A 461,373-nucleotide genomic window follows, 5' to 3' on the forward strand; every position below is an offset into this window, starting at 1 on the left:
TCCGTATCATGTATGCCGAAGAGATATTCGAAATCAATTGAATGAAACGACAGAGTGGTAAATGACAGCTCCTGCCAGCATGGTTATAAACACCGTCCGCAGATGAAATTTTCCTTGCATCGGCATCGGCGATATGCTATACTTATGAGGTTACGGGCGTTCCTCTGAATGATGCATCCTGCAGGATGCGTAGAGTAACTCGAGGGCATTTAAGAACGTCTATGAGGGAAGGAGGATATCATCATTATGAATGCAATAGATGCTGTGACTCAGGATTACCTGAAGAAGGACATTCCGGAATTTGTGTCGGCGATACCGTTCGCGTACACATCAAGATTAAAGAAGGAAACAGAGAGAGAATTCAGGTCTTTGAGGGTTTCGTGCTGAAGCGTCAGAACGGCGGAAATCGGAGAGAGCTTCACCGTCAGAAGAATCGCATCAGGCGTCGGCGTTGAAAAGACATTCCGCTTCATTCACCATGGGTTGAGAAGATCGAGGTCGTTCGCAAGGGCGATGTCAGAAGAGCAAGGCTCCACTACATGCGTGGCAGAACAGGAAAGTCCGCGAAGATCAAATCAAAGGAAAGCAGATAATGGGGGAACCGCAAGGTTCCCTTTTCTGTACTGAAGTAATGACGCAATAATCAGATATAAACTGCCGGTCGACAGGTTCCGGGCCGGCTTAACGGATATTGACATTAATGAGGACCGATGTCCTTTGAACAGCAGGAGTATCGCAATGAACAGTATCAACTGGTACCCCGGTCATATGAAAAAGACCCGGGAACTGATCCGTGATAATCTGAAAATGGTGGATCTGGTCATCGAGGTCATCGACGCCAGGATTCGGTTTCCAGCAGGAACCCCATCATCGATGAACTGGTGGGGAGAAGCCCGGGTGATTATTCTGAACAAAAAAGATCTGGCGGATCCTGAAGAGAACCGGAACTGGACTGCCTTCTTCCGCCGCCGGCGGCATTCGGGCGCTGGAGATGAACTGTGTCAGCGGCGAAGGGGTCAAAACTCTGTACGGGGCTTTGTCCGCAAGGCAGGAAGAAATCGGGTCCGCCCGTTACAAGCGGCCGATGCGTATGAATGATCGTGGGCGTACCCAACTGCGGCAAATCCTCGCTGATTAACCGTCTGACCGGAAAGAAGAGCGCGCGGACCGGCGACCGGCCGGGAGTGACGAAGGGAAAGCAGTGGCTGACCCTGTCCAACGGAATGCAGCTGCTGGACACGCCCGGGATTTTGTGGCCGAAGTTTGAGGATCCCCGCGTGGGGGCTGAATCTCGCATACTGCGGGAGCATCCGGGACGAGATTCTGGATACGGCGGATCTGGCGCTGTCTTTTCTGGAGGATATGCAGAACCGTTATCCGGAGATGCTTCGGGAACGCTACCGACTGGAGGAACTGGGAGAGACGCCGCTGGAGACCATGGAGCGCATAGCGGAGAAACGGGGATTCATTCTGCCGGGCAGGAGAATCGACTATGAGCGGTGCGCCCGGACTGTTCTGGATGAATTTCGCAGCGGCAGAATCGGAAGGATCACACTGGAGACCGCACCGGGAAACATCACACCGGAGGGCGCACTATGAAAAAAGAAGAACGGGAGCAGCGCATGCGGCAGCGGCTCCGGGAAATGAGGCTTCCGGAAGAGGCCTTGTGGGAACAGGGGATCCGGTATATCGGCGGTATCGACGAGGTAGGCCGGGTCCGCTGGCGGGGCCTGTCGTTGCGGCCTGTGTCGTGCTCCCGCAGGATTTCGACCTTCTGGGGGTGGATGATTCCAAGAAACTGTCGGAGAAGAGACGGGAGCACCTGTACAGTCGGATCCTGGAACGGGCGGTCGCCTGGGGGATAGGGCGCCGGGGGCCGGAGGTCATCGATGAGATTAATATTCTGGAGGCCACAAAGCTTGCCATGCTGGATGCGGCGGCTGCCGCAGACGAGATGCTCCGGGAGAAAGACGGGAGCACCATGGAGCACGTGCTGATCGACGCACTGAGGCTGGAGGCTCTGGATAAGCCGCAGACTTCCATCATCAGAGGAGACAGCAGCAGCGTATCCATCGCGGCAGCGTCCATCGTTGCCAAGGTGACACGGGATCGACGGATGATCAAGTATGCGGAGGAGTATCCCGGATACGGCTTCGAGAGAAATAAAGGCTACGGTACAAAGGCGCACTACGAGGGAATCCGGGAGCACGGAGTGACCCCGATTCATCGGCGCAATTTTTTAAAAAATACCGGTTATTGACCGGGAAGGAGAAAAACATGGAAATCAAAACCGATATCGAAATCGCACAGGCAGTGGAAAAAGAACCGATTCTGAACATCGCGAGGGACGCGGGCATTGATGAAAAGTACGTGGAGCTGTACGGAAACTATAAGGCGAAGATCGATTACAGCATCCTGGAAGAAAAAAAGAATGAGCCGGACGGTAAACTGATCCTGGTGACGGCGATTTCTCCGACTCCGGCGGGTGAGGGAAAGACCACCACATCAGCGGGACTTGCAGACGCTTTTCACAGACTGGACAAAAAGGTGATGCTGGCGCTGAGGGAGCCTTCTCTGGGCCCCGTGTTCGGCATCAAAGGCGGAGCGGCGGGCGGAGGCTACGCCCAGGTGGTTCCGATGGAGGACATCAATCTGCACTTTACCGGAGATATGCACGCCATCGGCGCCGCGAACAATCTGATCGCCGCCATGCTGGACAACCATATTCAGCAGGGAAATGCGCTGAACATTGATCCAGAAGAATCACATGGAAACGCGCTGTGGATATGAATGACCGGCAGCTCCGACATATTCTGGACGGAATGGGCGGAAAGGCCAGCGGAGTTCCGAGGGAAGACGGATTTGAGATTACAGTGGCCAGCGAGGTCATGGCGATTCTTTGTCTCTCCCACGATATAGAAGATCTGAAGGATAAGCTTTCCAGAATTATTCTGGGGTATACATACGACGGAGCGCCGGTTACCGTGGCGGATATCAAGGCACAGGGAGCGGCGGCAGCACTGCTGAAGGACGCGCTGAAACCGAATCTGGTGCAGACTCTGGAGCATACGCCTGCATTTGTACACGGCGGACCATTCGCAAACATCGCTCATGGCTGCAATTCGCTGATGGCGACGAAGATGGCGCTCAAACTGGCAGACTATGTCGTTACGGAGGCGGGCTTCGCTGCGGATCTCGGTGCGGAGAAGTTCGTTGACATCAAATGCCGCAAGGGCGGTCTGAGGCCGGACGCCTGCGTTCTGGTCGCGACAGTACGGGCGCTGAAGTATCATGGCGGCGTGCCTAAGAAGGATCTTAATGAAGAAAATCTGGAGGCGCTGGAGGCAGGGCTGCCTAATCTTCTGCAGCATCTTGAGAATATCCGGGAAGTCTACGGCATTCCGGCGGTTGTGGCGCTGAATGAGTTCCCTACGGATACACAGGCGGAGGTTCACCTCGTTGAGGAGAAATGCCGTGAGCTGGGCGTCAACGTGGTTCTCAGCCAGGTATGGGCAAAGGGCGGCGAAGGCGGCGTCGACCTGGCGAAGGAGGTCATCCGTCTTATTGAGGAGGAAGAAAATCATTTCAGCTTTACATATCCTCTGGAGCTGACCATCCGGGAAAAGATTGAAACCATCGCAAAACGCGTATACCATGCAGACGGCGTGATTTACGAAAAGAAGGCGGCGCAGTCCATCGATCAGTTGGAAAAACTGGGTTACGGCGGCCTTCCGATCTGCGTGGCGAAAACCCAGTTCAGCTTCTCGGATGACCCGTCCCTGCTGGGTGCGCCAGAGGGCTTCCATATCACGGTGACAGAGGCGAAAGCGGATGCGGGAGCAGGATTCATCGTGGTGAAGACCGGAAATATCATGACGATGCCGGGGCTGCCCAGGGTACCCGCGGCGGAGAAAATCGATGTGGATAACTCCGGAAGGATTACCGGGCTGTTTTAACCCGCGTTGCAGGGATCGGGCACACATCAGACAGATTTACAGCAGAAGGGAAGAATCAGATAATAATGATCACAGACAGCAGTTGCAGAGAATTTGTGGAAATACTCTCCAGTAAGGAGCCGGTACCGGGAGGCGGGAGCGCATCGGCGCTTCTGGGCGCGATCGGGACGGCTCTGGGGAACATGGTCGGTCACCTGACCGTCGGCAAGAAAAAATACGCGGCGGTAGAGGACGAAATGCACGACATGATGGATCGCTGCGAGAAGATTCAGCATGATATGTTGAACCTGGTGGAACGGGATGCGGAGGCCTTCGCACCTCTGGCAAAGGCTTACGGAATGCCGCGGGATACGGAGGAGCAGAAACGGGAAAAGGAGCGGGTCATGGCCATCGTGCTTCAGGATGCGTGCGCGGCGCCTCTTGAGATCATGCGGAAATGCTGCGAGGCTATTGACATGTGCGAGGAATTTGCTAACAAAGGAAGCCGGCTCGCAATCAGCGACGCCGGCGTGGGCGTTGTGTTCTGTAAGGCGGCTCTGCAGGGGGCTTCTCTGAATGTGTTCATCAATACAAAAGCGATGAAGGATCGGGAGAGCGCTGAGAGGATTAATGACGAGGCGGACAGCATGCTGTTCGAGTATACGGTAAAGGCCGATACGGTGTACGCCCAGGTGCAGGCGAGTCTGCGGGGCTGGGACGACTGAGCCTGCGAAGAGCCTGATCAGTCACTGAGCATCATTTCCAGAGAATCATCCTGAAAGAAGGTATTGGCGTTGTAGAGGAACAGTATTTCATCCACTTTGTAGGCATTAATGAGGTCACCGATATCCTCGAAGAAATAGCGGGGATCCACGACGATGATTCTCCGGTAGTTCCGGGACAGAAACGGGATAAAGCTGTTGGCGTAGCTGTCTTTGATCAGCAGCAGGGTGCGATCCTCTGTCCCCGGCGTCTGAATCGTGTACATCGGATGATTGCTTCCGCCGAATACGGTATAGGCATCCTTCTTCTTCAGATTGTCAAGCTGATAGAAGTGGGTTGTCTTTTTCTTTGTGTCGGCGTAGTAGATCACGGAATTGCGGTAATTCTGACGGCTGTCGGGGAGATAGATTTTTATCGCGTCGTCCCGTCCGTTGACGAATCCGCTCTTGGAGCAGAGCGTTCCCCTGAAGTCGTTTTTGACGGCGTAGCCGTCGTAGGCGGTCTTTGTATCAAGCTTTATTTTCTTCGCGGCGGTCCGGTACGCGAGATACGCTCCGTCGCTGGTCCAGTGGTGGTCGGTCCGGTAATAGAGCTGCGTATCCTCCTTCGCCTTGCGGAATGCGTCCCGAACGTCAATCGTCGTGTAGCCGAAGCTGCGCAGATCAGACAGAAACGAGTCCATATAGCTGTTCTGGTCGGCCATCCGCACGGTGGCCGGAAGCTTGTCGGAAAGAATGTTCGCGGCGTTCGGCGCCAGCAGGAAATACATTTTCACATCGCTGTACTGACGGCTGAACTGGCGCAGGGCGTTTTTTGTATAGACAAAGTGCTTGTTCGGCGTGCTGATCTCCTCCATGAGGTAATGATCCCTGCAGCGATATACTCCGTTGGCCTCCAGCTTTCCCTCTGTAACGTCCGCGGCGGATTTAATCCGGATGAAGGTGTTCCGGAACAGGAACTGGTCGTTCACATAGTTTTCCAGCTTTGTTTCATAGCGCCCTTCCATGTATTTTGAGATCGAAAATGACGGCAGCGCCTGAAGAACCCGGTTCTCCACAGCGGAAAAGGTTTTGTCCGGCAGAATGAGATTCAGCAGGAACACCGCCGCCAGACAGACGATGAACAGAAGACCGGTTATTCTGGTGTAGGAACTGTTTCGCATAGTGACCGCCTCCCGGGTCTTTTAAAATCTGAAGTACAAAAACGGATTATATGAACTGTAAACCAGGTACGCCACGGACAGAATGAAAACCGCGAAAATGCAGATCACCGCCGGAACGCGCCGCTCCTCCGCGAAGCGCCGGAAACGCTCCATGGGGCGAGGGCCTGAAAGCACGCAGGAAAGAATCAGGAGGATCAGATTCGTGCGCAGCAGATACAGCGTTTTCACATTGGCGAGGGCGAACCGGCCGACGCCGAACATGACGCCCAGATAATGGATCGCCGCGGACAGATCGCTGCTGAAGAAGAAGACCCATCCGATCAGAACCACCAGCATGGCGTACAGATGCTGAGCCCACGCCGGGCTTTGTTTCAGAGCGCTTCCGAAGACATACTTCTCCAGGATCAGCACGACTCCGTAATATAACCCCCAGAATACAAAATTCCAGCTGGCGCCGTGCCACAGCCCGGTCAGGGACCAGACAATCAGCAGATTCAGGATATGGCGGGGAACCGTAACCCGGTTGCCGCCCAGCGGAATGTAGAGGTAGTCCCGGAACCATCCGGACAGAGACATATGCCATCTGCGCCAGAATTCCGTGACGCTCCTGCTGATATAGGGATAGTTGAAATTCTCCAGAAACTCAAAGCCGAACATACGGCCCAGACCGATGGCCATGTCAGAATATCCGCTGAAGTCAAAGTAGATCTGCAGCGTATAGGCCAGCGCGCCGATCCAGAAGGAGAGGACCGAGGCCTGGCTGTCCGGCAGGTTCAGGACCAGCTGGTGCAGCGCGCCCAGGTTGTTGGCCAGGAGCACCTTCTTTCCGAGACCGAGCATGAAGCGCGTCGCGCCCTGGCCGAATTTCTCCGGATTCGTTTCACGGTATGACAGCTGACTCTCAATGTCGATGTACTTCACGATGGGACCGGCGATCAGCTGCGGGAACAGCGCCAGGTACAGAGCGAAGTTCAGAAAGCTGCTCTGGGGCTTCACTTTGTCCCGGTACACATCGATGATGTAGGACAGCGCCTGGAAGGTGTAAAATGAAATACCGATAGGCAGGGACAGCGCGGTATAGGAAATATGGGAATGGAAGATTCCGTTCACGGTGTCCATCAGGAAGCCGAAGTATTTGAAGAAACACAGGATGAAGAGGTTCATCACAAGCGCGAACAGAAAGTCCCGCTTCCCGGAGCCGCCCTTTCGCCTGTCCTGCGCGATCAGATGCGCCATGAAATAATTGAAAAAGGCGCTGTAAATCATCAGGAACACATAGACCGGCTCTCCCCAGCTGTAAAAGACGAGACTGAAAAGCAGCAGAACGATGTTCCGGGCGAACAGATATTTTTTCGGCACGAGGAAATACACGGCCAGAAGGATCGGCAGGAAGCAGAAGATGAATACGATACTGCTAAAGAGCATGACGGAACACCTCCTCATACCGGTCAGGATTTTTGTCCACGCAATAGAAAATATAGTTTCCGCGTTTGTATATGATGGCGTTTTTCAGCATGGCGACCTGAGACGGCCCGTAGCCTTCAAAGGTCCTTGTCTGATCTGCGACGCGCCTGTCGATGGCGTCCTCCACCGCGGTCAGGTCGTCTCGCCGGTAAACGCGGACAACCAGAACCTCCTGCACCCCGAGAGCCTCCCTGCTCTTGTAATAGATGTAGGAATCGTAGTCAGAGTAATCCAGTCCCATGAACTGCATCAGCTGACGGTTGCTGCATTTCTGCATGGAGGAGAGGCCGGTTCCCTTCCGCAGAGCGGATTCGACGGAGTCCATAGGCACGTCCGGAGCGCTGGAACGGTGGTAGACCGCCGCCAGAAAAAGAATCAGCACCACAGAAAGGACGATCTTGGTGACATCGCTTGCGTTCAGGCGGCGGAGCCGTTCTCCGATATTCTTTTGAAATCCGGTCATTCTGTTCATTACAGCCCCGCTTTCAGGATCATGTTGTTCAGCCACATGACATAATAACCCGAACTCACATGGATTCCGTCAGAGCCATAGAATTTCGGATTTTCTTCCAGAATATAGTTGTTGTCGATATAGGTGAGATTCATCTTCCGGCACATTTTGCGCAGAGCGGAGTTGAATTTCCGGTAATTTCTCAGAGATTTGTTCTTCTTCCGGGCCGCCGCGGACGGAGTGGAGATGCTGTTGATCATCAGCTTCGTGGAGGGCGACGTTTTATGGAATTCCTTCAGCAGCGTTTCGTAGCGGGCTACAAAGTTTTCTGCGTTGCCCCGGTAGTTTCCCATATCGTTCATGCCGAAGGTGAAAAAGGCGATTTTCGGATAAGTTTTCGCCGCGGACCGGAACTGTGCGTCGCCGTGCATGACGGAACCGCCCACCTTGTAGAATACCTGAGAGTCACTGAGGAAGCCGTAGGTGGTCAGCCCCTCCGTGATGGAGTCGCCGATCACCGCGCAGCCGTCAAAGATCTGGCGGTATTTAGCCTTGGACAGACCGTTTTCCTTTCCGGAGCGTGTGACCGTCACAGGAGCGGTGCTGGAGCCCTCTGCCTCCAGCTTTTTCTCCACAGCGGAAACGCTGGAGAAATCGTAGGAGGAAATGAGCTTCAGATTCTCCTTCACCGTTGAATTCCGAACGTCGGCTTTCAGATTGAAATGAACCAGATTGAAAACGAAAAGAATCAGAAGAATGAACAGGAGCATTCTTCTGATCTGTCTGGCGTTGATTTGTATTTTTATATCGGGTTTCACGCTTTTCCGCATCATTCTTTCGGGTTCCTTCAAACTCAGATATTGGCGGCGATAAGGTCGCCGCACTGCGTCGTGGTCACGGCCTCCGGTGCGCCGCCGCAGAGATCCGCGGTGCGGTATCCGTCGGACAGGAACCGGTTCACGGCGTCCTCGATGGATTTCGCCTCTTCTCCCAGGCCGAAGGTGTAGCGGAGCATCATCGCACCGGAGAGGATCGTGGCGATGGGGTTGGCCTGCCCTGTGCCGGCGATGTCCGGAGCGGAGCCGTGAACGGGCTCGTACATTCCGAAGTTCCCGTCCGCAAGGCTCGCGGAGGGGAGCATGCCGATGGAGCCGGTAATCTGGCTGGCCTCATCGGAAAGGATATCGCCGAACATATTGCTGGTCACAATCACGTCGAACTGGCGCGGGTTGCGGACCAGCTGCATGGCAGCGTTGTCCACATACAGATTGTCCAGTTCCACCCCGGGATAGTCTTCAGCAACTTCAGCCACGACTCTGCGCCACAGCCGGGAGCTCTCCAGGACGTTGGATTTGTCCACGGAGGTGACCTTTCTGCTGCGTTTCATGGCCATATCGAAGGCGACTTTCGCGATGCGGCGGACCTCTCCCTTCGCATACTGCTCCACATCATAGGCGGCCGGGCCCATATCGCCGCCGTCCTTATGTCCTTTTTCACCGAAATAGATGCCGCCGGTCAGTTCGCGTACGACGACGATGTCCAGCCCGCCGCTGATGATTTCCGGTTTCAGCGGAGAGGCGTCCGCCAGCTGATCGAAAACCATGGCGGGACGGAGATTGGCAAACAGCCCGAGTTCCTTGCGCAGCCCCAGAAGCGCTCTCTCCGGCCGCTGATCGCCGGGTACGTTGTCCCATTTGGGTCCGCCGACAGCGCCCAGCAGTACCGCATCGCTTGATTTCGCGATCCGGACTGTCTCTGCGGGGAGGCATTCCCCGACTGCGTCGATAGCCGCGCCGCCTGCCGGAACATCGGTAAAGTGAAAGCTGTGTCCGAATTTCTGTCCGACCTTTTCCAGTACCTTGATGGTTTCCGCCACCACTTCGGGGCCGATTCCGTCACCTCTGACCACCGCGATATTATAGTTCATTCTGCGTTTTCCTCCGTTCTGTTTCTGATGCTGTTCATCAGGCCGCCCGCCCGGATGATGTTCTGAATGAATGCGGGGAAGGGCAGCGCCTGGTATGTCTCGTTCTTTGTGATATTGGTAATGACGCCGGTATCGAAATCCACGGAGACCTCATCTCCCGCCCGGATTTTTTCGCTTGCCTCCGGACATTCCAGAATCGGAAGGCCGATATTGATGGCGTTGCGGTAGAAGATGCGGGCGAAGGTAGAGGCGATGACGCAGCTGATGCCGCTTGCCTTGATGGCGATGGGGGCGTGCTCCCGGGAGGAGCCGCAACCGAAGTTCTCGCCGGCCACCATGATGTCGCCGGCGTGTACTTTGTGCACAAAATCCCGGTCGATGTCTTCCATGCAGTGGCTCGCCAGTTCCTTGTCGTTCTGCGTGTTCAGGTAGCGGGCGGGGATGATCACGTCGGTATCGACGTTATCTCCGTACCGATGAACGAATCCTTTGGCTTCCATTTCTATCTGCTCCTTTCCGGTCCGCTGATTTTTCCTGCGACAGCGGACGCTGCGGCAACGGCCGGGCTGGCGAGGTAAACCTCGGAGGTGGTGTCTCCCATGCGGCCGACAAAGTTACGGTTGGTCGTCGCGACGCATCGTTCGCCGGCAGCCAGAATCCCCATGTGACCGCCCAGGCATGGTCCGCAGGTCGGCGTTGAGACGATGCAGCCCGCGTCAAGGAAAATGTCGATATATCCGGCGCGGATGCTGTCCTTATAGACCTGCTGGGTAGCCGGGATGATGATGGCCCGGACGCCCTTCGCCACATGCTTCCCTTTCAGAATTTCAGCGGCCGCCTTCATGTCCGACAGCCTCCCGTTGGTGCAGGAGCCGATGACGACCTGATCGATGGGGATGTCTCCGACTTCATCGATGGTACGGGTGTTCTCCGGCAGGTGGGGGAAGGAGACGGTGGGACGGATCTGAGACAGGTCGATTTCAAAGCTCTGCTCGTATTCCGCATCAGCGTCGGCTTCATATACGGTGTAGGGACGGCTGACCCGACCCTTCATATATTCCTTTGTAATGTCGTCCACCGGGAAGATGCCGTTTTTTCCGCCGGCCTCGATGGCCATGTTGCAGATGCACAGGCGGTCCTCCATAGAGAGGGAGGCGACTCCCGGACCGGTGAATTCCATAGATTTATACAGGGCGCCGTCTACGCCGATCAGTCCGATGATGTGCAGGATGACGTCCTTGCCGCTGACATATTCGGAGAGGCGGCCGGTCAGGTTGAACCGGATCGCCGGCGGAACCTTGAACCAGGCTTCGCCGGTGGCCATGCCCGCCGCCAGATCGGTGGAGCCCACGCCTGTGGAGAACGCGCCCAGAGCGCCGTAGGTGCAGGTGTGGGAGTCTGCGCCGATGATGGCTTCTCCCGCGCAGACCAGTCCCTTCTCCGGGAGAAGGGCGTGCTCGATTCCCATCTCGCCTACGTCATAGAAATTCTCCAGGTCGAAGCGTCTGGCGAAGGTCCTGCATTTTTTACACTGCTCCGCGCTCTTGATGTCTTTGTTCGGGGTGAAGTGGTCCATGACGAGAGAAACTCTGCTCCTGTCGAAGACGCTGTCAAACCCTGCCTTATCGAACTCATTGATGGATACCGGACCGGTGATGTCGTTTGCCAGCACCATGTCCAGCCGGGCGTTGATCAGCTGTCCCGCCGCCACATGATCCAGTCCCGCGTGAGCGGCGAGGATCTTCTGTGTCATTGTCATTCCCATATTGAGTGATTCCTTTCTTCGTACTCGTATGTGCTCCGCGCGGGCCTTCGGAAACGGCCGCGTGCCGGAACATACAATTATTATTATATAATATTCCGTGCTATTTGACCATATGTTCTTTCTTATTCATGCGGTTCAGGGCGCTGACCAGCGCGTTGACCGCGGCCAGCGTGATGTCATACTGTGTTCCTACGCCCCAGTATTCGTGACCGTCTTTGTCTGCAATGCAGATGTAAGCGGCGGCCTTGGAGCTGGAGTCGGTGCTGATGGCGTGCTCCGTATAGGTGATGAACCGGTAGTCGAAGTTGTACGGCGTCTTCTTCAGACCGTTGGCGACGGCGTCCAGACGACCGTTTCCTTCCGCATCGATGTTATAGACTTCACCGTCGATGACCACCCGCATCCGGACTGCGACGGTGTTTTCCCCCTCTTCCTTTGTGGAGGAGAAATAGCTGAAGGTGGCGTCGGTGATGTCCAGGGGCGAGAAGAAGTTGACGTATTCCCGGGAGAAGATGTCGAAGATCTCGTCTGAGGACAGCTCCTCGTGTGTATGGTCGGAAATTCCCTTCATCATATATCCGACCTCGGCGCGCATCGCCTTGGGGATATCGAAGCCGTGGTCACGGTTGATGATGTAGGCGACGCCGCCCTTGCCGGACTGGCTGTTGATGCGGATAACGTCGCCGTCATACTGGCGCCCCACATCGTGGGGATCAATGGGCAGGTAGGGAACCGTCCAGCGGCTCGGGTCGGTTTCCGCTCTCCATTTCATACCCTTGGCGATCGCATCCTGGTGAGAGCCGGAGAAGGCTGCGAACACCAGGGAGCCGCAGTAGGGCCGGCGGGGATCGACCGTCATATCCGTGAATTTCTCGAACATCTCCACCGCTCTCGGCATATCGGAGAAATCCAGCCCGGGATCTACGCCGTGGGTGAACATGTTCATGGCCAGCGTGACGATGTCCACGTTTCCGGTGCGTTCTCCGTTGCCGAACAGGGTGCCTTCAATGCGGTCGCCGCCTGCGAGCAGCCCCAGCTCTGCGTCCGCCACGCCGGTTCCCCGGTCGTTGTGGGGATGCAGGGACAGAACCACACTGTCACGGCTGTGCAGATTTTTGCTCATGTATTCCACCTGGTTGGCGAACACATGGGGCATGGACATTTCCACGGTCGCCGGCAGGTTAATGATGACCTTATGCTCAGGCGTCGGCTTCCATATATCGATGACGGCGTTGCAGATCTCCAGAGCGAATTCCGGTTCTGTACCTGTGAAGCTCTCGGGGGAGTATTCAAATTCAAAATCGGTGTCCGTGTATCTGGCGGCGATCTCGTTCATCAGCTCCGCGCCGTCGGTGGCGATTTTTATGATTTCTTCCTTATCCTTGCGGAATACCTGCTGCCTCTGGGCAAAGGAGGTGGAGTTGTAGAGATGAACCACGGCGTGCTTCGCTCCGATCAGAGATTCAAAGGTCTTTTCGATAATATGGCGCCGTGACTGCGTCAGTACCTGTACGGTCACGTCGTCCGGAATCATATCCTGCTCGATCAGCGTCCGCAGAAATTCAAATTCCGTATCCGACGCTGCGGGGAAACCCACCTCGATTTCCTTGAACCCTATTTCGCAGAGATAGGTGAAGAATTCCAGCTTCTGCTCCAGGTTCATCGGAACGATCAGAGCCTGGTTGCCGTCGCGGAGATCCACGCTGCACCATCTGGGAGCCTTCTCGATGTGATCCTTCTTCACCCAGTCGTAGTCATTGACCGGCGGGGCGAAATAACCGATTCTGTACTTGTCGTAGTTTTTCATTTCAAAATCCTCCTGAATACGAATAATCGCCTCTTTGCGATTATCCATCTGATCTAACCGTAAAGAGACGAAAACGTTCATTATAATAAAGTTTCCGCGGTACCACTCTTTTTGACTGCTGCGTCCATCAACGCACAGCCCGCTCGTCTGGCATGCTCGGGGGTGAGACGCCGGCGTGTTTCTGCAGCATTTCACCGTACTGCTGCTCTCTGTGAGAAACCTGGAACCGGTTTATTCCCGTCTTGGCAAAACTTGTTTACATTTGGTTGTAACAATAATATAATGTATACCAAACTGTTTGTCAACAGCGAATCGGTAAAAATTGTGTATGAAATTAGAAAATGAAATATTTTTTTGTGTTTGGTTACAAAAAGTGGTTGACATTTGTTAGCGATGCTCTATAATAGAGTTGCGCCTCAAGGAAAGGCGGAATTTAAGGAATAATCAGGAGAGGTAGTATGAAACTGACAGGGGCACAGATCGTAGCGGAGGTACTGCTGGATCACGGGGTCGATACCGTTTTCGGATACCCGGGAGGAGCGGCTCTGAATATCTACGATGAACTGTATAAATACAGCGACCGCATCAGACACGTGATGACTGCGCACGAGCAGGGCGCTTCCCACGCGGCGGACGGGTATGCCAGAGCGACGGGCAGAACGGGCGTGGTTTTCTCCACCAGCGGTCCCGGCGCGACGAATCTGGTGACCGGCATCGCCACTGCGTACATGGACAGCATTCCGATGGTGGCGATCACATCGAACGTGGACAACAGTCTGATCGGCCGCGACGCTTTTCAGGAGATTTATATCGCGGGAATCACCATTCCGATTACGAAGATGAATTATTTCGTGAACGACGTGGATGATCTGGAGATGACTCTCCGCAACGCGTTCCGTATCGCGAACAGCGGAAGAAAAGGGCCGGTGCTGGTAGACATCACCAAGGATGTGACGGCTGCAAAAACGGAGTTTACCAATAAGCCGCCGCTGCCTCTGGATCCGAAGCCCTCTCCTACAAAGGAAGAACTGGCGGAGGCGGTCCGGCTGATTAACAACGCAGAGAAGCCGGTAGCGTACATCGGGGGAGGCTGTATTTCCTCCAACGCCTGTGAGGCGGTGAATGAGCTGATTTCCAGAGCGGACATTCCCGCGGTGCATACGCTGATGGCGTCCGGAATCGTCAGCTACGACAACGAACTCAATCTGGGCCTTGTGGGAATGCACGGCACGGTAGCCGCGAACCGGGCCATTGATCAGGCCGATCTGATTATCGCGCTCGGCGCGCGGTTCAGCGACCGGGTGGCTCTGAACACTAAGAAATGGGGAAGAAGAGCGCGGATTCTGCAGATTGATATCGACGCCAGCGAAATTAACAAAAATGTTCATATTGATAAGTGCTGTGTCGGCGATGTGAAGGAGGTCCTCGAACGGATGCTGGAATATGTGGACAGGGCGCAGCATTACGAATGGCATGAGCGTGTCTGCGGATGGCGGACCAAGGAGCGTGTCAGGAGAACGCTGAATCACGGGATGGATCCGAAGGAGATTCTGGAGACCATCAGCACCATGTGTGACGACGACACCATTTATGTGACTGATGTCGGTCAGCATCAGATGTGGGCGGCGCAGTATCTGAAGTTCCGCAAACCGAAAAAGTTCCTGACCAGCGGGGGTCTGGGAACGATGGGCTTCGGCTACGGCGCGGCGATCGGCGCGCAGATGGGACAGCCGGACTGCCGGGTGGTGCACATCACCGGCGACGGTTCGTTCCACATGAACATGAACGAGGCCTGCACGGCGGTCAGCGAGAATCTGCCTGTGATCACGGTAATCTTCAACAACAGCGTGCTGGGCATGGTTTACCAGTGGCAGACGATTTTCTACGGCGGACGTTACTCCAGTACGGTGCCGCACCGAAAGACGGATTACGTCAAGGTGGCGGAGGGCTTCGGCGCTCACGGCTATCGGGCAGAGAACATCGAACAGCTGAAGGCGGCCATGGCGGATGCGATGAAGCAGGACGGACCATCCTGGATCGAGTGTGTGATCGAGCCGGAGGAACGGGTGCTTCCCATGATTCCGGGCGGCAAGACTGTGGAAGATATCATCGTGGAATAGGAGGACGCGGAGATGGCAAAGGAAATGAAAAAGAAAATCGTCAGCGTTCTCGTGGATAATCTGCCGAATGTCATGACGAGAGTCGCCAGCGTTCTGGGAAGACGCGGCTTTAATATCGATACGATTACGGTATCCTCCACGGGGAATCCGGACATCACGCGGATTACCATGGTGTTCAACGTGGAAGAGGAGGTCGCAGATCAGATTGTCGCGCAGATTGCCAAGATGGAAGTGGTGAAGTCGGTGTCTGTGCTGAACCGGGAGAAAACCCTGTACCGCGAGCTCCTTCTGGTCAAGGTGAACGCGATGCCGGATCAGCGGGATTCGATTAAGAATATCGTCGAGGTTTACCGCGGCAGCATCATCAATCTGACCACCACATCGCTGGTTATCGAGGTCACGGGGTCGCCGGAAAAACTGGACGGCTTCATGGATCTGATGGACGAGTTCGATGTCGTGGACTTCTGCAGAAGCGGCGTGACCGCCGTGGAGCGGAATCTGCAGACCGACCACGGTCTGGAATAGGCGGAGCCGCCGGATTACAATTTGTATAAAAAATATATCTTAATATATAACAAAAGGAGACAGAAAAATGATAACGAAGTATTATGACGCAGATTGCAACTTTAGTGTTTTAGAAGGAAAGACCATTGCGATCATCGGATTCGGAAGCCAGGGTCACGCCCACGCGATGAATCTGACCGAGAGCGGAGCAAAGGTTGTCGTCGGCCTGAGACCGGGCTCCAAGCATGAGAAAAAGGCGAAGGATTTCGGACTGGAGGTCATGGACATCGAGGATGCGGCGGAGGCCGGAGACATCGTCATGATTCTGACGCCGGACGAGATGCAGGCGGACATCTACGCAGAGAAAATCGCGCCGCATATGCACGCCGGAAACGCGCTGGCGTTCGCACATGGCTTCAATATTCATTTCCAGCAGATCGTTCCTCCCGCAGATGTGGACGTTATCATGATTGCGCCGAAGGGCCCCGGACACATTGTAAGAGAGCAGTATACGCAGGGTTCCGGCGTTCCGTCCCTGATTGCGGTTTATCAGGACGCTTCCGGCAAGGCGAAGGATATCGCACTGGCGTACGCTTCCGGAATCGGTGCGGGCAGATCCGGAATCATTGAGACGACATTCAGAGAAGAGACGGAAACCGACCTGTTCGGTGAGCAGGCAGTCCTCTGCGGCGGCGTCTGCGAGCTGATGAAGGCCGGCTGGGAGACACTGGTCGAGGCCGGATATGCTCCGGAAATGGCGTATTTCGAGTGCATCCACGAGATGAAGATGATCATCGACCTGATCTATGCGAAGGGCTTCGACATGATGAGATACTCCATCTCCAACACCGCGGAATACGGCGATTACATCACCGGACCGAAGATCATCACGAAGGAGTCCAGAGAAGGCATGAAGCAGGTGCTGTCTGATATTCAGGACGGAACCTTCGCTTCCAACTTCATCAAGGAATTCAAGGCCGGCGGCAAGGCGAACTTCCTGGCAATGAGAAAGATCCAGGCTGAGCATCCGGTCAACGAGGTCGGCAGAGACCTGCGCTCCATGATGAGCTGGCTGCAGTAGCGGAGAGCGCCGCGGCGTCGTGCCGCCGTGCGGACCGCGGCCTGCAAGGGGCAGCGGCAATGCGGGCGGCAGTGAAAGCAGTAAAGCAGTATAGAAAACAGAAATGAGAAACTGAGAGGTTATATTATGACTAGAAGAAGTGATAATGTAACCAAAGGCGTAGAAAGGGCTCCCATGCGAAGCCTTTTTTACGCTATGGGTTACACAAAGGAAGAGCTGGAGAGACCGCTGATCGGTGTCGTCTCGGCTCACAGTGAAATTGTTCCGGGGCATATGCACCTGGACAAAATAACAGAGGCTGTGAAGGCCGGCGTGCGCATGGCCGGCGGCACGCCCATCATGGTTCCGGCAATCGGAGTCTGTGACGGGATTGCTATGGGCCATGTGGGAATGAAGTATTCCCTGGCAAGCCGTGAACTTATCGCAGATAGTGTCGAAACGATGGCGAACGCCCATCAGTTCGACGGGCTGGTGCTGGTGCCCAATTGTGACAAAATCGTTCCGGGAATGGTCATGGGGGCCGTCCGGATCGACATCCCCGCTGTCGTCTGTTCAGGCGGTCCGATGATGAGCGGCCTGGTAGGCGGCGTGGAAACTTCGTTATCTAAAATGTTTGAAGCAGTTGGAGCACGCAAGGCCGGCATCATTGACGATGCAGGACTGACCGAGTTCGAGCAGAATGTCTGCCCGGGCTGCGGGTCCTGCAGCGGCATGTACACCGCAAACAGCATGAACTGTCTCTGCGAGGCGGTCGGGCTGGCGCTTCCGGGGAACGGAACGATTCCCGCGGTGCACAGCGGACGTATCATGCTGGCGAAGCATGCCGGCATGGCGATTATGAATCTGGTGGAGAAGAATATTACTGCCCGCCAGATCGTCAACGAGAAATCTCTGAGGAACGCTCTCGCCTGCGACATGGCTCTGGGCTGTTCCAGCAATACGGTTCTCCACCTGCTGGCGATCGCCAATGAGGCGGGAGTCGAGCTCAGCATGGAGGTTTTCAATGAGATGAGCGGAAAGGTGCCGAATCTCTGCCATCTGGCGCCGGCAGGCCCGACGCATATGCATGATCTGAATCAGGCGGGGGGCGTGCAGGCGGTACTCGCAGAGCTGAACAAGAAGAACCTGATTGAAACGGATCTCCTTACGGCAAACGGTCATACCGTGGCAGAGAATATCAGGAACGCCTGTATCAGGACAGACGCGATTCGGCCGATTGACAACCCCTATTCGGAAACCGGCGGTATCGCAGTGATGTGGGGAAATATCGCTCAGGAGGGCAGCGTCGTCAAGAGAAGCGCCGTCGCTCCGGAAATGCTGGTGCATGAGGGTCCTGCGCGAGTCTACGACTGTGAGGAGGATGCGATTAAGGACATCTACGAAGGAAAGATCGTGGACGGCGATGTGGTCGTCATCCGCTACGAGGGACCGAAGGGCGGCCCGGGTATGCGGGAAATGCTGAATCCCACCAGCGCGCTTGCCGGTATGAAGCTGGACAAGACGGTGGCGCTGATCACGGATGGGCGCTTCAGCGGAGCGAGCCGCGGAGCTTCTATCGGACATGTCTGCCCGGAGGCGGCAGCCGGCGGAAACATCGGTCTGCTCCGGGAAGGCGACATCATTGAGATCGACATTCCCAACGGAAAGCTGAACGCCCGCGTCAGCGACGAGGAATTCGCCGCCCGCAGAGCGGAGTATACGCCGCGGGAGCCGAATATCCGGCACGGATGGCTCTATCGCTATTCCAGGATGGTTGGACCGAGCTGCAAGGGCGCGGTGATGATGGAGGACTAAATCGTGAAAAGGGCATTTGTCAACGGAAAAATCTTCACCTCGGATGCTTCGAGGCCGGAGGCCCTGTACGCAGAGGCGCTTCTCTGTGACGGAGGAAAGGTTTTGTTCGCGGGAGCGGAAAAGGATCTCCCCGCCGGGGAATATCCCCGGATCGACCTGGGCGGCCGGACCGTGATTCCGGGATTTGTGGACGCGCATATGCATCCGGTCATGCTGGCGGATTTCAGCAGGCAGATCGCCTGCCTTCCGCCGAAAGTCAATTCCATTCAGGAGCTGATTCAGGAAATCGCCCGGGTACGGTCGGAGAAGTCAGAGGGAGACTGGATCAAGGGCTGGGGATACGATGAGGGCAAATTTGCAGAGCATCGTTCGCCCAACCGTTACGATCTGGATAAGGGGTCGCCGGATCTTCCGGTGTTCCTGACCCGCAGCTGCGAGCATATCCGCTGTGTGAACAGCAGAGCGCTCGAACTCGCGGGAATCACCCGTGACACGCCTGACCCGCAGAGCGGAGAAATCGAACGGGACGAACACGGCGAACCCACCGGCGTGCTGAAGGAAAACGCCCGGGACCTGGTGCTTCCGTTCATGCCGCCGGAGACAAAGGAAAGTACGGTGGCGTCGCTGATCGATCTGGGAAATCTCCTGACCTCTCAGGGAATCGTCGCCGTCACGGACATGGGAAATCTCCACGAGGGCGGTAATTACGAATTCTACGAGGAGGCAGTGAAGCGGGGGTTCCGTCAGAGAGTCGCACTCTATTATATGTGGGACTATTTTATGGACGATCCTTCGTTCGACATTACGCCGGAGCTGATGGACCGGAACCGGCAGATCCGTATCGCCGGTCTGAAATTAATCGGTGACGGGAGCATCAGCGGAAAGACCGCATGGCTTTCGGAGCCTTACCTGGGAACGGAGGAATGCGGCTTCCCGGTCTATTCGGACGATAGCATGGAACGGGCGCTGGACTTCTGTAAAAGGACGGGCTGTCAGCTTTCTGTCCACGCCATGGGCGGCCGGGCCATCGACCGGGTGATCGACAGGGTCTACCCGGAGAAGGACTGGACTGACGGAAAGGCGCCCTGCCTGAGGGTGGAGCATCTGACTGAGCCGTCGGACAGGGCTGTCGCCAGGGCTGCGGAGCGCGGCTTCGGCTTTGCCAGTCAGCCCATCTTCGAGCACTGTGAAATCGAGACCTATAAGAACAATATGGATCCGGAGAGGCTCAGACACATCTATCCGCATCGGACGATGCTGGACCGCGGCGTGAAGCTCTGTCTGTCCACGGACGCGCCCGCAACATCGTGGGCCGTGCCGTCTGACCCGTTTTCCAATCTGAAGTCGGCGGTGACGCGTTACGCCTGCGACGGGACGGATATCGGCCAGGATGAGCGGCTCGACATTGAAACTGCGATGATCCTGTACACAAAGGAATCAGCGGAGGTTTCCGGCTTCGCCGGTCTGGGCATGCTGAAGCCCGGATATGCGGCGGATTTCGCGGTGCTGTCGGACGATCTGTTTACCGTGGATCCGATGAAAATCGATGAGGTCTGCGTGGAAGAGACCTATATCGGCGGGGAGCGGATTTACTGCAGGAAAGACCTCTGCAGCGGTAATCAGTGCAGGTAACGGAATGAACTCCTCAGGTCCCGGAGTCGGGGCCTGAGGAGTATTTCTGCTTTCGGGGCGAGGCCGGAGAGCGGGTGAAGAACGGCCGGAGAGCGAATGAAGAACGGCCGGGGAACGGATGGCCGGCGTCGCAGAGTACTGCCTTACGGGCAGGCTTGTGGGAGAATTATGAACAGAGAAAAGATCTTGAAAACAATATCGGTTGCGTTATTTGTGTCGATGTCGGCGCTGATCCGCTTCAATTTTATTACGGAGGGTTTCATCGTCGCGATGTCGGTGCTGATTATGGGCATCTTCATTTATTGCTATGAGGATCTGTCTCCGATGTATATCGCGGCGCTGTCCGGAATTTTTTCGCCGATGTTCCGTCTGATTCTGACATATGTCCAGGACGGGAGACTGCAGTACACGCTGGAAACGGTGCTGCCGGACATGGGTTTTTTTTTCACCTACGGAATTCTGTACACGCTGATTTACCGCTTCCTGATTGACGGCCCCAAGACGCTGCGGAACTTTACCTTTGTCATTCCGTTCTGTGACTTTTTCGGCAATGTGGGAGAGATGACGATACGGAGTATCCTGGCGGGGCATTCTTTGTTCACGGTGGAAATTCTGACTTATCTGGGAATCATCGCCCTCGTGCGTACCGCGCTGGTGTTGGTGGTGCTGGTGGCGATCGAGTCCTACTCAAGCTTTCTGGTGCGGCGGGAACACGACGAGGTGTACAAACGGCTGCTGACTCAGGCTTCGGTTGTGGACAGTGAGATGCGCCTGATGGAAAAAAACGAATCTGATGTGGAAGAAGTTATGAAAAAGGCGTATAATCTCTATAAGGAAGCCGGAGCGGATCCGGAGGTCCCTCATCGCTTCACGACTCAGATTCTGGAAATCGCCAAGAATACGCATGAGGTCAAGGCGGATTATCAGAACGTGATTTCTGTTCTTCAGGAGGATTATCTGGATAAGATTGGAAATCAGTCGATGCTGATGAGCGAAATCTGCAAGCTGGAGAAGGCTAATGTCATGAATTTGATCCGGCGGAGAGGATACCGTGCGTCCGTCACGGTCCGCGGCCAGGTGGATTTCAAGGTGCACGACAGCTTCAAGATGATGTCGGTCGTCCGGAATCTGCTGACTAACTCTGCGGAGGCTATCGGGACCGAACAGGGCCGAATCATGCTTACTCTGAGCGCCGAGGTCCGCGAGATTCATGATGTCCGCGGGGAAGCCAGAGCGCTGTATTATCGCATCACGGTTTACGACAACGGTCCCGGCATCGAGAAGGAGGACCTTGACACGATTTTTTTGGACGGGTATTCTACAAAATTCAACAGGGATACGGGGTATATCCAGCGGGGGCTTGGACTGAATGTGGTCCGGGATTATGTGGAAAACGTATTTCATGGAACAATCGCCGTGGACAGCAGGCCGGGAAAGTTCACTGAATTTACGCTGCTGATTCCGGCGAAGCAGATGGAAGAGGACTCGCAATGAAGTATTACATAGTGGATGATAATATCGCGACGGTCAAATCGCTTGCAAACACCATACGGAGCCGTGAGATCGGCGAGGTGTGCGGATATTCGACGGATCCGGAGGCTGCGATGGAGGAGATTCTCGAGGAGAGACCGGATATCGTGCTTGTGGATCTGCTGATGAGCGAGATGGACGGGATTTCTCTGGTGGAGCGGCTGCGGAAGAGCGGAAGCGGCTCTGCCTTTGTTATGCTCTCCAAGGTCACGGACAAAGAGATGATCGGCAACGCCTATAAGGCGGGCGTGGAGTTCTTCATCCACAAGCCGGTCAATATTACCGAGGTGGAAAAGGTCCTCGGCAATGTTGCGGAGAAAATTAAAATGAGGAGAATCATGGAGGATCTCCGCGAGCTTTTCGGTGAGGGCGGGAACAAAAAGGAGCCCGCTGAGGATACGCTCCCGGAGGAGTCTCCGGTGAACGAGGAGCTTCAGAGTCTGGACATGATCTTCAATATGCTCGGAATGCTGGGCGAGAAGGGAACCCGGGAGATCCGGGACGTCTACGTCTGTATGAGGGACTGCGGCTGCGGCTACGACAAAGTAATTCTGAGCCGGGTGGCGGAGGAACGGGGCGATTCGGTAAAAAACCTGGAACAGCGCATCCGCCGCGCCATGAAAAAGGGTCTGACGAATGTGGCCAGCGCGGCGCTTGCTGATTATGAAAGCGAGGTCTTCCAGATATACGGAAATTACGTTTTTGATTTCAAGTCGGTACGGGACGAGATGGATTTCCTGGAGGGAAAAAGCAAAAGCGGCGGCAGGGTCAGTATTTCCCATTTCATGGAGGGGCTGATTCTCTACGGAAACTCCATCCGGTGACGCCGCGAACAAGTCGTGTGCAATACTCTGGAGAGCCCGGCGCCGATTTGCGAACGCATCGTGTGCAGTACTCCGGAGAGCCCGGCGACAGGTCCGCGAACGCGTGAGGAACTGTGAAGGCACGAAAAAAACGTATTTTTCCCCGCGATGTGAGTTTTTTTGAGTTTTAATGAATTGTTTGAATAAAATAGAAGTGAATCAGAGAGCATATGATGACGCCTGATTCCGCATTAGCGGTGAAAGATAAAACAAATCCTTCAAAAGAAGAGCGCTGTACGGAAATGAGTTCGTGAGAACGCCTTCCGGCCGGCGCTCTTTGCATGCGCGGGATGTCCTGCCATGACTCCGGCTCCGCTGCGCCCGCCGGTCGCCAGGCCAATATCTTCCGGTAAAAAAAGAAACACGCCGCAGCGTGTGTGATTTTCTCTACCGCCAATTGTCTGATGAGGAAGGTAGTTTGTATAATCAATCAAATCAACTATTCAGGAGTATCTAAATGTGCCGGCATATTGCCGAAAGTACCTCATCAGAACAACTGCGCATAGAACGACTTATTATGGCATTTTCGTGTCGTTTTATCATTAAGGAAGCAAATACTTCCGATGATAACAGTCTATGGTGCACTTGCCGCGGCTCCGGCGCGTCGGATGAACGGCCGGAGACCACAGGCAACTGCATGAAGTTTTTGAAGGCTGGCACCCGGGGGCGCCAGTATACTTCGAAAAACGGAGAGGGCTGTTAAATTTTTTAATCGCTTCCGATTAACTATCAATATAGTACAGCATATGTTGTAACTTGTCAACAACTATAAAATAAATTTTTGTTAAATATAAACAAATGAATTTGGGTAAAATCGGAATAATTGAGGAGGAAATCCAATAAGGGAACTGCCGGAACGCGGATCATTGCGGAAAGACGATTACGGAGACTACGGGGAAACGGGGATTATGGAAAGGTGAGATATTTCTGTAAACAATTGCTTTTTTTTCAAATCGTTGTATAATTAATGCGTACCGTTCCGTGTCGTTTTCGCAGGGCGCGGCAAGGTTCCGGGAATCCCGGGAGAACTGAGGGACCCGGGAGAACTGAGAGAGCCGGGAGAGCCGGGAGACGTGAGACCCTGAAAACGCCGGGGAGCTGTGAGAATTGTGAGAGTTTTGAGGAGGTATGAAGATGAGTCCGTTTGTATTGCAGATGATTCCGGTTTATATCATGTTCGTGATTTTTGTCGTCGTTGTCATCGTGGTAATCAGGTACTTCATAAGAAGGAGCAGGGACCGAAGGCAGGGCCGGGAGAGCAGGAAAAATAATTTTGATTTGTAGTCTGCCCGCACTCTGCGGCGTGCATGAAAAATTTTCTGTACAGCGTGGCGGGTTCCGGGCAGGCGGGCAGCAGTCCCTCCGGAAAGCCTTTGCAGAAAAAGAAAGATTTGTAGGTTTTGTAGGTTAATTAATGCGTGCTCAGCTATCGAATATGCTTGAAATATCAATAATACAAAGAGCATATTCGGTAGCCTGCCGCAAGGTTTTCAAGCGTTTCATCCGAAAACCTTGCGGCAGTGGGATTCGGAAACGGCCGAATCCCTGAGCACAAGCATCAATTAGTGTCTGCCGGCGCACCCTTCCATTGGATGGTGCGCCGCGGCGCTGCTGACAAACTGCCGTCAGCGCCCGTTAAGTCCGACGGGGACTTAATGAGCAGACACTAATTATTAACCCACAAAACCTGTTTTTCTTTCGGCAGAACAAAAAGAGATCCGGGAGAGACATGGGAAGAGGCGCGAGTTCCCTCGAGTGCGGAGTGAGCTTCCCTCGAGTGCAGGGAGAACTCCCTCGAGTGTGGAGTGGGCTCTCCCGAGTGCGGATCGCTCCGCATCGCACCACGCAGCACCACGCAGCACCACGCAGCACCATGCGGCCCGCCGCTGCGGATCGTATTTTGTTCTTGCATCCGCAACAGATTATGGTAAAATAATAAAAGCAATTTTATAGAGACGGAGAAGAAGAGGAGTACGCGGAAGAGCGCTCTACAGAGAGTCGGATCCACAGGCTGAGAGGTCCGGGAGAAGGCGTTCGCGGAAGGTTGCTTTGGAGTCTCAGCAGCGATAATGAAGGGTCAGGCTTGCGCAGGCGGCCTGGAACAAAGGTGGTACCGCGGAGTTATTTCGTCCTTTGCATCGGAGTGCAAGGGATTTTCATTTTTTGCAGGAGGAGAGACCGCAGCCGGAAAAGAGGCAGCTGCGAGGGCACTGCGAAGGTCGTTACAGAGGCAGCCGCGAGGGCAGTCGCGAAGGTTGCCGACGTCACAAGGGAAGTTACAGAAGACATTACAAAAGAAAGGAAGTTAGGAGCTATATGGAAAAAAATCTGGCAAAGACTTATGATCCAAAGGATTTTGAGGACCGCATCTATAAAATGTGGGAGGAGAACGGTTCTTTCCGGGCGGAGGTGGATCCGGACCGGAAGCCGTTTACGATTGTCATGCCGCCCCCGAACATTACGGGGCAGCTGCACATGGGGCATGCTCTGGACCAGACCCTGCAGGACGTGCTGATTCGCTGGAAGAGGATGCAGGGCTACAGTGCGCTCTGGCTTCCGGGATCCGATCACGCCAGCATCGCGACGGAGGTGAAGGTCGTCAACAAAATCCGTGAAGAAGAAGGTCTGGAAAAGGAGGATCTGGGCCGCGAGGAATTCCTGCGCAGAGCCTGGGCCTGGAAAGAGGAGTACGGCGGACGGATCACCCGTCAGTGCCGGAAGCTCGGAGATTCCTGCGACTGGAGCAGAGAGCGCTTTACGATGGATGAGGGCTGCAGCAAAGCTGTCCGGACGTTCTTTGTCAGATTATACAAAAAAGGACTGATATACAGAGGAAACCGGCTGATCAACTGGTGCCCCAGCTGCGGAACATCGCTGTCGGACGCGGAGGTGGAGCACGAGGACAAAAACGGGCTCTACTGGTATTTCCGCTATCCGGCGGCAGAGAAGGGCGGCAGAGATATGGTTGTTGCCACATCCCGGCCGGAAACCATGTTCGGAGACGTGGCGATCGCGGTGAGCCCGGAGGATGAACGCTACGCCGACATGATCGGACAGAAGGTGATTCTGCCTCTGGTGGGAAGGGAAATTCCCATTATCGCGGACCCGTATCCCGACCCGGAGAAGGGTACCGGCGCCGTAAAAATCACGCCGGCGCACGACCCCAACGACTTTGAGGTGGGACAGCGGCACGATCTGGAGATTATCTCCTGCATTAACCCGGATGCAACGATGAATGAAAACGCCGGAAAATATGCGGGAATGGATCGCTACGAGTGCCGGAAACAGTGGGTCGCCGATCTGGAGGAAGCCGGATATCTGGTGAAGACCGACAACATGGTGATTCCGGTAGGCGAATGCTACCGCTGCCATACAGTCATCGAGCCGATGCTGTCGGATCAGTGGTTTGTGAAAATGGAGGAGCTGGCGAAGCCGGCTATCGAGGCGGCGGAATCCGGGAAACTTAAGCATGTGCCGGAGCGGTTCCAGAAAACCTATCTGAGATGGCTCCGGGAGATCCGGGACTGGTGCATCTCCCGTCAGCTCTGGTGGGGACATCGGATTCCCGCCTGGTACTGCGATGACTGCGGCGAGATCATCGTCAGCGAGACGGATCCCGATGTATGTCCAAAATGCGGAGGCCGTCACCTGCGGCAGGACGAGGACGTGCTGGACACCTGGTTCTCCTCGGCGCTGTGGCCGTTTTCGACACTGGGGTGGCCGGAGAAGACGCCGGAGCTCGACTACTTCTACCCGACCAACGTGCTGGTCACCGGCTACGACATCATCTTCTTCTGGATTGTCCGTATGGTTTTCTCCGGCTGCGAGGCCATGGGAGAACCGCCTTTTGAATACGTGTACGTCCACGGACTGGTCCGGGACGCGCAGGGACGGAAGATGAGCAAATCCCTGGGCAACGGCATCGATCCGCTGGAGGAAATTGACAAATACGGAGCGGACGCGCTGCGCTTCATGCTGATTACCGGAATTACGCCGGGCAACGATATGCGTTATCAGGACGAGCGCATCATCGCCGCGAGAAATTTTGCGAATAAGCTGTGGAACGCGGCCCGCTTCCTGATCATGAATATTCAGGATGAGGACGGTGAAATGCTGCCCATGGCGAAATGCTGCAGCGAGTGCTGCGGAATGGCCTGCGCCGATACCGACAACTTCTCCTGCATTGCACTTCGCGATGAGGACAAATGGATGATCAGCCGGATCAACGACGCGGTCCGCTATGTGACCGACACGATGGAGAAATTCGACCTGGCTCTGGCGGGCCAGAGGGTCTACGACCTGATATGGAACGAGTATTGCGACTGGTATATCGAGATAATCAAAAAGCGCTTCTGGAGTGATGACGAGGAGGACAAGAAGACGGCCCGCTTCGTCGCGATCTACGCCATGAAGAATATGCTGAAGCTGCTGCATCCCTTCATGCCCTTCATCACCGAGGAAATCTGGAGCTACCTGCCGCACTCGGAGGAGGAGAGCCGGGGAGGAAACGGTTATTTAATCAGTGCGGCGTGGCCGACCGCCGGCGAGGGAAAACACTTTGCCGCAGAGGAGGCGATTCTGAATACGGCGATGGAGGCGATTACTGCCATCCGGAACATCCGGGGCGAGGCCGGGGCGCCGCCGTCGCGGAAGCTGACTGCCGTTATCGTTGCGCAGGGAGAGGATCTCAGCCGCATCCGCGAGGGTGAACGCTATATCCGGGAACTGGCGAACCTCACTGAGATTGCCTTTGCGGAAACAAAGGACGGCGTGCCTGAGGACGCCATGTCTGCCGTGATTGCCGGCGCACAGATTTTCATCCCGCTGGAAGAACTGGTGGATCTCGATGCAGAGCTTGAACGGCTGACAAAGGAAAAACAGCGGCTGACAAAAGAAGTCGAGCGGGCGGAGAAGAAGCTGTCCAATCCCGGCTTTGTCGCGAAGGCCCCGGAGAAGGTGGTCGAAGAGGAAAAGACCAAGAAGGCGCGTTACGAGGAAATGCTGGAGAAGGTGAGCCAGCAGCTGGCGAACGTAGAGAAGAAGGCGGGGAAATGAAGGCAGTAGATCGGATTCATGAATACCTGCGTTTCGGCATGGTCCTGGGGCTGGAGCGGATGAATGCGCTGATGGCGAAGCTGGGCGACCCTCAGAAGGAGCTGGAGGTCATCCATGTGGCAGGAACCAACGGAAAAGGCTCAGTCTGTCGCTATGTCTATGAGGTTCTGCGGGCCGCCGGCTACCATACGGGGCTCTACACATCGCCGTATCTGGAAGTGTTTAACGAGCGCATCGAAGCGGACGGGGAATATATTTCCGACGAGGAGCTGGAAGATGCTGCGGACAGAGTAATCGCCGCGGCGGACGAAATGGTTGCAGAGGGAATGGAATCCCCGACGGAATTTGAGATTGTGACCGCTGTCGCCTTTGTGTTCTTCCGGGAAAAGGGCTGCGATTTCGTGGTTCTGGAGGTGGGACTCGGCGGCAGAGGCGATTCCACCAATATCATCGAAAAGCCTTTGTGCTCGATAATTACATCGATTTCTCTGGATCATACTGACAGGCTGGGAGAAACGATTCCGGAGATCGCCGCGGAGAAGGCGGGGATCATCAAACGGGGCTGCCCGGTCATCGTCGGCGCTGAGGATCCGGACGCGAAGGCTGTGTTCCGCAAACGGGCCAATGAACTGGACGCGCCGCTGTTCGATGCGGCGCGGGTGCCGGTAAAAGTCGTAAGGGAGACGCTGGAGGGCTGCTCCTTCAACGCGGAAATCCTGGACCGGGAATACCGGGGAGTTGAGATCCGCATGCCGGGAGAGCATCAGATCCGGAACGCGGTCTGCGCGCTCTTCGCCGTCACATTGCTGGCAGAGCAGGGCGTTCTGCCGGAGTTGACGATGCGGGAAATCAAAGAGGGCATGAAGAGGGCCCGCCAGATCGGGCGGTTCGAGGTTCTGAGCCGGTCGCCCTATGTGATTCTGGACGGCGCCCACAACCCCGCCGGTGCGGCGGCGCTGAAGAAAACGGTGCTCACGCATTTCCGGGGAAAGCGGATCCTGATGGTGACGGGGATTCTGGCCGACAAGGCGGTGGATGATGTTCTGAGCGAGTTCCGGGAAATTACTGATCAGTTTATCGCCACGGAGCCGCCGAATCCCAGAAAGCTTGATGCGGAGAAACTGGCAGAGAAGCTCCGGAGGCTCGGCGCCGCCTGTGAGACGGCGGCAGAGCCGGAGGAGGCCGTCCGGCTGGCGATGTCCGGGAAGGACGGCCGGGACCTGATTCTGTTCACCGGTTCACTGTATCTGATCGGCGCCCTGCGGGGAGATGTGATCCGGCTGCTCCGGGAAGATCAGGAGTGAGTTATGGAAAATCTGGAGAACAGAAATATCAGCTATGATAAGCTGCTGCAGACGATTCTCGATATCGGAGAGGAAATGGTGGTGGCAGGCGCGGAGGTAAGCCGGGTGGAGGAGAGCATCCAGCGGATGTGCCGCGCCTACGGATGCGACCGCATCAATGTGTTCATCATCGTTTCCAACCTGCAGGTGACGGTGGAGGCGCCGGACGGGCAGATTCTGACGCATATCCGCTGTATTGAACGGAATGACGTCAATTTCGACCGGCTGGATTATCTGAACGACCTCTCCCGCTATATCTGCGTCGTGAAGCCGGATGTGGACCACATGAAAAAGAAGCTGGACGAGGTGATGAACCGGAAGGAGCAGCCCGGGTGGCTGGGACTCTTCGGGTGCATCTGCGCCGCATCGGGCTTTACGGTCTTTTTCGGCGGGAGCGCCAAGGACGGCGTCGCGGCGGTGGGAATGGCCGTCGTCATCGTTCTGATCACCCGGTTTCTGACGCCGCGGGAGAACAACCAGATTGTCTTTAACTTCATCACATCGTTTCTGGCGGGCATCGCGGCGGTTCTGATGGTTCACGCGGGCGTGGGAACGAGCGCGGACAAAATCATGATGGGCGGTATCATGCTGCTGATTCCCGGCATCGCCATGACCAACGCGATACGGGACATGCTGATCGGCGACATCGCCTCCGGCATGCTCCGGCTGACCAACGCACTGATTGTCGCGGCGGCCATCGCCTGCGGATTCGCGATGGCGATCGTCCTTACGGGAGGTGTTCTTCACATATGAACAGCACGAATGAACTGATTCAGATCGGCGCTGCCTTCATCGGCTCCATCGGGTTCGCCGTCATGCTGAAGATCCGCGGAAAGCAGATCCTCTATGCGGGCATAGGCGGCCTTCTGACCTGGTGCGTCTTTCTCGCCGCCTATGACGCTCTCGATACATACTTCTGGTCCAATTTCATCGCATCTATCTTTGTCGCTCTCTACGCCGAGGTCATGGCCAGAGTGAACAAAGCTCCCGCCACGATATTCCTGACAGCCGCCGCGGTTCCCCTGATTCCGGGCCGCAACCTGTACAACATGATGTACGGAATTGTCCGTCAGCACTATCATATGGCACAGACCAACGGAGTCACCGCCCTCGTGGTGGCTCTGGCCATCGGACTGGGCTTTGTTGTGGTCGCCGTGCTGATGAAATATGTTTACAGGCTCAGCTGCTTTGCGCGGAAGCGGTCCTGAACGGAGCGCGGCTGCGGTATACGGCCGTGATTTCGCGGCGGTATCGCCATAATATCCGCCGCATGCGGTCATAAAAACTTGTCAGTCGGCCGGCCGTTTGATATAATAAAACATAAGTTTTTATTGCAGATTCTGGTCTTCAGGTATTTGCCTGTCTATGGAGAAGAGGAGTAGCAAATGTTTAACAGAGACGGAAAAGACGATAACAATTACAATGTCGAAAACTATGAATTTATTAAGAAGTACTCGCCGACGGTGGGATCCCTCATCGAGAAGGAGTACAACAGGCAGAAGAACAATATCGAGCTGATCGCTTCCGAGAACTATTGCTCGGAGGCAGTGCTGGCGGCCTGCGGGAGCTGTCTCTCCTGGAAGTACGCGGAAGGATACCCTTACGTGAGAACCTCCGGGAACAAAGGCAGATACTACGGCGGAACAGAGTTCGTGGATGAGCTGGAGGAATACTGCTGCAACAAATGGAGAGAGGTGTTCCATACGGATTATCACGTGAACGTGCAGCCGCATTCCGGCTCCCAGGCGAACTTCGCGGGATACAAGGCGCTGATCAGCCCGGGAGACACGATCTTGTCCCTGAGCCTCGACAACGGCGGACATCTGACCCATGGTTCCTCCGTGAACTTCAGCGGCAAGCTGTACAACGTGATTTTCTATGATGTGGACGACAAAGGCTACATCGACATGGAGGACGTGCGGAAGAAGGCGCTGGAGTACAAGCCGCAGCTGATTATGACCGGTGCCAGCGCATATTCCAGAATCATCGACTTCAAGGCTTTTGCGGACATCGCGAAGGAGGTCGGATGCTACTTCATGGTAGACATGGCTCACATCGCAGGTCTGGTTGCGGCCGGAGAACATCTGTCGCCGTTCGGCTACGCGGACATCGTCACCACCACCACGCATAAGACGCTGCGCGGTCCCAGAGGCGGTCTGGTGTTCGGAAAGCCGGAATTCGCGAAGAAGATCGACAGCGCTGTATTCCCCTATGCGCAGGGAGGCCCGCTGGAGCATATTATTGCCGGAAAAGCGGTCTGCGCGGAGGAAGCCCTGAAACCGGAGTTTAAGGAGTACGCTCATCAGGTCGTGCTGAACTGCGCGGCTCTGTGCGACGAGTTCATCAAGCTGGGTTATAAAGTCGTGACCGGAGGAACAGACAATCACGTGTTCCTGCTGGATCTGTCGGAGTTCCCGTTCAGCGGCCGGGATCTGCAGGAGAGATGCGACGAGAACGGAATTACGCTGAACAAGAATGCGATTCCGAACGATCAGCGCAGCCCGATGCAGACAAGCGGCGTCCGGATCGGAACCGCTCCGATGACCACCAGAGGATATAAAGAAGACGATTTCCGCGAGGTTGCCAGAAGAATCGATAAGATCGTGAAGGAACTGGCGAAGGAGAAGGAAGCGGAAGCGAAATAGGATAATTCATGAAATGATGACGGCTGCGTCACCGGTGTGGCGCGGCCGTTCTGTAAAGGATCAGGCATGAGGATTTTGTTAGATGGAATGGGAGGAGATCACGCGCCGGAATGCGTGGTGGAAGGTGCCATCGCCGCAGCGGGGCAGATCTCCGATGAAATTGTGCTGATCGGGCAGGAGGAACTGCTCCGTCAGCTTCTGAACAGATACGGCTATCGGGGAGACCGGATCCGCATCGTTCACGCGGGTGACACGATTTCCAATGATGAGTCTCCTGTCAGGGCTGTGCGCCGCAAGAAGGATTCTTCCATTGTCATCGGAATGTCGATGGTCCGGGACGGTGAAGGCGACGTGTTCATCTCGGCCGGGAGCACAGGAGCACTGCTGGCCGGAGGGCTTTTTATTCTCGGCAGAGTGGACGGCATCGACCGCCCGGCGCTCGCAACGGTATATCCGGTCATCGGTCATGAGCCGTCGCTTCTGGTGGATACCGGGGCGAATGCGGAGTGCAAGCCGAAAAACCTTCTGGATTTCGGCATCATGGGAAGCATTTACATGGACAAGGTTCTGGGGCGGGAGAACCCCACCGTCGGTCTGGTCAATAACGGCTCGGAGGCCCACAAAGGAACGGCGCTCACGAAGGCCGCCTATGAGCTTCTGGACCGGAGCAGCCTGAATTTCATCGGCAATATCGAAGCAAGAGATCTGCAGGATGCGGTCTGCGATGTGATCGTCACAGATGGTTTCACCGGAAATGTCATCATCAAGCTTACGGAGGGCATGGGGCTGATGGTTCTGAGGGAACTGAAGTCCAGGTTTATGACCAGCACCCGTTCCAAGATGGGAGCGCTGCTGCTCAGCGATCAGCTGCGGGCGATTAAGTCGGAGTTTGATTATGCCGAGTACGGAGGCGCGCCGATTCTGGGAGTGAAGGGCGCGCTGCTGAAAATGCACGGTTCGTCGGACGCCCGGGCGGTGGAACAGACGATTCTGAAGGCTGTTCCGTATGTGAATGAAAACGTTGTCGAAACTATCGGGAGTGCGATGGCGGAAATTGTTGCGAAGGAAGGCGAGAACGCAGAGAATCATGAATAACACAGAATTTGAACGGAAAATTCAATATGAGTTTCGTGACAAAGGGCTTTTAAACAAAGCCCTTACTCATAGCTCATACTGCCGTGAGGAGGGTCTGGATCCGACTGAGAGTAATGAACGCCTGGAGTTTCTGGGCGACGCGTACCTCGACGCGATTGCAGGCACAGAGCTGTACCGGCGGATGAAGAATGTGGGAGAGGGAAGACTGACCCGGACGAGGGCGGCTGTGGTGTGTGAACATTCCCTGGCAAAGGTAGGAGGACGGATCGGGATCGGCGCGTATTTCAATATGGGAAACGGCGAGGATCACTGCGGCGGAAGGCACCGCGAATCGATCGTGGCGGACGGAGTGGAAGCGGTGATCGGCGCGATTTTCCTGGACGGAGGATACGACGCCGCATCTGACTTTGTTCTCAGAGAATTCTCAGACATCATCGAGGACGCCATGAAGGGCAGACTGTTTACTGATTTCAAGACGCAGGTGCAGGAAATTCTGCAAAAGGACGGCACGGCTCCGGACATCTGTTATGTTCTGGATCGTGAAGAGGGGCCGGATCACGACAAAACCTTTTATGTGCATCTGACGTGTGACGGAAGAACCCTCGGCTCCGGATCGGGCAAAAGCAAGAAGGAAGCGGAACAGAACGCGGCAAGAGCCACGTTGAACGGAGGATTGATTTAATGTATTTTAAGAGACTGGAGATGCATGGCTTCAAGTCCTTCGCCGAGCCGGTGGTAATCGATTTTCACGAGGGAATCACCTGCATTGTGGGGCCCAACGGAAGCGGCAAGAGCAATATCAGCGACGCAATCCGCTGGGCGCTGGGCGAACAGAGCCCGAAGGCCCTGCGGGGCGGCAAGATGCAGGAGGTCATTTTTAACGGGACGGAGAGCCGCAAGCCCCGGGGAATGGCGGAAGTGACGCTGGTGATAGATAACAGCACAGGTCTTCTCGATATTGAATATAAGGAAGTCGCGATCACCAGAAGGATGTATCGCAGCGGCGAAAGCGAATACCTGATCAACAACAACCCGTGCAGGCTGAAGGATATCCGGGAACTCATCATGGATACCGGGATAGGCGTGGACGGCTATTCGATTATCGGTCAGGGAAAGATCTCCGACATTGTCAGCAATAAGCCGGAGAGCCGCCGGGAAATCTTTGAGGAAGCGGCGGGGATCGTGGCGTATAAGACCAGAAAGCAGGAGGCGGTTCGCAAGCTGGACGGCACCCGGAGCAATCTGGAGCGGATCGACGATATCGTCGGGGAAATCGAAGGACGAATCGGCGGTCTGAAGGAGGACAGCGAAAAGGCGAAGCGCTATCTGGAACTTAAGGAACGGTACCAGGATCTGGAGATTAACATCACGCTTCGGAATATAGAAAACGCGGAGGCCCGCAGCGGGCAGTACAGGCAGGAAATTCAGGAGCTGGAGGAGCAGCTCCGCAGCGCCGGGGAGAAAAAGCGCGGCAGTGACCGGGAGTCTCAGGAGCTGCAGAAACGCAGCGCAGCGCTGGATACGGTTTCCGAACAGAACCACGAAAAAATGGTCCGGACCATCGAGGAAATCAACAGCATCACCGGGGAAAGCAAGCTGAACCGGGAGAAACTGGCCAACCTTGCCAGGGAGGAGGACCGGCTGGACGGTGAAATCGACGACCTGACGGTCCGCATCGATCGGCTGGGCCAGGAGGCGGAGGAACTGAAGTCCCGGAAAAAGGAGATCGAGGACGCCCGCGGACAGGCGGAAAAACGTCTGGAGGAGAAGGTTCTGCTGTATAATTCCATCACCTCCGAGACAAGCCGGTTCACGGAAATCATCGACGACAGCAATGAAAAGATTATCTCGCTGAACGGCGAGGCCGCCTCCAAGCGCAGCGAGGCGAAGAGCTATGAAAGCTATAAGGGCACGCTGGAAGCCAGAGCGCGGCAGATCGCGGACGAGAACCAGAAGCTGGAGGAAGAGACTGCAGAGGATCGGAAAATGCTGGAGCAGGCGCGTGAGGGCCTGAGCCGGGCAGAAGAGCGGAAGCAGGAGCTTGCTGCGGAAAACAGCGAGAAGATCCTCCGCCGCCGGAAACTGGAAGAGAAGGAGCGGAGTCTGCGCGGCACAGCAGAGGAGCTGCGGATCCGGAATAACCGGGAGGAGGCCCGTCTTCGCACCATCGAGGAAATGGAACAGAACTACGAGGGCTATAACACGGCCGTGAAATATATCATGCGCTGCGGAATCCGGGGAATTGAGGGCGTGGTCGGCGAAATGATGGAGGTTCCCCGCGGGTACGAAACCGCCATTGAGACCGCGCTGGGGGCGGCGATGCAGAATATCATCGTAGCCGATGATGACAGCGCCCGCAAAGCGATCACCGCGCTGAAGGTGAACCGGTCTGGTCGGCTGACGTTCCTTCCGGTGGGCTCCATCCGCGGGAGGCGAGTCCGGCCGGATGCGCATATCAGCGGGCAGAAGGGCTATCGCGGGATGGGCGTGGATCTCATCGAATTCGATGATCGGTATCAGCAGATTTTTGAGTATCTGCTGGGACGTGTCGCGGTGGTGGAGGATCTCAACGCGGCGATCGCCATGTCCAGGGGAAGCCGGCAGGGGATCCGCTTCGTCACGCTGGACGGGGAGATCATCAATGCCAGCGGCGCGATTACCGGTGGAAAATACAAAAATCAGTCCGCTAATCTCCTGGAAAGAAAGAATGAGATTGAGCGGCTGAAACAGAATATAACGCATCACACCGACGCACTGGAGGAAAAAGTCCAGGAGCTTCAGCAGACTCTGGACGAGCTTGAAGAGCTTAAGCAGGGCGCGGCGGACGCGGAACAGGAAATGCGGGAACTGGAGCTTCAGATCGCCACCTCCGGAGAGAAAATCGCCGGCGGAGAAAATCAGCTTTCCGACGCCCGGGAGCGTATGGAAAAGAACAGCGCGGAGCTTCTTCAGATCCGGAAGGAGCTTGCGGATATGGACGAGCTGATCTCCAGAATGATGACGGAGAGCCAGGCCGCAGAGTCTGAAATCGAGAAAATCGGCAAGAGGGTGGAGGACCTCACAGCAGAGCATCAGGCGCGCCGCGGCGAGGTCGCAGACGCCAACGACGCCATTACGCAGGCGAGAATAGACGTCCGTACATGGGAAGAAAAAGCGTCCAACAACGCCGGAATGCTGGAACGGATCGGCGGAGATCTGACCGCACTGCGGAAACAGTCGAAGGAAAAAGAGCAGCAGCTGATCGCCCTGCGGCAGGAACGCGGGGAACTGACGGCAGGCTACCGGGGAAGCGATACCCAGGTGCTGCGTCTGGAAAAGGAACGGAAGGAACTGGAGGAGAACGGAGCCGCCATCAGCCGGGAGAAAGCGCAGATCGCGCAGCGGCTGCAGCTTGTAACAGAAGAGCTGACCGGCGCGGAGGAAACCATCAATTCTGTCCGGGATCAGAAATATCAGATGGAGATCCGTCAGGCCAGAAATGAAACGCAGCTGGACAACATGAAGGATAAGCTCTGGGAGGAATTCGAGATTTCCTACGCCCAGGCAAAGGAGCTTCGGAAGGAGGATTTCGCGATGACCGCATCGGTCAGAGAGAGCCGGGAGCTTCGGAAGGAACTGAAGGAAATCGGCGATGTCAATGTCGGTGCGATTGCCGAATATGAACAGGTGAGTCAGCGATATTCCTTCCTGACGGAGCAGCGGAGCGATGTAGTCACCGCGCTGAAGGAGCTGGAGTCGATTATCGACGATCTGGACCGGACGATCACGAAGACCTTTAAAGATAACTTTGATAAAGTGGAAATTAATTTCGAGGAGGTTTTCCGGGAACTGTTCGGCGGCGGTCACGCGGAGCTGCGGATGGAAAACGAGAACGACCCGCTGGAGTCCGGCATCGACATCGTCGCACAGCCTCCGGGGAAGAGGCTGCAGAACATCAACCTGATGTCCGGCGGCGAAAAGACCATGACCGCGATCGCGCTGATGTTCGCGGTTCTGAAGACCAAGCCGACGCCTTTCTGTATCCTGGACGAGGTGGAGGCGGCTCTGGATGACGAGAACATCGACAAGTTCTCCGGATATCTGAAGAACTTCACCCAGACACAGTTCGCACTGATCACGCATCAGAAGGCGACGATGGAGCACGCGGATGTGCTGTACGGAATCACGATGCCGGAGAGAGGCGTGTCCAGACTGCTCAGTCTCAGAATGGGGGATTACGATCCGGAGGATTACGTAAGCTGAAACCCGCCGGGCCGCGTCCGCCCGCCCGGCTCGCGCATGACGTTCAGGGCGGCTCTTGCGGCCTGCCTGCCGCGGTTCCGCCCCCGCCGGGCCGGATCCGTCAGGACGGGAACAAGCATAGGAGAAATTATGTCAGAGATTACAACAAAGAAAAAAGGATTTTTCGGACGGATGGCAGAGCGCATCAATGACGCTCTGTTTATGCATCAGGAAATCAACGAGGAGATGATGGACGAGATTGAAGAAATTCTCATCACCTCCGACATCGGAATGGAGACCACCATGAATATCATGGAGGAACTCCGGGAATATATCAAGGTCAACATGATCACTCTGCCAAAGAATGTGAAAAAGGCCATTGTGGAGATTATCATCCGTCTGATCGACAAAGGAGAACGGAACAGGCTGTCGGATAAGACACCTCTTGTCATCCTGATGATCGGGATCAACGGAGGCGGAAAGACGACGACCATCGCAAAGCTGGGAAACCGGCTGAAGAAAGAAGGAAAGACAGTAATGTTCGCGGCCGCCGACACGTTTCGGGCCGCGGCCTCCGGGCAGCTGAAGATATGGGGAGACCGGATCGGAGTCAACACTGTCATGCACCAGGAGGGAGCCGATCCCAGTGCAGTTCTGTTCGACGCGATTCAGTCCGCGAAGGCCCGGAACATCGACGTGCTGATCTGTGACACGGCGGGTCGTCTGCAGACGAAGAAGAACCTGATGGACGAGCTCGCCAAGATGAACCGTGTCATTGACCGGGAATATCCGGAGGCGGCACGGGAGACCCTGCTGGTTCTGGACGCGACGAACGGCAAAAACGCGGTTTCGCAGGCGGAGCAGTTTAACGAGGCCGCCGAGCTGTCCGGCGTAATTATCACCAAGCTGGACGGAACCGCGAAGGGAGGCATCGCCATCACCATCGCGGATGAGTTCGATCTGCCCATCAAGTTCATCGGAACCGGAGAGGGCGTCGAGGATCTGGAGGAATTTAACGCGGCGGAATTCGCTGCAGAAGTCACGGGAGGAATTGCGGATGAGTAAACCGATTGTGGCGGTGGTCGGACGCCCGAATGTGGGAAAATCGACATTTTTTAACAGTATCGTGGGGAGAAGAATCTCTATCGTTGAGGATACTCCCGGCGTGACCAGGGATCGCATCTACGCAGAGGCGGAGTGGAACGGGATTCACTTCGGCATGATCGACACAGGAGGCATTGAGCCTGCCAGTAAGGAAGTCATTCCCGCGCAGATGAGAGAACAGGCGCAGATCGCCATGGATATGGCAGATGTCATTATTTTCATGGTGGACGGAAAGGAAGGCATGACCGCGGCGGATGAGGAGGTCGCCGCAATGCTGCGGCGCACCGGAAAGAAAGTGATTCTGCTGGTCAATAAGGTGGACAACCCGTTGAATCCGCCGGATTCCCTCTATGATTTCTATTCGCTGGGGATCGGAGAGCCGATTCCGGTCTCCTCTGCCAACAAGCTGAATTTCGGCGATGTTCTGGACCAGGTGTGCGCCAGTTTCCCGGAAGGAGCAGGAGCAGAGGAGGACGACCGGATACGTCTGGCGATTATCGGCAAGCCCAATGTGGGAAAGTCCTCGCTGATCAACACCCTGATTCAGGAGAACAGGGTAATCGTTTCCGATATCGCAGGGACGACCAGAGATTCCATCGACACGCCGTTCCGGTGGCAGGGGAAGGAATACGTCCTGATCGATACCGCCGGAATCCGGCGACAGAGCAGGATAAATGAAGATATTGAAAAATACAGCGTCATCCGCGCCGTAGCGGCCATCGAACGATCCGACGTCTGCATTCTGATGATCGATGCGGCGGAGGGCCTGACCGAACAGGACAAAAAAATCTGCGGAATGGCGCACGAGGCCGGCAAGGGAATCGTGATCGTCGTGAACAAATGGGATCTCGTCGAGAAGGAAACCAATACCATGCGGGACTTCCGCAGGGAAATCCGGTCCGACATGCAGTTCGCGTCCTATGCGCCGATTCTGTTTATATCCGTAAAGGATCACATCCGGCTGAATGAGGTGATGCAGACTGCGGACCGGGTTGCAGAGATACGCGCCGTGCGCGTGCCGACAGGCCAGCTGAACAGTCTGATGACAGATGCCATGATGATGAAGCAGCCGCCGTCGGATAAGGGAAGACGTCTGAAGATCTACTATGCAGCGCAGGTGGGCGTGAAACCGCCTCTGTTTTCCTTCCAGGTGAACAAAAGGCAGCTCATGCATTTTTCATACGCCAGGTATCTGGAGAACAGGATCCGGGAGACGTTTGGATTTGAAGGTACGTCGATTAAGTTCGTATACCGGGAGAAAAGGGAAAAGGATCAGTAAAAGCTATGGCAGATTACAGATTTGTTCTGGCGGTGACGATCGCGTATTTCCTCGGAAATATTTCGCCGTCCACCATTCAGGCCAGAATGCGGGGAATCGATATTAAAAAGGAGGGAAGCGGCAACGCCGGCACGACCAACACACTGCGTGTGCTGGGCGCGCGGGCCGCGCTGATCACTCTGGTGGTGGACATCGGAAAGGGCGTAGTGGCGGTTGCGCTGGGATACTGGATCGCGACGCCGGCCGCGGCGATGTGGTGCGCGCTGGCGGCGTTCCTCGGACACGTGTTCCCGGTCCTCCTGAAATTCAAGGGAGGCAAGGGCGTAGCGGTGGCCTTCGGCGTGCTGCTCGGGCTGAACTGGAAGCTGGCTCTCGCAGAGCTGGGCATCGTGCTTCTGGCCGTGATCCTCACACGGAGAGTTTCCTTCGGCTCAATCTTCGCGGCAGTGGCGTTTCCGTTTCTGTGCTGGTACATGGAACCGGATTTCATCTATATAGGTTGCGTAATGGCCGCTCTGGTGCTGATTATGCATCGGAGCAACATCATTCGCCTGATTCACGGCGAAGAGGATAAAGTTAATATCAGCTGGTTCAAAAAGAAAGGTGGAGAGGAATGAAGAATATCGCAGTCATCGGAGCAGGAAGCTGGGGGACCGCCCTCGCGCTGACGCTGAGCAATAAAGGACATCAGGTGAAAATCTGTGACGTCGACCGGGAGCATATCAGGGAGATGAGGGAACACCGGGAGAATGTGAAATACCTTCCGGGAATTCCGTTCAACGACAACCTCGCGGTAGTCGGCAGTACAGAGGAGGCCATGGAGGGAGCAGATATTGTTTTGTTCTCTGCACCCGCTCAGCACTTCCGCGACGCCTTTGAGCATGCGGTTCCGCTGATTGAAGATTCCATGGTGGTGGTCAACGTGGCCAAGGGAATCGAGCAGGGGACGCTGATGCGCATGTCGGAAATCGCAACGCTGCTGAAACCGGATGTGAAATATGTGGCGCTGTCCGGTCCGTCTCACGCCGAGGAGGTCGGACGGTTCATGCCGACGACGGTGGCGGTGGCGTCAAAGGATATGAAGCTGGCGGAATACATTCAGGATGAATTCATGACTGACCGCTTCCGTGTCTACACCAACAGCGACGTCTGCGGCGTGGAGCTGGGCGGAGCTCTGAAGAACATCATCGCGCTGGGCGCCGGAATCTCCGACGGCATCGGCTTCGGAGACAACGCCAAGGCGGCGCTGATGACCAGAGGAATCACGGAAATGAAGCGTCTGGGAGTCAGTCTGGGTGCGGATCCGGAAACCTTTGCGGGGCTGACCGGCGTCGGCGACCTGATTGTGACCTGCACCAGCATGCATTCCAGAAACCGCCGCTGCGGAATAATGATCGGCGAGGGAGTCAGACCCAGTGAGGCGACAAAGAAGGTCGGAATGGTTGTGGAAGGCATGTTTACGACCGTTGCGGCGTATGAGCTGGCGAAACGGGTCGGCGTGGAGATGCCGATTACGGAGTGTATCTACGAATGCATCAACGAGAGAATCGACGCCAGAGAGGCTGTCGAAATCCTGATGGGCAGAGATAAGAAAAACGAGATGCATATATAAGGGAGAATATGGAGAAGACATTTCACATAACGACATTCGGATGTCAGATGAACGAGCATGACTCGGAAATTCTGGCGGGCCTGCTGGACGAGATGGGGTACAGAGCGGTTCCGGACAGGGAAGAGGCGCAGGTGGTGATTCTGAACACCTGCAGCGTGCGGGAGAATGCGGACAAACGCTTTTTCGGCACGCTGGGGCAGCTGAAGCGCAGGAAAACGGCTGACCCTGACTTTGTAGTATGCGTCTGCGGCTGCATGATGCAGCAGCAGCACATTATCGATACGCTGAAGACAAAATATCCGTGGGTGGATCTGGTCTTCGGCACGCATAATATCCACCGCTTCCCCGCTCTGCTGGAGAACGTTATCCGGCAGAAGGACCGTGAGATTGAAATCTGGCAGGACGGCGGAGAAATTGTGGAGGGTATGCCCGCCCGCAGGCTCCACCGCTGCAAGGCTCTGGTCAACATCATGTACGGCTGCAACAATTTCTGTACCTACTGCATCGTTCCCTATACGAGAGGCCGGGAGCGGAGCCGGCGCCCGGAGGATATCGTGAAGGAAATCCGGGAGCTGACGGCAGACGGCGTGCGGGAAGTGATGCTGCTTGGACAGAATGTGAACAGCTACAGGGGAGAACCAGAGGACGGCGGCGTCTGCAGCTTTGCGGATCTGATTCTGCGTATCGCGGAAATCGACGGACTGGAGAGGATACGGTTCATGACGTCTCATCCCAAGGATCTGTCTGATGAGCTGATCCGGGTGTTCGCCGATTGCGACAAGCTTTGTAAGAACATCCATCTTCCGGTGCAGTCGGGCAGCAGCGAGATCATGAAGCGCATGAACCGCCATTACGACCGGGAGCAGTATCTGGAAATTATACGGAAGCTGAGGGAAGCCGTTCCGGAGATTACAATTTCAACGGATATCATCGTCGGGTTCCCGGGAGAAACAGAAGAGCAGTTTGAGGAGACTCTGAGTCTGGTGGAGGAGGTCCGCTATGACTCCGCGTTCACCTTTCTGTATTCTCCCCGTGTCGGGACGCCGGCGGCGGAGCTTCCGGAGCAGATTCCGGAGGAGGTCAAGCACCGGAGGTTCAACCGGCTGGTGGAGCTTGTGGACTCTATAAGCGCGGAAAAGAACAGCGCGTATAAAGGCAGGGTGGAGCGCGTTCTCGCGGAGGGAACGAGCAAGCGGAACCCCGGCGCGCTGTCCGGACGGACGGACGGCTTCAAGCTGGTGAATTTCAAGGGAGAGAACGATCTGATCGGCCAATTCGTGGATGTGGAAATTACGGAGGGGAAAACCTTTAGTCTCGAAGGGAGGATTGTTCAATGAGATTTTATATTGCACTGTGGTTCGCCAAGATTGTAAACGGACTGATCAATCTGATCGATAAATCAAGGGGCTCCAATTTCGCGGGGGAGCACGCGATGAAAATTGATCCGCAGATGGTGGCCCACTTTAAGGGAATCGATCCGGACCGCGTTCTGTTCATCACGGGAACCAACGGAAAGTCCACGACGAACAACCTGGTGAACCATATTTTCCGGGAGAACGGGAAAAAGGTGGTCTCCAATCTGGAGGGCGCGAACCTCATCTACGGCGTGTGCACCGCGCTGATTAAGGCCAGCAGCCTGACGGGGAGGGTAAAGGCGGACTACTTCATCTTTGAGACGGATGAGAGGTTCGTTCCGGTGATCCGCCGGCAGCTTCCTGCGGCTAATCTCCTGATTACCAACCTGCAGAAGGATCAGGTGCAGCGCAACGGCGATCCGGATTTCATTTACCGTAAGCTGAAGGAGGCGGTGAAGGGGCAGAATCTGCGGATTTTCCTGAACAACGAGGAGCCGCGGGCCCGTGCCTTCGATGAAGACGCCCGGGAGGCGGTCAGTTTCGGCGTGGCGAGACACAGCGAGGCGTTCCGGAAGAGCGGGAGCTATGTGACCATGGCGTGTCCCAGATGTCGTCACAAAATCGTGTTCGACTATTATAACACGGACGGCATCGGAGCGTTCCATTGCAGTAACTGCGGTCATCACAGCCTCGCGCAGGCGGATTATACCGTGGAGGACGTGGATTTCGAGAACCGCAGTTTCCGGGAGGCGGGCGAAGACTTCACAATGCCCTACGACACGCCCTATATGCTGTATAATTACAGCGCGGCGGTGGCGGTGGCGAAGGAGTTCGGAGAAATCGGGCCGGCAGAGGCGGCGAAGGCCTTCGCCGGTTTCAGGAACGTGGGCGGACGCTTCGAGATCATGCACTACAAAGGAAAGACCATTAAATACATGCGTATCAAGCAGGAGAATCCGGAGACTCTGCAGACCTCCATCAATGTCATGGCGGCGGATCCGAACCGCAAGATGGTGGCGCTGGGGCTCTGTCCCCTCGTGGATATGATTCCCCACTACGCGGTCACCTTCTACGCTTATGACTGTGATTTCAGCAAGCTGGTGAAGAGCGACGTGGAGAAGTATTTCTGCTTCTCCAATCCGGTCTGCTATGATACGGCGAACCGCTTTATCTATGAAGGCGTGGACCCTGCGAAAATCACCATCGAGGATTCTGAGGACGTTGAGGTGATCTTCCGTGAAATCGAAGAGGCAGAGACGGATAATATCTATTTGATTACATGGCTTCATACCTATGAGCATATGGAGAAGTTCCTGAAGAAGGAGGGTGCCGTATATGAGTAATTTCAAAATCGCGTGGCTGTTCCCGGATACGCTGTTTCTTCACGGAGAACGGGGGAACCTGCTGGCGCTGGCGAGGTTCGCACAGCTGGCCGGATTTGAGCCGGAGATTCAGAAGGTGGATTTCACTTCTGCGACCTTCGCTCCGGAGGAGTATGACATTATCTTTTGTGCTCCGGGAGAGATCTCATCCTTCCCCGCGGTCCGGGACTGGCTGCTGCCATACAAGGCGCAGCTGAGGGAATACGTCGACGGAGGACGGCCCATGCTGGTCACCGGCACGTCGGTAGGTCTGTTCGGGAAGCAGATTCTGCGCAGTGACGGCAGCGAGGCTGAGGGACTTGGAATCATCTTCACACAGTTTTCAGAAAACAAAGCTGTCTACGGTGATGACATTTGGTTTGAATGCGAGTATAATAACGAAAAGATGGAGATTATCGGCAACCAGATCCAGATGGGAGACCTTAATATCGTCTCGGAAAAGCCCTTCGGGCATCTGCGGTACGGATACGGAAATACCGGAAAGGACCGGAATGAGGGCGTGCTCCGGGGGAACTCCATCTTTACGAACACACTGGGACCGATGCTGGTCTGCAACCCGTGGCTCACGGAGGAAATCATCCGTGTGGCGGCGGCAGCGAGGGATATTACCGTCGGGGACTTCGGCTATGAGCCGACGCTGGAGCGCAGGTCCTTTGCGACAAAGCAGAAATTTATTGAAACAAAGGAAACCGGTTTGACGAATTGCGGCAGATAAGGGTTTTTATGACAGTAGGAGGTAATGAAATGGCGTTCCTGGACACATTGAGAGATGCGGCGCAGCAGATGGGCGACAGAGCGAGCGACGCGCTGGAGACATCGAAGCTGAAGGGCAAGATTAATAGTGAGAAGAAGGAGATCAACATCGAGATGCAGAAGATCGGCAAGATTTTCTTTGACAAAATCAAGTCGGGAGAAATCGAGAGCGATGAGGATCTGAAGAACATTATCGAGAAAATCGACGCTCATAACCAGACGATCGACGAGCTGAAGGAGTCGCTGGCCGCGCTGACCAGCGAGGACTGAGCCACGGAACCGGCGAATGCCGGGCCGTGAAACCGGCGAATGCCGAGCCGTGAAACCGGCGAATGCCGAGCCGTGAAACCGGCGAATGCCGAGCCGCGGACTGCGGACATGAGCCGCCGCCGGAGGCTGACTCAATATGATACTGATACAGAGGAGAGAAGTCTGTCATGACGGCAGACTTCTTTTATCGAAAGGGAGATTTATTTGAACAGAAGAGATATGATGCCGCTGTTTATCGTTATTGCGGCGATGATCGTGCTGAATATCCTGAATGGAGATTTCAGCGATTTCGGTTCCTGGGTATACCGTCAGCTGCTGATGCTGCCGGGAATCGTGATCGGGCTGACGGTCCACGAGTTCGCTCACGGACTCGTGTCGGACCGCTGCGGCGATCCCACGCCGAGAGCGCAGGGCAGGCTGACGCTGAATCCCGCGGCCCACATCGACCTGATCGGATTTCTGTGCCTGTTCTTCGCCGGCTTCGGCTGGGGCCAGCCTGTGCAGATCGATCCGCGTTATTATAAGCATAAGAGGCTGGACGAGTTTCTTGTTTCCATCGCGGGAGTAACAATGAATTTCATTGTCGCCGTTGCACTGGCCTTTGTTCTGCACCTTATCATGCATTCCGGCAGCGCGTTTTTCTCTACAGCCACCGGGGATGTGATTCTGAATATGGTGCAGTATGGAATTTTCATCAATCTGGTACTGATGATTTTCAACCTGATTCCGGTGCCGCCGCTGGACGGCTGGGGAATCCTGACGCAGATCTTCGATCTGGAGAAATACAGGTGGTACCCCATCGTCTATCAGAACGGATTCTACATCCTGCTGGCGCTGATACTGTTTAATGTCACCAGTCTGATTCTGGATCCGGCAATCAACGGAATCTGGTCGTGGATGCTGAATACGATCGTAATATAGTGTCTGCTCATTAAGCCCCGTCAGGCTTAATGGGCGCTGACAGCAGTCTTTCAGCAGCGCCGCGGCGCACAATCCGATGGAAAGGTGCGCCGGATACGAAAAAATTATTAGCACTCTATCAAAAAGAGTGCTAATTTTATCTTTACTTTTTGAAAAACAGGGTATAGAATAAACATCAGAGATTAATACAGCCAGTCATGAGGGGGTGAATTTACCAATGAACATTGAAAGATATACACAGAATGCGCAGAACGCGGTTGTGGAATGCCAGAATATCGGCGTTTCGGAGGGTCATCAGGTCCTGGACGGGGAGCATCTGCACCTTGCCCTGCTGATGCAGAAGGAAGGGCTGATACCCAAGCTTGTGAAGTATATGGGCGCGGATCCCACGGCGATGATCGCCGATCTGGAGGCAGAGATGGAGAAGATCCCGAAGGTTTCCGGGAACGCGGACAACGTTTATGCGTCCAGACGGCTGAACAAGCTGTTTATCGATGCAGAGAAGCTGGCAGATCAGATGAAGGATGAATATGTCAGTGTGGAGCATCTCTATCTTGCGCTGCTTGCCGAGAAGGGAACGCCGTCGGCGCGTCTGTTCAGCAAGTATTCGATTACAAAGGAGAAGTTCCTGGATGCTTTGTCAAAGGTGAGAGGAAATCAGCGGGTCACCAGCCAGAATCCGGAGGAGAATTATGAGGCTCTGGAGAAATACGGCCGCGATCTGGTGGAAATGGCCCGGCAGGGCAAGCTGGATCCGGTAATCGGCAGGGATGCGGAGATCCGCCACACCATTCAGATCCTTTCCCGCCGTACAAAGAATAATCCGGTGCTCATCGGCGAGCCAGGCGTCGGCAAGACCGCCGTTGTCGAGGGACTTGCCCAGAGAATTCTGAAGGGCGATGTTCCGGAAGGACTGAAGGATAAAACTATTTTTGCGCTGGATATGGGCGCGCTGATTGCGGGCGCCAAATTCCGGGGCGAGTTTGAGGAACGGCTGAAGGCCGTGCTGAATGAGGTGGAGAAGTCGGAAGGGCGGATTCTTCTGTTCATCGACGAGATCCATAATATCGTCGGAGCCGGACGGACGGAGGGCTCCATGGACGCAGGCAACCTGCTTAAGCCGAAACTGGCAAGAGGAGAGCTGCACTGTATCGGCGCGACTACGCTGGACGAATATCGCAAATACATCGAAAAGGATGCGGCGCTGGAGCGCCGGTTCCAGAAGGTGCTAGTGGATCAGCCGAGCGTAGAGGATACGATTTCCATTCTGCGTGGACTGAAGGAACGGTTTGAAATCCATCACGGAGTCCGTATTACGGATAATGCGCTGATTGCCTGCGCCAGACTGTCGGACAGGTATATTACCGACCGGTTCCTGCCGGACAAAGCCATTGACCTGATGGACGAGGCGGCGGCGCGGATCCGTACTGAAATCGACAGCATGCCGGCAGAGCTGGACGAGATCAGCCGCAAGATTATGCAGCTGGAGATTGAACGGCAGGCGCTGAGCAAGGAGGACGACAAGGCTTCCAGGGCAAGGCTTGCCGCGCTGGAGAAGGAGCTTGCGCAGCTGAACGATGAAAACTCTGCGATGCGGGCACAGTGGGAAGGCGAGAAGAAAGCTATTTCCGCTGTGAAGGAAACCAAGAAGGAGATTGAAAACGTCCGTCAGCAGATGGAAGAGGCGGAACGGAATTACGATCTGGAGCGGCTGGCGAAGCTGAAGTACGGAGATCTTCCCGCACTGGAGAAGAAGCTCGAGGCGGAGAAGGCCAAGTCCGACGCGGCGGAGGAAAACCGCCTGCTGAAGGAGGAGGTCGGCGAAGAAGAAATCGCAGAGGTGGTTTCGTCCTGGACCGGTATTCCGGTTGCGAAGCTGGTGGAGACTGAGCGGGACAAGCTGCTGCGTCTGCCTGAGATTCTGCACAAAAGAGTCGTGGGCCAGGATGAGGGTGTTCAGTCTGTGGCGGAGGCCATCCTGCGCGCCAGAGCAGGGCTGAAGAATGAAAACCGGCCTATTGGTTCCTTTATTTTCCTGGGGCCCACCGGCGTAGGCAAGACCGAGCTGGCGAAATCACTGTCGGAGGCTCTGTTCGACAGCGAAAAGAATCTGATTCGTATCGATATGTCCGAATACATGGAGAAGCACTCCGTTTCCAGACTGGTGGGAGCGCCTCCGGGATATGTTGGATACGATGAGGGCGGGCAGCTGACGGAGGCGGTCCGCAGGAGACCGTACAGCGTTATTCTGTTCGATGAGATTGAAAAGGCTCATCCGGATGTTTTCAACATTCTGCTGCAGCTTCTGGACGACGGCCGTCTGACGGACAATCAGGGACGCACGGTGGATTTCAAGAATACGATTATCATTATGACGTCCAACATCGGGAGCGCAGAGCTGATCGACAATATTTCCCAGGACGGGCGCATAGATCCCGCGGTCAGAGACCGGGTGGAGGGAGAACTGAAAAACTACTTCCGTCCTGAGTTCCTGAACCGGATTGACGATATCATCGTGTTCAGCCCGCTGACAGAGGAGCAGATCGTGAAGATTATCGAGCTGTCCATGAAGTCGCTGGAAAGCCGCCTGGCGGAGAGGGATATCACCCTGACGCTGACGGACGCCGCGAAGCGCAGAATTGCGGACGAGGCCTACGAGCCCGCCTATGGTGCGAGACCGGTCAAGAGATATCTGCAGAAGCATATCGAGACGCAGCTTGCGGAAATGATTATTCGCGGGGACGTCTACGACGGAACCGGCGTCACAGTGGATGCGGACGAGAACGGACTCACATTCCATACGAAGCAGGAAGCTTAACTGAATACGTACAGAACAAAAAGACCGCGCCTGCCGCGTGCTCCGGACAGCAGTTTTGAAGCTGCAGAATTGACGGAGCACCGCGGCGGCGCGGTTTTGAAGTTGCAGAATTGGCGAAGTGCCGCGGCGGCGCGGTTTGTTTTGTCGTAAAATGCCGGATGGGATAGGCCGGCCGAAAGGGAGGGCCTATTTGAATTTCCTTTTGGCGGAGTTTTCCATGTGCCGCTTCATCGCCGCCGCGCCGGCCTCGGGATCACCGTCTCCGAAGGCGTCGTAGATGTCGCGGTGCTCCGCGAGCACATCCCGGAGGTAATTGGGAGCATAATAGTTGGACGGATTGCAGTGGCGGAGGTACAGCTGGTACGCCGACAGCTGCTGGAGCATCATACGGTTGTGAGTGGCGTGATAGATGATCTGATGAAATGCGATGTTGATGTTCAGCATTTTCGGGATGTCGTTTTTCATCGTGTAGAATTCCATGAACGCAAAGGTTTCGTCCAGCTCGGACATTTCCGTTTCTGTTATCCGCTCGATTGCCCAGCGGACCGCGGTGACTTCTCCCTGAGAGCGGAGCACGTAGATATCGTGGATATCCTGTTCCGTCAGAGCTTTTACAAAGGCGCCCCGGTTGGGGATGGTCATAATCAGGCCGTCCGCCTCCAGCTGCCTCAGAGCTTCCCGAACCGGCGTGCGGCTGACGCCGTACTGATTGCAGATTTTGATCTCTGTAAGCTTTTCACCGTCCTCCAGCTTGCCGGTCAGAATATCCTCCTGAAGCTTGGAAAAAAGATTGCTGGATAACGGCAGGTTATTATTTTGTTCATCCTCCAGATATTGAATGATTGACATGTGTCACTCCTCGGTAATTCGTAAATTGCATCTGCTCATCAGGTTTCCGCCGGAAAGTTCCTGTCGATAAGTTTCTGTCGATAAGTTTCTGTCGATAAGTTTCCTCCGGAAAGTCTCCGCCAAACCTGACGGACGCTGACGGTGCTTCCGTCCTTGAATATTATACGGGAATCACAGGGCCCGGTCAAGGAGGCTGCTGCACATGAGGGGCTCCCGACTGCGCGCTGCACATGACGGTCTCCCGACTGCCGCGCCCGGGGGGTCTTCCGACAATGTTTTTGAAAATCGTCGGCATAATAGGTTTTGCAGGTTAATTATTAACCCACAAAACCTACAAACTCGTCGCATCACAAAAAGGGTTCCGGGAAAGGGACGAAGACTCCCACCCGGCATACCGGAATTGTCAATACCGCGTCTCACGCTATTCCTGCAACCGAATGTTCTCCCGAATCGACCGCTTATCGAAAAAGAGTGGCGTGCTGCCCTTTATTTGACTATACTGTACACACAGACATGATTTTATCACAAATATATTGCAGAGGATATGCTGCAGCAGGGGGTGATATATTGCGAATCGAAATACAGGTCGATCCGAACTGCAAGGAGCCGAAGCTTTTGATACTGACGAATCAGGTGACGAATGAAATCAGGGAACTGGTCCGGCGTCTGTCCGTCGATGTTCCGCAGATACTCATCGGTTTTGACCTGAGCTTTACAGGTACAATCGGTGTCCGGATGTCTGATGGCACGACCAGCTATGCATCCAGAAGATATGTGTCAAAAATCAAACAGCGGTTAGAAATGTGAGGTATATTCAAATGAAGAGAAAAGCTTTTATTCGAGGAATGCTGGGCATTCCGAAAGGTATTGCTATCTGTTTTTTTTCTGGCCATCGTTAATTCTCTTATTGTCGGAGACGGCAGATTCTACGCCTGTACTCCCGCGTTTGCCGATACAGTGGGAAGCGAAATCACGGCAGTAATTTTACAGACTCTGCTGTCCGGTCTGGTGGGAATTGTCTTCGGAGCCTCATCTGTGATTTGGGACATAGAGGACTGGAGCATCGCAAAACAAAGTGGATTTTTCTTTGCAATAGCAGCCGCTGCGCTTATGCCGGCAGGTTACGCTCTGAACTGGATGGATCGCAGCGCGAGAGGCATTTTCGGTTTCTTCCTGATATTCGCTGCAGTATTTGTGATAATCTGGTTCACTATGTACCTTGCCTGGAGACACAAAATCCGAAAACTGAACCGGGATGTTGAGCAGAAAAACAGAGTGCGGCTTATGTTTGCGGACATATAAAGATGCAGAGGATACGGGGGCAGGCTTTTGCATTCGGTTGAAGGAATAATGTGAGGCTCGGTATCGACAATTCCGGTATGCCGGGTGGGAGTCTCTGCCCCTTTCCCGGAACCCTTTTTGTGATGCGACGAGTTTGTAGGTTTTGTGGGTTAATAATTAACCTACAAAACCTATTTTGCCGGCGATTTTCAAAAACAATGTCGGAAGACCCCTGAGTGCTGCACCGTGAGCTCCCCCCTCGAGTGCAGCTCCCGCCGGGCGGGGTTCCTTGCGTTTTTGTGCATCCGGTAATATAATAGGGGGCATGGATAAGAAAAGAGTAACAAAGATTCTGGATCTGCTTGAGGCAGAATATCCGGATGCCGGGTGTGCGCTGCATCATCAGAACCCTTTTGAACTTCTGGTGGCGACGGTGCTTTCCGCACAGACTACGGATAAGAGTGTAAATCAGGTCACGCCTGAGCTGTTTCAGGCATATCCCGACGCCCGGGCGCTGGCTGAGGCGGAGCCCGGAGAAGTAGAGCAGTATATCCGTCGTATCGGGATGTATAAAACCAAGTCGAAAAACATCGTTGCTTTGGCGCGAAAGCTCTGCGATGAGTACAGCGGCCGGGTTCCCAATGATTACGATGCGCTGGTGTCGCTTCCCGGCGTGGGCCGTAAGACTGCCAATGTGGTGCAGTCAGTCGCTTTTGGGGTACAAAGGATTGCGGTGGACACGCATGTGTTCCGTGTCAGCAACCGTATCGGTCTGGTTTGCGAAAAAAATGTGCTGGACACAGAAAAGGCACTGATGAGGACCATCCCGGAAAACCGGTGGACGGACACTCACCACTGCCTGATTTTTCATGGAAGAAATTGCTGCACTGCCAGAAAACCGCATTGTGAGGAATGCTGTATTGCGGCGCTCTGCGAGCAGAACCTGTAAACCGCCACGCACTAAAGTGCTGCGGTTCTGGCATGGGCGCTACATCGCCTCTGTCTTCGCCTTCGGCTCGCCAGTCGGCGTGTTAGCGGCCGCCGCCGTAAACCGCCACGCACTAAAGTGCTGCGATTCTGGCATGGGCGCTACATCGCCTCTGTCTTCGCCTTCGGCTCGCCAGTCGGCGTGTTAGCGGCCGCCGCCGTAAACCGCCACGCACTAAAGTGCTGCGATTCTGGCATGGGCGCTACATCGCCTCTGTCTTCGCCTTCGGCTCGCCAGTCGGCGTGTTAGCGGCCGCCGCCGTAAACCGCCACGCACTAAAGTGCTGCGATTCTGGCATGGGCGCTACATCGCCTCTGTCTTCGCCTTCGGCTCGCCAGTCGGCGTGTTAGCGGCCGCCGCCGTAAACCGCCACGCACTAAAGTGCTGCGGTTCTGACATGGGACCTGCATCAGCTCTGCGGCGCTTTGGCTTGCAGTCGCTGTGCCAGGTCTCCAGCGTTAGCGGCCGCCGCCGTAAACCGCCACGCACTAAAGTGCTGCGGTTCTGGCATGGGAGCTACATCGCCTCTGTCTTCGCCTTCGGCTCGCCAGTCGGCGTGTTAGCGGCCGCAGCAATTTTTGTATTTTTTGCCGCTGCCGCAGGGGCAGGGGTCGTTTCTGCCGGGCTTTTTCGGGGCGTGGTAGATTTTGGATTTTTTGTATTCCTTTGAAATCCTTTTGCGTGTGTCTTCATCGAGGACGCCTGACCAGGCCTCCAGGGAGTAGAGATGAGGCGCGTCGGCCTGCCACATATTATAATACAGCTTTTCAAAATCGACGTCCAGGTCGATGGCGGAGTCCTCGGTCATGGACTCGATATCGAGACTGTCGCCGTTCTTCAGGCTGTTTTCTATGCCGTCCAGGAATCCTTCAAAGATGACCGGACGAACCTCGAATTTTTCGGACAGCTCGCCCAGGGCTCCGGTCAGATGCTCGTCATGGTGCTCCAGAATACGAGAGTAGATTTTCATTTCAGCCTTGCAGTACTCATCCCAGAACGCCTCAAAGGTGTCGTCTGTCTGGTTTTCCAGCAGGGTTTTCCAGTCAGTGTATAAACTCATTTTAATGCCTCCGTTCTCATGATGGAAATAATGTCGCCGACGATGGCGCTTCCGGTGGGCAGCGCTCCGGCGCCCTTACCGTAGAACATGACCTCGTCCACAGCGTTTCCGGTGATATAGATGGCGTTGAACTCGTTATTAACGCCGGCCAGAGGATGATCCAGAGGGATCTCCATAGGACGGATCTCGAAGCTGAGACCGCCGTCGTTGGCTACCGCTGCCTTTGCAATGAGCTTGATTTTGCAGCCCCTCTCGCGGGCGGCCGCGATATCGTCCATCGTGACGCCGGTAATTCCCACGGTCGGGATATCCTGCGGCGGTACATACCGGTCGAAGGCCAGCGCCATCAGAATCGACAGCTTGTTGGCGACATCGATTCCCTCCACGTCCGCAGTGGGGTCGGCCTCCGCGAAGCCCTTCGCCTGTGCGTCCTTCAGCACATCATCATAAGAGAGACCTTCGTCGCCCATCTTGGTGAGAATATAATTGGTCGTTCCGTTCAGAATTCCCATGACCTCCGTAAATACATTGCCCGCCAGAGCCTCTGTAATCGCGGTCAGAGCAGGAATTCCGCCGCCGACACAGGCCTCGATGCGGATCTGCACGCCGCTGTCCTCAGCGGCTTTTTTCAGCTTGCCGTAGTTCGCGGCGACAGCCGCTTTATTCGGCGTTACAACATTTTTCCCGTTTTCCAGCGCCTTCAGCATCCAGGAACTGGACGGCTCGATTCCGCCGAGTGATTCCACAACGATGTCGATATCGTCTGCGGACAGAATATCATCCACATTCTGCGTCACGACGGAAGGATCCACACCGTGCGCTTCGACTGCTTTCTGATTGATCTCCAGGATCCGGGTCACCTCGTAGTCAACGCCGGTCCGCCTGCATATGACGTCCCTGTTGTCTCTCAGGATGTCGTAGGTCCCGCCGCCGACCGTCCCCAGTCCGAGAATTCCGATGTTGATTTTTTTCATAATTCCTCCTAAAACGTAGCTTTCCGGTTCATTATATAACAAATATAAAATTTTGTCTTTATCTTTTGTCAAAAAACAAGTATGATGATATCGGTCGGATCTCTTCAGAGGATCAGGAAGGGAAACCCGGCCGGAGCATCGGAAAACACAGGAGGGAGAAATACGCCATGGCATTGCATATCGTTTTCGTAGAGCCGGAGATTCCGCCGAATACGGGCAATATCGCGCGGACCTGCGCGGCGACGGATTCTGTGCTGCATCTGGTGGAGCCGCTGGGCTTCCGCATCGATGACAGGGCTGTGCGCAGGGCGGGATTGGATTACTGGCCGTACGTGAAGCTGCGGGTGCATCCGGATCTCAAAAGCTTCATGGAGGAGTACAGAGAGAACAGGATGTTTTTCGCGACAACAAAGGGCGGTTCCCTCTATACCGAGGTCGCGTACCGCGACGGGGATATGCTTTTGTTCGGCAGGGAAACCCGGGGGCTTCCGCGGGAGCTGCTGGAGTCTCACAGAGAACAGACCGTACGGATTCCCATGAGCGAAAATACCCGTCTGCGATCGCTGAATCTGGCGAATTCCGCCAACATAATTTTGTTCGAAGCGCTGCGTCAGTTAGGCTTTCCGGGGTTGAAATAGCGCCCCGGTATGGTATAATATTTGCATAAAGAAAGATAACGAAATCAGGCAGAGGAAACAATGAAGCTTGGATATGAATTGACAATAGAACAGAAACAGCAGCTGTCGATGACGCCGGAGCTGATTCAGGCAATCAAGATCCTGCAGCTCAGCAATATGGATCTGTTTGACTATGTTCAGAATGAGCTTCTGGAAAACCCGATTCTGGAAGAGGCCCATCACGACGGAGACGACGGGCAGTCGCCGGTGGAAATCGATATCCGCGACCGGATCGCAGAGGATGACTACGACGACGGAAACGACCGGCAGTGGGAAAATCATTCGGATCGGGAGGAGTACACATTTGAGCAGTTCACGTCGGCGGAACAGACCCTGCAGGACTTTCTGACAGAGCAGCTGAACTTCAGCAGACTGATCGGGCGGGACCGGCAGATCTGCAGTTTTATCATTGAAGGAATCGACGAGAACGGCTATCTGACGCTCTCCATGGAGGAAATCACGACGATGATGGACACCGATGAGGAGACGGTCGAGCGGATTCTGGGCTATGTGCATCAGATGGAGCCCACAGGGGTCGGCGCCAGGAGCCTGGCGGAGTGCCTGGAGATTCAGCTGGCGTCCCGGGGAGAACTGACGGACGAGCTGGAATACATCATCGAGAATATGCTGAACGACGTTGCGGACAACCGGCTTTCCAAGATCGCCAGGGCAGTGGGAATCCGGTGCGAGGAGGTGCAGCAGGCAGTGGATCTGATCCGGAGCCTGGAGCCCAAGCCGGGACGGCAGTTCGCCAACAGCGGGGAATCCACCCGTTATGTGATTCCGGACATCATTGTGGAGAAAATCGACGGAGAGTATGTGGTTTCCAGCAATGACTCCAGCATCCCCCGGCTGATGGTAAGCTCCTACTACAAAAAACTGTCCGGCGCTGCGAAGCAGGACGCGGATCTGAACAATTACCTGACCAGCCGCTTCAATTCAGCCATGTGGCTGATCCGAAGCATCGAGCAGAGAAAACAGACCATCATGAATGTGGCGGCGGCGATCGTCCACTATCAGGAGGACTTTTTCGAGAAGGGCGAAAAGTTTATCCGGACGCTGACGCTGAAGCAGATCGCGGAGGAGCTGGGCGTCCATGAATCGACGGTCAGCCGGGCGATAAACGGAAAATATATGCAGAGCCCCAGAGGGGTGTATGAACTGAAATACTTCTTCTCCAGCGGCGTGCCGGTGGCGGGCGGAGCAGGCGGACTGTCGTCCAACAGCGTGAAGTCCATCATCCGCGAGATCGTTGACGGCGAGGATCCGAAGAAGCCGTACAGCGACCAGGACATGGTGGCGCTGCTGAAGGAAAAGGGAATCGAGATTTCCCGACGGACCGTGGCGAAATACCGCGAGGGAATGGGAATCCTGTCCTCCTCCAAGCGGAGAAGATACTGAAATTAACACTGCTTTCAATATCGCAAGGATATTTAAAGAATACGAATCAACAAATACTTTATGTGCCGAAAGGAGAAAGAGAGATGGCAGCAAAGGTAGGAATCAGCGGATTTGGAAGAATTGCGAGAGTCGTGATCAGGGCTGCGCAGGATATGCCGGAAATCGACATTTGCGGAATTAACGTGAGAAATGCGAATATCGAATATATGGTATATATGCTCAAGTATGACAGCGTCTTCGGACGGTTCCCCGGCAAGCTCGAGCAATACGATGAAGGGATCATCATCGATGGCAAGAAGATCCCCGTGTACAGCGAGTCGGAGGCGAAGAACATTCCGTGGGACCGCTGCGGAGCGGAGTACATTGTGGAGGCGACGGGCGCTTACAACACCACAGAGAAGGCGCAGGATCACATCGATTCCGGTGCGAAGAAGGTTATCATTACCGCGCCCGCGAAGGACAAGACCACGCCGACTTTTGTCTATCGCGTCAACAGCGACCAGTACACAAGCGACATGAACGTGGTCTCCAACGCGTCCTGCACGACTAACTGTCTGGCGCCTCTGTGCAAGGTCGTGAACGACGAGTTCGGCATCGACCAGGGACTGATGTCCACTATCCACGCGGCGACAGCCAAGCAGAAGGTCGTAGACGCCCGTTCCCTGAAGGACTGGAGAACCGGACGTTCTGTGTTCGGGAACGTGATCCCGACCACGACGGGAGCCGCCAAGGCGGTCGGACTGGTGATTCCGGAGCTGGCGGGAAGAATGACGGGAATCGCTTACCGCGTTCCCACGAATGACGTTTCAGTCATCGACCTGAACATCGTACTGAAGAAATCGGCGTCCTATGAGGACATCTGCCGGGCGGTCAAGAAGGCCTCCGAGACCACACTGGCCGGAGTCATCGAATACGTGGATGACGAGGTTGTTTCCGGCGATTTTGTCGGCGACCCCTGCACGTCGATCTTCGACGCCAGAGAGGGAATCGAGCTGAACGACAAATTCTTCAAGCTGATCGCGTACTACGACAACGAGTACGGCTATTCCTGCAAAACGCTGGAGCTGATAAAGCATATGTATTCGGTTGACCAGTCAGCGAAAAACTAAAGGAGAAGAAAAAGGAGTACGGCTATGAAAAAGACAATACGGGATATCGACGTAAAAGGAAAAAAGGTTATTGCACGCTGTGATTTCAATGTGCCGATGCAGGAGGGCAGAATTACCGACGATACGAGAATACGGGCGGCGCTGCCCACCATCGAGTATCTCCTAGAGCACGATGCTGCCCTGATACTGATGTCCCACATGGGACGGCCGAAGGGAGAGCCGAAGATGGAATTCACCCTTGCGCCGGTCGCGGAGAGATTGTCTGAGTATCTGAAAAAAGAAGTGAAATTCAAATCTTCACCGACCGTCGTCGACGATGAAGTGAAAAAGATGGCAGCGGAGCTGAAGCCCGGAGAAGTAATGCTCCTGGAAAATGTCCGGTTCCGTAAAGAGGAGACGGAGAACGATCCCGGATTCGCGAAGGAGCTGGCATCCCTGGCGGAGCTCTTTGTGCAGGAAGCCTTCGGCACGGCCCACAGAGCGCATGCGTCAACCGCGGGAATCGCAGATTACCTGCCGGCAGTTTCCGGATTCCTGATTGAAAAGGAAGTGAAGTTCCTGGGAAGCGCGGTAGAGGACCCGAAGAGACCCTTTGTGGCCATCATGGGAGGCGCCAAGGTCGGCGACAAAATCCCGGTCATCCGGAACCTGATCAGCCGGGTGGACACTTTAATCATCGGCGGCGGAATGGCGTACACCTTTTACAAGGCGATGGGGCTGGAAATCGGAACCTCCATTCTGGATGCTGACAATGTAGGGCTTGCCGGTGAGCTGATGAAGCAGGCGGAAGAGGCCGGCGTGAAAATGCTCCTGCCGGTGGACGTGGTCTGCGCCGCGGCGTTCGAGAACGACGCGGAAACCGTTACGGTGGATCGCGACAAAATGCCGGCGGATATGATGGGCATGGATATCGGGCCGAAATCGGCGGAGCTTTTCGCGGAGGAGATCGGCAAGGCAGCGACGGTCGTCTGGAACGGACCGATGGGCGTTTTCGAGATGCCGAATTTCGCGGAGGGAACAAAGAAGGTCGCGGAGGCGCTGGCAGCCAGCGACGCGATTACCGTCATCGGCGGAGGCGATTCTGCTGCGGCTGTCGAGCAGTTCGGCCTGGCGGACAAGATGACACATATCTCCACGGGCGGAGGCGCTTCGCTGGAGTTCCTCGAGGGAAAAACACTACCGGGAATTGCTGTGATTCAGGACAAATAATCTGACTGCATTGCTGAGACGCCGGCGCCGCATACGCGGTGCCGGCTGTCTTCCGTATGCAGGACGGACATAATTAATGCGTGCTCAGCTGCCGGATATGCCTGAAATACCGATGCTGGTGAGCGTATTGGGCAGCCTGCCGATAAACTGACGTCAGCGCCCGCTAAGTCCGGCGGAAACTTTCCGACGGGGACTTAACAGGCAGACACTAATTATCATCAAATGGAGGTAATCAATTATGGCTATGAGAATTCCGTTCATCGCGGGAAACTGGAAGATGTTTAAAACAAAGAAAGAAGCGAAGGAATTCGCGGAAGAATTCAGGACGCTTTATAAGGATACCGACGTGAGAACCGCGATCTGTGCTCCGTTTACCCAACTGGACACGCTGAAGGAGGCTTTTGCCGGTACGAATATCGGAGTCGGCGCGCAGAACGTCCACTTTGAGGATGAAGGGGCGTTCACCGGGGAAATCTCCCTTCCGATGCTGAAGGAGATCGGCGTCGATTACTGCGTAATCGGTCATTCGGAAAGAAGACAGTACTTCAACGAAACGGATGAGACGGTCAACCTGAAACTGAAAAAGCTGCTGAATGAGAGTGACATCGTTCCTATCCTTTGTGTCGGCGAAAATCTCGAGCAGAGAGAGGCCGGCAGAGAAAAGGAAATCGTGGAGGGACAGATCCGGGCGGATCTCGCCGGTATCGCTGCGGATAAGGTCGCATCCATGGTCATCGCGTATGAACCGATCTGGGCGATCGGAACCGGAAAGACCGCGACGCCGGAGCAGGCGGGAGAGATGTGCGCGGTGATCCGCGGCGTCATCGAGGAACTGTACGACGAGGATACCTGCGACCGGGTCATCATTCAGTACGGAGGAAGTGTCAAGCCGGAGAACGCGACGGAAATCATGAACATGGACGAGATCGACGGAGCTCTCGTGGGAGGCGCCAGCCTGATTCCTCAGAAGTTTATGGATATCATCAATTTCTGAGGCCTTTCAGGCAGTCTCTTTTTAGACAATCCGTGTGATTTGCCTAATTTAGCCACAATTTAGCTGATGAAAGTCTTGATTTTTCCGGTCTGCTATGATATTGTTTAATAGTTAAATCAGACCAGGAGGGAAATTAGAATATGTACATTGCTATGATGGTCGTTCTTGCGATCGTAAGTGTGATCCTGATTCTGAGCGTATTGCTTCAGGAGGGGAACAGTGACGGGCTGTCCGGTTCTATTGCGGGCGGCGCGGAGCAGCTTTTCGGCAAGAAGAGAGGCCGCGGATATCAGGGAATTCTGAACAAGATTACCATCGTGATGTCCGTCGTGTTCATCGTACTTTCGCTGGCGCTTGTGACGCTTGGAAAATAGAGTACGTAGAACATGGAAGAATGTGTTTAAATTTTTATTTTATATTTCTGCGTGTTAAGAGGTACTGCTGAGTACCTCTTAATGTGCGTAAAAATGGGAGGTATTATATGTTGAAGTTTGTTGCTCCTATTTGCGCTGTGATCGCACTGGTGACGGCTTTCGGGCTGGCGTCGTGGATCAGAAAGTGCGGAGATGGAAACGACAGGATGAAGGAGATTTCGGGCTTCATCCGCGAGGGTGCGTTTGCGTTCCTGAAGAGAGAGTACAAATTCATGGCGGTTGTCATCGTTGTTCTCTGTGTTCTTCTGAGTCTGTTCATCAGCCCGACGACCGGTATCCTGTACCTGATCGGCGCGCTGCTGTCCGTACTCGCGGGATTCTTCGGAATGAATGTTGCGACATTGGGGAATGTCAGGACTGCCGCAGCGGCGGAGGAGTCCGGCATCGCAAAGGCTCTGAAGATCGCGTTCCGTTCCGGATCCGTCATGGGTCTGTGTGTTGCGGGACTGGGACTTCTTGGTCTGTCCGTAGTGTTCTGCGTACTGAATCTTACCACTGTCGTGGAGTGTATCACAGGGTTCGGATTCGGAGCTTCTTCCATGGCGCTGTTTGGAAGAGTCGGCGGCGGTATCTACACTAAGGCCGCAGACGTCGGCGCTGACCTGGTAGGAAAGGTCGAGGCCGGAATTCCGGAGGACGATCCGAGAAATCCGGCGGTTATCGCGGATAACGTAGGCGATAACGTAGGCGATGTCGCCGGAATGGGTTCTGACCTGTTTGAGTCCTATGTAGGATCCATTATTTCCGCTATCACTCTGGCTGCAGTCGCGGTTTCCGAGGCAGAAGTGAGCGGCGCGTTTGACGAGAGAACGGCGGCCATCTTCCCGCTGATTCTTTCTGCGATCGGACTGATCGCATCTGTTGTCGCGATCCTTTGTGTAAGAGGAAGCGAGAACTCAAGCCCTGCCAGATCGCTGAACATGGCGACCTATATCAGTGCCGTGATTGTAATCGTCGCGTCTCTGATTCTGAGCAAGCAGATGCTTGGCGGATATAACTATGCATTCGCAATCATCGCCGGACTTATCGTCGGCGTCTTAATTGGAAAGATTACCGAAATCTATACTTCAGCCGATTATCGGCATGTCAAGAAGATTGCGGAGCAGTCCCAGACCGGGTCAGCTACCACGATTATCAGCGGACTGGGCGTCGGAATGCTGTCCACGCTCTGGCCGATTATCTGCATCGCAGTGGGAATTTATATCGCATACAGTTTTGCCGGCGTTTACGGAATCGCACTTTCCGCAGTCGGAATGCTGTCCATTACAGGAATTACTGTAGCGGTAGACGCATACGGTCCTGTTTCTGATAACGCCGGCGGAATTGCGGAGATGTCTGAACTGCCGGAGAGAGTCAGAAACATTACAGACAAGCTGGATTCCGTCGGAAACACCACGGCGGCGATCGGAAAAGGATTCGCGATCTGCTCTGCGGCGCTTACCGCGCTGGCGCTGTTCGTCTCCTTCGCGTCTGTCGCACAGCTTAAGGCAATCGATCTTCTGCACCCGATTGTCATCATTGGACTGTTCATCGGCGCTATGCTGCCGTTCATCTTCTCCGCGATGACGATGAATTCGGTAGGAAGAGCGGCGAATCAGATGATCGAGGAGGTCAGAAGGCAGTTCCACGAGGACGAGGGAATCATGGCCGGCACGTCCAAGCCGGACTACAAAAAATGTGTTGATATTTCCACGACAGCCGCGCTGAAGGAAATGATCGTTCCGGGTCTGATGGCGATTGTCGCTCCGATCCTGGTCGGTTTCGTTCTGGGCGCAGACGCTCTGGGCGGAATGCTGGCCGGAGCACTGGCCGCCGGCGTACTGCTGGCCATTATGATGGCGAACGCAGGCGGTGCGTGGGACAACGCCAAGAAGTATGTCGAGGAAGGAAATTACGGAGGCAAGGGATCTGATACTCACAAGGCAGCCGTTGTCGGCGATACTGTCGGAGATCCGTTCAAGGACACTTCCGGTCCGTCCATCAACATTCTGATCAAGCTGATGACCATCGTCTCGCTTGTATTCGCTCCGCTGTTCGGAAACGGACTTCTGGGCTGACAGACAGAACTATTGAAATCAAAAGGCTGCAACGTTTTCTGTTGCAGTCTTTTTCACAGAAGGGAAGAAAATGGGGAAAAAAGAAAAGGACATCAAGACGAACGCGGTACGCATGGTGGAAGCACACGGGATTCCGTATGAGCTTCGGACCTATGACGGTTCTCACGGCTTTGTTGACGGCGTAACCGCAGCGAGAGAAACCGGAATTGAGGAGGAGCGCTGCTTCAAGACGCTTGTCCTTGTGGGACACAGCAGACAGCATTACGTCTGTGTGATTCCGGTGGCGCGGGAGCTGGACCTGAAAAAGGCGGCCCGCCATTTCGGAGAGAAGAACATGGAGATGATCCATGCGAAGGACATCACGAAAATCACCGGATATATCAAAGGCGGGTGTTCTCCGGTGGGAATGAAGAAGCTTTTTCCCACCGCGATTGACGCGACGGCGGAGGCGTTCTCTGAGATCGGCGTCAGTGGAGGGAAAATCGGTCTGCAGATGGAGCTTCCGCCCCGTGAGCTTGCGGCGCTTGTTAACGCGGCGTTTGCGGATCTTACAAAGGAAGAGAGACCGGAGGCGGTTCGATGAACGACACCGTAAGAAAATTCGGCGGCAAGATGACGGAGCTTGTCCGGTCGGAGCATCCGGTGGCAGCGCGTAAGACGCTTGCTCTCGTGTTCCGCGCCTATGGCGACGCGGTGCGATTTTCCTCCGGCGGTGAGCTGCTTCCCGCTCGCAGATACGTGATGGGATTCTGTAACAAAAAAATGGCCGCATCGATCGCCCGCCCCGAAAGAGCGGCGGTTGTCAGCCTCTTTACGCCCTGTGAAATCTTTGAAGCTCTGGGGATTCCGGTGATGGTGCCGGAAGGACTGAGCTGCTATATGACGGCTTCCGGGTGCGACAGAGTCTTTCTGGAGAAGGCTGAGGAATGCGGCGTGCCGGAAACTCTTTGTTCCTACCACAAAATGCTCATCGGCATGGCGGAAACCGGGGTGCTGCCGAAGCCCCGGATGATCGTGAACACCACTATGGTCTGCGACGCCAACCAGCTGTCTTTCCGGTATCTGGCGGAGTATTTCGATGTGCCGCATCTGGTGCTGGATGTTCCGGACGCCTGCAGCGCCGGGAACATCCGTTATCTCAGCGATCAGCTCCGTAGCATGAAGGATTTTGTGGAAAAACACAGCGGAAGGGCTCTGGATGAAGGGAAATTCCGCAGAACCATGCTCCGCGCCTCGGAAACGCTGGAAAACTACCGCCGCTGCCTTTCGCTGAAATCGGTGCGGTATGAATCCATCCGAATGACGTATCACATGATGGACGCGCTCGCGCTGCATCCCTTTCTGGGCACGGAGGAAGGCCTTAAATATACGGAAATGCTGAAGAAGCAGCTGGCCCGTCTGCCGCTGCTGCAGCCCGGTGAGAAACGGCGTTCGCGGATCCTGTGGGTGCATATGATGCCCTACTGGCAGGATTCCATCAGCGATATGTTCCGATATCATGCGGATGCAGAGGTGGTCTGCTGTGATGTGACCTTTGATAATTATTCGGTTCTGGATCCGGAGCAGCCGTATGAATCGCTGGCGCGGCAGATGCTGCAGAATTCCCTGAACGGGCCGTCGGAGAGACGGATCCGCAGGGTGCTGAAGCTGGCGCAGAAGATGGAAATCGACGGAATCGTCTATTTCTGCCACTGGGGCTGCAAGCAGACGCTGGGGGCTTCGGCAATGGCGAAGGAGGCGTTTGAGCGGGCGGGATTCCCTACGCTGGTGCTGGACGGGGACGGATGCGATACGAGAAATGTGCAGGACGGCCAGATGATGACGCGCATGGGAGCCTTCCTGGAACAGTTGGAGGCTTTGCGATGATTGGATTTACATGTAAATACGCACCTGTCGAGCTGCTGGCCGGTTTTGGAGCGGAAACCGGGCTGCTGAATCTGGAGGCGGAGAATTTTGATTATGCGCAGAATCTGACTCATATGAATATGTGCAGTCATATCAAGGCACTGCTGGAAGAGGTTCATCGCGAGGGCATCCGGGAGCTGCTGCTGGTGGACTGCTGCGACAGTATGCGCCGGGCGGCCGATATCCTGAAGGAAAGGCTGGATTTCTGCTTTCTGCTTGACCTGCCCCATAACGACGACGCCTGCGCCAGACGGCACCTCTCGGAGGAACTGATGCGCCTTGCGCGGGAGTATCAGGCGTACAGCGGAAAAGCCTTTGATTTCGAACGGTTTCGCGAGTCTTTTACAGGGGCGGACAGAGACGTCAGCGGGGATTTCATCGCGGTCATGGGAGCGCGGATGGGTGCCCGGCAGTTCGAGAATCTTTCAAAGTCAGTTCCCATGCGTCTGGAGGACTTTACCTGCAACAGCAACCGCTCCATGAGTCCGCCGCCCGCCGCGCCGGCCGATACAACGACCGGCGAAGAATCCGCGGCGGTCCCGGTCATGAATATGGAGTCACTGATGGAGTGGTATGCAGGAGAACTCCTTGCGCAGATTCCCTGTATGCGGATGGCAGATATAAAACGACGCAGAGAAATCACGGAATCACCAAATCTGAGAGGTATCATATATCATACAGTCAAGTTTTGCGATTATTACGGATTCGAATATGAAATGATCCGACGCAATGTTTCTGTACCCGTTATTAAAATCGAAACGGACTTCACCATGCAGTCTCTGGGACAGCTGTCCACGCGAATCGGCGGTTTTCTGGAAAGCATGGGGATTGGAAAGGAGGCTATCGTGACAGGAGAAGGCAGATATTACGCGGGCATCGATTCCGGTTCCACTACCACAAATGTGGCAGTACTGGATCGGCAGGGAGAACTCGTGGATTATGCGATTGTCCGCACCGGCGCCAAAGCGCAGCGGGGTGCGCAGAAGGCCCTCGACGCCCTTCAGATTCCGGCGGAAGAGATTGCTGTCATCGTAGCTACCGGATATGGCCGCCAGAATATTGACTTCGCAGACGCCTGCATCACAGAGATTACCTGCCACGCAAAGGGCGCCCGGCACCTGGATCCGGGAATCCGTACCATTATCGATATCGGAGGGCAGGACAGCAAGGTCATTCTTCTGGATGACGGCGGAAATGTGGCGAATTTCGCGATGAACGACAAATGTGCGGCGGGAACCGGCCGCTTTCTGGAAAATATGGCAAAGGTTCTGGAAACCGACCTGGACGGAATGAGCCGGGCGGGGCTCAGCTGGGAGGAAGATCTGACGATTTCCAGTATGTGTACGGTTTTCGCCGAGTCGGAGGTCGTATCGCTTATTGCGGACAACAAAGCCGTTTCTGACATTGTTCACGGTCTGAACAAATCGGTGGCGGCCAAGACCATGAATCTTGTGAATCGCGTGAAGGGCCGGGGTCGGTATATGATGACCGGCGGCGGCGCCAGAAACCGCGGCGTGGTCGGCTGCCTCGAGGCGATTCTGGGAGAAAAAATCTCCGTTCCGGAAATTCCGGATCTGTGCGGTGCGATCGGCGCCGCGCTGTTCGCGCTGGAGGCCGCAGAGCAGAAAGGGGGAGACTTATGACAGTTTTATTCGGATATCTGGCTGCCCTGGTGGCCATCGGTGCGCTTGTCCTGTTCAAGGGGCGGGACCTGTTCCGCCCGGCGATTTCCATTGTGGCGTTTGTTATTGTGTTCAGCGCTTATACCGGATATGCGGGGACGGATTCTCAAAATCTGATTATCGGTGCGCTGGCCGGTCTGGTCGCCGCACTGCTGTCCGGCTTCGTCCTGATGCTGGGCGTCTTTGTCAGCGGAATGATTGCAGGTCTCGGAGCCGCCTCACAGCTGATCCGCTGGCTTCCGGCAGATATTGCGGAGCATCGGATTCTTGTAACTGCCGTAATCGCCGTAATCGTGGGAATTCTGGCCGTGAAATGCCTGGATCCGCTGGTCACGGTTTCTACTGCGGCCATCGGAGCGGTTCTGGTGGGACTTCCCTGCACATACATGGTGATGAATCTTACCTCTCTGACAAAGAATATTTCGACGGAGCCCTTCGACACGATGCGCAATCTGAATCAGGCCATGTTCGGCGACTTTATGACACAGCAGACCATGATCATCACAGCAGTGACCGGCATTCTGTTCATCATCGGCATGGTGGTACAGTTTCGGACCAATGATTCCGTCCGCAGATGAGGCGGAGGTTTGAGTGATGATTGCCGCCTGATGACGAGTATCGGACTGCCGGCCGCCGGCGAGGATTGGGCCGACGCCAGACGTGTGCATTACGTTTCGGCCGGCCGCCGGCCGGCGCGAGACTTGCGAATTGCGGTATTATTGTGGTACTATGGTACTGTACGAAAATCTCTCAGGGGGAAAGACAAAATGAAACTGGTTTTTTATACGCTGGCGGTTTCCATGGCTCCTGTAGTGGAGCTGAGAGGCGCGATACCTATGGCCGTTGCCGCCGGCATGGACATCTGGAAAGCGTATATTATCGCGGTACTCGGAAATATGATTCCGGTACCGTTCATCATCATATTTATTCGCAGTATTTTTAAGTGGATGAGAACAAAAAGCCCCCGACTGAACCGACTGGTGAGCCGGATGGAAGCTAAGGCTGATTCCAAGGCAGCCACTGTTCAGAAATATGAAAAACTGGGATTATTTATTCTGGTTGCAATTCCGCTGCCGGGAACCGGCGCATGGACCGGCGCTCTGGTCGCGGCCATGATGGATATGCGGTTACGGGCCGCGGTTCCGATGATTCTTTTAGGCGTTATGGCTGCCGGCATCATTGTCTCAATGATCGTTCTGGGTGTCGTAAGTATCTGAGGCAGCCCCCCAGGAACAACTCCGCCGGTGACCGCGTCGCAGGAGCGGGAACGGACGCAGGCAATTTGTGTAAAAAAAGAGGGCTGGCCAGTGGCGATTTATGTTGTAAATCGCCCGGATGGGACAGCCCGTTTCAGATCTCTGTTATATTTCTCTGTTATATTAATAATTCTGGTGCATCAGGCCGGCGGCGTTGTCAGCCGTTTGTCTGATGATGGGCAGGAGAAACTAACGTTTTTTCCACTCGGGAGCGCGTTTCTCCAGGAATGCGGCCATGCCTTCCTTCTGGTCTTCGGAGCCGAAGCAGACGGTGGTGGCTTCTACTTCCAGCTGGCTGGCGGATTTCAGATCCATATCGAAGCCGTTGTTGATGGCGATTTTCGCCTGGGCGACTGCAATCGGAGCTTTGGAGGCGATGGTGTTCGCCAGCTTTTCTGCAGTTTCCATCAGCGCATCCGGTTCGACGACTTTTTCGACAAGACCGATACGGAAGGCTTCTTCCGCGTTAATCATTTCAGCGGAATAAATCAGATACTTGGCCATGCCTTTGCCGACCAGTCTGGACAGTCTCTGGGTTCCGCAGAAGCCAGGAATGATTCCGAGACCGACCTCCGGCTGACCGAATTTTGCTTTGGAGGAAGCGATTCTGATATCACACGCCATAGCCAGCTCGCATCCGCCGCCGAGAGCGAATCCGTTGACTGCCGCGATAAACGGCTTGGGCATCTGGTCGATGGTGTTCATGACCTTGTGTCCGGCCTGCATCATGGCTCTTCCTTCAACGGCGTTCAGTTTGCTCATCTGCGCGATGTCAGCGCCGGCAACAAAGGCTTTGCCCTCGCCGGTGACAATCACGGCTTTCACAGCATCGTCGGCTTCGATTTCCTTCAGCGCATCCGCCAGTTCTGCAAGAACATCGGTATTCAGTGCGTTCAGCGCTTTCGGACGATTGATGGTCAGATAACCCAGGTTTCCTTTGACTTCATATTTAATGTTTTCGTACATGGTTAAGACTCCCTTTCCTGTATAGAAGTTTATCGACTCTGTTAATAATATATCATTTCACAGGCGCTTTTTCAAGAGGGGCGCCACGGAAACCGGCAAGGTTATAAGGTGAGCTGTGAGGTGTTCGGTACAAACCGGCGCGGGCTCAGCGGAAACGGGTCCGGAGAGGCGCCGGTGAAATCGTGCCGGGTTTCGGCGTATCGTCTGAGAATATCAGCAGCAGCCGGCCTGCGGAAAAGAGGAGCGATGCGGCGGAGGCGGTGATTTCATTGCTGACGCCCAGTGAGGTGTCGTCTCGGAGGGTATACTTTGTGAGAGGATATTTCACACCCCGGAGAGTGAGATCTTCCACAGAGCCGCCGTAGGCGATAAGCCCCATGTACCGGTATTTGTTCCGCGGAATATCATAACGTCCCGGCTCCAGCATGGAAACGCGGTTGTATCCGTCAACAAAGGCAAGTTCGTGCAGCTTGCCGCAGTATTTGGCTAAAAGTCCGATATTCCCCATAGTGTGGTCGAAGCGGCCGCCGAGTCCTCCGAGAATAATGATGTTCTCGCCGCCTTCCGATACGGCAAGATCCAGTGCGGCTTCACTGTCGGTCATATCCTTTTCCATGGGAAGGCGGATTACCTCACGATTTTCCGGCAACTGTCCGGAATCGTAGTCTCCAATAAGCAGATCGGGGGTCAGTCCCAGAATTCCGGCAATTTCCAGACCGCCGTCCGCGCAGATAACGCAGTCGTACTGACTCTGGCATATATCAATGTAATTCAGGCCCTCAACATGGGCAGTGACAATCAGAAAATTTTTCATTGCGGGCTCCTTCACCTATGATTCTACAATATGTCAGAGCCTGTGTCCAATATCGTTTTCCGACTAAAATCGACTTTCTGCGACTTCTTACGACTTTTTACGGAATTATTACGGAATAGTGCGGTGCTCATTGAACAAATAATAACAATTTCTCTGTCCACTTTTCTTTTCATGAGAAATGCTGAACAAAATGTATAAAAATAAATTGGTCGAATCTAAAAAAACGGTTCACATCAGGCGGTTTTTCGTATATAATGGCAATAGTATTTGAAATGGGGGTACAGGAATGAATTATTACATTATCAATGAGCCCTGCGGCGCCATTCGGGCGAACGCGAGGCAGCTTATGAACAACAACTGGATTCAGGTTGTCCTGGGGGTGGCGCTGTATTATGTGCTACTGGCCATGGTACCGGAATTCTTTCAGAATTGTGTTTCCTTCGGAGCAATTACACAGTGGAACGGATATCTGCAGCAGAACCAGACGGTTTCGGTAATCGCGGCGTTCTATCAGATGTTCTTCTCCGGCGTGTTCGTCGCAGGACTTTGCTCCTTCCTTTTGTATTTTGTAAGACTCAGGGATATCAATCCGGGATACATTTTCAATGGATTTGAATACTATCTGAAAACATTTCTTCTGATGATTGTTATGTGCGTCTTCATCGTTTTATGGTCGCTTCTGCTGATTGTCCCCGGAATAATCGCAGCGTTCCGATACAGCCAGTGCTTCTATGTTCTGGCAGATGATCCGAAAAAGGGCATTATGCAGTGCATTAATGAGAGCAAGCAGATGATGACGGGGAACAAAATGAAGCTTTTCCTGCTGGATCTGTCATTCATTGGATGGCTTCTGCTGTCTGCGATTCCCATGGCAGTTCTGATGGGGATCTTCCAGCCGGATGATAATACGATATCGTATTTTGTGATCATGTTTGTCGGCATGATTCCGGTATACTTCCCGATTGCTTATATGCAGACGGCGGATACGATTTTCTATGAAATGCTGACCGGCCATATGAGAGCGGCGGATACAACATCGCACAGGCCGTTTAATGAGGCTGATTACTACTGGAATAATGGTGGAGGAAACGGACCGTCCGGAAACGGAGATAACGGATATCGGCAGGCAGCGGGGACGCCGCAGCAGTCGCAGGGAGTGCCGCAGCAGCCGCAGGGAGTGCCGCAGCAGCCGCAGGGAGTGCCGCAGCAACCGCAAGGAGTGCCGCAGCAGCCGCAGGAAGTGCCGCAGCAGCCGCAGGGAGTGCCGCAGCAGTCGCAGGGGACACCATCAATGCGGCCGCTGGAACAGGATTCGTGGGGAACGTCGGCGGCACAGTCAGCGCCGACGGAACAGCCGACAGCAGCGCCGGCGGAACAGCCCGCACCGACAGAGCAGCCGACAGCAGCGCCGGCGGAACAGCCCGCACCGACAGAGCAGCCGACAGCAGCACCGACGGAACAGCCTGCGCCGACAGAACAGCCGACAAAAACTGAATAGATGACAACAGCGCACGGCGCTGACCGTTGAAAAATTGAATGCTAAAATCCGCAGCCGGAAACTGCGGATTTTTTTGACACGGTGTTAATACCGGGATGAGTAGAGCGCAAGCAGATAGTACAGTGGAATGTTTTCGGGCGGCATGTGTGAGGCGAATGCGCGAAAAAACGGCGGAATCTCTGATTTCAGGAAACCGCCGTTTTAAAATGCATGCAATTCGTTTTTTGATTTTCCGGGCAGGCGCACCGTTCGCCGGCTCGTTTCATAGGTTCGAACTGCGCCGGGGGTGCATGCAGTCGTTCGCCGGCTCGCATTATGTGCCCGTTTCCGAGCCTCTCGCGGGAGTTTCTACTTCAGGATTCTGGAGCGCACTGCGCCGGCAATCGCGGGAACCTCTGTGATGTCGTCTCTGGTGGAGATCAGGGCGTAGCCGTAGTCGCCGCGAACGCCTCCTGCAGCGCCGCTGACGGCAACGCCGAGTCCGTTAATCGCCGCATCCACGGGATTTTCGACACCCTTGGTCAGCAGAGCGATTCTGGTTTCACCTTCGGTCTTCGGCAGTCTGACTGCAGGGAAGTTCACCGAATTGGTGATATTTCCGTTTTCAATGTAGTCCATGATTTCCGTTACCGCGATGGTCGCGCAGTTGTCTTCGGCTTCTGCCGTGGAAGCGCCCAGGTGAGGCAGCAGGACGACGCCTTCTTTTCCGACCAGCCCGTCGGTTCCGAAATCCGTCAGGTACTCTTTCAGCTTTCCGCCTTCCAGTGCGGCCAGCATATCGGCTTCGTTAATCAGCTTGTCTCTGGAGAAATTCAGAAGAACGGCTCCGTCCTTCATCTGACTGAATACGTCTGCGTTGAACATTCCGTTGGTCGCCGGAGACGCGGGAACGTGGATCGTCACATAGTCGCACTTCGGCAGCATTTCCGCAGGGTCGTCCACAACATCGACGCAGCTGCAGAGCGCGTGGGCGGATTTTGTACTGAAGAACGGATCGTAGCCGACAACCTTCATCCCCAGATCCGCGGCGCTGTTCGCCACCATCACGCCGATAGCGCCCAGACCGTAGACGCCCAGCGTCTTTCCTTTAATTTCAGTACCGGCGAACTGCTTCTTGCCCTTTTCCACGGCCTTGCTGACGTCGGTGGTCAGGGTTGCGGCCCATGACAGAGCGGCGGGGATATTTCTGGCGGACAAAAGAAGCGCGGCCAGCACAAGCTCTTTTACAGCATTCGCGTTAGCGCCCGGGGTGTTGAAGACGACGATGCCCTGATCGGCGCATTTATCCAGTGGAATATTGTTCACGCCGGCGCCGGCTCTCGCAATGGTAAGGAGATCCTTGCCGAACTCCATCTCGTGCATATCCTGGCTTCTGACAAGGATTCCGTTTGCCGCAGCGGTATCGTCGATGACTGCATAAGCATCGGACAGATGCGCAAGACCCACCGGAGAGATCTTGTTCAAAGTTGCGATATTGTACATTTTGCATACCTCCATAGACTCTTTTGTTGCAGTTATTAATACAAAATTATATCATTTATATCCCGATGTTTCAAGATTCTGAACGACATTCCGGATCATCGGAAACCGAATGGCTGCTCTGCGAAAAAACCATAGCAGATACCATGCAAGTATACAGCCGGAAATCTTTACTTTCCGGAAACCGGGTGCTATAATAAATCCAAAGAATCGTTATTTTTCAGATAATCTTACAGTATGGGGGATAAGTCAAATGAGCAAATATGAGAGAGTATATAACTTTTCCGCCGGACCTTCAATGCTTCCGCTGGAGGTGCTGGAAAACGTTCAGAAGGATCTTCTGAATTACAAGGGAACCGGAGAATCCGTCATGGAGATGAGCCATCGGTCCGCCGAGTTCAAGGCGATTATTGAAGACGCCGAGGCGGATCTGCGGAAGCTGATGAACATTCCGGACAACTACAAAGTCCTGTTCCTGCAGGGCGGCGGCACACTGCAGTTCTCCATGATTCCGATCAACCTGCTGAGAAACTCCAAAAAGGCGGATTACATCGTAACCGGACAGTGGGCGAAGAAGGCGTACAAGGAAGCCTGCAAATTCGGAGACATCAAATGCGTAGCCAGCTCCGAGGAGGACACCTACAGCTACATCCCGGAGGTCAGCAGAGAGGACTTCAGGGCGGACGCGGACTATGTGTACATCTGCTATAACAATACGATTTACGGCTCCAAATTCCCGTACATTCCGGATACCGGAGATATTCCGCTGGTTGCGGACATGTCCTCCTGCATCCTCAGTGAGGAAGTGGATGTCAGCAGATTCGGCGTGATCTGGGCAGGTGCGCAGAAGAACGTCGCTCCGGCGGGCGTGACCATCGTCATCATCCGGGACGACCTGATCGGGTTCGCACCGGAGGATACGCCGGTTTACCTGGATTACAAAACACACGCCGAGAAGGATTCCATGTACAACACTCCGCCGTGCTGGTCCATCTATGTGGCGGGCGAAGTGTTCAAGTATCTGCTGGAGAACGGCGGCGTACCCGCAATGCACGAGAAGGACGTCAGAAAAGCAGAGAAGCTCTATGCGGCTATCGACGCCAGCCCGATTTTCAGGGGAACCGTCAGAGAGAAGGATCGCTCCCTGATGAACGTTACCTTTGTTACCGGCGACAAAGACATGGATGCGGAGTTCATCGCGATGGCGAAGGAAAACGGTCTGATCAACCTGAAGGGACACCGTACGGTTGGCGGACTGCGCGCCAGCATCTACAACGCGATGCCTGAGGAAGGCGTGGACGCGCTGATTGCTCTGATGAAGAAATTCGAGGAATCGAAGAAATAAGAGTCGTCTGCGGCAAACCAGATTAATTCTGACAGAAAACGCTTCCGGAAGAACCGGGAGCGTTTTTTCGCCGTTCTGTCGGTTGCTATTTCAGCGGCGGTATTGTAAAATAGGGAAAAATAAGCTTTTGTTCAATATGATACCAAAAAGGAGAGATGAGGCAGTGAATCAATACACCAGCCGGAGCGGCAGGATCGGAAGAATTTGTCTGGTTGTCATAATCGCGGCAGCGCTGCTTTTGTCCGCGGCGGATCCCTCTGCGGCAAAAACAGAAAAAGTGGAAAAGCCGACGGTTTACGCCGGCGGTGCGGTGGTATACTGTGAGAATACAGGAGAGACGATCTTCTCACAGAACGCGAAGCGGCAGTACGATCCCTACAGCATCACCAAGCTGATGACGGCGCTGCTGGCCGTGCAGCATCTGCCGCTGGACAAGACCGTGACGGTCTCGGAAAAAGCGGCGGCTCAGGGTGAGTCCACCATGGATCTGGTGAAGGGCGAGAAGGTCACGGTGGAACAGCTTTTGTACGGCGCGCTGCTGCTTTCCGGAAACGATGCGGCCTACGCTCTGGGGGAAGCTGTTTCAGGGAATATGACGGATTTCGTCAAGCTGATGAACAAGACCGCCCGGAATATCGGCTGCAAGAGCACGCATTTCGAGAACGCCACAGGTATCCAGTCGGCGGGGCATTACACGACGGCGGCGGATTTCACGCAGATTACGAGGGTGGCGCTGTCCAACTCCACGATCCGCAAGGTGGCGGGAACCAGGGTCTACAGGATGGACGCGACGAACAAAAGCAAGGCGCGTACCATGAAGACTCACGTTCCGCTGGTGAACACGGAGAATTCCGGCGTTTACGCGGGAAAGACCGGGCTGTGGCAGACCGATGACTGCACCCTTGCGGTGGGGTATGAGAAAAACGGGCTGCAGCTGTTTATCGTGCTGCTGAAGGATACAGAGGCTGAACGCACCAATGACCTGAAAAAGCTGATTCAGTATGCGGAAGCTTCTGTTCAGGGGATTCAGGTGGTGAAGGCCGGGAAGGAAACCGGCAAGGTCAGGATCCGGCACGGTGCGGTCACCCGCCTGCAGACTTATACCGCCGAGCGGGGATACGCCTATCTGCCGAAGGAGGGCTCCGAATCGCTGATCAGCACGAAGACGGTGATGAAGAGTAATGTCCAGGCTCCGGTAAAGGCGGGACAGGTCGTCGGGTATTATAATATCTACGTCGGGGACGATGTGGTAAACAAGGTTCCACTGGTGGTGCGGGAGTCGGTGAAGGAGGGATGGTTCCCGTCTTACATCGGAATTTCCAACAGAGCCAGCATGATTATCGGAGCGGTTCTGCTGGGGATAATCGCGTTCCTGATCTGGGCGGCGTGCATGCGCGCCAGGGCCAGACGCCGCCGGAGAGAGCTGCACCGGCGCAGGGTCATGAGAATGGCGGAAGAGGAGCTGAGGAGAGAACAGGAAAGGAACCGAAGAGACTGGAATATATAAAGAGACTGGAATACACAAATGTTTGACATCAGGGAAAATCTGAAAAAACTCCCGGACACACCGGGAGTTTATATGCACAAGGACAGACTGGGCCAGGTGATTTACGTCGGAAAGGCGGTTTCGCTGCGCAGCAGGGTGCGTCAGTATTTCCAGAAATCCTATCAGAGCACCAGCCCCAAGGTCCGGGCGCTGGCGGCGAACATCGCGGAGTTCGAGTATATTACCTGCTCCAGCGAGATGGAAGCGCTGATTCTGGAATGCAACCTGATCAAGAAGTACATGCCTAAATACAATGTGCTTTTGCGGGACGACAAAACCTATCCGTACATCATGGTTACCACAGGCGAGACTTATCCCCGCGTGGTGAAGACCAGGCGCATACGCAAGGACGGCAACCGTTATTTCGGACCATACAGCGATGCGGGCGCGGTGAATGAGATCGTGGATCTGTTCAATTCCACCTATGCGCTGAAACGGTGCCCGGCGCAGAAATTTCCGAAGAGCCACAGACCGTGTCTGAACTACTTCATCGGTCAGTGTCAGGGGATGTGCTGCCCGAAGGACCACGAGGTGAACCGGGAAGAGTACATGAAGAACATCGATGAGATCATGCAGTTCCTGTCAGGGAAGGACAAACCGCTGCTCCGGAGACTGACGGACAGAATGCAGGCCGCCTCGGAAACCATGAACTATGAGGAGGCGGCCCGATGGAGGGACGCCATCCGCGCGGTGAAGGCTTTGTCAGAGACGCAACGGGTGACGATGATTACCGATAAGGACATGGATGTTGTTCTGGCGGTCAAGGATGAGGAACGGTCTTTTGTTGTGCTGTTTCCGGTGCGGGACGGAAAGCTCAGCGGCCGGGAGACCTTCCAGATTCAGACGGATGCGGAGGACACGCGCCGGGACATGGTGGCGGAGTTCATCAAGCAGTATTACAGCCAGTGGGCGGTGGTTCCGCCGGAAATTCTGATCGAGGAAGAGCTGCCGGAGCACGCGCTTCTGGAGGAATTCCTGAGCAGAGAAGGGCGGCGGGTGCACCTCACGGTCCCCAGGCGGGGAGACAAGCGGGCGCTGCTGAATCTGACCCGCAGGGACGTCGCGGAGATGACCAAGACGCTGGCGGTCCGTGCGGAAACAAAGAGAGAACGGCAGGACGCGGTACGGCTGGAGATGGATGCGGTTCTGGAGGCGGCGGGGAATCCGCGGCAGAACAGAGATGAGCCGGTCCGGGTGGAATCCTATGATATCTCCAACACCAACGGAGTCGACAGTGTCGGCGCGATGGTGGTTTTCAGCGGAATAGATAAAATACGGAGGGATTACCGGCGCTTCAAGGTCCGGACTGTAGAAGGACCGGATGACTACGGCAGTCTGCAGGAAATTTTGTACAGGAGATACAAAAGAGCGGTGGACGGGGATCCCGGTTTCATCCGTCTTCCGGATATCATCATGATGGACGGCGGGCTGGGACAGGTTCACGCCGCTCAGACGGTTCTGAACGCCATGAAGCTGAATATTCCGGTAGTGGGGATGGCCAAGGATGACCATCACCGGACGAGGGCGCTGGTGTTCGGAAACGGAGACGAAATGGATCTGCGGCAGCATCCGGTGCTGTTCCGGTACGCCGGAACAGTTCAGGAGGAAGTGCACCGGTTTGCCATCGACTATCACCATCAGCTGCATGGGAAAAACTCCATGCACTCGGCGCTGGATGACATTCCCGGAGTGGGTCCGAAACGGCGTAATGAACTTCTGTACCACTTCAAAACCATCGACGCGATCCGCGGCGCGACGGAGGAGGAACTGAGCAGGGTCCCTTCAGTCACAGAGCAGGTGGCCAGAAACATCTATGAATATTTTCACTGAATTCTTGCGTCTGCCGCCGTAAGATGTTATAGTTAAAAAGTATTCATTTACTTAAACTTTGGAGGACAATGATATGGCTGAAAATAAAAAGAATAATACGCAGGCGCCGGAAGAGGAAGAGATGGAGGTCATCACTCTGGAATTTGACGACGGTGAGAAGGCGGACTGCGAGATCATGGGAATCTTCGACTACAACGGTAAGGATTACGTGGCGCTGATTCCGGACGACGGAACGGACGACGTATGGATTTACGGGTATGAGGAGGATGAGGAAGGCGCGTTCGAGCTCATCGATATCACCGATGACAAACTGTTCGAAGCGGTTGCCCGGGAATTCGAATCCATTATGGAGGATCCGGAGGAAAACGAGGAATAGAACGAGATTCGATGTACAGAATGCACCCGCGATATGCAGGTGCATTCTGTTGCGTTGGAGAGTCCGGCGCATGACTGTCATTTCCGTTTGCGGAATACCCGTTTCAGAAACAGCCAGGAAAAATATGTACAGAGGACGAGGCCACAGAATACATAGGAATCGTGGTGGCCTCTAAAAAGCAGGCTCAGAAGCGCAAGATCAAAGACGACGAAACTGATCCCGAACCAGAATTCTTTTTTGTAAAACATAGAAAACTCCTTTAAATAATTTCAACTCAAGTATATCACAGATTGGAGCGATAGAAAATGGAAAATTATGATATCGTCATCGTCGGCGCAGGCGCCAGTGGCGTATTTATGGCTTATGAACTGACGAAGCTTGATAATAATGCCCGGGTTCTGATGCTGGACCGCGGAGCACCGCTGGAGAAGCGAATCTGCCCGGTTAAGCTGGGAAAAACAAAGGTCTGCGTCAAATGTGATCCCTGCCACATCATGAACGGTTACGGCGGCGCCGGAACGCTGTCCGACGGGAAGTACAATCTGACGACGCAGTTCGGGGGAGAACTGCACCAGTACATCGGCGTGGAGAAGGCGATGGAGCTGATGGAGTATGTGGATGAAGTGCTCTGCTCCATGGGCGGCGAGGACGCCCGGCTGTATTCCACCGCGAGTACGGATCTGAAAACGGAGTGTCTCAAATATGACCTGCATCTGCTGGAGGCCCGTGTGCGCCACCTGGGAACGGATCGCAATGTCCGCATACTGGGGAAAATTTACGATTATATCCGGGATCGTGTCGATATGAAATTCTACACTGTAGTGGATTCCATCGACCGGAACGGAGACGGGAGCTTTGTGGTGACCACGTCGGACGGAGATCAGTTCCGGGCAGAGGACGTGGTGCTGGCGACCGGGCGCAGCGGTTCCGCCTGGATGGAGAGGATCTGTGACCGTTTTCAGGTTCCCCAGAAGAAGAACCGTGTCGATATCGGCGTTCGCGTGGAGCTGCCCGCAGAGATATTCCGCCACATTACCGATGAAGTGTATGAGAGTAAAATCGTTTATCAGACGGAAAAATACAACGATCTGGTGAGAACCTTCTGCATGAATCCATACGGCGAGGTCGTTTCGGAGAACACCAACGGAATTGTCACGGTGAACGGGCACAGCTATGCAGATCCGTCGCTGCTCTCTGAGAACACCAACTTCGCGCTGCTGGTTTCAAATAAATTCACCGAGCCGTTCCGCGACAGCAACGAATACGGTCAGGCGATCGCCAGCCTCTCCAATATGCTGGGAGGAGGCGTTCTGATGCAGCGCTTCGGCGATCTGGTGAAGGGAAGGCGGAGCAGCGAGCGGCGTATGGAGAAATGCTTCACCCGGCCGACTCTCGCCGCAACGCCGGGAGATCTGAGTCTGGTGATGCCCAAGCGCCAGATGGATGATATCATTGAAATGATTTACGCGCTGGACAAAATCGCACCGGGCACGGCCAATGAGGATACGCTCCTGTACGGAATAGAGGTCAAGTTCTACAATTCCAGAGTGGAGGTGGACGACCGTCTGATGACGAAGATTCCGAATCTCTATGCGCTGGGCGACGGCTCCGGCGTCACTCATTCACTGTCCCAGGCGTCGGCCTCCGGCGTTTACGTTGCCAGACTGCTGGCAGAAAAATATTCGCGGTCGTAACGGATCCATGCTCCGGCTCCGGCACGAAGCGCGGCAGGATCATCGGCTTTCGCGCATGCTGAACCGGTTCCGTCCCGCTCTGCGCGGAGCGCGGAGAGACCGGTCTGCCGCGCGGAGCTGATCTGCGCGCCGCGCCGGATTTTGTGAAGGAAGGGGGACGCATGCATATACCTTCGCTGGTCACGGACCTGGCGATGATGCTCATCGTGGCAGGCATCGTCAGCATCATTTTCCGGAAACTGAATCTGCCCGTTATCCTGGGCTACATCCTGGCAGGCTTCATTACAAGCCCGTATTTTCCCATGTTTTTCAGCGTGGAGGATAAGCAGACCATCAACGCTCTCAGCGAGCTGGGCGTAATCATCATCCTGTTCCATATCGGACTTGAATTCGATTTTCACAAGCTGCTGAGCGTCGGGAGCACCGCGATCGTCACCGCGATTGTCAAGATGTCCGGAGTGCTTGCGGTGGGGTACTGCTTCGGAACGATGATCGGGCTGTCGCGGATGAACAGCGTCTTTCTGGGAGCAATGCTTTCCATCAGCTCTACGGTGGTGATCCGGAAGGCCTTCGATGAACTGGGCGTCGCCGGCGAAAAATACACGTCTCTCGTAATGGGCACGCTGATCATGGAGGATCTGTTCGGGGTATTCATCATGGTGATTCTGTCCTCCCTCGCGGTGGGGCAGAATACCGGCGGGACGGAGCTGATGATCCATCTGGGACTGATGGGCTGCTATCTGGTGGTCTGGCTGCTGCTGGGGATTTTCCTGCTGCCGACGTTCCTGAATAAGATTATGGCGTTGATGAACCGGGAGATGCTGGTGGTGCTGTCTCTGGGGATCTGTTTCTGTATGGCGCTGATCGCCAGGAGCCTCGGATTCTCTGTGGAGCTGGGTGCGTTTCTGGCGGGGTCGCTGTTTGCGGGAACAAAGCACGCTGAAGAGGTGGAGGAATCCACCTCTGCGATAAAGGACATGTTCTCCGTCATCTTCTTCCTTTCTGTTGGAATGCTGGTGGACCCGTCTGTAATCGCTGAACAGTGGACCTCGATTCTGCCGATCGCGATAATTGCAGTTCTGGCCAAGCTGGTCTTCGCGACGCTGGGCATGGTTTTGTCCGGGCAGAGCCTCGGAACGGCGATCCGCAGCGGATTCAGCCTGGCGCCCATCGGCGAGTTCTCCTATATCATCGCATCTCTGGGAATTTCTCTGGGGGTGATGGACAGCTATCTGTATCCGGTGATTGTGGCGGCTTCGGTGCTGACGACGCTGATCACTCCGGTGCTGATCCGGAATTCCGGAAGGTTTACCGGATTTCTGCGGGGGCATCTGCCGGAAAAGGTGCTGGACAAGATGACACAATATTCCTCCAGCGAGCAGGATAAAGAGGAGAAAATTCCGGACTGGGGCGTGTGGCTTCGTCAGTATTTTCAGAGTCTGCTGCTGTACGGGACGATTATGCTGGTTGCGGCCATCGCCGGCGTTCATCTGGCTGCACCCGCATTGGAGCATCTGACAAACGGCGTCTGGGCCGGCGTGATTTCCTGCGGTGGCATCTACGTGGTCATCGCGCTGTTCCTGCGTCCGATGCTGAAGTTTCACGACAAAGTATTCACCCGCCTGTGGCTCGACAGTAAAGCCAACCGGCCGCCTATGGTGCTTCTGATCTGTATCAAGGTGATCCTCATCGCCGTCATTGTGTTCTATCCGATTCATCAGATGTTCGGCGCGCACCGGTCTATTCTGTTCATCGCGGTTCTTGCGGCGATACTCGTTCTGAGCAAAACAGACTTCATCACCACCTCTTATCTGGAGATGGAGACCCGGTTCCTGCGGAATCTGAATGAAAAAACCATTCACCGCCTTCAGCAGGAAAACGGACAGCAGGAATGGCTGAATGAGGATATTAATATCTTTTCATATTTTGTTCCGGAGGATGCGCCATATATCGGAAAACGGCTGAGTGAGCTGGAGTGGGGCAGACGTTACGACGTGCTGGTTGTAAAGATCCGCAGAGGAGAAAGGTCGATCCTGCTTCCGCAGGGCAGTGTGCCGGTGCAGGCGGGGGATAAGCTGTACGTTGTAGGCAATCTCGCCGCTGTCTGCAACCTGCACAAAGCGCTGGACATCGATCCTCCCAGGAGGATCCGCACGCTCAGGGCCTTCATGGAGACCGATTATCCTGACACGGAGAACGCGCTGGCTTGCCTGGCCATTCAGGTTACCGGATGCGAGCCGTACTGCGGCCAGTCGATTATGAATACGCAGATTCTGAACAAGGGGCACTGTATGATTCTGGGTATTCAGAAGAACGGCTATCCGGTGGTCATGCCGGATCCTCATCTGACGATCCGGAAGGACGATGTGATCTGGGTCATGGGCTCCAACAACAACGTGGGCCGCCTGGCCGCTTTCAGCGTCTGCCCGCTTTAAAGACTGCGTCGTCTCTCTTTTGTACAAAGAAAACCCCCGCGCGGGAGCCTTCCTTACGGAAGACGTCCCGATGCGGGGGATGATTTTCTGTTCGCCGGCCGGAAAACGGAGACGGCGTTTATTTCTCCTCGTAATCGTTGGTGAGATGGAAACGGTCCAGAATGTACAGCAGCAGTCCCATGGCCATGCCCACGACGGTAGCCAGACACATTCCGGTAAGCTTGACGGATCCGATCTGGATGTATGCGCCGGAAAGTCCGGTGATAAAGATGACCGAGGTAAGGGCAAGGTTGCGGGGACGCGCGTAGTCGATTTTTTCATCCACCATGAGCCGGATGCCGGAGGCCGCGATCATGCCGTAGAGCAGGAAGCTTACGCCGCCCATGACCGGCGCGGGGATGGTCTGAATCAGACCGGACGCCTTGCCGATGAAGGCCAGGCAGATGGAGAACACTGCCGCGCCTCCGATGACCCAGACGCTGTAAACCTTTGTAATCGCCATGACGCCGATGTTCTCACCGTAGGTGGTGGTCGGAACGGAGCCGCAGAGACCGGACAGCGTCGTGGAGATTCCGTCTGAAAGCAGAGTGCTGTGGAGACCGGGGTCCTCCAGCAGATTTCTGCCGACGATTTCAGAGGTTACGACCTGATGACCGATGTGTTCGGAAATCACCACGAGGGATGCGGGAATGATGATCAGAATCGCCTGCAGGCTGAATTTGGGGTACAGGAAATTCGGGAGGGCGAGCCAGGAGGCCCGGGTGACGTTGGAGAAGTCCACGATGCCCACCGCGAGAGCCAGACAGTAACCGACGATGATGGAGATCAGGATGGCGATGGCCGCCGCGAATCCGCGGAACAGAACCTGTCCGAAGACAGCCATCGCAAGAGTCACCAGGAAGACGGCGGCGAACTTCGGGTCAATGCTGAAATCACTGGCGCCGTCCGGGGCAACGATTCCGCCGTTCTGGGCAGCATTCTTCGCCAGCTCCAGACCGATCAGCGCCACAACCGGACCCATGGCGGCGGGGGGAAGGACGATGTCGATCCAGCGGATGCCGACGAATTTGATGATAATCGCGACGGCGATGAAAATCAGTCCGGTTATAACAAACCCGCCCAGGGCATATTGGTATCCAAGCTGAGGATTGTTAATGACCAGCAGAGCGGGAGAGATAAAGGCGAAACTGGAGCCGAGGTATGCGGGAGACTTCCCCTTTGTGACAAAAATAAAGATAAGTGTGCCAACGCCGTTCATCAGCAATGCGATGGCAGGACTTATCCCGAGTAAGTATGGTACCAGCACGGACGCGCTGAACATGGCGAAGGTGTGCTGGATGCTGAGAGGAATGCCCCGCTTCAGAGGGACCCTTTCCTCCACCTGTATAATTTTGGAATCGTTCATAAATCCTCCGTTCTTTAATAGATTCTCACAGTATTTTTACACTCGAAGATATTATACTCACTGTGCCGCTGTTCTGCAACGGTTATTTCACGGGATCGTCCGGAAATCGCAGACTTTTTTTCATGCCGCAGTATCCGGCGACGGAGTTGGGAAAAACGCAGCGGGCGTTTTCTATCTGAGCCTCCGGGTCTGTCAGAGATGGACTGTAATGAGTGAGCCAGAGTTCTCCGGCTCCGCAGGACGCGGCCAGCGCGGCGGCTTCGGGAAAGGTCATATGTCCCCACTCTTTCGCCTTGTCAAGCTTGGCGTTGTCGGGATAGATCCCCTCCAGCACCATGAGATCGGCGCTGCGGCCATAGTCGCGGATGGACTCCGTCGGGCGCGTGTCGGTTGCATAGACAACCCGGATCCCGCGGCGGGGCGGACCCATGACCATGTCCGGCGTGATGATCCGCTGACCGATTTCAATCGACGAACCGTTCTGGAGATGAGACCATACCTTCACCGGGAGTTTCAGCTCGCGGGCCTTCTGCGGGTCAAAGCGGCCGCTGCGCCCGACGTAAAGAGAGTAGCCGAGGCAGGGAATCCGGTGCTTTACCGGAAAGGGGGTGATCCGCATCGGTCCGGCGCTGAGGAACTGCTCTGTCTCACCGCTGATCTCGCTGAGCATGACGTCGAAGGAGAGCTCTGGCGCGACCACCATCAGACCCTGGAGTATCTGGTACAGTCCCGCCGGGCCGCAGATGGTCAGGGGTTCCGTCCGCTCGCAATTGTTCATGGACAGCAGCAGTCCCGGAAGTCCGGCAACGTGGTCGGCGTGTACGTGGGTGATGCAGATGAGATCGATAGGCTTCAGATTGCACCCGGCCTCTGCAAGCGCAATCTGCGTGCCTTCTCCGCAGTCGATCAGAACAGAATGACCCTCTGATCTGGCGTATAAACATGTGAGCCACCGGCCGGGAAGCGGTTTCATGCCTCCGGTGCCGGCCAGACATATATCCAGCATTGGAAAACCTCCAGTCAATCGGCAGTGCGGTGAACAGACAACCGGCGCATTGCAGCCTTTTGCAGACCGCGATTCTGCGAAAAATCCTTTGTCGGTGCCGGGGATGCCTTAATAATCATACACTGATTATAGCACAAAAAAATTAAAAAAGGGCTTTAGGTTTACAATAATCTGTGATAAAATGGTTACAAAATCATATGCGATTGAAGCACTTTGGCTGAACGAAATGGGAAAAACAACAGGGGATAATTAAAGGAGTTTTACCAAATGAAAAAAAGAAGTGTAGTGTCGATCGTTTTATTTTTGTGTCTGGGAATGTTTTTTGTACTCCCGGAGACAGCGTCTGCCGCGACGAAGAATCTCGAAATGAGTCAGATCTCTGTCACCGCGGCAACAACGACTTCTGTGAGCCTGTCCTGGAAGAAGGTCAACGGAGCCTACGGATACTATATTTACCGCGCCTCCTCCAAAAACGGCACATATCAGAAGGTCGCCGGTCTGAAGAAGGGAAAGATTGTCAAATATACGGATACGGGACTGTCACCGTCCAAAACCTATTACTATAAAGCGAGGGTGAGATATTCAAAGAAATATTGTAAACCTGTGAAGGCTGCGACGAAGTCGGTATCATTTTCAGATGCGAAGCCGGCGGTAACCGTGGCGGTTTATAAGTCGGGAAGCAGAGTGAAATGGAAGGCGGTGAGCGGCGCCACGAGCTACCGCGTTTACCGCGCGACCTCATCAGGAGGAAGCTATTCCAGGATCGGTACAACGAGCAGCTCCAAGCTGTATTACACCGATTACAGCGGCACCTCCGGAAAAACCTACTATTATAAAGTCAGAGCGGCGAAGTGGAAGAGCGGGAAATACACCTATTCCCGATATTGCTCCGCGGTGAAATTCAGAACAGTTTCACGGGTGTTTGTCGCCTGCGGACACGGAACCGATATTTTAGGCGCCTGGGACAGCGGCTGCACATACAAAAGCATGTCGGAAGCGGGTCTGATGCTGCCCATCACCAAATCAATGGTTAAATATCTGCGGGCGTCGGGAGTGTATGTATACACAGATGCGGACGCGAACAACAATAAGAACATGCTGGCCTGCGTCAAATGGGCGAACAAGAAACGGATCAGTGCCTATATGAGCATTCACTGTGACTGGCGTTACGCGCCGACGGGAACTCTGCCCCTGTATAAGAGCAGCGCGGACAAAAAACTCGCGCAGGCGCTGAACAAGGGCGTCCGTTCCAATGTCAGCATTGCGACCCGCGGTCTGAGTTATCGCTGGGATCTTTACGAGCTGAGCGCGCCGAAGGCTCCGGCAGCCTGCATCTTTGAGACAGGGAGCATCAGTAAGGATTATAAGAAATTCAAGAAGCACGACGCCTACGGAAAGGGTCTGGCGAAGGGCATGTGCTCCTATCTGGGCGTGAAGTTCGCCGATTAGGAGCTGCGGCCCGCAGACGAAATCCGCCGATTCGCAGATTTGTGTTGACTAATCCGGAAAAAGTATTATATTATTAATAAAACAAAACAAGCGGGAAGGTCCATTTCGGACCTTTCTTTCTTTAAGAGACACAGTTAGTTATATCTAACTGTGCGTTTGGAAAGGAGAAGAGATATGAGCGTATTGGAAAAAATCGCATGGGGAGCGGGCGGACTGCTTCTGGGAACTGCCGGGAAGGCGATCCTGACCAGCCGGGATGCGAAGAAGGTTTACACACACTGCACGGCTGCGGTGCTCCGCGGAAGAGACTGCATTATGGAAACCGGAGACGCGATCCGGGAGAACTGCGGTGACATTTACGCCGATGCCGAGGATATCAATCATGTCCGCTATGCCGATGCGGAGAAGAAAAAGGTACAGGAGGCTGAGGCGATTCTGGCCGCATATAAAGAGAAGGAAGCGGAAGCATAATGCAGTATCTGATACTTCACGAATCGAGACAGCGGATGCGTCTGCGCGTTCCGCGTCTGAACCTGACCCTCAGGGAGGCGGATGTTCTGGAGGCTTATCTGAACAGCCTGAGCTTCGTGAAGAATGCCTGTGTCCATGAGCGCACGGGCGACGCGATTGTGTTCCTTGTGAACAAAGACGCAGGTCGGCCGGCGCTGCTGAAAGCGCTGGACAGATTTTCCTTTGTTGACGAGAGCATCGCGGCCCTCGCTCCGGAGCATTCTGTCCGGGCGATGAACCGCAGATATCAGGAGAAGATGACAGCGCTGATTCTGGGGAGGGCGTTCCGGAGTCTGTTCTTTCCGAAGTCTCTGCAGATCGCGTGGACGGTTGGGAAGAGCTTCCGCTTTCTCGCTATGGGCCTGAAATCCCTGCTGCGGGGGAGGCTGGAGGTCTCGGTGCTGGACGCCGCGGCGATTGCGGCTTCCATGCTCCGGGGAGACTTCTCCACAGCGTCCTCTGTGATGTTTCTGCTGCAGACCGGAGACCTTCTGGAGGACTGGACTCACAGAAAATCTGTGAACGATCTTGCCGGCGCCATGTCTCTGAAGGTTGACCGTGTATGGAAACGGACAGACGAAGGAGACGTACTGACCGATGTGTCGGTAATCCGGCCCGGTGACAGAATCGTCGTCCGGACGTCAAACGTGATTCCGCTGGACGGAAAGGTTGTGGAGGGGGAAGCCTCTGTCAACCAGGCGTCCATGACGGGTGAATCGGTTCCCGTGATCCGCAGACCCGGCGGCTATGTCTACGCCGGCACCATAGTGGAGGAGGGCGGCTGTGTCATCGAAGTCACCAGAGCGACGGGCAGCGGACGATATGACCAGATTGTCAGGATGATTGAAGAGTCCGAGAAGCTGAAGTCCGGCACTGAGGAGAGGGCGTTCCATCTGGCGGACCGTCTGGTGCCGTATTCCCTCGGCGGCGCGGCGCTGACCTGGCTCCTGACGAGAAACATCGACAAAGCGGTTTCCTTCCTGATGGTGGATTTCTCCTGCGCACTGAAATTGTCTATGCCGCTTTCTGTCCTTTCGGCGATCCGGGAGGCAGGGGAGCATGATATCTCCGTAAAGGGCGGAAAATTCCTGGAGGCTGTGGCGGAGGCGGAGACGATCGTCTTCGACAAAACCGGAACGCTGACGCACGCGACTCCTTCCGTTGTCGATGTCGTGACCTTTGACGGCACGGATGCGACGGAGGATCTGCGGATCGCGGCCTGTCTGGAGGAGCATTATCCTCATTCGATTGCCAATGCCATCGTCAGCTGCGCCGGAGAAAGGGGAATCCGTCACGACGAGATGCACTCGAAGGTAGAGTATGTAGTGGCGCACGGGATTTCCAGCAGGCTGGAGGGCCGTGAAAAAGCGGTCATCGGCAGCTATCATTTTGTTTTTGAAGATGAGAGCTGCGTGATTCCGGAAAACGAAAAGGAGAAATTCCGCCGCCTTCCCACAGAGTATTCGCATCTGTTCCTGGCCATCGACGGATGTCTGAAGGCCGCGATATGTATCTTTGACCCCCTGCGCGGGGAAGCGGCAGAGGTGGTGGATGCGCTTCACAAGCTCGGACTGAACAAAGTCTGTATGATGACCGGCGACAATGAGCATACGGCATCCGCAATCGCGAGAAAGCTGAATCTGGATGAATATTATGCGGAGGTGCTGCCGCGGGACAAGGCAGAATTCATCCAGAGGGAGCATGAAAAAGGACGAAGGGTCATCATGACCGGAGACGGCGTCAACGACACGCCGGCGCTTTCAGAAGCGGACGCGGGAATCGCGGTCAGCGACGGGGCGGCTATCGCAAGGGAAATTGCAGATATAACAATTTCCTCCGACAGCCTGCGGCAGCTTGTGATCCTGCGGAAAATCAGCTGGGCTCTGATGAAACGCATCAATGACAACTACCGGTTCATCATCGGATTCAACGCGAGCCTGATCGCATTCGGCGTGCTGGGAATATTGCCTCCGGCGACCTCCGCGCTGCTGCACAACGGCTCAACCCTCGTGACCGGAATCCGGAGCATGAGCAATTTGCTGAAGGAGGATGAAGATGAAAAAGCATAAATTTTTCGCGATAGCCACGATTATCTGCTTTTCTCTGACCGTTCTTACGGGATACAGGAAACAGTAGTCCGCCGTCTCATGCGACAAAACATATTGCAGAAAACGCATGAACAAAGCACATAGCAAACGAGGCTGCCCGGAGGGCAGCCTCGTCATCATGTCTGAGGAGTCATTTATTATGAGTTGATGTATGTCTGAGTAAGCTGATAAGAGAAATATGAGTCATTTCTTTTCAGCGAATGCTGCAGCATCGCTTTTATCTGTTCGCGTGGTTTCAGTCCTGAAACAGTGCCGTGGAGAGATATCTGTCTCCGGTGTCCGGCAGCAGCACGACGATATTCTTGCCCTTCGCTTCAGGGCGCTTTGCGATTTCAACGCCTGCCCATACTGCCGCGCCGGAGGAAATGCCGACCAGAACGCCTTCGTTTCTGCCTATCAGTTTGCCGGCTTCAAACGCATCGTCGTTCTCGACGGTGATAATCTCGTCATAGACGCCGGTATCCAGTACGTCGGGAACAAAGCCCGCGCCGATGCCCTGAATCTTGTGGCTTCCGGCTTTACCTTCCGACAGTACAGGGGAGGAAGCGGGTTCGACCGCGACGATTTTCACGTCCGGGTTCTTCTCCTTCAGATATTTTCCGACGCCGGTGAGTGTTCCGCCGGTACCTACGCCTGCGACAAAGTAATCGACTTTTCCGTCGGTATCTCCGTAGATCTCGGGACCTGTGGTTTCATAGTGCGCTTTCGGGTTCGCCGGATTGACGAACTGTCCGGGAATGAAGCTGTCGGGCGTTTCCGCGGCCAGCTCATCGGCCTTGGCGATTGCACCCTTCATTCCTTTCGCTCCCTCTGTGAGCACCAGCTCGGCACCGTATGCCTTCATGAGCTGACGCCTTTCGATGGACATGGTCTCCGGCATAACGATGATGATGCGATAGCCTCTTGCCGCGGCGACAGACGCGAGTCCGATTCCGGTGTTTCCGGATGTCGGCTCGATGATTACGCTGCCCGGCTTCAGTTTCCCGGAGGCCTCTGCGTCATCAATCATCGCTTTTGCGATACGGTCCTTGACGGAACCGGCCGGATTGAAGTATTCCAGCTTCGCCAGAAGTCTGGCATCCAGTTTCAGTTCCTTTTCAGTGTTTGTAAGCTCAAGAAGCGGTGTTTTTCCGATCAGCTGATCGGCGGATGTGTAAATATTTGCCATTGTTTTCTCCTTTGTATTATCTGCAGTATATGCCTATGTGTAAAATGTTCTGTTTCGATGCGGCGTGTCCGCCGCATCCGGTCATCTGCCTGCAAAGGCAGGAAGGATTCAGTTCCATTCAGTTAAACGCTGCGACATCGGAAATACGCTTCCATGTTGCGGAACGGCATTTGATTCATTTTTATTACCCACCTTTCCGATATGTTATTGTGATTATACTCTGCGTATATTGCTTTGTCAACAGGAAAATGAAAAAAAAGAGATATTTTTTGAGGTCTCTGAAGGTCGGGTAAAGACCGCGGTTTCGAAATAAAATCAGCTCCGTCAATTCCCGGCCGAGGTTGACAGCCCGGCGCAGGCAAGGGTATAATTTATGGCATGTTCGACAGAGACGGCCGCATATTCCGCGGCGTGTCTTCCGGACCGGAATATTACGAGCAGGAGTGGAGTATGGTATGAAAGCATTGATCGCGATGAGCGGCGGAGTGGATTCCAGTGTCGCCGCCTGGCTGATGAAAAACAAAGGATATGAATGCATTGGCGCTACGATGCGCCTTTTTGATAACGAAGAGGCGGGGATTTCCTGTGATCGGACCTGCTGTTCGCTGGACGACGCCGAGGACGCCCGTTATGTCTGTAATAATGTAGGAATTCGTCATTATGTGTTTAACTTCCGCGCAGATTTCCGAAAACAGGTCATCGACCGGTTCATTCACTGTTATGAAGAGGGCGGGACGCCCAATCCGTGTATCGACTGCAATCGCTTTCTGAAATTCGACCGGCTGTATGAACGGGCGAAGCTCCTGGACTGTGACGTGATCGTGACGGGGCATTACGCACAGATTGAGCGGCGGGGCTCTCGCTGGATTCTGAAAAAGGCCGCGGATGAAAGCAAGGATCAGAGTTATGTTTTGTACACCATGACGCAGGAGCAGCTTGCTCATACGCAGTTTCCGCTGGGCGGGCTTCATAAGACGCAGACCCGTGAAATCGCGGAGAGACAGGGCTTCATCAACGCGAAGAAGCATGACAGTCAGGATATATGTTTTGTTCCGGACGGCGACTACAGCGCGGCGATCCGGCGCTTTACGGGGAAGGAGTATCCTCCCGGAGATTTTGTGGATGCACAGGGAAATGTTCTGGGCAGGCACAAAGGAATCATCAGTTATACCATCGGCCAGAGAAAGGGACTGGGGCTGGCTCTGCCGGCGCCGATGTATGTGCTGGAGAAGAACGTGAGAGAAAACAAAGTGATTCTCGGGAAAAACGAAGATCTGTTCCGGCGGGAGCTGGAGGCGGAGGACTTCAACTGGATCGCGTATGAAGAGCCGCCGGCGGAGCTTCATGTAAAAGCGCGGATCCGATATAATCAGAAGGAACAGCCGGCAGTCGTGACGCCGGCGGGAAGGACCCGGATTCATCTCGTGTTTGACGAGCCGCAGCGGGCGATTACTCCCGGACAGGCGGTGGTGCTCTATGACGGCGACGTGGTTGTCGGCGGCGGAACCATAATCTAGGAGGTGGTTTCTGTGGACGGACCGAAGAATGCGGAGCCGGGGAAACGGATATGCGCAGGACTGCTGGCTCATGTGGACACCGGCAAGACTACCCTGTCGGAGGCGCTTCTTTACATGGCGGGGGAGCTCCGGCAGCCGGGAAGAGTGGATCACGGGGATTCCTTTCTGGACAGTGAACCGCTGGAGCGAAGCAGAGGGATTACGATTTTTTCCAAGCAGGCGCGGCTTTCCCGGAACGGGACGGACATCACGTTGCTGGACACGCCGGGTCATGTGGATTTCGCGGCGGAAACGGAGCGGGCTCTGTCTGCAATGGACTGCGGGATTCTGGTGATAAGCGCCAATGAGGGAGTGCAGCCGCACACCGAGACGCTGTGGAAGCTGCTGCGGAGATATAGGATCCCGGTATTTATCTTTGTGAACAAAATGGATCTCGCAATACACCCGAAAGAGGAGATCCTCGGGGAACTGCGGACCCGGCTGGGCGGCGGCTGCGTGGACTTTCAGATGCAGAGCCGGGAGGCGCTGGAGGATGCGCTGACACTGAACAGCGAAGCGCTGACAGAAGAGATGCTCACCGAGGGGACGCTGTCGGATGAAGCGGTTGCGTCGGCTGTTTCCGGAAGAGAGATTTATCCCTGCTATTTCGGTTCAGCCTTGAAATGCGAGGGGATCGATGCGCTGCTGGACGGTCTGGTCAGATTCGCCCCGGCGCGCCCTGCGGGAAAAAAGTTCGGCGCGAGGGTCTTCAAGGTCGCCAGAGACGAAAACGGAGAGCGGGTTACCTTTGTGCGGATCACAGGCGGACGGCTGGCGGTCAGGGACACGGTGGACGGCGGAAAAATCCATCAGATCCGGCTTTATTCCGGCATGAAATACAGGACGGTGGAGCAGGCGGAGGCAGGGATGATCTGCGGACTGACCGGCCTGACCCGGACGAAAGCGGGCATGGGCCTGGGCGCGGAGGAGGACGCCGCAGAGGAAATTCTGGAGCCGTTTCTGTTCTGTCATGTGAGGTTCCCGGACGGCGTTGACGCGCACCGCGGACTGCAGGATTTCCGGCAGCTTGCGGAGGAGGACCCGAAGCTGGACGTCAGCTGGGACGAGGCTGCGGGAGCGGTTGCGATACGGATGATGGGGCAGGTGCAGCTGGAGGTTCTGACGTATCTTGCGGAGGAACGGTTCGGCTACCGTGTCGAGTTCGACTCCGGGAAAATCGTCTATAAGGAAACCATGACGCCGGAGGCGGAGACGGTGGAGGGAGTCGGACATTTTGAACCCCTGCACCATTACGCGGAAGTTCATCTGCTGCTGGAGCCCGGAGAGCGGGGGAGCGGCATGACGTTCCTCACGGACTGTCCGGAGGACGAGCTGGATCGGAACTGGCAGCGGCTGATTCTGACTCATCTGAGGGAGCGTCAGCATCGCGGGGTCCTGATCGGCGCGCCTGTGACGGATCTGAAGATTACCCTTGCGGCAGGAAAGAGTCACCGGAAGCACACCGAGGGCGGAGATTTTCGGGAGGCTACATACCGGGCGGTACGTCAGGGTCTGATGCAGGCGGACTGCTGTCTGCTGGAACCCTGGTTTGAGTACAGGCTGGAGGTTCCCGCGGAAAATACAGGGAGAGCCATGGCGGATGTGAAGAGGATGCACGGAAGCTTTCAGGAGCCGGAGCGCGCCGGGGAAATGACGGTGCTCCGGGGGAAGGCGCCCGTCTCTGAAATGAAGGAATATTCCCGGGAGCTTCAGGGGTACACCGGAGGCAGAGGACGGCTGAACTGTGTTTTGTCCGGGTACGAGCGCTGTCATAATGAAAGAGAAGTCATCGAAGCCGCGGAGTACTGTCCGGAGCGCGATGTGGAAAATACAGCGGATTCCGTGTTCTGCCTCCATGGAGGCAGCGAAATCGTGAACTGGAAGGACGCGCCGGCGCATATGCACCTTCCGCCTGTTCTGGAACAGAGAGCGGCAGGACAGGGTGCGCAGGGTACGGAGGCGGAGCAGCTGAGGGCCATGGCGCGGGAGTACAGCCGGAGGGCGGCTGATGACCGGGAGCTGATGGCGATTTTTGAACGGACATACGGTCCGGTGAAACAGAATCCCCTGACCGCGCCGGGAGCGGCCCGCCGGAAAAGACCGGAGCGGACCGGGTTTGAACCGGTGCAGAAAGAGGTAAGAAAAGTAAAGGCGTCCCGGCCGAGAAGCCGGTTCGTCCTGGTGGACGGTTACAATCTGATTCACGCCTGGCCGGAGCTCGCGGAGCTGGCGAAGACAGATTTCGGCGGGGCGCGCGACCGCCTGATCGAGATTCTCTGCAATTATCAGGGCTTCACGCAGGCGCAGGTGATCGTGGTCTTCGACGCCTACCGGGTCAGGGGAGGAACCGGCTCCCGGGAACGGGTGCGGAACATCGACGTGATATATACAAAGGAAGCGGAAACCGCGGACATGTACATCGAGAGGGTGACGCACGAAATTGCAAAGGAAAACGACGTGCGGGTCGTCACTTCGGACGGCCTGGAGCAGATGATCATATTGGGACATGGCGCGACACGGGTCTCATCGAGGGAGTTTGTTGAGGAAATCAGGCTCATCGATCAGGCGATCCGGGAGGTCATGAACACTGTTAACTGAGAGACTGGAGGATGAAAATGCAAAAGGACAATTCATGGGAGCTGTATTCAGACGCACAGATTGAAGAGTGCGATCGCTTCTGCGAGGGCTATATGGACTTTCTGAGCCGCTGCAAGACGGAGCGGGAATGCGTCAGGCGGATTGAGAAGGATCTTGAAGAGGCGGGCTACCATCCGATGGACGAGCTGATCCGCCGCGGTGAAAAACTGAAGGCCGGAGACAAAGTCTACCGCATCAATATGAATAAAGCGGTGGTGATGTTTCATATCGGGAAGGAGCCTGTCGAAGAAGGAATGAACATTCTTGGCGCACATATCGATTCCCCGAGGATGGACGTCAAGCAGAATCCTTTATATGAGGACGGCGGTTTCGCGTATCTTGACACGCATTATTACGGAGGAATCAAGAAATATCAGTGGGTGGCGCTTCCGCTGGCACTTCACGGAATCGTGGTCCGCAGGGACGGCAGCGCCGTTGAAATCGCGGTGGGAGAGAAGGACAGCGACCCGGTGTTCTTTGTTTCTGATCTGCTTGTTCATCTGGCGCAGGAACAGATGGAGAAAAAGGCGACGAAGGTGATTGAGGGCGAGGCTCTGGACATCATCGTGGGGAACCGCCCTCTGAAGCTGGAGGAGAAAAAAGACGACGAGGACAGTAAGAAGAGGAAGAAGGATCCGGTCAGGCAGGGGATCCTGAAGATTCTGAAGGATGAGTACCGCATCGACGAGGAGGATTTTGTCTCCGCAGAGCTGGAGGTTGTTCCGGCTGGAAGGGCGCGGGAAGCCGGCCTGGACCGCAGCATGATCCTTTCCTATGGACAGGATGACCGGGTCTGTGCCTACACCTCCTATCAGGCGATGCTGCGGGTTCCGGAGGTGACGCGCACAGCCTGCTGCATCCTCGTGGACAAAGAAGAAATCGGCAGTGTCGGCGCCACCGGCATGCAGTCGAAGTTCTTTGAGAACACTGTGGCAGAGCTGCTTGAACTTCTGGGCGGCTACAGTGAACTGACGCTGAAGAGATGCCTGGCGGCCAGCACCATGCTGTCCTCCGACGTCAGCAGCGCCTTCGATCCGACCTACGCCTCCAGCTTTGATAAGAAGAATGTGGCGTATCTGGGCGGCGGCATGGTGTTCAACAAGTTCACCGGCGCCCGCGGGAAGTCGGGCTCCAACGACGCGAATGCGGAGTACATCGCGCATCTGAGAGATATCTTCTACCGGGAGAAGGTGAATTTCCAGACGGCGGAGCTCGGCCGCGTGGATCTGGGCGGAGGAGGAACCATCGCGTATATTCTGGCGCTGTACGGAATGAATGTCATCGACAGCGGCGTCGCGGTGCTGAATATGCACGCGCCCTGGGAAGCGACCAGCAAGGCGGATGTATACGAAACTCTGCGCGGATACATGGCCTTCCTCAGGAACGCGAAACGGGTGCAGGGGTGACGGACGATGATTCAGGATATCGCGCCGCTGGCGTTTCACAATCAGTACCGGAAAAGGCTTCCGGGACCTAACGACCGGGTTCTGATCTATCAGGGAGAAAGTGTGGCGGTGTTCCGCGGCGGGAACGGGGAGCTGAGGCTTCCCTCCCGCGGAGATCTGGGGAACGCGGCAGATGAGGATTTCCGCTATCTGTTTGACATCAGCGGAATCGGATATTTTCTGTATCTGGAGAAGATGCCCCGGGCGTATCGGAATTCTGTGGAAAGTGTCAGAAAGCTCCGGCAGGAGAAGAACAAGGACATCTGCTATGCTGTCGCTACGGGCTTTCAGCTGTACGTATGGTATCGGGACAACCGCTACTGCGGGCGATGCGGAAAAAGGACGGAGCATTCTCCCGACATACGGATGCTGAAATGTCCACACTGCGGAAATGAGATCTATCCCAAGATTGCGCCGGCAGTCATCGTGGGCGTCCGGGACGGAAACCGTCTTCTGCTGACCCGATACGCTGGAAGGGCCTACAAAAGATACGCCCTCGTGGCCGGGTTCAACGAAATCGGAGAGACTCCGGAGGAGACCGTGCAGCGGGAGGTCATGGAAGAGGTCGGCCTGAAGGTCCGGAACATCCGTTATTACAAAAGTCAGCCCTGGGGTGTGGACAGTGATCTGCTCCTGGGATATTTCTGCGACCTGGACGGGAGCGACCAGATCCGTCTGGATCATGATGAGCTGGAGACCGGAGAATGGTTTGAACGCGAAGACATTCCGGTGGAAGACGACGGAATCAGTCTGACCCGCGCGATGATACAGGCCTTCAAGGAGGGAGAAACAGAATGAAGTACGATGTGATTATTATAGGAGCGGGAACCGCCGGAATGACGGCGGCCGTCTATGTGCAGCGGGCCGGAAGGCAGGCGCTGGTTCTGGAGGGAAAAGGCTACGGCGGTCAGATCACTAACGCCGGAGAGGTGGAAAACTACCCCGGAATTCCGCGGATCAGCGGAATGGACTTCGGAAAATCGCTGTATGATCAGATGACGGCGATGGGAGCGGAGCTCCGCGTCGAGCGTGTGACCTCTGTTACAAAGACAGGGTCGGGCTTTTCTGTGACTACCGGTGCGGGGAAATATGAGGCTCCGGCTGTGATTCTTGCGACCGGGGCGAAGAACCGGACACTGGGAATCGACGGAGAGACGAAGCTGACCGGATCGGGCGTTTCCTACTGTGCTACCTGCGACGGGAATTTCTTCCGTGGAAGAGATGTGGCGGTTGTCGGCGGCGGCAATACGGCGCTGGACGATGCAGAAATTCTGTCCGGCATCGCCCGCAGGGTTTATCTGGTGCACCGCCGGGATTCCTTCCGAGGCGCGGCTGCGACGGTGCAGCGCCTTGCGGCACACGAAAATGTGGAGTTTGTTCTGGAGAGCGTGCCGGTGTCTGTAAACGGCGGATTCGCGGTGGAGAGCCTGACCGTAAAGAATGTGAGAACCGGAGAAGAACGCGGCCTGGAGGTTTCCGGCGTGTTTGTCGCCATTGGACAGGAGCCGGACAATCAGGCGTTTTCCAATGTGGCAGAGCTGGATCGCGCCGGATATATCGTCGCGGGTGAGGACTGTCTGACGCGGACGGCGGGGCTGTTTGCCGCCGGAGACTGCAGAACCAAGAGCCTCCGCCAGCTGACAACGGCGGCTGCCGACGGCTCTGTAGCGGGCGTGGCGGCGGTGGCCTATCTGAACGCGCTGTAGCTTTTGGTAACTTTCCGATGCTTTTTGCAGTTAAGCTGTGAATTTTTGTACTGAATATGATATAATGACTTTACCGATTATCATTTTTCATATCGCCGGAATTCCGGTGACAGAGAGAACCGGAGGAAGGGTACATGGAACCGAAATACAAGAGGGTGCTGCTGAAAATCAGCGGAGAGGCGCTGGCCGGAGAGACGAGGACCGGCATCAACGAGGATATGACCAACAAGGTGGCCCGGGAGATCAAACAGCTGATCGATCTGGGCGTAGAGGTGGCCATCGTTGTCGGCGGAGGAAATTTCTGGCGGGGTCGCAGCAGTAAGGATATGAACCGGGAAACAGCGGATTATATCGGAATGCTGGCGACGGTGATGAACTCCCTGGCGCTGCAGGATGCTCTTCTGGCGCAGAACGTGCCGGCGAGAGTGCAGACCTCCATCGAGATGCGCAAGATCGCGGAACCGTATATCTGGCGCAGAGCGCTGAAGGAGCTGGGAAGAGGCGAGGTCGTGATCTTCGGAGGAGGAATCGGAGAATCTCATTTCTCCACGGATACCGCAGCGGCGCTGCGTGCTGTGAACATCGGCGCGGACATGATTCTTCTGGCGAAGAACATCGACGCGGTATATTCGGACGATCCGAAGACGAACCCTGATGCGGTGAAGTATACGGAGCTTACCATGAAGGAGGTCATCGACAGGGATCTGAAGGTCATGGATCTGACGGCGGCTACGATTTGTATGGAAAATAATATGAGGATACAGGTTTTCGGCCTTGCGGAGGAAAACAGTATGGTTCGCGCAGTATGCGGCGAGAATATAGGCACTTTGATCAAATAGAGTTGGAGGTACGACAATGAGTCATTCACGGAAGAATATGGGCGAGAGAATTGAGAAAACCAAGTCCGTTCTGAAGGAGGAGCTGAACACGGTCCGGGCGGGCAGAGCCAATCCCGCGCTGCTGGACAAGGTAATGGTGGAATATTACGGAACGCCGACGCCGCTGAGAAATCTCAGCAATATTTCAGTTCCCGAACCGCGGATCCTGATGATCACCCCCTTCGATCCCAAGTCTCTGGGTGATGTGGAAAGAGCGATTAATGCGGCGAATATCGGCATCACGCCGAACAACGACGGAAAGAACATCCGTCTGGAGGTTCCGCAGCTGACAGAAGAGAGAAGAAAGGAACTGACCAAGACCACCCGCAAGATGGGAGAGGACGCCAAGGTTGCCATCCGCAACCTGAGAAGAGAGGCCAACGATGCGCTCAAGAAGCAGCAGAAGGCCGGCGAAATCACCGAGGACGACCTGAAAGAGGAGCTGGACGCGATTCAGAAGCAGATCGATCAGGCGGTCAGCGATATCGACGAGATGGTCACGGCCAAAGATCGGGAGATCCTCGAGGTTTAAGTAACAGAAAACTGGTCCGGTGTGGCTGCGGTTGCAGCCACATTGGTTTTATGTTGGAGGCGCCGTCCCGCGGCGGTGCTTTGCGGATATTGGAGAATAATGCTGGATTTAGACAGAATGCCGGCCCACGTCGCAGTCATCATGGATGGCAACGGCAGATGGGCGAAAAAAAATAATGTGAGCAGGCTGAGCGGGCACAACGCCGGTATGAACGCCATGAAGGAGATCGTGCGCCGGGCTTCGGATCTGGGAATCCGTTACCTGACTGTTTACGCCTTTTCCACGGAAAACTGGAAACGGTCAGAGGAGGAGGTCTCTGGAATATTCAAACTGCTGGTGAAGTTTGTTCGACTGGATCTTGCGGAACTGGATGAAAAAAACGTCAGGGTCAGAGCTCTGGGGGATTACAGCGTGATTCCCGCGGCGGCGAAAAAAAGCCTGGAGAACACGCTGGAAACCACAAAGGACAATACGGGAATGCAGTTCAATATCGCGCTGAACTACGGCAGCCGGAGCGAGATCACCAGGGCGGTGAACAACATCGTGCGGGATGTGCGGGAAGGTCGGATTCAGGGCGAGGTTACAGAGGAAATGATCAGCCGACGTCTGTATACCGGAGAGGAATGCGGAAATGTTCCGGATCCGGATCTGATCATCCGCACCAGCGGAGAGGAGCGGCTGTCCAACTTCCTTTTGTGGCAGAGCGCCTACAGCGAGTTCATCTTCACGGACACGCTGTGGCCGGATTTCACGCCGGAGGAGTTTGAAACGCTGATTGAACGGTACCAGAGCCGTGACAGAAGATTTGGAGGACGAAAATAATATGAAGACGAGAATCATATCCGGATTTTGTATGGTCCCGCTGGTGATCCTGGTGTATCTGGGGAGTTACTGGCTGGCCGCGCTGTGCATCTTTATCGGTTTTGTCGGCGTGAGGGAGTTTTACAACGGATTTCGGAATATGGACATCCATCCGTCCATGCCTATCGCCGGCGTTGCGCTGTTCGCTCTGTATCTGATTAACGGACTATGGCCGGGGCAGCCGGTGCTGATTATGGGATGGCTGGCCGCGGTGATCATGGCGGGCTCTCTGTACATGTTCAATGTAGAGAAGAGGACGCCGACGGACGCGATGGCAACGATTATAGGAATTATCTATATCGAATTCTTCTCTTATCATTTTGTTCTGATCGATCAGAGCGGCCCTTATCAGGTCATGGTATGGCTCTGTCTGCTCTGCGCCTTCGGTTCTGACATCTTCGCATATTTTACAGGCGTGTTCCTGGGAAAACACAAGATGACGCCGCATTTGAGTCCAAAAAAAACCTGGGAGGGCGCGGTCGGCGGAGTCCTTGGAAGCGTCCTGGTCTGCGGACTGTTCGGATATTTCCTGTGCCCGGAGTATCTGATTCACTGCCTGATTATCGGCCTTGCGGGCTCGCCGGTTTCCATGTGCGGAGATCTGACGGCCTCTGCGTATAAGAGAAAGATGGGCATTAAAGACTACGGAAAACTGATTCCGGGACATGGCGGCATCATGGACCGGTTTGACAGCGTCTTCTTTACGGCGCCATTCGTATATTACTATATTGCCATTGTAATGGTTCATTTTCAGCTGGGATAAGATGAAACAGGAGTGAGCGATGAAAAAGGTAACGATCCTGGGCAGCACCGGCTCCATCGGAACACAGGCGCTGTCGGTGATAGATGATAACCCCGGCCTCTTTCAGATCGAGGCGCTGACCTGCGGGCGCAACACAGAACTGTTCCGCCGGCAGATTGAACGGTACAAACCGAGGCTTGCCTGCTGTGAACGCCGGGAAGACGCGGCAGAGCTCGCCTGGGAATTTCCGGGAGTTTCCTTTGTTTCCGGAGCAGAGGGGCTGGAGGAGGCCGCGGTGTCAGACTGCGATATTCTGCTGAACGCTCTGATGGGGATGCGGGGCTTGGTCCCCACTTATCGGGCCATTATTGCGGGGCATGATATTGCGCTGGCGAACAAAGAAACGCTGGTGGCCGGCGGAGCCGTCATTATGAACGCCGTGGAGGAAAACGGCGTGGCGATGCTTCCGGTGGACAGCGAGCACAGTGCGATTTTCCAGTGCCTCGAGGGAAACCGGGACAAGAAGATCCGCAGGATCCTGCTGACGGCTTCCGGCGGACCTTTCCGGGACTGGCCCGCGGAGAAGCTGGCGGATGTGACGCCGGAGATGGCGCTGCAGCATCCGAACTGGAGCATGGGGCGGAAGATTACCATCGATTCTGCGACTATGATGAACAAAGGCCTGGAAATGATTGAAGCCATGTGGCTGTTCGGCGTGGGAACCGATGATATTCAGGTGCTGATTCATCCGCAGAGCGTGGTGCATTCCGGTGTCGAATTCGCAGACCGCTCTGTCCTGACGCAGATGGGCGTTCCGGATATGAAGATCCCTATCAGCGTGGCGCTGGGATATCCGGATCGTCTGGAAACAAAAGGAGAAGCTCTGGATTTCTTCGGCGCGGCTTCGGAGCTGACCTTCCGGCGGCCGAATCCCCGTGTGTTCCGCTGTCTCGATCTGGCGGTCCGCGCCGCGCGGGCCGGCGGCAGCTGTCCGGTGGTGCTGAACGCCGCCAACGAGGTTCTGGTTCAGGCGTTTCTGGATCGGAGGATCAGATTTACCGATATCGCCGACGGTATCGAACGGATGCTTGACCGGCATGAACGGGTTGAGGAGCCTGAGCTGGAGGAGATTCTGGAAATCGACGGGGAAACGAGAAGAGAAACAGAGAGTAGCATATGCTGACGATTATACTGGCAATTGTTTTATTTGTGCTTTTAATATTCCCGCATGAGCTGGGGCATTTTGTCGCGGCGAAGGCGGTGGGCGTCCGCGTCAACGAGTTCGCCTTCGGCATGGGACCTGCTTTGTACAAAAAACAGGGCAGGGAAACGCTGTATTCCATACGGGCGTTTCCTGTCGGCGGCTATTGTGCGATGGAGGGGGAGAATGAGGAGTCCGATGCGGAGGACGCATTTGTCAACAAACCCGCATGGGCCAGAATTACCGTGCTCGTGGCGGGCTCGGCGATGAATGTGCTGATCGCGATTCTGGTTCTGTCCATCATGTTCGGCGTCATCGGTGCGGCGACGACAACTGTTGACCGGGTGCAGAAGGGAATGCCGGCGGCAGAGGCCGGTCTCGCCCGGGGAGACAGAATCGTTTCTGTAGACGGCAGGGAGATCCGGAAGTGGAGTGAGCTTTCCGCAGCGCTGTCGGGGAGTGATGATACGCGCAGGATCACTGTGACGCGGAACGGAGCGGAGAAGACGCTCTCTGTCACGCCTGTGAAACAGGACAGCCGGTATGTGATCGGGATTACGCCGACCGTGACGCACAATCCGCTGATCGCTGTCCGGAACGGAATCACGGGATCCTGGTCAATGACCCGCAGTCTGTTCGGCGCACTGAAGCAGCTGGCGACCGGTCATGTGAAGGCGGACGATCTTTCCGGTCCGGTCGGGATGGTTTCGCTGGTTCACCAGACGGAAAAGGCCGGTCTGATTAATTTCTTCTATCTGGTCGCGCTGATCAGTCTGAATCTGGCGATTTTCAACATGCTCCCGTTTCCCGCGCTGGACGGGGGACGGATCCTGTTCGTGATTATCCGGCTCTTTACCGGAAAGGCGATTACGGATCGGCAGGAGGCGGCGGTTCACGGCGCCGGGATGACGCTCCTTCTGCTGCTGATGATTTTTGTTACATGGAATGATATTGAGAGGCTTCTGACATGAGTAAGCAGGTAATGGTGCGGGATGTCGCGGTGGGCGGCGGCGCGCCGGTTTCAATACAGTCGATGACGAACGCGAATTCCCGGGATGAAAAGGGAATCTGCGAGCAGGTGGCCCGCCTGACGGATGCGGGATGTGACATCATACGCATCGCCGTGCCGGATCAGGAGGCAGCGGAGGTTTTTGCGCGGGTCCGCCGGAAAACCGATAAACCGCTGGTGGCGGATATTCACTTCGATTACCGTCTGGCTATCGCGGCAATCCGGGCCGGGGCGGACAAGATTCGCATCAACCCGGGGAACATCGGAGACGATGACAGAGTGCGGGCGGTGGTGAAAGCGGCAAAATCAGCCGGAATTCCGATCCGTGTCGGCGTCAATTCCGGATCCCTGGAGAAGGATATCGTAGAGAAAAACGGCGGCGTGACGGCGGAGGGACTTGCGGAAAGCGCTCTGCGGAACGTGAAACGGCTGGAGGACATGGATTTCGGAGATATCGTCATCTCCATGAAGTCCTCAGACGTCCGGATGAATTACGAAGCCCACAGAATTGCTGCCGCGAAGACGGAGCATCCTTTCCATATCGGAATCACGGAGGCGGGAACGGTTCGCCGCGGAAAGATTAAATCCGCGGCCGGAATCGGCGGTCTGCTTCTGGCGGGAATCGGAGACACGGTTCGCGTGTCGCTGACCGCAGATCCTGTGGAGGAGGTTGTGTTCGCCAGAGAACTTCTGGAATCTCTGGGTATCCGGGAAAGCCGGTATGACCTGGTGTCCTGCCCGACCTGCGGGCGTACCGGAATTGACTTGGAAAGCCTTGCGGAGGAGGTGGATCGCAGGCTTTCGGCAATGGACAATCTTCCGCCCGGTCTGAAGGTTGCGGTTATGGGCTGTGCGGTGAACGGTCCCGGAGAAGCGGCAGAGGCTGATTTCGGCTGCTGCGGCGGCAGCGGAAAGGGGCTGATTATCGCAAAGGGAAAGGTGATCGCCACCGTCGCGGAGAATGAGCTGGCAGAGGAGCTGATCCGTGTGATCAGAGAAAACGGAGGGGTATGAACAGTTTATTTGAAAACAATATTAACTGGGAGCGGTTCTCCGGTACAGACCGGGAGCAGATCCGGTGCGAGATCGAGGACGCTTTCGTCCATGGCGAGGACTATGGATTGAACGTGAGAATCGGTCTTAATTTTGTTATGTCCGCAGAGGAGCAGAAAAAGGTGAAGGATCTGCTGGCGATGGCGGTGCCGGACGCGCTTTCGGTGAACGTATATTATGACTATGACTGGGAAAATCTGGCGACGGACCGGACGACCGCACTTCGGGATTTAATTCCGATTCTGATCGAACGGTGCGATTCCTCGATGACGAACGCAGTGAGAGCGGACAGCATCGAAATCGGGGAGGACTGCATCCGCATCGGCGCTCTGGGGCGGATCGCGACGAATCACCTGAACAGCTGCGCGGCGAAAGAAATCGAGGGTGAAGTGCGACGCGCGATGAACCGGCAGTACCGTGTTTTGTTCTATAATGATGAGGAAAGCTACGACGAGGCGGAGAAAGCGCTGGAGCAGCACGCCAGGAGAGAGATGGAGGAGCATGCGGCGAGGTCGGAGAAGACTGCGAAGGCGGTGAAATCCGCACCCGCACCGAGAGCCTTTACGCCGGGAAAGAAAACCGACCGGCGCAGGGGAGGACGCATGATTCTGACGGAAAATCTGGGCGGGACTCTGACTCCCCTTAGAGAGCTTCAGGCCGATACCGGCAGGGTAACAGTGGCCGGCACGATTTTCCATGTGGATACGAGGCCGGTCCGCAACGATAAATCGCTGGTCATGCTTCTGATCACAGACAAGGAATTCTCCGCCAAGCTGAAATTTTTCATTAAAAACGAAGAATGGGAGGAGCTCGGCAAAAAACTGAAGGCGGGGACTTACATCACAGCGGCCGGGGAAACGGAGTGGAACCGGTGGGATCACAGTCTGGACGTGATGGTGCGGGCGATTGAGATCGGGGAGGCTCCGCGCAGGCAGGACAATTACCCCGGCAAGAAGAGGGTTGAGCTTCACGCGCATACCAAGATGAGCGATATGGACGGTCTCAATGATGTGGATAAGCTGGTGAAAACAGCGGCGGACTGGGGACAGCCTGCGGTGGCGATCACTGATCACGGCGTGGTGCAGGGATATCCCGATGCGCTGAAGGCGGCAAACCAGTGTACGGAAAACGGCAGCCCGATCCGGGTCATCTTCGGCATGGAGGGATATGTTTTCGAGGACAAAGGCCGAGTCGACGAGGACGGAAACATCGACTACAAAGGAACCAGACAGGATCCTGTCCGCACTAGCCATATCATTCTGCTGGTGAAGACGCAGGCCGGAATGAAAAACATGTACAAGCTGGTCTCCACTTCTCATATCAATTATTTCTATCGCCGGCCGAGACTTCCCAGATCCGTGATCCGGAAGTACCGGGAGGGAATTATTCTCGGCTCGGCCTGCGAGGCGGGGGAGGTCTACAGAGCGGTTCGGGAGGGACTTCCGGAGGCGGAACTGGAGGAAATCGCGTCCTTCTACGATTACCTGGAGATTCAGCCGCTGATTAATGACAAGTTCATGATTTCCGACGATCGCTATCCGCAGGTCAGCGACTGGGAGGATCTGAGAAACATCAACCGCAGGATTGTCGCGCTGGGGGAGAAGCTGGGAAAGCCTGTAGTGGCGACGACGGACGCTCACTATGATGAACCGGAATCGGCGATTTACCGGAACATCATCATGAAGGGCAAGGGATTCAAGGACGCGGAAAACGGCGAGGGGCTGTATCTGCGGACGACAGAGGAGATGCTGGAGGAATTCTCCTATCTCGGCGAGGAGAAGGCCTATGAGGTTGTAGTGGAGAACAGCAACCGCATCGCGGAGATGATCGACGGCGATATCCTTCCGGTGCCGAAGGAAAAATGTCCGCCGAAAATCGAAGGAGCGGAGGAAACGCTCCGGACAACGTGTATGAGCCGCGCCCATGAAATCTACGGGGATCCGCTGCCCGATCCGATTCAGGAGAGACTGGACACGGAGCTGAACGCGATTATCAAAAACGGATATGCGGTAATGTATGTGTCGGCGCAGATGCTGGTAAAGAAATCTCTGGAGGACGGCTATCTGGTGGGCTCCCGGGGATCGGTCGGATCCTCTCTGGCGGCTACTATGGCGGGCATCACGGAGGTCAATCCGCTGAACCCCCATTATATCTGTCCGGAATGCAAGCATCTGGAGTGGGGAGATATGGATCTCTACGACTGCGGAATAGACATGCCGGAGAAAAACTGTCCGGAATGCGGCACGGTTATGCGCAGGGACGGCTTCACCATCCCGTTCGCCACATTCCTGGGATTCAAGGGAGACAAGGAACCGGATATCGACCTTAATTTTGCGAGTGAGTATCAGCCCAGGGCGCATCGATACGTCGGAGAAATCTTCGGAGAGAAGAATGTGTTCAAGGCCGGCACCGTCGGCACTATCGCGGAGAAGACGGCAAAGGGCTTTGTCCGCAAATTCGCGGAGGAGACGAACCGGGAGATCAGCGAGGTGGAAATCGACCGCCTCGCCGCCGGCTGCGAGGGGGTCAAGCGGACGACCGGACAGCATCCGGGAGGAATCGTCATCGTGCCGGATGATCGGGAAATCTATGAGTTCTGTCCGGTCCAGCGTCCGGCAAATGACTCAAAGTCGGATATCACGACGACCCACTTCGACTATCACAAAATCGATCAGAATCTGCTGAAGCTGGACATCCTGGGGCATAATATCCCGTCTATGATCCGTCAGCTTCAGGATATGACCGGTGTCGACCCTCTGAGCGTCGATCTGTCGGACCGGAAGGTTCTGACTCTGTTCAACGGTACAGAGGCGCTGGACATTAAGGATCCGGATTACCGCTTCACCCACGGGAGCTATGCGATTCCGGAGTTCGGGACGTCCTTTGTCCGCCAGATGCTGGATGACGCCAAGCCGGACAAGTTCGCGGATCTTGTGCGGATTTCGGGATTTTCCCACGGTACCGATGTCTGGCTGAACAACGCGCAGGACTACATCCGTCAGGGCGTGGCCACCATGCGCGAGGTGATCTCGACCCGTGACGACATCATGAACTATCTGATTCTGAAGGGAATCGAGAATGAAACCTCGTTTAAAATCATGGAGGACGTACGGAAGAACCGGCCGCTGAAACCGGAGCAGCTGAAGATCATGAAGGAGCACGGCGTTCCGGACTGGTACATCGATTCCTGTATCAAGATTCAGTACATGTTCCCCCGGGCGCATGCGGTGGCGTATGTGATGATGTCCTTCCGTATGGCGTGGTATAAGGTGTATTATCCGCCGGAATTCTACGCCACGGTGTTTTCCAGTGATGTCACAAATTTTAATGCGGATGTGATTCTGCGGGGAAAACAGGCGGTGCTGGACCGCATGGATGAAATCGATAAAATGGGAAATAACGCGTCGGCCAAGGAAAAGGATGAGAAGCTGGTGCTGGAGATCGCCTATGAAATGTACGCCCGTGGCTACAAATTCCGGAACGCGCGTCTGGGCGCATCCAGAGCGCTGAAATTCTGGGTGGAGGACGGCGAGGTGCTTCTGCCCTACGCGGCCTTCAGCGGAGTGGGCGAGACAGCTGCCCGATCGCTGGCAGACGCTTATGAGGAAAAACCCTTCGACACGATTGAAGAGGCCATGAACCGGGCGAGGATCTCCAGAGCGGTCATGGATGTGCTGAAGGAGCACGGCGTGTTCGGGGATCTGCCGGAAACTGATCAGCTCAGCTGGGCTCTGTAGGCCTGCAGGACTGAAACGCTTTTATGCTTTTGTCTCCAAATAAACCGACTCGATTTTCTTTACAGATGAGCTGAACGCACTTTAATTTGTCATAATGTGTTCAAACGAATAAACACATGGAATGAAAGGATGATAAACCGATATGGAAATTCTGGAGATTATGAGGCAGAGGCACAGTGTCAGACAGTATACGGACAGAGCGATTCCGGACGATGTCCGGGAGCAGCTGGCCGAAGAAGTCGAGAAGCTCAATCAGGAGAGCGGACTGCATATGCAGATCTTCTTCGATGAGCCGGAATGCTTCAGCTCGGCGATGGCACATTACGGCAAATTCACGGGCGTCAGAAATTATCTGGCGATCGTCGGAAAAAAAGCGGCGGATCTGGAAGAGAGAGCGGGATACTACGGCGAGAGGATTGTTCTTCTCGCACAAAGTCTGGGCCTGAACAGCTGCTGGGTCGGCCTGACGCACGGAAAAAGCCGCGCTGTCATCGGCAAAGGGGAAAAGCAGGTGATTCTCATTTCTCTCGGCTATGGTGAGACTCAGGGCGTTTCCAGGAAAACAAAGGAGATGCGTCAGCTCTGTTCTGTCACAGGCGACATGCCCGACTGGTTCAGGACGGGAATGGAGGCCGCAATGCTGTCCCCGACAGCCGTCAACCAGCAGAAATTCCTGATCTGCTGGGACGGCAGCGCACTTACAGCGAAGGTAAACGGCAGAAGATTTTTCACAAAAACCGATCTGGGAATTGTGAAATGTGATTTTGAGCTTGCAAGCGGTCACAGGTTCAGCGATTATCTGAGCCGCTGTATACGCTGACAGGGCGCGCGCGGTATATCTGTCACTGCGGCGCCGCAAAATCAGTTATTTTCAGTATTTTCATTGACATGGACCGGGATTTGTGATAAAGTAAATGTGCTGGAATTTTATACTGGCAGGCAGCAAGAGTGGGCGAAACCCACTCTTTCAATTTTGTTAGAGGGAGTATCAATGGCAAAGGAATCGATGAAGGAGCTCGTCGGCCGGCTGACGGCAGACTTTCTGGCTGATCAGGGCCTGGAGCTGTATAATGTTGAATTTCGCAGGGAGGGTCACGACTGGTACCTGCGGGTCTATATCGATAAACTGCAGGAAGAGCAGGACGGGACGGACGTATATGTGAGTACAGACGACTGCGAGAAGGTCAGCCGTTACCTGTCCGACCGGCTGGATGAGGAAGATCCCATTCAGCAGAATTATATTCTTGAAGTCAGTTCCCCGGGAATGGACCGGCAGCTCTTCGAGGAGAAGGATTATGAACGCTTTACGGGACGGATCGTCGATGTGAAGCTGTACAGGAATTTTGAAGGAAGCAAAGAGTTTCAGGGCGTTCTGCTCGGCCTGAAGGACGGATGCGTTGTGATTCAGCCCGAAGACGGCGCAGAACTGTCGTTTCCGCTGGAGCAGGTGGCAAAGACCAGCCTTGCCGTGATCTTTTGAAATATTAATTGGAGGTAACCATAGATGAACAGAGAATTTATCGAGGCCATGGAGCAGCTCGAGAAGGAAAAACACATTTCCAAGGACGTCCTGCTGGAAACCATTGAGTCGGCGCTGGTCTCCGCATACAAAAAAAATTACGGAACGGCGCAGAACGTCCGTGTGGTCATTGATCCGGACGACGGTGAAATCGCGGTGCTGATGCGGAAGGATATCGTGGCGGAAGAGGATATCGAGGACGATATGATTCAGATGTCTCTCGAAGAGGCGCATGAAATCGACCCCCGCTATGAAATCGGCGACGCGATCGAGTTTGCCGTGACGCCCAGAGATTTCGGCCGTATCGCCGCACAGACCGCCAAGCAGGTGGTGGTTCAGAGAATCCGCGAGGCGGAACGCGGCATGGTGTATGACGATTTCATCACTCGTCAGGGAGAAATCGTCACGGGAACCGTTCAGAGAAAGAGCGGCGAGACCATGTTTATCAATATCGGACGCGCGGAGGGGATTCTGTCCGCGAACGAACAGGTTCCGGGAGAGCATTTCAAGGTACACCAGCGCCTGAAGGTCTACATCATGGATGTCAAGAAGACCACCAAGGGTCCGCAGGTATTCCTGTCCAGGTCGCATCCGGGGCTGGTGAAAATGCTGTTTGAGCTGGAGGTTCCGGAGATTCAGGACGGTACAGTGGAAATCAGAGGAATTGCCAGGGAGGCCGGATCACGGACCAAGATGGCGGTTTACTCGGAGGACGAGAACGTCGATCCGGTAGGCGCCTGCGTCGGAACCCGGGGCAGCCGTGTGCAGTCCGTTGTGGACGAACTGAACGGTGAGAAGATCGACATCATTTTCTGGAGTGATTCCCCGGAGGAACTGATCGCCAACGTGCTGAGCCCGGCCACTGTGGAAGAGGTGATCATCGAGGATGAGGAAGAGAAGACGGCAACCGCGATCGTTCCCGATTATCAGCTCTCTCTGGCTATCGGCAAGCAGGGGCAGAACGTGCGTCTTGCGGCGAAGGTCAGCGGATGGAAAATCGATATCATGAGCCACACGCAGTATGAGGAGGCTCTAGAGGCTGCGGAGGCTGAATACGAGGAAGAGCCGGCGGACGCCGAGTACGACGAGGAGCTTCCGCAGGAGGAAGCGGTTGAGTCCGAGTACGATGAAGAGCTTCCGCAGGAGGAACCGGCTGAGATTCTGGAAGACGAAGAACCGGAAGAATTTGACGAGGAGCCTGAGGATATCGACGGACCGGCAGAGGAAGAAGCTGCAGATACCGCAGAACCGGAGGAACCTGGAGATGCCGAAGACGCAGAGGCCGTAGAAGAGCCTGACGAAGAGGTGGGTGAAACGGTTGAGCAGAAAGAAGAGTAGCGACAGGAACAGAGTGCCCATGCGCCGATGTATCGGGTGCATGGAATCAAAGCCGAAGCAGGACCTGATCCGCATCGCTTTTTACGAAGGGGAGCTGAGCGTAGACCCGGGAGGAAAGGCGAAGGGCCGGGGGGTATATCTTTGTCGCAGCAGAGAATGCGCCGCCCTGGCGAAAAAGAAAAACGCGCTGCAGAGAAATTTCAAACAGAATTTCTCCGGCGAAACCATAGAACGGATTTTCGAGGAGCTGCTGAATGCTGAACAATAAACTGTCCGGTTATCTGGGGTTTGCCACAAAGGCAGGCAGGCTGCAGACCGGATATAACACATGTCTGTCGCTGATTGAAAAGAGACGAGTCAGATTATTGATTGTTGCGGAAGATTCATCGATGAACACCGTGAAAAAGATGTCTCAGAAATGCAGGACGAATGGAACAGACGTAAGAATTTTCGGTACAAAGAAAGAATTATCAGGGATCACGGGCAGAGGCGAAAGCAGTGTGTTCGCCATTACAGACAGCAATTTCGCCGGCGTGATCCGACAGGAGATTGACCGCATACAATCAGAAAGAGAGGTGTTCTAATGACGAAAAAGGTATTTGAACTTGCCAGAGAGATGGGTGTCTCGAGCAAGGACCTTATCGGAAAGGCGGAGAGCCTCGGCATCGACGTGAAAAACCACATGAGTGCATTGTCGGATGCCGATATAGATAAGATAAAGAGCGGGGCCGGGAAGCCTGCCGCAAAGAGCACATCCGGCGGACGCAAGGTGCCGGTGGGACGCCCGATCGTGGACGAGGAGTTTCTGGCGAACAAAAAGAAACCCCCCGTCGGGAAGCCGCTGGTCAACGAGGAAATGCTGGCCAGAAGGGAAAAGGCCAAGGCAGAGGGTAAGACGGATACAGCTCCGGTGAAGCCGGCTGCGAAGGAGCCTTCTGCGGAGAAGCATTCCGCGGATACAAAGGAAACTCCCTCGATGAAGAAAGCTCCGGAAAAAGAACCGGAAAAGAAATCCGTGAAGAAGCCGGAGCAGGAGAAGCAGGCAGCTGCCGCAAAGAATCCGGCAGAGAAGCCTGCGACCGCAAAGCCTGCCGCAGAAAAGCGGGCACCGGCAAAGAAGGAAGCCGATAAGCCCGCACAGGAGAAGAAGGCGGCGGAACAGCCGGAAGGCAAGGACGCAAAAGGAACAAAAGAAACAAAGGTGCCCGCGGAGACAAAGGAAGTAAAGAAGGAGCATGTCGTCAAGACCGTGGAGTCAGAGCGTGCGAGCATGCCGCATATCAAAATCATCTCCAGGGCGAAGGATCAGAAGAAGGCCGAGGCCGCGAAGAAATCCGCCGACGGACGCAAGAGCGACGACGGACGCAGATCCTCCGACCGCAGCGGCCGGCGAACCGGAAATGACAGAAAGAACGACCGCCGGACGAAAAAGAACGGCGGCGACGAGCGCGGAAACCGCCGGAGAAGCGGCGCGGAAGGCGGCGAAAACCGCGACTCCCGCGGAGGAAACCGCCCGCAGCGCAATAGCGGCGGCGGGAACCGTTCGGCCGCACCGGCGGCCGGGACCGGCGACAGCAGGAGCGGAAAAGGCCGTCGCGACGACCGCCGCAGCCATGTACGCCGTGACGATCGCAACAAATTCTCCAAGTTCGAGAAGAAATCTCTGGAGAAGAAGGAAAGAAAGAAATACACCAAGCCGAAACAGGAAGCGGTCGAGGAGGTCATTGAAGAGACGCTGCCGGAGGGCACTATCCGTGTGAACGTGCCGATCACAGTAGCCGGATTCTGCGAGCAGGCAGAGGTTTCAACCTCCAGAGTGATCATGACGCTGATGAAGCTGGGCATTATGGCGAACATCAACCAGAATATCGATGAAGATACTCTGATGGTGCTGGCAGACGATCTGGGAATCAGCGTCGTCGTCGGACAGGTCGAAGAAGAGGAAAAAGAAGAAGGCATTGAAGACTTCAAGGACAGAGAGAAGGATCTGAAGCCGCGGCCGCCGATTATTACGGTAATGGGACATGTAGACCATGGAAAGACTTCTCTGCTGGACGCAATCCGGAAGACGAACGTCACCTCCACCGAATCCGGCGGAATCACGCAGGCGATCGGTGCTTCCGAGGTCAGCATCAACGGGCAGAAGATCGTGTTCCTCGATACTCCGGGACACGAGGCGTTTACCGCCATGCGTGCGAGAGGCGCCCATGTGACGGATATCGCAGTGCTGGTTGTCGCGGCGGATGACAGCGTCAAGCCGCAGACGATTGAATCTATCAGCCATGCGAAGGCGGCGGGCGTTCCGATTATCGTCGCGATCAACAAAATGGACAAGCCCGGAGCCAATCCGGATCTTGTCAAGAAGGACCTGGCCGACCACGGAGTCCTGGTTGAAGACTGGGGCGGCGATGTGATCAGCGTTCCGGTATCGGCCAAGACCGGAGAGGGCATCACGAACCTTCTGGAGATGATTCTGCTGCAGGCGGAGGTTCTGGAACTGAAAGCGAACCCGAACCGTCTGGCGATGGGATCGGTTATCGAAGCGCGGCTTGACAGATCCAAAGGCCCGGTCGCATCTCTGCTGGTTCTGAACGGAACACTTCAGGCGGGTCAGAGCATCGTTGCCGGAACCTGCTCCGGAAGGATCAGACTTATGGTGAATGACAAAGGAGAGGCCATTAAAAAGGCAGGCCCGGCCACTGCGGTGGAAATTCTGGGTCTGACTGATGTGCCGCAGGCCGGAGACGAATTTAATGCGGTTCGTGACGACAAGGTGGCGCGAGAGATCGCTGCCCGCCGCCAGGAAAAACTGCGTGAGGAGGTTCTGGCAAAGAATTCCTCGATGACGCTGGACAAGCTGTTCAGTCAGATTCAGGAGGGGGATGTCAAGGAACTGAACCTGATCATCAAGGGAGATGTCCAGGGCTCTGTGGGAGCGCTGAACTCTTCACTGGAAAAGCTGAACAACGAAAATGTCAAGGTGAATGTGGTACATTCCGGCGTCGGTACGGTATCCGAATCCGATATCATGCTGGCGGAGACCTCTGGTGCGGTCATCATCGGATTCAACGTACGGCCGAGTACGGCGGTGACCACGATGGCAGACCAGAAGGGCGTGGAGATCCGTCTCTACCGCGTCATCTACGATGTGATCAACGACGTAGAGGCCGCGATGAAGGGCATGCTGGATCCGGAATACCGGGAAGAGGTTCTGGGCAAGGCCGAGATCCGGGATACGTTCAAGGTACCCGGAGTGGGCGTTGTGGCCGGCGCTTATATCACAGAGGGCAAGGTCGTCCGGAACGAGGATATCCGGCTGGTGCGTGACGGTATCGTTATTCACGAGGGAAGGATTTCCTCCCTGAAAAGATTCAAGGACGACGCGAGGGAAGTTGCTCAGGGCTATGAATGCGGAATCGGTATCGAGGACTATAACGACGTGAAGATCGGCGACGTCATCGAATGCTTCACGATGGTGGAAATCGAACGATAATAACGATAATGATAGACGGTGATAATTATGGGAAAAGGTTACAGACAGGGACGGATCGGTGAGGAAATACGGAAGATCATCAGCCGGATGCTGCTCCGGGAGCTGAAGGACCCGAGACTGTCGGGCATGATCAGCATTACCGGCGTGGATGTGACCCGGGATAACAGCTATGCCACGTGCTACGTGACGATTCTGGACACCTCCGGAGATGAGGAAAAAGAACACGAGCGGCAGGCACAGGCGATTGAAGGTCTGGAAAGCGCCAGGGGGCTGATCCGCCGGGAAATCGGAAAGGAAATCAAGCTGCGCCATGTGCCTGAACTGATTTTCAAAATAGACCGGTCCATGGAGTACGGACGGCACATAGACGAAGTAATCCGGAAACTGGAGCATAATGATGAATAACGACAGTCTGAAGACAATCAGCGGGGTTCTGTCCGGCGCGGAGCGGATTCTTCTGTTTCCCCACATTAATATGGACGGGGACGCACTGGGATCCGCCGCGGCGCTGTGCCATGTGCTGCGGCGCATGGGCAGGGAAGCCTTTGTGCTCCTGGAGGACAAAATCCCGGACAATCTCGCGTTTCTCGACCGCGGATACTGCACCTTCGATGCTGACCGGATCGGGGAACCGGATCTGTGCGTCTGCGTGGACTGCGGTGATGCCGGACGGTTTCCGAAACGCAGAGAGGCGTTTATGCGGGGAAAGACGACGATGTGCATCGATCATCACGCCACCTCCGATCCCTTCTGCCGGTACAACCTCATCGACCCGGGAGCATGCGCCACCGGAGAACTGATCTACAAAGTAATCTGCGCGATGGGGCAGGAAATCGACAGAGAAACGGGCGAAGCCCTGTTTGCGGCCATCACCACGGATTCCGGAAATTTCCAGTATTCCAATACGACAAAGGAAACCCATGAGATTGTGGCTTCTCTGTACGACTCCGGACTGGACGCCAACGGAGTCAGCGTGAAAATTTATGAGACGGTGAGACTGGAGAAACTGAAAATCCGGGCCCGCGTGCTGGAGAATATCACGCTGTACGGCGGCGGCCGTCTCTGCATAGGCTTTGTTACACAGGAAATGCTGAAAGAAACCGGCGCACTGATGGAGGAAACAGAAGGAGTCGTCGCGGAGCTGCGGTCTATTGACGGCGTACAGATCGCGGTATTCATCAAGGAAGAGGAAGAGCGTCTCTGCAAGGTCAGTCTCCGGGCAAAGAGCGTCGGGGACGTGGCGGAGATCACGGCGGCATTTGACGGCGGAGGACACAAAAAGGCGGCCGGATGCACGCTGCACTGCACTCTGCGGGAGGCAGAGGAGAAGATGCGCGCGGCGGCTCTGGAGAATCTTGAACGATATGACAAATGACGGAATTATTATAATCAATAAGCAGCAGAACATGACTTCTCACGATGTGGTCGCGCAGGTCCGCCGGATTTTCGGGATTCGCAGAACCGGCCATACGGGCACGCTGGATCCCATGGCGACAGGGGTTCTGCCTGTGTGCGTGGGACGGGCGACCCGCATTATGGAATACCTGGATCTGGATTTGAAAGAGTACCGCTGCAGCATGAAGCTGGGCCGCAGAATGGATACCCAGGACGTCTGGGGGCAGGAAACGGCGCGGGTTCCTCCGGAGAGAGTGAATCTGATTCGCCGGGAAGACGTGGAGGAGGCGTTCGCAGTTTTTCACGGCGTGATTTCCCAGACGCCTCCGATGTATTCCGCGGTACGTGTGAACGGAAAAAAACTGTATGAGTACGCTCGTGCCGGAGAAACGGCAGAAGTAAAAGCGAGGAAAATTTATATCGACCGTCTTACAATTGAGGCGATGGATCTGGGTCGCGGATACGAGAGTACCGTGACTTTTTCTGTGAGATGTTCTAAAGGAACATACATCCGTGCCATCTGTGAGGAGGCGGGAGAACGTCTGGGTGTTTACGGAGCTATGTCGGCGCTGACGCGGGAGGCTTCCGGGATCTTCAGAATTGAAGACGCGGTGGAACTGACGGAGCTTGCGGCGATGGACAAAGAACATCGGGAGCGGCTTCTGATGAATATTCCTGATCCTCTGGTTCATTTCGGCGAACTGGAGGTACGGGAATACGACGCGAAGCGCCTCCTCAACGGGCTTCCGGTATGGACCGGTCACTGCACATTCAGACGCGAGCCGGAATACCGGGATAAGGACTTTCCACTGCCGATACGCCCGGAATTCCGAAGGGCCTACAAGGCGTTCGGACCGGTGGAGGGAAAGATGACTTTCCTGGGCGTGGTATTTGCGGATGAAGCTTATGAGAACGTAAAGGCGGACAAGATTTTTTATACGAGAGGTTGACTGATTTGATTATTTTTGAAGAGCTTGATGAAATCAGAGATATGGAGCCGACGGCAGTCGCGCTGGGAAATTTTGACGGCGTGCATCTGGGACACCAGAAGCTGATCAGCAGGGCGGTGGAATGTGCGGAGCAGCGGGGACTGAAATCTGCGGTGTTCACTTTTTCCAATCATCCCAGGGATCTGCTGCCCAAGGCGAAGAAAGTAAAGTCTATTTTATACAAAAACGAAAAAGCGGAGATCATCGAATCGCTGGGGGTGGACTATCTGATTAATGTCCCGTTCACCAGAGAGATTATGAATATGGATCCGGTGAGCTTTATTGAAGAGATTCTGCTGAACAGGTTTCATATGAAGGCGGCGTTCTGCGGTTTCAACTACCGGTTCGGCAAGGAGGCGGCGGGCAATCCGGGAGTTCTGGAAAACATCGGAATTGACCGCGGCTTCACGGTCTACGAGATGCCGGCCTACAGGATTAAGGGAAACGTGGTGAGCAGCTCGCTGATCCGGACGATGATCGCTTCAGGTCAGGTGGAACGCTGCAAAACCTACATGGGCAGAAATTATGAAATCGGAGGCGAGGTCGTCGTGGGAAACCGGCTCGGACGCAAGCTTGGATTTCCGACGTCGAATCTCGTCATCGATCCCGATATGGTCACGCCTCCCAACGGCGTTTATGTGACTTACTGCGATTACAACGGGGTTCGCTATCCCAGTGTGACGAATGTGGGAAACAAACCGACCATCGGACGGTACGGGAAAAATGTGGAGACGCATATCTTCGATTTTGACCGCGAGCTGTACGGAAAAAAGATTATTGTGGAGTTTCTGAAGAAAACCCGGGACGAGGTACGGTTCGACGATGTAAAGGAGCTTTCCGAGCAGATTGTCCGCGACTGCAGGGAAGCGAAGGAATATCACGAGATGCTTGCGGAGCAGGAACGGCAGGAGCAGGAATTTTCCGCGGCGGCGCGGGAAGAGAAAGCGACGCCGGACGATGATGAGAACCGGGAGGACAGGTGATGAAGGAACTTTTGATGGGAAATGAGGCCGTGGCTCTGGGAGCGCTGGCGGCAGGCGTTCAGGTGGTCTGCGGCTACCCGGGCACGCCCTCGACCGAGGCGCTGGAAACCGTTGCGAAGAGGAACCCGGGCGGCGTCTATGTGGAGTGGTCGGTAAATGAGAAGGCGGCCGCGGAGGTCGCAGCGGGTGCGTCCTGCAGCGGAGCACGGTCGATGGTCACCATGAAGCAGATGGGGCTCAATGTGGCGGCGGATCCGGTCATGTGTGTCAACTATCTGGGGGTTCGCGGAGGAATGGTCATCTATGTGGCGGACGATCCCGGACCGATTTCCTCGCAGACAGAGCAGGACACCCGGAGCTTCGGCCGGTTTGCCCATATTCCGGTGCTGGACTGCGGTTCTCCGGAGCAGGCGTTCCGCCTGACGCAGGATGCCTTTGTTCTCTCAGAGGAAAAGGGCTGCCCCGTGATCCTGCGGAGCACCACCCGCGTCTGTCATTCCTGTGCGGCCATCGACGTTCCTGAGATTCATGCTCCCGGGGGAGCATCCGGCTTCGAGAAGGATCCGCGATGGGTCATCTTCCCGCGGCTTTCCTATGAGAACAAAAAGAAACTGATTGCCCGGGAGAAGCTGCTTGAGGAGGAGTTTTCAGGGTATCGGGAAAACCGCATCAGCGGCTCCGGTCCCATCGGTATCGCCTGCGGCGGAATCAGCGGCGCCTATGTGAGAGATGCGATTGCGGGAATCGAGGGATATGAGGAGAAATTCACTCTTCTGGAAATCGCTTCACCGTATCCGTTTCCCCGGGGACTTGCGGAAAAATTTCTGGATGCGACGGAGCAGACCATCGTGTTCGAGGAACTGGATCCGTATATTGAAGATGCACTGACGGAGCTGTGCGGAAGAGAGCAGCGGATAGGGAAGGTTCTGGGAAAACGGACAGGCGCTGTCCCCGTGGCGGGAGAACTGTCCGCCCTTACGGTTCAGCAGTGCCTGGAGAGGGCCTTCAGGATTCCGGGAGCACTGAAGCCGGGAGAATTTCCGGATGCGCCGGAGATGCCGGTGCGCCCGCCGGTGCTCTGCGCGGGATGTCCTCATCGGGGAGCGTTTTATGCGGTGAAACGTGCGACGGCAGGGAGAAAATCGGTATACTGCGGCGACATCGGCTGCTATACTCTGGGGAACGCGGCCCCTCTGGACATGGTGGATACCTGTTTGTGCATGGGAGCTGGAATCACCATGGCGCAGGGAATCCGGCACGTGGATCCGGATACGCTGTGCTTTGCCTTTGTCGGAGACTCCACATTCTTCGCCAGCGGAATCACAGGCGTGGTCAACGCAGTGTATAACCGGGCGGATATGATTCTCGCTGTGCTGGACAATTCCACTACGGCGATGACCGGCCATCAGCCCCACCCCGGAATCGGGCTTACGATGATGGGAACCCGGAGCCGCCCCGTGGATATTGAGCAGGTGCTCCGGGGCGTCGGCGTGACCAGTGTGCGGACGGTGGATCCGCTGGATCTGAAGTCTTCTGAGGAGGCGGTCCGGGCGGCTGCGGAGGAGGAAGGCGTGCGCGCCATTATTTTCCGATCGCCCTGTATCGCTGTCACAAAGCCGAAGGGGTGCATGGAGGTCCGGGAGAAGGACTGCGTCGGATGCAGAACCTGCATCGACGAGATCGGCTGTCCGGCGGTCCTCATGAAGAACGGAACTGCCTTCATCGACGGCAGCCTGTGTACGGGATGCGGCCTGTGCGCGCAGCTCTGTCCGGCAGACTGCATTACAATGGAGGTGAGCGAATCATGAAGAATTGTCTTTTGTGCGGCGTCGGCGGACAGGGAACGGTGCTCGCTTCCCGGATCATCGCGGCGGCGGCCATGGCGAAGGGGCTGGACGCCAGAACGGCGGAAACCATCGGCATGGCGCAGAGAGGCGGCAGCGTGGTCAGCCATGTGCGTATCGGAGAAGTACCGGGAGAAAAGGTCACCGGACCGCTGGTTCCGGAGGGGAGTGCAGATGTGCTCATCGGATTTGAACCCGGGGAGGCGGCGCGGAATCTCAGGTACCTCCGGTCGGACGGAGTGGTGATCGTCTGCGAACAGGAGGTACGGCCCGTTACAGCGTCTCTGGGACAGAGCGGATACCGGGGTGAGGATGCTGTGGCATATCTGAAACAAAAAGCGGCGCGGTGCTTTGTCATCGATGTGGAACGAATCTGCGGGGAGTGCGGCTCTCCCAGGGTGACCAATGTGGCTCTCGTGGGCGCGATGGCCGGAACCGGCGCGATGTCGCTGACAGTTCCGGATGTGGAAAAGGCGCTGGAAACCCGACTCAGACCGTCGCTGCTGGAGATGAACAGAAAGGCTCTCAGAATGGGAGCAGAAGGAATGAATCAGCTATGAAAATGAAACAGGAAGCGCTGGAACAGATCCGGGCGCAGATGAAGAGAATGAAGGAAGCGAAGGGCTTCTACGCGAAAAAGCTGGAAGGCATCGAGCCGGAGGATATCCGGAGTCAGGAGGATTTTGAGAAGCTGCCTTTTTCCGAAAAGGCAGATCTGAGGGACGCTTATCCGCTGGGACTTTCTGTGGTTCCGGAGGAAAAGATTGTCCGGATCCATTCCTCCAGCGGCACCACCGGAACGCCGGTCATCATTCCTTACACGCAGAAGGATGTGGAGGACTGGGCGGAGCTGTTCCGCCGCTGTTATGAGATCGCGGGGATTACGAATAAAGACCGCATCCATATCACGCCGGGCTATGGTCTGTGGACGGCCGGCATCGGATTCCAGCTGGGAGCGGAACGTCTGGGAGCCATGGCGGTCCCCATGGGGCCGGGCAATACGCCGAAGCAGATCCGGTTTATGGAGGATCTCCATACGACAGTGCTTTGTGCCACCTCATCCTATGCGCTGCTTCTCGCCGAGGAAATTGAGAAGAGGGGCGTCAGAGACCGCCTCAGTCTGCGGAAGGGCGTCATCGGTTCAGAGCGCTGGGGCTCCAAGATGAGGGAGCGCATCGCTCATGAACTGGGAGTGGAACTCTATGATATCTACGGACTGACTGAGGTTTACGGACCGGGAATCGCGATCAACTGCGAATATAATACCGGCATGCATTACTTCGACGATTTCTTCTATTTTGAGATTATCGATCCGAAAACCGGAAAGAATCTGCCTGACGGTGAGCTGGGCGAGCTGGTCATCACGACTCTGCAGAAGGAGGGTGCTCCGCTGATCCGTTACCGCACTCACGACCTGACACGCATCATTCCGAACGACGTTCCCTGCCCCTGCGGACGGACGCTGCCCCGCATAGATGTGATTCTGGGACGGACGGACGACATGGTCAAGGTGCACGGCGTCAATATGTTCCCGGGACAGATCGAGGACGCGCTGAAGGAGGTTCAGGGCGCCAGCAGTGAATATCAGGTGTTCATCGATCACGAAAACGGGAGAGACAAGATCACTCTGTTCGTGGAAACCGGGCTGGAAAAGGACGGTTACAAGGAACTGGAGACGCAGATCAAGGCGACCGTCAAATCCCGTATCGGCGTGGCGGTCATTCCGAAGGCGGTGGAGATCGGCGACCTGCCCAGGAGCGAGAAGAAGACGACGAGAGTCTTCGATTACCGGTATTAGGGCGCGGGCGGCGAAACCGCGCCCCGCACCGTGAAAAGTTCTTGCAATAGGGTGGCGCCTATGGTAAAATACATTGGCAGAAATACTACCTTCAGCTTGGTTACTCGCTGACTCCGGCGGTGACTCAGTGAAGGCGTATGACATCAGAAAGGAGATAGAAACATGATTACAAAGGAAAAGAAGCAGGCGATTATTCAGGAATATGCAACCGGGGACAATGATACGGGCTCTCCCGAGGTTCAGGTCGCTATTCTGACAGCCAGAATCAACGAGCTGAACGAGCATCTGAAGGAGCACAAGCACGACCATCATTCCAGAAGAGGTCTTCTGAAAATGGTAGGTAAGAGAAGAAACCTTCTGAACTACCTGAAGGAAGCGGATATCGAAAGATACAGAAGCCTGATCACTCGTTTAGGATTGAGAAAGTAGTACTGGAAAAATTTAGGCGGGGTAACTACCCCGCCGATTTTTGTAGATATGACAGAAAACGAGCAATAAACAGGAAGGAGTTGTTTATTCGAAATGGCAAGATTTACAGATTACAGAACATTTAAAATGGCGATCGGCGGGAGGCTTCTTCAGCTGGAGATCGGCAAGGTGTGCGAGCAGGCGAACGGACAGGTTATGGTGAGGTACGGAGAGTCCGTCGTCAACGTTACAGTATGCGCCTCCAAGGAGCCGAGAGAGGGAGCGGATTTTTTCCCGCTGACCTGTGATTATGAGGAGAGAATGTACGCCGCGGGCAAGATCCCGGGCGGATTTATCCGCAGAGAGGGCAGACCCAGCGAGAAGGCGATCCTCAGCTGCCGTCTGATGGACAGACCGCTGAGACCGCTGTTCCCCAAGGGCTTCTATAACGATGTCAGCGTGGTGGCAACAGTCATGTCCGTGGATCCGGACTGTGAGACGGACGTCATGGCGATGATCGGTTCATCGGTTGCGCTGGCGATTTCCGATATTCCGTGGGACGGACCGACCGGTTCCGTTCGCGTGGGACGGGTGGACGGAGAATTCGTCATCAACCCGACGCTGGAGCAGAGAGAGGTCAGCGATATCAATCTGACGGTTGCCGGAACCGGCGAGGCCATCATGATGGTAGAGGCCGGCGCAGAGGAAGTGCCGGAGAGCGTTATGCTGGACGCTATCTTCTACGCTCATGAGGAGATTAAAAAGCTGGTCGCCTTCATCGACGAGGTGGTGGCAGAGGTCGGAAAGCCGAAAATGGACATCAACCTCATCACTCCGCCGGAAGAGCTGGAGAATGCAGTCAGAGCCTTCGCCACGGACAGAATGAATACCGCGCTGCATACTCCCGACAAGCTGGAACGGCTGGACAATATGGACGCCGTCGAGGTGGAGACACAGGAGCATTTCGCGGAGGAATTCCCGGAAGGCGAAAAAGACATCGCGAGTATTTTGTTCCAGATCACAAAGGAATGTATGCGCGCTATGGTTCTGGACGAGGGCGTGCGTGTGGATAACAGAAAACTGGACGAGATCCGTCCGGTCTGGTGCGAGACCGGAATGCTGCCGAGAGTACACGGCACAGGACTGTTCAAGAGAGGGCAGACCCAGGCTTTGTCCGCGTGTACACTGGCGCCTCTTTCCGAGGTGCAGCGCATCGACGGACTGACAGAGCAGACGGAAAAACGCTACATTCACCACTATAATTTCCCCGGCTATTCCACGGGAGAGCCGAAGCCGCCCCGCAGCCCGGGACGCCGTGAGATCGGGCACGGAGCCCTGGCGGAGAGAGCGCTGCTGCCGGTGCTTCCGGACAAAGAAGAATTCCCTTACGCGATACGCGTGGTTTCGGATATTCTGTCTTCGAACGGCTCCACGTCGATGGCCTCCACATGCGGCTCCTGTCTGGCGCTGATGGACGCCGGCGTCCCCATCCGCAGACCGGTTGCAGGCATCGCCATGGGACTGATTGAGCGCGTGGAAGAGGACGGAACCAGCAAGATGGCAATCCTCAGCGACATTCAGGGAATGGAAGACTTCATGGGCGACATGGACTTCAAGGTAACAGGAACGGAAGTGGGCGTCACTGCCATGCAGATGGACATCAAGGTTCACGGACTGTCCAGAGAAATCATGGAGCAGGCGCTGAGACAGGCCCGCGAAGGCAGAATGCACATCATGGAAATCATGAAGGAGGAAATCGCGGAGCCGAGACCGGAGCTGTCCAAGTATGCGCCGCGCTGCATCTCCATGACCATCGATCCGGATAAGATCCGCATCGTCATCGGACCGGGAGGAAAGACCATCAACAAAATCGTGGACGAATGCAATGTCAAGATCGACATTGACGAAGACGATCTGGGACTGGTCACCATCTATTCCGAGAACATGGAAGGCGCGGAAGAGGCCCGCAGACGCATCGAGCTCCTGACCAAGGATGTTGAGGTCGGTGAGGTCTACGAGGGCACTGTCATGCGCATCATGAACTTCGGCGCGTTCATCGAGGTTCTGCCCGGCAAGGAGGGTCTGCTCCACATCTCCAAGATGGCGAAGGGCCGTGTCGAGAGAGTGGAAGATGTGATGAACATCGGCGACAAAGTCATGGTCAAGGTTTACGAGATCGACAAGCAGAACCGGATCAATCTGGTTCGTGCGGACCTGGACAAATAAATTTCAGACAAAAAAAGGGGCTGCCGCACCGGCTGAACCGCGTCAGAGTGATATGCTCTGACCGGGGGGGTGCGCAGCTCCTTTCTGTTTGCTGTTATGCTCCGGATTCCGCCGATTATGCTCCGGATTCCGCCGATTATGCTCCGGATTCCGCCGATTATGCTCCGGATTCCGCCGATTATGCTCCGGATTCCGCCGTCTGCTCTGCGGCAATCTGTCTGCGGGAAATCCGGCGGCAGAGGTATACGAAGGGCGTGTCCGCAAGACTGGTGACGATGAAGATCACGTAGGAGGAAATCATGATTGAAACCAGTGTCCCCGCAGGATAGGTGCCCGCAAACGCGAAGAACGGATAGAGTACGGTGTTCAGCAGCTGGGAGACCAGCGTGGAACCGTTGTTCCGCAGCCAGAGGAAACGGTCCCTGTCGTGGAATTTCCTCTCGGTGAAGCCCCACCATTTGTGATAAAGCCATACGTCAAAGAACTGGACGATGACATATACGGCGAGGGAGGCGGCCATAAGTCTCGGCGTATGCGAAAAGACGGTTCTGACGGCAGGCATCGCGAAGTCGCCGGAGGAGGGGGTGTACAGGAGCCAGGAGGAGGAGATGACCACAAAGCACAGGGAGGTGGCTATTCCGATGCGGACGGCACGCTTGGAGTCCTCCTTTCCGTATATCTCGCTGACGATGTCGGTGACCAGGAAGGTGGAGGCGAAGAGGATATTACCCAGCGTCATTTCCATTCCGAAGGCGCGCACCAGAATCAGCACCTCGATATTCGCCGCGATGGTGGCCAGCGCGATCCACATATACAGGCCGTGCTCTCCCAGAAGCCGGTAGCAGACCACGACGGCGCTGTACTCGACGAGAAGCGTAAGAATCAGAATCAGTTCATTTGTAAGCATTGCATTCTCCTTTTTCTGAGCAGAAAAAACCGGCGTCTGGGAACCAGAAAAACGCCGGGCATATCATACTCGTTAAGTCCGTAGTTTTGTTTATAGACAGGATGGTTCCGAACTGTCTTATGCGATTGCAGAACCTAATATACCATATCTGTGCGAGTTTGTCACGGAACCTGCGCGAATTTGTCACGAGAAATTGTCGGACGGCAGGGAGCTTGGAGCGGCGGTATATGGCGGGAAATCGCCGGACGGTGGAATTTGTGCTGTTGAACGGTGGAAAAATCGTGTATAATGGCAGTATCACGCTGCGGAGTGTCTCCGGCTCAAACCCGGCCGGAGGGAAGCCACGGCGCTTCGGCTCACGGAGCCTCCGCGGCAGAAAAGGGGAGAAATTTATCGATGACGATTATTTTGTTTGCAGCGCTTTTTCCGCCGGTTTTTCTGATGGTCCGGATATACCGGATGGACAAGATCGAAAGAGAGCCGGGAGGACTGATTCTGAAGCTGTTCCTGTTTGGCGCTGTCGCCGCCATAGCGGCGGGCGTGCTCGAGAGCATCTTCGAGGGCGTGCTCCAGGCTGTATTTTACAAAAATTCGCTGGCCTACCGGCTGGCGCTGTATTTTCTCGTGGTGGGCTGGACCGAGGAGGGAGTCAAGCATTTCGCTCTGAAACGGGGCAGCTGGAACCATCCGGCCTTTGACTACCGGTTCGATGCGGTGGTGTATTCTGTGGCGGCGGCTCTGGGCTTTGCGGCGTTTGAGAATGTGGGCTACGTGTTCGCATACGGACTGAACGTGGCGCTGGGACGGGCGCTCACGGCGATTCCCGGACACTGTATTTTCGGCATTTTCATGGGGTATTATTACGGAACGGCAAAGCATTTCGCCGTCCGCGGAGAACCGGTCCGGGCGCAGCTTTATCAGCGAATAAGCATCCTTATGCCGGTGCTGATGCACGGGTTTTATGACTTCTGCGCCACCTCCGGGAACGGAGCAGCCAGCGGCGTGTTTCTGCTCTACGTTATCCTGCTGGACATCGTGGCCTTTACCCGGATTCACCGGTATGAAAAGGAGGATCGCAGGATAGAGGCGTAGGCCGGAGTGCGTGCCGGCGACGCCGGGCGCTGCGGATTATAATTTGTGATAAAAAACCATTAACAAAAGAAGTTTTTTGTGGTATAACATAAAAGGAAACATTTGAAAGGAGAGAAACAATGGCTAAAAATATTGACTGGTCGAATCTCGGCTTTGAATATACACCGGCCGACTACCGTTATGTCGCAACCTGTAAGGATGGAAAGTGGGACGAGGGCGGACTGTCCGAGGACCCGAATTTCATGATCAATGAGTGTGCGGGAGTGCTTCAGTACGCGCAGGCGTGTTTCGAGGGTCTCAAGGCGTACAGGACGGAGGACGGCAGAATCGTGACGTTCCGTCCGGATCTGAACGCGAAGAGAATGTCGGATTCTGCGGCGAGACTGGAAATTCCGCCTGTGCCGGAGGAGCTGTTTATGAAGGCTCTGGACGCTCTGGTAAACGCGAACAAGGATCTGGTTCCGCCCTACGGAAGCGGTGCGACTCTCTATGTCCGCCCGTATGTGTACGGCAGCAGTCCGGTTATCGGCGTGGCTCCGGCGGAGGAGTATACCTTCCGCATGATCTGTATGCCGGTGGGTCCCTATTTCAAAGGCGGGGCGAAGCCGGTGGTCGTGAAGATCTCCGATTATGACCGGGCGGCCCCCCACGGAACCGGCGGCATCAAGGCGGCTCTGAACTACGCCATGTCCCTGTACGCGGGCATGAAGGCTCATGAGGAGGGCTTCGCGGAGAACATTTATCTGGATCCCGCCACGAGGACCAAGATCGAGGAGGCCGGCGGCATGAACGTGATTTTTGTGACAAAGGACGGCTCGCTGGTTGTGCCGAAATCCCCGTCGATTCTGCCTTCCATCACCCGCCGCAGTCTGGTTGTGGTCGCAAGGGACATCCTGGGAATGAAGGTGGACGAGAGAGAAGTCACGCTGGCTGAGGTTCCGGAATTCGCGGAGTGCGGACTGGTCGGAACGGCGGCTGTCATCTGCCCGGTGGGCAAAATCAGCGATCACGGCAGAGAGATCGCGTTCCCGAGCGGAATGGAAACAATGGGACCGGTTCTCTCGAAGCTGTATGATACCCTGACCGGTATTCAGATGGGAAGACTCGAAGCTCCGGAGGGGTGGATTCACGAAATCAAATGAGATTAAATAAGGATACGGAAACAGATGCGGAATTTGAATGAATATCTTGACAGCACACTTCTCCGGCCGGACGCGACGGCGGCGCAGATCGCCGCACTGTGTCACGAGGCGATGGAGTACGAGTTCAGGGCGGTCTGCATTCCGCCCTGCTATGTAAGCCTTGCGAGGGATATCCTGCGGGGAAGCAGCGTGAAGATCGCCACTGTCGTCGGTTTTCCCCTGGGAAACTCTGCGACAGCAGTGAAGGCATATGAAACGGAGCGGGCTGTCGGGGACGGTGCGGACGAAATCGATATGGTCATGAACATCAGCTATTTCAAATCGGGCCGGCATATCGACGCCAGGGACGACATTCGTGCGGTGGTTTCCGCCGCTGCGAAGGGCGGAGCTGTCGTAAAGGTGATTATCGAGACCTGCCTGCTGGATGAAGATGAGATCCGCGATGCCTGCAGACTTGTGATGGAAACGGGAGCGGCCTTTGTGAAGACGTCTACCGGATTCAGCACGGGAGGCGCTGCGGCAGAGGATGTCCGTGTCATGAAGGAAACGGTCGGCGACCGACTGAAAATCAAGGCGGCCGGCGGCATTCGGGATCTGGCAGCGGCCGGAGAGCTTATCGGTGCGGGCGCGGACCGTCTGGGCTGCAGCGCGGCTGCCGATGTCATGGAGGAATGGAAGGAATCCTGAACCGGAGCCGTGAGCATGGAGTGAAGCAGAACTTCAGACCCGTCGGGGTTTCGCAGGACAGAGATGTCCTGTGGAAGCCGGGCGGGTTATTTTTGCGTGCTGTTCTGTTCGCCGGAAAGAATCTCCGTCAGGGCGCGGATGATGTACCGGTTTTCCTCCTCAGTACGCACTGCGATACGGTAGAAATATTCGCCGCGTTCCGGGCAGTCCTCAAGCCCGCGGTAATTGGAACAGTTGCGGATCAGCACAGAATGCTCCAGCAGAGGCTCGTCCAGGGGCTCGCCGCTGCGGAAGAAAATGTAGTTCGCCTGGGAATCGTAGGTTCTGAAGCCCAGTCCCAGAAGAGCGGAGATAAGCTTTTCCCGTTCCAGAGCGACGCGAACCCGGGTCTGATCCTCCAGATCAGTAAGGGACAGGGCGGCGATTCCCGCCTTTGCCGCCGGCGTGGAAACCGGCCAGGTCTGCATGCATCCGTTCACTGCCGCGGCGTCCTCTGCACTGCCGCACAGGCAGAAGCCCAGCCGTAATCCGGCCATAGCGAAGAGCTTGGTAAACGATTTCAGTATAATCACATTGGGCAAGGCTTCAATCCGGGGAAGCACCGTGTAGTTTTCCTCGCCCAGCACAAAGTCCATGAAGCATTCGTCAATCAGCATGCGCGCGCCGCTGCAGTGGCAGGCGTAGATTATGGAGGTGATTTTCTTCTGTTCGACCGGAATCCCGGTGGGGTTGTTGGGCGAACATAGGATTACCATATCGTAGCCGCCGGTTTCAATCTGTCCGACGATGCCGTCGTCGAGATGAAAACCGTTTTCTTCCTTCAGAAACCAGTAGTCAATCTGACATTCCGCCAGCTTCAGCGCCTCCTCATATTCGGTGAAGATAGGAACAACGAGCAGCGCCTTTTTCGGACGAAAGGCCAGGACGATACGATAGATCAGATCGTCACCGCCGTTTCCGCAGCAGATATGCTTCGTGCTGACGCCGGTCCTCCTGCAGATGGCCTCCTTCAGCTCTCTCATATCCGGATCCGGATAACATTCATATTCGTCGATTCCGTCCAGAACCGCCTGTTTCACTTCCGGCGGCATTCCGAGAGGATTCAGATTCGCGGAAAAATCCAGAACCCTGCCGTCATATTTATATACATTGCCGCCATGCTTTTCGATTTTCAAATCAGTTCACCTCTTCTCTCCATTCCGGAAACAGCTATTCGGAATCTCAGTTGCAGCTGCCGGCGTATATTCAGTCGGATTATGCGCCGCGACGCTGCGGATTCACTGCTTCCGGCGCTCGTCAAGTCCGACGGGGACTCAATGAGCAGACACTAAATTATACACCGCGGAGCGGGGTTCGCGCAACTGTCGGATGAGAACAAGTATCCGGCCAGAAGAAACCGGGTGCAGGCACAATTGACAGACCGCGCCGCGTACCATATAATAAACAGAGATACCGGCGGCGGAATCAGGTGCGAATCCTGAACAGTCCTGCTGCCGTGAGGATCGAGTCTGATGCATGGGGGAAAGCCCGGTCACTGGAGCGCAAGGCTCCGGGAAGGCGCATGGAGACGCCGGAGATCCGAGTCGGAAAACAATGGCGCCGGTATTGAACCAGAAAATCACAGGCGATGAATTTCAGGTTGATACTGCTCGGACACGGGACATTCAACTCCTTCATTTGCCTGGAAGGAGTTTTTTTGATGCAGGAAGAATACGATGTAGTGCACGGGAAAAAGCTTCGTCGCGGATACACGACGGGAAGCACGGCTGCTGCTGCGGCGGCTGCCGCGGTGGAAATGCTTTTGTCGGGGCAGGCGGTCCTCCACGCCGGAATCCGCCTCCCCGGCGGAGAGCGGGCGGTTTTCGACATCGAGAACATCGAGATCACGGAGGACCGGGTTTTGTGTTCGGTTACAAAAGACGGCGGGGACGATCCGGACGCGACCACGGGGCTTGCGATTTATGCGGAGGCGTCTTGGCGGAGGTCGCCCGGGGAACAAAGGATTATGCTGGAGGCCGGCGAGGGCGTCGGGCGGGTCACGAAGCAGGGGCTCGCATGTGCTGTGGGGGAACCGGCCATCAATCCCGTACCCCGGAAAATGATCCTGGAGAATGTGGGACGGATTCTGGACCGCAGCAGGTGTGAGGCTCCGGTGCTTATCCGGATTTCCGTTCCCGGAGGACAGGAGGTGGCGAAGAAAACCTTCAATCCCCGGCTGGGAATCCTGGGCGGCATTTCAATTCTCGGAACCACGGGAATCGTGGAGCCCATGAGCGAGAAGGCGCTGATCGGTTCGATTCATGTGGAGATCGACCGCTGCGCTGCGGAGGATCCGGAACGGCTCCTGATTGCTCCGGGAAATTACGGAAGGACATTCTGCCGGGAGACGCTGGGGCTGGACATCGGTCGTTCGGCGCAGATCTCCAATTATGTGGGAGAATCGCTGGACTATATACGGTACAAAGGCTTTTCGGAGGCGCTTCTGGTGGGACACGCCGGGAAGCTGGTGAAAATCGCGGCCGGCGTGATGAACACTCATTCCTCTGTCGCGGACTGCAGGATGGAGGTTATCGCGGCGCACGCCGCGGCGCTGGGAGCATCGTCCCGCACGGTCGGGGAACTTCTGGAATGCGTGACGACGGAGGAAGCCTTCCGTATAATCCGGGAGGAGGAATATTATGAGGCGCTGAAACGCCGGATCCTTGACAGAATGCTGCATCACCTGAGAGCCCGTCTGCGGGAGGAGGTCCGCATTGAGGCGGTCATGTTCACGTCTATTGGCGGTGAGGTGATAAAAAGCGGCGGTGCGGACCGGCTGATACGGGAGATCCGGCAGCAGCAGGGCGCTTCGGCGTGATAATCGAGACACAATTAGAGAGCGGGAGGAGAATGTATGGTTTATTTTATCGGAGCAGGACCGGGCGCGGAGGACCTCATTACAGTCCGGGGCGCAAGGCTTCTTGAAGAGGCGGACGTCATCATTTACGCCGGGTCGCTGGTCAATCCGGCGCTGCTGAAGAGGGCGAAGCCGGAATGTGAAATTTACGACAGCGCCGGCATGACGCTGGAGCAGGTTATTGCGGTGATGGACAGCGGCAGAGACCGCTGCGTGGTGCGTCTTCATACGGGGGATCCCTGTATCTACGGCGCGATACGGGAGCAGATGGACCGTCTGGAGGAGCTTGGAATCGAGTACAGCTATGTGCCGGGAGTCAGTTCCTTCATCGGAGCGGCGTCTGCGCTGAATGCGGAATATACTCTGCCGGATGTGAGCCAGACGGTGATTCTGACCAGAATGGCGGGCCGGACGCCGGTTCCGGAGAAGGAGGAGATATCCTCCCTGGCGCGGCACGGGGCAACCATGGTGGTCTTCCTGACCTCAACGATGCTGGAGGAACTTTCCCGCAGGCTTATCGAGGGCGGCTATGCGCCGGATTCTCCTGCGGCTATTGTATACAAGGCGACCTGGCCGGATCAGAAGGTGATTCGTACGACCGTGGAGAATATTCCCCGCGCGGCAGAGGAGAACGGAATTCACAAGATGGCTCTGATTCTGGTGGGAGGCTTCCTGGGCGATCGGTACGAGCGCTCCAGATTATATGATCCGGGCTTCAGTCACCAGTTCCGGGAGGCGGAGAAATGATTGGAATCCTGGCCTTTACGGATACCGGAAGGGCACTGGCCGCGAAGGTTGAGGCGGCGCTGACTGCCGGATCTTCTGCTGAGCCGGTCGACTTCTTCCGTGGAGACAGAGGGACAGCAAGGGAGTTCGTCGAGGAGCATTTTCGTGAATACGACCGTTTCCTCTTCATCGGTGCGGCGGGGATCTGTGTGCGCCTCATCGCGCCCTGTATACAGAAAAAGGACAGGGATCCTGCGGTTGTCGTGATGGATGAGCTAGGGCAGTTTGTGATTCCGATACTTTCCGGGCATATCGGAGGAGGAAACCGGTTCGCAAGGGAGCTGGCGGCGCTGACCGGAGCTCAGCCGGTGATCACCACCGCAACCGATCTGCACGGGAAATTCGCCGCGGATGTCTGGGCTGCAGAGGGCGGATGCCGGGTTTTGAACACGGATGCCATTCGGCATGTATCCGGAGCTGTGCTGCGTGGTGAAAGAATCGGTCTCTGGAGAGGGGACTTCCCTCTGGAGGGCGAGCTTCCGCCGGAGCTTGCGGATGTGCGGACGGAGGAAGATGCGGGGCAGTATGAGTGCGGAGTTTCCGTGAGTCTGTCCGGCGAACCGGAGCCTTTCGCGCATACGCTGAAGGTCGTTCCGCGCATCGTCACCCTGGGAATCGGATGCCGCCGGGGTACGCCTGAACAGAGCCTGGAGCGCTTCGCGGAACAGTTCCTGGAGGAGCATCACATTCATCTCCGCGCCGTGCGTCAGATTGCTACAATCGAACTCAAAAAGGAAGAGGCGGCGCTGACATCCTTCTGCAGGAGACACGGCGTCCCCCTGCGGATTTTTTCCGCCCGGGAGCTGATGGAGACGGAGGGCGTCTTTCATCATTCAGATTTTGTTGAGAAGATAACAGGAGCCGATAATATCTGTGAACGCAGCTGTGTGCGGGCAGCAGAAGGAAGGCTTCTGATCCCGAGAACCGCGGAGGACGGTATCACCATGGCCGCGGCAGTAGAAGATTGGAAGTGCAGGTTTTGAAGAAAATATTTGTTGTGGGAATCGGACCGGGCGGGGCGGCGTACATGACGCCGGCGGCCGGAGCCGCCATCGCGGAAAGCGATGTAGTGGTGGGGTATACGCTGTATGTGGAGCTGGTGCGGGAGCTGTGCGCCGGCAAGCTTGTGGAATCCACGCCGATGAAAAAGGAAACAGACCGGTGCAGAATCGCACTGGAGCACGCCCGGAGGGGCCGGACGGTGGCTTTTGTGTGCAGCGGAGACGCGGGCGTTTACGGAATGGCGGGAGTAATGTGCGAGGTCGCGGAGAACGACCCGGATATTGAAATCGTAACCGTGCCGGGTATCACGGCCGCCTGCAGCGGAGCGGCGGTCCTGGGCGCGCCGCTGATTCATGATTTCGCGGTGATCTCGCTGAGCGATCTGCTGACCCCCTGGGAAACCATACAGAAGCGGCTGCTGCTGGCGGCGGAGGCGGATTTCGTAATCTGTCTGTACAATCCGAAAAGTATGAAACGCAGAGATCATCTGGACAGGGCGGTGGACTACATCGCGGAGAGCCGGTCCCGGGACACGCCCTGCGGATATGTGAAGAACATCGGCCGGGAAGGAGAATACAGCCGGCTGTGTACGCTGGAAGAGCTGAAAAATAACGATGATATTGATATGTTCACCACGGTTTTTGTCGGCAACAGCAGTACCCGGGTGATCAATGGAAGGCTGGTGACGCCCCGTGGCTATCAGATCTGACCGGCTTGCCGTGTTCGCGGGAACCCGCGAGGGACATGACCTGGCGCGCTATCTTGCCGACACCGGCCGCCTGGAGAAAACGGATTTTTTTGTCGCCACGGACTACGGAAAAAACGCGCTGGAGGATGTCTCCGGCGTCCGCGTCATCGTCGGGCGAATGGACCGCGAAGCGATGGAAAGGTGCTTCCGGCGGAGGGGCTACCGGCAGATTGTGGACGCCACGCATCCTTACGCCGCGGAGGTGACGGAAAATCTCCGCGCCGCAGCCGCAGACTGCGGTACAGCGTACATGAGGCTCCTGCGGGAGGAAGAGGACTGTGACCGGAACAAAATACGATTCGTCGATTCTCAGCGGGAAGCTGCGGCGCTGCTGAACGACCGGGATGATAAATTTCTGCTGACGACCGGCGCACGGGATATCGGCGCGTATGCGCGGGTGAAGAACCTCCGGCAGAGGGGCTGCGCCCGTGTTCTGCCTGCGGAGGAATCTCTGCGGGCCTGCCTGGAGGCAGGATTTTCCCGGGAGAGAATCATCTGCATGCAGGGGCCCTTCACCAGAGCGATGAATATCGCCACCATGGAACAGTTCGGCTGCAGCGTTCTGGTGACCAAGAGCACCGGACGGGCGGGCGGCTTTCCGGAAAAGGCGGCGCTGGCGGAGGAGGGCTACCGGGTAATCGTCATCGGCAGACCGGAGAAGGAAGAAGGTTTTACTCTGAAGGAAATCATAGAAAGGCTGGAGATTGAATGAAGGTGAAGGTCATTGGCGCGGGTCCGGGCGATCCGGGAATGCTGACCCGGAGGGCCCGCGAAGCCGTCGCGGCGGCGGATCGGGTGTACACGTCAGACCATCTGATGAAGCTCGTGGAGGAGCTGACCGACCGGGGAGAGGTCCGGAGCGTCAGAGAGACGCTTGAGATTATCCGCAGAGACGCCGGCAGCGGGGAAACTCTGGCTGTCGTCGCCAGCGGAGATACAGGCTTTTACAGCATCGCCTCGCTGATCCGGCGCGATGCGCCGCCTGCGGCGGAGGTGGAGTTCCTTTGCGGAATCAGCAGCATGCAGTATTTCGCCGCGGCGTGCGGCCTGGGATATGAGGAGATGAAGCTGGTGAGTCTCCACGGACGCGAGGGCTCGCTGGTTCCGTACGTCTGCTATCATCGGTGCGTGTTCGCGCTGACCGGCGGGGCGGCGTCGGCGCGGGGGCTTCTGAAGGAGCTGTGCCGGTACGGACTCGGGAACGTAAAGGTTTACGCCGGAGAACGCCTTTCCATGGCAGACGAAAATATCACGGAGGGAACGGCGTCGGAGCTGTCGGAACGCGTTTTCGATCCCCTGACGGTTCTGATTCTGGTGAACGAGAATCCGCGGGACCCGGAGACAACCCTGTCTGACAGGGATTTTGTCCGGGGGAAGGCGCCGATGACAAAGGAAGCCGTCCGGGAGCTTTCGCTGTCCTGGCTGGAGATCCGTCCGGCAGAGACAGTCTGGGATGTCGGCGCGGGAACCGGCGCGATGACCTGCGCCATGGCGCAGAGAGCCAGAGAATCCTTTGTGTTTGCCGTCGAGAAGGAGCAGGAAGCGGTGGAAACCGTCCGGCGGAACATGGACAGACTGGGGATACGGAACATTCGGCTCGTCTGCGGGGAAGCGTCCGCGGAGCTTGAATATTTCCCCGCGCCGGACAGAGTCTTTGTCGGAGGCTCCTCCGGAAATCTGAATGCGATTCTGGACCTCGTTTTCCGGAAAAACAGGAACGCGCGTGTTCTGATCACCGCAGTGACGCTGGAAACTCTGTCGGAAGCGGTTTCCGCGCTGAAGGAGCGGGGCACGGAGCCGGAGGTCCGCTGTGTCAATGTGGCAGACGCCCGGGCGCTGGGACGGTATCATCTGATGAAGGCGGAGAATCCGGTTTACCTGATCAGGAACGGCCGGCCGGCGAAAGATGAAGAGGGGACTTGCGATGAAGGATAGAATTCCACGGATTTTAATCGCCGGGACGGGCTCCGGCTGCGGAAAGACGACGGTGACCTGCGGGCTGCTTTCGGCGCTGCGGCAGTCGGGGACGCGAACCGCGGCGTTTAAGTGCGGCCCGGATTACATCGACCCCATGTTTCATAAGGAGGTGCTGGGCACAGACTCCGGAAATCTGGATCTGTATCTCTGCGGAGAGGAGACAGTGAAATATCTTCTGGCGCGCGGCGGACGGCGTGTTGAGCTGACCGTGACGGAAGGGGTCATGGGACTCTACGACGGGCTGGGCTTCAATGACGACCGGTGCTCCGCCAATCATATTTCCCGGCTGACGGAGACCCCGGTGGTGCTGGTCGCCGACGTGAAGGGAAAGAGCCTTTCGCTTGCGGCCGAGCTCAGCGGATATGTGAATTTCAGGGAGAACCGGATCCGGGGCGTCATTTTGAATCACTGCTCCGCGGCCATGTACCCGGAATATGCGGAAATGATCCGTCGGGAAACCGGCCTGCCGTGCTTCGGCTATCTTCCGAATGTGCCTGAGGCCGAGGTGGGCAGCCGTCATCTGGGGCTGATTACAGCGGCTGAAATCGCGGACATCCGGCAGAAAATGGACGCGCTGGGAGCAGTCGCCCGGGACTGCCTGGATCTGGAGGGACTGCGTGCGCTGGCGGAAACCGCGCCGGAGCTTTCATATGAGGAGCCGGAGATTTTGCGGGAGATTTCCACGGGAGAAAGGTATCCGGTCGCCATAGCGAAGGATCGGGCCTTCTGCTTTTATTACCGGGATGCGCTGGAGCTTCTGGAGCAGATGGGGGCTGAGCTGATTCCTTTTTCGCCTCTGACGGATTCTCATCTGCCGCAGGGCAGCTGCGGGCTGATTCTGGGCGGAGGGTATCCGGAGCTTCATGCGGAGACGCTCTCCGGGAACAAAACCCTTCTGGAGGAGATCCGGACCGCGGTGCAGAGCGGGCTTCCGACCTATGCGGAGTGCGGAGGCTTCATGTATCTGGGCCGGTCGATCACTACAGGCGAGGGCCGGTTTCCCATGGCGGGCGCGATTCCGGGAAACAGCCGCGTGACCGGACATCTGGTGCGGTTCGGCTACAAGGAGCTGACCGCGCGCCGCGACAACCTGCTGTGCCGACGCGGAGAGAGGATCCGCTGCCACGAGTTTCATTACAGCGACACGGACGATTACGGCGACGGCTTTGAGGCGGTGAACAGCCGCGGACGCTCCTGGGAGACCGGACAGGTGAGTCCGTCCCTGTATGCCGGATATCCGCATCTGCATCTCTGGGGGAACCCGGAGTTCGCACGGTCCTTCATGAATGGGGTCCGGCGCAGAGCGCGGGGAGAAGGAGGCGGCCTATGGAAATAGTATGGATGCTCCTGGCCGGCTTTGCGCTGGATCTGCTGCTGGGAGATCCCCGATGGCTGCCGCATCCTGTGGTCGGCATCGGACGGCTCATCACTGCCTGCGAGAGGCTTTTTCGGCGGATATTCCCGGACACGCCCAGAGGAAAGAGAGCGGGAGGTTTTTTTCTGACACTGACGGTGGTCAGTGTTTCCACGGTCGTTTCTGCGGCGGCAATCTACATCGCCGGGCTTATCGATGTGCGGCTGAAATATGGACTGGAGGTTTTCTGGTGCTGGCAGATATTTGCGGCAAGATCACTGAACCGGGCGGCAGATCGTGTCCGCGAGGAGGTAGAGAAGGGCGATATCAGCGAAGCGAGGAAATATCTGTCCTGGATTGTCGGCAGGGATACGGCGCAGCTGGATTTTCCTCATATTATCCGGGCCGTCTGTGAAACCGTGGCGGAAAACTGCTCGGACGGGGTGATCGCCCCTATGTTCTATATGGCAATCGGCGGAGTGCCGGCGGGCTTTTTCTACAAAGCGGGAAACACGCTGGATTCCATGGTGGGATATAAGAACGACCGGTACATCGATTTCGGACGGGCGTCAGCACGCTTCGACGATCTTCTGAACTTTGTTCCCGCACGGATCACCGGACTCATGATGTGTCCGGGCGCCGCCCTGGCGGGACTGGACGAAAAAGCGGCTTTTCGGATCTTTCGCCGGGATCGTCTCCGTCATGCGAGTCCCAATGCGGGGAATCCGGAATCGGCCTGCGCCGGGGCGCTGGGCGTGCGCCTGCTGGGAGACGCCAGTTACTTTGGAAAGAAATACAGAAAGGAAACGGTGGGAGACGATCTGCGTCCTGTTGAGGCGGAGGATATCACCCGGAGTTGCCGGCTCATGCTGACCACCTCGGCACTTTGCCTGGGGCTCATGTGCGGAATCCGGGCGCTGGTGTTCCTGCTTCTGTTCTGAGAGGAGAGACTATGGCAAAATCAATGATGGTACTGGGAACCTGCTCGAACGCGGGAAAGAGTCTGATTACAGCGGGAATCTGCCGTATTTTGACTCAGGAAGGCTTTCGGACGGCTCCGTTTAAGGCGCAGAACATGGCGCTGAATTCCTGTATCACAAAGGACGGACTGGAGATGGGACGGGCTCAGGTCATGCAGGCGGAGGCCTGCGGTCTGGAACCGGACTGCAGGATGAATCCGGTGCTGCTGAAGCCAACCAGCGACCGGGGCTCCCAGGTGATTCTCAACGGAAAGGTTTACGGCAATCTGTCCGCCCGGGATTTCTACGCGCACAAGTCTTTGTTCCGGGAGGAAATACGAAAGGCCTACGAGTCACTGGCCGCCGACTACGACGTCATCGTCATGGAGGGGGCGGGAAGCCCCGCGGAGATCAACCTCAGGGAGGAGGATCTTGTCAACATGGGGATGGCGCGTATGGCGGATGCGCCGGTGCTGCTGGTGGGCGATATCGACCGGGGCGGAGTGTTCGCGTCGCTGGCCGGAACCATGCTGCTGTTCGATGAAGAGGAGCGGGCAAGGGTCCGGGGCGTGATCATCAACAAATTCCGGGGCGATCTGGATATTCTGAAGCCGGGTCTTTCCATGCTGGAGGATATCATTCACGTTCCGGTGCTGGGCGTGGTGCCGTATCTGGATGTAGACATCGATGACGAGGACAGCCTTTCGGAGAAATTCACCCGCAGAGATCCGGAGGCGGTGATTGATATCGCGGTGGTTCGGCTTCCGCGTATTTCCAATTTTACGGATTTCAACGCGCTGGAGTATATGGACGGCGTAGGCGTCCGCTATGTGCGGGATCCGGGAGAACTGGGGGATCCGGATATGGTGATTATTCCGGGGACAAAGAATACTATGGCCGATCTCCTCTGGATGCGTCAGTGCGGCATGGAGGCGAAAATTCTGCGGTACGCATCCCGCGGGAAACCGGTCTTCGGTGTCTGCGGGGGGTATCAGATGCTGGGACAGCGCCTTTCCGATCCGCTGGGGGTGGAGCACGGAGGCACGCTGGACGGCATGAAACTTCTTCCGCACAGCACAGATTTCGCTTCGGAGAAGGTGACTCGGGAAACGTCCGGGCGCCTGTCTCCGGTGACAGGGATATTCTCGGAGCTTTCAGGAAAACCCTTCGACGGCTACGAAATCCATATGGGCTCTCAGGAGAGCCGGGGGAATATCATCAACGAAGGAAATGTATACGGGACGTATATTCACGGAATCTTCGACCGGCAGGAGATCGCCGCAGAGGTCATCCGGGCGCTGTACCGGGAACGCGGACTGGAGCCCGGCGAGGTCAGACCCTTTGATCTGGCGGAATACAAGCAGAAACAGTACGACCTGCTGGCCGAGGGACTGAGGAACGCGCTGGATATGGAAAAAATCATGGATATGATACGATAAGGAGGAAATCGTGAAAATCGAAAACATCAGACCGGGCGACATCGAGGCGGAAAGCTTCCGGATTATCGGAGAACTGCTGGGAGACCGGAAACTGGATCCCAGATATGAACACATCATCAAGAGGTGCATTCACACGTCGGCGGATTTTGATTACGCAGACAGCCTGTATTTCTCGGAAGACGCTGAAGAGCGCATTGCCCGGGGAATCCGGGAAGGAGCGGTGATTGTTACGGATACGAAGATGGCACAGGCGGGAATCAACAAAGCCGGAATCGCGAAATACGGCGGGCAGGTTCTTTGTTACATCGGAGACAGCGACGTCGCGGAGGAGGCGAAAAGCCGGGGACTGACGCGGTCCTATGTGAGCATGGAGAAGGCCGCCCGCCTGGGACGTCCGGTGATCTTCGCGATCGGAAACGCGCCCACCGCGCTGATGGCGATCTGTGATCTGGCGGAGGCCGGACAGCTGGATCCGGTGGCTGTGATCGGCGTTCCGGTGGGCTTTGTCAACGTGGAGGCCAGCAAGGAGCGGCTGATCCGGTCCGGCATCCCCTGCATCGTCGCCCGGGGAAGAAAGGGTGGGAGCAATATCGCGGCGTGCATCGTCAACGCGATTCAGTACAGTTTCGAAGAAGAATTTTGACAACTGTGAGCATTCGGGCTATAATAGATGGACACTGTACGGGTAACTTGTCATTTATTATGGGGGGACGTTTATGAATAATGCAGTCAGGGTGATCCGGATTCTGAAGTGGGCCTGCTTTCCGCTCGGATACATTATGTATTACGTTACGAGAAGCAGCTTCGGACCGTATATCGCCATCGCGCTGAGCGTTGCGGCTATCGTCGGCTTCTGGTATCTGATGCGGCAGGAGGAACTGCGTCTGACAGCCAGGGACATCGCCTATGAGATTCGCGATGTGATCATGACACGCTACGGATTCGAACATCTGATTGAAATCAAGCGGCTGAAGCGCAATGTAATCGTAAGGATCTATGTGATCCGCGCGGGAGAGAAACTGCAGGAACTGAAGACGGCGGTCATGCGGAGACTGACAGAACAGGGGTACCGGAACCGCATTATCGCATTACAGGTGGCGGATATGGACAGCAAAGAGGAACTGGGAGACCATCAGAAGAGGATGAATCTGCAGCTTGTGGAGCTGCTGTCGCGGCAGAACACACGGCGTCAGCACCACGGAGAAGGCTGAGGGAATACGGGAGAGAGAATTTAACATGGAAATCGAACTGAAATATTTGATCGGAGAGAAGACAGAGATCGATCGGATTTTTAACGACGACTTCATTCAGAGCATCCGGGATGACAAGGACGAGGAAATGATCCGGATGCACGCCGTTTATTACGACACTGAGGATGATGCGCTTGCAGAGCATTGCATCGCGCTTCGGATCCGAAGGGAAAACGACTATTATGTAGGAACACTGAAATGGGACGGCACCAGTGAGAACGGGATGCACCGCCGGCAGGAGGTGAACATTCCGCTGAACGAGGAAGACGTACCGGCTGTGCCGAAGGCGGATATCTTTCAGCCGTGCGGCGAGATTTACGATGAAATCTGCCGGATTCTGAAAGGACGGAAGCTGGTGCCGCGAGTGGAGATGAGTTTTGTCCGCAGGCAGATCCGGCTGGACACGGGGAAATCCATCTGCGTGCTTTCCGCAGATCAGGGCACAATCCGGGGCGGAAGCCGGGAAATTCCGGTCCGTGAACTGGAAATTGAGCTGCTGACGGGCTCCGAGAAGGAGATTATGGCCATCGGAGACCGGTTATCGGCCGAATACGACCTGGAACCGGAGGATAAGAGCAAGCTGGAGAAGGGTTTCCGGCTGATCCGGTGAAGAAAGTCGATAAATCTTGACCGTTTCAACAAAAATAATGGGTTAAGATGTTTACTTCAGCCGCATTTGAGTGTATAATATTAGAATTCATGTGCGGTTTTTTTGTGCCGCCAAATAAATACGACAAGCTTTTAAATTAGGAGGATATACGAGGATGAAAACGACACTTGTCTCGAAGGAAAACAATGAAGCGAAGCTGACGATGGATTTCACTGCGGAGGAATTTGAAGAAGAAGTCAACAAGGTCTACCGGAAAAACCGCGGTCAGTTTCAGATTAACGGCTTCAGAAAGGGCAAGGCGCCAAGAAGCATCATCGAGAGGCATTACGGCGAAGGAATTTTTTTCGAGGATGCCATCAATAACATGTTTGGCGATCACTATCCCGGGGCAATAGAAGAATTAGAGCTGGAGGTCATTGACCGTCCCCAGGTGGATTTCAGCGAAATCGGAAAAGGAAAGCCCGTGACCATGACGATTGACGTCAAGCTGTTCCCTGTGGTCGAAGTGAAGGATTATAAAGGCGTTGAGGTTGAGCAGCTGAAGAGCGACGCTTCCGATGAGGATGTGGAGAAAGAGCTCGAGAAGCTTCAGAAGAGAAACGCCCGCATGGTTGTCGTTGACAGACCGGCGAAGGACGGCGACACGGTTCTGCTGGATTACGCGGGATTTGTCGGTGACGAGCAGTTTGCCGGCGGAACAGCGGAACGGCAGGAGCTGAAGCTGGGATCCGGAACCTTCATCCCCGGATTCGAGGAGCAGCTGATCGGTGCGGTTACCGGTGAGGATAAGGACGTGAACGTCACTTTCCCGGAGGAGTACGGCGAGAAATCACTGGCCGGAAAGGATGCGGTGTTCCACTGCAAGCTTCACGAGATTAAAGAGGAGCAGGTGCCGGAGCTGGACGACGAGTTTGCCAAGGATGTAAGTGAGTTCGACACTCTCGAGGAACTGAAGGCGAAGACAAAGGAAGATCTGGAGAAAGCCAGAGAAGAACAGTACCGGAACATGGCGAAGGACGCCGTCGTAAATCAGGTTTGGGAAAACAATCATATTGAGGTTCCCGCATCCATGGTGGAGGATGAAATTACGCAGATGGCGCAGGAGCTGGATCAGCAGCTGAGATACCAGGGACTTTCTCTGGAGCAGTACTGCCAGTTCACCGGCAAGGATATGGCGGGCTTCAGGGAAGACGTCCGGGAGGACGCGGAAAAGAGAGCGGGAACCAGAATCGTTCTGCGCTCCATCGGAGAGGCCGAGAATCTTGAGGTTTCGGACGACGACGTGAACGAGGAGATGAAGCTGGTCGCCGAGCAGTACGGAATGGATCAGGACAAGGTTCAGGAAGCGCTGGCGGACAGCATGGACTATTTCAGGAAGGATCTGATGGTGAAAAAGGTAATCGACATGCTGTATGACGAAGCCAGCGTCACCATGGTCGATGCACCGGAACCGGAAGTGACCGAAGAGAATAAAGACGCTTCGGAAACCGCGGAAGACGCTGCGGCGGAGGAAGAGAAATAAGCGAGGGATAAGAACAAATGGCATTAGTACCTTATGTAATCGAGCAGACCGGTATGGGGGAGAGAAGTTATGATATTTTCTCCCGCCTTCTGAAGGACAGGATCATCTTCCTCGGGGAGGAGATCAACGATGCGGTGGCCGGCGTGGTCACGGCGCAGCTTCTGTTCCTTGAGGCTGAAGACCCGGAAAAGGACATCAGTATCTATATCAACAGTCCGGGCGGTTCTGTCACTGCCGGGATGGCAATTTATGATACGATGAACTATATCAAGCCGGACGTCTCCACCATCTGTGTCGGGATGGCGGCGAGCATGGGAGCGTTTCTGCTGTCCTCGGGCGCGAAGGGAAAGCGTTATGCGCTTCCGAACGCAGAGGTGCTGATTCACCAGCCGCTGGGAGGCGTGAACGGTCAGGCCTCGGATATCGAGATCCACGCACAGTGGATTATGAACACCAAGGCGAAGCTGAACCGCATTCTCAGCGAGAATACAGGACAGTCGCTGGAACAGATTGTGAAGGATACGGACAGAGATCACATTATGGAAGCACAGGAGGCCTGTGAATACGGGCTGATCGACAAAGTCATCGCTTCCAGATAACGAGGGGAAAATGGCTGATAAATTTAACGATTTGACAAATGAACTGAGATGCTCCTTCTGCGGAAAGCCTCAGAGTCAGGTAAGACGGCTGATCGCGGGACCCGGCGTATACATCTGCGACGAGTGCGTTGAAATGTGTACGGACATCATACGGGAGGCCGCGCTGGAAGCCCGGGAGGATGAAGGCGCACCGGCGGATCGTGAATCCGGAAAGCTGAAAAAGCCGAAGGAGATCTGGCAGACCCTGTCAGATTATGTCATCGGACAGGACGAGGCCAAGAAAGCGCTCGCCGTGGCCGTCTACAATCATTATAAGAGGATTGAAGGCCTTTCCAGAGCGGAGAACGACAGCGTGGAGTTGCAGAAGAGCAACATCGTGATGATCGGGCCGACCGGCTCGGGAAAGACACTGCTGGCACAGACGCTGGCGAAAATCCTGAACGTACCGTTCGCAATTGCGGACGCAACGGCTCTGACCGAGGCGGGATATGTCGGCGAGGACGTGGAGAACATTCTGCTCCGGCTGCTGCAGGCGGCGGACTATGACGTGGAAAAGGCGCAGAGAGGGATCATCTACGTGGATGAGATCGACAAAATTTCCCGTAAAAGCGAGAATCCGTCGATTACACGGGATGTCAGCGGCGAGGGCGTTCAGCAGGCGCTGCTGAAGATTCTGGAGGGAACGGTTGCCAATGTGCCGCCGCAGGGCGGACGGAAGCATCCCCATCAGGAATTCATTCAGATTGATACCACCAATATCCTGTTTATCTGCGGAGGAGCCTTCGACGGGCTGGACAAAATTATCCAGAGAAGAATCGGAAACAAGGTCATCGGCTTCAACTCGGATGTGGAGCTGACCAAGGTCGAGGAGAGGGATCTGCTGTCTAAGGTGGAGCCGGAGGATCTTCTGAAATTCGGTCTGATTCCGGAATTTATCGGGAGACTGCCGGTAATCGTCACGCTGGAGGAGCTCACGGAAGAGTCGCTGATCCGCATCATGAAAGAGCCGAAAAATGCGCTGATCCGCCAGTATCAGAAGCTGTTCGAGATCGACGGCGTGGAGCTGGAGATCGAGGACGGCGCGGTACAGGAGATCGCCCGCAGAGCAATCGCCAGAAAGACGGGAGCAAGAGGGCTTCGCAGTATCTTTGAGAAGGCCATGATGGACATCATGTACGAGATTCCGTCCAGAGACGATATCGAGAAGTGCATTATCACCAGAGAAACTATCGCGGAGCATAAAGCGCCGAATCTGGTATTGAAAAGTGAAAGCAGTAAGAAGGATCCTAAAGCAGATGCATCTTAACAACAGGGCGACGGAATGTCGCCTTTTGCATAATGGAGGGGTTAGATGAACGAAGAATATAAAAACACTGAACAGATGGAAACCCTGGAAGGGATTGTGCCGGCGGCCGGGGAGGAAACGATCCGGGAGGAAGCAATCCGGGAGGTGCTGCCCTGTATTCCGCTGCGGGGAGTTTCCATCTTCCCGCACACCGTCGTGCATTTTGATATCGGCCGCGAGAAATCCATCCGCGCACTGGAAAGCGCCATGGCCTCGGACAAGCTGATGTTTGTGGCGACGCAGAAGGATGAGAACATCCTGATCCCGAAGGTCGAGGACATGTATGAGATCGGCACCGTGGTGCGGGTCAAGCAGATGCTGAAAATCCAGGGAGACGCCGTCCGCGTGCTGGTGGAGGGACTCTGCCGCGGCAGCATCGATCAGGTGATAACAGAGGAGACATATATTTCCGCGACAGTCAACCGCATTGAAGAAGATATCCGGGAGGATGAACTTTCGCTGGAGGATAAGGCCGCGATGCGCATCATCCGGGAGGAATTTGTGGAATACGCCGCTCTGACCTCGCAGATTACAGACGAGGTGGTCGATAAGACACTGGCGGTCACAGAGCCCGGGCCCATGATCGACAAGATCGCCAATGAGCTCTTTGTCAGCTGCGCGAGAAAACAGAAAATTCTGGGCACGCTGAACTTCTCTGAAAGACTGAAAGAACTGACAGAGTTAATCGGAGAGGAAAACGAGATCGCTGTGATTGAGAAGGAGCTTTCGCAGAAGGTCAAGGAGAATATCGACAACGGACAGAGGGAGTACTTTCTCCGGGAGAAGCTGAAGGCGATCCAGACAGAGCTGGGCGTCGAGGAGGACGCCGGAGCGGAGTCCGCGGAATGGCTGGAGAAACTGGACGCGCTGAAGCTGGATGAGAAGGTGGATGAGAAGGTCCGCAAGGAAATCAGCAAATTCTCCAAGATGATGCCGTCTTCGGCGGAGAGTTCGGTGATCCGCAATTATGTGGAAACCATTCTCGACCTGCCCTGGAACAAATCCTCCCGGGTGAATTCCAATCTGAAGAAGGCGGAAAAGATCCTGGAGGAGGATCACTACGGCATGAAAAAGGTCAAGGAACGCATCCTGGAGTACCTCGCGGTGGTGCATCTTTCCAAAGCCATACGGGGCCCGATTCTGTGCCTTGTAGGACCGCCGGGAGTCGGAAAGACGTCCATCGCCAGATCCATCGCGAGAGCGACGGGGAGAGAGTTCATCCGCATGTCGCTGGGCGGCGTCCGGGATGAGGCGGAGATCCGAGGACACAGAAGAACCTACATCGGCGCGATTCCGGGCCGGGTAATCAACGGTATCAAGGACGCCGGAACGAACAATCCGCTGTTCCTGTTTGACGAGGTGGACAAAATCGGCGCGGACTTCCGGGGCGATCCGGCCTCGGCGCTGCTGGAGGTTCTGGATCCTGAGCAGAACAACACGTTTACCGACCATTTCCTGGAGATCCCGTTTGATCTGAGCAAGGTCATGTTCATCACCACCGCCAATTCTGTGGATACGATACCCGAGCCGCTGCTGGACAGAATGGAAGTGATCGAGGTCCCCGGATACACGGAACAGGAAAAGGTGAAAATCGCTCAGAAATACCTCATTCCGAAGGAAATCAAGGCCAACGGCCTGAAAAAGGAAAACATCAGGATCTCTGAGAACGCTCTTCACGATCTCGTGAACTACTATACGAGAGAGTCCGGCGTCCGGAGTCTGGAACGGAATATCGGAAGCGTCTGCCGAAAGGTGGCCAGAAGAGTGATGACCGAAAAGGGCAGAACCTACAATGTGACTCCGCGGAATCTGGAGCGCTATATGGGGAAACATATCTTCCATTATGACGTACTGGAAGGGGAGAATCCCATCGGCGTAACCACCGGAATGGCCTGGACCCGCGTCGGCGGCGACACGCTGAAAATCGAGACATCGGTGGTGCCGGGGTCCGGCAAGCTGAACCTGACGGGACAGCTTGGCGATGTGATGCAGGAATCGGCGAAGATCGGCGTCAGCTATGTGCGCAGTATCGCGAGCCGATACGGCATCGAGGAGGATTTCTACAAAAAGTATGATATGCACATCCATGTACCGGAGGGCGCCGTTCCCAAGGACGGTCCGTCGGCGGGCGTCACCATGTGCACCAGTGTGGTTTCCGCGCTGACAAAGACTCCCGTGGACCGTGAAATCGCCATGACCGGAGAGATCACGCTGAGAGGAAAGGTTTTGCCGGTAGGCGGTATTCGGGAGAAGGTCCTGGCGGCGCACCGGGCGGGAATCCGGAAGATTCTGCTGCCGAAGGAAAACGCCAGAGATATCGACGAAATTCCGCAGAGCGTAAGACGCGACCTGGACTTTGTACTGATTGAAGATGTGAAAGAGGCGCTGGAGAACGCCCTTGTTAAATAGAACGGAAAATGCTTAAAATCAACAAATCAGAGCTGGAGGCCATCGCGGTGCGTCCGGCTCAGTACCCGCCGGACGGACCGGCAGAAATCGCTTTCGCCGGCCGCTCCAATGTGGGGAAGTCGTCACTTCTGAATCTGCTGACCGGCCGAAAAAATCTGGCAAGGGTTTCGGGTGCGCCGGGAAAGACGAGGACCATCAATTTCTATCGGATTAACGACCGGTTCCGCATCGTGGATCTTCCGGGATACGGATATGCGAAGGTGTCGAAGTCCGTGTCTGAGGACTGGGGACAGATGATGGAACGGTATCTCGGCACCCGGGAGGGACTGCGGCGCGTGATACAGCTTGTGGACATCCGGCACGCGCCCACCCGTCAGGATCTGCAGATGTACGAGTACCTCCGCCATTACGGGCTGGACGGCGTCGTCGTGGCGACTAAGGCCGATAAGGTCAGCCGGAACGAACAGGCGAAGAACCTCGCCGTGATCCGGAAAGAGCTGAAGCTCGGGCCGGAGGATATTCTCCTTCCGGTGTCTGCGCTGAAACGAACCGGCACAGAGCAGCTTCTGGACGTGATCGAAAAGGTTCTGGAGGAATAAATGAATTACCTTGGATTGCGGATCCTGCTGAACAGGCTCAGGGTCATTCCCTATTTTCTCAGGGATAAGACAGTCAAAAAAAGGAAAAAGCTGCTGGTGATTTTCGGAATCATCTATGTTCTGGCGCCCATCGATCTGATCCCGGTATTCCCCCTTGACGATATCATTCTGTGGATCTTCATCATCTGGAATCTGAAGGATGAGCTGGACATCTACTGGAAGGGAGATAAAAACGGGGATCTGTCAAAAAAATTCCGTGACAAGAATATAGTGGATGGTGTAGAATTTAGTGTAGTGGACGATGACAGCAGGGAAGATGAAACGGGGCCGGAGACGGATCCCGGGAAGTAGGAGAGAGTATGGCGAAGGAAATCGTCGGAAATATTTTGTATACAGAAAAAGACATTCAGAAGCGTGCGAAGGAACTGGGAAAACAGATCTCCAGGGACTACGACGGGCAGGAGCTGATCATGCTCGGCACGCTGAAGGGTGCGGTCATGTGGATGAGTGAACTGATGAAATATGTGACGTGCGACGTGAAAATCGATTTTGTGTCGGCGTCCAGTTACGGCTCCAGCACCACGAGCTCCGGAATCGTCAAGATTACAAAGGATATCGACATGAACATCTATGACAAGAATGTTCTGATCATCGAGGACATCGTGGACACCGGGACGACCCTGAAGTATCTGAAGGAGTACCTTTCCGACCGGAATCCCCGGTCTGTCCGGATCTGCACCATGCTGGACAAGCCGTCCCGCCGCAAGAATGACCTGGCTGCCGACTATATCGGCTTCGAGGTTGAGGACCTGTTCATCATCGGTTACGGACTGGACTACGACCAGAAATACAGAAACCTGCCGTATATCAGTTATCTGGAATCGACAGGCATCTGATTCCGCAGAGTACGGAACCGGCCCGGCCGCGAGGACGTCCGCGAATAATCCGAAAGTGTCTGCGCCGCGCGCCCGCATATCCGCGGGAACGGAATAATACGGACCGGCGCACTCCAATATATAATTTTATCCAATGAAAAGAGAGAGAGGTAATGACAATGGGTTACAAAATCAAGGTGAATGCTTCAAACAAGCACATCCACCTGGACCAGGAAGATCTGGAAACATTATTCGGCAAAGGCTACGAGCTGACGCTCAAGAAGGAACTGATTCAGCCGGGTCAGTTTGCTTCCGAGGAAAAGGTTGACATCGTCGGCCCCAAGACCACTTTCAAGGGAATCCGAGTTCTCGGGCCATGCCGTAAGGATACACAGCTTGAGCTTGCGCTGACGGACTGCAGGCAGATCGGAATCGACGCTCCCATCCGGGAATCCGGAGACGTTCAGGGAACGCCGGGATGCAAGATTATCGGACCGAAGGGAGAGGTCGATCTGGAATACGGCGTGATCGTCGCCAAGAGACACGCACACTTCCATCCGAGTCAGGCCGAGCCCCTCGGAATCAAGGACGGACAGATTCTGAAACTGAAAATCGAGACTCCGGACAGAACCACCATCTACGATGATGTCGTTGCAAGAGTCAAAGATTACTATACCGCAGAGGTCCATGTGGATACAGATGAAGCAAACGCCGCGGCAATGGGCGGCGGCATTGAAGGAGAAATTCTTCTGGACGAGTGAGAAAAAACGACGGGGATAGGCATTCTTTGCCTATCCCGTTGTTGTAGGAGGAACCATGGTTTATTTAATGCTTGCGGAAGGCTTTGAGGAGGTTGAGGCGGTCACCGTGGCGGATCTTCTCAGAAGAGCGGAAATTGATGTCCGCACTGTATCGGTTTCCGGAAACAAAGAAGTAGCCGGCGCTCACGGAATCAGTGTCCTGGCGGATCTGGAGCTGTCGGAGGCAGAGCTTTCGACGGCCGAAATGGTGGTGCTCCCCGGCGGAATGCCGGGAACCGTGAACCTTGCGGCCTGCCGTCCGCTGACCGACGCCCTGCTTGAACGCGCCGGGAACAGAAGACCGGTGGCGGCCATCTGCGCCGCGCCGATGGTTCTGGGACAGCTCGGCATTCTGAAGGGGAAAAGAGCCACGATATACCGGGGGATGGAGGCTGAGCTCCGCGGTGCGGAGCCGGTGAACGAGAAGGTTGTGACCGATGATTTTGTGATCACGTCGCAGGGACCGGGAACCGCGATGGATTTCGGCCTGGCGCTGATCGCGTTTCTGAAGAACAGAACAGTCGCGGAGGAGGTCCGCGAAGGCCTTTTGTACAGATAAGAGAGCTGAAGACCCTGCGGCAGGCCGCCGGACATGCACTTTGTGCGACTGCTTTTTCATGCACATCCGAGGGCTGAGCACGCATTATAAATAGGAGAGCGAAAATGGGACTGAAAATGGATCTTCATATCCATTCAACCTGCTCTGACGGGACAATGACGCCGGTAGAGCTGGTGAGAAAATATTATCAGGAGGAGTACGGGCTGATCGCGCTGACCGATCACGACGGCGTCGATGGCGTAAAGACAGCGCAGATTGCCGGTGAAGCACTGGGAATCAGTGTCATCTCCGGAATTGAGCTCGGGACGGAGTTGCCGGACGGACCGGAGCTCCATATTCTGGGTTATTACATTGATATCGAGAATCCGGAGCTGAACGAGACCCTCGCGGAACTGCGAAGGACCCGGGCGGAGCGGAACAGAAAGCTTCTGGAGGTACTCCGCTCCATGGGATACGAGCTGACGGAGGAGGACCTGAAGCAGCGCCCGGATCAGGTTTACGTGGGGAAGCCGAATTTCGCGCTGGCTCTGCAGAAGAAGGGTTATGTGAAGTCGCCGGAGGAGGCGTTCGCGCCGGGAAAATTCCTGGAATCGCCGGAGGCGAAGGCGGTCAGAAGGGAACGAATCACAGCAGAAAGGGCGATCGGGCTGATTAACGGAGCGGGAGGCATCGCTTCCCTGGCGCATCCGATGAAAATAAAGGGCATCGGCGAAAAGGGCTCGGAAGAGTTCTGCCGCCGCCTGGAGGAAATTGTGAAGCAGCTGAAGAAGGCAGGTCTCAAGGGCCTGGAATGCTTCCATCCGTCCGCGACACACGAGGAGGGAATCGCTCTGGTGAAGTTGGCGGAGAAGTATAAGCTGCACGTCACTGAGGGATCGGATTATCACGGTCCGGAATTTGAACCACATCAGTAATTGTATGAAATGCCAGAAACCAAAAGGAGATGATGAGACATGGCAGAGGTAAATTTCATCAGGCACAAAATCGCGGCGGCGATACGGACGGAAAAGGATTTCAGTGCTGCGCTCCGGTCGGAGGTGGACATGATTTTCCTGCTTCACTCGAATATCATGACGCTGACGCCAAGCATCCGGGAGATCCACAGCGCGGGCAAGAAGGCCTTCGTGCATGTGGACTTCGCGGAGGGCATCGGAAAGGACCGCGCGGGACTGGAATATCTGAAAAAGCAGGGGGTGGACGGGATCTGCACGACCCGCACCAACCTGGTGAAGATCGCAAAGGATCTGGGAATGATCACCGTCCAGCGTTTTTTTATGATCGATTCCCATTCTGTCGGAACGTCGCTGGATTCCATCAAAATCTCCAGGCCGGACATCGTTGAGATTATGCCGGCTATTGTAACAAAGAAAATCAGTGAGTTTTCCTCGCTGGTGCAGGTTCCCGTCATTGCAGGCGGGCTTGTGGAAACAAAAGAAGAAGTCAGGGCGGCCCTGGAGGCGGGTGCGTCGGTGGTGTCCACCGGCGAGACCGGACTCTGGACGCTGAATATAGATTAGAGTGCGATCGCTGAAGCGGATTGAAACAAACCTGGAGGTGACTACTATGAAAATCATGTTCTGCGGAGCGACTACGGGAGTGACAGGTTCCTGTCATCTTCTGAAGACGGAGAACCATAATGTACTGCTCGATTGCGGACAGTTTCAGGGAGGCAAGGCACAGGAGGCCCTGAACGCAGATCCGTTCCCGTTCGAGCCGTCCGAGGTCGAATGCATGATACTGAGCCATGCGCATATCGATCACTGCGGGCGGATTCCTCTGCTGGTAAAAAGAGGATTCCGGGGCAGGATCTATTGCACAGACGCGACGGCCGATCTGCTGGAGGTCATGCTGCTGGACAGCGCTCACATTCACGAAATGGACGCGCAGTGGCAGAGTAAGAGAAATCTGAGAGCCGGAAAACCGCCGGTCGATCCTTTGTACACCACAGAAGACGCGCAGGAGGCGCTGAAATATGTGGAACCGATTTTGTACGATCAGCAGATCCGTCTCAACGACGATATGAAAATTGTGTTCAATGACGCCGGTCATATCCTGGGCTCTGCGATTACGGAGATATGGGTCACTGAAGGGGAGCGGGAAAGCAAAATCGTGTTCTCCGGAGACCTGGGAATGAAGAATCGTCCGATTCTGCGGGATCCTGTCACGATTAAAAAAGCGGACTGTGTGATCATGGAGACGACGTACGGAAACCGGAACCACGCGCAGAATTCCATGAGTGTCAAGCAGCTGATCGATATCATTCTGAAGACGACCCGGCGGGGCGGAACCGTAGTGATTCCGTCTTTTGCGGTCGGTCGGACTCAGGAGCTGATTTATGAGCTTAACAGGTTCTATGAGAAGTCCAGCCCGGATTACCGTCAGGAACTGGATAAAGTCGATGTGATCGTGGACAGTCCGATGGCAACCACGGCTACGGAGGTTTTCCGCAACAATGCACAGGTGTTTGACGAGGAGACAAAGGCCTATATTATGAAGGGCGATAATCCCCTGGATTTCAAGAATCTCCGTTTTACCAGAAGTACGGAGGAATCCCGGGCGCTGAATACGGATCACACGCCCAAGGTGATTATATCCGCCAGCGGAATGTGCGAGGCGGGGCGGATCCGGCACCATCTCAAGCATAATCTGTGGGACGCCAGGAACAGCGTGATCTTCGTGGGATACCAGGGCGAGGGAACGCTGGGCCGCTCTCTGATAGAAGGAAAAAAGGATATCACGCTCTTCGGGGAGGAGGTCCATGTCAATGCGGAGATCTATAATCTGGAGGGCTTTTCCGGTCATGCGGATCAGAACGGCCTGCTGGAGTGGATCAGCGGATTTCAGCAGCCGCCCCGGCAGATCTTCCTGGTTCACGGCGAAGAGCAGTCTAAAAAGGATTTCGCGAAGCTGATTCACGACAAGCTGGGGTATGATTCCATTCCGGTTCTGGGGAATTCTGAGTTCGAGCTGGATATGAATGACGTTCGCGTGCTGAATATGACGGAAGCGGTGCAGACCGCCGCCGGGGACGAGGACGTGCAGAAGGTCCGCAGCAAGATTTCGGAAATCGAAACGGAGCTGGAAGGCATTCTCTACAACACCAGCCTGGCGATGAGCCAGTCCATGTCGGAGGAAAAGCTGGTTCGGATCAACAATGTGGTTCAGGAGCTGGAGAAGGCGACGATCAATCTGGGCACCGCCGTTAATCAGCGGGATGAGGCGCCCCGGCCGTAGACGCGGCCGGAAATGCCGCGAGCCTCGGCTGAAATGTTGATGAGCCGCGATCACGGGCGCAGCCGGAAATGTCGGCGAGCCCCGGCCGTAACTTCCTGAAATGCGACAGCTGCGGGAGAAATACCGACAATGCCCTGAGAAAATGATTGACTTTGGCAATACATCGTGGCATAGTAGTTTCCACAAAGAGTGCGGCGCCGCCATTGAAGCTTCCGACGGGAGGTTTCGTGTACATAATATTAATAAAAGGAGGAAGTATTATGGCGAGAGAATGGCAGCAGCGTAGATTCGCGGAATATGTAATGCCGGATGCGGTGTATTATCAGAGCCTGTGGGCAGTTCGCGGCCTGGCGAGGATGGAGAAGCGGGTCAGAGAACTGGATCGGGAAATTACCGGAGACGGCTGCAGCGCCAGTATTGTCCGGGAAGGTCGGCGGGATTATGCCGCAATCCGGCCGACGGAGAAGAAGGCAGTGGAGAAGATTACGCTGGAGAAGCGGGTGGAGGCCATCCGCAGGGCGCTGGATACAGTACCGGAGAATTATCGTGACTTTGTGTATGCGAACATCGTGTATAGAAAACAGCCGGCCGGGTACCAGACGAAAATCTGGAAGATATGGAAGCAGCGGTTTCTGTTCCATGTTGCCAGGAATCTGTCGATGATGTAATTTTATTACATATCTGATAAAAAAAGTATTGTAAGAGAAAGAAAATCGTGCTATGATGATACTGTAGATAAATGGAATTGATAACGAAAGGAGGAAACTCCTGCGTGGAAAAGGACTGTCTCAGGATGGTCCTTTTTCTGTTGCGGGAAAATGCTATGGACTATCAGAAATTCAGGGATGAAATCGTAAAAAAGATTCGCGGGTATCTGCCGGAGGAGTATGCCGGATGGGATATGAAAGTGGAATTCATCCGCACGAGGCGCGGTCGGCGTGAGGCTGTTCTGATTGGAAGCGGTGAAGACGGGATTGCCGTGCCGACTCTCTATATCGATATGCTGTATGAGTGGTATCAGTCCTGCGGTAGTCTGGAAAAAACGCTGCGCTTCGCCGCGGAATTCTATGTCAGCGGCATGAGGTACGGACGGGCCATGTCAGAATGCATGCGGCCGGAGCCCCGGGAGGATGGAATCATTATGACTCTGATCAACACGGAGAGAAACCGTGAGCTGCTTTCGGACGTGCCGAACCGCCCCTGCCACGATATGTCGATTATCTATCGATATATGATTCCGCTTCCGGACCGGACGTTTAACGCGGTCACAATCACAAATGCGCTGGCGGAGCGCGAGGGACTCAGCGAAGAACGCCTGTACGAGCTTGCGATGAAAAACACGCCCAGGATGCTGCCGCTCTACACTGAAAATATCGGCGAAAACATCAATGTGCTGAGCAATGACCGGGGAATCATCGGAGCAGCCGCCATGCTTTACCGGGAGTCGCTGGCGAATCTTTCGGAGATGATGGAATCGGATCTGTATGTGATTCCGTCGTCTGTCCATGAGATTATCACATTGCCGGTAGAGGACGCGTCTGCGGATAAGCTGAGGAAGATGATTTACGAGGCGAACCGCACTGTACTGGAGGCGGGGGACATGCTGTCCGACACACTGTATTATTACAGCAGGGAGGACAAAACAATGCGGCCCGCGCTGTGAACCGGCGTCTGCCCATTAAGTCCCCCGCGGACTTAATGGGGGCGCTGACGGCAGTCTGCCTGCAGCGCCGCGGCGCACGATCCGGTGGCAGTGTGCGCCGGACGCCGGCTTAATGCGGATTACACGTTGAAAAGGAAGGTGATGATGTCTCCGTCCTTTACGACGTATTCTTTGCCCTCTGAGCGCAGCAGGCCCTTCTCGCGGGCTTTCGTCATACTGCCGTCGCATTCTGCCATCAGCGTATCGTAGTTGATGGTTTCGGCGCGGATGAAACCCTTCTCGAAGTCAGTATGGATTTTTCCTGCGGCTTGCGGCGCCTTTGTCCCGTTGGTAATGGTCCAGGCCCGCGTCTCGTCGGAGCCGGTGGTCAGGAAGGAAATCAGATTCAGCAGACGATAGGAGGCCTTGATAAGCTTGTCCAGGCCGGATTCATCAATATTCAGCTCCTCCAGGAAAAGAGCTTTCTCGTCGTCGTCCAGCTCGGAGATTTCCTGCTCGATTTCCGCACAGATTACGACCGATTCGGCACCTTCTCCTGCGGCAAAGTCGCGGACGGCGGCCACGTATTCGTTTTCGCCGCCGTCTGCCGCGTCTTCCTCAGAAACGTTCGCGACATAGATGATCGGCTTATAGGACAGAAGATCCAGAGTCCGGACAAAGTCTGCCTCATCTTCATCCAGCTCCATCGCACGGGCGGAAGTCCCGCTGCTGAGGAAATCGTAGACCTTCTTCAGGATTTCCAGTTCTCCGGCCAGCGCTTTGTCGTAGCGGGATCCCTTTTCCGTCTTTGCGATGCGCCGCTCCAGGAGCTCCATATCCGACAGAATCAGCTCGGTGTTTATGGTTTCAATGTCGCTCAGCGGATCGATTTTTCCCGACACATGAACGATGTTTTCGTTTTCAAAGCAGCGGACGACGTGGACGATAGCGGCGACTTCACGGATATGTCCCAGGAATTTGTTCCCGAGACCCTCGCCCTTCGACGCGCCCTTGACCAGCCCCGCGATATCACAGAATTCGATGGTGGTATAAATCGTCTTTTTTGACTGGTTCAGATCCGAAAGGACGCGGATTCGCTGATCCGGGACGGTGACGACGCCGACATTGGGCTCAATGGTGCAGAACGGGTAGTTCGCCGCTTCCGCACCGGCCTTTGTTATCGCATTAAACAGCGTGCTTTTGCCTACGTTCGGCAGGCCGACGATTCCTAATTTCATTCTTGTATGCTCCTTTGCTGAATTTCTTTGTAATTGAGTACGAGATAGAGGATGAGGCAGGCGATGAAAACGACCGCGCTCAGAACCTGAGCCTGCCGGAAGGGGCCGATCATCAGGCTGTCCGTCCGCAGATGCTCCACGCAGAACCGCTCGACTGAATAGAGCATTCCATAGAGCAGCGCGATCTGCCCGGGGAATTTCCGCCGCCGGTCAACCCACAGAAGGAACAGGAACAGCAGAAAACACCAGATTGATTCGTAGAGAAAGGTGGGATGGACTGCCTGTCCGTTCACGATAATCGCCCAGGGCAGGTCGGTAGGACCGCCGTGCGCTTCAGAATTGAAAAAATTCCCCCACCGTCCTATAGATTGCGCCAGCGCCACTGCAGGAAGAACCAGGTCAGCCAGCTCGAGAAAAGGGATGTTTCTTTTGTGACAGAAAACCAGAGCAACGATGAGACCGCAGATCAGTCCGCCGTGGATTGCCAGCCCGCCGTTCCTGACATGAAGGATCTCGGACAGATTGTCCCGGTAAAGATCCCAGCGGAAAATCACGTAGTAAAGCCGTGCGCCGACGATGGAGACGGGAATCATCCACAAAGCGAAGTCAATGATGCTGTCGCTCTGAATGCCGTGCCGCGGCGCTCTTTTATAGCACAAAAGAATGGCCAGGATGAATCCTGTGCCGATTAATATGCCGTACCACATGATGTCGATGCCCGCAATCGTAAAAGCAACCGGTCCGGGGGATGTCATGATGCGCCTCCTCTAAAATGAAAATTTATTTTTATGCATGCCGGCGTACATTGCAATTGACGGATGCATTGCAGCCGACGGACGTATGCCAGTCAACGGGTACATGCCGGCGACTGCAGCCGGGGGGTGCGCCGCGGCGCTGCAGAAAATCCGCTGCAAGCACAATTAAGCCCGGAGGGGGCTTAATCAGCACGCACTTATTATACCGCGGCAGACTGCGGAATTCAAGAGGAACGGGGAAGTTCGGCGAGCGCAGCGACGTAATGACTGAATGAAAGGACGCATCAAATTGCCTCTGTTTTCGTTGGCAGAAACGTGTTTTTTACTGTATTGTCCAGCCTCGATGAAAAGTATTGTCGAAAATCCCGAAAAAACTGTTGACACAGTAGCGGAATTTTGGTAGTATATTTCTTACAGTGATTCAAATTACTGCGATGTGGCGGTGTAGCTTAGTTGGCTAGAGCGTCCGGTTCATACCCGGAAGGTCGGTGGTTCGACTCCACTCGCCGCTACCATATCTGGGCGTTTAGCTCAGCTGGGAGAGCATCTGCCTTACAAGCAGGGGGTCATAGGTTCGAGCCCTATAACGCCCACCAGATATGGCCAAGTAGTTCAGTTGGTTAGAATGCCAGCCTGTCACGCTGGAGGTCACGAGTTCGAGCCTCGTCTTGGTCGCCAATTTTATATCATATATGCTTTGCATTTGCAGGGCATATATGATAGAATAATTTACAAAAGCAATCAGATACGCAGGTAATTTTGTGAAATGCAAGGCGCACGGATGAGGAGCGAGCGGAGCGTGCTTCTGCACGTGAGCGAGGACGAAGCCGAGCAACACCGCAGTTCGCAAAAGCAAACAGATACGCAGGTAATTTTGTGAAATGCAAGGCGCACGGATGAGGAGCGAGCGGAGCGTGCTTGTGCACGTGAGCGAGGACGAAGCCGAGCAACACCGCAGTTCGCAAAAGCAAACAGATACGCAGGTAATTTTGTGAAATGCAAGGCGCACGGATGAGGAGCGAGCGGGGCGTGCTTCTGCACGTGAGCGAGGACGAAGCCGAGCAACACCGCAGTTCGCAAAATTAACAAGTATGGTGGGTATAGTCAAGTGGTTAAGACATAGGATTGTGATTCCTACATGCGTGGGTTCGATCCCCACTACCCACCCCATTGATGGGGTATCGCCAAGTGGTAAGGCAATGGATTCTGATTCCATCATGCGCAGGTTCGAATCCTGCTACCCTAGCCAATTCACAAGCCAGGATGCAAGTGATTGCATCTTGGCTGTCATCGTGGCGACATAGCCAAGTGGTAAGGCAGAGGTCTGCAAAACCTTTATTCCCCAGTTCAAATCTGGGTGTCGCCTCCACAGAGAAACCGTCGGAAATACGTTCCGGCGGTTTTTCTTTTGCACAAATTAAAAAAAGTGGCAGGTTCTGCCACTTTTCACAAAAAAATCCATAAATGTGGCAGGTCTGATCATCATCTAACTCGAGTTAATCTAGTTTAACCGCAATCAGAGCACTAATCCGTACACCTGCCAACTCGGCCGGCTTATGCCTCGGCTGCGCAGTCGGACAGAATCATGTCCAGATCCTCGCGGCATCCGCCGCATTTGTTTCCTATATCCATGCTCTCGCACAGTGTCTTCAGGTCCGTAATCTGATGCTCCCGGATAAAGTCTTCAACCTCTCCGCGGGTTACGTGGTGACAAAGACATACTTCGTACTCTCTTGATTTTTTGTCCATAAAATATTCCTCCTGTCAGCATTATAGCATATAACTGACGTCTGCAAAACAGGAGCTTTTGTATAAAGGAAAAGTTTCGGCAGATTCCGCAGGCGGAGACGGTCCGGTGCCGAAATGGTCACAGTAAACGGGAATTTCCTTTGGAAGGTCAGTGCAAATATGATACAATAGTGACGCGGCCGTATGAATCGAGCCGCAGAGGAGGGAAAACAGATATGTTTATAAATAAGGACAGTGCCTCAAACGGCAATGTGGAGTGCAATACGGATAACAACGAAAAACGGTTCCTGGAAATTCTGAAGGAACTTGAGATCACCGATTATAACTGGCATGAGCATGAGGCGTTGTTCTCGGCGGATCAGGAGGGGGCGGAGGAACTGATGTTTCCGGGGCTCAATCTGAAAAATCTCTTGATCAAGGACAAAAAGACAGAGGATTTCTTTATGGTGGTTCTGGAGGACCATCGCCGGATGAACCAGAAACACTTCAAGCAGGTGACAGGCTGGCACAAAAACCGGTTCGCCACGCCGGAGGAAATGTGGGAGCTGCTGAGGCTGAAGCCGGGATCGGTGACGCCCTATGCTCTGTTTAATGATACGGAGAAAAAGGTTACGGTTGTGCTGGGAAATGAGATTGTGACGGCAGACGATGCGGAATGGATTAACCTTCATCCGTGCCGGAATACAGCGACGGTTTCCGTGCACAGATCGGATTTCTACAGAATACTTGAGAAGCTGGGGAACCCGGTCATAGAAGAACAATCCGTGGAATGAGGCGGGGCGAATCTTCGCAGAAACAAAAGAAAACAAAAGAAAACGCCACCCGCAGGGGCGGCGTTTTTCGTGTCAGGCGCGTCGCCGGCCGTTATTTTTCGACCTTCATGCTGCCGGTTTTCATGGCGCGGATGTGCCATGAGAGGGCTTCGTCCAGGAGATGTGGCGTCTGCAGCTTGCTGGCGGCGCAGGCTCTTTCGAAGTAGTCCTTCAGCATGTCTTTATAGTCGGGGTGGGCACAGTTTTCGATGATTCTGACTGCCCGCTGTTTCGGCGTCAGGCCGCGGAGATCCGCGTAGCCCTGCTCTGTGACAATGACCTGAACGTCGTGCTCGGTGTGGTCGATGTGGGAGCAGAAGGGTACGATTGAGGAAATCGCGCCGCCCTTGGCTACGGATACGGTCGAGAAAATGCTGATTGCAGCATTTCTGGCGAAGTCTCCGCTGCCTCCGATGCCGTTCATCATGGCGGAGCCGTTGACGTGCGTGGAATTTACATTTCCGTAGATGTCGCATTCCAGGGCGGTGTTCATGGAGATGACGCCCAGGCGGCGGATGATTCCCGGATTGTTTGAAATATCTTCAGGGCGGAAAATCAGTTTCCCTTTATAGAGGTCACATTCCTCGTCGAATTTCGCCTTCATTTCCGGGGAGGGGGTGATGGCGGTGGTGGAGGCGCAGGTGACCTTTCCGGCCTTGATAAGTTCAAGCATGGAGTCCTGCACGACCTCGGTGTAGCAGGTCAGATCATGAAATTCCGATTCAAGAAGCCCGTACAGTACCGCGTTGGCGACGCTTCCCACGCCCGACTGGATGGGCAGGAGCGTGTCGTCCAGCCGTCCCGCCCGGACTTCACCGTCCAGAAAGTCGATGATGTGATCGGCGATTTTCTGCGAATCCTCGCTCACGGAACCGAGAGGGCGAAGCCCGTCCTGGATGTCGGTGATGACGATTCCGCAGATTTTATCCCAGCCGCATTCAATGTACGGAACGCCGATCCGGTCGTTGGGCTTTGTGATATCGATAGGTTTGCGGTGCGGCGGATTCGGGAGAACGATGCAGTCGTGCATGCCCTCCAGACCCATGGGCTGAAGCGTGTTCAGCTCGACGATGACCTTGTCGGCCTGTCGGACGATGGCCGGCGTGTTTCCGACTGAGGTGGTGGGAACGATGCTCCCGTCTTCGTTCAGCGCCAGCGCTTCTACGATGGCGATTTCCACCTTCGGCAGCGCGCCGTAATTGATATACTGCGTGGAATGCGAAAGATGCATGTCGATATAATCGCACTCGCCTTTGTTCACTGCGGCACGGAACGTCGAGTCTGTCATGTAGGGCATACGCATCCCCATGATTCCGGCTTCCGTCATTTCAGTATCGATTTCCGGCCCCAGAGACGCGCCGGAATAGACGTTAACCTTGAATTTCTCGCCCTTTTTCCCGCGCTCGGCCAGGGCGTGGGGAACGGCCTTCGGATAGCCGGAGGCGGTGAACCCGCTGACGCCCAGGGTCATGCCGTCTTTAATCATAGCGGCGGCCTCTTCCGCGGACATGATCAGGTCATACGCCTTTTCACTTCTGAGTCTTTCCTTTACCTTTTCATCAACTTCCATGACTACGATACCTCCTCAGTAAATCATGCGTTAATTTTTTGTCGAATGTCAGTACCATAATAACACGAATCAGAAAAAGACACAACGACCTGCTTGTTTTTTCGGGCGGGTAATGTATAATGACAATGGAGGTTGAAACGGATATGAGGAAAACAAAGATAATCTGTACAATCGGGCCGGCGTCCCGCAGTGAGGACATGATGCGCCGGCTTTTGCTGGCCGGGATGAACGTGGCCAGGATGAACTTTTCTCATGGCAGTCATGAGGAGCACAAAGAGAATATCGACCGGTTCCGCCGCGTACGGGATGAGCTCGGAATTCCGGCGGCGGTGCTGCTGGATACAAAGGGTCCTGAGATCCGCACCGGTACGTTCCGGGACGGCGCGGCTGTGCTGCAGGACGGTCAGGAGTTTACGCTGACCACAAAGGATGTGGAAGGAACAGGCGAGATTTCCTCTGTAACATATAAAGATCTTGCAAAGGACCTGAACGCCGGGGATACGGTGCTGATCAACGACGGACTGATTATGCTCAGGGTGAAAAGCACCACAGATACCGATCTGGTATGCGAGGTGGTTCACGGCGGGAGGATAAGCGATCACAAAGGCATCAATGTGCCGAACGTGGATATCAGCATGGAGTATCTGTCCGATCAGGACAAATCCGATCTGCTGTTCGGAATCGAACAGGACGTGGATTACGTCGCGGCTTCCTTTGTACGCTCCGCCGACGACGCGCGGGCGATTCGCTCGTTCCTCGATGACAACGGGGGAGAGAGGATTAAGCTCATCGCCAAGATTGAGAGCACCCAGGGAGTCGCCAATTTTGAGGATATTCTGCAGCTGGTGGACGGTATTATGGTCGCCCGGGGCGATATGGGAGTCGAAGTGCCCTTTGAGCTGCTTCCCGGTATTCAGAAACGGTTCATCCGCCGCTGCGTGCAGCAGGGGAAAATCGTCATCACCGCGACGCAGATGCTGGAATCGATGATTACCAGTCCGGTGCCTACCCGGGCTGAGATCAATGATGTGGCGAATGCGGTGTTCGACGGAACGTCCGCCGTCATGCTCTCCGGAGAGAGCGCCGCCGGAAAGTATCCGGAAGAGGCCGTCGCAGCCATGGCGCGTATCGCAGAGCAGGCGGAGGAGGACGCCAGGACGGTGACCAGCAGAGAAAAATGGCTGGCGATGGATTCCCGGGATATCACCAACGCGGTGGGACACGCCGCATGCACGCTGGCAGAGGACATCAGTGCCAAAGCGATTCTGGCCATCACATCCTCAGGTTATACAGCAAATAAAATCAGCAAGTTCCGCCCGGAGCTGCCGATTATCGGATGTACGCCGGACGAAAAGGTCTACCATCAGATGGCGCTGTTCTGGGGCGTTGAGCCGCTGATGGCCAATTACCGCGAGGAGCTGGGTGATCTGTTCGGCCATTGCACCCGCAAGGCGATCCGCAGCGAATGCATCCGCGAGGGAGATACGGTTGTGTGCACCGCGGGGGTGCCGGTCGGAGTTTCGGGGCGTACAAACGCCATCCGCGTGGTTGAAGCGACGCTGGAGTGACGCGTCGCCGGACTGTATAGAAAATGAAAAAAAGGACTGTTGCGCGCAACAGCCCTTAATTAATGTCATGTAATTAAATATTACTCCTCAGGTGCCTCAAGATCGTCTTCGCTTTGGTGCTCTGCCAGTACTCTTTCGTACTCGGCGAAAATGGCGTCTTTGATTCGAGTTCTCGTTTCAGAGGTGAGGGGATGTGCGATATCCCGGAAATCCCCCTCGCCCATCTTCCGACTGGGCATGGCGATAAACGGACCGTTCTGACCCTCAATTATCTTGATATCGTGGACAACAAACTCATCATCGAATGTGACCGAAACAATCGCTTTCATTTTGCCTTCCGCAGTGACCTTGCGAATCCTTACATCAGTAATGTTCATCATGGCCTACCTTTCTGGCTTTTATAATTGTTTATTATATTATACACAATATCAATCGAATCTGCAACCCGCATTTACGGAAAAAGATTATTTGAAAATGTCGGGATTCGGCCGGACGTCGATGGTGCGCTTTTCTTCATCTACGTCTCCGAGGTAGACCGCGGCTGTGTAATCGCGGATTTTCTTTTGTTCAGGCGTCTCGCTGACGATGGCGATGCCTGCGCCGACGACCTCCGCGTCAAATTCGGCGAGCAGATCCGCAATGCCCTTGGTGCTTCCGCCGCCCCGCATGAAATCGTCGATGACCAGGGTGCGCGATCCGGGGCGGACCGCCCGCCGGGACAGCGACATCTTCTGTACGCGGTCATATGAGCCGGAAAAATAATTGATGCTGACCGTCGAGCCCTCGGAGACTTTCGCCTCCCTGCGGCAGATGATCAGAGGGCGGTGCAGCTGATGCGCCACCATGGTGGCCAGGGGAATTCCCTTTGTTTCCACCGTCGCCACATAGTCCACATCCAGCGCCCGGAACTTTACGGCGAACAGGGTCGCCAGACGGCTGACCAGCTCGGTGTCGTACATGATGTCGGACGTGTACAGGAAGCCTCCGCCCAGAATTCTCGCCGGATCGCGGAGCCGGTCGCAGAGCTCGTCCAGCAGAGGCGCGACAGCCTCCTGCGTGGTGTCGGGAACAAAGTGAACGCCGCCCCTGGCGCCGGAAATCGTTTCGATGAACCCCGATCCCGTCGCCTCCATGGCAGACGCCGCGATGTTGATATCCTCGCTGATGCTGGACTTGGCCATCTGAAAAAGATCGCAGAAGTACTGCAGCGGATATAGCTTTCCGGGCGTGTCAGAAAGTGTCTTTACGATCACGCCGATGCGTTCTGTTCGTTTCATTATTTCCTCCGGACGCGGTGGTTTCCGGAAACCCGCCGGCAGCGCGGATTCCACAGACTGTTTAAAATAATATTATTGCTTTTTGCTGAAATTGTAAAGCATTTTTGAGACCGGTATGGTATAATATCAAGAGTTCTGTTCGGACCGGGTCTGAGACGCGCGCTCCGGGATTTTGATTTTCCGGTTTCTTAAGGCGCGGCTCTTTCAGGCGTGGTCACAGATGTAAGATATATCATCGGGGAAGGGAACCAGTTATGATTGATTTGAAGAAATACAGAAATATACATTGTATTGGAATCGGCGGCGTCGGGCTGTCAGCGATTGCGGAGATACTGGTAGCGAGAGGATACCGCGTGTCCGGTTCTGACATGAAGCCGTCGGAAATGACAGAGAAACTGAAGAAATCGGGAATCACCATTTACATAGGCCATAGAGCGGAGAATGTCGAGAATGCGGATCTCATCATCTATTCAGCGGCGATCGCCGAGGAAAATCCGGAAATCATCCGCGCCAGGGAGAAGAACATCCCGCTGGCGTCCAGAGCGGAAATCCTGGGAACACTGATGGATGAATATGAGTCAAGCGTGGCGATCAGCGGAACCCATGGAAAAACGACAACGACCTCTATGGTTTCTCTCGTTCTGGAGGCAGCGGGACTGGAGCCCACGATTCTTGTCGGCGGACAGCTGGACGAGATCGGCGGGAACGTGAAGGTCGGAAACAGCCCTTACTTTGTGACGGAGGCCTGCGAATACCGGGACAGCTTCCTGCAGCTCCGGCCGAAAATCGAGGTGATCCTGAACATCGATTCAGACCATCTGGACTATTTCAAGGATATCGACCACATCGTCCGGTCCTTCGACAAGTTCGCCAGAGCGGTTCCGGAGGACGGAAGGATTATCGCTTACGATTCCAATCCTTTTGTAAGTGAGGTGATCAAAGGACATGCAAATGTGGTGACCTACGGGTATAATGAAAATTCCACCTATCATATTTCCGAGGTAAGGTTTAACAGCGAGGGGATGCCATCCTTCTCGGTGAGCCATAACGGCGTGAAGCTGGAGCATGTACAGCTGAATGTTCCGGGGGAGCATAACATCCTGAACGCAGCGGCGGCTTTTGCCTGCTGCCATGTGCTCGGCGTGAACGCGGCACTGATCGCCGGAACTCTGGAGTCCTATCACGGAACGCAGCGGCGCTTTGATATCATCGGGACGACGGACAGAGGCGTGAAGGTGGTCGATGATTACGCGCATCATCCGACGGAAATCCGGGCGACGCTTTCAGCGGCCCATAATATTCCGCACAGGAAGCTCTGGTGTCTCTTCCAGCCCCACACCTACACCAGGACGCTGGCGCTGTTCGATCAGTTCGCGGACGCCTTTGAGCAGACCGATGTCCTGATTCTGGCAGATATCTATGCGGCCAGGGAAAAGGACATCTATAACATCTCTTCCGAGAAGCTTGCCGCGGAGATCCGGCGGGAGCATCCGGACAAGGAGGTCTATTATATGGACAGCTTTGAGAAAATCGCAGACTATGTCCGGGAGCATGCGGAGAACGGAGACGTGGTGATCACCATGGGCGCCGGCGACATCTACAAGGCCGGGAAAATGATTATGGAACAGAGCTGAAGGAGAATACGGAACATATAAACAGATACAGAAGAAAAACCATGCGGAGAGTGAGATGAAATACAGCGAATATCAGGAAAAGGAATCGGAGAGAAAACGCATCGCCATCGCGCACCTGGAGAACGGCGTCGACTTTGCGGACATCAGCAGTGTCTATATCGATGAAACCGTCCAGATCGGGGCGGGCACGTTTATCGGACCCTGCGTCACGCTGGAGGGAGACACGGTAATCGGTGCGAATGCGAAAATCTATCAGAATACGCGTATCCGGGATTCTGTCATCGGCGACGGCGTGGAAATTCAGAGCAGTGTGGTGCTGGAGAGCAGCATCGGAGAGGAGAGCAGAATCGGGCCCTTCGCATATGTGCGCCCCGGCTCCGAAATCGGCAGAAACTGCAAGATCGGAGATTTTGTGGAGGTGAAGAACTCCACCTTCGGAGACGGGTCCAAGTCGGCGCATCTTACCTACATCGGAGATTCCGATATCGGCGAAGACGTGAACCTGGGATGCGGGGTTGTTTTTGTCAATTATGACGGCACCCACAAATTCAGGTCCACGATCGGCGACGGCGTGTTCATCGGCTGTAATTCCAACATTATTTCGCCGGTCCGCATCGATGACGGCGCCTATGTGGCGGCCGGGAGCACCATCACGCAGGACATTCCGGAGGATGCGCTGGGAGTGGCGCGGGCGAAACAAAAGAATATTGAAGGCTGGGCGACCCGCCGCGGCCTTTATAATAAAAAGAAGAAACAGTTGCAGAAGACCGAAGTTCATGGAGGAGAGGAACAATGAAAAACAGCGCTTTTTCTGACTACAAACTGTTCGCGGGAAACTCGCATCCCCGGCTCGCGGAGGAGATCGCATCCGTTATGGGAAAACCTCTGGGGAAGGCGACGGTGACGAAATTCAGCGACGGAGAAATTTCCGTCAATCTCTGGGAGAGCGTGCGGGGCGTGGACGTCTATATCATTCAGTCCACATGCTCACCTGTCAATGACAATCTGATGGAGCTGCTGATCATGATCGACGCGGTCAAGAGAGCTTCGGCCGGACGGATCAATGCGGTGATTCCGTATTACGGCTACGCGCGTCAGGACAGAAAAGCCAAGGCCAGAGATCCGATTACCGCCAAGCTGGTGGCGAACCTGCTGGTTGCGGCAGGCGCAGACCGTGTGCTGACGATGGACCTGCATGCCAGCCAGATTCAGGGATATTTCGATATTCCGGTGGATCATCTGGTGGGAATGCCGATTCTGGCGAAATATTTCAAGGAAAAGAATCTGGAGAATGTCTGTATCGTTTCTCCGGATCACGGCAGCGTGACCCGGGCGAGAAATATGGCGGAATACTTCGACTGCCCCATCGCCATTGTGGACAAGCGGCGTCCGGAGCCGAACAAAAGCGAGATCATGAATATCATTGGCGAGGTCAGAGGAAAAAACTGCATTATCCTCGACGATATGATTGATACCGCAGGAACGATCACCAACGCGGCGAACGTTATCAAGGACATGGGCGCAGAGAACGTCTATGCGGGCGCGACCCATGCGGTTCTCTCCGGACCGGCCTTCGACAGGATTGAAGCTTCTGCGATTAAAGAACTGGCGCTGCTGAACACGATACCGATGGACAAGGAGAAGAAGCTGGACAAGATGACCGTTCTGTCCGTGGCGCCGCTTTTCGCGGAAGCCATGACCAGAGTGTACACAAACGGATCTGTCAGCAAACTGTTTGACTGATATGAGCAATGAACCATTTATTATCGTCGGCCTGGGAAATCCCGGGCCGAAATATGAAAATACGAGACACAATCTGGGGTTTCTGACGCTGGATCATCTCGCGGAGGAGAACGGAATCGCCGTCAGCAGAATCAAATTCAAATCGCTGACGGGCGCGGGGAGCATCGCCGGACACAAGGTTGTGCTGGTCAAGCCTCAGACGTATATGAACCTCAGCGGTGAGGCGGTGAGGGAGGCTGTTTCCTTTTATAAAATTCCGCCGGAGCATCTTATCGTGATCTATGATGACCTCGATATTCCGACGGGGAGCATACGCATCCGCAGATTCGGCAGTGCGGGCACTCACAACGGGATGCGTTCCGTCGTACAGCAGCTGGGAACAGACCGGTTTCCCCGGATCCGCGTCGGCATCGGCAGCGGTCGGAAGGAGGAACTGATTTCCTTTGTGACCGGAGGCTTTCGCAAAGACGAGGTCCCGCTTCTGCGGCAGGCTGTGGAGACAGCGTCCAGAGCGGCGGAATGCATCGTTACCGACGGCGTGGATCTCGCCATGAACCGTTACAATACCAAAAAGAAGGAGAAGAAAAAGAGGGAGCATGCTCCCGGAGAAAAGGATGAATAAACGAGGAATCATCGGGATATCGGGTGTGTCTGAGAGTCGATCGGCGTTTATCATATCCGAGAGTATCAAAAAAGAACCGGGAAAAAGTCTGATCATCGTCGCCACAGAACCGAGAGCGAAGCGGCTTGCGGATGATCTTTCTTTTTTTACCGACAGGAACATACACGTGATGCCGGATGAGGATCAGGTGTTTTTGCGTTACGAGGCGAAAAATCATGACCTTCTTCTGGAGCGGCTGAATGCCATGAAGGCGCTGCGCGGGCAGGAGGACTGCATCGTGGTGGCGCCGGCCGCCGCAGCGATCCGGAAAACCATGCCGCACCGGCTTTTCGAGTCCAGAAAGCTCAGTATAGCTCTGGGCGAGGAGCATTTTCTGGTGGATCTGAAGGAGACGCTGGTGTCCCTCGGCTATGAGCGTATGAGCCTGGTGGAGGGGCGCGGCGAGTTCAGCATGCGGGGTGGCATTCTGGATGTTTTCACGCCGGACGCAGAGAACCCGTTCCGGATTGAATTCTTCGATACCGAGGTGGATTCCATCCGCGAGTTTGACATCGATACACAGCGCTCCGTCCGGAGCCTGCGGAGTGTCGAGATCGGCCCTGCAGAGCAGATGCTTGCGGACAAAGAACTGTTCGCCCGGGCTTCCGAGCGGGTGCGCCGGACGTATACGGCGCAGGCGAAGCGTCTGATGAAACGGGGAGACGGCAGCGAGGAAGCAGTTCGCAGGCTGGAGAAGCGCCGGGATGAGCTTTGTGAATACATCGATAACCGGATGAACGTTCAGCTGCTGGAAAATTATCTTCATTATTTTTACGAGGATCCGGAATACCTGTGGGATTATCTGGATGACGGGACGATTTATGTCGATGATCCCGATCGCATCGGTGAGATGCTGGACGCGAGAAGCAAGGAGCAGAAGGTGGATTTCCAGGTCATGCTGGAGCGGGGCGAGATTGTTCCGGAGGACATGGAGCTGATGACAGGACGGGAGGACTTTCAGAAGATCTACCGGCACGGCCCCGTTTATCTTTTGTCCCCCTTCCCCAAACAGATCCGGGGCGTCGAGGCCTACGAGTCTCTCCACAGTTATCAGAGCGCGCAGATGATGAATTTCAGCGGACATATGGAGCTTCTGGAATCGGAACTGAAGGCGTATGTCAAAAAAGGCTATGAAATCTGCATCACAGCGTCTACGGAAGAGCGCCGGAAAAATCTGATCGAATTCTGTGACCGCTGCGGCGTCGTCCGTCAGGTCCGGTTCCTGCGGGGGAATCTGACGACAGGCTTTGACTTTATCGACCGGAAGCTCTGCTACATCAGCGACAATGATATTTTCGGGGAGCGGCAGCAGAGCCGGCGGCGGCGAAAGCGCCGCGGCGACGGCCAGAAGATTGAAAGCTTTACGGATTTGAAGGCGGGGGATTTCGTGGTGCACGAGAATCACGGAATCGGAAAATTTCTGGGGATTCAGCAGCTGGATATCCAGGGAGAGAAGAAGGACTACCTGAAAATCAAGTACGCCGGAAACGACACCCTGTATGTGCCGGTGGAGCAGTTCGATATCGTGCAGAAATACATCGGATCGGACGGGATTACGCCGAAGATCAACAAGCTCTCCGGCGGCGAATGGAAGCTGACCAAGGCGAGGGCCCGGGCGGCCATCGCGGAGATGACTCAGGAACTGGTACAACTGTACGCGGAAAGAGAAATGGAGACGGGCTTTGCGTTCAGTCCGGATTCCATCTGGATGCGGGAATTTGAGGATGAGTTTCCCTATCAGGAGACGGAGGATCAGCTGCGTTCTATTGCGGAGATCAAGCAGGATATGGAAAAGCCGAAAGCGATGGATCGTCTGCTCTGCGGAGATGTGGGCTTCGGTAAAACCGAGGTGGCGGCCAGGGCGCTGTTCAAGTGCGTTGCGGACGGGAAACAGGCGGCGGTTCTGGTGCCGACTACGGTGCTGGCGAACCAGCATTTCTACACGCTGCGCGACCGTTTCGAGCATTTCGCGGTCCGGGTGGAGATGCTGTCCCGGTTCCGCAGTGAGGCGCAGCAGAAGAAAATTCTGGAGGACCTCGCGGACGGAAAAATCGATATCGTAATCGGTACGCACAGGATTCTGTCCCAGGATGTGAAGTTCCGGGATCTGGGTCTTCTGGTCATCGACGAGGAGCATCGGTTCGGCGTCCGTCATAAGGAGGCGATTAAGAAGCTGAAGAAAAACGTGGATGTGCTGACGCTGACGGCTACGCCGATTCCGAGAACGCTGAATATGTCGCTGACGGGAATCAAGGATATGAGCCTGATCGAGGAACCTCCGGAGGACCGTTATCCGGTGCAGACGTATGTGATGGAGCAGGATGACCTCGTGATCCGGGACGCCGTGAAACGGGAGCTGGACCGGGGCGGACAGTGCTTTGTCATCTACAATCGTGTCCGCGGCATCAGCCAGCTTGCCGGACGCATCGAACATCTGGTGCCGGAGGCCCGTGTCGCAGTGGGTCACGGCAGGATGAACGAGCAGGCTCTGGAGAATGTAATGCTGGATTTTGTCAACCATCAGTCAGATGTGCTGGTGGCGACGACGATCGTGGAGTCGGGCATCGATGTCCCCAACGCGAATACGCTGATCATCATGGATGCGGACCGCTACGGCCTGGCGCAGCTCTATCAGCTGAGAGGACGCGTCGGCAGATCGAACCGGATGGCTTACGCCTACCTGATGTATCAGAAGGACAAGGTGCTGACCGAGGTTTCGGAGAAAAGGCTCCGGGCGATCCGCGAGTTCACCGAGTTCGGTTCCGGCTTCAAGGTCGCCATGCGTGATCTGGAGATCCGGGGTGCGGGGAATCTGCTGGGAGGCGAGCAGTCTGGCCACATGATGAACATCGGCTACGAGCTGTACTGCAAGATGGTGGAGGATGCGGTGCGCCAGCTGAAAGGCGGGGAACCGGTCAGCGAGACAGATGAGGACACCTCGGTGGAGCTCGCCGTTCCGGCCACTATTCCGGACTGGTACATTGAAAATGAATCTCTGAAGCTGGGGATGTACAAAAAAATCGCCTCTGTGCGGACGCCGGAGGAGGAGCAGGAAATGATCGACGAGTTAATCGACCGGTTCGGCGATGTTCCGCGGGAGACGCTGAATCTCATCAAGATCTCGCGGATCCGGGGCATGGCGGCGGAGCTTTCCGTCAGGAGGATCTATGAACAAAATAAACGGATCATCTTTTCCTTCGCCGAGAAAAACCGGCTGACTCCGTATGCGATTTTCAGCATCAATGACGCGTTCAAGGGACGAGCCTTTGTTCACGGCGGCGTCGAGCCGTTTATCCGGATCCCGATGATCCCCGCCAGAAAGCTGGAGGATTGTCTGGAACTGCTGACGATAATCAGGGAAAGCAAAGGAGGAAATGAAAATGCTGTTTAAAAATATTACGATTCTGGACGAAGATTTCAACGTGCGGGAGAATATGTACGTCGGCACCTTCGGGAGCCGGATCCGCCTGATCTCGGACAAAGAACCGGAATATGCGGAAAAATACGGAGAAGTCTATGACGGAAGGGACCGGCTGCTGATGCCCGGCTTTTATAACGCTCACGGACACAGCCCGATGGCGCTGATGCGGGGGTACGGCGAGAATCTGATGCTTCAGGACTGGCTGGAGACAAGGATTTTTCCCTTCGAGGCCAGACTGGATTCTAATGCGGTTTACTGGGGAACGCTCCTCTGTATGATGGAATCTCTGCGTTTCGGTATTGTATCCACTCAGGATATGTACTATTTCACCTCCGATATGGTAAGGGCGGTCGCGGACAGCGGCGCGAAGAACAACATCAGCCGTTCGCTGACGAATTTCGACGGCACGCCCTTCGAACAGATGGAGTCGGTCCGGGAGATGAAGGACGCCGTCCGGAATTACCACGGTGCAGAGGAGGGCAGAATCCTGATTGACGCCAGCCTTCACGCGGAATATACATCTGACGAGCAGACGGCCAGGGGGCTTGCGGCGTATGCGAAAGAAGAGGGAATACGCATGCATGTGCACGTTTCGGAAACAAAACGTGAGCATGAGGAATGCAAGGGCCGACGCGGGGGACGCACGCCGGTTCGGTATCTGGCGGACTGCGGCATCTTCGATGTGCCGGCGACGGCGGCGCACTGTGTGTGGATTGAGGGAGAAGATTATGACATCCTGAAGGAAAAGGGCGTAACGGTCGCCACGAACCCGGTCAGCAATCTGAAGCTCGCCAGCGGGATCTGCGACAGTGCGGCGCTGCTGCGGGCGGGAATCGGCCTGGCTGTCGGTACGGACAGCGTGGCCTCCAACAATTCGCTGAATTTCCTGGAGGAGATTAAAACACTTGCCCTGACGGGAAAAATCAAGGCCGGAGATCCCACTGTAATCACGCCGCGTCAGGCTTTGTACGCTGCGACAAGAGGCGGAGCTCTGGCGCAGGGCCGGACGGACTGCGGCCTCCTGGCTGAGGGACAGAAGGCGGATCTGATCGTGCTGGACACTTCTCAGCCGAATATGCATCCTGTTCACGATATGGTCAACAATATCGTCTATTCCGCCGCGGGCAGCGATGTGGTCCTGACGATGGCGGACGGAAAAGTGCTTTACAAAGACGGAGAATATGCTACAATCGATAAAGAAAAAACTGTCTTTGAAACGGAGAGGGCTGCAAAGGGGATTTTAGCGCAGCTTTAGTATTGGAGATTACTGTATGTCAGATTCAAATGAAAAGAAATTCCTGAAGGGCGCGGCGATTCTGGCGGGGGCCGGCGTCATGATCAAGCTCCTCGGGGCGGTGTTCCGGATTCCGCTGACCAACTGGATCGGCGACGGGATGACGTATTACAGTGTCGCTTATGCGATTTACGGCACGCTGGTGGTCATCGGCACCGCCGGCGTTCCGGTGGCGATTTCACGGCTTGTCTCGGAGAGCATCGTGCAGAAACGCTACCGCAACGCGCACAAAATCTTTCACGTGGCGACGCTGCTGCTGCTGGGCGTCGGAACGGTCTGCTTCATTATCTGCTTTTTCGGAGCGGATATTATCGCCCGGGCGGTGGGAAGCCCCAAATCCGCGCTGGCGGTGCGGGCCATGGCGCCGGCGCTGTTCTTTGTGCCTCTGTTTTCCTCATTCCGGGGATTTTTCAACGGCCGGCAGAACATGAACCCCACGGCGATTTCTGAAATCACGGAGCAGCTGGTGCGCTGCGGCGTCGGGCTCTCGCTGGCGTATGTGTTCGCCTTCCACTCCGGGGACATGGTGAAGGCGGCGGCAGGCGCATCCTTCGGCGCTTCGGCGGGCGCGATCGCCGGTCTGGCGGTCATCGCTCTGATCTTCCTGCTGAACCACAAAGTATTCCGGCAGAAAATCGAATGCGGAGATCCGATGGTGGAGGACGGAAAATATCTGGCGAAGAAAATCACGATGATTGCCGTTCCCATCATCATCGGATGTGAGATTATGCCGATTATGACCCTTATCGACACGTCAATCGTGATGAACGTGCTGCAGCAGACCGGATGGAGCCGGGCGGCCACAGAGCATATGTACAGCCTCTACGGCGGTTACTGCAACCCGATTATCGCGTTCCCGCAGATCTTTACACAGGCGGTGGCGGTCAGTCTGGTTCCGGCGATTTCCAGAAATTTCGCAGTGAATAATGCGACGGAGGTCAATGAGACGATCAAGCTGGGCTATCGGACGACGATGATCATGGGCTTTCCGTGCGCCTTCGGGCTCTTCTTCCTGGCGGAGCCGATTCTGAAGCTGCTGTATTTCGAGCAGCCGGAGTCCTGCCGGGAGGCGGCGCCCATCATGATGCTTCTCGCCATCGGCGTGATCTTTCTGGCGCATATGCAGACCTCGACCAGCGTCTTGCAGGCGATCGGAAAGCAGATGATTCCGGTGCGGAACCTGGCGATCGGATGCGTGTTCAAGGTGTTCGTGACCTACTTCACCGTCGGCGTTCACGTGATTAACGTGAAGGGCGCCGCCATCGGCACCCTGGTGGCATATTTTGTCGCGATGACGCTGAACGATCTGTCCGTGCACAAGTATACCGGCGTCCGGCACAACATCAGTCTGACGTATGTCCGACCGCTGATCGCGGCGCTGCTGATGGCCGCCTGGGCTCTCGGGGTGTACAAAGGAATGATGATTCTTCTCGCCGGCCACAGCGGGAATATGGCGAATGCGCTGTCTGCCGCGGTGGCGATTCTGACAGCGATGGTCATTTACGTCATCCTGATTTTCGCGGTCAGGGCAATTACGCCGGAGGAGCTGGAGCGCATGCCGGGAGGCGGCCGTTTCGCGCGTCTGGCGAATAAATTCATCCGCCGTTAACCCGCCGGCGAAGACCGTGCGCGGGAGCATCGGCAGCACACTGACGGCGAGGACAGCCGGACCGGATTTTGTTACATGCAAAGGAGAAGTCCATGGATACATCAGACCTGAAAAAGAAATACGCGCCGCTCTATGAACCGGCGGAGGAAGAGGGCGAGGCGTGCCGCCGTCTGTTTGAGATCGTCAGGATCCTGCGGCGGGAATGTCCCTGGGACAGTGTTCAGACCCACGAGTCGCTGCGGACCTGTATGATCGAGGAGGCCTATGAGGCGGTGGACGCGGTGAACAAAAATGACACGGCGAATCTGAAGGAGGAGCTGGGCGATGTCATGCTGCAGGTTGCGCTGAATTCTGTCATCGCAGAAGACGACGGGCAGTTTTCCGCCGTGGATGTGATCAACGGGGAATGTGAGAAGATGATCCGCCGGCATCCCCATATTTTCAAAGAAGATAGCCTAAAAACTATTGACAAAGTCCTTGAAAAATGGGAAAATGTGAAGAGTGAAGAGCACGGTGATTCCATGTTGGCAGATCGGCTTACAGGAGTGCCGAAGGCGTTGCCGGCATTGCTTCGGACCAGCAAGGTGCAGAATCGCATCAGGCAGCTTGGTTTCGATGTACCATCGGAGGCAGACCTGCTTGATCAGATGAGCTGTGATCTTGGCAGGATTCGGGAGTGTGCGGATCGGTCTGTGAGCGATGAGGCAATTGCGGAAATGTATGGAAGACTGCTCTTTTCAATTGCGGGTGCGGCAGGGAGCAGAAATATTGACCCCGAGGACGCACTGAATCGCTTGACGGATGAATTTGTCAAAAGGTTTGAAGCTGTCGAGAAAAAGGTCTCCGCGGAAGGCAGAGATGTTGTCAGGATGTCGCTGGCAGAGATCGAAGAGCTTGGGGATGAGCTTGAAGGATAAGTTTGTCGCCTCAATCAAAGTTTAAGGAGGATTTTATAATGAACAAGGCTGAATTAGTCGCTGCGGTAGCAGAGAAAACGGAATTTACAAAGAAGGATGCGGAAGTTGCTATTAACGCTTTCCTGGCTACGGTCGAGGAATCCCTGGTGAAGGGTGAGAAGGTCCAGCTGATCGGTTTCGGTACATTCGAGACCAGAGAGAGAAAAGCTCGTCAGGGCAGAAATCCGCGCAAGCCGGAAGAGGTTATCAAGATCGCAGCTTCTAAAGCACCTGTTTTCAAAGCCGGAAAGGCTCTGAAGGACGCGGTCAACAAATAATTAAGATACAATCGCAGGGGCAGCGCGGCTGCCCCTTTTGTAATGACCGGAAAATACAAAACCGCAAAATGACTGCAGCTGGAAAACAGCGAATGCTTCAGTAACGGGAGGATACATTGAGAGTCGATAAATTTCTGAAAAATTCAAGAGTAATCAAGAGAAGAACTGTGGCGAAGGAAGCCTGCGACCAGGACCGCGTCACCGTCAACGGCCGGCCTGCGAAAGCCGGAACGGATGTGGAGCCCGGAGACATCATTCATATCGAATTCGGAAACAGTTCGATAACCCTGAAGGTCGCTGCCGTCCCGGAGTCGGTCAGGAAAGAGGACGCCGCCGGGATGTATGAAGTGCTGGAGTGAGTTTCCGCACTGCACGCCGCGCGCCGCATGCTGTGTGATTCGGCGGCGCGAAAAAAGTGCTCCGGGTAGGCGCCGAAGCGGCGCGCTGCCGAAGCACCGTGAGAGGACCGGCGACGCGGGCGCCGAAGTGGCGCACTGCCGGAGCACCGTCAGAAGACCGACGACGCGGGCGCCGGCCGGTATTATTTGTCTAAAGCAGTAATATACGCACGCATTTCGCGTTTGTAATCCTCCACTCCGGGCTGGTTGAACGGGTTCACTCCGGAGAGCAGGGCGGAGACGGCGCACTGCGTCTCAAAGAAGTAGAGCAGCTGTCCTGTCGTATTTTCATCGAGGCGCGGAAGGCGGACAGAGATTACCGGAATCCCCGCCTTGACATGGGCGTCCAGCACGCCCTTTTCCGCGCAGAGGTTGATCTGCTGAATGGTTTTTCCGGCAAAGGGCTTCATTGCGAGAGCCGGGATTTCGACATCCTCCGCGACCTCGTCCACTGTGATGAAGGTCTCAAAGAAGCACGGCGTCCCCTGCTGGAGGAACTGTCCCATAGAATGAAGGTCGCGGCTGAACATCAGAGACGCCGGGAAGAGTCCCTTGCCGTCTTTTCCCTCGCTTTCTCCGAACAGCTGCTTCAGCCATTCCCCGAAATAAGCGAAGTACGGATCAAAAAACTCATAGACTTCTATGGTTTTTCCGGCGTCGGCGAAGGCCTGGCGCGTGACGGCGTAATCCAGACCGTCGCCGCGGAAGGCCTCCCGGGAGCACAATGACCGGGCTCCGTTCATAATGGCCCGTATATCGATTCCGGCAACTGCGATGGGCAGAAGTCCCACCGGCGTCAGCACAGAATATCGGCCTCCGATGTCCAGAGCGAGGTCAAAAATCCTTGATCCCTCGGCGACTGCCATATCGAACAGATAATTGGAGCGATGCTCCGTAACCACATAGGTACGGGCTGCAGTCTCTTCCGGACCGTATTTTTCCAGCATAATCTCCTTGAAAATTCCGTATGCCGACAGTGTTTCCGTGGTCGTGCCGGACTTGGAGACCACGCAGAGGCACAGATCCCCGTCGCTGATTTCACGCAGAAGATCGTGAATGTACCTCGCGTTGAAGTTATAGCCGGCGAACAAAACCTTTGTATCCGCGTCGGGGGACTGCAGGAGATCCACGACGGCCTTCGCCCCCATGAAGGAGCCGCCGACGCCCAGCACCAGGAAATAGTCGCACTTTTCCCGGATTTCCGACGCCGCATCGATCAGCTCATTCACGGCAGCATCACTGAATTCCAGAGGATCCCTGACCCAGCCGGTAAAATCCAGTTCGCCGGACCAGAGCCGGTTCAGAGCGTCCTGAGCCTCGCCGCGCTGACCCTCGATTTCCGACGGTTCGATGCCCGTATTTTTTAAATCAACTTTTATGTCCGTTCTCGTTTCCATATTCGCACCTCGTTTCTTCTTTCCCATCTGCCGCTGCTGCGGAGCGCAGACACCGAATCGCTTTTGCTCCGGATTTGCCGGGGAGCTTCGGCGCCGGCCTGCCTTTGTTCCGGAAACTCCGGTCCGCAGACTGCTTTTTCACAACGATGATTTGAATTTATTATATTCTTCTGTGTTATAAAAGTCCAGTTTGTGTTAAGATTAATTGTGATCGGTGCCGTTCCGCCGGGCCGCTTCCGGGTCTGACGGACGCGCTGAACATGCATAATCAGGCTAAAGGAGAAATTGAAATGCGCAAAAGTGGAATTTTGCTGCCTATATTCGCGCTGCCTTCCCGGCACGGTATCGGAGGATTTACGGCGGAAGCGCGGACGTTTGTGGACCGTCTGGCGGCGGCCGGTCAGAGCTGCTGGCAGATCCTTCCGCTCGGTCCGGTGGGTCGGGGAAATTCGCCCTATCAGCCGGTTTCCTGCTTTGCGGGGGAAACTGTCTATATCGATCCGGAAACTCTTCGCGGCAAAGGACTGCTGACCGCCGCGGACATCGCGGAGCTGCTTCCTGCGTCTTTGAATTTACGCGAGGGCGAACGTATCGATTATGATGTTGTGCTTCCGGCGCACAAAGCCCTTCTCCGGCGCGCCTTCGGCGCCTTCCGGAGGAGAACTCTCACCGGCAGGGAGAAGGAGGATTACGAACGTTTCTGCGGGGACAGCAGAGAGTGGCTCGATGATTTTTCTTTGTATATGGCGATTCGTGATGCGCACTGCGGAAAGGACTGGCCGGAGTGGGAAGAGCCTCTTCGCAATCGGGACGAAGCTGCGATGACGCAGATGAAGCAGGCGCTTGCTGCGGATCTCGAATTCTGGAAGTGGACGCAGTACGAATTTTTCTGTGAATGGGAAGAACTGGCTGAATACGCACATGGCAAGGGAATTGAAATTATCGGAGACGTTCCTATTTATGCGGCGTATGAGAGTGCGGACTGCTGGGTGCACCCGGAGCTGTTTCAACTGGATGAGGAGCGCCGCCCGGTGAATGTGTCGGGCGCGCCACCGGATGCTTTCACACCGGAAGGGCAGTGCTGGGGGAATCCGCTGTATGACTGGGAGCATCACCGGAGCACCGGATACCGGTGGTGGCTTGCCCGCCTTCGTCAGAACTTTCATCTGTTCGATGTGATTCGGCTGGATCATATGCGCGGGTTTGAGTCATATTATTCAATCCCGGCGGCCACGCAGAATCCCCTGGACGGACACTGGGAGAAGGGCCCGGACATGGACTTCTTTCATCAGGTTGAGCGGGAATTTCCGGCATCCGGGTTCATTGCCGAGGATCTGGGCTTTCTGACGGAGGACGTGTTCCGGATGATCCGGCAGACCGGATACCCGGGGATGAAGATTCTGCAGTTCGCCTTTGACTCGGATGAATCGAATCTGTACCTTCCCGACCGCTATGATACAGATCATTCCGTGGTTTACACCGGAACTCACGACAACGATACGACGCTGGGCTGGTACCGGAGCATCGCGGATTATAAACAGCGGTTTGTCACCTGGTATCTGAAAAAAACTCTCGGAACGCTGACCGGATTCCGCGGGAGCGAAGTGCAGGCGGAGGCTCCGGCCTGCCCGGGGAGCGGCGCACCGGCGGCAGACGGGACCACCGAGATACCGCTGCCGGATGTTGAGATTCTGGAGCCCGCCGATGCGCTGTCCGGTATGATCGAGCTGGCGCTTTCCACACGCTGTGAAACCTGTATTCTGCCAATGCAGGACTGGCTGGGGCTGGGGAGCGAGGCCCGTATCAATCTGCCCGGAACGCCGGAAGGAAACTGGGGCTGGCAGATGCAGGCAGGCGCTTTCGATGAATCACTGGCTAAACGAATCGCGATTCTGACCGGGAAATACGGCCGGAAACCGTCGCCGTGCTCCGGAACACCTTCGAAAATCCCATGTGGAGAGCGTGCCGATGACGAAGCATCATCGCCGTGCTCCGAGAGACCGTCGGCAGACGGAAAGGGAACAGACCTTCGCTTCCGCCGGCCGGGAGCGCTGGTTCTCGGCTGCCTGAGTATCGACATCTGTCCGCGGTTTGTGACCCGGGGCGCAAAAGATTTCTCTGATGTGATCCATCCCGGAGGCATTACCCGGATCCTGGGCAATGACATCTGCCCCGGCGGCTCTGTCGCAAACACGGGAATTGCCATGAAGCTGTTCGGAGTGGATCCTGTTCTGTGCGGTAAAATCGGGCAGGACGATTTCGGATCGATGCTGAAAAATATGCTTATTCGCGGTGCAGGGAAGGATTCCCTGGCGGGCATCGTTGAGGACTCTGCGGCTGCGACTGCGTACAGCCTTATTCTGGCGCCGGAGGGACTGGACCGGGCTATCCTGCAGAATCCCGGCGCTAACGACGCCTATATGGAATCGGAACTGGATCTGGAGAGATTCCCGGATTGCCGTCTGATGCATTTCGGGCATCCGCCGACGATGCGGCATTTCTATGAAAACGCAGGCAGGGGTCTTGTCAGTGTTTTCCGGAGGGCCCGTCGGGCCGGTCTGGCAACCTCGCTGGATCTCTGTGCGGTGGATCCGGATTCTGACGCGGGCAGGGAGGACTGGGAAATGATTCTGACCAACGTGCTCCCGCTGGTGGATTTCTTTGTGCCCAGCATCGACGAGCTTCGGTACATGCTCCGTATGCCGGCCGCATCGCCGGAGGAACTCGCCGGAGCCAGCCGCGGACTGGGAGCGCGTAACGTGTTGATTAAGTGCGGAGCGGAAGGCATGTATTTTGAAAACTGTGATGATATGAGCGATATCTGCAGCCGGCTCGGGTTTGCGGACGGCGCGATGGCGGACTGGGAGAGCGCCCGCGGAATGCGTTGCGCTGAACCTGTGGAGCGGGAGGTGTCGGGACTTGGCGCAGGTGATACTTCGATTGCCGCGTATCTGGCTGCGATGCTCCGCGGATTTCCCTTCCGGAAATGTGTCGATCTGGCGGCGGCAGAGGGAGCGCTCTGTGTTACAAAACCAGGTGCGACGGAGGGACTGCGTCCCTTCGAGGACCTGTAAGCGACAGAACGGCCGCCTGCGGAGGCAGTGCTGATTTTGTGACGAATCCTTCACATTAATTACGAAAAGCAACAAAAAACCCTCTAACGGACGTCACAATAAACCGGTATAGTAATAACTGTCAAAAGGAATTGCATACAACCTTAAAACATTCTTTTCAACATTCTTTCTCAAAACTCAACACTTGCAGAGAACCATCGCGTGAAGCGGTGGTTTTCTGCATTACTGATATTTCAAGCATATTCGATGGATGGGCACGCATTAGGCAGGCACTTCGGGTATATCATGAGGAGCAGTTACATTAAACAGTCAAGTCTGATTTTATCTGATTTTGGGATACGCGCCTTTACAAGGATTTCATGGAAAATGTGCGAGTTGTAAAGCTCAAGCTTCGATTGAAAACAGAAAGCAAATGTGATATGCTAAAAGAGCCGAATTTCAAGCGTTAAGAGCGCTAAGTGAATGCGAAAGACGACATTCAGCGGAGGTGTCGCGGAAAATCTGCGGGGCTCCTGACTGTGGTCCGGATGATATCGCTGAAATTGTTTCGGATGGGAATTCAAAGTCCTGAAAATGTGACACATGGATTGTTATAATAAGATGGGAAAGAGGAGCTTGCTCATCTTGCTTTGTCCCGTCCCGTATAGAATCGGAAATGACGGAGGGGATGGATATGAGTGAAAACTACAGACCGCCATTCAGGATGACGGAAGAAATTACAAATCTGATTGTGGAAATCGGTGAATATGTCGGATCCATCACGACCTATGAATCCATGCGTCAGAATCCTGTATTGCGAAGAGAGAGCAGAATCAGGTCGATTTATTCATCGCTGGCTATTGAGCAGAATACGTTGTCTCTGGATCAGGTTACGGACCTGATTGATGGAAAGCGAGTTCTTGGACCGCCGCAGGATATTCGAGAGGTAAAGAACGCGTATGAGGCATATGAGCGTGTATCCTCTATGGATCCGTATAGCGTTAAGAACCTTCTTCTGGCACATAAACTGCTGATGGATGGGCTGGTGAAAGAAGCGGGCAGTTTTCGCAGCGGCAATGTCGGTGTATATGCCGGTGATCAGATGATCCATGCCGGTACACCGGCGAAGTATGTGCCGGAACTGATGGCGCAGCTGATGGCATGGTTAAAAGAATCCAGACTGCACCCACTGGTCAAGAGCTGCATCTTCCATTATGAATTTGAGTTCATCCATCCCTTTGCGGATGGAAATGGCCGCACGGGCAGGCTCTGGCAGTCACTGATTCTTCAGAACTGGAAAGAGATATTCGCCTGGCTGCCGGTGGAGACATTGGTTCATGAACATCAGGAAGAATATTACGATGTCCTCGGTCGTGCAGATCACGCCGGGGATTCAACAGAGTTTGCAGAGTTCATGCTGCGGATGATCCGTGATGCATTGAAGGAGATCAGTGAGAATCAAGACAACGATGTCGTAACAAATGTCGTATCAAATGTCGTAACAAATGTCACCTCAAATGAGGATAAAGTAATTGCTCTGCTCAGGCAGGATGGGAAACTGACAGCAAAGGTTCTGGCAGCATCCCTGGGACTGACGCAGCGGCAGGTGCAGAGAATATTAGCAAATCTGAAAGAAAGAAACAAGATAATCCGTCACGGTGCCAGCAAGAACGGATACTGGGAAGTGACAGATCAAGGTGAATGAGCGGGTCAATTCGATGCAATGGATTTGTCCGTTCCTGCGTATGGAGTATTTTCGGGACAACGGCTGCACGGTGCACATTGCAATGGCAATGCACGCCGTGCAGTTTTGATTTGCCGGGAATCGGCGCCGCTGCAGCCGATTCGGGAAGCTGTGTTAGTGCTTTATTACTTCAGAAGTCGGCTTCCGGCTTCCTGAATGGCGGTCAGCCGTGATTCGGCGATGGAGGCGTCCGCGCCCTTTGCCATAACGTACAGCTTGACCTTCGGTTCGGTGCCGGAAGGGCGGATAACGGCGGAACATTCGTCCTCCAGCTCGTAATAAAGTACGTTGCTTTTCGGAAGCCCTGTGGGCTCGGGGGCTTCGGCTTCGTCGTGTGCCGCGCCGGTGTCGGCGCTGGTATTCGTGCGGGTGCAGGTGTTCTCGTCGTGTGCCGCGTCGGCGCCGGCACTGGCATCCGTGCCGAGGCGGCGGATTTCACCGGCCTGGTAGTCGCGTATCCGCAGTACGGGCAGGCCGATGGAAGCCGGCGGGTGGTGGCGCAGGTCCTTCATTATCTGAGCCATTTTTTCCTGTGCGCCGATGCCGCTGAACTGCACGGAGACCACGGATTCGCGGTAGAAACCGTAGCGGCGGTACAGCTGCTGGAGCGCCTCGTAGAGGTTCATGCCCATGGTTTTGTAGCGGCAGGCCATTTCTGCGATGAGCATGCTGGCCACCATCGCATCCTTGTCCCGGGCGTAGGTGCCGGCGAGGTAGCCGTTGCTTTCCTCGAAGCCGAACAGGAAGGTGTAGTCGCCGGTGCGTTCGAATTCCTTGATTTTTTCGCCGATGAACTTGAAGCCGGTCAGCGTTTCAAACAGGGTGACGCCGTTTTCCTCACATATTTTCTTCGCCATGCCGGTGGAGACGATGCTCTTCACGGCGGCGGCGTTTTCTGCCAGTGTTCCGGATTCGCGGCGGGCGGTGATCAGGTAGTCCAGGAGGAGGACGCCGATCTGGTTGCCGGAGAGAGTCTCATAGGAGTCGCCGTTTCGCACCACGATGCCGCAGCGGTCTCCGTCAGGATCGGTGCCGATGATCAGATCCACATTTTCCTTTTTCGCCATACGGATGGCAAGGTCGAAGCCCTCTACGTTCTCCGGATTGGGGGACTTGACCGTGGGGAAATTACCGTCGATGACCATCTGCTCAGGGACGGTCAGGACATGTTTCATGCCGAGGCGCTTCAGGATTTCCGGTACGATTTTGTAGCCTGTGCCGTGGAAGGGCGTGTAGATGATTCTGAACGTGTCCTGCACCTGCTCTACATAGCGGCGTCCCACGGACTGCTCCAGAACTTTTTCCATATATTTTTCGTCCATTTCCGCACCCAGCAGAGTAATCATTCCTGATGCGTCCGCGTCTTCGCGGGACATCGTGCGGACGTCCCGGAAGATGTCGTTTTTGTCCATAGAAGCGGAAACCTCCGCGGCGTGCTCAGGAGGCAGCTGCGCGCCGTCAGACCAGTAGACTTTGTAGCCGTTGTACTCCTTTGTGTTGTGGCTGGCGGTGATGTTGATCCCTGCGATGGAGCCGGTTTCACGGAGCGCAAAGGAAAGCTCGGGCGTCGGCCGGAGACTCTCGAAGAGGTTGACGTGGATGCCGTTGGCAGCCAGAACGCAGGCGGCCTCCGAGGCGAATTCCGGACTGTTGTTGCGGGAGTCGAAGGCGATGGTGACGCCGCTTCCAGCATCTTCACCGCAGCGGTTGATCAGATCCGCGAGGCCCTGTGTCGCATAGCGGACCGTATACGTGTTCATGCCGTTCAGCCCGGCCCGCATGACGCCCCGCAGTCCGGCCGTTCCGAAATCCAGCATGCCGGAGAACCGGTCTGCCAGCTCCTCCGCGTTGCCGCGCAGCGCCTCCAGCTCGTTCTTTGTGGCCGCATCGACACAGTCGCTGGCCAGCCACTGCTCATATTTCTCCATGTAATTCATAACTCAGATTCCTTCCTCGTCCTCCGCGAGAAGCATGACTTCCCCCGGGAAGACGGTTATCTTTTCTTCCTTTTTGCGTTCGCCGGTCAGCAGATCCACCCGTACACTGTCCAGAAACAGCGTCGCCTCCCGTTCGCCGCAGTTGGCGCAGGTGATCAGGCTGGAGGGCTTGTCATCCAGATGATCACGGTCGGAGAATGCATCGCCGTACCAGCTGTCGACGGAATCGAAACGCTCAAAGGCGTAGAGCCCTTCGATAGAGGCAATAGTCCGGTAGCGACCGCGTTTGTAAACAGGATGGGATTTCCGGATTGCAATGATTTTCCGGTACCATGCCTGAAGGTCTTTGTTCTCCCTCCCCCAGGGATAGCAGGTGCGGTTAAACGGATCCTTATATCCCTCCGTTTCGGCTTCGTCTCCGTAATAGATGCAGGGGACGCCGGGGAGCGTCATCTGAATGACCACGGCAATCTTCAGCATCCGGAGACCCCGCCGCCGCTCTTCCTCGGTCAGGCGGGTGTTTGCCTGCTGCTCGCGGGAGGGGTCGGGACCCAGATCCCGGCCGGCCAGGGCCGTGAGGATGCGGACGCTGTCGTGTGTGCCCAGCAGATTCATCAGGCTGTTCACCACATCGGAGGGGTAATTCTCCATAATCTGATCCACCGTAGCAGCCATCTGCCATGCGTTGCCGTTGCGTACAAAGTCAATGATGCCTGCGCGGAACGGGTAGTTCATGACGCTGTCCAGCTTGTCGCCCTCGAAGTAGTTGCGTCGGTTCCCGTAGGAGATTTTGTTGGAGGCGTCCTCCCAGACCTCTCCGATGACGATGGAATCCTGCTTCTCTGACTTTGCCGCGCGGACGAGCGCCTTCAGAAAACCGGTATCCAGCTCGTCTGCCACATCCAGCCGCCATCCGCTGGCGCCGGCACGCAGCCACCTGCGGATGATGCCGTCCCTGCCGCAGATGAATTCCTGATAGTCCGGGTTGGTTTTGTTCAGGCGGGGCAGGGTGTCGATTCCCCACCAGGATTCATAGGTGTCGTTCTCATGGAAGTAATACCAGTCCCGGTAACGGGAGTTGACATTGTGCCATGCACCGCCTCCGCCGAAGTGCCCGTATTTGTCAAAGTACACGGAATCGCTTCCCGTGTGGGAGAACACGCCGTCGCAGATTACCCGTATTCCCCGTGACATGGCGTCCCGGCAGAGTGCCCGAAAGTCCTCTTCCGAGCCGAACATCGGATCGATTCGGGAGTAGTCGCCGGTATCGTATTTGTGGTTGGAGTAGGCCTCAAAAATCGGACTGAGGTAGAGACAAGTCACTCCGAGCTCCTGCAGGTAGGGAAGCTTCTCGCGGATTCCCGCCAGATTCCCGCCGAAAAAGTCCCGGTTGTAAATTTTGCCGTCCTCCGGCTGCCACTGCGGAACGCCGCCCCAGTCATCCCGGCGGATTTTGGAGGTGAGCGGAATGCCATGGTCGGGCGTCCCGTTTTCGCCGGCGGCGCCGCGTTCCTCGGCGAGGGCGCGTTCCAGGCGCGGGTTGTCTCCCCGGGCGAATCGATCCACAAAGATATGATAATATACGCCTCCGAAAATCCATTCCGGTGTTTCATAGCTTCTGCGGTATACGGTCAGCTGCCAGCTCTTCGGAAAGTCCTGGAGCTCGGCCCGGTTATCATCGGCCCGGCCGATCTTCATCAGCCGGTTCGGCGTTTCTACCTGAAAGTGGTACCAGTAGAGTCCGGTGTCCTCCACCGGGAGGCTGACGCTGTATTCAATGTAATTGTCGGTTTCTATCGGTGTCTCGGCTCCCGCCATTTCATAGTAGGCGGGGTAGTGATGGCGGTCGTAGAGCATGACGAGCCGGACGCGCCAGGGGCACAAATCCCGGTCCACGAGGATGCGGACTGTCATGTTCATCCCGGAACGGAGCGCTCCGTAAGGGGATTTATATCGCTCGTCCCTCGAATTAAATACTATACTGGTCTCTTTCAATATCGATACACTCCCGTCATACCTTGATGTCAGATTATCAGGCGGCGGGCGCCGTTCGCTGTCCACAGCATCGCGCACCCGTGCGGGCTGCCGCCGTTCGCTGTCTGCGGTGCCCGTCGCCGATGTTCGCTGTCCGCGGTGCTCGCCGCCCGTCGCTGCTTTTTGCTGCTCGCTGTTCACCGCGCACCCGTGCGGGCTGCCCCGGGCTTTGTCAGATCACGGCCCCGTACTTGACGACGAACGGGTGAGTGATGTAGCCGGAAAGCATTCGTTTATCGTTGATGATCACGTTCTTGTCCAGTATCGCGTAATTCAGATGAACCTGCTCGCCGATGGCGGCGTTCCGCATGACCACGGAATTCTCAATCACAGCGCCTTTCTTGATGTGCACACCGCGGAAAATCACGGAATTGCGGACCTCTCCTTCGATGATGGTTCCCGCTGCGATCAGAGAATTTCTGACGTTGGAGCGGGGTCCGTACCAGGCCGGGGCGCTGTCGCCGACGCGGGTGATGATGGGGCGGTTCTCCTGATGGAAGAGTTCGTCCCGCAGGTTGGGATCCAGAAGATCCAGACTGCTCTGCAGATACGCCACAACATTGTCGAGGTACAGCAGTGTTTCGCCGGTTACGTAGCCCATGATTTTCCGATCCTTCAGATGAGGAATCAGAACGTCCCTGCGCCAGCTGGTCATTTCCCGTTCGGAATTTTCCAGGAGTTCCAGCAGATCCGTCCGGCGGACGATGTAGATATTGGCGCCCACAACCGCCCCCTGCAGAATCGGTTTCCGGCTGATTTCAATGTTCTGGATGCGGCCGGTGGGATCCATCAGATATTCCGTCGTCGGGATGCCGACCTGCTTGTTTCTGGGGTTCCGGGTGCAGAGCACCGTGATGTAGGCGTCAGTCTTGATGTGATAATCCATCATGGCTGCCAGATCGATGTTTCCGATGCAGGTGCTGGAGCAGGCGATGACGTATTCCTCGTCGCAGTTGCGCAGGAAGGACACGTTTGCCTGCATGGCCTCCAGAATGTGCTCGTAGCGTTCCCCTCTGCCGTGATAGGAGAAGGGCGGCAGGAAGTGAAGCCCGCCTTTTTTGCGCTCCAGGTCCCATTCGATGCCGGAGCTGACGTGATCCATCAGGCTCTCATAGCGGGAGTTTGTGATGATTCCCACATCATGGATCCCGGCGTTGGTGATGTTGGACAAAAGATAATCCACGACCCGGTACCGGGCCCCGAAAGGAAGCGCGGCCATCGTGCGTGTTTCCGTAAGTTCGTTGATTTCCACTTCATAATTATCCGCAAATATAAGTCCTACGGCATTCATGACTTTCCTCCTCTCTTCCTCTATATCCGGTCTCCGGTCAGAATCTCGCCGGCTTTGACTGTCTGACGGCTGCCGATGCGGCATTCGTTGGCAACCACCGTCAGATCACAGGAATCCTTGCTGCCGCCGACGGCGGCGTTTTCCCCGATGACGGTGCCGTGGTCGATGATGGCGTATTCCACGCGGGCGCCGCGCCGGATCACGACATCGCTCATGATGATGGAATCCTTGATGGATGCGCCCTCTTCAACGATGATGTTGTTGAAGATGATAGAGTTCTCGACCCGGCCGTCCAGCTCGTTGCCGTCGCCGCAGTTGCAGTTCAGCACCTCGCCGTGCTCTCCCACATACTGAGGATGGTCAAAACTGTGGCGGTAGTAGATCCGCCAGCCTGCGTCGTTCAGGGGCAGCTCGGGATCCTCGCCGAGGGTGTCCATGTTGGCGGCCCAGAAGGAGGACAGTGTACCGACATCTCTCCAGTAGCCTTTGTAAAGATAGGCGAAAAGTCTCTGATTGTCCCGGAGCATGTTGGGAATGATGTTTTTCCCGAAGTCGTTGGAGGATTCCGGATCCTGCTCGTCTGCCTCCAGGTAGCGGATCAGCTTGTCGGTGTTGAAAATGTAGACGCCCATGGAAGCCTGCGTGCTTTTGGGGTGCTCCGGCTTTTCTTCGAATTCGATGATCCGTCCCTGACGGTCCGTGTTCATGATGCCAAACCGGCTGGCTTCCTCCGGAGCGACGTCAATGACTGCGATGGTGCAGTCCGCTTTGTTGTCGATGTGTTCCTGCAGCATCATTTCGTAATTCATTTTGTAGATATGGTCTCCGGACAGGATCAGTACATAGTCCGGATCGTAATTCTTGATGAAGCGCAGATTCTGATAGATGGCGTTGGCCGTTCCCCGGAACCAGTCTGCGCCGCCGGCCGCCTGATACGGGGGCAGGACGTGCAGTCCGCCGAAGCGGAGATCCAGATCCCAGGGTGCGCCGGTGCCCAGATAATCGTTGAGCTCCAGCGGCTGATACTGTGTGCATACGCCCACCGTGTCGATGTCCGAGTTAACGCAGTTCGACAGGGAGAAGTCGATGATCCGGTATCGTGCACCGAAGGAGACCGCCGGCTTGGCCAGCGTCGCGGTCAGAGGCGACAGGCGGCTCCCCTGGCCGCCGGCCAGAAGCATTGCCACACATTTTTTCTTTCTTGACATAAATCATCCCTCCTTTTCGAGAATGATCGCGGAGAACTTCGGCAGAGGAAGCGTGATATGCTGTGCATATCCGTTGCATCCGCCGTCGGCGACATGATAGACGGATTTCCGCCTGGTTCCCGTCCCGCCGTTTCGCTTCATGTCGGTGTCGACCGCGCGCCAGTAGGCGGAGGCGGCGGGAACCCCGATGTCGAATTCCGGAAAATCCTTTCCGGAAAGATTCAGGGCGATGAGCACCGTCTTCTGATTTCTGCTGAACCGCATATAAGTGAAGACGTTGTCGTCGGCGTTGTCGGCGTCGATCCAGCGGAAGCCGTCGAAGGTATCGTCAGTTTCCCAGAGCGCGTCGGTATCCGTGTAATAGTGGTTCAGCTCCCGGACAAAGCTCTGCAGCTTGCGGTGCTTCTCATAGTCCAGCAGCATCCAGTCCAGTTCCCGTTCCTCATTCCATTCGATAAACTGACCGAATTCAGCGCCCATGAAGGTGAGCTTCTTGCCGGGGTGGGTGAACATGTAGGCGTAGAAGACCCGGAGCTGGGCAAATTTGTCCTCGTATTCGCCGGGCATTTTGTCCAGCAGGGATTTCTTCCCGTGCACCACCTCGTCGTGTGAAATCGGCAGGATAAAGTTTTCGCTGTATGCATAGGTGATGGAGAATGTCAGCTTGTTGTGCGAGCCTCTGCGCCACAGAGGATCGGTCTGGAAATACTGCAGCGCGTCGTTCATCCATCCCATGTTCCATTTGAAGTTGAACCCGAGGCCGTCCACCGAGGGCGGCCTGGTCACACTGGGCCAGGCAGTGGATTCCTCAGCGATAGTGAGGACTCCCGGATAATTCCCCAGCACGTCCCGGTTCATATTCTGAAGGAAGGCAATCGCCTCCAGATTTTTGTTCCCTCCGTAACGGTTGGGACGCCATTCCCCGTCTCCGCGGTCGTAATCCAGATACAGCATCGCCGCCACTGCGTCCACCCGCAGTCCGTCAACATGATAGACGTCGCAGTAGAAGAAGGCGTTGGAGATGAGGAAGCTGATGACCTCCGGACGGCCGAAGTCGAAGGCGAGGGTTCCCCAGCCTTTGTGCTCCCGCTTCAGCGGATCGCTGTCCTCGTACAAAGGATAACCGTCGAAGGAGGCCAGCCCGTGTTCGTCTCTGGGGAAATGGGCGGGCACCCAGTCCAGGATTACGCCGATCCCCGCCTCATGGGCTTTGTTCACAAAGTACCGGAAATCCTCCGGCGTGCCGTAACGCGAGGTCACTGCATAGTACCCGGTAATCTGATATCCCCAGGAGCCTTCGTAAGGGTACTCCATGATGGGAAGCAGCTCCAGGTGCGTATATCCCATCCTTTTGACGTAGGGAATCAGACTGCCGGCCAGCTCCCGGTAGGAATAGAAGGAGCCGTCTTCTTTGCGTCTCCAGGAGCCCAGATGACATTCGTAGATGTTCATGGGCGACCGGTAGGGATTGCAGCTGTCCCGGCGTCTGCGCCAGGCCAGATCGTTCCAGCGGAAGGGCTTGCAGGGATCCCAGACCACTGAGGCGCGCATGTGGCCGTCCTCGGGCCCGCCGGCTTCCGCGCTGAACGCGTAGGGATCGGCTTTATAGACCTGTCTGCCGTGGTCGTCGGTGATCACATATTTATACAGATCGCCCTCCTTCGCGTCGGTCTGAACCACCTCCCAGATGCTGTCATCCTCATCGAGCCTCTGCATCGGACTGGCAGACGGATCCCAGCTGTTGAAATCACCGACCAGAGCAACCGCCGCTGCCCGCGGGGCCCACACCCGGAAGACAACCCCGGAGAGTCCGGCTCTGCGCGGCCTGCCGGAGCTTCCAGCGCCGGGTGCGGAAGGCTGTCCGTCTCCCTGACCGGTTTCAGTCCCCCGGATATTCACATCCTCGGGAGTGAGACCTACGCCGCTGCCGCCGAGAATATGCGCTCCCAGAAATTCATAGGCCCGGTAGTCCCGTCCCTTGTGGAACAAGAACCGGTGCTCCGCCATGCTCTGTGTTCCGGCCTTCGGAGAGAACGCCGGTTTACTCTTTTTCTTTGCACTCATAACAAACTCCTTCCCCCTGAGTCTATATCTTAATTTTACTCGATTTCGGACATGAGTTCAATAAGAGGGGCCTGTTTTTTGATGGTTTTGCGGAGTTTTCCGCAGGGATTTGCAGTCTGAAACATCCTGATGTATAATATGTTCCTACGGAACAGGTCGTCAGAAGACCTGTTCTGCGGAGCCGCCGTGCGCCGGCGGTGCACAGACAGGCGCACAGATAATGGAAAGGAATCATTATGGCAGATAAAGAGAAGAAAAAGAAAGCCGCGGCGGAAGGGAAACCGGTTACGCAGCCGCCCGCGGGGAAGACCCGCCCCAGACCGCGCAGACGCGCGGCCCGCAGAGCGGAAACACCGCCCGCCCGGAGGCGGAGTGTACTCTTTGTGACACCGGAATGCGCACCCTTCGCCACCTCGGGAGGCCTGGGAGAGGTCGCAGGATCGCTGCCGGCCGCACTGAACAGGAGCCGGAAGACCAGGATGGACTGCCGGGTCATTCTGCCGCTGTACGGAAAAATCAGCGACGAATACCGCAAAAAAATGAAATTCCTCGGAGAGGGCAGAGTTCCGGTGGCCTGGAGGAACCAGTACATCGGCCTGTTCGAGCTGAAGAAGGACGGGACGGTGTACTATTTCATCGACAATGAATATTACTTCAAGCGGGACGGACTCTACGGCTATTACGACGACTGCGAGCGTTTCGCGTATTTCAGCCGCGCCGTGTTCACCGCCATGGAAATCGCGGATTTTCATCCGAATATCATACACGCCAACGACTGGCAGTCTGCGCTGGTGCCCATATACCAGAATTCTCTGGTGCGGAAGGCTTTTACCAGGACGGTGTTCACGATTCACAACATCGAATACCAGGGGCATTACGGAAAAGACGTTCTGGAATCCTGTCTCGGTCTGCCGGAGGATCAGGAATATATTGTAGATTTCCGCGGCGACGTGAATCTGATGAAGGGTGCCATCGAGAGCTGCAATGTGCTGAGCACGGTCAGCCCGACATATGCACAGGAGCTGAAGGACCCTGTTTTTTCCTTCGGCCTCGACGAGATCATCCGCCGCAATGAGCATAAGCTGACCGGAATTCTGAACGGCATCGACGTCAGAACCTACGATCCGGCCCGTGATCCGCTGATCGCGGCGAATTACAGCGAAAAGGATCCGTCGGGAAAGGCGGACTGCAAGCGCGCTCTCCAGGAGGAACTGGGGCTTCCTGTCCGAGACGTTCCGATGATTACGCTGATCTCCCGGCTTGTGCCGGCGAAGGGCATGGATCTGATCATGCACACGCTGGACGGAGTTCTCCGGAACAATGACGTGCAGTTCGTCATGCTCGGCACCGGAAACGGCGAATACGAGAACTATTTCCGGAGCCTGCAGTACAATTATCCGGATAAGGTCTGCTCCATGATCGAGTTCGACACCGCCAAGTCCCACCGTGTCTACGCGGCCGGCGACATTCTGCTGATGCCGTCCAGATGTGAGCCCTGCGGACTTTCCCAGATGATCGGATGCCGCTACGGCGATATCCCGGTGGTCCGGGAGACCGGCGGGCTGAAGGATTCCATCAAGGACTGTACGCTGGGGGACGGCAACGGTTTCACTTTTGCCGATTACGGCGCGGAGAGCTTTTATCACGCGGTGATGAACGCGGTCAGCCGCTGCGGGGACAAAGACAAATGGGGGCCGCTGGTGCGGCACGATCTGTCGATGGACTTCAGCTGGCGAAAGGCGGCTGGACAATACATTCAGATGTATGAGGCCATGATGGAGCGGTGAAGGAACAAAGAAGGCGCAGCGACAAAAATCAGTCAAAATGAAGGGAAGGGTATAAATGACAGAGAAAAAGGCAACTGAGAAAAAAACGGCAGCGAAGACGGCGAAAGCCGGGAGGACAGGGAAGACCGGAGCCGCCGCCAGGACATCAAAAGCCAAGACACCAAAGACGAAGGCAGCGAAGGCGAAGGCGACAAAGGCTGTAAAGAAGGTGGAAGAGGCCGTGCTGGAGGTGCGGGAAGAAGCGAAGCTGAAGGACAGACTCAACACCGTACTGGAATACGACCTGCACACCACGCCGGAGGAAGCCGACGCACAGCAGATGTACAAGGCTTTGGCCCGTGTGGTCAACGAGCAGCTGCGCCGGCGTTACATCGATTTCAAGAAGACAAAGGAAAAGGCAGAGCAGAAGGATGATGTCAAAAAAGTTTATTACATCTGCATGGAATACCTGATGGGTCAGTCTCTGCGAAACAATCTCTTCAATCTCGATGAGATGGACGAGGTTCAGGAAATTCTGAAAGGTTCCGATCTGACACTGGAGGAGATCTTCGACTGTGAGCCGGACGCCGGTCTCGGAAACGGAGGTCTGGGCCGCCTTGCCGCATGCTTCCTCAGCACAATGACGACCGACGGCTATGACGCTACCGGATTTTCCCTGCGTTATGAGTACGGCCTTTTCAAACAGAAAATCGTCGACGGCTGGCAGGTGGAGCTTCCGGACAACTGGCTGCCCGGCGGTCACGTCTGGCTTAATGAGAATGCGGACGATCCCTTTAACGTGACCTTCTACGGAACTTATCAAGAGTACTGGACTGAGGAAGGACTGAAATTCAATCTGGAGAACTCTCAAGTGGTGCAGGCTGTACCGTATGACATGTACATCTCCGGCTATGAGACTAAAACCACAAACAAGCTGCGCCTTTGGAAGGCCGTGGATTCCGACGGCTTTGATATGGCAACCTTCAACAGCGGTGACTTCACCAGAGCGGCGCAGAAGAACAACAGCGCCGAGGTGATCACCAAGGTTCTGTATCCGGCGGACAATATTGAAGAGGGAAAAGAGCTGCGGCTGAAGCAGCAGTATTTCATGGTGTCGGCGTCCTGTCAGAACATCGTCCGGGACCATTATAAGACTTACGGAACGCTGGATAATTTCCACAAGAAAAACGTGATCCACATCAATGACACGCATCCGGCTCTGAGCATTCCGGAACTGATGCGGATCTTCATGGACGATTACGGCTGCTCCTGGGATTACGCATGGGAACGGGTAGTCAATACTGTGTCCTACACCAACCACACTGTTCTGGCGGAGGCGCTGGAGAAGTGGAACGATTCGCTGGTTCGCGGACTGATGCCGCGGATCTACGTTATCATTCAGGAGATCAACCGCCGCTTCCGGGACGAGATGAACCAGAAATTCCCGGGAGACTGGGGGAAAATCGATTATATTTCGCCGCTGGGGGACAATCAGGTCCGCATGGCCAACCTGGCGGTGCTGGGCTCCCATCGGGTCAACGGCGTGTCCGCGCTGCATTCCAAAATTCTGCAGGATGATCTGTTCCATGACTTCTATCTGGCGGATCCGGACAAGTTTACCAATGTCACGAACGGAATCGCATACCGGAGATGGCTTTGCCAGGCTAATCCGGGGCTGGCAGAACTGCTGGACGAGACCATCGGGTCCGATTACAGAACCGATTACCACCGCCTGGCGGACTTCGAGCGTTTCGTCCGGGACGAGACTGTGCTGGATCGCCTCGAGGAGATTAAACACGCCAACAAAGTACGCTTCGCCGGCAGAGTCAAGTCCGCCCAGGGCGTTGACCTTGATCCGGACTCTGTCTTTGTCGTCCAGGCCAAGCGACTGCATGAATACAAGCGGCAGCTGCTGAACGCTCTTCGCATCATCAGCCGCTACCAGGCCCTGAAGGCGGATCCGAATCTGGATATGCGGCCGGAAACGTATCTGTTCGCGGCCAAATCCGCACCGAATTACTATCTGGCGAAATCGGTGATCCAGTTAATCAGCAAAATCAGTGAGGAAATCGAGCAGGATCCCCGGATCCGCGAAAAACTGAAGGTTGTATTTCTGGAGAATTACAGTGTCTCCATGGCAGAACATCTGATGCCTGCGGCGGATATTTCCGAGCAGATTTCAACGGCAGGCAAAGAGGCCAGCGGCACCGGCAACATGAAGCTGATGATTAACGGCGCGGTCACCATCGGTACGATGGACGGAGCCAACGTGGAGATCTACGACGCTGTCGGACCGGAGAACATCTTCATCTTCGGAAAGCGGGTCGAGGAGATCCGGAAGATCCTGTCGGAGGGATACAGCTCCGGCGCCGTCTACAGCGGTGATCCGGTTCTGAAGGCTGCTGTGGACCGCTTGAGCGAGGGCTTCGCCGGCATGAGCTTCCAGAACCTGAAGGACTACCTGCTGCAGCCCGGATACAGCATCGCCGACCCGTATATGTGTCTGCTGGATTTCGCGGACTACTGCCGGGTCCACGATGAAATGTTCGCAGCCTACGAGGACCGCAGAAGATGGAACTCCATGTCCGTCGTGAATATCGCGAAGGCGTACCGGTTCGCTGCGGACAGTTCGATTCAGAACTACGCGGATCAGATCTGGAATACCCGTCCGGTCTGGCCGGTGTAATGAAGGTGATGCTGCTCCGGAATTTATCTTCGGTGCATTTTGTGTGAACATGGTGGGGATATGCGGAGTATATTTACCGCATATGCCTGCAGTGGGTAATATCCGCATATTCCCCGGGAATAAAGGGTTGAAAAGTCAGCCCTTCCTCTGATAAAATAATAGCAGTGTTTTTTTAATCACGGCCAAGGGTTCTTGGAGCCGCAGCCGCGGTGGATGTTTTGTGATGTGAAATTCTCTGACAGAGCGAGTATGATTTGTGAGATTAAAAAAATAGGAAGAACAAAGTATTTCAGACAGGCTGTCCTGATAGCAATCGATTTACTGATCGTGTTTTTCTGCACGTGGGTAAGTCTTTTAATGCGCTTCAGCTGGTCTGCGATTCCTGCTCAGTATGAAATTGCGGCGATACGAACGCTGCCGGTGGATATGATCCTGACACTGGCGGTTTTCTGGAGTTTCCGGCTGTATCACAGTGTATGGTCGTATGCGTCCATCAACGAACTGATCCGTATCTTCAAGGCTGTTACAGTTCTCATCGTCCTTGAGATCTGCTATAAAATGATGTTGTCGGTAATGATGCCGAGAAGCGTCTATTTCATGGTCTATATTTCTATGCTGGTACTCGTGACCATGAGCCGTATGTCAATCCGGATTCTGAAATATTATCTCGGAAAAAAGCGAAGCGTGGAGGACCGCCGGATCCGGACCATGATTGCAGGCGCGGGATCGGCGGGCGCCACTCTTTTGACTAATACATTCCCAATCTGCCGGACTATACAGTACCGGCAGACGGGGTTGAATCCTTCCGGGGACGACCGCGCTTGCGCTTAGGCTTCGGCTCGGTTTCATCCTTGGGCTTGGGTTTACGCCCACGCTTCTTCGGTGCCGGTTTCGGCACAGGCCTTGACAGACCGAGTGCTTCAAGCTCATCGAATACGAGTTGCAACGTGTGAACCCAATAGCCATCATCAGTCGCCGGCTCCTCCGGAGCATCTGCCTTTCGCCAGGCAGATGCCAGGTCATCCATCAGCTCGCCGTAGGATATCTTCTCGAGTAATCCTGCGTTCTGGGCCTTGCGGATAATCCGACAGGTGGCAACCGTTGATATGAAATTGATGAATTCGCTGCCGATGACGGAGAAGTCTCCCTGAACATCGGTGTGGTCCAGGCATTCATCGCTCTTGTACCGATTGAAGACCATCTCCAAAAGCCAGCGGTCTTCGTAACAGAGGTATGCGGCTTTTGGTTCCAGATCCTGATCGGATTCAAGAACGATCACTCCGAAAGTTGCCTGCTTCCTAGCATATTTCTCAGGAGAGAAGGTTCCTTTCTTCTGAGCATTCGCCAGATACGAGGCTTCTTCGGCGGATGCCTTCCTGGCATCCTTGAAGGCATACAGGTATCGGCCACCCTTGATCTGCTTCTTCTTGTAGACCACATGGGCATCGATGCCGGACAGCACGCCTTCGAAAGCGAGCATGTCATTGCTCGATATACGTGTGTCATTGCGCTTGATCGGTGTGAGGAAGTGCAGATCCGGACGTTCCTGTAGTTCCTCCTTGATCTTGCTTGGTGGGAATCCCTTGTCAGCGACAATGATCCCTTTGCGGATGTCATTGTCACGGATGAACGCCGGATAACTGCTAGCATCGATGCTGTTGCCGGGGAAGACCTCAGCGCACACCGGCTCCATCCGTTCAATGTCGTAGGCATACAGGACGGATACCTCGCAGATGCCGCGCACTCTTGCCTTGCGGGAGTACGCAGACAGGTCATTGACCTTGCTGTTGTCCTGCTTCAGCATCCCGTCGATGGCAATGTGATGGTCGGCAGCCGTTGCCTTCATTCGCAACTGGTAGAACTGTCTTCGTCTGGATCCGTTCATCCCGATCCGCTGAAGCAGACTGCCGATGGAATTCCTGGACATGGCTGCACCGGGATAATCTTTGCATACGAACGTCCTGAGGTAATGCGTCCGCGCTCGATCCGCTGTAATGGCTGGCTTGATAACCCGGAGGGTAGCCAGAGACATCATTGCATAGACATCGGATGCGTCGTATACCGCAAGCAGATCCTCCTTAAGGTCTGCAGTCACAGACTTGACCAGAGCAGATGCTCCGTAGGACAACATGTCCGGCAAGTCTGCACCCGGATCCTTTTCGGGGAGAGGAACAAACTTGTAGTCAATAATGTGACCGATAACCTTGCCGTTTTTTGGCTGCGGGTTGCCGCCGGGAACGTATTTCGAGGATCCTCGCTGCCGGACAGCATAGCGTTTGGGGCCATCCCCACCGTTGTCATCTACAACGGTATTGACTGGCCGGGGGACCGCTCTGATTTCAGCTGGTACTGGCATAAAAATCAACTCCTTTATATAGTCCTATTATATCATATCTGGACTATATATGGTAGTGCTTTATGCACTTTTTTACAAGAATCTTTCGCAGATTCTGGGGTGCTGCGCCGCCAAAAGGAGCTGTTTTCCAGGGTTGCTTGTCAACTGGTGCCTTGCTTTGAGGCGTAACACGGTATATTTGGCTGGATTACAGGCTTAACCTATAGTCCGGCATTTTGGGAAAGTATTATTTGACTGAGCTGCGCTGCAACAGCTCCGGTAACGCCAATGTTGTCTGTATGGTGGATGACAACAGCAGCAAATGGGGAAAATATCTGCACGGCGTGCCGATTGAAGGCGGACGGGATGATATTCTCAGATTGACGGAGCGTTATAAGATTGAAGAGATTCTGATTGCCATGCCCTCTGCTTCTCAGAACAATATTTCCGATGTGGTCGACATCTGCAGCCGTACAGACTGCCGCGTCAGGATCCTTCCGTCAATCGTGAGCAGCCTCGAGGGAAATATCTCCTCGAATCTGCGGGACATTTCCTATGAGGATCTGCTGTCCAGAGATCCCGTCGATGTGAACGACGCGGGAATCGATGAATATATCGAGAACAAAGTTGTGCTGGTCACCGGCGGCGGAGGCTCCATCGGATCGGAACTGTGCCGTCAGATCGCGAAGCGCCGGCCGGGACAGCTGATTATTCTGGACGTGTACGAGAACAACGCCTATGAGATTCAGATGGAACTGAAGAACCATTACCAGGAAGAGCTGGATGTACGGACGGTAATCGCCTCTGTGCGGGACTATGACCGGATGGACTGCGTTTTTGCCCGCTACAGGCCGGATATCGTATTTCATGCCGCCGCCCATAAGCATGTTCCGCTCATGGAGCAGTCTCCGAACGAGGCAATCAAAAACAATGTGAAGGGTACGCTGAACACCGCGATGCTGGCGGACCGGTATCGTGCGCATAAGTTCATTCTGATTTCCACTGATAAGGCGGTGCGGCCTACCAATATAATGGGGGCGAGCAAACGGATATGTGAGATGATCGTTCAGGATTTTGCGAAGAAATCCGACACCGTGTTCGGCGCGGTGAGATTCGGAAACGTACTGGGCAGCAACGGCTCCGTGATTCCTTTGTTTCTGCGCCAGATCGACGAGGGCGGTCCGGTCACCGTGACTCACAGAGAGATCACGCGATTCTTCATGACCATCCCGGAAGCCGTTTCCCTGGTGCTCCAGGCCGGAGCTTACGCATCAGACGGTGAGATCTTCGTCCTCGACATGGGAAAGCAGGTGAAAATCTACGATCTGGCCGTCAGCCTGATTAAAATGAGGGGGTACCGGCCGAACAAAGACATCGAGATTCGGATCATCGGTCTGCGTCCGGGCGAGAAGCTGTACGAAGAAGTCCTGATGGATGAAGAGGGGCTCAGCACGACCGGAAACAGACTGATCCATGTCGGGAAACCGATTGAGATGGATTATAAAAAGTTCGAAGAGAGTCTGCATGCGCTGATTGCCGCGGCGGATGATAATGTGAATGATATTAAAGAGCGTACCCGTGAGATATGCGACACATATACGATATACAGATACTGAGGGGGCAGAGCAATGAGAACGATACCGTTTTCACCGCCGGATATCTCGGACGCTGAGATCCGGGAAGTCGTTGAAACGCTGAAATCCGGGTGGATTACAACCGGACCGAGAACAAAAGAATTTGAACGAAAAATATCAGAGTATATCGGGACGAATCGGACCGTATGCCTGAATTCGGATACTGCGGCACTGGAGCTGACGCTTCGGATACTGGGGATCGGACCGGGAGACGAAGTCATTACAACGGCGTACACATATACTGCCTCTGCCGCGATCATTGAACATGTGGGAGCTCGTATCGTCATGGTGGATACGATGCCGGATGCCCCTGAAATCAATTATGAGCAGGTGGAAGCCGCGGTTACAGAAAGGACGAAGGCGATAATTCCTGTGGACATCGCCGGAGTGATGTGTGATTACCGGCGTTTACATGAGATCGCGGATTCAAAGAGCCGGCTTTTCCGGGCGAAAAATGAGCTACAGCAGGCGTACAACAGAATGCTTGTAATTGCGGACTCTGCACACGGCTTTGGCGCGCGTTTCGATGGAGTGCGAAGCGGGAATCAGGCGGACTTCACCTGTTTCAGCTTCCACGCCGTAAAGAATCTTACGACTGCGGAAGGCGGAGCAGTTACATGGAAATCGACGCCCGGCATAGAGGATGCCGGACTGTACAGGCAATATATGCTTTATTCGCTGCATGGACAAAGTAAAGACGCCCTTGCGAAGACGGCGGCGGGAAGCTGGGAGTATGATATTTCACTTCCCGGATTCAAATGCAATATGACGGATCTGCAGGCTGCCATCGGATTGAAGCAGCTGGAACGGTATGATGCGCTGCTGGCGAGAAGAAGAACGATAGTTGAAAGATATCAAGAAAACCTGCGGGATTTCCCTGTCGCGGTGATGAAGCATATTGACGCGGAACGGGAGTCAAGCTGTCATCTCCTCATCACGCGAATCGGGAACGCTGATGAACCGGTTCGAAACGAGATTATCCGGAGACTGGCAGAGCGCGGAGTGGCGACTAACGTTCATTACAAGCCGCTGCCGATGTTTACCGCATATAAGGATCTGGGATTCAATATCAGCAATTTTCCGAATGCCTTTGCGTTATATGAGAATGAGATCACGCTGCCTCTCCATACCGGGTTAAGCGATTCGGACGTGGACTATGTTTGTGATTCTCTGACGACGGTGCTTCAGGAAGCCGGGCTGTTATGATTGTGCGGAAATGGGAAAAGCTCCCGGAGCGCATACGCTCAGAGAAAACACGTCCGTATTATGAACTGCTGAGAAGAAAAACACCTTCGCTTATCGTGAAACGTCTCTTTGATCTTCTGGGATCTTCAGTGCTGATCGTGATTTTGTCTCCGGCAATGCTGGCAATCGCATTATGGATCCGGATGGACTCAAAAGGACCGGCGATTTTCAGACAGAAGAGAATCACACAGTACGGAAGAACCTTTGAGGTTTATAAATTCAGGACGATGGTCAGCAATGCAGAGCAGCTTGGAGCGCAGATTACTTCCGGTGAGGATTCGCGGATTACACGGGTCGGGAAGAAACTGAGGGGGCTGCGTCTTGACGAGCTGCCGCAGCTTTTTAACGTGCTGGAGGGCACAATGACCTTTGTCGGCACCAGACCGGAGGTTCCGGGCTATGTCGAGTGTTACTCGGAGGAAATGATGGCGACGCTTCTCCTGCCTGCCGGAATCACATCCAAAGCGAGTATTTTGTTCAGGGACGAGAGCCGGCTTTTGGAGAACAGTTCGGATATTCACGCCGATTACATTAACAAAGTCCTGCCGAAGAAAATGCAGCTGAACCTGGAGGCACTGAAGGAATTTTCGTGTATTGGTGATATGAAGATCATGCTGTCAACGATAAAAGTGATATTTGGAAAATGACAATGAGCCGTAGTATGAAAAACAAGAAGAATGAATCGAATGAAACAAAACCGGTGATCTGGATTATCAGTCATTATGCCGGAGGGCCGTCCTACTGCCCGCGTATTCCTGATTATTTACTGGCGAAATACCTGCAGGAGCACGGCTACAGGGCTTTTGTAATTGCCTCCAGTTATGTTCACAACACTGAATTGAATTTCGCAGAAGGACGCGAAACAGCGGTTGAAAGAACGGTTGACGGCGTTCCGTTTATTTTCATACGGACAAGAAATTATTCTCATACGTTCGATCGAATGATAAATATGCTGGAGTTCTACTTTAATCTGAAGAAGTGCTACAGAAAATTCCCTGTGCCTGATCTTGTGATGGCTGCGATGCCGACGCCCACAAACTGTCTGGCAGGAGAACAGATTGCCGGAAAATACAAGGTACCGTATATTACAAGTATCGTTGATCTGTGGCCGCTGTCCATTGTTGAATATGCGGACTTCTCAAACAGAAATCCGATTATTCAGGCGCTGTATATCTTTGAGAAATGGATTTACAGGAAATCAGATGCGCTGGTGTTTTCCTGGGAAGGCGCATACGATTACATTCGTGACAAAGGCTGGGATAAGGCGGTTCCTCACAGCAAGTTTCACTATATCAATATCGGGGTTGATCTGGAGACTTTTGCCGGAAATCTGGAGAAGTACCGCGTGGAGGATAAAGACCTTGAGGACGATGTGTTCAAAGTCATGTACTGCGGAAGTGTTCGTACCGCGAATGACATTGACACGGTGGTCTCTTGTGCGAAAAAGCTTAATGAAGAGGGATACGCAGACAAAATCAGATTCATCATTTACGGCGACGGGCCTGACCGGGAGATCCTGGCGGATCTATGCCGGAGAGAACATATCGACAATGTGATCTTTAAGGGGTATATTGATAAGAAGTATATTCCTTATGTTCTCAGCAGAAGCAATCTGAACATATTGAATCTGAAATCGGCAGCAACGCAGAAATACGGAAACAGCTCTAATAAGCTGTTTGAATATTTCGCCGCGGGAAACCCGGTCGTGGCGAACATCGATGAGGGGAAATATCCCATTATTTCCAGGTATCATTGCGGAAAGATCGTAAAGGCGACTTCCATCGAGCAGTATGCGAACGCGATCAGGGACTTTTACGAAATGGATCCGGAAGAATATGCGAAATACCGCAGGAACGCCTTGAAAACAGCCGAACTGTTCGATACAAAGCGTCTGAATGCAGAATGGGAGAAAATCATCAGGAATCTGCTGATTGAGAAAAGAGGAGACTGAGTGAGATGAAGACAATCGTGCTTGCATTCGGAACGCGGCCTGAAGCCGTTAAAATGTGTCCGCTTGTGAAAGAACTGAGGAAACATCCGAAGGATTTCCGTACAGTCGTCTGTGTCACCGGACAGCATCGTCAGATGCTTGATCAGGTGCTGAAAGTTTTTGATATCGCTCCGGATTATGATTTGTCCGTCATGAAGGAAAATCAGACGCTGTTTGATGTTACAATCGGTATTCTGGCGCGGTTTGACCGGGTACTGGAGGAATCGCGGCCGGATCTGGTACTGGTTCATGGCGATACGACGACAACCTTTGCCGCTGCGCTGGCGTGCTTTTATCGACATGTTCCTGTGGGACACGTTGAAGCGGGTCTGAGGACATATAATCTGGATTTTCCGTTTCCGGAGGAATTCAATCGGCAGGCAGTCGGTCTGGTCAGCCGGTTCCATTTTGCGCCGACGGAAAACTGCAGACAGAATCTTCTGCGAGAGGGGAAAAAGCCGGAAACAATTTTTGTAACAGGAAATACTGCAATCGACGCATTGAAAACGACGGTGAGAGAGGATTATTCTCATCCGGAACTGACATGGGCGTCGGACGGAAAACTGCTTCTGATTACCGCGCATCGGAGAGAAAATCTGGGAGAACCGATGCATCATATGTTCCGCGCCATTCGCAAAGTGGTTGAAACACATCCGGATATCAGGGCGGTTTATCCGATTCACATGAATCCGGCAGTGCGAAGAATCGCCGAGGCAGAGTTCGAAGGCTGCGACAGGATTCATCTGATTGAGCCGCTGGACGTATCTGACTTTCATAATTTTCTTGCCAGAGCATATCTCGTTCTGACAGACAGCGGAGGAATTCAGGAAGAGGCCCCGGCTCTGGGGAAACCGGTGCTTGTCATGCGGGATACCACGGAACGTCCGGAGGGAGTATCCGCGGGGACGCTGCGGCTGACGGGCACGGAGGAGCATAAAATCTGCCGGGAATGCGACCGCCTGCTTACATCAGAAGAGGAATATCAGAAAATGGCGAAGGCCGTGAATCCGTACGGGGACGGGACTGCGTCGAGGCAGATCGCGGCAATCCTGAAGGAACACTTGCAGCAGGGTGAAGCTGATGTCATATTATGAGATTTCGGAAGAAAACACACGGGAACTGCAGAGAATCAGTCTGGAGATGCTGCTGTATTTCGACAGATTCTGTGAATCCCATCATCTGACTTACTTCCTGTGCGGAGGGTGCTGTATCGGTGCGATTCGCAATCAGGGATTTATTCCGTGGGATGACGATGTGGATATTTTCATGAAGCGCTGTGACTACGAACGTCTGAAAGAACTGTGGACTGATACGGAACGGTATGAAATCGAGTATACTTCTCCTGAGTACGAGTGCTTCAGCCCGGCTGTGACAATCTGCGACAGGACGACGACCTTTGTCAAGACCTACCGGAAGGATATGAATGTAAGCCACGGCGTCGCCATGGATATCTTTCCGCTGGACGGCTGCCCTGAAGGGATACACAGAGTATGGCAGAAACTGTGTGCAATGCTGTTCTCTCTGTTTACTGTTGAAAAGGCTCCGGAAAATCATGGCGCGCTCATAAAAGCTGCCGGACGTTTCGGATTATTTCTCGTTCCGGGATGGAAAGGAAAAACCCGGGTCTGGCAGTTCTTTGAACGGCAGATGAGCAAATACCGGATTGAAAACTGTGACCGGATTACAGAACTGTGTGCAGGACCGTATTATATGCAGAAGGAATATCCGAAAGATGCGTTCCGGGAAGCAGTGAGAACGGATTTCGAGGGCTGCAGGCTTCCGGTTCCGGTCGGATATGATGCATATCTGACCGAGGCGTTCGGTGATTATATGCGGCTTCCGCCGGAGGAGGACAGGAAGGCGCATCACGAATACGAATTTATCGATTTGGGAACCTCTTACAGGCAGTATTTTGGAACAAAATACTGCGTTGGGAGCGCCGGGAGCATGGACCGGCAAGAGGCGAAGCAAGAGGAAGAAGGATAAAATGCCCAGAGTATCAATTATTGTGCCTGTATATAAAACTGAAAAATATATCAGAAGGTGTCTGGACTCTGTCGCGGGACAGACTCTGGATGATATAGAAATTATTTTGATCGATGATGGATCTCCGGATTCCTGCGGAGAAATTTGCGAGGAGTATAAGCGGAAAGACGGGCGGATTCGGGTGATCCATCAGAAAAACCAGGGAGTCAGCGCCGCGCGGAATGCCGGTCTGCAGATTGCGGCAGGCGAATACATCGGTTTTGTTGACAGTGATGATTTCATCGAAACAGATATGTATGAATATCTGCTTGCATTGGCGGACAGATATGACGCTGATGTGACGGGCTGCGAATTCTTCGAATGTTACGCGGGAAGAGAGATACATGTTAACAAAGAAATCCGCTGCGAAGTGCTGGATCGAATTCAGGGAATCCGGCAAGTTCTTGATTCCAGGACTTCAATGAATGTGGTGAACAAGATTTTCAGGAAGACGTTATTCGATGGAGTGATGTTTCGGGAAGGAAAGATTCTGGAAGATGCATATATTATCGTAGATCTGATGGCAAACGCAAATCGTTCCGTATTTACAGACGTTCAGAAATATTATTATTTCCACCGGGAAAACAGCATCACGACCCGTCCCTTTGATGCGCGGTTTTACGATGCGATTGAAGTTCATGACTATAATTACGGGATCGCTGTATCGGTGTCCGGAACTCTTGCGGAAAGTGCACAGCTCAGGAGATGCTGGGCAAGATTTTATGTACTGGACAAAATGATGAGCAGCGATGGATCCCATGACAGGGACAAAGAGCAGGAGTGCATCGATTTCCTGAAAAAGAACAGACATCTTATCCTGAATAATGATGTGTTCACCCGGGCAAGAAAGCTCGCTTTTATCGGCCTTCTTTTCAGCAGGCATATTTACAGAATACTGCTGAACTTAAATATCAGGAAGACGGGGCGAAACAATGGATAAAGAAATTAAAATATGTTTTGTTGTTCATAATTTTGCAGACTACGGAGGCGTGGGCGTGGTTGCAGCGAACCTTGCCGATGCATTTGCGGAACGATACAGCGTCAGTCTCGTCAGTCTGCTGGATGACGGACGTCCGGCCGCCTATCATCTGGCGGATCGCGTTCGGTATATCAAACTGCTGCGAGGTGAATTCCGGCTGCGGAATCAGCAGAGGAAACTGTTTAAAAAGATACGCCGCATGTTAAAAAAAGAAGAAATAGATGTTGCAGTTATTTTAGGGCATTATACCGGATTCCTGATGTCACCGGTCCGACCTTTTGTGAAGACGAGGTTCGTCTTTTGTGATCACGGAGCATTGATGAATCAATGGGACGATCGGAAAAACCGGGCGATGCGCCGACTTTCGGCAATGGTCTGTGATAAGGTGATTACTCTGACAGAGAGGACAAAAGAGGACTACATTAAACGGTTTCATATGAGGAGAGACAGGGTTGACTGTATTTATAACTGGATCGATCAGGAATTGTCAGAACCGGAAACCTATGACATCCAATCGAAACGAATTGTCTCGGCAGGAAGATTCGGGATTGAAAAGGGCTTCGATCTGATGGTGCGCATCTTTGAAATTGTGGTGCGCAGGCATCCGGACTGGCATCTGGATCTTTATGGTGACGGCGAGATGTTTGACGAGGTGGATGCCTATGTCCGGGAGCATAACCTGTCGGAGAATGTTCATCTGATGGGATTTTACGATAATGTCAGAGAAGTTTTCGGGAAGTATGCCTTTTATGTAATGCCGTCTTACCGGGAGGGACTGCCTGTCGTTCTGCTGGAAGCGAAGTGCTGCAGATTGCCAATCGTCAGTTTTGACATCCTGACCGGACCGGGAGAGATTATACGCGACGGCGTTGATGGCCTGCTGATTCCGCCGTATGATACAGAATGTTTCGCAGATGCGGTATCTTTTCTGATGGACAATCCGGAAAAAAGAAAGGAAATGTCCGGGCATTCACAGGAGAATCTGAATTTGTTTTCCAGAGAAACAATTTTCAGGCAGTGGGAGCAGCTGATTCTCTCTTTAGCAGACCGGCGTGGCCGGAGAGAATGATTGGACGGAAATTATATGAATGAGATACAAAGTGTTATTCTGGAAATTTTCAAATGTGTGGATGGAATATGTGTAAGAAATAATATTCCTTATTTCGCTATTGGCGGAACCTGTATCGGCGCGGTGCGGCATCAGGGGTTTATTCCCTGGGATGATGATCTGGATATCGCAGTTCCTGTTGAATATTTTGATGCATTTCTTGAGGCGGCGAGACGGGAACTTCCGGAATATTATTCGCTTCGGACAGGAGAGGAAACAGAGCATTACAGTATTGTTTTCCCTAAAATCATGGATGAACGAACTACATTTATTGAGGATGTGGAAAGGGAATATCCGGATTCCTATAAGGGAGTTTTTGTAGACGTAATGCCCTTGTCAGGGGTCCCCGAGAACCGTCTGATGCGAGGACTGTTCTATAAACGGGTTAACTTTGTGCGGGTGATGAATGTTATCCGGCGTTTTCCTGTTTCGTACCATGACCGCGTCTGGAAAAAAATTCTGGGTGCCTTTATGGTACCGTTTAAGAAAATAATTCCGTTTGACTTTTACGAAAGAAAGTGGTACAAAATCCTAAAGAAACGTCCTCTGAGCGGGTCTGAGATTACAGGATTTCTATGGGAATGGGCCGGTGAGTGCTACACGTTTAAGAGCCGCTGCTTTATCGAAGCAGCAACTATGAAATTTGAGGATACAGAGATCAGATGTCCGGCTCTGTGGGATGAGTATCTGCAGAAATATTTCGGTGACTATATGGAACTTCCGCCGGAGTCAAACCGGAAGAGAGTTCATAAGGGGGTCATTGACCTTACAAGACCCTACCGGGAATATCAGAAACTGTATGAGATAAATGGAAAGGCAGAATTTGAAAGAGATGATGGATAAGCTTCGCCTAAAATATCAGAGCCGGTCGGTACAGCTCCGTGCATCGTTCTGGTTTGTCGTCTGTTCCTTTCTGCAGAGGGCGATTTCTGTCATTACAACACCGGTATTCACACGTATTTTATCCACGGGTGAATATGGGGAATTTACAGTTTTCAATACATGGACAGGAATCGCTACGATTATTGTGACGCTGAATCTCTTCGCGGGAGTTTTCACTCAGGGGCTTGTGAAATTTGAAGAGGACAGGAAAATTTTCTGTTCGACTCTTCAGGGGCTGACGCTGACGCTGACGGTAGGCTGGACAGCGGTTTATTTGGCATTCCAGGATTTTCTGAATGATGCGATGTCGATGAATACAAAACAGGGTCTGATGATGCTCATTATAATATGGTCGTCTTCCGCTTTTCAGTTCTGGGCCGCGGAACAGCGTGTCCTCTACCACTATAAAGGGCTTGTGATGCTGACACTGGCGATTTCCGTGATGCAGCCTGCTGTCAGTATCCTTTTTATCCTGAGCTCAGATGATAAGGTGACGGCGAGAATCCTTGGCATTGCCCTTGTGAATGCGATCGGCTATACGTCATGTTTCGTGGCTCAGATGATACGGGGAAGAAAATTTTTCTCTTCAAAATACTGGAAATATGCGGTTATGTTTAATCTGCCTCTGATTCCGCACTATCTGTCGATTACTGTATTGACCAGCGCAGACCGCGTGATGATTGAAAGAATGGTGGGAGCGTCAGAGGCCGGAATATACGGTCTCGCGTATTCTCTGGCACAGATTATGACGCTGCTGAACACCTCTCTGGTTCAGGCGCTTGACCCCTGGCTGTATCAGCGGATTAAATATAATAGAATTAATGAGATGGCGAGAGTCGCCGATTACTGCGTTCTGTTGATTGCGCTGTTCAATCTGATTCTGATCGCGTTTGCACCGGAGGCGGTCCGCATTTTCGCACCTGAATCTTATTATGACGCCATTTGGGTCATTCCGCCTGTTGCAATGAGTACGGTGTTCATGTTCCTCTATGATCTGTTCGCAAAGTTTGAGTTCTATTATGAAAAACGCATGTTCATCATGGCTGCAAGCGTTATCGGAGCGATTCTTAATGTTGTACTGAATTTTATTTTCATACGCATTTTTGGATACTATGCGGCGGGATATACGACATTGTTCTGCTATTTTCTGTATGCGGCGGGTCATTACTTTGCCATGCGTCATATCTGCAATCAGTTCCTGGACCGTGTTCGTCCGTATAACATGAGGATAATCGCGATCGTGATTGTCGGATTCATGGGAGCGGGGTTTCTGCTGATGATGACCTACAGGAATATTTATATGCGATACGCCCTTGTTCTTGTTTTCTGTGCGGCAGCATATCTGGAACGAAACAGGATCCGCAGCCTGATCCGGGACCTGAGTGCAGCACAAAAAGAAGGAAGAAATGGATAAAAGGTTATTTCGGTTGATGAGGAGATAAATAGTATGAAACATGCATACCTGATTATGGCGCATAAGAATCTGAATCAGCTGCTGCGGCTGCTTCGTGCGCTTGATGATGCCCGTAATGGCATCTATCTTCATCTTGATTCCCGGTTCCGGGAAGCAGACGAAGTTGATTTTGCAGGATTTTTAAATTTTTCCTGTTTTCATAGCATTCCCCGACGAACCGTGGAATGGGGAAACTATGGTATAGTGCAGACAGAATTCGAACTGCTCCGGGCTGCTGTGGAGGAAGGTCCTTACAGATATTATCATCTTTTGTCCGGTCAGGATTTCCCTATTAAAAGTCAGAGTGATATCCATCACTTTTTTGACGGCCAGGATAAGGAATTTATTCATTTCGCAGATCCTTCCGGCTGGGATAGAGTGATGCAGATTCGCCTGAACCGATTTCGCAGACCGATTTACCAGATTTATCTTTTGTCGGAGTTTCTGAAGCGACGTATCGGGATCAGGCCGATGATAGATTTTGGATTTGGTTCAAATTGGTTCAGCATTACCGATAAATTTGCGAAAGATTTTCTTGCGAAACGCAGATGGGCGTCCCGGTACTTCATAAACTGTATTTGTCCGGACGAACTTGTTCTGCAGACCTTTGTTCTGACCTTCGGATATGAGAACCACCTGGCTGCTGCAGTCGGAACAGGTGATGAGACTGCCTCAAAGCGATGCATCGACTGGAATCGCGGCGGGGATAATCATCCCTATGTCTGGAGGGCAGCCGATTATCAGATCCTTGCGAACAGCAGTGCGATGTTCGCAAGGAAATTTGACACTGAAATTGATGAGGACATATTACGACGGATTGAAGAAACATTGTTGTGAGTCCTGCTGCCTTTCGCGGAGGGAGTCGGATTGGATCTGTACAGCGTAAGGGACGGGGACTGAAGTCGGGCGGCATACTGCTGCGGATCGTGAACATAAGTGTACCGCCCCGGCCCCAGAGCGGTTTGAAAAATGCCGGTACATATGATAGAATAAAAACAATCAGACAGAAAAAATGCGAGGAAGAAAATGGAATATATATCGTTTCAGGATCTGAAGTTTATTATCAAAAGGAATAAAAAAAAGATCTTCGCTGTGGCGGTAGTGGTTGCGCTTGCTGCCGGTGTGTATGAGGCCTGCTGCCTTGTAAAGGAGAACCAGTCCGCTGCTAACACAGGGAATGCGGATTACAGCAGCGAGCTGAAAACCTATAATGAGCAGAAAGCGGATCTGGCAGAAATCGCCGGCAACCTGCAGAAGTCGTATACATCCTATGCAAGAGCTTTAAAAGAAGATCCTGTAATGTCGATTGATCCTTATCATTGCAGTTACGACCGGATTATCTGTGTCTTCCGGGGCTCGGAAAATCGGAAAGGCGAGATGGTTTCAGCATGGCTCAGTAAAAAAAGCGCGAAGGAACTGTTCGGAAAGCAGTCCGAACTTTATCAGAAATACGCTGACAGCATTATCAACGTCTGGTCGATTGACTCGAAAAGCGTTGTTCTGGATATCTACAAGGTGGATGGCGTAAATCCGGACTTCACAGCGACAAAGGTTCGGCAGATTATTAAAAGCGAAGCGGACGAGAGCGGTATCGGCGGTCTGTCTGTGCAGGTCGTTAAAAAGAAAGACAGCTGCAATTCGGAGCTGTATGATTTTCAACTGGAAAATGCAGAGCGTCTGACGAGGCTTTCGACGCAGCTGAAATCTGTCCGGGAATCACTGAGGACACTGGAGGCTCCGTCGAAGGGGGACAGCATCGTGTCGAGGAAACATATGGCGGCAGCGATTCTGAAATACAGTATCCTTGGGCTGATTACAGGAATTCTGATCGGAATATTAGCTGTTTTATATCGTGTCCTGAACCGGGGGTACATCTTTTCCGGAAATCAGCTCAGAGACTGGATGGACGCAGATTGTCTGGCCTGCATTGATGGGGAAAACCTGGAACAGGCAGCCGTCGAAATCCATGAAAGCATAGGCCTGTATCTTGAAAAAGACGCCGGAATCATGATTTGTTCCGCAGAGAATTGCGGCATTGAAACCAGGCTTATGGAAATTCTGGAAAATCTGAATACATATCGTTATATCTTGTGCCGGGGAAGTGACCGGGGGAACTGATTCGTAAACTGGCTGACGCAGATGGCGTGATTCTGTGTGTGTCGAAAGGGAAGAGCCTGGAAAGTGAACTGAAAGAGACCGTGAAACGGATTCTTCATGCAGACAAAGCCTTGTTGGGCTATATTTACATTGATAAAATATAAACCGCGATGCGATGATAATGATGAAAACAAACGCAAATAAAGAATTACGCAGCATGGCGGGCAATCCGCTTTTCTTTCCCGTTACCGGTCTGGTTATCTTTCTTCTGGCAGGGAGCGTGTTCTTTATAACATTGAGAACCGGCGAATATAACGGAGCATTAGCTGCACTCATTATTGTATGGGGCTATTGTTTACTTTACGGGCTGGCGGATCTTTCAGCGCGCTTCAATTTCGCTGTGATGACTGCGATGATATTTGTATTTTTGCTCTCCAGACCGGTTATCGCCTGCCTTTACGGGCAGGACTGGTGCTATTGGAGCGACAGCACGATTTGCCGGAGCATGACGATCATTCTGCTGGGCCAGATTGCACTTTTCTGTGGAGCATTTTATATCGAAGGACTTGCCGGCGGAAGTGAAATAAAACATACTGCGGGAACTCTGCGAAACGAAGCGGAAATCGTCAGAGGACTGCGTTTTGCGCTTGCTGCAGTACTGCTCTTCACATGGACAGGGTGTATGGCAGCACAGATGTATTCCTATCTCAGTCTGCGAAATTACAGTTATGCAACCATGTATACGGGACTGGCACCTTCAGTGCCGTTCGTTTTCAGTCTGTTGTCTACCATATTCCCGTATGTGGTTTTTGCATATCTTGCGACGATGCCGGGAAAGAAAGCAAGTCTGATTGTGATGTCCGCCTATATTCTGACGGGAGTGCCGGTGTTTCTGCTGGGAAACAGGACCAGCCTCATTTCAAAGATTGTATTCTGCACAGTGTACTTCTTCATCCGTAACAAGCTGAGGGTAAATACAGGCAGATGGATTACACCCGCAATAAAGACGGCTTTCATTATTATGGTGGCTGCCTCCGTACTTTTCCTGGGGGTGATGAATTATTCCCGTGCGGATAAGGTGGCATCGCTGGAAACGTCGATGCCGATTGGTGTTGATTTTTTCTACCGACAGGGAACTACGTTTGACACGTTGTGTCAGGGCCTGGAATATCAGAACAGACTGGAATCACTTCCTCAGGCGGTCAGCTACACATTCGGTGATTTAATCGACTACGTGAAGCATAATCGTCTGACCAGGTATTTGTTCGGAGCAGATGATATCGGAACAAAAAACAGCATTAAAATTGTTGAAGAGAGTAACAGTCTGGCACATCGTCTGTCCTATGTGTGCCTTGGAGAAGCTTATTATTTGGAAGGACACGGACGAGGCTCCGTTTATCTGCTGGAAAATTATCTGGACTTTGGCTATCCGGGAGTGATCTGGTTTAACTTTCTTCTGGGAATGCTGATGAGCGGAACTGTCGCCATGATGAAACGCGGCCGCTTCCTGCTGAATCTGATTTTGCTGACCGTTTTATCAAAGGTATTTCTGATTGCAAGGTCATCATCGAGCAGTTTTTTGCTGTTTCTGGTCACGCCCCATTTCTGGATCGTTGTCCTGGGCGTTCTGCTGGCGTCAAGACTTTCTGTCAGACTCCGCTCGCCCTCTGAAGATAAATCAGCGGTGATGCTGCGCACTGGAAGAAGACGTAATGTGATAGGAGGAGAAACGGACAGAGAACTGTTCGTGAAAGATAACAGATGAAGATTGTACTCACAGGTGGAGCGGGATATATCGGGACTCATACAGCTGTTGTCCTGCTGCAGAATGGAAATGACGTTATTACGGTAGATAATTATTCGAACAGCACAGAAGAGGCGCTCAGACGCGTTATGCTTATCACGGGAAAACCTCTGATTATGTATGACTGCGATCTCAGAGATGAACGGAAACTGGAGAGGATATTCAGAGAAAACGGTCCTGTCGACTGCGTGATTCATTTCGCCGGTTATAAATCCGTGGGAGAATCTGTCACGCATCCGATTGAATATTATGAGAACAACATTCATGGAACTTTGTCGCTGATAAAATGCATGCGGGCCAATTCCGTCGGAAGTCTGATTTTTTCTTCTTCGGCTACAGTCTATGGAATGGAAAATCTAAGCCCCTGCCGTGAATCGATGCCAAGGGGACACTGTATTAATCCATATGGTTGGACGAAGTGGTTCAGCGAGCAGATTATTGAAGACACGGTAAAAGCAGACCGAAGCTTTTCGGCGGTGATCCTGCGATACTTTAATCCGGCCGGCGCACATGAATCAGGTCTGATCGGGGAAGAACCGAATGGCATTCCGAATAATCTTATGCCGTACATCACACAAACCGCTGCCGGAAAACGGGAAAAGCTTATTATTTTCGGAAACGATTACAGCACACCGGACGGCACATGCAGGAGAGATTTCATTCATGTGATGGATCTTGCGGAAGCGCATATGAAGGCGGCGGAGTATCTGATGAAACACGACGGACTGGAAATATTCAATATCGGGACGGGAATGCCCTACAGCGTTCTGGAAGTGGTCGATATGTTCCAGACAGCAAACTGTGTGAGTGTACCATATGAATTCGGAAACCGCCGGGAGGGGGATATTCCTGAGTGCTGGGCGGATGTGAAAAAAGCTGATGAGCAGCTGGGATGGAAAGCTCGCCGGAGCCTGAGCGATATGTGTGTCGATGCATGGAACTGGCAGAGGAAGAATCCCGACAGCTATTAATATGTGCATTGGCAGCAGACCGTGAAAATATAAAGGGGGCGTACTCAGTGTTTCAGAAAATTGTCGGTTATTTTCAATTTTACAGTGCGGAATCAGAAGAAAAATCAGGTCACGTTAAATATGCAGCCGCCGTATTCTGCTTCGTGATCATATTCAGCCTGTCTGTGATCCTGCATATTGACAAATCCGTGTTTTATGATACATCTACAGTCTTTATGAGCATACTGGACTCTCTGCATAGGATGGGTGTTGCGCAGATTGCGCTGATCGATGCGGCGCTGCTCGCTGCTGTTCTCTGTCTGCGGGAGAAAAGAAACCTCGAAGCGAAAAGCAACTGGTACATCAGTCTGTTTTGGTACACTTGGAATATCCTGTTTGTCACGGCAGGGCTGACTCATAATATCGGCAGCGGATATCTGTTGTCCCAGGTGATCATTATGATCGCGATTCCGTTACTGTACCGGAAGCGAAAGGTCGGTGGGATTGCGGAACTGCTTGATTCAGCTGCAATGGCGGTTATTGCTGTTATGCTTGCTGTTACAGTGATTCATATGATCTGCTTTCCGTATGGATATATCACTCACTACATTGTGAATGATGACGGAAGCAGAACCGCATGGCAGCTCTGGTCAACTTATCTGAACCGGTACCGGGGAATTACTTCGAATCCTAATATTTTAGGCGAATTTATGACGATGGGAATCTTATCCTCTCTTTACCTTATTTACAGAGATACCGGAAAGAAATATATTCTGTATGCGATTGTTCTGGGCTTCTGTATCGGGCAGGCTGTCATGAGTATCAGCAGAACCGCACTTCTGTCAGAAATTCTGCTGTTTGTCGCATGGATGATTCTATACGGCAAAAGCAGAAAGGGGTTCCGGAAATTTCTGCTCATCCTGCTGATAGCGGTTCTTTCAGCTCTGCTGACCTATTTTATAATAAATCGCGGAACAGACAATTACGGATTGCTCAGTTCCCTGCAGGCACCTGTGGCAGTTTATGCTGCAGATGGCTCAAGTATCACACAAAGGCTTGAAAAATCAACCGATCTGAACACATTCTCCTCAGGCCGGATTGAAATATGGAAAATTTATCTGGACCATCTCAATATGGGAGGACACGATGTGTCCTATTCTTATCCCATCCGTGTCATGAATACCCTCGGAAACGGTTATAACTATTACAGTCTTGCGCATAATGTCGCATTGGAATATGCGTATCGATGCGGAATTCCCACCGGCATATTGTTTCTGGCTCAGGAAATTCTGAGTTTTGCGTTCTGCATACGCGTGATATTTATGCGCAGGAACAAAATGAAGGACGAATATGTTTTTTCGGTACTCGCGATTACGGCTTTTCTGGTTACGGGAAGTCTGGAACCGATTTCAGAAGTATTTACCAGGCCGCTTCTTCTGCTCTACTATCTCGCGCTTCTCCCGGTTTTTGCTTGGGGAGTAATACAGGATGAGTCGGACAGTCGGTATGTAGGAACACATGATGCCGCCCGCAGACGGACGGAGGTGCAGGTATGAGGGATCTGCCTCTGAATAAAAAGATCATCCTGCTGGCGGTTCTGGCTTTGTTTGCGGTGTGTCTTGCCTTTGACATCCGGAGCGGAATCGACACGCACCGAGCGAAGGAAATTAAGAAAGCGCAGGCAGAATACAATATGACCGGAGTCCGGGGATGCTCAGATATCGTGCTGATTAACACCGGGATGAAGGACGCCCGGGACATCGCTGATAAGGATATTCAGAATATTATGGTCGTGTCCTTTGAGGATGACGCCCGGAAGGCTATCCAACTGACTTCCCTGAAACGGATGACCTACGTTCCCGGAGCCACCGGAAAGACGGGTACGGCTTTGTACAAAAAATATTCCGCCGCGCATCCTGAAAACCTGCTGGATGCGGTTCAGACCATGACCGGGTTCCGGACCGATGCGTATCTGGCGATTAACGACAGAGCCATAATCAGGATGGTTCGCAAGATCGGCGTTATACAGCTGAATATCGACAGCGATGAGATCGCGGAGCTCAACCGGTACCAGAAAATCCTTGCGCGAAAGTTTCACCTTGCGGATTATACTGAGATTACGCAGCCGGGAATCCAGCCGGTGAACGCGCTTCAGGCGGCGGCGTATGCGCAGATCGGTTCCAATGCTCCGGAAAAAAGCAGCAGCGACCGCCACGCCCGCACAGTTGTCCGGAAAATTATCAGGGCGATTCATGGCTGCAGCATGGCAGATATGGAAGAATACCGCCACATTCTGATGAAGGGGGACAACAATTTCAGGAGCGAGTATTCCATGCAGGTCGCGGCACGGCTGGAGGCGTATAAACTGCAGCATGCTGTACGGTGGCCGCAGATCTTTGAACGTCACACTTATCACGGTACCAGATATGTGTTCCCGGTGACCGCGGTTTCCAACGCCCGGCATCTGCAGATTGATCTGTTTGAAGGAACAGAGTTTAAGGCTGCGCGGGAGATGCGCATATATGACAGAAAGATCCGGGAGGCACTGAAAGATATTGAAGCCATTCGCGCTGAGAAGGAGGCTGCGCGAAAGGCGAAGGAAAAAGCGGAGAAGGAGGCCGCAGAAAAAGCCGCTAAGGAGAAGGCGGCTGCGGAATCAAAGCAGAATAAGTCGAAAAACGGTTCAGGCGGAAGCTCCGGCAGAGGGAAAAAGAAACCGGGCGGAGACAGCGGGAACAGCAGTTCCGGAAACTCCGGCGGCGGTGGATCCGGAGGAAGCGGAGGCTCCGGAAACGGAAATTCAGGAGGCGGCAGCGGATCCGGTGAGGAACCCGGCGGAGGCGGTGAAACTCCGGGTGATGAAGCTTCAGGCGGCATATAGATGAGCCTGAAACAGAATGCGTGTTCCGTCGGCATTCCGGCTTGTAGCTGCCTTCTGGAGAGTGGCCTGCATTTCTGCAGGGAGCGGGAGTCGCACTCTTCGGAAATCAAGGTCGATAATCACAAAAACTTGTGGTATTACACCAAAACATACACTGCCTTTTTGCAGACTGAAAACAAGTTAAAAAAAGGTAAAATAAAATCAAAAAAAGCGGTTGACTAAGAGGTAAACAGATGGTAATATATTAAATGTTCGCGGCACACGCGAGCACGGAAACCTTGAAAAATGAAGGGTTCCGGAAGAACCTAGAAAACCACATAGACAGGAAACGAAAGTCAAACAAGACAAAAAGAAACAGGTTGAAAAACCTTGGATCATGTACCAAATGATCCCCAAGATTTCCTAAAACAGTAATACGGTAACAGAAACAACTGTAGAAACAGACGTTAGCGTCTGACCGGATTAAACGGAAGGAAAAAGATAGTAAGCCGAAAGGCTTAATATACCATTTTCATTAAGAGTTTGATCCTGGCTCAGGATGAACGCTGGCGGCGTGCTTAACACATGCAAGTCGAGCGAGAAATCGCGGAAGGAAGCTTCGGTAGAATTCCGGGATGGAAAGCGGCGGACGGGTGAGTAACGCGTGGGAAACCTGCCCTTGACAGGGGGACAGCCGAGGGAAACTTCGATTAATACCCCATAACGCAGAGAGACCGCATGGTCCATCTGCCAAAGATTTATCGGTCAGGGATGGTCCCGCGTCTGATTAGCTGGTTGGTGAGGCAGCGGCTCACCAAGGCGACGATCAGTAGCCGGCCTGAGAGGGTGAACGGCCACATTGGAACTGAGACACGGTCCAGACTCCTACGGGAGGCAGCAGTGGGGAATATTGCACAATGGGCGCAAGCCTGATGCAGCAACGCCGCGTGAAGGAGGAAGGCCTTCGGGTCGTAAACTTCTGTCCAAAGGGAAGAAGAATGACGGTACCTTTGGAGGAAGCCCCGGCTAACTACGTGCCAGCAGCCGCGGTAACACGTAGGGGGCGAGCGTTATCCGGAATTACTGGGCGTAAAGAGTGCGTAGGTGGCTTTGCAAGCGTAGGGTATAAGGCGACAGCCCAACTGTCGTTGGCCCCGCGAACTGTAAGGCTTGAGTACAGGAGGGGAAGGCGGAATTCCTAGTGTAGCGGTGAAATGCGTAGATATTAGGAGGAACACCGGTGGCGAAGGCGGCCTTCTGGACTGTAACTGACACTGAGGCACGAAAGCGTGGGTAGCAAACAGGATTAGATACCCTGGTAGTCCACGCCGTAAACGATGAGCACTAGGTGTCGGGCTCGCAAGAGTTCGGTGCCGGAGCAAACGCATTAAGTGCTCCGCCTGGGGAGTACGCACGCAAGTGTGAAACTCAAAGGAATTGACGGGGACCCGCACAAGCAGCGGAGCATGTGGTTTAATTCGAAGCAACGCGAAGAACCTTACCAGGGCTTGACATCCCTCTGAAAGGCCGGGTAATGCCGGTCCCCTCTTCGGAGCAGAGGAGACAGGTGGTGCATGGTTGTCGTCAGCTCGTGTCGTGAGATGTTGGGTTAAGTCCCGCAACGAGCGCAACCCCTGCCATTAGTTGCCATCATTCAGTTGGGCACTCTAGTGGGACTGCCGGGGACAACCCGGAGGAAGGCGGGGATGACGTCAAATCATCATGCCCCTTATGTCCTGGGCGACACACGTGCTACAATGGCCGTCACAGAGGGAGGCGAAGGCGCGAGCCGGAGCGAAACCCTAAAGGCGGTCCCAGTTCGGACTGCAGGCTGAAACCCGCCTGCACGAAGCCGGAGTTGCTAGTAATCGCGGATCAGAATGCCGCGGTGAATGCGTTCCCGGGTCTTGTACACACCGCCCGTCACACCATGGAAGCCGGGGGTGCCCGAAGTCGGTCGAAAAGGCTGCCTAAGGCAAAACCGGTGACTGGGGTGAAGTCGTAACAAGGTAGCCGTATCGGAAGGTGCGGCTGGATCACCTCCTTTCTAGGGAGACACGTTTGCTGTCTATGGGTTTACTGAGGTAAGCCCCATGGCGAGAGCCATGGAGATAAGGGGAATTAGCTCAGATGGGAGAGCACCTGCTTTGCACGCAGGGGGTCAAGGGTTCGAATCCCTTATTCTCCACCATTAGCCGAAGAGGCTGATGAAGGCGGGCCGGAAAAGGAGGCCTGCGGAAGTACCTTGAAAATCGAACAATGGAAAATGCAAACAATGCATCACAGAAAAGAGATCGAGATGAAATATCGTATAGGTATTAGCGAAGAAGCTAAGCAAATAGGGTAAGAAATCTACGATTTCAACCGAGAAGCCAAGAAAGCGAAAAACAGGAAAAGTTTTTTGACAAAGAAAGCCCATACATGAGCGCCATGTATGGCAGCCAAGGAGAACCGTATGAAGCGCGAAAGCGCGGCATACAGGAAAAGGCCAAGCAAAGAAGGGCATAAGGCGGATGCCTTGGCACTGGGAGCCGAAGAAGGACGTGACAAGCTGCGAAAAGCTGCGGGAAGGAGCACATATCCGGTGATCCGCAGATATCCGAATGGGGGAACCCGCCTGAGGTAATGCTCAGGCATAGTCATGCGAGTAAAGTAGTATGACATAAGGCAACGCGGGGAACTGAAACATCTAAGTACCCGCAGGAAGAGAAAGCAAACGCGATTTCCCAAGTAGCGGCGAGCGAACGGGAAAGAGGCCAAACCGGGTGCTTGCACCCGGGGTTTAGGACCATCAGAAGACAGTAACATCCTAGTGGAACATGACTGGAAAGTCAGAGCGAAGAGGGTAAAACTCCCGTAGACGAAAGGATGAGCTGCAGGATGGGATCCGGAGTAGGGCCGGACACGTGAAACCCGGTCTGAAGAAGGGGGGACCACCCTCCAAGCCTAAATACTACCCAGTGACCGATAGAGAAGAGTACCGTGAGGGAAAGGTGAAAAGAACCCCGGGAGGGGAGTGAAAGAGAACCTGAAACCTTATGCCTACAATCGGAGGGAGCGAAAGTGACCTCGTACTTTTTGTAGAACGGGCCAACGAGTTATGGTGTGCAGCGAGGTTAAGGTGCTGGAGCACCGGAGCCGAAGGGAAACCGAGTCTTAACCGGCCGCAGTTGCATGCTGTAGACCCGAAACCGGGTGACCTATCCATGTGCAGGTTGAAGTGTCCGTAAAAGGACATGGAGGACCGAACCCGTATCTGTTGAAAAAGGTTGGGATGACGTGTGGATAGCGGTGAAATTCCAATCGAACCCGGAGATAGCTGGTTCTCCCCGAAATAGCTTTAGGGCTAGCCTCGTGGAAAGATGCCTGGGGGTAGAGCACTGAATGTTCTAGGGGCCTTCACCGGTTACCGAAAACTATCAAACTCCGAATACCAGAGCATCATACACGGGAGTCAGACCATGTGAGATAAGTTTCATGGTCGAAAGGGAAACAGCCCAGACCGCCGGCTAAGGTCCCGAAATTCAGGTTAAGTGGAAAAGGATGTGGGGTTGCTTGGACAGCTAGGATGTTGGCTCAGAAGCAGCCATTCATTCAAAGAGTGCGTAATAGCTCACTAGTCGAGTGACCCTGCGCCGAAGATGAACGGGGCTGAAACCTGATACCGAAGCCGCGGATACTGAGAAGTATGGTAGGGGAGCATCGTGTGCAGGCAGAAGCGGAATTGAAAGAGACCGTGGACAGTACACGAGAGAGAATGTTGGCATGAGTAGCGCAAGGCAGGTGAGAATCCTGTCCACCGAAAATCCAAGGTTTCCTGAGGAAGGTTCGTCCACTCAGGGTTAGTCGGGTCCTAAGGCGAGGGCGAAAGCCGTAGTCGATGGAAAACAGGCAGAGATTCCTGTACCACCGAAGGTCGCAGAGTGAAGCGGGGACACGGAAGGATAGGCTGAGCGCGCCGCTGGTCGAGCGCGTCCAAGCGTTGAGGGAGCATGAGCAGGGAAGTCCGTTCATGTGGAACTGAGGCGTTAAGGGGAGGCAAGAGAGCCGGAAGCAGCCGATTTCACGCCGTCAAGAAAAGCCGCTGGCGAGACCCAAGGTGCCCGTACCGCAAACCGACACAGGTAGATGAGGAGAGAATCCTAAGGTGAGCGAGAGAACCATTGTCAAGGAACTCGGCAAAATGACCCCGTAACTTCGGGAGAAGGGGTACCACGGAGACGTGGTCGCAGTGAAAAGGCCCAGGCAACTGTTTACCAAAAACACAGGTCTCTGCGAAAGCGAAAGCTGAAGTATAGGGGCTGACGCCTGCCCGGTGCTGGAAGGTTAAGGGAAAGTGTCAGAGCAATCGAAGCACGGAACTGAAGCCCCAGTAAACGGCGGCCGTAACTATAACGGTCCTAAGGTAGCGAAATTCCTTGTCGGGTAAGTTCCGACCCGCACGAAAGGCGTAATGATCTGGGCGCTGTCTCGACAATGGACTCGGTGAAATTGTAGTGCCGGTAAAGATGCCGGCTACCCGCAGCAGGACGGAAAGACCCCATGGAGCTTCACTGCAGCCTGATATTGAGCCTCGGCGCTGCATGTACAGGATAGGTGGGAGACTATGAATTAAGTACGCCAGTATTTAAGGAGTCATCGTTGGGATACCACCCTTGCAGCGTTGGGGTTCTAACCGTGCGTCGTAAGCCGGCGCCGGGACAGTGGCAGGCGGGCAGTTTGACTGGGGCGGTCGCCTCCTAAAGAGTAACGGAGGCGCCCAAAGGTTCCCTCAGCGCGGACGGAAATCGCGCGAAGAGTGCAAAGGCAGAAGGGAGCTTGACTGCGAGACAGACAGGTCGAGCAGGGACGAAAGTCGGGCTTAGTGATCCGGTGGTTCCGAGTGGAAGGGCCATCGCTCAACGGATAAAAGCTACCCTGGGGATAACAGGCTGATACCCCCAAGAGTTCACATCGACGGGGGTGTTTGGCACCTCGATGTCGGCTCGTCTCATCCTGGGGCTGGAGTAGGTCCCAAGGGTTGGGCTGTTCGCCCATTAAAGAGGTACGCGAGCTGGGTTCAGAACGTCGTGAGACAGTTCGGTCCCTATCCGCTGTGGGCGTTGGAGATCTGAGTGGGGCTGTCCTTAGTACGAGAGGACCGGGACGGACTTGCCTCTGGTGCACCAGTTGTTCTGCCAAGGGCACAGCTGGGTAGCTACGCAGGGACGGGATAAGCGCTGAAAGCATCTAAGTGCGAAGCCCTCCACGAGAAGAGATCTCCCCCGCAAGGTAAGGTCCGTGGGAGACTACCACGTTGATAGGTCGGAGGTGTAAGTACGGCAACGTATTGAGCTGACCGATACTAATAGACCGAAAGCTTGGCCGGAAGGCATTCCGGAATGTGATGAAGAAGCAGGAACCATTGTTCGGTTTTGAGGGTACCAGCTCTCAGAAGAACTGAATCCGGTGGCAATAGCGAGGAGGTCACACCTGTTCCCATCCCGAACACAGAAGTTAAGCTCTTCAGCGCCGATGATACTTGGCGGGTGACTGCCCGGGAAAGTAGGACGCTGCCGGTTCGGTTCTTCTTCATTATATGGCCCCATGGTCAAGCGGTTAAGACACCGCCCTTTCACGGCGGTAACTCGAGTTCGATTCTCGATGGGGTCACCACACGGCAGGATCTTTCACGGATCCTGTTTTTTTGTTCAGATATATGGTATACTATAACCTGACGGAGGAACTTTTTTATGGAAATTACACTGATCATAATGGCAGCAGGAATCGGATCCCGATATAAAGGCGGAATCAAGCAGCTGGAGGCGATGGATGATCAGGGTAGAATCATTATCGATTATTCTGTCTATGATGCGGTTGAGGCCGGATTCAACCACATTATCTTTGTGATCCGCAGGGAGATTGAAGACGATTTCCGGTGCATTATCGGAAACAGGATTGAGCGTCTGTACTGTGAACGGGGCGTCCGGTTTGAATACGCCTTTCAGGCGCTGGAAGACATTCCTCAGGGACACAGTGTCCCCGCCGGCCGTGTCAGACCCTGGGGGACCGGTCAGGCTGTTCTGTCCTGCCGGGAGTTGGCCAGCGGTCCCTTTGCGGTGATCAACGCGGACGATTATTACGGCAGGGATGCGTTTCAGCTTCTGGCGCATTACCTGGCCGAAGACCCGAAGGAGGCGGAGGCCTGCCTGATCGGATTTGTGCTGAAAAACACTCTGAGCGAAAACGGGGGCGTGACCCGGGGAATATGCGATGCGGACGGACAGGGCATGCTCCGGAGCATTCGGGAGACCTACAACATCCGCAGGACGGGCGGGATGATCGTCTCGGACAGCGGAGTTCTGGATCCGGACGCCGTCGTTTCAATGAATATGTGGGGCTTCGGTGCGGATTTTATGCGCGTGCTGGGCAGGGAGTTCACCTCGTTTCTCGACAGCGGTGAGGATCTTGCAGAGCAGGAGTTTCTGATTCCGAAGATTGTCGGGAGACTTCTGGAACAAAAGAAAATTCGCGTGCACGTCCGACGGACGCGCGACAGATGGTTCGGCATTACCTACAAAGAGGACCTTGAGCCGGTCAGGGACGAATTCACCAGACTTCTTGCCCGGGGGGAATATCGTCCGCGGTAATCCTTAGGCTGCATGCTTTGTCTTATACAAAATAAAGTCCGCCGCGAATCCCAAATCACAGAATTTTTCTGAAAAGTATTGCGTTCCCCTTTACGGGATAGTATATAATAAATCCCGATAATCGATAAGGAGGAAGCAAATATGTCTTATAATTTTGACAATATGGCGCTTACGGATCGTCTGAACCGGCTGAAATCGGCGTATCTGAAAGCGGTTCCGAGCATCAGTACAGATCGCGCCGTCGCGTTCACGGAGGTTGCGAAGGAATATCCGGATCTGCCGGCGAATCTCCGGATCGCGAAGAGCTTCCGCCGCGCCTGCGAGACAGCGCCCCTGCTGATTCAGGAGGGTGAACTTATCGTGGGGAATCCGTGCGGAAAACCGCGGGCGGGAGCTTTGTCCCCGGACATCGCATGGGAATGGCTTGAGGAGGAGCTGGACGACATCGGAACACGTCCGCAGGATCCCTATTATATCAGCGAGGAGGACAAAAAACTCATGAGGGAGGAGATTTTCCCGTTCTGGAAGGGAAAATCTCTTTGCGAGGCCTGTGAGGAAAAACTCAGGGAAACTGACCCGCTTCTCTATGAATACGGCGTTGAGGCCGCGATTACGGACCTGACCTATCATATGACCAGCGGAGGAGGGGACAGCAGTCCCGGCTTCGATATTATTTTGTTCCCCAAGGGCATAAACGGCATTCTGGCGGAGGCACAGGAGCATCTGAAGGCGCTGCGCCCCGAGGACCCAGAATACGATACCGAGAGGGCCTTTTATGAATCATCCGTCGAGATCTGCCGCGGCGTTCTGGCGTATGCGGGACGGCTCAGCGACTATGCGCTGGAGCTGGCGGAAAAGGAAAAGGATCCGGCACGCCGCGATGAACTGAAAAAAATCGCGGAGATCAACCGGCGTGTGCCGGCCGAACCGCCGGAGACCTTCTGGGAGGCGCTGCAGGCGGTCTGGACGGTGGAATCTCTGTTCTCGCTGGAGGCGAACCAGTGCAGCACATCGCTGGGGCGCATTGACGAATACATGTATCCGTGCTATCAGCGCAGTATTGAATCCGGGGAACTCACGGAAGAGGAGGCGTTCGAGCTGTTCGGCTGTTTCATGCTGAAGTGCTCAGAGGTCATCTGGTATACACCCGGTGCGACTGCTAAATATTTCGCCGGATACATGCCGTTCCTGAACATGACGGTGGGCGGCGTCGGAAGAGACGGGGGAGACGTCTGCAATGACCTGACTTTCCTGGTCATGGAGGTTGTGCGCAAAATCAAGATGTATCAGCCGACGCTGGCCTGCAGGGTGCATAACGCCTCATCGCATCGCTATCTGGATAAAATCGTGGACGTGATCCGCGCGGGCGGCGGTATGCCGGCGGTGCATTTTGACGATGCGCATACACGGATGATGCTGCGCAAAGGATATGATCTCAGGGACGCCCGGGATTACAGCATGATGGGCTGCGTGGAACCTCAGAAAAACGGACGGGTTCATCAGTGGACTGCCGGCGGATTCACGCAGTGGCCGGCCTGCATTGACATGGCGATGCATAACGGCGCGCTGCCTTCCTGCGGAGAGCGCCGCTGGCTGGATACCGGTGACGTCAGCGAGTTTGACACCTTTGAAAAGTTTGAGACTGCGGTGAGGAGGCAGCTGGACTTCTTAATCGACGTCAACTGCCGCGGCAGCAATGTTGTGGAGGAAGTGTTCAGCAGGGTCACTCCGACGCCGTATATGTCCATATTCATCGACGGATGCATGCAGAACGGCAAAGACGTTATGCAGGGCGGAGCGGTGATGTATGAAGGTCCCGGAAGCATTTTCGCGGGGCTGGGCACCTATGCGGACAGCATGGCCGCAGTGAAAAAGGTCGTATATGAGGACAGGCTCTGCACGCTGGCCGAGCTGAAACAGGCGATGGACGCCGACTGGGTCGGCTTTGAGAAGCTGCGGAAGGCCTGCGTGGATGCGCCGAAATACGGAAATGATGATGACTATGCGGACCGGTTTGCAAGGGAGATCATCGATTACACGGAGGAAAAAATGAATTCCTATCCGTCGCTCTACGCCCGTCACATTCACGGAACGCTTTCCCAGTCGTTCAATACGCCGCTGGGGGAGATGGTGGGCGCGACGCCGGACGGACGGGGCTCCGGAGAACCGCTGTCTGACGGCATGAGCCCGTCGCAGGGAAGAGACCGGAAAGGCCCGACCGCGGTGATTAAGTCTGTGTCCCGCCTGAACTGCGAGTCGATGAGTCTCGGAATGTCTCATAACTTCAAGTTCTCTCCGGCCTTTCTGGACACGAAGGAGGGGAGGACCGGAGCGGTCACGCTGCTGAAAACGGCCAGCCTCCTGGGGAATGCACAAATGCAGTTCAACTGCGTCGATGACCGGGAGCTGATCGACGCCAGAGAGCATCCGGAAAAGCATCGTGATTTAATCGTCCGGGTCGCCGGATACTCGGCTTTCTTTACTGAACTCTGTCCGGAGGTGCAGAACGAGATTATCAGCCGTACCGAAATCGACCGGAACTGATGTCTATCTTTCTGAAACTTTTTTGACGCACCAGACCCTCCCGAAACCGTTAAATAATCTAGCGCGTCTTCGAATGTAACAAAATACCCTGTAACCGTTACGGCTACAGGGTTTTCTAATGCGCGATGAGGGACTTGAACCCCCACGGTCTCCCACCAGAACCTAAATCTGGCGCGTCTGCCAGTTCCGCCAATCGCGCGAGTGACCACGATGTAAATTCTAACAAAATCAGAGGGATGTGTCAAGGAAAATAGGGAAATGAAGGGCGGTCGAAAAACAGGGGATGGGCGACCGGGCCGCCCCGGTTATCCGGAACGACCCGACGGTTATCTCTTTCGACACGAACGGTTATCCCACGCAACTCGAACAGTTATCGGGAACAGATGTTCGGTTACCGGAATGGAAAAATATAGAAAAATTATTCCAGACGAAGCACGTTAGTCCATGAAAAATATTTGGTCGGGGCGATGGAGATCTCGGTTCCGGAGCTGTCGCCGGATTTGCCGTCGCGGTCGTCATGGGCGGCAACGGAAAGAACATTTCCGTATTTGTCTTTTTCTCCGGTATAGATCTCTACATGGCGGGAGGGATTGATCAGGATGTCGCCGCGTTTCAGCTTGCTGATGGAGAGACGGCCCTTGTCCTTCCAACCGGCTTTTTTCAGTGTATTATAAAGGGTCGTGCAGCCGCCGCTGTGAGAGCAGTAGGCGTTCATGACGGAGGAGCCTCCGTAGCCGTGAGCGACAGCAGCTGCTACAAAGGAAGCGCAGTCGTAATCGCGGGAGGCTTTGCTGCCGTGGCAGAAGTAGCAGAAGCGATCGACTTTGGCGTTGATATTCGTTCCCATACTGTATCCGAACCGGTTGTCTCTGGCGATTTTTTCTGCCCAGACCACCATTCCTTCCAGCGTACCTGTGACCTGAACCTTTACCTTGGCATAAGCGGCGGATTTACCGGATGCGGCCTTCGCCCTGGCGGTGATGGTGGCGGTGCCGATACCTACCGCTTTGACCGCACCGGAGGAAGAGACTGTGGCGACGGATTTCTTGGAAGAGGTCCACTTGATCGTCATGTCACCGGCCTGACTTGCAGTCGCACTGAGCTGGATTGCTTTTCCCTGTTTGATAGTCTGCTGCTTCGTGGTTGACAGCGTCACCTTGGTCGGATACTGAGGAATTACCGTGATTTTAATCGAGGCCGCAGCTGCCCTTTTTCCTTTCTCCGCCTTTGCGGATGCGGTGATGGTGGCGGTGCCTTCTTTTTTCTTCGCCGTAACGGTACCGTCGGAGCTGACCTTGGCGATGGAAGTGTCAGAGGATTTCCAGGTGAGGGAAGTGTCTCCCGCCTCGTCTGTCTGTGCGGTCAGGGAGATTTTGTCCCCGGTGACCAGTGTCTGAGAGGACTGGAGGATGGAAACATTAGTCGGGTATTTCGGAATCACGCGTACGGAGATCGATTTGCGGAGTCCGTTGTGGGCGACTGCGGTGATGGTGGTGGTACCGGCTTTCTTTCCGGTAACGACGCCGTTCTTTACGGAGATGATCTTATCGTTTTTGATTGACAGTTTAACTTTATGGTCAACTGATCCGTTGGCCCTGGCTGCGATTTTCGCGGTTTCTCCGACTACGATTGTGGTCGGTTTCCGGGTGAAGGTGATGGCGGTCGCGTTTTTCTTTCCGGGACGCACGGAAACAGAAGACGCTTTTCCGGCCTTCTTTTTGTAATAAGCTCTGACCTTGATGCGGTAGCTCCGCTTTTTCAGCCTGAGCTTTGCGCTCGTTTTCGTTACGGTTTTAACTTTCTTATACTTTCCGAATTTTCCCTTTGCGACGTAGACCTTATACCGGGTGGCTGTTTTGGAGCCTGCGGCTTTCCATTTCAGTCTGACGATGCGCCGGGTCTTTTTCTCCTTCTTGCTGAGTCCCTTTGTGGAAATCTCTGCGTTCAGGTTAATGACACGAACATCTGCTGATGAAGTTTTCTTCTTAGCGCTTTTTTTGGAGGCGGCGTATGCCGGATCTGTCAGGAGCGGGAAAAAGGCCAGTGTAACGGCAAAAATGAGCGCAATAAACAGCGCCTTCGACAAAAAAGTTTTCGGTGAATTGTGATAAACCATATCGTACCTCAATCATTATATGATTCTGTTCAGCGTGCCGCCCTCGATATAGCTTGCGAGGTTCGCCGCGCTTACATCAACGACTTTCTGCCGGGTTTCTCTGGGCATCCACGCGATGTGCGGCGTTACGATGCAGTTCGGCGCGCCGATCAGCGGGTGAGGGCGGACCGGCGGTTCTGTTTCCAGAACGTCGATGCCTGCGCCTGCCAGCTTGCCGCTGCGGAGCGCTTCCAGAACGTCGTCCGTCTGAATCAGTCCGCCTCGGGCGGTGTTGATCAGAATGGCGCCGTCTTTCATTCCGGCAATGAAATCTCTGTTGATCAATCCATGATTTTCGGAGTTCAGCGGGCAGTGGAGTGTGAGAATATCCGATTTACGCGCGGCTTCAGGATCGCGGCTGTAAATGTTTACCGTCATACCGAACGCTTCCGCAATGCGGGCGACACGTCTTCCGATGCGTCCGTACCCGACAATGCCGAGGCTCTTTCCGTCCAGCAGCGAGATGGGCTCGCGCATGTAACAGAAGTCCGGACTGTCGTACCAGTCTCCCTGAAGCACGGAACGGTGATAACTGCCGACGTGGTTCGTGAGTTCCAGGATCAGAGCGAATGCGTGCTGTGCTACCGCCTCGGTAGAATAGGCCGGATTGTTGGTCACGGCGATGCCGTGTGCCTTCGCGGCCGCGATGTCTACGTGGTCGTAGCCGGTTGCCGTCACGCCGATGTATCGGAGGCGTGGGAGGGCATCCATAATTTCCCCTGTAATGACGCACTGACTGACATAGATTCCATCCATGTCCCGGCTCCGCCGGATGATCTGCTCGTCGGAAGTTCTGTCGTAGCATACCAGATCGCATAACTTCTCCAGCGGATCCCAGCTGAGATCTCCCGGGTTGATGCTGTAACCGTCCAGAATTGCTACCTTCATCTTCTCTCCAGTGCCGAAATTTGGTTTACATAATTTTCAATGCAGTTGACAATAACTTATGTAACGATTATTATACCACAGATTGTCAAGAATGTGGTATAATATTTTTCAAAGTACTGAAAGTAATGTTAAAGACTTGAAAGGCGTATCATCATGGAATTAATCATTGCGGCGTCAAAGAACGCGAACAAAATCCGCGAAATGAATGAAATTACAGCGAAGCTGGGACTCCATATCATCTCGCGGGATGAGGCCGGTCTTCCCGACGTGGAAATCGAGGAGGACGGCGCAACCTTTGAAGAAAATTCTTTTAAGAAAGCGAATGAGATCATGAAGCTGTCCGGACATATCGCGATTGCGGATGATTCAGGGCTGGAGGTGGAATATCTTCATGAGGCTCCCGGCGTATACTCCGCCAGATTCGCGGGAGAGGACGCCAGCGACGAGAAAAATAACGAAAAACTTCTGTCCCTGATGGAGGACCTTCCGTACCGGGACAGGCGCGCGCGCTTTGTGTCGGTGATCACTATGGTCTGGCCGGACGGGCGGAAGCTGGTGGCCAGGGGAGAATGTGAAGGCCATATTCTGACCGAGCCGATCGGTGAGAACGGATTCGGCTACGACCCGCTCTTTGTGCCCGACGGATACCAGCGCACGTTCGCGCAGCTGTCCGCTGAGGAGAAGAACAGAATCAGTCACAGGGCGAAAGCTCTGACCAGACTGGCAGAAATGCTGAAAGGAAAGGAATGAGGCGAGATCAGGTTAAGGAACGCATCCGGCAGATGGTACTTCTGGGAATCAAACAGTTCGGAGATCCCTATTATCAGGGATTCGCCGCGCAGATTGCTTTTTTTGTAATGCTGTCGCTGGTTCCGACGATTATCGTGATCACGCAGCTGCTCGGTTTTCTGAACATCAACAATCTGGACTTCCTGGAGGACTGGATCGATAAATACATAACCTCTGACATGGGGAACACGATTAAAGGACTGCTGAGGAATCATTCCTCCGTCGGGAACAATATCGTCCTGACCCTGCTGGCGCTCTGGGCGGCCTCCAGGGCACAGTTCGCGATGATGCGCATCGCAAACTACACGTACAGCAGCAGCCGCACAACGGGAAATTTCTGGACGGAACGGCTCCGGTCGCTGAGGACCATGGTGCTCACCATCCTGACCTTTGCCTTTGTTATCGTCGTGCTTGTCTACGGCAAAAAGATCCTGTATATCTTTGTCGGGGGTGTCGTCGAGGAATATAAGATTACGATGCTGTGGACGATGTTCCGGTGGCCGCTGATCGCGGTGCTGTATTTCCTGGTCATCATGCTGAACTATTATGTGATGCCTGTGGAGCGGCTGAGTCTGCGGGACCTGCTGCCGGGATCCGTATTCGGTTCGCTGGGACTGCTGATCGTGACGTTCTTCTATGTGGTATACACCCAGTATATCGTGAATTACAACATTATATACGGTTCCATGTCCTCCGTGGTCGCTCTCATGTTCTGGTTCTATTTCCTGGCGTGGGTGCTGGTGCTCGGGGTGCTGGTGAACAAAGTATTTCGTGATACGAGGAGGAAACGATAATGGCGGATTATGAGGATTACAAAGAAGAAATCGGAGATGTGCTCTACGACTACGGACGCGGGCTCTATGCGAACATCACCAACCGCTGTCCGTGCCGGTGCGAATTCTGCATACGGGATATGACGGATTCTCTCGGCAGTGCGGATTCTCTGTGGCTGAAACGTGAGCCGACGGTGGATGAGGTAATCGCGATGCTGAAGGAGTGGGATCTGAGCGCATATGAGGAGCTCGTGTTCTGCGGCTACGGCGAGCCCACGGAGCGTCTGGACGATCTGCTCGCAATTGCGGGTTATGTCAGGGCAAATACGGATCTGTCCGTCCGCATCAATACCAACGGGCTTTCGGATTTAATCAATGGAAAGGAGACCTGTCCGATGTTAGAGGGCGTCATCGATTCCGTGTCAGTGAGTCTGAATCAGTTCGATGCGGAGAAGTATACGGAGCTCTGCCATCCGAAATTCGGACCCGCGGCCTACGACGCCATGCTGAAGTTCACGAAGGATGTGCAGAGGTATGTCCCGCATGTCGCAATGTCGGTCGTAGGCGTGATTCCGGTGGAGGATATTGAGAAGTGCAGGGAGATCGCGGCCGGCCTCGGCGTGCCGTTCCGCGTTCGCTGACGCCGGTACACAAAGCATGACTTGCGCCGCGGAGCGCGTTCAATCTGCGTCCCCCCGCTGCAGATGCAGAAAGGAAGAGAGGAGGGCGCGGGTCCGCAGAAAGACAGAAGAAGACAGAAAGAAAAAATGGCAAGAGGGAAACGACAGAAAAACAGAAGACGATACAGACTGAAGCCCCGGTTCTATGTGATTATGGCGGCGCTGCTGCTGATACTGTTCCTGCTTTTGTTCAGAGTGATCACGCTGATGCTCCCGCTGTTTGTCGATCAGGAGGAGGAGACGGCGCAGGCTGCGGATCACGGATGTACCTATCAGCAGGGGATCCGGATCATGATCGGCGCGAAGGGATACATCAATACCGGCCTGACCTACAGTGACCGGTATTACAGCGGCGGATACCCGCCTGCGCACATCGGCGTCTGCACGGACGTGGTATGGCGGGGGCTGACGGGGCTGGACGTGACCCTGAAGGATCTGGTGGATCAGGATGTCGCCTCGAATTTTCAGGCGTATTCGCAGGTGATTGCTAGCGCGGATCCGTCCATCGATTTCCGGCTCGTGCCGGTACTGCGCGTCTACTTCGACCGGCACTGTGTACGGCTTTCCGATGATCCGTTCAATCTCCTGGCATGGCAGCCGGGCGATTTCGTGGTCTACGACGATCAGCACGTCGCGGTGGTGTCTGCGATGCGAAGCTTTCTGGGATATCCGTATATCATCCAGCACGGGAAGGACCCGGCGGGGGATGAAGACCGTCTTTTCAATGACAGCGGCCTGAAGCTCACAGGGCATTATCGCTGGCCGAAAACAATCGAAATAGGGAGTAACTGAGATGAAGAGAGCATTGGTAATCATTAATCCGTGCGCGGGTACCAGACAGGCGAACCGGCATTTTGTCCAGATCACGGATATTCTCTGCAAGGCAGGGTATGAAACGGTGGTCGCGACGACGGCGGGCCGGGGAGACGGTACGGAGATCGCGCGGACCAGAAGCAGGAAATTCGACCTGGTGGTATGTATCGGCGGCGACGGAACGTTCAATGAGGTTGTGGCCGGAGTCCTGGAGTCGGGTTCGAAGGTTCCTATCGGATATATTCCGGCAGGAAGCACGAACGATTTCGGCGCCAGTCTGGGGCTTTCCAAAAATATTATTCAGGCGACAAAGGATATCGTGATGGGCGTGCCGGTGACGCTGGATATCGGAAGCTTCAACGACCGGTATTTTTCCTATGTGGCTTCCTTCGGCGCCTTTACGGCCACCAGCTACAGCGTGCCTCAGGATCTGAAGAACACGCTGGGGCACCTTGCGTACATCCTGGAAGGAATCCGTGACATTCCATCCATCAAGCCGCTGAAGCTGAGAGTCCGGAATGAGGTGGGGGTCTACGGCGGAGAGTACATTTTCGGCGCCGTATGCAATTCGACCTCGATGGGAGGCATCATCACCCTGGACAAAAAACTGGTGGACATGAATGACGGACTGTTCGAGGTTCTGCTGATCCGCTCCCCCAGAAATATCTTTGAACTCACGCAGATTACAATGGCGCTGACGCAGGGGAAGTATAAGGAGTGTCCGATGATGTCGTTCTTCAGCTCGGGTAATCTGCATATTGAAGCGGACCCGGACATGCCCTGGACGCTGGACGGGGAATATCAGCCGGGAAGCGAGGAGATCAGCATCCGGAACAACAAGAGCGCGATCCGCATCATGGTCGGAAGAGATAACGCCGCGGCGCAGGACGTTCTGCGGATAGCGGGGAACAAAGGAAAACTGTGACGCCCGCCGGCGCGCAGTACGAGGTTTCCGGAATGCGGTTTATTGCAAACCTGAATTGCTTTACTGTGACGACAAAAATGTATTAATATACGATGCAGAATATATTCATGAATCGAAGGCCCACAAATTATTAAGATTTCTTAATAATTTGTGGGCCTGTTTAATGCTTGGAATTTCAATAAAAACGACGAAGACCTCTGTGAAAGTTATGTGAAAATGAACATTATGCAGTTGACACTGCTTTGTATATCGAATAGGATATTTTTTGTCGGTACAGCTGCGACATGAACAGAAACAGAAGAAACAGAACAGAAAGGAAAGGATTTGTGCTTATGCTTGCAGGGAAAGACTGCAAAGGGGTGTTCAGGGAGCTGACCGTATATAACAGGGGAAATAAGACAGACGGAGAGAGGAACCGATGAGAGCCATGATGAAAAAGATTTCCGGAGCGTCGGGCCGGAAGAAGCACAGAATCTATGCGGTCATCGCGGTGGAAATTCTGGCGCTGATCCTGGTTCTGATTACATCGACGGGCGTTTACGCCGCGAAGGACTACTGGACGGTGGAAGGCGGCGACAAAACCCTTGCGACACTGACCTCCAAAGCGGAGGCGGAGAAGGCGATCCGTCTGATTCAGCAGAATTACACGAAAAAAGGCGCGAAGAACGTAAAGGTAAAACTGAATCCCGCGCTCAGCGTGAAGCAGAAATTCTACGGAAAATTCGACAGGAAACCGAAGGTTTCCTCAGCTGAGGAGACCGCTGCCGCAGTGACCGTGAAGAAAGACGGGGAGAAACCCGTCGTGGATGTTATCACGAAACAGACTGTCGCAAAGAAATATAAGGTGGATTATAAGACTGTATATAAAGAATCCAGTGAGGCGGCGCTGAATACCACCGCGGTGAAATCTGAAGGAAAGAGCGGCGTGAAGGCACAGACGGTGACATCCACGTCTCTGAACGGTGACGTGGTGGATTCCGAGGTCGTCAGCAGTAAAACGGTGGAAGAGGCGGTCGACAAGGTGGTGCTCCGGGGAACCGGAACCAGGGAGGCCGCAAAGGGCGAGACCACGACCGACCTGGGCGCGCAGTACAGCCGTGAGAGCGGCGAGGCGCTGGTGAAATATGCCAGACAGTTTCTGGGAAATCCGTACGTGTACGGCGGCTCCAGTCTTACAAAGGGCTGCGACTGCTCCGGATTCGTCATGGCGCTGTACGCCCATTACGGGATTCAGCTTCCCCACGACGCCGGTGCGGACCGGGCGTACGGAAGAGGCGTCTCGCTGGCGGAGGCTCAGCCGGGCGATCTGATCTGCTTCTACGGACATATCGGAATCTATATCGGAAACAATCAGATCATCCATGCGATGAATGAACAGAACGGAATCACGATCTCCACGATCGGATATAACGGAAAAAAGGTGCTGACTGTCCGGCGGATATTCGGATAGCGGAGAAGACAGTCGGCCGCGCTCCGAACCGGCCGGGGCGCGGCAGCAGATTCAAGCTGATATGAGGCGGCCGGCGATATCCGATTCGGATTCTGCCGTCCGGTGACGTCCGATCCGGCTGCGGCCGGCCGATCGTTACTCAATCCGGCGGATCAGGTTGACCATCTCGATGGCGCCGAGGGCGCAGTCGTAGCCTTTGTTGCCGCCCTTGGAACCGGCCCGTTCCAGAGCCTGCTCGATGCTGTCTGTGGTCAGGACGCCGAACATCACCGGAACGCCGGTTTCCAGCCCGATGGCCGCGATGCCTTTGGACACCTCCGCACATACGTAGTCATAATGAGACGTTGCGCCGCGGATTACGGCGCCCAGGCAGATTACCGTGTCATAACGGCCCGAGAGGGCCATTTTTTTTGCGATCAGCGGAATCTCGAACGCGCCGGGACACCAGGCAACGTCGATATTCTCTTCGGGAATTTCATGACGTTTAAGACCGTCCATCGCGCCGCTCAGCAGTCTGGAGACCACGAGCTCATTGAAGCGGGCGCAGACGACGCCCACGCGTATATCTGTGTTTACTAATTTTCCTTCATAAATCATTGTTAAATCCTCCGTTTCATCTGATGTTCCTGTCTGATATTTTTGTCTGAGGTTTTTATCTCTCAGGCCGATGTCCCGGACCTTTCGGCAACTGTCTTCGCCTCCGCTCAGAAAGTTTTACGGATCGGCGCAGAGTCGCGTCTGCTGCGGGATCCGGCGCAGAGGCCGGCAGCTGCCGCGGTCCGGGGCTTCAGTAGTCGAGAATGTGTCCCATACGGTTCTGCTTTGTTCTGAGATAGAAAAGATCGTGGGAGTTTGCCTTCATCTGGATGGGAACCCGCTCGATGATTTCCATGCCGTATTCGCTGAGCTCGTAAACCTTCTGCGGGTTGTTCGTCAGAAGACGCATAGTGCGGACGCCGAGATCTCTCAGAATCTGTGCGCCGATGTAGTACTCCCGCAGGTCCGGCGGAAAGCCCAGCGCCACATTTGCCTCCAGCGTGTCCATTCCACGGTCCTGAAGCTCATAGGCCTTCAGCTTGTTGATCAGACCGATGCCGCGTCCCTCCTGTCGCATGTACAAAAGAATCCCGCGGCCTTCCTTTTCGATGGCGGTCAGGGCCGCGGCCAGCTGCTGGCCGCAGTCGCACCGGCTGGAGCCGAAGGCGTCCCCGGTAAGGCATTCGGAGTGGACACGGCAGAGAATATTCTCGCCGTCGCCGATTTCTCCTTTGACCAGAGCGACATGATGCTCGCCGTTCAGCCGGTTGATGTACCCGATGGCGCGAAAATCTCCGTACCGGGTGGGGAGTGATGTGTCGGCCACTTCTTCAACGAGAATGTCATGCTTCTTCCGATAGTCCTGCAGCGCCCTGATGGAGATGAATCGTATGCCGTATTTCGCCGCCAGCTTTTTCAGCTTCGGCGTGCGCATCATGGTTCCGTCTTCATCCATGATTTCACAGCAGATTCCCACGGGCTCCAGACCGGCCAGCCGCATCAGATCAATGGTCGCCTCAGTGTGTCCGTTTCGCTCCAGTACGCCGCCGGGCCTGGCCAGAAGCGGAAAATTGTGCCCGGGGCGGCGGAAGTCGGAAGCCCGGCTCCCGGGATCCGCGACTTTACGGGTGGTGAACCCGCGTTCTTCGGCGGAGATTCCGGTCGTGGTATCGGCGTGGTCGATGGAGATAGTAAAGGCCGTCTCATGGTTGTCGGTATTGTCAGTAACCATCTGCGTCAGATTCAGGCGCCGTGTGACCTCTTCGCCGACGGGCATGCAGATCAGGCCTTTGCCGTGAACCGCCATGAAGTTGATGTTTTCTGTAGTGGCGTACTGACCGGCGCAGATGAAGTCGCCTTCGTTCTCCCGATCCGGATCATCGGTGCAGAGAATCAGTCTGCCGCGGCGCAGATCCTCAATGGCCTCTTCAATGGTGCTGAATTGAAATTCATTTCCGTTTTCTTTTTTGTTCATCACAGATTCCCCTTCCTGAACAACTGTTCTGTGTATTTGGCGATGATATCGGTCTCGAGATTTACCACACTGCCGCTCTGACGGTCGGAAAGCGCGGTGGCGGCCAGAGTGTGCGGAATAACAGAAACCTGAAATTCCGATTTTCCCGGCGTATGATTCACGTTTGCCACTGTCAGACTGATGCCGTCGATGGCGATGGAACCTTTTTGAACGATATAGTGAATCAGTTCATCCGCCGCGGCGATGGTGAACCAGACGGCGTTGCCGTCCCGGGTGCGTTTTGTGATCGTCCCTGTACCGTCGATATGGCCTGTCACGATGTGACCGCCGAATCGTCCGTCCGCCGGCATGGCCCGCTCCAGATTCACACGGACGCCGGGGCGCAGAGCCGCCAGCGAGGATCGGGAGAAGGTTTCCGGCATGACGTCGGCAGTGAAGGTTCCGCTTCCCAGCGCTGTTACAGTCAGGCAGACCCCGTTTACAGCGATGCTGTCGCCGATACGGGTAGGTGCGCCGGCAGAGGGATCGCCGCTCATGGAACCGTTTTTTCCCAGCACCCGGCGGCAGGCGACAATGATTCCGGCCTCAGTTCCGCCGCGGCGTATGGCCCGCACTGTGCCGACCTCTTCTATAATTCCTGTGAACAAAGTTCCACCTCGCTTTCAATCAGATAATCCTCGCCGATCCTGGTGATCCGGCTGTCAGTCAGCATGAAGGCGTGCTCCGGTGAATCCACCCCGGCGCCGCCCACCGGCCCCTTCGCTCCGGCGCCGCCGAAAATTTTCGGCGCGATGTATGTCTGCACCCGGTTTACGATTCCCGCATTCAGAGCAGACCAGTTAAGCTCACTGCCGGCTTCCAGAAAAATGCTGTCAATCTGCATCGCTCCGACTGCCCGGACGAGGGCGCTGAGATCAACGCGTCCGTCCGCTCCGCGGGGGAGTGTCAGGAACTTTACGCCAAGCTCCTCGTAAGGCTTTGTTCGCTGAGGAGAGTCCACGGCAGTGGCGATGACGGTGCGCGGCTGCCTCAGATGCGGGCCGGCTTCTGCAGCCGTCTGCACCAGCCGCGAACTGAGAGGCGTGTTCAGCTCTGTGTCGCAGATGATGCGCACCGGAGAAAGTCCGCGGCCGCTGCGGCAGGTGAGCTCCGGGTCGTCTGCCAGGACGGTGCCGAGACCGGTCATGATGGCCATGTTCTGACCCCGGCTCCGGTGGACATGTGCCCGCGCGGCCTCGCCGGTGATCCATCTGGAGCTGCCGCCGGCGGTCGCGATCCGTCCGTCCCGGGTCATGGCGTATTTTGCGGTGACAAAGGGAAGTCCGGTGAGAATGTAGCGGAAGAATACCGGATTCAGTGCGTCACATTCTCTTTGGAGGCAGTGCTCTGTTACGGAAATTCCGGCTTCCCGGAGGCGGGCGACGCCGCGGCCGGATACCTTCGGATTCGGATCCCCGGAACCGGTTACGACGCGGGAAATCCGGCGTTCGATGACGGCCTCGGTGCAGGGAGGCGTTTTTCCCTGATGGCAGCAGGGCTCCAGCGTGACGTAAAGTGTGGCTCCGGCCGGGTCTTCCGTGCAGGAGGCGAGGGCGTTTCTCTCTGCGTGAGGTTCTCCGAACCTCCGGTGCCAGCCCTGTCCGATGACGCGTCCGTTCTTGACGATTACGGCGCCGACCAGGGGGTTGGGGTTCACAAAGCCTGCGCCCCGGCGGGCGAGCCGGATCGCCTGCTTCATATATGTTTTATCCTGTTCGTTCTGGTTAATCAGATCCATTATGTTCATCATCTCCTGTCTGGTTCGGGTCTGTCTGCTTCTGTCTGACTGTCAGCTCTGTTTCAGCAGCGCTGCAGCGTTTTTTCAACAGCGGTGCGGCGGGGCCGGACACGCATTAAAAAAGAAGCCTTTTGAGGCTTCGGGGAGTCGGATGCCGGATGCCGGACGGCGGCTTTCAGACGGCTGCGGGAATTCGCCGGAACAGAACAGGCGCGGGGGAGACCGGACTTTGTCATCCCTGCGCGGGGAACCGCATTTTGTCCTCCACGCCCGGAAGGAAGGCGGCTCATCAAATAAAAACCCGGAATCAGTGATCCCGGGACCTGTTTCAGCAACAAAAGAATTCTGCTGTCGATCTTCTCTCATCCAGACTATACTGTCGGCTCCGGAATCTCACCGGATCATGCCTGTCGGCTCGCGGGCTGTACCGCCGGTAGGGAATCTCACCCTGCCCCGAAGATTTCAATTGACACAATTGTATACCGAAAGGAGATGTCTGTCAAGAGAGAAAGGGAATTGTATGAAATTTATAGAAATGGTAAATAATGGTTGACAGCGTATGGGGAAATTGTTATTCTCAGGGTACAGAAGGGAGCCGGATATGGATATTATTCACGTAGGATTATGTATTGCCGATCGGGATTTCGCAATAGCGCTTGCGCGCGGAATCTCCAGAGAGTCGCGGTGCATTCAGTTCCATATGGAAAACGGGAGATCCTGTGAGCTGATTCTGGTGGACGAGGGCGCGGATGGAGATTCCTCCGCCGTGCAGCTGACCGATATTCGCTGCAGGAGTGATCCGGAACGCGGGATTCTGTACCGTTATGAATCCTGCTCGGCACTGGCGAGGCAGATTGTGTACCAGTATTACCGGATTACGGGTCGGCCGTTTGAACCCATGGATTGCAGGAGGAGCCGGCTTGTGGCCTTTGCCGCGGTCAGTGGAGGGACGGGAGTAACCGCGTGTGCCGTCGCGACCGCCAGGATGATGAGAATTCTCTACGGAAAACGCTGTATTTACCTGAATCTGCAGACGGTGAACGATTCCGTGCGCTATTTCCGTCAGGAAGGCGGCGCAGCGGTCAGACGGCTGATCTATGAATTGAACCGGAGCGGGGAGAGGAAGGAGAGGATTCTTCTGTGGATGGAGTCTGTCATCGCGGGGGACGGAGATCCGGATTATCTGAATACTTCGGCGTTTAACGAGATTGCAGAGGATATCGACGAGAAACTTCTGGATCGGCTGATTCTGGCGCTGGATCAGATGGGGCGGTACGATTATATTTTTCTGGATCTCGGAGACGATTTCCGGAGACGGGATCTCCATGCGTTAAAACGCTGTGACTGCGGCGTGCTTCTGAGGCAGAGGGAGCCGTCCCAGGAAACGGCGTTTACAAAGGCGATGCTGAGCCGCGTCACGGAGACCGCTCCGGCGCTGATTCAGGTCCTGTGCGGGCTGAGTTCCGGCGGAGAGCGCGGGGAGAAAGTATGCGGCGTCTGTTATGACCGGACTTCTTTTATCCGGATGAACGGTCAGATCAGAATCAATCTGCGTCGGAACTACGGGAGGGATATCGCGATTCTGACGAAGAAAATTGCGGGGATTTGCAGTGAATATGGACAGATACGAGACCAGGAGGGAACTCTGCGATGAGGTAAGACGCAGGGTGGAGGAAAATGCGGGAGAACAGGAGATTCAGGACATCATTGAATCCGTTGTGCTGGAAAGGAAGGACGGATTTCCGCTGAAGGAATGCGGGGAACTGATCCGGTGGCTGAATTCCAGATTCGTGTACCGGCTGGGCGTGATCCAGCCTTATATTGAGAACGGGGAAATCAATGAGGTGATGGTGAACGGAATCGACAGAATATTTCTGGAAGATCGGCAGGGCATTTACAGAGCGCCTGAATCCTTTGAATCCGAGGAAGAGCTGGAGGAGGTGATCCGTTTCATCGCAGCCAGCGTGCATCGGGAGATTACGGAAATGAATCCGGTTCTGGATGCACGGCTCAGCGACGGCTCCCGGGTCAATGCGGTTCTTTCCAACGTGGCGCTGGACGGGCCGGTACTGACGATACGTAAATTTTCGCGGGAGCACATTTCCATGCGGCAGATGGTGTCGGGCGGAATGCTGACGGAAGAATGCGCAGAGGATCTGCGTACTCTGGTACGCTGCGGATATAATGTGTTCATCAGCGGAGGAACCTCTTCAGGAAAGACGACTTTTCTCAACGCGCTGGCGGACGCCATCCCGAAGGAGGAAAGAGTGATCATTATTGAAGATTCCCGGGAACTGAATCTGGAGCAGATTCCCAACCTTGTGCAGATGGAGTGCCGGAACGCGAACTCGGTCGGCAAGGGGAAAATCACAATGGAAATGCTGATACGCACCAGTCTCAGAATGCGCCCCGACCGGATCATCGTGGGCGAAGTGCGGGGCGCGGAGGTGGCGGATATGCTTCAGGCCATGAATACAGGCCATTCCGGCAGCATGTCCACCGGACACGGCAACTCTGTTTCCGGGATGCTGCGCAGGCTGGAGGCGATGTATCTGATGTCGGTGAATATCCCGATGGACGCGATTCGTGCACAGATTGTAGAAGGAATCGATATCATGGTTCCTCTCGTGCGGAACGCATCAGGAGCGCGTCAGGTGATGGAGGTTTCCGAGCTCACCGGCTTCGAGGACGGAGAATATGTGTTGAATCCGCTGTATATGAGAGATGATACCGGAGAACTGCGCCGGACTTCCGCAGGGCTGCGGAACCGGCACAGACTGGCGCTGGGAGGAAAGGAAAATGCGTTATGACGGCTGTGAACTGACGGGACGGGAGAAGGCGGGCTTCTGGGCGGGACTTCTGTTCTGCGCGGCTGCCGTCAGTGTGATATTCTACAACACGCTGCTTCCGGTTCCGGCTGCGGTACTTCTCTACAGGCCGGGAAAGAGACGGCTGGAAAAGGTTCTGTGTGAGAAGCGCAGGCGGACTCTGCGGACTGAATTCTGTGATTTTCTCCATTCGGTTTCCGCATCCCTTGCCACAGGGCGTCATATGCGTGACGCGATGGAAAATGCCCGACGGGAGCTTTCCGGAATCTATGCGCCGCAGGATCTGATTATGAAGGAACTGGACCGTATGCTCCGGAAAATGGACCGGCAGGGAGCCGCGGAACCGCAGGTGATTCTGGAGCTGGCTGAACGGACGGGAATTGAAGAGATTCATGAGTTTGCACAGGCGTTTCTGATCTGTCGGGAAAGCGGAGGCGATCTGGTCAGGGCCATGACGGAAACCGCGCGGATTATTGCGGAGAAAACGAATATAGAAGGAGAGATCAGGCGCATGAGCAGTCAGAAGCGGCTTGAGGGTCAGATCATCACGGCGATGCCCGTTCTGGTGATTCTGTTTCTGCGTTTCTCTTCGTCGGAATATATCGCGGTGATGTATGAAACCTGGGCGGGGCGGGTTCTGATGAGTCTGGCGCTTGCGGTCAGTGCGGGAGCCTTCTGCCTGATAGAAAGGATGACGAAAATTGAAGTATAAAGGATGGGAGGCGCCGCTGCGGGAACTGCAGGAGCTGGTAAGGACGCCGGAAAACCGACGGAAGCTTGCGCTGATTTTTCTCGTGTCAGCCGCAGTCGCAGGATTTCTGTGGATCCGGGGAACAGGCGGAGAGAACCGGTTTATTGTAAACGGGCAGGGACGGCTGGTGGGAATCCTGCGTGAGGATGACGGAAGGGAAAGCACTTTTCCCCTGACGGTCGAAATCCGTTCCGGAAAGGCAAGTCTTCGGAAAGAGCTCTTAATTACGCTGCAGGGTGAAAAGACAGAGAGAACGCCCGGCGGAAGTAAAGCAGAGAAGGATCCTGCGGCGGAGCTGGAACGTTCTGTTTCCGAAATCCAGGCAAAACTTCGGGAAAGCAGAGGCAGAGAGATCATGCTTCCGACGAAAACAGAGGAAGGAGCAGTTCTGCGGTGGGAACGTGTTCCGAACCGCTCCCCGCTGAAGGTCATGGTATTGCCGCTGTTCTATCTTCTGTTTTTATACGCGGAGCGTAATGAAAAAGAGAGAAAGGCCGCGGAGAATCGCCGCAGCAGCATACTGCGGTCGCTTCCCTCATTCTGTGACCAGCTTCTGCTGATGATGAACTGCGGTCTGATTTTCCGGGACGCGTTCGCCAGAATCGCGGAGGGATATCAGAAGCACGGCGCAAAGGACGATTATTTCAGAGGCATGATCGTAGAGCTTGAATATTCTTCCAGAAGAGGGAACCGGAATCTTGTTCCGCTTCTGGAGGAGCGGGCGGAGGCTCTCGGAAACCGTTCCTTTTCCAGACTGGTGAATCTGATTTCAGATAATCAGCGGAAGGGGACGGATATGACCGGAAAGCTCAGGGAGGATGCTGCGGCTCTTTGGGAGGAACGGAAGCAGGCTGCCGAGGAACGCGGGAAGCTGGCGGAGACAAAACTGTCGCTGCCTCTGGCGATGCTTCTGATGGTATTAATTGTGATTACTGCGGCACCGGCGATGCTGCAGGTGAAAGGAGTATGAAATGTTCAGAAAGCTAAGGGAGAAGAAGGGTACGGTGTGTCCGATGGAAATGGTGCAGGTCGCTCTGCTGATTGCGCTGGCGATTGCGGTCGGGCTGATTTTCAAAACGGAGGTTACTGAATTTGTGAATAAGACCTTTGAGAATCTGAATGGGTAAAGAACTTCTGAGGAACCGGCGCGGAGAAGAAATGGTGGAGGCGGCCGTTGTGGTACCGCTGCTCATCCTGATACTTCTCAGTATGCTTCTGGTACTCCTGTATTTTTACAGGGCGGAGCAGAAGCAGTCAGCGGCGCATATCGCGCTCACGGAAGCAAGCATTTCGGACAACCGTATCTTCGCCGTACAGAAGAGAGAATATGAAACAGGCGCCGGACTGAGGGGCGCGGTGAAGATCCGGATGGAGCAGAAGCGGATCCGGCGGTGTTATGTACTGAATCCGGCGGACGGAGTGTGGATGGGGGATTTGTTTCATGAGAAAGATGAATAAAAGGGGATCGGTCACCGTGTTGGCGGCAATGCTGCTGGTGACGCTGATTACCGTGATCATGACCTTTGTTCACGCGTCGAAAATGCTGGCCGTGAGGGGAGTGACCGCCGAAGCCGGGCTTCTCTGGTGTGAATCGGTTCTGGGAGAGTATGATCTGAATCTCCGGAACCGATACGGACTGTTCGGCTTTTACGGCGTTGAGTCTGACATCTCGGGGAAAATCGACGCCTATGCGCGGCGCTCCTTCGCGGACAAAAGATACATCCGGTATGAGGGCAGCAGCTGCGAGCTGTATGAATACAGTCTGGCGTCAGTGCGGAATTTCAGGGAGCAGGCAGTGAAGACGGGAAAACTCATCGCAGCTGGCGTTGTCAGAGCACCGGACTGCGGGATCCGTGCCGCGGCTTCTGGGGATGCTCCGGCGGATGGAGAGGCTGTGCTTCAGGAGCTTCCGTCAGAGGGAATGCGTGAGGGCATGAGACTGCCGTCACTGAAACAGCTGGGCAGGGGAGAGAAGGAGAATCCGGTGAAGAGGGGGAGCGACCGGTATTTTGAGGATCGGTACATTCAGACGTTTTTTCGCGACTTGCTGGAAGAGGAGGAAACGAATCCGGTATATTTTCGGGGAGAGGTGGAATATATTCTCGCGGGAAAGAAATCGGACAGGGAAAACCAGAGGACGGTAAAGCGCGCACTGATGACGATGCGAACGGCGCTGAATCTGACGTACATCCTGAAGGAGCCGGAGATGAAGGCGAAGACAGCGGCAGCCGCGGCGCTGCTCGCACCGGAGGCGCAGCCGGCCATGCAGAAGGCTGTCGAGACGGCGTGGGCGGCTGCGGAGGCGTGGAACGACTGTCAGCTCCTTCAGCACGGGAAAAAGGTTCCGTGGATGAAGGACAGGAAGTCCTGGGCCACTGATCTGGAATCTGTCATCCGGAGCTTCTCTGTGGAAAAGGGGAAATCTTCGCTGAAGAAAAGAACTCCTTATGTGGATCCGGGGAATGCGGACGGACCGGATTACAGAGGATATCTCGCGGTGCTGCTTTACGCGATGAATCGGGAGGTGAAGCTCATGCGGGCGATGGATCTGATCCAGATTAACATGAGGCGCTGTTATTACGGGAGCTTCCGTATTCGCGATTACAGCTGCGGACTTGACGCAGAACTGAAAATCAACGGGAGCAGAGTTCATGTTCGGAAAACATATTAAAGACAGACGTGAAAAAAATATCAGTACTGCTGATGACAGATGCGGGAAACGTGTCCGTAACAGGTGCAGGAAACATATCAATAACAGGCGCGGAAGCTATCTCGTTGAGGCTGCCGTCGTGGTGCCGTTCTTCATCATCGCCGTGATGCTTCTGATCGGAATCATCCCCGTAATCTCCACCTGCGAGAGGATCACATTTGATGTGTGTGAGGAGGTGCGGCTTGAAATGGCAAAGTCCGCAGTCCGGAGCAGCCGGGCGGCACTTCCGCTGTCTGTACAGACACGTGTGCCCGCGGAAGAACCAAAAGTGACATCCTTTCGTGTTGCGGGTTTTCGATACCGCTTTGAAGAGGACGGCATCGGGGACAGAATCGAGCTGAAATTCCGGGCGGTGTTTCACGAAAAGACTCCGGTCGGCGCATTCGGCAGAATCCGGTTTGACGGAATAATCGAAGGAAGAGCATTTACCGGTACGTATTACAGAGGCGGCGGAGGCGGAGGGGGGATCGTCTGCATTTTTCCAAAGGCGGGCAGATGCTACCATTCCAGGTCATGTTCCTTTGTGAAAGCAAACTGTCACCAGACCTTCCTGTCAGAGGAGATACGGCGGAAATACCGCCCATGTCCCAACTGCAGAGCGAGGAAGGCGGCGGCCGGCAGTCCGGTCTTTGTATTTGAGGACACAGGAAAAGCCTATCATCTGGCGGGATGCAATGCGGTGAGCCGTTATTATATCGAGACGGACAAAAATCGGGCTGCAGAGAAGGGATACGTACCATGCGGAAAATGCGGCGGGGTACCGCAGGGAGCTTCGCAGAAGAAGGGAGGAGCATGAACGGATATATTGAACGGACTTACAGGAAGGGGATGTTCCGGTCCTATCAGAAGGAAATTCTGAGCAGGGAGCTGTGCGATGTTTTTATGCCGGTGAATTTTATTGAAAGAGATACAGAGGAAACGGCGGTTTACAGAGTCGCAGGGTATGTTCCGCTTGCCGCGGCCGGAAGTCTTTCCGAGGAACAGGCGCTGACGCTGGTTTCGTCATTGATTGAAGGGATGATCCGAGCGGAGCAGCATTGCATTTTTATCGGCGAATACCGGATCTGTGAAGAGGTTCTCGGGGTTCAGCCGGAGTCGATGAACGCGGCGCTGCTCTATCAGCCATGGAGATATGACAATCGGGAAGAACTGCTGAGGGAGCTTCAGCGGATTATGGAGGGGATGAAACGCAGGACTGAGGGGCGCGACAGTCCTCATCTGCGCAGGGCCGTGGAGATTGTGGCAACCGGAAGATCCGGTCTGGATATCATCGGGCACCGCATCGAGATGCTTCGCCAGAAAAGTGCGGAGCATCCCGCGGATACAGAGAATGATACGGATCAGCCGTCTCTCTCTGCAAGGCCGAAATCAATCTGACGCTCATCGGGATCTGCGTTCAGGACTTCAATTGTAATCCGGTCGCCCAGCGCGAAGATGCGGCGGGTGCGCTCACCGATGAGTCTGTATTTTTCAGCCTCAAAGATATAATAATCATCGTTCAGATCAGAAAGGCGGATCATGCCTTCTACCGTATTGGGCAGCTGAACATAGATCCCGAAGCCGGTCACGCCGCTGATGATGCCGTCGTGGATCTCTCCGATGTGATCCTTCATATATTGCGCTTTTTTCATTTTCTCCACGTCGCGCTCCAGCTCCTGAGCCTGACGCTCCGTCTGAGACGCGATTTCCGCGGCCTGCTCCGCAGAACGGCGGTACTTTTTCAGGACGCCTGCCGGAACACTTCCGCGGAGGAAGGATTTAATGATCCGGTGATCGATCAGATCCGGATACCGGCGGATAGGAGAGGTGAAATGGCAGTAATAATGGAAGGCCAGTCCGAAATGTCCTGCACATTCGGTGCTGTAATATGCTTTCGTCATGGAGCGTAGAAGCACTGTGCTGACGATATTTTCCTCAGGTTTTCCGTGAACAAGATCCAGAATGCGGTTCAGTTCGGCGGGATGAACGTTATCTGCGCTTCCTCGCAGGTCGATACCGAATCCGGCGAGGAACTGACGCAGCTCCATAATTTTCGCAGGATCGGGCTTCTCATGGACGCGGTAGACGAAGGGCGTTTCGAACTGATAGAAATGCTCCGCCACAGTTCTGTTGGCGGCGAGCATGAACTCTTCGATCATCCGGTTCGCGGTCCGCCGTGGAGCAATGGAAATATCAACGGGGATCTCCCGTTCGCCCAGTGTGATGTCTGCTTCGTCAAAGTCGAAGTCAATGCTGCCTGACCGTTTCCGCTTTTCCCGGAGGATTTCCGCCAGTTCCTCCATAAGGAGCAGGCTGCTATAGATCTGTTGATATCGCCGGGTCAGCGCTTCATCGTGGTGCTCCAGGATGTCGGAAACATCGTCGTAGATCATGCGGGCCTTATTGTTGATAACGCTCTCATAGATGTCGTGGTTTACGATATTTCCGTTCCCGTCAATCTCCATTTCACAGCTCAGTGTCAGTCGGTCAACGCCCTCGAAAAGGCTGCAGATGCCGTTGGAGAGACTTTTCGGAAGCATCGGAATGACCTGTGTCAGCAGATAAACGCTGTTTCCGCGGCACATGGCTTCACGGTCGAGATGGGAGCCGGCGGAGACATAGTGGCTGACGTCTGCGATGTGGACGCCCAGCAGGTAGTTGCCGTTATAGAGACGGTCGATGGATACGGCGTCATCTAGGTCCTTAGAATCCGCACCGTCGATGGTGATGATCGTTTTTTCCCGGAGATCCCGCCGGGCGGCGATATCCTCCGGCGTAATGATCTGCTTCGCCTTCATCGCGGCCTCCGCTTCACAGCGGGCGGGGAAGCGGACCTTCAGTCCCGCGGCGCGGATCATGGCGCGGATTTCGCCGCCGACTTCGCCGCGGCGGGCGATGATTTCCGTCACACGGCCCTCCGCCAGAGATTTTCGTCCGGGATAGCGGGTGATGACGCAGACGACCCGGTCGCCGTCCCGGGCGCTCTTTGACGCGGAACGGCGAACAAGAATGTTGTCGGAATTGCGGCGGTCGTCGGGAATCACCATATCACTGCGTTTTCCCCTGTGATAGGTTCCGACAATTTCACGGCTGCTGCGCTCCAGGATTTTGTCTACGATGCCTTCAGGATTTCTTCCCCAGAACTGCGGGGGAAGCAGATCCACACGTACCCGGTCGCCATGCATGGCTCCTCCGATGTTGGAGCGGTCGATATAAATGTCGCCATCCTCAGATCGGACAAAGCCGGAACCGCTGCGTGTCTTTTCCAGGATCCCGGTTCTTGTGCTGTTTTTCTTCTTTTTCTTTTTCATTTTCAGGTTTTTCCTTTGTCGTGCGCTCATACCTGTGTGTAGAATACACAGATATGAAAAGGGGACCACCGTCTGGTGATCCGCCTTTTAAGTTCTGATTGAAGCGGCAGGAGTTAAATCTCCTCGGCTGTACCGATTTCCGCGGATTCCTCCACGACCTCCTCTTCGGTTTCCGGAGTGTGATGCTCTGCCTTTTCAACTGCTGTTTCAACCTCCGCGACAGGGGACGCTTCCTCCTCGGCGGGAGCGTCTTCCACCGGCGCTTCCTCCGCAGGAGCTTCGGCTTCTTCGCCGATCGCATCCTTGATGGAGAGGCTGATTCTTCTTCTTTCGGTGTCGATGTCCAGAATTCTGGCATTGACCATCTGACCGACAGTGAGCTCATCGCCGATGTTCGCGACACGCTTGTTCGCCACCTCGGAGATGTGTACCAGTCCGTCCAGACCCGGCTCCAGTTCTACGAACGCGCCGTACTCCTTCAGCTGAACGACTTTACCTCTGACGATCTGATCGACATGATAATTGTCCTCGATGACGGACCAGGGCTCCGGAGTCGTCTGCTTCAGACCCAGAGAGATCTTGCCTTTTTCTTTGTTCATGGAAAGAATCTTGACGTTGATCTTCTGTCCGATGTGGAGAACCTCATCAGGATGCTTCAGCTTGCCCCAGGAGATTTCGGAGATGTGGAGAAGACCGTCGATTCCGCCCAGATCTACGAACGCACCGTAGTCGGTGAATCTCATGACGGTGCCTTCCACGACATCGTCCACGCTGAGAGCAGCCCAGATCTGATCGATCTGCTTCTGCCGCTCCTCCGCCAGAACCGCCTTGTGGGAGAATACGGCGCGGCCTCTTCTCTGATCCACTCTGGTGACCTTGACGGAAAGAACCTGTCCCAGAAACTCATCGGCGCTCTCCACATACTTGTTGGAAAGCTGGGAGAGGGGGATGAATCCGGAAACCTCCTTGTAGACAGCGATTACGCCGCCTTTAACAGCTTTGACAACCTTGACGTCGATAGGTGTCTTATTTTCGAGAGCCTCATTGATTTCGTTCCAATGCTCGTTAACTTCCAGTCTTTTCTTCGACAGGAGGATACCTCCGTCGCTGTCATCTGTCTTGATGACCTTCGCCTGGACTTCATCGCCCACCTTGAATAAATCAGTCAGCTTCTGACCTTCCTCAAGCGATACCTCGTTCGCTGTGAGAATGCCGTCTTTTTTGCAGCCCATGTTCACGATAACTTCGCTGTCGTTCACCTGGTCAACTTTCCCCGTGACGATGTCTCCGGTGTGAGGGAGTCTCAAAGATGCATCGATTTCGTCCATGTAATCTGCCATTGAAATGTTGTTTTCGTTGGTGATGTTTTCACTCATTGTAGAAATAACCTCCTTAATAACACGTTCGGGTGTCGAGGCACCCGCCGCAATACCTATTCTATTACATTTTTGCAATTGTTTCAACGGTAAATCTTTATTATTTTCGACAAAAAAGCATTTATTTTGATTTTTTTTGCATATCTCGTACAACTTCTTTGTGTTCGATGAATTTCTGCCGCCGATTACAATCATGGCGTCCACGCGTTCCGACAGCTCCGCGGCCGCCTGCTGCCGCTCTCGGGTGGCGCTGCAGATCGTGTTTTGTATCTCGAGACGCACGCCCATGCGCTGCAGCAGTCCGGTGATTTCGTCGAACACCTTTTCGTTGAGGGTGGTCTGGCTTACGACGAACGCGTCCGGGAACGGATAGCGGGAGGCCTCCTCCGCTGTCGAGGCGATGAAGGCGGTGTCCTCGCACCAGCCGTTGATGCCGATGACCTCGGGATGGTTTTTGTCGCCGACGATGACGATGTGAGCGCCCCGCGCATAAGCGTCGTGAACCAGCGTGTGAATCCGGGCGACAAAGGGACAGGTGGCGTCGATGACGTGCAGTCCCCGTTCGCGGGCCGTGCGGTAGAACCGCTGCGGCTCCCCGTGGGACCGGACGATGACGGTGTCGCCGGCCGACGCCTCCTCCGGCGCGTTGATGATGCCGACGCCCCGGGCGGCGAGCTCGTCGGTGACGGTGGCGTTATGAATCAGCTGGCCGCAGGTGCAGATGCGGCCGCCGGCGTTCCGGCCGATCTGTTTCATCGTGGTGTCGATGGCCTGCCTGACGCCGAAGCAGAAGCCGGAATGTTTCGCTCGTATGATTTCCAATCGCTGAACCTCCTGTATGCGATGTCTTCACAATTGTGATGTATGCGCCGCGGTGTGCAGCCGCTGCAGAATGCTTACAGCGGACGGTGCCGGCCGGCGCCGGATGCGGCACCTGAGTTTCCCGGTGATTTCGGCGCCGCTGATGACGGCGGATGATGCAGCCCGCGGCGCAGATACTGCGGTGATGTGCCGGTCAGTTCTGCCGGCAGATCCGGGGCTCCTTCTGCAGCTCGTAGACTGCCAGACGATCGCCGTCCAGATCCTCGCGGTTCATGTCCACGCAGGAAATTCCGCTGTTCTCGTAGGTCGTATAGTAATAGATTCCCCGATCCATATTGCAGCAGGAGGAATAGATGGTGTACTCGCACAGCAGATTTCCGTCCTCATCTGTCCCCAGCCTGCAGCAGCCCTTCTGCTGCTCCACAGAACCGAGGATCTTGAAAAACTGGCTGACGCTTTCCTCCTCGCTGTCGCCGGAGAGAGAATTCATCTTTGTGAAAGCGACCTTGACAAAACGAGAGGCGGAGGACAGATCGCCGGGAATGCCGAAGCCTCCCATGCCTCTGCTGTACGGCTCCATTCCGACGCCGGGTGCGAGCCGGTTTTCCGGGAGCCGGGCAGAGGCGTTCATGTAATCCTGCAGGTGAAGCATGTGGTAATCGAAGGTGGGGTTGTTGGTCATTACGCCTACAGGATTGTCAAATATCCGGGTCCCGTTTTCCGTCTGCTCGAACACGATGGATTCGTTCTGGTCCGCAATGAGCCAGTGCAGGGGTGACGGCGGCAGCTGCGGGCTGAACGCGGTGTCGGTCAGGTTAACCTCTGCCAGAAGAATCCGGGCCTGTTCGACGGTGGCACACTGTCCGAGAATCCAGGGGATCAGCTCGAAGGACGCGAGGTTCCGCCGCCCGTCCGCCGGTGCGTTGTAGTGCGCATTTCCCGGGAAATTCAGGCCGGCCATGGACAGCCCCTTTTCGTTTGTGGCGTCATAGTAGAGAGGGTAATCCTCGACCACAAAGGCCATGCCGATCATCGCGTAATGCTCCTTCAGAGCATCGGTGTGGCGCATCGGGAGAACCTTCCGGCGCGGGGTTACCGTCACGGTTTCGTGATAGGAGAATTCAAGATCCAGGTTTCTGCCGAAGTAATGATCCTTTGTCGTATAAGTTGCTGCGGTACACATAGTAAAGCCTCCTGTTGAAAATTGTGTAAGTTTTTTTGTGTCGTTCCTGTGTCAGTGTGTCGCCGGGGATTATCGAATCCGGCGAGGGTTATCGAATCCGCCGGGCCTTCTCAATGGCGCGTGTCATGTCACCGGGCAGGGGAGCGGTGACCTCGGCGGGCTGTCTGCTGACCGGATGCAGAAACCGGATCCGCCAGGCGTGAAGTGCCTGCCGTTCGATCAGCTCCGGTGCGTCGCCGCCGTACAGGGAATCTCCCGCGACGGGATGTCCGAGCCAGGACATATGGACGCGGATCTGATGAGTCCGCCCGGTTTCCAGGCGCAGCAGCACCTGCGTGTAGCCGGAGTCATAGCGCTCCAGCACCCGGACGCGGGTCACTGACGGACGGCCCTGTCCTTCGGGAAGGACGCAGCGGGTCACGCTGTCCGGCGTCGGTCTGCCGATGGGGCGGTCGATGGTGAATTCCTCCTGCTCGATGATGCCGTGAACCAGGGCGATATAGGATTTCTCCATTCCACCGCCGTGCATCTGCCGGACAAGGTCGTCCTGCGCATGGGAGTTTTTCCCGACAATCAGGATGCCGGAGGTGTCCATGTCCAGCCGGTTCACGAAACGGATCTTGAACTGCTGATCCGTTTCCCGCATATATTTCATCAGCCCGTTGGCGATGGTGTGTGAGGCGTGACCCTTTGTAGGATGGACGGTGACGCCCGCCTGCTTGTTCAGAATCAGCAGATCCTCGTCCTCGTGAAGCACCTCGATGGGGATGTCCTCCTCCGGAAAATGGCTGGCTTCCTCAGGCAGAACGGCCCGGATGACGTCGCCCTCCTTCGGCTTCATCCAGCCCTCCAGCACCTGACCGTTCAGATAGACGCTTTTCTGCGCCCGGAGCCGGGTCAGGAGGCGGGAGGAGAAATGGAAATTTCTGCGGAGCATCCGGCGGATGCCGACGCCTTCGTCTTCCTTGCTGACAACAAAGGTATATTCGCGCATAGCTCCTCCTATAGAAATTTGCTCTTGACCTTGGTCCAGAAGTCGTAACCTTCAAAACGGATCAGGTTCACCTTGATATCAGAGTAATCGACCGTCATCTCACGCACATCGCTGTATTCGGTGGTGTAGCCGTCTCTGCAGATGGCGATGGCGGTATCGCTGCTCATATCGGGAATCAGTCCCAGGGACAGGTCCGAGGGCAGCAGGATGCTGGAGGTGAACGCCCGGTACGCCGTGGTGTTCATCGGTGCGATGGGAGTGATCTGCAGAAGATTCAGCCGGGGATCCACGATGCTGCCGCCCAGGGAATAGTTATATGCGGTGCTTCCGGCCGGAGTTGCCACCACCAGTCCGTCGCCGCTGAACCGTTCAATGAAGCTTCCGCCGATTGAAAGGTTCAGGTGGACGTTGTAGCTGTTGATTCCCTTGATGCTGACCTCGTTGAGCCCGATGTGCTCATAGGTCTGATCGCCGCAGGTGATGCGCAGCCGCACTGTAGAGAGGGGCTGCAGCGTGTAGTTTCCCTGAGAATAGTTGAAAATGAAGTCGTCAAGCTGGTCCGGCATGATCTCCTGGAAAAACCCCAGATGCCCGGTGTTGATGCCGATGATCGGAATCGTGGGGAAATGATATTTGTGGATCGCTTCCAGAAATGTGCCGTCGCCGCCGATGCAGACCATGAGCTCCGCGTCTTCCGAATATGTCCGGGTAACGGTGTACCCGGAGTTGTCCAGCTTTCCGCACAGAGCCCTTCCCGCCGCGAGGGAGGAGGGCGTCTGATTGGAGAATACGAAAATCTTTTTGTTCATCGCTGTTCCGTCAGTCCTTTCAGGTCGTCCACCAGCGCGCGGAAGGTGTCCATCGCCATCGCGACAGGCTCCTTGCTCTCCATATCCACGCCGGCGATTTTCAGAAGCTCTACCGGATCGTCATTTGTACCGCAGGCCAGGAAACGCAGATAGGCGTCGCGGGCCGGCTCGCCCTGCTCCAGAAGCATCGCGGAGATCGCCGTTGCGGCGGAATAGCCGGTGGCGTACTGGTAGACGTAGTAGCTGCGGTAGAAGTGGGGGATTCTGGCCCATTCGTACTGAATGAGGTCATCGTGCTCCAGCGCCGGTCCGAAGTACCGCGTGTTCAGCTCGTCATACGTCCGGTTCAGCCATTCCGGCGTCAGACTGCCGCCCTCCTCAACATAGCGGTGCGCACTGTGCTCGAACTCCGCGAACATGGTCTGGCGGAACAGAGTCGTGCGGAAGGCTTCAATATACATGTTCAGCACATAGGCGCGCATCTGCGGATCCTCCGCAGTATTCAGCAGGTGACGCATCAGCAGGGACTCGTTCACGGTGGAAGCGACCTCGGCGGTAAAAATCGAGTGATCGCCGTAGACATACGGCTGGGTCTGCCGGGTATAGAAGGAATTCATGGAATGTCCCATCTCGTGAACCAGCGTGAACACGTCCTCCAGCCGGTTGTCGTAGTTCATCAGCACATAGGGCGCAGAGTCGTAGGAGCCGAAGCTGTATGCGCCGGAGGTCTTCCCCTGGTTTTCGTAGCGGTCGATCCAGCGGTCGTCAATTCCCTTCCGGAACTGGCGCAGATAATCTTCGCCCAGAGGAGCAAGACCCTCCCCGGCAATGCGGACGGCCTCCTCAAAGGGAATATTCTTTTCCGGCAGCTGAATCAGCGGAACATAGACGTCATACATTTTCAGTTCGTCGACGCCCAGAAGATCCCGGCGGATCCGGATGTAGTCATGGAGGGCGGGAAGCGCATCGTTGACCGCTTCCACAAGATTGTCATAGACAGCTTCGGGAATGTTTCCGTCGGACAGGGCGGAGGCCCGGGAGGAACTGTAACGGCGAATCCGGCTGACGATGGCGTCAGTCTTCACATTAGTGCTGTAATTGGACGCCAGAGTGTTGATCAGGGCTCTGTAAGTCTCGTAGCATGCAGTGTATGCTTCTTTCCGGACGTCCCGGCTGTAGGAGCGCATGAAGTTGATATAGTTTCCGTGGGTCAGTTCAGTTTCTTCGCCGTTTTCGTCGTGAATTGAGCCGAATTTCAGGTCGGCGTCGTTCAGCATGGTGAAGAGGCTGTTCGAGGATCCCAGAACCTCTCCGAGCTGTGCCATCAGATTTTCCTCCTCTGTTGAGAGGACATGCTCCTTCTGGCGCAGGGTACTGCGGAGCAGATGGTCATATACTTTGAGGCGGGGCTCCTTCTTCATAAACTGAAGGATACGGTCTTCCGGAATGGAGATGATTTCCGGGGTCACAAAGCTCAGGGCGGCTGAGACGCGGGAGATAGTCTGCATGGCCTTGTCCAGCATGGCCTGCTGCCGGGAATCGCGGTTGTCCTCGTCCAGCTTCATCCTCGCGTAGACAAAGGCTTTTTCCAGTGTCTGTCCGATTCGGTCGCTTTCCTCCAGCGCGTCCGCCAGGGTCGCCGGGGAATCTCCCAGATGTCCCCGGAACCGGTCGTAGCCGCCGGCGCCGGAAAGCGCGGCGTCGATATCCTTGTTCCACTCCTCTTCAGAGGCGTACATGGCCTCCAGGTTCCATTTATGTTCCGGAGCGATTTCCTCACGGGTTCGTAATTTTTTGTTTCCCATTTTGTCCTCCTGTTGTATAATAAACAATAGTATATCATAAATCGGAAAGGAATTACAGATGGATAACAGACCGATCGGCTTCTTTGACTCGGGAATCGGAGGGCTGACAAGCATACCGTATATCATGAGGAGGCTTCCGGAAGAACGTATTATTTTTTTTGGTGATACGGCGCGGACTCCGTATGGATCCAAGTCGAATGAAACCATTCGCCAGTTTACGATGCAGATCGGGGATTTTCTTGCCCGGAAGGACGTGAAGATGATGGTCATCGCCTGTAACACCATCAGCTCCACCTGTATAGGGGATCTTCAGAGAGCTTATCCGGAGATTCCGGTGATCGGTGTTATCGCGCCCACTGCCCATGTGGTTGCGCGGGACTGCAGTCCTTCGGATCATATCGGGATTCTGGCGACCCGGGCGACCGTGCGCAGCGGCGCTTATGTGGAGAAGATCCGGGAGAAGAATCCGCAGATGCGTCATCTGTACTCAAAGGCCTGTCCTGCCTTTGTCCCTCTGATTGAAGAGGGGATTATTGAAAATGAGATTATGGATCTGACGATCCGTTATTATCTGGACGATTTTATGGAGGAGCATCAGATCGACACGCTGGTGCTGGGCTGCACGCATTATCCGCTGATCGCGGGCCGTCTGCAGCGGATTTACCCGGGGGTGCGTATCGTCAGCTCCTCACAGGAGGCGGCGACCGCGGTCTCCATCGAACTGGAGAAACGGGACATGCTTGCCGGTCAGCGGCAGGGAGAAAATGTGTTCTACGCAAGCGACCTTTCCGAGAACTTCGTGAATATGATCCAGCTGATTCTGGGCAGAGATCAGGAGGATCTGAATATCCGTTTCAAGAACCTGGACCTTTGATTGGAGGCAGAGATGAACAGAGAAGAATTTTACGATTTGCTGGACATCGATACCGGCGGAGATTTTCAGTATTTTGAGAATGTGGCAGAGCTCTTCGAGTCCTCGGAGGAGGTCAGTGACGATCTGATCTACGGGCTGCTGTCCGAGCTGGATCTGGAGCAGTTCGGCGAGCTTGTGGAGGATTATTTCGACCATATTGAAGACTGGATCCCGGACGGAGAGGTGGAGTTTTTCACGCTGATGACCAATATTGAACGAGTCATGCTCGGCATGCTCCAGTCCCTGATCAACAATGACGAGGACGATGAAACCGACGAGACCCTGCTGCAGCTTGCCGATGAGATCGGCCGCTTCCGTCAGTGGTACAGCGATACCGACAATGTGGAATGTATCAGCAACGCCACGGGGGAAAAGGACGTTCTCCCTGTGCGGGACGCGCTGGCTCTCAGCAAGGAGGAGAAGCTCGGCGGAGCGGAGTACACGTTTGATTTTTCGGACGCGCTGAATTATGAGCTTGGAGATTTTGTCATGAGCTTCGCGGATCTCGCGGAGCTGGAGCAGTAGGAGGTCGCGCAGGCGTGTCGGGAACTACAGAGAAGAAACTGAACTTTGTCAGCGTGGCGGCGATGTATGTGGGGGTCATTATGGGCGCGGGCTTTGCGTCCGGGCGGGAGACCTGGCAGTTCTTCGGGATTTTCGGGGACAAAGCCTTTTACGGCGTGATAATCGCGGCGGCGGGCTTTGCTGCTATTGCCTATATGATCGGATACCTGGCGGTCCGCCTCAATACGAGAGATATGGGCAGGATCGTCTGCTTTATTGATAACCGGTACCTTTCCGAGGGGTTCGGTTATTTTATGGCGGTTTTTCTGTTTACGACGATTATCTCCATGACGGCGGCGGGAGGATCCTTTCTGTATCAGCAGTTCGGCGTTCACCGGGCGATCGGCGGAGGGATCATCGCGATTCTGGTGGCGGCTACGATCCTGGGAGACTTCGATCGGATCTCCCGGCTGTTCCGGTATATCGTGCCGGTGCTGTTTGTGGTGGTCATCGTATGCTGCGCCCTTGTGATTTTTTCGGATATGAAGCAGAGCGGAGCGACCGGAGGCTTTAAACCCAGCAGAATGGCGCCTGACTGGCTGATTGCCGCGCCCCTCTATGTCGCGTACAACATGATGGGGATGATTCCGATGGGGGCGACGGCGTCGCTGAACGCCAAAAGCCGGGGGCATGCTCTGTGGGGCTCGCTGTTCGGCGGGCTTCTGCTCGGGATGATGATTCTGGTGCTGGTGCTTGCGCTGCAGAAGGATATGGCTTTTTCCGCCAGTCTGGATCTGCCGATGCTGGGATATTCTGTACGGCTTTCGCCGGTTATCAATATTCTGTACGGAAGCGTTCTGTACGTTTCCATCTATTCCGCGGCGACCAGTGTGTTCTACGGCTTCACGACCAAGCTGCCGGAGGGGCCGCACCGGAGCAGAATTATTCTGGTTTCAATCCTGATCGGATATCTGCTGGGGCTGGTGGGCTTCCGGAACCTTGTCGCATACATGTACCCCATCGAAGGGTATTTCGGACTGGTGGTCATCTTCATGATCACGGTGAACTTTTTCAAAGTATTGCTTGGAGGGAAAAAGACAGGAAAGAAGGGCGTTCATGAACAATACGATTGATCCGCAGGAGCTGAAGCTGTATTATTCGTTTCCGGGATATGACCGGTTTGATTTTCCGGAAGGAATCTTCCGGGCGACGGCGGGAATGGGAGGCGAGTCGCTGCTGATCCCCGGAGAAAAATATGTGGCGCTTTACGATACGGGCATGGCGTATCCGCATCAGACGCTGATTGAAAATATCCGGCGGGTGCTGGCGAAGCTGGGACGCGACAGAGTGGATATTCTTTTGTTATCGCATACGCATTACGACCATATCGGAGCATTGCCGTATCTGCTGAAGGAATGGCCGGAGGCGGTAGTGGTGGCGGCGGACAAGGCGCGGTCGGTGTTCGCCAGTGAGGGCGCGCGCAAAACCATGAAGCGCCTGGGCGAGGTGGCCAGGGATAGCTTCTCCGATTCCGCGGAGCCTGTGATCACCGACGGTCTGCGGGTGGACTGGACGGTCGGCGACGGCTCCCGCATCGATATCGGCGGCCGGAGGCTGGATGTGCTGGAGACCGGAGGGCATACCGACTGTTCGCTGACCTACGTGCTGCAGCCGGACAACATCATGTTCCTCTCTGAGAGCACCGGAATTATGAGGGGACAGGACGAGGTCCGCACCACGGTGCTGAAAAGCTTTCCGGATTCCATCGAGTCGGCGCGGAAATGTAAGGAATATCAACCGAAACGGATTATCGTGCCGCATTACGGCATTGTTCCCGAATTCTATACACAGAAATACTTCGATGTCTATCTCCGGGAACTGAGGGGCGAAATAAACCTGGTTTGCGGACTGGCGCAGCAGGGTATGAATGAAGAACAGATCCTTGAACAGGTCGAGCAGATCTACTGGTTCAAGGGCAGGGAATATTATCAGACGAAGGAGGCGTTCCGGCTGAACACCGGCATCTCCATCCGTCTGATTCTGAAAACTTACGGAAAGGACGGCATACCGACGGAATGAAGAAAATCGCATTTGCATTCATCGCCATCATCCTGGCGGCCTTTCTGCTGATCCTGATATTTACAGGGCTTCTGGGAACATATTTTGGAAAAAAAGCGGAGATTGTCAGTCTGATCGTGATCGCGGTCATCCTGCTGATTCTTCTGCTGCTGAACAATCGATCCGACAGGGGGAATGAGAATGATAAAGACGAGAACATTGAATAACGGAGTCCGGGTGGTCATGGAGCATATGCCATCGGTGCAGTCTGTTTCCATCGGCATATGGGTTCACACCGGCGCGGTGAATGAAACAGAGAAAAACGCGGGCGTATCTCACTTTGTGGAACACATGATGTTCAAGGGCACAGAAAAGAGAACCGCGCGGCAGATTGCCGGCGACATTGACCGCATCGGTGGACAGATGAACGCCTTTACCGGCAAAGAGGCAACCTGCTACTATGTGAAATCCGTCGCGGAAAACTATCGTAAGGCGGCTGATGTTCTGGTGGACATGCTGGAGCATTCTCTTTTTGACAAAGCCGAGATGGACCGGGAGCGCAGGGTTATCTGCGAGGAGATTAAAATGACCAGAGACACGCCGGATGACCTGGCGCACGACACACTGATGGACGAGATTTTCAGGGGCGACAGTCTGGGAAATTCCATTCTGGGAACTCCGACGTCGCTGAAGCGTATTACCCGCAATGTAATCACGGATTACGTCAGAACTCATTATGTGCGGGAAAATATCGTGGTTTCCGTCGCCGGAAGGTTTGACGAGGATGATTTCTGCGAATACTTCGAGAACAGCTTTCAGACGCTGGGACGGGAGCTGCCGGAGAACCGGATGAAGCGGGGGAATACAGACCATCGCTCCGCTCACTGAAAAAGGATATCCAGCAGTCTCACCTCTGTATGGGGGTACGGACAATTCCTCTGGGAGACGATGACCTGTACGCGGAGCGGATCATGAACAACCTCTTCGGCGGCAGCATGAGCTCCCGACTGTTCCAGAACATCCGGGAGCAGAAGGGGCTTGCATATTCCGTCTGCTCCATGCTGGGGACGTACAGCACTGACGGATACATGGAGATTTACGCCGGCGTCAGCCACGAGAAGATCCGCGACGCCATCGCGGGAATCCGGGAGGAGCTGCAGGCGCTGAAGGACGCGCCGGTGTCCGCAGAGGAGCTGGAATCCTCCAGAGAACAGATGAAATCGGGATATGTCTTCAGCCAGGAGAGCACCTCCTCGCGGATGATGGCCAACGGGAAGAACTTCATGCTCATCGGACGGGCCTTTGTTCCTGAAGAGGTAATCGAGGGATATGACAAAGTCACGGTCGGAGATATTGAGCGTCTCAAGCAGATGATCTGCGACCTCGACCGGTACTCAGCGGTCGTCGTGTCGGGAACGAGGGTCAATCTGCGGTCGATGATGGGACGTGCGTGATGAAGATAAAAATAATCAGCAGAAGCGGCAGGATCCCTGCCTATGAAACAGGCGGCGCGGCGGGTTTTGATATCCGGGCGCTGCTCGAACATGATTTTGTTCTCCCCGCGGGAGGACGGGCGCTGGTGCCGACGGGACTTTATTTCGAAATTCCGGAGGGCTTTGAGGCGCAGGTGCGCGCCCGGTCGGGACTGGCGATTCGCCACGGTATCGGTCTGGTCAACGGAGTCGGTACCGTGGACAGTGATTATCGCGGTGAGATCTGCGTCCCCCTGATTAACTGGGGGGATAGGGACTTCGTGATCCACGACGGAGACCGGATTGCCCAGGTGGTGATCAGCAGGGTGGAACAGGTGGAGTTTGAAGAGGTCGAAGTACTTTCGGACACCCGTCGGGGCGGAGGAGGCTTCGGTCATACGGGGGTATAAGTATGCGGAGACGTGAAGAACTTGAGGAAAAGGAATTAAGGGAGCTTTCGCTGTTCGCCAGCAAGGCGGCGGTGAGCAGGGGCCGCGCTGAAGAAGAGGAGCCGTGTCCGTTCCGCACGTGTTTTCAGCGTGACCGGGACCGCATCATTCATTCCAAGGCGTTCCGGAGACTGATGCACAAGACGCAGGTATTTCTCTCTCCGGAGGGGGATCATTACCGGACGCGGCTGACGCACACGCTGGAGGTGACACAGGTGGCCCGGACGATTGCCCGGACGCTGAATCTGAACGAGGATCTTACAGAGGCCATCGCGCTGGGGCACGACCTGGGTCATACTCCCTTCGGCCATAACGGGGAGAGCGTGCTGAACGCCGTCTGCCCCGGCGGATTCCGCCACAATGAGCAGAGTCTGCGGGTAGTGGATGTGCTGGAATACCATAACGGAAAGCGGGGAATGAATCTCACCTTTGAAGTCCGCAACGGGATCCTGAACCATACCGGGGATCTGAAGGCGAAGACGCTGGAGGGACAGATCGTCGGGATCAGCGACAGAATCGCCTATATCAACCACGACATCGATGACGCCATTCGCAGCGGGGTGATCCGGCAGAAGGATCTTCCGTCCGGCCCCATTGAGCTGTTCGGGGAACGGCACGGCGATCGTATCGCCAACATGATTGAAAATGTGGTCGTGAACAGCGACGGAAAAAACGAGATCGCCATGGACAGGGAGCATGCAGAACAGCTGAAGGTCCTGCGGGATTTCATGTTCAAAAACGTTTATAAGAGCAGATCGGTGAAGAAGGAAGAAGACCTCGCCAAGGTGGAGGTCGTCCTGACCTCTCTGTATAACTATTTCCTGTCGCATCCTGAGAAGATGCCCGATGATCTCCGGGAACTGGGGAAGGAAGAGGGAACGGAAATCGCCGTGAAGGATTATGTTGCGGGGATGACTGACCGGTATGCGGTGAGTCTGTACACGGATATTTTCGTACCGGACATGACCTACGGATATCGGAAATGAACACCGCGCGGTAGCGCGGGAGAAAGGGCCGGAATTCCCGCCGGCTCTTTTGTTATCTGAAAAATGAAACGGACGCGGCAGAAATACCGGAGAAAAAAAGTCATTTTAGAGGAAACCGGACCTTTTTACGGAATAATACAGTATGAGTGTTTCATTTTCTGCGGGGTCAATTGAAAATCTGAAGAGCCGGGTCGATATCGTCGATGTGATCGGGCAGGTCGTTCCGCTGAAACGGGCGGGTTCCAATTATAAAGGGCTCTGTCCGTTCCACGGCGAGAAGACGCCTTCCTTTATGGTGTCGGAATCGAGGCAGTATTTCACCTGCTTCGGCTGCGGCGCAAAGGGCGACGTGATCGAGTTCGTCAAGCGGTACTATAACATGGATTTTGTGGAAGCCGTGGAGAAGCTGGCCCGGGATTACGGCGTGACGATGGAGACGCGGAGCTACGATGATCACCGCGGGGAATATTATGAAATCAACCGCATGGCGGCGCGGTTCTTCTATGACGCGTTCACAAAGAAGGCGAACCGGGGGTACAGCTACATGGAAGGACGGGGAATCGCCCCGGCGACTCTAAAGAAGTTCGGAATCGGCTACGCGGACGGAGAATGGGACAGTCTGTACCGGTTCATGGTGTCTCAGGGCGTCGAGGTGAAAAAACTTCAGGAACTCGGTTTGGTTTCCACCGGCAAGGGTAAATGTTATGACAGATTCCGCAACCGCGTCATGTTCCCGATTATCAACACGAGCGGGAAGGTGATCGGATTCGGCGGAAGAGCCGTCAGTCCGGAGGACAGCCCGAAGTATCTGAATTCACCGGAGAGCAGGATTTTCCAGAAGAAGAATAATCTGTACGGTCTGAACATATCCCGGAAGGCGGCGGGGGACGAAGGCTTTCTGATCCTTGTGGAAGGATATATGGATGTCATCGCCCTCTACCAGAGCGGGGTACACAATGTCGCGGCGTCGCTGGGAACGGCGCTTACGGAGAATCAGGCCAGACTGATTCATCGATATACAAAGGAAGTCGTGCTGAGCTATGACGCCGACCGGGCCGGACGGGCCGCGGCGCTGCGCGGAATCGAGATCCTCCGGAAGGAGGGCAGCAAGGTGAAGGTGCTTCACGTTACAGACGGAAAGGATCCGGATGAGTATGTAAAGAAAAACGGCCGGGACGCCTTTCTGGAGCTGGTGGGAAATGCTTTGTCCTACGGGGAATACAAGCTGGAATCCGCGAAGCTGGGGTACGACCTGAGCATCGACGAGGACCGCCTCGATTATATGAAAAAGGCAGTGGAAATCATCGCCGCCATGAGCCCTCTGGAGCAGGAGATTTACAAAAAAAAGATGGCCGGCGACCTGGGCGTTGCGGAGTCTGCCATTGACCGGGAGCTTGCGCTCCGCGAGGACAGGAGAGCGTCGCAGACGGCGGAGGCCGGGAGAAAGACACGCCGGGAGGAAGACGCGCCGGAAGAGCGGGAGGAGATTTCCCCGCTGGAGAAGACGCTTCTGAAGCTGGTCCTGACCGATGACGATTATCTTCCGCGGCTTGCGGAGGAAACAGAGGTGGAGCTTTCGCTCCCCGCGCGGAATATTCTTGAACAGGCTCTGCAGGAGAAGAAACGCAGACCGGATTCCGTCCTGGACGCCGCGCAGCTGATTGAGGGACTGCCGGAAACGGAGGGCCGGACGCTGCAGCAGCTGATGGAGGAGATTCTGCTGGATCCGGAGCATGAAAAGGTGTACGAGGAATGCCTGAGAACAGCCAGAAGCGAGAAACTGGCGAAGCGGGAACAGGAGCTTCTGACGATGCTGTCCATGGCGGATGAGGGCGGCAGTCAGGAACAGATCCGGCAGATGACCGATGAACTGATGCGAATACAGAGAGAGCGGAAAAATCTCAGATAAACAGATAATCAGGCAAGAAGCTTTCACATAGAAACAGAGGAGAAACGGATGGCAAACGAAACAAAGAAAAAAACAACTGTGACAAAAAAGAAGCCGGCGGCGAAGAAGGGGGACGACCACAGAAAGGCAAAACCGGCGGAGAACGGTCAGGGAGCCGGGAACGCTCCGGCGGCTGATGAGCTGGCGGGGCTCAAGCCCGACGAGCTGAAGGCCGAGCTGGTCAAGAGACTTCTGGCCCGTGCCGGAGAGAAGAAGCAGGTTCTGACGTATTCGGACATGGCCGATTATCTGGACCGGTATGACCTGGATAAGAATGCGATCGACGAGATCTACGAGGAACTGCTGTCCAAGGACGTGGAGATTACAACAGAATCCGCGCCGGAGGATTTCGCGATGATTCTGGACGGCGACGACGATGACGAGCCTGATGACGACGGCGTGGTGCTGACCAAATCCGGTGAGATCGATGTGGACGCGACGGTTCCCAAGGGAATTGCCGTCGATGATCCGGTTCGTATGTATCTGAAGGAGATCGGAAAAGTTCCTCTTCTGACGGCAGAGGAGGAGATCGATCTGGCGAAGCGGATGGAGATGGGCGACGAGAGAGCCAAGCAGCGGCTCTGCGAGGCGAATCTCAGACTTGTCGTCAGTATAGCGAAGCGCTACGTCGGCCGGGGAATGCTGTTTCTGGATCTGATTCAGGAGGGGAATCTCGGACTGATTAAGGCCGTCGATAAATTCGATTACCGCAAGGGTTATAAATTCTCGACCTATGCGACCTGGTGGATCCGTCAGGCGATTACCCGTTCTATCGCGGACCAGGCGAGAACGATCCGGATTCCGGTGCATATGGTGGAGACGATCAACAAGCTGATCCGGGTTTCCCGTCAGCTGCTTCAGACTTACGGGAGAGAGCCGACGCCGGAAGAGATTTCAAAGGAAATGGGGATTTCAGTCGAAAAGGTCCGGGAGATTCAGAAGATCGCCCAGGAGCCGGTTTCACTGGAAACGCCGATAGGCGAGGAGGAAGACAGCCATCTGGGCGACTTCATTCCTGACGACGACGTGCCCGCTCCGGCAGAAGCGGCAGCCTTCTCCATGCTGAAGGAGCAGCTGGTGGAGGTGCTGGACACGCTGACAGAGCGGGAGCAGAAGGTTCTGAAGCTCCGGTTCGGTCTGGAGGACGGCCGTTCCCGGACGCTGGAGGAGGTCGGCAAGGAATTCGACGTCACCAGAGAAAGGATCCGGCAGATCGAGGCGAAGGCCCTCCGGAAACTCCGCCATCCCAGCAGGAGCAAGAAACTGAAGGATTATCTGGAATAGCGGCAGGCGCATGGAGCAGAAATGAAACTCAGTGAGAGATTACAGACGATCGCCGATGAAATCAGAACGGGAGAAACCATGGCCGACATCGGTACAGACCATGGTTTTTTGCCTATCAGTCTGAAGCAGAGCGGTAAATGCCCCGGGGTGATTCTGACGGATATCAGCCGCGGTTCTCTGGACAAGGCGATTCGGGACTGCCGACTCTACGGCCCGGAGGAGGAGTTCGATCTGCGGATCGGCGACGGTCTGTCCGTGCTGCTGCCGGGTGAGGTGGACAATATAGTCATCGCAGGGATGGGCGGTATCCTGATTACAGAGATTCTGAGTGCGGATCCTGCGCTGAGCAGGTCATTCGGCACGTACATCCTGCAGCCCAGGAATAATCCCGGGCGGCTCCGCTTCTGGCTGGCGGAAAACGGATACGAGATAATCCGGGAGCATATCGTGAGGGAAGGCCGGTTCCTGCCTGTGATTATGACTGTGCGGCCGGGAGAGACCGGCGGCCGGCACGGCCGTTATGAAGACGCCCCGGAGCTGTGGGATTATCCCGATTCAATGCTGCGGGACCGGAACCCGTACAGCCGGGAATATCTCGAGACAGAGCGGGAGCGGCAGCAGAGGATCCTGGACGCGATTTCCGCAGGAGACGGAGAGGATCGGGTACAGGAACAAAAGGCGGTTCGGCGGCTGCGCCGGATCGGGGATTTGTTAAGGGAGATGAATTGAAATGATAAAGGAAAAATTTTATCGGATCATGGAAGGAATCTGCCCGGTTGAACTGGAGGAAGACTGGGACAACTGCGGGATACAGATCAACACGGAATTTCAGGATGTTGAGCGGGTTCTGGTCGCGCTGGAAATCACCGACGCGGTGATCGACGAGGCGATCGAGAGAGACGCGGATATGATCATAACGCATCACCCTCTGATTTTCGGCGGTCTGCATAATGTTGACAACCGGAATATCACCGGAAAGTATATCAACCGACTGATCCGCACGGGGATTTCCGTATATTCCTGTCACACGTCCTTCGATACGATGGAGGGAGGGAACAACGATCATTTCGGTGAGGTTCTGGGACTCAATGATGTGGAGCCCTTTGAGAGCGGGAACCGCTTCTGCCGCAAGGGCGTGACGCCGATGGAGATCAGCTTCCAGGAGTTCATCTATCAGGCGGCGGAGGCGCTGGGCGTCAGCGTCCGGTTCTTCAGCGCGACAGGGGATCTGGAACGGAAGATCTGCACCGTGGGATGGTGCACCGGCTCCGGTGCGGAATTCATGCGGGAGGCTGTCGATGAGGGCTGCGACCTGTACATCACCGGAGACCTGAAGTATCATGACGCGCAGAACGCCAGAGCGATGGATCTCTGTGTCCTGGACGCAGGTCATTACGGGACGGAAAAGATCTTTGTCGATAACATGGCGGAGATTCTGAGCCGCAAAACAAATTGCGAGATCCTGAAAACGAAGATTGATATCAATCCGTTTGTATGATAAAATAAGCATTCAATGGGCAGGCCAGACAATCGCGTGCACAGCATGAGGAAAGTCCGGGCTCCGCAGGGCAGGGATGCCGTGATAACGTCCGGCGTAGGTAACTATAGGGAAAGTGCAACAGAAACACACCGCCGAAACGGGTCATGCCGTGGTAAGGTTGAAATGGTGAGGTAAGAGCTCACCGGCGTCATGGAGACATGGCGGCCGTGTAAACCCCATCCGGAGCAAGGTCGGAGGGCAGTATGGTGGCGGCCCGTCACCGCCCGAAAGGTGGACCGCATGAGCGCGCAGAGATGCAGCGCCTTAGATAGATGATTGTCGAATACAGAACCCGGCTTACAGACCTGCCCATTTTTTTATTAGTAAAAAACTGTTACTGATGTGATTACAGAACAGGTGATTAGATTAGAGGAAAAAAGGGAATCAAGATTAGCAGAACAGAAACAGAAAGGAAGAAAGTGAAGAAGCGTAAGGACGAAAAAACGGAAACGATTGACAGCGAAAGGAAAACCGGCGGAACCCGGACTGATGTCGGGGCGGAAAACGGGGAGCTGAGAATCGACAGTGACGCGAACAAGATGGGGACGGCACCGGAGGGAAAACTGCTCGCATCCATGGCGTGGCCCGCGATGCTTTCCATGACTATCGCGGCGCTGTACAACATCGTGGACAGTGTCTTTGTCGCGATGCTCAGCGAGAAAGCCCTGACGGCGGTATCATTGATTATGCCGCTGCAGATGCTGATGATTTCAGTCGCAGTGGGAAGCGCGGTCGGCGTCAATTCGCTGATTGCCAGAAGGCTGGGTGCCAGACGGTTCGAGGAAGCCGACAAGGCGGCCAGCACCAGCATCCGGATCGGCGTGTTCAACTTCGTCGCGTTCGCGGTAATCGGACTTCTGATTGCGAAGCCGTTTATGAGCGCGTATACGAATGATCCGGTGATTTTCTCTTACGGAGAGGAATATCTCCGTATCGTCACGACGCTTTGCCTTTTCAGCATGGTGGAGATCCAGCTTGAGAAGGTGCTGCAGGCGACGGGAAACATGATCGCGCCGATGATCATCAGTCTCAGCGGCGCGGTGACCAACATCGTGCTGGATCCGGTTCTGATTTTCGGACTCTTCGGTATGCCCCGGCTCGAGGTGGCGGGCGCGGCGCTGGCCACGGTAATCGGTCAGGGCATGTCCATGGCGGTTGCGATATGGATCATCCGTCACCGGGAGCATGCGGTGGAGGTACGTCTCCGCGGCTTCAGAATCGACTGGAGGGTAGTGAGAGATATTTATGCGGTCGGATTGCCCAGCATGGTGATGCAGGCGATCGGCTCCTTCATGCTGCTGGGCTATAATGCGATTCTGGCAGTGAATGCGACAGCGGTGGCGGTTTTAGGTGTTTATTTCAAGCTGCAGTCCTTTGTCTTCATGCCGGTGTTCGGTCTGAACCAGGGTGCCATGCCCATCATGGGATATAACTACGGAGCGAGGAACCGGGAGCGTCTGATGAAGACGTATAAATGCGCGCTGATTGCCGCACTGGTGATTATGAGCTGCGGCGTGGTTGTATTCCACGCAGTGCCGGGGCTCCTTCTGAAGCTCTTCAGCGCGGATGCGAATATGATGAGAATCGGTATGCCGGCGCTCCGCATCATCAGTCTGTGCTTCATTCCGGCCGCCTTCGGCATCATTTGTTCCACGCTGTTCCAGAGTACCGGCCACGGCGTGTACAGCCTGTTCGCGTCGCTGCTGCGGCAGCTTCTGGGCATCCTGCCGCTGGCCTATCTTCTGTTCCATTATGTGGGTCTGACTGCCTCCTGGGCATCCTTCCCGCTTGCGGAGATCATCGGGACGACGTATTCCGCGATAATGCTCGCGCATCTGTACAAAAAGGAGATCAAGAACCTGTAAGACAGAAAACGGGTTACATCAGAGGGTGAATATGAAATTAGGAATCGATATCGGATCGACCACCGTGAAACTGGTGGCGCTGGACGAAAATGAGAATGTAGTATACTCGAGGTATGAGCGGCATATGTCGAACGTCTTCGACAAGGTCGAGGAGCTGGTGAACGACATGTACCGGGAGCTGGGAGACGTGGAGCTGCAGCCGGTGATCACAGGCTCCGGCGGACTTTCTCTTGCCAAGCTTCTGGGTATCCGGTTCGAGCAGGAGGTTATCGCCTGCAGCAAGGCGGTGGAAACGCTGATTCCGGAAACGGATGTCGCCATCGAGCTTGGCGGAGAAGATGCCAAGATTACTTTTTATGGAGCGACCATCGAACAGCGGATGAACGGTACCTGTGCAGGAGGTACCGGCGCTTTTATTGATCAGATGGCGATTCTGCTGAACACAGACGCCGGCGGACTGAATGAGGTCGCCAGGGATTACAAGGTCATCTATCCTATCGCAGCGCGGTGCGGCGTGTTCGCCAAGACGGACATCCAGCCGCTGATCAATGACGGCGCGGCGGTGCCGGACCTGGCCGCTTCAATTTTCCAGGCGGTGGTGAATCAGACCATAAGCGGACTCGCCTGCGGACATGTTATTAAAGGAAAAGTCGCGTTCCTCGGCGGGCCGCTGTCCTTCCTTTCGGAGCTCCGAAAGCGCTTCATCGAAACGCTGGGACTCTCGGATGAGGACGTCATCTTCCCGGAGGACTCGAAGTATTTTGTCGCCATAGGCGCGGCGATGCTCAGCGGAAACGAGAAGCAGGTACGCCTCGGAGAGATCGTGAATCGGATGAAGACAGCGGACAAATCTCAGATGGCGGAGACCAGACATGTGGAACCGCTGTTCGCGAACGGTCAGGAGTACGAGGAATTTCTGAACCGGCACAACAAGGATAAAATCAGACGAAAGGACATCCGGAAGGCGAAGGGCAATGTGTATCTCGGAATCGACGCCGGATCGACAACGACGAAGGCGGCACTGATCGATGAGGACCGGTGCCTGCTGTATTCGTTTTACCGCGGCAATGAGGGAAATCCTGTGGAAGCTGTACGGGCGATGCTCAGAGAGCTGTACGCCCGGCTGCCGTCCTCTGCGGTGATCGCCAACACTGCGGTTACCGGATACGGGGAAGGTCTGATTAAGGCGGCGTTCAAGGCGGACATGGGAGAAATCGAGACCATGGCGCACTATAAAGCCGCCGCTGAATTCCTGCCCGGAGTGGATTTCATTCTGGATATCGGCGGGCAGGATATGAAATGCATGAAGATCAAGGACGGTGCGATTTACAATATCATGCTGAATGAGGCCTGCTCCAGCGGCTGCGGCTCCTTCCTGGAAACCTACGCCAAGTCCGTCAACCTGGACACTGACGCTTTCGCGCACGAGGCTTTGTTCGCAGACAGTCCGGTGGATCTGGGAACACGGTGCACTGTGTTTATGAATTCCAAGGTGAAGCAGGCGCAGAAGGAAGGCGCATCCATCGGAGACATCTCTGCCGGGCTTTCCTATTCCGTCATCAAGAACGCGTTATATAAAGTCATCAAGCTCCGGAACAGTGACGAAACCGGAGATAAAATCGTGGTGCAGGGCGGGACCTTCATGAATGACGCCGTCCTGCGCAGCATTGAGAAAATCATCGGGAAAAACGTGGTCCGGCCGGATATCGCCGGTCTGATGGGCGCCTACGGATGCGCGCTGATCGCCCAGGACAATTATGTGACCGGAACCCGTTCCTCGATCATCGGGAAAGAGGAGCTGGAGGACTTCCATGTGGAGCACTCCAACGGCAGATGCCACGGATGCGAGAATCAGTGTATCCTGACGATTAACAAATTCAGTGACGGCTCCAGATTCATCACGGGAAACCGCTGTGAAAAGGGTGCGGGAGGGCAGATGACCGATCATCAGATCCCGAATCTGTACGCCTATAAATTCAAGCGACTGTTCGACTACAAGCCGCTGTCCGACTTCGACGCCAAGAGAGGCACCGTGGCGATTCCGCGCGTGCTGAACATGTACGAGGACTATCCGTTCTGGTTCACCTTTTTCACAAAGCTGAAATTCAGGGTCGAGCTGTCGCCGCCTTCGAGCAAGCACATTTACAGCATGGGGCTGGAGACCATCTCCTCGGACACCGCCTGCTATCCGGCGAAGCTGGTGCACGGGCATATTAAATGGCTGGTGGACCAGGGGCATCGGTTCATCTTCTATCCGAGTCTCAACTTTGAGAAGTCGGAGGATCCGGACGCGCCGAACCATTATAACTGCCCGATCGTCGCAACCTATCCGGAAGTTATCGCGAACAATATGGATGATCTTTTCGCAGAGAAGAACGTCAGGTTCCTTCATCCGTTCCTGCCGTATGACAGCGATCTCCGGCTGATCCGGGAACTGGGCCGGGTTCTCAGGCCGCTGCATATCGGCCATGAGGAAATCCGCAAGGCTGTGCTGGCGGCGCGCACGGAGCAGACCCGGTTCAAGAGAGATATTCAGAAGCAGGGCGAGTACGCCCTGAAATACGCCAGAGATCACGGCAAGAAGGTCATTATTCTGGCGGGACGTCCGTACCATCTGGATCCGGAGATCAATCACGGGATTGACAAAATGATCAACTCCTTTGATATGGTCGTGATTACTGAGGATTCTATTTCCGGACGGGTCAGCCTTCCGAGACCGATACGCGTTCTGGATCAGTGGGTCTATCATTCCAGGCTGTATAAGGCGGCGGTCTTCGCCGGCGAGCATGAGAACGTGGAACTGGTTCAGCTGAACTCCTTCGGCTGCGGGCTGGACGCCGTCACCACAGATCAGGTCGAGGAAATCTGCCGCAGTCACAACAAGCTGTATACGGTGCTGAAGATCGACGAGGTATCGAATCTGGGAGCCGCGAAGATCCGCATCCGTTCGCTGAAGGCGGCGATGGAGGAGAGAGAGAAAAACGATATCCATATCGTTCACGGAGGAGAACCGGCCAGACGCCGGATCTTCACCCGGGAGATGCGTGAGAATTACACGCTGCTGATTCCGCAGATGTCGCCGATTCACTTCAATTATCTGAAGGAGGCGATGAAGGCCTGCGGATACAACGTGGTGCTCCTTCCGCCGGTAGACAAAAACTCGGTGGAAGAGGGACTGAAATACATCAACAACGACGCCTGCTATCCGACGATCGTGACACTGGGGCAGATTATCTCCGCGCTGAAATCCGGCGAATACGACCTGAACCGCACCGCGGTGTTCATGTCGCAGACCGGCGGCGGATGCCGCGCCAGCAATTACGTTTCTCTGTTGCGGAAGGCGCTGGCGGATCTGGGGATGAGTCAGATTCCGGTGGTGTCATTCAACGTCGTCGGACTGGAAAAGAACCCGGGCTTTAAAATTACGGCCAAAATGGGATTCATGCTGGCGGTGGGATGCATCTACGGAGATCTGATGATGCGGCTCCTCTATGCGACCCGTCCCTATGAGAAAACTCCCGGTACCTGTCAGGCCCTGATGGAGAAATGGTATCAGCCCATCGTGGACAACATCCTGAACTTCAACATAAAGGTCTACGCAGAGAACATGAAGAAAATCGTAGAGGACTTCGACAGCGTGGAGCGGCTTGATGTGAAAAAACCGAAGGTGGGCGTGGTCGGAGAGATTCTGGTCAAGTATCATCCGAACGCCAACAATGATATCGTGGGAACCATTGAGGCCGAGGGCGGCGAAGCCGTGGTGCTGGATCTCATCGACTTCTTCCTCTATGGAATGGAGAACAAAAAATTCAACTACGAGCATCTGTCCGGCACGTGGAAGTCCATGAAAATCAATCAGATGGCTATCCGCGGAGTGGAATGGCTGCGAAAGCCGATGAGAGAGGCGCTGGTAAACAGCCGGCATTACACAGAGCCCGCCCGCATCGAGGAGACGGCGCGCGCCGCATCGCAGGTCGTATCCATCGGAAACCAGTGCGGCGAGGGATGGCTGCTGACCGGTGAAATGGTAGAGCTGATTCACAGCGGCGTGGAGAACATAGCGTGTCTGCAGCCGTTCGCGTGTCTTCCGAATCACGTTACGGGAAAGGGCATGATGAAGGCGATACGCAAAATGAACCCCAAGGCGAACATCGTCGCCATCGATTACGATCCGGGCGCCAGCGATACCAACCAGCTGAACCGTATCAAGCTGATGATGAGCACGGCTCACAAAAATCTTGAAACCGAGCTCGCACGGCAGGCCGGAACAGAATAAAAGGAAATATTTGACATATCACCCGGAAGATGGTAAAATTGATAGTGTCAGAAACCAGGCTCAGGCAGCTCCGAAGGGGCTGCCTTTTCTGATTCTGCAAATCGACAGGACCGCAGCTCGCTGCGGTTTTTTTTGTGTGAGGAGGTAAGAGATGACAAAGAAACGAAAAAAGAGGTGTATACGATGGAAACGCTGGAGAAGGATGACGTTATGCTGCAGCGTGATCTGTCTGGGAGCGCTGCTCCCGGGAACGGCATATGTCTCTGCGGAAACCCGGGGCGTTGACGCGAAGGTCACTGTGACTGTCCGGGAACAGGGGGAAGCCCGATCGGAGAAAAAGAATGACGCACGGCAGAAGCTGATTGTGACGGCGTTCTATGAAGGGCTGATTCAGGGCGGAGCTTATCGTCTGGAGATCCGGCTTCAGGACGCGGAAGGACATTCACTGCGGCCGGAAGGCGGGGACGGGAGAACAATCGTACAGAGCTTCACGGCGGGAGGAGGACGCGCCGGAGATCCTTCGTCTGTGGTGACAGAGCCGGATCCGCAGACAGAGGCCGGACAGAAGGTGCGGGAAGTGCAGGGAGAAACCGTTTCACCGGAGACAGAGAACGGAGAGAACGCCGGTGTGAAAACCTCAGAGAAGAGTCTGAAGCCGTCTGCGTCCGGTGATCCGGAACCGTCAGAGGATTCAGAGGCGAGGAAAGATGCAGAGACCGGCGCGGTGGACGTCACCTATGACGCAGTCACGGGGAAAAGCAGCACTGTGGGCGAGCCGGAGGACGCATACGCCAGCGGGATTCTCACAAAAGAGATCGACGCTGACGTCCGGAAAGCGTCGGGAAAACCTGCCTTTGTCAATGTACGATGCCTTGCAGACGGGGAAGTTGTATGCGAGGGAACGCAGCAGTTTACTTTCGCCGCGGCAGCAAAGAAAGCGGACGGCAGCACGGATAAGAATGAGAGAAAGGAGAAGAATGAAAAGGACGAAGATAATGAAAGAAGCGGATCGCAGCCGGTCGAAGGCTCCGTGTCCTTGCAGACAGAGGACGGTGCGGCAGGCAGATCCCCGGAGGACACAGAGACGATGACTGCAGAGAATAAGACTGGAGCGGTGAAGAACCGAAGCGGCAGTCCCGCCGCAGAAGCCGGGGAAACGGAGTCGATTCCTGTCGAGGAGGACGATCCGGATGAGGACAATGCTTCGGCGGAGGCAGGATCACAGGGTACGGGTCCGTTTACCGGAGACACGGGAGCAGAGCTGGTTACCGCTCTTTTTTTTCTTATGGCGGCTCTGATGACGGGAGCATGCGCAGTCGGGCTTCGTATTCTGCGCGGCGGAAAGGAGTAGAGACGTGATGATGACGAAAAATCTGCCGGCTGTGCTGATTCTCGCGGCGGGACTGATGCTCCCCGCGGGAGCATGGGGTGAAACGTCCGGAGACAGCACAGAGTTTCAGAAGGATTCTGCGATGTATGCGGTGAGCAGAGTGTCCGGCGACACCGCCGTGCTCCGGTGGTCGAAGCGGAATTTCGCGGACGGGTACGAGGTTTCCTGGGGGACCTCGGGGGATCCCGCTGCCGGAAGAATAATACGTATTCGAGGAAAGGAGCTCGGCAGTATACGGATCAGGCGGCTGAAAAACGCGGACCGTATCCGTTTCCGGATCCGGTGCTACAAAATCACCGGCGGCGAAAAGCTGGTATCGCCCTGGACGGAGGCCGGGAAACAGACACGGCTCGCGGGCTTCCGCAATGTGAGGCAGACAGGTATCCGTGTGAAAAGGAGCAGTGTGGTTCTTTCCTGGAAGGAACAGAGGGAGAAGGACGGAGGCTCCGGAAGTTATGTGGTGTACCGGCGTGAAAAAGGGGAATCTGTCTGGCACGCTGTCGGCGCCGTCACAGACAGGGGCGGTTCCGGTCAGACGCGTTTTACTGACACGCATCCGATGGAGAACAAAACAGCGGAATATACGGTCAGACGCCGGAGCATTTTTGTTACAGCGCGTCCCGACCGCGTGGATACCGGACTGCAGCCGGCGGAAAACGCGCCGTCGAATCAGATTCTGTTCAGGAAAGACATACAGAGCGATGCGGCGGAGAAAACAGCCAGCGGAGAGACGGACAGCGGAAAACGCGGCGGAGCGCCGGCGGACCGGCAGACGGAATGGGAGCCGGGACAAAGAGTCACGTATCTGAAGAAGAACGGAAGAGCGCTGAACGTCCGGGAACTGGCGGAAAGAAAGCTGTGGGGCTACTATACGACGCAGGGGGCGTGCAGTGACGGGAATTATGTCTATATGGCGTTTGTTCTGCGCAGAGACAATTACCGGTACGCGAAAATTATGAAGATACGGCTCCGGGATCTGACATGCGACCGGGTTTCGGGTCGTCTTGCCATCGGGCATGCGAACGACATGACATATGATCCGGAACGCAGAGAGCTGATTACGACAGCATGCAATAAGGGAACGGGAAGTAAGCTGTATGTGGACAGGATCAGCGCATCGAATCTGAAGCATCTGGAACGGAGGAAAATCCGGATCCCCGCATCGGTCCGGGGCGCAGGCGGCGCAAGACTGCGTTCCGTCCGCGGATTCAGCGCGGTGCAGTATGACGGGCAGAGCCGTCAGTTTTACCTGAAAATCTGGGGACAGCGGGCGTTTTTTGTTCTGGACCGTGACTTCAGAATCAAGAGCTATTTTATCGCACCGGGAGTACGTCAGGACGTTACAGCGCAGGGCATATCTGTGCACAAAGGAAGGTTTCTGCGGGCGTACAGCAAGGCGCAGTCAAGCGACCGCAATCTGGTGATCAGCTCGGAGGGAACCGGCGGAAAGCCGAAAACCACGCGTCTGGAGGTGACCGGGGAGCTGGAGAGTCTGTTTTCTGTGGGAGAAGATCTTTACGGAACCATACACCGCAGATATCGGGACCGCGGCGGGCGCGACCGGGTTTTCTCCTACATCATCCGGATCGAAGCGAAAAAATAGAGTGAACATCGCCGGAAATTTCATCGGCACGCGGGGAATCGGGAAAATCGCGGGAATTCGGAATAAAAACCAAGTCAATATTGAAAATGGAACGTTTTTGTTGTATAATACCGTAGTTGAGTATGACTTAAAAATTGAAAATACAAAGAAGGAGGTGTCTCCATGGGAAGACACGGCACAATCGCGGGCAGAAAGGCGGCGCAGGATTCCAAGAGAGCCGCGCTGTTCACGAAGTATGCGAAAACCATTACGGTAGCGGCAAAGGACGGAGGAGATCCGGAATATAACGCGAGTCTGCGCGTTGCCATTGAAAAAGCAAAAGGCATCGGTATGCCGAACAACAATATCGAACGCGCCATCAAGAAGGGCACGGGCGAGCTGGGCGGAGCGGCCTATGAAGAATTGAAATTCGAGGGTTACGGCGCAGGCGGCGTCGCGATCATCGTCGACTGTCTGACAGATAACACCAACCGGACGACCTCGGCGGTTCGTTCTTTGTTCGACAAGCACGGCGGAAACCTGGGTACGCCGGGATGTGTATCCTATATGTTTGCCAGAAAGGGCGTAATCATCATTGAAAAGACTGACGACGTGGATGAGGACACGCTGATGGATGCGGCGCTGGAGGCCGGAGCAGAGGATATGACCACCAGTGAGGACAGCTTCGAGATCACCGCGGATCCGGCGGATTATCCGGCGGTGGATGACGCGCTGAGAAAGGCGGGTTATGAGCTGGTGGAATCCGAGGTTGAATATGTTCCGTCCGTGGAGAGCACACCGGACGAAAAGGATCTCCGCAAGCTGAAGAAGCTGGTGGATTTCCTGGAGGACAACGACGACGTTCAGAGTGTCCATACCAACTGTTCGGTGGATCTGGAGGAGCTGGGATAACCGGAACGTCCGGGGGACCGGAGCGGTTCCGCGAAACAGTTTTTTCTGAATCCTGTCGTTTTGGATTGTAAAACGGAACGGATTGGGGTATAATGAATTTGCCTGGAACATGCGTTAAGGGCTCTTAATTGAACCTACAGCTTTTTTTAGGGAATCCGGAGTTCCCGGGCGGATGTCAAGCCTCCTCAGAGAGGACGGCAGAAGCACAGGACAGGATACCCACCTATCATTTTTGATAGGCGTCAATTAAGTCCTGACGGTGTCCTGGGTTTTTTTCTATATCACGAACAATTGCGGGGGATATCAGTATGAAAAAGAGAATCGTCATCATCGATGGAAACAGTCTGATCAACCGTGCTTATTATGCCATGCAGAAGCCGATGATTACAAAAGAGGGGATTTACACTCAGGGAATCTTCGGCTTTTTAAATATGCTCAACCGGATTCTGGATGATTATGATCCGGATTATATGGCAGTCGCGTGGGACATGCGTGCGCCCACCTTCCGGCACGAGGCGTATAAGGAATACAAGGCGGGCCGCAAGAAGATGCCGGCAGAGCTCGCGATGGAGCTTGAACCCATGAAGGAGATTCTGACCGCCATGCACATTCCCAATCTGGAGCTGGAAGGCTATGAGGCGGACGATATCATCGGGACGCTGGCGCGCAGAGGAGAAGAGGAAGGGCTGGACCCGCTGATCATCACCGGCGACAAGGACGCGCTTCAGCTCTGTACCCACAAGACGCAGGTTCTGATCACCCGCAGGGGGATTTCAGAATTCGATCTGTTCGATTACGACAAAATGCTGGAACGGTATGAGGTGACTCCGGAGCAGTTCATCGATTTAAAGGGACTGATGGGGGATTCCTCTGACAATATCCCCGGAATCCCCGGCGTCGGTGAGAAAACCGGCATCAAGCTGCTGAAACAGTTCGGCTCGGTGGCTGAGCTGCTGGCGCACACTGACGAAATCTCAAACGCCAGACTGAGGGCGAAGGTGGAGGAAAACGCACAGCTGGCGGCCATGAGCCGCAAACTGGCGGAAATCAACACCCATGTTCCGCTGGATATTGAAATCGAATCCCTTCGCAGAAAAGAACCGGATTACGAGAAGCTGGTGGAGCTCTATACAAAGCTGGAATTCAACCGTTTCCTGCGGCAGCTGAATGCCGGCGGAGCCGGGAACGTGCTGACAGAGACCGTTTCGGATGACACTGAGTATGAGAAGCATCGCATCGGTTCGCCGGAAGACCTGAAGCTGCTGGAGGCGCTGCCGGAAGGGTCAGAGATCCTGCTCCGGGTTTTCGGAAATAATGATCATGTGGAGACGCCGGTGATTCAGGGAGTCTCGCTGATCTGCGGAAATCAGAGCTTCTTTGTGACGATGGAAGGACAGACGGAAGGCCGGCTGATCGAGATACTGAACCGCGGGAATTTCCGCTATGCCGGGCACGACCTGATTGCGGATTATTATATGCTGATGAGTCTGGGTCTCAGAAACCCGGTTACCGCCTTTGACAGCGCGGTGGCGGAATACGTGCTGGATCCCGGACGGTCAAATTATGACCTCAAGACCCTGTCGTTTGAATACCTGCATACAGAAATCCAGTCGGAGAAGGAATTCCGGGAAGCGAACGGGCAGATGGATCTTCTGGGACAGGACCGGGAGGCCATGGAGGAATACGGCGCGCAATGGTGCCGGAACGTGAAGCTTCTGCGACGTCTTCAGGAGGAAAAGATCAGCGCTAACGGACAGGAAAAGCTGTGCCTTGAAATCGAGTTTCCGCTGATTGCGGTTCTCGCGGACATGGAGGTCGAGGGCGTTTCCGTGGACCGCGGGACGCTGGAGGAAATCGGCGGCAGCCTGAGCGGAGAGGTAGACGGAATAGAAGCGCAGATTCATGAGCTGTGCGGAGAAAAATTCAACGTGAACTCTCCGGCACAGCTCGGTCCGATTCTGTTCGAAAAGCTGGGACTCCCGGCCGGAAAAAAGACAAAGCGCGGATACAGCACCAGTGCGGAGGTTCTGGAGAAGATCCGTGACAAGCATCCGGTGGTGCCCCTGATTCTGCAGTACAGAACTCTGACAAAGCTGAACAGCACTTACGTGGAGGGGATCCGCCCGCTGATCGGCAGTGACGGCAGAATTCACGCGCATTTTCAGCAGACGGTGGCGGCGACCGGGCGCCTGAGCTGCACGGAACCGAATCTGCAGAACATCCCGGTTCGCTACGAGATGGGGAGACAGCTGCGCAGAGCCTTTGTGGCAGGAGAAAACGAACTCCTGATCGGCGCAGACTATTCGCAGATTGAGCTGCGGATCATGGCGCATCTTTCCGGGGATGAGAATCTGATTTCCGCGTTCAACAACGGGGACGACATTCATCGGATGACCGCGGCCCGCGTATTCGAGCTGGATTACGACAAGGTCACTCCGCTGGACCGCAGCCGCGCCAAGGCGGTGAATTTCGGCGTAATCTACGGGATGAGCAGCTTCGGGCTGTCGGAAAATCTGCATATCAGCCGCAGAGAGGCGGAGCGGTACATTCAGGAATATTTTCAGAAGCACCGCGCCGTTAAAGAGTATCTGGATTCCCAGGTGGCGTATTGCAGAGAGCACGGCTATACGCTGACGATGTTCGGAAGGCGCCGGTATATCAATGAAATCGGTTCCTCCAACTACATGACCCGCCAGCTGGGAGAACGGCTCGCGATGAACAGCCCGATCCAGGGAACCGCGGCAGACATCATTAAAATCGCCATGAACCGGGTCTGCCGGGAGCTGACGGAGCGCGGCATGAAATCCAGGCTGGTGCTTCAGATTCACGACGAGCTGATCATATGTGCGGCAGAGGATGAGGTTGAGGCCGTGAAGGAGCTTCTGCGGCGGAATATGGAAGGTGCGGCAGAACTGTCGGTAGAGCTTTCCTGCGACATGAATACGGGCCGGTCCTGGTATGATCTGAAGAACTGACACAGCGGCGGCACGGAGGAGATGCAGAGCGCGAGACAGCACAGGCAGCCAGAGGAGCCGCAGGGCGCGGGACAGCACAGGCAGCCAGAGGAGCTGCAGGGCGCGAGACAGCACAGGCGGCACAGATAAACAAAGACAATAAAGGCAATATAGAGAAAATCATGAGAAAAATTATCGGAATCACGGGCGGAATCGGCACGGGAAAGTCAACTGTATCCGCATATCTGAAGGAGCAGGGCTATCCCGTCATCGATGCGGATCAGATCGCCCGCAAGGTGACAGAAAAGGGAAGCGTGACTCTGGCGGAGCTGGCGAGGAATTTCGGAACCGGCATTCTGGACCGCGACGGGGGGCTTGACCGCCGGAGGATGGCGGAGCTGGCGTTTTCCTCTCCGGAGAACAAAGCCAGACTGGAGGCGATCGTAACGGCCCGGGTAATCGCGGAAACGGCGGAGAGGATCCGGGAGCTGCGGCAGGAAGACGGACCGACGGCTTTTCTGGATGCGCCGATCCTGTATGAGACAGGAGCAGATGTTTTGGTGGACGAGGTCTGGCTGATCACTGCGGACGAGAGCGTCCGGATCAGGAGAGCCGCGGAGAGGGACGGTTGCGGCGAAGCCGAGATCCGGAGGAGAATCCGCAATCAGATGAGCGAAGAGGAAAAGTTCTGCCGGGCGGATTACGTTATTGACAATTCTGACGGATTGGAGCAGCTTTACACCCGAATCCGTGCATTGATAAAAAAACATGATTAATCGCGGAAATCTTGCGAGTTTTATTTGACAAAGAGCCGAAATTGAATTATAGTAGTAGCGTAGGTTTTTTGAAAAATGTGCGGCTGTGGCGGAATTGGTAGACGCGCACGCTTGAGGGGCGTGTGGGCAACCGTGCTGGTTCGAGTCCAGTCAGCCGCACCATTTTTTTTATACTATGCCGGCGTGATGGAATTGGCAGACGTGCGGGATTCAAAATCCCGTGGTGGAAACACCGTATGGGTTCGACCCCCATCGCCGGCACCATGTAGCACAGGTATACAGGAGGAAACAAGATCTTATGAAGTTTGGTACATTTTTGATGGCGTCGTCAACCAGTTCGTTCGCGTTCCAGATGCTGATTCTTGTCGCATTCATCGTATTGATGTATTTTCTGCTGGTCAGACCGCAAAAGAAAAAGGAAAAAACCGTCAACGAGATGAGAAATTCGCTGAGAGTCGGCGACGAGATCATCACCATCGGAGGAATCTGCGGAAAGATCGTGAAGACAAAGGATCAGTCCCTGATTATTCAGGTCGGCGCGGATAAGACAAAATTCGAGGTCATGAGATGGTCCATTTCGTCTGTGACGTCGAAGAGCAAGAAGAGCGACCAGAAAGGTGCAGGCGGACTTGATGAGGATGAAGAGACAGAAGTAAGGACACGCAAGTCTTCCCCGAAGAGACTGAAGAAGGCCAGGAGCGAAGAGCCGGCTGAGAAAAAGGATGCTAAAGCCGAGACGGCTCCGGTCAGTGCTGAAGAACAGGGAGAGGCTGCTGTGAAGGAAGACGCTTCCGGTGCGGACAGCACAGCGGAGAGCGCGGCTGAAAAATAGAAAACAGCCCTGTGCGCAGGGTGGATAAGAGAAAATCTCCTGGAAGCAGGAGATTTTCTCTGTTTCAGGGCGATTGCCCCGGCCGGGGCGGCGGGCAGTTGACTCTTGAAGATGTGTGAGAAATGTAGTAAAATACAAGGAAGTACGAGGTTTTTCAAACCGGAAAGGTTAATACTGCGGAAAGTGAGAGAGTAATAATATGAGTTCAAAATTCAGAAAAATTCTTAGCGTACTTATTATCGCACTCGTCGCGTTCGGTGCGTATGTTTCATTCTTCGGACTCGGACCGGTGAATAATATTAAAGATTCACTGAAATACGGTCTCGATATTGACGGCGGCGTGTACGTGGTCATGGAGGCGCAGACCGGAAAAATGTCCGGAAGCAAGCTGAAGGAGACCATGGAACAGACGCAGCAGGTCATCAACAAGCGCGTCAACGCTATGGGAGTGTCGGAGGCTTCGGTCAATATTGAGGGCGAGAACCGCCTCCGTATAGAAATGCCCGGCGTGAAAGATGCCAAAACAGCGATCAACCGGATCGGCGATACGGCAAAGCTTCGCTTCACGCTTGCGGACGGAACGCAGTATCTTACCGGAGACGATGTCAAGACCGCCTCTGCGGAAACCGACAGCGAGCACGGCGGTTATAAAATTATCATGAAATTCAGTTCGAAGGGCCAGGAGAAGTTCGCTCAGGCCACTAGACTCGCAGCGGCCGGAAATGTCAACGCCACTGTAACAGACGACAGCGGCAATACCGTAGATCCGAAATCTGTTGTTATCTGGCTGGACGATAAGGTGCTGACAGCACCGACGGTAAACGGCGAAATCAACAACGATTCCTGCGAGATCTATCAGCAGAACGGCGGATACTCCAAGGCAGAGGCGCAGGAGACAGCGGCTCTGATCCGGGGCGGCGCGCTGCCGGTATCGCTGACAGAGGTGGAATCCTCGGTACGGACGGCTTCGATCGGCGCCAACGCGCTGGACAAGAGCATCGTGGCCGGTGGAATCGGAATTCTGCTGGTCTTCATCCTGATGATTCTGATGTATAATGTGCTGGGTCTGCTCGCAGATATCGCGCTGTGCCTGTATGTTATCCTGGTGCTCTGGATCATGTCTGCGATGGGAGCGGTTCTGACGCTGCCGGGCATCGCCGGTATCGTCCTGGATATCGGTATGGCAGTAGACGCCAACGTGATTATTTTCTCCAGAATCAAAGAGGAAATCGGACTGGGCAGGTCGATACGGGTGGCTGTTGACCAGGGATTTAAACACGCACTGGTCACCGTTCTGGACGCGCAGATCACCACGCTTATCGCCGCAGTCGTTTTGTACGAGTTGGGCTCCACGACAGTGAAGGGCTTCGCCGTCACCCTGATGATCGGTATTATCGTCAGTATCTTCACCGCCGTCATCATCACTCAGATTTTTGTCGGCGCACTGGCGGACAGCAGATTCGCGAAAAACACATTCTTCGGATGCAAACCTGATGGCACGCCGAAGAAATTCGTCCGGAAGGAATTCCATTTCATCGAAAGACGGAAAATCTTCTACTGCATCAGCGGCGCCGTGATCGTAATCGGTCTGGTCACACTGGGAGTGAGAGGCTTCAATTACGGAATTGACTTCACCGGCGGAACCATGATCCAGATGGATCTGGGCAAGAAGGTGGCCATCAGTGATGTGGAGAAGACGATCAAGCAGTATCATCTGAATCCTGAAATCGTGTACTCAGGCGCGGATCAGCATCAGGTGATCATCAAGACCACAAAGGCTCTGAACGCAAACGCAAGAGCCAGCGTGCAGAAGACGATTGAGGAGAAATATGATCTGAATAAAAAATCCGTGGTCGCTTCCGAGGAATTCGGGCCGTCCATCGGCAAGGAGCTCCGGAACAACGCAGTCAAGGCGATTTTAATCGCGGCGCTGTTCATGCTGCTCTATATCATCTTCCGGTTTAAGACCTGGCGATACGGCGTCGCTGCGATCGCAGGAATCGGTCACGACGTGCTGGTTCTGATTTCGGTGTACGCAATCTTCCGGATTCAGGTCAACAACCCGTTCATTGCGGCTATCCTGACGGTGGTCGGATACTCTATCAATGATACGATCGTAATTTTCGACCGTGTCAGAGAGAATTCAAGACTGTCGCGTCAGCAGCCGGTTATGGAGCTGCTGGATCACAGTATCAATCAGACGCTGGACCGGTCGATCATGACATCCATGACCACAGTCATCGCGACGGTACCGCTGCTGATTCTGGTATCCGCACAGCTGTCACAGTTCGTGCTGCCGCTGATGATCGGCGTGCTGGTGGGAACCTATTCCTCTATCTTCCTCTGCAGCCCGCTCTACTATGAGTTCAACCGCAGGGCGGAGGCGTCCCGTTATCTGGCACAGCAGAAAGCCAGAAAGCGGATCGAGTCGAAAAAGAACTCGAAGAAATCGGAAAAGAAGGCCGTTGAAGCGCTGAAGGCTGAAGAGAACAAAGCCGGCGGAAAGACTTCCGGCGCAGATTCTGCCGCGGAAAACACCAATTCCGGGCACGGGGAAAAGCAGGAAAAGAACGGAAGCAAATCCGGGAAAAAATCCGGCGGGAACAGTAAAAAAGGAACCGGCGGAAGCAAGAGCAAGAAGAAAAAGAAAGGCAATAAAAGAAGATAACGAATCGATATTACCGGAGAACGTATGGAGACAAAAGCAAAGTTCCTGAAAGAAATCCTGAAATACAAGCAATATGACACCGAACTGATCGGAAGAGCCTACGAGAAGGCGAGACAGCTTCACGAAGGACAGCTTCGCAAAAGCGGCGAGCCGTATCTGATTCATCCGATCGCAGTGGCCATCATCCTTGCCCAGCTGGGCATGGATGATGAAACCCTGGTCGGTGGACTTTTGCATGACGTGGTAGAGGATACGGCGTACACCAGGGATCAGCTGGTACAGGATTTCGGCGAGGAGGTGGCGCTGCTGGTAGACGGCGTCACCAAGCTGGGAACGCTTAAATTCGACAGCAAGGAGGAGGCGCAGGCGGAGACTCTGCGCAAAATGTTCCTGGCGATGTCCAAGGATATCCGGGTGCTGATTATCAAGCTGGCGGATCGTCTTCACAATATGCGGACCATCGAATACATGAGTCCGGACAAAATCATCGAAAAATCCAGAGAGACGCTGGAAATCTATGCGCCTCTCGCCAGCCGGCTCGGAATTTATACGATAAAATTCGAGCTGGAGGACATCGCGCTGAAATATCTTCATCCCGAGGAATATGAAACACTTTCGCGCGAGGTCAGCGAGAAGCGGGAGCAGAGAGTCAAGTTCATCAACGAGGTTATCTCGGAAATCCGGGAGGCTCTGGACGCCATGAACATGAAGTATGACATCATGGGCCGTTCCAAGCATCTGTACAGCGTCTACAAGAAGATGGTTCTGCAGCACAAGCAGCTGGATGAAATCTTTGACCTGACCGCAATCCGGGTCATCGTGGAGAACGTCAGGGACTGTTACGCGGTGCTGGGACAGGTTCATACGATGTGGAAGCCGATTCCGGGCCGTTTCAAGGACTATATCGCCATGCCGAAGCCTAATATGTACCAGTCCCTTCACACCACGGTGCTGGGAGACAACGGCGAGCCCTTCGAGATCCAGATCCGCACCTATGAAATGCACCGGGTCGCGGAATACGGTATCGCGGCGCACTGGAAGTACAAGGAAGGGAATACCAGCGGCAGGCAGAACAACGAGGACATGAAGCTCGCCTGGCTGCGGCAGACTCTGGAATGGCAGCAGGAGCTGGACGATCCGAAGGAATTCATGGAGACCCTGAAAATGGATCTCTTCTCTTCCCAGGTCTTTGTATTCACCCCAAAGGGGGAGGTCATCGATCTGCCGGCGGAATCCACTCCTCTGGACTTCGCATTCAAGATCCATACGGACGTGGGCTGTCACTGCGTCGGCGCCAAGGTGAACGGGAAGATGGTAACCATCGACCATACACTGCATAACGGCGACATCGTGGAGATCGTCACATCAGCCAATTCCTCCGGACCCAGCACAGACTGGCTGCGTATCGCAAAGAGCTCCTCTGCGAGGAACAAGATCCGCCAGTACATCAAACGTCAGAACAAGGGAGACGATGTCTCCAAGGGCAAGGATGCGCTGGACAAATACGTCCGGAAAAAGGGCTACGACCCCCAGCAGGTCATCCGCACCCGCTACCTGACGGCGGCCATGAAGGAAATGAAATTCGCCACCATGGACGAGGCTTACACTCAGATCTCCCAGGGCGGCACAGTCCTGAGCCGATACGCCAATCTGCTTTTCGACCTCTACAAGAGCGATCAGGAGGAGGAAAAGCAGCGGAAACAGAGAAAAGAAGAAGAGCTGATGAATGAGTCTGCGAAGCATGAGAAAACGATTCGCAGACATCGGGAGAACCCCGGAATCATCGTAAAAGGCTCTGAAAATATGCCGAATCTGATGATTCGCGTGGCCAGGTGCTGCAATCCTGTGCCGGGAGACGAGATTATCGGCTTTATCACAAAGGGAAGAGGCATCTCGGTACACCGGAAGGACTGTTCCAACATCGTGTCGCTGCCGGAAAAAGAACACGCCCGTTTCATCGAGGTAGAATGGGAGGATATCGCGGAGGATAAATCATACGCGGCCGAGATCTGCGTGATCACCAGCGACCGCAAGGGGATATTCTCGGACATTTCCCGGGCCTGCGAGGATCAGAACGTTCGCATCGAAGGTGTGAACGCCAAGAGCACCCGGGACGAGACACTGAGTATCACGCTGACGCTGATGCTGATCAGCACACAGCAGATGCAGCGCGTTCTGCGGACCCTGAGAAACGTCAGCGGCGTTCGGAGCGTGTATCGGGCGAGATCGTAGACCGCAGAGGAAACCCGTCCGCACAGCATGCGCGTCTGCGGCAGAAACCGGTTCGGATTTTTTAAACTTTGCAGGATAATCGGAGAGTAACAGAGCAATCGGAGGGAAAATGAAAATATTCAGATACAGCACCGGACCGATCATGGTGAATACATACCTCGTCTATGACGAGAATAAAATCGGCTTTGTGGTCGATCCGGGAGGCGTCAGCAGACAGCTGAACGAAAAACTGGCGGCGGAAAACGTGGATCTGCAGTATATTGTGCTGACCCACGGCCACGCCGATCACACCGGCGGAATCGCGGAGCTGAAGGACCGGTATCCCGGAATCAGAATTGTCGCGTGTGACAGAGAACGGCAGATTCTGGAAACGCCGGAATATAACTCGTCACCGGAGCTTCTGGGGCGTCCCGTCAGCATCCGGGCAGACATCTATGTGAAGGACGGAGACTCCATGAAGATCGGCGATACGGAGCTGAAATTCCTGGAGACGCCGGGACATACGCCCGGAGGAATGTGCATTCTGGTTCCGGGCCATGTTTTCAGCGGCGACACCCTGTTTCAGGCGTCCATCGGCCGCACAGACTTCTACGGCGGAGATTACGGGGAAATCGTCCGTTCCATTCGGGAAAAGCTTTTTCCGCTTCCGGAGGATACGATTGTGCTTCCCGGCCATATGAGCCAGACCACAATAGGCTTTGAAAAGGAGAACAATCCCTTTGTCCGATAAACTTAAAATCAAAATTCACGGATACCGCAACCTGCCCGTTCTTCAGGAGCTGATCGATGAATTTCTGCGTCCGTCGGATTACGAGCTTCTGCCGGACGACGGGTTCCGCCGGGACGCCGCGGTACACATCAATCTGCGGGAGTCGGCCGACAAGGATGAAATCAAACGGGAAATCTTCGACCGTCTTTCGGATCTGACCGGGATCCGGCCTGACTGGGGAATCCTTACCGGCGTCCGGCCGGTCAAGTTGGCGGGGGAAATGCTGGAACGCGCAGGAGATCGGGAAGAGGTTTTCCGGACGCTGACAGACGACGACCGGCTCACGGAGGATAAGGCGCGCCTGATTCTGTCCGTTTACGAGCGGCAGGACCGGCTGTACGGGAAAGCGGATGAAAATTCCGCCGGCGTCTACATCGGAATCCCGTTCTGCCCGACGAGATGTGTATACTGCTCCTTTGCGTCGAACCAGGTAAGCAGTGAGGAGATCGAGCGGTACCTGACCGCGCTCCGTCAGGAGATCCGGTACGCGGGACGGCGGCTCAGAGAGAGCGGAATGTATCCGGAAACCGTTTATTTCGGCGGAGGAACGCCGACAACTCTGACAGCCGCGCAATTGCAGACGCTTCTTGAGACAACAAAGAAATCCTTTGACTTCTCCAGGGTCCGGGAGTTTACGGTGGAGGCCGGAAGACCGGACACCATCACGGCGGAGAAGTTGGCGGTTCTGAAGGACTTCGGGGTGGACCGGATCAGCATTAACCCCCAGTCCATGCGACAGGAAACGCTGGACGCCATCGGACGGAGCCATACGCCGGAGGATATCAGGAGGGCGTTCGCTCTGGCGGGGCGCACAGGATTCCGGGTGATCAATGCGGATCTCATCGCAGGACTTCCGGGAGAAACAGAAGAGGATTTCCGGGACAGTCTCCGTCAGGTGCTGAAGCTGGGCGCAAACAATGTGACTGTGCATACCCTGGCGGTGAAGCGGGCGTCCCGGCTGAAGGACATCGATCGCGACTATCATTACCGTGTCGCGGATACGGTTGCCGCCATGCTGGGGGACAGCCGCGAAATCCTGAGCGAACACGGCTTTGTTCCATACTACCTCTACCGGCAGAAGCATATGGCGGGGTTCTTCGAGAACACCGGCTACTGCCTCGGAGAAACAGACGGGCTCTACAACATCCGAATCATGGACGAGCATCAGACCATCGCGGCTCTGGGAGCGGGAGGGATTTCCAAGCGCTATTATCCGGAAACGAACCGCCTGGAGCGGGTGCCGAACGTGACCAATTATCAGGAATATATCCGCCGCATTGACGAGATGTGCGCGAGAAAAGAAAATAAATTATGGAGGTAAATCTATGCTAACGAATGCGCCGAAGGGCACAAAGGACACATTGCCGGATCAGGTATACCGCTGGCACTATGTCGAAAAAAAGTTTGCCGAGATCTGCGACCGCTACGGTTATCGCGAGATCCGCACGCCGGTGTTTGAGCACACAGAGCTGATCAACCGCGGCGTTGGAGATACCACGGACATTGTTCAGAAGGAAATGTACACGTTTAACGATCACGGCGGCAGGAGCCTGACCCTCAAGCCGGAGGGAACCTCGCCGGCGGTGAGAGCCTTTGTGGAGCACAAAATGTATGCGGAGGTGCAGCCCACCAAGCTGTACTATGTGACGCCGTGCTTCCGCTACGAGAAGCCGCAGTCCGGAAGGCTCAGGGAATTTCACCAGTTCGGAATTGAGATTTTCGGCACGCCGAACATGATGGCGGATACAGATGTGATCTGTCTGGCCCACGATTTCCTGGAGGAAATGGGGATCCGGGACGTGACGCTGGAAATCAACAGTGTCGGATGTCCGGAGTGCAGGGCGCGTTACAGGAAAGCCCTGCAGGACTTCCTGCGGCCGCATTACGACGAGCTTTGTGACACCTGCAAGGACAGGTTTGAACGGAACCCGATGAGGATTCTGGACTGCAAATCGCCGGAGGATCAGGCCATCGTTAAGGACGCGCCGGAGATGCTCGACTATCTCTGTGACGACTGCGCGCAGGCTTTCCGGGATGTGCAGGAGGATCTGACCGCCATGGGAATCGAATATGTCGTGAACCCGAGAATCGTCCGGGGTTTGGATTATTATACAAAGACCGCGTTTGAGTTTGTCTCCAACAGCATCGGCGCGCAGGGAACCGTCTGCGGCGGCGGACGTTATGACAATCTCTGCGAGGAGCTGGGCGGACCTCCGATCCCGGGCGTCGGATTCGGTCTGGGCATCGAGCGTCTTCTGATGCTGATGGACGCCAACGGCGTGGAGATTCCGGAGCCGTCTCCGGTGGAGGTATTCATCGTGACCATGGGGGACAAAGCCAAGGCCGAGGGCCTCGGTCTGATTCACACGCTTCACAGAGAGGGAATCAGCGCGCAGATGGATACTCTGGCACGAAACGTGAAAGGGCAGTTCAAATACGCCGCCCGCCTGAACGCCCGTTATACCATCGTAATCGGCGACGAGGAGATCGAAAGAGGCGTGGTTCAGTTCAAGGATATGGAGCGGCATGAACAGCGCGAGATTCCGTTCGGCGAGATTCTGAAGGAACTTGGAAAATAACAGTAGGAGCTTGATGTATGTCAGAAATATTTAAGAGAACTCACATGTGCGGCGAGCTGCGCATGGAGAATGCCGGAGAGACCGTGGTTCTCAACGGCTGGGTTTCCAGACAGAGGCGTCTGGGCGGACTGATCTTCGTGGATCTGCGGGACAAAACCGGCATTGTACAGATCACGTTCGACGAAAGCGTCCCGAAGGAGATTTTTGATCGGGCGCAGGCGCTGCGCGGGGAATATGTCATCGGGATAAAAGGCACGGTACGGGAACGGGCGTCCCGGAATCCCGAGCTTCCCACCGGCGATGTCGAGGTCTTCGCCTCCGATATGATTCTCTATGCGGAGGCGGCGACCCCACCGATCTATATCCGGGATGACGATAACGCTGACGATAATCTGCGGCTGAAGTATCGCTATCTGGATCTGCGGAAGCTGAAGATGCAGCGGAATCTCACCTTCCGTCACAGAATCGCGAAGGTGACGAGAGATTATTTCGACGAGCAGGGCTTTACCGAGGTGGAGACGCCGATGCTGGTACGCTCCACGCCGGAGGGAGCCAGGGATTATCTGGTTCCCAGCCGCGTGAATCCGGGACAGTTCTATGCGCTGCCCCAGTCGCCGCAGCTGTTCAAGCAGCTTCTGATGGTAGGCGGAACCGACCGGTACATCCAGATCGCGAAATGCTTCCGCGACGAGGATCTGCGGGCGGACAGGCAGCCTGAATTCACCCAGATCGACATGGAGATGTCCTTTGTGGATATGGACGATGTGATCGGGATGCAGGAAGGCTACCTGAAGCGGCTGTTCCGGGAAGTCATGGATATGGAGATCGAGACGCCGTTTCCCCGGCTGACCTGGCAGGAGGCCATGGAACGATACGGATCGGACAAGCCGGATACGCGGTTCGGGTTTGAACTGAAAAAGCTGAACGATGTGAAGGCGGTCGCGGAGACGGAATTCATGGTGTTCCGGAACGCGCTGGACAGCGGCGGCGACGTTCGGGGAATATGTATCGAGGGCGGATCGAAGCAGTTCAGCCGTAAGGATATCGACAAGTTGACGGAGGCGGTGAAGCCCTACGGGGCCAGAGGACTGGTCTGGATCCGCAGAGAAGAGAACGGTTACAAATCCTCGGTCAATAAGTTTTTCAGTGAAGAACAGCTGGATGAAATCGCGGCGGCGTTCGGCGCCGCGGCGGGTGATCTGATTCTAATCGCCGCGGACCGGCCGAAGGTCGTGTTCGACAGTCTGGGATTTCTCCGCCGTCATATCGCAGGGTTGATGGGCCTTCTGGACGACCGTCAGTTCAATCTGCTCTGGGTGGTGGATTTCCCGATGTTCGAGAAGGACGAGGAGACAGGCCGCGTAAAGGCCATGCACCATCCCTTCACCCATCCTAAAGCGGAGGACATTCCGATGCTTGATACGGATCCGCTGCAGGTCAGAGCGGATGCGTATGATATCGTTCTGAACGGCGTGGAGATGGGCGGCGGGAGCATCCGTATCCATGACCGGAAGCTGCAGGCGAAGATGTTTGAGATCCTCGGAATCTCAGAAGAAGAGAGTATTCAGAAATTCGGGTTCCTGCTGGAGGCCTTCAAATACGGCGCGCCTCCTCACGGCGGTCTCGCTTACGGACTTGACCGCATGGTCATGCTGCTGGCCGGAGAACACAGTATCCGGGATGTGATGGCCTTCCCGAAGAACCAGAACGCCCAGTGCCTCGTCAGCGACGCGCCGAACACTGTGGATGAGGAGCAGCTGGAGGAGCTTTCAATCAGGCTCAGGTGACATGAAGAATATCGGAATTCTCGGAGGAACGTTTGATCCTTTCCATCTCGGGCATCTATCCATTATGGAAGCGGCCGCGGAGGAACGGCTCTTCGACCGGATCATTCTTCTGCCTGCACGGGTGAGCCCGTTCAAAATCGGCAGAGAGATCGCGGACAGGGAGGACCGGATCGCCATGCTGGAATGTGTCGCGGCGGAATATCCTTCCGTGACGGTGTCCCGTCTGGAGATTGACAGCACGAGGGTGTCGTATACCTTTGACACACTGACGGAGATGCAGAAGCAGTGCCCCGGCGACAGGCTGTGGTTCATCGTCGGGTCAGACTCTCTGCTGAGTCTGGAACGCTGGTACAAAGGCAGGGAACTGCTTCGCGGATTTTCCTTTGTGCTCGCCCCCCGGCCGGGATTCGACCGGACTGACACCGAAGCGCATATTCGGCGCTACCGGGAACTTTACGGAACGGAAATCAGGATACTGCACAACAGACTGAAGGACATCTCCTCCACAGAGATCAAAAAAAACATCAGAGAGGGAAAGTCCATCGACTCCCTGGTTCCGGGACCGGTGGCAGACTATATCAATGAACACAGACTCTATCAGTAACTACATCAGAGACCATCTCAGCGAAAAGCGCCGGACCCATACAGAAGGTGTCCGGACGACGGCGGCGGAGCTGGCCCGACGGTACGGGGCCGATCCGGAGAAGGCGGAGACGGCCGCGCTGTTTCACGACATGTTCCGCGGCGCGGACCGGGATACGCTGAACCGCTATGTGGACGAGCTGGGGCTGGATCCCGGCCGGTACAGAGATAATCCGAATCTCGCACACGGGAAGATTGCCGCGGAGATTATGCGTCGGGACTACGGAGTCACGGATCCGGACATCATCAACGCCGTAAGGTATCATACGACAGGCCGTCCGGGGATGTCTCTGCTGGAGAAGGTGGTGTTCATCGCGGACGCCATTGAGCCCTCCCGGGACTACCCGGGCGTGGAGGAGCTCCGGAAAGCGACCTGGAGGGATCTGGACGAGGGGTGTCTGGCGGCGCTGTCCAGAACGTCGAAATATGTGAAAAGCCGGGGAATTCCCCTGGATGAGGATACAGCGAAAGCAGAAGCGTATTTCAGAAGGTTAATGGAGAATAAGAATGGAGAATAAAGAATTTGCAATGCAGGCAGCAGAGGTGCTGAACCAGAAGAAGGGAATCGGCATCAAGGTCATCGATATCGCCGGCAAATCATCGTTTGCGGATTATCTGATCGTCGCAAGCGGCGGCTCGGACCGTCAGGTGGCGGCCCTTTCCGATGCGGTGGAGGACCACTTTGAGGCGCTGGGCGTCACTCCCCGGAGCATCGCGGGCAAGAACAACACCGGATGGGTGCTGATGGATTACGGCGACGTGATCGTGAATATTTTCAATCCGGAGCTCAGAGAACGGTATAACCTGGAGCAGGTATGGGGCGACTGCAGCTTTGTGGAGATAAAAGATCAATAACAGGAGTTACAATAATGGACGAGAAGTATAATTTTAAACAGGTAGAAAAAAAGTGGCAGAAATACTGGCAGGAGCATGACAGCTTCCATACAGAGGAGGATCCGTCGAAGGAAAAATATTATGTTCTGGAGATGTTCCCTTATCCGTCGGGAAAGCTTCATATGGGACATGTCAGAAATTATTCGATCGGCGACGTGGTGGCCCGTTTCAAGAAAATGCAGGGCTATAACGTGCTGCATCCGATGGGGTTCGATTCCTTCGGATTGCCGGCGGAAAACGCCGCGATCAAGCACGGCATCGCGCCGGACAAGTGGACCTGGGACAACATTCACGAGATGGAGAACCAGCTGAAGCAGCTGGGACTTTCCTATGACTGGGACCGGGAGGTGCAGACCTGCAGTCCGGATTATTACCGCTGGATGCAGTGGATTTTCATTCAGTTCTTCAACAAGGGCCTCGCTTATAAGAAGGAAAACCCGGTGAACTGGTGTCCCAGCTGCCAGACGGTGCTGGCCAACGAACAGGTTGTGGACGGCTGCTGCGAGCGCTGTAAAACGCCGGTGGGAAAGAAAAATCTGTCCCAGTGGTATTTCAAGATTACCGATTATGCGGATCGTCTGCTGGAGGATCTGGACCATCTTCCGGGGTGGCCGAACAAAGTAAAGGTCATGCAGGAGAACTGGATCGGAAAATCCGTCGGCGCCAATATCGACTTCCGGATCGACGGCACTGACCGGGTGCTGAAGGTCTTCACCACCCGCGCCGACACCCTGTTCGGCTGCACATACATGGTTATGGCGCCGGAGCATCCCTTTGTAAAAGAGCTCGTGGACGGAACGCAGTATCAGGGGCCGGTGGACGAGTACCTGGACAGGGTCCAGCATATGAACGAGATAGAGAGGACCTCGACGACAAAGGAAAAGACGGGCGTGTTCATCGGCAGATACGCTGTCAATCCGGTGAACGGGAAGAAGGTTCCGATCTTCATTTCCGACTATGTCCTGATGGGATACGGAACAGGCGCCATCATGGCGGTGCCTGCGCATGACCAGAGAGACTTTGACTTCGCCAGAGCGTTCGACCTGGAGATTATTCCGGTCGTTGACCCGGGAAATCCGGACATCGATGTAAACGATCTGAAGGAGGCATTTGCTGCAGAAGGAACCATGATCAATTCCGGGCAGTTTGACGGCATGAACAACCGGAAGGCGATACCGGCCATGATCGACTGGCTCAATGAAAACGGCGTCGGGGAAAAGACCGTGAACTACAAGCTGCGTGACTGGCTGATTTCCAGACAGCGCTACTGGGGAACCCCGATTCCGATGATTTACTGCGACGACTGCGGATGGGTTCCGGAAAAGGAGGAAAACCTTCCGGTTCTGCTGCCCACCGACGTGAAATTCACCGGAAAGGGAGAATCCCCGCTGACGACATCCAGGACCTTCGGAGAGTGCAGCTGCCCGCGCTGCGGAAAGAAGGCCAGAAGAGAGATGGACACGATGGACACCTTCCTGGATTCCTCCTGGTATTTCCTGCGTTACTGCGATCCTAAGAACGAAAAGCAGGCGTTCAGCCGGGAGAAGACGGATTACTGGATGAACGTAGATCAGTACATCGGCGGAGTGGAACACGCCATTCTGCATCTGATGTACGCCCGGTTCTTCCAGATGGCTCTTCATGACCTGGGCCTGGTGAAGGATCAGGAACCATTTGAAAACCTCCTGACACAGGGCATGGTCAACAAGGATGGCAAGAAGATGAGTAAATCTCTGGGCAACGTCGTCAGCCCCGAGGAGATTATCGACCGATACGGCGCCGATACAGCGCGCCTGTTTATCCTTTTCGCGGCGCCGCCGGAGAAGGAGCTCGACTGGTCCGATACCGGCGTCGAGGGAAGCTACCGCTTCCTCAACCGCGTATGGCGGCTGGTCTATGACTTTGTCACAAATTATGACGTGAAGGAAACCGCCTTCAGTGTCGTGACAGAGGATGATAAAAAACTGAACTATATGTTGAATACGACGATAAAGAAAATTACGGATGATGTGAGCGGACGCTTCAGTTTCAATACGGCGATCAGTTCAATCATGGAGCTTGTGAATGAGCTTTACCGGTATAAGCAGCACGCGGAGATCAACGAGCCGCTGTTCTGCGCAGCCGTCACCAGGCTGGTCGTGATCCTTTCGCCCTTCACGCCTCATATCTGTGAGGAAATGTGGAGCGCCCTGGGGCATACAGAGTCGCTGACCGAAGTCGGCTGGCCCGCCTATGATGAATCCGCGCTGGAACAGGATACCATCGAGATCATCGTGCAGATCAACGGGAAGCTGAAGGAAAAGATGCAGATCGCCAGCGGCCTTGACCGCGCTGCCCTGGAGGAACAGGTCAGAGCGAACGGGAAGGTGCAGGCGCTGATCGAAGGCAAAAATGTGGTAAAGACGATTGCGGTTCCTGACAAGCTTGTAAACTTTGTCGTCAGGTAAAAAGGGGAAGCAATCGAATGAGAGACTATAACAGTAAAAAGCCGTCCCGCCCGGCGCCGCAGAAGAGAAAGAGCGGCGCCGCAGCAGGCGGAGGCAGCAGAAAAAGGACGGAAAAAAGCAGACAGTCCGGCCGCGCCAGATCAACGGCTCCGATGTTTGCGGAGACCAGAGAGCTGGGAAAGCAGCTGGGACTGAAGGAGAAACAGAAGACACAGAAGAAAAACAGAGCTGCGGAGCAGACGCCCGAGAAAGCGAAAACGAAGAAGGCGGCGACGCCGAGAAAGAAAGCGGAGAACATGAAAATCTTCCCGATCGGAGGTCTGAACGAGATCGGAAAGAACATGACGGTTCTGGAGTACAAGGATCAGATTATGGTCATCGACTGCGGAATGTCTTTTCCTGAGGACGAGATGTTCGGTATCGATGTGGTCATTCCGGACTTCACCTACCTGATCAGCAATGCGAAAAAGATCCGGGGAGTCGTGATCACTCACGGACACGAGGATCATATCGGGGGAATTCCGTACCTTCTGAAGAAGATCAACGTGCCGATCTACGGGACCCGGCTTCCGCTCGGGCTGATCCGCAACAAGCTGGACGAGCACGGAATAAAGGGAGATCTGAGGCCCATCAATGCGGGAGATAAGTTCAGGCTGGGTGATTTCAAGGTGGAAGCGATCCGCACGACCCATTCCATCGCCGATTCCATCTGCCTCTGCATTGAAACGCCGGCGGCGCGGATTTTCCATACCGGTGATTTTAAAATCGATTACACGCCCATCGACGGAGAGCCCATCGACTTCGCCAAGCTGGCGGAGCTGGGGCGCAAGGGAATCGATCTGCTGATGGCAGACAGCACCAACGTGATGCGGCCGGGATTCACGCCGTCCGAGCAGGTGGTCGGACAGACCCTGGACGGTATTTTCCGGGAAGCGAAAAACCGGATCATCATCGCCACATTCTCCTCCAATGTACACCGGGTGCAGAAGATTATCGAGCTGGCGGTACGGTACGGAAGAAAATTCGCGGTTTCCGGCAGAAGCATGGAGAACGTGGTAAAGCTGGCGGTAGAGCTGGGATACCTGAAATTCCCGGCGGGCTCCTATGTAGAGCTGAACAAGACCAGAAATATTCCGGACAGTGAACTCGTCATCATTACAACGGGAAGCCAGGGCGAACCCATGTCCGCGCTGGCCAGAATGGCGGACGACGAGCACCGCAGTGTGAAGCTCAAGAAGGGGGATATGGTCATCCTTTCATCGACGCCGGTTCCCGGAAACGAGAAAGAGGTGTCAAACGTCGTCAACAAGCTTTCCGAAAAGGAAGTGGAGGTCATCTACAACGAGGTCGCGGATATTCACGTTTCCGGACACGCATGTCAGGAGGATCTGAAGCTGATTCACTCACTGATCCGGCCGAAGTTCTTCATGCCGGTTCACGGAGAACACCGCCATCTGGTCCGCCACGCGAAGCTGGCGGAGGAGCTGGGAATGAAAAAGGATAATATTTTCATCCTGAGCAACGGCGATCAGCTGACTGTGGACAAGAAAAAGGCGATTCAGTTCAAGAACGTGGTCAGCGCCGATGACATTCTGGTAGACGGACTGGGCGTCGGCGATGTGGGCAATGTCGTGCTGAGAGACCGGAAAATGCTGTCGGAATCGGGACTTATCATTATTGTCGCCGCCATCGACAGAGCCAACGGAGTTGTGGTGTCCGGTCCGGAAATCGTCTCGAGAGGCTTTGTCTACGTCAAAGAGCACGAGGAGCTGATCGCGGCGGCCCGCAAAAAGGCCCTGGAATCCATAGAAGCGAATATCCGCGGCGGCTTCAGGGACTGGAATACCATTAAGAACGGCGTTCGGGACGATATGCGCAAGTTCGTGTTCAAGAGCACGCGCCGCAGCCCGATCATCATGCCGATTTTCCTGGATATATGAACCGCTGCCGCCCGTCATGTCTCCACAGGCCTGACGGGCGCATGAAAATAAATCGAGAGGTGATAACAGTATGAACGTGTATGATCAGGCTCACGGGCTGGCGCAGGCCATCCGGGAATCCGAGGAATTTAAACAGTATGATGCGCTGAAACAGAGAATCGACCAGAATCCGGAGATAGCGGACGCGGTCCATGATTTCGAAGCGAAACAGATGGAGTTTCAGGCTAAGCAGATGATGGGAGAGACTGCCGCGGACGGTATGCAGCAGCAGATTCAGGATCTCTATCAGATCGTCATGAAGGATCCCGCCGCCGCGGCCTATCTGCAGGCGCAGATGCGGTTTTCTCTGATGATGAGCGACGTCTACAAAATCCTCGGAGAAGCAATGGGTATTGGCAATCCGCTCTAAATCTGCTATAATAGTTCATATCGTGAACAGTTTGACAGATTTGTAACGGAGCACGAGAAATAAAAGACAAGAAAAAGACAGATAGAAAGAGAGTTAGGACCAATGATAACAGCAGGAGATTTCAGAAAAGGCGTTACGTTTGAGATGAACGGGGAACCCCATGTGGTTCTGGATTTTCAGCATGTCAAACCGGGAAAGGGCGCCGCTTTCGTTCGCACCAAGTACAAGAATATCCTGACGGGAGCGATTCGCGAGGAGGCCTTCAATCCCAGCGACAAGTTCCCGAAGGCGCACATCGACACCAAGACGATGCAGTACCTGTACAACGACGGCGAGCTTTACTATTTCATGGATCAGGAAACCTACGACCAGGTCCCCATCAGCAAGGATGATGTGGAAGAGGCGATGAAGTACCTGAGAGAGAATGACGAGGCGACGATCAAATTCTACAACGGAACCCCGTTCCAGGTAGAAGCGCCGAATTTCGTGGATCTCGTGGTGACAGAAACCGAGCCGGGCGTCAAGGGCGACACCGCGACGAACGTGACAAAGGCCGCCACCGTTGAAACCGGCGCTGTGATCCAGGTGCCGATTTTCATCGAGGAAGGTGAAAAGATTCAGATCGATACCAGATCCGGCGAGTATCTGGGAAGATCCAAGTAAACCCTCGGCATGAGAATGCGCAGGGCCCCGGAACCTTGTAAACTTTACAATGAACGAACATTCAAAGGGGCGTATTGTACGCTCCTTTCTTCGTTTCTGACGCAACCTGGAGGAAATATATGAGTAAAAAAGCCAAAGCCAAAGGAAAGAGAACGGTCATGAAGGTGATTCTTCTGATCGTTGCGCTTCTGATCGTCCTCTTTCTCGGACTGATCATATACGCGAACAGTCTCGGAGGAAACGCCAGAGATTCCGGCAGCAAGACGATGATCACAGTGACGGTCGAGAAGGGTTCAACCACCAGTGATATCGGTGCGCTTCTGGAGAAGAAGAAGATCATTAATTCCGGCTCTGCGTTTAAGCTGTACACCGCATATAAACGCCTGGACGGAACGTATCAGGCCGGCACCTATGCACTGTCGCCGTCGATGACTGCGTCGGAGATCTCGCATATTCTGCAGAACGGAAAGACGAACGACATCACCTTCACAATTCCGGAGGGTTATACGGAGTATGACATTGCCTCCCGGCTGGCGTCTATCGGCCTTGTGGACAAGGACCAGTTCGTGTCCCTTCTGGAAAACGGCGGATTTTCCACGGAATACACGTTCCTGAAAAAGGCGCAGAAGGGCAGTCATAATCTGGAGGGCTATCTGTTCCCGAGCACATATACGATTCCGGCGACATCGGACGGCGACTTCATCATCAGCACGATGCTGAGCGCCTATCAGAAGGTGTTTACCGACGCAGACCGCGTCAAGGCCAAGAAGCTCGGTTATTCTGAGAATGAGATCATCATCATCGCATCCATCATCGAGAAGGAGGCGGCGGTGGACAAAGACAGAGCCAAGGTCGCCAGCGTCATCTACAACCGTCTGGACGACGGCATGGCACTGCAGATGGATTCCACCGTCCAGTATGTCCTGAGTCTCAGCAGCGACCGGAAGAAGGATCTGTCCATCGACGACACCAAGGTGGATTCCAAATATAATACGTATAAGTACACCGGTCTGCCGCCGGGTCCCATCTGCAATCCGGGCAGAGCGTCCATCGAGGCGGCGCTGAACCCGGCGAAGACCAAGTACATGTACTTCATTCTCAGCGACAAGCTGGATGACACCATGGTCTTCTCAACGACGTACAAACAGTTCCTGAAGGACAAGGACGCATATTACAAGGCGAGGGACAAGGCCGAGAAGAAAAATAATTAATGGAGATGATAAATGCAGAAGTCCGGGCGTTCCTGAACCGGTATTACAGACCGGTCAGCGACGCTCTGGACCCGTTTCGGGAAACGGGAGAGAAGGACAGAATCCCGATTATCCTGAAGGAAACTGAAACTGTGCTGACAATGCTGCTGAAACTGAAAAAGCCGGCCCGTGTTCTGGAGATCGGAACGGCGATCGGCTACTCGGCAGCATTCTTTGCCCTGTCCTGTCCGGAGGCGGAGATCTATACCATCGAAAAAGATGAGCTGGCATATTCCGCGGCGCGGCTGAATGTGAAACGCGCCGGCGTCTCGGACCGTGTTCAGCTGCTGTTCGGCGACGGACAGGAACAGATTGAGAGGCTCCGGGACCGGGGAATCGCGGATATTGACTTTGTGTTCATCGACGCTGCCAAGAGCCATTACAAAAGGTTCCTGGAGAGCGCCCTGGAAATCTGCGGAGACGGCGCCGTGATTGTCTCGGACAACATTCTGATGCACGGGCTGACAGTGTTCGAGTCCGATGCACCGGACGGAAAGCACCGCAGAAAACATAATACTAACCGGAGGAAGATGCGGGAATACCTGGATTTCATCACGCGGGATCCCCGTATGACCACATCGCTGATGACTGTGGGCGACGGCATGGCGGTCACCCTGTATGAGAAGAAATGAAAAAGATTGAGCTGCTGGCCCCCGCGGGGGATCTGGAAAAACTGAAAACCGCCGTAGACTACGGCGCAGACGCTGTCTATTTCGGGGGAGAGATGTTTTCTCTCCGGGCAGGTGCGGGAAATCTCACGGTTCCGGAGATCCGGGAGGGCGTGGAATACGCCCGTCAGCGCGGATGCAGGTGCTATCTGACCGTGAATATTTACGCGCATAACGAAGATATTGAACCTCTTCAGACGTATCTCAGAGAGCTGCGCGGCGTTCCGATCGACGCGTTTCTGGTTTCCGATCCGGGCGTCATGGAGGTCATCCGCGGGGAGTTTCCGTCTGCGGAGCTGCATCTGTCGACGCAGGCGAATATGACAAACTACAGAACCGCGGGGTTCTGGCACAGAATGGGCGTAAAACGTCTGGTCCTCGCGAGGGAGCTTTCTCTTGCGGAAATCCGGGAGATTTCACAGAAAAGCCCTGAAGGACTGGAACTGGAGGCCTTTGTACACGGCGCGATGTGCATTTCCTACTCCGGCCGCTGTCTTCTGAGCAGTTTCATGACAGGCAGAGACGCTAACCGCGGGCTGTGCGCCCATCCCTGCCGCTACCGTTACGCTTTGACAGAGGAGAAACGCCCCGGTCAGTATTATCCGATTGAGGAGGACAGCCGCGGGTCGTATATTCTCAATTCCAAAGACCTCTGCATGATCCGGCATATTCCGGAGCTTGCGGAGAGCGGAATTGTCAGCGCCAAGCTCGAGGGCCGGATGAAGAGTGCGTATTATGTGGCGACGGTGGTTCACGCCTATCGCCGGGCTATTGACGCGTATTACCGCGATCCGGAGCATTATGTGTTCCGGGAGGAGTGGTTCCGCGAGCTCTGCAAGGCCAGCCACCGGGACTTCACGACAGGCTTTTATTTTCATGACGCAGCGGCAGAGGATCAGAACTACGAAACCAGCGCCTACCGGAAGGAATATTCCTTTGTGGGCGTGGTGCGCAGACCGGCGGATGCGGACGGATTCGCCGTTGTGGAGCAGAGGAACAAAATGAGCCGGGGAGAGCGCATCGAGGTGTTCGGACCGGACATCGGATTCTTCTGCCAGGAAATCGGGGAAATGTACGATCTGGAAAGCGGAGAGCCGCTGGAATCCGCGCCTCATCCCCAGCAGCTGCTGCGCATGAGGATGGAACAGCCGGTGAAGGAGGGCTACATGCTCCGCCGGAGAATCGAAGAACCCTGAAGAAAATACAGAGAGCAGTATCGGAAAAAGCTTTGCAAGGAACGCGTCATACATGGGATAAGCAATGTTGCACGCATAAGGAAATGGAGTGAAGAATCATGACAACAGACCCGGATAGTCTGCCGTTATTATGTGTTCTGGCCGCCGCGGCCGCGCTGGTCATACTGAACATGATCGTTGTAATCTGCAATACCGCGATGGATTCGGTCAGCAGAAGCAAGGTGCGCGGCTGGATGGAAGAGGAGCCGCGGGACCCGCGGGCAGAGAAACTCTGGAAGCTTCTGGAGAAGCCCGCCCGTTACCGTTATACCAACAATCTGCTGAGCTATGTGATCACCGCCGCCGGCGCGGTTCTGGTTTTGTTGCTTCCATACAACAAAATCGTCAGCGTCCTCGTGTTCCTGGCCGTTATCGTGTCCGCAGGCGAGATCTTTCCCAGAAAGCTGGCCGCTCAGCATGTGGAGTCTATCGCGCGGAGAATGGCGGGAATTCAGACCTTCACCTACCGTCTGCTGCTGCCGGTCACCTGGCTGGAGCTGCAGATCGCCAATATATTTCTGCGTCTGTTCCGTCAGAAAACCAACGTGGACGAGCAGGGATTCTCCGAGGATGAAATCATGTCCATGCTGGAGGTCGGTCAGCTGAACGGTGAGCTTCGGGAGGAGGGCAAGAAGATGATCGGAAGCATCTTCCGGTTCGATGACGAGCTCGCCTATGAGATTATGACGCCGCGGACGGATGTGTTCATGATCGACATCACGAATCCGCCGGAGGAATATGTGGACCAGCTGATGAAGCTGAGGTACACCAGAATGCCGGTATGCAACGGTGGCGCGGACGATATCATCGGGATTCTGCATATCAAGGATTATCTGATTAAAGCCCGCGAGGAGGGCTTCGACAAGGTAGACATCCGCGGGATCCTGCGCCAGCCGTATTTTGTGCCAGAGACAAAGAAAATCGACACGCTGTTCTTTGAGCTTCAGAAGGAGAAACAGCACATCGCCATCCTGATCGACGAATACGGCGGCTTCAGCGGAATCGTGACGATGGAGGATATTATCGAGGAAATCGTGGGCGATATAGACGACGAATACGACGAGGAAGAGGAGAACATCGAGAAGCTGGATGAGGATGACTATCTGGTGGACGGAAATACGGATCTGGATGATCTCAATGAGGCTCTGGGAACGGATCTGGAATCGGACCGGAGCGAAACCATCGGCGGATACCTGATCGATATGATCGGGGAAATTCCGCGGGACGGTTACGTCAATCAGACGGTGTCCTTTGAGCGGTACACGTTTACGATTCTGTCTGTGAGGGAGCGGAGAATTGAAAAGGTCCGGCTGCATATCGACCGGAATTACTCGCCTCAGGATGAGGATGAGAAAACAAAAGAAGAAAAGGATGAGCAGAAATCATGAGCGCGGCAGAAAATTCACAGAGAAGGGAGCATGTCTCCCGGGCGCTGATGGAGAAAGCGGCGGAGGCGGCTCTGTCCGCCGAAGGGGTCAGCAGCATGAGCGGGACGCTGACGGATACGCTGAAAACCGTACCCGGGCTCCCGACGCCGGTCAGAGGCGTGAAAATGTCTGACGATGATGACAGGCTGGATATCGATCTTCATATCAATGTTTATTATCACACGAAGATCCCCCAGCTTGCCTGGGATATTCAGAGAAAGGTGAAAAAGGCGATTGAGGAGGCGTGCAGCCTGCCGGTCAGGGAGATCAACATTCATGTAGACGGCGTGGAAGCAGTGGAGGAAAGAGAATGACCAGAAGAGAAGCCAGAGAATTTATGATGAAGGTGCTGTACCAGATGGATGTGACCTCGGACGATATGACGGGGCCTCTGGAACGGTATGTCCGGGATACCCGCCTGGGCGTCCAGAAGGAATACTGTGAATCTGTCTATGAGAAGTTCTGCGCCCATAAAGAGGAAATCGACAGTGAGATCGCCCGCTGCAGTATCGGATGGAAAATCGAACGGATGCCCAGAACCGACGTATCGATTCTGCGGCTTTCGGTCTGCGAGCTTCTGTATATGCCGGATATTCCTCCGGCAGTCTCCATCAATGAGGCGGTGGAGATAACAAAGAAATACGGAACGGATCAGTCTCCGAAGTTTGTTAACGCCATTCTGGGCAGCATCGCGAGGGAGAGAGAATGAGCGGCAGATGTTTTCTGGGGATTGATACGAGCAATTATAAAACCTCGGTCGCGCTGGTGGATGAGGACGGAAGGATTCTGGCGAATCATCAGCGGTTCCTGACCGTGAAGGAGGGCGAGAGAGGACTTCGTCAGTCTGATGCGGTTTTTCAGCATGTCAACCGGCTTCCGGAAATGATGGAACAGCTGTTCCGGAAGCCGGGCGGGTTCGACGGGCGCGGGATTGCGGCGGTCAGCGTGTCGGAAAGGCCGCGCCCGGTGGAGGGCTCGTATATGCCGGTGTTTATGGCGGGGCTCGCCGTGGCTCGATCCACGGCGGCGGCGCTGGGCGTTCCTCTGTACCGGGTGTCTCACCAGGAGGGGCATATTGAAGCGGTCCGCCACGGCACGCCCCTGGAAACATCGAAGCGGTTCGTATCCTTCCATTTTTCCGGCGGGACGACAGAGGCGATTCTCGTGGAGGAACAGGAAAACGGAACGTCGTATCACATCGTCGGAGGCAGCCGGGACATCTCCTACGGACAGCTTCTGGACCGGGTAGGGGTCGCGCTTGGGATGCGCTTTCCCTGCGGCGCGGAGCTGGATGAAATCGCGATGAGCGGTTCCGGGGAGAATCCGGAAGCGGTGCGGATTCCGGCCATCCGGAGCAGAGACGGCTGGATCAACCTGTCCGGAATTGAAACCTGCTGTCAGCGTCTGATCCGTGAAGGAACGGAGACGGAGGCGCTGATTCGGTCCCTGTTCCGGGAGATCACCGCATCCGTCGGAACGATGACCCGCCAGATTGCCGAGAAGTATGGCGTTGCGGATTTCCTGTACGCCGGAGGAGTTTCATCAAGTCAATACGTGAGGACCCATCTGGACACCGGGACGCGCCGGTACTTCGGCGCTCCGGAGCTCTCGGCGGACAACGCCGTGGGAGTGGCCCTGTCAGGAGGTAAATATTATGCCGCTGAAGCCTGTCAGCGTAACACAACTGAATGATTATCTGAACCGCGTGGTCAGCACGGATCCGCTTCTGAGCAGCGTAACGGTGCAGGGCGAGGTCTCCGGCGTCAAATACCATTCCAGCGGACACGTATACTTTTCCCTGGTGGACAGCCGCTCCAGACTGAGCTGCTTCCTGCACCGGGAGAAGGCGATGCAGCTGCAGGAAAAGCTGACAGACGGAATGGAACTGACGGCGTCCGGCGGGATCACCGTCTTTTCCAGAGGAGGGAGTTACTCTCTTTATGTGCGGTCACTGGAAATCGAAGGGAAGGGTGATCTTGCGGCCGCGTTTGAGCAGATGAAGCGGCGGCTGAACCGGGAAGGGCTTTTCGACCCGGTGCACAAAAAACCGCTTCCGCCTTATCCGGACAGGATCGGAGTGATCACAGCCGGTACCGGCGCCGCGATCCGCGACATTCTGAAGATTATCCGCAAACGGAACAATGTCTGCGATGTGGTTGTTTTCCCCACGGCTGTCCAGGGAGACGGCGCGGCGGAAAAAATCGCCCGGGCCATTGATTTTGTCAACGAGAATTTCAACGATATCGATATCCTGATCGTCGGCAGAGGCGGAGGATCTGCGGAGGATCTGTGGGCCTTCAACGAGGAGGCGGTGGCGCGGAGCATTTACGCGTCCCGGATTCCGGTCATTTCAGCGGTGGGGCACGAGATTGACTTTTCAATCTCCGACCTGGTGGCGGATGTGCGGGCGGAAACGCCTACCGCGGCGGCACAGATCGCCGTACCGGATACAGAAGAACTGGCCGGCCAGCTTGAGGCCTGGAAGGAGCAGCTGCGGCGTCATCTGGAAAACAGTCTGATGTATCAGAATCTGAAGGTGGAGAATCAGATTCGTCTGCTGCGGGACAGCATGGAGTCGAAAATCAGCGGTGCCCAGAGCTGCCTGGAGCAGTACCGGACCGTCCTGAGGGAGAACGATCCGCGACGGATCCTGGCGCAGGGATACTCTATCGTTGAGGACAGCCGGGGCAGGGTGATGCGGGACGCAGACCTGCTCAGCCCGGAGGAAACGTACAGAATCACGTTTCATAACGGATCGGCGGAGGGTCGCCTGAAGAAGATAGGAGATGGTAGCGATGAATGAGAATAAAATGAGCTTCGAGGAGGCGCTGAGCCGCCTGAAGGACTGCGCGGAGAAAATTAAGGCTCCGGAAATCAGTCTTGAGGATTCGATCCGCTGCTACGAGGAAGGAATGGAATATTTCGAGCTCTGCAGCAGAACCCTGCGGGAGGCGCAGCAGAAGATTGAAACCTTTGAGATTAAGGAATGAACGTGCTGAAAAGGTGCTGAAGAAGGGAAGGCTGAGCAATGAAGGAAAATTATGATGAATATAAACAGGTGGTGGAGGACCATCTGCTGGATTTTATTCCGAATATCGATGCAAAGAGCGGTACGCTGTATGAATCCATGAAATACAGCCTGACGGCCGGCGGAAAGCGGCTCCGTCCGGTTCTGCTGCTGGCGGCCTGTGAGTTTGCGGGGCGCGATTCCAACGTCGCGCTGCCATACGCCTGCGCACTGGAATACATTCATACCTATTCGCTGATTCACGATGATCTTCCGGCGATGGACGACGACGAGCTGCGCCGGGGCAAACCGACCAATCATATGGTTTACGGCCCGGGCATCGCGACTCTGGCGGGGGACGGACTGCTGAACACGGCGTTTGAGGTCATGTACAAAAATCTGTTCCTCTGCTTTGACGACCCCGCTGAGCTGAAACGCAGGATAAACGCCGCCTACGTGATCTCCAAGGGCGCCGGCGTCCGCGGAATGATCGCGGGACAGGTTTCCGACATTGAATCGGAGAACAGAGAATGCTCCCGGGAAATGCTGGATTACATTCACCTGAACAAAACAAGCGCGCTGATCCGCTGCGCGGTAGAGGCGGGACTGTATCTCGGCGGCGCGGAGGATTCCGTGATGCGCGACATGATGCGCTACGCTGAAAATCTCGGTCTGGCCTTTCAGATTGCGGATGATATTCTGGATGTTCGCGGGAACGCGGGAGAGATGGGAAAGAAAACCGGCGAGGATGAAAAGAACGCGAAGGTGACCTACGTATCCCTGCACGGAATGGAGGCCTCGGAAAAGAGACTGCATGAGCTGACGGAGAATGCGGTCGCGGCCATCGCCGATTATTATGATAACGCGGAATTTTTCCGGAACCTTGTACTGAAACTGGAGAAGCGCACATACTGACACAGGAAATGAACTTCTCCGACTGTGCACGGAAAGCCGCAGAATGAGAAAGACTGCAAAAATCGACCGGCGGAGAGGGAAATTTGAGGAAACAGGACGGGAACAGGATGAAAAAAAATCTGACTGACTATAATTTTCCGGAAGATCTGAAGGACATGGATGATTCGGAGCTGGAGCTCCTGTCTTATGCCATTCGGGATTTTCTGATTCAGAAGGTATCTGTGACGGGAGGGCATCTGGCCTCCAATCTCGGCGTCGTGGAGCTGACCATCGGGATACATAAGGTCTTTGACAGCCCCCGGGACCGGATCATCTGGGATGTGGGACACCAGTCCTATGTTCACAAGATCCTGACCGGGCGGGCAGGACAGTTCGATCACCTGCGCCAGAGCGGTGGAATGAGCGGGTTCCCCAAGGCCGCGGAGAGCGAGCATGACGCATATGATACGGGGCATTCCAGCACGTCTCTGTCCGCCGCCGCCGGAATGGCGGCAGCCAGAGATCTCCGGAAGGAAAAATATAATATAATTGCGGTGATCGGAGACGGCTCGATGACCGGCGGAATGGCCTTTGAAGCGCTGAACAATATCGGCGCGTCCAAATCCAAGGTGATTGTCATTCTGAATGACAACGGTATGTCCATTTCGAGAAATATCGGCGGACTGTCCAATCATCTGATCCGTCTGCGCTCCTCCGCCCGCTATCTGGACGTCAAGAAAACGGTAAGGGAAAGCCTGAACCGTATTCCCGTAGTGGGCAGAGAACTGACCTCCGGCATCTCCAGCGCCAAGGAGCGGATGAAGTATGCGATTCTGAACGAGGGCATCATTTTCGAGGAGCTTGGATTCACTTATCTGGGTCCTATCGACGGTCACAAAATCGAGGACGTAATCGAAGCTCTGGAAAATACCAAAAAGGTGGAGGGCCCGGTTCTTCTCCATGTAATCACCAGGAAGGGAAAGGGCTACCGGAACGCGGAAGCGGATCCCGACAGATTTCACGGGATCGGGCCTTTCGATCTGGAGACGGGAAAGGTTCTGACTCCGCCTCAGCTGAGCTGGTCCCGTGTGATGGGGGACACTCTGACAGAGCTGGGACGGGAGAACCGGAATATCGTCGCCATAACGGCGGCCATGGAGTCCGCAACCGGACTGAAGCCCTTTCATGAAGCCTGTCCCGGACGCTGCTTCGATGTCGGAATTGCCGAGGCGCACGCGGTGACCTTCGCTGCAGGACTTGCCAAGGGCGGAATGCGGCCGCTGGTGGCCATATATTCTTCATTCCTTCAGCGCGCCTATGATCAGCTGCTGGAGGACGTCTGTCTGCAGAATCTTCCGGTGGTTTTCGCCATTGACAGAGCCGGTATCGTCGGCGCAGACGGGGAAACACATCACGGACTCATGGATCTCTGTTATCTTCTTTCGATGCCGAACATGCGGATCCTGACGCCGGCGGACGGAGGTCAGCTGCGGGCCATGCTCCGGTACGCATTTACTCTGGACGGACCGGTGGCGATCCGCTATCCGAGAGGCGGATGTGAGCAGGGCGGCAAAGAACAGGTCTTTCATGGCGGGAACGCCCGTCTGTATGACGGACCGGACGGCGATATCTGGGCGGTGGGATCTATGGTGAGCCACGGACTGAAAGCCCGGGAAATCCTCGCGGCGCAGGGACTGCATGTGGGCGTCGTTGCGGTATCGGAGGTGAAACCGGCGGATCTGACTTTGTTAGAGAAGAAAATCCGCAGAATCTTTACGCTGGAGGACGGCATGACCATCGGCGGATACGGTCAGTATATGGGTGCGCAGCTGCCGCCGGAGTACGAAATCCTGAGTCTGGGATGGCCGGATCGGTTCATTGAGCACGGCGCGCCGGCAGATCTCTATCACCGTTACCGCCTGGACGGCGAAGGAATTGCAGAAAGGATCCGTGAGTACATTGAAGGAAAGGCTTGACGTTCTGCTGGTGCAGAAAGGATTTTTTGATTCGAGAGAAAAGGCGAGACGGTCCATTATGGCGGGACTTGTCTTTGTAGACGGACAGCGCAGCGATAAAGCGGGAAACAGAACAGATACGGAAGCGGAGATTGCGGTCCGGGGAAATGAGTGCCCCTATGTGAGCCGCGGCGGATACAAGCTGGAGAAATCGATCCGGAGCTTCGGACTGGAGCTCTCCGGAAAGATCTGCGGCGATATCGGCGCTTCCACGGGAGGCTTCACGGACTGCATGCTGCAGAACGGCGCGAAAAGGGTCTACGCCATGGATGTGGGGTACGGTCAGCTGGACTGGAAGCTGCGGACGGATCCCAGAGTCGTCAATATGGAGAAGTGCAACGTGCGGTATCTGGACCCGGCGCATATTCCGGAGCCTCTGGATTTCATCAGCATCGACGTGTCCTTTATTTCGCTGAAAATGATTCTCCCGGTGGCTGAGCAGCTGCTGGGATCTGAGGGAGAAATCGTCTGCCTGGTCAAGCCGCAGTTTGAGGCCGGAAGGGAGCAGGTCGGGAAAAAAGGCATTGTCCGGGCTCCGGAAGTTCACTGCCAGGTTATCCGCCGGTGTATCGGATACGCGGAGGAAAACGACCTCGTTCCATACGGCCTGACCTATTCTCCGGTCACCGGCGCGAAGGGAAATATAGAATATCTTTTACATGTTGGCAAACCTGAAAAATTGCGTTATAATCAAGTTACAGTCGATGAATTAATCGATAACGTGGTGAAACAATCACATGAGGAATTAAGGTAACTTATTAATGTTGTGTAAAGGAGTAAGAGAGTCATGAACATTTCTAAGAGAGTGGACGCGATGCAGTTCTCACCGATCCGGAAATTCAATCCGATGGCCATCGAGGCGGAGAAAAAGGGAAAGAAGATCTACCACCTGAACATCGGACAGCCGGATGTGGAGACCCCGGAATGCTTTATGGAAGCGATCCGGAATTTTGATGAAAAGGTCATTGCTTATGCGGAGTCCGGCGGAAGACCGGAGCTGATCAGCGCGGTTATCGATTATTACAAGAAGTATGACATTGAGCTGGAGCCTTCTGATATGATCGTCACAAACGGAGGATCCGAGGCGCTGAGCATGTCGTTTCTGACTCTGCTGAACGACGGCGATGAGGTTCTGATTCCTGAGCCGTACTATACCAACTATTCCACGTTTGCTCTGATGGCGGGTGGCGTCGTGAAGCCGATTCCGGCGGACGCCTCCAAGGGCTATGCCTACGCCGATAAAGAAAACATCGAAGCGTGCATCACGCCGAAGACTAAAGTCATCTGCTGCCTGGAGCCGGGAAATCCCACCGGAAATATTCTGTCTCTGGATGAGATGAAGGTGATCTGTGAGCTGGCGGAGAAGTATGATCTGGCGATTATCGCGGACGAGGTCTACAGAGAATTCGTTTACGACGGCAGAACGCCGGTGTCCTTCGGACAGCTGTCGGAGTATGCGGACAGAGTCATCATCGTGGATTCCGTTTCCAAGAGATTCTCTGCCTGCGGCGCCAGAATCGGCCTGCTGATCTCCAAGAACAAAGAATTCATGAGCGGATGCATGAAGATCGCGCAGGGACGTCTCTGCGTATCCACCGTGGATCAGATCGGATCCGCCGCACTGTTCCGCCTGCCGGATTCCTATTACGACGAGGCGAAGGCGATTTACTGCGGAAGAAGAGATGCGGTGGTGGAAGAGCTGAGAAAGATCCCGGGCATGAATGTCGTCGTTCCCGCCGGCGCTTTCTATCTGACCTGCGCTCTGCCGGTAGAGGATATCGAGGACTTCCTGACGTTCCTGCTGACCGAGTTTGAGGACAACGGCGAATCCGTGATGTTCGCGCCTGCCGCGGGCTTCTATGCGACGCCGGGCAAGGGCAAAAATGAGATCCGTATCGCGTATGTTCTGAAAGAGGAAGACATGAGGAGAGGCGTAGAGCTGATCCGCCTCGGCCTGGAAGCTTATAACAAAAAGCTGGGAAAATAGAACAGGAGGCAGAATGAAATTATCCCCGATGATGGAGCAGTACATGAACATCAAGGAGCAGTATAAGGACTGTATCCTGTTCTTCCGTCTCGGCGATTTCTATGAGATGTTTTTCGATGACGCCAAGCTGGTTTCGCGCCTGCTTGAGCTGACTCTGACCGGAAAAAGCTGCGGCCTGGAGGAGAGGGCTCCCATGTGTGGAGTCCCCTTCCATGCCGCAGATTCTTATATAGAAAAGCTTGTCCGCATGGGCTATAACGTGGCCATATGCGAGCAGCTGGAGGATCCGGCAGAAACAAGGGGAATGGTCAAGAGAGGAGTCGTCCGCATCGTGACGCCGGGAACGGTGACCTCCGATGCGATGCTTCATGAGAATGAAAACAATTATCTGGCGTCTGTATATATGAGTACCGGCGGGATGTCAGTGGCATACTGTGACATTTCCACCGGAGAGCTTTATATTACAGAGAAGACCGGCGGGACCAATCTGTTTGAGGATATGATCAATGAACTGGTCAAAATCAACGTCAGGGAAATTCTGATCAATCAGGAGACGGCGGAGAACTACGGAGAAGACGAGATTCGTGATCTGACGGATTCCTTCATTCATGTGATGCCGGATTCCTACTACTCGAAAAAATCGGCGGAGACGGCGATAAGGGCCCAGTTCGGGAGCATATCTCTGACGGCCCTGGGCATCGACGGACGGGAGCTGTGCATCCTGGCCATGGGAGCACTGCTGTCCTATCTTCTGGAAACTCAGAAGCAGAATCTGAAACAGCTGACCCGCTGCCAGTTTTATGAGATCGGAAATCACATGTCTCTGGACAAGGCGACGATCAGAAACCTTGAGATTACAGAGACATTGTATGATAAAAAAGTGCAGGGCTCGCTTTTGTGGGTCCTGGATAAAACCTCCACCGCGATGGGCGGACGCAGACTCAAGCAGTGGCTGCGGGAACCGCTGAACGAGTCCGGCGAGATCAATCTCCGCCTGGACGCCGTGGAGGAACTGACGGAACAGCCGCTTCTGCAGAACAATATCGTGGAGGCGCTGAAGCAGGTCTATGACTTTGAGCGTCTCTCGGGGCGGATTGCCGCGGGCAGTGCCAACGCGAAGGACCTGATCGCTCTGCGGAATTCCATCGGCTGCCTGCCGGAAATCCGGGATAACCTGAGTGATGCGCGGAGCGAGCTTCTGAACGGGCTCGATGCGGAGATTTCAGATCTTTCCGGGGTGTACCGCATGATTCAGGAGGCGATTGTGGAAGAGCCGCCGTACACGGTGAAGGAGGGCGGACTTATCCGGGAGGGCTTTTCTGAAGAGCTGGACGCGCTGAAGGACTCCATCCGCGACGCGAAGGACTGGATTGCCGGACTGGAGCAGAGTGAAAAGTCGCGTACCGGCATTCAGCACCTGAAGGTGGGATATAACAAGGTGTTCGGCTATTACATTGAAATCAGCCGTTCCAACCTCGATCAGACGCCGGAGGAATACATCCGCAAACAGACCCTGGTGGGCGGAGAACGGTTCATCACGCCTGAGCTCAAGGAAAAGGAGAGTCTGGTCCTGAACGCCGAGGCGAAAATCAACAAACTGGAGTACGAGATTTTTACCGGTCTGCGGGAGAAAATCGGAGAGTACATCCTGGAGATCCAGAAGACCTCTGCCGCCATCGCGGTTCTCGACGTCCTGTGCTCCTTCGCCACGGTGAGCATGCGTCTGGGCTATGTGCGCCCGACGGTGGACGACAGCAGACTGCTCTCCATCGAGAAGGGGCGTCATCCTGTCATCGAGCAGACGACGGAACAGGGGCTGTTCGTGTCCAACGACACTTATATGGACAGCGATCAGTCCAGTATGCTCATCATAACCGGACCGAACATGGCGGGAAAATCCACTTATATGCGGCAGACCGCTCTGATCGTCCTGATGGCGCAGGCAGGATGCTTTGTCCCTGCGGAGAAGGCTCACATCGGCGTCTGCGACCGGATCTTCACGCGCATCGGCGCATCGGACAATCTGGCCCAGGGGCAGTCCACATTCTTCGTGGAGATGAGTGAGCTTGCGTATATTCTGCGAAACGCCGGAGAGCGGAGTCTGATCATTCTGGACGAGATTGGACGGGGCACCAGCACCTATGACGGGCTGTCCATCGCCTGGGCCACGGTAGAATACCTCTGCAGCGAGAAACGCCGGATCCGGACGCTTTTCGCGACGCATTATCACGAGATGACCGTGCTGGAGGAGGAGCTTCCGGGAGTCCGCAACCTGAACGTGGACGTGTCGGAGGAGAACGGCAACATCATTTTCCTGCACAAAATCGTGCCCGGCAGTGCGAGCCGCAGCTACGGCGTCCATGTGGCGCGGCTGGCGGGCGTTCCTTCCCGGCTCCTGAACAGTGCGGAGGACAAGCTTGCCCGCCTGGAGGCGGAGGGCTCGGGGAATTCTGTGACAAAGGCGTTTTCCCGGGAGCCGGTGAAGGATGAGCCGAAGCAGCTGTCCTTCTTCTCTCGCGAGCCGGTTCCCGTTGTAGAGGAGCTGAAGAAGATAGACCTTATGAATGTGACGCCCTCTCAGGCGATCCGCATTCTGGAGGATCTGAAGGAACTGATCGATGATTAAATTACTGGAGAAAAACATAGCGGACAAAATCGCGGCGGGGGAGGTTATCGAACGTCCTCTTTCCATCGTCAAGGAACTGGTGGAGAATTCCATCGACGCCGGAGCCTCAGAGATTACTGTGGAAATCAGAAACGGCGGAAAAACCTTTGTTCGCGTGACCGACAACGGCTGCGGAATCCCCCGGGACGAGGCAGAAACCGCATTTCTGCGCCATGCCACCAGCAAAATCGCAACGCTGGCGGATCTGACGGCGATCAGTTCTCTCGGATTCAGGGGCGAGGCGCTTGCCAGTATCGCGGCGGTGACCCGAACCTCGCTGATTACCAGAACGCCGGAGGAGAGAACCGGGTGCCGCATCACGATACACGGCGGAGAAGTCATCGAAAACACAGGCGTGGGCTGCCCGGAAGGGACGACGATGATCGTGACCGACCTGTTTTACAATACGCCTGCCCGGCGGCAGTTTCTGAAATCGGACTCTGCTGAAAGCGGGCTGATTATCGATTTTGTCTCAGAGATGGCGATGGCATATCATGACCGGAGATTCCAGCTGATCAACAACGGACGGAACCTCTTCAGCACGCCGGGAGACGGAAATCTGAAAAAGACGATCGCCGCGGTCTACCGACGCCGGGAATATGAGGAACTGGTAGAGGTGGAATACGGGGAGAACGGATATTCGGTTTCCGGCTGTATTTCCAGACCTTCTCTGACGCGCACCAACAGACGGGATCAGGTGTTCTTTGTGAACGGGCGCATCGTCAAAAGCAGGATCATGGAGCGGGGAGTATCGGAGGGATACCGGGAACGGCTCGCTGAAGGCCGGCAGCCGGTCGTGTTCCTGTTCCTGCGCACTGATCCGGAAACGGTGGATGTCAACATTCATCCGAACAAGAAGGAGGTCCGGTTCCACGACGAGAAGGCGGTCATCGCTGCACTGAAGGCGGCGGTGTTTCAGACGCTTGCCGCGAAGGAGGCGGTGGTCGAGGTGCGTGATTATTTCCCTGTCTCCGGAGCAGAAAGCACAAAGGAAGGAAAGGCGTCCGCACCGGGAGATCCGGATACTCCGGACAGCGGCCGGACGGAACCCTTCCGCATCAGTACCGGCCAGGACGGACTGCTCCGGAAAGAGCGGAAAGAGGATCAGGTTGACATAAAACATATATTGTCTAAAATGCGGGAAGAAGAGCAGGAGACGTCTTCGGCATCTTCGACAGTCGCCACGCCTGCGCCGGCGGCGGAGCAGGCTGCTTCATCGACTGCATTTCCGGAAGAAAAAACGGACAGTTCCGGCGCTTATCCGCCGGCAGCGGGCGGAAGCTCGGCGGTAATGGACGCTGCGGCGATAACTGACGGGAAACCGGCGGCGGAACGGGATCCTTCGGCGATGGATCTCCGCGGGCCGCGGAAGAAGCCTTTTGACTTCAGCGGGCTGAAGATCACCGGTTCGATTTTCGATACGTATATCACAGCGGAGGATTCTGACGGATTTTACCTCATCGACCAGCACGCGGCGCAGGAGCGGATTTTCTATGAACGTCTTGCGGAGGAATATCTCAATGACGATAAACCCTCCCAGACCATTCTGACGCCCATTACACTGGAGGTGCCGCTGAGCGTCAGGGAGGAGGAATACGACTGGATCGACTCATTGCGGGACATGGGCTATCATATAGAAGAATTCGGCCCCAGTGCCTATATCATCCGGGAAATCCCGTATTTCATGGAGATATCTGAGGCGGAATCCTTCCTCCGTGATTTTGTGGACCAGATCGGAGAACAGGACGACCTGCGCAATACTGTGGTCATCGACAAGCTGATCACCCGATCCTGCAAATCCGCCATCAAGGCCCGCGATCATATGTCGGACATGGAGCTCCGGCAGCTGATTCGGGATCTGGCCCGGTGCAGGAACCCCTTTTCCTGCCCCCACGGCAGACCGACCTTTATCCGTTTTTCCATGTATGACATCGAAAAGATGTTCAAGAGAGCGTGATGCGGAATGACTGATACAGACAGAAAAATCATCGCGATCTGCGGACCTACCGCGGTCGGCAAGACCCGGTTCGCCATTGAAGCGGCGCTGGCGCTGGGAGGTGAAATTATTTCCTGTGATTCCATGCAGCTTTATCAGTACATGGATATCGGCAGTGCCAAGCCTACTGCGGAGGAGCAGTCGAAGGTCCGTCACTATCTGGTGGATCAGATTGACCCGCGGGAAAGCTTCTCCGTCGCCCGCTATCAGAAGCTGGCGAAGGCAGCCGTCGAAGAGGTCTTTGTCCACGGAAGGATCCCGATTATCGCAGGCGGAACCGGTCTCTATCTCAATTCACTTCTGTACGATATGGATTTCAGCGCACCCCCGGAGAACGACGGGTTTCGCGACGCCATGTACGCCCTGGCGGAGGAGCAGGGCCCGGCAGTGGTCTATGACCGGCTGAGGGCGGCGGATCCGGCGGCGGCAGACAGGATCCATCCCAATAATCTGAAGAAGGTGATCCGGGCGCTCGAGGCGGCGGAGGCGGGAAACAGGGTGAAGGATTTCGCGGCGGATCCTGTTCCGACAAAGGATTATTCGCCTGTCCTCGTCGGACTGAGCCGCGACCGGCAGGAACTCTATGACCGCATCAACCGAAGGGTGGATGTGCTGATGGAGCAGGGACTGGAGCAGGAGGTCCGCGGACTTCTGCGCATGGGTCTCACAGGATCGGATATCTCCATGAAGGGCATCGGCTACAAAGAACTCATCGGATATATTCAGGGAGAATATGACCGGGAGGAGGCTGTACGGCTGATTAAACGGAACACGAGGCACCTGGCCAAGCGGCAGATGACCTGGTTCCGGCGGTACAGGGACATGAAATGGTTCAACATATCGGAATATGAAAGTGAGGAGCGCTGCATCCGCGCGATGAACGAATGGCTCAGGGAACAGATAAAATCGTAAAAATCCATAACAAGAGCGACAGGCCGGACAATATCGTCGAGACGGAAAATGAAATCGACGAGGAGTGTGAGAAGCTGGAGGTACAGATGCCCCGGTTCCTGAGAGGCTTTTTCATCTATCTGCGCGGGAACGTGCTTCCCATGACCCGGCTCGCCTACCTCCGGGACATCCGGTTCTTTCTGAAATATCTGGTCCGGGAGACGGACCTGACCGAGGCGGAGAGTATCGGGCAGATCACGCTGAAGGAGTTTGATGCAATCCGGGCGGCGGACATCAATATTTATCTGGATTACTGCCGGAAATACAGGGTGGAGACGGAGAAGAGCATTACCGTCTATGAAAACCACAACAAAACACTGGCCCGCAAGAAATCCTCGGTTTCGGTGATGTTCAAGCAGCTGTACCGGGACGGGCTGCTTTCCCGGAATATTACCGACGGGTTCGACCCCATCCGGGTGCAGAAGGCGGACGAAAGGGAGATTAAGGCGCTGCAGGATGACGAGGTCATGATCATGCTGGATGCTGTGAGCACCGGCGCCGGCCTGACGAAGCATGAACGGTCGTACTGGGAGAAGACGAGAAAGCGGGACAAGGCGATTCTGATTCTGTTCCTGACCTACGGACTGCGTCTCTCGGAGCTTCAGCAGCTGAATGTTTCCTCCTTCAATTTCAGCCGGGGAGAGTTCAAAATCTACCGGAAGAGGGGAAAGGAATCCATCATGCCCATGAACGATTCTGTGACCGCGGTGATTCACGATTATCTGAATAACGAGCGCGGAGAAGACAGCGCTCTCGCGCCGGAGCACCGGGACGCGCTGTTTCTGTCTCTTCAGGGACGCCGGATGACACAGCGGCAGATCCGGGAACTGGTGAAGAAGTACACGTCTATCGCACTGAAGACCAGCCGCAGCGCCGGCTACAGCCCGCATAAATTGAGGGCGACGGCGGCGACCAGTCTGATCGGACGGGGAAATTCAATTTACGATGTGGCGGCGCTGCTGGATCACGAGCAGGTGACGACAACCCAGCTCTACGCCCGCCATAAGGCGAACGTCAAGAGGGATCTGGTCCACGGCATGGAATGGGAGACCGAGCGGCGGGAGACTGAACGGTACGAGAACGGGCGGCGGAAAACTGAACGGCAGGAGACTGAACAGTATGAGAACGGGCGGCACGAAACTGAACACGGAAACGGAGAGGACAAGAATGAAGAATGAGATTCAGCAGCTTCTGGCTGAGAAATACAGTATTGAGGACGCGGTGATCAGACACGTGGAAGTATGCGGGGAACAGCTGTCCCGGCGGTTCTCCGCACAGGACGAAATCCGGGAATACAATCAGTACAAGGTTTTGTCCGCCCTGCAGAAAAACCGCATCGCGGATATGCATTTCGGATGGACGACCGGCTACGGCTACGACGATGCCGGCCGAGAGGCGACGGAGCGGGTATATGCTGAAATTTTCGGCACGGAAGCCGCGCTGGTGCGTCCTACGATTGTAAACGGAACTCATGCGCTTGCCATCACGCTGATGGGGCTTCTTCGGCCGGGAGACGAGCTGATCTACTGCAGCGGCGGGCCGTATGACACTCTGGAGGAGGTCATCGGTATCCGGGGCAGGGGAAAGGGTTCACTGGCGGATTACGGGGTAACATACAGGCAGGTGGAACTGAAGGCGGACGGGAGCATTGATCTGGACAGCGTCGCGGCGGCGATCGGTCCCTCCACCAGAATGGTCTGCGTGCAGCGTTCAACGGGCTACAGCTGGAGAAAGGCACTGACGATTCCGCAGATTGCGGAGTGGGCGTCCTTTGTACACAAAGAGCACCCGGACATCATCTGCATGGTCGACAACTGTTACGGGGAATTTACGGATATCCGGGAGCCGTCTGAAGTGGGCGCGGATGTTATCGCGGGTTCACTGATTAAAAATCCGGGCGGCGGACTGGCGCTGTCCGGCGGCTATGTGTGCGGTCGGGAGGACCTGATTGAAAAAATCAGCTATCGAATGACCTGTCCCGGTATCGGTGCGGAGTGCGGTCTGACCTTCGGACAGACCAGAGCGATGCTGCAGGGACTGTTTCTGGCACCTTCTGTGGTGAACAGCGCGGTGAAGGGCGCGCTGCTCTGCGGGCAGGCGTATTCCGCGCTGGGATATGGGGTCTGCCCGGAACCGGAGACGGTGCGATCGGACATTATTCAGGCAGTCCGCCTGGAAAGCGGCGAGGCGGTAGTGGCCTTCTGCGAAGGCATTCAGGCGGCCGCGCCGGTGGATTCCTTTGTGCGCCCTGAGCCCTGGGCCATGCCGGGATATGAGGATCCTGTGGTCATGGCGGCCGGCGCGTTCGTGCAGGGTTCCTCCATCGAGCTCAGCGCTGACGGGCCGATGCGTGAACCGTTTATCGTCTATTTTCAGGGAGGACTGACGTATGAGCATTCTAAACTCGGCGTCATGAATTCTCTGAACCGGCTGTACCGGAAGGGACTTCTGAAGGGAAGGGGACTTTGTGTATGAGCGACAAAAAAAGCAGGGGGCAGCGGCTGCGCCGCGCTCTGACGATACTTAAATTCGCGGTTCTTATCGCGATTGTCGTCGCCCTGCCGATTTATATCATCATCTGTCAGAGGGATGTGATTTCCAGATTCCGCAGCTACACGGATGTGATCCATTATCTGCGGGGATTCGGCATCAAGAGTGTTCTGATCTATCTTGCGGCGGAAATTCTGCAGATTGTCGTCAGTGTGCTGCCGGGAGAGGTTTTTCAGTTTGCCGCCGGTTCGGTGTTCGGTTTTTTCCCGGGACTTATCCTGACGCTGGCGGGCTGCGCGGCCGGAGAAACCGTTTCCTATTATCTGGCGCGTTTTCTGGGCGAGGACGGACTTGAACTGATTCTCGGAAAGGAGCGAATGGGAAAATATGTAAGCCGCTTCAACAGCGAAAAAGCGTATATCCTGACGTTCCTGATTTACCTGATTCCGGGAATTCCGAAGGATCTGGTATGCTACGCCGCCGGAATCTCTCATATGAAATTCCGTGCCTTTCTGCTGCTCTCACTCGTCGGCAGAATTCCGGCACTGTGCGGCTGTCTGCTGTTCGGCGATATGATGATGAAAGGGAATTACCGGGGAATGATCGTGATCGGCGCTGTCTGCGGCGTGATTCTGCTGCTGTGCTTCATCTTCCGGAAGCGAGTCAACCGGTTTATCGATCAGATTTATGAGAAAATATCGTAAGGGGGATCCAATCAGGAAGATCCAATCCCGGGGCAGGCTCTCATAGTCTTTTCCGGATACTTTATACCGACAAGACAGTTTTGCAGGTTTTGCAGGTTAATAATTAACCCACAAAAACTACAAAATCTTCTTTGTCTGCAAAGGCTTTACCGGAGAGGGGAGAGGCGAGACCCGCGCATACTCACTGCAGAGATTCACCGCCGCCGTAGCAACGCATACGCCGCAGATACCGCCGCGGATGCCGCTCCGCCGCAGAGCAGATAACCGCCCCTCCGCCGGGTAGTCATTGACAGAACGCGGGGCAATTGCTATAATTTATGTAGAATTAAATATGTCGGTACAGTGCCGCGGACGGCAGTCCGCAGTTAAAAGGGAATCGGGTGTGAATCCCGAACGATCCGGTCACTGTAAACAGGGAGTTCTCCCGTACTATGCCATTGGCAGCATACATCCGGCACAGACAGCGTGCGCCGCAATGCTTCGGCGTTCCGGCTGTCACCGTCATTTCGATGCTGCTGAGAAGGCGCGGGGGAACGAAGATCTGCAAGTCAGGAAACCTGCTGTATCAGAATTATCGGCGAAATGCTTCTGGAGAGAGTGTGCCTGTAATAATAACATGATGAAACATTAGATACATCGCATCATTGTTCCGCTGCAACAGATTTTCATGTATTATAACTGAAGTTTTTCATACAAGTACCCGCTTCTTCAGAGAAAAGTGGGTTTTTTGCTGCCCTGAGATATCGCAGTGCTCTGTCCGGAGCTGAACGCCGTGCTGAGCGAGGAAAAAATGATGAGAAGGAGAGAATTTGTTTTGAAAAAGAAAAAGTATTACAAAATCACGTTATCCTTCCTGCTGATCGCTGCGCTCGTTCTGACGCAGCTTGCCGCTGCGTTTGCGGAAGATTCCGCAGGCGCCGGGAGTGCGTCTCCGAAAGCGACGGCGCAGCAGGAGACCGTGGCGAGAGAAAACAAAAAAGCCTCGTCTGCGGAAGACAATCAGGCGGGCCGGTCTGAACAGGAAGGAGTAGCACAGCAGGAAGACCGGAGCACAGCAGCCTCCGATTCCTCAAACGGCTCGTCAGCAGCTTCTTCAGTCGGCTCCGTGCGGCAGCAGGCGAGACAAGGCGAAAGCGGGCAGCAGGGAACATCCGATACATCGGAAAACCTGTCCGGCAGCAGCAAGACGGCTTCCTCCGGAGAAAAGGAGACAGCGCAGAATCAGACTGCGAAAACCGGAGAACCTTCCGCCATCGACAACAGCACGACGCTGGATGACGGCATCTACACGCCGGACGGCGTTTCCTTCACCGGCGGAACCGGAAGAGTGAAAATCACGGTTCCGACGATTAAGGTGACGAACGGGAAGGCGTATGCCGACATTCTGTTCAGCAGCAAATCTTATACGAAGCTTCAGGCCGGCGGAAAGACCTACGAGCCGGAGGCTGACACATCGAACGGGTCTTTGTTCAAAAAAGTTCCGGTCGCTCTCAACAGGGATACAGCGATTGTCGGAACCACCACGGCGATGTCGAAGGTCAACGATATTGATTATTCTATTCACGTGAACAAAAGTGAACCGGTGTCCGATCCGGCCACCCCTGCTGTGGATAACAGAACCGATCTGGCGGACGGCGTCTGGGTACCGGACAGCTTCAGTGTGAGCGGCGGTACGAACAAAGTGACGATTACCTGTCCGAAGGTTACGATTTCCGGCGGAAAGGCTGTTGCGACGATTGTGTTCAGCAGCGATAAATACACACAGCTGAAGGCAAACGGTAAAATTTACAGCGGCGTAACAGATTCCGCGGCAAAGACCTCGACCTTTTCTGTTCCGGTGGCGCTGAACACGGCCAATCCCATCATCGGGAAAACCGTCAGAATGTCTGATCCGCACTGGATCAATTATTCTATCACCATTCGGATGAGCGTGAATTCCGGGAAGTATACGGAGCCTTCCGGCGGACAGGATCCCGACCCGTCGCCATCGGATCCGACAGTACCGACAGAGACGAAAGACCTGAAGGCAGGAACCTGGAAGGTGAAGTCTGACACCGATAACCGCATGTTCTACCTCTATCCGAAAACCGGAACCAAGTACAGTATTCTGACGGTTAAAGGGGAGGGCAGCAAAAAGACCATGACTGCAACCGTCACGCTGACCGGAGAAGGCTACGACTATCTGTACATGGGAACCGCGCTGGATGCGGCGAAGGCGCCGAAAACCCGGTGGATCAAGGCGAAGGTGGTTAACGGATACTACACCTACACGCTGCCGGTTTCCGCTCTGGATAAGAATCTGACGGTTTCCGCTCATTCCAGGAAGCTGAACAGCTGGTTTGAACATACTATTATCTTCTACAGCGGCGGGGCGAAGGCTGTTTCCTCCGGCACCTCGACGACAGCTCCTAAGACAAAGAAAAAGAAAGACAAATACGCCACAAGCGGGAAACAGACAAAATTCAGGAAGAGCACAAAGAAAGACAAGGTATCCAAATATAAAGACGACAGCCAGAAAAGCACAGGTGCGGTCAACAACAGAACCTCACTGAAGGACGGAGTATACACTCCGGATTCCTTCAGCTGGTCAGGAGGCTCCGGCCGTCTCGCCTACATTAAATGCAGAAAAATCACGGTAACGGGCGGAAAAGCCTATGCGACCATCGTGTTCGGAAGCAGCAGCTACGACCGTCTCAAGGCAAACGGAAAGGTTTATTCCAGGAGCGGGGGAGGACTCTCCACTTTTGTGATTCCGGTGAAACTGAACGCCAACAATACCATCATCGGACGCACCACAGCCATGTCCCAGCCTCACTGGGTCCGCTATACAATCTATGTAAAAAAAGCCGTCAGCGCCAGGGCTGCGAAAAAAGCCCGGGCAGAAGCAGAAAAAGCCGCAAAGGACGCCCGGAAGGCCAAACTCTCGCTGAGCAGGTCCGCTCCGAAGATTACCGGGCTGAAATACAGGTCGACGGTGAAAACCAGGTATGCGAAATACTTCCGGATCTTCCGGTATAACCACGGCGTTTCCCTGCTGAGCATAGACGTCAGCAAAAACACCGCGCTGTATGAGGAATACACGAAAAATGCGAAGAAGTCCGCAAAGGAGGACGGTAAAGTGGAGTATGACGAGGACGGAAAACCGGTCGCCCGCTCCCAGCACGAGATTACAGAGGCTCTTTATAAAAACAACGTCGTGAGTTATCTGCTGGTTCCGGAGAAATTCGACGTTCCCGCCGGTCTGGACAAACAGTATATCATCGTCAGGATCCCCGCGGAGAAAAGCTATGTGGCATCGAACTCTGCTTTGTCGTTCCTGGACGCCCTGGACGCGGTCGACGGCATCCGTCTCACCGGCGTAACGCCTGAAAAGGTCACTGCCTCCGGCGTCACGAAAGCGATAAAGAGCAGGCGCATCACCTATGCCGAAACGCCGGAATCGCCCCGGTACAGCACAATCATCCGGAAGAAAACCAGACTGGCCGTTCTGCCGGGGAGCCTGATTCCCGAGGAGATTACGACAAAGGAAACTCTGCTGAACAAGGACAAAATCGCGAAGCAGAAGGAGCAGGCGGAAACGGATCAGAAAAAACTGGAGACTCTGGAATCCCGTTTTACGGCGCTGGATATTCCGGTCATCCTCGACCGGTCCCGGCAGGAGAAGAGTCGTCTGGGACAGAAGGAATGGATCCGGATTTACGGAGAGATTTACGGCAGCGCGAAAAAAGCGCAGAAAATTTTTGAGAAAGAAGTAAAGGCAGAAAAGAAATAAAAAAGGCAGGATGAGATGAGAAACCGATTCAGGAAAGGAATGATCCTTCTTCTGGCGCTGGTGACCGCCACAGTGCTTCTGCTGTCCGGCTGCGGCGCGAAAAACAGCGAATCAGCTTCGGGCACATCGGGCGCTCCGGAGATCAGCGGGCTGACCTACAGCAAGACCATGAAGCTGGATTATGCGAAGGAATTCAACGTTTACTACTACAAAGACGGGTACAGGCTGATTGACATTAAGGACGATGCGAAGTATCTGATCGTGCCCAAGGGAAAGAAGGCTCCGGAAAAGCTGAGCAAAAAGATTAAGGTTCTTCACGAACCGGTGAAAAACATCTATCTCGCGGCGACCGCGTCCATGGCGCTGTTTTCTTCCATGGACGCTCTGGACAATATTTCCATGACCTCGCTGAAGTCGGGAGGCTGGTCCTTCCGGTCAGTACGGGACGCGATGAACGCAGGGAAAATTGTTTACGCCGGAAAATACAGTGAGCCGGATTACGAGCTGCTGCTGGACAAAAAATGCGGTCTGGCCATTGAATCCACGATGATTTATCATACGCCGGACGTAAAAGAAATGATTGAAGATCTGAAAATCCCCGTCATGGTAGACCGGTCCAGTTACGAATCAAACCCCCTGGGGCGCACAGAGTGGATCAAGCTTTACGGCGCGCTGACCGGACATGAGAAACAGGCTGAGGCCTTCTTTGAAAAACAGGAAAAGAAAATTTCCGCTCTGGACGATTTCAGGAATACGGAGAAAACTGTAGCCTTCTTCTATATATCCACGGACGGAAAAGCAGTGGTGCGCAGCAGCAAAGACTACGTTCCCACGATGATCGAGATGGCCGGCGGCCGGTATGTTTTCAGGAAACTGACGGATTCCGACGGAAAAACCTCCGTTCCGATGACCATTGAAAAGTTCTACGATACGGCCGCAGACGCCGATTATATCGTATACAACGGGAGCATCGACAGCACGGTCCGTTCCATGAACGATTTAATCGCGAAGGACCCGATTATGAAAAAGTTCAAAGCGGTGAAAAACGGACAGTGTTACGCCACGGGAGCATCGATGTATCAGCGGACGGATATCGTCGGTGATATGATTCTGGACTTTCATTATCTCGTGACACAAAAGCATCTGTCCGAAATGAAGTTCCTGACAAAACTGAAGTGAGGGCCCTCTGCTCCGCGTCGCATCCCGTGACGCCGGCACAAAGTACACGAACCTCCGATTCGGCCGTGTACGCGAAAAAAGTCAGAGGAAGTACAGGTAGTTTTTGAAGTACAGGTAGTTATTTATGAAAAAAAATATTTCCGAACTCCCGGCAGCCGCCGAAAGCTTTCAGCACGAAAACCTTCGGCGGCGCAGCCGTTATACCATGGTATTCGTACTGCTGTTCGCCGCGTTCTGCGTGATGACTGTGATCAATATCAATTCCGGTAATGTGCATATATCGCTGGATCATATCGTCAGGATACTTTTCACCGGGCAGGGAGATATCAAGGAAACCAATATTATATGGAGAATCCGTCTCCCCAGGATACTTACGGCGGCCATACTGGGCGGCGCTCTTGCGCTGTCCGGATTTCTGCTTCAGACATTCTTCGAGAATCCGATTGCGGGTCCCTATGTTCTGGGGATCTCTTCCGGCGCGAAAATGGTTGTAGCCTTTGTTATGATCGTCGCGCTGAAATATTATTCCACGGTTTCCTCCTACACGATGATTGTGGCGGCCTTTGCCGGCTCTCTGGCGTCGGTGGGCTTTATTCTGCTGGTTGCCCGAAGGATCCAGAATATGGCGGCGCTGCTGGTGGCGGGAATCATGATCGGCTACATCTGTTCCGCTGTCACGGACTTTATTATTACCTTCGCCAGCGACTCGGATATCGCGAATCTTCACGGCTGGTCTCAGGGCAGTTTTTCCGGGATGAGCTGGGAAAGCGTGCGTATCGTCGCTGTCGTGGTGTTTGTCACGTTCGCTCTGACACTGTGCTGCGCCAAGCCCATCAGCGCCTATCAGCTGGGAGAATCCTATGCGCGCAGTATCGGCGTGAATATTCGTGTGTTCAGGATTGTGCTGATCCTTCTCTCCAGCGTGTTCTCGGCAACAGTGACGGCCTTTGCCGGCCCGATTTCCTTTGTCGGCATCGCGGTGCCGTTCCTGATCAAGGGCGCTCTGGGCACGTCCAGGCCTATTGTTGTGATTCCGGGAGCCTTTGTGATGGGCGCGGTATTCTGCATGTTCTGTGATCTCATCGCACGGCTTGCCTTCGCTCCGCTGGAGCTGAACATCAGCACCGTGACATCCGTCTTCGGAGCACCAATTGTCATCTATATGATGGTCAGCAGAAAGAGAGGCAGATGAGATGAACGGGAATTATCTGACACTTGAACAGCTTTCCGTGGGATATCACAGCAAAAGCCTCATTGACGATATCTGTCTGAACGTCCGCAGAGGGGAGATTGTGACGCTCATCGGACCCAACGGCGCCGGAAAATCCACAATTCTGAAGACAATCGCCCGTCAGCTCACCCTGCTGCGCGGTGACGTGGTTATCGACGGGAGCAGTCTGAACGAGATGACTTTCCGGGATCTGTCCACACGTATGGCTGTGGTTCTTACAGACCGTCCGAAGCCGGAGCTTCTGACCTGTCACGATATCGTAGCGACCGGACGGTATCCGTATACCGGGCGTCTGGGAATTCTGACCCATGAGGACGAGGAGAAGGTGGACGAGGCGCTGGAGACGGTTCACGCACGCGAGCTTGGAAACCGTGATTTCAATGCGATCAGTGACGGGCAGAAACAGCGTGTGATGCTCGCCCGGGCAATCTGCCAGGAACCGGAAATCATCCTTCTGGACGAGCCGACATCGTTTCTGGACATCCGTTACAAGCTTGAGCTCCTGAGCGTCCTGCGCCGAATGGCCAAAGAAAAGGGAATCACTATCGTCATGACCCTCCACGAAATCGATCTCGCACAGAAAATCTCGGATCGGATTGTCTGTGTCAGCGGGGAGCACGCAGTCCGGGCCGGAACGCCGGAGGAGATTTTTCATTCGGAGATTATACGGGAGCTTTACGATATCGACAACGGATTCTATGATCCCGTGTTCGGAAGCATCGAGCTGGCAAGGCCGGAGGGAGATACGCCGCAGGTCTTTGTGATATCCTCAGGAGGAACCGGCATCCGGATCTACCGGGAGCTTCAGCAGGAGAATGTTCCCTTCGCCGCAGGCATTCTGTATGAGAACGATATTGATTATCAGCTGGCTTCGCTCCTGGCCTGCAGGGTGATAAGCGAACGTCCGTTTGCGGAGATTTCTTCTGAAACCTATGAGCAGGCAGTGGGGGAGATGGAACAATGTCAGAGAGTAATCTATGCGGGGGTTCCCAGAGGCGGAATCAACGCCCGTCTGTTTGATCTCGTCAGGCTTGCGGCGGACAAAGGAATCCTGGAGGAGGTCTGAACCTCATTCCACATTCCACGGCGGAACTGTATTCTATATCCAAATATATCAAAAACTTAATCTGCAGCAAAATACTGCCGACCGCAGAGGCGCCGAACCGGCGTCTTTTTTGGTGTAACTCTTTTTCCGCCGGTGCAGAAAAAAGCGAAAAAAGAGAAAACAAATGTTCGTTTCACTATTGACAACGAACATGTATTCTGATATTATAGCAGTACGAACAGACGTTCCGAACGAATGTTTCGCACAGAAGGTATACATGATGAGGAAGATGAGGATTGCATCGAAGTTCAGATTTACAATATTTGCGGTCATTGTGCTGCTGACGGTATTCACAGTGTTTTCGACGCTTGCAGGATTCAATACAGCGAACAGTTTATCAATGGATCAGTACAGATGCGTGGAGGTTGAATCTGGTGATACCTTATGGTCGATTGCGGCCGAATATGCTCCGGACAATAAAGATGTCCGTCAGATCGTATATGATATCTGTGAGACTAATGATATACAGGCAAACGACATTGCATCGGGACAGAAAATCCTCGTACCGGTGTATGATTGATCCCATATTACATTTCAGGTGTTCCGAACTGGCGCTCGGATTCAACTCCTGGATTAGAGGTTTTGATAAGGACCCGGCAGCCGGACCTGATACACCCGGCGCAGCGGGCCTTTATCATTTCTAAATCTTTTTTGAGACAGAGAGGTTCCATAATAAACGGCGTATGCCGCATACAGAGCCAGAAGACTTGGTCCGTACGGACGGACAGAGAACTGCGTAAAAAGATCTGATAAAACGAGGCTTAAATTTCCGTTTTAAGCGATTTTAAATGGTGATGAGGATATACGGGTCTACGGTGCAACCGTTGACAACCGTGAAAAACCGATCCCGCCGGTGTTGCGGGCTTTTTCTTGTTTTTCACCACAACTATTCCCAAAATTATGATTTTAGGAATAGTTATATCCGGAAAAGTCAGGAGAGAGCCGTCCCGCAAATCCCACAAATAACGGCCGATTCATCCGCACCCTCTCCTGTTCTTATCCTTACAATTTTTCCGGGGTTTCCTGACGTTCTCTCTGGATCTTTTTGCGAAGCACCTGCATGGATATATCACAGGACGCCAGTTCATCGGCACAGCGTTTCAGCTCCGCACCGATGAGTTCGGGATTGGACAGTTTCTTTTTATATTTAATTTCATGCTCCAGGCTCGCCCATGTATCCATTGCGATGGTCCTGAGCTGAAATTCAACATAATATCCTTTGTAACGGACGATCATGTGATAACTTCTGTAACCGTTCGGCTTGCAGTTTCGGATATAGTCCTTTTCTGCTGTAACCGTAAACGTGTTACGGATCATTGTAGCGTAATCATACACTTCGTCTATGAAATGGCAGATGATCCGGAAGCCGATGGCATCGTGTATCTCTTCCAGCGCAGAACGTTCGTTCTCGGGCAGATGATTGAGGCGGCATTTGTTCCGCATGCTTTCCTCGGATTTGATCCGTCTGCGGATGTGTTCATAATTTCCGTTTTCCAGCATTCTGCTGATTTCATCCGCGATTGCGTTCATTTCAGGGAGATGCTCTCCATATATACTGTTCATGCTTTCTGTTATTTTGCTTATTTTTACTGTTTTCGTATTCAGCGGTTCTCTGTTATTTGCGGTGCGGTTCAGGCGGATTCAAGCTCTGTCAGCCGACAGGATTGATGATCGCTCAAAATATGCAGATCCGCATTGATGGAAGCCAGCTTGTCATTGAGATAACTGATGTAAAGCGACAGCTTTTCTTCGTCTGTGTCGGGGTCGTCTTCCCATATCTGATCCCTGACCAGGCTGAAATCGATATCCCGGTTCATGTTCTGAATCAGATAGCGCATCAGATCGGTTTCCTTGGGGCCCAGCCGGATGGAATGCTTTGCCGAAAGCTCCCCCTCCAGAGTATCAAGCCGGACACAGCCTGCGGACAGAATGACAGCGCCGCATCTTCTCCGGATGACGGAGTTAATCCGCGCGATAAGCTCGTCAAAGGAAAACGGTTTGGTGATATAGTCGTCAGCGCCGAGGTCGAGACCCGCGACCTTATCGTCGATATCATCACGTGCAGTCAGAAGAATGGCCGGCGTATGTATCCCCTCCTCTCGCATGCTCTTGAGCGCTTCCGTTCCGCTCATGACAGGCATCATGATATCCAGCAGCATACAGTCATATCGGTTTTCCCGTACCATAGAAAGCGCATCGCTTCCGTTTTCCGCACAGCTTACTGAGAATCCTTTGAATTCCAGCATTTCCCGGATTGCCTCTGACAAAAGCTGTTCGTCCTCAGCCAGCAGGAGTTTTTTTCTGGTATGATTCATGGGTTTACTCCCCTCCCCTCTGCTTATCAGAATACAGTACGAATATAATTGATAAATGAGCTGTATATGACGATTCAGAAAAGAGTCCTGCCGGGGATGTGAAGGAGTTCATCACATCTCCGGCATATTCATTTCCAAAATCCCGAATTCTCCGGAGCTCAACAGCTCAGTTCCTCCGAAGCGCCATCAGACAGGTAATGATTCCGAAAGAAATCACCGCAAGTGTCACATACAGAAGCGGCGTCGTCCGGTCACCGGTCGCGGGTGCGGGCGTTTTGCCGTTCTTTTTTACCGCGGCCGGCACATGAGCGGCTTTGGGAGAGACATTGGCTTCGGCCTTGACGGGATCGACATCTGCTGCGTAAGCGGCGGAGATGTTCTCTACTTTCCCGCTGTTCGTCGCCCGGGCGCGGTATGTGATTCTGAAGCTGTCCTTCGGTTGTGCGTCCCGTCGGGTTTCGACCTGGAAATGGTCCAGACCGAAGCTGATACCGCAGGATTTTGTGATATCGCTTCCGTTATAGAGAACTTTGACGGAAGACGGATCATACCGCAGATTATCTGTCATCACGTGATCCATGATGATCACCCGGCGCAGCGGAGTGAGCGCTTTTGTCGTCAGTGTATAGTGAAGATATGCGTTTTTCGAGGTTACAGATTCGCGAACAGCCTTGGAATGAACAATTTTTCTCACGCCGCCGATAAATCCGACCCTGTTTTCGGTTTCTGCCGGTTCGGCATTATCTGCACTGCCGACGGCCCGGTTGATCATTGATGCCTGCGCAGGTATTTTGTCTGCAAAGGTGATGTCATAGGTTACTGTCAGAGTTTCACGAAACGAAAGATCTGTATGAGTCCGGATGAGGCATGTCCCTGCTTTGTGATCCACAGAAATATCGCAGGACGCAGTGATATCCCGGTTTCCCTTTCGCACGCGGACAGAATCCGGGTCACAGGTTCCGAGATTTTTTTGTTTGAAAGCGTCTTTTATGACGATATTTTTCGCCGTCACTCGGTCCCGGGCCTGGGTGAGCTTTATAGTATAGTGCCCTTTTTCTCCGGCTCTGTACAGCGTCTGATCGCTTTTCTTGCTGATGACGAGCAGCGGCGTCTTCGGACGGAAGTTAACGCCTGTTTCGGAGAAATCACCGCCTGAAGGAATCGTATCCTGATCCTTAATCCGAACGCCGTTTGTATTCTCCGTGGCGGGGGTGCGTACAAAATTTCTGAGCTGCTGTGCGGGAAGCTCCGCCTCGTTGACCGTCATGGCGTAAGAGAGATGCAGACCGCCCGTCAGGTTCAGATCCTGATAATCAGTCTGATGCTCGCGTTTCAGATAATTTGCTTTCGATCCGCGGGAATCCGAAGAGGCCGGCTCCTTCCCGTCCCTGTATCCGATGTTGGCGTATTTTCCGAGGAACCGAATCACGAAGCCGCCGTGATTTTCCCGGGGCAGCGTTTCGCCGGAATTTCGAAAACTCTGCGCGGAGGTTTTCAGTTCCTGTCCCGCAACGCGGTCAGCGCCTTCTTTGTAAGGGTACAGCAGATAATCTGTTCCCTTTGTCAGCGCAGTCCCGTCGCCTCCTGTTATCTTCAGCGACTCGGGATCCAGTGTCAGTCCGGGTGTTTCCAGTGTATCCGCCAGAACGAGATTTCTCATGAAGGTTCCGGGATTGATGTTGGTGATGTCTGCGGTGAATTGCACCGTATCCCCTGTCTCATATTCCGTCTTTTCTTGTCCGGCTTTCTTTTCTATGTTCAGCTTTGGACTGTTGATATATACGGAGGTCGAAGCGGAGCGTTCCGGAACGGCATCGGCCGACGCTTTTACCGTATTCTGTACGACGGTTCCGTTCAGCGCGTTTCCCGGGACGGCGCGGAACGTGATAGTGACAGTCTCTCCGAAGCGAAGCTCCGGCGTGGAGAATTCAAAACCGCCGGCGATGGATTTCAGAGAGAATTCCCGGCTGATTCCCGCAGCTTTCAGTGTTTTCGGATCAATTGACATGTTCGCGGGAAGATCGGTATCTCTGACTCTGACACATGTTGCGGACGCCTTTGGATTAGTCTGCCGGATACTGATTTTATATGGGATTTCATCACCGACCTGGAATTCATAGGGCTCTGTGGTTTTGTTCACGGCAAGTCCCGGCTGTCCCTTCTCATTCTGAGGAAAATGTATGCGGACGGATACTTTGTTGGAAAACCTTTCCCGTCCGTCAATGACTGATGAGAATCGGTTGGGAAATTCCGCGGAGGTTTCCGTGGCGTCAAAATGCTTATGACCGCGAAGATCCTCCGCACTGACATCGTGACGGACCGAAGCTTCGATATGCAGCGTGACGGTCTCTCCCGCACCGTTTCCGTAGAGTACCGCATTGTTCACATCCGTGCAGGCTGCGGTGACATTTCTGCCGTCGGTTTCAATCCGAAAAAGACCGCTGAGGTCTTTCCCTTCCCTGCTCTGAATGCGGATTCTGGAAATATCCGTAACAAGGCAGCTGTCAAGTGTGTCTTTGAGGACAAAAGACTTGAAATAGAATCCCTCGTGATACCCTGCCGGAATCTCCTGTGAACAGTTGAATGTAAAGGATTGATGAAGGTCGGGCAGATCCAGATCGGCGACATTCTTTTTCTCACTGCCGCTCACTGTCTTCTGCGGATCCGGAGTTTCGAAACGGATCAGGCTCCAGTCCTGTTCCGGTCCGTAAAATGACCGTGCGCCATTCATCGCACCTTCTTTATAGGTTTTTTTGCCCGCCTTTTCTACAATCTGGTCGGAATGGTACCGGACAGACAAGGCTCTGGTCTTGTATGCGACCGATACTCCGTTTTCCGGATTCGACGTTCCCTTCGCCACGTTGCAGGCGTAATTGGAGAAGAAGTGCCAGCCGTTTTCTTCTTTATAGGAAAGCCTGCTGTCGGAGGGAACGGCGCTTTTCTTTATTCCGTCAGCCCGAAAAGACATCGCCTGTCCCCAGTCGATATCCAGATAGGTGAAATTGGAGGTGATTTCTGCCGGTGTGGACGTCCCCGAGAAATAATAGGAATATTTCATTTCAAGAGTGCCGATATTGAAGGTGTTCAGCCGGGTCATCCCGGCATATGCCTTTTTGCTCAGGGTGAAATACGGGGACAAAGTATTGTTCAGTGGTTTTTTGTGCTTCACATAATCGGCTGAGCGGAGTTCAGCCACAATATCCAGTTTCACATAACCGGCCATCGCACCGGAACGCAGGGCTTTCTCATGCGTCGGCGCGTACCAGTAATAATTGTTGTATTTTACCCGGACTGCGCCCTTATTATTGCCGGAAGTCTTAAGCTTGAACTGCCAGGTTGTTTTAATATCTCCAAGGTTGTCCTTTTCACCGTTGGAATTCCTGTATTCAACGGATTTGCTCAGAGGACTCCCCTTGAGCACCGTGCTGCTGCTGCCCGGTCCGGAAAGAATCCGGAAGGCGTAAATCTCATCACAGCTCAGCGCCTTTTTCGCGCTGTCCCAGGTGGAATAAGCGCCGCCGGCTCTGGCCTGAAACGCTTTGTAACCTGCAGTGCCGCTGAGAGGCTGAGATGTGGCTGCATGGGTGATCGTGACGGAACAAAGGATTATTCCGAGCAGCAGGCAGACCCTGCCTGCCGCGTTTAACATTCTGTTTCTCATCTGATTTCCTTTCCTTCTTTGATTTTTTAGTGTCTGCCCGTTGTTAGTTAAGTCCCCGTCGAACTTAACGGGCGCTGGCAGCTGACAACGTTCTTTTTAGCCGGTGGCTCTCTGGACTGAAACATACGTCTATCTCCTTCCTTTCAGATACAGAAGACTGCAGAGGCTTCCGCATGCAAGGATACAAAGACTGAAATACAGGAAGACGTCGTTTGTGTCTCCTGTGTCTAGAGATTTCTCTTCGACCGCGGAATTTTGAGAACCCTTCGGGGATGCGGCGCGCAGCGTGTTCTCGGGAGAACGGGATGATGACTGCGGCGCGGAGTCCGGATTCGCCGGCGGAGTCTCTTCCGGGGCAGACTCTGTGTCCGGTTCGGTTTTTGCGTCAGCCGGTGACCTGCCGATGTCCGGAACCGCATCCGGTACAGACGGTTTAGCACCGGCGGCGGCAGAGTCCGTGTCCTGTACGGAAGTGTCGCCGCTGTCGATATCGGCGTCTGTACCCAGTGCGGACGGCTCAGCACCGGCGGCAGAGTCCGTGTCCGGCGCAGGTGCCTCACTGCTGTCGATGTCGGCGTCTGTACCCAGTGCGGACGGCTTAGCACCGGCGGCGACGGTGCCTGTGTCCGGTGCAGGTGCCGCGCTGCTGGCGGCGACAGTTTCCTGTTCATCGGGTTCTGCATTTCGGTCCTGCAGTGTTAATTTCGCAGCAGCGGATTTTGTCACTGTGGGAGCGGTCTTCAGAAGACGGTAGATTCTGGCGGATCTGCATTGCCTGAGCCGGCCGATCCAGTCCTCTGCTGTATACCGGTAGGAAACCCCGGTACTGACGGCATGATGCAGGGTCCTGCCGTCGCCGCCGATGATTGCGATATGCTGCCAGACGCCGGTGAAATTTTTCCCGTCGTTGAAGCATATGATGTCGCCGGGACGAATCCCGGATGCATGTTCGGCATAATCCGCGTGGGACGCCAGAGCGCATACGGTACGGGCGTTGACGGCGAGCCAGCTGTTATGGGTCCTGACCACCCCTCCGGCCGGATAGTCGGGAATTCCGTACAGAGTACGCACTGCCCAGCCGGTGTACGTCGTACAGACGAGCTGTCCTTTCCCGCAGCCGTATTTCGTTCCGTTTCGCAGGTTCAGGAGCCGGTCATTTACATCGGCACCCCAGCTCTTTTCGGAGATAACCGCGCCGTGTACCGCGGCTGCGGGAATCAGCGATGTGAATGTCATCAGGATTATGACAGTCAATGTGCCCATTAAAATTTTTCTGATGTTCTGTTTCATTTTCTCCTTCCTCCCAAAAAACATACCAACGAAAAAAACGCCCTCATGGACGTTTTCCCCATACTCTGCGGCGCTTCGCCCCGATTCATGCCGGTTTCCTCTGTACAAAAAATCGCGCGAGCGCCGTATCTGTTGAAACAGCCTGTTCTGTAAAAATCACAAGAAAAAAAGACGGACTGTTTCAACCGTCTTTTTTACATTCTTTTCCATGAACATCATACCACGGATGGCAGAATCTGTCAAACCTAAATTTAAGAACCCTCAGCTGTCTGAAATAAGAAATTCGCGGCTACAGCTGTTCAAGATCCTCCTGGTCCAGGATTTTAATTCCCGCCCGGCTCAGGGCTCTGCGGCCTCCCTCGACGTCACTGACCTTGAGAATGATGTAGGCTTCATCTCTGTGCTTTGTCGTAAAGGCGTAGGTGTACTCTACATTAATCTCGGCGTCCTTCAGCGCGGCAAGGATATTCACCAGGCTGCCCGGCTCGTCCCTGATGGCGATGGCCAGGACGGGCGTAGCTTTGAAGATGTAATCCTCCGCCTTCAGTACCGTGGTCAGCTCGTAGTTGTCATCGACAATCAGGCGCAGGACGCCGTACTCGGAGATCTCTGCAAGGCAGAGGGCTCTCATGTTGATGTCGTTCTTCTTCAGAAGCTCTGTGAATTCGTACAGTGCTCCCGGTCTGTTTTCCAGAAATACGGAAATCTGTTTTACATCCATTCTTTGTACCGCCTTTCGTTAAATGTGACGTTTGTCAATGACACGTTTTGCTTTTCCTTCGCTTCTGGTTATCGTTTTCGGGGCTACCAGCCTGACGTCAACGTAGATGCCGAGCATGGATTTCAGCGCGCCGATCAGCTGCTTCTCGCGTCCCTCCATTTCGGACATGGAGTCTGAGAACATTTCCGGCGTCATCTCCACCTGCAGCTCCAGCCTGTCGCTGTTATTCTCCCGAGTGACGATGATCAGATAGTTCGCCGGATATCCTTCATTCATCAGGACGGTCTCAATCTGGCTCGGGAAGACGTTGACTCCCTTGACGATCAGCATGTCGTCGGTCCTGCCCATCAGACGCGACATCTTGGCCAGCGTTCTGCCGCAGGAGCATTTCTCATGACTGAGAACCGTAATATCCTTTGTTCTGTAACGGATCAGAGGGAACGCGTCTTTGTTGATGCAGGTGAAAACCAGCTCGCCCTTTTCTCCGTCCGGAAGAACCTTTCCTGTTTTCGGATCAATAATTTCCGGAATGAAATTATCCTCGTTGACATGCATTCCGGACTGTTCACTGCACTCGAAGGAAACTCCAGGACCGGAGATTTCGGTTAGACCATAGATGTCATAGGCTTTGATGCCGAGGCTGCTTTCGATGTTGCGGCGCATTTCCTCACTCCACGCCTCCGCGCCGAAAATGCCGGCCTTCAGACGGATCTGATCCCGCAGGCCCCTCTCGTTGATGGATTCAGCCAGATAAGCCGCGTAGGAAGGTGTGCAGCAGAGGATCGTGGAACCGAGATCTGTCATAAACTGAATCTGGCGGTCTGTGTTTCCGGAGGACATGGGGAGCGTCAGGCAGCCGACCCTGTGGCTTCCGCCGTTGAGCCCCGCTCCTCCGGTGAACAGTCCGAAGCCGTAGGAAACATGGCAGACGTCGTCCTTTGTTCCTCCCGCGGCTACAATCGCACGGGCACAGCAGTCCTCCCAGACATCGATGTCATGCTGGGTATAAAAGGCGACGACCCGTCTTCCCGTGGTGCCGCTTGTGGACTGGATGCGGACGCTGTCCCGGACAGGGCGCGCCATCAGCCCGTAAGGATAGCATTCCCGCAGATCGTCCTTGGTCAGAAACGGGAGCTTGTGAAGATCCTCGATTCCACGGATGTCTCCCGGCTCTACGCCGGTTTCCTGCATTTTCTTTCTGTAATATTCCACATTTTTATAAACGCGCTTCACCGTGTCGACCAGACGCTCATTCTGCAATGCGGTCATCTGGTCCCGTGACGCGGTTTCGATATCCGGCTGATAATAATTTTCCATTCGCGTGATTTTCCTTTCCTTGAGTATCTGTTCCTGAGTATCCATTGAATTGTACGCCGCGGCGCTGCTGACGGCAGTCTGTCAGAAGCACCCGTCAGATCCGGCGGGGACCTGATGGCGGATACTATTTAAAGTATTCGACAGCGGAGCGGAACATTTTCATGTCGTAACTGCCCGGCACATTTTTGTAGAGGTTTCTGCCGATTCTTTCCGCGTGTCCCATCTTCCCGACCACTCTGCCGTCCGGCGATGTGATGCCTTCGATAGCATAATAGGAGCCGTTGGGATTGTACTGGATGTCCGAGGTTACATTCCCGTCCAGATCCACATACTGGGTCAGAATCTGTCCGTTGTCCGCCAGCTGCCGGATCAGTGCTTCAGGCGCGATAAATCTGCCCTCTCCATGGGAAATCGGCACATTATAGATTTCTCCGGCGCTGACGTTTTTCATCCAGGGCGATTTATCGGAGGCCACACGGACGCGGACGATCTTGGACTGATGGCGCCGGATTTCATTAAATGTCAGCGTCGCACAGTTTTCATCGGTGTCCACGATTTTTCCGTACGGAACCAGCCCCAGCTTGATCAGTGCCTGGAAGCCGTTGCAGATTCCCAGCATCAGGCCGTCCCGTCTCTCCAGCAGCTCCGTGACCGCCTCCTTGATTTCCGCATTACGGAAGAAAGCGGTAATGAATTTCCCGGATCCGTCCGGTTCGTCTCCGCCGGAGAAACCTCCCGGGATGAAGATGACCTGGGAGCGGCGGATCCTGTCCGCGAATTCTTCAACGGACGCGGCGACAGCATCTGCGGTAAGGTTGTTGATCACAAAGATATCAGGGTCTGCGCCCGCGTCGCGGCAGGCCTTTGCGGAATCGTATTCGCAGTTGGTTCCCGGGAACACCGGAATAAGAATCCGGGGAGCCGCGGAACGCACCGTCGCATGGAGAGTTTCTTTTCGTTCAGAGGTGAAAGCTTCCAGGCGGTTTGCCTCCGGCGTGATGTTGCATTTGTAGACAGGTTCAAGCTTCGATTCGTAAGCACCGAACAGCTCGTCGAATCCGAGACTTTCCGCACCCTTCCGGATTACAGGCTCCGCAATCGTTCTGCCGATCTCGAAGATATTGGCGTCCTCCACAGAAACCTCGCCTCCGTCGATTTCCAGCAGGAGGGAACCGTAGTGATAGCCGAAAATATCCTCCATGGTCAGAGAATCCGCGTACTCAAAACCGATCCGGTTGCCCATGGACATTTTCATGATCGCTTCGGCAACGCCGCCGTATACAGGTGTGCAGGCCGCTTTAACGATGCCGGTATCCATGAGCTGTCCCACTGTCCGGTACAGTGCTTTCAATGATTCTCCCGTGGGCAGACCGTTGTCGTCATATTCCGGAGTTAACATAATAATTTTATCGTCTGCGCTCTTGAATTCCGGGGAAACGATTCTCTCTGCTCTGTCTGTAGTGACCGCAAAGGAGATCAGTGTCGGCGGAACATCGATATCTTCAAAGGTGCCGCTCATGGAGTCTTTTCCTCCGATGGCTGCTGCGCCGAGATCCTTCTGCGCGCGGAATGCTCCCAGAACGGCGGCCATGGGTTTCCCCCAGCGCTTCCCTTCACTGCCCGGTTTTTCAAAGTATTCCTGGAAGGAGAGGTAGACATCCTTGTACGTCGCGCCTGTCGCAATCAGCTTCGATACGGATTCCACGACCGCGAGGTATGCGCCGTGGTACGGGCTCGCGCTGGAGATATCCGGATTGAATCCCCAGGACATGATGGAACAGGTATCGGTGTGCTCTTTTTCCATAGAAATCAGATTGACCATGGCCTGAATCGGAGTGCGCTGATATTTTCCGCCGAAGGGCATCAGCACAGTTCCCGCGCCTATGGTAGAGTCGAATTCCTCCGAAAGTCCGCGCTTGGAGCAGACGTTCAGATCCGCGGCGAGCGCTTTGTATTCCTGAACAAAATCCGATCCGACTTTTTTTGCGAAGTCGTCATGCATCGGAATCTCGATATCGATATGCTTTTCCGCGCCGTTTGTGTCGAGGAACGCCCTGGAAATGTTCACAATCGCTTCTCCGTTCCAGTACTCGCGCAGATAAGGTTCGTCCTTGACAACCGCAACCCTGGTGGCTTCCAGATTTTCCTGATGGGACAGCTCGATAAAGCGGTCTGCATCCTGCTCTGCCACGACGACGGCCATCCGCTCCTGAGATTCTGAGATCGCCAGTTCGGTACCGTCAAGTCCGTCGTATTTCTTCGGCACCCGGTTCAGATCGATTTCAAGACCGTCTGCCAGCTCGCCGATGGCGACAGAAACGCCGCCCGCGCCGAAGTCATTGCAGCGCTTGATCATCCGGCTGGCTTCCGGATTGCGGAAGAGTCTCTGGAGCTTGCGTTCCTCCGGAGCGTTCCCCTTCTGAACCTCCGCGCCGCAGGTTTCCAGAGACTGAAGTGTGTGCTTCTTGGAGGAGCCCGTCGCACCGCCGCAGCCGTCGCGTCCGGTCCGTCCTCCCAGCAGAATCACGACATCACTGTCGACTGGGCGTTCCCTCCGCACATTCTCTGCAGGCGCCGCAGCGATGACCGCGCCTACCTCCATTCTTTTTGCGACATATCCCGGATGATAGATTTCATCGACCTGTCCGGTTGCAAGACCGATCTGGTTTCCGTAGGAGCTGTAGCCGTCAGCGGCCGTCGTAACCAGCTTACGCTGGGGAAGCTTGCCCGGAAGAGTCTCGGAAACCGGTCTGAGGGGATCTGCTGCGCCGGTGACGCGCATCGCCGCATAGACATAGCTTCTTCCCGAAAGCGGGTCACGGATCGCGCCGCCGATGCAGGTGGCCGCGCCGCCGAAGGGCTCGATTTCCGTCGGATGATTGTGAGTCTCGTTCTTGAAGAGAAGCAGCCATTTTTCTGTGCGCCCTTCTGTCTCCACATCGATTTTGACGGTGCAGGCGTTGATTTCTTCAGATTCGTCAAGCTTCTCCATCATGCCGCGGGACTTCAGATATTTAGCCGCCAGAGTTCCGATATCCATCAGAGTTACAGGTTTCTTTCTTCCCAGTTCCTCCCGGGTTGAGAGATAGTCCTCATAGGTCTTCTGGATCTCCGGATCCTCGAAGGTCACATGATCGACGGTCGTATTAAAGGTCGTGTGACGGCAGTGATCGGACCAGTAGGTGTCGATGACGCGGATCTCGGTGATGGTCGGTTCTCTGTCCTCGGATTTGAAGTATTCCTGGCAGAATTTCAGATCCGCCAGGTCCATCGCAAGCCCGCGCTCCTCCAGAAACTTCCGGAGCGCGTCTTCGTCCATTGCGTTAAAGCCCCGGATGGTCTCCACCCGGGTGGGAATTTCGTATTCCATCTTCAATGTTTTGAATTCCTCCAGCGAGGCTTCTCTGGCCTCTACCGGATTGATGACATATTTCTTTACGGCCTCCACATCCGCATCAGTGAGGTCGCCGGTCAGAATATAGACTCTGGCGGAACGGACCTGAGGACGTTCTCCCTTTGAAATCAGCTGGATGCATTCCGCAGCGGAATTGGCCCTCTGGTCAAACTGGCCGGGAAGGTATTCCACGGCAAAGACTTTGTCGCCGTCCGCAACACGCAGACCTTCGCTGACATCATCTACCTGCGGCTCGGAAAACACCGTGCGCACCGCGTCCTCAAACAGATCCTTTGACAGATTTTCAACGTCATACCGGTTTACGACGCGCACATCCTTCAGTCCGTCGATCTGAAGGAGACCGGAAATCTCTTTGCGCAGAGACTCCGCCTCGCTGGCAAAACGCTTCTTCTTTTCCACATAAATTCGATAAACCATTATTTCCCCTCCAGTGCGTTCAACGCTCTCTGTCCGATGTCTCCGCGGCAGAAGCCGTTATCGAACCGGATCTTTCTGACTGATGCGTAAGCTCTGTCAATGGCTTCCCGGAGATCTCTCCCCCGTTCCGTCACGCCCAGAACACGGCCGCCGCTGGAGCGAAGCGTTCCGTCCGCGTCTCGCTCGGCGCCGGCGATATATACATTTGTGACATCGGAAGGAATTTCGATGGGAAAGCCCTTCTCATAGGATTTCGGATATCCTTTGGACGCCATGACGACGCAGCAGGCGGCATCCTCCGCAAAGGACACGTCCGCATCAGCCAGCGTGCCGTCCGCGACATGGAGCATGATCTCGAAGAGATCGCTGTCAAGCAGCGGCAGAACCACCTGTGTTTCCGGGTCGCCGAAACGGCAGTTGTATTCGATGACCTTCGGACCGTCAGCGGTGAGCATGAGTCCGAAGTAGAGGCAGCCGGAAAAGCTGCGCCCCTCTCTGTTCATCGCGATCATGGTGGGAAGGAAGATCTCTTCCTCGCACTGTCGTGCGATTTCCTCTGTGTAATACGGGTTCGGCGCGACAGTTCCCATGCCGCCGGTGTTCAGCCCTTTATCTCCGTCCAGAGCGCGCTTGTGATCCATGGAGGAGACCATGGGGATCAGCGTTTTTCCGTCGGTAAAGCTGAGTACCGACACCTCCGGACCTTCCAGAAACTCTTCAATGACGACGCGGCTTCCGCTTTCGCCGAACACCTTGTCCTCCATCATTTCGCGAACCGCCTGTACGGCGTCTTCGCGGGTTTCCGCAATGATAACGCCCTTCCCCTTCGCCAGACCGTCTGCCTTGACGACAACCGGAATTCTGCAGTCTTCTATGTAATGCAGTGCGTCGTCCATCTCCGTGAAGATTTCGTACTGAGCGGTCGGAATACCGTATTTCTTCATCAGATCTTTGGCGAAGGCCTTGCTGCCCTCGATGACCGCCGCATCTCTGTTCGGTCCGAAGCACGGGATTCCTTCCGCCTGCAGCAGATCGACGCAGCCCATGACCAGAGGATCATCCGGCGCGACGATGGCGAAATCGATCGCGTTCTCCGTCGCGAATTTCACGATGCCGGGAAGATCCTCCGCGCCGACGCCGACACATGCAGCGTCCTCCGCGATGCCTCCGTTCCCCGGCAGTGCGTAAATTTCGTCAACCTTCGGGCTTTCCTTTATTTTCTTTATGATGGCGTGCTCTCTTCCTCCGCCGCCGACAACCATTACTTTCATCGCACAACCTCCTCGTATCAGTGATGGAACAGTCTCATGCCGGTGAATACCATGACCATATCATATTTGTCGCAGGTTTCAATCACATTGTCATCCCTGATGGAGCCTCCCGGCTGCACCACGTAGCTGACTCCGCTTTTGCGGGCGCGCTCGATGTTGTCTCCGAACGGGAAGAACGCGTCGCTGCCCAGTGTCACTCCGCGGATGGCGCTGAGATAAGCCTTCTGCTCTTCTCTCGTGAAGGGCTGCGGCTTTTCTGTGAACAGTGTTTCCCATACGCCGTCCCTCAGCACATCCTCGTACTCATCACCGAGATAAACGTCGATGGTGTTGTCGCGGACCGGGCGGGAAATCTCCTCCCGGAACGGAAGGCCGATGACTTTGTCAGACTGACGCAGATGCCAGAAATCAGCTTTGTCTCCCGCCAGTCTCGTGCAGTGGATGCGGGACTGCTGCCCGGCGCCGACGCCGATGGCCTGACCGTCCTGCACATAGCAGACGGAATTGGACTGGGTATATTTCAGTGTGATCAGTGCAATGACCATGTCGCGCTTCGCTTCTTCACTCAGCGCCCTGTTCCGGGTCACGATTTCGGTGAAATCGTCCTTCGAGACTGTGTAATTGTTTCTGCCCTGCTCAAAGGTTACGCCGAAGACCTGTTTGCGCTCCGTTTCCGCCGGTCTGTAGTCCGCATCGATCCGGATGATGTTGTAATTTCCTTTTTTCTTGGATTTCAGAAGCTCCAGAGCCTCATCGGTATATCCCGGCGCGATGATGCCGTCGGAAACCTCGCGTTTAAGGATTTCCGCGGTTGTACGGTCGCATACATCGCTGAGTGCGACAAAATCGCCGTAGGAGGACATTCTGTCCGTTCCCCGGGCTCTTGCGTAGGCCGTCGCGATCGGCGAGTCGTCCAGTCCTTCGATGTCGTCCACAAAGCACGCCTTCTTCAGCGTATCGCTCATGGGAACTCCCACTGCCGCGGAGGTCGGGCTGACATGCTTGAAGGAAGCCGCCGCCGGCATTCCCAGGCTCGCGTGGATCTCATGCACCAGCTGCCAGCTGTTGAAGGCGTCCAGAAAGTTGATGTATCCCGGCCGACCGTTCAGAATCGTCACAGGAAGATCGCCGCCGTCCTCCATATAGATTCTGGCGGGCTTCTGGTTTGGATTGCATCCGTATTTCAGTTGAAATTCTTTCATTTTTCCTCCCATTTGTTGATCATGCGGCTGACTGCCGCGCCTGTCGCGATATCGGTATACCTCACATAGAGCGAGATTTTGTTGTCCTCATTAAGACCGGTCCAGATCTCTCCGGCGAAGGCGTCGATGTCCTCCGGCACAGTAATCCGTTCCGGCTCTCCGCAGAAGGTGGGGATCGGGTTTCCATCCGTCATATATGTATGCAGGAAATGTCCCTGCCCCGGAATGCCGGGATACTCGAAGAAGTACCGGCTGCAGGCGCTGCCCGCCGCATCGGAGCTCTTCAGAATGCTCATTCTGTACCGGAAACCGTCCTCGAAATCGAGGAGGCCTGAGATCCGCGGCGTCCAGTTGGGGCCGTCCGGCTCGAAGCTTCTGGTACGCAGCGCGTCTTCAAAGGTTCCTCCCTCCCGGAGAAAATCGCGGATCGTATCCGTCTGGTCACCGTTGGTCACAATCAGCTTCTGCCCGACCCGGCGGACAGGATAATAGATGATCAGCGACGGGTCCTCCACTCTGGACGCATCAAAGGGACGGATCATCAGATCCTCTCCTTCTTCCACAAAGATGCGGTTCCGGCTGTTCTCAGATCGTCCCATGATGAAATATGCCGTCACGGCGGTTTCCCCGTCGCCGGTCATTCCGACGGCGATTCCGCGTCCCACATAAGGATTTCCCTCTATATATTCGCGTATCGGTCTCGATTCATACACATTCATTATCGAATTCCTTTCTGTATTTCCAGAGAAATGTCCTCCGTCGCCTTCGGAAGCAGAATCCATTCTGCCTGCTCCATGACCCGCCGCTGCAGGGTTTCGGGCGTATCTCCCTCCTCGACGTTCACTGCCTTCTGTGCTATGATTTTTCCTCCGTCGGGGATTTCGTTGACAAAATGAACCGTGGCTCCGGTCACCTTGACGCCGTACTCCAGAGCCTTTTCATGAACATGCAGGCCGTAGCATCCCCGTCCGCAGAAGGACGGAATCAGAGAAGGATGGACATTGATGATCCGGTCGCGGAAGGCTCCGATAAATTCCGGACTCAGGATCTTCAGGAAGCCTGCCAGAACAATCAGCTGAATTCCGCGGCGTTTCAGTTCCTTCAGCAGAGTCTGCTCGTCCTCCGTCACGAAGGTCTCGATTCCGCTGCGCCGGGCTCTCGTCAGGGCGTAGGCGTCAGGATTTCCGGACGCGACCAGAACAATTTCCCCGCTCCGGAGGATTCCGCTTTTCTCGGCGTCGATGAGTGCCTGCAGATTGGTGCCGCCGCCGGAGACCATCACGCAGATTCTGGTTTTGTTCGCTAACATATAACCACACTTTCCTCCGAGTTCACGACCTCGCCGAGGATATACGCGTCCTCGCCGGAAGCCTTCAGAACGGACAAAGCGCGGTCCGCATCTTCTTTCGCAACGACACAGGTCATTCCGACGCCCATGTTATAGGTGTTGAACATATCCCGCTCCGGAATGCTGCCTTCCTTTGCCAGAAGGTCGAAGATCGGCAGGACGCGGACATCGCTTCTGCGGATCCGCACGCCGACGCCCTCCGGTAGACTGCGGGGAATGTTTTCATAGAAGCCGCCGCCGGTGATGTGCGCGGCGGACTTGACCTCAACCGCATCAAACAGCGCAAGCATCGGCTTGACATAGATCTTTGTCGGCGTCAGAAGCACCTCTCCGAGAGTCTTTCCGTCAAGCTCCCCGAAGGTCCGGTTCAGATCCGTATGCTCCACATCGAATACCTTGCGGACGAGAGAAAAGCCGTTGGAATGAATTCCCGAGGAAGGCAGTCCGATAAGAACGTCTCCCGCCTTGATTTTCGTCTTATCCAGAACCTTAGACCGATCTACTACGCCTACAGCGAAACCGGCAAGATCATATTCGTCCTCCGGGTAAAATCCCGGCATTTCCGCGGTTTCTCCGCCGATAAGCGCGGATTCCGACTGGACGCATCCCTCTGCAACGCCGCTGACAATCCGGGCGATTTTTTCCGGGTAGTTTTTTCCGCAGGCGATGTAATCCAGAAAGAACAAAGGCTTTGCCCCTACACAGATGATGTCGTTGACGCACATGGCGACGCAGTCGATTCCCACAGTGTCATGACAATCCATCAGGAATGCGAGCCGGAGCTTGGTGCCGACGCCGTCCGTTCCGCTGACCAGGACCGGGTCGCTGATACCGTTCATATCCAGATGAAACAGGCCGCCGAAGCCTCCCAGATCAGAGGTGTCGCCGAATGCCATGGTCCGTTTGATGTGCTGCTTCATCAGCTCGACGGATTTGTATCCGGCGGTGATGTCAACACCTGCTTCTTTGTAGCTTTCACTGAAACTCTTGCTCATCTTCTCCTCCTGAAATTATTCTCTGCTGCTGATCTTTCTCTCAAAACGATTTTTATCCCCGTCTGACGGAATCGCCGTCGCATATCTGCCGCTGAAGCATCCGTCGCAGAACCCTTCTCCGGGGGCTGTGCCGATCAGAAGATTCAGGTGATCGATGTTCAGGAAACCGACGCTGTCGGCCCCGATGACGTCCGCGATTTCATCGACCGAATAGCGGCAGGCGATGAGATTTTCGCGGGAGTCGATATCGGTCCCGTAGTAGCAGGGATTTGTAAAGGCCGGTGCAGAAGACATCATATGGACTTCTGTGGCGCCGGCTTCCCGCAGAAGCTTCACGATCCGCGCGCAGGTCGTGCCGCGGACGATGGAGTCGTCCACGAGGACTACACGTTTGCCGCGGACGGTTTCCGAGATCACGTTGAGCTTGATCCGTACCTTGTCCTCCCGCGCCTTCTGCCCCGGCGCGATAAATGTGCGGGCAATATATTTGTTCTTGATAAAGCCGATTCCATATGGAATTCCGGTCTGCCTGGAATAACCCAGAGCCGCGTCGAGACCGGAATCGGGAACTCCGATCACCACGTCCGCCTGAATGGGGTATTCCATTGCGAGGCAGGTTCCCGCGGCAACTCTCGCCGCATGAACACTCTTCCCTTCAATTACGGAATCCGGCCGCGCAAAGTACAGATATTCGAAAATACAGATCTTGTGCGGCGCTTTATCGCAGTGATCCCGGATAGACTGAATGCCTTCCCGGCTGAATACAAGGATTTCTCCCGGATCGATGTCACGGACATATCTGGCGCCCACCGCGTCCAGCGCGCAGGTCTCGGATGCTACAATATATGTTCCGTCATCTCTGACGCCGTAGCAAAGAGGGCGGAAACCGTTTTCATCGCGGACGGCGATGAGCTTGGCGGGCGACATGATGACCAGGGAAAACGCCCCCTCCAGTTTGTCGATGGCTTTGTTCACGGCCTCCTCGATAGAGCCGCTGTGAATCCGTTCCTTTGTGATGATATACGAGATGACCTCCGTGTCACTTGTGGTGTGGAAAATCGATCCCTGAAGCTCCAGCTCAGTCCGAAGCTCATAGGAATTGACCAGATTTCCGTTGTGAGCCAGAGCCATTCTTCCTTTATGGTGATTTACGACGATAGGCTGCGAGTTCAGCCGCTCATTTCCGCCTGTTGTGGAATAGCGGACATGCCCGACGGCCATCTGCCCCTGTCCGAGACTCTCAAGTGTCTGCGGGGTGAATACATCGTTCACAAGCCCTGAGTCCCGATGGTCGGCAAAGACTCCGTCGTCATTCACAACAATACCGCAGCTTTCCTGGCCGCGATGCTGGAGCGCGAACAGGCCGTAATAGGCGGTATGCGCGACATCCTGCGTCTGCGTCCCAAAGATTCCAAAAACTCCGCATTCTTCGTGCAAGCTGCTCATGATTTCACTCCTACTGATTGAATTTTTCTTCGATGGTCTTGTTTTTGCCGAGGACTTTTTCTGCGGCTTCCTTTCTCTGGGCGGCCAGCCGTCCGGCGAGCTCCTCGTCGGTGATGGCCAGCATCTGAGCGGCCAGCAGTCCCGCATTCTTCGCGCCGTCGATTGCAACGGTTGCAACCGGGATTCCGCCCGGCATCTGTACGGTGGACAGGAGTGCGTCCAGTCCGTCCAGGGTCGAGGATTTTACCGGGATTCCGATAACCGGCAGAGTGGTGTTCGCGGCGAGTGCGCCTGCGAGATGAGCCGCCTTCCCGGCAGCCGCGATGATAGCGCCGAAGCCCCGGTCGCGGGCGGACACGGCGAATTCCTTCGCCTCATCCGGCGTCCTGTGGGCGGAAAACACATGTACTTCGTAAGGGACGTCCAGCTCCCGGAGCGTCTCGATCGCCTTTTCCACGACCGGGAGATCGCTGTCGCTTCCCATGATGATTCCGATTTTTTTCATTGATTCTGTACCTCCAAAAAATACAAAAGTATCCGTGTTTAACTTTACCATAGATATTTTTCATCTTCAATATTCGTTCCGTAAAAAACCGTAAAAATGCACACTTCTGCGGATTTCTACTATCCTTTTCCGGCAAAAGACGAACATTTTTCAGGATATGCCGAATTATAATTCGACTTAATGAGAATCCAGATACGACTGGAGGATGATCACGGCCGCCTGCTTGTCGATAACCTTTTTTCTCCTGCTCCGGCTGACATCGGCGGCAATCATGACCTTCTCAGCCTGTACGGTCGTCAGCCGCTCGTCCTGCCAGACGATTTCGATTCCCTTCATGCCGGTGCTCCGCATTTTGTTCTCCAGCATTCTGCGGAAATCACGAACTTTCTCTGTCTGACTGCTGTCTTCCCCGTTCATGGACAGCGGCAGTCCCATCACGATGACGTCGCAGTCATACTCTCTGACATAATCCAGCACTTTGCCGGAGTCCTTCCGGATCCCGACACGTTCAATTGTCGTAACGCCCTGTGCGGTAATTCCCAGCGGGTCACTGACGGCAACGCCGATTGTTCTGTCACCCACATCCAGTCCTATTTTTCTCATCAGCTTATCATTATCCTTTCAGATTTCCTTGTTCCGTTCGTATTTCTTCTCATAATTAAAAAGAGCGAGTGAAAGTACCCGCTCCCGTTCTTAGCAGATCTATTTCTTCAGATATTCCTTCAGGATCTCCTCCAGAAGATCGTCGCGATCAATTCTGCTGATCATCAGCCTCGCATTGTTGTGGCTTGTGATATAGGAAGGATCCCCGGACAGAATATAGCCTACCATCTGGTCGATTCCATTATAACCTCTCTCCTCCAGAGCGTCATATACAGACTCCAGAACCTCCTTGGTCGTCCTCTGTTGTGTCTTAGCAGCGTCAAACATTATAGTCTTCTTGTCCATTTACAAGGCCTCCTGTTCACTGATTCATGAATGAATCGAATCTCTCTAATGCCTATTATACTATGCCAGAAGCTCTTCTGCAACCTTAAATGCTTCAGAAATACCCTCCGGGTTACGGCCGCCGGCCTGTGCCATGTCTGCTTTGCCGCCGCCTCCTCCGCCGACCTTCGCGGCGATCTGCTTGATCATTTTTCCGGCGTGAAGACCGCGGGCAGTCAGGTCATCCGTCAGTGAAACCAGCAGAGTAACCTTTCCGTCGCTGACTGTTGCGAACACCATGGCCGTGTGGTCGCAGGCCGCCCGGATTTCATCGGAAAGACTGCGCAGATCGTTCATATTGTAGTCGCTGAACTGTTTCGTAATCAGGCGGACTCCGTTGATTTCCGCGGCGTCGCGGATCATGGCGTCAAGCCCGCTGTCCATGGCGGCTTTTTTGAATTCCTCAAGCTCGCGTTTTGTATCCCGAAGCTCCGCCACCAGAGCGGCAGCCCGCGCCGCGACCTGATCCGGCCGGGACTTCATGGTCTCGGACACCTCTGCGACCGTTTCCTCCGCCTTCTTCGCCGCGTCCAGAATCCCTGTTCCCGTAACGGCGACGATACGGCGAACTCCCGCGGCAACCCCTGATTCACTCATGATTTTCAGTGCGCCGATCTGTCCGGAATTGGACACGTGCGTACCGCCGCAGAGCTCTACGCTGAAATCGCCGCAGCTGACTACGCGGACACGGTCTCCGTATTTTTCGCCGAACAAAGCCATAGCTCCCATTTTCTGCGCCTCAGCGAAGGAGGTTTCCGTGGTCGTCACAGGGATGAATTCGCAGATCTTCTCATTGACGAGTTGCTCTGTCCGTGCAATCTCCTCCGGTTCCATGGCTGTGAAGTGGCTGAAGTCGAAACGAAGCTCCTTTTCGTTCACAAAGGATCCCGCCTGCTCTACATGTGTGCCCAGGACTTCACGGAGCGCCTTCTGAAGGAGATGTGTCGCCGTATGATTTCTCGCAGTCTTATTGCGCAGCGCGGCGCTGACAGTGCTGCAGACCGTATCCCCTCTGCGGATTACGCCTTCTGTGACGGTTCCTTTGTGGGCGAATATTCCTCTGGACTTCGTCGTATTCAGAATTTCCACGCGACCCTCCGGAGTAGACATAAAGCCTTTATCGCCTACCTGGCCGCCTCCTTCTGCGTAGAACGGCGTCTGATCAAGATAGATGACCGTCTGATCGCCCGCAGTTGCCTCCTGAACGGGTCTGCCGTCCCGATAGATCGCAAGTACGGTTCCGCTGCCGCTGAGAGTCTCATAGCCGCAGAACACTGTTTCCGGAACATCTATGTCCGTGTCGCTTTCTTCCCAGCCCAGCTCTTCCGTATTCTTCCGTCCTGCCCGCGCCGTGTCGCGCTGCTTCTGCATGCAGGCGCTGAATCCCTCCGTGTCGGCGGACATTCCGTTTTCAGCCAGAATTTCCTTTGTCAGCTCCAGAGGAAAGCCGAAGGTGTCGTAGAGGCGGAACGCTTTTTCACCGTCCAGGATCTTCTTGTTCTGACGTTTCAGATCTTCGATATATTCGCCGATAATGGATTCTCCCTGTTCGAGAGTAGCCATAAACTGCCGTTCCTCGGCGGAGATGATGTTTTTGATATAATCCTGTTTTTCAGTCAGCTCCGGATAGGCCTCTCCGGATACGGTGATGACCCGATCCGCGAGTCCGGCCAGGAATCCGCTCTGAATCCCCAGCATACGTCCGTGGCGGGCCGCTCTCCGGATCAGCCGGCGCAGTACATAGCCGCGGCCTTCATTGGACGGCGTGATGGTGTCCGCAATCATGAAAACCATGGACCGCAGATGGTCGGTGATAATACGGATGGAAACGTCCGCTTTCTCGTTGCCGGATTCATAGGGGATTCCGCAGAGCTCGACGACACCGTCCAGGATGTAGCGGATCGTGTCCACATCGAAGATAGAGTCCACATCCTGCATCAGGCACGCGATGCGCTCCAGTCCCATTCCCGTATCGATGTTGGGATGCGCCAGGTCAGAATAACTGCCGTCCTCTTCCTTTGAGAACTGAGTGAATACATGGTTCCAGAATTCGATATAGCGGTCGCAGTCGCAGCCCGGCCGGCAGTCCGGCTTTCCGCAGCCGTATTCCGGTCCCCGGTCGTAGAAAATCTCCGAATCCGGACCGCAGGGACCGAGCCCGATTTCCCAGAAGTTGTCTTCTTTTCCGAGACGGACGATCCGCTCCTCCGGAAGTCCCAGACTCCTCCAGATATCATGGGCCTGCTCATCATCCTTATAGATTGTGGCCCAAATCCGATCCTCCGGCATCTTCAGCACCTCGGTGATGAATTCCCATCCCCAGGTGAGAGATTCCTTTTTGAAATAATCGCCGAACGAAAAATTCCCCAGCATTTCAAAGAATGTTCCGTGGCGCGAGGTCAGTCCCACATTGTCGATATCTCCTGTGCGGATACACTTCTGGCAGGTCGTCATTCTCCTGGAAGGCGGCGTTTCCTGGCCCGAAAAATACGGCTTCAGCGGCGCCATTCCGGAATTGATGATCAGCAGTGACTTGTCGTTTTTCGGGATCAGCGACGCGCTCTTTCCCGGATAATGTCCCTTGCTGACATAAAAATCACGGAACATTTTTCTGATTTCGTTCAAACCTTTCTTTTCCATTTATGTTAAGTCCTCCAAATTAGCGATGATACTGTATTATACATCATTTACCGGTATTTCTCAATGATCCTGATGATTTCCCGCTCTACAGATGTGAAATCCTCCGTTTCAAAGGAATAAATTTTCATTTTCGATTCTGTGCCAGAGGGACGGATCGCCAGCATGCTTCCGTTATCGAGCCAGAACTGGACAACGTCTGCCCGGGGAAGTCCGGTATCCTCCATATAATCGATTTTGCGCACGATCCGCCGTCCGCCGATAGAACTGCCGAATTCGCCGCGGAAATACTCCATAATCTTTTCCATCGCGATGCGGCCGCGCAGCCCCTGGAAGTAGTAGTTCCGGATTTTATCGATGCAGACGCCGTATTCCTCGTACAGCTCATTCAAGCGGTCGACCGGATCCTTCCCGTAGCTTTTGTGAAAGGCCGCCATCTCCACGATCAGCATGGCGCTGCTCACACCGTCCTTTTCACTGATGAACGGGCTGAGCAGATAACCGTTGCTCTCCTCAAAGCCGAAGTAAAAATCCTCCGGCCGGCCTTCCTCCCGCAGTCTGCGGATCAGGTCTCCGATATATTTGAAGCCGGTAAGAGTGTTGACCACCCGCATTCCGTATCGTTCAGCGATGCGTTCACCCAGCGGCGAGGTGACGATGCTCTTCGCGACGATCTGTCCGGGCCTTGGGGGACGGATATGACAAAGGTAATCGAGCAGAAGCACTCCTAGCTGATTGCCTGTGAGCAGCGTCCGCATTCCCTCGTGATAGAGTGCCGCGCCGACACGGTCTGAATCCGGGTCGGTGGCGATCAGCAGGTCTCCTCCCGCGATATCCGCCCGCCGGAAGGCCTCATTGAAGGCCAGTATCTTTTCCGGATTCGGCTGCGGACAGGTGGGGAAATTCTCATCCGGATATTCCTGTGTCCGCACAATCTCAAAGTTCTTATATCCGATGCTCTGGAATACCTGACGGACATATTTTCGGCCGGCGCCGTTCAGCGGCGTGTAAATCGTTTTCAGCTGATTGAGCCTGTCCGGATCGGTTCCGGTCGACAGAGCTGTAATGCTCCGGACGAAATCCTTTCCGATTTCCGGATCCACGGTCAGAACTCCGTCAGCGCTGTAAGGAATCGCATCGAAGAAGTCGATTTTTTCGATTTCGTTCAGGATGCTTTCAGGCTCCTCGCCGACGATCTGATATCCGTCGCTGTTGTAGACTTTATAACCGTTATAGATTTTCGGGTTATGGCTGGCGGTGATCATGACGCCCATGTCGCACTTCAGCGTCCGGATGGCGTAGGAGAGGCAGGAAACCGGCGTCAGCTCCCGGAAAAGCCATGTCCGGATTCCGCTTCCGTTGAGAACCCGCGCGGTCTCCCGGGCATAATAGGCGGAACCCGCTCTGCTGTCATACGCTATTACAGCAGAAGGCGATCGGAACCTGCGGTTCATGTAGTTCGCCAGGCCGGCGCTGGCGCGCCGGATCACAATCCCGTTAATCCGGTTCGGTCCGGGCCCCAGAAGCCCTCTCATCCCGGAGGTTCCGAAGGTGAGATGGCAGTAGAAGGAATCCGTCAGCTCCTCCGGATTGTCCACCAGCGCGCGAAATTCTTCATAATATTCATCGCCCTCGCGGATCTGTTCGCTCCAGCGAATATATTCCCGTTCCGCGTTGCGTGTGATTTCGTTCATATCCATAAACAACATTTTATCACAGCGCGCCATATTATGAAACTGTTTTCCGGGAGAAAAATGCATGACTGTTCCGGAAAAGCGCACGAAAAACACGAAAAAAGAGTGACGCACCGTTTCCCGGATGTGTCACTCCCTCTGTCAGCTGTCCGTCAGATGACCGTTTCTCTTTACAGGCGGGCACGTTATTCCTCGCCGCCCTCCTCATCGTCATCGTCCGCGTTGGGGTCGAATCCCTCCAGACCCTTGTAATGCTTTCCGTTCTTCTGCGCATAATCATAAATCGCGGATTTGATCGCGTGATCCGCCAGCACGGAACAGTGAACCTTGACCGGGGGCAGACCGCCCAACTCGTCGATGATGGTCTTGTTAGTGATTTCCAGAGCCTCCTCGACCGGCTTTCCGATAATCATTTCTGTCGCCATGCTGGAAGAAGCGATGGCGCTTCCGCAGCCGAAGGTCTTAAACTTTGCGTCCTTGATGATATCGTCCTCGATTTTCACCTGAACCTGCATCATATCGCCGCATACAGGGCTTCCGTATACGCCTGTGCCGTCCGGGTTTTCCAGCTCTCCCACGTTTCTCGGATTCATGAAGTGATCCATTACTGTATCATTATAAAGTCCCATATCAGTTCCATCCTTTCTGACTGTTTACTGAGGAAATCTCTCTCAGTCTTTCTACAACCTTGACCAGGCATTCCACTGTGTAATCAATATCTTCCTTTGTCGTAAAATCTCCGACGGTGAAGCGGATCGTTCCGTGTATCATCTCATCAGGCACGCCGATCGCCGACAGCACGTGCGACGGCTCCAGTGACTTGGAGGAGCAGGCAGAGCCTGTGGAAACCGCGATGCCGAAGCTGTCCAGCAGGAGCAGGATCGACTCGCCCTCGATATATTCAAATGTAAGATTGGCGTTTCCGGGATGACGGCGGCTCATATCAGACGGTCCGTTGAGATATACGTCCGGAATTTTTTCCATGATCTGCTGTACCAGATAATCTCTGAGCTCCGAGCAGTGGCGGATGTGATTCTCCAGATTCTGCTTCGCCAGCTCCGCGGCCTTTCCGAATCCGACGATTCCCGCCAGGTTTTCAGTGCCGGCCCGTTTTCCCATTTCCTGGGCGCCGCCGTGGATAAAGCTGGGAATGCGGACGCCCCTTCTTACATAGAGCGCGCCCTCCCCCTTCGGCCCGTAAATTTTGTGGGAAGACATGGACAGCATATCGATGCCTGCCGCCTTCACGTCGATAGGCGTGTTTCCCACGGCCTGGACCGCGTCCGTATGGAACAGAATTCCATGTCTGTGTGCAACCTCAGCCAGCTCTTTGACCGGTTCGATGGTTCCGATCTCATTATTGATATACATGATGCTGATCAGAACCGTATCGTCACGAATCGCCTTTTCCAGCGCCTCCGGCGTGACGGTTCCGTCCTTCTCCACATCCAGATATGTGACCTCATATCCGTTCTTCTCCAGGAACTGGCAGGTGTGCAGCACCGCGTGATGCTCGATTCTGCTGGTGATGATATGACTGCCCTTTCCTCTGTTCTTCATATCGTTGGCGATACTCTCCAGGACCCAGTTGTCGGATTCACTTCCGCCTCCGGTGAAATAAATTTCCTTTGGCGAGGCTCCGATCAGGTCTGCGACCTGCTCTCTTGCCTTATCAATCGCCGCTTTGGATTCAAGTCCAATGGTATATAGACTGGATGCGTTGCCGAAATGCTCGGTAAAGTACGGCAGCATCTCCTTTAATACTTCGTCCCTGACCGGTGTCGTCGCTGAATAGTCGAGATATACTTTTCTGCTCTCCGTCATGTTCTTCGCTCCTTTTCTGAAATAATCTATTTCGTTTATACCATATAACCTCGTTTTCAAACAGTGAATCCATTATTTTAGGCACAAAAAGAGACCGGAACGCCGGCCCCTCAGTCTGTCATGATTTTTTCTTATCGTCCACCCATTCGATGCGATCCAGCTGTGACTTGAGATTTGCCCGGAAGCTGTCGATGTATTCCTCCCGGAGAAGTCCCTGCTCGAGTTTTTCCTCCTCGGTCAGTCCTTCGCTTTTCGCCTTATGAGCCAGTTCGTTAATCCGATCGATTTTTTCTTTTGTGATCATATCCCCCGCCTTATGTTTATGCTGCTGTGATGCTGTTCCCTGCCGGCAAAGCGCTGCGGGGCTCTGCCGGTACAGAACACATTGTATCAGAATGCTTCCGGATTTTCAACATTGATCCGCCAGATGACATAACTGAGCACCTCCGTCGCGGTCGGACGTCTGGTGATCTCTTCAGGGAAATAAGCGCGCAGTCTGTCTTTCATCCGGTCCGGATCCTTCTGCCACGCCGCGGCGATGGCCTTTCTGACGCATTTTTCCACATTGCAGGGAGAAACGTTATTGATTTCTCCGACCATGACGTAAAGACCCTTCTGGATCTGGTAAAGAAGATTCATGTTTTCCCGTATCAAAAGGCAGCAATCGCATAAATAGAGGTAGCCCGTCATGCTGGAATGGATTCCGAGCTCGCGAACATGACGCCCTATCTCGCAATACAGCATACTGTTTCTTTTCTGATTCATGATTGTTCTGTTGATCCTCCCTCAATTCAGCTGCAAATAACTCTGCGCAAACTGCACACACAACACATGATAAATATTACCTCTTTATGTTTAACATGTCAATATATTCTAAATTAGATGGTAATATTTTCCTTCATTTTCTCAAAGGTCTTCTCCCCGATGCCGCTGACATTTTTCAGATCATCGATACGCTTAAACGGACCGTTCTGCGTCCTGTAATCGATGATTTTCTGTGCGGTCGCCGGACCGACTCCGCTGAGCTGCTGAAGAGCCGTGGAATCCGCTGTGTTAATGTTGATTTTTCCGCCCGGAGCGGAGGCTGCCGACGACAAAGAACTTTCCGCGTCGCCGGCGTCCGGCGCGCCTGCGTTCTCGCCCTTCTCCGGGATCTGAATCTTCTGCCCGTCCTTCACTTCCTCCGCCTGATTGAGTGCAGACGTATCCGCCTTCTTCGTCAGTCCGCCGGCTTTTTCGACCGCTTCGAACACCCGGTCACCCGCATTCATTTTGTAGACGCCGGGTCGGGCGACGGCTCCTCCGACGTCCACATAAAGAACGCCTCCCGTGGAAGTCTTCTCCTCGCCTGTTTCCTCCTTCGCGGCCGTGACTCCTTCAGAAACGGTAATTGTGTCATTCTTCTCTTTCATCCCGTAAAACAAAAAGGCGGTGATAATGATCATTATCACCGCTAAAAGCTTTATGGAATTTCTGTTTTCGGTCAGTCTTCGCAGACCCTGCCTGAGTTTTTCCATATCCATATTGCCTGTTCCTTTTCCTGTATTTTTCTCCGTGAATCAGTTCCTGCCTTTTTCGTTTCTTCCATTATTTTACATCCATCGGATCGCATAGTCAAGAGGCAGAATCAGTCTGTTTCGCGTCACGTCAATTTCATACCGTCTGCAGGGAAGCGAGGTGAATTCCAGGAAAGAACGAATGACCAGCTCCGGACTCAGGTTGGATGCGCTGCCGCAGTCAAGCTCCAGCCGGATGCGCAGCTTCCCGCGGCATCCCTCCTCCGGCGTCATCGTCCGGATTTTTTCACGGATATTGACTTCGCGCAGTTCCCTGCTCTTTTTCTGCTTCTTCTGAACCAGAATCTGCTCCTGCTCCAGATAACGTTCCGTCACCGCAGGGAAATCCTCCCGGTAATACGGAACCGGGAAACAGACGGTATAGACGGCTCCGGAGACACACGCCGCCAGAGATTTCTTTTCCTTTATCTCTCCGCACCGGGTGATTTGAATTCCCTCCGGCAGATTTTTCTGCAGTTCTGTCTGAAACCGGTGCGCGCTTACCGGCTCTTCAGTTTCAATCTCCAGCCATTCCGCATCTGCCTCGTAGCCCAGCGAAAGAGGCTGTGCGAGACTCATCCTGGGGTGGGGGTTATATCCCCTGCTGTACTGCAGTTCGATGCCGGCCCGCCGGAACGCACGTTTCATGATCCGCTGCAGATCGAGATGAGACGTGTATTTGATGTAGCCGCGTTTGGAAAATTCCAGCACATATTTAAACATGAGATCCCTCCTGACTGCAGTCTGTATATTGGTTCACGCCGCATCCTGAGCAGCCGGAGCGGCAATCCGCCGTCGTCACCGCCTGCTCTGCCCTCCGATTCTCCCGGAGCAGAAATTCCTTTGTCACACCGCTGTCGATCACATCCCAGGGGAAAACCTCGTCGAGGGATCGCTCCCTCTCTGTGTAAAAACGGTAGTCAACGTCCCAGCTCCGCAGGAGCTCATCCCATTTGTCGCGGTCAAAATATTCACTCCATCCGTCGAACCGGCATCCGGCCCGGTGTGCGTTCAGCAGCAGCTGTCCGCACCGGCGGTCGCCCCGGGCGAACACAGCCTCGCAGGTGCTGACGGCGTCATCGTGGTAATTATATGTGACGCCCTTGATCCGGAGACGTTCCGTCAGATAATCATGCTTCCGCTTGAACTCCTCAGTGGAATTCTGCGGAAACCACTGGAACGGCGTGTGCGCCTTTGGAACAAAGTTGGAAATACTCACGGTCACGCTGAAGCGTCCGCCCCGGCCGGACCGCTTATGAATCGCGATGATATTCTTCGCGATTTCGGCGATTCCGTCCAGATCCGCGTCTGTTTCAGAAGGCAGACCGATCATGAAGTACAGCTTCACATGACGCCATCCGAGTTCAATCGCCTGTTCCACCGCACTGTAGATATCCTCCTCGGTGATTCCTTTGTTGATCACATCCCGCAGGCGCTGCGTTCCCGCCTCCGGAGCGAAGGTCAGACCCGATTTCTTGTACTTCTGAATTTCCTCAAGCACCTGGAAAGAGAAACTGTCCAGCCGCAGCGACGGCAGAGAGAGAGAGACGTTGCGCTCCCGGCAGTACTTTGTCAGGTCCATGGCCAGACCCTCAAAATCCGAATAATCGCTGGTGGAGAGAGACAGCAGCGCCAGCTCGTCATGCCCTGTACGCTTCAGCTGTTCCGCGGCGATCCTGAGAATGTTTTCCCGGCTCCTCTCGCGAACGGGACGGTAAATCATTCCGGCCTGACAGAACCGGCATCCCCGGGTGCATCCGCGGAAGGTTTCCACCACAGCCCGGTCATGAACGGTTTCAATCAGCGGGACGATGTTGTTCACCGGATATTCCGCGTGATTCAGATCACTGACGATCGCCTTGCGTACCCGGTCAGGCGCTCCGTCCCACTTTTTTTTGTATTCGAGAATGATTCCCGACGCATCGTAAACCGGCTCATAGAAGGACGGAACATAAACGCCCGAAAGTCCCGCGGCGCGTTTCAGCGTTTCCTCCCGGGACAGCCCCTGCTTCCGGCATTCACGAATAAGCTCCAGAAATTCCGGAAGCGCTTCCTCTCCGTCGCCGATCAGAAACAGGTCGATGAAATCCGCAAGAGGCTCTGGATTGAAGGCACAGGGCCCTCCGGCAATCACCAGCGGATCCCTCTCGCTCCGGTCATCGGAACGCAGAGGAATTTCTGACAGTTCCAGCATATTGAGGATATTGGTGAACGACATTTCATACTGCAGCGTGAAGCCCAGGAGATCCATCTCCCGGCAGGGAGTCTTTGTTTCCAGCGTGAACAAAGGATAATTCTCCCGGCGCATCAGCGCCTCCATATCCGGCGCGGGCGCAAAAACCCTTTCGCAGCACACCTTTTCCATTTTGTTTACAAGGTTGTAGATGATCTGCAGGCCCATGTACGACATCCCGATCTCGTACATGTCCGGAAACGCGAAGGCGAAACGCAGTTCGGTCTCGGCGGGATCCTTCACGACGATGTTCACTTCATTTCCGATATAGCGCGCCGGCTTCTCCACCTGCTTCAGCAGATAATCCAGCGGAGGACGGAACAGGCTGTCTACAGTACGTCCGATCACGGCCTCGATCTGATCCATATATCTGCGCGTCACTTCTCTGGCCGCCAGGAGGTGCCGCGTCCTCTCCGGATTCTCACCTTTTTTGTGAATCAGGTAATCGACTCTTTTGTCCAGACCCACATACTCATCCTCACGGACGAGGCGGTCGCCGAGACACACGAGATCTGTCTCGCTGATCCGGTTGATATCCCCGAACTTATAAAACATATGGACCCGAACGATTGCAGCCTCATCGTGATAGCCGTCCGCCTCCAGCATGTCTGCCGCGACCTGCTCGTGATGCTCCTGCAGACGCGCGACATCGTGAATAAGACCGGCGTACCGGATCAGTCCGATATCCAGATCATATCCGTGGCGGTTCAGTTCCTCCGCGATTCTCACCGCCGTTTCACTCACCGCCTCGCAGTGAGCGATGACGTGCCGGGGTGTTCTGTATTTCTTAAAATATTCAAAGCAGTCTTTTTCCGTAAGTCGTCTGGACTCTGACATGCCCGACCTCCTCGTTGTCAATACTCGTCATAATATTCAAATTCGTAGTCAAAGATGCGGATCGTATCGCCTTCCTCCAGCCCCATTTCAATCATCTTATCGATGGCGCCCTTCTTCTCGATATATTTATACAGATACCGGAGAGAACCGAAATCATTGAAATTGGTGGAGTCGAAAATCTTTTTCAGCTGTTTTCCTGTGACGACGAAGGCTCCCTTCTCCCGGGTCACATACACCTCCCGGTAGTCCGGGTCGATATCGTCCGTTTCAAAGTCGAAGTACTGATACTCCGGTTCCGGCTCCGGCTCCGCAAGCGCCTTCTGGAGTTCGGCCAGCGCCGCATCCAGCAGTTCCGGCACTCCCTGACGGATCGGTGCGGAAAGCGGGAACACCCGGTATCCCCTTGACTCGACGTATTCCCTGAATTTCAGATATTCGGGCGCGTCCTCACCGATCAGATCGATTTTGTTGGCGGCGACGAGCATCGGTTTGCGGGCTACGGACTCGCTGTATTCCAGCAGCTCGCTGTTGATCTTCTCAAAGTCCTCAATAGGGTCGCGCCCTTCGCTTCCGGATACGTCCACGACATGTATCAGAACCCGCGTCCGTTCGATGTGTTTCAGGAATTTCAGCCCGAGCCCGAGTCCCCGGTGAGCGCCCTCGATGATCCCCGCAATGTCCGCCATCACGAAGCTGGTATCGTGAATGTGCACCACGCCTAGATTCGGTTCAATCGTCGTGAAATGGTAATTTTCAATCTTCGGTCTCGCACTGGTGGAAACCGCGAGAAGGCTGGATTTTCCGACATTCGGGAAGCCCACAAGCCCGACGTCCGCGATCATTTTCAGTTCGAGAATGATCGTGCGCTCCCGCGCCTCGGTTCCGGCCTCCGCGAAGTTCGGCGCCTGCCGGACAGAATTTTTATAATGCACGTTCCCCTTGCCTCCGCGGCCTCCTTTGGCGGCGACAAAGGACTGTCCGTCCTCCACCATGTCCTGCATGACCAGACCTGTCTTTTCATCGATAACGACAGTCCCCTGCGGAACTTTAATGATGAGATCCTGTCCGTTCCGGCCGAATCTCTTCTTCTTCATTCCGTCCTGCCCGTTCTCGGCGGCGTATTTTTTTTTGTAGCGGAAATCCATCAGGGTTCGCAGATTCTTATCCGCGACGATAACGATATCTCCGCCCTTGCCTCCGTCTCCGCCGTCCGGACCGCCTTCCGGAACAAAGGGTTCCCTGCGGAAGGACACGGCTCCGTTTCCGCCCTTTCCGGATCGGATCTCAATTTTCGCTCTGTCTACAAACATCTGTATCCCTCTAAAATCAAAAACAAGCCCCTACTTGCATAGGGGCTCCTGGTGTTTTATGCTTCCTTCGGATAGACACTGACCTGTTTTCTGGTCTTGTCTTTTCTCTCAAATTTTACAGCGCCGTCAATCTTGGCGAACAGCGTATCATCACCGCCGATTCCCACATTATTGCCTGGATGAAGCTTGGTGCCTCTCTGTCTTACCAGAATGCTTCCTGCTGTAACGAACTGACCGTCACCAGTCTTGACGCCTAAACGTTTGGACTCGGACTCACGACCGTTCTTAGAGCTTCCTACTCCCTTTTTACTTGCCATAGACCGTACACCTCCTTACTGAATGACAATCCTACTGAGCGTTTTCAATCGTCTCAATGATCACAGCCTTGGTGGCCTTCTCATCGATTTCAATATCATGTTCCTTCGCATAGGCGATCAGCTCGTCCTTCTTCATGGACGCGGATACCTTTTTTTCCTTGGCTTCCGGCGCCTCGGCTTCCTCTGCCTTCGATTCGGACGCTTCCGCCTCTGCCGGCTTCTCAGCCTTCTTCATCTCTCCTGTGAGACTTGTGATCTGCACCAGAGAGTACGGCTGTCTGTGACCCTGTTTCTTTCTGTAATCCTTCTTGCTCTTGTACTTGAAGATGATCACCTTCTGGCCTTTTCCGTTTTCCTTGACTTCGCCGACAACTTTGGCTCCGTCCACATACGGCGTTCCGACCTGAATTCCGTTGTCATCACTCAGCACGAGAACTTTGTCGAAAGCGACAAGCTCGCCTGCCTCAACTCCCAGCTTTTCAACAGAAAGCACATCGCCTTCCTGAACGCGGTACTGCTTTCCGCCGGTTTCAATTACTGCATACATATTTCTGTTACCTCCTCTTACCAGTCTCGCCTTTTCGGGCAGCGCATAAGCACTTTAAAAGAACCCTTTCCGAGCGGTCTAACTTAGACAGTTTAGCATATAAAAGAAGGCTTGTCAAACGATTTTCAGCCCCTCGGGCGGAATTTCAGTCCCGGATTTTCAATCCTGCAGGCGGATGTCCACGCCGGTATAGGTCCGGTGAAGTCCGTTCAGGCGGATTCCCGCACTCTCGCATTCCGCCTCTCCGCACTGATTATCGATGGGGTCTATCCGCGAAAACTTCTTTTCCGGTATAAGCTCTGCCTGCATATCGTTGTTGATCGGAATGCGATACGGATCCAGATTTCCGAAATAGAAGTTCCACTGCGCCGTATTGCCTTCCGAGCAGGCTGAGTTTCCGTAGGACGGATCAGTATACAGCCATCCGGCTTCCGGAATCCAGAACATTGCCCAGTCATGCTCCCCGACATGCTCAGGGGAAGCGATGAGTCCGGACTGCCAGCGGGCGGGAATCCCGCTGATCCGGCACAGCGCGATGAAGAGTATCGCCTGCACGCCGCAGTCTCCGCGCAGCGATGCCGCCGCAGATTCCGCGATGCTCTCGACCGCGAAATAATCACGCATAAAGCGATATTCCATCCGGGTTGTCACAAAATCATAAATCAGTCTCGCCCTGCTCAGCGGCGAATATTCATCTCCGCAGATCTCGTCTGAAAGAGCTTTCAGATATGGAGAGAAAATGATATGCGGGAGCTTCTCCGCAAGATAGGGTTTAACATTCTCCGGATATTCGATTATCCCCTGCCCCGGCACGCTGAGTCTGTAATCATCCGCTGTGCCTGTCGGCGGGACCAGCGCGATTCCGTCTGTGATTCTGCCGAGCGTTTCCATGTCGGTAACGGGATATGTCGTGGTCAGCGAATATTCGATTTCAAAGGTCATGCCCTGTGCGGCCGTATCCCGGAAGCAGACCGTCGGCTGCAGCTCGTCTTCTTCCGGAAGCCTGGCCGGTTTCTGTGAAGACCGGATCAAACGGACATCACTGATTTCCGTAGTCTCATGCGGGAAAGGCATATGAACCAGCAGAGGTTCTCCCTCCCGGACGTCTTCGCCGTCGATTCGAATACTGTGTATGATATGGATATGCGCCGCCAGGCAATTCGCCGTGCCGGATTTTTCAACGCATTCGTCCTTCAGCCGGGAATTCTCCTCCGGTCTGCGGGCACGTCTGCGGTATTCCGGATAGGTTTCCAGCAGCGTACCGCGAAAGCTGTCTATGAATCGGATCTCTCCATTCAGATAGATCCAGTCGGCGCGCGACTGAATGCGGAGCGTCTCAAGCTCCTCCGCGGTAAAATCAGGAATGATTTCCCGCATCATTTTTACGGCCTCGTCCGGGGAGACCGCGTACCGCTTGCGCAGTACCGTGATGTTTTCCAGTTCATATTCCAGACGAGATCTCATCGCCCGGGACAGCGAACGGTCGGAAAGGCGGAACTGAATCATTCTGATTTCATTCTCAAAATGCCCGCTCATCCGTTCGGCCAGAATATCTCCGGGGAGTGGAACGGTCAGATATTTAAGTTCATCGTTCTGCATGGAAGAGTCTCCCTTCTGCTGTTTCATAACAGTCTGCTCTGCGAAAGTCTATTCGATGATTACGCCGTCCTCATCGACGATGATGTCTTCCGGGACCGCGGGCGTATCGGGTGCATCTGCGGTCTTCTCCTCTCCGGCGTCAAGAGTGTCCATGACCTTCCGGCGGATCTCCTCCAGAATTTCCGGATTGGCCTCCAGATAGTTCTTTACGTTTTCACGTCCCTGTCCGATGCGGTCGCCGTTATAGCTGAACCAGGAACCCGCCTTTTTCACGATTCCTTCGTTGACAGCACAGTCGAGCACATCGCCGGACAGCGAAATACCCCTGCCGTACATGATGTCGAATTCCGCCTTTTTAAAAGGCGGAGCAACCTTATTCTTTACGATTTTAACGCGGGTGCGATTGCCGAGCATCTGATCGCCCTGCTTGATGGTCTCTATCCGTCTTACGTCCATGCGCATGGAAGAGTAGAATTTCAGCGCGCGTCCTCCGGTTGTAACCTCCGGATTGCCGAACATGACGCCGACCTTCTCACGGAGCTGATTGATGAAGATGACGCAGGTGTTGGTTCTGTTCACAGTTCCCGTCAGCTTGCGGAGGGCCTGCGACATCAGTCTCGCCTGCAGACCGACGTGGGAGTCGCCCATCTCCCCCTGGATCTCCGCCTTCGGAACCAGGGCTGCGACAGAGTCGATGACGATTACATCGATAGCGCCGCTGCTGGCCAGCATATCGCAGATCTCAAGAGCCTGCTCTCCGGTATCCGGCTGTGAAACCAGAAGGTCGTCAATCTGCACCCCGAGATTCTTCGCGTAAACCGGATCCAGCGCGTGCTCTGCATCGATAAACGCGGCTTTACCGCCGGCCTTCTGCGCTTCCGCCACGATGTGAAGCGTCAGCGTGGTTTTGCCGGAGGATTCCGGTCCGTAAATCTCGATGACTCTTCCTCTCGGTACGCCGCCCACTCCCGTCGCCATATCAAGACTCAGAGAACCGGTGGAAATCGTCTCTATATTCATATGCGCGCTTGCGTCTCCCAATTTCATGACCGCGCCCTGCCCGAACTGCTTCTGAATACGGGACAGTGCATCATTCAGCGCCTTCTCCCGCGAATCCTTTTCTGTTGCTTTTGCCATTCCTTACCTCCACAAAGAACATTTGTTCTTATTTTATTCTACATGAAACCTGTCTTTTGTCAAGTCCTTCTTAACCGTCGGTCACTCGTGCTTCTTTCCCGTCCGGATGCCGCAGCACAGCTCTCTGTGCACGGGTTTTTACGCGAAAAATATGATGCGGTTTCCGGCTGAAAGCCGCGCCGGGTGAAATCTGTATCTGAATAATATGTAAATAAATGGTAACCACACTATATCACGATTACCATTTAATGTCAATTTATTCTTCTTTCAGAGTGTTCATGACCAGACGGAGCATAGCGAGAACCGCATCGTGGCGATTCCGGCTCCGGCTCCGGCTGCCTGTCTCCAGTTTCTCAATCCGGATCTTTCCGCAATGGCAGCAGCCGATATAAACTGTCCCCACCGGCTTTCCGGGGAGTGCCCCGTCCGGTCCGGCGATCCCGGTTACGGAAACGCAGATATCGCTCCCCGTCTTCCTGTACAGGCCTTCCGCCATCTCCCGGGCGACCTCCGCACTGTAAACCGTATGAGCCTCCAGCGTTTCCTTCTTGACGCCGAGTTCCTCTATCTTGGCGCGCTCCGTATAGGTGACCAGTCCTCTGTCAAACACGCGTGAGATTCCGGGAACGCCGGTCAGCGCTGCCGCGAACAGCCCGCCGGTACAGGATTCACAGCAGGAGATTGTAATCTGCCTTTCCACGAGCTCTCTTCCGGCCGACCGGATCAGCAGACGTTCTGATGTGCTGAAGAGTCCTTCGCTGAAAAAAACTTCCTCCGCCTCAGTTCTTCTGCCGCTCATGATCTGCTTTCTTCCTTAAACACATTGCTGTTTTTGACGATATATTCGATTCCTGAGTAGACAGTCATGATCAGCGACGCCCAGAGGAATCCGTATGCCAGATAGTAAATAATCTGTTCCGCGCCGCCGGCGTTTCCTTTCAGCGCCAGCATGAGCAGCAGCAGAGGGACTGCGATCATCTGGAGCACTGTCTTGGCTTTGCCGCTCATGGCCGCCGCGATGACGATTCCATCGGACGCCGCAACAGTACGGACGCCGCTGACAACAAATTCGCGGGCGAGGATGACGATCAGCATCCAGGCAGGAATCGTTCCGTCGCCGATCATCAGGCAAAACGCGGAGTACACCAGAATTTTGTCTGCCAGAGGATCCATGATTTTTCCGAAATTGGAAACCAGATTGTATTTCCTGGCGATTTTTCCGTCAAGCATATCCGTGAATGACGCCGCAATAAAGATGATCAGCGCGACAACAAAGTATCCGGTCAGATACGCGGCGATGAAAAACGGTACCGCGACCATACGGCAGACCGTCAGTTTGTTCGGTAAATTCATTCTAAACCTCCCGGCCTTCCAGATCATAATCAAAGGCCTCTAAAATCTCCACATTAACGATGTCTCCCGGACGGTGCTCCCTCAGAGGTGTAAAAATCACCGAATTATCGATATCCGGGGCGTCATAGCGTGTCCGTCCGATACAGGAGCCGTCCGCGTCAGTCTCATCCACCATCACCTCCAGAACCTGTCCGAGCCTGCTCCGGTTGTTTTCCAGCGAAATTTCCATCTGGCGCATCATGATGCTGTCAAGCCGCTGCTGTTTGATTTCCTCCGGAACCTGATCAGGCATTTCCGCTGCAGCGGTCCCATCCTCTCTGGAATAAGGGAAGACGCCGAGCCTGGCGAACCGTTCATCCTCTGCAAAACGGTACAGAATGTCAAAATCTTCATCGGTCTCTCCCGGAAATCCGACGATCAGTGTCGTGCGGATATGAATATCCGGAATCGCATTACGCAGCCGATCTATAGTTCCGCGCAGCGAAGCCTCCGTCGAGTGCCGGTTCATGCGGCTGAGGATCCGGTCACTGGCATGCTGGATCGGAATGTCGATATAGTTGCAGATTTTGTCTTCCTCCGCAATGGCCTGAATCAGTTCATCTGTGATCCTGTCCTCATAGCAGTACATCAGACGGATCCATTGAATCCCGTCGATGCGGCACAGACTGCGGAGAAGCTCTGCGAGAGCAGGTTTTCCCCGGAAATCCGTTCCGTAATAAGTCAGATCCTGAGCGATCAGAATCAGCTCCCGGCATCCTGCCTCCGCGAGCCGCCGGGCTTCTTCCATCACCGCTTCCGGCTTCCTGCTTCTGTAGGGACCGCGAATCCTGGGAATCACACAGTAGGCGCATGCATTGTCGCAGCCCTCTGCAATTTTCAGGTAGGCGGTATACGGATTTTCCGGCAGACGCCGGTGCTCCTGTTCGATGGCGGTCAGGTCGCAGGGATTGCTGACGACAAAACGCTCTGCCCCCGGTTTTGTCAACTGATCCAGAAGCTGCGGGAGACGATCGTAGTCGTTAACGCCCAAAAATCCGTCCACCTCAGGAAGCTCGTCAAAAAGCTCCTGCGGATACCGCTGTACAAGGCAGCCTGAAACGATCAGTCTCCTGTCCTTCCCCTTCTGCTCCGCCATACGGAAAATCTCACTGATGGATTCCTTTTTCGCATCGTCGATAAATCCGCAGGTGTTCACGATAAATACGTCCGCATCCTCCGGTGTGTCCGCGATTTCATAACCTTTTTCTTCCAGGATCCCCATAGCCATCTCAGAATCATTGAAATTCTTGGGACATCCCAGGGTGTCAAAATATACTTTCATGGATTTATTCCCTGTGTCTTCTCCTTTAACTCCGCCAGCTCCTCCTCACTCATCAGAACCTGGCGCGGCCTGCTGCCGTCCTGCGGTCCGACGATTCCTCTGGCCTCCATTTCGTCGACGATCCGTGCGGCGCGGTTATATCCGATCCGGTACCGCCGCTGCAGCATGGACACCGAGGCCTGGCCCTGCATGACCACACATTCAATGGCGTCCGGCAGCAGTTCGTCAGCGTCGTCGTTTTTATCAGGGAGCGTGGTGTTCCCGTTTTCGATGGTATCCATAACCTCGTCGGAATAATCCGCTTCTCCCGACTGTGCTTTAACAAAATCAATCACCCTCTGTACCTCTTCGTCAGAGACAAAGGTTCCCTGGATGCGCACGGCGCTGCCCACGCCCAGCGGATTAAACAGCATGTCGCCCTTTCCGACAAGATGCTCCGCTCCGCCGCGGTCCAGAATCGTTCTGGAATCCGCCTGCGAGGAAACCGCAAAGGCGATTCTGGAGGGAATGTTCGCCTTAATCACTCCGGTGATGATATCCACGGAAGGCCGCTGCGTCGCGACAATCAGGTGCATGCCCGCGGCTCTGGCCATCTGCGCCAGCCTGCAGATCGATTCCTCAACCTGGCTGGGCGCTGCCATCATCAGATCCGCCAGCTCGTCGATGATGATCACCACCTGAGGCATCACCATGTCCGCATTTCCGTCAGCCTTCATTTTCCGGTTATAGGAACCGAGATCCCGTACATTTGACTCCGCAAACATCTTATAGCGGTTGGTCATCTCCACCACAGCCCAGCTCAGCGCCGCCGCCGCCTTCGACGGATCAGTGACAACCGGAATAAGAAGATGTGGTATACCGTTGTAATTTCCGAGCTCCACCACCTTCGGATCAATCAGGACCATTTTCACCTCGTCAGGATTGGCCTTATACAGAATACTGGTAATGATGCTGTTGATGCAGACGCTCTTTCCGGAGCCGGTAGAGCCGGCAATCAGCAAATGCGGCATACTTTTCAGATCTGCCACGATGGGCTTTCCGGCGATATCCTTGCCTACGGCGAATTCAATCCGTGACTTCGCGTTCCGGAATTCTCTGGAATCGATGATTTCACGGAGCCGCACCATATTAATCTTATCGTTTTCCACTTCAATTCCGACGACCGCCTTTCCCGGAATCGGGGCTTCGATGCGAATGCTCTTCGCCCGGAGATTCAGCGCGATATCATCGGCAAGATTGACGATTTTGCTAACCTTGACGCCGACGTTCGGCTGGATTTCATACCGGGTGATCGCAGGGCCCTGAGTGACCTGCACCACTCTGGCGTCGACATTGAAATTCTGCATCGTCTCCTCCAGAAGGCGGGCCTTGTTCTTCAGATCGTCGTTCAGTCCCCGGCGGTCCGGCGTCTGAGGCTTGTCCAGCAGATCAATCGGCGGCTTACGGTATTTTTTTGTGAGAGATTTATCCACGGATTTCGTCAGTGCCGCCGCGCCGTCCCGCAGTCCGAGGCCCTCGCCGATTTCCGCGGCTCCCCGGGCGATTTCACTGGCAGAGGCCTTTCTGCCCTCGTAATTTTCAGTGTTCAGTCCGGACTCCTGCGAATCATGAATTTCTCCGTCCAGACCATATCCGTCTCTGGGCGTATGGACTTCTTCAAGCCCTCGTTCAATTTCCGCTGAATCCGCGGCGTCACGGGCGTCGGAATCCCGCCCGAAGGGATCGCCCTTTTTGATGAAATCGACCACATTGCTTCCGGCGTGCCGCCGGCCCGCAAAAGGCTTTGTTCTCCCTCCTGCCGCATCCTCATAGGGCGTGACGATGCGAATATCACCCGCGGGATCCGCCGCACCGCTTCCGGCTCCCGACGCGTTCCTGACATTCTGTCCTGCTCCTGCCCGACCCGTCTGTGCGGAGGACTGCGGCTCAGCTTCGGACAGATGTGACTGCTCCCGCATAAGCTGACGCTCCTCACGTCTGTCTCTGGCCGATTCCAGCGCATCGGAGAGCGGCGTATTGATCAGGAACAGGAAACTGATCAGCGCGACAACAAAGGAAAAAATATAGAGCCCCGCCTTGCCGATCCACCGGACCAGAAGTGTGCCCGCGGTCATGCCGAAGACTCCGCCCCCGCTCAGGCTGACGCCGTCGTTAAAGAACCGGCGAAGGGTAATCGCGGCATGCTCCGCATCGATGAATCTTCCGGAATTCAGGAGGCAGAACATCAGAAGCATCACAATACAGGCCAGAAGCGATTTCCCTGAGAAATGGCTGGCCTTATGAAGGACCAGGAGGAAGCCGATTAAAATCAGATACCAGGGCAGGATCAGGCCGATTAAACCGAAAATTCCCTTCAGTCCGTCGCCCAGAGCGTTTCCGAACTGTCCGGCGGCCTGAAACTGCACGGCAATGAAAATAAAAGCGCCGACGGCGATATAGACGATGCCCCATATGATGTCATCGATCAGCCGGCTGCGTCTGCGCTCCTCCTGCATTCCCCGGATGTCGTTTCTCGCGGCGGCCTCCTCAGGCGTGTCTTCCCGCTTTTTCCGACGGCCTCCCGTGCTCCGGGAGCTGTCAGAACGCTTTGACCCGCCGGATGAGGATGCGCCGCGCTTTCCTTCCGGGCTGCTCTTTGTTTTTTTTCTGCTTTTGTTCTTTACGTTCGCCAATCCGTACCCTTCCTTTGTTGTTTCCGTCTACGCCGTTACTGCGTTATACACGATCGTGAATACTCCCAGAGCCCAGACATAGTAGGCAAACCACTTCAGCTTCTGGTCGACAACCACCCGGATCATCGCCTTGATGGCCAGAATGCCGCATACCGCGGAGACGACGACGCCTGCGATCAGCGGTCCCATCTCCAGACCTGCCGAGGACGCCTTCATCGCCGCCGGAATCTCCAGAACCGCCGCTCCCAGAATCGACGGAATCGAAATCAGGAACGCAAACCGGACCGCAAAATCCCGTTTCAGCCCGGTGATCAGGCCGCCTACCATAGTAGAGCCGGAACGGGAAATTCCCGGGCAGATCGCAATTCCCTGCAGTACGCCGATGAAAAAACCGTTGCGGAAATTCATTCTGTCGATATCCTTGACGCTTTTTCCGAGCTTCTCCGAGAAATAGAGCATGCAGCCGGTGATCAGCCAGCCGATGCCTATCGCCCAGAGCTTACTGTTCAGCGATTCAAAGAAATCGTTGAACAGCAGTCCCATTACCGTCGTCGGGACGGTCGCCCAGAGAATCATCAGTCCCAGCTTCCGCGTGGGACGTTCGCTGAGCCGGAGCCCTTTTCCCGTGACCAGATCCGCGATCATCAGAAACAGCTCTTTAATCAGAGCCCAGATATCCTTCCAGTACATCACAAAGACGGACACCAGCGTGCCGATATGGAGCATGACCGTGAACATCAGAACACGGTCGCTCTCCACGCCGAAGAAATGCTGCAGCAGAGCCAGATGTCCGCTGCTGCTGATCGGCAGAAATTCCGCAAGCCCCTGTACAACTCCCAATATGATTGCCTCAAAATAAGTCAATGTTTCCCCCTTAATCTATTTGTGTGAAATATAATTTTTTTCAACCAGAGCCTCCGCTGAAAGCACAGCTCCTCCTGCGGCGCCTCTCACCGTGTTGTGCGCCAGTCCGATAAACTTATAGTCGAACAGACTGTCCTCCCGGAGCCGTCCCATGGTGACGCCGAAGCCCCGCTCGTAGTCCACATCCAGTCTGACCTGCGGGCGGTCCTCCTCTTCCATATATTTGATAAACTGTTTCGGCGCGCTGGGCAGGTCGGCCTCCTGCGGGAATCCCCGGAAGCGGATCAGACGGTCGATCAGCTCCTCCCTGGAGGGTTTCTGTGCGAAGCGGATTGAAACGGCTGCGGTATGCCCGTCCGGCACCGGCACACGGACGCACTGCGCTGAGATCACCGGCGCTTCCGCGTTTACGATTTCACCGTGCTCAATGTGACCGAGGATCTTCAGCGGTTCCTTCTCGCTCTTCTCCTCCTCGCCGCCGATATACGGAATGATGTTCTCCACCATTTCCGGCCAGTCCGCAAAGGTCTTCCCGGCGCCGGAAATCGCCTGATACGTGCAGACGCTGACCTCAGTCGGTCCGAACTCTCTCCACGCGGCCAGAGCCGGCATGTATCCCTGAATGGAACAGTTCGGCTTGACTGCGATAAATCCGCGGTTTGTTCCGAGCCGTCTCCGCTGGAAGTCGATGACATCGTAATGATCGTCGTTGATTTCCGGAATGACCATCGGCACGTCCGGGGTCCAGCGATGCGCGCTGTTGTTGGATACCACCGGCGTCTCTGTTCTCGCGTAGGCTTCCTCAACGGCGCGGATCTCCTCCTTCGACATATCCACGGCGCTGAAGACAAAGTCAACGGTACTGGCAACATTGTCAATGTCAGAGACATCCATCACGACGATATCCTTCGCCGCCTCCGGAACCGGCGTCTGCATCTTCCATCTTCCGGCCACCGCATCCTCGTAGCGGCTGCCCGCGCTTCTCGCGCTCGCGGCGATGGTAACCACCTCAAACCAGGGGTGATTCTCCAGCAGGGAGACAAAGCGCTGTCCCACCATTCCTGTTCCCCCCAGAATTCCAACCTTCAGTTTTTTATTCAGATTTCTCATCTATTTCTGACCTCCATTGTGAATTCTATTCATTATAGCATTCCTTCCGGGCATTTTCAACCGGACATCGCATTCAACCGGTCATCGCACAACAGGCCGCCGCGGCGCAGAACCGCGGGACTTCCGGACACAATAAAAAGCAGACACCGAAATGTCTGCTTTACATTCGTGCTAAAAGGATCAGCCCTCTGCCATTACTTCGTCTTCTCTAAGAATGCTCTTACCATCGTAGTAGTTGCAGTTGGGGCAAACTCTATGCGGAAGCTTTGGCTGATGACACTGGGGACAAATCGAAAGCCCAGGAGCAGTCATCTTCATGTTTGCAGATTTTCTCTTATCACGTCTGGCTTTAGATGTTTTCCTCTTTGGAACTGCCATTGTCTACACCTCCTCGTACAAAAATTTATATCAAAGATATTTTTTTCGTCAACTTCTAAAGTATATATCCTTTAACAGAATCTGTCAACTGTTTTTATGCGAAGTGTCGCGGCTTTTTTTGACAAGCTCGCTGGTTTCTCTGGCGATGACCAGTTCCTCGTTCGCGGGAATCACCATGACCTTGACCGGCGAATCGTCTGTCGACAGCATCGCCTGGATTCCGCGTGCCTGGTTTTTGTGCTTGTCCAGCTTGATTCCCAGATTGCCCATGTTGCTGCAGATGAGGTTCCGCATGTAGGCGTCGTTTTCACCGATGCCTCCGGTGAATACGAGCGCATCGACGCCGTTCATCTCGGCAATGTAGGCTCCGATGTAGAACCGGACCTTGCGCGCGAAGATCTTCAGCGCCAGCTCCGCTCTCTTGTTGCCGTCGTTCATCGCCTTCTCCAGATCGCGGAAATCGCTGGAGATTCCGGAAATGCCCAGCACTCCGGATTTTTTGTTCAGGACCTCGATAACTTCCTCGTGGCCGATTTCCATCTTTTCCGCCAGCATGGATACGATGGTGGGGTCCAGATCTCCGCAGCGCGTTCCCATAACGAGTCCCTCCAGCGGCGTCAGACCCATGGAGGTGTCGATGCTGCGGCCGTGCTTGATCGCAGATACCGATGCGCCGTTTCCGAGGTGGCAGGTGATCAGTTTCAGATCATTCACGTCGATGTTCAGCATTTCTGCGGCTTCCTTGGCCATATATTTATGAGAGGTTCCGTGGAATCCGTATTTACGGATTCCGTAATCCTCATATGCTTCATACGGAATCGCGTAGAGATACGCTTCCGGCCGCATGGTCTGATGGAACGCGGTGTCGAATACCGCCACCATCGGTACGCCGGGGATCAGCTCGCGGCAGGCTTTGATGCCGTCGAGGTTCGGGGGATTATGAAGCGGCGCCAGATCGATACATTCCTTCAATGCATCCACGACGGAATCATTGATAATGACGGAATTCGCATATTTCTCTCCGGCATGGACGACACGATGCCCCACAGCGTTGATCTCGTCCAGAGATTTCAGTGCACCGTGATCCGGGCTTAACAGCGCGTCCATTACATGCTGAATCGCCTCCTTATGATTCGTCATAGGGGTTTCCAGCACGTATTTGTCATCAGTTTCGGCAAGTTCATGAGTGATTACGGAACCTTCGATTCCGATTCTCTCTACAAGGCCTTTGGCAATCAGCTTCTCTTTTTTCATATCGAGCAGCTGATACTTGAGCGAGGAGCTCCCGCAATTGATAACTAAAACTAACATAAATACTCCTGTTGATTAAAAATTTGTGAAATAACTTTATATGCCGATAAACGGCGCTTTAATATAATCCGAATAATCATAGAGATCATTCCTGGTTATTATATTATACATATCTGATGCGAGGATGTCTGTCGCCAGTGTAGTGGCGATCTCCGGATAGTCATCCTTCTCGCGGTTTATATTTGTAATGACAGGAATAGTGCAGCTGTCATTCTTCTTCATTTCCTTGATGAATTTCGCTCCGACATCGTCCAGCGCCAGAAGCCGGATATACGGCTTCGCGTTCCGGACCGTATCTTCTGTAATGCCCAGAAGAACCTGTGTCAGAAGCCGGGAAATTCGTGTCCTTGTATATGCCTTTGATTTGATTCGCTGAATCAGCTGCTCCGTCGAGCTGACATAACGGATCTCGTTCTTCAGTTTGTTGCCCAGTCCCTCTCCCGCAGAGAATATCTCCTCGAGCTGCTCGTTGTCCGACTGCAGAATGCGGGCGCTCACAAGAGAGAAATACGCCTGATCCATATGTTCAAACCGGTCCGGATCCTGTTCTGTCAGGATTTCCCGCTGCTTGGCTCCGGACTCATGATAGCTGTCTCCGCGGCGCTTGATTGTCACCGGCCGCATATTTTTTATATGCTTCAGATATTCGATGGCCAGAATGTTGTTCGGTTCCCGGATCAGCGCCTCATCCAGCTCCGGCGCAAGCTGTCTGGCGGCCATGGTCCTCGCCTTCGGATAAGAATTTCCGTGCTTCAGCAGCTCCTTCGCGATCTGCTCAATATAAGCCTCGTTCCTGACCATGGTCCGGCTGGCGCTGCTCAGCGCGTCGATATCGCCGCTTTCACTTCCGAACGCCAGGTAATCGATGCATCCGAAGCCCTCCAGAATCCGTACCGCACCGCGGGCGAAATATTCCGCGCTGTTGCACGCGAAAACAGTCGGGAGCTCACAGACCACATTGATCCCGTTCTGCACCGCCGTCTGCGCCCGATCCCATTTGTCATAGACCGCCGGCGTCCCCCGCTGCGTAAAATCTCCGCTCATAACGGAAACGCACACCTTTGCCTCCGTCGCCTTCATGGCTTTTTCCAGCAGATAGGCGTGTCCGTTGTGAAACGGGTTATATTCCCCGATAATTCCGATTGCCTTCATATGCCCTATTCATCCTTGTCTTCATAGAGCCATTCTTCACCGTTCTTGGTACGCACAGCCATCTCCTTCAGCTCGTCCCGGTTCTGCTGCAGGACCTCGCCCATATTATCGAAGGTTCTGGCCATGTAATTGAAGAGCTCATTCAGATATTTTCCGTTCAGCTCGTCGAACTTTCCCTGCATATCGTACAGAGTCTTGTCCAGATAGTCATAGGTCTTCAGCTTCAGAATCGTGGAATACTCCTGCGCCTCCTTGTTGATGGCGTCGGCCTTCTTCTGTGCGGCCAGCGTGATGTCGTGCTCGTCGACGAGATAATCCGCCTGCTTCCTGGCCTCCACGATGATCTTCTCATACTCTTCCTTCGCCTCCGACAGGATCCGGCCCTTCTCGTCCCGGACCCATTTGGCCTGCTGCACGTCGTCCGGCAGGCTGATCCGGATCTCCTTGACGATCTCCATCAGCTCGTTGCCGTCCACCATGATTTTATTTGTCAGTGGAACCGTCGATGCGGTCTCCACAATATCCTCGATTTCATCTAACAGATCCAGTATCGTCATGTCTTCCTCCTACTGATTCACATACTTTTTGACAATCTCGTCCATGATTTTTTCCGGTACCAGTCCCTCCACGCATCCGTTCAGGGAGACGACCTCCTTGATCATGCTGGAGCTGATAAACGAATATTCCGGGCTGGTCATCAGAAATACGGATTCGATTCCCGGGTCGAACAGCCTGGCGTTCATCTGCGCCATCTGTATCTCATACTCAAAATCCGTCGTGGCCCGCAGTCCGCGGACCACCGCATCGAAGCGGTTTCTGTTTACGTAATCCGCGAGCAGTCCCTCGAAGGAGTCCACCGTGACATTCGGCAGTTCATCTGTGATCTCGCGTATCATCGCGACACGCTCTTCCTTTGTGAACAAAGGATGCTTGGCGGGGTTCACGATCACGCCCACCACCAGCTCGTCAAACATTCTGGAGGCGCGTGTAATAATATCCAGATGGCCGTTCGTCATCGGATCAAAGGATCCGGTATATAATGCCTTTTTCATTCATTCCTCCTCGGAAACGGACTCCTGCGGATAGCGGTAAATGCTGACGACAGTCTTGCCGTACCGGCATTCTCTGACCCGCTTCAGCCTGCCCGCCGATTCCGGCATGGCGTCTCTGGAGCCGTGCTCTGTTATTATTATACCGTTTCGTGATAATAAATCAAGCCGATCTATCTTCAGCAGACACTTTTCATACAGTCCCGCCCGGTATGGAGGATCAAGCAGAAACACGTCCACCTTCTCATGAATCCGCTCGAGGGTCCGCTGGTAATCTCCCTGCAGGACGACCGCCCGTTCTTCCGCTCCGCAGTGTTCGATGTTCCTGTGGGTCAGGCGTATGCTTTCCCGGGCACTGTCGCAGAAATAGCATTTCTTCGCGCCGCGGGACAGCGCCTCGATGCCGAGACTTCCCGTTCCGCTGAACAGATCACAGAACACCTGTCCCCAGGTGTCATTCATCAGCAGATTAAATATCGACTCCTTCACTTTGTCGGAGGTCGGACGGATATCATAACCCGTCGGCGTTTCCAGCTTTCTTCCCCGATATTCTCCTGTTATAACTCTCATTTTGTATCTCCTATAATTCCAGTTTAATGTCTTCCCCGAACATCTTCTCAACCCGCCGCCGCAGCTCCGCATAGCCGTCTGACACGAGCCCCGGATCCTCCTGAAGAATTTCCGCGGCCGCCTTCCCGGCTTTCTCCAGAACATCACCGTGGCGCACGATATCGCTGATATGCATCTCGGGAAGTCCGTGCTGTCTGGTGCCGAAAATCTCGCCCGGCCCCCGCAGATGGAGATCCTCCTCCGCAATATGGAAGCCGTCTGTGCTCTCACACATGATCCGGATTCTCTGGCGGGCGACGTCCGTCTCGCTTTCCTGAATCAGATAACAGTAGGACTGATCGCTGCCGCGGCCCACTCTGCCCCTCAGCTGATGAAGCTGCGCCAGGCCGAACCGTTCCGCATTTTCAATCACCATTACTGTAGCGTTGGCGACATTGATTCCGATTTCAATGACCACAGTGGAAACCAGGACATCAATCGCTCCCTGATAAAAATCCGCCATGATCCGGTCCTTCTCCGTCTGCGGAAGTCCGCCGTGGATCAGCGCGACCCGGTAATTTCTGTATTTCCGGCTCAGCTCCTGATAGACGCGTTCCGCCGAATGCGCTTCAATCTTCTCCGATTCCTCGATCAGCGGCGTGACGACATAGGCCTGATGTCCTTCGGCCAGTTCCTTTTCCACCCGGCGGTACACGCCGGCGCGCCCGGCTCCGTCCACAGAAACCGTCCGGACCGGCCTGCGTCCTGCCGGCATCGTATCAATTACGGAAATATCCAGTTCTCCGTACAGAATCACTGCCAGCGTCCGCGGAATCGGCGTCGCGGTCATTACCATCACATTGGGATTGGCGCCCTTGACGGACAGGCGGCGGCGCTGCTCGACGCCGAACCGGTGCTGCTCGTCGGTGATTACCAGCCCCAGCCTCCGGAACGTCACATCGTCCTGAATCACCGCATGCGTTCCCGTGAGAATATCGATGTCTCCGCTGAGCAGCCGTTCAAGAACCTCGTTCTTCTCAGATTTTTTCATGCTTCCGGTCAGGAGTCCGACCCGGATCCCGTGAGGCTGAAAATCCTTTGTCAGTGACTGATAGTGCTGCCTGGCCAGAATCTCCGTCGGCGCCATCATCGCCGCCTGATATCCGCTCCGCACCGCGCAGAACATGCTGATCTCCGCAACGGCGGTCTTCCCCGAGCCTACGTCACCCTGCACCAGCCGGTTCATCGCATGACCGTCCCGGAGATTCGCGGCGATCTCGCCCCACACCCGTTTCTGCCCCGGAGTCAGAGCAAACGGGAGCCCCCGGATGAATTCTTCTGCCGCCGAAACGTCCAGGCGAACGCCTTCGCCCTCCCGGACATTATCATGCTTCATGTACAAAAGACCGGTGGAGAGAGTCAGGAGCTCATCGAAGATCAGGCGGAACCTGCTCATCAGGACGTGGCGCCGGTCCTTCGGGAAATGAATATGGTGAAGCGCGAAGGCCGGGCCGGCCAGTCTGTATTCTCGCACAATATGCTCCGGAAGCCATTCCGGAACCTCATCAACGACCGGCTCAATCTGCCGCTGGAATTTCCGGACCTCCTTTTGTGAAATACCGGAAATGGCGGGATAGACTGGAAGAACCTCGCGGACATCCTCCGGAGAGCCTTCCCGGCAGGACTCCGGATGAACCATCTGAACCCGTCCCCGGTTCTCCGTTATCTTTCCGTAAAAGACATACCGGCCGTGAATCTCAAACGCCCGGCTCATGTACCGTCCGTTGAAGTATACGACCTCAAGCGTTCCGGTGTCGTCAGAAACCAGGAAAGAAACCGGCGCATGTTTTTTATAGGGGCTGCCGCTGTACCGTCTGGACAGGATTTCGCCCCGGATCAGAGCAGGCTTCCCCGGACGCAGTTCCCCGATGGGCGTGAGCTTCCTCCGATCCTCATAGGAACGCGGGAACCACCATGCCAGATCCTCCAGCGTCGTGATGCCGTGACCGGCGAAGGCTTCCTTCTTCTTATCGCCGATCCCTTTCAGGCTGCTGATGTCATCCGTTATCTTCATATCTGTATACGACCTTTGTATTTCTCTTCGCTTTGTGCCGGGAGCGGACTCCGGCGATGTTGATGGTGATCACCGCGGGTTTTCTGCCGCTGTATTTCACAAAGGCACCTGCGATATAATCGGCCAGATGCCTCGTCGTCCGCTTGATGCTGATGCCGAACAAAGTAATCACGCTGAATTCCAGCTCGACGCGCCCCTCCTCATTGAAGTCCACGTCGATGTACATGGAAAATTCCGTATCAATATACTTCGGCACAATGCCGATCTGCCGTCCCCGCGGCGTCGCCGGCCAGATCTTGCCCCTGCACTCCGGAAGACGCATTCCCTCAAAGATGATCTGCGCGAAAATCATATTGGAAATAGAGATCTCTCCCAGCGCGGTCTGCTTTGTCAGTGCCATATTATCCCCTCCTAACGAAAACTCCGCTTCAGGAAAATGATGTTGCTGATCACCCGCTCATACAGCGTTTCCAAATACTTCAGGTGCTGCAGCGACATGGATTCGTTGACGTGGTGCCGCAGATTGTCCTCATCTCCGAAGGTCGGACCGAACACGATGGAATTGGGAACGATCTGTGCGTAGGTTCCCACCGTATCCACATGGAACTCTGCCGGGCGCTCCGCCAGATGCTCAAAAGCCTCCGCCATCGCTTTGATAAAAGGCTGATTCCTGCTGATAAAGGAGGCCGGCTGCGAGCTGATCCGGTCGATCCGGACGATGTCCTCGCGGAAATACCGTTCAATGGCGGTCAGCACCTGGTTCTCTCTGGTATCCGGGCTGAGCCGCGCGTTGATATTGACGAAGAGTCTGTCCTTCTGCCGGAAAATCGCGGTCGGCGCGTATACGTTCTCGCCGGAATATTCGTTTTTATACCGTCCCAGACTTCCGGGAAGCCCGGCGCGCTTTCCGTTTCCCTCGAAGAATCCGGCCTTCAGCTTCCGGAAAATACGGTAGGTCGTGTCTCGCCGAATCTTCGCTTTGTTCCTGCCGCGCAGCGATTCCAGCGCTTCCGCCATATTAAAAATCGCGTTGTCTGTCAGCGCCAGCATGGAAATGTGGCCGGCGGATCCGCGGGCGGCAAATGTCCTCCCGTCGTTCAGCGTGACCTTGCAGACCTCCGGGACGGTTTCCGGATTACTGCCTGCACGGACGTCTTTCAGGACCTGTCCCTCCTTCTCCAGCGGAAATGAAATCAGCACGTTGAAGCTCCCCATTTCAACATTGCAGAGGGGAAACATCCCGTCGGGACTGAAGCTGTAATCCGGCGGACGATGGGTCAGCAGATAGTCCCGCATGTCGCCGCCTCCGGCTTTCTGCTCTGTTCCGATAATCATGCGGACCTTTTTCCGCGCAGGCAGGCCGTACCGGCGGCTGAGCTCTGCCACGTCCGCCATCGCGAACAGCGCCGCCATGGCGGGTCCTTTGTCGTCCACAGCTCCTCTGCCGTAGATCCTGTCTGCGTCGACGACCGGCTGAAAAGGCGGGGAATCCCAGAGAGTGTAATCACCCGGGTGCGCCACGTCAACATGCGTGAGAATGCCGAGCACCTCACTTCCCTGCCCGTATTCTATGATCCCGATCCGTCCGTCCGCAGCCAAAGAGACGGAGAAACCAAATTCGTCCCCCCGCTGAAGCATATAATAAAGAGCCTCCAGGCAGTTTTCATGATCCCCGCTCACACTGGGGATCCGGATCAGATCCGATACCGACTCAACCAGGTCATACATGGGCAGTTCCTTTCCGTTTTGTCCGTTTTACGCTTTAGAAAAAAAACCACACTGAAGTGATTCAGCATGGCGTGTTTCTTACGGTCAGATCAGATGGCACGGTTTACTTTGCCGGATCTCAGGCACTGTGTGCAAACCTTGGCTTTTCTGACAGTTCCGTTATCATCGATCCTGACGGTCTGGATATTCGCATTCCACTTTCTTCTCGTATGTCTGTTCGAGTGGGATACATTGTTTCCGGAAACCTGACCTTTTCCGCAAATTTCACATTTTCTCGACATCTGCCGCACCTCCTATCCTATATCGTTAAGTCTGAACGTGTCATTCATTCCTGATTGATTGTGCTATGTCTAACATCGCACGGATAGCATTATACCACAGATACGCTGATAAGCACAAGGTTTTTTTCTATTTGGAATGGATTTTATCGTAATACTCGGCGCGGAGCATCGACATCAGGCACAGATCATAATATTTTCCGTTCTTTTTTCCTGCGTGGCGCATGGTCCCTTCATCCTGGAATCCGATTTTATGATACAGGTGGCGCGCGATCTCGTTTTTAACAAAGTGATCAATCGTCACGCGTTCCATATGGAGATTGATGAACGCGTATTCCAGAATCATCCGTATGGCCTCTTCCCCGTATCCTTTGTTCCGGTTCTCCGGATCCGCGATGTAAATCCGCGTCAGGTCCAGACTGTCGTCCGCCCGGTTGATCCGGGACAGGTAAATCCGGCCTATGGGTTTTCCGGAAGGCTTCAGAGTGATCGTGAACAGCTTCTTCTCGGGATCCGGACCGTAAAGGATGAACTCCGTGACGATCTCCTGATAGTCGCGGTCGTCCTCCATCGTGAAAAATTCCCTGACGTCCTCGCTGTTTTCCCACTCCGCAAAGACGGCGCAGTCGTCGAACGCCGTTTCTCTTACAATCAGATTTTTCGATTCCATGATCAATACTTCACTCACTTTTCATTTCCCTCTTCCTGCTGATTACTGCGTACCGGTGTATATCACAGCGGCATTATGCACCGCGCGCTGTTAACTGACCATTATCATGCCGGTATCATCTCAGCTGTATGTCAGCTGTCCGCGCCCGTTAAGTCCGGCAGGAGCTTAATGCCCGGACACGGATTAAATTTCACGAAATTATTACAAATAATTTTTACATTGTGGTATTATTATATAGTATTTTCAAGGAAAATAAAAGGAGATTAGACGATGATTAACAAAAAAATCACATCCGTTGTGCTGATTTTTTTTCTTATGGCTGCTGCAGCGCTCCTGTCAGCGTGCGGCGCCACAGGCAGCGCCAAGTCAGAAACCACATCACAGGAGGATCTCACATCCAAGATTTCATCCAAGATCGACGCATATACCACCGATCTCATGGACTCCAGAGATTCCATGAAGAGCAACCGGGCAATCCGCCGGTATCTTCAGAGCTGGGCGAAATCCAAAGGCATACGTTGCGAAACCGACAGCGCAGGCAATGTCATCATGAGCGTCAGTTCTTCTAAGAAATATAAGGATGCGGCGCCTACGGTAATCGTCTGCCCGTATGATTATCTGGAATTTGACAATTACAGCAGACCCGTCGCAATGGCGCTCTACACCATTAAAAACAATGAATCGACGGGGAAACTCACCGTGATCTTCACATGTGAGAACGGGCACGACCTCTCGGGAGTCAAGGCGCTGAACAAAAAATACTTCACCGACGACGCCAGCGTGTTCTGCCTGAACGCCGCGAACCAGGGGCTGTTCTCACTGAAATCCGGCGCGAGCTCCACGTACCGGTTCACGCAGAGCGTCAAACGGATTTCACCGACGCTGACCAAGGCGTATAAGATCACCATCAAGGGTCTGTCGGCCACTCAGCCCGATTCCCAGATATCAGAGGCAACGAACCCGATCACACGTCTGGAATCGCTGCTGGTTTCGCTGAAGAACCGGAACATCAGCTACGAGATCGCCTCCTTCAGGGGCGGAGAGAACACCAACCTCTATGCAGCCTCGGCCACACTGACCGTCGTCATCGACGCCAACAAGGAAAAGTCCTTCCTTGACAAGATGCAGGAGGTGACGGAGCGGTTCAACGAAGACAAGAGCAAGATGCACCCCGGCGCCACCTACACATATAAGGAAGTCAATCTACCGTCCAGCGTGATCCGCAGATCAGACGGAAGCAGACTGGTCAGCTTCATGTACACCCTGCTCGACGGCGTGTATGAAAAGGACGAGGACAGCGGAGATCTCGTCTCCATCAACAACGTATCCCAGATAGACACCTCGGGAAACCGTGTACAGATCTCCTCCGTCGCTTACAGCCTGAGCGAGACCAACCTGAAAACAATCGATACGGACGCAAGAACACTCTGCAACCTGTCCGATATCAGATTCAGTAAAACCGGTTCCATTCCGATGTGGACAGGAAAAGAGGATACAGAATTTACAAAGAGCGTTGCCTCCGCTTACAAAAAGACGACCGGAAAGACACTGAACTACAACGATTCTGTGACCGCCACCTCCGCCTCCTATGTGGCGCGGAAAAACAGTAAATGCAACATTATCAGCATCACCCTGAACGAGAATATTCTGAAGGACTGTACAGGAACCATGATCAACTATCTGATCAATTCACTTCCTGAGGATGGCGACTGATTCCTTCCGCGTCTTCGCGTCCGGCTCCGTGCCGGGCGCGTTTTTATCTGTAACAGAAAGAGCCGTGTCCGGGCGGATCCCTTCCGCCGGAGCACGGCTCTTTCCTGCCTGCCTCGCCTGATGTTCAGTTTTCTGCGGCGGCTCCCGCAACCGGCATTCAGCCCAGTACGTCCTTCGCTGCGGCCGCCGACGCCATAGCGTCCGCCACATAATAATCCGCGCCGATAGACTCTGAATAATCCTTTGTGACCACAGCTCCGCCGGTCATGATTCTGCAGTCCGGAGCAGCCTGACGAATCTGACGGATGGTCTCCTCCATGTTGCCCAGCGTGGTCGTCATCAGCGCCGACAGACCCACCAGATGAACGTGATCGCGCACGACACGGTCCACGATGACCTTCGGATCCACATCCTTTCCGAGATCGATGATATCATAGCCGTAATTCTCCAGAATCACCTTCACGATGTTTTTTCCGATGTCGTGAACATCCCCCTTCACCGTGGCGACAATAATTTTTCCTTTCGAGACGCTCTGTCCGCCGCCGGACGCCAGCCGTTTCTTGATGACCTCGAAGGCGGCCTGCGCCGTGGTCGCAGCCAGAATCAGCTGCGGAATAAAAATCTTTCCGGTCTCAAAACGCTTTCCGGTTTCGTCCAGAATCGGGATAAGCTCATTGTTCACGATATCCAGAGGATCTCTGGTTTCCAGTTCCTTCTCGATAAGCTCCCGGCAGGGACCCTCCAGTCCGCTGCTGATGTAATACGACAGCGTTCCCTCTTTCTGATTCGCCGCGGGCGCTGCCTTCTTCTCCGGCGCCGGAGCGGCAGACACCGCTTCCGTATCTTTGTATTTGTCAATGAAATCCCGCGCATCGCGGTCAATCCCCATAATCAGTTTGTAAACGTCGATCGCTGCCACCATTCCGGGCGCCGCCGGGTTGATAATCGCCAGATCCAGGCCGCAGGTCAGCGCCATCTGCAGGAAGTTCTGATTGATCAGCGGACGCTGCGGAAGCCCGAAGGAAATGTTGGATACCCCCAGAACCGTTTTCAGCCCCAGTTCACTCTTCACCCGGCGGATCGCTTCCAGCGTATTGGAAGCGTTTTCCTGCTCCGCAGAGACGGTCAGAGTCAGACAGTCCACATAGATATCCTTTTTCGGGATCCCCAGGGACAAAGCCCGGTTCATTATTTTCCGCGCGATTTCCAGTCTCTTCTCCACAGTCTTCGGGATTCCGTCTTCGTCCAGTGTCAGGGCGATGACAGAAGCTCCGTATTTTTTCACAATGGGAAGAATCGCAGCCATGGATTTCTCCTCACCGTTTACGGAATTGACGACAGCCTTGCCGCAATAGAGCCTGAGCGCGGCCTCCAGGACCTCCGGGTTCCCGGAATCGATCTGAAGAGGTGCGGAAACGTTCCCCTGCAGCTTTTTGATTATGTTTACGATAACCTCTTTTTCGTTTACTCCGGGCACGCCCGCATTTACATCCAGAATCTCAGCGCCTTCGGACTCCTCCTGCAGAGCCATATCAAGAACATAGTCGAGATTTCCCTCTGCAATGGCGGCCTTCAGCTTCTTCTTGCCTGTCGGGTTGATTCTCTCCCCGATTACTCTCGGACGGTCCAGGATCACGATACTTTCCGGCGTACAGACCGCGGGAGGAATCTCCGCTCCGGGGCGGCGCGGGGCCGCACTGCTCAGCCGCAGCTTCAGCTGACTGATGTAGTCCGGGTCAGTTCCGCAGCATCCGCCGGCCAGACGAACGCCGCAGTCCGCCAGACGCTCCGCGTAATCTGCGAATTCCTCCGCCCCTACCAGATATTTCCCGGTTTTGGGGTCAGGAAGTCCCGCATTCGGTTTGGCGACAATCGGAAGCTCAGTCCACTGAGAAAGCTCCTGAATCAGAGGAAGAAACTCCGCCGATCCCAGACTGCAGTTGATGCCGATGGCGTCTGCCCCCAGACCTTCCAGTGTCAGAGCCATAGAAGGAATGGATGTTCCGGTGAAGGTCCGGCGGTTCTGCTCAAAGGACATGGTGCAGATTACCGGCAGTTCTGAATTCTCCTTAGCGGCGAGAAGCGCCGCGCGCATCTCGTAAAGATCCGTCATGGTCTCGATGACGATAAGATCCGTTCCCTTCCCTGCGACAATCTGCCGCCGGAAGATCTCAAAGGCCTCCTCGAAGGTGAGATTCCCGTTCGGCTCCACAAGGCGGCCGATCGGTCCGATGTCCAGCGCGATCTTCACGTCTGTTCCGGCCGCCGCCTCTGCGGCGTTTTTCACGGCTGCCGCCGTCAGTTCCTCGACGGTATACCCGCAGCCCTCGATTTTGTAATCATTGATGCCGAAGGAGCAGGTGTAGATCACGTCTGCGCCTGCTTCGATATATTTTCTGTGTATGTCCTGCACGATTTCCGGACGGGTAATATTCAGAACCTCCGGAACCCTTCCGACCTCAGCGCCGCTCTGCTGCAGCATTGTTCCGAAACCGCCGTCCAGAATGATGAAATCCCGGTTCCCGAACAGCTTTTCAATTTTATTCAATCGCCTCATCTCCCTCTTTTCGATTAAAATAAGGTTTTAACATTCTGACAGATCCTTCTGGCGATATACGGATTATTCATAGTGTAGAGGTGAATGCCGTCTACTCCGTGCGCCAGCAGATCCACAATCTGGTTCGTCGCATAGGCGATTCCCGCATCCCGCATCGCCTCCGGCTTATGTTCAAATTTTTCCATCATTTTGATGAATTTCTCCGGCAGCGTCGCGCCGCAGAGCGTCACCATACGTTCAATCTGTTTTTTGTTCACCACCGGCATGATTCCGGCCTCGATAGGAACGTCTATTCCGGCGATTCTCGCCTTCTCCAGGAAGGAGTAGAACATCCCGTTATCGAGGAACAGCTGTGAGATAAGATGTTCTGCGCCGGCGTCCACCTTCCGTTTCAGGTTGCGGATGTCGTCAATCATATCCGGGCTGTCGGGATGTCCCTCCGGATAGCACGCCGCTGAAATTCCGAAATCATAGCGGCTCGACCGGATATATCCGATCAGGTCGCTGGCGTGCAGGAAGTCCTCCTTGGGCGGTACGTCCGGGACGCGGTCGCCCCGCAGAGCCAGAATGTTGTCGATGCCCGCATTCGCCAGCCGCTCCAGCATGATATCGATCTCCTCCCTGGTGGAGTTCACGCAGGTCAGATGCGCCGCCGCCTCCAGACAGTACTGCTTTTTAATCGCCGACGCGATTTCACAGGTGGAATTATTGGCCAGACTTCCGCTGGCGCCGTAGGTCACGCTGATAAAATCCGGATCCAGGTAGTGGAGCTGGTCCAGCGTCGTATAAATCGTATTAATGTCCGCGTCTCTCTTCGGCGGGAAGATTTCAAAGGAAAAGACCGTCTTTTCCCCGTTGAACAAATCTTTCAGATTCAAGTGATCACCCTCTTTTTCATATCATTATCCCTAATAATATACCAAATTGGTATGTTATTGCAACACTTATTTTTTGACAAAGTAGATATTCAGATCCACGTTCTTCCTGATGCCTTTGATTTTACCTGTGGAGGAGTACTGCCACATCGCATACTGATAGGGATAATAGCTCGTTCTGCTGTAATGCGCCAGCCAGAATTCATACCCCGTCAGATATCGGAGATCCAGATTTTTCAGCAGCCATTCCGGATTGCCGTAGATCATCGGACGGAAACTGTTCTTCTGCACGATTGTACAAAATGCGTCTGCGATTTCCGTCTTTTCTTTTTTGGTGAGATCTCCGACCCGGTCGCCCGGCGTATGCTCCATATCGTATACCACCGGATAAGTGACGCCTCTGCCCCGGATATGCCGGATTACGTATTTCGCTTCCCGGACCGCTTCATCTGTGGTAATCGCCTGGGAGTAGAAATAAACGCCGACGTCCAGCCCGGCTTTTTTCGCGCCCTTCAGGTTTTTCCGGAAGTTCTCGTCCTCATGAATCGTCCCCTTCTCAGAGCCGCTGTAGCCGACCCGGATCATCGCGAACCGGATGCCCGCGTCGTAAACCTTGTCCCAGTCCACGTTCCCCTGAAATACAGAAACGTCGATGCCCGGAATAGAACGGTAATTTTTATCCCGGTAATGACGCAGTCCGCTTCTGGTGTACAGTGCATCGGAGCTGTACCGGTTCATCCGTATCGTTTCCTTTTCTCCCAGACCGTTATAGCTTCCCAGCACAACATAGGAGATACAGAACAGAAAAACCGCCGCCGCTGCCAGCACTACCACAGCAGTGATGAGCGCGATCCGGCGGTCGCGCAGGCGAAAGCCTCCACGGCGTTTCCGTCCTGTTCCCCCGGGCTTCCGCTTTCCCCTTCGGCCTGACGAACGGACGCTTTTCCCCTTCCTGACCGGTTTCACCGGCTTTTTTGACTTCTGTATTCTGTTTTTTCCTTTTGTTCCTGCTGTTTCTTTTATTTTTCTCATAGTCCCTATACTAACATAATTCCCGTTCTAAATAAAGTTTAATTGACGAAACGGAGGAAGTCCTATATGATAAACGTAAGAGAGGAGAACTCATGATAGACTACGAAGAATTGTCAAGACAGATAACCGGGTTCCGAAGAGATCTGCACCGGATCCCGGAGCTTGGTTTTTTCGTCTACAGGACGAACGCCTACATCCGCAGCATCCTGGAACCGCTGGACTGCCGCATTGAAACCATCGCGAAAACCGGTCTGGTGGCCTTTTTCGATTTCGGCAGGGAGAAGACCCTCTGCTACCGCGCCGATATGGACGGACTTCCCATCGAGGAGGAAACCGGCGTCCCCTACGCCTCAGAAAACGAGGGCTGTATGCATGCGTGCGGTCACGACGGCCACATGGCCAATATGCTGGGCTTCGCCAGGATTCTGAACCGTTATAAGGAGGAAGGCGTCCGCTTCCACTACAACGCGCTGCTGCTGTTTCAGCCCGCAGAGGAAACGATTGAGGGCGCGCGGACCATCATCGGAACAGATTTGTTTAACGAATTCAATGTCACCGCGATCTTCGGCCTGCATATGTGGCCCTTCCTTGAGAAAGGAGAGATTACCACAAAGCCGGGACCGATGATGGCCAAATCAACGAATGTCCATATTGAAATCCACGGACTCAGCGCGCACTGCGGCGAGCCGGAAAAGGGGCACGACGCGCTGGTGGCCGCCTGCAGATTCATCGATCTCGTCTATGACTACAAAGACGAACACATCCGGGAACGCTCCGTCCTGAAGTTCGGAAAAATGCGGAGCGGAACCGTGCGGAACGCCATTTCGGATTATACCGTCATCGAGGGCACCATGCGGACCTTCGAAGAGCAGACGTGGAAAAAGCTGGTGAACGCCATGAAGCATTACGCCCGGCAGGTGGCGCGCAGGTATCAGGTCACCATCGACGTGGACACCTCCAAATATCATCCTGCGGTCGTAAACAGCCCCGAGCTTTACGACAAAGTAAAAGGAGAGCTTCTGGAGCACCACATGAATTTTGTCGCGCTCCGCCGGCCCTCCATGATCGCAGAGGATTTTTCCTTTTTCGAAAAGGAAATTCCGGGTCTGTTTTTCTGGCTGGGCACCGGAACCGGAATCCCGCTCCACGCCAGCACCTTTAACTTCGACGAATCCGTCCTGATCGAGGGAGTCAAGCTCTTCAACACGATTTTTACCGAATTCGACGATTTTAACGCGGCTCCGATTGAGGAACCCGCCGTCTAACTGTGATTCACCGTTTTCAATTCGATTTTTTCATCGGCGCATTCCGCCACATAGGAGGAATGCGTCACGATGATCACACATTTGCCGTTTTTCGCGAGATCCCTGAATATCCCCATGATCTCGCGCTGTGTTTCTTCATCCAGGTTTCCGGTAGGTTCATCCGCCAGGATGATGTCCGGACCGTAGGAAAGCGCTCTGGCGATGGCGACCCGCTGCTGCTGCCCGCCTGACAGCTTCAGAATTCTCCGGTCCGCCTCATCCCGGCGCAGACCCATCTCTGCAAGCAGTCCATACGCACTGTCCCTGTTCGCCTGCCGGTCAATTTTTTTATGACTGTTCTCCGCGGAAATCTCCATGGACAGCTCCACATTTTCCACCGCGGTAAGCTTTGTCAGAAGATTAAAATCCTGGAAGATGACGCCGATGCTCCTGCTGCGGTACTCGTATTTGTCTTCTAATTTCATCTCCTTTCCATTACAGAAGATCGTTCCTTCCGTCGGCTCTGCCAGCCCTGACATCAGCGACAGCAGCGTGGTTTTGCCCGCTCCTGATTTCCCGACGATCGCATAGATTTTTCCGGCGTCGAACGTGCAGCTGATTCCCTTCAGAATCGAATGTTCTCCATAGGAAAAGCTTAGATTTTCAAGTTTCATGACTTCCATTACAGGTCTCCTCCCTTCTTCAGTCACGGCTGGACAATATCTGAAGCGGTTCATACCGCATAATTGCGACGACGGATACCGTTCCCGCAAGCATTGCCAGCGCCACACAGGCAATCAGGAGCTCCAGAAGAACGGTCACATTCACCGAGCCGGAGATATCCGAAACGCTGAACGCGTTGCTCTGCGCCTGTGATTTACTGTTTGTGCCGGAGGAACCGGATGTATCTGAAGATCCCGACGAGTTCTGAGACTGCTGCGCCTCCGACGGTCCTCCTCCGTTATTGTCTCTGCCGAACGCCTGCTTCATGTCGCTGCTTCTACTCTGCTGCGAGGCAATCTGCGAGGACAGCAAAGCCTTTGTCACCGGCACAGACGCCACCGAGCCGACAGTACCTCCGACGATTACTCCCGCCAGCGCGATGATGAGGATCTCTGTCACAAAGAGCTTCGCCACATTTCTTTTCTTCATGCCGATGGCGGTCAGCACGCCGATTTCATACTTCCGCTCTCGTGTGCTGAAAATGTTGATTACAATCAGAATCACAGCACCCACAGCCAGAATTACAATCAGGAAGTATCCGGCGAATTTCGCGAGCTGGGTCAGCGGCTGCGCGCTCCGCTCGTAGCTTTCCAGATCCTGTGAGGAAACTGTGTATTTGTCGGACAGCCCCAGCTCCTCCACCTGAGTCTTGAACTTCTCATAGTTAGCCATGGTTCCCAGCACATAGGTCCCGTTCAGGTTTCCGCTGATCGCCGTAGTGCTGCTGCCGGAATATTTCGCGGCGGAGGCTTTGACGATTTTGTTCAGAGTGTTGTAGCTGGTGAGGATATTGTTCGCCGGATCCACGGCGTTCATCCGTCCGCCCTGCTGCGCCGCCTCCGCGGAGCTCCGGGAATTCGTATAGATTCCGACTATTTTCAGCTTGTATGTCTCGCTGGATTTGTCGGGATTGGCGATTTTGATGGTATCGCCTACGGAAAGGTCGTTGTACTTCGCCAGCTCGCTGGAGATGACGCAGACCATTTCATCGGTTCCCTCCGTGAACATTTTGCCGGAGGTTATTTTATACGTGCCGCTGACAAATTCTGTCATCGCTTCATCCGAGGAATAGCCTGTGACGGTGAATTCCCCCTGGGTCATGCCGCCGGGTCCGCTTTTTCCGCCGCTCCCCGAGGAGCCCGACGACGATGAAGATGAAGACGATGATGACGTGCTGTATGCCTCCAGGCCTCCGGCTCCGTCCGCCGCCGCGCTCAGCGTGTAGTAGAAGGATTTCACCGCAGACGCCTTCGCGTACTTTTTCAGCTGCGTCAGAGACAGCTGTGAGCCCGCCAGTTTAGATTTGTCAAAGGAGCCTGAGCTTCCCTGTGCATTCTTCATCATCTGTTCACGGTCCAGAGAAATCTGCGCGGTGATGCTCAGATTTTCCAGCGCTGCTTTTCTGGCGCTGGCCGAGGACTGCCGGATGCAGAGTCCGATGCAGACAGAAAGCGCGATGATCGTGACGATGATCCCGATCAGAAGACTCCTTCCCTTCGATCGCGCAATGTTTCGCATTGCATTTCTGATAGTAAACATAAGTCCCTCCAATAAAGTCTGAAAAATATTTGGTTTTATTCTATTCCGGGCTTCTGTGGGTTCAGCGTCATTTTTTCGTTGATTGTTTCAGAGAATTGTGTTTGTTTTTTGTTCGTTTTTTGTCCCGGGACCGCAGTCTTCTACGCTCTTCCCGCGGTTTCCGGCACAAAAAAGAGACCGTAGCCCCGCGGAATCCGGCGTATTGCCGATTCTCCCGCGCGGCGCAGTCTCTCTGTGTCCGCATGTTATTCCTTATAATTCTTCTTTTTCGTCTACTTCATCCATTTCATTGTAAGCGGCAATCAGTACGATCGCTGCGACAGCACAGAGGCTGATGACGGTCCATGCTTTCTTCATCGGAATCACTCCCTTCATAGTTGTATTATATCGTCTTATCGGTACAAAATCAATTCTAATATTTTTTTACATTTCGCTGACGCGAACTCTGCCGCGCCCCCGGGCTGTTCCGAAAATGAGCCGCCGACGCTTCCGCTTCGCTGACGGTTACGGACGATTCAGCCTCCGTAGCCCGCCAGCTCATATAAGAGTTCCCGTTCTTCTCTGTCGACCGCCATCCGTTCACAGATCAGCGCCAGCGCTTCTTCGCTGAATACAAACTCCGGATCCGTGCATAACTGCGTGAAATCGTTTTTACTGATGCCGCTCTGACTGAAGGTAATCTCACCGGATGAGATTTTGCGGTCATATATCCTTAAAAAAACCTGATTGAATGTCATTGGAATTTCTCACCTCCCGGCTGCGCGTTCCCATGCTCCGTCTCCGTATCCGGATTGACGTGGACCATACAGTGCTTGATTTCGGGATTTTCCCGTTCCAGCAGACGGTGAACGGCTTCAGCGGTATCATGAGCCTCACAGAGCCGGAGCTGTCCGTCCATGGTGATTTCCACATCCACATAGATTCTGGAGCCGAACTGCCGCGTCCGCAGGGAATCGATGTGCTCCACGCCCTCCACAGAAAGAATTTCCTCCTGCAGCCTGCGGATAATCTCATCGTCACATTTCCGGTCAATCATTTTGTCCATCGTCTCTCTGAATATGTCGAAGGAAACCTTGATGATCATCACTCCGATGATTACGCTGGCCAGCGGATCCAGTACCGGGTACCCCAGCCGTGCTCCCAGAATTCCCACAAAGCTCCCGATAGAGCTCATCGCATCCGACCGATGGTGCCAGGCCTCCGCCTTCAGCGACACCGAGTTGATTTTTTTCGCGGAGAGAATCGTATACCAGTACAGGCCTTCCTTTGTGCCGATGGAAATCAGCGCCGCCGCAAGCGGGAGCAGCGTGGGGACGGCAATGCTCTCCGGGTGAAGGATCTTCATCAGGCCGTGATAGCCGATTAATGCTCCCACAAAGAAAAGAATATCCGCCAGAAGTGTCGATACTACGCACTCCATCCGCTCGTGACCGTAGGGATGTTCCCGGTCCGGCTCCTTTCCGGAAAGGTGCGCGCCGATGATGACCAGCACCGTTCCCGCCACGTCCGAGGCTGAATGCACCGCATCCGAAACCATCGCCGCGGAATTTCCCAGAATCCCTGCCACGAATTTAAACGCCGCCAGCAGAACATTCAGCGTAATGCTGACCGCGGACACACGATAAATCACCTTCTGCGACGAAAGCTCTCCCTTCGTTTCTGTCCTCTTTTCTTTTCCCTGCCCTTTTCTCATACTCATCGCCTGCTATCATTTCATCCGGAGCTGCCGCTCCGGGTCAGTTTTCTTTGTTGCTTTAATTTCCGTCTTTAAGATAATACCACAGGTGAAGCCTGCATTTCAAGTATGACGGAGAGAGACAGACATTTCAGGGTCAGCGAAAAACAACAAAAAAAATCCCCTTCTGCAATAATAATGTTTGGAATTTCCCGGAATCTATGTTATAATAATGACCGTTGACAGAAACATGTGCCTGTAGCTCAGCAGGATAGAGTAGCACACTCCGAATGTGAAGGTCGGGCGTTCGAATCGCCTCAGGCACACCACTTAACGCAACAGTTTTAATGAGTTTGCTGTTGCGTTTTTGCTTGCTAGGAATAACAAATTTAGAACCTCATTTCACATCGTTCTAATGATAAGACACGTTTTTCCGCACTTTTGTATCCTATTCTTCGTAAAAAACCATCTCTGAAACCGGAGCTTTTATTTCAGAACGTAAACTTTTTTGTAGCGGCGGCCCCACTGGATGCACTCGCTGGTGCTGTTCATGTAGAGGTCGATCACATTCCCCTTTACCGCGCCTCCGCAGTCATTCGCGACGGCTACGCCGTAGCCCTCGATATAGAGCTTTGTGCCGTAAGGAATCACAGACGGATCCACCGCGCAGGTTCCGTAATGGCAGACCTGCCCTGTCGCGCCTCTGGCGTTTGTGCCGGCGTAATATGCGGTGCAGTTTCCTGTAAACGTGCGTGTGTAGCGGACGGAGCCGGTCTCACCGGTTTTACTTGTGCCGAAGCGAACCGAATTATTCTTCGGCCTGCTCACCCAGCTCAGAAGCTTCGCCTTTTCCTTCGTTTTCTTTCCGTTCACATAAGTCGTGATATATTTGTACACGCCCTTTCCATCCCTGCCGCCGGTGGAAGATACCGTGCCGGAGGAGAGACTGCGGTCGAATACAACCTCGTTCTTCGCCGGTACCGTGACAGTCTTTCGGCGGGTTTTCACATCGACGACCTGAACCTTCAGATTCGTCGCGGTTGTCGCCTGTCCGGACAGTGCGGGCCGGACGATATCATCCTTGTCATAGCTGATCTTGTTCAGCTTCAGATTCTCCCTGATCGTTCCGGGGTACAAGACAATGCTGCGCTTTTTGCCGGCGATTTCCGCTTCGGCTCTGGTTCCGCGGCGGATCCGTATGGTCATATCAGTCTGAATCGGCGCGTCGCGGTCTGTATCGACGATAATATTCTGCCGGTCGGTGGATTTCAGTTCCCCGACGGCGGCGCCCACCGTTTTCCCTCTGGTTTCAACGCGGACCGTCCGGGTGCCGGAAACAGACTGATACTGCAGCAGAACCGGGACCGGTATCATGCGATACCAGACGAACAGCGCGCCGCAGATGAGCGCAAGTATGATATTTAAAAGAATCAGTTTTCGCAATGTCATAAAAAAACCTCACATAATGGTTCTATTCTACCATCATGTGAGGAAATTTTCAATCCGTGATTAAAAAGTCTGTAATCAGCGTGTCATAATCAGGTTGATATCGTTGCTCATCTGCAGCGGATCGCTGACGGTAAGGCCGGAGATCAGTGCCGCCTGGTCGTACAGGAGCCGTGTCATGGCCGCAGCGCTGTCTTTGTTCTCACCGTCTTCCCGGTAGACGTCCTGCAGCTTCTTTACTACATCATGCTCCGGATTAAGCTCCAGAACCTTCTCGGCCTTCACCGTCTCCTCTGTCGGCATACGGTTCAGCGTTTTCTCCATTTCCAGCGAGATTCCGCCCTTGCTGATCAGGCAGACGGGCGCGCTGTCAAGCCGGGAGGAGAACGTGATGTCCGCAACCTGATCCTTCAGCGTTTCCTTCATGAAGTCCAGAAGGTCTTTGTTGTCCTCCTCTGCTTTTTTAACCGCGTTCTTTTCCTCCTCAGAAAGCTCCTCGCTCATGTCCTCATCAGAGATGGAACGGAATTCCTTTTCCTTGTAATCCCGAATCATCTTGATGGCGAATTCGTCGATTTCGTCTGTGAAATAGAGTATCTCATAGCCCTTCGCCTTCGCTGCCTCCGTCTGCGGGAGTATGTCGATCTTCTCCACGGTTTCGCCCGGCGCATAATAAATATACTTCTGGTCCTCTTTCATCCGGGAGATGTATTCGTCCAGGGATGTCATCTTCTTCTCCGTCGAGGAATAGAACAAAAGAAGATCCGCCAGAGTATCCTTATTCATTCCGAAGCCCTCGTACAATCCGTACTTCATCTGACGACCGAAATCCTCAAAGAATTTCTCGTATTCCTCCCGGTCGTTCTTCATCCAGGAAGCCAGCTCGCGCTTGATTTTCTTCTCCAGATTCTTTGCGATATTCCTGAGCTGACGGTCCTGCTGCAGCGTCTCGCGGGAGATGTTCAGCGACAGATCCTGTGAGTCCACGAGTCCTTTCACGAAGTTGAAGTAATCCGGCAGCAGATCCTTGCACTTCTCCATAATCAGGACGCCGCTGGAATAGAGCTGAAGTCCCTTCTCGTAATCCTTTGTATAATAGTCATAGGGAACATGCCCCGGAATGAACAGCAGCGCGGTATAGCTGCTGACGCCCTCCACCGTGGTCCGGATCACCCTGCGGGGATCGACATAATCGAAGAACTTGCTTTTGTAATATTCGTTATAGTCCTCGGTCTTCACCTTGCTCTTCTGGCGTTTCCAGATAGGCTCCATGGTGTTCAGCGTCTCCAGCTCCTGATACGATTCCATCTCGGGAGCCTTGCCCTCCTCCGGCTCAGCGTCTTCCTTCGGCCGCTGCTTTTCCACCATCATTTTAATCGGATACCGGATGTAATCCGAATATTTCCGGATCAGCTCCCGGATCGTATACTCCTCCATGAATCGGGAGTAGTTCTCTCCTTCTGTATCCTCCTTCAGGTGCAGAACTATATCCGTGCCGTTTCCTGTCTTCTCCGCGGGCGTGACAGTGTAACCGTCGGCGCCTGCCGATTCCCAGCAGAACGCCTGATCGCTTCCGTACAGTCTGGATGTGACCGTCACACGATCGGCCACCATAAACGCGGAGTAAAAGCCTACGCCGAACTGTCCGATAATATCAGTGGCGCGGCGGGCCTGCGCTTCCGCGCTGTCTCCCTCCGCCGCATCGCCGGCGTGCTCCTCCTTAAACGCCATCGAGCCGCTGCGGGCGATGGTTCCCAGGTTGGATTCCAGCTCCTCCTCGCTCATGCCGATGCCGTTATCCGAGATCGTAAGAGTCCGCGCGTCCTTGTCCGCCGCGATATCGATTACAAAGTCAGACCGTTTTATTCCGGTATCGCCTGACTGAAGGCTCTGATAATACAACTTGTCCAGCGCATCGCTGGCGTTGCTGATCAGCTCCCTCATGAAGATTTCTTTATGCGTATAGATCGAATTAATCATCAGATCCAGCAGTTTTTTCGATTCTGCCTTAAATTGTTTTTTTGCCATAATCTCGCCTCCATTGTATTTGTTAGCACTCTTTATATCCGAGTGCTAAATCCATAATATACTGTACCACGTTTGATGAAAATGTCAATAGTTCTTTGTAAGAAAACGGAACCTGCCTTTGTAAGAAAACGCCTGACACAGTTCTCTGCAGGAAAAAAGGAAACCGGCGCGCCGCTGACGCGGACCGGTCTCCGTATAAACCTCTGTGAATGTTCTGCAGATGTTCTATGGATGGACAATTACAGGCATTCCCGCCTCCACATAGCTGTAGAGTCTGGCGGCCTTGGCCGGCGGCATGTTCACGCAGCCGTGGCTCCCGTTCCGCAGATAAATCGAGCCTCCGAAGGAATCTCTCCATTTCGCGTCATGAAATCCGCAGCCCGCATAAAACGGCATCCAGTATTTGACCGGCGTTTTGTAGGAGGAGCCGTCGTTGTTTCTTCCCTCCAGCGTAGACGGGGACTGCTTGTACATCAGGGAGAACACGCCCTCCGGCGTTCCGTTCCCCTCCTTGACGTTTCCGGTCACAACGTCTGCCGATACCACGGTCTTTCCGTCCTTGACGCACCAGACGTGCTGTTTGCTGATGCTGACCTCGACATAAAAGTCGCCGATATCGTCCGTTACGGAAGAGGATGAGCCGTAGCCCGTCATGGAGAACACCGCCTCTGTCGTCGCGTCCTTCCCTTCTGCCAGAACCCTGGACAGACGTGTTGTCTCTTTAGTGATATTCAGCGTATTTCCGTAATTTCCGCCGGAGATGGTGACCTTCCCGCCCTTCAGTTTAAGGTGGCGCGTCATGCCGACGGTGGTGAAGCGGTCCGCGACAGATTTAACAAAGGTTTTTACGGACTTTTCATCCACCGTAATCTCTCCGCTTTTGCTGACGGAAATCATTTTGTCCAGCTGCGCCGGCTTAATCGTATATTTCTTTCCCGCGCCGGTGATGGTGATCTTCTTCGTCAGATATTTCTCCGCATAAGCCTGCCTCTCCTTCAGCGTTTCACTGTCGGAAAGAACCGTCGGCTTCTCATAGTAATCCGCCGCCGTATACGAGAACCTCATTTTGTTGCGGGCGATGGCAGACAGCAGAGCCTTCTTCAGTTTGCTCTTGTCAAGATTGTCGCCGTAAACCTCCTTGACGATTTTGAAGTCGGAGGAAGTCAGGTCGACGTAGGCGTTCCGGGTCTTTGTGGTATATTTGTTGTTTTTCACAAAGCTGAGTCCGCGGAACTGGCGGTTGAAGGACCTGCTGCTCTCCTTCGCCGTCATGGCGATCGTGTAGCTGCGTTTCGAGGGACGCACCGTCCGGAGCAGTTTTCTGAAAAAGCTCGGATGCAGACATTCCTTCACCTGCTGATTAATATCGTATTCCAGGTCGAAATTCCGGATGGCTCCGATTTTCTTGTCCTTCTCCGTTATCGTCAGCGTCTTCTTGTTCCACTCGTCAGTCAGCTTTTCCACGGCTTCAGCCTGCGTCAGACCAGACACATCGATTCCGTTAATCGATGACCCGGACTGGAAGGTGTCCGCATTCAGCACAACCTGATTCAGAGCGAATCCGCCCGCGCCGAGCACGGCCAGAATAATCACCAGTACAAGAAGAATCCGGCCCGCCCTTCTCTTCTGTGCGCGGCCGCTCCTCAATCCTGCTGTCCCCGGTGCACGCGAAACCTCCGCGGCTTCCTCTGTCATCGCTGGTTCCGCGGCAGCGGTCTCCTCCACGGGTTCCTCTGTCGTAGCAGGCTCCGCGGCGGCTGTTTCCTCCGCGGCTTCCTCTGTCGTAGCAGGCTCCGCGGCGGCTGCTTCCTCCGCGGGTTCTTCCGTCGTAGCAGGCTCCGCAGCGACTGTCTCTTCCACGGGTTCTTCTGTCACCACTGCTTCCGCGGCGACTGTTTCCTCCACGGGTTCTTCTGTCATAACAGGTTCCTCAGCGACAGTTTCCGCAGCCGCTTCCTCCGCGGCAGCAGTTTCTTCCACGGGTTCTGCTGTCACCACTGCTTCCGCGGCGGCTGTTCCCTCCGCGGGTTCCTCTGTCGCAACAGGTTCTGCATCGGCAGTCTCCGCTAGGAGTTTCTCCGTCGCGACAGTTTCCGCAGCCGCTTTCTCCGCCGTAAGGTCGGAAACCGGAAGCATCCGTGTGTCTGCGTCCGGCCGGTTCTCCTCTCCCCCTTTTTTCAGGGCGTCCGATGCCACTGCGTTCTTTTCCCGGACTGCCGCTTTGCTGTGTTTATCGATATATCTCTTTTTGATTCCGAATTTTTTAAATCTGTTTGGAGCATCATGCTTGCCCAAATACTTCACACCCTTCTGTTTTTTTAATACATTCCGCAGCGTTTCCATGAGTCTGTTCCGAAAGCCGTGCGGAAGAGATCAGCACCAATTAAGTCCGACGGGGACTTAATGAGCAGACACTAATTATCTACTCAGTATAACTTATTCGTTATTTTATTTCAAGCGCGGAAACGTTAAATCCGGACATCATCGGTGACCGGATTTTCGCTGCGTTCATCTGTTCATATCATTGGCATCTCTATATCTCTGTTTATCCCGATTATCTCTTCTTTTTCCTTTTTCTGTCGCGGCTCGCCCCGTTTTTTTCAGGACGGGGACCGCTGCCGGGGCGTTTTCGCCGCAGCAGATGATTGACCACCACATAGAGCATCCCGATGCACAGGAAAATAAAGAAGGTGATTCCGATTGATGTAAATCCCTGAAATCCGTTTGAAAGACTCATTTTCTCCTCCGTCTATTCACTGAGCTGCTGCGTATGATAGAGCCTCGCGTATTCTCCGTTCCGCTCCAGCAGCTCTTCATGGGAGCCCTCCTCTGCGATGCGTCCGTCTTCAATCACCACAATCCGATCCGCCCCGCGTACCGTCGCGAGCCGGTGCGCAATGACCAGCGTGGTCCTTCCTCTGGACAGTTCATCAAAGCTCTTCTGAATCCGCTCCTCCGTAATGGTGTCCAACGCCGAGGTTGCCTCATCCAGAATCAGGATCCGCGGATCCTTCAGGAAGATACGGGCAATGGAAACTCTCTGCTTCTGTCCGCCGGAGAGCTTTGTGCCCCGCTCCCCGACATAGGTGTCGAACTGATCCGGCATTTCCAGAATATCACTGTATATTTCCGCCCTCTTCGCGGCCTCCACAACCTCTTCAAAGGTCGCCCCCGGCCGGCCGTAGCGGATGTTCTCCAGTATCGTGTCAGCGAAAATGAACACATCCTGCTGGACGATGCCCACATTCTGCCGGATTGACGCCTTTGTTACATCACGGACATCTGTGCCGTCGATGAGAATTGCGCCCTCCGTCACGTCATAAAAGCGCGGAATCAGCTGACAGAGCGTGGTCTTGCCGCCTCCGGAATGACCTACAATCGCCACCGTCTCTCCGGGTTTGACATGAAGATCCAGATGGTCGATTACCTCCGCGTTTTCATTGTAGGCGAAGGAAATGTCATTGATATCGATGCGGCCCTCGCGCACGGTGAGCGGTTTTGCGTCCGGCTTTTCCGTGACCTGCGGCTTCATCTCCATAATCTCCGAGAACCGGCGCAGACCCGCCATTCCGTTGGCAAAGATCTCCGCGAAGTTGGACATCTTCCGGATGGGCGTGACGAAGGTATTGACAAACAGCGTGAATGTAATCAGGTCGATATAGTTCAGCTGATTTTTCATAATCAGATATCCGCCGAAGGCAATCACCGCGCAGGGCATGATGCACATGAAGAATTCCTGACTCGCGTTGAACGACCCCATGGCTTTGTAGTACCCCTTCTTCGCGTTAATGTAGGTATCGTTGGATTCCCGGAAACGTTCCTGCTCCACCCCTTCATTGGCAAAGGCCTTGGAGGTCCTGATGCCCGATATGCTGGATTCGATTTCCGAGTTGATGGAGGCAAGCTTCACCTTCACGTTGGAGGATGCGGCCGCCATATTCCGCCTGCGGTTCATTACAATGACAAGGAATATCGGAATCAGAACCGCAACGATCAGCGCAAGCCTCCACTCCATCATGAACATGAACACGAGGGAGCCGATAATCGTCAGAATCGAGATGAGCAGATCCTCCGGACCGTGGTGGGCCAGCTCTGTGATCTCGAACAAATCACCGGTCAGGCGGCTCATCAGCTTTCCGGTTCTGTTTTTGTCATAGAATTCAAAATCCAGCGTCTGAAGCTTATGGAACAGCGCCGAGCGGATGTCTGCCTCAACATGCACCCCGAAGGTGTGTCCCAGATAGGTCATGAAATAATAGCAGACGGACCGCAATACATAAAAAAGCGCCACGCTGACCATCAGGGCGAAAAACACGCCGTATACCCTGCCAGGCAGAAGATTGTACATGGCGTATCTCGATACCAGCGGAAATGCCAGGTCGATGGCCGCCACGACCAGCGCGCACATCATATCGATGGCAAACAGTTTTCTGTGCGGTTTGAAAAAATGAAATAAAGTTCTGAGCATTGTTCTCCTTTTCAGTTCTCCGGCTGTTTATTGTAATTTATAATTAACGGTGCTATAATGGTGTCTGCTCGATTTCAACGGCTGAACACGCACTGCAGCCGGCTTTGTTAATCAACTAAATCTTACATGATGAACGATATAATTTCAAGGAGGTTTTTATGAAAACAAGGGCGTTAAAGACCGCCTTCCCCTACACACTTCCTATCTTCGCGGGCTTCTGGTTTCTGGGACTCGCCTACGGAATCTATATGAACGCCTCCGGATTTTCCTTTGTATACCCTATGCTCATGAGCCTGCTCATCTACGGCGGTTCTCTGGAGTTCGTCGCCGTGGAAATGCTGCTGTCGCCCTTCGCCCCGCTGCAGGTTCTGATTATGACGCTGCTGATACAGGCGCGGCATCTGTTTTACGGGCTCTCCATGCTGGAGAAGTTCAAAGGACTGGGCTGGAAGAAATATTACCTCATCTTCGGGATGTGCGATGAGACCTTTTCCATCAATTATACCGCCCGCATACCGGAGGACGTGGACAAAGGCTGGTTCATGTTCTTTGTTACACTCCTCAACCATCTCTACTGGTTTTCCGGCGCGACCATCGGCGGACTCATCGGTTCGCTGCTGACCTTCAACACACAGGGAATCGGCTTCGTCATGACCTCAATGTTCGTCGTAATCTTTCTGGAGCAATGGCTGAAGGAAAAAAGTCACGCCTCCTCCTGCATCGGAATCGGCGTGTCGATTCTGTGTCTCAGCGTATTCGGTGCGGACTCTTTCATGATTCCGACCATGATCGCCATCATCGCCGTACTCGCGGCGTTCCGCAAGCCTCTTGAACAAAAGGAGATCCGGCCATGACTATGACGCTGACCCAACAGATTATCACCATCGGACTGTGCATACTCGGAACGTTAATCACCCGGTTTCTGCCGTTTCTCGTATTTTCGGAAAACCGCAGAACTCCGGCTTTTATTCTCTATCTGGGAAAATATCTGGCTCCTGCCGTGTTCGGGATGCTGGTTATCTACTGTCTGCGGAACGTCAGCTTTCTTCACGGCACTCACGGTCTGCCGGAGCTGATCGCAATCGGCGCGACCGTTCTTCTTCATCTCTGGAAGCGCCAGATGCTGATTTCCATCGCGGGCGGCACCCTGTGCTACATGCTGCTGATTCACTACGTCTTTCTGTGACCGTAACCTGCACTGCATTTCAAACGGTTCCCGCCGGAAACTGACCGTCTCAGCCCAGCGCCACATCCAGCGCCATCATGAGTGTGAACCCCACGGCGAACATGAGAACTCCGATATTGGAATGCTCTCCTTCCGACATTTCCGGAATAAGTTCCTCGACGACGACATAAAGCATCGCGCCCGCGGCGGCACTGAGCATGTACGGCATCAGCGGGAGCAGCGCTTCCGCAGCGAGAATCATCAGCAGCGCCGCAGCGGGTTCTACAGCGCCGGACATGATTCCGCTCAAAAAGGCCTTACCTCTGCTCTTCCCCTCCGCGTGAATCGGCATGGAGATAATCGCTCCCTCCGGGAAATTCTGAATCGCAATTCCGATGGAAAGCGCCATAGCGCCGCCCAGCGAAATATCCTTTGTTCCCGTCAGCAATCCGGCGTACACAACGCCCACAGCCATCCCCTCAGGAATGTTGTGCAGCGTCACCGCCAGCACCATCATCGTCGTTCTGGTGAGATTGCTCGCGGGGCCCTCCGCCTTCTCCGCATGCATATGAAGATGCGGAATCATGTGGTCCAGAAACAGGAGCAGCAGAATGCCGATCCAGAAGCCCGCGACGGCAGGCACAAAGGACAGCGCCCCCATCGTATCCGTCTGCTCCATTGCGGGAATCAGCAGACTCCAGATTGAAGCCGCCACCATAACGCCGGCCGCGAAACCGGTCAGACCGCGCTGCACATGGTCTCGCAGTTCATTTCTCATCAGAAATACGCACGCGGTGCCCGCCGATGTTCCAATAAACGGAATGATAATCCCTGACATCACATTATAATTCACAGGTCGTTCCTCCTCACTCCGCGGCGCCCGAGCCGATATACTGTTCAATTTCCTCCGGCTTCAGGACCTTTCCCGCCGACACGACCCGATCGTTCACAACCAGAGCGGGCATGCTCATAACACTGTATTCCATGACCTTTTCTATATCTGTGATATATTCCACTTCAACGGAGAGACCAGACTGCTCAACCGCTTTCTTCGCATTTTCATATTGCGCGCGGCATGATTTGCAGCCCGTACCGAGCACCTTGATATTGCTTATTCCGCCGGCGGCGTCCTCCCCGCAGCAGCAGGCTCCGCCGCTCTGCTGTTCTGCAGTTTCCCCGCAGCAGCAGGCTCCGTTGCTCTGCTGCCCGGCTGTTTCTCCGCAGCAGCAGGCCGTTTTTGTTATCTTCTCTTCTTTTTTCTTTCCAAACAGCGCCATAGTTTTTCCTCCTTCATATGAACAGATTTTGTAAAAGATTAAATCCGTATCCGACGATAATGATTCCCGCGGTGCAGATTACCACAAATGCTGCCAGGAGCTTCGGCCTGACGGCTTTCTTCAGCAGGACGAGCGACGGCAGACTCAGCGTCGTGACCGCCATCATGAATCCGAGAACTGTTCCCAGCATCGCACCCTTTGAAAGCAGTGCCTCTGCGACAGGAATCGTTCCGAAGATATCCGCGTACATCGGTATCCCGATCAGAGTGGCAAGAATCACTCCAAAGGGATTCGCACTTCCGAGGACGGTCTGCACCAGCTCCGCCGGAATCCAGTTATGTATCAGCGCCCCGATGCCGACGCCGAGCAGTATATACGGGAAAACCCGCCTGAATGTATCCGTCACCTGATCTCCGGAATATATCAGACGATCCTTCACCGTCAGTTCCGAAGCCTCGATATCCACACTGCTGTTGCTGTTCCGGATGAAATCAGCAACCTGGTTTTCCATGTGCAGCTTCTCAATCAGCGTGCCGCCGGCCACGGCGATCACAAGGCCGAACAGAACATACGCGAAGGCCGTCCTGATCCCGAAGATACTCATCAGAAGCACAAGGCTGCCCAGATCCACCATCGGAGAAGAAATCAGGAACGAGAATGTCACGCCGAGGGGCAGTCCCGCACTTGTAAAACCCATGAAAATCGGAATGGAAGAACACGAGCAGAACGGCGTCACCGTTCCCAGCAGCGCCCCGACCATGTTCGCTCCGACTCCGTGAAAGTTTCCCATAATCTGTCTGCTGCGCTCCGGCGGGAAAAAACTTTGTATATACGAAATGAGAAAGATCAGTACACACAGCAGTACCGTGATCTTGATTACATCGTACAGGAAAAACTGCGCACTGCCTCCGATCCGGCTGCCGGTATCTGCTCCGACCGCAGAAAGCAGCCTCCCGATGAGAGCGTTCAGCCACTTCATTCCCAGTATCTGATTCTGTATAAATGTCCACATGAGCCGTCTCCATTAACAGCGGCTCTTCGACGCGCTCTGCCCGCGGCATCCGCAATCCTCGCAGTCACACCGCGCGTAAATTCCGATCATATCGCGAAAGGCCGCTATTCCTTCTGGAGAAATGGAATAATGCGTCCACTTTCCCTCCCTGCGGCCTTTTACGAGTTCACTGTCACAAAGGATTTTCATATGATGCGATAAGGTGGGCTGTGTGATATTCAGTTCCTCCAAAAGGACACATCCGCACTTCTCTCCATGCTGCAGCGCCAGCATGATCGCAAGCCGGTTTTCATCCGCAAGAGCCTTTATTTTTTTTACATCTTCTCTGAATCCCATAATCTTCACCTCCGGAATCTGTGTCTATCTTACTCTATATATTTATTGTTGTCAATATGTAAATGTGTCAATATAATGCTTCATAATGCTTCCTGTGAGGGATTTCCTGCGAGGGGTCTTCCGGCGTCTTTTTCGGCTGCGTGAACAACGTAAAAAAAACGAAATGTGCTGATTTCCCGCCGGAAGCCGGAGCTTCAGACACATTCCGCTACAGTAAGGACTTATTCTGTATTGCCGTTTCCGTTTAACGACACGCCGGTCATGATTCGGTCAGATCCCCCACGACGCTTTCTGCCCGGTTACACTGAATCCGGTGCCCAGATTGACGAAATCCGGAGTTTTTTTCGTTTTAATGGTAATCGTAACCTTCTTGATGGACGAATGTTTGATATTCTTGTATGTCACCTTTTTTGAGGCGACTTTCTTCCCTGGATTATACACATTGACACGGAAGCTGAATTTCTTCAGCTTGAAAATCCTGTTATTCGCAATGTATCCGGTGACCTTGACCTTGCCATCGTAATAGCTGACCTTCCACGGAACAAATCTGGCGGTCGCGTAAGGCGTAATATTGTTCAGGTTTCCGGAAATCCATCCCGGTCTCTGATAGGTATTGCTGACGGGCTTCTTCGAAGATGAGCTCTTCGTTATGTCGGTCTTCTTCGAACAGACCGACACCACCTTGTATCTGGATTTTGATGCGCTTTTTCCTTTGTACACAAAGCTGAAATCGGGCTTTCCGCTGCTGTATAATGTCTTGATTTTCTTGCTGCCTTTGTACACATACATCTTAGACAGGCCGGCGGCCGCCTGAGTTCCCGGTACAGCAACCCTGATTTTCACCTTTTTCGGAGACAGCTTCACGGCAGATATGGACGCCGCCTTAAAGGCGCCGGACGCGACCTTTCTGTACGTGTTGTCCGTATAGTCATATCTCAGACCGCCGGATGTTCTGAACAGATGAACGGTGAAGCTTCTTTCCTCTCCCGGAAGGAGCCCATCCAGTGTAAAGGATCCGCTTCTGTCGGAGTCCTTGAAGGAAAACGATTTCCAAAGCGTTCCTTCTCCTCTTCCAGTAACATAATGGTACAGATCGGCTCCCTCAGCGGGGTTGTATGCACTGTTCGCGTCGACAGTAATCCCCAGCTGGTCATAGCGCGGTGAAGAATAAGTAACACGATAGTTCTTCGCCATATACGCTTCGATCGTACCGTCCGACGGCAGTTTGACTTTCCCTGCTCCGGTAGATTCGACTTTTTCGCAGATTTCCTTCGCATTGTCTGAATTTTTTGCAGTAAATATGCTCCATTCCTGCGTTTTGCCGGTCCAGTCGCGTTTCCTGCCCGGGTGATCGCTGTATATCCGAACCCGCATGTCCCTGGATGTGAACGGCCCGGAGATCAGATCCTCGGTCCGGTTATACGCCCACAGATATGTTCCTGCTTTCGGATCAGCCTTCGCCCTGAGACCCACATAAATATCCCGATATTCCTTCCCTCCTGACTCATATTTCACCATTGAATATCCCGTCATCTTGTCGAACAGATTCGGAGCAGAAGGCGCGGTCACTTCCAGCGACTCAGCTTTGTTACCAAGGGGTCCATTAATCTCAACAGGAACATCCAGGTCTTCCTCAAGCTCAAATTTAATTTCAAGGCGTTCTCCTGCCTTCACCTTCACATTTCCTATCAGTTCAAACGACAGAAGATCACCGTCGGGCAAGGGTCCCCCCTGTAATGCAATACAGCGCGTCTTATCAAGGTTATATGCGCTGAGAGAATAATACTGGGCCGCATTTCTCTCAGTGGTCGAATATCTGCTCATATCCACATAAACCTTCATATCGAAGGTACCGTCCCCCCGATATGTATACTCGATTTCCTTTATTGGACAGTACTTTGACCACGCATCCCTCGTCCACGTTATGATGTCTCCGTTATTCACGAAACTGTCTGCGTTTGCGGTTGCCGGAATCAGGGTAAATACCATGGCGATAACCGTCACGAAAACCAGTGCGATTCTTCGTTTTGTCTTTCTCATTTCATTTATCCTCCACTCTGGTATTGTTTCTATAACTCCATTCTTTTCGGTGGCTCTTAATCGAATTTCTTCGTTTTTCTCCGTTTTTATTCGATACATCCCGGTTTGTCCTGATTTTTCTTTTGTGCTCTCACCGCCTTTCCTGCCTTTCTTCTGCCATGCATTATCGTCAGAATATTTTTACGCCTCCATCTTACCTGAAAACAGCCGTGCAGAACAGTACCCCGGGGGTACTCTTTCTGTCCTCCGCGCCATTTGCGCCGTCCACGCCTTTTCCAACAAAAAAAGCCCGGCTGTAATTTTGAAATACAGTCAGACTTCCGTCCAAAAGGGCATTAGATATTCAATTGCACAACTTCAGTTTAATCATCATTCATTGTATATCTTTTTGACCGGTTCATTATTTTCTCCAGGGACCTGCTCCCGGCAAGCTCATCGATAATTTTATCAAGACGGTGTATCCTCCTCATCCAAAGCGGCCAGCGCCGCATCGTAGGCGGCCTTTGTACCTGCGTCGAAAAGCACCCATATAATCTCATCCATTGCATCGGGATTTTCTGAAACGAATGAGCTCACGGCGCGGACTGCGATATTCGCGGCCTGTTTCGGCGGATAGGAATATACTCCTGTGGAAATCGACGGAAATGCAATCGTCCGAATGCCATGCTGCTGCGCCAGCTGCAGAGAATTTCTGTAGCAGTCGGCCAAACGCGCGGCTTCATCATGACCGCCGCCGCGCCAGATAGGTCCGACTGTATGAATCACATATTCGCAGGGAAGCGCATAAGCGCCTGTAAGCTTGGCTTCGCCGGTCTCACAGCCGTGCAGCTTTCGGCATTCTTCGAGAAGCTCTCTCCCGGCTGCGCGGTGGATTGCCCCATCCACGCCGCCTCCGCCAAGCAGCGAATTATTGGCGGCATTCACAATCGCTGCCACCGAATCTGTCTTTGTAATATCTCCCTGAATCGTCCGGATGGTCGTCTGGCCCTGTTTCATCGCAGTCCTCCTCTCATGTGCTGTCAGAGCGAATATAAAATGTACTTCTGCCAACTCCTTTACGAATAATAAAACCCTCATCCGTGAGTTTTTTCAGTGCAGCAAGTGCCGATGACCTTCCTATACTCGGGCAATGGGCCACAACATCAGCTCCGGTAAACTTACCAACCTTTCCACCCGTATATTTTTTTACGATATCATATGCTCTGCTGCCCGAACCTTTCTCGGTCATTAATCCGACACGCTCTTCAAACTCTGTATAGCATGCCAGAATTACCTGCAGCATATATCTGATAAACGGTGTCGGATCATTTTTCTCCTCATGCCAACCGGCATCTGCTCTTTTCAGTGTATCATAATACCGATCTTTTGTTTTTTCTATCTGTCTTTCAATACTGATATATTTTCCCACGCTATACCCATGTTTGATGCGGCCTGCTCATAGGCATTACAGAGATTTTCTACTGCAGCCGGCGTGTCATAAGGAGCAATCGGCATGAATCTCGTAACAACAGTTCCATCCAACTTCGTCTCATTGATATAATTTTGTACATTTCTTCAAAAAGCTGTTTCATCCGTGTACCGGTCGTAACAATTCCCTCTATTTTATTGGAAGCTTCTGTACTCTGTATTTTGGCAATTTCAACCAGGCGGTCTAATTCAACAGGCTTTTGTCGAATAAACAGCTCCTGTCGACCTTTGCACTCATGTATTTTTGCAACAAGATTCAGTATGTCTGTATCCCATTTTTTATCTGCCAGTATACTATAATCAAATGACCTCATAAAAGTTCCTTTCGTCCAGTCGTTCTCTTTTCGTCCAATTATACTTGATTTTGGACGAAAAAAACAATTCGCCGGACGATTAAATCACTCTCTTCCGGACTTGCATCCGGCGATGCAACCAGAAATAACTTGCGTTCTGTTTTGCATATTCTGAAGCTCATTATGCCGGTCCTGTTTCATCGCAGCCCTCCTCTCTATGTACTGAATATGCGCTGTTTTTTCTGTCGCTGTTCATCATCCTGCGGCTTGTCAGTCCGTGGGTGTATTGAGATTATATTTCCTGGATCTGCTTGCCGCTGAGATGCTCGATCTCAATCACAAACATCTGAACTGCCCTTCCGGACACAGCCACCTCCTCATCTATCGTCTTCTCATCAGGATAATATTTTTCCGCAAACTTCTTTACAAGTCTGATATTTTCCTCCTGATTTTCAATCAGACGGCAGCGTCCGAAGACAACCACGCTCTGCAGATACGGCGCCCACGGCACGTCTTTAACCTGCTCATTGCCAAACACGGTAAAACAGATTTTGTCGCTTGCCTTCAGCGAATCCACCTTGTGTCCCGCCTTCGCCCCGTGAAATATAATCGTCTGCGTCTCTTCATCATACAAAAAATTAATCGGTATCGCGTAGGGATAGCCATCATCGCCGTTCACCGCCAGCACGCCCCGACGAGAAGATCGAAGCAATTCCTTCGCCGCTTCTGCACTGATTTCATTTTTCTTTTTCCGAATTGGTCTGAACATTGTCTTTTCCTCCGTAAACATAATGCTTTGTTCTGTAAACCATTTATATATCCTGCTGCATCACCCACGAAAAAGCCCTGGCTGTCCGCCGGTCCGCATCCTTAAAATGATTTCCCTCATTCCATTCCAGCACGCAGTTTGCGCCCTGATCCTTCAGGAGAGAGTAAGCCTCCCGAATTCTGTCTCCCACCGTTGCCATGACAGGATTCCGTGTTTTCTCTTCTTTGTCCCCCAGACTCAGGTAAATATTGCGGCTCCTGATCTTCTCTGCTTTCATAAAATCTATGAATTCCGGGAACCAGACCGAAGGGGACGCTGCGGCAACCCCGCGAAAGAAATCTGTCTGACAGGCAGTCCACAGTGCGAACAGCCCGGCCAGGGAATAACCGCCAATATAGTAAATCCCGTCTTTGTCCCGGCAGAGTTCCATAATTTCCCGCATTGTATCTGCTGCACCGTCGCCGAAATCCTCTTTGCCGAAGACAGCCGGCGCCTTCCAGGGCGACAAATCATGATTCCAGTTGTCAACTCTGCATGCAATCAGCCTGAAATCAGTTTTTGTACTTTCCTGAATAAGAGCAATCTCACGATCTATTGTTTCAAGGTCATGCTCATCCACCATCTGAAGAAGCGTGACTTTTGCATTTTGTTTTCCATATTCAAGTTTATCCATGATATTCTCGTCCTCTTAATACAATTCCCACCCTCATGGGAATCGTTTTCCGCTCTTCCTTTGCAATTTTTTTACTTCCGGCGTTTTGGCACTCAAATTTTCAGGCTTTCTGTCAAATTGTATTCAGAAATGATCCGTTCAACCACATTTGCCGGCAAGTCATTGTCTATGAACACACGATTACGTATACCGATTTCGGCATAAATCTTACCATACCAATCCAGGTCTGCTTGAATATCTCTCATATAATACTCCCTATGTTCATTTTTATAAGGATCATCTGTGTAAATTATATCATTTTCATCACTGAAAACAAGCCGATCGAAAATGTTTTCCGGCGTATCATACAACTCTATCGCAAGCACGCCATCGCCGCTGATCCTTGTCCTGAAGTTCTCCGTGAAAGAGATCGGCGTAATGGCAAGAACCATATCTTCCTCCAGGCGAATAAGTTCCTTGATAATTCTTCCACGCTTCTGATCCCGCCACCTGAGATCTGCTGTGTGAACGAACGTTTCAAGCGTCATCCCCATTCGAGTTTTGACTTCCTCATCCAAATCATAAAACTTAAAGCCAAGCCGCTTAGCCAGCAGCTCTCCAGTTGTTGATTTTCCTACATTAGAAACACCGAAAAGAAGTATTTTCATCCTTGCTTTCGGCAGGAGTCTGACCTTATACTTATCCATAATACTTTTTATCCAGTCCGTCAAAGGCATCTGCCGCATCAACGGTTTCACCGCCGTTTCTCATTTCTTCCTCTGCTTCAAAAATAGCCTGATCAGTTCTCAGTATACTTACATAACGATCGTACAACTCAGCGCTCATCACAACAAGATCACTGTATCCGTTCTTTGTGATGAATATAGGTTCCTGCTCTGTATGCGCCAGCTCCGACAACTCGCTTGTCTTGCGCAGATCACGAATAGGCATGATACGTGGCATGTCATCGCTTTCCTTCACTTGTTTCTTTTGTATCATAATTGTATGTCAATTTCAAGACCATTTACCCTTTGTACTCTGATCTTTAACTTCCTGAAACAACCCACTCAACATAAAAACAAAGAAGTGACGCGCCGCAGCACTGCTGACAAACTGCCGTCAGCGCCCATTAAGTCCTACGGGTACTTAATGAGCAGACACTGATTAAAATTTACAGACGTTTTCATCATCTCATTTTTACGCACCGTCAAATTACTCATCTTCAGAATCTTCTTCGATATTGTTATCGTCATCGGGATATTTGGTGTAATACCAGTTGCTCAGCTTAAAGCTGGTTTTTTTCTCCAGCGTCTTCTTATCCTTATTGACAATCCAGACCGTCAAACGGCTGTTCTTTTTGAGTGCTTTTTTGAGTTTGAAGGTAAAAATCTTTTGATGACGGTCGTAGTTTTTCCTGACCTTTACAGAATAGGTTCTCCCTTTGTATTTGACGTATACCACGTCCCCTTTATGCGGATTGTCGATACGAACCTTGAGTTTTTTCGGGGATTTTTTCGTGGCCCGGACATCAAAGAACTCAGTCCCGCTCTTGACTTTGTCTTTGAGAGTGACGGAGATGCCCTTGTAATTGACAACGGCCGATACCTTGGTTTTCAGCTTGTAGGTTTTCTTTAATTTGACACATGCGCTGCCGAGCTTGTTGGCCTTGACCGCTTTGTACTTGTCTTTTCCGGCCTTCAGCGTTATTTTCGCTCCCGGAAGGGTCTCAACATAAATCTTTCTGGTACCGTAATAGAAAGTGTCCATGTGGGAACTGTACATCAGTTTCACTTTGATGTATGCTTCCTTGACAGTCACCGGGAAGGACAACTTCCCTCCGTCTGCTCCATATGCAGTCACGGTGCATGTCCCCGGAGCCACCGGATAAATAATTATGCGGTTCTGACTCCCATAAACATCATAGGAAGCATACGCAATGTTTTCATCGCTGCTTTCGAAGGAAGTGATCTGTTCCCCGTCATCTGTGATTTTCAGTTCTATGCACGAATCATAGTCCACAAAACCTCCGTCCCCCTCGATGACATCAAACACGACACCCTCGGCAGGCAGGTCTTTAAATGCAACTTCGGCATGGGCCTTCACTGCTCCCACAGTGAATAGCAGCAGTAGAACAAAACAGGTTACAATTGTTATGAAAACTGACCTTTTAAAAATCCGACTCATTTAGTTCTCTCCTTTCATACTGATATTCTCCCCCAAATAATATCTCAGAAACAGATGTATTTCTGTAACAAAATCATACCATATTCAGAATATTATTTCAACACTTGATGTGAAGTCACACATTCGCCAGTTTCAAAAGCTCGTTCATTTTTATCTGTCTGCTCTCCATGGGCAAGTTAATTTCTGATGTTATATTCAGCTTAAAAGCCTCTTAGAACTCTAGAATTTCTTCCATCATAGCTCTTTTTCGTTTGTATTTCAGCCTGAATTCCTGAGCAAGCTCTGCAGCTGCAGTCTTCCCATTCGGATATTGCTGTATCCAACGCAGATTTCTTGCGACTCGCCTGTAATCCTGTCGTTTATTACTCTGCTCTGCCATCCGTTTTGTATTATTCAGTAAAACAGTGAGACAGCGATCCGGATACAGCTCTTTGAGTTTTTTTTCATACTGTTTCAGCCGGTCAATATGTTCCCCGACTTCCACACCATCCATGATAAGATCGTATCTGTTTTCCTGTGCATACCATGGAAAAATGCGGTAATCGCCGACTTTGACACTTGAAAAGAGGTCTTCACATCTTGTCGGCCAGTCTTCCGGAGCACAACAGCCTTTATATTCTTTCCAAAGGTCCTCATTTCCTACGTCGAGTGTCATGGCTGATAATAATTCGGCCCGGTATTTCTCTTCATCCCCGGATTCTTTATAGATATCTTTGAGCTTCAAATGCCAGTTTTCTCTCGCCCAACCGCGCGCATCTTCCTGCGCTGCAAGTTCCTGGTAGATTGCAATAACTTCGTTTGTATTACCGTACGCTCTTTCGATTTCGGCCATGGTTTCTTGCACGGAATAGGAAGATATCATTTTGGTATATTCTCGAATCTCCTCTATCGGTTTCTTCATATCTGCCATCAGACGCAACTGGTACTCCCGCCATCTATCCATCTGGTATTTAACGTATGAACTGTCTGAACCATCGACTCCTTCCTCTGTTTTCCGGTTCAGAAGATCATACTTTTTTTGCAATAACTCTGGCTCTTTGAAATGACTCATCATATACTCATAGATTTGCTCTTCCATGTAGTCGATTACAGACCCGTCTGTGTGTTTTTCAAACCAGTCATACATCTTCCCATGAGGAATTTTATCCTCTCCGGAATCATAGACCACATCCCATGCCTGTTTTATATAATAGATGAAATCCTGTGTTTCCCCGTCGGAATCATCTTTGTCGGTCTTTCCCCATTTCAGAAAGCCCTTGTTTGCAAGAGCGAAAAGTTCTTTGTATTCGCCTCGGAAAGAAAGCTCCTCAGTGGCATCGATCATCAGATCAATCATGTCATGTCCAAGACCGCGGCAGTGATAATAATCTACAAATCCTCCGCTTGTATATCTGCTGAAAATCCTGTTTATTTCATCTCGATACTCTTTGAAAACAGTCATCCTGAACACCTCCCGTACATATAGTATTCAAATATTCCTGAACTCATAATTTGTTAAAGCCGATATATCATATCACCTGTATTCCATATACGCATAATTCCGAATAACGGATTTTTTTCTCCTTGCCATATCCAATCCTGAAATGTTGTGTCATATCCACAATACCCTTCCGTAACGATCTCGAAATCTGCATCAGGATATAGTGCGTTAAATTCATCAAAAGATAATGATTCCCCAGTGAAGGATTTCTCCCCATCATATCCATACGGCCTGTTAAACAGCATGATGTCGCACTCTTCTATATCAACTTTTGTAAATTCAAGTATTCCCGGATACCATTTTTCCTCACCGTCAGCATATTGAAATATTCGATCCATCTTCAAAGATAAAGTCGTTTCATCAATTTCAATCTGTATTATCTTACTATCATGTAAACTGAAGGGAATATTACTTTTCCTGTCTCTGATATAATCCATGTGCCTCTCCATAATTTCGGACATTCACTTTTTCATTATATACATCTGCCTGCTGCCATATTCATCCTTCTTGAAATCCGAATTCAGGCAGGTGATTTCCGATGGCGTAATTTTCAAAAGCCACATCGGTTCTTCAAGTTTCTTCAAAGTTTTCAGCGGAATCCTGCGGAACTCTGCCGCCTTCTTGTACGCATCAGAAAACATTTCTACTATCTCTGCCGTTCCCTCGATCTGCAGAGATTTCAATCCGCCGAAGGAAGCGTTTGTCTCAAATACCGCCGCTGAAACATGCTTATTCTCTCTCAACGCTCTGAATTTGAGCCCGCCCTCGGTGAATATCCAGATCGTATCGTCATGCCAGCTGTACTCCAAAGGTGTGCAGCGGACAAAGTCCCCCGCTGCAGTCGCCAGTGCGAGGATCTTGTGAGATGATAAAAACTTGTCAATCCAGTCATATAGTACATCCGCATCCAGCTTCTTTTCTGCCTCATCCTTGCGTGTCCAGAAGGACTCGGCTTGTTTGTATTGTTCTTCAGTCATTTATTCCACCTTCATTCAACATGTTCAATTGATATGTGGCAACCATTTACGACACTCGGGTGTTTCACAAGCTGCAGCCTTCCCGATTATTCAATCGCGATACACGGCCCTGTAAAAATGTCCCGGATAAGTTCCCTATGTGGCGTTTTCCTGCTCGACAAAACAAAGGGAATTGTCAGGGAATAATACACCCAGGTGTGATGATTCCAAAGAGAGTTACTTGATGCGTGTTCATTGTATCACGTGAAATGATCTCACTTTCTTCTTCGAAGTGTTCATCTCTGCGGCCGAACTCTTCCAATGCCCGCTGCACCAATCCCTCATCGGACAACTGCTGCAATGCGGTAGCCCCGGGTATTTGGTGATGGCAGGATCATATTCCTGTCATTTAGTTTTTACACGTTTTGCTTTGCTCCAGGCGGAGTAGAATGTGGTTTTACCAGACTTCATGTACGTACGAACTCGAACACAGTAAGTCTTCTTCCCTTTCAGCTTGCTGATCTTCTTGCTGGTCTTTCTGTAACCCCTGATAGTTACAGCTTTGGCCGATTTAAAGTTGCTCTTCAAACTGTACTGCACCTGGTATCCGGTGATGTGCGCCTTGCTCATTTTGGCGGATTGCCTTGACCACTTCGCAGTGAAAGCCTTCTTCGCCGCTGCCGGCTTTTTGATTCCGGTACCCTTCGGGTTGATGACATAGGTCAGGGTCTTGCTTCCTGCGTATTTGTCTCCGGCTCCTTTTACCGTTATTGTGTACTTTCCAACAGCTTTCCGTCCGGCAGGCAGGGAGACTGTATAGTCCCTGTCCCTGGTCAAACCGCTGCAGATAACGGATGGAGTCTTTGTTTTGCCGTTGTAAGTATAGGATGTGGCGGAGAGCCTTGCAGACATCTTCCGAATGACGCTCTTCCCGAACTCCTTACCGTAGCGATTGCACTTCTCATATGCGCTGCATCCATCATCATCAAAGGTGGCGGCTTTGCCTGAGACCTTTACCAGGTCATGACCGAGTGCCTTTACCACCCAGTCATGCTTCTGAATCTCTGAACCTTCGCTGCAATCCTCCTTCGAAAAGTACTTACCACAATTCTTACAGCTCCAATATGCTATATTTCCTGCCTTTGTACAAGTCGCATCCACGGCCGGTGTTTTCACAATTTTATCAAACACCGCCTGCAGCAGAACCGGTTCGTCTGGCATGGTGAACTTGTTGTCAGAAACAGTGACGTCACCCTTCAGAGCCTTCCATTCTTTGAAGTGGTAACCGGCGTCGGGCGTAGCTGTCAATGTGATTTCCGTACCGCCTCCTGCGGTGGCAGAATCTACGGATGCCTTGCCGCTGCCGTTGGTTGTTACCGTCACCGTGTGGGGCTGGACCGAATACCCACACACTGCGCAGGGGTTTCCCGTATGCTCCTCACGTCCGACCTCAACGCCTGCAGGGCAGGTGCGCCAGTGCTCTCGATTGTTCGTCTGATAGTCCTGTGCGGAATCTGCCTCATGCTTAATCGTAATGGGATTTGCAGCAATCTGCTCGTTTGTTGCAATATCCTTGTTGTCTTTATAGAACTTGTCCTCAATGCTGCACAGATTGTTGGAGGGATAACCCTTTGCCGGATCTTTCCAGTCTTCGGAATGTTCGCCATCTGCATTAAGTTCAGCGTCACTGAGCATGAAATAAGTGTGGTTCACATTGGGATTTACGCCAAGACCTCTGTCCCATGTGCAATCCACGTGGAACCAGTGTCCGTCAAACTTTACCAGATTCCATGCATGGGGTTCTTTTTTCCCTGTATTGGCCGCTATGTAAACACTCTCGATTCCCACCTGACCAAGCAGGAACTGATTGCACTGGGCATATCCGGCACAAACGGCCTTTCTGTTACCCAGCGCACCGACTGCAAAATCATAATACGGCGTGCTCATACCGTAGGACACATTCTTGACAATCCAGTCGTGAATCTTCAGGATCTTTGCAAAATCGCTGTCCCCGGGCTTAATCAGTGCCATCGCTTCATCATAGCCTGCAATTACTTTTTTTACAAAGTCCTGCGTCCATGCCGGGTTGTATGTGTACTTTACCGTCGCGACACACCCGTTATCCTTATAGGTGAACTCCGGGAAGCCCGTTGTGGCTGCGGTGGAATAAAAGGGGTTCTGCCGTACGATCGCTCTTGCTGCATAAATTCCTGTCAGATGGTTTCCATTTACGGTATACCGGATGTCATTCGGTGCAATATTCAAGTCTGAAACATCGATTTCTGTATCAAGATAAAGAATCCTGTTCAGGACTCTTGCCTTGAACTGTTCAAGCGGTGTGCTGTCCTTTGCGGTAAAAATGTCGTGTACGCCATTTTCGGCAGGCTCTGCTGCAAAAACGGGCTGCACGTCGATTATGACTAAATTGAAGATCACAACCGATAACAAAATATATTAATACTTTCCCAAAATGCCGGACTATAGGTTAAGCCTGTAATCCAGCCAAATATACCGTGTTACGCCTCAAAGCAAGGCACCAGTTGACAAGCAACCCTGGAAAACAGCTCCTTTTGGCGGCGCAGCACCCCAGAATCTGCGAAAGATTCTTGTAAAAAAGTGCATAAAGCACTACCATATATAGTCCAGATATGATATAATAGGACTATATAAAGGAGTTGATTTTTATGCCAGTACCAGCTGAAATCAGAGCGGTCCCCCGGCCAGTCAATACCGTTGTAGATGACAACGGTGGGGATGGCCCCAAACGCTATGCTGTCCGGCAGCGAGGATCCTCGAAATACGTTCCCGGCGGCAACCCGCAGCCAAAAAACGGCAAGGTTATCGGTCACATTATTGACTACAAGTTTGTTCCTCTCCCCGAAAAGGATCCGGGTGCAGACTTGCCGGACATGTTGTCCTACGGAGCATCTGCTCTGGTCAAGTCTGTGACTGCAGACCTTAAGGAGGATCTGCTTGCGGTATACGACGCATCCGATGTCTATGCAATGATGTCTCTGGCTACCCTCCGGGTTATCAAGCCAGCCATTACAGCGGATCGAGCGCGGACGCATTACCTCAGGACGTTCGTATGCAAAGATTATCCCGGTGCAGCCATGTCCAGGAATTCCATCGGCAGTCTGCTTCAGCGGATCGGGATGAACGGATCCAGACGAAGACAGTTCTACCAGTTGCGAATGAAGGCAACGGCTGCCGACCATCACATTGCCATCGACGGGATGCTGAAGCAGGACAACAGCAAGGTCAATGACCTGTCTGCGTACTCCCGCAAGGCAAAAGTGCGCGGCATCTGCGAGGTATCCGTCCTGTATGCCTACGACATTGAACGGATGGAGCCGGTGTGCGCTGAGGTCTTCCCCGGCAACAGCATCGATGCTAGCAGTTATCCGGCGTTCATCCGTGACAATGACATCCGCAAAGGGATCATTGTCGCTGACAAGGGATTCCCACCAAGCAAGATCAAGGAGGAACTACAGGAACGTCCGGATCTGCACTTCCTCACACCGATCAAGCGCAATGACACACGTATATCGAGCAATGACATGCTCGCTTTCGAAGGCGTGCTGTCCGGCATCGATGCCTATGTGGTCTACAAGAAGAAGCAGATCAAGGGTGGCCGATACCTGTATGCCTTCAAGGATGCCAGGAAGGCATCCGCCGAAGAAGCCTCGTATCTGGCGAATGCTCAGAAGAAAGGAACCTTCTCTCCTGAGAAATATGCTAGGAAGCAGGCAACTTTCGGAGTGATCGTTCTTGAATCCGATCAGGATCTGGAACCAAAAGCCGCATACCTCTGTTACGAAGACCGCTGGCTTTTGGAGATGGTCTTCAATCGGTACAAGAGCGATGAATGCCTGGACCACACCGATGTTCAGGGAGACTTCTCCGTCATCGGCAGCGAATTCATCAATTTCATATCAACGGTTGCCACCTGTCGGATTATCCGCAAGGCCCAGAACGCAGGATTACTCGAGAAGATATCCTACGGCGAGCTGATGGATGACCTGGCATCTGCCTGGCGAAAGGCAGATGCTCCGGAGGAGCCGGCGACTGATGATGGCTATTGGGTTCACACGTTGCAACTCGTATTCGATGAGCTTGAAGCACTCGGTCTGGCAAGGCCTGTGCCGAAACCGGCACCGAAGAAGCGTGGGCGTAAACCCAAGCCCAAGGATGAAACCGAGCCGAAGCCTAAGCGCAAGCGCGGTCGTCCCCGGAAGGATTCAACCCCGTCTGCCGGTACTGTATAGTCCGGCAGATTGGGAATGTATTAATATATACAGTTACCCTTTTTCTTTGATTTTTCATTTGATTTCCAATCCCGTCTTTTTTCGGACAATCCGTTGGCCTCTGCACTTGGGTCTTCAACTAACCGGCCTTAGCATATCAGATATTTTTATAACCATATGGTTTGCGGAGACATATCAACAAATTCTGTAGCAAAAAACATTGATACATTCCGCTATTCAGATCACACCTACAGAGAGCAAGTCAACGGCTATTTTTTGACCTATCTGATGACTAAACTTCCATGCACTCGACCTTATTATGCCTGAAAGTCCTGCATCGAACGCGATACACTGTTCAACTATTTCTGGCTCTTCATCAGCATGTGTGGGTGACTGAAGTGCCGTGACCCTTGAAAACAATTGAAAAAGCATACAATTTCCTGTAGGATATTTTTTGCAACAAAAATCTCTTACGTAAAGGAATCTGTATGCTTACCAAAACAATACTCAAAAAAGCACTGAATGTCAAGCACACTGCCATCGATAATGTAACTTTTGGTTCGGACGATTCGATTATCGTCCGTGTTCACCCGACGAAGGGCGAACAATGCCGCTGCGGCAAATGCGGCCGGAAAGCTCCGAGATATGATGCCGGCAGCGGGATCAGGCGCTGGCGGACCTGTGACATGAACACGCATAAAACGTATCTGGAGTCAGAGGTCTATCGGGTCAACTGCCCCGAGCATGGTGTTGTTGCCTGTGCTGTTCCATGGGCCAGGCACGACTCGGCATTCACATACGATTTCGAGCATATGACTGCATGGGTCGCGGTGAACTGTTCCCGTAAGGTAACGGCTGAGTTCATGCGGATCTCATGGAACACTGTCGGTCCGATCATCAGTCGGATCCGGCAAGATGCGGACTTCGATCCAAAGAGCCGTTTCGATGGACTGGTGAACATCGGCGTCGATGAGACCAGCTACAAGAAGGGCCACAAATATATTACGGTCATTGTGAACCATGATACCGGCAAGGTCATCTGGGTTCACGAAGGACATGGAAAAGGTGTCTTCTCCCTGTTCTTCAAGCAGCTGACAAAGGAGCAGAGAGCTTCTATACAGCTTGTTTCCGGCGACGGCGCCAAATGGATCCAGTCCTGTATAGATGAATACTGTCCCGATGCCGAACGCTGCATCGATCCCTTCCATGTTGTCCAGTGGGCCATGGAAGCTCTGGACAAAGTCCGCGCTGCCGCCTGGAACGATGCCCGTAAGAAGGTCTCTTCTGAGACGAAGCGCAAACCGGGAAGGCCATCCGGGGATACGCCAAAGCCGGATACCACAGCGAAGGACATCAAATCCAGTAAGTTCGCTCTTGGAAAGGCTCCGGAGAACCTGACCGAGAAGCAACGGGCAAAGCTTGAACTGATTGCCAGGAAAGACAACCGCCTGTATCGGGCATACCTTCCGAAGGAAGAACTGCGGCTGGTGTTCCATTACGGATTGGATGCAGGGAAGGAACAACTGAATCGCTTCATCAAGTGGGCACAGCACTGCAGGATCCCGGAGTTCGTGGAACTGCAGCGAAAGATCCGCCGGCACTACGATGCAATTCTGGCAACTCTGGAGCACAAGCTGTCCAATGCGCGCATTGAGGCAGTCAACAACAAGATCAAGCTGACGATCCGTATGGCTTACGGATTCAGAAACATTGACAACATGATGGACATGATCATGCTGCGATGCTCAGATATCGAGGTGAGTCTGCCGTGGAAAGGTCAGATTTTGACCCACACATGTTGATGATGCCTCCTATTTCTTCGCATTTTCTTCCAATTCCAGCATGTACTTATCGAAATCAGACATAAATAATCTGTCCTGAATAACACGATACTTTTCAAATTCTGTCTCTGCTTTAGCTTTGGCAATCTCTGCTGTGATCTTGCCTGCGTCCTGGAGGACCTCTCTGTCATCTGCCATCAGGAATAGATCCAGGCGCTTTGCCCAGTCCTCCATCGTCATCGGGATATGACGTTCTGCACGGTCCTCTGCCAGATCCAAATAAGCCGAAACAATACGCTCTAATGAACGCATTTCCTCCTCTGAAAGATAATTCTTCGCAACACTCACATCGCTTTTTACAATTTTACCTTCCGGTGCTGCTGCCCAAGTGGTCAGTCCCATGTGCGGCTTATCTGCATCGGCTCGCTCATTGTTTACCTTGAATCCAACAGCAATAATCATTTGGAGATTGTAATGTTTCGTATCGCGGTCACCTGACGTGAGCCTTCGGTTTGAACTATCCGGAATTTCCGGATAGTTGCCTCTTCCTCAAGCTCTGAGTCGGAGTAAATCTTCTTAATATGCTCATTGATTGTACGAACATCTACATCATATAATGTGGCCATCATCTTCTGTGTCAGCCATGTATTCTCATCCTCATAGCGCATCTCAATACTGTCCTGCTGGTCGCCAACAGAGGCAACATATGTCAGGTATTCCGCTGCGCTGGAACGGATGGTAATTTCGCCTTTTTTCTTTTTCAAACAGGCATCCTCCTTCCTGCTATTTCTTCTCCAAAACATTAAACGCTGATTTTACTTTCGTTCTTCCGGAGCTCACCATTCTCTTCGAGCTTCTTGTCGAGCCACCAAATAGGGATCGACATAATTTCATCTATTGGCTTGCTGTTATTCCATATGTCTATAAACGCCTTCGTCTCTCTGTCATACAGAAACTCACAATAAACATCAGAATCTGGTGATGAGAAAACCCCTCCGTAAAATCCGTCGTCGTATTCTATGTTTTTGAAATAAAAGTTGATATAAAATCCGTCCATCGTTATATCCGTTTATTCTCCAAAGTATTCTTCGATAATTGCATGTTGGGCATACCTGCCTTCTAACTGCTTCTGGGATTTTACCACTTCTGTAAGTTCTCGTTTCAGAGCATGCAATACGGTAATCTGAATGCCGATTCATTCTGCTCAAGAAACAATCGTTATCGTTGATAGGTTTAATCGTCTTGGTATTCAGCCAGCGCATCTGTATCAATGGCTTTGATTTCAAAAAACTTCCTGGCCGACACGCAGGAATTATACTCGATCATCAGTTTTACGAGTCGCTCGCCATCGACCAGAATAATATGATGCGTATTCGCGTAATCTTTTGCCTTTTGCGAAAACCTTGCAGTCGTGGCAAAGAGACCATCAATGTGTTTTCTGGATATTCTGGTGCGCTGAAAGCGCCAATCCGGCAAACCGGAAAGCACCAGTCCGGCATATGGAAATCAGTACTACTGATTTCCAATGCGGCGAAGCCGCCGTTCCAGGGATAGAAGACATCCGCCGGAACGGGGCCATGCCATCTGTTCACTCGCTCATTGCCGGGTCCAGGCCGTATACATCTCTCATTGAGCGATAGTTGGCCAGAACTTTCTTGTACGTCCCATCGGAGCGTGCAAGTTCAAACTCAAGGAGCAGATCCGGAAGTCGGACATACTTTGTCCTGTAACGTTGCTTGCAGGCTTCCATACCAAAGGCGCATGCCAGGTATGTCTTGCCGCTGCCGGTCGCTCCGGTGATAAACAGATTCCGGTGCTCTGCAATATACTCACAGGTGGAGAGCCGCTCGATCAGCTCTCGATTGAGCTTCCTCCCGGATGTATAATTGATGTCAGCGATGAAAGCCTCAGGCTGATCAAAGCCGGCATTGCGAATGAGGCGTTTGAGGCTGTTGGCCTTTCGGTTGCTGTATTCGACGTCGACCAGCATCCCGAAGCGGTCTTCGAAGGCAACGTCCTTCATCCGGGGATCGTTCATCTGTGTGATGAATGCATCAGACATGGATGTCAGGCGCATTTCAATCAGTTTGTCAATCGTGCTTTGGTTCGTCATGATCATTTACCTCCTGTAGTAGTCCCCGCCGCGGGTGATCGCGTGGGGGTTATGGGATTTAACAGCATTGGATTCGGACTCGTCCTTATCCGGTTTGTCCTTCCCGGCGGCAAGAATGTTCTTCACAGACTTGTAGCTGGGGCTCGCAGTGTATGACAGAGCCTTCGTGCAGGCGGCTTCCAGGCGCTGGGGAGAATACTTGTCCGCCAGCTTCAGAAGCCCCATACAACTGCGATAGGACTGCTGTTCGATCCTCTGTGAGGTAAGGATCGCGTCAACGACCTTGTATGTATTGCTACCGATGCGTTCAGCCCATTTGCGGAAACGATCGCCGTTCCACTCAAGATATTTCTGGTGGTCTTCCGGCATATGTTCCGTTACTGTGCTGTACTGCCCCTTACGGCCGTACCTGCGGCGGTGAGAGGCGATCCGGTTATGGTTAAAGTAAATCTCGACTACCTGGTCAGTTATCCGTACGTCGACCTTACGTTTTATGAATTCGTAAGGAACGGAATATAGCATTCCGTCGACAGATATGTGATAATTGAACTGAACAGTGGTTGACTTCCATTCGGCCAGCTCATAACGGGTAGCCGGTAATTTGCTCAGTAATGGCAGCTCTTCTTTCACGAAGATCTCGTACCTGCTGCCCTCTTTCTTCTGAAAGGGGCGATGGACGAATTCTTCAAGCTTTTCACGAATGGACCGATTCAGTTCGGTCAGCGTGAAGAACTGTTCATTACGGAGTGCGGCAGTGATCCATGTGGAGATGACCCCAACGGATCCCTCTGCATTCGGCTTGTCCTTCGGAGCCCGCACACGGGCAGGAAGGATCGCTGTGTTGTAGTGCTCAGCCATTTCATGATAAACGGTATTGAGTTCCTGTGTGTACCAGTCGTTGTTGTGGACGACAGCCGTTTTCAGGTTGTCCGGAACGAGGATACGAGTCACACCGCCAAAGTACTCATACATGTGTACATGGGCCGTGATCCAGGCACGCTGTTTTTCATTGATAAAGGCTTCGACATACGGATACATGCTATACGTCATGACCCCAACGAATATCCGGGCCGGTGTCGATTCACCTGTATCAGGATCGGTGAGGTAGGCAGGATCTCCTGCCCGGTCCACTTCGATCTGTTCACCGGGCTTTCGGGGCACATGCATGGTAGCACGCCGTTTCTGCTCATCCTGCTGGATGTGATAGCAGAACTGTGAATACATGAGAGGCTTTTCGCCCGACTGGCGGCATTCCTCCAGGTATTCCGTCCACAGGAGCTTCTTGTTGACTCCATTACGGAGCAGCTCCTTGCGGATGTAATCGAAGTCAGGCATCTTTTTAAGAGTCTGCTTCGGTTCCTTGGGAAACATCAGCTTTCCAAGCTCAATGTCTGTCATGGATTCATCTAACGGCCAGGAGAGTTTTAATTCCCCTGCACGTCGTTGAACCTTGACGACAGTTTTCTGCGAAACATTGATGCTTTGCATGATGTTCCGCTGAGAAAGTCCTAAGGCCGTAAGCCGAAGGATCTCACGATACCGGGTCATATTGTTGACCTCCTTAGAATAGATTTACACCGTGGCGCATATCTTCATTCTAAGGAAGTGTGCCGGTGATTTCCATCTCCGGAATGCTGATTTCCGGTTTGGCGGAATGATGATTTCCGAAAGCCGGACAGGTGATGGATCTCACCCCAGAATACTCATTTTCCCGCAATTGCACCGACAAAGCTTTAAATCTCCATCTGTCCAACAACCTTATCCTGGGCCCATTCCTTTGCCTGTATATAGATCAAAGAAAAGAACCAGCTTATCTTCCATTATGATGCTGTCGATTTCATCCATCGCCAGAAGCGACTGTTGCGTGACTGCCATGAGTTTAGATAAAACTTTGCCATCATCCTGTAACTCAGGCGCGGCTCTGCAACAAAATCTATATTATATGCTTTATTCACATATTGACGCAGACTATCCGAATAAACATTGATGCGTTCGTCCATGTCATTATTGTCAACCCAGATTTCACATTGCGTCATAACAGTTCATTTGTCAGCATACCATTAAGGTATTGATTCATGGCCTGCTGCAATATTTCGCTTATTAAACGGCTGCTCCCAAGGAGTGATTCGTTCTTATCAATCTTTCCTCTTCAATAAACACACGCTTTCTGTATGCGACGAGCTTAGCGTATAAATTCGCCATTTTCCGCCTGTCAAAGGGAAACGGTCAAGGCAAATTAGGCGGTTTTGTACACCTTCCTACGACTTCGGGAAGTGGTCGAAAGACCGGAATTCCGCTTGTAATCAAAGTTAATCTATCACAAATCCTAAGCTGTCTCCACCTTACAAAGTAAGCGACAAATCATAAGCCTCCAAACAAAAACCGCCATTTTCCATGGCGGCAATGGAGGACGTGAATCAACGGGTTGTCATTTAATCGCCTTCCGGCATTTTTCAGGCAGAGTGTTCGACCAGGGTAACAAATCGTCCAGGAAATCCAGGTTGGTATCATCCATGTGCTGTGGGATCACCTCCAGCAAGTATTTCATATATTCATAGGGCTTCAGGCCGTTTGCCTTTGCCGTTTCGACGATACTGTAAGCGATGCCGCTGGCCTCGGCACCATGGATCGTGTTGCTCATGACCCAGTTTTTCTTACCGATGCAGAAGGGTCGGATCGCGCGCTCGGCTGCATTGTTTTCCATCGGAACATCGCCATCATCCAGAAATACCCTCAGATATTCTTCCTGATTCAATGCATAGGTGATCGCTTTGCCGGTCAATGATTTCAGTGTTACATCACTGCGGTGCTCTTTGAGCCATGCAAAGAAACCATCGACTTCGGGCTTCAGTGTCTCTTTTCTGATCTGAAGTCTCTTTTCCGATGTCATTTCATCAAGAGTGTTATCGAGAGCGAAGATCTCTCCAATTTTCCTCACCGCCTCTGCGGCAATCGATCCGGCTGCGGTATTCTGACCGGATTTCCCCAATCCCTTAAGTGCGTCCTTGAATTTTCTGTTCAGATGCACCCAGCACCCGGCAATGGTCAACTCACCGCTTCGCAATCGGGCCAGTTTATGATACGCTTCGAATCCGTCCGTCACCAGTACGCCGTTGAAGTCGCCGAGAAACTCCTGCGGATGAGAATGATGACGGGTCTTCCGGTAGTCGAAGATCACCACCGGATGCGGATCCAATATGCCGGAACGATAGACCCACATGTAGCTTTTGGACTTTGTTTTCCGACCATCCTTGATGACCAGCATCGGTGTTTCATCGCAGTGGATGACGTGATGGGTGAAGAGCTGCCTTTTCAGGCAATCAAGGAGCAGTGAAAAGTATCGCTCTGATGCCATCACCATCCAATTGGCCATCGTCTGACGACTGATCGGAACATCATTGCGTTCAAATTCCTGTTCGATCCGGTAGAGCGGAAGGGCGTTAACAAATTTTCCGTTCATAATTCCGGAAACCAGTGACGGACTGGCCAGCCCCTTCCCGAAGAGTTTCTTCGGCGCGGCGGCCCGGACAATATGACCGCTGTCTTCCCTGTCACGGTAGACATGGACATGGTATTCCTGCACATAGTATTCCGCGGGTTTGTGTTCGACTTGACGGACGACATCCACAGGTAATTCCTGATATCCCTTCGGGAATATCTTCTGCAGTTCGTCCTCCTCCATCCGGAAATGTTTTGGTTCTGCCTTAGGAAGCCGGCTCAGATCCTCTTCTATCTTACCTTTCGGACGACGTTTACGGGTATGCCCCGAAACGATAACCGTCTCGTCCTTTTCTGCGGTATCCGCAGCTGCTTCCGTTTCATTGAAGGTAAATTCCATGGCCATCTGTTTGCCATCGAACTCTTCCTTATCGTCTGCCTCGGATTTGCGCCCGAAACGCTGCGCCCGAAGAAGTTTCACCTCCTGCGTCAGAATATCGATCCGGTTTTCATTGGCAGCGATGATTTCTTCTTTCTTCTGTACGGTTTGCTGCATATCCAGAATCATCCTGCACAGTTCATCTTTATCCAGTTGTTTCAGCTCTTTTGGGTTGAGTGCCTGCTTATTTTCCATATCTTAATTATACCATTTCTGGAGATACAAAAAAAGCCTTTTTCCCTCGAAACCGCATCATTTTCATCATAAAGGATATGCAGGCAGATGCCCGCATATCCTTCAGAATGAACTCTTCGGATGTACTTCTCTTACTCGGCTCTTCTGCGTAATTGACAAGCCCTCCATCAGCCAGCGGTACTGTTGTGCGCTCATGCGTGTAACTTCGTCGGTGCTGCGCGGCCACCGGTATTTTCCGTTCTCCAGCCTTTTGTACAAAAGCAGGAATCCGTCACCTTCCCAAAGCAATCCTTTGATCCGGTCGGCACGTCTTCCGCAAAACAGGAACAGTGTGCGTTTCTGAAACGGATTCAGATGAAACCGGCTCTGTACGATTGCGGCCAGCCCATCGATTCCCAGACGCAGATCGGTATACCCGCAGGCGATATATACATTCTGGTACTGATTGGCATTCAGGTTATTCAGCATGTCACCATCACCTCCAACGCGGCTTTCAGAATCTGCGGTTCAACCTGATTGCTCACCTGAAGAAGACCTCCGGAGGTTCGGACCGTCAGAACAGGCCGGGATAACACCGAATCCTCATTGCACTCCCTTTCGGATGCGCTGACAAGTTCATTCGGTACCGGAGCAAACTCCGGCTTGTTCACCGCGGATACGGCAAGCATCTCCGGAGCGACTTCCTGAACTCGTTGAATCCGGTATGCCACAACATCTCTGCTCAGACCTTTTGTTCTGGCAAACTCTGTTCGGGTCATTCCGCTGACCCGCCATTCCTGTGCTAAGCGGATGTAGTCCGCTATTTTTTTATTCTCACCATCTGAATACATTGCTTTTCTCCTCATTTCGATAATGTCAGGAGCCTTAACTTCTGACATTATTGTAGAGGATTTCTTTTACTTGTTCTATGTACCTGCCATTTTACGCTTACCTTACAAAAGCAGAAGTACCTGAAGATTTAAGATGTCTCAACCTAATAATTTTTTGACCATCACAAAATGAACTCCGCCATTCTATCGCTCTATTAGGTTCTAATCATTAATACCAAGAAGCCTATATCCACAGTTAGTCCGAATATTAAGTGATGTTTAAACGTATGATCTGCTTCTTCTTTTATTCTCGTATTATGGGAAACTTTAAAATTTCATCATAAAATTGTTTTGCCATAAAATCTGTTCGTTTATTCGGATCAAAATTTCCATTCTGATATAGGTCTGCAAAATTTCTAGCAGTTGCAAATGAAGATTGCTTATAGATTGGCAATTTCTGAGCTAAAACTTTATCTTTACAATTTCTATTTAAGGTATGTTCAAGTGGGAGTAGATTTCCAATTTGCCCGTTATCCGTGTCTTTACTATCTGGGAGCACATGTTCAATTGTAAAATCATCACAAAAAATTCCATGATTCTTATAGCGTTCTAATACTTCTAAAACAGTTTGCACACGTTCCTTATTTTTTTCTCCTTCGAAGATGCTTTTTTTATGTGACCACCCAACGTTTTTAAAAGAATTAACAAACATCCCCTTTGAAGGTAATTTTTTCCTTAACTCTTCAATAAACTCGACCACATTATTTTCGGAAAAATCGTTACAAATAATATCTGCATATTTATTTACAGTATTTGTGAGCCTGTTAGAATTTGCTTCTCCAATAATGTTATAACAAACATAAAAATTATATAAAAATTCAATAGTTTCATTATATAAAGTATCTGTAAGAGCGCCTTCTACGTTTTTGGTAATTAGGCTTAAGAGCACCGGTCTCATCTGTTCTTGCCTCTTTTTTTTAAAGAATGAATAAATACGATACTCTGTTTCAGTACAGCCAGATAGCTCATCCGTCTTGCTCGGAGAAATTAGCTTTAAATAATATTCAGATTTTTTCTGAATATCTCTAAGTAGTTCAAGTGTATCTTTAGATTTATTACACTCCTGAATTATTTTATAATCAGATGTATTTGTTTTACTACGATGCGTTCCATACCTATGCGTTGTATAATGCCTTATGAATTTTTTTATATTTGTATTCCCACCAAGTTTCTGTTCAATTGAATACCATGCTGTTTTAGCCCTATCTCTATTAGCTTCTGGCTGGATATATCTCATGATATAGTTCTTTAATAATTCATGATCCTCCAAGTCCATTCCACGCGCATTTAATATTTCAAAAATTGTATATGAATCCTCTTCAGTTGTTGCTGTAATATTAACAAACGTAATATCTCTAACTGCATCACGTAGCTGAAGCAATTTATTTAAATCCCTCCCCTTGTCTTCATAAAAAGTATTTATCTTTGTAAGGAAGAACTTAAAAGCGTTTCCTATCTTTTTATCGCTTTTATGTAACAATCCTCCATCGACAAAAGCGGGTATAGATTTCGTTTTCATATCTTCATCAGAACTGTTTACTATTTTCTGTATAATATTTTCCAATGATTCATTATTTTCAGCCGTTACCATTATGACATCGTTATTTTTATCATCTTTAGCGACTATATAGGGTTTTGTGCCATTAAAATCGTTTTCCATCCCAAGTTTTTTCATCCAGTACATTATGCAAGAAAGAAAAATCGCCAGTGTTATAGTTCGTTGTTGACCATCTATTACTGAAAAACAAGGCAAACCATTATTTTCAGGATCTGTTTTTAAAACTATACTTCCTAAAAAATGAGAAGAAAGTTTCCCATCAACAACGCACAAAACATCATCAAATAACTCCTGCCAATTGTCCTTATCCCAGACATATCGTCTTTGATTACGTGGAATATGGTATATTTTTCTATTGAAAAGTTCTCTTACTTTATTTTCATGTGCATCAAAAGCCATAAATATTCTCCTCCCTCTGCGCTTGAACACTGATATCTCGGCTGTTTGATAAAAAGCAATCTGAAAGTTTCCCATCAGTTCCGCCAGTACAGTTCTCATATCCGCTGTCAAGGCATATCTGCTGCGTATTTGCCAGCTCATACACCCTGATCATCGAGCCGATGATACTGATCTCAACCAGCACCACCAAATAGCTCTGTGTCGGCTTGTTCAGTGCACTCAAGCAAAATAGAAATCACTGTCTATAAAGGCAGCTTATCAGTAATCCCTATGCAAGACTAGCTCCAAATGCCTGCCTTACTTCATCAGAATCTTTACCTGAGATTGTTCGTCCAGTTGTCTGTTCGATGGCTTTCAGGAGTTTTCTGGCTCTATCGGCTATGAAGCTCTGGAAATCATCTGCACGCAGAAGCTCATGATCAATCCAGTGCGATTCCACATATCCATTGAGATCCTCTGTCGAAACTGAGCCCTTCTTCTCGAGCCTGCCCAGGTATACGGATGGTGCGTATCCTCCAATCTCGCGATTACTGCTTGCAGAGAGCGGAGTCTTATTTATGACGCTGTTCCACTTTGACTTATCGTATCCTGCTTTGATGCAGTAATCTTTTGGGAATATATGGTGGATGTCAATCTTCTCATTAGAGAAGGTGGAGAAATCCATCTCCGCACCGGAGATAAAGTCCCTGGCGTGATTTTTCAAAATCAATGCCGTCACACCTTTATAAGCTGCAGACTGACGTGACTGCAACCCTAGCAGTCTCATCGGGTTGAAATAGAAATCCTTCACCGTCTTCGGCAGTTTCCCGCCATCTATTATCCACTTCGTAACCTGCACGATATCATTTGCGTATCTCGTCTCATTTGCCGATCCGTACAATTCACCAAAGACGCCGCACCAGTACCATTGCTTTACCATGTTCTTCACAGTCGTCGTGCGTATCCGATTATTCTCTATCAAAACTGTACAAATGGCGGATAGCGGTATCATCTGCGTGCTGTATGGCAGATCAGCGCTTGAGAATATACGTTCTTCCTTAAGAAGTTTCTCTGCAATCGTAAATCCCTCGCAGAGAGCATCCGCATTTCTCTGATACTCCAGAAGCGTAAGTGCGAGCACATCTTTCTTTTTACAGCTTACGGTCCCGCCCTTCTTAAAGGAAGAAAGCAGAGTAAGAGCTGTCAAGAAGTCCGTTGCTGTTACCTTTGAAAGCAGGTCTCCGGAGAAGTATTTTTCCTTCCGATCCTCCCAATCCTTCCTGAGCTGAAAGTCATCCATGGCAAAAATTGCCGTGACAAGCTCAAACACTGTCAGCGAAACGCCTCCTGTATTGACGTTCTCAAAGACCTGACATACCGCTTCCTTCGGAGTAGTTTTATCCAAGAGTATGACTGGCATCTGATACTGCTGGGTCGGGTTGATCACCTTTGAAAACAGTTCTGTAAACTCCTTTATCACTTCTGGATTATATTCATGATAAGCAAAGTAGCTGTTCTGCCAGTTCTGCTCCTCTGAAGTATCCAGAATGATATTCAGCGGGAACATCTTCAACTTATATTCCTGATCTCTGGTCGAGAGATCCACATCAACCTTCCGTCCGAAATCTGAAGTGATCTGCCTGCTGGCAGGAACTGAAATCACGACTTCCTCATCATCAGCTCCCGGATCAAGAGCCTTTTCGATATCGAGATAATAATAGCGATCGATTTCCTTTCCCTTGTCCGTTTTGGTATGGACCGGATTTTTGCTGAAGAGAGCATTGTATAAAGAGGTAAGCCTCTGCTGCCCGTCAAGGATCAGCTCATCTGGCTGTGTCTCCGGGCTCGCCGGCGACCCTTCGATAGGCTTATGCTTGAAGTGAATGCTCTCATTCCCGTATTCCAAGAACATCGCTGCTCCCACCGGGAAATTATGAATGACGCTAAGTATCAGCGCGCGGATACGACCGTCGTCCCACACCCAGCCACGCTGGAAGTCAGGCAGCTGTGCTGCACCAGTATCCACTTCTTTCATAAGCTCAGTGAGCTGTCTGTCGTTGGTTTTCATTTGATATCGATATCCCTTTCTTGTTTTTGTTTACTTACACCGCCGATTCAATATGCCTTTAAGGAGGATCAATTCCAAGAAAAATCATATCACACAGCTGTTTTTATAGCATCGTTTTCTGTATTTCATGAGCGATATTCTGCCCACCCTTATTATCACTTGGCGTTTTGGCCAGAGTAGTCTTGTATTGCTCATCTCCAAAATACGTGAGTCTATAATGCTTCCCGTCCTCTTCTATCTGGAACCCGAAATCCTGAAGCGCTTTTCTTACTTTAGCACTCATGCCGTTGTAGTTCCCCAGGATTTTTTGGATTCCCTTCTTTTTGTCCTTATATACGCCCTTGTAATCATTGTTCTTAACGATATCAGAAAGGACGTCACTTCTCCTGCTCCCTTCCTGAGCACGGCTCTTCAGTTCTTCAGCAAGAATCGACAGGATCATCTCCTTGATTTCACCCGGATACAGATCTTCTTCATTTCCCATTATGATAACAGGCTGTTCATCTATCTCGCTGAGTTTGTTATTCAATCCAGCATTTTCAGCACGAAGAGCACTATTCTCTTTCGTCAGAGCATCAATGCGATTCTGCATCTGTTTCAAATCATCATCAAATACGTCATAGAGCTGATCACGTTCTGTTTCCGCCTTCACTCTTTCCTGTCGCTGGCTGATCAGTCGATCCCTGCTAATTGAATTTATCACCCCATCCCAGGTATACGACCCATCTATCTGCTGACAGTTGCAGTACGACATCACTGTGCGAATTATTTTCTCCAGCATTATTCGATCAGGTATACTGTTATTACGGTACAGGAAACGCCTCGATCGTGCTGATTTATTCGGATAGTAAATACCTACTGCACCGTAATATTCATTCTTATCATTTGTAAGTTTCCTGATTTCTTTGCCCGAATCCCTGTCCTGCTGAACCAGTACATGAGCAACGCCTTTCAGTCTGTTTGAAAGTTTGTTAACATCAACGGGTTCCTGATCATATACGGTCCTGGATACATATACTACAGGAAGTCTGTACAACGATTCTCCGTTTATTATACGAACTAGCATATCGACGTTGGCATCTGTGATATATACCGGTGTCTTAGCCACCGGAAGATCCTCATCATCTTTTAAATACCCTTCATCAGATAGCATGAATTAAGAAAACATAGACGCGGGTAACGACATTGTTCAAACGGCAATGCCGTTTCCTGCCTTCAGATTTGTGTTGTGGGCTTCTTCGATTGCCCGTGGAAAGTCAAATGCACCGATGAAATTGTAGACGATGGTGATCTCCCGTGTTCTGGATCGACTGTCAGCCTGCGTGACTTCGATGCGATCAATGAACTCGCGAAGAATGGTAGCATCCAGCTCCTTCATATCTGTGTATTTCTTGACTGTGGAGATAAATGCCCGGACATTCGTCGTCTGCTTTTCCTGCTGTTTCAGTTCCTGCCGTAAGACCTCGGTCATGGATCTTAACTTTCCCTGTTCCTGTTCGTAATCGTGGGACAGCTTGATGAAACGCTCGTCCGTCAGTTTGCCCATGACATTATCCTCGTACAGGTGAGAAATGATCGTGTCAAGCTCCCTGAGCCGTTTATCTGCTTTTGAGAGTGTTTCCTGCTTCCGGACAATTTCCGCATCCTGATCCTTTTTGCTGCTGTCTGCCGCATACTGCATGAACTCCGGCTCATGTTCTGTCACGTATCGGATCGCTTCACGCAGATTCCGCAGCACGATCTCATGTAAAGTCACATTGCGGATATAGTGCCCGGTGCAAAGCTCCCTGTCTCTGCGGTAGGTCGCACAGATATAGTATGCCTGCTTGGGCCTTTCGCTGGCGCGGCAAAGGTACATTTTGTTTCCGCAGTCGGCGCAGAATACCAGTCCAGAGAAGATCCCCATGTCACCCATCCGTGTAGGACGGCGACGGGACTTGCGGATGTTCTGCACGATCAGGAACACGCTTTCCTCAATGATCGGAGGTTGGGTGTTTTCAAAGATCGCCCAGTCTGACGGATCATTGCAAAGCCTTTTTTTACTCTTGAATGACTGCTTTGTTGTCTTGAAGTTTGCCGTATGCCCTAAATACTCGATCCGCTCCAGCATAACAGAAACCGTTTCGTTCGACCATCGATAGGGATCCTTAGGCGGCTTTGAATTGCGCTCCCTCCCTTTGGATGCATAGTAGGCCGCCGGGCAGAGGATCTCATGCTCCTGCAACCATTTGCATATCCGTGTTGGTCCAAGCCCATCCACACATAGGGAGAATATCTTCTGCACGATCGCTGCCGCCTCCTCATCCACGATCCACTTTTTCCGGTTCTCCGGGTCTTTCATATAACCGTAAGGTGGGTTATTGCAAAGGTGCTCTCCAGACTTTCCCTTGTTTTGAAACGTAGCCCGGATCTTCTTTGAAGTATCACGGGCATACATCTCATTAAAGACGTTGCGGATCGCGGTGAACTCGTTGTCCCCCCGTGTACTGTCCACGCCATCGTTGACAGCGATAAAGCGGACACCGAAGTCTGGAAAGAGGACGTCTGTGTACATGCCGACTTGCAGATAGTCCCGTCCGAAACGGCTCATGTCCTTTACGATGACGCACTTTACCTTGCCATCCTTGATGTCGGCAAGCATCTTCTGGAATCCGGGGCGGTTGAAATTTGTCCCGGAATAACCGTCATCCTCATCGTAGTGCCGGTAGGCGGTGATCCCATGATCCTTACAGTAGCGTTCCAGGATCTTTTTTTGATTGGATATGGAATTGCTCTCTCCCTGCAGGTCATCATCTCTGGAAAGCCGCTCGTACAGGGCGGTGATCCCTTCCTCCTGCGGCTCCTGATCCTGCGTAAAAAACAGGATATTGTCACGGATCGCTCTGCGAAGTTCGTCACTCAGTGTATTCTTTTCCTGAACAGATTGAAAAGTGATCCCGTTCGTCATCTGCCATCACCGCCTTTCACAGCGGCATGGCATGACCGGTGTATTTGATTGTCAAAGTACAGGTCTGCTTGTCTATCTGCCGCATAACAGCGATATGCGGTCATTTTGCCTGGCTGCTTCTTCATAGATACCTCCTGTTCCGGCAGCCGGACAAACAGGTCAATGATATTTTATCATGGAACCTGTTCACCGTCTGCATCCGTAATGTAATCTATCCCGGATCTTCAGGACTTTTTTGCCCGGGTCAAGTCATTCCGGATCAGGCGCCGTACCTTTGTTGCCGCATCCTCTTTTACGCCGTCCTTAACGACAGCTTTGACGATATAGGTCATATCCCCGATTTGATATTTACGTACAACAGGGGACTGATCCTGTTTGGTTCTCGTTGGATCCATTTGTATGATCCCCCTTTCTGAAAATATGTAAAAGGTTAATAAGGAAAATGGGCTTTGATCGGACGGCTGCCAGCGGCAGCCTCACAGGAGTTTCACCTCGGCCCATGCTTGTGGGTGCGCCGCGCAATGCTTTGTGGGTGTTCAACGCGGGAGTATCATTATGTATTTTGTGCTGTCATCGCCTGCAAAGCCGCTGCGCTTGTTTTACGGCGAGGGTGTTGATCGCTCGGCTTTCTCCATAAAGGGAAAGTGTCATGGCGCACCCGCCGTTTGGCTCGGCACAAAAGGAACGTATCCGATTTGCCCTATGCTGCACCGGCGGCCTCCCGTCGGGCTTTCTTTGTCAAAGATCAGGCAGGCTGTTATCTCTATCTGCGAAACGGAAAAGGGTGAAAGTATTTCGCAACGAGTTTTGTTTAATCAGCCTTGAATGTGAGGACTGCCCTCATCAGTTTGGCTTGCAGTCTTTCCCGGATTTCCTCGTCCACACCGTAGTAGGCGTTGCCGCACTCGTCATAGAGCTTCCGCATGGAGAGGGTCGTGATATATCCGCGAAAGTGCTGGATCACCACTTTCATAGCGTCCGGTTCGCCCTTTGTCGCTGCCAAAATAATTGGGTAAGGAACAAGAGCGATTCCCGGGGCATCATATTTACCATTCGTCCCACTCATCTGCATGTTCCTCCAAATACTTTTTCAACAGGTCGAAAGAGCTCGTCCGTCGATACTGGATCGTGCTGCGCGGTGCGTCAAAGAGCCTGCCGATCTCCGTATCCGTCATTCCGGCAAAGTAGTACAGCAATACCGTTTTGCGTTTTTCCTCCGGCAATGTGCGGAGAGCTTCGGCTATGAGCTTTGCCGTGATCCGTTTCCCTGCGACACAAAAATCCTGTTCTGTTTCTTCTGCGCCGTTTTGAAAATACTGGTCGCAGGTGTAAAGCTGGCGCTGCTCATGCAGGGACAGATCAGAAAAACTCACCTCCTTTGCCCGGTGACGCTTGATCTCTTCGTGAGCGTCAGCGGCTTCATTCCGCAATACCTGCTTACAGAAGGTCTCAAAGACGCGCTGCTTCTGGTACTCTGAGCGATTGGGTTCCATCGTTTCACCTCCTTTCTGCCGAAAGGCGGATCGTGATTTCCCTTTTCGCGTCTTAATACGGTCGAATTTTTGAAATGCCAAAGATCCGGCCGATTTTCTTGAAAAAAATTTTGAAGAGCACAAAAAAAGTCCCGGCTGCATATAGCAGTCGAGACAAAGGTTGAGCAGACAAAAGTCGCCGGATGATTTAATTGTTCATGTCCATAACCACATTGCTCCGCAGAGAATGTCCGGATTTTTTTGAGTAGAGGAAACTATTCCGGGAACGATTGGGTAATGACATAGCGGCATCCTCCTTTTGCCGCCGTTTATTTGTCAGCTATAAAGTTGTAATAGAAGATAAACGGCGGCTTCTCCCGGAAAAGCCGCCATCATAGAAAAGGTCGTAGTCAGGTTGTCGCTGATCTACCCGCCGTGTAGCGACTTTTCCGTTTTGCTGTGCTCTTGTGTACTGTTCATGAGTGATATTCTCCCTGTTACGAAAAACGAGCCGGTGACCGCAGTCTTTCGACTGTCGATCATCGGCTCTGCGTCTTAGCGTCTGGCTCTTTGATGATGGTGATATGTTCTCCTTTGAGATCAATCAGTGTTCCTGTTTTGCATTTGGGACAATACAGAGGGAAGTGCTTTAGCTCTGTATCTCCCCGGATCTGCACCCGTGTCTTATTTCCGCAGTGCGGACACAATACCCATTTCATATTCATCGCCTGCCTTCAATCTGTCTTTCAACATGATACTTTCCTTAACCAGCATAGATATTTACATTTTGCTCTTTTGATAGGAGTTCCCCGAGGATGCGTCAAATCCATCCAGGAAATATTTCTCCGGAACGTATTTTTTATAATCCAGATCCATAAAGTAATCGCAGAAGATCTGCTCGGCATAGATGATGGTGTTGTCCTCATCCGTCATTGCGTAGACAAATCCATAGTACGGATCCGCGTAAACCGCGAGCAATTTATAGTCGCTTTCTCCCGTCACGCCATAGTAGCCCTTATACTCTGTAGACGGGTAATCGAGAAGCCGCTGTGTTTCCGCTGTATAGGCATCCGGCGGATATTCCACCACAAGATAGCCGAGATACTGTGCGTCCCACGGATCGTAATAGACCATCTTGTAATCGGTCACGTTCATCTTCTCCGTGATGCTTTCGGGCCAGATGCTCTCATCCATATCCCATTTTGACTGAAATTCTTTTTCAGCCTGTTCGCCGCTCCGATACCGCTCATAGTCGTCTATATTGTCGTATATCTCGATCGGCGCGCTCTCCCACATCGCCCCGAAAAGAGCGACGATAGATTTTGCATATACGATCAGGATCACGCCTGCAAGAAGAACCGTGGTCAAAATGACAATTCCGATTTTTTTCTTCATAACTGATACCTGCTTTGAACCTTGAAACGAACAACATATTGCTGAATGTCCATGTGCTGAAATGTGCTATTAAGCTCTGCTTTGTTTTATAGCTCCCCACTTTGTTGCGGTAATCTGATAAAGATACTACGCAAAAGATCTACAGTTATAAGACGCAAATATTGTAAAGTGATCATCCAGTCCAGATACAACCCATAGTTCTATCTTCTCCTGATTTGCCAGAATAGCAGTATATACAATGGAGAAAATACCATGGTCAGCACCAGCAGGTTGATGAATGGAGACCAGTGCAATAACGTCATTACAAACAGATAATAGGGCTGTAGGAAAACGAATACGTTTATCTCCTTAAGGACTGCCGGAAAAGAAAACTTATGAAATAAAAATTCAAATAACAGAAACATGCTTGTTATTCCAAGAGAGGAAACTGTGCTGGACGCCTTATAAGATATAAGCCCAATCACGGCGGAAAGAATTGCAGCTCCGTAACTGAAACAAACTGCTGACAATACCAGGTGTCGCGAAACTGGCCATACCGGGAATAATGTCAAATCCCATCCCACGTGTACAATTTCTGTTGACCAATTAGGATGCCCAATAACTGTATACAGCAATACAGTCGTTATGAGGAGTAATTGGGTGACCAGAAGAGAAAAAAGAACAATCCCGGCCATTTTTGCAGTATTTCGTAACTTCTTTCCCACGAGGCAAGTAGCTGATAATTCATCTATATGCTGCTCTCTATCCTGTACATAAGCACTTGGCAAAGCAGCAAAACAAATCAATGTAAGAAAAGCTGGCAGGATAATATTTAAGAGCAGAATCATGTTGCTTTCTACATAAGGAAAGTAATTCTGGATATTTTCTAACGAAAGCAGCAAAAATGAAGTCAATGTATAGACAGCTAATAATATCCAAACACTCCTCTTTCTTATCAGATCCAGTATCTCATACATAACGATCGAGAGAATCATTCTGTCATCCCTTCACCTGTTTGTGTATGTAAGCTCTATAACATATTAGCAAACACACAACCGCAATAACGAGATTCAAAAGAATATTTGCAACGAGAGAGGGAACTAAAATCCCGAAAAAGCTGGTATAATGCGGTGCAGAAACGAGTTCAACCTGCGATTGCAGCATAAATAAACTCATTTCACCGGGGAGAGAGGCAATACTTGATAACGTTTGGGGGAAAACGACTTCATTTGCATAGAGCGCGCTTCCGCCATAGACCACGCCGGATATGAAAAACGGTATTAATGCACTTCGGCTCAAGGCAGATATACACATTACAAAGCATCCAAGAACCATACCAGCAAGCATAGTGCCTAAAATCTGTCTTGCACAAAATCCATAGACAGATCCCTCGTAGGTAGTTAAAGATAAGCCATATGTACTTGCTGCGGAGATCGTGGTTGAAGGGACATGATAGCAAATTATCGTTACCACCATGAAGAAAGCTTCCATGACAGTCACTACAACTACAGTAAAAATACATGATGCAATGAACTTGCTTAGGAAAACCCCTTTACGACCTTTTCGTGTTGTGAGAAGTGCTGCTTGTGTCCTATTTCCATATTCATCTGAGTAAACGCCAGAAAGTCCAACGATTATGACAAGCATAATTAAGGCAGGGAACACCATTGAATGATTTACATCAATCAGGTTATTTGATCCTCTGTCAAGATTGAGTTCAATCTTGACAGAGGAAGTCTGATAGGCCTCCAACGCTTTTTCCCTTGCCCTGCCCATTACTCCGCTCATAAAGGCAGTGCTGTCATTCATCAACTCTTGGATGTATTTTGAGCGCCTGTCGATTCGCTCATAGTAGTTATTGATGATGCTGGTCAGCTCGTATTGAAGCTCGTTTTTCTCCGCGTATTGAATAACTGGCTGAGTAAGATGAGCAGACAGTTCTTCATAGGTGCAGCTATATCCACTATTTTTGATGTAGTCATGAAGTTCTTCGCTTGAAACAAGGCTTTCCAGTTCAGGTCTAATAGGTTCAAGCGTGTTCTCTGTAAAATCGCTGTTTATGAATTGACCTTTTAGAAGCAGAAAGAATAACATAAAAACCAGCATTGCAATCCAAACTATCTTCTTTGAAAAGATTTTATATAATTCAGTTCTCAACATTCTTGCATTCAAAGTGCGTTACCTCCGAAATAATAACTAAAAACGTCTTCTAAAATGGGTTTGGCGGGTGCACAGGCAAAGGATGGTTTTTGATTTCCGATAATCCGGACTTCTACACCATCATGCCTTTGTATAATGTTTCCAACGGTATAGTATCCTTTCACTGCTTTAAGCTCTTTATGTGCAATGGTAGCTGTCCACACCTTTCCATCCATCTCATCTATCAAATGCTCCGTCGTGTCGATCTTAAGAATGGAACCTTCCCTCAGAATGATCACTTTACCGGCAATGAATTCCATATCTGAAATGATATGCGTTGAAAGCAATACGATACGTTTTTCTGAAAGCTCAGAAATGATGTTGCGAAAACGGATTCGTTCTTGTGGGTCTAATCCTGCTGTCGGCTCATCTAAGATCAGTATTTGAGGGTCATTGAGCAAGGTTTGAGCAATACCTATCCTCCGGATCATGCCACCGGAAAACCCTCCAAGTTTCTTCTTTCCGACATCTTTTAGACCGACCAGGTCTAAAAGTTCTTCTACTTTTGCGTCTGCCTCTTTTCCTGTAATCCCTTTTAACGCTGCAATATACTTTAAGAATTTCCCTGCAGGAAAATTCTTATAGACACCGATTTCCTGGGGCATATATCCCAATTTATTACGATAGCTTGCACCCAACTCGTGGATATTAACTCCATCTAACAGAACCTCGCCTTCTGATGGATCAAGTATATCGACCATCATCTTCATTAGAGTCGTTTTCCCAGCTCCATTTGGTCCAAGCAGGCCATATACGCCGTGAGAAAGACAAAAGGAAACATGTTTTACGGCGCACTTTTCGCCAAAATTCTTTGTAAGATCACACACGCGCAGTTCCATATTATAGACAGCCTCCTTATGCATATTTCTTTGCTGGCACTTTAATTGTGCTGACGGTAAACAAAATAATGCTAATGAGCAATGGTATGATAAATGCACCATTCGCAATATTTTCTATCATTTCCTGCGCTTCAGGGAATGACAGCAAGCAGATAGAAAGTAAGACCCAACTTCCTAATACTAACGAAAGTGGAAGTGAGCTGTCTGAAACAGACAGAATAAGAAGTGTGAGCGCACCCATTAAAAATAGAGAGATAAACGCGCAGGAAAACATTTGAAAGACAAATGAGTATCCTCGAAAAGAAATAGCACCGATCATAGAGATGAGAATGATATTGCCTATCATTCCAATCCATAGCCTCGCTGTATAAATCCTTGTCGGATCATATTTACATGTTTTTTCCAGATCGGACAAATTAGGATCTCTATATTGAAGTTCTCGAATGGAAAGAACAAGGATCGGTATAGGCGCTAACGCTGTCATATATGCAATAGGCGATATTTCGTGATTGGCGGTTATTAGATACGAGAAAACGCAGCTTCCAAGGAGAAATGAAGCAGTCATCCAGAAGACAGATACAAAATCTGGAATACAGCAAATGACAACTTTCCAGAAATCTATATCTAAAATTCTTTGCTGTCTTGTATAAAAAGAAGTTGCTTTCTGGGCCGCAGCAAATATTTCTTTTTCAGGAACATTTGGAATAGGAGAACGCTCAATAGCTTCAACTATTTTCTTGTCCACATCCGATAGTTCTTCAAAATTATCAAACATCATGATCCTCCCCATTTTGATCTCAATTTATTCAAACCGTAGCGTGCTCTCGCCTTTAATGTTGATTCGTTTTCACCTGTGATCTCAGCTATTTCCCGAAACGAAAATTCTTGATAATAATGCAAGATGATCACTTCCTTTTGCTCCCTTGGAAGTTCAAGAAGTGCATCCCGAATATCATTTCGGACTGCTATTTCTTCGGCTTCATCAAATGATGCAGGAATATTTTCTTCTAATTCTGCTGGCTCCGGATGGCGACTCCGGGAGCGATAGTAGTTCTTCAAATGATTTGATGCAATGGTAAACAGCCAACTTTTAAATTTTGATTGAGGGCGATATTTGGAAATCGCTACAACCATTTTTATAAAAACCTCTTGTGTTAGATCTTTTGATTGGTGATATTGGTTCGTGTTTCTATAGAAAAATGCAAAAACCATCGGATAGTAATGAATAATAAGCCTATTCATCGCCTCTGTATTACCATTCTGTGCCTGTAGAATAAGATCACATTCCATCATTCCATCCATTTTTCTACTTCTCCTACACTTCTCTTATGATATAGAACACCAATGCTTAAAAAAAAGATGTATAAAATGATTGGAAAAATTGAAAGGTTGATTGCAAAATTAACTTTATGGTATGACCCTTTCATATTTTTTTGCAAAAGCAGTTTTCAGCTTGGTCTTTTTCAAAATCTTTGTTGTATTCTTGCATTTTGTTCATAAGCAATGTTCTCCTTGCTATGAAAATGAGCCGGTGACCGCGGTCTTTCAACTAGCGATCATCGGCTCTGCATCTTTACATCTTGCTTTTTGATAATACTTTCCTTAACCAACACAGATATTTACATTTTGCTTTTTTGATAGGAGTTCCCCGAAGATGCGTCAAATCCGTCCAGGAAATATTCCTCCGGTACATTTTTTTTATAGTCCAGATCCATAAAGTAATCGCAGAAGATCTGCTCGGCATAGATGATGGTGTTGTCCTCATCCGTCATTGCGTAGACAAATCCATAGTAGGGATCCGCGTAAATCGCGAGCAATTTATAGTCGCTTTCTCCCGTCACGCCATAGTAGCCCTGATACTCTGTAGACGGGTAATTGAGAAGTCGCTGTGTTTCCGCTGTATAGGCATCCGGCGGATATTCCACCACAAGATAACCGAGATACTGTGCGTCCCACGGATCGTAATAGACCATCTTGTAATCGGTCACATTCATTTCGTCCGTGATGCTTTCGGGCCAGATGCTCTCATCCATATCCCATTTTGACTGAAATTCTTTTTCAGCCTGTTCGCCGCTCCGGTACCGCTCATAATCATCTATATTGTCGTATATCTCGATCGGCGCGCTCTCCCACATCGCCCCGAAAAGAGCGACGATAGATTTTGCATATACGATCAGGATCACGCCTGCCAAAAGAGCCCCAATCAAAATGACAATTCCGATTTTTTTCTTCATCTCTAATACTTGTTAGGAACCTTTGAACGGATAATCACGCCGCGATTCACAGTGATCTCTATCATCCGTTAATGATCTCCGTAACCGCCTGTTCCGTGATGCGCTTCGACGGTCTGTATCCCGCGATGCCGACAGACAGCATGACCACGAAGAGGATCACCAGGAATGGAAGGATTGGAAAGGTCCATGGATCTCCCCAGTAGGAGGTGATCATCTTCACGAAGATGAGCCAGTGTGCCGGTATGCCGAGAACAACGCCCGCCGCAGAACCAGATATCGCGTAGGCAAAGGATTCCGCCGTGATCATTTTCTTTATCTGACTGCCGCTCATCCCGACAGCCCGCATGATCCCGTACTGCCTTTTTCTTGCCAATACATCCATGGAAACGCTGTTCATGATATGGAACACGGTGATCGCAGCGATCATGACAAGAAAACCGTAGGCTAAGATCCTGAATGCCCAATAGGCCGCGCGATCTTCCCGGTTTACTTCACGTCTGTCCGAAAAGGTAACGCTCCCGTCAATTCCGTCACGGATGGCATTGACCGTGGATTCTGTCGCATGATCCTTAAGCTGGATATCAATGATGGAATATCTGTTTTCCCCTGTCAGTCTCCGGAATACCGTCTCAGAGCACAGGAGGATCGGCGTTGTATTGGAATTGAAAGGACTGTCGGAAAGCACACAGGCAATTTCACATTCGATGCCATTAGCGACGATCTTATCCCCCACGGCAAAAGGATTCTCCGGGTCGTAAACCGTTGCAGCATAACAGGCATCGCTTTGCAGCAGGGACAGATCTCCCCGCAGAACATCCTGCCCGGCCCATTCCAGCTGCTGATCGTCATAGGAGATCAGATCAACACGGTCAACACCCCGGGTATCGGATACTGAGATCCCCTCCCGGTACATTCTTCCATAGACCCGTTTCACGCCGTTGGTATCCGCAATTTTCCCTATGAGGCTCCGGTCTATGGAACAGGTAAAGTCTTCACTGGAAATGGACAGATCGGGAGTATACACCTTCAACGGTTTTGCCGCGTGCTGTGCAAAATCCAGAAACGCGGAAAAGCTCAGAAATAAAATAATGCTGAGAGAAAACGAACCTGCCAGCAGGATCAGTTTTTTTCTGTCTGAGAGTGCATGACGGATCCCTAACAGTATTTCTATCCGGAAAGACCCAGCCGCGCGAATCTCTTGAGGAACATGACCGTCATCCGTATTCCCTGCGGCGGCTGTGACCGGGGAAACAGAGGCAGCGCGCTTTGCAGGCGACCTTGAAGCGAGCAGTACCGAAAGGATCCCCATGGATAAGCCACTAAGGATGCTGATCCCGCTGATTCCGAATAATGGAATCTCTGAAAATTCTCCCCCGACACCATATTTCAGGACCGCGCACAGGATCCATGTGGCCAGGATCCCTGTCAGGATCCCGATCGGGACAGCCACCTTGCACCAATGCAAGGCTTCCAGTCTGACATACCGTCGGATCTGCGTTTTACTTGCACCGATACAGCGCAGCATTCCAAAGAAACGCGTTCGCTGCGAAACGTTGCTGTTGATGGTCCCCATGATCATCAGGGTGCCGGCCATGAGTACAATGACAAATAATCCTCCCGCAATCAGATATATCCAGACCACGAACGAATGACGACTTGCCATGGAGACACCCAGCAGGGGAGTGTTTTCTGCAAGGGTCTCGTCTGACAGAGCATAGCGGGCCTTGATCTCATCGATCGAGTTTCTTATGTTCGTCCCGTTCCGGAACTGTACGTAGTAGGCTGAATTCTGCTCTTCCCCTGTCAGCGTGGAAAATGTGTTCCACGCTTCCTGATCCATGACAACAAAAACGGCATCAGACACATAAACAGCAGGGATATGAGAAAATCCTGAAATGGTGTATTCCAGCTTCCCCGCAGGCGTTTCCAGTGTAACCCTGTCACCAACATGAAGGGAAAGGCTCTTCCTGGTATTGTCGGACAACATGATCTCACCCTTGCCATCAGGAAAAGAGCCCTCGGAGATGTAATCAAAGATCTTTGTCAGAAAAGCCTCGTCCGTCAGGCATACCGCTGCCTTTTTGCCTTCCACTCTGTATTCTTCGTCAAGATGATAGTTGGCTACATCATAAGGGGAAACGACGCTGACATTCTCTTGTCTTTCGAGCTCCTTTGCCACATCTGATGGCACGTTTTTTACCATGACATGCCAGTTTCCATATTCCTGAAGGATATGCGATTTTTCCATTCGTATCGTCATGTCCGCCATCCCGAAAACAGACGTCACCAGAAAAACAGCCACGATAATACAGAGGAGAGTCATGCGCCTCTCCCGCCTGTGTGTTTTTGCAGATATTGTTATCAGGTCAAGATAGCTTTTCATGCATAGCTCCTCCCGAAATCAGTCAGTGCGCCGTCGGATATCTGCAGGACCCGATCCGCGGTCTGGGCGATGCCCCGGTTATGCGTGATCATAATAATGGTCTGCTCGTATTTTCTGGACGCTTCTTTCAGAAGGGCAATGACTTCGCTGCTGTTCTGCGTGTCCAGATTCCCGGTCGGCTCGTCTGCAAGGATCAAGGCCGGGCGGGTGATCAGAGCGCGTCCGATCGCCACGCGTTGCTGCTGTCCTCCGGACAGCTGGCTTGGCAGGTGGCTTCGCCGCTTCGTCAGGTTAAGGACTGTCAGAAGCTCTTCCAGATATTTTTTATTCGGCTCCTGATGATCCAGCAGCACAGGGAAAATGATATTCTGTTCCACCGTCAGCTCCGGGATCAGATTGAACGCCTGAAAGATAAAACCGATATTTCTGCGGCGAAAGATCGTAAGCTCCTCATCCTTCATGGAAAAGATATCTTTTCCGTCAATGAACACTTTCCCTGAGGTGGGTGTATCAAGCGCCCCGATCATGTTCAAAAGCGTACTTTTCCCGGAACCGGATTCCCCCACAACGGCAACAAACTCGCCCTTTGGAACGGAAAAGCTGACATCCTTCAGCGCATGCACAGCGGTTTCTCCGCTGCCATATGTTTTGAAAACTGACTTGAGTTCTAATAATTGCATGGTACGATAACCTCTTCCTGAATCTCTTTATATGGAAAGCATACGACAGAAATCCTACTCTCTCATTACAGTAAGCCTACAATTTTGTAGGAATCAGAAAATTTATCGCAAAGGAAGTTCCCTTCCCCAGCTTGCTTTCCACTTCGATCGTGCCGTCATGCGCTTCAATGATCGCTTTGGAGAGAGGCAGGCCCAGCCCGACACCCTGTCTGTCTTTTGAGTATCGGCTGCGATAGAAGCGTTTGAAAATATGATACAGGTCCTCCGGGTGGATGCCGCTGCCGTTATCCGTCACTTTGATCTGTACAATGGATGCAAACTGCCGCCATTCGATATGAACGGCATCCCCTCTGTCCGTATGGTCAAGCGCATTTTTTACAATATTTCCGATCGCCTCCAGGATCCATTCTCTGTCACAAAAAAGAGAGATGGTTTCATCTCCGGACAGGATCAGAGCTTTCTGTTCCTGTTTTGCCCTGCATGCAAACCGAAGCTCTATATCTCTCATCATATCTCCGATGTTTTCAGGACTCTTCTCGAAGACGATCATTCCGGCATCCAGTTTTGCCATTTTCAACAGATTCTGCACTAATGTTTCGATCCGGTCGAGTTCCCGTTCAGATGATCCACAGAGTTCTTTGATCACCGGAAGCTCTTCCGCTTCATTCTGTATGAGCCCATTGTAGATATTCAGAGCAGACAGCGGTGTTTTCAACTGATGCGAGATGTCGGAGATCGTATTCTTCAAGGCTGCCTTTTCTTTCTGTTCGCTTACCGCGCGGGCATTTAATACCGCTGCCATCGAATTGACCGCCTGAAACAGCCGGAAGATCTGACCTTCCTCATCACAGGCAATACGGGCGTCTGTATTGCCGTCCAAAAAAGAGTTGACCAGGATTTCTGCCTCTTTTTCAATTTCCGCCTGCTTAGATAGATATCGGTACACACAGAGCAAGATGCCGGCGGCGGATAAAAGAGAGACAAGAAATACCGGCAAGGAGGCGGTTCCACGAATGAGTAATTGCAGCAGCAATGTACCGACTGCCAGAATACCGAAAATTATTTCAACCAGTCGTCTGGCGCCCTTTTCAGAAAAAATTTCCATTCTGCATATCTCCTTAAGCAATAACATTCCATTTATAGCCCATACGGCGAACCGTCAGGAGCATCTGTGGTTCACTCGGGTTATCTTCAATTTTGATCCGAAGCCTGCGCATATATACCGTTAATGTACTGTTGTCTATGAAATCTCCCTCGCTGTCCCATAGGGCATTCAGGATCTGTTCTTTGGACAATACCCTGCCTGGATTCTTCATGAACAGGCAGAGCAGCTTATACTCCGCGGCGGTCAGATCCAACCGCTGTCCATTTTTATATGCCTGTCCCTCCGGCAGGAGAACCCTGATACCGTTTGACTGCAATTCTGTTCCGGCGGAACTGAAATCTTGCGCCCTGCGGAGCAGGGCATTGATCCTTGACATCAGTACACTCAATTTGAATGGCTTGGTAATGTAGTCATCACCACCGATATCCAGACCCATGATGATGCTTGTTTCTTCGTCCGATGCGGTCAGAAAAATGATGGGAACTTTAGCTGTCTGACGTACTCGCTTGCAAAACTCAAACCCGGAGCCATCCGGAAGAGATACGTCCAGAATCAGCAGATCATATTTTTCATCCTGCCAGAGGCTGTCGGCTTCTCTGATCGTTCTTGCCACATCTGATTCAAATCCCTGCTTTGTAAAAGCAAAGGATAATCCATGGATTAGACTTAAATCATCTTCCAAAAGGAGTATTCGCTTCATTTTTCATTTCCTTTCCCTGCTTTGTTCTTCCATCAATGGGTTTTTCCGCCACTTTGGGAATCAGCCACATCCGACTGATCCGCTGCACGCCTGGTATCCGGTTTTCTTCACAAAGTTTCTGTACCCGTCTTTCAGAAATGCCCCATTTTTCTGCTGCTTCGGGAGCCGACATATAGTCCATGATCTTTACCCTCTCAAATGTATGCTGGATTTTTGCTGTTTGATAAATTATATACGGCTGACCGAATGATATCAACACCGTGATGATCTATTTTTATCAGCTATATGAAATGAATAATCATATCAAAGAGGAAAGGTGAACAGTAAAATGCAAGCAGGTGATTTATTATGGCAAAAAGACCAGTGGAAAAGTATAATTTTAAGGCGTTCGGCCATGCGATCAAAGAGGCGAGAGTAGCAAAGGGATTATCCAGAAACCAGCTTGCAGATAGGATGCACATCGCCCCTCGCTATATTGCTTCGATCGAGAACAGCGGGCAGCATCCAAGCCTGCAAATTTTCTATGAGCTTGTCACGCTTTTAGACATATCCGTGGATCAATTTTTCTTTCCAAAAAAAGAGGTGGAGAAAAGCTCACAGCGCAGACAGCTTGACAGCCTGCTGGATAGCATAAGCGATAATGGCGTAAGAATCGTGACCGCTACGGCAAAAGAGATCAAGTCCATTGAAGAAACGACGTAAATCAATACAACTGAACAGGAATCTTTTGAGACGATGCATTTTTTGAAAATTGCATCGTCTTTTTTTGGCAAAAATAGATTTCTGTCGTATTAAGGAGTAAGGAATAAGAGAATAAAACTTTCATAGCAAGCATAGGAAGCGGGTACCCACTTCCGTCTTTTGCCCGGCAAAAGAGCTTGTTGGGAAGTGTCCCAAACCCTCGGAAACGAAAGGAGCGGCAGCGCATGAACGGCAGAAAAAGAACAGTGCAGATCAAGTTCCGCGTGACAAAGGAAGAACGCGCCATGATCGAGGAAAAGATGAAGCTGATCCCCACACAAAACATGGCCGCCTACCTTAGGAAAATGGCGATCGACGGCTATGTGATCCAGGTAGATCACAGCGACATCAAGGAAATGACTGCCCAGATACAGAAGATCGGCGTCAATATCAATCAGATCGCCCATCGGGCCAATGCCACGGGCAGCGTGTATCAGGAGGATATAGAGGAGATCAAGGGGGTGCTTGCTGAGATATGGCGGTTACAAAGATCAAACCTGTTAAAAGCACGTTGAGCAAAGCCCTTGCTTATATCCAAAACCCGGACAAGACCGATGACAAGCTGCTGGTGTCCTCTTTCGGGTGCAGCTATGAGACAGCAGATATTGAATTTGCCTTTACGCTCTCACAGGCATTGGATAAGGGCAATAATGTAGCTCATCACCTGATCCAGTCCTTTGCGCCGGGTGAGGTGGATTTTGAGACAGCCCATGAGATCGGACGGCAGCTTGCGGATGCCGTCACAAAGGGACAGCATGAATACGTCCTTACGACGCATATCGACAAAGGCCATGTCCATAATCACATCCTTTTCTGCGCCGTCAATTTCGTGGATCACCATAAATATATTTCCAACCGGCGAAGCTACTACGGCATACGGAACATCAGCGACCGGCTGTGCCGCGAACACGGGCTTTCTGTCGTGGTGCCGGAAAAGGGCCGCAAAGGGAAAAGCTATATCGAATATCAGGCGGAAAAGGCAGGGACAAGCTGGAAAGGCAAGCTGAAACTTGCCGTGGACGCGCTCATTCCGCAGGTATCGGATCTTGAGGAATTGTTAGCCCGGCTGCAAGCGGCAGGCTACGAGATCAAGCGCGGCAAATACATTTCCTGCCGCGCACCGGAGCAGGAACGCTTTACCCGTCTGAAAACACTCGGTCCGGAATACACAGAGGAAGCCATCAAAGAACGGATCGCCGGAACACGGAGCCGCGGTGCAAAAGCTCCAAAGCAGGATCGCGGCGGTGTCTCTCTCCTGATCGACATCGAGAACAGCATCAAGGCGCAGCAATCGGCGGGCTATGAGCATTGGGCGAAGATCCACAACCTGAAACAGGCAGCCAGAACGATGAACTTCCTGACCGAGCATGGGATCGATCAGTACCGGGATCTGTCCGCCCGGATAGAGGAGATCACGACTGCCAGCGAACAGGCAGCAAGCGCCTTGAAGGACGCGGAACGCCGCTTATCCGACATGGCGTTGCTGATAAAGGACCTCACCACCTACCAAAAGACAAGACCGGCTTATGATGCTTTCCGCAAAGCGCGGGATAAAGACGGCTTCCGCGCGGCCCATGAGAGTGTGATCATCCTCCATGAGGCAGCAACGCGGGCACTGCGAAAGGCACAGATCGGCGACAGGCTCCCGGACATCGCCTCCCTGCAGGCAGAGTACGCAAAGCTCAATGAACAGAAAGAAGCGCTTGCCACGGAATACGGAAAGAGGAAAAAGCAGGCAAAGGAATACGGTGTGATCAAAAAGAACGTAGACAGTCTCCTGCGTATGAACAGAGCGCAGGAGAGGGAACGGGAACCCGGGCGCGGTTAGCTCCCGTTATGGAACCCGGGCTGATCATATGGTATGTTATAAAATGAAAGTACAAGCTCCGTTCATATCTACTGCAAACCCTGTCGAAGAAACTATCTTCATTTCGAAAAGGAGGTGATCCCTTGACACGTTCGGAGATCCTGAAAGAGTTTTTTAAGAAAACCGTATTGACCGTCCTTGTTGCCGTGCTCCTGTTCTACTGGGGGACCCTGCTCTTTGTCAAAGACGGGAAGATCGATTATTTTCTTGTAGGTCTTTTCTGCGGGATCCCTTTCGGCATCCGGCGAATGTTTCTCTGGCTTGTTCCCTCCGCACAGAGCAGCCTTACCTTTACTGTCGGCGTTATCGCCTTAAACTTTATCGTCGGCGGCATGATCGGTTTTGTTGTGCTGGCGTGGCGGCTGGTGGTTGCCGCATGGTACATCCCGCTGACTATTTACCGGCTGCTGAACACCGGGAAAGCAGGTGAGTAAAACGGGCACAAAGAATCATAAGAAAATCGGCGGGAAATTTCTTCGCACAGATAAGCCGTTTCATCACCTGAAATAACGACAGAAAGAAAAGATCGACAAAGCGGATATCTGGATTTCGGAGCAGGAAATACGCATCCACTTCTACCGGCGGAAATCGGAATCAGATCCGCAAAGAAATTCAGAAATCGATCAAAGAAAAAGACGAAATAACAGGAGGAGAACCACTTGAACGATTTGACGAAACACACGCCCGTCTTTGAGGAGATCAAGGATCTGCTAATAAAGGCACGCCAGCATGTTGCCACACAGGTCAACACCGAGCTTTTATACACGTATTGGAATGTGGGGCGGATCATTGTCCGCAATGAACAGGAAAATCAGGAACGCGCAGAGTATGGAAAGCAACTCTTAAAGCAGCTTTCCAAAGAGCTGACACAGGAGTTCGGCAAGGGATTTTCACGGGCGAATCTCTACAATATGCGTCTGTTCTATTTATCCTATCCAAAAATCCAGACGGTGTCTGGAAAATTGAGCTGGTCGCACTATTGCGAACTTCTGATCATTTCCGATGAACAGAAACGCAGCTTCTATGAAAAAGAAACGGTCAATTCCGGCTGGTCGGTGCGCGAATTGAAGCGGCAGATCGCGACCTCTCTTTATGAACGGCTTCTTCTCTCGGAGGGCAAAGCAAACAAGGAAACCGTACTTTCACTTGCCCGGAACGGGATCGAGCTGAGTCGCCCTTCGGACATGATCAAGGACCCGTATGTGTTTGAGTTCTTAGGGTTGCCGGAGAATAAGCCGATGCTGGAAAGCGATCTGGAAAAAGCTCTTACGAATCAGATCGAAAAATTTCTTTTGGAGCTTGGCCGTGGATTTATGTTCGTAGGAACACAGCAGCGCATCACCTTGAACAACACACATTATTACGTAGATATGGTTTTCTACAACAAGAATCTGCGCGCCTATGTCCTGATCGAATTAAAAGCGACGAAGCTGATGCCGGAGGCGGTCGGACAGCTCAATATGTATCTGAACTACTATGCCGCAGAGGTCAACGATGAGCACGATAATCCGCCGATTGGGATCATTCTCTGCACAGATAAAGAAAATATGGCAGCAGAATATGCTTTAGGCGGGCTTTCCAATAACATTTTCGCTTCTCGCTATGTATCCTATATTCCCGATAAAGAACAGTTGATCGCACAGGTCGAAGCAGTTTTGAAGGAATGGCACGAAGAAAAAGAAACATGATCACAGCAAAAAAATATTGGGGCGCGGCAGCCATCAAGTGGCCACCGCGCCCTTGTTTTATGGGTATCTATGGACAATTAGAACACCGTTTTGAGGGCAAAAGGTATAAACACCTTGCCCCCTCGGATACTGCGCCCGGAAGGCCTTGCAGGACAAGGCTTTTTCAGTCTCTAAAGCGTAACAGGGGAGCGTCGTTTCCTCATGCGCTCGGCACTTTGTCTGCGTATGATCCGATTCCGGCAATCCGGGCAGTATTTTGCCCGGTTGGAGCCGGGAACGAAGGACGTCCCGCAAGCGGCGCACCGGCGCATATCCTTTCTGTGATGAAGCTCGGCGTATAACACCTGATCCAGCGGCAGGACAGCCGTTCGGAACCACTTGCAGAGAAGCGAATAGGAAATAAGCTGCGGGCATACGCAAGGATCTCTATCGTCCAGCAGTAGGCAGTTTCCGCCCTCGCAGTTGCAGCACTCCCGCTTCACAAGGGCGTTGACGCGGCGGCTCTGCCGGGGCGTCAGCCGTATGATCCCGGTCATACATCCTCCGCCGGTTCCAGACAGAGCGCGGCAAATTCCGCTTCTGTCAGCGCGTCCAGATTTTTCATGGTGCGCTCCGTGAACGCCCGCATCTCCCCGTCCATAAAGGGCAGCGCGGCAGACATATCCGCAAGCATCTCCCACCTGTCGTCTGTCTTGTAGATGCTTAAAAGATTGGTCTCCTCAACGGTAAATGTATTCATGTTCATACCTCCAATTCATGAGATCTGGTTTTCGCCGCCTTTTTCCTATCGGCGGTCTGATCCTTGTACTGTTTGAGCTGTGCCCGGATCGAGGGCTTTTCCTCCTGTCCCCGGCCTTGTCCTTTCTCTGCATGGATCGCCGTGGCAAGCTCGGCCAGGGAAATGACCTCACCGGCCTTTGCCTTTGCTTCCAGCTCGCTTACTGTGGGCGTATTGTTCATCCTGCCGTCGATCATGTTGTAATTCTGCTCCGTGGACATCTCCGCATTTTTGAGATAGTTTTCCGGCTGCAAGAACTCCGGCACCTGCCTGTACCCGAAGCTGTCCACGTAATGAGCGGTGCTTTGGCCTCCCTGCTGCATGACGACCACATCCGAAACGGAAAGGCTGTGTCCTTTGAAGTCCTTAGGATGGTCGATGTTGAAACGGGTGTAGATGGCGTCCAGCGTCATCCCCGGCGTCATGGGACCGGAATAGACCGGCTCATAGTGTGCCGGATCGACGGCAAGCCCCGCCGCGTGGAGGCGGTCATACGGCTCAAAGCGGTACTCCCTTGTGGCGTCCTCACGCTTTAGCTGATAGATGGTAAAGGCGCCGTCCTCCGCAGCTTCTTTTGCTTCTTCAAAGTCGGACAGGTCCGCGACCTGCGTTTTTGCCGATCCGCGGTCCAGTAGGGTAAGGATCTCATCACGGGCCTCTGTCAGCGACAGAGAGGGCGCATCAAGCTGTCCGCCGTCCAGTGATCGATAATCCTTGTCATACAGCGTATAGTCGTAGCCTTCCTCACTGGTCTGTACATGAAGGTATTCTCCGCTGTCCAAAAGGTAGACTGCTTCCTGATCCTGTTCCTGCTCCTTTTGCAGCCCTGCGATCCGGGCGTCAATGCCGTTGATGATCTCGGCGGCGGTAGAGCGGATCGTTTCAAGGGAGCTTTTGAGTTCTTCCATTTCCCGCCCGCTGCTCCAACCGGCCACATAACCGAAAGAGTAATCCGACGTGTCCAGCCCGTAGTGCTGGCAGACGGTATAGGCAACGCTTTCGGCCTGCACCTCACGGGTGCGCTGATCGGGCAGATCCTCCCGTTCCTCCTTTGGGGCATTTAAGTCAATGTCGTGGAGCTTGGCATGGGCGATCTCATGGATCGCGGTTTTCAGGGTCTGGATCTGGCTCATGCCCTCCTGAATGGCGATCCGCTTGCCTTGCAGGCTGTAAAAGCCGTGGGCATCTCCCTTGATGTCCTCAAAGGCGATGGGGACGGGTGAAACTTTTTCCAGTGCGGCAAGCACATCCTTGAAATGCTCCACGTCGCCGGTCAGGGTATCTGCCCCGATGGTCGGCAGTTCCTTCCCCTCGGTCTGGGAAACATCGAACACCGTCACCACCTTGTAAGCGGGGATCGTGACCTCCTTTTCCTCCATGACGGGCTTTCCGTCCGCGCCGATCACCGGCTGCCTTGTCTTGGGATCGAGCTTCTTTACTTCCTGCTTTACCTTGAACGGGGCAGGGGCAATGATCTTGATGCCTTTCTCGCCGGGCTTTACATGGCGCTCAAACTCCTTTTCCCATTGGGAATAGCCTTTTACCAGCGTCCCGCCCTGCATGGCGATCAGGATCGTATTGTTGAAGCTGTAATTGTGGAACCTGGACATAGCCCTGAGATATTCCGCGTACTTCTCGCTGTCGAAGATCTCCCGGATGCCATCTTCCAGCCTGTCCGTGATCTCCTTCATACGGCCTGCGGGGTCTTTCGCGGAAATGACAAGCGAAACAACGGGCTTGGTTGCGGGCGGCTCTGCCACCGTTTCAGTCTGCACCGGGGCGGCAGCTTCCGGCTCCGGCTGTTTCTCCGCTTCCGGCGCTTTTTCTGCTTCCTCGCCCTCCACGGTATAGCCCGGTAGGAGCAGGCCGTTTACCTTGAATGGCTGCACGTATCCTTTGGGAATGACCGGGGAAAGTTCCGTAAACAGGTGGTCATAGGCCTTGATCCGTCCGGCCAGGTATTTCTCCATAGCGGCCTTGTCCGCAAAGGTCTTTCTGTCCTGCCCGGCGATCCTCACGTTTTGCCCCTTGTCCGGTCCGTTGGTGCGGACGCCCCACGTCAGGCTCCATGAATACGGGACGGACTTTTGCTGCTCCCGGTCATAGCGGGTGTTCTCATAGATGTGGTAGTTCATCTGATAGACCATGTTGCTGCGGGTGTGCCAGTCGTAGTCTGTCTGTTTCCATTCGTTGGAAGTGTGTTCTGCGGCGGGCGTCCTTACATAGGTGAGGGCCCGGTCAAGAAGAGCGGTATTTCCTGCCTGCTGTTCCCATCGGGCGGCCTGTTTTCTGAGTTCTTCATAGATGGTCTGCTCCGCCGCCGCGCTTTCCTCGCGCCGCTGTTGAAGCTGTTCAGGCGGCAAAGCGGCAAGCGGGGCAATGTCCCCGGCATCCGTTTCAAAATATACGGTGCGGTCGATCTTCATGGTATGAGCGGCATCCAGCCGGTCATTATCGTATGCACTGTACGGCATCGTGTTTTCTCCTTTCTCTGTGATCAGGTGTTTTTAGCCAAGGGTCTGGGACTATCCCAGAAAGGAAAATCCCCGCTGTTGTCAGTCAGACAAAAGCAGGGATCTTCGGACAGGGGCACCCTGCAAGATCGCAGGATCTTGTGGGGAAAGGAGGCGCAGCGGAATGAATGAGTTTTCGGCTTTAGCCGGAAACGAACGATATGCAGCTTGCGCCGACGTGGGTACCCCTTTCCTATGCTTGCTACGAAAGTTCTCTGTCCCTTTCAATGGCTACTTTGTAATTCACGTACTTGCCGCCGATATCGGCCAGCAGCACCGTCCCGTCGTAGGTTTTCCCGGTTTTCGGAGAATAGAGCTTTTTCACCTTTGCCCTGCCGCTTTTCAGAAGATCGGCGGCTATCTTCTCGGAAAAAATGACCTTGCGATCCGAAAAGAAGCGGTCATCCTTCCACATGACAAAGGCACAGCCCTTATCGGCGCAATAGTAGTTTTTCCTGCCCTCAAAGACATCCGCGCCGCAGCGCGGGCATTTGCCGACCACCTTTCGTTCCCCCTGAAAGCGTTTCGCCTCATCACCTGTAAGGAAAGGATGGGCTTTTATCAGCTCCCGCGTCATCGTCTCAATGCCGGAAAGAAAAGCATCCGGATCGGCCTTGCCCCTTGCGATCAGGAGCAGGGCGTTTTCCCATTCCGCGGTGAGATGGGCGCTTGTCAGGGTGTCCGGGAGAACAGCGATCAGGTTATAGCCGTTTTTAGTGGGAATAAGCTGCCTGCCTTTTCTCTGGACAAAGCCGGAGGCGACCAGCTTTTCAATGATGGCGGCGCGGGTGGCGGGTGTGCCCAGACCCCGACGCTCCGCGTCCTCGTCGGTCTCCTCGTTTCCGGCTCGCTCCATAGCGGAAAGCAGGGTGTCCTCCGTATGAGGTTTGGGCGGCTTCGTCTCATGCTCCGTGATCCTGACAGGCGGGGCGTCAAAGCTCTGCCCCTCAGTAAAGGATGGCAGCTCCAAAACTGCCTCGTCGTCCTCGGCGTCCGGCACCTTTTTAAGGGAAGTCCGGAAGCGCTTCTCAATGCCTTTCCATCCCTCGGAAAGCACTACCCGTCCCTTTGCCGTAAACTCGGCTCCGGCACAGGAGAATACCGCTGTGACAGCCTCGTAAACGTGAGGCTCGGCGGCAGCCATCAAAAGCCTTGCGCCGACAAGGAACAGGATGTTCCGTTCGCTCTCCGAAAGCGCACCGGGATCAGCCTTTGCAAGCGCCATGGTGGGGATGATGGCGTGGTGGTCGGACACTCTTTTGCTGTCAAGTAGCCGGGAGATCTCCGGGGTAAATACTGCGCCGCTCATAAAGGGCAGCTTCACGCCGACAAGCTCTATGATGTCCGCCGCGGTGCCTTCCATGTCGTCCGTCAGGTAATTGCTGTCCGTCCGGGGATAGGTCAGGAGGCGCTTTTCATAGAGTGCCTGCGCAAGATCAAGGGTCTGCTTTGCGGTGTAGCCGTAGATTTTGTTCGCTTCCCGCTGCAGGAGCGTCAGGTCAAAGAGCTTTGGCGGGGCAAGGGTCTTTTTCTCGCGGGTGAGCGTTGTGCAGACGGCCTGCGATCTCTCACAGGCCGTTTTCAGTCCTTCCGCTTTTTCCTTTTCCCGGATCCTTTCGCTGACGGCTTCCGCGCCGTCCAGGGCAAGGCACACATGGTAGTAGGGTTCTTTCTGAAAGCCCGTGATCGCGGCGTCCCGGTCCACCAGCATCTTTAAGGTCGGGGTCTGCACCCGTCCCACGTTCAAAGTGTGGTGATAGAGGCAGGAGAACAGGCGCGTGGCGTTGATCCCGATGATCCAGTCCGCTTTTGCCCGGCAGAGGGCGGAGGCGTAGAGGGCTTCATAGTCCGCGCCGTCTTTCAAGTTGGAAAAACCCTCACGGATCGCGTCCTCCTCCATGGAGGAGAGCCAGAGGCGCTTCATGGGTCTTGTGCAGCCTGCCATCTCATAGACAAAGCGGAAGATCAGCTCGCCCTCGCGCCCGGCGTCGCAGGCGTTTACTACCTCGGAAACATCTGTGCGGTGCATCAGCTCCTTCAGGATGTTGAATCGCTTATCCTTATCCTTTGCTACGGTGTACTGCCATTCCTTTGGCAGGATGGGAAGCGTGTCATAGCTCCACTTGCGGTACTGCTCGCCGTAGGCCGCCGCCTCGGAAAGTCCCACCAGATGGCCGATGCACCATGAGATAAGATACCCGCCGCCTTCGATATATCCGTCTTTTCGCTCCCTAACATCCAGCGCGGCGGCATAGGCCGCCGCTACACTGGGTTTTTCTGCAATGATCAGCTTCATCTTTCGTCCTCCTGTTCACTCCCGGAAGGCTCCGGCAGGTCCGTATCTTCCTCTGCCTCGTCCTCCTCCCATTCGTCAAGGTCAAAGTCGTCCAGATCGGTGCTCCCTTTGACGTTCTGCTTTGGCTTCATCACCTTGAGATAGAAGATGGCACCGCCGCCTCCTATTACGACAACGATCAGAAAGAGAAGCAGCCCGTACAGAGGGTCTGCATCACCCTTTTTCTGTTCCGGCTCCGGTCCTTTCTTGGTCTCTGGCTCCGTTACCTGCGGGGCAGGCGTCACTTCCGGGGCCTGCTTTTGGATGCTCTGCAAGTCCTCGTCGATAATGGAAAGCAGATCCGCCTCGTCCACCTGGTTCAGGAAGTGGACCTTGTTCTCTCCCTCGGCGGCGTTGTCGATGATGATGTAGAAATACGCACCGCTCCGGCTCTGCACCACGATAAACTGCTTATCCTTTGCCGCATCCCCCTCGATGTCGTCCACAAGGGTCATGTTGCCCTCCGGGGTAAGGGGCTGCGGCGGAGCCTTGATGCCGCTGTCGTCGGTAGGTGTCTCCGTCGCAGGCTGGGTCTGGGGCGTCTGCGCATGTGCGGGAACGGAAAGGCCGCCCACAAGAAACAGGGCGGCCAACAATACGGAAACGATACGGGTCAGATATTTACGCTTCATCATCGGGATCCTCCTTTTCTTCCTCGTCCGGGGTGACCGTGGCAATGCCGGGGATCGGATCACTTTTCAGCAGGTCAGAAAGCTCCTGCGGGGTCAGACGCATGGAGCGCACCATCTGGACGATCTCAAGGTTTTCCGCCTCGGTCTTCTGCATTTGCAGCTCTTTTAATCGGTTCTGGTACTCCGTGATCTTCTCACGGGTCTTTTGGATGTCTTTGTCAATGCGGTTTATTTTGTTGTTCGTCATAGATCGTTCTCCTTTCTGTTTCAGTCCCAGTTCATCAGGCCGTAGCCCTTGATACACTTATAATCCAGGTCATAGCTCTTGATCTTACAGGCGTTGCCGGAATTGCCCTCAGCGGTATAGACGCGCTCATCGTCCCTTCCGATCACGATCCCCACATGGTCGGCGCCGCCGTCCCCGTCCCAATCAAAAAAGATGGAATCGCCCGGCGCGATATCCTTGTAGCCTCTGGCTCCCCACTGCCCGCGGGAGGTAAACCATGGGACGCCCTGTGACTGGCAGGCGGCGAAGCGCGGTTCGGACAGTCCTGCCTCGTGATAGCACCAGGACACAAAGCACGCGCACCACGCGACGCGCCCATCAAAGCCGTACCAGCTCCAATAGGGATAGCCGCCGGTGTTCCCCTCCTGACGTTTTGCGATATTTACCACATCCGGATTGCCGGGGCGTCTGCCGTCCACAAAGTGAACACCGCCAAGATCCGTGGACGGGCCGGTGTCGGGGCTTCCGCCGCCAAATACAAGCGGCTTGTTCCCGCTGGTTTCCAGATATACCGCGTACATCTTTTGCTGTTCCTCATCCAGTCTGTCCGGCAGAAATGAGGAGAACGGTGTGTTCGTCAGCTTCACGTTCAGGATGTGATAGTCATACGGCACCTGCTCGGTCACGGTCTCCTCATGGGTATTGCCGTCCTCATCCGTGGAGGTCTCGGTATGCGTTTCCTCCCGGTAGCGCACCTCGATCTCTTCTGTCAAGGTCAGCGTGTACTGCTGTTCAAAGATCTGCGGCAGCTCGCCCTGCACATCGGAGAGGGTGTAGCTCTGGTATCTCGCCGTCAGGTAGGACTCCAGCTCATGAGGGTTGTGAAAGATCTCCGCAAGGTCATAGCGGTATTCGTCATAGCCGGGATGGTCCTGCTCGATCCGATCAAGCCTTGCCTGCAGGTCGGCTTCAAGCCCCTCGTAATGCCGCTCCACGGCAACAAGATCCGCATCCTCGGACGTGTAGGACGTTCCCAGGATGCTGTTAATGCCGCCGGTCAGCATGGAGGAACAGGAGGACAGGCCGGAGAGCATGACGATGGAAAAGATAAGGATGCAGACGGCGATCGTCACGCCTGCGGGATGGCGGGCGATGAATCCTACGGCCTTTCTCGTTTCCTTTTCCGCTTTTCTTGCCGCCCTGCGGCTGTTCTTCGCGGCTCCGGCTGCCGTTTTCGCGCCGCCCATGGCTCCCGTCCTGAGCGCCTTTGCGTACTGCCGTTTGATCCGCTGTTTCTGCCAGAAGCGGGAAAGTGGGTTTGAAAAATACTGCGGATCTTCCAGGGCGGCTTTCTGATACAGATAGGCCGTATTCGCCTTTAGCGCCGCTTTCTCCGCCTTTGCCGCCGCCCGGTAGGGCCTCAGTCTGTGCCTGCGGTAGCCCTGCCGGATGGCGCGGCTGCCGTGACGGGCAAGGCGCTCTGTCACCTTTTCGCTCTTGTGCGCCCCCTCCACGCCCACATTTTCTTTCTCAACGGCATGGATCTCGTTGTGGACCGCCGCGCCCACCTCCCGCAAAGGACGGGAAACCACGGCGGAAGGCGGCCCCTTGCCGATGGGCTTTTCCGTTTCCGCAAAGTGAAGCCGTGTCCTTGCTTTGCCGCTCACCTCGTCAAAGGTGCGCTGCCGCACGAGCTTTTTCTTCTTCGGAACGGCGGCCTGCGCTTTTTCCAGCCTGTCGGCGGCTTTTTCGGCTTTCCTTACATACGGTGCAAGTTCCGGGGAAGCGCGTTCTTCCCCGGTAAACTGCAAACGGGAGACCTTGGATCTTCCCGTGGCCTCCCGTTTCAGTATCCTTTCATCCCGCTTTGCGGTCTGTACATCATGCTGCGCCTCCAGATGTTCCAGCACGCGCGCAGCGGTGCCCGTGTCCTTTTCAGGGACCGGCGCCGGGCGGATAAATTCCTCCGTTTCCCGTCCGCTGATGCGCCGGGTGGTCTGCTGCGTCTCGTTGGTCTCCACCAGCCCGTCCCGGCTCATCTTCTGCGTGAGCTTGTCTTTTGGTCTCAGCTTTTCACTCAATGGGATCACCTGCCTTTCTTAAAAACATACAATGGTCTTCACACCTCCCAAGTTCAATGTCCGCGATATACCGCAGGATCGGGTAGACCTGTGCGGGCACAACAGCGTTTCCGAGTGCTTTCATTCGTTTTGCCCGGTCTTTTCGATCTTCCGTAAGACGCGGGATGTCTACCGGCTCTGTGATCCAGAGGGTGCTTCCGTCCACCCCGGCGGGAATCCCATCAGCCATTCCACCCACTCCGGGTTGATCCGTAGGCTCTCGTCCGCGTCCTTTTCCAGGTGATAGACCACCTCGGAAAGGCACGGCGTCCAGTGCCCGCTCCTTTTTGCTTTCCGGTAAGTTCCTGTCGGAGAAACAACGATCCGGGGATGCTGCGGACGTGTCCCGGTGTCGGCCGCAAGGGGCGTGGGAAACATCAGCCCCCACGATAAAAGTTCGCTTCCGTTCATGCCACGCGCCGACGGCACAAGCAGGAACAACGAATGTCCAAGCAGCGTATCCCGCCTTTCCCAGGTCAGCGAGCGTTTTGTCGAGTCCCATATGGACGAAGTGAGCAACATTTTCGCCAAGCACCCAATGGGGACGCAGTTCCCGGATAACTCTGCACATTTCCGGCCAGAGATAGCGGGGGTCCGCAAAGCCCCGTTTCGGGCCGATGGCGGAAAAGGGCTGACAGGGAAAGCCCCCGGAAAGGAGCGTAACACTCTCTCGTCCTGTCTTTTCAATAAAAGCCTCCTTTGTTACTGTGGAAATGTCCTGAAACCGGGGCGTCATCGGCCAATGCTTTTTCAGGACCGTATTCGGATAAGCGGCCCATTCGCATTGACACACGGTCGTAAAGCCCGCGGCTTCCGCCGCAAGGTCGATCCCGCCGATCCCGGTAAACAGGCTGAAATGGGTCAATCGGTTCACGCGCCGCCTACCTCCTCCGGCTTCGTCGTCATCACCCTGTATAGCTCGGTATCGGTCGGGAAACGGTCGATGAAAGGCAGGATCACGTTGCCGTAGAACAGCAGCCCTTCGCCCGCCTCCGTGTGTGTGACGAACTTCATCTGCTGGGGCGAGATGGAAAGCTGTTTTGCAAGGATCGCCTGATCCCCGCCCGCCTGATTGAGCATCAGGATAAAGTCGGAGTTCTCAAAGATGTTCTCGACCTCCCGGCTGGAAAGCAGGTCCTTGACGTTCTGCGTGATCCCTGTCGGGATCCCCGACCATTTCCGGAACCGCTTCCAGATCTCCACGGAATAGGCGGCGGTCTGTTCCTCCCGCAGCAGTAAGTGAAACTCGTCCATGTAGTAGCGGGTGGCCCTTTTCTCCGCCCGGTTTACGGTGACGCGGTTCCACACCTGATCCTGAATGACGAGCATCCCCAGCTTTTTTAATTGCTTTCCGAGGCTCTTGATGTCAAAGCAGACAAGACGGTTAGAAAGCTCCACGTTGGTGCGGTGGTTAAAGACGTTGAGGCTCCCGGAAACATACAGTTCCAGGGCTGCCGCCACTCTTGCCGCTTCCGGCTCCGGCTGCTTCAAAAGCTCGTCGTAGAGGTCGCCCAGGATCGGCATTTTTGCCGGATCGGGGTCTGCAAGATAGTGGCGGTATACACTCTGTACGGCTCGGTCGATGACCGTCTTTTCGATGGGCGCAAGTCCCTCCCTGCCGCCGATCACCAGCTCGCACAGGGAGAGGATAAAATCGGATTTCAGCGCCAGTGGGTTATCGTCTTCGCTGTAATTAAGGTTTATATCCATAGGATTGACATACTCTTTGCTCGTCGGGGAGATATGGATCACCTGCCCCTTTAACCTTTGCACCAGCGGGGCGTATTCGGCCTCCGGGTCGCAGATGATGATGTCGTCGTCGGTGATGAGAAAGGCGTTCGTGATCTCGCGCTTTGCGGCAAAGGATTTGCCGCTGCCCGGCGTGCCAAGGATCAGGCCGTTCGGGTTCTTGAGTTTCTTCCGGTCGCACAGGATCATGTTGCTGGAAAGAGCGTTCAGCCCGTAATAGAGGGCTTCGCCGCGCTGAAATAGCTCCTGCGTGATAAAGGGGACAAAGATCGCCGTGCTGCTCGTGGTCAGTCCCCGCTGGATGGGGATCTCGTTGATCCCGATGGGGACGCAGGACATTAGCCCCTGCTCCTGCATGTAGTCCAGGCGGGTCAGGGCGCAGTTATATTTCTGCGCCAGCCCCGCCACGGCAAAGATGGCATTGTCCAGCTTCCGCTTCGTATCCGCCATGTTCACAACAAGGAACGTCACAAGGAACAGCCTTTCGTTCCGGCTCTGTAAGTCCTGCAGGAGGTTTTTCGCTTCGCCCCCGTAGGTGGCAAGATCCGAGGGGAGGATGTCCATGTCGTAGCCGCTGCGGACGGCTTTTTTCTGCTCGTCGATCTTCATCTTGTCGAGGTCGGTGATCTTGCGCTTGATGGTCCTGATGGCCTCGCTCTGGTCGATGCTGCGGATATGGATGCTCACGATCACGCCGTTTTCCAGGTCAAGAATGTCCGACAGCACCCGGTCGTTCAGCTCCGGGGCAAGGATCTCAAGGAACGATACCGCCCCCAGCTTGCCGCCCATGCGGAAGCTGCGTCCCTCTCCGAAGCGGAAGGAGGACGGCGCGATAAAGTCCTTGGTGGACAGCCCCGACGGGGCCAGCCAGTCCCACGAAAAGGCGAACGGCTCCCCGTCCGGATGGAACACGCCGTGCAGCGTTTTCAGCCGGTCATAGCCGCTCATGGGACGGGCGGCCACGCCCAGCACCTTGAAATTGTTCAAGATGTCCGTTTCGATCCGGGCAAGGCGGGCTTTCGCTGCGCTGAGGTTGTCGGCCTCTATGGAAAAGGTGATGTACTTAGCTTTCACAAGGCCGTTGTTGCCTTTGGCAAGCTGATCTTTGAGCATGGCCGCATACTCGCTGCGGATCGACTGGAAAGCGTCGTCCTTTGCCGGAATGTCGATGCTCTGCTCTGCGTCCTCCCTGCGTATCCCCTGATTGACAAAGGAAAGCTGCACCGACACAGAGGAATCAAAGTAATTGAGAAAATCGCACCAGTTTTCAAAGATGGCGGTCTTTTCGTCGGCCTGTGCAAGCTGATAGTTGATGTCCTCAAAGGCGATGCTCTTGCTGTATCGCTTCTCCGTGATACGGCAGATGCCGTCCGGGAACATCTGCAAGTAGGGGATCGTCTCTTGGGCGGTGTGGGGCTTCCCGTCGCCCTTTGCCTGCCGGATCACGGCGGCGATCTGCTTTTTTTCCGCGCGGGTCAGCTTATGCTTTCCCCTTGCGCTTTTTGTTTTTTCCTCTGACAATGGCGGCTACCTCCTTTTCAAGATCTCTCTGCCGTTCCAGGGCAGCGTAAAAGTTGTTGGTCTGATACGGGCGTTCCTTTGGCCGGATGAATCTTGTCCGAATGATGTTTTTCAGCACCGTTTCAAGGGGCTGCCCGTGTCTCTCGTACATGGCAAACAGGAAGCAGGGGAGCATGACCAGGATCATGGCAAATGCCGCAAGGCTCGTCCCGGCGCCTCCTTTGAGCAAAAAGAAAAGCGGTAGTCCTACGGTAAGGGCTGCCGCAAAGCAAAGGAGCTGCCGCCGGGTCAGGTTGAACACGACCTTTGTCTTGACCTTCGACAGGTCCTTTGGTACTGGTACATAGGCCATCTGTGGCCTCCTTTCTAAAGTCTGATGTCGCTGTTTACTTCATTTCCCCACACATCCCAGCCCGGCGGTTTTTGCCTTGCGAAAAGCTCGATACGGGGGAGATCGCCCATCAGGGCCACGATCCGATCCCGCGCCTCGTCCGGCTTCCTGCTGTGCCGCTCCACCGGGCTTACGATGAGCTGGTGGATATTTGCCGCCTGCCGTTTCGGATGCCCTTTCGTGGCAAGCAGGCAGATCTCCGCGTTGCTCCTTGTCCAGAAGCCCAGCCCATAAAACCATGTGCGGGCTTTCCGGTTTGTTTTCAGCCAGACAAAGGCAACGGTCTTATATGAAAAGCCCCATGCCCTGATCAGGCGCAGGGCTTCGGGAAGCTGCGGAAAGGTTGCCCAGAGAAACAAAGCGCAGTCTGTATCGGCAAGATCCGATACAGGCAGCGCCGCCAGTTCTTCAAGGCGCATGGTGGGGTAATGGTGTTCCGCCGCGCCGGACAGTCTCTTTTGTTCGTACTGCCACGGCGGATCGGCGTAGATGATGTTGTATCTCTTTGTGATCGGTTCCCTCCTTTAATGTGCTGCGAACAGGGACTTTGCTATGGAGCCGGATCTCAGCAGCATGAAGCAAAGAAGCACGGTGTAGGCAGCGAGCGAGAAGATCGCCGTGTGCAGGTTATCCGCGATCACCATGCTTTTCACCAGTACCGCATAGATCCCGACGCAGACCATGATCAGGAACCCCTGAAAGCCCAGGGCGATCAGGCTGCGCAGGTAGTTGTTTCCGATCTGTCCCCATTCCCGGTTGGTGAGTGTGGCAAATGGGATCGGCGATACCGAACAATAAAGGTAGATCTCGATCATACGTCCGTAGACCACGACCGTAATGATGATGGACATGATCTTCATGCCGAAGCTCACAAGGGTCGTTTCCATCGTGAGCAAGAGCAGTTCCGGGATCTCCAGGGAATCAAGCCCTCCTTGCAGGGACGACAGGGCAGCGGCGGCATCGATGCTGGTGCTGCCGCTGACGACGCCCGCGGATCTTGCCACGACGTGCTGCGCCACATCAAAGACGGCCATCGTGATGTCAAAGGTATGGGTGACAAGGAACACCGCCACCCATGCCTTGAAGAACCACTTGAAAAACAGGAACGTATCAAGATCGTGCAGGTTGTTCCTGTCGATGACCATACTGATCAGCTCGTAGCAAAGGACATAGGTGATGACCAGCCCCGCGATGGGCACGATCACATTTTCCGAGAGCGTCTGTATCATCGAGAAAATATTTGCGTTCCACGCCTGCGGGGTCTTTCCCACCTCTGCGGCAATGGTGCCTACCTTGTCGTTGACGTCCCCGAACATGGTTGACAGATTTCCCTTGATCGCTCCGATCAGGAGGTCCTTTATCCATTCGTTGATCGCGTCAAGGATACTCTGCATAAGCGGTCACCTCCTGTTCTTATCCAAAAAGTCCTTTCAGAAGCGGCACCAGCACCGTACCGATCAGGGCGACTCCGCCGCCTGCCATGAACTGCTTGATCCCCTGGCTTTTTGCTGATGTGCGATAAAGAAGTAATAGAAGTGTAAAAAATTTTGCCGTTCCTATCCGGCACTTGGCCATTGTGTCGGATAGGTCGGGCGTTAGGCTTCGGGCAAGTCAATTTTGCCGACAAAGCTGTAATAAATCTCAATGTCCTGCCTGCGGGTGCCGTTCTCGTCATAGCTGCACTCATGCACGACGATTTTCTCAATCATTTCCCGCAAGAGGGTGGGTGTCAATTCCTCAAAGGCAAGGTGCTTGCGGACAATCCCCATGAATTTCTCGGCGTTAACGGTGGCCGCCTGCGACTTGTCCAGTTCCGCCTGCAATGCGGCGGTGCGGTCTTTCAGTTCCCGCTGCTCCTGCTCATAGTCTGCCGACAGTTCCATGAAACGCTCGTCGCTGATTTTGCCGTTCACATTGTCCTCATACAGCCGCTTGATAATGCGGCTCACTTCGGCAATCCGCTCCTGCGCCTGTTCAAGCTGCTTGGTGGCTGCGGCGGTCTTTCTCTTGCCGCCGATTTCGTTCTGCTGGATCAGCAGCTTTACAAAACGGCTCTCGTGCCTGGCAGCATACTCCGTCACTTGCCGGAGATTGGAGAGGACACCGGCGGTCAGCAGGTCGGTGCGGATAAAGTGCGCCGTACAGTCGCGGGTGCGCTTCTTGTAGCTGCCGCAGATGTAACAGTCCTGCTTGCGGTTCTTGTTCTGATACCGCTGCTGGTACATCACATGGCCGCAGTCGGCGCAGAACAGCATACCAGAGAACAGCCCCACTTCGTCATAGCGGTTCGGGCGTTTGCGCTGCTTGCGTAACTCCTGCACACGCTCCCATGTTTCCGTGTCAATAATCGGCTCATGGTGGTTCTCAAAAATGGCCTGCTTCTCAATGGGATTTTCTACGCTGTGCTTGGTCTTGTAAGAGGGCTTTTCCGTCTTGAAGTTTACCAGACAGCCGGTGTACTCCCGGTTTTCGAGGATATGAACGACGGTGTTCGTCGCCCATTTACACTCATAGCCGGGGTGGTAGCGGCGTGTGCTGCCTGTCCTGCGGTATTCCAGCGTCCCCGGCGTGGGGATTTGCTGTTCCGTCAGCATACGGGCAATCTTGGTCGGGCCGTTCCCCGCAAGGCAAAGCTGGTAAATCTGCTGGACAACCGGCGCGGTTTCCTCGTCAACGATATAGTTCTCGTCCTCGTCCATGAGGTAGCCATACACCGGCTTGCTGGTAACGGGCTTGCCGCTCATGCCTTTTGCTCTTTTAACTGCCTTGATTTTCTTGCTCGTATCTCTCACCAGCCATTCGTTGAACAGATTTCGCAGAGGGGTAAAATCATTGTCCATGCCGCCGTTTGCGCTGTCCACATTGTCGTTGACAGCGATAAAACGCACGCCCTTTTGAGGGAACAGCATTTCCGTGTAAAACCCTACCTGCAAGTAGTTTCGCCCTAACCGGCTCATGTCCTTGACAATGACCGTACCAACTTTCCCGGCTTCAATGTCCGCAAGCATGGCTTGAAATC

At 53.8% G+C, this 461,373-nt stretch carries 393 protein-coding genes, 12 tRNA genes, 3 rRNA genes, 2 other RNA genes, 5 pseudogenes and 3 riboswitches (1 of these 418 only partly in view); of the genes and pseudogenes, 252 read left to right on the forward strand and 163 right to left on the reverse strand.

From position 1 onward, the window contains the following. Positions 1-246 precede the first annotated feature (246 nt). The 7 genes and pseudogenes from rplS to BHK98_RS00025 all read left to right on the forward strand — a co-directional run bounded on the left by rplS (position 247) and on the right by BHK98_RS00025 (position 4,660). Positions 247-593, forward strand: a pseudogene (gene rplS / locus BHK98_RS00005) (50S ribosomal protein L19). Positions 594-738: 145 nt separating this feature from the next. Then, positions 739-1,098, forward strand: coding sequence for a hypothetical protein (locus tag BHK98_RS13960; protein WP_342718642.1), 360 nt, complete (start codon positions 739-741; stop codon positions 1,096-1,098). Next, positions 1,095-1,202 (forward strand): annotated as a pseudogene (locus BHK98_RS13965) (GTPase); the annotation flags it as partial. The gene BHK98_RS13960 and the pseudogene BHK98_RS13965, both read left to right, overlap by 4 nt. A gap of 61 nt (positions 1,203-1,263) precedes the next feature. Continuing rightward, positions 1,264-1,599, forward strand: coding sequence for a YlqF/YawG family GTPase (locus BHK98_RS13970; protein ID WP_342718876.1), 336 nt, complete (start codon positions 1,264-1,266; stop codon positions 1,597-1,599). 67 nt (positions 1,600-1,666) lie between these two features. After that, entirely contained in the window at positions 1,667-2,260 is a 594-nt protein-coding gene (locus BHK98_RS00015) for a ribonuclease HII (RefSeq protein ID WP_158024431.1), read from the forward strand. Between the two features lie 17 nt (positions 2,261-2,277). Beyond that, a pseudogene (locus BHK98_RS00020) lies at positions 2,278-3,956 on the forward strand (formate--tetrahydrofolate ligase). 65 nt (positions 3,957-4,021) lie between these two features. After that, positions 4,022-4,660: a cyclodeaminase/cyclohydrolase family protein gene (locus BHK98_RS00025; protein WP_075711649.1), complete on the forward strand. Its 639-nt coding sequence runs from the start codon at positions 4,022-4,024 to the stop codon at positions 4,658-4,660. A 17-nt stretch (positions 4,661-4,677) separates the two neighbouring features. Here the strand turns inward: BHK98_RS00025 and BHK98_RS00030 are convergent, their stop codons facing one another. The 8 genes from BHK98_RS00030 to BHK98_RS00065 all read right to left on the reverse strand — a co-directional run bounded on the left by BHK98_RS00030 (position 4,678) and on the right by BHK98_RS00065 (position 13,234). After that, entirely contained in the window at positions 4,678-5,820 is a 1,143-nt protein-coding gene (locus BHK98_RS00030; protein ID WP_075711650.1) for a DHHW family protein, read from the reverse strand. Between the two features lie 21 nt (positions 5,821-5,841). Next, positions 5,842-7,245 carry an MBOAT family O-acyltransferase gene (locus tag BHK98_RS00035; RefSeq protein WP_075711651.1) on the reverse strand — a complete coding sequence of 468 codons (1,404 nt, stop codon included), beginning with the start codon at positions 7,243-7,245 and terminating at the stop codon, positions 5,842-5,844. Continuing rightward, complete coding sequence (locus tag BHK98_RS00040; RefSeq protein ID WP_075711652.1) at positions 7,235-7,756, reverse strand: DUF4358 domain-containing protein; 522 nt, start codon at positions 7,754-7,756, stop codon at positions 7,235-7,237. Before BHK98_RS00040 ends, BHK98_RS00035 begins: the two co-directional genes overlap by 11 nt. After that, entirely contained in the window at positions 7,756-8,568 is an 813-nt protein-coding gene (locus BHK98_RS00045; RefSeq protein WP_075711653.1) for an SGNH/GDSL hydrolase family protein, read from the reverse strand. Before BHK98_RS00045 ends, BHK98_RS00040 begins: the two co-directional genes overlap by 1 nt. Positions 8,569-8,588: 20 nt before the next feature. Then, a complete protein-coding gene (gene leuB / locus BHK98_RS00050) occupies positions 8,589-9,662 on the reverse strand; it encodes a 3-isopropylmalate dehydrogenase (RefSeq protein WP_075711654.1) in 1,074 nt (357 codons plus the stop codon). After that, positions 9,659-10,162, reverse strand: a complete 504-nt coding sequence (gene leuD, locus BHK98_RS00055) for a 3-isopropylmalate dehydratase small subunit (RefSeq protein WP_075711655.1) — start codon at positions 10,160-10,162, stop codon at positions 9,659-9,661. Before leuD ends, leuB begins: the two co-directional genes overlap by 4 nt. Before the next feature lie 2 nt (positions 10,163-10,164). Beyond that, complete coding sequence (gene leuC / locus BHK98_RS00060; RefSeq protein WP_075711656.1) at positions 10,165-11,427, reverse strand: 3-isopropylmalate dehydratase large subunit; 1,263 nt, start codon at positions 11,425-11,427, stop codon at positions 10,165-10,167. A 100-nt stretch (positions 11,428-11,527) separates the two neighbouring features. Continuing rightward, positions 11,528-13,234 carry a 2-isopropylmalate synthase gene (locus tag BHK98_RS00065; protein WP_075714844.1) on the reverse strand — a complete coding sequence of 569 codons (1,707 nt, stop codon included), beginning with the start codon at positions 13,232-13,234 and terminating at the stop codon, positions 11,528-11,530. 458 nt (positions 13,235-13,692) lie between these two features. On the opposite strand from BHK98_RS00065, the gene ilvB reads away from it, so the two are divergent. The 26 genes from ilvB (at position 13,693) to clpB (ending at position 48,611) form a co-directional block, all read left to right on the forward strand. After that, positions 13,693-15,354 (forward strand): biosynthetic-type acetolactate synthase large subunit, encoded by a 1,662-nt coding sequence (ilvB, locus tag BHK98_RS00070; RefSeq protein WP_075711657.1) that lies wholly within the window; start codon positions 13,693-13,695, stop codon positions 15,352-15,354. 12 nt (positions 15,355-15,366) lie between these two features. Next, positions 15,367-15,879, forward strand: coding sequence for an acetolactate synthase small subunit (gene ilvN / locus BHK98_RS00075; RefSeq protein WP_235897065.1), 513 nt, complete (start codon positions 15,367-15,369; stop codon positions 15,877-15,879). A 67-nt stretch (positions 15,880-15,946) separates the two neighbouring features. Then, positions 15,947-16,939 carry a ketol-acid reductoisomerase gene (ilvC, locus tag BHK98_RS00080; RefSeq protein WP_075711658.1) on the forward strand — a complete coding sequence of 331 codons (993 nt, stop codon included), beginning with the start codon at positions 15,947-15,949 and terminating at the stop codon, positions 16,937-16,939. Between the two features lie 126 nt (positions 16,940-17,065). Then, a complete protein-coding gene (gene ilvD, locus BHK98_RS00085; protein WP_075711659.1) occupies positions 17,066-18,733 on the forward strand; it encodes a dihydroxy-acid dehydratase in 1,668 nt (555 codons plus the stop codon). A gap of 3 nt (positions 18,734-18,736) precedes the next feature. After that, the gene (locus BHK98_RS00090) at positions 18,737-20,365 is read left to right on the forward strand and encodes an amidohydrolase (RefSeq protein ID WP_075711660.1); all 1,629 of its coding nucleotides are present in this window, start codon (positions 18,737-18,739) and stop codon (positions 20,363-20,365) included. Positions 20,366-20,533: 168 nt separating this feature from the next. Then, complete coding sequence (locus tag BHK98_RS00095; RefSeq protein WP_158024432.1) at positions 20,534-21,859, forward strand: ATP-binding protein; 1,326 nt, start codon at positions 20,534-20,536, stop codon at positions 21,857-21,859. Then, on the forward strand, positions 21,856-22,719 hold the full coding sequence (locus tag BHK98_RS00100; protein WP_075711662.1) for a DNA-binding domain-containing protein: 864 nt from the start codon (positions 21,856-21,858) through the stop codon (positions 22,717-22,719). Before BHK98_RS00095 ends, BHK98_RS00100 begins: the two co-directional genes overlap by 4 nt. 1,173 nt (positions 22,720-23,892) lie before the next feature. Beyond that, a complete protein-coding gene (locus BHK98_RS13430; RefSeq protein ID WP_158024433.1) occupies positions 23,893-24,042 on the forward strand; it encodes a hypothetical protein in 150 nt (49 codons plus the stop codon). Between the two features lie 1,032 nt (positions 24,043-25,074). Beyond that, positions 25,075-27,813: a valine--tRNA ligase gene (locus tag BHK98_RS00105; RefSeq protein WP_075711663.1), complete on the forward strand. Its 2,739-nt coding sequence runs from the start codon at positions 25,075-25,077 to the stop codon at positions 27,811-27,813. Further along, positions 27,810-29,117: a bifunctional folylpolyglutamate synthase/dihydrofolate synthase gene (locus BHK98_RS00110; RefSeq protein WP_075711664.1), complete on the forward strand. Its 1,308-nt coding sequence runs from the start codon at positions 27,810-27,812 to the stop codon at positions 29,115-29,117. The genes BHK98_RS00105 and BHK98_RS00110 overlap by 4 nt, the downstream gene beginning before the upstream one ends. 3 nt (positions 29,118-29,120) lie before the next feature. Then, positions 29,121-29,909 carry a threonine/serine exporter family protein gene (locus BHK98_RS13110; protein WP_083627974.1) on the forward strand — a complete coding sequence of 263 codons (789 nt, stop codon included), beginning with the start codon at positions 29,121-29,123 and terminating at the stop codon, positions 29,907-29,909. Further along, positions 29,906-30,364, forward strand: coding sequence for a threonine/serine exporter family protein (locus BHK98_RS13115; RefSeq protein WP_083627975.1), 459 nt, complete (start codon positions 29,906-29,908; stop codon positions 30,362-30,364). Before BHK98_RS13110 ends, BHK98_RS13115 begins: the two co-directional genes overlap by 4 nt. A 177-nt stretch (positions 30,365-30,541) precedes the next feature. Beyond that, positions 30,542-31,801 carry a serine hydroxymethyltransferase gene (locus tag BHK98_RS00120; RefSeq protein ID WP_075711665.1) on the forward strand — a complete coding sequence of 420 codons (1,260 nt, stop codon included), beginning with the start codon at positions 30,542-30,544 and terminating at the stop codon, positions 31,799-31,801. Positions 31,802-31,867: 66 nt separating this feature from the next. After that, a complete protein-coding gene (gene plsX / locus BHK98_RS00125; RefSeq protein ID WP_075711666.1) occupies positions 31,868-32,896 on the forward strand; it encodes a phosphate acyltransferase PlsX in 1,029 nt (342 codons plus the stop codon). Then, positions 32,889-33,578 carry a ribonuclease III gene (gene rnc, locus BHK98_RS00130; RefSeq protein ID WP_075711667.1) on the forward strand — a complete coding sequence of 230 codons (690 nt, stop codon included), beginning with the start codon at positions 32,889-32,891 and terminating at the stop codon, positions 33,576-33,578. The genes plsX and rnc overlap by 8 nt, the downstream gene beginning before the upstream one ends. Further along, positions 33,578-37,138: a chromosome segregation protein SMC gene (gene smc, locus BHK98_RS00135; RefSeq protein WP_075711668.1), complete on the forward strand. Its 3,561-nt coding sequence runs from the start codon at positions 33,578-33,580 to the stop codon at positions 37,136-37,138. Before rnc ends, smc begins: the two co-directional genes overlap by 1 nt. Positions 37,139-37,267: 129 nt before the next feature. Then, positions 37,268-38,182 (forward strand): signal recognition particle-docking protein FtsY, encoded by a 915-nt coding sequence (ftsY, locus tag BHK98_RS00140; protein WP_075711669.1) that lies wholly within the window; start codon positions 37,268-37,270, stop codon positions 38,180-38,182. Next, positions 38,175-39,500: a ribosome biogenesis GTPase Der gene (der, locus tag BHK98_RS00145; protein ID WP_075711670.1), complete on the forward strand. Its 1,326-nt coding sequence runs from the start codon at positions 38,175-38,177 to the stop codon at positions 39,498-39,500. Before ftsY ends, der begins: the two co-directional genes overlap by 8 nt. 5 nt (positions 39,501-39,505) lie before the next feature. Beyond that, complete coding sequence (plsY, locus tag BHK98_RS00150) at positions 39,506-40,117, forward strand: glycerol-3-phosphate 1-O-acyltransferase PlsY (RefSeq protein ID WP_075711671.1); 612 nt, start codon at positions 39,506-39,508, stop codon at positions 40,115-40,117. Further along, positions 40,114-41,112, forward strand: a complete 999-nt coding sequence (locus tag BHK98_RS00155) for an NAD(P)H-dependent glycerol-3-phosphate dehydrogenase (RefSeq protein WP_075711672.1) — start codon at positions 40,114-40,116, stop codon at positions 41,110-41,112. Before plsY ends, BHK98_RS00155 begins: the two co-directional genes overlap by 4 nt. Positions 41,113-41,120: 8 nt before the next feature. After that, positions 41,121-42,449, forward strand: a complete 1,329-nt coding sequence (gene miaB / locus BHK98_RS00160; protein ID WP_075711673.1) for a tRNA (N6-isopentenyl adenosine(37)-C2)-methylthiotransferase MiaB — start codon at positions 41,121-41,123, stop codon at positions 42,447-42,449. Further along, positions 42,446-43,810 carry a Mur ligase family protein gene (locus BHK98_RS00165; protein WP_075711674.1) on the forward strand — a complete coding sequence of 455 codons (1,365 nt, stop codon included), beginning with the start codon at positions 42,446-42,448 and terminating at the stop codon, positions 43,808-43,810. Before miaB ends, BHK98_RS00165 begins: the two co-directional genes overlap by 4 nt. Then, positions 43,803-44,564, forward strand: coding sequence for a type 1 glutamine amidotransferase (locus BHK98_RS00170; protein ID WP_075711675.1), 762 nt, complete (start codon positions 43,803-43,805; stop codon positions 44,562-44,564). Before BHK98_RS00165 ends, BHK98_RS00170 begins: the two co-directional genes overlap by 8 nt. Before the next feature lie 8 nt (positions 44,565-44,572). After that, entirely contained in the window at positions 44,573-44,872 is a 300-nt protein-coding gene (locus BHK98_RS00175; protein ID WP_143404502.1) for a hypothetical protein, read from the forward strand. A gap of 204 nt (positions 44,873-45,076) precedes the next feature. Next, the gene (locus BHK98_RS00180; RefSeq protein WP_143404503.1) at positions 45,077-45,793 is read left to right on the forward strand and encodes a site-2 protease family protein; all 717 of its coding nucleotides are present in this window, start codon (positions 45,077-45,079) and stop codon (positions 45,791-45,793) included. Positions 45,794-46,010: 217 nt separating this feature from the next. Continuing rightward, positions 46,011-48,611, forward strand: coding sequence for an ATP-dependent chaperone ClpB (gene clpB, locus BHK98_RS00185; RefSeq protein ID WP_075711677.1), 2,601 nt, complete (start codon positions 46,011-46,013; stop codon positions 48,609-48,611). A gap of 186 nt (positions 48,612-48,797) precedes the next feature. On the opposite strand, the gene BHK98_RS00190 is transcribed toward clpB, so the two are convergent. Continuing rightward, positions 48,798-49,460, reverse strand: coding sequence for a GntR family transcriptional regulator (locus BHK98_RS00190; RefSeq protein WP_075711678.1), 663 nt, complete (start codon positions 49,458-49,460; stop codon positions 48,798-48,800). Positions 49,461-50,027: 567 nt separating this feature from the next. On the opposite strand from BHK98_RS00190, the gene BHK98_RS00195 reads away from it, so the two are divergent. From BHK98_RS00195 to nth, 3 genes are all read left to right on the forward strand, one after another. After that, positions 50,028-50,267 carry a hypothetical protein gene (locus BHK98_RS00195; RefSeq protein WP_075711679.1) on the forward strand — a complete coding sequence of 80 codons (240 nt, stop codon included), beginning with the start codon at positions 50,028-50,030 and terminating at the stop codon, positions 50,265-50,267. A gap of 60 nt (positions 50,268-50,327) precedes the next feature. Further along, positions 50,328-50,762 (forward strand): DUF3021 domain-containing protein, encoded by a 435-nt coding sequence (locus BHK98_RS00200; protein ID WP_083627976.1) that lies wholly within the window; start codon positions 50,328-50,330, stop codon positions 50,760-50,762. A 304-nt stretch (positions 50,763-51,066) separates the two neighbouring features. Then, positions 51,067-51,690 carry an endonuclease III gene (nth, locus tag BHK98_RS00205; protein ID WP_075711680.1) on the forward strand — a complete coding sequence of 208 codons (624 nt, stop codon included), beginning with the start codon at positions 51,067-51,069 and terminating at the stop codon, positions 51,688-51,690. Positions 51,691-52,288: 598 nt separating this feature from the next. Here the strand turns inward: nth and BHK98_RS00210 are convergent. Together BHK98_RS00210 and BHK98_RS00215 are read right to left on the reverse strand one after the other, a co-directional pair. Then, complete coding sequence (locus BHK98_RS00210) at positions 52,289-52,789, reverse strand: SEC-C metal-binding domain-containing protein (RefSeq protein ID WP_075711681.1); 501 nt, start codon at positions 52,787-52,789, stop codon at positions 52,289-52,291. Continuing rightward, entirely contained in the window at positions 52,786-53,763 is a 978-nt protein-coding gene (locus BHK98_RS00215; RefSeq protein ID WP_075711682.1) for a homoserine dehydrogenase, read from the reverse strand. The genes BHK98_RS00210 and BHK98_RS00215 overlap by 4 nt, the downstream gene beginning before the upstream one ends. A gap of 167 nt (positions 53,764-53,930) precedes the next feature. On the opposite strand from BHK98_RS00215, the gene trmL reads away from it, so the two are divergent. The 12 genes from trmL to BHK98_RS00275 all read left to right on the forward strand — a co-directional run bounded on the left by trmL (position 53,931) and on the right by BHK98_RS00275 (position 66,448). After that, complete coding sequence (trmL, locus tag BHK98_RS00220) at positions 53,931-54,401, forward strand: tRNA (uridine(34)/cytosine(34)/5-carboxymethylaminomethyluridine(34)-2'-O)-methyltransferase TrmL (RefSeq protein ID WP_075711683.1); 471 nt, start codon at positions 53,931-53,933, stop codon at positions 54,399-54,401. Between the two features lie 60 nt (positions 54,402-54,461). Then, complete coding sequence (rpoN, locus tag BHK98_RS00225; RefSeq protein ID WP_075711684.1) at positions 54,462-55,841, forward strand: RNA polymerase factor sigma-54; 1,380 nt, start codon at positions 54,462-54,464, stop codon at positions 55,839-55,841. Between the two features lie 83 nt (positions 55,842-55,924). Next, positions 55,925-56,950 carry a type I glyceraldehyde-3-phosphate dehydrogenase gene (gap, locus tag BHK98_RS00230; RefSeq protein WP_075711685.1) on the forward strand — a complete coding sequence of 342 codons (1,026 nt, stop codon included), beginning with the start codon at positions 55,925-55,927 and terminating at the stop codon, positions 56,948-56,950. 24 nt (positions 56,951-56,974) lie between these two features. Next, positions 56,975-58,159: a phosphoglycerate kinase gene (locus BHK98_RS00235; RefSeq protein ID WP_075711686.1), complete on the forward strand. Its 1,185-nt coding sequence runs from the start codon at positions 56,975-56,977 to the stop codon at positions 58,157-58,159. Between the two features lie 244 nt (positions 58,160-58,403). Then, positions 58,404-59,153, forward strand: coding sequence for a triose-phosphate isomerase (gene tpiA, locus BHK98_RS00240; protein ID WP_075714850.1), 750 nt, complete (start codon positions 58,404-58,406; stop codon positions 59,151-59,153). A gap of 140 nt (positions 59,154-59,293) precedes the next feature. Next, positions 59,294-59,527, forward strand: a complete 234-nt coding sequence (gene secG, locus BHK98_RS00245; RefSeq protein WP_075711687.1) for a preprotein translocase subunit SecG — start codon at positions 59,294-59,296, stop codon at positions 59,525-59,527. Between the two features lie 107 nt (positions 59,528-59,634). Then, complete coding sequence (locus BHK98_RS00250) at positions 59,635-61,644, forward strand: sodium-translocating pyrophosphatase (protein ID WP_075711688.1); 2,010 nt, start codon at positions 59,635-59,637, stop codon at positions 61,642-61,644. Between the two features lie 70 nt (positions 61,645-61,714). Then, positions 61,715-62,227 (forward strand): Cys-tRNA(Pro) deacylase, encoded by a 513-nt coding sequence (gene ybaK / locus BHK98_RS00255; RefSeq protein ID WP_075711689.1) that lies wholly within the window; start codon positions 61,715-61,717, stop codon positions 62,225-62,227. Beyond that, a complete protein-coding gene (locus BHK98_RS00260; RefSeq protein ID WP_075711690.1) occupies positions 62,224-63,510 on the forward strand; it encodes a 2-hydroxyacyl-CoA dehydratase subunit D in 1,287 nt (428 codons plus the stop codon). Before ybaK ends, BHK98_RS00260 begins: the two co-directional genes overlap by 4 nt. Further along, positions 63,507-65,192, forward strand: coding sequence for an acyl-CoA dehydratase activase (locus BHK98_RS00265; protein WP_075711691.1), 1,686 nt, complete (start codon positions 63,507-63,509; stop codon positions 65,190-65,192). Before BHK98_RS00260 ends, BHK98_RS00265 begins: the two co-directional genes overlap by 4 nt. Then, positions 65,189-65,809: a TM7S3/TM198-like domain-containing protein gene (locus tag BHK98_RS00270; protein WP_075711692.1), complete on the forward strand. Its 621-nt coding sequence runs from the start codon at positions 65,189-65,191 to the stop codon at positions 65,807-65,809. Before BHK98_RS00265 ends, BHK98_RS00270 begins: the two co-directional genes overlap by 4 nt. A gap of 189 nt (positions 65,810-65,998) precedes the next feature. Continuing rightward, on the forward strand, positions 65,999-66,448 hold the full coding sequence (locus BHK98_RS00275) for a COG2426 family protein (RefSeq protein ID WP_075711693.1): 450 nt from the start codon (positions 65,999-66,001) through the stop codon (positions 66,446-66,448). Positions 66,449-66,676: 228 nt separating this feature from the next. On the opposite strand, the gene BHK98_RS00280 is transcribed toward BHK98_RS00275, so the two are convergent. Then, the gene (locus BHK98_RS00280) at positions 66,677-67,453 is read right to left on the reverse strand and encodes an enoyl-CoA hydratase-related protein (protein ID WP_075711694.1); all 777 of its coding nucleotides are present in this window, start codon (positions 67,451-67,453) and stop codon (positions 66,677-66,679) included. A 145-nt stretch (positions 67,454-67,598) separates the two neighbouring features. Beyond that, positions 67,599-68,267: a thiamine diphosphokinase gene (locus tag BHK98_RS00285; RefSeq protein WP_075711695.1), complete on the reverse strand. Its 669-nt coding sequence runs from the start codon at positions 68,265-68,267 to the stop codon at positions 67,599-67,601. Positions 68,268-68,553: 286 nt separating this feature from the next. Here BHK98_RS00285 and BHK98_RS00290 point away from each other — a divergent pair, with 286 nt between their 5' ends. Next, positions 68,554-69,765 (forward strand): DUF975 family protein, encoded by a 1,212-nt coding sequence (locus BHK98_RS00290; RefSeq protein ID WP_075711696.1) that lies wholly within the window; start codon positions 68,554-68,556, stop codon positions 69,763-69,765. A gap of 348 nt (positions 69,766-70,113) precedes the next feature. Here the strand turns inward: BHK98_RS00290 and BHK98_RS00295 are convergent, their stop codons facing one another. Next, positions 70,114-71,247, reverse strand: a complete 1,134-nt coding sequence (locus BHK98_RS00295) for a 3-phosphoglycerate dehydrogenase (protein ID WP_075711697.1) — start codon at positions 71,245-71,247, stop codon at positions 70,114-70,116. Positions 71,248-71,497: 250 nt separating this feature from the next. Between BHK98_RS00295 and serC the strand changes: the two genes are divergently transcribed. The 4 genes from serC to BHK98_RS00315 all read left to right on the forward strand — a co-directional run bounded on the left by serC (position 71,498) and on the right by BHK98_RS00315 (position 76,341). Then, positions 71,498-72,589 (forward strand): 3-phosphoserine/phosphohydroxythreonine transaminase, encoded by a 1,092-nt coding sequence (gene serC, locus BHK98_RS00300; protein ID WP_075711698.1) that lies wholly within the window; start codon positions 71,498-71,500, stop codon positions 72,587-72,589. A 163-nt stretch (positions 72,590-72,752) separates the two neighbouring features. Next, on the forward strand, positions 72,753-74,096 hold the full coding sequence (locus BHK98_RS00305) for a D-alanyl-D-alanine carboxypeptidase family protein (RefSeq protein WP_075711699.1): 1,344 nt from the start codon (positions 72,753-72,755) through the stop codon (positions 74,094-74,096). 18 nt (positions 74,097-74,114) lie between these two features. Then, entirely contained in the window at positions 74,115-75,965 is a 1,851-nt protein-coding gene (gene uvrC / locus BHK98_RS00310; RefSeq protein ID WP_075711700.1) for an excinuclease ABC subunit UvrC, read from the forward strand. A 73-nt stretch (positions 75,966-76,038) separates the two neighbouring features. Next, positions 76,039-76,341, forward strand: coding sequence for a DUF1292 domain-containing protein (locus tag BHK98_RS00315; protein ID WP_075711701.1), 303 nt, complete (start codon positions 76,039-76,041; stop codon positions 76,339-76,341). A gap of 77 nt (positions 76,342-76,418) precedes the next feature. Here BHK98_RS00315 and BHK98_RS13435 read toward each other — a convergent pair whose 3' ends face one another. Next, the gene (locus BHK98_RS13435; RefSeq protein ID WP_158024434.1) at positions 76,419-76,589 is read right to left on the reverse strand and encodes a hypothetical protein; all 171 of its coding nucleotides are present in this window, start codon (positions 76,587-76,589) and stop codon (positions 76,419-76,421) included. Between the two features lie 57 nt (positions 76,590-76,646). Between BHK98_RS13435 and BHK98_RS00320 the strand changes: the two genes are divergently transcribed. Together BHK98_RS00320 and BHK98_RS00330 are read left to right on the forward strand one after the other, a co-directional pair. Then, a complete protein-coding gene (locus tag BHK98_RS00320) occupies positions 76,647-78,035 on the forward strand; it encodes an NAD(P)/FAD-dependent oxidoreductase (RefSeq protein WP_075711702.1) in 1,389 nt (462 codons plus the stop codon). Between the two features lie 161 nt (positions 78,036-78,196). Beyond that, a complete protein-coding gene (locus BHK98_RS00330; RefSeq protein ID WP_075711704.1) occupies positions 78,197-80,470 on the forward strand; it encodes a monovalent cation:proton antiporter family protein in 2,274 nt (757 codons plus the stop codon). 118 nt (positions 80,471-80,588) lie between these two features. Here BHK98_RS00330 and uraA read toward each other — a convergent pair whose 3' ends face one another. Beyond that, entirely contained in the window at positions 80,589-81,875 is a 1,287-nt protein-coding gene (gene uraA, locus BHK98_RS00335) for a uracil permease (protein WP_075711705.1), read from the reverse strand. A gap of 82 nt (positions 81,876-81,957) precedes the next feature. Next, positions 81,958-82,881 carry a ribonuclease Z gene (locus BHK98_RS00340; RefSeq protein WP_075711706.1) on the reverse strand — a complete coding sequence of 308 codons (924 nt, stop codon included), beginning with the start codon at positions 82,879-82,881 and terminating at the stop codon, positions 81,958-81,960. Positions 82,882-83,148: 267 nt separating this feature from the next. Between BHK98_RS00340 and BHK98_RS00345 the strand changes: the two genes are divergently transcribed. The 3 genes from BHK98_RS00345 (at position 83,149) to BHK98_RS00355 (ending at position 86,909) form a co-directional block, all read left to right on the forward strand. Beyond that, entirely contained in the window at positions 83,149-84,330 is a 1,182-nt protein-coding gene (locus tag BHK98_RS00345; protein WP_075711707.1) for an N-acetylmuramoyl-L-alanine amidase, read from the forward strand. A 174-nt stretch (positions 84,331-84,504) separates the two neighbouring features. After that, positions 84,505-84,801 (forward strand): DUF6110 family protein, encoded by a 297-nt coding sequence (locus tag BHK98_RS00350; protein WP_075711708.1) that lies wholly within the window; start codon positions 84,505-84,507, stop codon positions 84,799-84,801. Next, positions 84,801-86,909, forward strand: coding sequence for a heavy metal translocating P-type ATPase (locus tag BHK98_RS00355; RefSeq protein ID WP_075711709.1), 2,109 nt, complete (start codon positions 84,801-84,803; stop codon positions 86,907-86,909). Before BHK98_RS00350 ends, BHK98_RS00355 begins: the two co-directional genes overlap by 1 nt. A gap of 274 nt (positions 86,910-87,183) precedes the next feature. Here the strand turns inward: BHK98_RS00355 and cysK are convergent, their stop codons facing one another. After that, the gene (gene cysK / locus BHK98_RS00360; RefSeq protein WP_075711710.1) at positions 87,184-88,116 is read right to left on the reverse strand and encodes a cysteine synthase A; all 933 of its coding nucleotides are present in this window, start codon (positions 88,114-88,116) and stop codon (positions 87,184-87,186) included. Positions 88,117-88,571: 455 nt separating this feature from the next. Between cysK and mnmA the strand changes: the two genes are divergently transcribed. From mnmA to BHK98_RS00500, 28 genes are all read left to right on the forward strand, one after another. Beyond that, on the forward strand, positions 88,572-89,633 hold the full coding sequence (gene mnmA / locus BHK98_RS00365; RefSeq protein WP_075711711.1) for a tRNA 2-thiouridine(34) synthase MnmA: 1,062 nt from the start codon (positions 88,572-88,574) through the stop codon (positions 89,631-89,633). Between the two features lie 12 nt (positions 89,634-89,645). Continuing rightward, a complete protein-coding gene (locus BHK98_RS00370) occupies positions 89,646-92,270 on the forward strand; it encodes a translation factor GTPase family protein (protein ID WP_075711712.1) in 2,625 nt (874 codons plus the stop codon). Between the two features lie 17 nt (positions 92,271-92,287). Continuing rightward, positions 92,288-93,715 (forward strand): aminopeptidase, encoded by a 1,428-nt coding sequence (locus tag BHK98_RS00375; RefSeq protein ID WP_075711713.1) that lies wholly within the window; start codon positions 92,288-92,290, stop codon positions 93,713-93,715. Positions 93,716-93,721: 6 nt separating this feature from the next. Beyond that, a complete protein-coding gene (gene nudC, locus BHK98_RS00380) occupies positions 93,722-94,552 on the forward strand; it encodes an NAD(+) diphosphatase (protein WP_075711714.1) in 831 nt (276 codons plus the stop codon). Continuing rightward, on the forward strand, positions 94,549-95,460 hold the full coding sequence (locus BHK98_RS00385; protein WP_075711715.1) for an NAD(P)/FAD-dependent oxidoreductase: 912 nt from the start codon (positions 94,549-94,551) through the stop codon (positions 95,458-95,460). Before nudC ends, BHK98_RS00385 begins: the two co-directional genes overlap by 4 nt. Positions 95,461-95,594: 134 nt before the next feature. Continuing rightward, positions 95,595-96,299: a UMP kinase gene (pyrH, locus tag BHK98_RS00390; RefSeq protein WP_075711716.1), complete on the forward strand. Its 705-nt coding sequence runs from the start codon at positions 95,595-95,597 to the stop codon at positions 96,297-96,299. 16 nt (positions 96,300-96,315) lie between these two features. Further along, positions 96,316-96,870, forward strand: coding sequence for a ribosome recycling factor (gene frr / locus BHK98_RS00395; protein ID WP_075711717.1), 555 nt, complete (start codon positions 96,316-96,318; stop codon positions 96,868-96,870). Between the two features lie 99 nt (positions 96,871-96,969). Beyond that, positions 96,970-97,692 carry an isoprenyl transferase gene (locus tag BHK98_RS00400; RefSeq protein ID WP_075711718.1) on the forward strand — a complete coding sequence of 241 codons (723 nt, stop codon included), beginning with the start codon at positions 96,970-96,972 and terminating at the stop codon, positions 97,690-97,692. A 1-nt stretch (position 97,693) separates the two neighbouring features. Next, positions 97,694-98,494 (forward strand): phosphatidate cytidylyltransferase, encoded by an 801-nt coding sequence (locus BHK98_RS00405; protein ID WP_075711719.1) that lies wholly within the window; start codon positions 97,694-97,696, stop codon positions 98,492-98,494. Positions 98,495-98,513: 19 nt separating this feature from the next. Next, a complete protein-coding gene (locus BHK98_RS00410; RefSeq protein ID WP_075711720.1) occupies positions 98,514-99,656 on the forward strand; it encodes a 1-deoxy-D-xylulose-5-phosphate reductoisomerase in 1,143 nt (380 codons plus the stop codon). Continuing rightward, complete coding sequence (rseP, locus tag BHK98_RS00415; RefSeq protein ID WP_083627978.1) at positions 99,650-100,645, forward strand: RIP metalloprotease RseP; 996 nt, start codon at positions 99,650-99,652, stop codon at positions 100,643-100,645. The genes BHK98_RS00410 and rseP overlap by 7 nt, the downstream gene beginning before the upstream one ends. Next, entirely contained in the window at positions 100,642-101,697 is a 1,056-nt protein-coding gene (gene ispG, locus BHK98_RS00420; protein ID WP_075711721.1) for a flavodoxin-dependent (E)-4-hydroxy-3-methylbut-2-enyl-diphosphate synthase, read from the forward strand. Before rseP ends, ispG begins: the two co-directional genes overlap by 4 nt. After that, a complete protein-coding gene (locus BHK98_RS00425; RefSeq protein ID WP_075711722.1) occupies positions 101,694-105,473 on the forward strand; it encodes a PolC-type DNA polymerase III in 3,780 nt (1,259 codons plus the stop codon). The genes ispG and BHK98_RS00425 overlap by 4 nt, the downstream gene beginning before the upstream one ends. 142 nt (positions 105,474-105,615) lie before the next feature. Next, complete coding sequence (locus BHK98_RS00430) at positions 105,616-106,293, forward strand: nitroreductase family protein (RefSeq protein WP_075711723.1); 678 nt, start codon at positions 105,616-105,618, stop codon at positions 106,291-106,293. A 171-nt stretch (positions 106,294-106,464) separates the two neighbouring features. After that, positions 106,465-106,953: a ribosome maturation factor RimP gene (locus BHK98_RS00435; protein ID WP_075711724.1), complete on the forward strand. Its 489-nt coding sequence runs from the start codon at positions 106,465-106,467 to the stop codon at positions 106,951-106,953. A 24-nt stretch (positions 106,954-106,977) separates the two neighbouring features. Then, positions 106,978-108,330 carry a transcription termination factor NusA gene (gene nusA / locus BHK98_RS00440; RefSeq protein WP_075711725.1) on the forward strand — a complete coding sequence of 451 codons (1,353 nt, stop codon included), beginning with the start codon at positions 106,978-106,980 and terminating at the stop codon, positions 108,328-108,330. Continuing rightward, positions 108,311-108,598 carry an RNase P modulator RnpM gene (gene rnpM, locus BHK98_RS00445; protein WP_245796790.1) on the forward strand — a complete coding sequence of 96 codons (288 nt, stop codon included), beginning with the start codon at positions 108,311-108,313 and terminating at the stop codon, positions 108,596-108,598. The genes nusA and rnpM overlap by 20 nt, the downstream gene beginning before the upstream one ends. After that, on the forward strand, positions 108,585-108,914 hold the full coding sequence (locus BHK98_RS00450; protein ID WP_075711726.1) for a L7Ae/L30e/S12e/Gadd45 family ribosomal protein: 330 nt from the start codon (positions 108,585-108,587) through the stop codon (positions 108,912-108,914). Before rnpM ends, BHK98_RS00450 begins: the two co-directional genes overlap by 14 nt. Next, positions 108,914-111,823 carry a translation initiation factor IF-2 gene (gene infB / locus BHK98_RS00455; protein ID WP_075711727.1) on the forward strand — a complete coding sequence of 970 codons (2,910 nt, stop codon included), beginning with the start codon at positions 108,914-108,916 and terminating at the stop codon, positions 111,821-111,823. The genes BHK98_RS00450 and infB overlap by 1 nt, the downstream gene beginning before the upstream one ends. A 27-nt stretch (positions 111,824-111,850) precedes the next feature. Then, on the forward strand, positions 111,851-112,228 hold the full coding sequence (gene rbfA / locus BHK98_RS00460; RefSeq protein ID WP_075711728.1) for a 30S ribosome-binding factor RbfA: 378 nt from the start codon (positions 111,851-111,853) through the stop codon (positions 112,226-112,228). Further along, positions 112,221-113,198 (forward strand): DHH family phosphoesterase, encoded by a 978-nt coding sequence (locus BHK98_RS00465; protein WP_158024435.1) that lies wholly within the window; start codon positions 112,221-112,223, stop codon positions 113,196-113,198. The genes rbfA and BHK98_RS00465 overlap by 8 nt, the downstream gene beginning before the upstream one ends. Next, positions 113,188-114,168: a tRNA pseudouridine(55) synthase TruB gene (truB, locus tag BHK98_RS00470; RefSeq protein WP_075711730.1), complete on the forward strand. Its 981-nt coding sequence runs from the start codon at positions 113,188-113,190 to the stop codon at positions 114,166-114,168. The genes BHK98_RS00465 and truB overlap by 11 nt, the downstream gene beginning before the upstream one ends. Positions 114,169-114,173: 5 nt before the next feature. Beyond that, entirely contained in the window at positions 114,174-115,190 is a 1,017-nt protein-coding gene (locus tag BHK98_RS00475) for a bifunctional riboflavin kinase/FAD synthetase (protein ID WP_075711731.1), read from the forward strand. Further along, positions 115,190-116,998 (forward strand): indolepyruvate ferredoxin oxidoreductase subunit alpha, encoded by a 1,809-nt coding sequence (iorA, locus tag BHK98_RS00480; protein WP_417448539.1) that lies wholly within the window; start codon positions 115,190-115,192, stop codon positions 116,996-116,998. The genes BHK98_RS00475 and iorA overlap by 1 nt, the downstream gene beginning before the upstream one ends. Further along, complete coding sequence (locus BHK98_RS00485) at positions 116,995-117,594, forward strand: indolepyruvate oxidoreductase subunit beta (RefSeq protein WP_075711733.1); 600 nt, start codon at positions 116,995-116,997, stop codon at positions 117,592-117,594. The genes iorA and BHK98_RS00485 overlap by 4 nt, the downstream gene beginning before the upstream one ends. Further along, the gene (locus BHK98_RS00490) at positions 117,591-118,832 is read left to right on the forward strand and encodes a phenylacetate--CoA ligase family protein (RefSeq protein ID WP_075711734.1); all 1,242 of its coding nucleotides are present in this window, start codon (positions 117,591-117,593) and stop codon (positions 118,830-118,832) included. The genes BHK98_RS00485 and BHK98_RS00490 overlap by 4 nt, the downstream gene beginning before the upstream one ends. A gap of 162 nt (positions 118,833-118,994) precedes the next feature. Beyond that, complete coding sequence (gene rpsO / locus BHK98_RS00495) at positions 118,995-119,261, forward strand: 30S ribosomal protein S15 (protein ID WP_075711735.1); 267 nt, start codon at positions 118,995-118,997, stop codon at positions 119,259-119,261. 93 nt (positions 119,262-119,354) lie between these two features. Further along, positions 119,355-121,466, forward strand: coding sequence for a polyribonucleotide nucleotidyltransferase (locus tag BHK98_RS00500; RefSeq protein WP_075711736.1), 2,112 nt, complete (start codon positions 119,355-119,357; stop codon positions 121,464-121,466). Positions 121,467-121,644: 178 nt separating this feature from the next. Here BHK98_RS00500 and BHK98_RS00505 read toward each other — a convergent pair whose 3' ends face one another. Continuing rightward, the gene (locus tag BHK98_RS00505) at positions 121,645-122,373 is read right to left on the reverse strand and encodes a queuosine precursor transporter (RefSeq protein WP_075711737.1); all 729 of its coding nucleotides are present in this window, start codon (positions 122,371-122,373) and stop codon (positions 121,645-121,647) included. A gap of 396 nt (positions 122,374-122,769) precedes the next feature. Here BHK98_RS00505 and BHK98_RS00510 point away from each other — a divergent pair, with 396 nt between their 5' ends. The 3 genes and pseudogenes from BHK98_RS00510 (at position 122,770) to deoC (ending at position 125,294) form a co-directional block, all read left to right on the forward strand. After that, a complete protein-coding gene (locus tag BHK98_RS00510; RefSeq protein ID WP_075711738.1) occupies positions 122,770-123,465 on the forward strand; it encodes a PrsW family intramembrane metalloprotease in 696 nt (231 codons plus the stop codon). 116 nt (positions 123,466-123,581) lie between these two features. Beyond that, positions 123,582-124,607, forward strand: a pseudogene (locus BHK98_RS00515) (branched-chain amino acid aminotransferase); the annotation flags it as partial. A gap of 24 nt (positions 124,608-124,631) precedes the next feature. Continuing rightward, a complete protein-coding gene (gene deoC / locus BHK98_RS00520) occupies positions 124,632-125,294 on the forward strand; it encodes a deoxyribose-phosphate aldolase (protein WP_075711740.1) in 663 nt (220 codons plus the stop codon). An 86-nt stretch (positions 125,295-125,380) separates the two neighbouring features. Here the strand turns inward: deoC and BHK98_RS00525 are convergent, their stop codons facing one another. Further along, complete coding sequence (locus BHK98_RS00525) at positions 125,381-126,469, reverse strand: pyridoxal phosphate-dependent aminotransferase (protein ID WP_083627980.1); 1,089 nt, start codon at positions 126,467-126,469, stop codon at positions 125,381-125,383. Positions 126,470-126,754: 285 nt separating this feature from the next. Further along, a riboswitch (cobalamin riboswitch) is annotated at positions 126,755-126,886 on the forward strand. Between the two features lie 107 nt (positions 126,887-126,993). On the opposite strand from BHK98_RS00525, the gene cbiD reads away from it, so the two are divergent. The 26 genes from cbiD (at position 126,994) to BHK98_RS00655 (ending at position 151,920) form a co-directional block, all read left to right on the forward strand. Then, on the forward strand, positions 126,994-128,151 hold the full coding sequence (gene cbiD / locus BHK98_RS00530) for a cobalt-precorrin-5B (C(1))-methyltransferase CbiD (protein WP_075711741.1): 1,158 nt from the start codon (positions 126,994-126,996) through the stop codon (positions 128,149-128,151). A gap of 36 nt (positions 128,152-128,187) precedes the next feature. Then, entirely contained in the window at positions 128,188-128,937 is a 750-nt protein-coding gene (gene cobM, locus BHK98_RS00535) for a precorrin-4 C(11)-methyltransferase (protein WP_075711742.1), read from the forward strand. After that, entirely contained in the window at positions 128,934-129,959 is a 1,026-nt protein-coding gene (locus BHK98_RS00540; protein ID WP_075711743.1) for a cobalt-precorrin 5A hydrolase, read from the forward strand. Before cobM ends, BHK98_RS00540 begins: the two co-directional genes overlap by 4 nt. Beyond that, positions 129,956-130,687, forward strand: coding sequence for a precorrin-3B C(17)-methyltransferase (gene cobJ / locus BHK98_RS00545; RefSeq protein WP_075711744.1), 732 nt, complete (start codon positions 129,956-129,958; stop codon positions 130,685-130,687). Before BHK98_RS00540 ends, cobJ begins: the two co-directional genes overlap by 4 nt. Continuing rightward, positions 130,671-131,438, forward strand: coding sequence for a precorrin-6A reductase (gene cobK, locus BHK98_RS00550; RefSeq protein WP_083627982.1), 768 nt, complete (start codon positions 130,671-130,673; stop codon positions 131,436-131,438). The genes cobJ and cobK overlap by 17 nt, the downstream gene beginning before the upstream one ends. Beyond that, positions 131,435-132,661, forward strand: a complete 1,227-nt coding sequence (locus BHK98_RS00555) for a bifunctional cobalt-precorrin-7 (C(5))-methyltransferase/cobalt-precorrin-6B (C(15))-methyltransferase (protein ID WP_075711745.1) — start codon at positions 131,435-131,437, stop codon at positions 132,659-132,661. Before cobK ends, BHK98_RS00555 begins: the two co-directional genes overlap by 4 nt. Continuing rightward, on the forward strand, positions 132,651-134,039 hold the full coding sequence (locus BHK98_RS00560; RefSeq protein WP_075711746.1) for a cobyrinate a,c-diamide synthase: 1,389 nt from the start codon (positions 132,651-132,653) through the stop codon (positions 134,037-134,039). The genes BHK98_RS00555 and BHK98_RS00560 overlap by 11 nt, the downstream gene beginning before the upstream one ends. Next, positions 134,030-134,998 (forward strand): adenosylcobinamide-phosphate synthase CbiB, encoded by a 969-nt coding sequence (cbiB, locus tag BHK98_RS00565; RefSeq protein ID WP_075711747.1) that lies wholly within the window; start codon positions 134,030-134,032, stop codon positions 134,996-134,998. Before BHK98_RS00560 ends, cbiB begins: the two co-directional genes overlap by 10 nt. A gap of 11 nt (positions 134,999-135,009) precedes the next feature. After that, the gene (locus BHK98_RS00570; protein ID WP_075711748.1) at positions 135,010-136,455 is read left to right on the forward strand and encodes a cobyric acid synthase; all 1,446 of its coding nucleotides are present in this window, start codon (positions 135,010-135,012) and stop codon (positions 136,453-136,455) included. A gap of 10 nt (positions 136,456-136,465) precedes the next feature. Next, positions 136,466-137,098, forward strand: a complete 633-nt coding sequence (locus BHK98_RS00575; protein WP_245796792.1) for a precorrin-8X methylmutase — start codon at positions 136,466-136,468, stop codon at positions 137,096-137,098. 73 nt (positions 137,099-137,171) lie between these two features. Next, entirely contained in the window at positions 137,172-137,666 is a 495-nt protein-coding gene (locus BHK98_RS00580; protein ID WP_075711750.1) for a hypothetical protein, read from the forward strand. A 25-nt stretch (positions 137,667-137,691) separates the two neighbouring features. After that, positions 137,692-138,315, forward strand: a complete 624-nt coding sequence (locus tag BHK98_RS00585) for a CYTH domain-containing protein (protein ID WP_075711751.1) — start codon at positions 137,692-137,694, stop codon at positions 138,313-138,315. A gap of 154 nt (positions 138,316-138,469) precedes the next feature. Continuing rightward, positions 138,470-139,837 (forward strand): trigger factor, encoded by a 1,368-nt coding sequence (tig, locus tag BHK98_RS00590; protein ID WP_075711752.1) that lies wholly within the window; start codon positions 138,470-138,472, stop codon positions 139,835-139,837. A gap of 17 nt (positions 139,838-139,854) precedes the next feature. Continuing rightward, positions 139,855-140,436 carry an ATP-dependent Clp endopeptidase proteolytic subunit ClpP gene (gene clpP, locus BHK98_RS00595; protein ID WP_075711753.1) on the forward strand — a complete coding sequence of 194 codons (582 nt, stop codon included), beginning with the start codon at positions 139,855-139,857 and terminating at the stop codon, positions 140,434-140,436. A gap of 10 nt (positions 140,437-140,446) precedes the next feature. Further along, positions 140,447-141,742: an ATP-dependent Clp protease ATP-binding subunit ClpX gene (gene clpX, locus BHK98_RS00600; RefSeq protein WP_075711754.1), complete on the forward strand. Its 1,296-nt coding sequence runs from the start codon at positions 140,447-140,449 to the stop codon at positions 141,740-141,742. 45 nt (positions 141,743-141,787) lie between these two features. Beyond that, positions 141,788-144,190, forward strand: a complete 2,403-nt coding sequence (lon, locus tag BHK98_RS00605; RefSeq protein ID WP_245796794.1) for an endopeptidase La — start codon at positions 141,788-141,790, stop codon at positions 144,188-144,190. An 8-nt stretch (positions 144,191-144,198) separates the two neighbouring features. Continuing rightward, positions 144,199-144,789: a ribosome biogenesis GTP-binding protein YihA/YsxC gene (gene yihA, locus BHK98_RS00610; protein WP_075711755.1), complete on the forward strand. Its 591-nt coding sequence runs from the start codon at positions 144,199-144,201 to the stop codon at positions 144,787-144,789. Then, positions 144,790-145,140: a YkvA family protein gene (locus tag BHK98_RS00615; RefSeq protein WP_075711756.1), complete on the forward strand. Its 351-nt coding sequence runs from the start codon at positions 144,790-144,792 to the stop codon at positions 145,138-145,140. It begins immediately after the preceding gene. An 8-nt stretch (positions 145,141-145,148) separates the two neighbouring features. Next, on the forward strand, positions 145,149-145,685 hold the full coding sequence (hpt, locus tag BHK98_RS00620; RefSeq protein ID WP_075711757.1) for a hypoxanthine phosphoribosyltransferase: 537 nt from the start codon (positions 145,149-145,151) through the stop codon (positions 145,683-145,685). Between the two features lie 158 nt (positions 145,686-145,843). After that, positions 145,844-146,425: a phosphate propanoyltransferase gene (pduL, locus tag BHK98_RS00625; protein WP_075714862.1), complete on the forward strand. Its 582-nt coding sequence runs from the start codon at positions 145,844-145,846 to the stop codon at positions 146,423-146,425. A gap of 55 nt (positions 146,426-146,480) precedes the next feature. Beyond that, positions 146,481-147,023: a DJ-1 family glyoxalase III gene (locus tag BHK98_RS00630; protein ID WP_075711758.1), complete on the forward strand. Its 543-nt coding sequence runs from the start codon at positions 146,481-146,483 to the stop codon at positions 147,021-147,023. Positions 147,024-147,127: 104 nt separating this feature from the next. Continuing rightward, a complete protein-coding gene (locus BHK98_RS00635; protein ID WP_075711759.1) occupies positions 147,128-147,937 on the forward strand; it encodes a PHP domain-containing protein in 810 nt (269 codons plus the stop codon). Between the two features lie 39 nt (positions 147,938-147,976). Continuing rightward, positions 147,977-148,540: a glycerol-3-phosphate responsive antiterminator gene (locus BHK98_RS00640; RefSeq protein ID WP_075711760.1), complete on the forward strand. Its 564-nt coding sequence runs from the start codon at positions 147,977-147,979 to the stop codon at positions 148,538-148,540. A gap of 46 nt (positions 148,541-148,586) precedes the next feature. Beyond that, positions 148,587-150,257, forward strand: a complete 1,671-nt coding sequence (locus BHK98_RS00645; RefSeq protein ID WP_075711761.1) for an MBL fold metallo-hydrolase RNA specificity domain-containing protein — start codon at positions 148,587-148,589, stop codon at positions 150,255-150,257. Between the two features lie 260 nt (positions 150,258-150,517). Beyond that, on the forward strand, positions 150,518-150,925 hold the full coding sequence (locus tag BHK98_RS00650) for a hypothetical protein (protein ID WP_075711762.1): 408 nt from the start codon (positions 150,518-150,520) through the stop codon (positions 150,923-150,925). Between the two features lie 155 nt (positions 150,926-151,080). Then, a complete protein-coding gene (locus BHK98_RS00655) occupies positions 151,081-151,920 on the forward strand; it encodes a DUF5688 family protein (RefSeq protein ID WP_143404504.1) in 840 nt (279 codons plus the stop codon). A 119-nt stretch (positions 151,921-152,039) separates the two neighbouring features. Here BHK98_RS00655 and ychF read toward each other — a convergent pair whose 3' ends face one another. Continuing rightward, positions 152,040-153,137, reverse strand: coding sequence for a redox-regulated ATPase YchF (ychF, locus tag BHK98_RS00660; protein ID WP_075711764.1), 1,098 nt, complete (start codon positions 153,135-153,137; stop codon positions 152,040-152,042). After that, complete coding sequence (gene lgt / locus BHK98_RS00665; protein ID WP_075711765.1) at positions 153,134-153,892, reverse strand: prolipoprotein diacylglyceryl transferase; 759 nt, start codon at positions 153,890-153,892, stop codon at positions 153,134-153,136. Before lgt ends, ychF begins: the two co-directional genes overlap by 4 nt. A 438-nt stretch (positions 153,893-154,330) precedes the next feature. Here lgt and BHK98_RS00670 point away from each other — a divergent pair. From BHK98_RS00670 to BHK98_RS00695, 6 genes are all read left to right on the forward strand, one after another. Further along, positions 154,331-154,407, forward strand: a tRNA-Met gene (locus BHK98_RS00670). A 5-nt stretch (positions 154,408-154,412) separates the two neighbouring features. Beyond that, positions 154,413-154,488: transfer RNA gene (locus BHK98_RS00675), tRNA-Val, on the forward strand. Between the two features lie 5 nt (positions 154,489-154,493). Further along, positions 154,494-154,570: transfer RNA gene (locus BHK98_RS00680), tRNA-Asp, on the forward strand. Between the two features lie 416 nt (positions 154,571-154,986). Further along, positions 154,987-155,062: transfer RNA gene (locus tag BHK98_RS00685), tRNA-His, on the forward strand. 4 nt (positions 155,063-155,066) lie between these two features. Beyond that, positions 155,067-155,141, forward strand: a tRNA-Gln gene (locus BHK98_RS00690). Between the two features lie 45 nt (positions 155,142-155,186). After that, positions 155,187-155,261, forward strand: a tRNA-Cys gene (locus BHK98_RS00695). Positions 155,262-155,446: 185 nt separating this feature from the next. On the opposite strand, the gene BHK98_RS00700 is transcribed toward BHK98_RS00695, so the two are convergent. Further along, positions 155,447-155,641 carry a (2Fe-2S)-binding protein gene (locus BHK98_RS00700; protein WP_075711766.1) on the reverse strand — a complete coding sequence of 65 codons (195 nt, stop codon included), beginning with the start codon at positions 155,639-155,641 and terminating at the stop codon, positions 155,447-155,449. 215 nt (positions 155,642-155,856) lie between these two features. Between BHK98_RS00700 and BHK98_RS00705 the strand changes: the two genes are divergently transcribed. Further along, positions 155,857-156,414, forward strand: a complete 558-nt coding sequence (locus BHK98_RS00705; RefSeq protein WP_075711767.1) for a YbaK/EbsC family protein — start codon at positions 155,857-155,859, stop codon at positions 156,412-156,414. Positions 156,415-156,505: 91 nt separating this feature from the next. Here BHK98_RS00705 and BHK98_RS00710 read toward each other — a convergent pair whose 3' ends face one another. Beyond that, the gene (locus tag BHK98_RS00710; RefSeq protein WP_075711768.1) at positions 156,506-158,023 is read right to left on the reverse strand and encodes an acetyl-CoA hydrolase/transferase family protein; all 1,518 of its coding nucleotides are present in this window, start codon (positions 158,021-158,023) and stop codon (positions 156,506-156,508) included. 125 nt (positions 158,024-158,148) lie between these two features. Here BHK98_RS00710 and pyk point away from each other — a divergent pair, with 125 nt between their 5' ends. Further along, a complete protein-coding gene (gene pyk / locus BHK98_RS00715) occupies positions 158,149-159,591 on the forward strand; it encodes a pyruvate kinase (protein ID WP_281247629.1) in 1,443 nt (480 codons plus the stop codon). Between the two features lie 80 nt (positions 159,592-159,671). Here pyk and spoVG read toward each other — a convergent pair whose 3' ends face one another. Next, positions 159,672-159,968: a septation regulator SpoVG gene (gene spoVG / locus BHK98_RS00720; RefSeq protein ID WP_075714866.1), complete on the reverse strand. Its 297-nt coding sequence runs from the start codon at positions 159,966-159,968 to the stop codon at positions 159,672-159,674. Positions 159,969-160,055: 87 nt separating this feature from the next. Further along, positions 160,056-160,868, reverse strand: a complete 813-nt coding sequence (gene purR / locus BHK98_RS00725) for a pur operon repressor (protein ID WP_075711769.1) — start codon at positions 160,866-160,868, stop codon at positions 160,056-160,058. Between the two features lie 254 nt (positions 160,869-161,122). Between purR and murC the strand changes: the two genes are divergently transcribed. The 10 genes from murC to BHK98_RS00775 all read left to right on the forward strand — a co-directional run bounded on the left by murC (position 161,123) and on the right by BHK98_RS00775 (position 172,823). Further along, on the forward strand, positions 161,123-162,502 hold the full coding sequence (gene murC, locus BHK98_RS00730) for a UDP-N-acetylmuramate--L-alanine ligase (protein ID WP_075711770.1): 1,380 nt from the start codon (positions 161,123-161,125) through the stop codon (positions 162,500-162,502). A 55-nt stretch (positions 162,503-162,557) separates the two neighbouring features. Then, a complete protein-coding gene (locus BHK98_RS00735) occupies positions 162,558-163,298 on the forward strand; it encodes a DapH/DapD/GlmU-related protein (RefSeq protein WP_075711771.1) in 741 nt (246 codons plus the stop codon). Then, the gene (locus tag BHK98_RS00740) at positions 163,295-164,245 is read left to right on the forward strand and encodes a ribose-phosphate diphosphokinase (RefSeq protein ID WP_075711772.1); all 951 of its coding nucleotides are present in this window, start codon (positions 163,295-163,297) and stop codon (positions 164,243-164,245) included. Before BHK98_RS00735 ends, BHK98_RS00740 begins: the two co-directional genes overlap by 4 nt. A gap of 1 nt (position 164,246) precedes the next feature. Next, a complete protein-coding gene (gene pth / locus BHK98_RS00745) occupies positions 164,247-164,867 on the forward strand; it encodes an aminoacyl-tRNA hydrolase (RefSeq protein WP_075711773.1) in 621 nt (206 codons plus the stop codon). Then, positions 164,860-168,297: a transcription-repair coupling factor gene (gene mfd / locus BHK98_RS00750; RefSeq protein ID WP_075711774.1), complete on the forward strand. Its 3,438-nt coding sequence runs from the start codon at positions 164,860-164,862 to the stop codon at positions 168,295-168,297. Before pth ends, mfd begins: the two co-directional genes overlap by 8 nt. Then, positions 168,287-169,582, forward strand: a complete 1,296-nt coding sequence (locus tag BHK98_RS00755) for an amidohydrolase family protein (protein WP_075711775.1) — start codon at positions 168,287-168,289, stop codon at positions 169,580-169,582. Before mfd ends, BHK98_RS00755 begins: the two co-directional genes overlap by 11 nt. A gap of 16 nt (positions 169,583-169,598) precedes the next feature. Further along, positions 169,599-171,230, forward strand: coding sequence for a putative polysaccharide biosynthesis protein (locus BHK98_RS00760; RefSeq protein ID WP_075711776.1), 1,632 nt, complete (start codon positions 169,599-169,601; stop codon positions 171,228-171,230). A gap of 92 nt (positions 171,231-171,322) precedes the next feature. Then, a complete protein-coding gene (mazG, locus tag BHK98_RS00765; protein WP_075711777.1) occupies positions 171,323-172,147 on the forward strand; it encodes a nucleoside triphosphate pyrophosphohydrolase in 825 nt (274 codons plus the stop codon). Positions 172,148-172,185: 38 nt separating this feature from the next. Continuing rightward, the gene (locus BHK98_RS00770) at positions 172,186-172,464 is read left to right on the forward strand and encodes an HU family DNA-binding protein (RefSeq protein ID WP_075711778.1); all 279 of its coding nucleotides are present in this window, start codon (positions 172,186-172,188) and stop codon (positions 172,462-172,464) included. Between the two features lie 116 nt (positions 172,465-172,580). Next, positions 172,581-172,823, forward strand: a complete 243-nt coding sequence (locus BHK98_RS00775; protein WP_075711779.1) for an RNA-binding S4 domain-containing protein — start codon at positions 172,581-172,583, stop codon at positions 172,821-172,823. Between the two features lie 182 nt (positions 172,824-173,005). Here the strand turns inward: BHK98_RS00775 and BHK98_RS00780 are convergent, their stop codons facing one another. After that, complete coding sequence (locus BHK98_RS00780; RefSeq protein WP_075714868.1) at positions 173,006-174,259, reverse strand: glucose-6-phosphate isomerase; 1,254 nt, start codon at positions 174,257-174,259, stop codon at positions 173,006-173,008. 290 nt (positions 174,260-174,549) lie between these two features. Here BHK98_RS00780 and malQ point away from each other — a divergent pair, with 290 nt between their 5' ends. Then, positions 174,550-177,333: a 4-alpha-glucanotransferase gene (gene malQ / locus BHK98_RS00785; RefSeq protein WP_158024436.1), complete on the forward strand. Its 2,784-nt coding sequence runs from the start codon at positions 174,550-174,552 to the stop codon at positions 177,331-177,333. 673 nt (positions 177,334-178,006) lie between these two features. Then, complete coding sequence (locus BHK98_RS00790; RefSeq protein WP_075711781.1) at positions 178,007-179,017, forward strand: Fic family protein; 1,011 nt, start codon at positions 178,007-178,009, stop codon at positions 179,015-179,017. Between the two features lie 164 nt (positions 179,018-179,181). Here BHK98_RS00790 and BHK98_RS00795 read toward each other — a convergent pair whose 3' ends face one another. From BHK98_RS00795 to glgB, 5 genes are all read right to left on the reverse strand, one after another. After that, positions 179,182-180,993 carry a phospho-sugar mutase gene (locus tag BHK98_RS00795; protein ID WP_075711782.1) on the reverse strand — a complete coding sequence of 604 codons (1,812 nt, stop codon included), beginning with the start codon at positions 180,991-180,993 and terminating at the stop codon, positions 179,182-179,184. Positions 180,994-180,996: 3 nt separating this feature from the next. After that, positions 180,997-182,913, reverse strand: a complete 1,917-nt coding sequence (locus BHK98_RS00800; protein ID WP_075711783.1) for a glycoside hydrolase family 13 protein — start codon at positions 182,911-182,913, stop codon at positions 180,997-180,999. Positions 182,914-183,199: 286 nt separating this feature from the next. Further along, entirely contained in the window at positions 183,200-184,318 is a 1,119-nt protein-coding gene (gene glgD, locus BHK98_RS00805) for a glucose-1-phosphate adenylyltransferase subunit GlgD (protein ID WP_075711784.1), read from the reverse strand. A gap of 20 nt (positions 184,319-184,338) precedes the next feature. Continuing rightward, a complete protein-coding gene (locus tag BHK98_RS00810; RefSeq protein ID WP_075711785.1) occupies positions 184,339-185,526 on the reverse strand; it encodes a glucose-1-phosphate adenylyltransferase in 1,188 nt (395 codons plus the stop codon). A gap of 3 nt (positions 185,527-185,529) precedes the next feature. Further along, positions 185,530-187,590, reverse strand: coding sequence for a 1,4-alpha-glucan branching protein GlgB (glgB, locus tag BHK98_RS00815; RefSeq protein ID WP_075711786.1), 2,061 nt, complete (start codon positions 187,588-187,590; stop codon positions 185,530-185,532). 236 nt (positions 187,591-187,826) lie between these two features. Between glgB and BHK98_RS00820 the strand changes: the two genes are divergently transcribed. The 3 genes from BHK98_RS00820 to BHK98_RS00830 all read left to right on the forward strand — a co-directional run bounded on the left by BHK98_RS00820 (position 187,827) and on the right by BHK98_RS00830 (position 192,873). Next, positions 187,827-189,377 carry a glycogen synthase gene (locus BHK98_RS00820; protein ID WP_083627986.1) on the forward strand — a complete coding sequence of 517 codons (1,551 nt, stop codon included), beginning with the start codon at positions 187,827-187,829 and terminating at the stop codon, positions 189,375-189,377. Between the two features lie 55 nt (positions 189,378-189,432). Continuing rightward, entirely contained in the window at positions 189,433-192,042 is a 2,610-nt protein-coding gene (locus BHK98_RS00825; RefSeq protein ID WP_083627987.1) for a glycogen/starch/alpha-glucan phosphorylase, read from the forward strand. 249 nt (positions 192,043-192,291) lie between these two features. Then, entirely contained in the window at positions 192,292-192,873 is a 582-nt protein-coding gene (locus tag BHK98_RS00830) for a hypothetical protein (RefSeq protein WP_143404505.1), read from the forward strand. Here the strand turns inward: BHK98_RS00830 and BHK98_RS00835 are convergent. After that, a complete protein-coding gene (locus BHK98_RS00835) occupies positions 192,815-194,398 on the reverse strand; it encodes a transposase (RefSeq protein ID WP_075711788.1) in 1,584 nt (527 codons plus the stop codon). The two genes, BHK98_RS00830 and BHK98_RS00835, sit on opposite strands and share 59 nt — an antisense overlap. Positions 194,399-194,628: 230 nt before the next feature. Here BHK98_RS00835 and BHK98_RS00840 point away from each other — a divergent pair, with 230 nt between their 5' ends. The 23 genes from BHK98_RS00840 to cutC all read left to right on the forward strand — a co-directional run bounded on the left by BHK98_RS00840 (position 194,629) and on the right by cutC (position 222,577). Further along, the gene (locus BHK98_RS00840; RefSeq protein ID WP_075711789.1) at positions 194,629-195,993 is read left to right on the forward strand and encodes a polysaccharide biosynthesis protein; all 1,365 of its coding nucleotides are present in this window, start codon (positions 194,629-194,631) and stop codon (positions 195,991-195,993) included. A gap of 12 nt (positions 195,994-196,005) precedes the next feature. Further along, positions 196,006-197,217: a DegT/DnrJ/EryC1/StrS family aminotransferase gene (locus BHK98_RS00845; RefSeq protein ID WP_075711790.1), complete on the forward strand. Its 1,212-nt coding sequence runs from the start codon at positions 196,006-196,008 to the stop codon at positions 197,215-197,217. Next, a complete protein-coding gene (locus BHK98_RS00850) occupies positions 197,214-197,903 on the forward strand; it encodes a sugar transferase (protein ID WP_075711791.1) in 690 nt (229 codons plus the stop codon). Before BHK98_RS00845 ends, BHK98_RS00850 begins: the two co-directional genes overlap by 4 nt. A 14-nt stretch (positions 197,904-197,917) precedes the next feature. Next, on the forward strand, positions 197,918-199,207 hold the full coding sequence (locus tag BHK98_RS00855; protein WP_075714874.1) for a glycosyltransferase family 4 protein: 1,290 nt from the start codon (positions 197,918-197,920) through the stop codon (positions 199,205-199,207). A 5-nt stretch (positions 199,208-199,212) separates the two neighbouring features. Beyond that, on the forward strand, positions 199,213-200,340 hold the full coding sequence (gene wecB / locus BHK98_RS00860; protein ID WP_075711792.1) for a non-hydrolyzing UDP-N-acetylglucosamine 2-epimerase: 1,128 nt from the start codon (positions 199,213-199,215) through the stop codon (positions 200,338-200,340). Beyond that, positions 200,327-201,232 (forward strand): LicD family protein, encoded by a 906-nt coding sequence (locus BHK98_RS00865; protein WP_075711793.1) that lies wholly within the window; start codon positions 200,327-200,329, stop codon positions 201,230-201,232. The genes wecB and BHK98_RS00865 overlap by 14 nt, the downstream gene beginning before the upstream one ends. Position 201,233: 1 nt before the next feature. Next, complete coding sequence (locus BHK98_RS00870) at positions 201,234-202,211, forward strand: glycosyltransferase (protein WP_075711794.1); 978 nt, start codon at positions 201,234-201,236, stop codon at positions 202,209-202,211. After that, complete coding sequence (locus tag BHK98_RS00875) at positions 202,204-203,319, forward strand: glycosyltransferase family 4 protein (RefSeq protein WP_075711795.1); 1,116 nt, start codon at positions 202,204-202,206, stop codon at positions 203,317-203,319. The genes BHK98_RS00870 and BHK98_RS00875 overlap by 8 nt, the downstream gene beginning before the upstream one ends. Continuing rightward, entirely contained in the window at positions 203,320-204,201 is an 882-nt protein-coding gene (locus BHK98_RS00880; protein ID WP_075711796.1) for a LicD family protein, read from the forward strand. Next, entirely contained in the window at positions 204,191-205,654 is a 1,464-nt protein-coding gene (locus BHK98_RS00885) for a lipopolysaccharide biosynthesis protein (RefSeq protein WP_075714876.1), read from the forward strand. Before BHK98_RS00880 ends, BHK98_RS00885 begins: the two co-directional genes overlap by 11 nt. Positions 205,655-205,687: 33 nt before the next feature. Beyond that, positions 205,688-206,530 carry a beta-1,6-N-acetylglucosaminyltransferase gene (locus tag BHK98_RS00890; protein WP_075711797.1) on the forward strand — a complete coding sequence of 281 codons (843 nt, stop codon included), beginning with the start codon at positions 205,688-205,690 and terminating at the stop codon, positions 206,528-206,530. Positions 206,531-206,719: 189 nt separating this feature from the next. Further along, entirely contained in the window at positions 206,720-207,811 is a 1,092-nt protein-coding gene (locus BHK98_RS00895; protein ID WP_075711798.1) for a hypothetical protein, read from the forward strand. Positions 207,812-207,971: 160 nt separating this feature from the next. Beyond that, a complete protein-coding gene (locus BHK98_RS00900; RefSeq protein WP_075711799.1) occupies positions 207,972-209,555 on the forward strand; it encodes an O-antigen polysaccharide polymerase Wzy family protein in 1,584 nt (527 codons plus the stop codon). Then, on the forward strand, positions 209,552-210,565 hold the full coding sequence (gene galE / locus BHK98_RS00905; protein WP_075711800.1) for a UDP-glucose 4-epimerase GalE: 1,014 nt from the start codon (positions 209,552-209,554) through the stop codon (positions 210,563-210,565). Before BHK98_RS00900 ends, galE begins: the two co-directional genes overlap by 4 nt. 47 nt (positions 210,566-210,612) lie before the next feature. Next, positions 210,613-212,100, forward strand: coding sequence for an O-antigen ligase family protein (locus tag BHK98_RS00910; RefSeq protein ID WP_143404507.1), 1,488 nt, complete (start codon positions 210,613-210,615; stop codon positions 212,098-212,100). Then, a complete protein-coding gene (locus tag BHK98_RS00915; protein WP_075711802.1) occupies positions 212,097-213,425 on the forward strand; it encodes an LCP family glycopolymer transferase in 1,329 nt (442 codons plus the stop codon). Before BHK98_RS00910 ends, BHK98_RS00915 begins: the two co-directional genes overlap by 4 nt. Positions 213,426-213,935: 510 nt before the next feature. Further along, positions 213,936-215,451 (forward strand): 16S ribosomal RNA (locus tag BHK98_RS00925). A 68-nt stretch (positions 215,452-215,519) separates the two neighbouring features. Next, a tRNA-Ala gene (locus BHK98_RS00930) sits at positions 215,520-215,595 on the forward strand. A gap of 295 nt (positions 215,596-215,890) precedes the next feature. After that, a 23S ribosomal RNA gene (locus tag BHK98_RS00935) occupies positions 215,891-218,772 on the forward strand. 76 nt (positions 218,773-218,848) lie between these two features. Further along, positions 218,849-218,965 (forward strand): 5S ribosomal RNA (gene rrf, locus BHK98_RS00940). The 16S, 23S and 5S rRNA genes sit together here with 2 tRNA genes alongside, the layout of an rRNA operon. Before the next feature lie 19 nt (positions 218,966-218,984). Then, positions 218,985-219,059 (forward strand) — tRNA-Glu (locus BHK98_RS00945). A 77-nt stretch (positions 219,060-219,136) separates the two neighbouring features. Further along, positions 219,137-220,033: a hypothetical protein gene (locus BHK98_RS00950; RefSeq protein ID WP_075711804.1), complete on the forward strand. Its 897-nt coding sequence runs from the start codon at positions 219,137-219,139 to the stop codon at positions 220,031-220,033. Between the two features lie 141 nt (positions 220,034-220,174). Beyond that, positions 220,175-222,577 (forward strand): choline trimethylamine-lyase, encoded by a 2,403-nt coding sequence (gene cutC, locus BHK98_RS00955; RefSeq protein WP_075711805.1) that lies wholly within the window; start codon positions 220,175-220,177, stop codon positions 222,575-222,577. A gap of 119 nt (positions 222,578-222,696) precedes the next feature. Here the strand turns inward: cutC and BHK98_RS00960 are convergent. From BHK98_RS00960 to BHK98_RS00970, 3 genes are all read right to left on the reverse strand, one after another. Then, positions 222,697-222,776, reverse strand: a tRNA-Leu gene (locus BHK98_RS00960). Between the two features lie 219 nt (positions 222,777-222,995). Continuing rightward, positions 222,996-224,693 (reverse strand): Ig-like domain-containing protein, encoded by a 1,698-nt coding sequence (locus BHK98_RS00965; RefSeq protein ID WP_075711806.1) that lies wholly within the window; start codon positions 224,691-224,693, stop codon positions 222,996-222,998. 15 nt (positions 224,694-224,708) lie between these two features. Beyond that, entirely contained in the window at positions 224,709-225,620 is a 912-nt protein-coding gene (locus tag BHK98_RS00970) for a D-2-hydroxyacid dehydrogenase (RefSeq protein ID WP_075711807.1), read from the reverse strand. Between the two features lie 153 nt (positions 225,621-225,773). Between BHK98_RS00970 and BHK98_RS00975 the strand changes: the two genes are divergently transcribed. From BHK98_RS00975 to BHK98_RS13705, 6 genes are all read left to right on the forward strand, one after another. Then, the gene (locus BHK98_RS00975; protein WP_075711808.1) at positions 225,774-226,370 is read left to right on the forward strand and encodes an XTP/dITP diphosphatase; all 597 of its coding nucleotides are present in this window, start codon (positions 225,774-225,776) and stop codon (positions 226,368-226,370) included. Continuing rightward, on the forward strand, positions 226,367-227,203 hold the full coding sequence (locus BHK98_RS00980; protein ID WP_075711809.1) for a YihY/virulence factor BrkB family protein: 837 nt from the start codon (positions 226,367-226,369) through the stop codon (positions 227,201-227,203). Before BHK98_RS00975 ends, BHK98_RS00980 begins: the two co-directional genes overlap by 4 nt. Next, positions 227,203-227,823 carry a TIGR04100 family radical SAM protein gene (locus tag BHK98_RS00985; protein ID WP_075711810.1) on the forward strand — a complete coding sequence of 207 codons (621 nt, stop codon included), beginning with the start codon at positions 227,203-227,205 and terminating at the stop codon, positions 227,821-227,823. Before BHK98_RS00980 ends, BHK98_RS00985 begins: the two co-directional genes overlap by 1 nt. A gap of 126 nt (positions 227,824-227,949) precedes the next feature. Beyond that, complete coding sequence (locus BHK98_RS00990) at positions 227,950-228,654, forward strand: DUF1287 domain-containing protein (protein WP_158024437.1); 705 nt, start codon at positions 227,950-227,952, stop codon at positions 228,652-228,654. A gap of 1 nt (position 228,655) precedes the next feature. After that, positions 228,656-229,600, forward strand: a complete 945-nt coding sequence (locus BHK98_RS00995; RefSeq protein WP_075711812.1) for a diacylglycerol/lipid kinase family protein — start codon at positions 228,656-228,658, stop codon at positions 229,598-229,600. 418 nt (positions 229,601-230,018) lie between these two features. Further along, positions 230,019-231,050: a C40 family peptidase gene (locus BHK98_RS13705; protein WP_075711813.1), complete on the forward strand. Its 1,032-nt coding sequence runs from the start codon at positions 230,019-230,021 to the stop codon at positions 231,048-231,050. 135 nt (positions 231,051-231,185) lie between these two features. On the opposite strand, the gene ribH is transcribed toward BHK98_RS13705, so the two are convergent. The 4 genes from ribH to ribD all read right to left on the reverse strand — a co-directional run bounded on the left by ribH (position 231,186) and on the right by ribD (position 234,838). After that, positions 231,186-231,647 (reverse strand): 6,7-dimethyl-8-ribityllumazine synthase, encoded by a 462-nt coding sequence (ribH, locus tag BHK98_RS01005; RefSeq protein ID WP_075711814.1) that lies wholly within the window; start codon positions 231,645-231,647, stop codon positions 231,186-231,188. A 190-nt stretch (positions 231,648-231,837) separates the two neighbouring features. Then, positions 231,838-233,061: a bifunctional 3,4-dihydroxy-2-butanone-4-phosphate synthase/GTP cyclohydrolase II gene (locus BHK98_RS01010; RefSeq protein ID WP_075711815.1), complete on the reverse strand. Its 1,224-nt coding sequence runs from the start codon at positions 233,059-233,061 to the stop codon at positions 231,838-231,840. Next, positions 233,061-233,708: a riboflavin synthase gene (locus BHK98_RS01015; RefSeq protein ID WP_075711816.1), complete on the reverse strand. Its 648-nt coding sequence runs from the start codon at positions 233,706-233,708 to the stop codon at positions 233,061-233,063. The genes BHK98_RS01010 and BHK98_RS01015 overlap by 1 nt, the downstream gene beginning before the upstream one ends. Next, entirely contained in the window at positions 233,690-234,838 is a 1,149-nt protein-coding gene (gene ribD / locus BHK98_RS01020; protein ID WP_075711817.1) for a bifunctional diaminohydroxyphosphoribosylaminopyrimidine deaminase/5-amino-6-(5-phosphoribosylamino)uracil reductase RibD, read from the reverse strand. Before ribD ends, BHK98_RS01015 begins: the two co-directional genes overlap by 19 nt. A 350-nt stretch (positions 234,839-235,188) precedes the next feature. Next, a riboswitch (FMN riboswitch) is annotated at positions 235,189-235,303 on the reverse strand. Positions 235,304-235,439: 136 nt separating this feature from the next. Between ribD and BHK98_RS01025 the strand changes: the two genes are divergently transcribed. The 9 genes from BHK98_RS01025 to BHK98_RS01060 are packed head-to-tail and all read left to right on the forward strand — an operon-like array spanning position 235,440 to position 242,504. Continuing rightward, positions 235,440-236,492 (forward strand): P-loop NTPase family protein, encoded by a 1,053-nt coding sequence (locus tag BHK98_RS01025; protein WP_075711818.1) that lies wholly within the window; start codon positions 235,440-235,442, stop codon positions 236,490-236,492. After that, entirely contained in the window at positions 236,455-237,648 is a 1,194-nt protein-coding gene (locus tag BHK98_RS01030; protein WP_075711819.1) for a CpaF family protein, read from the forward strand. Before BHK98_RS01025 ends, BHK98_RS01030 begins: the two co-directional genes overlap by 38 nt. After that, entirely contained in the window at positions 237,638-238,378 is a 741-nt protein-coding gene (locus BHK98_RS01035) for a type II secretion system F family protein (RefSeq protein WP_075711820.1), read from the forward strand. The genes BHK98_RS01030 and BHK98_RS01035 overlap by 11 nt, the downstream gene beginning before the upstream one ends. After that, positions 238,368-239,387 (forward strand): type II secretion system F family protein, encoded by a 1,020-nt coding sequence (locus BHK98_RS01040; RefSeq protein WP_075711821.1) that lies wholly within the window; start codon positions 238,368-238,370, stop codon positions 239,385-239,387. The genes BHK98_RS01035 and BHK98_RS01040 overlap by 11 nt, the downstream gene beginning before the upstream one ends. A gap of 1 nt (position 239,388) precedes the next feature. Then, positions 239,389-239,544, forward strand: a complete 156-nt coding sequence (locus BHK98_RS13610; protein ID WP_192846819.1) for a hypothetical protein — start codon at positions 239,389-239,391, stop codon at positions 239,542-239,544. Beyond that, positions 239,537-239,875, forward strand: a complete 339-nt coding sequence (locus BHK98_RS01045) for a TadE/TadG family type IV pilus assembly protein (RefSeq protein ID WP_075711822.1) — start codon at positions 239,537-239,539, stop codon at positions 239,873-239,875. Before BHK98_RS13610 ends, BHK98_RS01045 begins: the two co-directional genes overlap by 8 nt. After that, complete coding sequence (locus BHK98_RS01050; RefSeq protein ID WP_075711823.1) at positions 239,859-241,088, forward strand: DUF5702 domain-containing protein; 1,230 nt, start codon at positions 239,859-239,861, stop codon at positions 241,086-241,088. The genes BHK98_RS01045 and BHK98_RS01050 overlap by 17 nt, the downstream gene beginning before the upstream one ends. Then, a complete protein-coding gene (locus BHK98_RS01055; RefSeq protein WP_075711824.1) occupies positions 241,069-241,923 on the forward strand; it encodes a TadE/TadG family type IV pilus assembly protein in 855 nt (284 codons plus the stop codon). Before BHK98_RS01050 ends, BHK98_RS01055 begins: the two co-directional genes overlap by 20 nt. Beyond that, positions 241,920-242,504: a hypothetical protein gene (locus tag BHK98_RS01060; protein WP_075711825.1), complete on the forward strand. Its 585-nt coding sequence runs from the start codon at positions 241,920-241,922 to the stop codon at positions 242,502-242,504. Before BHK98_RS01055 ends, BHK98_RS01060 begins: the two co-directional genes overlap by 4 nt. On the opposite strand, the gene rnr is transcribed toward BHK98_RS01060, so the two are convergent. From rnr to pepF, 6 genes are all read right to left on the reverse strand, one after another. Beyond that, a complete protein-coding gene (gene rnr / locus BHK98_RS01065) occupies positions 242,468-244,417 on the reverse strand; it encodes a ribonuclease R (RefSeq protein ID WP_158024438.1) in 1,950 nt (649 codons plus the stop codon). The two genes, BHK98_RS01060 and rnr, sit on opposite strands and share 37 nt — an antisense overlap. A 113-nt stretch (positions 244,418-244,530) precedes the next feature. Next, positions 244,531-246,615, reverse strand: a complete 2,085-nt coding sequence (locus tag BHK98_RS01070; RefSeq protein WP_075711827.1) for a bifunctional 4-hydroxy-3-methylbut-2-enyl diphosphate reductase/30S ribosomal protein S1 — start codon at positions 246,613-246,615, stop codon at positions 244,531-244,533. Between the two features lie 193 nt (positions 246,616-246,808). Then, positions 246,809-247,798: a choloylglycine hydrolase gene (gene bsh, locus BHK98_RS01075; RefSeq protein WP_075711828.1), complete on the reverse strand. Its 990-nt coding sequence runs from the start codon at positions 247,796-247,798 to the stop codon at positions 246,809-246,811. A gap of 88 nt (positions 247,799-247,886) precedes the next feature. Next, positions 247,887-248,792, reverse strand: a complete 906-nt coding sequence (locus BHK98_RS01080; protein WP_075711829.1) for an RluA family pseudouridine synthase — start codon at positions 248,790-248,792, stop codon at positions 247,887-247,889. A gap of 8 nt (positions 248,793-248,800) precedes the next feature. Further along, entirely contained in the window at positions 248,801-249,601 is an 801-nt protein-coding gene (locus BHK98_RS01085) for an NAD(+)/NADH kinase (RefSeq protein ID WP_075711830.1), read from the reverse strand. Beyond that, positions 249,598-251,406, reverse strand: coding sequence for an oligoendopeptidase F (gene pepF, locus BHK98_RS01090; protein WP_075711831.1), 1,809 nt, complete (start codon positions 251,404-251,406; stop codon positions 249,598-249,600). Before pepF ends, BHK98_RS01085 begins: the two co-directional genes overlap by 4 nt. Positions 251,407-251,464: 58 nt before the next feature. Here pepF and murI point away from each other — a divergent pair, with 58 nt between their 5' ends. The 62 genes from murI (at position 251,465) to yneA (ending at position 323,273) form a co-directional block, all read left to right on the forward strand. Beyond that, a complete protein-coding gene (gene murI / locus BHK98_RS01095) occupies positions 251,465-252,280 on the forward strand; it encodes a glutamate racemase (protein ID WP_075711832.1) in 816 nt (271 codons plus the stop codon). Between the two features lie 12 nt (positions 252,281-252,292). Then, on the forward strand, positions 252,293-252,844 hold the full coding sequence (locus BHK98_RS01100; RefSeq protein ID WP_075711833.1) for a hypothetical protein: 552 nt from the start codon (positions 252,293-252,295) through the stop codon (positions 252,842-252,844). 14 nt (positions 252,845-252,858) lie between these two features. Then, positions 252,859-253,956: a YkvI family membrane protein gene (locus BHK98_RS01105; RefSeq protein ID WP_075711834.1), complete on the forward strand. Its 1,098-nt coding sequence runs from the start codon at positions 252,859-252,861 to the stop codon at positions 253,954-253,956. Beyond that, positions 253,940-254,902: an MBL fold metallo-hydrolase gene (locus tag BHK98_RS01110; protein ID WP_075711835.1), complete on the forward strand. Its 963-nt coding sequence runs from the start codon at positions 253,940-253,942 to the stop codon at positions 254,900-254,902. The genes BHK98_RS01105 and BHK98_RS01110 overlap by 17 nt, the downstream gene beginning before the upstream one ends. Next, a complete protein-coding gene (locus BHK98_RS01115; RefSeq protein WP_075711836.1) occupies positions 254,899-255,108 on the forward strand; it encodes a hypothetical protein in 210 nt (69 codons plus the stop codon). The genes BHK98_RS01110 and BHK98_RS01115 overlap by 4 nt, the downstream gene beginning before the upstream one ends. Further along, complete coding sequence (locus BHK98_RS13915; RefSeq protein ID WP_158024439.1) at positions 255,083-255,769, forward strand: M16 family metallopeptidase; 687 nt, start codon at positions 255,083-255,085, stop codon at positions 255,767-255,769. The genes BHK98_RS01115 and BHK98_RS13915 overlap by 26 nt, the downstream gene beginning before the upstream one ends. A 29-nt stretch (positions 255,770-255,798) precedes the next feature. After that, positions 255,799-256,335 (forward strand): M16 family metallopeptidase, encoded by a 537-nt coding sequence (locus BHK98_RS13920; protein ID WP_281247615.1) that lies wholly within the window; start codon positions 255,799-255,801, stop codon positions 256,333-256,335. Continuing rightward, positions 256,335-256,763: a dUTP diphosphatase gene (gene dut / locus BHK98_RS01125; protein WP_075711837.1), complete on the forward strand. Its 429-nt coding sequence runs from the start codon at positions 256,335-256,337 to the stop codon at positions 256,761-256,763. The genes BHK98_RS13920 and dut overlap by 1 nt, the downstream gene beginning before the upstream one ends. A gap of 2 nt (positions 256,764-256,765) precedes the next feature. Beyond that, a complete protein-coding gene (locus tag BHK98_RS01130) occupies positions 256,766-257,788 on the forward strand; it encodes a deoxyguanosinetriphosphate triphosphohydrolase (RefSeq protein ID WP_075711838.1) in 1,023 nt (340 codons plus the stop codon). A 142-nt stretch (positions 257,789-257,930) separates the two neighbouring features. Next, on the forward strand, positions 257,931-259,697 hold the full coding sequence (gene dnaG / locus BHK98_RS01135) for a DNA primase (RefSeq protein WP_075711839.1): 1,767 nt from the start codon (positions 257,931-257,933) through the stop codon (positions 259,695-259,697). A 48-nt stretch (positions 259,698-259,745) separates the two neighbouring features. Further along, complete coding sequence (rpoD, locus tag BHK98_RS01140) at positions 259,746-261,020, forward strand: RNA polymerase sigma factor RpoD (protein ID WP_083627993.1); 1,275 nt, start codon at positions 259,746-259,748, stop codon at positions 261,018-261,020. 21 nt (positions 261,021-261,041) lie between these two features. Next, positions 261,042-261,749 carry a tRNA (adenine(22)-N(1))-methyltransferase gene (locus BHK98_RS01145; RefSeq protein ID WP_075711840.1) on the forward strand — a complete coding sequence of 236 codons (708 nt, stop codon included), beginning with the start codon at positions 261,042-261,044 and terminating at the stop codon, positions 261,747-261,749. Position 261,750: 1 nt separating this feature from the next. Next, the gene (locus BHK98_RS01150) at positions 261,751-262,518 is read left to right on the forward strand and encodes a Nif3-like dinuclear metal center hexameric protein (protein ID WP_075711841.1); all 768 of its coding nucleotides are present in this window, start codon (positions 261,751-261,753) and stop codon (positions 262,516-262,518) included. A gap of 16 nt (positions 262,519-262,534) precedes the next feature. Then, positions 262,535-262,876, forward strand: an RNA gene (rnpB, locus tag BHK98_RS01155) — RNase P RNA component class A. Positions 262,877-262,979: 103 nt separating this feature from the next. After that, the gene (locus tag BHK98_RS01160; RefSeq protein WP_245796796.1) at positions 262,980-264,425 is read left to right on the forward strand and encodes an MATE family efflux transporter; all 1,446 of its coding nucleotides are present in this window, start codon (positions 262,980-262,982) and stop codon (positions 264,423-264,425) included. Between the two features lie 31 nt (positions 264,426-264,456). Next, the gene (locus BHK98_RS01165) at positions 264,457-268,701 is read left to right on the forward strand and encodes a 2-hydroxyacyl-CoA dehydratase (RefSeq protein WP_075711842.1); all 4,245 of its coding nucleotides are present in this window, start codon (positions 264,457-264,459) and stop codon (positions 268,699-268,701) included. A 151-nt stretch (positions 268,702-268,852) separates the two neighbouring features. Next, complete coding sequence (locus BHK98_RS01170) at positions 268,853-270,052, forward strand: hypothetical protein (RefSeq protein ID WP_143404508.1); 1,200 nt, start codon at positions 268,853-268,855, stop codon at positions 270,050-270,052. Between the two features lie 7 nt (positions 270,053-270,059). Continuing rightward, the gene (locus tag BHK98_RS01175) at positions 270,060-271,694 is read left to right on the forward strand and encodes a fibronectin type III domain-containing protein (protein ID WP_075711844.1); all 1,635 of its coding nucleotides are present in this window, start codon (positions 270,060-270,062) and stop codon (positions 271,692-271,694) included. A 162-nt stretch (positions 271,695-271,856) separates the two neighbouring features. Further along, positions 271,857-272,585, forward strand: coding sequence for a YebC/PmpR family DNA-binding transcriptional regulator (locus BHK98_RS01180; protein ID WP_075711845.1), 729 nt, complete (start codon positions 271,857-271,859; stop codon positions 272,583-272,585). A gap of 96 nt (positions 272,586-272,681) precedes the next feature. Then, a non-coding RNA gene (ssrS, locus tag BHK98_RS01185) (6S RNA) lies at positions 272,682-272,860 on the forward strand. A gap of 33 nt (positions 272,861-272,893) precedes the next feature. Further along, positions 272,894-275,560: a DNA polymerase I gene (gene polA, locus BHK98_RS01190; RefSeq protein WP_075711846.1), complete on the forward strand. Its 2,667-nt coding sequence runs from the start codon at positions 272,894-272,896 to the stop codon at positions 275,558-275,560. 161 nt (positions 275,561-275,721) lie between these two features. Beyond that, positions 275,722-276,315, forward strand: a complete 594-nt coding sequence (gene coaE / locus BHK98_RS01195) for a dephospho-CoA kinase (RefSeq protein ID WP_075711847.1) — start codon at positions 275,722-275,724, stop codon at positions 276,313-276,315. Between the two features lie 79 nt (positions 276,316-276,394). Continuing rightward, positions 276,395-276,477: transfer RNA gene (locus BHK98_RS01200), tRNA-Leu, on the forward strand. Between the two features lie 15 nt (positions 276,478-276,492). Beyond that, positions 276,493-276,579 (forward strand) — tRNA-Leu (locus BHK98_RS01205). A 34-nt stretch (positions 276,580-276,613) separates the two neighbouring features. Next, positions 276,614-277,147 carry a preprotein translocase subunit YajC gene (gene yajC, locus BHK98_RS01210; RefSeq protein ID WP_245796797.1) on the forward strand — a complete coding sequence of 178 codons (534 nt, stop codon included), beginning with the start codon at positions 276,614-276,616 and terminating at the stop codon, positions 277,145-277,147. 199 nt (positions 277,148-277,346) lie between these two features. Next, complete coding sequence (gene secD, locus BHK98_RS01215; RefSeq protein WP_075711849.1) at positions 277,347-279,815, forward strand: protein translocase subunit SecD; 2,469 nt, start codon at positions 277,347-277,349, stop codon at positions 279,813-279,815. 24 nt (positions 279,816-279,839) lie between these two features. Further along, positions 279,840-282,047: a RelA/SpoT family protein gene (locus BHK98_RS01220; protein WP_075711850.1), complete on the forward strand. Its 2,208-nt coding sequence runs from the start codon at positions 279,840-279,842 to the stop codon at positions 282,045-282,047. Between the two features lie 109 nt (positions 282,048-282,156). Continuing rightward, positions 282,157-282,777, forward strand: coding sequence for an MBL fold metallo-hydrolase (locus BHK98_RS01225; RefSeq protein WP_075711851.1), 621 nt, complete (start codon positions 282,157-282,159; stop codon positions 282,775-282,777). Beyond that, positions 282,767-284,137 carry a coproporphyrinogen dehydrogenase HemZ gene (gene hemZ / locus BHK98_RS01230; protein ID WP_075711852.1) on the forward strand — a complete coding sequence of 457 codons (1,371 nt, stop codon included), beginning with the start codon at positions 282,767-282,769 and terminating at the stop codon, positions 284,135-284,137. The genes BHK98_RS01225 and hemZ overlap by 11 nt, the downstream gene beginning before the upstream one ends. Before the next feature lie 4 nt (positions 284,138-284,141). Further along, entirely contained in the window at positions 284,142-285,395 is a 1,254-nt protein-coding gene (gene hisS / locus BHK98_RS01235) for a histidine--tRNA ligase (protein ID WP_075711853.1), read from the forward strand. Between the two features lie 17 nt (positions 285,396-285,412). Then, a complete protein-coding gene (aspS, locus tag BHK98_RS01240; RefSeq protein ID WP_075711854.1) occupies positions 285,413-287,182 on the forward strand; it encodes an aspartate--tRNA ligase in 1,770 nt (589 codons plus the stop codon). Position 287,183: 1 nt separating this feature from the next. After that, positions 287,184-287,786 (forward strand): nicotinate-nucleotide adenylyltransferase, encoded by a 603-nt coding sequence (gene nadD, locus BHK98_RS01245; protein ID WP_075711855.1) that lies wholly within the window; start codon positions 287,184-287,186, stop codon positions 287,784-287,786. Beyond that, positions 287,764-288,342, forward strand: a complete 579-nt coding sequence (gene yqeK, locus BHK98_RS01250; protein ID WP_075711856.1) for a bis(5'-nucleosyl)-tetraphosphatase (symmetrical) YqeK — start codon at positions 287,764-287,766, stop codon at positions 288,340-288,342. The genes nadD and yqeK overlap by 23 nt, the downstream gene beginning before the upstream one ends. Next, positions 288,332-288,679 (forward strand): ribosome silencing factor, encoded by a 348-nt coding sequence (rsfS, locus tag BHK98_RS01255; protein ID WP_075711857.1) that lies wholly within the window; start codon positions 288,332-288,334, stop codon positions 288,677-288,679. The genes yqeK and rsfS overlap by 11 nt, the downstream gene beginning before the upstream one ends. A gap of 14 nt (positions 288,680-288,693) precedes the next feature. Beyond that, positions 288,694-291,165, forward strand: a complete 2,472-nt coding sequence (gene leuS / locus BHK98_RS01260) for a leucine--tRNA ligase (protein ID WP_075711858.1) — start codon at positions 288,694-288,696, stop codon at positions 291,163-291,165. 17 nt (positions 291,166-291,182) lie between these two features. Then, entirely contained in the window at positions 291,183-293,105 is a 1,923-nt protein-coding gene (locus BHK98_RS01265; RefSeq protein ID WP_465250924.1) for a ribonuclease J, read from the forward strand. Between the two features lie 70 nt (positions 293,106-293,175). Then, positions 293,176-293,514 carry a YlbF/YmcA family competence regulator gene (locus tag BHK98_RS01270; protein WP_075711859.1) on the forward strand — a complete coding sequence of 113 codons (339 nt, stop codon included), beginning with the start codon at positions 293,176-293,178 and terminating at the stop codon, positions 293,512-293,514. Between the two features lie 102 nt (positions 293,515-293,616). Beyond that, positions 293,617-294,177, forward strand: a complete 561-nt coding sequence (gene efp, locus BHK98_RS01275) for an elongation factor P (protein WP_075711860.1) — start codon at positions 293,617-293,619, stop codon at positions 294,175-294,177. A 119-nt stretch (positions 294,178-294,296) separates the two neighbouring features. Next, the gene (gene mltG, locus BHK98_RS01280) at positions 294,297-295,388 is read left to right on the forward strand and encodes an endolytic transglycosylase MltG (protein ID WP_075711861.1); all 1,092 of its coding nucleotides are present in this window, start codon (positions 294,297-294,299) and stop codon (positions 295,386-295,388) included. Next, positions 295,388-296,059 (forward strand): O-methyltransferase, encoded by a 672-nt coding sequence (locus BHK98_RS01285; protein ID WP_075711862.1) that lies wholly within the window; start codon positions 295,388-295,390, stop codon positions 296,057-296,059. The genes mltG and BHK98_RS01285 overlap by 1 nt, the downstream gene beginning before the upstream one ends. Next, complete coding sequence (locus tag BHK98_RS01290) at positions 296,056-297,291, forward strand: peptidase U32 family protein (protein ID WP_075711863.1); 1,236 nt, start codon at positions 296,056-296,058, stop codon at positions 297,289-297,291. The genes BHK98_RS01285 and BHK98_RS01290 overlap by 4 nt, the downstream gene beginning before the upstream one ends. A 98-nt stretch (positions 297,292-297,389) precedes the next feature. Further along, complete coding sequence (locus BHK98_RS01295) at positions 297,390-298,718, forward strand: hemolysin family protein (RefSeq protein WP_075711864.1); 1,329 nt, start codon at positions 297,390-297,392, stop codon at positions 298,716-298,718. Then, positions 298,715-299,071, forward strand: a complete 357-nt coding sequence (locus BHK98_RS01300; protein ID WP_075711865.1) for an Asp23/Gls24 family envelope stress response protein — start codon at positions 298,715-298,717, stop codon at positions 299,069-299,071. The genes BHK98_RS01295 and BHK98_RS01300 overlap by 4 nt, the downstream gene beginning before the upstream one ends. Beyond that, positions 299,068-299,466 carry a transcription antitermination factor NusB gene (gene nusB, locus BHK98_RS01305; RefSeq protein ID WP_075711866.1) on the forward strand — a complete coding sequence of 133 codons (399 nt, stop codon included), beginning with the start codon at positions 299,068-299,070 and terminating at the stop codon, positions 299,464-299,466. The genes BHK98_RS01300 and nusB overlap by 4 nt, the downstream gene beginning before the upstream one ends. Next, on the forward strand, positions 299,463-300,449 hold the full coding sequence (locus BHK98_RS01310; protein WP_075711867.1) for a tRNA (adenosine(37)-N6)-threonylcarbamoyltransferase complex transferase subunit TsaD: 987 nt from the start codon (positions 299,463-299,465) through the stop codon (positions 300,447-300,449). The genes nusB and BHK98_RS01310 overlap by 4 nt, the downstream gene beginning before the upstream one ends. Then, the gene (gene xseA / locus BHK98_RS01315) at positions 300,412-301,560 is read left to right on the forward strand and encodes an exodeoxyribonuclease VII large subunit (RefSeq protein WP_075711868.1); all 1,149 of its coding nucleotides are present in this window, start codon (positions 300,412-300,414) and stop codon (positions 301,558-301,560) included. Before BHK98_RS01310 ends, xseA begins: the two co-directional genes overlap by 38 nt. Then, positions 301,553-301,747 carry an exodeoxyribonuclease VII small subunit gene (xseB, locus tag BHK98_RS01320; protein ID WP_075711869.1) on the forward strand — a complete coding sequence of 65 codons (195 nt, stop codon included), beginning with the start codon at positions 301,553-301,555 and terminating at the stop codon, positions 301,745-301,747. The genes xseA and xseB overlap by 8 nt, the downstream gene beginning before the upstream one ends. Before the next feature lie 38 nt (positions 301,748-301,785). Then, a complete protein-coding gene (locus BHK98_RS01325; protein WP_075711870.1) occupies positions 301,786-302,679 on the forward strand; it encodes a polyprenyl synthetase family protein in 894 nt (297 codons plus the stop codon). A gap of 107 nt (positions 302,680-302,786) precedes the next feature. Continuing rightward, positions 302,787-304,634 (forward strand): 1-deoxy-D-xylulose-5-phosphate synthase, encoded by a 1,848-nt coding sequence (gene dxs / locus BHK98_RS01330; RefSeq protein WP_075711871.1) that lies wholly within the window; start codon positions 302,787-302,789, stop codon positions 304,632-304,634. Next, positions 304,618-305,427 carry a TlyA family RNA methyltransferase gene (locus tag BHK98_RS01335; protein WP_075711872.1) on the forward strand — a complete coding sequence of 270 codons (810 nt, stop codon included), beginning with the start codon at positions 304,618-304,620 and terminating at the stop codon, positions 305,425-305,427. Before dxs ends, BHK98_RS01335 begins: the two co-directional genes overlap by 17 nt. 33 nt (positions 305,428-305,460) lie before the next feature. Beyond that, on the forward strand, positions 305,461-306,660 hold the full coding sequence (locus BHK98_RS01340) for a pyridoxal phosphate-dependent aminotransferase (protein ID WP_075711873.1): 1,200 nt from the start codon (positions 305,461-305,463) through the stop codon (positions 306,658-306,660). A 13-nt stretch (positions 306,661-306,673) separates the two neighbouring features. Continuing rightward, positions 306,674-309,286: a DNA mismatch repair protein MutS gene (gene mutS, locus BHK98_RS01345; protein WP_075711874.1), complete on the forward strand. Its 2,613-nt coding sequence runs from the start codon at positions 306,674-306,676 to the stop codon at positions 309,284-309,286. After that, positions 309,279-311,282: a DNA mismatch repair endonuclease MutL gene (mutL, locus tag BHK98_RS01350; RefSeq protein ID WP_075711875.1), complete on the forward strand. Its 2,004-nt coding sequence runs from the start codon at positions 309,279-309,281 to the stop codon at positions 311,280-311,282. The genes mutS and mutL overlap by 8 nt, the downstream gene beginning before the upstream one ends. A gap of 6 nt (positions 311,283-311,288) precedes the next feature. Then, the gene (gene miaA / locus BHK98_RS01355; protein ID WP_075711876.1) at positions 311,289-312,233 is read left to right on the forward strand and encodes a tRNA (adenosine(37)-N6)-dimethylallyltransferase MiaA; all 945 of its coding nucleotides are present in this window, start codon (positions 311,289-311,291) and stop codon (positions 312,231-312,233) included. Next, positions 312,206-313,450 carry a tyrosine-type recombinase/integrase gene (locus BHK98_RS01360; protein WP_083627997.1) on the forward strand — a complete coding sequence of 415 codons (1,245 nt, stop codon included), beginning with the start codon at positions 312,206-312,208 and terminating at the stop codon, positions 313,448-313,450. Before miaA ends, BHK98_RS01360 begins: the two co-directional genes overlap by 28 nt. Then, a complete protein-coding gene (locus BHK98_RS01365; RefSeq protein WP_075714884.1) occupies positions 313,440-314,747 on the forward strand; it encodes a methionine gamma-lyase family protein in 1,308 nt (435 codons plus the stop codon). The genes BHK98_RS01360 and BHK98_RS01365 overlap by 11 nt, the downstream gene beginning before the upstream one ends. Then, positions 314,744-315,466 carry a TVP38/TMEM64 family protein gene (locus BHK98_RS01370; protein ID WP_075711877.1) on the forward strand — a complete coding sequence of 241 codons (723 nt, stop codon included), beginning with the start codon at positions 314,744-314,746 and terminating at the stop codon, positions 315,464-315,466. The genes BHK98_RS01365 and BHK98_RS01370 overlap by 4 nt, the downstream gene beginning before the upstream one ends. A gap of 323 nt (positions 315,467-315,789) precedes the next feature. Beyond that, a riboswitch (cobalamin riboswitch) is annotated at positions 315,790-316,045 on the forward strand. Between the two features lie 235 nt (positions 316,046-316,280). Then, positions 316,281-319,238 carry a TroA family protein gene (locus BHK98_RS01375; RefSeq protein ID WP_143404509.1) on the forward strand — a complete coding sequence of 986 codons (2,958 nt, stop codon included), beginning with the start codon at positions 316,281-316,283 and terminating at the stop codon, positions 319,236-319,238. A 15-nt stretch (positions 319,239-319,253) separates the two neighbouring features. Then, complete coding sequence (locus BHK98_RS01380) at positions 319,254-320,417, forward strand: ABC transporter substrate-binding protein (RefSeq protein ID WP_075711879.1); 1,164 nt, start codon at positions 319,254-319,256, stop codon at positions 320,415-320,417. A gap of 124 nt (positions 320,418-320,541) precedes the next feature. Beyond that, a complete protein-coding gene (locus BHK98_RS01385) occupies positions 320,542-321,609 on the forward strand; it encodes a FecCD family ABC transporter permease (protein WP_075711880.1) in 1,068 nt (355 codons plus the stop codon). Position 321,610: 1 nt separating this feature from the next. Further along, complete coding sequence (locus BHK98_RS01390) at positions 321,611-322,714, forward strand: ABC transporter ATP-binding protein (RefSeq protein ID WP_075711881.1); 1,104 nt, start codon at positions 321,611-321,613, stop codon at positions 322,712-322,714. A gap of 256 nt (positions 322,715-322,970) precedes the next feature. After that, on the forward strand, positions 322,971-323,273 hold the full coding sequence (gene yneA, locus BHK98_RS01395; RefSeq protein WP_158024440.1) for a cell division suppressor protein YneA: 303 nt from the start codon (positions 322,971-322,973) through the stop codon (positions 323,271-323,273). Positions 323,274-323,755: 482 nt separating this feature from the next. On the opposite strand, the gene BHK98_RS01400 is transcribed toward yneA, so the two are convergent. From BHK98_RS01400 to BHK98_RS01635, 47 genes and pseudogenes are all read right to left on the reverse strand, one after another. After that, positions 323,756-324,283, reverse strand: a complete 528-nt coding sequence (locus BHK98_RS01400) for a GTP pyrophosphokinase (RefSeq protein ID WP_245796798.1) — start codon at positions 324,281-324,283, stop codon at positions 323,756-323,758. A 101-nt stretch (positions 324,284-324,384) separates the two neighbouring features. Further along, positions 324,385-325,068 carry a response regulator transcription factor gene (locus BHK98_RS01405; protein WP_075711884.1) on the reverse strand — a complete coding sequence of 228 codons (684 nt, stop codon included), beginning with the start codon at positions 325,066-325,068 and terminating at the stop codon, positions 324,385-324,387. Positions 325,069-325,234: 166 nt separating this feature from the next. Next, positions 325,235-328,729, reverse strand: coding sequence for a COG1361 family protein (locus BHK98_RS01410; protein WP_075711885.1), 3,495 nt, complete (start codon positions 328,727-328,729; stop codon positions 325,235-325,237). Positions 328,730-328,858: 129 nt separating this feature from the next. After that, positions 328,859-330,019 carry a C40 family peptidase gene (locus BHK98_RS01415; RefSeq protein ID WP_075711886.1) on the reverse strand — a complete coding sequence of 387 codons (1,161 nt, stop codon included), beginning with the start codon at positions 330,017-330,019 and terminating at the stop codon, positions 328,859-328,861. A 289-nt stretch (positions 330,020-330,308) separates the two neighbouring features. After that, positions 330,309-330,740 (reverse strand): acetolactate synthase, encoded by a 432-nt coding sequence (locus BHK98_RS01420; protein WP_075711887.1) that lies wholly within the window; start codon positions 330,738-330,740, stop codon positions 330,309-330,311. Positions 330,741-330,758: 18 nt separating this feature from the next. Then, positions 330,759-332,057 (reverse strand): phenylacetate--CoA ligase family protein, encoded by a 1,299-nt coding sequence (locus tag BHK98_RS01425; protein WP_075711888.1) that lies wholly within the window; start codon positions 332,055-332,057, stop codon positions 330,759-330,761. Between the two features lie 124 nt (positions 332,058-332,181). Further along, positions 332,182-335,889, reverse strand: a complete 3,708-nt coding sequence (locus BHK98_RS01430; protein ID WP_075711889.1) for a phosphoribosylformylglycinamidine synthase — start codon at positions 335,887-335,889, stop codon at positions 332,182-332,184. Further along, the gene (gene purD / locus BHK98_RS01435; RefSeq protein ID WP_075711890.1) at positions 335,889-337,160 is read right to left on the reverse strand and encodes a phosphoribosylamine--glycine ligase; all 1,272 of its coding nucleotides are present in this window, start codon (positions 337,158-337,160) and stop codon (positions 335,889-335,891) included. The genes BHK98_RS01430 and purD overlap by 1 nt, the downstream gene beginning before the upstream one ends. A 17-nt stretch (positions 337,161-337,177) precedes the next feature. Beyond that, positions 337,178-338,362, reverse strand: a complete 1,185-nt coding sequence (locus tag BHK98_RS01440) for a phosphoribosylaminoimidazolecarboxamide formyltransferase (protein ID WP_075711891.1) — start codon at positions 338,360-338,362, stop codon at positions 337,178-337,180. Further along, complete coding sequence (locus tag BHK98_RS01445) at positions 338,359-339,081, reverse strand: IMP cyclohydrolase (RefSeq protein ID WP_075711892.1); 723 nt, start codon at positions 339,079-339,081, stop codon at positions 338,359-338,361. The genes BHK98_RS01440 and BHK98_RS01445 overlap by 4 nt, the downstream gene beginning before the upstream one ends. Then, complete coding sequence (gene purN, locus BHK98_RS01450) at positions 339,081-339,671, reverse strand: phosphoribosylglycinamide formyltransferase (RefSeq protein WP_075711893.1); 591 nt, start codon at positions 339,669-339,671, stop codon at positions 339,081-339,083. Before purN ends, BHK98_RS01445 begins: the two co-directional genes overlap by 1 nt. Continuing rightward, on the reverse strand, positions 339,665-340,705 hold the full coding sequence (gene purM, locus BHK98_RS01455) for a phosphoribosylformylglycinamidine cyclo-ligase (protein ID WP_075711894.1): 1,041 nt from the start codon (positions 340,703-340,705) through the stop codon (positions 339,665-339,667). Before purM ends, purN begins: the two co-directional genes overlap by 7 nt. 15 nt (positions 340,706-340,720) lie before the next feature. Beyond that, complete coding sequence (gene purF / locus BHK98_RS01460) at positions 340,721-342,151, reverse strand: amidophosphoribosyltransferase (RefSeq protein ID WP_075711895.1); 1,431 nt, start codon at positions 342,149-342,151, stop codon at positions 340,721-340,723. A 10-nt stretch (positions 342,152-342,161) separates the two neighbouring features. Continuing rightward, positions 342,162-342,656, reverse strand: coding sequence for a 5-(carboxyamino)imidazole ribonucleotide mutase (gene purE, locus BHK98_RS01465; protein ID WP_075711896.1), 495 nt, complete (start codon positions 342,654-342,656; stop codon positions 342,162-342,164). Positions 342,657-342,833: 177 nt separating this feature from the next. Then, positions 342,834-343,259 carry a Holliday junction resolvase RuvX gene (gene ruvX / locus BHK98_RS01470; protein ID WP_075711897.1) on the reverse strand — a complete coding sequence of 142 codons (426 nt, stop codon included), beginning with the start codon at positions 343,257-343,259 and terminating at the stop codon, positions 342,834-342,836. 99 nt (positions 343,260-343,358) lie between these two features. Beyond that, positions 343,359-343,604, reverse strand: coding sequence for an IreB family regulatory phosphoprotein (locus BHK98_RS01475; RefSeq protein ID WP_075711898.1), 246 nt, complete (start codon positions 343,602-343,604; stop codon positions 343,359-343,361). Positions 343,605-343,664: 60 nt separating this feature from the next. Further along, the gene (alaS, locus tag BHK98_RS01480) at positions 343,665-346,283 is read right to left on the reverse strand and encodes an alanine--tRNA ligase (RefSeq protein ID WP_075711899.1); all 2,619 of its coding nucleotides are present in this window, start codon (positions 346,281-346,283) and stop codon (positions 343,665-343,667) included. Between the two features lie 47 nt (positions 346,284-346,330). Then, positions 346,331-347,980 carry a phospho-sugar mutase gene (locus BHK98_RS01485; RefSeq protein WP_158024441.1) on the reverse strand — a complete coding sequence of 550 codons (1,650 nt, stop codon included), beginning with the start codon at positions 347,978-347,980 and terminating at the stop codon, positions 346,331-346,333. 179 nt (positions 347,981-348,159) lie between these two features. Next, a complete protein-coding gene (nifU, locus tag BHK98_RS01490; RefSeq protein ID WP_075711900.1) occupies positions 348,160-348,603 on the reverse strand; it encodes a Fe-S cluster assembly scaffold protein NifU in 444 nt (147 codons plus the stop codon). Between the two features lies 1 nt (position 348,604). Next, entirely contained in the window at positions 348,605-349,798 is a 1,194-nt protein-coding gene (gene nifS / locus BHK98_RS01495) for a cysteine desulfurase NifS (protein WP_075711901.1), read from the reverse strand. Positions 349,799-349,916: 118 nt separating this feature from the next. Next, positions 349,917-350,102: a DUF896 domain-containing protein gene (locus BHK98_RS01500; protein ID WP_075711902.1), complete on the reverse strand. Its 186-nt coding sequence runs from the start codon at positions 350,100-350,102 to the stop codon at positions 349,917-349,919. Between the two features lie 86 nt (positions 350,103-350,188). Beyond that, positions 350,189-350,563, reverse strand: a complete 375-nt coding sequence (locus BHK98_RS01505) for a sporulation initiation factor Spo0A C-terminal domain-containing protein (protein ID WP_075711903.1) — start codon at positions 350,561-350,563, stop codon at positions 350,189-350,191. Between the two features lie 113 nt (positions 350,564-350,676). Further along, positions 350,677-351,321 (reverse strand): helix-hairpin-helix domain-containing protein, encoded by a 645-nt coding sequence (locus tag BHK98_RS01510; protein WP_083628000.1) that lies wholly within the window; start codon positions 351,319-351,321, stop codon positions 350,677-350,679. Between the two features lie 69 nt (positions 351,322-351,390). Beyond that, complete coding sequence (locus BHK98_RS01515) at positions 351,391-352,077, reverse strand: TIGR03936 family radical SAM-associated protein (RefSeq protein ID WP_075711904.1); 687 nt, start codon at positions 352,075-352,077, stop codon at positions 351,391-351,393. Further along, positions 352,070-354,424: a TIGR03960 family B12-binding radical SAM protein gene (locus BHK98_RS01520; protein WP_083628001.1), complete on the reverse strand. Its 2,355-nt coding sequence runs from the start codon at positions 354,422-354,424 to the stop codon at positions 352,070-352,072. The genes BHK98_RS01515 and BHK98_RS01520 overlap by 8 nt, the downstream gene beginning before the upstream one ends. Positions 354,425-354,441: 17 nt before the next feature. Then, positions 354,442-355,734, reverse strand: coding sequence for a GTPase ObgE (obgE, locus tag BHK98_RS01530; protein ID WP_075711905.1), 1,293 nt, complete (start codon positions 355,732-355,734; stop codon positions 354,442-354,444). Positions 355,735-355,790: 56 nt separating this feature from the next. Next, entirely contained in the window at positions 355,791-356,051 is a 261-nt protein-coding gene (rpmA, locus tag BHK98_RS01535) for a 50S ribosomal protein L27 (RefSeq protein ID WP_075711906.1), read from the reverse strand. A gap of 244 nt (positions 356,052-356,295) precedes the next feature. Beyond that, positions 356,296-356,598: pseudogene (rplU, locus tag BHK98_RS13925) on the reverse strand (50S ribosomal protein L21); the annotation flags it as partial. A 159-nt stretch (positions 356,599-356,757) separates the two neighbouring features. Beyond that, the gene (locus tag BHK98_RS01545; RefSeq protein WP_075711908.1) at positions 356,758-358,224 is read right to left on the reverse strand and encodes a transglutaminase-like domain-containing protein; all 1,467 of its coding nucleotides are present in this window, start codon (positions 358,222-358,224) and stop codon (positions 356,758-356,760) included. A gap of 21 nt (positions 358,225-358,245) precedes the next feature. Then, entirely contained in the window at positions 358,246-359,334 is a 1,089-nt protein-coding gene (recA, locus tag BHK98_RS01550; RefSeq protein WP_075711909.1) for a recombinase RecA, read from the reverse strand. A 256-nt stretch (positions 359,335-359,590) separates the two neighbouring features. Continuing rightward, complete coding sequence (locus tag BHK98_RS01555) at positions 359,591-360,133, reverse strand: CinA family protein (protein ID WP_075711910.1); 543 nt, start codon at positions 360,131-360,133, stop codon at positions 359,591-359,593. Then, complete coding sequence (gene pgsA, locus BHK98_RS01560; protein WP_075711911.1) at positions 360,130-360,687, reverse strand: CDP-diacylglycerol--glycerol-3-phosphate 3-phosphatidyltransferase; 558 nt, start codon at positions 360,685-360,687, stop codon at positions 360,130-360,132. The genes BHK98_RS01555 and pgsA overlap by 4 nt, the downstream gene beginning before the upstream one ends. A 1-nt stretch (position 360,688) precedes the next feature. Then, positions 360,689-362,008: a 30S ribosomal protein S12 methylthiotransferase RimO gene (gene rimO / locus BHK98_RS01565; protein ID WP_075711912.1), complete on the reverse strand. Its 1,320-nt coding sequence runs from the start codon at positions 362,006-362,008 to the stop codon at positions 360,689-360,691. Next, entirely contained in the window at positions 362,005-364,680 is a 2,676-nt protein-coding gene (locus BHK98_RS01570; protein WP_075711913.1) for an FtsK/SpoIIIE family DNA translocase, read from the reverse strand. The genes rimO and BHK98_RS01570 overlap by 4 nt, the downstream gene beginning before the upstream one ends. Positions 364,681-364,707: 27 nt before the next feature. Beyond that, complete coding sequence (locus tag BHK98_RS01575) at positions 364,708-365,520, reverse strand: undecaprenyl-diphosphate phosphatase (protein WP_158024442.1); 813 nt, start codon at positions 365,518-365,520, stop codon at positions 364,708-364,710. A gap of 39 nt (positions 365,521-365,559) precedes the next feature. Beyond that, entirely contained in the window at positions 365,560-366,654 is a 1,095-nt protein-coding gene (asd, locus tag BHK98_RS01580; RefSeq protein ID WP_465250925.1) for an aspartate-semialdehyde dehydrogenase, read from the reverse strand. Between the two features lie 180 nt (positions 366,655-366,834). Next, a complete protein-coding gene (gene rpmF, locus BHK98_RS01585) occupies positions 366,835-367,032 on the reverse strand; it encodes a 50S ribosomal protein L32 (protein WP_075711915.1) in 198 nt (65 codons plus the stop codon). 84 nt (positions 367,033-367,116) lie between these two features. Next, entirely contained in the window at positions 367,117-368,343 is a 1,227-nt protein-coding gene (locus BHK98_RS01590; RefSeq protein WP_075711916.1) for an acetate/propionate family kinase, read from the reverse strand. Between the two features lie 36 nt (positions 368,344-368,379). Beyond that, positions 368,380-369,495, reverse strand: coding sequence for a tRNA(Met) cytidine acetate ligase (locus BHK98_RS01595; protein ID WP_075711917.1), 1,116 nt, complete (start codon positions 369,493-369,495; stop codon positions 368,380-368,382). Between the two features lie 5 nt (positions 369,496-369,500). Continuing rightward, complete coding sequence (locus tag BHK98_RS01600) at positions 369,501-370,052, reverse strand: ATP synthase subunit B family protein (protein ID WP_075711918.1); 552 nt, start codon at positions 370,050-370,052, stop codon at positions 369,501-369,503. Positions 370,053-370,061: 9 nt separating this feature from the next. Beyond that, positions 370,062-370,547 (reverse strand): pantetheine-phosphate adenylyltransferase, encoded by a 486-nt coding sequence (gene coaD, locus BHK98_RS01605; protein ID WP_075711919.1) that lies wholly within the window; start codon positions 370,545-370,547, stop codon positions 370,062-370,064. After that, complete coding sequence (gene rsmD / locus BHK98_RS01610; RefSeq protein ID WP_075711920.1) at positions 370,548-371,114, reverse strand: 16S rRNA (guanine(966)-N(2))-methyltransferase RsmD; 567 nt, start codon at positions 371,112-371,114, stop codon at positions 370,548-370,550. A 10-nt stretch (positions 371,115-371,124) separates the two neighbouring features. Further along, on the reverse strand, positions 371,125-373,167 hold the full coding sequence (gene recG, locus BHK98_RS01615) for an ATP-dependent DNA helicase RecG (protein ID WP_075711921.1): 2,043 nt from the start codon (positions 373,165-373,167) through the stop codon (positions 371,125-371,127). Continuing rightward, positions 373,151-373,567: a hypothetical protein gene (locus BHK98_RS01620; RefSeq protein ID WP_075711922.1), complete on the reverse strand. Its 417-nt coding sequence runs from the start codon at positions 373,565-373,567 to the stop codon at positions 373,151-373,153. Before BHK98_RS01620 ends, recG begins: the two co-directional genes overlap by 17 nt. Before the next feature lie 11 nt (positions 373,568-373,578). Further along, positions 373,579-374,895, reverse strand: a complete 1,317-nt coding sequence (locus BHK98_RS01625; protein WP_075711923.1) for a M20/M25/M40 family metallo-hydrolase — start codon at positions 374,893-374,895, stop codon at positions 373,579-373,581. An 89-nt stretch (positions 374,896-374,984) separates the two neighbouring features. Continuing rightward, positions 374,985-375,176, reverse strand: a complete 192-nt coding sequence (gene rpmB / locus BHK98_RS01630; protein WP_075711924.1) for a 50S ribosomal protein L28 — start codon at positions 375,174-375,176, stop codon at positions 374,985-374,987. Positions 375,177-375,303: 127 nt separating this feature from the next. Beyond that, a complete protein-coding gene (locus BHK98_RS01635) occupies positions 375,304-375,861 on the reverse strand; it encodes a GNAT family N-acetyltransferase (RefSeq protein WP_143404510.1) in 558 nt (185 codons plus the stop codon). A gap of 252 nt (positions 375,862-376,113) precedes the next feature. Between BHK98_RS01635 and BHK98_RS01640 the strand changes: the two genes are divergently transcribed. Then, positions 376,114-377,556 (forward strand): peptidase dimerization domain-containing protein, encoded by a 1,443-nt coding sequence (locus tag BHK98_RS01640; RefSeq protein ID WP_075711926.1) that lies wholly within the window; start codon positions 376,114-376,116, stop codon positions 377,554-377,556. Between the two features lie 157 nt (positions 377,557-377,713). Here the strand turns inward: BHK98_RS01640 and BHK98_RS01645 are convergent, their stop codons facing one another. The 3 genes from BHK98_RS01645 to BHK98_RS01655 form a co-directional block, all read right to left on the reverse strand. Further along, positions 377,714-380,104, reverse strand: a complete 2,391-nt coding sequence (locus BHK98_RS01645) for a homocysteine S-methyltransferase family protein (protein WP_465250926.1) — start codon at positions 380,102-380,104, stop codon at positions 377,714-377,716. Between the two features lie 23 nt (positions 380,105-380,127). Then, positions 380,128-380,991 (reverse strand): methylenetetrahydrofolate reductase [NAD(P)H], encoded by an 864-nt coding sequence (metF, locus tag BHK98_RS01650; protein WP_075711928.1) that lies wholly within the window; start codon positions 380,989-380,991, stop codon positions 380,128-380,130. A 66-nt stretch (positions 380,992-381,057) separates the two neighbouring features. After that, positions 381,058-382,020, reverse strand: a complete 963-nt coding sequence (locus tag BHK98_RS01655; protein ID WP_075711929.1) for a glycoside hydrolase family 25 protein — start codon at positions 382,018-382,020, stop codon at positions 381,058-381,060. 92 nt (positions 382,021-382,112) lie between these two features. Between BHK98_RS01655 and BHK98_RS01660 the strand changes: the two genes are divergently transcribed. Further along, positions 382,113-383,285, forward strand: a complete 1,173-nt coding sequence (locus BHK98_RS01660; protein WP_083628004.1) for a M20 metallopeptidase family protein — start codon at positions 382,113-382,115, stop codon at positions 383,283-383,285. Here the strand turns inward: BHK98_RS01660 and BHK98_RS01665 are convergent. From BHK98_RS01665 to BHK98_RS01680, 4 genes are all read right to left on the reverse strand, one after another. Continuing rightward, on the reverse strand, positions 383,282-383,947 hold the full coding sequence (locus BHK98_RS01665) for an ABC transporter ATP-binding protein (RefSeq protein ID WP_075711930.1): 666 nt from the start codon (positions 383,945-383,947) through the stop codon (positions 383,282-383,284). The genes BHK98_RS01660 and BHK98_RS01665 overlap by 4 nt on opposite strands. A gap of 19 nt (positions 383,948-383,966) precedes the next feature. Beyond that, entirely contained in the window at positions 383,967-385,526 is a 1,560-nt protein-coding gene (locus BHK98_RS01670; protein ID WP_075711931.1) for an ABC transporter permease, read from the reverse strand. A 515-nt stretch (positions 385,527-386,041) separates the two neighbouring features. Further along, positions 386,042-386,263, reverse strand: a complete 222-nt coding sequence (locus BHK98_RS01675) for a hypothetical protein (protein ID WP_075711932.1) — start codon at positions 386,261-386,263, stop codon at positions 386,042-386,044. Beyond that, entirely contained in the window at positions 386,260-387,219 is a 960-nt protein-coding gene (locus tag BHK98_RS01680; RefSeq protein ID WP_075711933.1) for a cation diffusion facilitator family transporter, read from the reverse strand. Before BHK98_RS01680 ends, BHK98_RS01675 begins: the two co-directional genes overlap by 4 nt. 234 nt (positions 387,220-387,453) lie before the next feature. On the opposite strand from BHK98_RS01680, the gene BHK98_RS01685 reads away from it, so the two are divergent. Then, a tRNA-Arg gene (locus BHK98_RS01685) sits at positions 387,454-387,530 on the forward strand. A gap of 157 nt (positions 387,531-387,687) precedes the next feature. Here the strand turns inward: BHK98_RS01685 and BHK98_RS13295 are convergent. The 5 genes from BHK98_RS13295 to BHK98_RS01710 all read right to left on the reverse strand — a co-directional run bounded on the left by BHK98_RS13295 (position 387,688) and on the right by BHK98_RS01710 (position 395,143). Next, the gene (locus BHK98_RS13295) at positions 387,688-388,650 is read right to left on the reverse strand and encodes a 3D domain-containing protein (protein WP_075711934.1); all 963 of its coding nucleotides are present in this window, start codon (positions 388,648-388,650) and stop codon (positions 387,688-387,690) included. Between the two features lie 75 nt (positions 388,651-388,725). Continuing rightward, complete coding sequence (htpG, locus tag BHK98_RS01695; protein WP_075711935.1) at positions 388,726-390,675, reverse strand: molecular chaperone HtpG; 1,950 nt, start codon at positions 390,673-390,675, stop codon at positions 388,726-388,728. Between the two features lie 225 nt (positions 390,676-390,900). Further along, complete coding sequence (locus BHK98_RS01700) at positions 390,901-392,970, reverse strand: L,D-transpeptidase family protein (RefSeq protein ID WP_158024443.1); 2,070 nt, start codon at positions 392,968-392,970, stop codon at positions 390,901-390,903. 259 nt (positions 392,971-393,229) lie between these two features. Beyond that, positions 393,230-393,412 (reverse strand): hypothetical protein, encoded by a 183-nt coding sequence (locus BHK98_RS01705; RefSeq protein ID WP_075711937.1) that lies wholly within the window; start codon positions 393,410-393,412, stop codon positions 393,230-393,232. A 12-nt stretch (positions 393,413-393,424) separates the two neighbouring features. Continuing rightward, positions 393,425-395,143 carry an ABC transporter ATP-binding protein gene (locus BHK98_RS01710; protein WP_075711938.1) on the reverse strand — a complete coding sequence of 573 codons (1,719 nt, stop codon included), beginning with the start codon at positions 395,141-395,143 and terminating at the stop codon, positions 393,425-393,427. A 158-nt stretch (positions 395,144-395,301) separates the two neighbouring features. On the opposite strand from BHK98_RS01710, the gene BHK98_RS01715 reads away from it, so the two are divergent. Then, positions 395,302-395,997 carry an AzlC family ABC transporter permease gene (locus BHK98_RS01715; RefSeq protein ID WP_075711939.1) on the forward strand — a complete coding sequence of 232 codons (696 nt, stop codon included), beginning with the start codon at positions 395,302-395,304 and terminating at the stop codon, positions 395,995-395,997. Next, complete coding sequence (locus BHK98_RS01720) at positions 395,994-396,329, forward strand: branched-chain amino acid transporter permease (protein ID WP_202816866.1); 336 nt, start codon at positions 395,994-395,996, stop codon at positions 396,327-396,329. Before BHK98_RS01715 ends, BHK98_RS01720 begins: the two co-directional genes overlap by 4 nt. A 49-nt stretch (positions 396,330-396,378) precedes the next feature. Here the strand turns inward: BHK98_RS01720 and BHK98_RS01725 are convergent, their stop codons facing one another. From BHK98_RS01725 to BHK98_RS01800, 16 genes are all read right to left on the reverse strand, one after another. After that, the gene (locus BHK98_RS01725; protein ID WP_075711940.1) at positions 396,379-397,161 is read right to left on the reverse strand and encodes a ZIP family metal transporter; all 783 of its coding nucleotides are present in this window, start codon (positions 397,159-397,161) and stop codon (positions 396,379-396,381) included. Positions 397,162-397,174: 13 nt separating this feature from the next. Beyond that, complete coding sequence (locus tag BHK98_RS01730) at positions 397,175-397,585, reverse strand: thioredoxin family protein (protein ID WP_075711941.1); 411 nt, start codon at positions 397,583-397,585, stop codon at positions 397,175-397,177. A gap of 13 nt (positions 397,586-397,598) precedes the next feature. Then, the gene (locus tag BHK98_RS01735) at positions 397,599-398,597 is read right to left on the reverse strand and encodes a permease (RefSeq protein ID WP_075711942.1); all 999 of its coding nucleotides are present in this window, start codon (positions 398,595-398,597) and stop codon (positions 397,599-397,601) included. 12 nt (positions 398,598-398,609) lie between these two features. Next, entirely contained in the window at positions 398,610-398,933 is a 324-nt protein-coding gene (locus BHK98_RS01740) for an ArsR/SmtB family transcription factor (protein ID WP_075711943.1), read from the reverse strand. 270 nt (positions 398,934-399,203) lie between these two features. Beyond that, entirely contained in the window at positions 399,204-400,973 is a 1,770-nt protein-coding gene (locus tag BHK98_RS01745) for a hypothetical protein (protein WP_075711944.1), read from the reverse strand. Between the two features lie 447 nt (positions 400,974-401,420). Beyond that, positions 401,421-401,969: an O-acetyl-ADP-ribose deacetylase gene (locus BHK98_RS01750; protein ID WP_075711945.1), complete on the reverse strand. Its 549-nt coding sequence runs from the start codon at positions 401,967-401,969 to the stop codon at positions 401,421-401,423. Positions 401,970-401,982: 13 nt separating this feature from the next. Next, positions 401,983-402,381, reverse strand: coding sequence for a Fic family protein (locus BHK98_RS13975; protein ID WP_342718678.1), 399 nt, complete (start codon positions 402,379-402,381; stop codon positions 401,983-401,985). Between the two features lie 644 nt (positions 402,382-403,025). After that, positions 403,026-403,502: a pyridoxamine 5'-phosphate oxidase family protein gene (locus tag BHK98_RS01760; protein ID WP_075714900.1), complete on the reverse strand. Its 477-nt coding sequence runs from the start codon at positions 403,500-403,502 to the stop codon at positions 403,026-403,028. A 43-nt stretch (positions 403,503-403,545) separates the two neighbouring features. Then, positions 403,546-404,175, reverse strand: coding sequence for an alpha/beta hydrolase (locus BHK98_RS01765; protein ID WP_075711946.1), 630 nt, complete (start codon positions 404,173-404,175; stop codon positions 403,546-403,548). A gap of 92 nt (positions 404,176-404,267) precedes the next feature. Continuing rightward, complete coding sequence (locus tag BHK98_RS01770; protein ID WP_202816867.1) at positions 404,268-404,861, reverse strand: shikimate kinase; 594 nt, start codon at positions 404,859-404,861, stop codon at positions 404,268-404,270. Next, complete coding sequence (locus BHK98_RS01775; protein WP_075711947.1) at positions 404,854-405,117, reverse strand: type II toxin-antitoxin system prevent-host-death family antitoxin; 264 nt, start codon at positions 405,115-405,117, stop codon at positions 404,854-404,856. The genes BHK98_RS01770 and BHK98_RS01775 overlap by 8 nt, the downstream gene beginning before the upstream one ends. Positions 405,118-405,366: 249 nt before the next feature. After that, positions 405,367-406,338: a hypothetical protein gene (locus BHK98_RS01780; protein WP_075711948.1), complete on the reverse strand. Its 972-nt coding sequence runs from the start codon at positions 406,336-406,338 to the stop codon at positions 405,367-405,369. Positions 406,339-406,549: 211 nt separating this feature from the next. Then, positions 406,550-407,779, reverse strand: coding sequence for a hypothetical protein (locus tag BHK98_RS01785; protein ID WP_075711949.1), 1,230 nt, complete (start codon positions 407,777-407,779; stop codon positions 406,550-406,552). 53 nt (positions 407,780-407,832) lie between these two features. Next, entirely contained in the window at positions 407,833-408,255 is a 423-nt protein-coding gene (locus BHK98_RS01790) for a hypothetical protein (RefSeq protein ID WP_075714904.1), read from the reverse strand. 24 nt (positions 408,256-408,279) lie between these two features. After that, positions 408,280-408,795, reverse strand: coding sequence for a pyridoxamine 5'-phosphate oxidase family protein (locus BHK98_RS01795; protein WP_075711950.1), 516 nt, complete (start codon positions 408,793-408,795; stop codon positions 408,280-408,282). Between the two features lie 384 nt (positions 408,796-409,179). Then, positions 409,180-411,222, reverse strand: coding sequence for an InlB B-repeat-containing protein (locus BHK98_RS01800; protein WP_143404512.1), 2,043 nt, complete (start codon positions 411,220-411,222; stop codon positions 409,180-409,182). Positions 411,223-411,458: 236 nt separating this feature from the next. Here BHK98_RS01800 and BHK98_RS01805 point away from each other — a divergent pair, with 236 nt between their 5' ends. Both BHK98_RS01805 and BHK98_RS01815 read left to right on the forward strand, forming a co-directional pair. Next, the gene (locus tag BHK98_RS01805) at positions 411,459-413,042 is read left to right on the forward strand and encodes a transposase (RefSeq protein WP_075711952.1); all 1,584 of its coding nucleotides are present in this window, start codon (positions 411,459-411,461) and stop codon (positions 413,040-413,042) included. A gap of 467 nt (positions 413,043-413,509) precedes the next feature. Next, a complete protein-coding gene (locus BHK98_RS01815; protein WP_075711954.1) occupies positions 413,510-414,823 on the forward strand; it encodes an ISL3 family transposase in 1,314 nt (437 codons plus the stop codon). Between the two features lie 9 nt (positions 414,824-414,832). Here BHK98_RS01815 and rhuM read toward each other — a convergent pair whose 3' ends face one another. From rhuM to BHK98_RS01825, 3 genes are read right to left on the reverse strand one after another with little or no spacing between them, the layout of a single operon-like run. Then, complete coding sequence (gene rhuM / locus BHK98_RS14145) at positions 414,833-415,264, reverse strand: RhuM family protein (RefSeq protein WP_465250927.1); 432 nt, start codon at positions 415,262-415,264, stop codon at positions 414,833-414,835. After that, the gene (locus tag BHK98_RS14150; RefSeq protein ID WP_465250928.1) at positions 415,261-415,566 is read right to left on the reverse strand and encodes a hypothetical protein; all 306 of its coding nucleotides are present in this window, start codon (positions 415,564-415,566) and stop codon (positions 415,261-415,263) included. The genes rhuM and BHK98_RS14150 overlap by 4 nt, the downstream gene beginning before the upstream one ends. A 38-nt stretch (positions 415,567-415,604) precedes the next feature. Continuing rightward, the gene (locus BHK98_RS01825; RefSeq protein WP_075711955.1) at positions 415,605-415,859 is read right to left on the reverse strand and encodes a hypothetical protein; all 255 of its coding nucleotides are present in this window, start codon (positions 415,857-415,859) and stop codon (positions 415,605-415,607) included. Positions 415,860-416,026: 167 nt separating this feature from the next. On the opposite strand from BHK98_RS01825, the gene BHK98_RS14155 reads away from it, so the two are divergent. Beyond that, a complete protein-coding gene (locus tag BHK98_RS14155; RefSeq protein ID WP_465250929.1) occupies positions 416,027-416,356 on the forward strand; it encodes a hypothetical protein in 330 nt (109 codons plus the stop codon). Positions 416,357-416,390: 34 nt separating this feature from the next. Here BHK98_RS14155 and BHK98_RS01835 read toward each other — a convergent pair whose 3' ends face one another. From BHK98_RS01835 to BHK98_RS01885, 10 genes are all read right to left on the reverse strand, one after another. Next, positions 416,391-416,915: an ATP-binding protein gene (locus BHK98_RS01835; protein ID WP_342718679.1), complete on the reverse strand. Its 525-nt coding sequence runs from the start codon at positions 416,913-416,915 to the stop codon at positions 416,391-416,393. 6 nt (positions 416,916-416,921) lie between these two features. Continuing rightward, positions 416,922-418,463, reverse strand: coding sequence for an IS21 family transposase (gene istA / locus BHK98_RS01840; protein ID WP_075711956.1), 1,542 nt, complete (start codon positions 418,461-418,463; stop codon positions 416,922-416,924). A gap of 880 nt (positions 418,464-419,343) precedes the next feature. Continuing rightward, complete coding sequence (gene tnpC, locus BHK98_RS01845; protein ID WP_075711957.1) at positions 419,344-420,987, reverse strand: IS66 family transposase; 1,644 nt, start codon at positions 420,985-420,987, stop codon at positions 419,344-419,346. 102 nt (positions 420,988-421,089) lie between these two features. Continuing rightward, positions 421,090-421,455 (reverse strand): IS66 family insertion sequence element accessory protein TnpB, encoded by a 366-nt coding sequence (gene tnpB / locus BHK98_RS01850; RefSeq protein WP_083628006.1) that lies wholly within the window; start codon positions 421,453-421,455, stop codon positions 421,090-421,092. Then, positions 421,449-421,817, reverse strand: a complete 369-nt coding sequence (locus tag BHK98_RS01855; protein WP_075711958.1) for a hypothetical protein — start codon at positions 421,815-421,817, stop codon at positions 421,449-421,451. The genes tnpB and BHK98_RS01855 overlap by 7 nt, the downstream gene beginning before the upstream one ends. A 283-nt stretch (positions 421,818-422,100) precedes the next feature. Continuing rightward, positions 422,101-423,813 (reverse strand): DUF262 domain-containing protein, encoded by a 1,713-nt coding sequence (locus tag BHK98_RS01860; protein WP_075711959.1) that lies wholly within the window; start codon positions 423,811-423,813, stop codon positions 422,101-422,103. 268 nt (positions 423,814-424,081) lie between these two features. Beyond that, complete coding sequence (locus BHK98_RS01870) at positions 424,082-425,860, reverse strand: GmrSD restriction endonuclease domain-containing protein (RefSeq protein WP_075711961.1); 1,779 nt, start codon at positions 425,858-425,860, stop codon at positions 424,082-424,084. A gap of 103 nt (positions 425,861-425,963) precedes the next feature. After that, positions 425,964-426,968, reverse strand: coding sequence for a hypothetical protein (locus tag BHK98_RS13655; protein WP_202816868.1), 1,005 nt, complete (start codon positions 426,966-426,968; stop codon positions 425,964-425,966). Positions 426,969-427,049: 81 nt separating this feature from the next. Beyond that, positions 427,050-428,807, reverse strand: a complete 1,758-nt coding sequence (locus BHK98_RS01880) for a recombinase family protein (protein WP_083628008.1) — start codon at positions 428,805-428,807, stop codon at positions 427,050-427,052. 224 nt (positions 428,808-429,031) lie between these two features. After that, entirely contained in the window at positions 429,032-429,202 is a 171-nt protein-coding gene (locus BHK98_RS01885; protein WP_075711962.1) for a transposon-encoded TnpW family protein, read from the reverse strand. A gap of 160 nt (positions 429,203-429,362) precedes the next feature. Between BHK98_RS01885 and BHK98_RS13305 the strand changes: the two genes are divergently transcribed. Then, positions 429,363-429,632, forward strand: coding sequence for a hypothetical protein (locus BHK98_RS13305; RefSeq protein ID WP_143404514.1), 270 nt, complete (start codon positions 429,363-429,365; stop codon positions 429,630-429,632). On the opposite strand, the gene BHK98_RS01890 is transcribed toward BHK98_RS13305, so the two are convergent. From BHK98_RS01890 to BHK98_RS01960, 15 genes are all read right to left on the reverse strand, one after another. Next, a complete protein-coding gene (locus BHK98_RS01890) occupies positions 429,619-429,873 on the reverse strand; it encodes a helix-turn-helix domain-containing protein (protein ID WP_075711963.1) in 255 nt (84 codons plus the stop codon). The two genes, BHK98_RS13305 and BHK98_RS01890, sit on opposite strands and share 14 nt — an antisense overlap. Beyond that, positions 429,854-430,300: an RNA polymerase sigma factor gene (locus tag BHK98_RS01895; RefSeq protein WP_075711964.1), complete on the reverse strand. Its 447-nt coding sequence runs from the start codon at positions 430,298-430,300 to the stop codon at positions 429,854-429,856. Before BHK98_RS01895 ends, BHK98_RS01890 begins: the two co-directional genes overlap by 20 nt. Before the next feature lie 518 nt (positions 430,301-430,818). After that, positions 430,819-431,004, reverse strand: a complete 186-nt coding sequence (locus BHK98_RS01900; protein ID WP_075711965.1) for a cysteine-rich KTR domain-containing protein — start codon at positions 431,002-431,004, stop codon at positions 430,819-430,821. 55 nt (positions 431,005-431,059) lie between these two features. Beyond that, positions 431,060-431,674, reverse strand: a complete 615-nt coding sequence (locus BHK98_RS01905; RefSeq protein WP_075711966.1) for a hypothetical protein — start codon at positions 431,672-431,674, stop codon at positions 431,060-431,062. A 200-nt stretch (positions 431,675-431,874) separates the two neighbouring features. After that, the gene (locus BHK98_RS01910) at positions 431,875-432,630 is read right to left on the reverse strand and encodes a hypothetical protein (RefSeq protein WP_143404515.1); all 756 of its coding nucleotides are present in this window, start codon (positions 432,628-432,630) and stop codon (positions 431,875-431,877) included. A gap of 22 nt (positions 432,631-432,652) precedes the next feature. Next, complete coding sequence (locus BHK98_RS01915; RefSeq protein WP_075711968.1) at positions 432,653-433,825, reverse strand: ABC transporter permease; 1,173 nt, start codon at positions 433,823-433,825, stop codon at positions 432,653-432,655. After that, entirely contained in the window at positions 433,822-434,691 is an 870-nt protein-coding gene (locus BHK98_RS01920; RefSeq protein ID WP_075711969.1) for an ABC transporter ATP-binding protein, read from the reverse strand. The genes BHK98_RS01915 and BHK98_RS01920 overlap by 4 nt, the downstream gene beginning before the upstream one ends. Before the next feature lie 16 nt (positions 434,692-434,707). Continuing rightward, entirely contained in the window at positions 434,708-435,466 is a 759-nt protein-coding gene (locus tag BHK98_RS01925) for a hypothetical protein (RefSeq protein WP_075711970.1), read from the reverse strand. Beyond that, positions 435,466-435,993, reverse strand: coding sequence for an RNA polymerase sigma factor (locus BHK98_RS01930; protein WP_083628009.1), 528 nt, complete (start codon positions 435,991-435,993; stop codon positions 435,466-435,468). The genes BHK98_RS01925 and BHK98_RS01930 overlap by 1 nt, the downstream gene beginning before the upstream one ends. Before the next feature lie 317 nt (positions 435,994-436,310). Next, positions 436,311-436,925, reverse strand: a complete 615-nt coding sequence (locus BHK98_RS01935; protein ID WP_075711971.1) for a hypothetical protein — start codon at positions 436,923-436,925, stop codon at positions 436,311-436,313. Positions 436,926-436,986: 61 nt separating this feature from the next. Continuing rightward, a complete protein-coding gene (locus BHK98_RS01940) occupies positions 436,987-439,308 on the reverse strand; it encodes an ABC transporter permease (protein ID WP_075711972.1) in 2,322 nt (773 codons plus the stop codon). Beyond that, a complete protein-coding gene (locus tag BHK98_RS01945; RefSeq protein WP_075711973.1) occupies positions 439,305-439,988 on the reverse strand; it encodes an ABC transporter ATP-binding protein in 684 nt (227 codons plus the stop codon). Before BHK98_RS01945 ends, BHK98_RS01940 begins: the two co-directional genes overlap by 4 nt. A 76-nt stretch (positions 439,989-440,064) precedes the next feature. Then, on the reverse strand, positions 440,065-441,093 hold the full coding sequence (locus tag BHK98_RS01950) for a sensor histidine kinase (protein WP_075711974.1): 1,029 nt from the start codon (positions 441,091-441,093) through the stop codon (positions 440,065-440,067). A 13-nt stretch (positions 441,094-441,106) separates the two neighbouring features. Further along, on the reverse strand, positions 441,107-441,793 hold the full coding sequence (locus tag BHK98_RS01955) for a response regulator transcription factor (RefSeq protein WP_075711975.1): 687 nt from the start codon (positions 441,791-441,793) through the stop codon (positions 441,107-441,109). Then, positions 441,765-441,974: a helix-turn-helix domain-containing protein gene (locus BHK98_RS01960; protein ID WP_075711976.1), complete on the reverse strand. Its 210-nt coding sequence runs from the start codon at positions 441,972-441,974 to the stop codon at positions 441,765-441,767. The genes BHK98_RS01955 and BHK98_RS01960 overlap by 29 nt, the downstream gene beginning before the upstream one ends. Before the next feature lie 167 nt (positions 441,975-442,141). Between BHK98_RS01960 and BHK98_RS01965 the strand changes: the two genes are divergently transcribed. The 5 genes from BHK98_RS01965 (at position 442,142) to BHK98_RS01985 (ending at position 446,089) form a co-directional block, all read left to right on the forward strand. Continuing rightward, a complete protein-coding gene (locus BHK98_RS01965) occupies positions 442,142-442,495 on the forward strand; it encodes a helix-turn-helix transcriptional regulator (protein ID WP_075711977.1) in 354 nt (117 codons plus the stop codon). Between the two features lie 224 nt (positions 442,496-442,719). Beyond that, complete coding sequence (locus BHK98_RS01970) at positions 442,720-443,049, forward strand: plasmid mobilization protein (RefSeq protein ID WP_075711978.1); 330 nt, start codon at positions 442,720-442,722, stop codon at positions 443,047-443,049. Continuing rightward, positions 443,010-444,362 (forward strand): relaxase/mobilization nuclease domain-containing protein, encoded by a 1,353-nt coding sequence (locus tag BHK98_RS01975; protein ID WP_075711979.1) that lies wholly within the window; start codon positions 443,010-443,012, stop codon positions 444,360-444,362. The genes BHK98_RS01970 and BHK98_RS01975 overlap by 40 nt, the downstream gene beginning before the upstream one ends. A gap of 122 nt (positions 444,363-444,484) precedes the next feature. Then, positions 444,485-444,835, forward strand: a complete 351-nt coding sequence (locus BHK98_RS01980; RefSeq protein WP_075711980.1) for a DUF6050 family protein — start codon at positions 444,485-444,487, stop codon at positions 444,833-444,835. A gap of 234 nt (positions 444,836-445,069) precedes the next feature. Next, complete coding sequence (locus BHK98_RS01985; protein WP_342718680.1) at positions 445,070-446,089, forward strand: PDDEXK nuclease domain-containing protein; 1,020 nt, start codon at positions 445,070-445,072, stop codon at positions 446,087-446,089. Between the two features lie 170 nt (positions 446,090-446,259). On the opposite strand, the gene BHK98_RS01990 is transcribed toward BHK98_RS01985, so the two are convergent. The 14 genes from BHK98_RS01990 to BHK98_RS02055 form a co-directional block, all read right to left on the reverse strand. Continuing rightward, the gene (locus BHK98_RS01990; RefSeq protein ID WP_075711982.1) at positions 446,260-446,625 is read right to left on the reverse strand and encodes a cysteine-rich VLP domain-containing protein; all 366 of its coding nucleotides are present in this window, start codon (positions 446,623-446,625) and stop codon (positions 446,260-446,262) included. Then, positions 446,622-446,828 carry a transposon-transfer assisting family protein gene (locus BHK98_RS01995; RefSeq protein WP_342718681.1) on the reverse strand — a complete coding sequence of 69 codons (207 nt, stop codon included), beginning with the start codon at positions 446,826-446,828 and terminating at the stop codon, positions 446,622-446,624. The genes BHK98_RS01990 and BHK98_RS01995 overlap by 4 nt, the downstream gene beginning before the upstream one ends. Positions 446,829-446,830: 2 nt before the next feature. After that, the gene (locus BHK98_RS02000; RefSeq protein ID WP_075711984.1) at positions 446,831-449,341 is read right to left on the reverse strand and encodes a YodL domain-containing protein; all 2,511 of its coding nucleotides are present in this window, start codon (positions 449,339-449,341) and stop codon (positions 446,831-446,833) included. 241 nt (positions 449,342-449,582) lie between these two features. Beyond that, positions 449,583-451,676 carry a DNA topoisomerase 3 gene (locus BHK98_RS02005; RefSeq protein WP_075711985.1) on the reverse strand — a complete coding sequence of 698 codons (2,094 nt, stop codon included), beginning with the start codon at positions 451,674-451,676 and terminating at the stop codon, positions 449,583-449,585. After that, the gene (locus BHK98_RS02010) at positions 451,673-452,350 is read right to left on the reverse strand and encodes a DUF4366 domain-containing protein (RefSeq protein WP_465250930.1); all 678 of its coding nucleotides are present in this window, start codon (positions 452,348-452,350) and stop codon (positions 451,673-451,675) included. Before BHK98_RS02010 ends, BHK98_RS02005 begins: the two co-directional genes overlap by 4 nt. Further along, positions 452,337-452,594 carry a DUF4315 family protein gene (locus BHK98_RS02015; protein WP_075711986.1) on the reverse strand — a complete coding sequence of 86 codons (258 nt, stop codon included), beginning with the start codon at positions 452,592-452,594 and terminating at the stop codon, positions 452,337-452,339. The genes BHK98_RS02010 and BHK98_RS02015 overlap by 14 nt, the downstream gene beginning before the upstream one ends. 20 nt (positions 452,595-452,614) lie before the next feature. Further along, positions 452,615-454,654, reverse strand: a complete 2,040-nt coding sequence (locus BHK98_RS02020; protein ID WP_342718682.1) for a CHAP domain-containing protein — start codon at positions 454,652-454,654, stop codon at positions 452,615-452,617. Then, the gene (locus BHK98_RS02025) at positions 454,647-455,567 is read right to left on the reverse strand and encodes a DNA cytosine methyltransferase (protein WP_075711987.1); all 921 of its coding nucleotides are present in this window, start codon (positions 455,565-455,567) and stop codon (positions 454,647-454,649) included. The genes BHK98_RS02020 and BHK98_RS02025 overlap by 8 nt, the downstream gene beginning before the upstream one ends. After that, positions 455,564-457,963 (reverse strand): VirB4-like conjugal transfer ATPase, CD1110 family, encoded by a 2,400-nt coding sequence (locus BHK98_RS02030; protein WP_075711988.1) that lies wholly within the window; start codon positions 457,961-457,963, stop codon positions 455,564-455,566. Before BHK98_RS02030 ends, BHK98_RS02025 begins: the two co-directional genes overlap by 4 nt. Then, positions 457,923-458,315: a PrgI family protein gene (locus BHK98_RS02035; protein WP_075711989.1), complete on the reverse strand. Its 393-nt coding sequence runs from the start codon at positions 458,313-458,315 to the stop codon at positions 457,923-457,925. Before BHK98_RS02035 ends, BHK98_RS02030 begins: the two co-directional genes overlap by 41 nt. Positions 458,316-458,329: 14 nt before the next feature. Further along, positions 458,330-458,866 carry an MT-A70 family methyltransferase gene (locus tag BHK98_RS02040; RefSeq protein WP_075711990.1) on the reverse strand — a complete coding sequence of 179 codons (537 nt, stop codon included), beginning with the start codon at positions 458,864-458,866 and terminating at the stop codon, positions 458,330-458,332. Between the two features lie 12 nt (positions 458,867-458,878). Further along, on the reverse strand, positions 458,879-459,748 hold the full coding sequence (locus tag BHK98_RS02045) for a VirB6/TrbL-like conjugal transfer protein, CD1112 family (protein WP_075711991.1): 870 nt from the start codon (positions 459,746-459,748) through the stop codon (positions 458,879-458,881). Positions 459,749-459,767: 19 nt separating this feature from the next. Beyond that, a complete protein-coding gene (locus tag BHK98_RS14050; RefSeq protein ID WP_075711992.1) occupies positions 459,768-459,929 on the reverse strand; it encodes a Maff2 family mobile element protein in 162 nt (53 codons plus the stop codon). A 20-nt stretch (positions 459,930-459,949) separates the two neighbouring features. After that, on the reverse strand, positions 459,950-461,373 hold the 3' portion of the coding sequence (locus tag BHK98_RS02055) for a recombinase family protein (protein WP_074754402.1). 196 nt of this gene lie beyond the right edge of the window; the window shows 1,424 of its 1,620 coding nt (coding positions 197-1,620); the start codon falls outside the window, past its right edge; it ends in the stop codon at positions 459,950-459,952.

This window comes from Hornefia porci (assembly GCF_001940235.1).
Taxonomy (GTDB): Bacteria; Bacillota; Clostridia; order Peptostreptococcales; family Anaerovoracaceae; genus Aminicella; species Aminicella porci.

What these genes read in the sequence shown, in the direction of transcription:
- yihA (WP_075711755.1), top strand. Translation starts at nt 144,199, where the DNA reads ATGCTTAAAATCAACAAATCAGAGCTGGAGGCCATCGCGGTGCGTCCG.
- pyk (WP_281247629.1), top strand. Translation starts at nt 158,149, where the DNA reads ATGGAGGTTGAAACGGATATGAGGAAAACAAAGATAATCTGTACAATC.
- nth (WP_075711680.1), top strand. Translation starts at nt 51,067, where the DNA reads ATGGATAAGAAAAGAGTAACAAAGATTCTGGATCTGCTTGAGGCAGAA.
- BHK98_RS00355 (WP_075711709.1), top strand. Translation starts at nt 84,801, where the DNA reads ATGCAGTATCTGATACTTCACGAATCGAGACAGCGGATGCGTCTGCGC.
- ispG (WP_075711721.1), top strand. Translation starts at nt 100,642, where the DNA reads ATGAGTAAGCAGGTAATGGTGCGGGATGTCGCGGTGGGCGGCGGCGCG.
- trmL (WP_075711683.1), top strand. Translation starts at nt 53,931, where the DNA reads ATGGCATTGCATATCGTTTTCGTAGAGCCGGAGATTCCGCCGAATACG.
- plsX (WP_075711666.1), top strand. Translation starts at nt 31,868, where the DNA reads ATGAGGATTTTGTTAGATGGAATGGGAGGAGATCACGCGCCGGAATGC.
- BHK98_RS00430 (WP_075711723.1), top strand. Translation starts at nt 105,616, where the DNA reads ATGGAAATTCTGGAGATTATGAGGCAGAGGCACAGTGTCAGACAGTAT.
- BHK98_RS01825 (WP_075711955.1), bottom strand. Translation starts at nt 415,859, where the DNA reads ATGGACGGATTTTATATCAACTTTTATTTCAAAAACATAGAATACGAC.
- BHK98_RS01870 (WP_075711961.1), bottom strand. Translation starts at nt 425,860, where the DNA reads ATGAAAACCAACGACAGACAGCTCACTGAGCTTATGAAAGAAGTGGAT.
- BHK98_RS01365 (WP_075714884.1), top strand. Translation starts at nt 313,440, where the DNA reads ATGAAGAATGAGATTCAGCAGCTTCTGGCTGAGAAATACAGTATTGAG.
- BHK98_RS00855 (WP_075714874.1), top strand. Translation starts at nt 197,918, where the DNA reads ATGAAAAACAAGAAGAATGAATCGAATGAAACAAAACCGGTGATCTGG.
- leuB (WP_075711654.1), bottom strand. Translation starts at nt 9,662, where the DNA reads ATGAACTATAATATCGCGGTGGTCAGAGGTGACGGAATCGGCCCCGAA.
- BHK98_RS01385 (WP_075711880.1), top strand. Translation starts at nt 320,542, where the DNA reads ATGAAAAAAAATATTTCCGAACTCCCGGCAGCCGCCGAAAGCTTTCAG.
- nusA (WP_075711725.1), top strand. Translation starts at nt 106,978, where the DNA reads ATGAACAGAGAATTTATCGAGGCCATGGAGCAGCTCGAGAAGGAAAAA.
- BHK98_RS00465 (WP_158024435.1), top strand. Translation starts at nt 112,221, where the DNA reads ATGAATAACGACAGTCTGAAGACAATCAGCGGGGTTCTGTCCGGCGCG.
- der (WP_075711670.1), top strand. Translation starts at nt 38,175, where the DNA reads ATGAGTAAACCGATTGTGGCGGTGGTCGGACGCCCGAATGTGGGAAAA.
- plsY (WP_075711671.1), top strand. Translation starts at nt 39,506, where the DNA reads ATGGCAGATTACAGATTTGTTCTGGCGGTGACGATCGCGTATTTCCTC.
- BHK98_RS00760 (WP_075711776.1), top strand. Translation starts at nt 169,599, where the DNA reads ATGTCAGATTCAAATGAAAAGAAATTCCTGAAGGGCGCGGCGATTCTG.
- cbiB (WP_075711747.1), top strand. Translation starts at nt 134,030, where the DNA reads ATGGAAATAGTATGGATGCTCCTGGCCGGCTTTGCGCTGGATCTGCTG.
- BHK98_RS01430 (WP_075711889.1), bottom strand. Translation starts at nt 335,889, where the DNA reads ATGGTTTATCGAATTTATGTGGAAAAGAAGAAGCGTTTTGCCAGCGAG.
- mazG (WP_075711777.1), top strand. Translation starts at nt 171,323, where the DNA reads ATGGATACATCAGACCTGAAAAAGAAATACGCGCCGCTCTATGAACCG.
- BHK98_RS02015 (WP_075711986.1), bottom strand. Translation starts at nt 452,594, where the DNA reads ATGACGAACAACAAAATAAACCGCATTGACAAAGACATCCAAAAGACC.
- BHK98_RS00375 (WP_075711713.1), top strand. Translation starts at nt 92,288, where the DNA reads ATGCAAAAGGACAATTCATGGGAGCTGTATTCAGACGCACAGATTGAA.
- obgE (WP_075711905.1), bottom strand. Translation starts at nt 355,734, where the DNA reads ATGTTTGTAGACAGAGCGAAAATTGAGATCCGATCCGGAAAGGGCGGA.
- nudC (WP_075711714.1), top strand. Translation starts at nt 93,722, where the DNA reads ATGATTCAGGATATCGCGCCGCTGGCGTTTCACAATCAGTACCGGAAA.
- BHK98_RS13610 (WP_192846819.1), top strand. Translation starts at nt 239,389, where the DNA reads ATGTTCAGAAAGCTAAGGGAGAAGAAGGGTACGGTGTGTCCGATGGAA.
- purE (WP_075711896.1), bottom strand. Translation starts at nt 342,656, where the DNA reads ATGAAAAAAATCGGAATCATCATGGGAAGCGACAGCGATCTCCCGGTC.
- cobM (WP_075711742.1), top strand. Translation starts at nt 128,188, where the DNA reads ATGGTTTATTTTATCGGAGCAGGACCGGGCGCGGAGGACCTCATTACA.
- frr (WP_075711717.1), top strand. Translation starts at nt 96,316, where the DNA reads ATGAGTCATTCACGGAAGAATATGGGCGAGAGAATTGAGAAAACCAAG.
- pgsA (WP_075711911.1), bottom strand. Translation starts at nt 360,687, where the DNA reads ATGAATTTACCGAACAAACTGACGGTCTGCCGTATGGTCGCGGTACCG.
- BHK98_RS00030 (WP_075711650.1), bottom strand. Translation starts at nt 5,820, where the DNA reads ATGCGAAACAGTTCCTACACCAGAATAACCGGTCTTCTGTTCATCGTC.
- rhuM (WP_465250927.1), bottom strand. Translation starts at nt 415,264, where the DNA reads ATGATTATTGCTGTTGGATTCAAGGTAAACAATGAGCGAGCCGATGCA.
- dnaG (WP_075711839.1), top strand. Translation starts at nt 257,931, where the DNA reads ATGAGTGTTTCATTTTCTGCGGGGTCAATTGAAAATCTGAAGAGCCGG.
- BHK98_RS01925 (WP_075711970.1), bottom strand. Translation starts at nt 435,466, where the DNA reads ATGTTTGATAATTTTGAAGAACTATCGGATGTGGACAAGAAAATAGTT.
- BHK98_RS01440 (WP_075711891.1), bottom strand. Translation starts at nt 338,362, where the DNA reads ATGAAAGAATTTCAACTGAAATACGGATGCAATCCAAACCAGAAGCCC.
- BHK98_RS00425 (WP_075711722.1), top strand. Translation starts at nt 101,694, where the DNA reads ATGAACAGTTTATTTGAAAACAATATTAACTGGGAGCGGTTCTCCGGT.
- BHK98_RS00825 (WP_083627987.1), top strand. Translation starts at nt 189,433, where the DNA reads ATGACAGAGAAAAAGGCAACTGAGAAAAAAACGGCAGCGAAGACGGCG.
- BHK98_RS01500 (WP_075711902.1), bottom strand. Translation starts at nt 350,102, where the DNA reads ATGATCACAAAAGAAAAAATCGATCGGATTAACGAACTGGCTCATAAG.
- recA (WP_075711909.1), bottom strand. Translation starts at nt 359,334, where the DNA reads ATGGCAAAAGCAACAGAAAAGGATTCGCGGGAGAAGGCGCTGAATGAT.
- BHK98_RS00990 (WP_158024437.1), top strand. Translation starts at nt 227,950, where the DNA reads ATGGCAAGAGGGAAACGACAGAAAAACAGAAGACGATACAGACTGAAG.
- BHK98_RS01600 (WP_075711918.1), bottom strand. Translation starts at nt 370,052, where the DNA reads ATGACGATACTGGATCTGTTAGATGAAATCGAGGATATTGTGGAGACC.
- aspS (WP_075711854.1), top strand. Translation starts at nt 285,413, where the DNA reads ATGTCAGAAATATTTAAGAGAACTCACATGTGCGGCGAGCTGCGCATG.
- BHK98_RS01740 (WP_075711943.1), bottom strand. Translation starts at nt 398,933, where the DNA reads ATGGGATTCAGAGAAGATGTAAAAAAAATAAAGGCTCTTGCGGATGAA.
- BHK98_RS01620 (WP_075711922.1), bottom strand. Translation starts at nt 373,567, where the DNA reads ATGGCACTGACAAAGCAGACCGCGCTGGGAGAGATCTCTATTTCCAAT.
- BHK98_RS01115 (WP_075711836.1), top strand. Translation starts at nt 254,899, where the DNA reads ATGAAGAAAATCGCATTTGCATTCATCGCCATCATCCTGGCGGCCTTT.
- purM (WP_075711894.1), bottom strand. Translation starts at nt 340,705, where the DNA reads ATGAGCAAGAGTTTCAGTGAAAGCTACAAAGAAGCAGGTGTTGACATC.
- BHK98_RS01715 (WP_075711939.1), top strand. Translation starts at nt 395,302, where the DNA reads ATGAAAACAAGGGCGTTAAAGACCGCCTTCCCCTACACACTTCCTATC.
- BHK98_RS01815 (WP_075711954.1), top strand. Translation starts at nt 413,510, where the DNA reads ATGCTTACCAAAACAATACTCAAAAAAGCACTGAATGTCAAGCACACT.
- leuS (WP_075711858.1), top strand. Translation starts at nt 288,694, where the DNA reads ATGGACGAGAAGTATAATTTTAAACAGGTAGAAAAAAAGTGGCAGAAA.
- BHK98_RS01380 (WP_075711879.1), top strand. Translation starts at nt 319,254, where the DNA reads ATGAGAAACCGATTCAGGAAAGGAATGATCCTTCTTCTGGCGCTGGTG.
- mutL (WP_075711875.1), top strand. Translation starts at nt 309,279, where the DNA reads ATGATTAAATTACTGGAGAAAAACATAGCGGACAAAATCGCGGCGGGG.
- uvrC (WP_075711700.1), top strand. Translation starts at nt 74,115, where the DNA reads ATGTTTGACATCAGGGAAAATCTGAAAAAACTCCCGGACACACCGGGA.
- BHK98_RS00270 (WP_075711692.1), top strand. Translation starts at nt 65,189, where the DNA reads ATGACAGTTTTATTCGGATATCTGGCTGCCCTGGTGGCCATCGGTGCG.
- BHK98_RS00155 (WP_075711672.1), top strand. Translation starts at nt 40,114, where the DNA reads ATGAAGAATATCGCAGTCATCGGAGCAGGAAGCTGGGGGACCGCCCTC.
- lon (WP_245796794.1), top strand. Translation starts at nt 141,788, where the DNA reads ATGAACGAAGAATATAAAAACACTGAACAGATGGAAACCCTGGAAGGG.
- BHK98_RS01370 (WP_075711877.1), top strand. Translation starts at nt 314,744, where the DNA reads ATGAGCGACAAAAAAAGCAGGGGGCAGCGGCTGCGCCGCGCTCTGACG.
- BHK98_RS01405 (WP_075711884.1), bottom strand. Translation starts at nt 325,068, where the DNA reads ATGAATCATACCAGAAAAAAACTCCTGCTGGCTGAGGACGAACAGCTT.
- yneA (WP_158024440.1), top strand. Translation starts at nt 322,971, where the DNA reads ATGATGAGGAAGATGAGGATTGCATCGAAGTTCAGATTTACAATATTT.
- BHK98_RS00190 (WP_075711678.1), bottom strand. Translation starts at nt 49,460, where the DNA reads ATGTCAATCATTCAATATCTGGAGGATGAACAAAATAATAACCTGCCG.
- leuC (WP_075711656.1), bottom strand. Translation starts at nt 11,427, where the DNA reads ATGGGAATGACAATGACACAGAAGATCCTCGCCGCTCACGCGGGACTG.
- BHK98_RS01770 (WP_202816867.1), bottom strand. Translation starts at nt 404,861, where the DNA reads ATGGATAAGTATAAGGTCAGACTCCTGCCGAAAGCAAGGATGAAAATA.
- nifU (WP_075711900.1), bottom strand. Translation starts at nt 348,603, where the DNA reads ATGGGACTTTATAATGATACAGTAATGGATCACTTCATGAATCCGAGA.
- BHK98_RS00650 (WP_075711762.1), top strand. Translation starts at nt 150,518, where the DNA reads ATGGCGAGAGAATGGCAGCAGCGTAGATTCGCGGAATATGTAATGCCG.
- rsmD (WP_075711920.1), bottom strand. Translation starts at nt 371,114, where the DNA reads ATGAGAGTTATAACAGGAGAATATCGGGGAAGAAAGCTGGAAACGCCG.
- wecB (WP_075711792.1), top strand. Translation starts at nt 199,213, where the DNA reads ATGAAGACAATCGTGCTTGCATTCGGAACGCGGCCTGAAGCCGTTAAA.
- BHK98_RS00045 (WP_075711653.1), bottom strand. Translation starts at nt 8,568, where the DNA reads ATGATGCGGAAAAGCGTGAAACCCGATATAAAAATACAAATCAACGCC.
- BHK98_RS01340 (WP_075711873.1), top strand. Translation starts at nt 305,461, where the DNA reads ATGAACATTTCTAAGAGAGTGGACGCGATGCAGTTCTCACCGATCCGG.
- BHK98_RS13430 (WP_158024433.1), top strand. Translation starts at nt 23,893, where the DNA reads ATGAGTCCGTTTGTATTGCAGATGATTCCGGTTTATATCATGTTCGTG.
- BHK98_RS01035 (WP_075711820.1), top strand. Translation starts at nt 237,638, where the DNA reads ATGCGTTATGACGGCTGTGAACTGACGGGACGGGAGAAGGCGGGCTTC.
- BHK98_RS00505 (WP_075711737.1), bottom strand. Translation starts at nt 122,373, where the DNA reads ATGCTTACAAATGAACTGATTCTGATTCTTACGCTTCTCGTCGAGTAC.
- BHK98_RS00285 (WP_075711695.1), bottom strand. Translation starts at nt 68,267, where the DNA reads ATGAAAAATTTTCTGATTGTCACTGCCCATGTTGAGGGCCTGAATTAC.
- BHK98_RS00965 (WP_075711806.1), bottom strand. Translation starts at nt 224,693, where the DNA reads ATGGTTTATCACAATTCACCGAAAACTTTTTTGTCGAAGGCGCTGTTT.
- BHK98_RS01680 (WP_075711933.1), bottom strand. Translation starts at nt 387,219, where the DNA reads ATGAGAAAAGGGCAGGGAAAAGAAAAGAGGACAGAAACGAAGGGAGAG.
- BHK98_RS13960 (WP_342718642.1), top strand. Translation starts at nt 739, where the DNA reads ATGAACAGTATCAACTGGTACCCCGGTCATATGAAAAAGACCCGGGAA.
- BHK98_RS00865 (WP_075711793.1), top strand. Translation starts at nt 200,327, where the DNA reads ATGTCATATTATGAGATTTCGGAAGAAAACACACGGGAACTGCAGAGA.
- dut (WP_075711837.1), top strand. Translation starts at nt 256,335, where the DNA reads ATGAAGATAAAAATAATCAGCAGAAGCGGCAGGATCCCTGCCTATGAA.
- BHK98_RS01110 (WP_075711835.1), top strand. Translation starts at nt 253,940, where the DNA reads ATGAACAATACGATTGATCCGCAGGAGCTGAAGCTGTATTATTCGTTT.
- galE (WP_075711800.1), top strand. Translation starts at nt 209,552, where the DNA reads ATGAAGATTGTACTCACAGGTGGAGCGGGATATATCGGGACTCATACA.
- BHK98_RS00645 (WP_075711761.1), top strand. Translation starts at nt 148,587, where the DNA reads ATGAAAATCATGTTCTGCGGAGCGACTACGGGAGTGACAGGTTCCTGT.
- BHK98_RS01510 (WP_083628000.1), bottom strand. Translation starts at nt 351,321, where the DNA reads ATGGATATGGAAAAACTCAGGCAGGGTCTGCGAAGACTGACCGAAAAC.
- infB (WP_075711727.1), top strand. Translation starts at nt 108,914, where the DNA reads ATGACGAAAAAGGTATTTGAACTTGCCAGAGAGATGGGTGTCTCGAGC.
- BHK98_RS01935 (WP_075711971.1), bottom strand. Translation starts at nt 436,925, where the DNA reads ATGAAGAAAAAAATCGGAATTGTCATTTTGATTGGGGCTCTTTTGGCA.
- BHK98_RS00870 (WP_075711794.1), top strand. Translation starts at nt 201,234, where the DNA reads ATGCCCAGAGTATCAATTATTGTGCCTGTATATAAAACTGAAAAATAT.
- BHK98_RS01285 (WP_075711862.1), top strand. Translation starts at nt 295,388, where the DNA reads ATGGAGATGATAAATGCAGAAGTCCGGGCGTTCCTGAACCGGTATTAC.
- BHK98_RS01710 (WP_075711938.1), bottom strand. Translation starts at nt 395,143, where the DNA reads ATGCTCAGAACTTTATTTCATTTTTTCAAACCGCACAGAAAACTGTTT.
- BHK98_RS00975 (WP_075711808.1), top strand. Translation starts at nt 225,774, where the DNA reads ATGGAATTAATCATTGCGGCGTCAAAGAACGCGAACAAAATCCGCGAA.
- BHK98_RS13115 (WP_083627975.1), top strand. Translation starts at nt 29,906, where the DNA reads ATGAACAGCACGAATGAACTGATTCAGATCGGCGCTGCCTTCATCGGC.
- yqeK (WP_075711856.1), top strand. Translation starts at nt 287,764, where the DNA reads ATGAACACAGACTCTATCAGTAACTACATCAGAGACCATCTCAGCGAA.
- BHK98_RS00985 (WP_075711810.1), top strand. Translation starts at nt 227,203, where the DNA reads ATGGCGGATTATGAGGATTACAAAGAAGAAATCGGAGATGTGCTCTAC.
- BHK98_RS01300 (WP_075711865.1), top strand. Translation starts at nt 298,715, where the DNA reads ATGAGCGCGGCAGAAAATTCACAGAGAAGGGAGCATGTCTCCCGGGCG.
- BHK98_RS00330 (WP_075711704.1), top strand. Translation starts at nt 78,197, where the DNA reads ATGCATATACCTTCGCTGGTCACGGACCTGGCGATGATGCTCATCGTG.
- BHK98_RS01100 (WP_075711833.1), top strand. Translation starts at nt 252,293, where the DNA reads ATGAACAGAGAAGAATTTTACGATTTGCTGGACATCGATACCGGCGGA.
- BHK98_RS00770 (WP_075711778.1), top strand. Translation starts at nt 172,186, where the DNA reads ATGAACAAGGCTGAATTAGTCGCTGCGGTAGCAGAGAAAACGGAATTT.
- BHK98_RS01545 (WP_075711908.1), bottom strand. Translation starts at nt 358,224, where the DNA reads ATGAAACAGCAGAAGGGAGACTCTTCCATGCAGAACGATGAACTTAAA.
- BHK98_RS01325 (WP_075711870.1), top strand. Translation starts at nt 301,786, where the DNA reads ATGAAGGAAAATTATGATGAATATAAACAGGTGGTGGAGGACCATCTG.
- purN (WP_075711893.1), bottom strand. Translation starts at nt 339,671, where the DNA reads ATGTTAGCGAACAAAACCAGAATCTGCGTGATGGTCTCCGGCGGCGGC.
- BHK98_RS00345 (WP_075711707.1), top strand. Translation starts at nt 83,149, where the DNA reads ATGAAAAAAAGAAGTGTAGTGTCGATCGTTTTATTTTTGTGTCTGGGA.
- BHK98_RS00165 (WP_075711674.1), top strand. Translation starts at nt 42,446, where the DNA reads ATGAGATTTTATATTGCACTGTGGTTCGCCAAGATTGTAAACGGACTG.
- tpiA (WP_075714850.1), top strand. Translation starts at nt 58,404, where the DNA reads ATGAGAATTCCGTTCATCGCGGGAAACTGGAAGATGTTTAAAACAAAG.
- BHK98_RS01910 (WP_143404515.1), bottom strand. Translation starts at nt 432,630, where the DNA reads ATGTATGAGATACTGGATCTGATAAGAAAGAGGAGTGTTTGGATATTA.
- BHK98_RS00175 (WP_143404502.1), top strand. Translation starts at nt 44,573, where the DNA reads ATGACAGTAGGAGGTAATGAAATGGCGTTCCTGGACACATTGAGAGAT.
- purF (WP_075711895.1), bottom strand. Translation starts at nt 342,151, where the DNA reads ATGAGCAGCTTGCACGAAGAATGCGGAGTTTTTGGAATCTTTGGGACG.
- BHK98_RS01805 (WP_075711952.1), top strand. Translation starts at nt 411,459, where the DNA reads ATGCCAGTACCAGCTGAAATCAGAGCGGTCCCCCGGCCAGTCAATACC.
- hisS (WP_075711853.1), top strand. Translation starts at nt 284,142, where the DNA reads ATGCTAACGAATGCGCCGAAGGGCACAAAGGACACATTGCCGGATCAG.
- BHK98_RS01750 (WP_075711945.1), bottom strand. Translation starts at nt 401,969, where the DNA reads ATGAAACAGGGCCAGACGACCATCCGGACGATTCAGGGAGATATTACA.
- BHK98_RS00385 (WP_075711715.1), top strand. Translation starts at nt 94,549, where the DNA reads ATGAAGTACGATGTGATTATTATAGGAGCGGGAACCGCCGGAATGACG.
- rbfA (WP_075711728.1), top strand. Translation starts at nt 111,851, where the DNA reads ATGGGAAAAGGTTACAGACAGGGACGGATCGGTGAGGAAATACGGAAG.
- BHK98_RS00885 (WP_075714876.1), top strand. Translation starts at nt 204,191, where the DNA reads ATGATGGATAAGCTTCGCCTAAAATATCAGAGCCGGTCGGTACAGCTC.
- BHK98_RS01775 (WP_075711947.1), bottom strand. Translation starts at nt 405,117, where the DNA reads ATGCCACGTATCATGCCTATTCGTGATCTGCGCAAGACAAGCGAGTTG.
- serC (WP_075711698.1), top strand. Translation starts at nt 71,498, where the DNA reads ATGAGCAAATATGAGAGAGTATATAACTTTTCCGCCGGACCTTCAATG.
- BHK98_RS00350 (WP_075711708.1), top strand. Translation starts at nt 84,505, where the DNA reads ATGAGCGTATTGGAAAAAATCGCATGGGGAGCGGGCGGACTGCTTCTG.
- clpX (WP_075711754.1), top strand. Translation starts at nt 140,447, where the DNA reads ATGGCTGATAAATTTAACGATTTGACAAATGAACTGAGATGCTCCTTC.
- BHK98_RS00845 (WP_075711790.1), top strand. Translation starts at nt 196,006, where the DNA reads ATGAGAACGATACCGTTTTCACCGCCGGATATCTCGGACGCTGAGATC.
- BHK98_RS01785 (WP_075711949.1), bottom strand. Translation starts at nt 407,779, where the DNA reads ATGACTGTTTTCAAAGAGTATCGAGATGAAATAAACAGGATTTTCAGC.
- glgD (WP_075711784.1), bottom strand. Translation starts at nt 184,318, where the DNA reads ATGAATGCCGTAGGACTTATATTTGCGGATAATTATGAAGTGGAAATC.
- BHK98_RS00830 (WP_143404505.1), top strand. Translation starts at nt 192,292, where the DNA reads ATGATTTGTGAGATTAAAAAAATAGGAAGAACAAAGTATTTCAGACAG.
- smc (WP_075711668.1), top strand. Translation starts at nt 33,578, where the DNA reads ATGTATTTTAAGAGACTGGAGATGCATGGCTTCAAGTCCTTCGCCGAG.
- BHK98_RS01885 (WP_075711962.1), bottom strand. Translation starts at nt 429,202, where the DNA reads ATGGATCCAACGAGAACCAAACAGGATCAGTCCCCTGTTGTACGTAAA.
- coaD (WP_075711919.1), bottom strand. Translation starts at nt 370,547, where the DNA reads ATGAAAAAGGCATTATATACCGGATCCTTTGATCCGATGACGAACGGC.
- BHK98_RS00260 (WP_075711690.1), top strand. Translation starts at nt 62,224, where the DNA reads ATGAACGACACCGTAAGAAAATTCGGCGGCAAGATGACGGAGCTTGTC.
- BHK98_RS01180 (WP_075711845.1), top strand. Translation starts at nt 271,857, where the DNA reads ATGGGAAGACACGGCACAATCGCGGGCAGAAAGGCGGCGCAGGATTCC.
- rnc (WP_075711667.1), top strand. Translation starts at nt 32,889, where the DNA reads ATGAATAACACAGAATTTGAACGGAAAATTCAATATGAGTTTCGTGAC.
- BHK98_RS00890 (WP_075711797.1), top strand. Translation starts at nt 205,688, where the DNA reads ATGAAACATGCATACCTGATTATGGCGCATAAGAATCTGAATCAGCTG.
- BHK98_RS01660 (WP_083628004.1), top strand. Translation starts at nt 382,113, where the DNA reads ATGATAGACTACGAAGAATTGTCAAGACAGATAACCGGGTTCCGAAGA.
- htpG (WP_075711935.1), bottom strand. Translation starts at nt 390,675, where the DNA reads ATGGCAAAAAAACAATTTAAGGCAGAATCGAAAAAACTGCTGGATCTG.
- BHK98_RS01655 (WP_075711929.1), bottom strand. Translation starts at nt 382,020, where the DNA reads ATGAGAAAAATAAAAGAAACAGCAGGAACAAAAGGAAAAAACAGAATA.
- cbiD (WP_075711741.1), top strand. Translation starts at nt 126,994, where the DNA reads ATGCAGGAAGAATACGATGTAGTGCACGGGAAAAAGCTTCGTCGCGGA.
- BHK98_RS00875 (WP_075711795.1), top strand. Translation starts at nt 202,204, where the DNA reads ATGGATAAAGAAATTAAAATATGTTTTGTTGTTCATAATTTTGCAGAC.
- rpsO (WP_075711735.1), top strand. Translation starts at nt 118,995, where the DNA reads ATGATTACAAAGGAAAAGAAGCAGGCGATTATTCAGGAATATGCAACC.
- BHK98_RS00025 (WP_075711649.1), top strand. Translation starts at nt 4,022, where the DNA reads ATGATCACAGACAGCAGTTGCAGAGAATTTGTGGAAATACTCTCCAGT.
- BHK98_RS01390 (WP_075711881.1), top strand. Translation starts at nt 321,611, where the DNA reads ATGAACGGGAATTATCTGACACTTGAACAGCTTTCCGTGGGATATCAC.
- ribD (WP_075711817.1), bottom strand. Translation starts at nt 234,838, where the DNA reads ATGGATCTGATTAACCAGAACGAACAGGATAAAACATATATGAAGCAG.
- BHK98_RS01505 (WP_075711903.1), bottom strand. Translation starts at nt 350,563, where the DNA reads ATGAATCAGAAAAGAAACAGTATGCTGTATTGCGAGATAGGGCGTCAT.
- BHK98_RS01855 (WP_075711958.1), bottom strand. Translation starts at nt 421,817, where the DNA reads ATGTATTCAGATGGTGAGAATAAAAAAATAGCGGACTACATCCGCTTA.
- BHK98_RS01045 (WP_075711822.1), top strand. Translation starts at nt 239,537, where the DNA reads ATGGGTAAAGAACTTCTGAGGAACCGGCGCGGAGAAGAAATGGTGGAG.
- malQ (WP_158024436.1), top strand. Translation starts at nt 174,550, where the DNA reads ATGCGCAAAAGTGGAATTTTGCTGCCTATATTCGCGCTGCCTTCCCGG.
- glgB (WP_075711786.1), bottom strand. Translation starts at nt 187,590, where the DNA reads ATGAGTGCAAAGAAAAAGAGTAAACCGGCGTTCTCTCCGAAGGCCGGA.
- BHK98_RS01445 (WP_075711892.1), bottom strand. Translation starts at nt 339,081, where the DNA reads ATGAATGTGTATGAATCGAGACCGATACGCGAATATATAGAGGGAAAT.
- iorA (WP_417448539.1), top strand. Translation starts at nt 115,190, where the DNA reads ATGAAGGAACTTTTGATGGGAAATGAGGCCGTGGCTCTGGGAGCGCTG.
- gap (WP_075711685.1), top strand. Translation starts at nt 55,925, where the DNA reads ATGGCAGCAAAGGTAGGAATCAGCGGATTTGGAAGAATTGCGAGAGTC.
- BHK98_RS00640 (WP_075711760.1), top strand. Translation starts at nt 147,977, where the DNA reads ATGGCAGAGGTAAATTTCATCAGGCACAAAATCGCGGCGGCGATACGG.
- BHK98_RS00315 (WP_075711701.1), top strand. Translation starts at nt 76,039, where the DNA reads ATGGCTGAAAATAAAAAGAATAATACGCAGGCGCCGGAAGAGGAAGAG.
- BHK98_RS00490 (WP_075711734.1), top strand. Translation starts at nt 117,591, where the DNA reads ATGAAAATGAAACAGGAAGCGCTGGAACAGATCCGGGCGCAGATGAAG.
- BHK98_RS00615 (WP_075711756.1), top strand. Translation starts at nt 144,790, where the DNA reads ATGAATTACCTTGGATTGCGGATCCTGCTGAACAGGCTCAGGGTCATT.
- BHK98_RS01515 (WP_075711904.1), bottom strand. Translation starts at nt 352,077, where the DNA reads ATGTTTAAATATGTGCTGGAATTTTCCAAACGCGGCTACATCAAATAC.
- BHK98_RS13110 (WP_083627974.1), top strand. Translation starts at nt 29,121, where the DNA reads ATGGAAAATCTGGAGAACAGAAATATCAGCTATGATAAGCTGCTGCAG.
- BHK98_RS00895 (WP_075711798.1), top strand. Translation starts at nt 206,720, where the DNA reads ATGGAATATATATCGTTTCAGGATCTGAAGTTTATTATCAAAAGGAAT.
- BHK98_RS01705 (WP_075711937.1), bottom strand. Translation starts at nt 393,412, where the DNA reads ATGAGTCTTTCAAACGGATTTCAGGGATTTACATCAATCGGAATCACC.
- BHK98_RS01960 (WP_075711976.1), bottom strand. Translation starts at nt 441,974, where the DNA reads ATGGACTATATGTCGGCTCCCGAAGCAGCAGAAAAATGGGGCATTTCT.
- cysK (WP_075711710.1), bottom strand. Translation starts at nt 88,116, where the DNA reads ATGGCAAATATTTACACATCCGCCGATCAGCTGATCGGAAAAACACCG.
- BHK98_RS00280 (WP_075711694.1), bottom strand. Translation starts at nt 67,453, where the DNA reads ATGTACGAAAACATTAAATATGAAGTCAAAGGAAACCTGGGTTATCTG.
- BHK98_RS02045 (WP_075711991.1), bottom strand. Translation starts at nt 459,748, where the DNA reads ATGCAGAGTATCCTTGACGCGATCAACGAATGGATAAAGGACCTCCTG.
- BHK98_RS01150 (WP_075711841.1), top strand. Translation starts at nt 261,751, where the DNA reads ATGATAAAGGAAAAATTTTATCGGATCATGGAAGGAATCTGCCCGGTT.
- BHK98_RS00295 (WP_075711697.1), bottom strand. Translation starts at nt 71,247, where the DNA reads ATGTACAATATCGCAACTTTGAACAAGATCTCTCCGGTGGGTCTTGCG.
- rseP (WP_083627978.1), top strand. Translation starts at nt 99,650, where the DNA reads ATGCTGACGATTATACTGGCAATTGTTTTATTTGTGCTTTTAATATTC.
- ilvC (WP_075711658.1), top strand. Translation starts at nt 15,947, where the DNA reads ATGATAACGAAGTATTATGACGCAGATTGCAACTTTAGTGTTTTAGAA.
- BHK98_RS01175 (WP_075711844.1), top strand. Translation starts at nt 270,060, where the DNA reads ATGATGACGAAAAATCTGCCGGCTGTGCTGATTCTCGCGGCGGGACTG.
- BHK98_RS01130 (WP_075711838.1), top strand. Translation starts at nt 256,766, where the DNA reads ATGCGGAGACGTGAAGAACTTGAGGAAAAGGAATTAAGGGAGCTTTCG.
- miaB (WP_075711673.1), top strand. Translation starts at nt 41,121, where the DNA reads ATGGAGAAGACATTTCACATAACGACATTCGGATGTCAGATGAACGAG.
- BHK98_RS00065 (WP_075714844.1), bottom strand. Translation starts at nt 13,234, where the DNA reads ATGAAAAACTACGACAAGTACAGAATCGGTTATTTCGCCCCGCCGGTC.
- BHK98_RS01790 (WP_075714904.1), bottom strand. Translation starts at nt 408,255, where the DNA reads ATGGATTATATCAGAGACAGGAAAAGTAATATTCCCTTCAGTTTACAT.
- ruvX (WP_075711897.1), bottom strand. Translation starts at nt 343,259, where the DNA reads ATGAGAAAAATAGGACTGGATGTGGGTGACAGAACAATCGGCGTTGCC.
- BHK98_RS01595 (WP_075711917.1), bottom strand. Translation starts at nt 369,495, where the DNA reads ATGAAGGCAATCGGAATTATCGGGGAATATAACCCGTTTCACAACGGA.
- BHK98_RS01670 (WP_075711931.1), bottom strand. Translation starts at nt 385,526, where the DNA reads ATGTTTACTATCAGAAATGCAATGCGAAACATTGCGCGATCGAAGGGA.
- BHK98_RS00035 (WP_075711651.1), bottom strand. Translation starts at nt 7,245, where the DNA reads ATGCTCTTTAGCAGTATCGTATTCATCTTCTGCTTCCTGCCGATCCTT.
- BHK98_RS01400 (WP_245796798.1), bottom strand. Translation starts at nt 324,283, where the DNA reads ATGAACGCAATCGCGGATGAAATCAGCAGAATGCTGGAAAACGGAAAT.
- BHK98_RS01270 (WP_075711859.1), top strand. Translation starts at nt 293,176, where the DNA reads ATGAACGTGTATGATCAGGCTCACGGGCTGGCGCAGGCCATCCGGGAA.
- spoVG (WP_075714866.1), bottom strand. Translation starts at nt 159,968, where the DNA reads ATGAACATTACTGATGTAAGGATTCGCAAGGTCACTGCGGAAGGCAAA.
- BHK98_RS01760 (WP_075714900.1), bottom strand. Translation starts at nt 403,502, where the DNA reads ATGTTCAGACCAATTCGGAAAAAGAAAAATGAAATCAGTGCAGAAGCG.
- BHK98_RS00435 (WP_075711724.1), top strand. Translation starts at nt 106,465, where the DNA reads ATGGCAAAGGAATCGATGAAGGAGCTCGTCGGCCGGCTGACGGCAGAC.
- BHK98_RS01930 (WP_083628009.1), bottom strand. Translation starts at nt 435,993, where the DNA reads ATGGATGGAATGATGGAATGTGATCTTATTCTACAGGCACAGAATGGT.
- BHK98_RS01730 (WP_075711941.1), bottom strand. Translation starts at nt 397,585, where the DNA reads ATGGCGCTGTTTGGAAAGAAAAAAGAAGAGAAGATAACAAAAACGGCC.
- BHK98_RS00980 (WP_075711809.1), top strand. Translation starts at nt 226,367, where the DNA reads ATGAGGCGAGATCAGGTTAAGGAACGCATCCGGCAGATGGTACTTCTG.
- BHK98_RS01795 (WP_075711950.1), bottom strand. Translation starts at nt 408,795, where the DNA reads ATGACTGAAGAACAATACAAACAAGCCGAGTCCTTCTGGACACGCAAG.
- BHK98_RS00790 (WP_075711781.1), top strand. Translation starts at nt 178,007, where the DNA reads ATGAGTGAAAACTACAGACCGCCATTCAGGATGACGGAAGAAATTACA.
- BHK98_RS00810 (WP_075711785.1), bottom strand. Translation starts at nt 185,526, where the DNA reads ATGTCAAGAAAGAAAAAATGTGTGGCAATGCTTCTGGCCGGCGGCCAG.
- tnpC (WP_075711957.1), bottom strand. Translation starts at nt 420,987, where the DNA reads ATGGAAAATAAGCAGGCACTCAACCCAAAAGAGCTGAAACAACTGGAT.
- BHK98_RS02005 (WP_075711985.1), bottom strand. Translation starts at nt 451,676, where the DNA reads ATGAAGCTGATCATTGCAGAAAAACCCAGTGTAGCGGCGGCCTATGCC.
- BHK98_RS00450 (WP_075711726.1), top strand. Translation starts at nt 108,585, where the DNA reads ATGCTGAACAATAAACTGTCCGGTTATCTGGGGTTTGCCACAAAGGCA.
- BHK98_RS00655 (WP_143404504.1), top strand. Translation starts at nt 151,081, where the DNA reads ATGGACTATCAGAAATTCAGGGATGAAATCGTAAAAAAGATTCGCGGG.
- BHK98_RS01030 (WP_075711819.1), top strand. Translation starts at nt 236,455, where the DNA reads ATGGACAGATACGAGACCAGGAGGGAACTCTGCGATGAGGTAAGACGC.
- BHK98_RS00215 (WP_075711682.1), bottom strand. Translation starts at nt 53,763, where the DNA reads ATGAAAAAAATCAACATCGGAATTCTCGGACTGGGGACGGTCGGCGGC.
- rpmA (WP_075711906.1), bottom strand. Translation starts at nt 356,051, where the DNA reads ATGGCAAGTAAAAAGGGAGTAGGAAGCTCTAAGAACGGTCGTGAGTCC.
- BHK98_RS01080 (WP_075711829.1), bottom strand. Translation starts at nt 248,792, where the DNA reads ATGCGCGAATATACCTTTGTTGTCAGCAAGGAAGACGAAGGCGTCGGC.
- nifS (WP_075711901.1), bottom strand. Translation starts at nt 349,798, where the DNA reads ATGACGGAGAGCAGAAAAGTATATCTCGACTATTCAGCGACGACACCG.
- BHK98_RS01485 (WP_158024441.1), bottom strand. Translation starts at nt 347,980, where the DNA reads ATGGATATGAACGAAATCACACGCAACGCGGAACGGGAATATATTCGC.
- BHK98_RS00780 (WP_075714868.1), bottom strand. Translation starts at nt 174,259, where the DNA reads ATGGAAACGAGAACGGACATAAAAGTTGATTTAAAAAATACGGGCATC.
- BHK98_RS01945 (WP_075711973.1), bottom strand. Translation starts at nt 439,988, where the DNA reads ATGCAATTATTAGAACTCAAGTCAGTTTTCAAAACATATGGCAGCGGA.
- coaE (WP_075711847.1), top strand. Translation starts at nt 275,722, where the DNA reads ATGAGAAAAATTATCGGAATCACGGGCGGAATCGGCACGGGAAAGTCA.
- BHK98_RS00560 (WP_075711746.1), top strand. Translation starts at nt 132,651, where the DNA reads ATGAAGGATAGAATTCCACGGATTTTAATCGCCGGGACGGGCTCCGGC.
- istA (WP_075711956.1), bottom strand. Translation starts at nt 418,463, where the DNA reads ATGACCCGGTATCGTGAGATCCTTCGGCTTACGGCCTTAGGACTTTCT.
- ribH (WP_075711814.1), bottom strand. Translation starts at nt 231,647, where the DNA reads ATGATTTATGAAGGAAAATTAGTAAACACAGATATACGCGTGGGCGTC.
- BHK98_RS01860 (WP_075711959.1), bottom strand. Translation starts at nt 423,813, where the DNA reads ATGGCTTTTGATGCACATGAAAATAAAGTAAGAGAACTTTTCAATAGA.
- BHK98_RS00410 (WP_075711720.1), top strand. Translation starts at nt 98,514, where the DNA reads ATGAAAAAGGTAACGATCCTGGGCAGCACCGGCTCCATCGGAACACAG.
- BHK98_RS13915 (WP_158024439.1), top strand. Translation starts at nt 255,083, where the DNA reads ATGATAAAGACGAGAACATTGAATAACGGAGTCCGGGTGGTCATGGAG.
- BHK98_RS02035 (WP_075711989.1), bottom strand. Translation starts at nt 458,315, where the DNA reads ATGGCCTATGTACCAGTACCAAAGGACCTGTCGAAGGTCAAGACAAAG.
- ilvD (WP_075711659.1), top strand. Translation starts at nt 17,066, where the DNA reads ATGACTAGAAGAAGTGATAATGTAACCAAAGGCGTAGAAAGGGCTCCC.
- clpB (WP_075711677.1), top strand. Translation starts at nt 46,011, where the DNA reads ATGAACATTGAAAGATATACACAGAATGCGCAGAACGCGGTTGTGGAA.
- BHK98_RS01950 (WP_075711974.1), bottom strand. Translation starts at nt 441,093, where the DNA reads ATGGAAATTTTTTCTGAAAAGGGCGCCAGACGACTGGTTGAAATAATT.
- BHK98_RS01290 (WP_075711863.1), top strand. Translation starts at nt 296,056, where the DNA reads ATGAAAAAGATTGAGCTGCTGGCCCCCGCGGGGGATCTGGAAAAACTG.
- BHK98_RS00485 (WP_075711733.1), top strand. Translation starts at nt 116,995, where the DNA reads ATGAAGAATTGTCTTTTGTGCGGCGTCGGCGGACAGGGAACGGTGCTC.
- BHK98_RS00340 (WP_075711706.1), bottom strand. Translation starts at nt 82,881, where the DNA reads ATGCTGGATATATGTCTGGCCGGCACCGGAGGCATGAAACCGCTTCCC.
- BHK98_RS01360 (WP_083627997.1), top strand. Translation starts at nt 312,206, where the DNA reads ATGGCTCAGGGAACAGATAAAATCGTAAAAATCCATAACAAGAGCGAC.
- BHK98_RS01225 (WP_075711851.1), top strand. Translation starts at nt 282,157, where the DNA reads ATGAAAATATTCAGATACAGCACCGGACCGATCATGGTGAATACATAC.
- BHK98_RS00635 (WP_075711759.1), top strand. Translation starts at nt 147,128, where the DNA reads ATGGGACTGAAAATGGATCTTCATATCCATTCAACCTGCTCTGACGGG.
- BHK98_RS00110 (WP_075711664.1), top strand. Translation starts at nt 27,810, where the DNA reads ATGAAGGCAGTAGATCGGATTCATGAATACCTGCGTTTCGGCATGGTC.
- BHK98_RS00710 (WP_075711768.1), bottom strand. Translation starts at nt 158,023, where the DNA reads ATGGAAGTTGATGAAAAGGTAAAGGAAAGACTCAGAAGTGAAAAGGCG.
- BHK98_RS00510 (WP_075711738.1), top strand. Translation starts at nt 122,770, where the DNA reads ATGACGATTATTTTGTTTGCAGCGCTTTTTCCGCCGGTTTTTCTGATG.
- recG (WP_075711921.1), bottom strand. Translation starts at nt 373,167, where the DNA reads ATGAAGATAACGGATGACATCAGCAGCCTGAAAGGGATCGGCGATAAG.
- BHK98_RS00210 (WP_075711681.1), bottom strand. Translation starts at nt 52,789, where the DNA reads ATGAGTTTATACACTGACTGGAAAACCCTGCTGGAAAACCAGACAGAC.
- BHK98_RS00120 (WP_075711665.1), top strand. Translation starts at nt 30,542, where the DNA reads ATGTTTAACAGAGACGGAAAAGACGATAACAATTACAATGTCGAAAAC.
- BHK98_RS01220 (WP_075711850.1), top strand. Translation starts at nt 279,840, where the DNA reads ATGGAGACAAAAGCAAAGTTCCTGAAAGAAATCCTGAAATACAAGCAA.
- BHK98_RS01765 (WP_075711946.1), bottom strand. Translation starts at nt 404,175, where the DNA reads ATGGATAAACTTGAATATGGAAAACAAAATGCAAAAGTCACGCTTCTT.
- BHK98_RS01675 (WP_075711932.1), bottom strand. Translation starts at nt 386,263, where the DNA reads ATGACATTCAATCAGGTTTTTTTAAGGATATATGACCGCAAAATCTCA.
- BHK98_RS00950 (WP_075711804.1), top strand. Translation starts at nt 219,137, where the DNA reads ATGGAAATTACACTGATCATAATGGCAGCAGGAATCGGATCCCGATAT.
- BHK98_RS01555 (WP_075711910.1), bottom strand. Translation starts at nt 360,133, where the DNA reads ATGAGCGGCAGAAGAACTGAGGCGGAGGAAGTTTTTTTCAGCGAAGGA.
- asd (WP_465250925.1), bottom strand. Translation starts at nt 366,654, where the DNA reads ATGAGAAATCTGAATAAAAAACTGAAGGTTGGAATTCTGGGGGGAACA.
- BHK98_RS01955 (WP_075711975.1), bottom strand. Translation starts at nt 441,793, where the DNA reads ATGAAGCGAATACTCCTTTTGGAAGATGATTTAAGTCTAATCCATGGA.
- ftsY (WP_075711669.1), top strand. Translation starts at nt 37,268, where the DNA reads ATGTCAGAGATTACAACAAAGAAAAAAGGATTTTTCGGACGGATGGCA.
- BHK98_RS00095 (WP_158024432.1), top strand. Translation starts at nt 20,534, where the DNA reads ATGAACAGAGAAAAGATCTTGAAAACAATATCGGTTGCGTTATTTGTG.
- rnr (WP_158024438.1), bottom strand. Translation starts at nt 244,417, where the DNA reads ATGAAAAAGAAAAAGAAGAAAAACAGCACAAGAACCGGGATCCTGGAA.
- BHK98_RS00820 (WP_083627986.1), top strand. Translation starts at nt 187,827, where the DNA reads ATGGCAGATAAAGAGAAGAAAAAGAAAGCCGCGGCGGAAGGGAAACCG.
- BHK98_RS13435 (WP_158024434.1), bottom strand. Translation starts at nt 76,589, where the DNA reads ATGTTTTACAAAAAAGAATTCTGGTTCGGGATCAGTTTCGTCGTCTTT.
- tig (WP_075711752.1), top strand. Translation starts at nt 138,470, where the DNA reads ATGAAAACGACACTTGTCTCGAAGGAAAACAATGAAGCGAAGCTGACG.
- ilvB (WP_075711657.1), top strand. Translation starts at nt 13,693, where the DNA reads ATGAAACTGACAGGGGCACAGATCGTAGCGGAGGTACTGCTGGATCAC.
- BHK98_RS01410 (WP_075711885.1), bottom strand. Translation starts at nt 328,729, where the DNA reads ATGAGAAACAGAATGTTAAACGCGGCAGGCAGGGTCTGCCTGCTGCTC.
- alaS (WP_075711899.1), bottom strand. Translation starts at nt 346,283, where the DNA reads ATGGAAAAGAAAGGTTTGAACGAAATCAGAAAAATGTTCCGTGATTTT.
- hpt (WP_075711757.1), top strand. Translation starts at nt 145,149, where the DNA reads ATGGCGAAGGAAATCGTCGGAAATATTTTGTATACAGAAAAAGACATT.
- BHK98_RS01975 (WP_075711979.1), top strand. Translation starts at nt 443,010, where the DNA reads ATGGCGGTTACAAAGATCAAACCTGTTAAAAGCACGTTGAGCAAAGCC.
- BHK98_RS00290 (WP_075711696.1), top strand. Translation starts at nt 68,554, where the DNA reads ATGAATTATTACATTATCAATGAGCCCTGCGGCGCCATTCGGGCGAAC.
- BHK98_RS01625 (WP_075711923.1), bottom strand. Translation starts at nt 374,895, where the DNA reads ATGTATGACCTGGTTGAGTCGGTATCGGATCTGATCCGGATCCCCAGT.
- rpmB (WP_075711924.1), bottom strand. Translation starts at nt 375,176, where the DNA reads ATGTCGAGAAAATGTGAAATTTGCGGAAAAGGTCAGGTTTCCGGAAAC.
- BHK98_RS13295 (WP_075711934.1), bottom strand. Translation starts at nt 388,650, where the DNA reads ATGACATTGCGAAAACTGATTCTTTTAAATATCATACTTGCGCTCATC.
- BHK98_RS00900 (WP_075711799.1), top strand. Translation starts at nt 207,972, where the DNA reads ATGATGAAAACAAACGCAAATAAAGAATTACGCAGCATGGCGGGCAAT.
- ychF (WP_075711764.1), bottom strand. Translation starts at nt 153,137, where the DNA reads ATGAAATTAGGAATCGTCGGCCTGCCGAACGTAGGCAAAAGCACGCTG.
- BHK98_RS01890 (WP_075711963.1), bottom strand. Translation starts at nt 429,873, where the DNA reads ATGAGTGGGACGAATGGTAAATATGATGCCCCGGGAATCGCTCTTGTT.
- nusB (WP_075711866.1), top strand. Translation starts at nt 299,068, where the DNA reads ATGACCAGAAGAGAAGCCAGAGAATTTATGATGAAGGTGCTGTACCAG.
- BHK98_RS14050 (WP_075711992.1), bottom strand. Translation starts at nt 459,929, where the DNA reads ATGGCCAAGTGCCGGATAGGAACGGCAAAATTTTTTACACTTCTATTA.
- mnmA (WP_075711711.1), top strand. Translation starts at nt 88,572, where the DNA reads ATGAAAGCATTGATCGCGATGAGCGGCGGAGTGGATTCCAGTGTCGCC.
- BHK98_RS01995 (WP_342718681.1), bottom strand. Translation starts at nt 446,828, where the DNA reads ATGAATACATTTACCGTTGAGGAGACCAATCTTTTAAGCATCTACAAG.
- BHK98_RS01905 (WP_075711966.1), bottom strand. Translation starts at nt 431,674, where the DNA reads ATGAAGAAAAAAATCGGAATTGTCATTTTGACCACGGTTCTTCTTGCA.
- BHK98_RS01420 (WP_075711887.1), bottom strand. Translation starts at nt 330,740, where the DNA reads ATGGATGTAAAACAGATTTCCGTATTTCTGGAAAACAGACCGGGAGCA.
- rsfS (WP_075711857.1), top strand. Translation starts at nt 288,332, where the DNA reads ATGGAGAATAAAGAATTTGCAATGCAGGCAGCAGAGGTGCTGAACCAG.
- truB (WP_075711730.1), top strand. Translation starts at nt 113,188, where the DNA reads ATGACAAATGACGGAATTATTATAATCAATAAGCAGCAGAACATGACT.
- dxs (WP_075711871.1), top strand. Translation starts at nt 302,787, where the DNA reads ATGAAAAAAAATCTGACTGACTATAATTTTCCGGAAGATCTGAAGGAC.
- BHK98_RS01665 (WP_075711930.1), bottom strand. Translation starts at nt 383,947, where the DNA reads ATGGAAGTCATGAAACTTGAAAATCTAAGCTTTTCCTATGGAGAACAT.
- murC (WP_075711770.1), top strand. Translation starts at nt 161,123, where the DNA reads ATGATTGATTTGAAGAAATACAGAAATATACATTGTATTGGAATCGGC.
- nadD (WP_075711855.1), top strand. Translation starts at nt 287,184, where the DNA reads ATGAAGAATATCGGAATTCTCGGAGGAACGTTTGATCCTTTCCATCTC.
- polA (WP_075711846.1), top strand. Translation starts at nt 272,894, where the DNA reads ATGAAAAAGAGAATCGTCATCATCGATGGAAACAGTCTGATCAACCGT.
- BHK98_RS01170 (WP_143404508.1), top strand. Translation starts at nt 268,853, where the DNA reads ATGACAAAGAAACGAAAAAAGAGGTGTATACGATGGAAACGCTGGAGA.
- BHK98_RS01520 (WP_083628001.1), bottom strand. Translation starts at nt 354,424, where the DNA reads ATGTCAGAGTCCAGACGACTTACGGAAAAAGACTGCTTTGAATATTTT.
- BHK98_RS00275 (WP_075711693.1), top strand. Translation starts at nt 65,999, where the DNA reads ATGAAACTGGTTTTTTATACGCTGGCGGTTTCCATGGCTCCTGTAGTG.
- BHK98_RS01050 (WP_075711823.1), top strand. Translation starts at nt 239,859, where the DNA reads ATGAGAAAGATGAATAAAAGGGGATCGGTCACCGTGTTGGCGGCAATG.
- BHK98_RS01880 (WP_083628008.1), bottom strand. Translation starts at nt 428,807, where the DNA reads ATGACGAACGGGATCACTTTTCAATCTGTTCAGGAAAAGAATACACTG.
- BHK98_RS01920 (WP_075711969.1), bottom strand. Translation starts at nt 434,691, where the DNA reads ATGGAACTGCGCGTGTGTGATCTTACAAAGAATTTTGGCGAAAAGTGC.
- BHK98_RS00800 (WP_075711783.1), bottom strand. Translation starts at nt 182,913, where the DNA reads ATGAACATGACAGTCCGCATCCTCGTGGACCGGGATTTGTGCCCCTGG.
- BHK98_RS01780 (WP_075711948.1), bottom strand. Translation starts at nt 406,338, where the DNA reads ATGAGTCGGATTTTTAAAAGGTCAGTTTTCATAACAATTGTAACCTGT.
- BHK98_RS01835 (WP_342718679.1), bottom strand. Translation starts at nt 416,915, where the DNA reads ATGACGAACCAAAGCACGATTGACAAACTGATTGAAATGCGCCTGACA.
- BHK98_RS01640 (WP_075711926.1), top strand. Translation starts at nt 376,114, where the DNA reads ATGATTAACAAAAAAATCACATCCGTTGTGCTGATTTTTTTTCTTATG.
- BHK98_RS00915 (WP_075711802.1), top strand. Translation starts at nt 212,097, where the DNA reads ATGAGGGATCTGCCTCTGAATAAAAAGATCATCCTGCTGGCGGTTCTG.
- bsh (WP_075711828.1), bottom strand. Translation starts at nt 247,798, where the DNA reads ATGTGTACCGCAGCAACTTATACGACAAAGGATCATTACTTCGGCAGA.
- BHK98_RS00405 (WP_075711719.1), top strand. Translation starts at nt 97,694, where the DNA reads ATGAAGACGAGAATCATATCCGGATTTTGTATGGTCCCGCTGGTGATC.
- BHK98_RS01145 (WP_075711840.1), top strand. Translation starts at nt 261,042, where the DNA reads ATGAAACTCAGTGAGAGATTACAGACGATCGCCGATGAAATCAGAACG.
- BHK98_RS00850 (WP_075711791.1), top strand. Translation starts at nt 197,214, where the DNA reads ATGATTGTGCGGAAATGGGAAAAGCTCCCGGAGCGCATACGCTCAGAG.
- murI (WP_075711832.1), top strand. Translation starts at nt 251,465, where the DNA reads ATGGATAACAGACCGATCGGCTTCTTTGACTCGGGAATCGGAGGGCTG.
- cutC (WP_075711805.1), top strand. Translation starts at nt 220,175, where the DNA reads ATGTCTTATAATTTTGACAATATGGCGCTTACGGATCGTCTGAACCGG.
- rimO (WP_075711912.1), bottom strand. Translation starts at nt 362,008, where the DNA reads ATGAAAGTATATTTTGACACCCTGGGATGTCCCAAGAATTTCAATGAT.
- pth (WP_075711773.1), top strand. Translation starts at nt 164,247, where the DNA reads ATGAGCAATGAACCATTTATTATCGTCGGCCTGGGAAATCCCGGGCCG.
- BHK98_RS01940 (WP_075711972.1), bottom strand. Translation starts at nt 439,308, where the DNA reads ATGAAAAGCTATCTTGACCTGATAACAATATCTGCAAAAACACACAGG.
- BHK98_RS00735 (WP_075711771.1), top strand. Translation starts at nt 162,558, where the DNA reads ATGAAATACAGCGAATATCAGGAAAAGGAATCGGAGAGAAAACGCATC.
- BHK98_RS13305 (WP_143404514.1), top strand. Translation starts at nt 429,363, where the DNA reads ATGTATTTTGTGCTGTCATCGCCTGCAAAGCCGCTGCGCTTGTTTTAC.
- secD (WP_075711849.1), top strand. Translation starts at nt 277,347, where the DNA reads ATGAGTTCAAAATTCAGAAAAATTCTTAGCGTACTTATTATCGCACTC.
- BHK98_RS01010 (WP_075711815.1), bottom strand. Translation starts at nt 233,061, where the DNA reads ATGAACAAAAAAGAAAACGGAAATGAATTTCAATTCAGCACCATTGAA.
- BHK98_RS02010 (WP_465250930.1), bottom strand. Translation starts at nt 452,350, where the DNA reads ATGATGAAGCGTAAATATCTGACCCGTATCGTTTCCGTATTGTTGGCC.
- ybaK (WP_075711689.1), top strand. Translation starts at nt 61,715, where the DNA reads ATGGGGAAAAAAGAAAAGGACATCAAGACGAACGCGGTACGCATGGTG.
- BHK98_RS01310 (WP_075711867.1), top strand. Translation starts at nt 299,463, where the DNA reads ATGAGCGGCAGATGTTTTCTGGGGATTGATACGAGCAATTATAAAACC.
- BHK98_RS00250 (WP_075711688.1), top strand. Translation starts at nt 59,635, where the DNA reads ATGTTGAAGTTTGTTGCTCCTATTTGCGCTGTGATCGCACTGGTGACG.
- BHK98_RS00555 (WP_075711745.1), top strand. Translation starts at nt 131,435, where the DNA reads ATGAAGGTGAAGGTCATTGGCGCGGGTCCGGGCGATCCGGGAATGCTG.
- BHK98_RS00995 (WP_075711812.1), top strand. Translation starts at nt 228,656, where the DNA reads ATGAAGAGAGCATTGGTAATCATTAATCCGTGCGCGGGTACCAGACAG.
- BHK98_RS01745 (WP_075711944.1), bottom strand. Translation starts at nt 400,973, where the DNA reads ATGAGAAAGACAAAACGAAGAATCGCACTGGTTTTCGTGACGGTTATC.
- BHK98_RS00040 (WP_075711652.1), bottom strand. Translation starts at nt 7,756, where the DNA reads ATGAACAGAATGACCGGATTTCAAAAGAATATCGGAGAACGGCTCCGC.
- BHK98_RS02000 (WP_075711984.1), bottom strand. Translation starts at nt 449,341, where the DNA reads ATGCCGTACAGTGCATACGATAATGACCGGCTGGATGCCGCTCATACC.
- BHK98_RS00585 (WP_075711751.1), top strand. Translation starts at nt 137,692, where the DNA reads ATGGAAATCGAACTGAAATATTTGATCGGAGAGAAGACAGAGATCGAT.
- BHK98_RS01265 (WP_465250924.1), top strand. Translation starts at nt 291,183, where the DNA reads ATGAGAGACTATAACAGTAAAAAGCCGTCCCGCCCGGCGCCGCAGAAG.
- BHK98_RS01025 (WP_075711818.1), top strand. Translation starts at nt 235,440, where the DNA reads ATGGATATTATTCACGTAGGATTATGTATTGCCGATCGGGATTTCGCA.
- rpoN (WP_075711684.1), top strand. Translation starts at nt 54,462, where the DNA reads ATGAAGCTTGGATATGAATTGACAATAGAACAGAAACAGCAGCTGTCG.
- BHK98_RS00105 (WP_075711663.1), top strand. Translation starts at nt 25,075, where the DNA reads ATGGAAAAAAATCTGGCAAAGACTTATGATCCAAAGGATTTTGAGGAC.
- secG (WP_075711687.1), top strand. Translation starts at nt 59,294, where the DNA reads ATGTACATTGCTATGATGGTCGTTCTTGCGATCGTAAGTGTGATCCTG.
- BHK98_RS00235 (WP_075711686.1), top strand. Translation starts at nt 56,975, where the DNA reads ATGAAAAAGACAATACGGGATATCGACGTAAAAGGAAAAAAGGTTATT.
- leuD (WP_075711655.1), bottom strand. Translation starts at nt 10,162, where the DNA reads ATGGAAGCCAAAGGATTCGTTCATCGGTACGGAGATAACGTCGATACC.
- mltG (WP_075711861.1), top strand. Translation starts at nt 294,297, where the DNA reads ATGAGTAAAAAAGCCAAAGCCAAAGGAAAGAGAACGGTCATGAAGGTG.
- uraA (WP_075711705.1), bottom strand. Translation starts at nt 81,875, where the DNA reads ATGAACGATTCCAAAATTATACAGGTGGAGGAAAGGGTCCCTCTGAAG.
- BHK98_RS01165 (WP_075711842.1), top strand. Translation starts at nt 264,457, where the DNA reads ATGAAATTAGGAATCGATATCGGATCGACCACCGTGAAACTGGTGGCG.
- xseB (WP_075711869.1), top strand. Translation starts at nt 301,553, where the DNA reads ATGAATGAGAATAAAATGAGCTTCGAGGAGGCGCTGAGCCGCCTGAAG.
- BHK98_RS01055 (WP_075711824.1), top strand. Translation starts at nt 241,069, where the DNA reads ATGTTCGGAAAACATATTAAAGACAGACGTGAAAAAAATATCAGTACT.
- BHK98_RS01970 (WP_075711978.1), top strand. Translation starts at nt 442,720, where the DNA reads ATGAACGGCAGAAAAAGAACAGTGCAGATCAAGTTCCGCGTGACAAAG.
- BHK98_RS01735 (WP_075711942.1), bottom strand. Translation starts at nt 398,597, where the DNA reads ATGTGGACATTTATACAGAATCAGATACTGGGAATGAAGTGGCTGAAC.
- BHK98_RS01060 (WP_075711825.1), top strand. Translation starts at nt 241,920, where the DNA reads ATGAACGGATATATTGAACGGACTTACAGGAAGGGGATGTTCCGGTCC.
- BHK98_RS00740 (WP_075711772.1), top strand. Translation starts at nt 163,295, where the DNA reads ATGAAAAACAGCGCTTTTTCTGACTACAAACTGTTCGCGGGAAACTCG.
- BHK98_RS00970 (WP_075711807.1), bottom strand. Translation starts at nt 225,620, where the DNA reads ATGAAGGTAGCAATTCTGGACGGTTACAGCATCAACCCGGGAGATCTC.
- xseA (WP_075711868.1), top strand. Translation starts at nt 300,412, where the DNA reads ATGCCGCTGAAGCCTGTCAGCGTAACACAACTGAATGATTATCTGAAC.
- deoC (WP_075711740.1), top strand. Translation starts at nt 124,632, where the DNA reads ATGCGGAATTTGAATGAATATCTTGACAGCACACTTCTCCGGCCGGAC.
- miaA (WP_075711876.1), top strand. Translation starts at nt 311,289, where the DNA reads ATGACTGATACAGACAGAAAAATCATCGCGATCTGCGGACCTACCGCG.
- BHK98_RS00705 (WP_075711767.1), top strand. Translation starts at nt 155,857, where the DNA reads ATGTTTATAAATAAGGACAGTGCCTCAAACGGCAATGTGGAGTGCAAT.
- BHK98_RS01895 (WP_075711964.1), bottom strand. Translation starts at nt 430,300, where the DNA reads ATGGAACCCAATCGCTCAGAGTACCAGAAGCAGCGCGTCTTTGAGACC.
- BHK98_RS00100 (WP_075711662.1), top strand. Translation starts at nt 21,856, where the DNA reads ATGAAGTATTACATAGTGGATGATAATATCGCGACGGTCAAATCGCTT.
- BHK98_RS00400 (WP_075711718.1), top strand. Translation starts at nt 96,970, where the DNA reads ATGCTGGATTTAGACAGAATGCCGGCCCACGTCGCAGTCATCATGGAT.
- BHK98_RS00630 (WP_075711758.1), top strand. Translation starts at nt 146,481, where the DNA reads ATGGTTTATTTAATGCTTGCGGAAGGCTTTGAGGAGGTTGAGGCGGTC.
- BHK98_RS01415 (WP_075711886.1), bottom strand. Translation starts at nt 330,019, where the DNA reads ATGAAACAGAACATCAGAAAAATTTTAATGGGCACATTGACTGTCATA.
- BHK98_RS01965 (WP_075711977.1), top strand. Translation starts at nt 442,142, where the DNA reads ATGGCAAAAAGACCAGTGGAAAAGTATAATTTTAAGGCGTTCGGCCAT.
- BHK98_RS00500 (WP_075711736.1), top strand. Translation starts at nt 119,355, where the DNA reads ATGGCAAGATTTACAGATTACAGAACATTTAAAATGGCGATCGGCGGG.
- BHK98_RS01425 (WP_075711888.1), bottom strand. Translation starts at nt 332,057, where the DNA reads ATGGAAAATTATTATCAGCCGGATATCGAAACCGCGTCACGGGACCAG.
- lgt (WP_075711765.1), bottom strand. Translation starts at nt 153,892, where the DNA reads ATGACATCCCCCGGACCGGTTGCTTTTACGATTGCGGGCATCGACATC.
- yajC (WP_245796797.1), top strand. Translation starts at nt 276,614, where the DNA reads ATGAAGTTTGGTACATTTTTGATGGCGTCGTCAACCAGTTCGTTCGCG.
- BHK98_RS00700 (WP_075711766.1), bottom strand. Translation starts at nt 155,641, where the DNA reads ATGGACAAAAAATCAAGAGAGTACGAAGTATGTCTTTGTCACCACGTA.
- pduL (WP_075714862.1), top strand. Translation starts at nt 145,844, where the DNA reads ATGGGTTACAAAATCAAGGTGAATGCTTCAAACAAGCACATCCACCTG.
- BHK98_RS00540 (WP_075711743.1), top strand. Translation starts at nt 128,934, where the DNA reads ATGATTGGAATCCTGGCCTTTACGGATACCGGAAGGGCACTGGCCGCG.
- BHK98_RS00755 (WP_075711775.1), top strand. Translation starts at nt 168,287, where the DNA reads ATGCTGTTTAAAAATATTACGATTCTGGACGAAGATTTCAACGTGCGG.
- tnpB (WP_083628006.1), bottom strand. Translation starts at nt 421,455, where the DNA reads ATGCTGAATAACCTGAATGCCAATCAGTACCAGAATGTATATATCGCC.
- rpoD (WP_083627993.1), top strand. Translation starts at nt 259,746, where the DNA reads ATGGCAAACGAAACAAAGAAAAAAACAACTGTGACAAAAAAGAAGCCG.
- BHK98_RS01590 (WP_075711916.1), bottom strand. Translation starts at nt 368,343, where the DNA reads ATGTTAGTTTTAGTTATCAATTGCGGGAGCTCCTCGCTCAAGTATCAG.
- BHK98_RS01720 (WP_202816866.1), top strand. Translation starts at nt 395,994, where the DNA reads ATGACTATGACGCTGACCCAACAGATTATCACCATCGGACTGTGCATA.
- BHK98_RS00795 (WP_075711782.1), bottom strand. Translation starts at nt 180,993, where the DNA reads ATGAATTACATGGAGAAATATGAGCAGTGGCTGGCCAGCGACTGTGTC.
- efp (WP_075711860.1), top strand. Translation starts at nt 293,617, where the DNA reads ATGATAACAGCAGGAGATTTCAGAAAAGGCGTTACGTTTGAGATGAAC.
- BHK98_RS00580 (WP_075711750.1), top strand. Translation starts at nt 137,172, where the DNA reads ATGAATAATGCAGTCAGGGTGATCCGGATTCTGAAGTGGGCCTGCTTT.
- BHK98_RS00265 (WP_075711691.1), top strand. Translation starts at nt 63,507, where the DNA reads ATGATTGGATTTACATGTAAATACGCACCTGTCGAGCTGCTGGCCGGT.
- ilvN (WP_235897065.1), top strand. Translation starts at nt 15,367, where the DNA reads ATGGCAAAGGAAATGAAAAAGAAAATCGTCAGCGTTCTCGTGGATAAT.
- BHK98_RS00570 (WP_075711748.1), top strand. Translation starts at nt 135,010, where the DNA reads ATGGCAAAATCAATGATGGTACTGGGAACCTGCTCGAACGCGGGAAAG.
- BHK98_RS00170 (WP_075711675.1), top strand. Translation starts at nt 43,803, where the DNA reads ATGAGTAATTTCAAAATCGCGTGGCTGTTCCCGGATACGCTGTTTCTT.
- rpmF (WP_075711915.1), bottom strand. Translation starts at nt 367,032, where the DNA reads ATGGCAGTTCCAAAGAGGAAAACATCTAAAGCCAGACGTGATAAGAGA.
- BHK98_RS01295 (WP_075711864.1), top strand. Translation starts at nt 297,390, where the DNA reads ATGACAACAGACCCGGATAGTCTGCCGTTATTATGTGTTCTGGCCGCC.
- BHK98_RS01475 (WP_075711898.1), bottom strand. Translation starts at nt 343,604, where the DNA reads ATGGACAAGAAGACTATAATGTTTGACGCTGCTAAGACACAACAGAGG.
- BHK98_RS00320 (WP_075711702.1), top strand. Translation starts at nt 76,647, where the DNA reads ATGGAAAATTATGATATCGTCATCGTCGGCGCAGGCGCCAGTGGCGTA.
- purD (WP_075711890.1), bottom strand. Translation starts at nt 337,160, where the DNA reads ATGAAAGTAATGGTTGTCGGCGGCGGAGGAAGAGAGCACGCCATCATA.
- mutS (WP_075711874.1), top strand. Translation starts at nt 306,674, where the DNA reads ATGAAATTATCCCCGATGATGGAGCAGTACATGAACATCAAGGAGCAG.
- pepF (WP_075711831.1), bottom strand. Translation starts at nt 251,406, where the DNA reads ATGGGAAACAAAAAATTACGAACCCGTGAGGAAATCGCTCCGGAACAT.
- clpP (WP_075711753.1), top strand. Translation starts at nt 139,855, where the DNA reads ATGGCATTAGTACCTTATGTAATCGAGCAGACCGGTATGGGGGAGAGA.
- BHK98_RS01085 (WP_075711830.1), bottom strand. Translation starts at nt 249,601, where the DNA reads ATGAACAAAAAGATTTTCGTATTCTCCAATCAGACGCCCTCCTCCCTC.
- BHK98_RS13705 (WP_075711813.1), top strand. Translation starts at nt 230,019, where the DNA reads ATGAGAGCCATGATGAAAAAGATTTCCGGAGCGTCGGGCCGGAAGAAG.
- BHK98_RS01990 (WP_075711982.1), bottom strand. Translation starts at nt 446,625, where the DNA reads ATGACCGGGATCATACGGCTGACGCCCCGGCAGAGCCGCCGCGTCAAC.
- pyrH (WP_075711716.1), top strand. Translation starts at nt 95,595, where the DNA reads ATGGAACCGAAATACAAGAGGGTGCTGCTGAAAATCAGCGGAGAGGCG.
- BHK98_RS13920 (WP_281247615.1), top strand. Translation starts at nt 255,799, where the DNA reads ATGGGGGTACGGACAATTCCTCTGGGAGACGATGACCTGTACGCGGAG.
- BHK98_RS00835 (WP_075711788.1), bottom strand. Translation starts at nt 194,398, where the DNA reads ATGCCAGTACCAGCTGAAATCAGAGCGGTCCCCCGGCCAGTCAATACC.
- mfd (WP_075711774.1), top strand. Translation starts at nt 164,860, where the DNA reads ATGAATAAACGAGGAATCATCGGGATATCGGGTGTGTCTGAGAGTCGA.
- purR (WP_075711769.1), bottom strand. Translation starts at nt 160,868, where the DNA reads ATGAAACGAACAGAACGCATCGGCGTGATCGTAAAGACACTTTCTGAC.
- BHK98_RS01900 (WP_075711965.1), bottom strand. Translation starts at nt 431,004, where the DNA reads ATGAATATGAAATGGGTATTGTGTCCGCACTGCGGAAATAAGACACGG.